At 51.2% G+C, this 325,918-nt stretch carries 315 protein-coding genes, 7 tRNA genes and 7 pseudogenes (1 of these 329 cut by a window edge); 136 read left to right on the forward strand and 193 right to left on the reverse strand.

The genetic code is table 11. The features are described 5' to 3' along the window. Positions 1-258, reverse strand: the 5' portion of a protein-coding gene (gene grxD / locus DBZ16_RS02765) for a Grx4 family monothiol glutaredoxin (protein ID WP_003758621.1). 54 nt of this gene lie to the left of the window's left edge; 258 of the gene's 312 nt are visible here — the first part of the coding sequence; the start codon lies at positions 256-258; the stop codon falls past the left edge of the window. Positions 259-550: 292 nt separating this feature from the next. Between grxD and DBZ16_RS02770 the strand changes: the two genes are divergently transcribed. Together DBZ16_RS02770 and DBZ16_RS02775 are read left to right on the forward strand one after the other, a co-directional pair. Continuing rightward, positions 551-823 carry an ACT domain-containing protein gene (locus tag DBZ16_RS02770; RefSeq protein WP_003765481.1) on the forward strand — a complete coding sequence of 91 codons (273 nt, stop codon included), beginning with the start codon at positions 551-553 and terminating at the stop codon, positions 821-823. A 14-nt stretch (positions 824-837) separates the two neighbouring features. Further along, on the forward strand, positions 838-2,193 hold the full coding sequence (locus DBZ16_RS02775) for a PFL family protein (protein ID WP_107812852.1): 1,356 nt from the start codon (positions 838-840) through the stop codon (positions 2,191-2,193). A 243-nt stretch (positions 2,194-2,436) separates the two neighbouring features. On the opposite strand, the gene era is transcribed toward DBZ16_RS02775, so the two are convergent. Both era and rnc read right to left on the reverse strand, forming a co-directional pair. After that, positions 2,437-3,363 (reverse strand): GTPase Era, encoded by a 927-nt coding sequence (era, locus tag DBZ16_RS02780; protein ID WP_107812853.1) that lies wholly within the window; start codon positions 3,361-3,363, stop codon positions 2,437-2,439. Between the two features lie 188 nt (positions 3,364-3,551). Further along, positions 3,552-4,271 carry a ribonuclease III gene (rnc, locus tag DBZ16_RS02785; protein WP_009311395.1) on the reverse strand — a complete coding sequence of 240 codons (720 nt, stop codon included), beginning with the start codon at positions 4,269-4,271 and terminating at the stop codon, positions 3,552-3,554. 271 nt (positions 4,272-4,542) lie between these two features. Between rnc and DBZ16_RS02790 the strand changes: the two genes are divergently transcribed. From DBZ16_RS02790 to DBZ16_RS02830, 7 genes are all read left to right on the forward strand, one after another. Next, on the forward strand, positions 4,543-4,866 hold the full coding sequence (locus DBZ16_RS02790) for a DUF2185 domain-containing protein (RefSeq protein ID WP_009311396.1): 324 nt from the start codon (positions 4,543-4,545) through the stop codon (positions 4,864-4,866). A gap of 76 nt (positions 4,867-4,942) precedes the next feature. Then, on the forward strand, positions 4,943-5,422 hold the full coding sequence (ribH, locus tag DBZ16_RS02795) for a 6,7-dimethyl-8-ribityllumazine synthase (protein ID WP_009311397.1): 480 nt from the start codon (positions 4,943-4,945) through the stop codon (positions 5,420-5,422). A gap of 145 nt (positions 5,423-5,567) precedes the next feature. Then, positions 5,568-5,999, forward strand: a complete 432-nt coding sequence (gene nusB / locus DBZ16_RS02800) for a transcription antitermination factor NusB (protein WP_003744263.1) — start codon at positions 5,568-5,570, stop codon at positions 5,997-5,999. Positions 6,000-6,028: 29 nt separating this feature from the next. Continuing rightward, positions 6,029-6,379 carry a hypothetical protein gene (locus DBZ16_RS02805; RefSeq protein ID WP_107812854.1) on the forward strand — a complete coding sequence of 117 codons (351 nt, stop codon included), beginning with the start codon at positions 6,029-6,031 and terminating at the stop codon, positions 6,377-6,379. Positions 6,380-6,916: 537 nt separating this feature from the next. Continuing rightward, positions 6,917-8,998, forward strand: coding sequence for a carbon starvation CstA family protein (locus DBZ16_RS02820; RefSeq protein ID WP_060974461.1), 2,082 nt, complete (start codon positions 6,917-6,919; stop codon positions 8,996-8,998). Continuing rightward, positions 8,988-9,182: a YbdD/YjiX family protein gene (locus DBZ16_RS02825; protein ID WP_060974462.1), complete on the forward strand. Its 195-nt coding sequence runs from the start codon at positions 8,988-8,990 to the stop codon at positions 9,180-9,182. Before DBZ16_RS02820 ends, DBZ16_RS02825 begins: the two co-directional genes overlap by 11 nt. A gap of 248 nt (positions 9,183-9,430) precedes the next feature. After that, positions 9,431-10,699, forward strand: a complete 1,269-nt coding sequence (locus tag DBZ16_RS02830; RefSeq protein WP_107812856.1) for a DUF945 family protein — start codon at positions 9,431-9,433, stop codon at positions 10,697-10,699. Between the two features lie 144 nt (positions 10,700-10,843). Here the strand turns inward: DBZ16_RS02830 and DBZ16_RS02835 are convergent, their stop codons facing one another. The 3 genes from DBZ16_RS02835 to DBZ16_RS02845 form a co-directional block, all read right to left on the reverse strand. Continuing rightward, the gene (locus DBZ16_RS02835) at positions 10,844-11,251 is read right to left on the reverse strand and encodes an MliC family protein (RefSeq protein WP_107812857.1); all 408 of its coding nucleotides are present in this window, start codon (positions 11,249-11,251) and stop codon (positions 10,844-10,846) included. A 275-nt stretch (positions 11,252-11,526) separates the two neighbouring features. Further along, on the reverse strand, positions 11,527-11,652 hold the full coding sequence (gene ykgO, locus DBZ16_RS02840; protein ID WP_003685279.1) for a type B 50S ribosomal protein L36: 126 nt from the start codon (positions 11,650-11,652) through the stop codon (positions 11,527-11,529). Further along, complete coding sequence (locus DBZ16_RS02845; protein WP_049229924.1) at positions 11,652-11,927, reverse strand: type B 50S ribosomal protein L31; 276 nt, start codon at positions 11,925-11,927, stop codon at positions 11,652-11,654. Before DBZ16_RS02845 ends, ykgO begins: the two co-directional genes overlap by 1 nt. A 150-nt stretch (positions 11,928-12,077) precedes the next feature. On the opposite strand from DBZ16_RS02845, the gene hemH reads away from it, so the two are divergent. Continuing rightward, on the forward strand, positions 12,078-13,088 hold the full coding sequence (gene hemH, locus DBZ16_RS02850) for a ferrochelatase (protein ID WP_107812858.1): 1,011 nt from the start codon (positions 12,078-12,080) through the stop codon (positions 13,086-13,088). Between the two features lie 129 nt (positions 13,089-13,217). Then, the gene (locus DBZ16_RS02855) at positions 13,218-13,619 is read left to right on the forward strand and encodes a c-type cytochrome (protein ID WP_107812859.1); all 402 of its coding nucleotides are present in this window, start codon (positions 13,218-13,220) and stop codon (positions 13,617-13,619) included. Positions 13,620-13,703: 84 nt separating this feature from the next. Here the strand turns inward: DBZ16_RS02855 and rpoH are convergent, their stop codons facing one another. The 6 genes and pseudogenes from rpoH to cueR form a co-directional block, all read right to left on the reverse strand. Beyond that, on the reverse strand, positions 13,704-14,567 hold the full coding sequence (rpoH, locus tag DBZ16_RS02860) for an RNA polymerase sigma factor RpoH (RefSeq protein ID WP_003744881.1): 864 nt from the start codon (positions 14,565-14,567) through the stop codon (positions 13,704-13,706). A gap of 273 nt (positions 14,568-14,840) precedes the next feature. Then, complete coding sequence (lnt, locus tag DBZ16_RS02865) at positions 14,841-16,382, reverse strand: apolipoprotein N-acyltransferase (protein ID WP_107812860.1); 1,542 nt, start codon at positions 16,380-16,382, stop codon at positions 14,841-14,843. 81 nt (positions 16,383-16,463) lie between these two features. After that, positions 16,464-17,330, reverse strand: a complete 867-nt coding sequence (locus DBZ16_RS02870) for a DUF808 domain-containing protein (protein ID WP_107812861.1) — start codon at positions 17,328-17,330, stop codon at positions 16,464-16,466. 94 nt (positions 17,331-17,424) lie between these two features. Continuing rightward, on the reverse strand, positions 17,425-17,691 hold the full coding sequence (locus DBZ16_RS15350) for a hypothetical protein (protein ID WP_167390257.1): 267 nt from the start codon (positions 17,689-17,691) through the stop codon (positions 17,425-17,427). 79 nt (positions 17,692-17,770) lie between these two features. Then, a pseudogene (locus tag DBZ16_RS02875) lies at positions 17,771-18,145 on the reverse strand (transposase); the annotation flags it as partial. 10 nt (positions 18,146-18,155) lie between these two features. Continuing rightward, complete coding sequence (gene cueR, locus DBZ16_RS02880; RefSeq protein WP_009311410.1) at positions 18,156-18,548, reverse strand: Cu(I)-responsive transcriptional regulator; 393 nt, start codon at positions 18,546-18,548, stop codon at positions 18,156-18,158. 147 nt (positions 18,549-18,695) lie between these two features. Between cueR and DBZ16_RS02885 the strand changes: the two genes are divergently transcribed. The 3 genes from DBZ16_RS02885 to hisH all read left to right on the forward strand — a co-directional run bounded on the left by DBZ16_RS02885 (position 18,696) and on the right by hisH (position 22,163). Then, on the forward strand, positions 18,696-18,905 hold the full coding sequence (locus tag DBZ16_RS02885) for a heavy-metal-associated domain-containing protein (RefSeq protein ID WP_003674677.1): 210 nt from the start codon (positions 18,696-18,698) through the stop codon (positions 18,903-18,905). 99 nt (positions 18,906-19,004) lie between these two features. Next, the gene (locus DBZ16_RS02890; RefSeq protein WP_107812862.1) at positions 19,005-21,170 is read left to right on the forward strand and encodes a heavy metal translocating P-type ATPase; all 2,166 of its coding nucleotides are present in this window, start codon (positions 19,005-19,007) and stop codon (positions 21,168-21,170) included. A gap of 348 nt (positions 21,171-21,518) precedes the next feature. Beyond that, entirely contained in the window at positions 21,519-22,163 is a 645-nt protein-coding gene (gene hisH / locus DBZ16_RS02900; protein ID WP_107812863.1) for an imidazole glycerol phosphate synthase subunit HisH, read from the forward strand. 138 nt (positions 22,164-22,301) lie between these two features. Here hisH and DBZ16_RS02905 read toward each other — a convergent pair whose 3' ends face one another. The 3 genes from DBZ16_RS02905 to gshA all read right to left on the reverse strand — a co-directional run bounded on the left by DBZ16_RS02905 (position 22,302) and on the right by gshA (position 27,809). Next, positions 22,302-23,021, reverse strand: coding sequence for an SDR family oxidoreductase (locus tag DBZ16_RS02905; protein ID WP_107812864.1), 720 nt, complete (start codon positions 23,019-23,021; stop codon positions 22,302-22,304). Positions 23,022-23,414: 393 nt separating this feature from the next. Beyond that, complete coding sequence (gyrA, locus tag DBZ16_RS02910) at positions 23,415-26,189, reverse strand: DNA gyrase subunit A (RefSeq protein ID WP_107812865.1); 2,775 nt, start codon at positions 26,187-26,189, stop codon at positions 23,415-23,417. 267 nt (positions 26,190-26,456) lie between these two features. Beyond that, positions 26,457-27,809, reverse strand: coding sequence for a glutamate--cysteine ligase (gene gshA, locus DBZ16_RS02915; protein ID WP_107812866.1), 1,353 nt, complete (start codon positions 27,807-27,809; stop codon positions 26,457-26,459). 267 nt (positions 27,810-28,076) lie between these two features. Between gshA and leuC the strand changes: the two genes are divergently transcribed. The 9 genes from leuC (at position 28,077) to DBZ16_RS02965 (ending at position 35,230) form a co-directional block, all read left to right on the forward strand. Beyond that, complete coding sequence (leuC, locus tag DBZ16_RS02920) at positions 28,077-29,486, forward strand: 3-isopropylmalate dehydratase large subunit (RefSeq protein WP_049224330.1); 1,410 nt, start codon at positions 28,077-28,079, stop codon at positions 29,484-29,486. Positions 29,487-29,607: 121 nt separating this feature from the next. Next, complete coding sequence (locus DBZ16_RS02925; protein ID WP_049224328.1) at positions 29,608-29,829, forward strand: hypothetical protein; 222 nt, start codon at positions 29,608-29,610, stop codon at positions 29,827-29,829. A 110-nt stretch (positions 29,830-29,939) separates the two neighbouring features. Further along, on the forward strand, positions 29,940-30,305 hold the full coding sequence (locus DBZ16_RS02930; protein ID WP_107812867.1) for a VOC family protein: 366 nt from the start codon (positions 29,940-29,942) through the stop codon (positions 30,303-30,305). 54 nt (positions 30,306-30,359) lie between these two features. Beyond that, the gene (gene leuD, locus DBZ16_RS02935; RefSeq protein WP_009173613.1) at positions 30,360-31,001 is read left to right on the forward strand and encodes a 3-isopropylmalate dehydratase small subunit; all 642 of its coding nucleotides are present in this window, start codon (positions 30,360-30,362) and stop codon (positions 30,999-31,001) included. A 104-nt stretch (positions 31,002-31,105) separates the two neighbouring features. Then, positions 31,106-31,774, forward strand: coding sequence for a DUF2625 domain-containing protein (locus DBZ16_RS02940; RefSeq protein WP_107812868.1), 669 nt, complete (start codon positions 31,106-31,108; stop codon positions 31,772-31,774). Between the two features lie 45 nt (positions 31,775-31,819). Beyond that, positions 31,820-32,281, forward strand: coding sequence for a YhcH/YjgK/YiaL family protein (locus DBZ16_RS02945; RefSeq protein ID WP_107813103.1), 462 nt, complete (start codon positions 31,820-31,822; stop codon positions 32,279-32,281). Positions 32,282-32,531: 250 nt separating this feature from the next. Next, on the forward strand, positions 32,532-33,602 hold the full coding sequence (leuB, locus tag DBZ16_RS02955) for a 3-isopropylmalate dehydrogenase (protein ID WP_107812869.1): 1,071 nt from the start codon (positions 32,532-32,534) through the stop codon (positions 33,600-33,602). Between the two features lie 349 nt (positions 33,603-33,951). Next, the gene (locus DBZ16_RS02960) at positions 33,952-34,515 is read left to right on the forward strand and encodes a YceI family protein (RefSeq protein ID WP_107812870.1); all 564 of its coding nucleotides are present in this window, start codon (positions 33,952-33,954) and stop codon (positions 34,513-34,515) included. A gap of 148 nt (positions 34,516-34,663) precedes the next feature. Continuing rightward, positions 34,664-35,230, forward strand: a complete 567-nt coding sequence (locus tag DBZ16_RS02965) for a peptidylprolyl isomerase (protein WP_107812871.1) — start codon at positions 34,664-34,666, stop codon at positions 35,228-35,230. 105 nt (positions 35,231-35,335) lie between these two features. Here DBZ16_RS02965 and DBZ16_RS02970 read toward each other — a convergent pair whose 3' ends face one another. Further along, on the reverse strand, positions 35,336-36,727 hold the full coding sequence (locus DBZ16_RS02970) for a nucleobase:cation symporter-2 family protein (protein WP_107812872.1): 1,392 nt from the start codon (positions 36,725-36,727) through the stop codon (positions 35,336-35,338). Between the two features lie 378 nt (positions 36,728-37,105). On the opposite strand from DBZ16_RS02970, the gene dapA reads away from it, so the two are divergent. Together dapA and bamC are read left to right on the forward strand one after the other, a co-directional pair. Then, positions 37,106-37,987 (forward strand): 4-hydroxy-tetrahydrodipicolinate synthase, encoded by an 882-nt coding sequence (gene dapA / locus DBZ16_RS02975; RefSeq protein ID WP_107812873.1) that lies wholly within the window; start codon positions 37,106-37,108, stop codon positions 37,985-37,987. 80 nt (positions 37,988-38,067) lie between these two features. Beyond that, entirely contained in the window at positions 38,068-39,195 is a 1,128-nt protein-coding gene (gene bamC / locus DBZ16_RS02980) for an outer membrane protein assembly factor BamC (protein WP_107812874.1), read from the forward strand. Between the two features lie 244 nt (positions 39,196-39,439). Here bamC and DBZ16_RS02990 read toward each other — a convergent pair whose 3' ends face one another. The 7 genes from DBZ16_RS02990 to bfr (DBZ16_RS03025) all read right to left on the reverse strand — a co-directional run bounded on the left by DBZ16_RS02990 (position 39,440) and on the right by bfr (DBZ16_RS03025) (position 45,175). Next, positions 39,440-39,922, reverse strand: coding sequence for an acyl-CoA thioesterase (locus DBZ16_RS02990; protein WP_070493953.1), 483 nt, complete (start codon positions 39,920-39,922; stop codon positions 39,440-39,442). Between the two features lie 132 nt (positions 39,923-40,054). Next, positions 40,055-41,125, reverse strand: coding sequence for a magnesium/cobalt transporter CorA (gene corA / locus DBZ16_RS02995; protein ID WP_107812875.1), 1,071 nt, complete (start codon positions 41,123-41,125; stop codon positions 40,055-40,057). Positions 41,126-41,228: 103 nt separating this feature from the next. Beyond that, the gene (gene trxB, locus DBZ16_RS03000; protein WP_045073357.1) at positions 41,229-42,179 is read right to left on the reverse strand and encodes a thioredoxin-disulfide reductase; all 951 of its coding nucleotides are present in this window, start codon (positions 42,177-42,179) and stop codon (positions 41,229-41,231) included. Between the two features lie 365 nt (positions 42,180-42,544). Then, positions 42,545-43,099: a hypothetical protein gene (locus DBZ16_RS03010; RefSeq protein WP_070498033.1), complete on the reverse strand. Its 555-nt coding sequence runs from the start codon at positions 43,097-43,099 to the stop codon at positions 42,545-42,547. A gap of 126 nt (positions 43,100-43,225) precedes the next feature. After that, positions 43,226-43,732: a hypothetical protein gene (locus DBZ16_RS03015; protein WP_107812876.1), complete on the reverse strand. Its 507-nt coding sequence runs from the start codon at positions 43,730-43,732 to the stop codon at positions 43,226-43,228. 482 nt (positions 43,733-44,214) lie between these two features. Continuing rightward, positions 44,215-44,688 (reverse strand): bacterioferritin, encoded by a 474-nt coding sequence (gene bfr / locus DBZ16_RS03020; RefSeq protein ID WP_003742426.1) that lies wholly within the window; start codon positions 44,686-44,688, stop codon positions 44,215-44,217. A gap of 22 nt (positions 44,689-44,710) precedes the next feature. After that, positions 44,711-45,175, reverse strand: coding sequence for a bacterioferritin (gene bfr, locus DBZ16_RS03025; protein ID WP_003755417.1), 465 nt, complete (start codon positions 45,173-45,175; stop codon positions 44,711-44,713). A 477-nt stretch (positions 45,176-45,652) separates the two neighbouring features. On the opposite strand from bfr (DBZ16_RS03025), the gene typA reads away from it, so the two are divergent. Beyond that, positions 45,653-47,464, forward strand: a complete 1,812-nt coding sequence (gene typA, locus DBZ16_RS03030; RefSeq protein WP_107812877.1) for a translational GTPase TypA — start codon at positions 45,653-45,655, stop codon at positions 47,462-47,464. Between the two features lie 373 nt (positions 47,465-47,837). On the opposite strand, the gene DBZ16_RS03035 is transcribed toward typA, so the two are convergent. Both DBZ16_RS03035 and DBZ16_RS03040 read right to left on the reverse strand, forming a co-directional pair. After that, complete coding sequence (locus tag DBZ16_RS03035; protein WP_107812878.1) at positions 47,838-48,617, reverse strand: DNA adenine methylase; 780 nt, start codon at positions 48,615-48,617, stop codon at positions 47,838-47,840. Between the two features lie 79 nt (positions 48,618-48,696). Next, positions 48,697-48,813: a zinc finger domain-containing protein gene (locus DBZ16_RS03040; protein ID WP_080980608.1), complete on the reverse strand. Its 117-nt coding sequence runs from the start codon at positions 48,811-48,813 to the stop codon at positions 48,697-48,699. A 28-nt stretch (positions 48,814-48,841) separates the two neighbouring features. Between DBZ16_RS03040 and DBZ16_RS14735 the strand changes: the two genes are divergently transcribed. Continuing rightward, positions 48,842-49,003 carry a hypothetical protein gene (locus tag DBZ16_RS14735; RefSeq protein WP_159070290.1) on the forward strand — a complete coding sequence of 54 codons (162 nt, stop codon included), beginning with the start codon at positions 48,842-48,844 and terminating at the stop codon, positions 49,001-49,003. A 4-nt stretch (positions 49,004-49,007) separates the two neighbouring features. Here the strand turns inward: DBZ16_RS14735 and DBZ16_RS03045 are convergent, their stop codons facing one another. From DBZ16_RS03045 to DBZ16_RS03110, 14 genes are all read right to left on the reverse strand, one after another. Further along, a complete protein-coding gene (locus tag DBZ16_RS03045) occupies positions 49,008-52,349 on the reverse strand; it encodes a hypothetical protein (RefSeq protein ID WP_107812879.1) in 3,342 nt (1,113 codons plus the stop codon). Between the two features lie 2 nt (positions 52,350-52,351). Then, positions 52,352-52,993 carry a hypothetical protein gene (locus DBZ16_RS03050; protein ID WP_107812880.1) on the reverse strand — a complete coding sequence of 214 codons (642 nt, stop codon included), beginning with the start codon at positions 52,991-52,993 and terminating at the stop codon, positions 52,352-52,354. A gap of 2 nt (positions 52,994-52,995) precedes the next feature. Then, positions 52,996-53,334, reverse strand: a complete 339-nt coding sequence (locus DBZ16_RS03055; protein WP_107812881.1) for a hypothetical protein — start codon at positions 53,332-53,334, stop codon at positions 52,996-52,998. Next, positions 53,331-53,579 (reverse strand): DNA helicase UvrD, encoded by a 249-nt coding sequence (locus DBZ16_RS03060; protein WP_107812882.1) that lies wholly within the window; start codon positions 53,577-53,579, stop codon positions 53,331-53,333. The genes DBZ16_RS03055 and DBZ16_RS03060 overlap by 4 nt, the downstream gene beginning before the upstream one ends. Further along, positions 53,576-54,322, reverse strand: a complete 747-nt coding sequence (locus DBZ16_RS03065; protein ID WP_107812883.1) for a hypothetical protein — start codon at positions 54,320-54,322, stop codon at positions 53,576-53,578. Before DBZ16_RS03065 ends, DBZ16_RS03060 begins: the two co-directional genes overlap by 4 nt. 32 nt (positions 54,323-54,354) lie before the next feature. Further along, positions 54,355-55,317: a phage tail protein gene (locus DBZ16_RS03070; RefSeq protein ID WP_107812884.1), complete on the reverse strand. Its 963-nt coding sequence runs from the start codon at positions 55,315-55,317 to the stop codon at positions 54,355-54,357. Continuing rightward, positions 55,318-55,896 carry a phage tail protein gene (locus DBZ16_RS03075; protein ID WP_107812885.1) on the reverse strand — a complete coding sequence of 193 codons (579 nt, stop codon included), beginning with the start codon at positions 55,894-55,896 and terminating at the stop codon, positions 55,318-55,320. Positions 55,897-55,901: 5 nt separating this feature from the next. Then, the gene (locus DBZ16_RS03080; protein WP_070870244.1) at positions 55,902-57,035 is read right to left on the reverse strand and encodes a baseplate assembly protein; all 1,134 of its coding nucleotides are present in this window, start codon (positions 57,033-57,035) and stop codon (positions 55,902-55,904) included. Then, positions 57,026-57,403, reverse strand: coding sequence for a GPW/gp25 family protein (locus tag DBZ16_RS03085; protein WP_070870245.1), 378 nt, complete (start codon positions 57,401-57,403; stop codon positions 57,026-57,028). The genes DBZ16_RS03080 and DBZ16_RS03085 overlap by 10 nt, the downstream gene beginning before the upstream one ends. Positions 57,404-57,475: 72 nt before the next feature. Then, entirely contained in the window at positions 57,476-58,087 is a 612-nt protein-coding gene (locus DBZ16_RS03090) for a phage baseplate assembly protein V (protein ID WP_070870246.1), read from the reverse strand. After that, on the reverse strand, positions 58,074-59,171 hold the full coding sequence (locus tag DBZ16_RS03095) for a phage late control D family protein (RefSeq protein WP_070870343.1): 1,098 nt from the start codon (positions 59,169-59,171) through the stop codon (positions 58,074-58,076). Before DBZ16_RS03095 ends, DBZ16_RS03090 begins: the two co-directional genes overlap by 14 nt. After that, entirely contained in the window at positions 59,159-59,380 is a 222-nt protein-coding gene (locus DBZ16_RS03100) for a tail protein X (protein WP_070870247.1), read from the reverse strand. Before DBZ16_RS03100 ends, DBZ16_RS03095 begins: the two co-directional genes overlap by 13 nt. Next, entirely contained in the window at positions 59,377-60,273 is an 897-nt protein-coding gene (locus DBZ16_RS03105; RefSeq protein ID WP_107812886.1) for a phage tail protein, read from the reverse strand. The genes DBZ16_RS03100 and DBZ16_RS03105 overlap by 4 nt, the downstream gene beginning before the upstream one ends. Next, entirely contained in the window at positions 60,273-62,585 is a 2,313-nt protein-coding gene (locus DBZ16_RS03110) for a phage tail tape measure protein (protein WP_240600181.1), read from the reverse strand. The genes DBZ16_RS03105 and DBZ16_RS03110 overlap by 1 nt, the downstream gene beginning before the upstream one ends. A 93-nt stretch (positions 62,586-62,678) precedes the next feature. Here DBZ16_RS03110 and DBZ16_RS03115 point away from each other — a divergent pair, with 93 nt between their 5' ends. Continuing rightward, positions 62,679-63,032 carry a trehalose-6-phosphate synthase gene (locus tag DBZ16_RS03115; protein ID WP_107812888.1) on the forward strand — a complete coding sequence of 118 codons (354 nt, stop codon included), beginning with the start codon at positions 62,679-62,681 and terminating at the stop codon, positions 63,030-63,032. Here DBZ16_RS03115 and DBZ16_RS03120 read toward each other — a convergent pair. The 27 genes and pseudogenes from DBZ16_RS03120 to DBZ16_RS03245 form a co-directional block, all read right to left on the reverse strand. Then, positions 63,029-63,172 (reverse strand): GpE family phage tail protein, encoded by a 144-nt coding sequence (locus DBZ16_RS03120; RefSeq protein WP_042508297.1) that lies wholly within the window; start codon positions 63,170-63,172, stop codon positions 63,029-63,031. The genes DBZ16_RS03115 and DBZ16_RS03120 overlap by 4 nt on opposite strands. A 34-nt stretch (positions 63,173-63,206) precedes the next feature. Next, entirely contained in the window at positions 63,207-63,500 is a 294-nt protein-coding gene (locus DBZ16_RS03125) for a phage tail assembly protein (RefSeq protein WP_107812889.1), read from the reverse strand. 105 nt (positions 63,501-63,605) lie between these two features. Continuing rightward, entirely contained in the window at positions 63,606-64,121 is a 516-nt protein-coding gene (locus DBZ16_RS03130) for a phage major tail tube protein (protein WP_107812890.1), read from the reverse strand. 22 nt (positions 64,122-64,143) lie between these two features. Continuing rightward, positions 64,144-65,538, reverse strand: a complete 1,395-nt coding sequence (locus DBZ16_RS03135) for a phage tail sheath family protein (RefSeq protein WP_107812891.1) — start codon at positions 65,536-65,538, stop codon at positions 64,144-64,146. An 11-nt stretch (positions 65,539-65,549) separates the two neighbouring features. Next, positions 65,550-66,047, reverse strand: coding sequence for a Gp37 family protein (locus tag DBZ16_RS03140; protein WP_107812892.1), 498 nt, complete (start codon positions 66,045-66,047; stop codon positions 65,550-65,552). Beyond that, entirely contained in the window at positions 66,047-66,472 is a 426-nt protein-coding gene (locus DBZ16_RS03145) for a gp436 family protein (protein ID WP_107812893.1), read from the reverse strand. Before DBZ16_RS03145 ends, DBZ16_RS03140 begins: the two co-directional genes overlap by 1 nt. A gap of 3 nt (positions 66,473-66,475) precedes the next feature. Next, positions 66,476-66,757, reverse strand: coding sequence for a hypothetical protein (locus DBZ16_RS03150; RefSeq protein WP_107812894.1), 282 nt, complete (start codon positions 66,755-66,757; stop codon positions 66,476-66,478). A gap of 2 nt (positions 66,758-66,759) precedes the next feature. Continuing rightward, complete coding sequence (locus DBZ16_RS03155; RefSeq protein WP_039405103.1) at positions 66,760-67,098, reverse strand: capsid cement protein; 339 nt, start codon at positions 67,096-67,098, stop codon at positions 66,760-66,762. 48 nt (positions 67,099-67,146) lie between these two features. Continuing rightward, positions 67,147-68,085, reverse strand: coding sequence for a major capsid protein (locus tag DBZ16_RS03160; RefSeq protein WP_107812895.1), 939 nt, complete (start codon positions 68,083-68,085; stop codon positions 67,147-67,149). Positions 68,086-68,143: 58 nt separating this feature from the next. Beyond that, entirely contained in the window at positions 68,144-69,268 is a 1,125-nt protein-coding gene (locus tag DBZ16_RS03165; protein ID WP_107812896.1) for a 2-oxoacid:acceptor oxidoreductase, read from the reverse strand. A 214-nt stretch (positions 69,269-69,482) separates the two neighbouring features. Then, positions 69,483-69,824 carry a Mor transcription activator family protein gene (locus DBZ16_RS03170; protein ID WP_205836768.1) on the reverse strand — a complete coding sequence of 114 codons (342 nt, stop codon included), beginning with the start codon at positions 69,822-69,824 and terminating at the stop codon, positions 69,483-69,485. Next, positions 69,802-70,278 carry a gp16 family protein gene (locus DBZ16_RS03175; RefSeq protein ID WP_070870345.1) on the reverse strand — a complete coding sequence of 159 codons (477 nt, stop codon included), beginning with the start codon at positions 70,276-70,278 and terminating at the stop codon, positions 69,802-69,804. The genes DBZ16_RS03170 and DBZ16_RS03175 overlap by 23 nt, the downstream gene beginning before the upstream one ends. A gap of 169 nt (positions 70,279-70,447) precedes the next feature. Next, positions 70,448-70,756: an HU family DNA-binding protein gene (locus DBZ16_RS03180; RefSeq protein ID WP_159070298.1), complete on the reverse strand. Its 309-nt coding sequence runs from the start codon at positions 70,754-70,756 to the stop codon at positions 70,448-70,450. 15 nt (positions 70,757-70,771) lie between these two features. Beyond that, entirely contained in the window at positions 70,772-70,969 is a 198-nt protein-coding gene (locus DBZ16_RS03185; protein WP_070870260.1) for a hypothetical protein, read from the reverse strand. A gap of 2 nt (positions 70,970-70,971) precedes the next feature. Then, the gene (locus tag DBZ16_RS03190) at positions 70,972-71,583 is read right to left on the reverse strand and encodes a DUF3164 family protein (protein ID WP_070870261.1); all 612 of its coding nucleotides are present in this window, start codon (positions 71,581-71,583) and stop codon (positions 70,972-70,974) included. A gap of 25 nt (positions 71,584-71,608) precedes the next feature. Beyond that, entirely contained in the window at positions 71,609-71,770 is a 162-nt protein-coding gene (locus DBZ16_RS03195) for a hypothetical protein (protein WP_234402979.1), read from the reverse strand. 4 nt (positions 71,771-71,774) lie between these two features. Continuing rightward, entirely contained in the window at positions 71,775-72,230 is a 456-nt protein-coding gene (locus DBZ16_RS03200) for a hypothetical protein (protein WP_107812897.1), read from the reverse strand. After that, the gene (locus DBZ16_RS03205) at positions 72,214-72,714 is read right to left on the reverse strand and encodes a hypothetical protein (RefSeq protein ID WP_107812898.1); all 501 of its coding nucleotides are present in this window, start codon (positions 72,712-72,714) and stop codon (positions 72,214-72,216) included. The genes DBZ16_RS03200 and DBZ16_RS03205 overlap by 17 nt, the downstream gene beginning before the upstream one ends. Next, a complete protein-coding gene (locus DBZ16_RS03210; RefSeq protein ID WP_070870264.1) occupies positions 72,711-72,998 on the reverse strand; it encodes a hypothetical protein in 288 nt (95 codons plus the stop codon). Before DBZ16_RS03210 ends, DBZ16_RS03205 begins: the two co-directional genes overlap by 4 nt. Then, entirely contained in the window at positions 72,995-73,189 is a 195-nt protein-coding gene (locus tag DBZ16_RS03215) for a hypothetical protein (protein ID WP_070539340.1), read from the reverse strand. Before DBZ16_RS03215 ends, DBZ16_RS03210 begins: the two co-directional genes overlap by 4 nt. Before the next feature lie 169 nt (positions 73,190-73,358). Further along, the gene (locus DBZ16_RS14740) at positions 73,359-73,499 is read right to left on the reverse strand and encodes a hypothetical protein (RefSeq protein WP_159070291.1); all 141 of its coding nucleotides are present in this window, start codon (positions 73,497-73,499) and stop codon (positions 73,359-73,361) included. 10 nt (positions 73,500-73,509) lie between these two features. Further along, on the reverse strand, positions 73,510-73,743 hold the full coding sequence (locus DBZ16_RS03220; protein ID WP_049351482.1) for a hypothetical protein: 234 nt from the start codon (positions 73,741-73,743) through the stop codon (positions 73,510-73,512). Position 73,744: 1 nt separating this feature from the next. Beyond that, a complete protein-coding gene (locus tag DBZ16_RS03225) occupies positions 73,745-74,890 on the reverse strand; it encodes an ExeA family protein (RefSeq protein ID WP_107812899.1) in 1,146 nt (381 codons plus the stop codon). Between the two features lie 42 nt (positions 74,891-74,932). After that, positions 74,933-76,699, reverse strand: a pseudogene (locus DBZ16_RS03230) (transposase). Continuing rightward, positions 76,692-77,567, reverse strand: a complete 876-nt coding sequence (locus DBZ16_RS03235) for a hypothetical protein (RefSeq protein WP_107812900.1) — start codon at positions 77,565-77,567, stop codon at positions 76,692-76,694. The pseudogene DBZ16_RS03230 and the gene DBZ16_RS03235 overlap by 8 nt, the downstream one beginning before the upstream one ends. 36 nt (positions 77,568-77,603) lie before the next feature. Then, positions 77,604-77,888, reverse strand: coding sequence for a hypothetical protein (locus tag DBZ16_RS03240; RefSeq protein WP_013448358.1), 285 nt, complete (start codon positions 77,886-77,888; stop codon positions 77,604-77,606). An 8-nt stretch (positions 77,889-77,896) separates the two neighbouring features. Continuing rightward, positions 77,897-78,085, reverse strand: coding sequence for a DNA-binding protein (locus tag DBZ16_RS03245; RefSeq protein WP_009426278.1), 189 nt, complete (start codon positions 78,083-78,085; stop codon positions 77,897-77,899). Positions 78,086-78,227: 142 nt separating this feature from the next. Between DBZ16_RS03245 and DBZ16_RS03250 the strand changes: the two genes are divergently transcribed. From DBZ16_RS03250 to DBZ16_RS03320, 15 genes are all read left to right on the forward strand, one after another. Next, entirely contained in the window at positions 78,228-78,893 is a 666-nt protein-coding gene (locus tag DBZ16_RS03250) for a LexA family transcriptional regulator (protein WP_039405155.1), read from the forward strand. Between the two features lie 9 nt (positions 78,894-78,902). Beyond that, a complete protein-coding gene (locus DBZ16_RS03255) occupies positions 78,903-79,139 on the forward strand; it encodes an excalibur calcium-binding domain-containing protein (protein ID WP_240600189.1) in 237 nt (78 codons plus the stop codon). Next, positions 79,118-79,744, forward strand: a complete 627-nt coding sequence (locus DBZ16_RS03260; protein WP_240600192.1) for a hypothetical protein — start codon at positions 79,118-79,120, stop codon at positions 79,742-79,744. The genes DBZ16_RS03255 and DBZ16_RS03260 overlap by 22 nt, the downstream gene beginning before the upstream one ends. Before the next feature lie 94 nt (positions 79,745-79,838). Continuing rightward, entirely contained in the window at positions 79,839-80,342 is a 504-nt protein-coding gene (locus DBZ16_RS03265) for a glycoside hydrolase family 108 protein (RefSeq protein WP_107812901.1), read from the forward strand. Positions 80,343-80,450: 108 nt separating this feature from the next. Then, positions 80,451-80,789, forward strand: coding sequence for a hypothetical protein (locus DBZ16_RS03270; protein ID WP_070870272.1), 339 nt, complete (start codon positions 80,451-80,453; stop codon positions 80,787-80,789). Further along, a complete protein-coding gene (locus tag DBZ16_RS03275) occupies positions 80,782-81,171 on the forward strand; it encodes a hypothetical protein (protein WP_070870273.1) in 390 nt (129 codons plus the stop codon). Before DBZ16_RS03270 ends, DBZ16_RS03275 begins: the two co-directional genes overlap by 8 nt. After that, complete coding sequence (locus tag DBZ16_RS03280) at positions 81,149-81,370, forward strand: hypothetical protein (protein ID WP_009426269.1); 222 nt, start codon at positions 81,149-81,151, stop codon at positions 81,368-81,370. The genes DBZ16_RS03275 and DBZ16_RS03280 overlap by 23 nt, the downstream gene beginning before the upstream one ends. Beyond that, on the forward strand, positions 81,363-81,572 hold the full coding sequence (locus tag DBZ16_RS03285) for a TraR/DksA family transcriptional regulator (protein WP_070870274.1): 210 nt from the start codon (positions 81,363-81,365) through the stop codon (positions 81,570-81,572). Before DBZ16_RS03280 ends, DBZ16_RS03285 begins: the two co-directional genes overlap by 8 nt. A 2-nt stretch (positions 81,573-81,574) precedes the next feature. Beyond that, a complete protein-coding gene (locus tag DBZ16_RS03290) occupies positions 81,575-81,895 on the forward strand; it encodes a hypothetical protein (protein ID WP_013448349.1) in 321 nt (106 codons plus the stop codon). Continuing rightward, the gene (locus DBZ16_RS03295; protein ID WP_070870275.1) at positions 81,892-82,209 is read left to right on the forward strand and encodes a hypothetical protein; all 318 of its coding nucleotides are present in this window, start codon (positions 81,892-81,894) and stop codon (positions 82,207-82,209) included. The genes DBZ16_RS03290 and DBZ16_RS03295 overlap by 4 nt, the downstream gene beginning before the upstream one ends. A 1-nt stretch (position 82,210) precedes the next feature. After that, a complete protein-coding gene (locus DBZ16_RS03300) occupies positions 82,211-82,756 on the forward strand; it encodes a DUF3486 family protein (protein WP_009426265.1) in 546 nt (181 codons plus the stop codon). Positions 82,757-82,973: 217 nt separating this feature from the next. Further along, positions 82,974-84,245 (forward strand): terminase large subunit domain-containing protein, encoded by a 1,272-nt coding sequence (locus DBZ16_RS03305; RefSeq protein ID WP_240600195.1) that lies wholly within the window; start codon positions 82,974-82,976, stop codon positions 84,243-84,245. A gap of 21 nt (positions 84,246-84,266) precedes the next feature. Then, positions 84,267-85,736: a DUF935 domain-containing protein gene (locus tag DBZ16_RS03310; protein WP_107812902.1), complete on the forward strand. Its 1,470-nt coding sequence runs from the start codon at positions 84,267-84,269 to the stop codon at positions 85,734-85,736. Continuing rightward, entirely contained in the window at positions 85,733-86,635 is a 903-nt protein-coding gene (locus DBZ16_RS03315) for a phage minor head protein (RefSeq protein ID WP_107812903.1), read from the forward strand. Before DBZ16_RS03310 ends, DBZ16_RS03315 begins: the two co-directional genes overlap by 4 nt. Positions 86,636-86,637: 2 nt before the next feature. After that, complete coding sequence (locus tag DBZ16_RS03320; protein WP_070870279.1) at positions 86,638-87,081, forward strand: phage virion morphogenesis protein; 444 nt, start codon at positions 86,638-86,640, stop codon at positions 87,079-87,081. A 217-nt stretch (positions 87,082-87,298) separates the two neighbouring features. Here the strand turns inward: DBZ16_RS03320 and DBZ16_RS03325 are convergent, their stop codons facing one another. Beyond that, positions 87,299-87,835, reverse strand: coding sequence for a hypothetical protein (locus DBZ16_RS03325; protein ID WP_107812904.1), 537 nt, complete (start codon positions 87,833-87,835; stop codon positions 87,299-87,301). A gap of 151 nt (positions 87,836-87,986) precedes the next feature. Beyond that, positions 87,987-89,414, reverse strand: a complete 1,428-nt coding sequence (locus tag DBZ16_RS03330; RefSeq protein WP_107813104.1) for an acyl-CoA dehydrogenase family protein — start codon at positions 89,412-89,414, stop codon at positions 87,987-87,989. Positions 89,415-89,610: 196 nt separating this feature from the next. Here DBZ16_RS03330 and DBZ16_RS03335 point away from each other — a divergent pair, with 196 nt between their 5' ends. Beyond that, the gene (locus DBZ16_RS03335) at positions 89,611-90,303 is read left to right on the forward strand and encodes a VIT1/CCC1 transporter family protein (protein ID WP_107812905.1); all 693 of its coding nucleotides are present in this window, start codon (positions 89,611-89,613) and stop codon (positions 90,301-90,303) included. Positions 90,304-90,491: 188 nt separating this feature from the next. Here the strand turns inward: DBZ16_RS03335 and DBZ16_RS03340 are convergent, their stop codons facing one another. After that, positions 90,492-91,010, reverse strand: a complete 519-nt coding sequence (locus tag DBZ16_RS03340) for an LIC11966 family surface protein (protein WP_107812906.1) — start codon at positions 91,008-91,010, stop codon at positions 90,492-90,494. A gap of 63 nt (positions 91,011-91,073) precedes the next feature. On the opposite strand from DBZ16_RS03340, the gene DBZ16_RS14745 reads away from it, so the two are divergent. From DBZ16_RS14745 to DBZ16_RS03370, 8 genes and pseudogenes are all read left to right on the forward strand, one after another. Then, the gene (locus DBZ16_RS14745) at positions 91,074-91,226 is read left to right on the forward strand and encodes a hypothetical protein (RefSeq protein WP_159070292.1); all 153 of its coding nucleotides are present in this window, start codon (positions 91,074-91,076) and stop codon (positions 91,224-91,226) included. Between the two features lie 81 nt (positions 91,227-91,307). Further along, the gene (locus DBZ16_RS03345) at positions 91,308-91,637 is read left to right on the forward strand and encodes a DUF6984 family protein (protein WP_240600202.1); all 330 of its coding nucleotides are present in this window, start codon (positions 91,308-91,310) and stop codon (positions 91,635-91,637) included. 325 nt (positions 91,638-91,962) lie between these two features. After that, a pseudogene (locus DBZ16_RS16600) lies at positions 91,963-93,231 on the forward strand (transcription-repair coupling factor); the annotation flags it as partial. Between the two features lie 699 nt (positions 93,232-93,930). Continuing rightward, a pseudogene (gene mfd / locus DBZ16_RS16610) lies at positions 93,931-96,171 on the forward strand (transcription-repair coupling factor); the annotation flags it as partial. 313 nt (positions 96,172-96,484) lie between these two features. Then, positions 96,485-97,228 (forward strand): hypothetical protein, encoded by a 744-nt coding sequence (locus DBZ16_RS14755; protein WP_159070294.1) that lies wholly within the window; start codon positions 96,485-96,487, stop codon positions 97,226-97,228. A gap of 124 nt (positions 97,229-97,352) precedes the next feature. Continuing rightward, complete coding sequence (locus DBZ16_RS03360; RefSeq protein WP_240600205.1) at positions 97,353-97,802, forward strand: hypothetical protein; 450 nt, start codon at positions 97,353-97,355, stop codon at positions 97,800-97,802. A gap of 32 nt (positions 97,803-97,834) precedes the next feature. Continuing rightward, a complete protein-coding gene (locus DBZ16_RS03365; RefSeq protein ID WP_107812909.1) occupies positions 97,835-98,647 on the forward strand; it encodes a hypothetical protein in 813 nt (270 codons plus the stop codon). An 86-nt stretch (positions 98,648-98,733) separates the two neighbouring features. Then, positions 98,734-99,300: a hypothetical protein gene (locus DBZ16_RS03370; protein WP_107812910.1), complete on the forward strand. Its 567-nt coding sequence runs from the start codon at positions 98,734-98,736 to the stop codon at positions 99,298-99,300. 324 nt (positions 99,301-99,624) lie between these two features. Here DBZ16_RS03370 and ilvC read toward each other — a convergent pair whose 3' ends face one another. The 6 genes from ilvC to DBZ16_RS03400 form a co-directional block, all read right to left on the reverse strand. Continuing rightward, a complete protein-coding gene (ilvC, locus tag DBZ16_RS03375) occupies positions 99,625-100,638 on the reverse strand; it encodes a ketol-acid reductoisomerase (RefSeq protein ID WP_107812911.1) in 1,014 nt (337 codons plus the stop codon). Between the two features lie 73 nt (positions 100,639-100,711). Next, entirely contained in the window at positions 100,712-101,005 is a 294-nt protein-coding gene (locus DBZ16_RS03380; RefSeq protein ID WP_003674893.1) for a putative quinol monooxygenase, read from the reverse strand. Positions 101,006-101,066: 61 nt separating this feature from the next. Continuing rightward, positions 101,067-101,558, reverse strand: coding sequence for an acetolactate synthase small subunit (gene ilvN / locus DBZ16_RS03385; RefSeq protein ID WP_029609678.1), 492 nt, complete (start codon positions 101,556-101,558; stop codon positions 101,067-101,069). Between the two features lie 11 nt (positions 101,559-101,569). Then, positions 101,570-103,297 carry a biosynthetic-type acetolactate synthase large subunit gene (gene ilvB, locus DBZ16_RS03390; protein ID WP_070498008.1) on the reverse strand — a complete coding sequence of 576 codons (1,728 nt, stop codon included), beginning with the start codon at positions 103,295-103,297 and terminating at the stop codon, positions 101,570-101,572. Between the two features lie 403 nt (positions 103,298-103,700). Beyond that, positions 103,701-104,693: a Rieske 2Fe-2S domain-containing protein gene (locus DBZ16_RS03395; protein WP_107812912.1), complete on the reverse strand. Its 993-nt coding sequence runs from the start codon at positions 104,691-104,693 to the stop codon at positions 103,701-103,703. Between the two features lie 81 nt (positions 104,694-104,774). Next, complete coding sequence (locus DBZ16_RS03400) at positions 104,775-105,227, reverse strand: hypothetical protein (protein WP_107812913.1); 453 nt, start codon at positions 105,225-105,227, stop codon at positions 104,775-104,777. A 16-nt stretch (positions 105,228-105,243) separates the two neighbouring features. Between DBZ16_RS03400 and DBZ16_RS15620 the strand changes: the two are divergent. Next, positions 105,244-105,306 (forward strand): annotated as a pseudogene (locus tag DBZ16_RS15620) (transposase); the annotation flags it as partial. A 109-nt stretch (positions 105,307-105,415) separates the two neighbouring features. Here DBZ16_RS15620 and DBZ16_RS03410 read toward each other — a convergent pair. Together DBZ16_RS03410 and DBZ16_RS03415 are read right to left on the reverse strand one after the other, a co-directional pair. Further along, complete coding sequence (locus tag DBZ16_RS03410) at positions 105,416-106,492, reverse strand: GNAT family N-acetyltransferase (protein ID WP_240600207.1); 1,077 nt, start codon at positions 106,490-106,492, stop codon at positions 105,416-105,418. Between the two features lies 1 nt (position 106,493). Beyond that, positions 106,494-107,609 (reverse strand): carbamoyl-phosphate synthase large subunit, encoded by a 1,116-nt coding sequence (locus DBZ16_RS03415; RefSeq protein WP_107812915.1) that lies wholly within the window; start codon positions 107,607-107,609, stop codon positions 106,494-106,496. Between the two features lie 840 nt (positions 107,610-108,449). Here DBZ16_RS03415 and DBZ16_RS03420 point away from each other — a divergent pair. The 3 genes from DBZ16_RS03420 (at position 108,450) to pgmB (ending at position 112,859) form a co-directional block, all read left to right on the forward strand. Beyond that, the gene (locus tag DBZ16_RS03420) at positions 108,450-109,802 is read left to right on the forward strand and encodes an SLC45 family MFS transporter (protein ID WP_107812916.1); all 1,353 of its coding nucleotides are present in this window, start codon (positions 108,450-108,452) and stop codon (positions 109,800-109,802) included. A 120-nt stretch (positions 109,803-109,922) separates the two neighbouring features. Beyond that, positions 109,923-112,181: a glycoside hydrolase family 65 protein gene (locus DBZ16_RS03425; RefSeq protein WP_107812917.1), complete on the forward strand. Its 2,259-nt coding sequence runs from the start codon at positions 109,923-109,925 to the stop codon at positions 112,179-112,181. A 12-nt stretch (positions 112,182-112,193) separates the two neighbouring features. Further along, positions 112,194-112,859 (forward strand): beta-phosphoglucomutase, encoded by a 666-nt coding sequence (pgmB, locus tag DBZ16_RS03430; RefSeq protein WP_107812918.1) that lies wholly within the window; start codon positions 112,194-112,196, stop codon positions 112,857-112,859. A 438-nt stretch (positions 112,860-113,297) separates the two neighbouring features. Here the strand turns inward: pgmB and DBZ16_RS03435 are convergent, their stop codons facing one another. Beyond that, a complete protein-coding gene (locus DBZ16_RS03435) occupies positions 113,298-114,410 on the reverse strand; it encodes an ABC transporter permease (RefSeq protein ID WP_107812919.1) in 1,113 nt (370 codons plus the stop codon). Between the two features lie 324 nt (positions 114,411-114,734). On the opposite strand from DBZ16_RS03435, the gene DBZ16_RS03440 reads away from it, so the two are divergent. Next, complete coding sequence (locus tag DBZ16_RS03440) at positions 114,735-115,181, forward strand: phage tail protein (protein WP_107812920.1); 447 nt, start codon at positions 114,735-114,737, stop codon at positions 115,179-115,181. Between the two features lie 117 nt (positions 115,182-115,298). Here DBZ16_RS03440 and DBZ16_RS03445 read toward each other — a convergent pair whose 3' ends face one another. The 14 genes from DBZ16_RS03445 to yhbY form a co-directional block, all read right to left on the reverse strand. Beyond that, on the reverse strand, positions 115,299-115,991 hold the full coding sequence (locus tag DBZ16_RS03445) for an aspartate/glutamate racemase family protein (RefSeq protein ID WP_107812921.1): 693 nt from the start codon (positions 115,989-115,991) through the stop codon (positions 115,299-115,301). Between the two features lie 163 nt (positions 115,992-116,154). Then, entirely contained in the window at positions 116,155-116,679 is a 525-nt protein-coding gene (locus tag DBZ16_RS03450; RefSeq protein WP_167390258.1) for a GNAT family N-acetyltransferase, read from the reverse strand. Between the two features lie 38 nt (positions 116,680-116,717). Next, a complete protein-coding gene (locus DBZ16_RS03455; protein WP_107812923.1) occupies positions 116,718-117,068 on the reverse strand; it encodes an MmcQ/YjbR family DNA-binding protein in 351 nt (116 codons plus the stop codon). A gap of 76 nt (positions 117,069-117,144) precedes the next feature. Next, positions 117,145-120,540, reverse strand: a complete 3,396-nt coding sequence (locus DBZ16_RS16305) for an ATP-binding cassette domain-containing protein (protein ID WP_107812924.1) — start codon at positions 120,538-120,540, stop codon at positions 117,145-117,147. Between the two features lie 39 nt (positions 120,541-120,579). After that, positions 120,580-120,960 carry a VOC family protein gene (locus tag DBZ16_RS03465; RefSeq protein ID WP_107812925.1) on the reverse strand — a complete coding sequence of 127 codons (381 nt, stop codon included), beginning with the start codon at positions 120,958-120,960 and terminating at the stop codon, positions 120,580-120,582. Between the two features lie 46 nt (positions 120,961-121,006). Further along, on the reverse strand, positions 121,007-121,510 hold the full coding sequence (locus DBZ16_RS03470; protein WP_107812926.1) for an SMI1/KNR4 family protein: 504 nt from the start codon (positions 121,508-121,510) through the stop codon (positions 121,007-121,009). A 2-nt stretch (positions 121,511-121,512) separates the two neighbouring features. Next, on the reverse strand, positions 121,513-122,028 hold the full coding sequence (locus tag DBZ16_RS03475) for a hypothetical protein (protein WP_240600211.1): 516 nt from the start codon (positions 122,026-122,028) through the stop codon (positions 121,513-121,515). A 154-nt stretch (positions 122,029-122,182) separates the two neighbouring features. Then, positions 122,183-122,800, reverse strand: coding sequence for an SUKH-4 family immunity protein (locus tag DBZ16_RS03480; RefSeq protein WP_107812928.1), 618 nt, complete (start codon positions 122,798-122,800; stop codon positions 122,183-122,185). Positions 122,801-123,004: 204 nt separating this feature from the next. Further along, entirely contained in the window at positions 123,005-123,742 is a 738-nt protein-coding gene (ubiE, locus tag DBZ16_RS03485) for a bifunctional demethylmenaquinone methyltransferase/2-methoxy-6-polyprenyl-1,4-benzoquinol methylase UbiE (protein ID WP_003760056.1), read from the reverse strand. A 95-nt stretch (positions 123,743-123,837) separates the two neighbouring features. Further along, positions 123,838-125,319, reverse strand: coding sequence for a DUF1266 domain-containing protein (locus DBZ16_RS03490; RefSeq protein ID WP_107812929.1), 1,482 nt, complete (start codon positions 125,317-125,319; stop codon positions 123,838-123,840). A 34-nt stretch (positions 125,320-125,353) separates the two neighbouring features. Continuing rightward, positions 125,354-125,782, reverse strand: a complete 429-nt coding sequence (locus DBZ16_RS03495) for a gamma-butyrobetaine hydroxylase-like domain-containing protein (RefSeq protein ID WP_107812930.1) — start codon at positions 125,780-125,782, stop codon at positions 125,354-125,356. Between the two features lie 535 nt (positions 125,783-126,317). Beyond that, positions 126,318-127,607 (reverse strand): CAP domain-containing protein, encoded by a 1,290-nt coding sequence (locus tag DBZ16_RS03510; RefSeq protein WP_107812932.1) that lies wholly within the window; start codon positions 127,605-127,607, stop codon positions 126,318-126,320. Between the two features lie 140 nt (positions 127,608-127,747). Further along, positions 127,748-128,014, reverse strand: a complete 267-nt coding sequence (locus DBZ16_RS03515; protein WP_003760069.1) for a hypothetical protein — start codon at positions 128,012-128,014, stop codon at positions 127,748-127,750. A gap of 204 nt (positions 128,015-128,218) precedes the next feature. Continuing rightward, on the reverse strand, positions 128,219-128,503 hold the full coding sequence (gene yhbY, locus DBZ16_RS03520; protein ID WP_107812933.1) for a ribosome assembly RNA-binding protein YhbY: 285 nt from the start codon (positions 128,501-128,503) through the stop codon (positions 128,219-128,221). A 108-nt stretch (positions 128,504-128,611) separates the two neighbouring features. On the opposite strand from yhbY, the gene DBZ16_RS03525 reads away from it, so the two are divergent. The 3 genes from DBZ16_RS03525 (at position 128,612) to recB (ending at position 135,195) form a co-directional block, all read left to right on the forward strand. Further along, positions 128,612-129,232, forward strand: a complete 621-nt coding sequence (locus DBZ16_RS03525; RefSeq protein WP_107812934.1) for an RlmE family RNA methyltransferase — start codon at positions 128,612-128,614, stop codon at positions 129,230-129,232. A 64-nt stretch (positions 129,233-129,296) separates the two neighbouring features. Continuing rightward, positions 129,297-131,330 (forward strand): ATP-dependent zinc metalloprotease FtsH, encoded by a 2,034-nt coding sequence (gene ftsH / locus DBZ16_RS03530; protein ID WP_107812935.1) that lies wholly within the window; start codon positions 129,297-129,299, stop codon positions 131,328-131,330. A gap of 223 nt (positions 131,331-131,553) precedes the next feature. Further along, on the forward strand, positions 131,554-135,195 hold the full coding sequence (recB, locus tag DBZ16_RS03535) for an exodeoxyribonuclease V subunit beta (protein ID WP_107812936.1): 3,642 nt from the start codon (positions 131,554-131,556) through the stop codon (positions 135,193-135,195). 349 nt (positions 135,196-135,544) lie between these two features. Here the strand turns inward: recB and DBZ16_RS03545 are convergent, their stop codons facing one another. The 6 genes from DBZ16_RS03545 to tssK form a co-directional block, all read right to left on the reverse strand. Further along, the gene (locus tag DBZ16_RS03545) at positions 135,545-135,763 is read right to left on the reverse strand and encodes a YdcH family protein (RefSeq protein WP_003760086.1); all 219 of its coding nucleotides are present in this window, start codon (positions 135,761-135,763) and stop codon (positions 135,545-135,547) included. Between the two features lie 589 nt (positions 135,764-136,352). Further along, positions 136,353-139,172, reverse strand: coding sequence for a type VI secretion system ATPase TssH (gene tssH / locus DBZ16_RS03560; RefSeq protein WP_107812938.1), 2,820 nt, complete (start codon positions 139,170-139,172; stop codon positions 136,353-136,355). 71 nt (positions 139,173-139,243) lie between these two features. After that, positions 139,244-139,732, reverse strand: coding sequence for an Hcp family type VI secretion system effector (locus tag DBZ16_RS03565; RefSeq protein WP_003760091.1), 489 nt, complete (start codon positions 139,730-139,732; stop codon positions 139,244-139,246). A gap of 71 nt (positions 139,733-139,803) precedes the next feature. After that, positions 139,804-141,444 (reverse strand): OmpA family protein, encoded by a 1,641-nt coding sequence (locus DBZ16_RS03570; protein ID WP_107812939.1) that lies wholly within the window; start codon positions 141,442-141,444, stop codon positions 139,804-139,806. Positions 141,445-141,462: 18 nt separating this feature from the next. Further along, the gene (locus DBZ16_RS03575; RefSeq protein WP_107812940.1) at positions 141,463-142,122 is read right to left on the reverse strand and encodes a DotU family type IV/VI secretion system protein; all 660 of its coding nucleotides are present in this window, start codon (positions 142,120-142,122) and stop codon (positions 141,463-141,465) included. A 1-nt stretch (position 142,123) separates the two neighbouring features. After that, positions 142,124-143,470 (reverse strand): type VI secretion system baseplate subunit TssK, encoded by a 1,347-nt coding sequence (gene tssK, locus DBZ16_RS03580; protein WP_107812941.1) that lies wholly within the window; start codon positions 143,468-143,470, stop codon positions 142,124-142,126. A gap of 168 nt (positions 143,471-143,638) precedes the next feature. On the opposite strand from tssK, the gene tssB reads away from it, so the two are divergent. Both tssB and tssC read left to right on the forward strand, forming a co-directional pair. Then, positions 143,639-144,136 (forward strand): type VI secretion system contractile sheath small subunit, encoded by a 498-nt coding sequence (gene tssB, locus DBZ16_RS03585; RefSeq protein ID WP_107812942.1) that lies wholly within the window; start codon positions 143,639-143,641, stop codon positions 144,134-144,136. 40 nt (positions 144,137-144,176) lie between these two features. Then, a complete protein-coding gene (tssC, locus tag DBZ16_RS03590) occupies positions 144,177-145,706 on the forward strand; it encodes a type VI secretion system contractile sheath large subunit (protein WP_003760102.1) in 1,530 nt (509 codons plus the stop codon). Positions 145,707-146,188: 482 nt separating this feature from the next. Here tssC and guaA read toward each other — a convergent pair whose 3' ends face one another. From guaA to DBZ16_RS03615, 5 genes are all read right to left on the reverse strand, one after another. Further along, positions 146,189-147,754: a glutamine-hydrolyzing GMP synthase gene (gene guaA / locus DBZ16_RS03595; protein ID WP_107812943.1), complete on the reverse strand. Its 1,566-nt coding sequence runs from the start codon at positions 147,752-147,754 to the stop codon at positions 146,189-146,191. Between the two features lie 126 nt (positions 147,755-147,880). Further along, on the reverse strand, positions 147,881-148,219 hold the full coding sequence (locus DBZ16_RS03600; RefSeq protein WP_070656742.1) for a LiaF transmembrane domain-containing protein: 339 nt from the start codon (positions 148,217-148,219) through the stop codon (positions 147,881-147,883). 178 nt (positions 148,220-148,397) lie between these two features. Then, positions 148,398-148,847, reverse strand: a complete 450-nt coding sequence (gene smpB, locus DBZ16_RS03605) for an SsrA-binding protein SmpB (RefSeq protein ID WP_269208434.1) — start codon at positions 148,845-148,847, stop codon at positions 148,398-148,400. Between the two features lie 99 nt (positions 148,848-148,946). Further along, a complete protein-coding gene (locus DBZ16_RS03610; RefSeq protein WP_107812944.1) occupies positions 148,947-149,591 on the reverse strand; it encodes a hypothetical protein in 645 nt (214 codons plus the stop codon). Positions 149,592-149,680: 89 nt separating this feature from the next. Then, positions 149,681-150,166, reverse strand: coding sequence for a DUF4189 domain-containing protein (locus tag DBZ16_RS03615; protein ID WP_107812945.1), 486 nt, complete (start codon positions 150,164-150,166; stop codon positions 149,681-149,683). Between the two features lie 315 nt (positions 150,167-150,481). Between DBZ16_RS03615 and tpx the strand changes: the two genes are divergently transcribed. Beyond that, complete coding sequence (gene tpx, locus DBZ16_RS03620; protein WP_107812946.1) at positions 150,482-150,976, forward strand: thiol peroxidase; 495 nt, start codon at positions 150,482-150,484, stop codon at positions 150,974-150,976. A 67-nt stretch (positions 150,977-151,043) separates the two neighbouring features. Here tpx and DBZ16_RS15355 read toward each other — a convergent pair whose 3' ends face one another. Together DBZ16_RS15355 and hemF are read right to left on the reverse strand one after the other, a co-directional pair. Then, positions 151,044-151,208 (reverse strand): hypothetical protein, encoded by a 165-nt coding sequence (locus DBZ16_RS15355; protein WP_003760121.1) that lies wholly within the window; start codon positions 151,206-151,208, stop codon positions 151,044-151,046. Next, the gene (gene hemF, locus DBZ16_RS03625) at positions 151,208-152,113 is read right to left on the reverse strand and encodes an oxygen-dependent coproporphyrinogen oxidase (protein ID WP_107812947.1); all 906 of its coding nucleotides are present in this window, start codon (positions 152,111-152,113) and stop codon (positions 151,208-151,210) included. The genes DBZ16_RS15355 and hemF overlap by 1 nt, the downstream gene beginning before the upstream one ends. On the opposite strand from hemF, the gene DBZ16_RS14765 reads away from it, so the two are divergent. Further along, entirely contained in the window at positions 152,112-152,312 is a 201-nt protein-coding gene (locus DBZ16_RS14765; RefSeq protein WP_159070295.1) for a hypothetical protein, read from the forward strand. The two genes, hemF and DBZ16_RS14765, sit on opposite strands and share 2 nt — an antisense overlap. On the opposite strand, the gene tadA is transcribed toward DBZ16_RS14765, so the two are convergent. Together tadA and miaA are read right to left on the reverse strand one after the other, a co-directional pair. Continuing rightward, a complete protein-coding gene (gene tadA / locus DBZ16_RS03630; protein WP_205836774.1) occupies positions 152,274-152,996 on the reverse strand; it encodes a tRNA adenosine(34) deaminase TadA in 723 nt (240 codons plus the stop codon). The genes DBZ16_RS14765 and tadA overlap by 39 nt on opposite strands. A gap of 14 nt (positions 152,997-153,010) precedes the next feature. After that, positions 153,011-153,952 (reverse strand): tRNA (adenosine(37)-N6)-dimethylallyltransferase MiaA, encoded by a 942-nt coding sequence (miaA, locus tag DBZ16_RS03635; protein WP_107812949.1) that lies wholly within the window; start codon positions 153,950-153,952, stop codon positions 153,011-153,013. 264 nt (positions 153,953-154,216) lie between these two features. Here miaA and DBZ16_RS03645 point away from each other — a divergent pair, with 264 nt between their 5' ends. Further along, on the forward strand, positions 154,217-154,798 hold the full coding sequence (locus DBZ16_RS03645; protein ID WP_107812950.1) for a superoxide dismutase: 582 nt from the start codon (positions 154,217-154,219) through the stop codon (positions 154,796-154,798). A 116-nt stretch (positions 154,799-154,914) separates the two neighbouring features. Here DBZ16_RS03645 and DBZ16_RS03650 read toward each other — a convergent pair whose 3' ends face one another. After that, entirely contained in the window at positions 154,915-156,288 is a 1,374-nt protein-coding gene (locus DBZ16_RS03650) for a DEAD/DEAH box helicase (RefSeq protein ID WP_107812951.1), read from the reverse strand. A 305-nt stretch (positions 156,289-156,593) separates the two neighbouring features. Between DBZ16_RS03650 and DBZ16_RS03655 the strand changes: the two genes are divergently transcribed. The 8 genes from DBZ16_RS03655 (at position 156,594) to DBZ16_RS03700 (ending at position 167,845) form a co-directional block, all read left to right on the forward strand. Beyond that, entirely contained in the window at positions 156,594-157,022 is a 429-nt protein-coding gene (locus tag DBZ16_RS03655) for a glycosyl transferase (protein ID WP_240600214.1), read from the forward strand. Between the two features lie 14 nt (positions 157,023-157,036). Further along, positions 157,037-157,984, forward strand: coding sequence for a class I SAM-dependent methyltransferase (locus tag DBZ16_RS03660; RefSeq protein ID WP_107812952.1), 948 nt, complete (start codon positions 157,037-157,039; stop codon positions 157,982-157,984). A gap of 370 nt (positions 157,985-158,354) precedes the next feature. Then, positions 158,355-159,191 (forward strand): KPN_02809 family neutral zinc metallopeptidase, encoded by an 837-nt coding sequence (gene ypfJ / locus DBZ16_RS03665; protein WP_107812953.1) that lies wholly within the window; start codon positions 158,355-158,357, stop codon positions 159,189-159,191. Between the two features lie 120 nt (positions 159,192-159,311). Beyond that, positions 159,312-160,694, forward strand: coding sequence for a phosphomannomutase/phosphoglucomutase (locus DBZ16_RS03670; RefSeq protein WP_107812954.1), 1,383 nt, complete (start codon positions 159,312-159,314; stop codon positions 160,692-160,694). 659 nt (positions 160,695-161,353) lie between these two features. After that, entirely contained in the window at positions 161,354-163,264 is a 1,911-nt protein-coding gene (locus tag DBZ16_RS03680; RefSeq protein ID WP_107812955.1) for an alpha-amylase family protein, read from the forward strand. Positions 163,265-163,686: 422 nt separating this feature from the next. Further along, positions 163,687-165,105, forward strand: a complete 1,419-nt coding sequence (locus DBZ16_RS03685) for an MFS transporter (RefSeq protein ID WP_107812956.1) — start codon at positions 163,687-163,689, stop codon at positions 165,103-165,105. A gap of 255 nt (positions 165,106-165,360) precedes the next feature. After that, a complete protein-coding gene (locus DBZ16_RS03690; protein ID WP_107812957.1) occupies positions 165,361-166,884 on the forward strand; it encodes a phospholipase D family protein in 1,524 nt (507 codons plus the stop codon). 424 nt (positions 166,885-167,308) lie between these two features. After that, positions 167,309-167,845, forward strand: coding sequence for a C40 family peptidase (locus DBZ16_RS03700; protein ID WP_107812958.1), 537 nt, complete (start codon positions 167,309-167,311; stop codon positions 167,843-167,845). A gap of 296 nt (positions 167,846-168,141) precedes the next feature. Here DBZ16_RS03700 and clpP read toward each other — a convergent pair whose 3' ends face one another. The 6 genes from clpP to DBZ16_RS03730 form a co-directional block, all read right to left on the reverse strand. After that, positions 168,142-168,762 (reverse strand): ATP-dependent Clp endopeptidase proteolytic subunit ClpP, encoded by a 621-nt coding sequence (gene clpP / locus DBZ16_RS03705; RefSeq protein ID WP_003742152.1) that lies wholly within the window; start codon positions 168,760-168,762, stop codon positions 168,142-168,144. A gap of 87 nt (positions 168,763-168,849) precedes the next feature. Next, a complete protein-coding gene (gene tig, locus DBZ16_RS03710) occupies positions 168,850-170,160 on the reverse strand; it encodes a trigger factor (RefSeq protein ID WP_107812959.1) in 1,311 nt (436 codons plus the stop codon). Positions 170,161-170,547: 387 nt separating this feature from the next. Beyond that, positions 170,548-172,995, reverse strand: coding sequence for a DNA translocase FtsK (locus tag DBZ16_RS03715; RefSeq protein WP_107812960.1), 2,448 nt, complete (start codon positions 172,993-172,995; stop codon positions 170,548-170,550). Between the two features lie 172 nt (positions 172,996-173,167). After that, positions 173,168-173,989 carry a phosphatidylserine decarboxylase gene (locus DBZ16_RS03720; protein ID WP_107812961.1) on the reverse strand — a complete coding sequence of 274 codons (822 nt, stop codon included), beginning with the start codon at positions 173,987-173,989 and terminating at the stop codon, positions 173,168-173,170. Between the two features lie 102 nt (positions 173,990-174,091). After that, positions 174,092-174,859, reverse strand: coding sequence for a type I 3-dehydroquinate dehydratase (gene aroD, locus DBZ16_RS03725; protein ID WP_107812962.1), 768 nt, complete (start codon positions 174,857-174,859; stop codon positions 174,092-174,094). Continuing rightward, positions 174,856-175,554, reverse strand: coding sequence for a TIGR02117 family protein (locus DBZ16_RS03730; RefSeq protein WP_107812963.1), 699 nt, complete (start codon positions 175,552-175,554; stop codon positions 174,856-174,858). Before DBZ16_RS03730 ends, aroD begins: the two co-directional genes overlap by 4 nt. Positions 175,555-175,934: 380 nt before the next feature. Here DBZ16_RS03730 and DBZ16_RS03735 point away from each other — a divergent pair, with 380 nt between their 5' ends. The 4 genes from DBZ16_RS03735 (at position 175,935) to DBZ16_RS03750 (ending at position 178,929) form a co-directional block, all read left to right on the forward strand. Then, positions 175,935-177,353, forward strand: a complete 1,419-nt coding sequence (locus tag DBZ16_RS03735; protein WP_107812964.1) for an SLC13 family permease — start codon at positions 175,935-175,937, stop codon at positions 177,351-177,353. A gap of 108 nt (positions 177,354-177,461) precedes the next feature. Beyond that, on the forward strand, positions 177,462-177,971 hold the full coding sequence (locus DBZ16_RS03740) for a peptidylprolyl isomerase (RefSeq protein WP_107812965.1): 510 nt from the start codon (positions 177,462-177,464) through the stop codon (positions 177,969-177,971). A gap of 380 nt (positions 177,972-178,351) precedes the next feature. Further along, the gene (locus DBZ16_RS03745; protein ID WP_107812966.1) at positions 178,352-178,690 is read left to right on the forward strand and encodes a general secretion pathway protein GspG; all 339 of its coding nucleotides are present in this window, start codon (positions 178,352-178,354) and stop codon (positions 178,688-178,690) included. Then, positions 178,690-178,929 carry an NF038104 family lipoprotein gene (locus DBZ16_RS03750; protein ID WP_107812967.1) on the forward strand — a complete coding sequence of 80 codons (240 nt, stop codon included), beginning with the start codon at positions 178,690-178,692 and terminating at the stop codon, positions 178,927-178,929. Before DBZ16_RS03745 ends, DBZ16_RS03750 begins: the two co-directional genes overlap by 1 nt. A 118-nt stretch (positions 178,930-179,047) precedes the next feature. On the opposite strand, the gene DBZ16_RS03755 is transcribed toward DBZ16_RS03750, so the two are convergent. From DBZ16_RS03755 to DBZ16_RS03770, 3 genes are all read right to left on the reverse strand, one after another. Beyond that, the gene (locus tag DBZ16_RS03755; RefSeq protein ID WP_107812968.1) at positions 179,048-179,827 is read right to left on the reverse strand and encodes a ferredoxin--NADP reductase; all 780 of its coding nucleotides are present in this window, start codon (positions 179,825-179,827) and stop codon (positions 179,048-179,050) included. Positions 179,828-180,061: 234 nt separating this feature from the next. Continuing rightward, positions 180,062-180,520 carry an META domain-containing protein gene (locus DBZ16_RS03765; protein WP_107812969.1) on the reverse strand — a complete coding sequence of 153 codons (459 nt, stop codon included), beginning with the start codon at positions 180,518-180,520 and terminating at the stop codon, positions 180,062-180,064. A 93-nt stretch (positions 180,521-180,613) separates the two neighbouring features. After that, positions 180,614-181,771, reverse strand: coding sequence for a trans-sulfuration enzyme family protein (locus DBZ16_RS03770; RefSeq protein ID WP_107812970.1), 1,158 nt, complete (start codon positions 181,769-181,771; stop codon positions 180,614-180,616). Between the two features lie 181 nt (positions 181,772-181,952). Here DBZ16_RS03770 and folE2 point away from each other — a divergent pair, with 181 nt between their 5' ends. After that, positions 181,953-182,726 carry a GTP cyclohydrolase FolE2 gene (gene folE2, locus DBZ16_RS03775; RefSeq protein ID WP_049227827.1) on the forward strand — a complete coding sequence of 258 codons (774 nt, stop codon included), beginning with the start codon at positions 181,953-181,955 and terminating at the stop codon, positions 182,724-182,726. A gap of 236 nt (positions 182,727-182,962) precedes the next feature. Next, positions 182,963-184,768, forward strand: a complete 1,806-nt coding sequence (gene dsbD / locus DBZ16_RS03780) for a protein-disulfide reductase DsbD (protein ID WP_107812972.1) — start codon at positions 182,963-182,965, stop codon at positions 184,766-184,768. 86 nt (positions 184,769-184,854) lie between these two features. On the opposite strand, the gene DBZ16_RS03785 is transcribed toward dsbD, so the two are convergent. The 14 genes from DBZ16_RS03785 to ccoG form a co-directional block, all read right to left on the reverse strand. Next, complete coding sequence (locus DBZ16_RS03785) at positions 184,855-185,244, reverse strand: hypothetical protein (RefSeq protein WP_107812973.1); 390 nt, start codon at positions 185,242-185,244, stop codon at positions 184,855-184,857. A gap of 301 nt (positions 185,245-185,545) precedes the next feature. After that, a complete protein-coding gene (gene pflA, locus DBZ16_RS03790) occupies positions 185,546-186,358 on the reverse strand; it encodes a pyruvate formate lyase 1-activating protein (protein ID WP_107812974.1) in 813 nt (270 codons plus the stop codon). Positions 186,359-186,650: 292 nt separating this feature from the next. Continuing rightward, on the reverse strand, positions 186,651-188,936 hold the full coding sequence (gene pflB / locus DBZ16_RS03795; protein ID WP_107812975.1) for a formate C-acetyltransferase: 2,286 nt from the start codon (positions 188,934-188,936) through the stop codon (positions 186,651-186,653). A gap of 393 nt (positions 188,937-189,329) precedes the next feature. Beyond that, positions 189,330-189,419 (reverse strand) — tRNA-Leu (locus DBZ16_RS03800). Positions 189,420-189,442: 23 nt separating this feature from the next. After that, a tRNA-Cys gene (locus tag DBZ16_RS14790) sits at positions 189,443-189,520 on the reverse strand. A 10-nt stretch (positions 189,521-189,530) separates the two neighbouring features. Beyond that, positions 189,531-189,605: transfer RNA gene (locus DBZ16_RS03805), tRNA-Cys, on the reverse strand. A 27-nt stretch (positions 189,606-189,632) separates the two neighbouring features. Continuing rightward, positions 189,633-189,708 (reverse strand) — tRNA-Gly (locus DBZ16_RS03810). 22 nt (positions 189,709-189,730) lie between these two features. Continuing rightward, positions 189,731-189,806, reverse strand: a tRNA-Gly gene (locus DBZ16_RS03815). A 26-nt stretch (positions 189,807-189,832) separates the two neighbouring features. Next, positions 189,833-189,908 (reverse strand) — tRNA-Gly (locus DBZ16_RS03820). Between the two features lie 39 nt (positions 189,909-189,947). Next, positions 189,948-190,023, reverse strand: a tRNA-Gly gene (locus DBZ16_RS03825). Positions 190,024-190,108: 85 nt separating this feature from the next. Beyond that, the gene (gene pgsA, locus DBZ16_RS03830; RefSeq protein ID WP_016688352.1) at positions 190,109-190,669 is read right to left on the reverse strand and encodes a CDP-diacylglycerol--glycerol-3-phosphate 3-phosphatidyltransferase; all 561 of its coding nucleotides are present in this window, start codon (positions 190,667-190,669) and stop codon (positions 190,109-190,111) included. A 105-nt stretch (positions 190,670-190,774) separates the two neighbouring features. Then, the gene (locus DBZ16_RS03835) at positions 190,775-191,320 is read right to left on the reverse strand and encodes a type IV secretion protein Rhs (protein WP_107812976.1); all 546 of its coding nucleotides are present in this window, start codon (positions 191,318-191,320) and stop codon (positions 190,775-190,777) included. A gap of 346 nt (positions 191,321-191,666) precedes the next feature. Then, a complete protein-coding gene (locus DBZ16_RS03845; protein ID WP_107812977.1) occupies positions 191,667-192,236 on the reverse strand; it encodes a FixH family protein in 570 nt (189 codons plus the stop codon). Between the two features lie 3 nt (positions 192,237-192,239). Beyond that, positions 192,240-193,751, reverse strand: coding sequence for a cytochrome c oxidase accessory protein CcoG (ccoG, locus tag DBZ16_RS03850; protein ID WP_107812978.1), 1,512 nt, complete (start codon positions 193,749-193,751; stop codon positions 192,240-192,242). Between the two features lie 516 nt (positions 193,752-194,267). Here ccoG and tkt point away from each other — a divergent pair. The 14 genes from tkt to DBZ16_RS03925 all read left to right on the forward strand — a co-directional run bounded on the left by tkt (position 194,268) and on the right by DBZ16_RS03925 (position 208,879). Next, entirely contained in the window at positions 194,268-196,247 is a 1,980-nt protein-coding gene (gene tkt, locus DBZ16_RS03860) for a transketolase (RefSeq protein WP_107812979.1), read from the forward strand. Positions 196,248-196,538: 291 nt separating this feature from the next. After that, on the forward strand, positions 196,539-198,551 hold the full coding sequence (locus tag DBZ16_RS03865) for an LTA synthase family protein (protein WP_107812980.1): 2,013 nt from the start codon (positions 196,539-196,541) through the stop codon (positions 198,549-198,551). 352 nt (positions 198,552-198,903) lie between these two features. Then, positions 198,904-199,341 carry an acyl-CoA thioesterase gene (locus DBZ16_RS03870; RefSeq protein WP_107812981.1) on the forward strand — a complete coding sequence of 146 codons (438 nt, stop codon included), beginning with the start codon at positions 198,904-198,906 and terminating at the stop codon, positions 199,339-199,341. Positions 199,342-199,408: 67 nt separating this feature from the next. Then, positions 199,409-199,999: a LolA family protein gene (locus DBZ16_RS03875; protein ID WP_107812982.1), complete on the forward strand. Its 591-nt coding sequence runs from the start codon at positions 199,409-199,411 to the stop codon at positions 199,997-199,999. Positions 200,000-200,305: 306 nt separating this feature from the next. Next, positions 200,306-201,226 (forward strand): flavodoxin family protein, encoded by a 921-nt coding sequence (locus DBZ16_RS03880; protein ID WP_205836769.1) that lies wholly within the window; start codon positions 200,306-200,308, stop codon positions 201,224-201,226. 66 nt (positions 201,227-201,292) lie between these two features. Further along, positions 201,293-201,538, forward strand: coding sequence for a GNAT family N-acetyltransferase (locus tag DBZ16_RS03885; protein WP_009174195.1), 246 nt, complete (start codon positions 201,293-201,295; stop codon positions 201,536-201,538). 69 nt (positions 201,539-201,607) lie between these two features. After that, positions 201,608-202,765, forward strand: a complete 1,158-nt coding sequence (locus tag DBZ16_RS03890; protein ID WP_107812983.1) for a beta-ketoacyl-ACP synthase III — start codon at positions 201,608-201,610, stop codon at positions 202,763-202,765. Between the two features lie 27 nt (positions 202,766-202,792). Continuing rightward, positions 202,793-203,191, forward strand: a complete 399-nt coding sequence (locus tag DBZ16_RS03895) for a hypothetical protein (protein ID WP_107812984.1) — start codon at positions 202,793-202,795, stop codon at positions 203,189-203,191. A 99-nt stretch (positions 203,192-203,290) separates the two neighbouring features. Then, positions 203,291-204,283, forward strand: coding sequence for a BtrH N-terminal domain-containing protein (locus DBZ16_RS03900; RefSeq protein ID WP_107812985.1), 993 nt, complete (start codon positions 203,291-203,293; stop codon positions 204,281-204,283). An 81-nt stretch (positions 204,284-204,364) separates the two neighbouring features. Further along, complete coding sequence (locus tag DBZ16_RS03905; RefSeq protein WP_107812986.1) at positions 204,365-205,108, forward strand: SH3 domain-containing protein; 744 nt, start codon at positions 204,365-204,367, stop codon at positions 205,106-205,108. Positions 205,109-205,153: 45 nt separating this feature from the next. After that, positions 205,154-205,897 (forward strand): SH3 domain-containing protein, encoded by a 744-nt coding sequence (locus tag DBZ16_RS03910; RefSeq protein WP_107812987.1) that lies wholly within the window; start codon positions 205,154-205,156, stop codon positions 205,895-205,897. Between the two features lie 45 nt (positions 205,898-205,942). Then, complete coding sequence (locus DBZ16_RS03915; protein WP_107812988.1) at positions 205,943-206,686, forward strand: SH3 domain-containing protein; 744 nt, start codon at positions 205,943-205,945, stop codon at positions 206,684-206,686. A gap of 28 nt (positions 206,687-206,714) precedes the next feature. Beyond that, complete coding sequence (locus DBZ16_RS03920) at positions 206,715-207,629, forward strand: ABC transporter ATP-binding protein (protein WP_107813110.1); 915 nt, start codon at positions 206,715-206,717, stop codon at positions 207,627-207,629. Next, complete coding sequence (locus DBZ16_RS03925; RefSeq protein ID WP_107812989.1) at positions 207,626-208,879, forward strand: ABC transporter permease; 1,254 nt, start codon at positions 207,626-207,628, stop codon at positions 208,877-208,879. The genes DBZ16_RS03920 and DBZ16_RS03925 overlap by 4 nt, the downstream gene beginning before the upstream one ends. 165 nt (positions 208,880-209,044) lie before the next feature. On the opposite strand, the gene DBZ16_RS03930 is transcribed toward DBZ16_RS03925, so the two are convergent. Together DBZ16_RS03930 and DBZ16_RS03935 are read right to left on the reverse strand one after the other, a co-directional pair. After that, positions 209,045-209,500, reverse strand: a complete 456-nt coding sequence (locus tag DBZ16_RS03930; RefSeq protein WP_003777618.1) for a DUF6636 domain-containing protein — start codon at positions 209,498-209,500, stop codon at positions 209,045-209,047. A gap of 31 nt (positions 209,501-209,531) precedes the next feature. Continuing rightward, positions 209,532-209,933 (reverse strand): hypothetical protein, encoded by a 402-nt coding sequence (locus tag DBZ16_RS03935; protein ID WP_107813111.1) that lies wholly within the window; start codon positions 209,931-209,933, stop codon positions 209,532-209,534. A 308-nt stretch (positions 209,934-210,241) separates the two neighbouring features. Here DBZ16_RS03935 and DBZ16_RS03940 point away from each other — a divergent pair, with 308 nt between their 5' ends. From DBZ16_RS03940 to DBZ16_RS15655, 5 genes and pseudogenes are all read left to right on the forward strand, one after another. Then, positions 210,242-210,532, forward strand: coding sequence for a phosphopantetheine-binding protein (locus DBZ16_RS03940; RefSeq protein ID WP_107812990.1), 291 nt, complete (start codon positions 210,242-210,244; stop codon positions 210,530-210,532). Then, a complete protein-coding gene (locus DBZ16_RS03945) occupies positions 210,529-211,563 on the forward strand; it encodes a beta-ketoacyl synthase N-terminal-like domain-containing protein (protein ID WP_107812991.1) in 1,035 nt (344 codons plus the stop codon). The genes DBZ16_RS03940 and DBZ16_RS03945 overlap by 4 nt, the downstream gene beginning before the upstream one ends. Further along, on the forward strand, positions 211,545-212,279 hold the full coding sequence (locus tag DBZ16_RS03950; protein ID WP_107812992.1) for a hypothetical protein: 735 nt from the start codon (positions 211,545-211,547) through the stop codon (positions 212,277-212,279). Before DBZ16_RS03945 ends, DBZ16_RS03950 begins: the two co-directional genes overlap by 19 nt. A 198-nt stretch (positions 212,280-212,477) precedes the next feature. After that, positions 212,478-214,823 (forward strand): MMPL family transporter, encoded by a 2,346-nt coding sequence (locus DBZ16_RS03960; protein ID WP_107812993.1) that lies wholly within the window; start codon positions 212,478-212,480, stop codon positions 214,821-214,823. 157 nt (positions 214,824-214,980) lie between these two features. Next, positions 214,981-215,142, forward strand: a pseudogene (locus tag DBZ16_RS15655) (IS5/IS1182 family transposase); the annotation flags it as partial. Here the strand turns inward: DBZ16_RS15655 and pyrC are convergent. From pyrC to DBZ16_RS03990, 4 genes are all read right to left on the reverse strand, one after another. Beyond that, positions 215,110-216,144, reverse strand: a complete 1,035-nt coding sequence (gene pyrC, locus DBZ16_RS03970) for a dihydroorotase (RefSeq protein ID WP_107812994.1) — start codon at positions 216,142-216,144, stop codon at positions 215,110-215,112. The pseudogene DBZ16_RS15655 and the gene pyrC sit on opposite strands and share 33 nt — an antisense overlap. Positions 216,145-216,376: 232 nt before the next feature. Beyond that, positions 216,377-216,979, reverse strand: coding sequence for an NMCC_0638 family (lipo)protein (locus DBZ16_RS03980; RefSeq protein WP_107812995.1), 603 nt, complete (start codon positions 216,977-216,979; stop codon positions 216,377-216,379). A gap of 13 nt (positions 216,980-216,992) precedes the next feature. After that, positions 216,993-217,217 (reverse strand): sulfurtransferase TusA family protein, encoded by a 225-nt coding sequence (locus tag DBZ16_RS03985; protein ID WP_107812996.1) that lies wholly within the window; start codon positions 217,215-217,217, stop codon positions 216,993-216,995. 101 nt (positions 217,218-217,318) lie between these two features. After that, complete coding sequence (locus DBZ16_RS03990; RefSeq protein ID WP_107812997.1) at positions 217,319-217,897, reverse strand: hypothetical protein; 579 nt, start codon at positions 217,895-217,897, stop codon at positions 217,319-217,321. Positions 217,898-218,120: 223 nt separating this feature from the next. Here DBZ16_RS03990 and DBZ16_RS03995 point away from each other — a divergent pair, with 223 nt between their 5' ends. Further along, entirely contained in the window at positions 218,121-218,732 is a 612-nt protein-coding gene (locus DBZ16_RS03995; protein WP_107812998.1) for a CNP1-like family protein, read from the forward strand. 78 nt (positions 218,733-218,810) lie between these two features. Here the strand turns inward: DBZ16_RS03995 and fumC are convergent, their stop codons facing one another. Both fumC and dut read right to left on the reverse strand, forming a co-directional pair. Further along, positions 218,811-220,199, reverse strand: a complete 1,389-nt coding sequence (gene fumC / locus DBZ16_RS04000) for a class II fumarate hydratase (RefSeq protein ID WP_107812999.1) — start codon at positions 220,197-220,199, stop codon at positions 218,811-218,813. A 380-nt stretch (positions 220,200-220,579) separates the two neighbouring features. Beyond that, the gene (gene dut, locus DBZ16_RS04010) at positions 220,580-221,032 is read right to left on the reverse strand and encodes a dUTP diphosphatase (RefSeq protein ID WP_107813112.1); all 453 of its coding nucleotides are present in this window, start codon (positions 221,030-221,032) and stop codon (positions 220,580-220,582) included. 122 nt (positions 221,033-221,154) lie between these two features. Here dut and pdxH point away from each other — a divergent pair, with 122 nt between their 5' ends. From pdxH to DBZ16_RS04030, 4 genes are all read left to right on the forward strand, one after another. Beyond that, positions 221,155-221,787: a pyridoxamine 5'-phosphate oxidase gene (pdxH, locus tag DBZ16_RS04015; RefSeq protein WP_070538807.1), complete on the forward strand. Its 633-nt coding sequence runs from the start codon at positions 221,155-221,157 to the stop codon at positions 221,785-221,787. A gap of 185 nt (positions 221,788-221,972) precedes the next feature. Further along, the gene (locus tag DBZ16_RS04020; protein ID WP_070773463.1) at positions 221,973-223,022 is read left to right on the forward strand and encodes a pseudouridine synthase; all 1,050 of its coding nucleotides are present in this window, start codon (positions 221,973-221,975) and stop codon (positions 223,020-223,022) included. 242 nt (positions 223,023-223,264) lie between these two features. After that, complete coding sequence (locus DBZ16_RS04025; RefSeq protein ID WP_107813000.1) at positions 223,265-224,857, forward strand: vWA domain-containing protein; 1,593 nt, start codon at positions 223,265-223,267, stop codon at positions 224,855-224,857. Between the two features lie 77 nt (positions 224,858-224,934). Next, positions 224,935-225,861 carry an aldose 1-epimerase gene (locus DBZ16_RS04030; RefSeq protein ID WP_107813001.1) on the forward strand — a complete coding sequence of 309 codons (927 nt, stop codon included), beginning with the start codon at positions 224,935-224,937 and terminating at the stop codon, positions 225,859-225,861. Between the two features lie 190 nt (positions 225,862-226,051). Here the strand turns inward: DBZ16_RS04030 and ygiD are convergent, their stop codons facing one another. Continuing rightward, positions 226,052-226,837, reverse strand: coding sequence for a 4,5-DOPA dioxygenase extradiol (gene ygiD / locus DBZ16_RS04035; RefSeq protein WP_107813002.1), 786 nt, complete (start codon positions 226,835-226,837; stop codon positions 226,052-226,054). 194 nt (positions 226,838-227,031) lie between these two features. Next, positions 227,032-227,880 carry an aldo/keto reductase gene (locus tag DBZ16_RS04040; RefSeq protein WP_107813003.1) on the reverse strand — a complete coding sequence of 283 codons (849 nt, stop codon included), beginning with the start codon at positions 227,878-227,880 and terminating at the stop codon, positions 227,032-227,034. Positions 227,881-228,008: 128 nt separating this feature from the next. On the opposite strand from DBZ16_RS04040, the gene DBZ16_RS04045 reads away from it, so the two are divergent. Both DBZ16_RS04045 and DBZ16_RS04050 read left to right on the forward strand, forming a co-directional pair. Next, positions 228,009-228,899 (forward strand): LysR family transcriptional regulator, encoded by an 891-nt coding sequence (locus DBZ16_RS04045; protein ID WP_107813004.1) that lies wholly within the window; start codon positions 228,009-228,011, stop codon positions 228,897-228,899. Between the two features lie 64 nt (positions 228,900-228,963). Continuing rightward, complete coding sequence (locus DBZ16_RS04050) at positions 228,964-229,932, forward strand: L-lactate dehydrogenase (RefSeq protein ID WP_107813005.1); 969 nt, start codon at positions 228,964-228,966, stop codon at positions 229,930-229,932. A gap of 67 nt (positions 229,933-229,999) precedes the next feature. Here DBZ16_RS04050 and rlmB read toward each other — a convergent pair whose 3' ends face one another. From rlmB to htpX, 4 genes are all read right to left on the reverse strand, one after another. Continuing rightward, positions 230,000-230,749, reverse strand: coding sequence for a 23S rRNA (guanosine(2251)-2'-O)-methyltransferase RlmB (gene rlmB / locus DBZ16_RS04055; protein WP_107813006.1), 750 nt, complete (start codon positions 230,747-230,749; stop codon positions 230,000-230,002). A 130-nt stretch (positions 230,750-230,879) separates the two neighbouring features. Continuing rightward, positions 230,880-231,188: an AzlD family protein gene (locus DBZ16_RS04060; RefSeq protein WP_003740656.1), complete on the reverse strand. Its 309-nt coding sequence runs from the start codon at positions 231,186-231,188 to the stop codon at positions 230,880-230,882. After that, positions 231,185-231,895: an AzlC family ABC transporter permease gene (locus DBZ16_RS04065; protein WP_107813007.1), complete on the reverse strand. Its 711-nt coding sequence runs from the start codon at positions 231,893-231,895 to the stop codon at positions 231,185-231,187. The genes DBZ16_RS04060 and DBZ16_RS04065 overlap by 4 nt, the downstream gene beginning before the upstream one ends. A gap of 412 nt (positions 231,896-232,307) precedes the next feature. Further along, positions 232,308-233,147 (reverse strand): protease HtpX, encoded by an 840-nt coding sequence (htpX, locus tag DBZ16_RS04070; RefSeq protein WP_009312191.1) that lies wholly within the window; start codon positions 233,145-233,147, stop codon positions 232,308-232,310. 459 nt (positions 233,148-233,606) lie between these two features. Here htpX and DBZ16_RS04075 point away from each other — a divergent pair, with 459 nt between their 5' ends. The 8 genes from DBZ16_RS04075 to DBZ16_RS04115 all read left to right on the forward strand — a co-directional run bounded on the left by DBZ16_RS04075 (position 233,607) and on the right by DBZ16_RS04115 (position 241,747). Next, positions 233,607-234,266, forward strand: coding sequence for a DUF1287 domain-containing protein (locus DBZ16_RS04075; protein WP_003757490.1), 660 nt, complete (start codon positions 233,607-233,609; stop codon positions 234,264-234,266). 183 nt (positions 234,267-234,449) lie between these two features. After that, positions 234,450-234,890, forward strand: coding sequence for a DNA polymerase III subunit chi (locus DBZ16_RS04085; protein WP_107813009.1), 441 nt, complete (start codon positions 234,450-234,452; stop codon positions 234,888-234,890). Between the two features lie 130 nt (positions 234,891-235,020). Continuing rightward, positions 235,021-235,854 (forward strand): FKBP-type peptidyl-prolyl cis-trans isomerase, encoded by an 834-nt coding sequence (locus DBZ16_RS04090; RefSeq protein WP_107813010.1) that lies wholly within the window; start codon positions 235,021-235,023, stop codon positions 235,852-235,854. Positions 235,855-236,148: 294 nt separating this feature from the next. After that, entirely contained in the window at positions 236,149-236,775 is a 627-nt protein-coding gene (gene purN, locus DBZ16_RS04095; protein ID WP_107813011.1) for a phosphoribosylglycinamide formyltransferase, read from the forward strand. A 37-nt stretch (positions 236,776-236,812) separates the two neighbouring features. Further along, complete coding sequence (locus DBZ16_RS04100) at positions 236,813-237,850, forward strand: hypothetical protein (protein WP_107813012.1); 1,038 nt, start codon at positions 236,813-236,815, stop codon at positions 237,848-237,850. Between the two features lie 51 nt (positions 237,851-237,901). Further along, the gene (locus tag DBZ16_RS04105; protein ID WP_107813013.1) at positions 237,902-238,570 is read left to right on the forward strand and encodes a DUF3108 domain-containing protein; all 669 of its coding nucleotides are present in this window, start codon (positions 237,902-237,904) and stop codon (positions 238,568-238,570) included. 440 nt (positions 238,571-239,010) lie between these two features. Further along, on the forward strand, positions 239,011-240,402 hold the full coding sequence (locus tag DBZ16_RS04110; protein ID WP_107813014.1) for an alanine/glycine:cation symporter family protein: 1,392 nt from the start codon (positions 239,011-239,013) through the stop codon (positions 240,400-240,402). Between the two features lie 79 nt (positions 240,403-240,481). Next, positions 240,482-241,747 (forward strand): D-amino acid dehydrogenase, encoded by a 1,266-nt coding sequence (locus DBZ16_RS04115; RefSeq protein ID WP_107813015.1) that lies wholly within the window; start codon positions 240,482-240,484, stop codon positions 241,745-241,747. A gap of 354 nt (positions 241,748-242,101) precedes the next feature. Here DBZ16_RS04115 and DBZ16_RS04120 read toward each other — a convergent pair whose 3' ends face one another. From DBZ16_RS04120 to DBZ16_RS04140, 4 genes are all read right to left on the reverse strand, one after another. Continuing rightward, complete coding sequence (locus tag DBZ16_RS04120; protein ID WP_107813016.1) at positions 242,102-242,590, reverse strand: hypothetical protein; 489 nt, start codon at positions 242,588-242,590, stop codon at positions 242,102-242,104. 232 nt (positions 242,591-242,822) lie between these two features. After that, a complete protein-coding gene (gene znuD / locus DBZ16_RS04125; protein WP_107813017.1) occupies positions 242,823-245,111 on the reverse strand; it encodes a TonB-dependent zinc receptor ZnuD in 2,289 nt (762 codons plus the stop codon). A gap of 303 nt (positions 245,112-245,414) precedes the next feature. Continuing rightward, complete coding sequence (locus DBZ16_RS04135; protein WP_107813019.1) at positions 245,415-245,891, reverse strand: cupin domain-containing protein; 477 nt, start codon at positions 245,889-245,891, stop codon at positions 245,415-245,417. A 96-nt stretch (positions 245,892-245,987) separates the two neighbouring features. Continuing rightward, positions 245,988-247,397, reverse strand: a complete 1,410-nt coding sequence (locus DBZ16_RS04140; RefSeq protein ID WP_107813020.1) for a leucyl aminopeptidase — start codon at positions 247,395-247,397, stop codon at positions 245,988-245,990. On the opposite strand from DBZ16_RS04140, the gene DBZ16_RS14810 reads away from it, so the two are divergent. The 3 genes from DBZ16_RS14810 to lptG are packed head-to-tail and all read left to right on the forward strand — an operon-like array spanning position 247,384 to position 249,747. Then, complete coding sequence (locus DBZ16_RS14810; protein ID WP_159070296.1) at positions 247,384-247,554, forward strand: hypothetical protein; 171 nt, start codon at positions 247,384-247,386, stop codon at positions 247,552-247,554. The genes DBZ16_RS04140 and DBZ16_RS14810 overlap by 14 nt on opposite strands. Positions 247,555-247,564: 10 nt before the next feature. Beyond that, positions 247,565-248,680: an LPS export ABC transporter permease LptF gene (gene lptF, locus DBZ16_RS04145; protein WP_107813021.1), complete on the forward strand. Its 1,116-nt coding sequence runs from the start codon at positions 247,565-247,567 to the stop codon at positions 248,678-248,680. Then, the gene (lptG, locus tag DBZ16_RS04150; RefSeq protein WP_107813022.1) at positions 248,677-249,747 is read left to right on the forward strand and encodes an LPS export ABC transporter permease LptG; all 1,071 of its coding nucleotides are present in this window, start codon (positions 248,677-248,679) and stop codon (positions 249,745-249,747) included. The genes lptF and lptG overlap by 4 nt, the downstream gene beginning before the upstream one ends. A 302-nt stretch (positions 249,748-250,049) precedes the next feature. On the opposite strand, the gene acnB is transcribed toward lptG, so the two are convergent. Next, positions 250,050-252,635: a bifunctional aconitate hydratase 2/2-methylisocitrate dehydratase gene (gene acnB / locus DBZ16_RS04155; RefSeq protein ID WP_107813023.1), complete on the reverse strand. Its 2,586-nt coding sequence runs from the start codon at positions 252,633-252,635 to the stop codon at positions 250,050-250,052. A 239-nt stretch (positions 252,636-252,874) separates the two neighbouring features. Continuing rightward, positions 252,875-254,143, reverse strand: a complete 1,269-nt coding sequence (gene clpX, locus DBZ16_RS04160; RefSeq protein ID WP_003768201.1) for an ATP-dependent Clp protease ATP-binding subunit ClpX — start codon at positions 254,141-254,143, stop codon at positions 252,875-252,877. A gap of 368 nt (positions 254,144-254,511) precedes the next feature. On the opposite strand from clpX, the gene DBZ16_RS04165 reads away from it, so the two are divergent. The 5 genes from DBZ16_RS04165 to DBZ16_RS04190 all read left to right on the forward strand — a co-directional run bounded on the left by DBZ16_RS04165 (position 254,512) and on the right by DBZ16_RS04190 (position 263,012). After that, on the forward strand, positions 254,512-255,405 hold the full coding sequence (locus tag DBZ16_RS04165) for a serine hydrolase (RefSeq protein WP_430914329.1): 894 nt from the start codon (positions 254,512-254,514) through the stop codon (positions 255,403-255,405). Between the two features lie 112 nt (positions 255,406-255,517). Next, positions 255,518-256,294: a M48 family metallopeptidase gene (locus tag DBZ16_RS04170; RefSeq protein WP_205836770.1), complete on the forward strand. Its 777-nt coding sequence runs from the start codon at positions 255,518-255,520 to the stop codon at positions 256,292-256,294. A gap of 258 nt (positions 256,295-256,552) precedes the next feature. Next, positions 256,553-260,449 (forward strand): phosphoribosylformylglycinamidine synthase, encoded by a 3,897-nt coding sequence (purL, locus tag DBZ16_RS04175; protein ID WP_107813026.1) that lies wholly within the window; start codon positions 256,553-256,555, stop codon positions 260,447-260,449. Between the two features lie 302 nt (positions 260,450-260,751). Beyond that, positions 260,752-261,558 carry an HNH endonuclease gene (locus DBZ16_RS04180; protein WP_107813027.1) on the forward strand — a complete coding sequence of 269 codons (807 nt, stop codon included), beginning with the start codon at positions 260,752-260,754 and terminating at the stop codon, positions 261,556-261,558. Between the two features lie 356 nt (positions 261,559-261,914). Further along, entirely contained in the window at positions 261,915-263,012 is a 1,098-nt protein-coding gene (locus DBZ16_RS04190) for a hypothetical protein (protein WP_107813029.1), read from the forward strand. Between the two features lie 146 nt (positions 263,013-263,158). On the opposite strand, the gene DBZ16_RS04195 is transcribed toward DBZ16_RS04190, so the two are convergent. Beyond that, complete coding sequence (locus DBZ16_RS04195) at positions 263,159-263,761, reverse strand: DUF4230 domain-containing protein (RefSeq protein ID WP_070602967.1); 603 nt, start codon at positions 263,759-263,761, stop codon at positions 263,159-263,161. Positions 263,762-263,981: 220 nt separating this feature from the next. On the opposite strand from DBZ16_RS04195, the gene ribBA reads away from it, so the two are divergent. From ribBA to DBZ16_RS04210, 3 genes are all read left to right on the forward strand, one after another. Further along, positions 263,982-265,319: a bifunctional 3,4-dihydroxy-2-butanone-4-phosphate synthase/GTP cyclohydrolase II gene (gene ribBA / locus DBZ16_RS04200; RefSeq protein ID WP_107813030.1), complete on the forward strand. Its 1,338-nt coding sequence runs from the start codon at positions 263,982-263,984 to the stop codon at positions 265,317-265,319. 97 nt (positions 265,320-265,416) lie between these two features. Continuing rightward, positions 265,417-267,411 carry a DNA mismatch repair endonuclease MutL gene (mutL, locus tag DBZ16_RS04205; RefSeq protein WP_107813031.1) on the forward strand — a complete coding sequence of 665 codons (1,995 nt, stop codon included), beginning with the start codon at positions 265,417-265,419 and terminating at the stop codon, positions 267,409-267,411. A 191-nt stretch (positions 267,412-267,602) separates the two neighbouring features. Continuing rightward, positions 267,603-267,968 carry a hypothetical protein gene (locus tag DBZ16_RS04210; RefSeq protein WP_107813032.1) on the forward strand — a complete coding sequence of 122 codons (366 nt, stop codon included), beginning with the start codon at positions 267,603-267,605 and terminating at the stop codon, positions 267,966-267,968. Between the two features lie 76 nt (positions 267,969-268,044). On the opposite strand, the gene DBZ16_RS04215 is transcribed toward DBZ16_RS04210, so the two are convergent. The 3 genes from DBZ16_RS04215 to DBZ16_RS04225 all read right to left on the reverse strand — a co-directional run bounded on the left by DBZ16_RS04215 (position 268,045) and on the right by DBZ16_RS04225 (position 271,605). Continuing rightward, positions 268,045-268,350, reverse strand: a complete 306-nt coding sequence (locus DBZ16_RS04215; protein ID WP_107813033.1) for a barstar family protein — start codon at positions 268,348-268,350, stop codon at positions 268,045-268,047. 199 nt (positions 268,351-268,549) lie between these two features. Next, on the reverse strand, positions 268,550-268,987 hold the full coding sequence (locus DBZ16_RS04220; protein ID WP_107813034.1) for a hypothetical protein: 438 nt from the start codon (positions 268,985-268,987) through the stop codon (positions 268,550-268,552). Between the two features lie 146 nt (positions 268,988-269,133). Beyond that, positions 269,134-271,605: a heavy metal translocating P-type ATPase gene (locus tag DBZ16_RS04225; protein WP_107813035.1), complete on the reverse strand. Its 2,472-nt coding sequence runs from the start codon at positions 271,603-271,605 to the stop codon at positions 269,134-269,136. A gap of 419 nt (positions 271,606-272,024) precedes the next feature. On the opposite strand from DBZ16_RS04225, the gene DBZ16_RS16495 reads away from it, so the two are divergent. Beyond that, entirely contained in the window at positions 272,025-272,150 is a 126-nt protein-coding gene (locus tag DBZ16_RS16495) for a hypothetical protein (RefSeq protein ID WP_003742273.1), read from the forward strand. Between the two features lie 187 nt (positions 272,151-272,337). Here DBZ16_RS16495 and hflX read toward each other — a convergent pair whose 3' ends face one another. Beyond that, the gene (gene hflX / locus DBZ16_RS04235; protein WP_107813036.1) at positions 272,338-273,528 is read right to left on the reverse strand and encodes a GTPase HflX; all 1,191 of its coding nucleotides are present in this window, start codon (positions 273,526-273,528) and stop codon (positions 272,338-272,340) included. Positions 273,529-273,774: 246 nt separating this feature from the next. Further along, positions 273,775-275,190, reverse strand: a complete 1,416-nt coding sequence (gene cysG / locus DBZ16_RS04240) for a siroheme synthase CysG (protein ID WP_107813037.1) — start codon at positions 275,188-275,190, stop codon at positions 273,775-273,777. A 265-nt stretch (positions 275,191-275,455) separates the two neighbouring features. Here cysG and cysD point away from each other — a divergent pair, with 265 nt between their 5' ends. From cysD to DBZ16_RS04265, 4 genes are all read left to right on the forward strand, one after another. After that, on the forward strand, positions 275,456-276,370 hold the full coding sequence (gene cysD / locus DBZ16_RS04250; protein WP_107813038.1) for a sulfate adenylyltransferase subunit CysD: 915 nt from the start codon (positions 275,456-275,458) through the stop codon (positions 276,368-276,370). 352 nt (positions 276,371-276,722) lie between these two features. Beyond that, positions 276,723-277,292: an RBBP9/YdeN family alpha/beta hydrolase gene (locus DBZ16_RS04255; RefSeq protein WP_107813039.1), complete on the forward strand. Its 570-nt coding sequence runs from the start codon at positions 276,723-276,725 to the stop codon at positions 277,290-277,292. A 316-nt stretch (positions 277,293-277,608) separates the two neighbouring features. Then, on the forward strand, positions 277,609-277,818 hold the full coding sequence (locus DBZ16_RS04260; RefSeq protein WP_107813040.1) for a heavy-metal-associated domain-containing protein: 210 nt from the start codon (positions 277,609-277,611) through the stop codon (positions 277,816-277,818). A gap of 320 nt (positions 277,819-278,138) precedes the next feature. Then, positions 278,139-279,182, forward strand: a complete 1,044-nt coding sequence (locus DBZ16_RS04265; RefSeq protein ID WP_107813041.1) for a sulfate ABC transporter substrate-binding protein — start codon at positions 278,139-278,141, stop codon at positions 279,180-279,182. 275 nt (positions 279,183-279,457) lie between these two features. On the opposite strand, the gene DBZ16_RS04270 is transcribed toward DBZ16_RS04265, so the two are convergent. The 4 genes from DBZ16_RS04270 to dnaX form a co-directional block, all read right to left on the reverse strand. Next, entirely contained in the window at positions 279,458-279,694 is a 237-nt protein-coding gene (locus DBZ16_RS04270; protein WP_003757392.1) for a YrhB domain-containing protein, read from the reverse strand. Between the two features lie 26 nt (positions 279,695-279,720). Beyond that, complete coding sequence (locus DBZ16_RS04275) at positions 279,721-280,287, reverse strand: hypothetical protein (RefSeq protein WP_107813042.1); 567 nt, start codon at positions 280,285-280,287, stop codon at positions 279,721-279,723. A gap of 174 nt (positions 280,288-280,461) precedes the next feature. Further along, positions 280,462-280,797, reverse strand: coding sequence for a YbaB/EbfC family nucleoid-associated protein (locus DBZ16_RS04280; protein ID WP_107813043.1), 336 nt, complete (start codon positions 280,795-280,797; stop codon positions 280,462-280,464). Between the two features lie 141 nt (positions 280,798-280,938). Further along, on the reverse strand, positions 280,939-283,134 hold the full coding sequence (gene dnaX / locus DBZ16_RS04285; protein ID WP_107813044.1) for a DNA polymerase III subunit gamma/tau: 2,196 nt from the start codon (positions 283,132-283,134) through the stop codon (positions 280,939-280,941). 198 nt (positions 283,135-283,332) lie between these two features. Between dnaX and DBZ16_RS04295 the strand changes: the two genes are divergently transcribed. Next, on the forward strand, positions 283,333-284,046 hold the full coding sequence (locus DBZ16_RS04295; RefSeq protein WP_107813046.1) for an aldose epimerase: 714 nt from the start codon (positions 283,333-283,335) through the stop codon (positions 284,044-284,046). Between the two features lie 66 nt (positions 284,047-284,112). Here DBZ16_RS04295 and mltB read toward each other — a convergent pair whose 3' ends face one another. The 7 genes from mltB to DBZ16_RS15675 all read right to left on the reverse strand — a co-directional run bounded on the left by mltB (position 284,113) and on the right by DBZ16_RS15675 (position 288,104). Next, complete coding sequence (mltB, locus tag DBZ16_RS04300) at positions 284,113-285,195, reverse strand: lytic murein transglycosylase B (RefSeq protein WP_107813047.1); 1,083 nt, start codon at positions 285,193-285,195, stop codon at positions 284,113-284,115. 112 nt (positions 285,196-285,307) lie between these two features. Continuing rightward, positions 285,308-285,760: a 50S ribosomal protein L9 gene (gene rplI / locus DBZ16_RS04310; protein ID WP_003743490.1), complete on the reverse strand. Its 453-nt coding sequence runs from the start codon at positions 285,758-285,760 to the stop codon at positions 285,308-285,310. A 16-nt stretch (positions 285,761-285,776) separates the two neighbouring features. Then, complete coding sequence (gene rpsR / locus DBZ16_RS04315) at positions 285,777-286,007, reverse strand: 30S ribosomal protein S18 (RefSeq protein ID WP_003678863.1); 231 nt, start codon at positions 286,005-286,007, stop codon at positions 285,777-285,779. A gap of 6 nt (positions 286,008-286,013) precedes the next feature. Further along, entirely contained in the window at positions 286,014-286,310 is a 297-nt protein-coding gene (gene priB, locus DBZ16_RS04320; protein WP_107813048.1) for a primosomal replication protein N, read from the reverse strand. A gap of 2 nt (positions 286,311-286,312) precedes the next feature. Continuing rightward, on the reverse strand, positions 286,313-286,684 hold the full coding sequence (gene rpsF, locus DBZ16_RS04325; protein ID WP_003757376.1) for a 30S ribosomal protein S6: 372 nt from the start codon (positions 286,682-286,684) through the stop codon (positions 286,313-286,315). Positions 286,685-286,817: 133 nt separating this feature from the next. Then, positions 286,818-287,432, reverse strand: coding sequence for a 4'-phosphopantetheinyl transferase family protein (locus tag DBZ16_RS04330; RefSeq protein WP_107813049.1), 615 nt, complete (start codon positions 287,430-287,432; stop codon positions 286,818-286,820). 153 nt (positions 287,433-287,585) lie between these two features. Further along, a complete protein-coding gene (locus tag DBZ16_RS15675; protein ID WP_205836771.1) occupies positions 287,586-288,104 on the reverse strand; it encodes a hypothetical protein in 519 nt (172 codons plus the stop codon). A 263-nt stretch (positions 288,105-288,367) separates the two neighbouring features. On the opposite strand from DBZ16_RS15675, the gene surE reads away from it, so the two are divergent. The 3 genes from surE to DBZ16_RS04350 all read left to right on the forward strand — a co-directional run bounded on the left by surE (position 288,368) and on the right by DBZ16_RS04350 (position 290,817). Further along, entirely contained in the window at positions 288,368-289,129 is a 762-nt protein-coding gene (gene surE / locus DBZ16_RS04340) for a 5'/3'-nucleotidase SurE (RefSeq protein WP_107813051.1), read from the forward strand. Positions 289,130-289,355: 226 nt separating this feature from the next. Then, complete coding sequence (locus DBZ16_RS04345) at positions 289,356-290,264, forward strand: peptidoglycan DD-metalloendopeptidase family protein (RefSeq protein ID WP_107813052.1); 909 nt, start codon at positions 289,356-289,358, stop codon at positions 290,262-290,264. A 214-nt stretch (positions 290,265-290,478) separates the two neighbouring features. Next, positions 290,479-290,817 carry a hypothetical protein gene (locus DBZ16_RS04350; protein ID WP_107813053.1) on the forward strand — a complete coding sequence of 113 codons (339 nt, stop codon included), beginning with the start codon at positions 290,479-290,481 and terminating at the stop codon, positions 290,815-290,817. A 211-nt stretch (positions 290,818-291,028) separates the two neighbouring features. On the opposite strand, the gene pnp is transcribed toward DBZ16_RS04350, so the two are convergent. Next, a complete protein-coding gene (gene pnp / locus DBZ16_RS04355) occupies positions 291,029-293,149 on the reverse strand; it encodes a polyribonucleotide nucleotidyltransferase (RefSeq protein WP_107813054.1) in 2,121 nt (706 codons plus the stop codon). Positions 293,150-293,401: 252 nt separating this feature from the next. Next, the gene (gene ppsR / locus DBZ16_RS04360; RefSeq protein ID WP_003742140.1) at positions 293,402-294,223 is read right to left on the reverse strand and encodes a posphoenolpyruvate synthetase regulatory kinase/phosphorylase PpsR; all 822 of its coding nucleotides are present in this window, start codon (positions 294,221-294,223) and stop codon (positions 293,402-293,404) included. A 418-nt stretch (positions 294,224-294,641) separates the two neighbouring features. Here ppsR and ppsA point away from each other — a divergent pair, with 418 nt between their 5' ends. After that, on the forward strand, positions 294,642-297,026 hold the full coding sequence (ppsA, locus tag DBZ16_RS04365; RefSeq protein ID WP_107813055.1) for a phosphoenolpyruvate synthase: 2,385 nt from the start codon (positions 294,642-294,644) through the stop codon (positions 297,024-297,026). Positions 297,027-297,112: 86 nt separating this feature from the next. On the opposite strand, the pseudogene DBZ16_RS15680 reads toward ppsA, so the two are convergent. The 7 genes and pseudogenes from DBZ16_RS15680 to pepN form a co-directional block, all read right to left on the reverse strand. Beyond that, positions 297,113-297,222: pseudogene (locus DBZ16_RS15680) on the reverse strand (IS5/IS1182 family transposase); the annotation flags it as partial. 173 nt (positions 297,223-297,395) lie between these two features. Beyond that, positions 297,396-298,661, reverse strand: coding sequence for a Glu/Leu/Phe/Val family dehydrogenase (locus tag DBZ16_RS04370; protein ID WP_070496712.1), 1,266 nt, complete (start codon positions 298,659-298,661; stop codon positions 297,396-297,398). A gap of 403 nt (positions 298,662-299,064) precedes the next feature. Continuing rightward, a complete protein-coding gene (locus tag DBZ16_RS04375; protein WP_070635909.1) occupies positions 299,065-300,045 on the reverse strand; it encodes a PhoH family protein in 981 nt (326 codons plus the stop codon). A 69-nt stretch (positions 300,046-300,114) separates the two neighbouring features. Next, positions 300,115-301,788 (reverse strand): AMP-binding protein, encoded by a 1,674-nt coding sequence (locus DBZ16_RS04380; protein ID WP_107813056.1) that lies wholly within the window; start codon positions 301,786-301,788, stop codon positions 300,115-300,117. Between the two features lie 106 nt (positions 301,789-301,894). Further along, complete coding sequence (gene mnmA / locus DBZ16_RS04385) at positions 301,895-302,998, reverse strand: tRNA 2-thiouridine(34) synthase MnmA (RefSeq protein WP_107813057.1); 1,104 nt, start codon at positions 302,996-302,998, stop codon at positions 301,895-301,897. 350 nt (positions 302,999-303,348) lie between these two features. Further along, on the reverse strand, positions 303,349-303,777 hold the full coding sequence (locus tag DBZ16_RS04390; RefSeq protein WP_070514594.1) for a hypothetical protein: 429 nt from the start codon (positions 303,775-303,777) through the stop codon (positions 303,349-303,351). Between the two features lie 149 nt (positions 303,778-303,926). Beyond that, on the reverse strand, positions 303,927-306,530 hold the full coding sequence (gene pepN, locus DBZ16_RS04395) for an aminopeptidase N (RefSeq protein ID WP_107813116.1): 2,604 nt from the start codon (positions 306,528-306,530) through the stop codon (positions 303,927-303,929). A gap of 425 nt (positions 306,531-306,955) precedes the next feature. On the opposite strand from pepN, the gene DBZ16_RS04400 reads away from it, so the two are divergent. Continuing rightward, positions 306,956-307,480: a hypothetical protein gene (locus DBZ16_RS04400; protein ID WP_107813058.1), complete on the forward strand. Its 525-nt coding sequence runs from the start codon at positions 306,956-306,958 to the stop codon at positions 307,478-307,480. A 272-nt stretch (positions 307,481-307,752) separates the two neighbouring features. On the opposite strand, the gene DBZ16_RS04405 is transcribed toward DBZ16_RS04400, so the two are convergent. The 10 genes from DBZ16_RS04405 to DBZ16_RS04450 all read right to left on the reverse strand — a co-directional run bounded on the left by DBZ16_RS04405 (position 307,753) and on the right by DBZ16_RS04450 (position 319,232). Continuing rightward, positions 307,753-309,918 carry a TonB-dependent siderophore receptor gene (locus DBZ16_RS04405; protein ID WP_107813059.1) on the reverse strand — a complete coding sequence of 722 codons (2,166 nt, stop codon included), beginning with the start codon at positions 309,916-309,918 and terminating at the stop codon, positions 307,753-307,755. 321 nt (positions 309,919-310,239) lie between these two features. Next, a complete protein-coding gene (locus tag DBZ16_RS04410; RefSeq protein ID WP_107813060.1) occupies positions 310,240-311,637 on the reverse strand; it encodes a hypothetical protein in 1,398 nt (465 codons plus the stop codon). Positions 311,638-311,652: 15 nt separating this feature from the next. Further along, positions 311,653-313,092 (reverse strand): hypothetical protein, encoded by a 1,440-nt coding sequence (locus DBZ16_RS04415; RefSeq protein WP_107813061.1) that lies wholly within the window; start codon positions 313,090-313,092, stop codon positions 311,653-311,655. 162 nt (positions 313,093-313,254) lie between these two features. Further along, complete coding sequence (locus DBZ16_RS04420) at positions 313,255-313,893, reverse strand: 7-carboxy-7-deazaguanine synthase QueE (RefSeq protein WP_107813062.1); 639 nt, start codon at positions 313,891-313,893, stop codon at positions 313,255-313,257. Continuing rightward, entirely contained in the window at positions 313,890-314,261 is a 372-nt protein-coding gene (locus DBZ16_RS04425; protein WP_107813063.1) for a DUF1304 domain-containing protein, read from the reverse strand. Before DBZ16_RS04425 ends, DBZ16_RS04420 begins: the two co-directional genes overlap by 4 nt. Before the next feature lie 123 nt (positions 314,262-314,384). After that, entirely contained in the window at positions 314,385-314,807 is a 423-nt protein-coding gene (gene queD, locus DBZ16_RS04430; protein ID WP_107813064.1) for a 6-carboxytetrahydropterin synthase QueD, read from the reverse strand. A 10-nt stretch (positions 314,808-314,817) separates the two neighbouring features. Continuing rightward, positions 314,818-315,333, reverse strand: coding sequence for a DUF1543 domain-containing protein (locus DBZ16_RS04435; protein ID WP_107813065.1), 516 nt, complete (start codon positions 315,331-315,333; stop codon positions 314,818-314,820). A 51-nt stretch (positions 315,334-315,384) separates the two neighbouring features. Next, a complete protein-coding gene (locus tag DBZ16_RS04440) occupies positions 315,385-316,722 on the reverse strand; it encodes a DUF3482 domain-containing protein (RefSeq protein ID WP_107813066.1) in 1,338 nt (445 codons plus the stop codon). Between the two features lie 72 nt (positions 316,723-316,794). Further along, the gene (locus DBZ16_RS04445; protein WP_107813067.1) at positions 316,795-318,135 is read right to left on the reverse strand and encodes a DUF2868 domain-containing protein; all 1,341 of its coding nucleotides are present in this window, start codon (positions 318,133-318,135) and stop codon (positions 316,795-316,797) included. 113 nt (positions 318,136-318,248) lie between these two features. Next, positions 318,249-319,232, reverse strand: coding sequence for a hypothetical protein (locus tag DBZ16_RS04450; RefSeq protein WP_107813068.1), 984 nt, complete (start codon positions 319,230-319,232; stop codon positions 318,249-318,251). A gap of 154 nt (positions 319,233-319,386) precedes the next feature. On the opposite strand from DBZ16_RS04450, the gene DBZ16_RS04455 reads away from it, so the two are divergent. Next, on the forward strand, positions 319,387-320,355 hold the full coding sequence (locus DBZ16_RS04455; protein ID WP_107813069.1) for a hypothetical protein: 969 nt from the start codon (positions 319,387-319,389) through the stop codon (positions 320,353-320,355). Positions 320,356-320,435: 80 nt separating this feature from the next. Here DBZ16_RS04455 and ruvX read toward each other — a convergent pair whose 3' ends face one another. The 6 genes from ruvX to DBZ16_RS16315 all read right to left on the reverse strand — a co-directional run. Beyond that, positions 320,436-320,912 (reverse strand): Holliday junction resolvase RuvX, encoded by a 477-nt coding sequence (ruvX, locus tag DBZ16_RS04460; RefSeq protein WP_107813070.1) that lies wholly within the window; start codon positions 320,910-320,912, stop codon positions 320,436-320,438. After that, a complete protein-coding gene (locus tag DBZ16_RS04465) occupies positions 320,905-321,453 on the reverse strand; it encodes a YqgE/AlgH family protein (RefSeq protein WP_019271440.1) in 549 nt (182 codons plus the stop codon). The genes ruvX and DBZ16_RS04465 overlap by 8 nt, the downstream gene beginning before the upstream one ends. Before the next feature lie 12 nt (positions 321,454-321,465). Next, positions 321,466-322,014 (reverse strand): CreA family protein, encoded by a 549-nt coding sequence (locus tag DBZ16_RS04470; RefSeq protein WP_107813071.1) that lies wholly within the window; start codon positions 322,012-322,014, stop codon positions 321,466-321,468. A 374-nt stretch (positions 322,015-322,388) separates the two neighbouring features. After that, positions 322,389-323,405, reverse strand: a complete 1,017-nt coding sequence (locus DBZ16_RS04475; RefSeq protein ID WP_430914326.1) for a tetratricopeptide repeat protein — start codon at positions 323,403-323,405, stop codon at positions 322,389-322,391. A gap of 68 nt (positions 323,406-323,473) precedes the next feature. Then, a complete protein-coding gene (locus tag DBZ16_RS04480) occupies positions 323,474-325,330 on the reverse strand; it encodes a phospholipase D-like domain-containing protein (RefSeq protein WP_159070297.1) in 1,857 nt (618 codons plus the stop codon). Between the two features lie 10 nt (positions 325,331-325,340). Continuing rightward, positions 325,341-325,918, reverse strand: a 578-nt coding sequence (locus tag DBZ16_RS16315; protein WP_240600217.1) for a DUF2345 domain-containing protein, incomplete at its 5' end; no start/stop codon positions are given.

Raw genomic sequence — 325,918 nt, forward strand, 5'->3', positions numbered from 1 at the left:
ATCGGAACCGCCGACAAACTCTCCGTTTACGTAGAGTTGCGGGATGGTCGGCCAATCGCTGTATTCTTTGATACCTTGGCGGACGGCATCGTTTTCCAAAACATTCACGGTAACGTAATCAGTGCAGCCTGCGGCGCTGAGGATTTGTACGGCGCGTGAAGAGAAGCCGCATTGCGGAAACTGCTTCGTACCCTTCATAAACAAAACAACGCGGTGGGTGGTAACAACTTCTTTGATTTGGTCGTGGATAGATGTCATGGTTTAATCCTTATTTACATGAATCGGTTAATCGGAATTTGCGCCATTATACGCAAATTGACGTGTTTGGGTACGCCTGTTTGCATGGATATTTGAACAAATTAATATCGGTTTACCCAAAATCCCCCAATCGCAAACCTGCCGATCATCCTCAGCCCATCCTATTCAATACGCAGCCGCCCCAACCGACAAAACCTGAAAATTGTCAACAATCCAAGCCATCTTATTTTAAAGCGGTGCTATAATTTCCCGAACCAGATTTTTCAGACGACCCCTGCAAGGACCCTGACTTATGAACAATTCAGTCATCACTGTCATCGGCAAAGACCGCGTCGGCATCGTGTACGACGTTTCCAGAATTTTGGCGGAAAACCAAATCAACATCCTCAATATCAGCCAGCAGCTGATGGACGATTTCTTCACCATGATTATCTTGGTGGATACCTCGAAATGCCCGAAATCGCGGCAGGAAATGCTGGATTTGTTTGCGGAAGAGAGTAAAAAACTCGCGCTAGATATCCGTATGCAAAATGAAGAAATCTTCCAAGCCATGCACCGCATTTGAGTCGGAGGAATGTGATGAGTATCCAATCCGGCGAAATTTTAGAAACCGTCAAAATGGTTGCCGACCAGCATTTCGACGTCCGCACCATTACCATAGGCATTGATTTGCACGACTGTATCAGCACCGACATCGACGTGTTGAACCAAAACATTTACAACAAAATCACCACTGTCGGCAAAGATTTGGTCGCTACGGCGAAACACCTTTCCGCCAAATACGGCGTGCCGATTGTAAATCAGCGTATTTCCGTCACGCCGATTGCCCAAATCGCGGCAGCGACCAAAGCCGAGTCTTACGTCAGTGTGGCGCAGACTTTGGACAAGGCAGCCAAAGCCATCGGCGTGTCTTTTATCGGCGGCTTTTCCGCGCTGGTACAAAAAGGCATGTCGCCTTCAGACGAGGTGTTAATCCGCTCCATTCCCGAAGCGATGAAGACCACCGACATCGTGTGCAGCTCCATCAATATCGGCAGCACGCGCGCCGGCATCAATATGGATGCGGTCAAACTGGCGGGCGAAACCATCAAACGCACGGCGGAAATCACGCCCGAAGGTTTCGGCTGCGCCAAAATCGTCGTGTTCTGCAACGCGGTGGAAGACAATCCGTTTATGGCGGGCGCGTTTCACGGTGCAGGCGAAGCGGACACCGTTATCAATGTCGGCGTATCAGGGCCGGGCGTGGTCAAAGCCGCGCTGGAAAATTCGGACGCGGTCAGCCTGACCGAAGTCGCCGAAGTCGTGAAGAAAACCGCCTTCAAAATCACCCGCGTGGGTGAACTCATCGGCCGCGAAGCCTCGAAAATACTGGGCATCCCGTTCGGTATTCTTGATTTGTCGCTGGCGCCGACACCCGCCGTCGGCGACTCGGTGGCACGCATCCTTGAAGAAATGGGCTTGAGTGTCTGCGGTACGCACGGCACGACGGCTGCCTTGGCATTGCTGAACGATGCCGTGAAAAAAGGCGGCATGATGGCTTCCAGCGCGGTCGGCGGTTTGAGCGGCGCGTTTATCCCCGTTTCCGAAGATGAAGGCATGATTGCCGCCGCCGAAGCAGGCGTGCTGACGCTGGACAAACTCGAAGCAATGACCGCCGTCTGCTCGGTCGGGCTGGACATGATTGCCGTTCCCGGCGACACGCCCGCGCACACGATTTCCGGCATCATCGCCGACGAAGCCGCCATCGGCATGATCAACAGCAAAACCACCGCCGTGCGCATCATTCCGGTAACGGGCAAAACCATCGGCGACAGCGTCGAGTTTGGCGGCCTGTTGGGCTACGCGCCCGTGATGCCGGTTAAAGAAGGTTCGTGCGAAGTGTTCGTCAACCGCGGCGGCAGGATTCCCGCGCCGGTGCAGTCGATGAAGAACTGATTGTTTGACCATGAAAAAGGTCGTCTGAAAACTTGCAATGCTTGTTTTCAGACGACCTTTGTTTATTTGAGACTGTATAGTGGATTAACAAAAATCAGGACAAGGCGACGAAGCCGCAGACAGTACAGATAGTACGGAACCGATTCACTTGGTGCTTCAGCACCTTAGAGAATCGTTCTCTTTGAGCTAAGGCGAGGCAACGCCGTACTGGTTTAAAGTTAATCCACTATATTTTCAGACGACCTACAAACCCAATTCCCTGAGGAAGCGTACATCGTCCGCCCAGCCTGATTTGACCTTGACCCAAACCTTCAAAAACACTTTGGTATCAAACAGTTTTTCCATATCGAGGCGGGCTTCGGTGGAGATTTTTTTCAGTTTTTCCCCGCCTTTTCCGATCAGGATGGCTTTTTGGCTGTCTTTATCGACCAATACGGCGATGTAGATTCGGTAAAGGCCGTTTTCCTCTTCTTCGAATTGTTCGATTTCCACGTTCATGGCGTAGGGCAGCTCTTCGCCGAGGTAGCGGAACAGTTTTTCGCGCACGATTTCGGTGGCGAGGAAACGGCTGGAACGGTCGGTCACCATTTCTTCCGGATACATCGGCACGCTTTCGGGCAGGTAAGGTCTGAGGCGCGCGAGCAGGTTGGCGATGCCTAATCTGTGTTTGGCGCTGACGGTTTCATGTCCTGCAAATTTGAATTCTGCGCTGATTTGGTCGATAAATTCCTGCAAACCGCCATTGCCCGCTTTGTTTTTGTCGATTTTGTTGATAACGAGGATGACGGGCGTGTTTGCCGGTAACTGTTTCATCACGATACGGTCGGCATCGGTAAAGCGCATGGCTTCGACGACGAAAACGACGGCATCCACGCTGCTCAATGCTTCGGTTACGTTTTGATTGAGGCGGTCGTTTAGGGCGTTGCGGTGTTTGGTTTGGAAACCAGGGGTATCAACGAAAACGAATTGGGCGGTGTCGTCGGTGTAAATGCCGGTAACGCGGTTGCGCGTGGTTTGGGCTTTTTTACTGGTGATGCTGATTTTTTGCCCGATGAGGTGGTTCATCAGCGTGGATTTGCCGACGTTGGGTCTGCCGACGATGGCGACGAAGCCGCAACGGTAGTCGGCGGGATGGTTGGATTCGTTTTGCAGGAAGGTTTCGATGTCCATGATGGCTTTCTGTTTGACGTTTCAGACGACCTTTTCGTCTTGTCATAGGGGCTGTCGACATTTAATTTCCAAGTGGATTTTTGTTCACAAAGCGGAAGATTCAAGACGGAAGATGCCGCTTTGGGGATAAAAAAACACGGAAACTATTGAATGTCGTCAGACCCTAGGTCGTCTGAAAAATAAATCGGCTATTTTTTCGCTTTTTTCAAAGGATGGTGTTGTTCGAGCCATTGCAGCGCTTCTTTGGCGGCTTGCTGCTCGGCAACTTTACGACTGCTGCCTTGTGCTTTGCAGATGAAGCCCAGTTCGCCCAAGTCGCATGAAATCAGGAACATACTGTCATTGGCATGACCGATTTGTTCTTCGATGCGGTATTTGGGCAGGGCAAGGCGGCGCGCTTGGAGGGCTTCTTGCAGGGCGGTTTTGTTGTCTTTACCCTGCGTTTTGAAATCGGCGCGTTTGACGCGTTCGGCAAACAAGTGCCGCACCACTTTCTCCGCCTCGGCGAAATCCGCATCAAAGCTGACGGCGGCAAACATCGCTTCCATAGCATCGGCAAGGATGGAGGGTCGTCTGAATCCGCCGCTTTTCAATTCGCCCGCGCCCAAATAAAGCCCGTCGCCAACATTCATTTCCAAAGCGATTTCCGCCAATACGCCTTCATTGACCAAGCTCGCGCGCAAACGCGACAACTCGCCTTCGGTCAGCTTGGGGAACGCGTCAAACAACATTTTGGCGACGGTGTAGTTCAAAATCGAATCGCCGACGAACTCGAAACGTTCGTTGTTTTTCGCATGGTAGCTGCGGTGGGTCAGCGCCTGCTGCAAAAGCGCGGTATCTTTGAAATGGTAACCCAGTTTATTCTGAATGGCGGTATGCGCCTGCTGTTTTAACACATCTGTTTTCATGAGGACGTTTGTCTTTCTTCTTGCTTCGGCGTATCGGGCGGGAGGCGGCAAAAATCCGACCTCCCAAACCAACCCGAATGCGTTTCGGCACTTCATGCAAATACGGAAACACTTTAAGGCTGCAATAGTCGTCTGAAACACAGTTCAGCCCGTTTCAGACGACCAGCATTGTACCATCAAACCATAAGCGGCAAATATAAAGATACACGGTGCAGAGGCTGCCCTAATCATGATAAAATCCGCACAATTTTTACGGCATGCACACACCACAATGAACAAATTTGCCCAAGCCCTCTCAGCCGCACTCGACCGCTGCATCGTGACCAACACGGTAGCCAAACAAGGCGAACCTGTCGGCTTCCTCTACCGCGAAGCCCCCGTTTTCGAAAACGACAGCGGCTGGCGTTTCTTTAGCGGCGACGAGACCGACGAATACACCGACGATCCTGACAATTTCAGTGTCGTCAGCCTTTCCGAAATTACCCAGTCCAATCCCGCCATCGCCGCGCTCATAACCCAACCCGAAGGCAGTGCATGGGAAATAGGCAAAGACGGCGAGTTTCAAGCCGTTGCCGACTGGCAGCCACAAGAATAAATCCACCAATATCGTTTTCAGAAAAGCCAAACGTCGTCTGAAAACCCGTTTACCGCTCAAAATACAAGGAAACACCATGAACATCATCGCCCCGAACCTCGACGGCGCACACCTACGCATCGGCATCGTACAAGCCCGCTTTACCAACGAAATCGGCAGCGAAATGCTCAAAGTCTGCTGCCGCACCCTGCAAGAATTGGGTGTAGCCGACAACAACATCACCATCGCCACCGTACCCGGCGCGCTCGAAGTACCGCTCATCCTGCAAAACATGGCAGCCTCCGAGCAATACGACGCACTGATTGCCATCGGCGTCGTCATCCGCGGCGAAACCTACCATTTCGAACTCGTTTCCAACGAATCCGGTTCAGGCGTAACCCGTGTCGGACTCGACTACAACATCCCCATCGCCAACGCCATCCTGACCACCGAAAACGACGAGCAAGCCGTCGCGCGTATTGAAGAAAAAGCCGCCGACGCTGCCAAAGTCGCCGTCGAGTGCGCCAACCTCGTCAACCATCTGATTGAAGAGCAGTTTGACGACGAAGAAGAATAAATCCGAACGCGAAACCCGCCGCTTTACAGCATCTCGGTTTCGCTCCATCCGCCGGACAAACCGTTTTCAGACGACCCGTCATCCGAAAGAGGTCGTCTGAAACATTCATTACCGCACCCACCGTGCCGCCAACGAAGGAATCCCCATGAAAACCCCACGCCGCCGCGCCCGCGAGTTAGCCGTACAAGCCCTCTACCAAGCCGGCATCAACAACACCGCCGCCCCCGAAATCGCTAAAAACATCCAAGACCAGCCCGACTTCGCCAAAGCGGACGAAGAGCTGTTCAACAAACTCTTCTTCGGCACACACACCCATGCAGCCGAATACATCCAACAAATCCGCCCCCTGCTCGACCGCGACGAAAAAGACCTCAGCCCCATCGAACGCGCCGTCCTGTTGATGGCATGCCACGAATTAAGCGCGATGCCCGAGACCCCCTACCCCGTCATCATCAACGAAGCCATCGAAGTGACCAAAACCTTCGGCGGCACCGACGGACACAAATTCGTCAACGGCATCCTCGACAAACTCGCCGCCCAACTGCGCCCGAACGACCCGAAACGCGGAAACGTATAATTTAATTGATTGAGCATAAAAGGTTTTTAATGAAAATCGCACTCCGACTTCTGACCACCGCCGCGCTGATGCTGTCGACACAGGTCTTTGCGAAAACCCCGCCTCCCGGCGTTTACATGACCATGGATTCGCAGATGATCGGCATACTGAACAATGGCAAATATTGCATGGCTTTAAACAACGAAGTCAAAAACGGCAGCTGGCAGAAAACGCCGGACAGTCTGCAACTGGATGACAACAAAACAGTCATTACCGACAACGGCAGCGAAGGCTACGCCATCAACGGAGAACCTGCCATGCTGATGAAAGGCAGCAACACTGCCGGCATGTGCGCCACCCTTAAGCAACATGCCAACGAAAAACAACGCAACCGACAGTAAGCCGGCAAATATAGTGGATTAACTTTAAATCAGGACAAGGCGGCGAAGCCGCAGAAGTACAGATAGTACGGAACCGATTCACTTGGTGCTTCAGCACCTTAGAGAATCGTTCTCTTTGAGCTAAGGCGAGGCAACGCCGTACTGGTTTAAAGTTAATCCACTATAACTCCTGAAGCTTTCGCTTTCCCTACAAAAGGTCGTCTGAAAACCCAAAATTAGGTTTTCAGACGACCTTTTCTCTTTGTTCGGATATTGTGTAAAGAATTTGTCAAAAAATCGGCGGTAATATCGTAATGAATGACGATTGTTTGAGTTAAATCTAGCCCGCACGTTATCGGATTGTGTTAACCTTACGCTAAGCTTGATAATAGTTAACATTTTGGCGTTTTAGTTTCCCCGTTTATTAATTATTGCAAGCCAGGGTTCCGCACCATCATCGCTTCATTTTTTCCTCCACAAATGCTTCGGGATGCAGTTTGTCCCTCCGCAACAATAAGAACCCGAACATTCTCCCTCTTGTATTTTAAGGATTAAACAATGAAATCGCTCAAAACGTTCCTCATTTGGGGCATTGTGGTTTTGGTCGGCGTAGCGTCCTTTACCACTCTGGCCCTCAGTCGGGGCGAGCAGGTCAGTGCGGTATGGATGGTCACCGCCGCCGTATCGGTGTACTGCATCGCTTACCGTTTTTACAGTCTCTACATCGCCAAATATGTGATGCAGCTTGATCCGAACCGCCTCACGCCCGCCGAACGGCACAATGACGGTTTGGACTATGTGCCGACACACAAAGGCGTATTGTTCGGACACCACTTTGCCGCGATTGCGGGCGCAGGCCCCTTGGTCGGTCCCGTACTGGCTGCGCAAATGGGTTATCTGCCGGGTACGCTGTGGATTATCTTCGGCGTAGTGTTTGCCGGCGCGGTACAAGACATGATGGTCTTGTTCGTCTCCATGCGCCGCGACGGTAAGTCTTTGGGCGATATCGTAAAACAAGAACTCGGCACCGTCCCCGGCGTGATTGCGTCCATCGGTATTTTGATGATTATGGTTATCATCATGGCGGTGTTGGCGCTGATTGTGGTGAAAGCACTGGTTCACAGCCCTTGGGGTACGTTTACGATTGCCGCCACCATGCCGATTGCTCTGTTTATGGGTATTTACACCCGCTATATCCGTCCGGGCAAAATCGGCGAGATTTCCATCGTCGGCTTTATCCTGCTGATGCTGGCGGTCATTTACGGCGACAATGTGGCGCACAGCTCCATCGGTCACTGGTTTGACCTTGACGGCATCCAGCTCACTTGGGCGATTATGATTTACGGCTTCGTGGCATCAGTATTGCCGGTATGGCTGCTGCTGACTCCGCGCGACTATCTCTCTACCTTCCTGAAAATCGGTACGATTGTCGCACTCGCCATCGGCATCCTCATCGTCAGCCCTGCTCTGCAAATGCCTGCCGTAACCCACTTTATCGACGGTTCCGGCCCTGTATTCTCAGGCGCATTGTTCCCGTTCCTCTTCATTACCATCGCCTGTGGCGCGGTTTCAGGCTTCCACGCGCTGATTTCTTCCGGTACTACGCCGAAAATGCTGGAAAACGAAACCCACGTCCGCATGATCGGTTACGGCGGTATGTTGATGGAAAGTTTCGTGGCCATTATGGCGCTTGCTGCTGCCGCATCGCTTGATCCCGGTGTGTACTTCGCCATGAACAGCCCTGCCGCCCTGATCGGTACGGATGCCAATACCGCCGCTGAAGTGATTACCACCAAGCTGCAATTCCCTGTCGATGCCGCAACCCTGTTGCACACCGCTAAGGAAGTGGGCGAAAACACCATCCTGTCCCGTGCGGGCGGTGCGCCTACCCTCGCAGTCGGTATGGCACACATCATGAGCCGCCTGATTCCGGGCGAAGCCATGATGGCATTCTGGTATCACTTTGCCCTGTTGTTTGAAGCCTTGTTCATCCTGACCGCCGTCGATGCCGGTACGCGCGTCGCACGTTTCATGATTCAAGACTTGGGCAGTATCTTCTACAAACCTTTCGGCAACACCGACTCCATCCCTGCCAACCTGATTGCAACCTTCTTCGCCGTGGCATTGTGGGGCTACTTCCTCTACACCGGCGTGACCGACCCGTTGGGCGGCATCAACTCGCTCTGGCCTTTGTTCGGCATCGCCAACCAAATGCTGGCAGGCGTAGCCTTGATTATGTGTGCCGTTGTGTTGATTAAGATGAAACGCGACCGTTATGTCTGGGTGGCACTCGTTCCCGCCGTCGGCGTACTGTTTGTAACCTGCTACGCCGGCCTGCAAAAACTGTTCCACAGCGACCCGCGCGTCAGCTTCCTTGCCCATGCCGGCAAATACAGCGAAGCATTGGCTAAAAACGAAGTCCTCGCGCCCGCTAAAGACATCGGCGAGATGTCGCAAATCATCTTCAACGACCAGATCAATGCCGGCCTGACCGCATTGTTCCTCTCCGTCGTCGTCGTCGTTGCCATCTACGGTGTGCGTACCGCTATGAAAGCACGCAAAGTCGGCTGGTCAACCGCCAAAGAAATTCCGGCGGTGTACCGCGACGGCAAACAACCGGAGGCACAAAGTGAAGCATAAACTCGCTGCTTGGTGGAAAACCGCCAAACTTACCGCCAACCTCATGGCAGGGGTGCCCGATTATGAAAACTACGTTGCACAACAACGCAAACATAATCCCAACGCCCCCGTCATGACCGAGCTGCAATTTCAAGACTATTGTCGCAAACGCCGCTGCGGTGCAAACGGCGGAAGATGTTGCTAATCGCTTGAACGGTTGAAAAAAAGGTCGTCTGAAAGTTTTCAGACGACCTTTTTATATTACAATATTGGCATTTTTAAAATCAACATAGGCAAATATCATCAGTTAATTCAATTTCCGCCAAAGCGCAACCAGGCAGCGTCGCGGCTTGAGTTCAACAAAAAACTGCTTCTATCTGCCGCCAAGCTGATTTGAATCAACCCTATTTCAATCCATCCATTACATTTTTACCACCTGCTCAAGGATAAAACATGAAAAAAAGCATCATCGCAACACTGGTCGGCATCGCCGCATTGGGAGGAGCAACCGTTGGCGGAGGCGTTTATGCCGACAACAAATTGAAACAGGAATACTACTTCCAAAACAATCCCGATGCCGACAAGCGCATGAAAATTACGTTGGATAAATTCGATATGGGACTCACTTCGGGCAAAGTTTCATGGAGAGGCGACATCACTCCTGACTTGTGCCATCAGGACACAAAATTCTCAATTCGCGGCGAAGACATCATCACCCGTGGTTTGAACGGCTACACCATCCAAAGCAAAGTCTATTTGGTTGGAGAAGACAATAAAGAAATATTCCAGTTAGACGGTAATACCGCGCTTTCTTGGGGCGGCGAATTAGACAGCAAACTGACCGTACCTTCTGGCTCACGCACCATTGATTCTGATGAAATCAAATGGGAAGCAGCGACTTTGACTGTCAAAGGCCACAAATCCGACCATCAGTACCATCTCGATAATTTCAATTTTGAATGGCCCGGTCTGACTGCCTTCCACCCTGACAAACCTGAAGACCCAGGTTACCAATTTAATATAAAAAATATCAAATATCAGGCTGATATGGAAAAAGGCAGTACCACTGCAATACGCAATGGTACCGGTCTCTTCAGTCTAGACTCTGTTTCATTCAAAATGGACAACCAAGTTTTTGATTTCGCCATCGACAAAATGAAAGTTGAAGGCAAACAGACTGCAAAAGACAACAAATACACCATGTTAGGACACAGTGCCGTCGAAAACTTCCGCATCAACAACATCAAATTCGACCGCATCAATTACAACTTCAATCTCTACGATATCAACGGCGAAGGTATCGACCGCTTCAATAACTTCTCCAACCGACAAAGTAAAGAATGCGTCGATGTGAACAGTCCCGAAACACAAAAAGAGCTGATGGAAATCGCAAAAGCCTTTTTAAAAACCGGCATCAGATTCGATTCAAAAGGCAATCAAATCTACTTGAACAACAGCGCCGCCAAAGCTGATGTAGACGCCGCCCTTCCGCCTATCGAATATCAAAACGACGAGCAGCTTAAACAAGATATCATCAGCAAGCTGAAATACAACGTCAATGCGGAAATCGATAAAACCTTCATCGGCGAAGCGCTCAAACTGGCTTCTCAATACGATCCGAATATTAAAGAAAGCGATTTGGAAAAAGTAGTAAAGGAAATAGCAACCGCGCTTAATGCCGAAGTCACCCAAGACAAGCTGCTTATCAAACGCAGCCAATAATCTGCGTGCGAACCTGTTGGAAAATACCGACAGGTTTCACGTTTCTCCAAAACAAAAGGTCGTCTGAAATTTTCAGACGACCTTTTGTTGTCTTAAAGAGACAGGCATTTCACATCAGCGGGCTCCCGACAATTCACGCAATCATTAACGACGATTACAAGAAGTGTCTACTTTGTTGCCATAAGGATCAACGAAGCTGAAGAAGGCTTCGCCGCCTTTTTGGTGCCATTCCGCACCTTTGCCGAACAGGCCGCGGTTAGCCACATAACGTTCGCCGGAGCCGGAAACAGCAGAAGACAAGACAGCGCGTTTGTCATCCAAGCTCAACTCGATGCGGTTGGTGTCCAGATTGCGTACAGTCACCGCCAAACCGTTTTGGCACTCGAAAGACTGAGACGAACGACCGTCATGAGAATGGTTATGACCTTCGTGGTTCATACCATGGTCGTGATGGTGCTCGTGACGAGGAGCATCATTGCGTTCATGATCAGGTGCAGCACAAGCACCCAAGGACAAAATAGCCGCTACGGCCAATACAGCTTTAAGTTTCATATTAATACTCCTGAAAAATGTGGAACTGAATAAACAGTAATTCCATGTTATAAACATCTTTATAGTCTAGCAAGGAAGCTTACTCTAATTTACCTGCAAGCCTCAAATGTAGCTTTTTCCAAAACTCCGTATTCTTTTCGCAAACATTCAAATTTCTTTCAGCCATGGTTTCACGCCGCCCTCTCTGCCCGCAGGTCGTCTGAAAACAAAAAAGACCGCCCACGAAAATCATCGCGAGCGGCAATCCATTGAGAGCATTACAAAATATGAAAACATTACCGCTGACGGGCTTTGAAACGGGGATTGCTTTTACAGATGACGTAAACTTTACCCTTGCGTCGAACGATTTGACAGTCACGATGGCGCTTCTTCGCCGTTTTCAATGAAGACAAAACCTGCATCATTTATCCTTTCTAAAAGAAGACATCATAGATTGGAACCTTTGGTTGAACTTGCTGGCTCGACCTTCAGTATTCACATTGCGCTGTTTGCCCGTATAGACGGGATGCGAGGCAGAAGAGGTATCCAATGAGAATAAAGGATATTCTTTGCCGTCGGTCCAAACCATCGTTTTGCCGTGTGTATCCGCACAAGAACGGATCAGCCAGCCTTCATTGGCACCACTGTCGTAAAAAAGCACAGTACGGTAATTTTCAGGGTGGATATTCGCTTTCATCATTCCTCCGATAGATGTTATGGTATAACATTATACATCATAATCCTTAAAATACAACCCCGAAAAAAGGTCGTCTGAGAAAGCAAACCATATTCAGACGGCCTTCACATTGTTACAATACAGGCTTCCACCCCAATCAAAAGGCACATTATGCCGCTTTTCCACATCGAGCCCTCTCTGTCCTATACCCAGCAAAACCGTGTAGGCGTCCTCCTCCTCAATCTCGGCACGCCCAATGCTCCGACTGCAGCCGCCGTCAAACCGTATCTTCGAGAATTTTTATCGGACCAACGCGTCGTCGAACTGCCCAAACTCATTTGGCAGCCGATTTTGCATGGCTTGGTACTGACACTGCGCCCAAAGAAAAGCGCGCACGCTTACGCCAAAATCTGGTTTGAACAAGGCTCTCCGCTTGCCGTCTACACCCAACGCCAAACGGACGCCCTCGCGCAAGCCATGCCCGACACCATCGTCCGCTATGCCATGACCTATGGCAACCCGAGTGTAGAAACCGTCCTTGCCGAAATGAAAGCTCAAGGCGTGGGCAGATTGCTGATTGTCCCTTTATATCCGCAATACGCCGCCTCCAGCACCGGCGCCGCCTTAGACAAAGTGTTCCAACAACTGCTGAAGCAGCGCAACCAAATGAGCCTGCGTACCGTCTCCCGTTTCTACGACGACGCAGGCTACATCGATGCTATGAAGCAACAGATTGAAGCCTATTGGAAAGAACACGGGCGCGGCGAGAAACTCATGTTGAGCTTTCACGGCATTCCGCAAAAAAATTACGATGACGGCGACCCGTATCCCGACGAATGCCGCCACACCGCAAAACTTCTTGCCCAAGCGCTCAACTTAAACGAACAAGAATACATCGTTTCCTTCCAAAGCCAATTTGGCAAAGCAAAATGGGTAACGCCCAGCACACAAGCCCTGTTTGACCAACTGCCCAAACAAGGCGTCAGCAAATTGGACGTATTCTGTCCGGGCTTTATGGCAGATTGTCTGGAAACCATGGAAGAGATCGCCATTATGGGGCGCGAGCAATTTCACGCAGCCGGAGGCAAAGAATACCGCTACATCCCCTGCTTGAACGACCACCCCGCATGGATTCAGGCTTTGACTGAACTGGTCAAAAACAATCTGCAAGGTTGGCAATGACCGGATACATCATGTTTCCAATGAACGCGTTACATTTGATTTAAGTCTAAGGTCGTCTGAAAAATCTGTTTTCAGACGACCTTTATTGTATTATCGATAAACAGACTACACCGATAAAAAGGACACATCATGACTACAACAAAAAAAATATTGGCAACTGCAATTTTTGCCCTATCCGTCCACAGCTCCTTTGCTGCCGATGCTGCTCAAATGGCACAAGGTCAAAAGATTTATGAAAGCAATTGCGCCGCCTGCCACGGTAAAAAAGGTGAAGGTCGAGGAACCATGTTTCCTCCCCTCTACCAATCAGACTATATTATGAAAAAACCGCAGGCATTGCTGAAAAGCATGACCAAAGGCATCAACGGCCCCATCAAAGTCAACGGAAAATCTTACAACGGCTTTATGCCTGCAACTGCCATTAACGATGCCGATCTTGCCGCTGTTGCCACCTATATCATGAATGCGTTCAACAACGGCGGCGGTACCATTACCGAAAAAGACGTCAAACAGGCTAAAGCGAAAAAATAAGACTTCTTCATACAAAAAGGTCGTCTGAAACCGATATCTCGAGTTTCAGACGACCTTTTTCCTTCTACTGAACTGTTTTGTTTTTTAAACCGCTTCAGCTTCTTCCGCGAGGAAACCGCGCAGTTTTTGCATTGCTTTGGCTTCGATTTGGCGAATGCGCTCGGCGGATACACCGTATTCGGCTGCCAATTCGTGCAGAGTCAATCCGCCATCGTCTTGCAGCCAGCGGCTTTCTACGATGCGGCGGCTACGGTCGTCCAGTTGCGCCAATGCGTTTTGCAGACCTTCGGTTTGCAGGGCGTAGTGGGCTTGTTTGGACAGTTGGCGGCTGGGTTCGGCATCGTGGTCGGCAAGCCAGTCGATGGGGGCGAAGCTGTCTTCGTCATCGTTGTTGTCTGCCATGATAGCGATGTCGTGTCCGGTCATGCGTTGTTCCATTTCCATGACTTCAGACAATTTGACGCCCAAATCGTCGGCGATATCTTGCGCTTCTTTCGGAGACAAGGCATTCAGGTTTTTACGCATGCTGCGCAGGTTGAAGAACAGTTTGCGTTGCGGCTTGGTGGTCGCTACGCGCACCAGTCGCCAGTTGCGCAGGATAAACTCGTGGATTTCGGCCTTAATCCAATGTACGGCGAATGAAAACAGGCGTGCGCCACGGCTGGGCTCGTAACGTTTGACCGCTTTCATCAGTCCGATGTTGCCTTCTTGGATAAGGTCGGCTTGGTTCAGGCCATAGCCGTCGTAGCCTCGTGCGATGGAGACGACGACGCGCAAATGGGAAAGGATGAGTTGTTTGGCGGCGTTAAGGTCGCCTTTTTGCTGACGCTCCGCGAGTTGGCTTTCTTCTTCGGGCGTCAACATGGGAATGCTGTTAACAGTGTGAATGTATTGCTCAAGGCTGCCGTTGCCGCTGTGAATGACGGGTAATGCAAAGGCGTTGTTCATAAGAGGTGCTTTCCTTTATATGATGCAGAGACTGTTGTTTACTTGTTGTTTGCCGTGCAGTATATCACTGCCTGTTGCCCTATCGTATGCTGTCAAATGCCTTTTTCTGTAAAAGACTGTTTGATAGGTGAATTTTTATCTTTTATAAAATTCGATTGATTTTGAAAATTTGACTGGTTTACTGGGAATAAGTTCAGTATATTACAAACATTCTTGTATGTAAATAATAAATTTCAAGAAAAACGGCCTTATAAAAAGACCGATTTTTCAAACTCAATCTGATTTTTTCCTGATTAAAAACAGTGCGATAGCAATGATTGACAACACCCCGATCAGCCACAGCGAACCGCCTGCCTTCATATAAGGAGTTTCGCCGACATAGCCTTTAATGTGCCCTTCCAAGACGGCATCGGTATTGGGTTCGCTCTCGGCGATGATGCTGCCTTTAGGGGAAATAATGGCGGTTGCACCAGTATTGGTGGCGCGAACCATATAGCGTCCAAGCTCCATCGCGCGGGCTTGGGATTGCTGGAGCTGTTGGTACATCGCGTTGGAATCGCCATACCACGCCATATTGCTGACGTTGGCAAGCAGCGTAGCGTTTTTGGCGGTGGCGATGAGTTCGTCGCCGAAGCCGTCTTCATAGCAGATATTAAAGGCGACTTTTTGACCTTTCATGGTTAAGGGAGCCTGCCCCGCTCCGCCGCGACGGAAGTCGGCAAGCGGCATATTCATCAGCTTATACAGCGGCTCGGTCAGAAAAGGCAGCGGTTTGTATTCGCCAAAGGGAACCAGATGATTCTTGGCGTAATACGGGAGGTCGTCTGAAATATCATCGTAGTCGCTCAAATTGATTACGGCGTTTTCGTATCCGCTGCCGTCCGCAGTATATTGACCAATACCGACAGCCAATGCGCTGCCGTTCGTGCGCGCCTGTTCGGCAAACTGGGTCAGGATGTTTTCCGGCAAATCCTGACGCATCACAGGCAATGCGGTTTCAGGCAGGATAACGATGTCGGCAGATGTTTTGCTGATTTGACCGTAGTATTTCTGAATGGTGGGGACGACTTGTTCTTCGTCCCATTTCAGACTCTGCTCGATATTGCCCTGCACCAGCGCGACGGTACTGGTGCTGCCGTCGGGTTTGGTAAAGTCGGCTTGCTGGGCGATATAGCCGACGGTACACAACATGACAATCATGCACATTGGCAGCAGGCGTTGTTTCAGACGACCCGTATTGTCAATCAGCAACACCAGCCACGCGCTGACAAATGCCGTCGCAAGCGTAACCAGATGAATACCGCCCAAAGGTGCAAAGCCGGCAAGCGGGCTTTCTTTGACGATTTGCGAATAGCCGAGCGCACCCCAGCCGAAGCCGGTCAACAGGCGTTCGCGGGCAAATTCCGCCAGCGTCCACAAAATCGGCAAAACGATGCCGACCTTAACCCAACGCGGCAGATGAAACTTCTTCCACAACCAAAAACAGGCGGCAGGATACAGCGCGAGAAACGCCGGCAGCAGGAAAGTCAGCGGAATCGCGTATAAATTAGGCAGGCCGGAAACATCGTGCAGCGCGGTATGTATCCAATAAAACTGCGTCGTATAAGCAATCAGCCCAAACAGATAGGCGGTGGAAACAGCAAAGCGCGGACGCAGTTCAATCAGTCGGATCAGCGCGCCAAACAGCAAAGGCATCAGCCAAAAATGGTAATAAGGCGCGAAAGTCAACGGCGTGGCGGCGGCAATCAGGATCACCAGCGACCAGTACAGCACGGGATGCTGCCAATATTGTTCGAGTTTGCGGAAAATGTTCATTGCAGAGAAAAGAAAATAAGAGGTCGTCTGAAAATACAGCCTCAACAAAGTTGAACCATTTTCAGACGACGTATCGATTGTTTAGTGTTTTTGAAACAGCTTCATCAAAGGCAACGCCACGGCGCAGGCGATGGCGCCGGCAATCAGCCCGACGGCAAGGTTGGCGATATGCTCCATCAAGCCGCTGTCCCAATGTTGAGCATGTAAAAAATCATGCAAAAAGCCCAAATTGTGCGCAATCAGACCGCCGCCGACAAGGAACATGGCAAGCGTGCCCACCACGCTCAAACCGCGCATGAACCAAGGCATAAAGGCAATCAAGCCACGTCCGACCGTTTGGATGCCCGTACTTTTTTGACGCATCAGCAGCATACCGAAGTCGTCGAGTTTGACGATAACACCGACCAAACCGTACACAAAAACCGTCATACCGACGCCGATTGCCGTCATCACCAGCGAACGGGTCATCAGGTCATATTTTTCGACCACGCCCAAAGCAATAATAATGATTTCGGCAGACAGGATGAAATCCGTACGAATCGCGCCTTTAATTTTGGTTTTTTCGTCCAGCGTTTCGGCGGCAGCCTCCTCGTCTTCATACGCTTCGTGGCGGTGTAAAAACTTATGCAGCAGCTTTTCCACGCCCTCGAAACACAAATAAATCCCGCCTATCATCAATAAAGGCGTAATCAGCTTCGGCAAAAAGGCGGACAGCAAGAGAGCCAACGGCACCAAAATCAGCTTGTTCACCAAAGAACCTTTCGCCACCGCCCAAATAATCGGCAACTCGCGTTCCGCCGACACGCCCGTAACCTGATTTGCATTGAGCGCCAAATCATCGCCGACCACGCCCGCCGTTTTCTTGGCGGCCATTTTAGTCATCAGGGCAACGTCGTCCAAGACAGCGGTAATATCGTCCAAAAGGGTGAAAAGCGAGGCAAATGCCATGATATATTTCCGAAAAAGGGTCAGATTGAAGAAGCCGGCTATTATAACCGAGAAAGTATGACACCGAAGGCTTTCAGACGACCTTTAATGGAAATTAACGGAATTTGGCGCGGCTTAATTGAAAACCTGCCGCATCGGCATAAAATATGCGTATCTGCGAGATTTTAAATCTGACAACAAGCCCTCCGCCCCACTCAAAAAGGTCGTCTGAAAACCGCCCTCCCCTTTTGAACTGCACCCCAAAAGTTGGACACATCCCCTCCAACTCACAAGGTGCAGTTTTTTTATGAGCAGAGACCTTTGCAAAAAAGCCCTTCCCCCGACAGCCGAAACCCAAACACAGGTTTTCGGCTGTTTTCACCCCAAATCACTCCTAATTTTACCCAAATACCCCCTTAATTCTCCCCGGATACCCCATAATCAGGCATCCGGGCCGCCTTTTAGGCGGCAGCAGGCACACTTAGCCTGTTAGCCACCTTCAACAGGTTTAAACACATTGCCTTCAGATGGCTTTGCGCACTCACTTTGAGCAGACCAAAATAGGCTGCCCAGGCGTAGCGGAATTTACGGTGCAGCGTACCAAAGCTTTGTTCGACCACATAACGGGTTTTCGACAAATAGCGGTTACGTTTGGTTTGGGCCTCCGTCAGCGGACGGTTACGGTGGGCTTTGCGCATAATGCCGTCCAGCAACTGATGCTCTTTTAGATGTTGCCGGTTTTCCTTACTGTCATAGCCTTTATCGGCATAGACGGTCGTACCTTCGGCAATGCCTTCCAACAAAGGCAACAGGTGGTTGCACTCATGTGTATTGGCCCCAAGCCGCCTAACGCTCCTCCAGCCCGGCCAAAATCGCACAATCCGGGCAGTCGTCTCCCGCGCAGGCATCGTGCCAACGTTGCAGCTCGGCCACCATGCCCTGCAAGCGTTCGATTTTGGCTTCCAGCTCGGCGATGTGCCGCGCGGTGAGCGTTTTCACTTCGCGGCTGGTGCGCTGCGGGTTGTGTTGCAGGCTCAAAAGCTGCCCGATCTGCGGCAGCGAAAAGCCCACTTCCCGCGCATGGCGGATAAAGCGCAGCCGGGCAAGGTCGGCCTGTCCGTAGCGGCGGTAGCCCGCTTCGCTGCGCGCGGCCGGGGCGATTAGGCCGTGCTTTTCGTAGTCGCGGATTTGTTTGGCGGAAAGGCTGCTCTCGGCCGCGGCCTGGCTGATGTTCATCATGATGCTTGACCTTTACTTCGGGTGAAGCTTTATAGTGGTGGCACTTAGCGGGAAAGCAAGAGCAGACCCATCATTTCAGGCTACCTGAAAGCTTTGGCTGCAACGGACTTTAAAACCTCAGCCTCATTCCAACAGAAAGGAAACCCTATGCAAACCATCACATTAAACATCGAAGGCATGACCTGCGGCGGCTGCGTGAAAAGCGTTACCAGCATCCTCGAAGGCGTAAACGGCGTGGACAAGGCCGAAGTGAGCCTGGAAAACAAGAACGCCGTTGTGGAATTCGACCCCGCCCAAACCAACCCCGCCGCGCTGATAGAAGCGGTGGAAGACGGCGGCTTTGATGCGGCTTTGTAAATCGAATCGCAACAAATCGACTGCAACACCCCAAAGGCTACCTGAAAACCCTGCTCCGCTTTTTTCAGGTAGCCCAACCACATTCAGAAGGAAGAAACCATGCAACAAAAAGTCCGTTTCCAAATTGAAGGCATGACCTGTCAGGCCTGCGCTTCGCGCATTGAAAAAGTGTTGAACAAAAAAGACTTTGTCGAATCGGCGGGTGTGAACTTCGCCAGCGAGGAGGCGCAGGTGGTGTTTGACGACAGCCAAACCTCCGCTGACGACATCGCCAAAATCATCGAGAAAACCGGCTACGGCGCAAAGGAGAAGACGGAAGAGGCTCTGCCACAGCCCGAAGAAACCGCGCATGTAAGCTGGCGGCTGTGGCTGCTGTTCGCCATCAACGTCCCGTTCCTTATCGGCATGGCGGGGATGATGATTGGCAGACACGATTGGATGATTCCGCCGTTGTGGCAATTCGCGCTGGCAAGCGTGGTGCAGCTTTGGCTGGCGGTGCCGTTTTACAAAAGCGCGTGGGCGAGCATTAAGGGCGGGCTGGCGAATATGGATGTACTCGTTACCATTGGCACGGTGTCGATTTACCTGTATTCCGTTTATATGTTGTTTTTCAGCCCGCACGCGGCGCACGGCATGGCGAATGTGTATTTTGAAGCGGGCGTGATGGTGATCGGTTTTGTGTCTCTGGGCAAATTTTTGGAACACCGCACCAAAAAATCCAGCCTGAACAGCTTAGGCTTGCTGCTGAAACTGACGCCGACCCAAGTCAACGTGCAACGCGATGGCGAATGGAAACAACTGCCCATCGATCAAGTGCAAATTGGCGACCTTATCCGCGCCAACCACGGCGAACGCATCGCTGCTGACGGCATTATCGAAAGCGGCAGCGGCTGGGCGGACGAGAGCCACCTCACCGGCGAATCCAATCCCGAAGAGAAAAAAGCGGGCGGCAAAGTGTTGGCGGGCGCACTGATGACCGAAGGCAGCGTGGTGTACCGCGCCACGCAGCTCGGCAGCCAAACCCTGCTCGGCGACATGATGAACGCGCTCTCCGAAGCGCAAGGCAGCAAAGCGCCGATTGCACGCGTGGCGGACAAGGCGGCGGCAGTGTTCGTGCCTGCCGTTGTGGGCATCGCGCTTCTGACTTTTATCGCCACTTGGCTGCTTAAGGGCGATTGGACGGTCGCGCTGATGCACGCCGTTGCCGTTTTGGTGATTGCCTGCCCGTGTGCGCTCGGTCTGGCAACGCCCGCCGCGATTATGGTCGGCATGGGCAAAGCGGTGAAACACGGCATTTGGTTTAAAGACGCGGCGGCGATGGAAGAAGCCGCCCACGTCGATGCCGTCGTATTGGACAAAACCGGCACGCTGACCGAAGGCAGGCCGCAGGTTGCCGCCGTTTATTGCGTTCCCGACAGCGGCTTTAACGAAGACGCTTTGTACCGCATCGCCGCCGCCGTCGAACAAAACGCCACCCACCCGCTCGCCCGTGCCATCGTTTCCGCCGCCCAAGCGCGCGGTTTGGACATCCCCGCCGCACAAAACGCGCAAACCGTCGTCGGCTCAGGTATTACCGCCGAAGTCGAAGGCGTGGGCTTGGTGAAAGCGGGCAAACTTGATTTTGCCGAATTAAGGCTACCTGAAAACCTTTCAGACGACGTCTGGCGTATCGCAAGCATCGTCGCCGTTTCCGCCAACGGCAAACCCATCGGCGCATTCGCACTCGCCGACGCATTGAAAGCCGACACCGCCAAAGCCATAGGCCGTCTGAAAAAACACGGCATCGACGTTTACATCATGAGCGGCGACAACCAAGGCACGGTCGAATACGTCGCCAAACAACTGGGCATCGCACACGCCTTCGGCAACATGAGTCCGCGCGACAAAGCCGCCGAAGTGCAGAAACTCAAAGCCGCCGGCAAAACCGTGGCGATGGTCGGCGACGGCATCAACGACGCGCCCGCACTCGCTGCCGCCAACGTCAGCTTCGCCATGAAAGGCGGTGCGGACGTTGCCGAACAAACCGCATCCGCCACGCTGATGCAGCATTCGGTCAACCAACTCGCCGATGCCCTGCTGGTGTCGCAGGCGACTTTGAAAAACATCAAGCAAAACCTATTTTTCGCCTTCTTCTACAACATATTAGGCATCCCGCTCGCCGCACTCGGCTTCTTAAACCCCGTCATCGCGGGCGCGGCAATGGCGGCAAGCTCGGTTTCGGTGTTGAGCAATGCGTTAAGGTTGAAACGGGTGAAGATTGAGTAATATGGGAAAGGTCGTCTGAAACAAGGCTTCTTCTTTCAATTGCCTATTTCAGACGACCCATCATCCTGTAAACACGATATAGTGGATTAACTTTAAATCAGGACAAGGCGACGAAGCCGCAGACAGTACAGATAGTACGGCAAGGCGAGGTAACGCCGTACTGGTTTAAAGTTAATCCACTATAAAAGAGCCAAGTTTTCAAACTTGGGTTTATAACATATATAGTGCCGCCCCACCCTCGCCGCCGCGCAACGCAACGATTTTCCGCGTTCGGGGTTTGCTATAAAATCATTACCATCGCAATGCCCTTCCCTGCCTTGCCCCATTACCAAAAACCAAGGAGAAAACATGAAAACCGCTATTGTCGATTACGGCATGGGCAACCTGCATTCCGTCCTCAAATCCGTACAAGCCGCGCAAGCCTTGTCCGGCAAGGCTGCCGAAATTTTTCTGACCGACCGTCCCGAAGACATCTTCGCCGCCGACAAAATCATTTTCCCCGGTCAAGGCGCAATGCCCGACTGCATGGCTGCGCTGCGGCAAAGCGGCTTAGGCGAGGCAGTGAAAGACGGATTGAAAAACAAACCGTTTTTCGGCATCTGTGTCGGCGCGCAATTATTGTTCGAGCACAGCGAAGAAGGCAATACTGCCGGACTGGGTTGGTTTAAAGGCAGGGTCAAACGCTTCGCCGCCAATCAAACCGATGGACACGGAGGTCGTCTGAAAGTGCCGCACATGGGCTGGAACACAGTACGCCAAACCCGCCCGCACCCGCTGTTTAAAGACATCGGACAAGAAACGCGCTTTTACTTTGTCCACAGCTACTACTTCGCCCCCGAAGACCCCGAAACCGTCCTTGCCACCAGCGAATACCCGCACGAATTTGCCTGCATCGTCGGCAAAGACAATGTTTTCGCCACCCAGTTCCACACGGAAAAAAGCCACGATGCAGGGTTGCTGCTGTTGCGTAACTTCTTGGATTGGCAGCCCTAGCAGTCTGTTTATAGCAAAAGGTCATCTGAAATTTTTTCAGACGACCTTTCACATTGCTTGCCTGATACAACAATAATGTTTTGAAAATCAAAACGCGGCAGTCATCGAAGGATGATTTTGCCGCGTTACCGTTCAAGCCTAGAGGTACACAATCTCGCCGCTGCGTCCCATGCTCTCCTGACTTGCCCACCAAACAAACTGCGGCAATACGTCGGTATAGTTTTTACGTTCGCTTTTTGACTCGCCCGGATGTGATTTGATGCGCTGCGGCGAGTTAATTGGGCCCGGAATTAGAACATTGGCGCGTAGGTTGTCAAAACGTTCCCATTCGTCGGCAGCGACTTTGCACAAATAATTCAACGCGGCTTTAGATGCGCCGAATCCGCCCCAATAAGCCTTAGGATCTTCGCCATGACTTTCTCCGACAAAAATCACGGAGGCATCGGAAGAAGCTTTCAGCAAAGGCAGCATTGCGCGTGTCAAACCCATCGGCGCGACGGTATTGATCCGATATTGGTTGACCCATTCGGATACAGTCTGGAAATCCAAAGGAGAAAGCGCATAGAAATAGCTGGCGCAATGCACGATACCGTCCAAGCGTCCGCCGGTCGCCTCGGAAATGGTTGCGGCAAATTGGTCAAACTCTTTTTCTTCCGCGCTCATTAAGTCGAAGCAGATGGCAAAAGGTTCGGGATAGCCGGCATCGACAATGGCATCATAAACTTTTTCCAACTTCTTTTGATGACGCGCCACCAAAATGACGGTCGCGCCCGCCGCTGCATAAGCCTTGGCAACCTGCTCTCCCAAACCTTGGGATGCGCCGGTTACCATGATGATTTTATCGGATAAAGTTGACATGATTTTCTCCATTTTTAGATTTATAGTGGATTAAATTTAAACCAGTACGGCGTTGCCTCGCCTTAGCTCAAAGAGAACGATTCTCTAAGGTGCTAAAGCACCAAGTGAATCGGTTCCGTACTATTTGTACTGTCTGCGGCTTCGTCGCCTTGTCCTGATTTTTGTTAATCCACTATATCAATAAATTATCGACAAGCTGAAAAAAGACTGAAGCATTGCTGATACATCAGAAACCGACTGTGAAACCGTGCAACCTATTGCCTGCTCATCCACTTTTTTATTTAAAAAGAAACGATAAACAGGCAATCTTTCGGTCGATATCCTCAATAGTGTGAAACCTATCGTTTCAGACGAGCCTGCAATCCATCGGCTACAGTAAATCGGAAGCTTGATTTATGCTTCGCCGCCTTCGGTATCCGATACGGCGTTCTCGGCTTCATTGCCTCCCGGATTTTCCGCTTCGGGATTTTCATCTTCCGCTTCTTCGGCAACACGTTCCAGCGATACCAAAGTTTCGCCTTCGTCCAGATTAATCAGGCGCACGCCTGCTGCGGCGCGGCCGGTTTCGCGGATTTGTTCGACTTTGGTGCGGATGAGGACGCCGCCGCTGGTAATCAGCATCAGGTCGTCGGTTTCGCTAACCAAGGTTGCGGCGACCAAATCACCGTTGCGCTCACCAGTGTTGATGGCGATATTGCCTTGTCCGCCTTTGTTTTTACGGCTGTAATCGGCAATCGGAGTACGTTTGCCGTAGCCGTTGGCGGTGGCGGTCAATACTTGCAAATCGCTTTGAGCGGCTTCAGGGGCAAAGGTAATCAGGCTGACGATTTTGCCGTCGGCAGGCAGGCGCATACCACGTAAGCCGCCGCTGCCACGACCGGACGGACGCACACCGTGTTTGCCGCTTGGCAGGGTATTTTCGTTGTCGGTGGTTTCGTCTTCAAGGTCGTCTGAAATTTCGGTTTCGATGTCGGTATCTTCCGCTTCGTCGTTACCGAATTTTTCCCAGTATTCGTTAAAGCGGATGGCTTTACCCAAGTTGGAGAACAGCATAATGTCGTCCGAGCCGCTGGTTTGCGCGGCGCCGACGAGGTAGTCGCCTTCTTTGAGCGCGATGGCTTTGATGCCTTGACTGCGGACGTTTTTAAAGGCTGAAAGCTGGACTTTTTTCACCATGCCTTGTGCGGTGGCGAAGAAGACGTATTGGTCTTCAGGGAATTCGCGCACGGCAAGGATGGCGCTGACTTTTTCGCCTTCTTCCAACTGGATGACGTTGTTAATCGGACGGCCGCGGCTGTTGCGTCCGCCTTCAGGCAGTTTGTAAACCTTAATCCAGTGGCACTTACCGAAGTTGGTGAAACACATCAAATAGTCATGCGTATTCGCAACGAACAAGGTTTCGATGAAGTCTTCGTCTTTGGTCGCCGCCGCCTGCTTGCCGCGTCCGCCGCGACGCTGCGCCTGATAGTCGGTGGTCGGCTGGGTTTTGATATAGCCGCCGTGAGTCAGGGTAACGACCATTTCGCGTTGCGGAATCAGGTCTTCATCGGCAATGTCGCCGCCGAACGGGTTGATTTCGCTGCGGCGTTCGTCGCCGAAATTGGTTTTGGTTTCTTCCAATTCTTCGCGGATGATTTGGGTAATACGTTCCGGCTTCGCCAAAATGTCCAAAAAGTCGATGATTTTCGCCATGATGTTTTTGTAGTCGCCGACGATTTCTTCTTGGTCGAGGCCGGTCAGGTTGCGCAGGCTCATGCGCAGGATGGCATCGGCTTGGATTTCGCTCAGGTAATAGCCTTGTTCCTGCAAGCCGAGATTGGTGGGCAGGCCTTCGGGACGCGCCATGCGCAGGTCGAGGTCGGTACGGCTCAACATGTCTTCCACCAAACCGCTGCGCCATGCGCGGGACAGCAATTTTTCTTTGGCTTCAGGCGCGTCGGCGGATTCTTTAATCAACCGAATCATCTCGTCGATATTGGACAATGCGACGGCTTTACCTTCGGCGATGTGACCTTCATGACGCGCTTTTTTGAGGCGGAACAGGGTGCGGCGGGTAACGACTTCGCGACGGTGGCGCAGGAATTCCGACAAAATTTGTTTCAGGTTCAACAGGCGCGGCTGACCGTCAACCAAAGCGACCATATTGATGCCGAAGCTGTCTTGAAGCTGGGTGAGTTTGTAGAGTTGGTTTAAAACGACTTCGGCATTTTCGTTGCGTTTCAATTCGATAACAACGCGCATACCGGATTTGTCAGATTCGTCGCGCAGGTCGGATACGCCTTCCAACGTTTTTTCGCGCACCAACTCGCCGATTTTTTCCACCAGCTTGGCTTTGTTCACCTGATACGGGATTTCGTCGATGATGATGGCTTCGCGTTCGCCGTTTTTGCCTATGGGTTCGATATGGGTTTTACCGCGCATAACGACGCGGCCGCGACCGGTTTTATAGCCTTCGCGCACACCGCTCAAGCCGTAGATGGTAGCGCCGGTCGGGAAATCGGGCGCTTGGAGAATGTTGATCAATTCGTCGATTTCGGTTTCAGGTTCATCCAAAAGACGCAGACAGGCGTTGATGGTGTCAGTGAGATTGTGCGGCGGAATGTTGGTCGCCATACCGACGGCGATACCGGACGAACCATTGACCAACAGAGCGGGGAAGCGGGTCGGCAACACCAGTGGCTCGTGTTCGCTGCCGTCGTAGTTCGGACCGAAATTGACGGTTTCTTCTTCGATGTCCGCCAGCATTTCGTGGGCGATTTTCGCCATGCGGATTTCGGTATAACGCATCGCCGCGGCGCCGTCGCCGTCAACCGAGCCGAAGTTGCCCTGACCGTCGATTAAGACGTAGCGCATCGAAAAATCCTGCGCCATGCGCACGATGGTGTCGTAAACCGCGGAATCGCCGTGCGGATGGTATTTACCGATGACGTCGCCGACAATACGCGCCGATTTTTTGTAGGCGGCGTTCCAGTTGTTTTTCAGCTCGTGCATGGCGTAAAGCACGCGGCGGTGCACCGGCTTCAAACCGTCGCGCACATCAGGCAGCGCGCGACCGACAATCACGCTCATGGCGTAATCGAGATAGCTTTTGCGCATTTCGTCTTCAAGGCTGACGGGCAGGGTTTCGAGTGCGAATTTATGGTCGTTGCGGATAGTTGCGTCGGTCATGGTTTTCTTTATTTCGTATGGCAAAAATAGATGGGAATTTTAGCATAAAACCGTGCTTTTCGGGCTTTTTGCCTCCCTTTCGAATCGTATGGCGAATAAACTGATTTTTTGCCGCAACTACCGTACTGTCCGTACCGTCCGCGGCTTGTTGCTTTAATGATTGTCTGCTATTCCTACCTGCCCACATAAAAAGGTCGTCTGAAAACCTAAACTATGGTTTTCAGACGACCTTTGTCGTGTAAATTCATTTCTTTTTCAGGAATAAGCCTAAGACGCAGTCTGTTCCAACTCAAGCGCGGCGGCAAGCAGCGACAGGCGCGCCATTACGCCGTAAACGTAGAGGCGGTTGTGTTCGTTGTCCACGTCGCAGTCTTTTTCGGAACGCGGCATACCGAGCGAGTCCCATTGTTCGAATACGCGCTTGCAGGCTTCGGGGGCTTCTTGGGAGTTGTCGCCGCTTCCGGTGGGAATGCTGTTGGACAGCGGGACAAACACCATGCCGCCGGCGTTGAGGTTCTCGTCCGCACCACGCCCTTCGTGTACGCGGAAAAAGCCGCCGATAACGAAACGGTCCATCATATAAACAACGGGTTCGCACACGGCACCGTTCATGGTTTCATAGGTATAAATACCTTCTTGGACAATCACTTCGCTGACTTCCAAGCCTTCTTTTACCTTCGCCATTTTGTTGCGGTTTTTGCGGTTCAGCCCGCGCACTTCGTCGGCGGATTTGACGCTCATCACGCCCATGCCGTAAGTACCCGCGTCGGCTTTGACAATCACGAAAGGTTGGTCGGCAATGCCCAATTCGTCGTATTTGGCTTGAATTTTCGCCAGCACGCGTTCTACTGCTTCCGCCAACGCATCTTCGCCTTCGCGCTCTTGGAAGTCCAAACCACCGATTTTTTCGAAATACGGGTTAATCTGCCATTCGTCGATGTCAATCAGCTTGGCAAATTCGGCGGCGACTTGGTTGTATGCGCTGAAATGTTCTGTTTTACGGCGCGTCGTCCAACCGCCGTGCAGCGGAGGCAATACGGTTTGGCTGATGCCTTTGAGAATATCGGGAACGCCGGCGGACAAGTCGTTGTTCAACAAAACGACGCAAGGCGAGAAGCCGTCGGCAAGATGGACGCGCTCACGGGTACGCAATAAAGGTTCCAGCAGGATTTTATCGCCCAGCGCGGTTTCAAACTCGGTCGGCTCGGTAACTTCCGGATTCAGGCTGCCCAAACGGACTTCATACCCTGCCGAGCGCAAAATTTCGCTGAGTGCGTAAACGTTTTGCAGGTAGAACGTGTTGCGGGTATGGTTTTCAGGAATAATCAACACGGATTTTGCCGTTTCGCAAGCACGCTGTACCGCATCTTGAGCCGCGACTGCCGCCAGCGGGATGAAATTCGGATTCAGGTTGTTGAAACCGCCGGGAAACAGGTTCATATCAATAGACGAAATTTTGTAACCGGCATTGCGGATGTCGACCGAACCGTAAAACGGCGGGCGGTGTGCGTTCCATTGCGAACGGAACCATGCTTCGATTTTGGCGTGGTTGCACAAGATTTTCGCTTCAAACGCCTGAAGTTGCGACAGATGTTCGGCAGCCATAACCGGTAATTTCATTCTCTTTACCTCTGTTGTCTGATGTGGGATACGGATGGAAATGATAGTGCTTTTTTAGGCGGTACGACAAGCATTGTTTCAAATCAAATATCTCTTTTTGTCAACAATTCTACAATTTGTCTAATTTTTGAAAGTTATTTTTAGATTTTTATGTGAAAAAGTAGAAATTAGACAAATTTCTATTGCACTGCCCCTGTAAAAAGCCTAAAATCCGCCCATCAAAACAAACCATCTACCCCTATTATTAATAAGTAAAGATAACCCATCATGAGCGCACAAACCCTCTACGACAAACTCTGGAACAGCCACGTCGTCCGCGAAGAAGAAGACGGCACTGTCCTGCTCTACATCGACCGCCATTTAGTGCACGAAGTTACCAGCCCGCAGGCGTTTGAAGGTCTGAAAATGGCGGGGCGCAAGCTGTGGCGTATCGACAGCGTCGTCTCCACCGCCGACCACAACACCCCGACCGGCGATTGGGACAAAGGCATCCAAGACCCAATTTCCAAGCTGCAAGTCGATACTTTAGACAAAAATATCAAAGAGTTCGGCGCACTCGCCTACTTCCCGTTCATGGATAAAGGTCAAGGCATCGTTCATGTCATGGGTCCGGAACAAGGCGCAACCCTGCCCGGCATGACCGTTGTCTGCGGCGACTCGCACACCTCCACCCACGGCGCATTCGGCGCGCTGGCACACGGTATCGGCACTTCCGAAGTCGAACACACCATGGCGACCCAGTGTATTACCGCGAAAAAATCCAAATCCATGCTGATTGCCGTTGAAGGTCGTCTGAAACCGGGCGTTACCGCCAAAGACGTCGCCCTCTACATCATCGGACAAATCGGCACGGCAGGCGGCACGGGCTATGCCATCGAGTTCGGCGGCGAAGCCATCCGCAGCCTTTCGATGGAAGGCCGCATGACCCTGTGCAACATGGCGATTGAAGCAGGGGCGCGCTCCGGCATGGTTGCCGTCGATCAAACCACCATCGACTATGTCAAAGACAAACCCTTCGCCCCCAAAGGCGAAGCGTGGGACAAAGCCGTCGAATACTGGCGCACGCTGGTTTCCGACGAAGGCGCAGTATTCGACAAAGAATACCGTTTCAAAGCCGAAGACATCGAACCGCAAGTAACATGGGGCACATCGCCTGAAATGGTTTTGGACATCAGCGGCAAAGTGCCGAACCCTGCCGAAGAAACCGATCCCGTCAAACGCAGCGGCATGGAACGCGCCCTTGAATACATGGGCCTGGAAGCCGGCACACCGCTGAACGAAATCCCCGTCGACATCGTATTCATCGGCTCCTGCACCAACAGCCGCATCGAAGATTTGCGCGAAGCCGCCGCCGTCGCCAAAGGCCGTAAAAAAGCCGACAACGTACAGCGCGTGTTAATCGTTCCCGGCTCCGGCTTGGTTAAACGGCAGGCGGAACAGGAAGGCTTGGACAAAATCTTCATTGATGCCGGTTTCGAATGGCGCGAACCGGGCTGCTCGATGTGTCTCGCCATGAACGCCGACCGCCTCACTCCGGGCCAACGCTGCGCCTCCACTTCCAACCGCAACTTCGAAGGCCGGCAAGGCAACGGCGGGCGCACGCACTTGGTCAGCCCCGCTATGGCTGCAGCCGCCGCGGTAAACGGATGCTTTACCGACATCCGTACCATGGCATAATCTTTCAGACGACCTCATCAATAGAGATCGTCTGAAAACACCTTGCTCAAACAAATCTCCCCATCGTTGCGCAAAACGTCTGAAACCTTTTCAATCATTTATCACTTGAAAGGAATCCATTATGAAAAAACTTTTTGCATTGGCTGCCGCAGCCTTCATCTTGTCTGCCTGTTCCAGCACTTGGTCCGGAGCAAAAGATGACACCAGCCGCAACTGGGATAAAACCAAAGAAACCGCCGGTCATGTAGCCGACAAGACTGAGGAAGCCGTTAAAAAAGGCGGCAATGCCGTAGGTCGGGGCATGACTCATGTCGGCGAAAAACTTGAAGCCGCTACCGAATAAACCGGCAACCTAGGTCGTCTGAAAAATCCAAACCTTTTTTCAGACGACCTCTTACCCTACATCAATAAGGCATCCAGAAATATTCAGCATCTCATAAAAAGGAATAAACCATGAGCAATCCGTCAAGCTGGTTTGGTATTCACGCCCAAGATTTGGATCGAGCCAAAGCGTTTTACGAATCTGTCTTCGGCAAACCTTTACAAGACGTCGGCGGTAACGGCTTCCGTTTCATCATTTTTCCTGCCGATTACACGCAACACGGTACTGCCGGTATGATTTGGCACGACAGCAACGCCCAACCCGGTCACGGCGGCACAACCATATTCTTCAATTGTCCGGATTGTGCCGAGACCGCAGAAAAAGCCGTTTCAGCAGGCGGAAAATTGTTGCAGGGAAAATTCCCCATCGCCAACGGCTTTGCCGCCTTTATCGAAGATACCGAAGGCAACCGAATCGGTTTGCACAGCACACGTTAATCCAACCCTCCAAATAGCCATCAATTTTTCACATTATTCCTATAAGAACCTGACATGAAAGCCTTTACCAAAATCACCGCCATCGTCGCCCCGCTCGACCGCAGCAACGTCGATACCGACGCCATCATCCCCAAACAATTTTTAAAATCCATCAAACGAAGCGGCTTCGGTCCCAATGCCTTTGACGAATGGCGTTATCTCGACCACGGCGAACCGGGCATGGACAACAGCAAACGCCCGCTGAACCCCGATTTTTCGCTGAACCAGCCGCGTTACCAAGGCGCGCAAATCCTGTTGACGCGCAAAAACTTCGGCTGCGGCTCCTCGCGCGAACACGCCCCTTGGGCATTGGACGACTACGGCTTCCGCGCCGTCATCGCCCCCAGCTTTGCCGACATCTTCTTCAACAACTGCTACAAAAACGGCCTCCTGCCCATCGTGTTGACCGAAGAACAAGTCGACCAGCTTTTCAAAGAAGTCGAAGCTAACGAAGGCTATCAGCTCTCCATCGATCTTGCCGAACAAACCCTGACTACGCCTAGCGGCGAAACGTTCAAATTCGACATTACCGAACACCGCAAACACTGCCTCTTAAACGGCTTGGACGAAATCGGACTGACCTTGCAACATGCCGACGAAATCCGCGATTTCGAAGAAAAACGCCGCCGAAGCCAGCCTTGGCTGTTTAACAGCTAAAACAGCAGGCAGCCTGCAATGATTGTGCAGGCTGCCTATTTTTTGTGCGTCAGACCGAATGCGGAGAATAGAAACCCGCTTTACTCATGTTCAATTAGCCCCAAATGAAAACACTCTCCGATCTCATCAACACCACCGACCCCGCATGGCCACTGATTCAAGAGTGGCTTGCCGAAGCCGCCCATCCCGTGGAAATCCTGCCGAGCGACCCTGCCGCCGCAGAAGCAGAACTCGTAAAAACCCAAGTAACAACACGTTCATTTATGGGTGCGGTCGTTTATGAAACCGGCGGCATCCTGATTGACGACGGCTGGTTGCGGATATTGGGTTCGGGCAGCGCCAAACTGCCACGTGGACTGGCAAGCTGGAATCTCGGCCGCACCCAATCCGAACCTGCCGCTCCCGCGCCCTATTACCTGATTGCCGATGATGCCGCAGGCGGCTACTTTGCCATCAACGGCGGCGGATTGGACGGCGCACCCGGCAATGTTTTCTACCTCCCGCCGGATACCCTCGAATGGGAAGATTGCGAAAAAGGCTATGGCGATTTTTTGCATTGGGCATTAGTAGGCGACTTGCAGATGTATTATGAAAACCTACGCTGGCAAAATTGGCGCGAAGAAATCCGCAATTTGAGTGGCGACAGTGTTTATACGTTCTTTCCATTTTTATGTACCGAAGAAGGTGGCAACATCAACCAAGTCAGCCGCAAGCCTATCCCCATTGCCGAACATTATGCTTCCACTTTAGATTTACAAAAAACCATCCTGTAAGAAATGCTTTTTCAGACGACCTTTTTTCGTCCCATCCTTCAAAACATGATTACCGACACCATCGCCAACGCCACCCGCTACGCCGCACTACACCCAGACTTCGCCGAAGCCATCCGCCTGTTGCAAACGCTGGATTTCGCCGCTCTGCCCGACGGACAAGTGCCGTGTGCAAACCCAAACATCCGCCTCTTTATCGGCAACGAACCAATGAGGAACAAAGCCGATGCCAAGCCCGAAGCGCATTTGAAACACATCGACATCCAAGTCCCCATCAGCGGAGAGGAAACCTACGGCTGGATAGACAGAGGTCGTCTGAAAAACGGTTTGGGCTACAACGAAAAGCGCGACATCGAATTTTTCGACTGCGAACCGGAAACTTGGCTCACGCTCCAACCTGGCGAGTTTGCACTCTTTTTTCCCAACGACGCACACGCCCCTCTGGTTGGCGGAGAAAAGTTCATACGCAAAGCCGTCTTTAAAATCCGTATCGAAGCAGAACGTTACTGATTTCCTCCAACCCTTCGCCAATACAAAATAGAAACTTGGAGTACATCGCCCATCGCGTTCCCGACGAATCCACCTGCATGATTTCCACGCAGCTTTATCGATGCCGCAATGGTACAATCAGCCTCGTTCAAGCAAACCGACCTGCAAACAGACACAAAAGGTCGTCTGAAAACACCATTCTAAAAAATGGAAAACGTATCGCCGTTTTCAGACGACCTTCCCTTTTCCAAACCCTCATAAGGATTTTGCCATGACCAAACATATCGCCATCCTCCGAGGCGACGGCATCGGTCCCGAAATCGTCGCCGAAACCGTCCGCGTACTCGACAAACTCATCGCCCAAGGCTTGGACGCCAGCTACGAATACGCCCCACTAGGCGGCGAAGCCTACGACGAATACGGCCATCCCTATCCCGAATTTACGCAAAACCTCTGCCGCAAAGCCGATGCCGTCCTGCTCGGCGCGGTCGGCAGCCCGCAATACGACAATCTTGACCGCCCGCTGCGCCCCGAACGCGGCCTATTGGCAATCCGCAAAGACCTGAACCTGTTTGCCAACCTGCGCCCCGCCATCCTCTACCCCGAGCTTGCCAACGCCTCCACACTCAAACCCGAAATCGTCGCAGGCCTCGACATCCTCATCGTGCGCGAACTCACCGGCGACATCTACTTCGGCGAACCGCGCGGCATCCGCGTTCTGGAAAACGGCGAACGCGAAGGCTACAACACCATGAAATACAGCGAAAGCGAAATCCGCCGCATCGCCCACGTCGCCTTCCAATCCGCCCAAAAACGCAGCAAAAAAGTCTGCTCCGTCGGCAAAGCCAACGTTTTGGAAACCACCGAACTGTGGCGCGAAATCTTTGAAGAAATCGGCAAACAATACCCCGACGTCGAACTCTCCCACATGTATGTGGACAACGCCGCCATGCAACTCGTGCGCGCACCCAAACAATTCGACGTCATCGCCACCGGCAATATCTTCGGCGACATCCTCTCCGACGAAGCCTCCATGCTGACCGGCTCCATCGGCATGCTGCCCTCCGCCTCGCTGGACGAAAACGGCAAAGGTCTGTACGAACCGTCACACGGCTCCGCCCCCGACATCGCCGGACAAAACAAAGCCAACCCGCTTGCCACCATCCTCTCGCTTGCCATGCTGCTGCGTTACAGCCTGAACGACGAAGCCCGTGCGCAACAAGTCGAAAGCTCCGTCCAAAAAGTGTTGCAACAAGGTCTGCGCACCGGCGATATTTACGAAGAAGGCACGAAACTCGTTTCCTGCTCCGAAATGGGTGACGCCGTACTCGCCGCCTTGTAAAAGGCCGTCTGAAAACCAAAAGCGCGGATAACACCGCGCTTTTTTCATTAGGGCTGTCTACATTTAATTTTCCAAGTGGATTTTTGTTCACAAAGCGGAAGACTCAAGGCGGAAACCGCAACAAGGTTAAACACCTGGTGAGGATTTCCAAGGCAGAAGATGCCGTTTTGGGAATAAAAAGACGCGGAAACTATTGAATGTCGACAGCCCCTAGTATTGCCCTTCTCAGTTTTCAGACGACCCCATCATCAAACCCAAGTAAATCCACCGTTCACCCTTAAGAAATGATATGCATTCTTTCTTATGTTAAGATAAACATCTTTATAACCTCATACAAAGGACGACCATCATGAAAAAAATCATCTTCACTGCGCTCGCAGCAGCAGCCATCGGTACTGCCTCCGCCGCCACTTACAAAGTGGACGAACACCACGCCAACGCCCGTTTCGCCATCGACCACTTCAACACCAGCACCAACGTCGGCGGTTTTTACGGTCTGACCGGTTCTGTTGAGTTCGACCAAGCAAAACGCGACGGTAAAATCGACATCACCATCCCCGTTGCCAACCTGCAAAGCGGTTCGCAACACTTCACCGACCACTTAAAATCCGCCGACATCTTCGATGCCGCCAAATACCCGAACATCCGCTTCGTTTCCACCAAATTCAACTTCAACGGCAAAAAACTGCTTTCCGTTGACGGCAATCTGACCATGCACGGCAAAACCGCCCCCGTCAAACTCAAAGCCGAAAAATTCAACTGCTACCAAAGCCCGATGGCGAAAACCGAAGTCTGCGGTGGCGACTTCAGCACCACCATCGACCGCACCAAATGGGGCGTGAACTATCTGGTTGATGCAGGCATGACCAAAACCGTCCGCATCGACATCCAACTCGAAGCCGCCAAACAATAAGCCGCGGCGCAACACAAAAGGTCGTCTGAAACGAAGCTTGCTGTATCCGTTTTCAGACGACCTTAAAATATTTCACAACGCCTTTTAGAGATTTCACATAAAATCCGCGATAATAACGTTTAATTTTCACACTACGAGAAACATTCAAATGAACAAAACCCTTAAACTCACTTTCGCCGCCCTCGCGCTTGCCGCAGCCTTCAACGCCCAAGCCGAGACACACGCCGTAATCGAAACCAATATGGGCAACATCAGCCTGTCGCTCGACGAAACCAAAGCACCGAAAACCGTCGCCAACTTCGTCAGCTACGCCCGCAAAGGCTTTTACGACAACACCGTCTTCCACCGCGTTATCGACGGCTTCATGATTCAAGGCGGCGGCTTTACCCCTGATCTTGCCCAAAAAGCCACAGACAAAGCCATCAACAACGAAGCGGACAACGGCTTGAAAAACACTGTCGGCACCATCGCCATGGCGCGTACCGGCGATCCTAATTCCGCCACCAGCCAGTTCTTCATTAACACTGCCGACAACGCATTCCTCGACTTCAAAAACAAAACCCCGCAAGGCTACGGCTATGCCGTCTTCGGCAAAGTGACTTCGGGCATGGATGTCGTGCAGCAAATCAGCAAAACCCCGACTGCAACACGCGGCTTCCATCAAAACGTCCCCGTCAAACCGGTCATCATCAAACGCGTCACCATCGACAAATAAACCACAAACTGACTCTTTGACAGAATACGGTTTCAATTCAAGCCCGATAGAAAAGGTCGTCTGAAAATCAAATTTTCAGACGACCTTTTTATTTATGCTTGAAGCTTAATGCTCCAGCCCATCGGTATCGATTTTGACGACTTTGTCGGTTTTATCCTCCGGCAAAAGCAGGTTCAGGATAACTGCCGTGATGCCGCCGGCAGAAATAGAGTTTTGGAACAAGACGGGCAGGTTTTTAAACACTTCCGGCTCAAACGCCACACCCAAACCCAAACCGACCGACGTTGCCGCAATTACCGCCTCGCGTCTGCGGATACCGTGGCTGACCAAAATCCGCACGCCCGCAATCGCAATCAAGCCAAACATCAAAACCATCGCGCCGCCTAAAACCGGACTCGGAATCGTCGTAAACGCACGTCCGACCACGGGGAACAAACCCAGCAACACCAAAATCACGGCAATATATTTGCCCACATGGCGCGAAGCCACGCCGGTCATCTGAATCACGCCGTTGTTTTGCGCGAAAGTGGTCAACGGCAGCGAACCCAAAGCCGTGGCGATCACTGATACCAAGCCGTCCGCCAACACGCCGCCGCGCAGGCGTTTGGTGTATTCCTCGCCTTCAATCGGCTGGTCTGACACCATTGCCGTCGCGGTCAAATCGCCGACCGCCTCAAACACGCTCAACAGGAAAATCGCACCCGCCACAATAAATGCGTGCCAGTCAAAAGCAAAACCGTATTTAAACGGTACGGGCAGCGTAACCAGTGGCAAGTTTTGCAGCGCGGAAAAATCCACCTTGCCCAAAAACAGCGCGACGATATAGCCGACAATCAATCCGACCGCGATACCGCTCATACGCAACAGCGGATTTTTCATGCAGTTGAATATCAACACAATCAGCAACACCAGCGACGCCAGCCCCAAGTTTTCCACCGAGCCGAACGTGCCGTTCGCCTTCGCACCGAAGCCGCCGCCGAAATCGGTAATGCCGACGTGTACCAAACTCAGACCAATGAGCATCACGACCACGCCGCTAACCGTCGGCGTAATCACTTTTTTCAAATACGGCAGAAGCCACGCCGAGAAACACACCAAAAACGCGCCGACAAACGATACGCCCAATAGCGTCGAAATCATCGTATCCTTAGTCAAGCCGCCCTCTTTCATCCCCGCGCCAAGCGCAATCATGACGGTAACGAACGAGAAATTCACCGACTGGATAGACAACATCCCCGAACCGATCGGCCCGAAGCGGTTGACCTGCAAATAAGTGCCAACACCCGACGCGACCATCGCCATCGACACGAGATACGCCGTCATCTCCACCGGCAATTCCAGCGCGCCGCCCACAATCAGCGCGGGCGTAATCATCGGCACAAAAATCGCCAGAAGATGCGTGATCGCGCTTAATAAGGCATTTCCGAATGGCGGTTTGTCTTCCAAACCGTACACCAAATCAGGCGAATCCGCCTGTTTTTTCATTGTTTCAGCCATTGCAGTCTTCCTGTCCGCCGTGAAGCGTTAAAAAATTTTAAGGAACGAAATTGTAGCGAATCAAAGATTCCTTATCAATTCTAATCCTCCTGCGCAAAAACATCTCCGGCCGCCCAATTCAAATTTCTTTAAATTTCCGCTCTAGACAATTCCTCATTTTCAGGCAGCCTTCATACGCTTAACACATTTTAATTCTTGACAGCACTTCCACCGCTAAAAACCAATAATTTTATGATTATAAAAAATATTATTTATTAAGATATGATAGCCCTTAAGCTTCCAAACCAACCGCCCGGCCGATATGTTTCACACAAACAACAAAGTAAGCTACAATCCGAAGCATAATCGACCTCACACAATGAATAAAAAGGTTTCCGTATGTTACAAGGTAGCTTGGTTGCCCTGATTACACCCATGAATCAAGACGGCAGCATCCATTACGAACAACTCCGCGACTTAATCGATTGGCACATCGAAAGCGGTACTGACGGCATCGTCGCCGTTGGCACGACAGGTGAATCCGCCACCCTCTCCGTCGAAGAACATTTAAGCGTAATCGAAGAAACGGTCAAACACGTCAACAAGCGCGTTCCCGTTATCGCCGGCACCGGCGCCAACAACACCCTTGAAGCCATCGCACTCTCCCGCGCCGCCGAAAAAGCCGGTGCAGACTACACCCTCTCCGTTGTCCCCTATTACAACAAGCCCTCCCAAGAAGGCATTTACCAACATTTCAAAACCATCGCCGAAGCCACTTCGATTCCGATGATTATCTACAACGTACCCGGCCGCACCGTCGTCAGCATGACCAACGACACCATCCTGCGCCTTGCCAAAATCCCGAACATCGTCGGCGTCAAAGAAGCCAGCGGCAATATCGGCAATAATCTCGAACTGATCAAACACGCGCCCGAAGGTTTCACCATCCTTTCCGGCGACGACCCAACCGGCCTGCCCTTCATGCTCTGCGGCGGACACGGCGTCGTCACTGTTGCCGCCAATGTCGCCCCCAAACTCTTCGCCGATATGTGCCGCGCCGCCCTTGCAGGCGATATTGCGACCGCTCGTCAATTAAATGACCGCCTGATTCCGATTTATAACACTATGTTCTGCGAACCAAGCCCTGCCGCGCCCAAATGGGGCGTATCCGCGTTGGGCAAATGCGAACCTTATGTCCGCCTGCCGCTCGTCCCACTGACCGAGGCCGGACAGGCAAAAGTCCGCGCCGCATTGCAAGAATCCGGACAACTCACCGCATAAACCGCAAAGGTCGTCTGAAAACCGTTTCCAAGTTTTCAGACGACCTGCCGTTAACTCATCACATCCCACAGGAAACCAATATGACCTATATGAAACCTGTCGTCGTAGCAATCGCCCTGATCAGCATGACCGCTTGTTCGGGCAACAAAAAAGACCTGCCCAAGCTGGATTACCAAACCCAGACCCGCAAAATCGTCAAATTAGAAGTACCGCCTGATTTGAACAATCCCGATCAAGGCAACCTCTATCAAGTACCCGCCGGCAGCGGTGCCGTCCGCGCCAGCGACCTGAGCCGCCGCACATCGGCAACCCAACAAGCCGCGAATTCCGAAGTCCTCAAATCCGTCAAAGGCGTCCGTTTGGAGCGCGACGGCAACCAACGCTGGGTTGAAGTCCAAGGCAAATCCCCTGCCGAAATCTGGTCGCTGTTGAAAGCATTCTGGCAAGAAAACGGTTTTGATATCAAATCCGAAGAACCCGGCATCGGTCAAATGGAAACCGAATGGGCTGAAAACCGCGCCAAAATCCCACAAGACGGTCTGCGCCGCCTCTTGGACAAAGTCGGCATGGGCGGTGTTTACTCCACCAGCGAGCGCGATAAATTCATCATCCGCATCGAACAAGGCAGAAACGGCACAACCGATATCTTCTTCGCCCACAAAGGCATGAAAGAAGTTTACGCCGACAAGAAAAAAGACACGACCATGTGGCAGCCTGCCGCCAACGACCCCAACCTTGAAGCTGCCTTCCTCGCACGCTTCATGCAATACTTGGGCGTCGATCAGCAACAAGCCGAAAACGCGCTGACCCAAAGCGTTGCCAAACGCAGCGGCAGCGAATTGGCACGAATCGACGGCAACACCCTGCTCGTCTCCGGCGACTACGGTCGCAACTGGCGCCGCACCGCGCTTGCCCTCGACCGCATCGGCTTGAACGTTTTGGGTCAAAGCATCGAACGCCACGCTTTCTTGGTTCAACAAGCACCTACCGAAAGTGAAGCCGTTTCCACGAAAAAACCGGGCTTCTTCGGCCGTATGTTGGGCAAAGGCAAAAAAGCCGAAAAACCTGCCGCCTATCCCGAAATCATCGTATTCGTTGAACCTGTCAACGGCGGTTCACGCATCAGCCTCTTGAATAAAGACGGCAGCGCGTACAAAGGCAGCGATGCCTCTACGCTCCTCAGCCGCCTGCACACAGAGCTGCGTTAAGCAATCCGGCATGACAAAAGGTCGTCTGAAAACCATGTTTCAGGTTTTCAGACGACCTTTTTCTTTGAATCGGTTTTATAGTGGATTAACTTTAAATCAGGACAAGGCGACGAAGCCGCAGACAGTACAGATAGTACGGAACCGATTCACTTGGTGCTTCAGCACCTTAGAGAATCGTTCTCTTTGAGCTAAGGCGAGGCAACGCCGTACTGGTTTAAAGTTAATCCACTATATCGGTCTGTTTTCAGCATCCGCAAGAAGTTTCGTCCGATGTCTGAAGGCTCAAGGCTTTGCGTTTTTTAGCTTTTTCGTAACGGCAGCGTTGACGCTCGGTGGTGATTTCCAGCGGTGGAACGGGAACGGGTTTGCCGTCTTCAACCGCGACCATGGTGAAGTAGCAGCTATTGGTATGGCGCACTTCGCCGGTGCGGATATTTTGTGCTTCGACACGGATACCGATTTCCATAGAGGTTCTGCCCGTGTAGTTGACGCTGGAGTAAAAAGTCACCAAGTCGCCGACGTGTATCGGTTCTTTAAACAAGACTTTATCGACAGACAGGGTAACGCAATAATTACCGCTGTAACGGCTGGCGCAGGAATAGGCGACTTGGTCGAGCAGGCGCAAAAGTTCGCCGCCGTGGACGTTGCCGCTGAAATTGGCGGTGTCCGGCATCATCAGCTCGGACATGATGAGTTCGTGTGAAGGGAGTTGGCGGGCTTGTTCCATGATGTTCCTCTTTTTGAAATAAATGTTTGTGTTAAAACGGGCGGTCTGTGAGTGGTTTGAATGGTTTCAGACGACCTTAATAACGAGTGTATTTAATATATGAATAGACGGCAATTGGAATTTTTTATGGGTTTATAACCATTTTCTGCGTGAAAAGAAAATCAGCAGTCCGACAATGATGCACAACATCAAACCCAAGACCATAAAATAGCCGTAATGCCAATGCAGCTCGGGCATATTGTCGAAGTTCATGCCGTAGATGCCGGTGATGACGGTCAGCGGCATGAAGATGATGGTGATGACGGTCAGGACGCGCATTTGCTGGTTCATGCGGTTGGACTGGAAGGAAAGGTAGATATCCATCATGCTCAACACCATGTCGCGCGAGGCGTCGAGCGATTCGATAAGCTGCATGATATGGTCGTACACGTCGCGCAGATAAACGGTGGATTCACCTTTGAAAATGGCAAAATCGCCGCGCACGGCAAGCTGATAGAACACGTCGCGCAAGGGCAAGAGCGTGCGGCGCAGGCGGACGGCGTCGCGCTTGAGTCGGTGGATTTTGCCGAGAATATCGCTGTTTTCGTTTTTAAACAGGGATTTGTCTATGGCTTCGACGCGGTTGTTGTATTCTTCCAAGACAATGAAATAGTCGTCCACAATGCGGTCGAGCAGGCAATAGGCGAGGAAGGCGGTGTTTTTACCGAGGATGCCGCGCGGGTTTTCGCTCATTTGGCGGCGCAACTGGCTGAACAGCCCCAGCGGTTTTTGCTGGAACGACAACACGAAATCCTTGCCGATAATCAGATACACTTGGTCGGAATTCAGTTTGCCGGCGGCGGTGTAGTGGTAAACCTGTGCGGCGATAAACAGATAATTGTCGTAGTCTTCGATTTTGGGGCGTTGTTTGCGGCTGAGGATGTCTTCGATGACCAGCTCGTGGATACCGTAAGGCTCCAGCGTGTGTTTGAGCAACGCGGCGTCGTTGATGCCGACGAAATGCAGCCAGTTGGTCTGCCCCGCTTGCGGGCAGGCGATGTCGGGCAGTTTTTTACCCGCGAGATAATCGTGCTGGGCAAACGTATTGGCGGAATAAAGCGTTTGGTGGATGGCGGAACGTGGAGCGTTGTCGGTATTGCTGCGCGGGACGGTTTGGTCTTGCGGGATTTCGACTGCGTCTGCGCTGTTGGGCTGTTTGCTCATAAAATGGGATAAGGCAGGATGGATAATATGTTTTTATATTGTGAAAAAGGTCGTCTGAAAGGTTCAGACGACCTTTATGCTTTAGAAAACCGTTTCGGATGTTTTACAAGCCTTGGCGGTCGAGCCAGCGTTCGGCATCAAGTGCGGCTTGGCAGCCTGAAGCCGCGCTGGTGATGGCTTGGCGGTAGGTGTGGTCTTTGACGTCGCCCGCTGCCCATACGCCTTCGATATTGGTCGCGCCGACGTTGTCGCCCGTACCGCCTTTGGTTTTCAGGTAGCCGGTTTCGTCCATATCGAGCTGACCTTTGAAAATGTCGGTGTTGGGCTTATGACCGATGGCGATGAACACGCCTTTGACGGCGATGTCTTCGGTAGTGCCGTCGTTGTGTTTCAGACGGGCGCCGGTAACGCCGCCTTCGTCGCCCAAGACTTCATCCAGATTGCTGTTGAGCTTGAGGATGATTTTGCCTTCTTCAACGCGCTGCATGAGTTTGTCCACCATGATTTTTTCGGCGCGGAAACTGTCGCGGCGGTGGATCAGGGTAACGGTGTTGGCAATGTTGGCGAGGTAAAGGGCTTCCTCTACGGCAGTATTGCCGCCGCCGACGACGGCGACGTCTTGTTGTTTATAGAAGAAACCGTCGCAAGTCGCGCAGGCGGATACGCCTTTGCCCGCAAAGGTTTCTTCGCTGGGCAGCCCCAGATATTTGGCGGATGCGCCGGTGGCAACGATCAAGGCGTCGCAGGTGTATTCGCCCATGTCACCTTTGAGGGTAAAGGGACGGTTTTGCAAATCAACGGTGTGGATTTGGTCGAAAATCATTTCGGTGCCGAAGCGTTCGGCGTGGGCTTGGAAACGAGCCATCAGCTCCGGGCCTTGTACGCCTTCGGCATCGGCGGGCCAGTTGTCGACTTCGGTGGTGGTCATCAGTTGTCCGCCCTGTTCGACACCGGTAATGATGACGGGCTTGAGGTTGGCGCGGGCGGCATAGACGGCGGCAGTGTAGCCGGCAGGACCTGAGCCAAGGATGATGAGTTTGTGATGGTTGCTCATGATGTTTTCCTTACTGAGAGATTGAGTGTGTTTCAGACGAGGTAGATTTTACTTGAAACTCAGGTCGTCTGAAAATGTATAGTGGATTAACTTTAAACCAGTACGGCGTTGCCTCGCCGTAGCTCAAAGAGAACGATTCTCTAAGGTGCTGAAGCACCAAGTGAATCGGTTCCGTACTATCTGTACTGTCTGCGGCTTCGTCGCCTTGTCCTGATTTAAATTTAATCCACTATATGGCTAGGGATAAACAAAGGTCGTCTGAATTTTCAGACGACCTTCATCTGTCTTAATCGGCAAATACGTTGTCTTTTCCTAATAATCATTCTTTGCCGAATCCGAAACCCGTTTTAAAAAACCAGATGGCTTTAGCGGCGGCGACCAAAACCGCGACTCATTGGACGGCGATGGTTGGACGGCTGCTGGGTGGTTTGGCGGTAACGTTGCTGTTGTGCCGCTTGTTGTTGTGCAGGCAGACTGCGGGTATTAAGTTGCTGGCTGGTACGGCTGTTAGGACGGGCCGTTTGATAATAATTGGCGCGGGCGCGTTGGGCAATCGGGCTGTTTTGATTGCGTGCTTGTGTGAATTTGTTTGCCAGAGCGTTACCGATGAATGCGCCTGCCGCCGTGCCGACCAAGCTTTGCAGCAGCCAGCTGCCAGTGGATTGGTCGTAAATATATTGTTGTCCGTCTGTTCCGGTCACAGGCTGACCATTGTTGCCGTTGGCTTGTGCTTCGGCAGGAATGGTATCTTTCACACCTTCCGGCGTGAGTTGGTAAATCGTATTGTCTTGTTGTTGGGCAAGTTGCTGCTGAAGCGCTTCGATTTGTTTTTGCTGCTGCTCAAGCTGGGCTTGGGTATTGTCTTTGCAGGCGGCAAGAGCAAGTGAGGAAAGTGCGGCTAAGGCAATGAGTTTTTTCATTTTTTTATCCTTTTTTGAAGTGGTATTGTCCAAGCCGAGCGTTATCGGCAAACTGCGCATCAATATACTGCGCCTTGCCGTGGTATATGGTGCAAATTTGATTTTTATCAAGCGCGTAAATGTTTTTTACAAAGGCAGACGGGGAAGTTTGGCTGCGAAAGCAAGGCTGTTGGCAATCAGGCTGCCATGATTTTCCATTTCATGTTCGGTTTCTACAATCAGCAAGTTATCAGGGCGACGGGCATGCAGGCTCATATGCATTTGGGCGGGGGTAAATGGAAGATGATGGCGTTTGGCAAAAGCTTGGGCGCGTTGGTTGGCGGTTTTCAACATCGGCAACAGCGTGATATCCAAATGAAAACGTTGTACACCCAATACTAAGATACGCGCGGCAAAAAAGTCGGCTTCCTCCGTAAAGACAGCAGGGCTGCCTGCTTCAAAATTGTGTCTTTCCACGGCAATCAAAGTGGCAACCATACGGATTTGCGGAATCAATGCCTCGCTGATCAGCGTATCTGCGCCGCCCGGCAAAGTTTGGGGATTTGATGTGTGGTGATGGCTGTTGCCGTCAACAATCATTTGGCAGCGGTGTAAAGGAAGCATTTTTGTTTGGGCGTTTATGGACGGGGTCATGGCTGTAATCCTGATGAAGTTGCGGGTTATTTCACATTTCAATTGATGCGGCCATGTACAGGTAACAAAAAAGCCGCTCAAATGAGGCGGCTCTGATTTGCGTATCCCTATCTCTAATCTGTTTCAGACAAGCGCAAAAAAGTACCGCACGTTTGTGTGGTACCAATAGAAGAAAGCAGATGAACGATGCGCTGTTTTCATGACAGAATACATAAAATAATGGATTAGATAATGTATGCAGTTTAAAACAAAAATTCTAAATATTTCAAGAGCAGCAAGAAAAATAATACAAAAATATTTATAACTTATTAATATTAATTAATTTTATTTTGTTTTAAAACCATATACACTCCATATTCAGCCATTAACAAGGCAGGAAAATCAGTTCTTTTTACTTAAAAACTTAAAAGAAAAACGGCATATCCGAAAAGATATGCCGTTTATGGGTGCAGGGACTGCTATATTTGGCAGTGGTTTGTGTTTTAGTCCTCTTGCGCCGCTGTTTGCAGGTAGTTCGGCAAACCGACTTTGCCGATCAGCTCCTGCTGGGTTTCGAGCCAGTCGATGTGTTCTTCGTTGATGTCTTTTTGTTTTTCCAACAAATCACGGCTGACGTAGTCTTGCTGTTGTTCCGCGATGGCGATGGCAGCGACGAGGGCATCGTGTTTTTCCTGTTCTTTTGTCAAATCGCAGGTCAGGATTTCCTCGGTTGATTCGCCGATAAGCAGTTTGCCCAATTCTTGCAGATTAGGCAGGCCTTCCAAGAACAAAATACGCTCGATTAAATCGTCTGCGGATTTCATTTCGCGGATGGATTGTTTGAAGAAATGTTCGCCCAATTCTTCAAAGCCCCAGTTTTTCAAAATGCGGGCATGCAGGAAATATTGGTTGATGGTAACCAAAAGCAAGCCCAAGTTTTTGTTCAATTCGCGGATAACTAAGCGATCGCCTTTCATTTTCAGCTCCTTATACGCTTAATTACAGTTGGCTTTGGTAGTAGTTGCCTTCGCCGACGAGTTCGATCAGGCGCAGTTGTTGTTCCAGCCAGTGCGCGTGATCTTCTTCAGTGTCTTTCAACTGGGCAATCATCAAATCACGGGTAACGTAGTCTTGTGCTTCTTCGCACAGTTTGATGCCTTTTTTCAATGCATCGCGTACTTCGTATTCGGTGTTCAAATCCGCTTTCAGGCAGGAAATCACGTCGGTACCGATGTTCAGTTCGGCACGGGTCATTTTAGGCGTACCGCCCAGCATCAGGATACGGCGGATGAAGTCTTCGGCGTGAGTGGTTTCTTCTTCCATCTCATGGTTCAGACGCTCGAACAGTTTGTTGTAGCCCCATTCGGAGTACAGGCGTGAGTGGATGAAGTATTGATCGCGTGCAGCTAGCTCGCCGGACAACAGTTCGTTCATATAATCGATAACAGCTTGATTGCCTTGCATAATTCTTTCTCTTTCTTTGAAATTGTAAAGTGTCTGTAAAAAACATTGCGTGTTGTTTCTTGATGGCTGAATTGTATGAAAAAGCCTGACGCTTGACAAATTTTCTATTTAAAATACAAACAATTATCAAAAGAAACAGAAGCCTTAAAAGGTCGTCCGAAAATTCAATACCTTGTTTTATATAGATATTTGTTGCCATTGGTATTAAGAATCCATTTCAACATTCAAAAACATTTACACTCTTTAACCATAAATAAAAGCAAATAAATTACAAAATCCAATCAAATTTTATTATTAATTATTCTCAAATGCTTTTATCGTCAAACTTTGTCGCAGTTCGCATAGTGAATGACGGTTGAACCGGAACAAACGCCGTACCGATTCAAATTTAATCTACTCCCCCACCGTCCGATAAGATGAACCGTGATATAATTGCGAGTTACTTTTTGATAAAAATCATTTGAAATACATATCACCATGAAACAAATTCGCAACATCGCCATCATCGCCCACGTCGACCACGGCAAAACCACATTAGTTGACCAACTGCTGCGCCAATCCGGTACATTCCGCGCCAACCAGCAGGTTGACGAGCGCGTGATGGACAGCAACGACATTGAAAAAGAACGCGGTATTACCATCCTCGCCAAAAACACCGCCATCGATTACGAAGGCTACCACATCAACATCGTCGATACTCCGGGACACGCCGACTTCGGCGGCGAAGTGGAGCGCGTTTTGGGCATGGTGGACTGCGTCGTATTGTTGGTGGATGCGCAGGAAGGTCCGATGCCGCAAACCCGTTTCGTGACCAAAAAAGCCTTGGCTTTGGGGCTAAAACCGATCGTCGTCATCAATAAAATCGACAAACCGTCCGCCCGTCCGAGCTGGGTCATCGACCAAACTTTCGAACTCTTCGACAACTTGGGCGCAACCGACGAGCAGTTGGACTTCCCGATTGTTTACGCTTCCGGTCTGTCCGGTTTCGCCAAACTGGAAGAAACCGACGAGAGCAACGATATGCGTCCGCTGTTCGACACCATTTTGAAACACACACCCGCACCGAGCGGTAGCGCGGACGAAACGCTGCAACTGCAAATTTCCCAACTCGACTACGACAACTACACCGGCCGCCTCGGCATTGGTCGTATCCTGAACGGACGCATCAAACCCGGTCAAGTCGTTGCCGTGATGAACCACGATCAGCAAATCGCCCAAGGCCGCATCAACCAGCTTTTAGGTTTCAAAGGCTTGGAACGTGTGCCGCTTGAAGAAGCCGAAGCCGGCGACATCGTGATTATTTCCGGTATCGAAGACATCGGTATCGGTGTGACCATTACCGACAAAGACAATCCAAAAGGCTTGCCGATGTTGAGCGTGGACGAACCGACGCTGACCATGGACTTTATGGTAAACACCAGCCCGCTCGCGGGTACCGAAGGCAAGTTCGTGACCAGCCGCCAAATCCGCGACCGCCTGCAAAAAGAATTGCTGACCAACGTCGCCCTGCGCGTAGAAGATACCGCCGATGCCGATGTGTTCCGCGTATCCGGACGCGGTGAACTGCACTTAACCATTTTGCTGGAAAACATGCGCCGCGAAGGCTATGAACTGGCAGTCGGCAAACCGCGCGTCGTTTACCGCGACATCGACGGTCAAAAATGCGAACCTTATGAAAACCTGACCGTGGACGTGCCTGACGAAAACCAAGGCGCAATCATGGAAGAACTCGGTCGCCGCCGCGGTGAACTGACCAATATGGAAAGCGACGGCAACGGCCGCACCCGCCTCGAATACCATATTCCAGCGCGCGGCTTAATCGGTTTCCAAGGCGAATTCATGACCCTGACGCGCGGTGTCGGTCTGATGAGCCACGTATTCGACGACTATGCGCCCGTGAAACCCGATATGCCCGGCCGCCACAACGGCGTACTGGTTTCCCAAGAACAAGGCGAAGCCGTCGCTTATGCCTTGTGGAACTTGGAAGACCGCGGCCGTATGTTCGTATCGCCCAACGATAAAATTTACGAAGGCATGATTATCGGCATCCACAGCCGAGAAAACGATTTGGTCGTTAACCCGCTCAAAGGCAAAAAACTTACCAACGTCCGTGCCAGCGGCACCGATGAAGCCGTGCGCCTGACTACGCCGATTAAGCTGACGCTGGAAGGTGCGGTCGAGTTTATCGACGATGACGAACTCGTTGAAATCACGCCGCAATCCATCCGCCTGCGCAAGCGTTACCTGAGCGAACTGGAACGCCGCCGCCATTTTAAAAAGCTGGATTGATTCAACTAGCCTGTTGATGAGATGAAAAAAGGTCGTCTGAAAATTTTCAGACGACCTTTTTATTGCTTGCTATTCGTTCTTGCACAAAATTGCCGTTTTATAGTGGATTAACTTTAAACCAGTACGGCGTTGCCTCGCCTTACCGTACTATCTGTACTGTCTGCGGCTTCGTCGCCTTGTCCTGATTTAAATTTAATCCACTATAACCTCTGAGCAAGCGAGCCTCATTAGCAGGAAAAATTTCGCAGGAAAAATAGTGAAGCCGCCCGCGAAAAAATAAACCATTTTTTGAGAAAATTTATTTTGTTTTTTGTTTCACTATTTGTAACTCTTTTTCACTTTTTAAAAAGCGACGTCACCGTCGCTTTTTATTTTACCAATTACATATGACCAGCTCGCCGCTTGTTTTACCGGTTTTGTCTCTGCCAACCGTATAGGCAAGCTCAAGCTGTGTGATACGGAAGTCTTTGAACAACTCCCTTATATCAGGATGGTCGTTTATAGATAGCATAAATTTGCCTTTGCTCTCCGCCATCGCTTTAGTCAGCAGCTCATACTGCGACCAATCGAAGGTGTGGTCGTAACCTGCGGTTTGCCAGTACGGCGGGTCTGCGTAGAAGAAGGTATGCTCTCGGTCATACCGCTTGAAGCATCGATCCCACGTCTCGTTTTCGACGAACACACCTCTCAGCCGGGCTTGGGCTGCTGTCAGTTTTGCTCTAATCTGCGACGCATCCCACGCTTTTGATGTGGTTGCCGTACCAAAATGTTGATGGATGGTCTTGCCGCCGAAGGCGTTGTGTTGAAGGTAGAAGAACCGAGCGGCACGTTGAATATCGGTCATACAGTCAGGCGGTGTGCTTTGCAGGCGAGCAAATACCTCTCGGCTTGTCAGTGTCCACTCAAACTGGCGGACGAACTCGTCAAAGTGGTGCTGTACCACACGGTAGAGATTGATGAGCTGTCCGTTGATGTCGTTAAGTACCTCTACTTTAGCAGGCGTTGGGCGCATAAAGAACAACGCCGCGCCGCCGGAAAACAGCTCAACATAACAAGAATGCTCGGGGAACATGGGCAACAGGTGTTTTGCCAATCGGCGTTTACCGCCCATCCAAGGGATAATCGGTAGAGTTTGTTGTGTTTTTTGCATCATATATATACTCCTAATTTACGGCATTCGGGACGCTCGGAGTCAGATAAAATGTGATGCTCAACGGCACTCTGCTGATTTTTTAGTTACTGAATGAATTGATGTTTTTACAACGTGCGCATTTGATTTGCACGTATCCGCTGCCTTTGGCAAGCAGTTTGCCGCAGTATTTGCAGCGCATTTCGCGGTAGATTTGCATTTGCACTCACTCCCATATCACGGATAGAATGCCTCGGTCTCTAGAGACTAAGGCGGCCTTAGAAGTCAATGCAGGTTTGCTCTGCTTGGCTGGCGTAGCGGTGTTCCCGCACCGCTACGTCGCCGTCCCACTGATTTTTTCAATCTCCTCTCTAAGGTCGTCTGAAATTACAGACGACCTTTTTTCTTAAAAACTTAGCTGATACTGTATTCCGCCATCAGCGCAGTGACCTTTTCGGCAACCTTGCTGATATCTCCCTGAACAAACTCAACACCTGCGCCGATAATGACATTACGTCCTAAATTCCCGGCATGATTCATGCCGAAGCGAATCTTGTCGAATGCTTTATCAGCACCAGCTTTGACAGGAATGACCGCAACATACCACTTATCGTATGAGTACAACTGATTAGCGGAAATTGGCTTCCCATCGATGGTTGTACCTTCGAATGGACGCAATTTAAATCCCGTCTCTTCGTTTGTACTTATCAAGCCACTGTTAACGATACTTCTGTTGTTCAGGACGACTGCTGAGAACCCAGCACCCGACCCACCGCCTGAAAGCTGTTTGAACGGGAACACAATCGCGGAATCAGCCGAGCCATCAGAAGTCAGCCCCTCTGACTCAATAAATCTAATCCCTTTGTTATCGCCTTTGACTAAGGAGCGCATGATTTTATGACCACCGTCCTCACCAAACGCACCAGCCCAGTCTAATGGCTCACCGGCCCTTTCTGAATTATTCAAGGTTTTCAGCTTGGCAATATTATTGCTGCCAACAGCCTCCGCCGCCGTCGCTTCCAATCCATCAAATGTGAACTTGACGGAAGTTGTAGATTTGGCAGCAGGCTGTTCGGTTGCCGCTTCTGCCTCTTTCGGTGGCGCAGCAGGCGGTTGAGTTGCAGGCTGACCATCTCCCTCTGTTTTGGGAGATTCGGCAGGGTTAGCAGGCTTAGTATCTGTCGCCGTACCACTACTTTCGCCCTTACCAACATTCAGCTTGGCAACAGCCGCTGCAACGGCGGCATCAATAAGCGCCTGAACTTCAGTTTTCGTCAGTTTGACATTCGCCTCAGCAGTGCCTTTAGCAGTCGTAGTATTACGGAAAACATGGTCGGTAAATACCCCTATTCGTTGATCCCATGTTTTATTGTTGTCGTGACAACAATCGGTATGCGTACCCGTTTGATAGAATCCCTGGCTTGCTATACCGCTACGATGAACATAGGCGACATCTGAGACATAAGGCTTCGCTGGGGTATCCCCTTTGGTATAAGGCGTAATATCCAAACGGTTGTCTCGAACGGTACAACCCGTCAGATTACCCGTCAAAAACTGGCGGGCATAGTTACCATCAGGGCTATTTCTGGCGGTATTGTTTGTAAAATAGCTGCCATCGATTGTGCCGTATCTGTTTTCTGCACCTATCAAATAGGCATAGGTCGAATCATTGACGAAACCTTCAAATACCGCACCGCTACCGCTTCCAGATGGATCGACGGCCTCAATTCTCAGGCTTTTCGCATCGGAATATTTCGTGCCACTCGCTTTTATTTTAACTTCGGTAATCACACCATTTGCGACCGTACAAATTGCCGCCGCCCCGCGCGCTCCTTCGCCGCCGCCTGTAATCACAATCTTGGTATCCGCACTGTATCCGCTGCCGCCATTTTTAATAGCAATATTGCTCAAATAGCGGAGGCCGAACGCCTCACCAAACGGCAGGGCAAAGGTGCATGAATTGTCTGAAATCGTGAATCTGTTGTGACCGAAATTACACGGCACGCCGCGCGGAGCGTAAATACGGTTGTTTTGGACAGTGATATTGGCACGCAGCCACCACAAATCCTTATCTTTTCGGGCTTTTACCCCCGTCGCACCATTAATCAGGAAAATCCCATTCATGCCGCTGATAAATTCATTATCTTTGATGACAATGTTGGATTCCTGATATTTAAAGCTGCTATTGTCTGCGCGGCCGCCCTTAGTGGTGTCTTGCGCGAAGGTTTCCTCGATGACGACACCCGTACCGTAGTAGAGGCATGAGCCGCTGTTACCGATAATTTGGATATTGTTACCAGTATGTGCATCAGCAACTTTACGCGCAGCGAAACCGAAGTGGTTGTTGATGAAGCGAATACCAATTTGCGGTAGGTATCGGCTTGTCCACAACCAATAGCCCGGGTCAACGGTAACTTGACTGTTGTCGCGGGAATGCTCGACCGAAGCATCCGGATGTCCGACACGGCCTTGCAGACAGTTCATACCCTCGACAGTAATGCCGACACCACGGACAACGCCAATGCCGCCGATATAGTTGTCAGACATGAAGCCGCCGTAAACCTTGCAGTCGTAGCAAACCATTTTCTCGCGGATGGCGGTATCAATATCACCGCCGCTAACGTCACGACAATCTCGGGTAGAATAAAGACCAAACTGTATTGCACTACCGGTCATCCCGCGAACATCAAAATCCCAGACGACCAAGTGGTAAACATCATAAATCAACCAGCCATTTGCCGAAGACCCGCGCTGACCTCCGCTCCATTTACCCCACTTCTCAGACACAGTGCCGTCTTCCTGTGGGAACTCATTTTTCGTACCGTCAGCGTTCCAATAACCACCGACACCCAAATCAACTTTTCTTGACTGTTTACTTTCGTATTCCTTGATTTGCGCCCATGTCAAATCGTCAGGTTTTTTAACATCCTGTACTTGAGCAGCATTATTACGGTAACGGGCGAGGTCATGTAAAAGGCGAGTGGTATTAAATCCTAAGTCATACAAACCCTTATCCGCATATCCATAGCCAATATGCGGATTTTCGGGCGTCCATCCATCAATCGGCGCAAACAACCCCTGACGACCGCCGACATAGCCTTTTTCCATCCAACGACGGGTACGGATAACACCGCCATGCATGATAACGTTACCTTCGCCGCCGTCCATCTCAAACACGTTGACGCCGAAAGACTCGGCAATAAACATGACGCCACGGAAGTCGAAGTAACAATTAGACTTATTGCGGATATAGATACATGGCTGCGCGCCGTCAATAGTCAGGGTCATACCGCCGACCGTGACTTTTCGACCGTCCGCACCAAAAACGTCAGGCTTATAACCCACGTTTTTATCGACGCTGAAAACCGAACCCTGACGAGCGGTAATATATGAACCATTGGGGATACGGTCGATGTATTCGGTAACGGCACGGCTGATTACAGCAGCTTCGGTAGGGGTCTGTTTATTGGTTTTGAAGAAGCCAGACAAGACTTTTTCGCGCAATTCTTCAGTCAGCGCGTCTTCGAGGTAGTACACGCCGCGCTCGACCGCCAGCTTCATACCTGTCTCGTGCTTGGCTTGCAACGCCGCCACTTTGGCAGCAGTCTCAACTTCGGATAGCGCGCTGTTTACGGCAGTGGTGATTTTGGCGGGAGCAGCCATTTCTTTCGCCTCAGCCGCATTATCCTTTGCAATCTTCGTATTTTTGGCAATCGCCGATAACGCCTTTTCCAAATTATTCAATTCTTTAGCCATTTTTAACTACCCAAATCCTTCAAAATATCTGCCAGTGCCTCATCACTAACCCCGCTATTGTCCGTTGCTGCCGCGTTGTTACCCGTGCCGCCCGTTGCCGGTTGTGTTGGAGCAGGAGTGGGCGTTGCTGCTGCGTTGTTACCCGTGCCGCCTGTTGCCGGTTGTGTTGGGGCAGGAGTGGGCGTTGCTGCTGCGTTGTTACCCGTGCCGCCAGTTGCCGGTTGTGTTGGGGCAGGATTGGGCGTTGCCGCCGTGTTGGCACCAGTGTCACCTGTTGCCGGTTGCGTCGGTGCTGGGTTACTTGCTCGATTTGCTTCAATTTTGGCAATAGCAGCAGAGACTGCTGCAGCGACAGCCTTATCTACCGCCGTATCCACGGCGGTATTGACCGCAGTTTCCAAGTTAGCATCAACAGCAACCTTGACTGCTTTGTCTAACTGCTTTTCTACTGCATCTTTAACTGCCTGACTAAGCTCCGAAGGCTTGACTGCCAAACGCTCCAAGAATTCCTCATAAGAGGTATCCCTTGAGATGGTGCCTTTCTCAATTGCCTCTTCATAAAGGCTTTGCCTACCATCCAAGATGACGGGCATCGTATCGACACTGTCGCCGGTGACGGTAATACCGCCTTTGATTTCGGCCATTCTTAAGCTCCTAAATTATTCTCAAGGGTTAAATTCCCCTCATAAACCACAGAGCGGATGCCCTTAACTTCAACCTGAACTTCATATCGCGCCCAACGCCATGTCCAAGCCGCCGTCTGCTCGGCTGTTAAAACCGTGCCGACGCCGCCGTCTGAATTGATTGTATTGGGCTTGACGGTCAATGGAACTTTGACTGCATCCCCGCTGGTTGGTGTAATGACCAATGTCGCCGAATCCAAATGTTTAAGAGATGGATGTACATAACCTTTCCGATCCACAATAACGAAGGTTATCGGCATAGTTGTGCCGCGCTTCACTGCAAAATCAACGCGGGCAGTCATTTCAACCCATCCGGCAAATGCGCGCGTTGCTTTTCGCGCAGGTAGGCCGCACGGCAATGGTCGTCCTGCCAAAAAAACAGTGTATTTATTACGCGATACGCCATTCGGGCAACGCGGGTCGGCTGTGCCGCCAACACTGCACCTCGATAGACACGGCTGCTGACGGTTTCGTCCGGACTGCCCGCAATCATGGCGTTGGCAAGCTGATCGGCGGCGATGGCGATATTTTTAAAATATGCTTTCATATCACGACCTTAAATCTAGGACTTACCGCACGGACCGCTTCGACGGTTTCGGCCATTTCTATTTGCTTTTCCATCGCCTGCCGTTGCCCTGCAACGGTTGCACACAATGCCTCATATGCAAGGGTTTTGCGCAGGGCGGCAGCCTTGAGTTCGACCGGGTCGATGCCGCGCGACGCGGCAATTTGGTCGAGTAGCGGCGTTTTGACATTGTTATCCGCCTGCCATGCGTGAGCCTCAGCCGCCTGCAGCGGCCAAGTACCCACCTCAAAGGCGGGCAGCTTGTCCATACCTGACTTTTCGGCAACGATGTCTTGAGCCGCATTGGCGATGTCGTTAAGAGCCATCGTCTTGACAAGATTGAGATAGCGTTGCTCCGCCTCCGCTTTTTTGGCTGGGTTCTCAACCCATTTATCGCCATCCCAGTCGCAGTATGGCGACGGTGGCGGCAGCAGGGTTAGGGTGTCCGGCAGCGCGCCGACTTTGAGTACGAGCATCTCCTCGCCGTCGTCTTTCTTATACGCAACCTTGCCGCGATGGTCTTCGACGAACTCCCACTTATCGCCCGTCCAGCGGGCGACATTATTGGCAGGGATTTCAGGCGGGGTGGTATTGATGCAGCCGCCCGGGATGATATAGCTGCCGTCGCGCGCCATAATGTCGAGATCGGCAGCCACCTGTCCGATATAAAGATTTTCGTCATCAAGTTGACAGACGGGTTTTGTCCATTGGATGTTTTGGGTCATTTTTTTTACCTTTCTAAACGGTTTAAGGCAGCTTATGCCTTGATGCATGCCAGCAGGGCGATATTTCTAGGGCGGGTTTCAATGCCGCCAGCCGGGTCGGTTTGGCCGACAGTGTCAATCGATACGGTTGACGTATTGCTACCCCTGTCGGTGTCGGACATGCTTTTGACACCGATGCCGTGGCTGTGACTTCGGAATTCATCTGCCTGCCATGAGCCTATGACACGTCCGTTGTCGACAGTTCGCCCGTCATCCCAACTCCTGATAAATTCACCGCGCAAATCCGGGAGATTAAAGGTAGTTCGTCCGTCGCCTGCGCCATAAGTGGTGCCGATGAGGGCGAATAAGTTGGCATAGACGGTGCGCGACACTGCCGCGCCGTTTGCTTTTAGCCAGCCAAAGGGGACGGTGGTATGGGCAAAATAGGCGATTGCACCTGTCGGGACGCCGACGTTAAAGGTTTGGGTGTCTACTTTGGCGACCAGTCCGGGCGTATCCCAGCCAATAGCAATCTGATGCGCCGTGCCGCCCAGCCCGATTGCGCCTCCGCGCTTGATTGAGTTGTCAAACGCCTTATTGAGCGCAAACGATGACGGGACGGTTGCAACCGTGTAGTCATCAGGGTTGTGGCTTACTTTGAGGGCGGTAATAATGTCTGACCCGTCGTACTGGAGCGTGCCATCATTCTTAAGCTGTATGCCCTTGTTTGTCTTTTTATTGCGGATGTAGCCGCCAGCGGCATCAGCGCCGATGTGAAGATAATTACCGGCATCAAACAATGCCTTGCTGTCGGATACGGTGATGCTTTTGTAAAAATTGGGGTCGTCCATGCGGGCTTTTACCCTGCCCAGCTCGTCATAAAGCCAGCGTGTACGGTTTGCCAGCTCCCGTGTCGGGCGGTTGTCGATACCGTTAGGGCCGCCCTGCACAGGGTCGGAGGTCTCCCATTGGTAAATGCCCGCCTCCCAGCGGCTTATCTCGCTTAAATTTGCCATCTATGCTGTCCCTCGATTAAACGTGCCGTCCCTTAATGCTTGTCCGTTGTGCCTCAAGGAGACGTGTTGGTAATCCAATGCCGCCAAAACACATCGGGCAGGTGCAAACGCCCGCAATGTGCGCCTAAGCAAGGCTGCCTGATCGTTGGTAATGGTATTGGTCATAATGATGCGGTAATGCGCCCAACGGTCTGTACGACCGTGTGTATAACTACCGTCACGGTGGATTTCGCCGTTGTGCAGCTTATTGCTTAAGCCCTCGACGATCTCGACCTCGCCGAACCCGAGACGGCGCACAATCTCGCGTATTGCCCAGGGTGTGCCTTTGTACCTGTGGAGCTGGTAGGCACCCTTGATGAGTTTGCGGCGGGTTTCATCGCTCTCGGCAAGCCAATAGCCGTCCTCGCCCAATATGCTTCGACTCTCCGCCAACAGTTCCAAATGTTCGGGCGCGACCAGCTCAGTCAAACGCGGCATCAGCTTGACCGCGTCAATGTCGCTCATCCTCAAGCCCAAATCGGCCAACATCCGATAACGTTGGTCGCGCTCGATAACGGAGGCATAACTCAGTGTTGCCATTGTTGCTACCCCTCTGCCGTTTCGGACGATGCCCGGATATTGACGGACGTACATCTTGCCCATTGGTCGGGCTTGACGACGGTTAGGGTCGGTTTTTTAAGGACTACGTTATAAACGCCAGCGACTTTTAAAACTGTTTGGATGTCTAAAGGCACAATATCCATGCCCAATTTTTCGCTTCGCGTTACTTCATACTCCGCCCATGCTTGTTTTGCTGCCGCCAAAACCTCGGCAGCATTAACCCCGGTATACAAAACCAGCTCTGCGTCCAGCGTATAGTCGATTGCTGTCGGAGCAGTTACGGTTACCGTGTCGCAAAGCGGACGGACGCGTTCTCCGGACAAAAACCTTTGCACCTCGCTCACCAACTCCGAAGACGGCAACCCGTTTTTGGTTAATAGCGTTACCCTTACTTGCCCCCCTATCGGGAGGCCGTCCGACCCCGTTAAATTGCCCACATGTACGTCGCAAATAGCAGGGCTGACACGGCGGGCAAAATACTCATAAGCCCCGACAGGGCCTGCAACGCTAAAGCTTTCGGGGGCAAGCAGGATGCGTTGGCGGTATGCCTCATCAGATTCTTCCGCCGCGCCGCCCGTCGGCACAGTAGTGTTGACGGCTGTAACGCCGTCAATCGGATTGATAAGCGTATTAACCTGCCCTGCGGCAAAACCATTACCGGACACGCCGGTTTGGAGGCAGATAGCCTCCAAATCCAAAGTACGGCTCGACGGCGAGAGCGTGCCGGATACAACCGTCCGAAACACGGTCGCCCCGGCGGCCACTTGAGTGCCTTGTACAATCAAAACAGGCTCCGCTTTGGCGGCAACCAACGTAAAACGGATGGTGCATCGGGCGGCAGAGGCCTCAAGCCGCGGGGTGTTGACGTCATCGCCGCACAAATCCAGCATCAACCCCGTTGCAAAACGCGGGTGCTGTTGGCGATAAGCTTCATTGAATGCTTTTCTCGCCAAAGTCTCGCGATAAGCGTAGGTATTGATGAGCAGCCGCTCGATGTGGGCGGGTTGCAGAGTTTTACCACTGCGGTTCTCATAGTCGGCAATGGTTTGTGCCAGCACTTCAGCGAGATCGTCTGGAACCACCTTAACCTCTTCCCGCTTAAGTTTGCTCAAATCCATACTGCCTGCTCCAAGATAATGTCTGTCGTATAAATCTCGCCCGCAACCTCATCTGAGACGCGCCAGTAAACCGTCATCGTCAGATGCGGCGCAGCGCCGCCGAAAATAATGTCTTCGACCACCACCCGCTTCTCCCACGTCTGTATTGCCAACATGGTCGAACGCACGATATTGGGGACAAACACATCTTCGGGGGTGTCCAGCCATTTGTAATGGTCGGAGCCGAAATCAGGACGGGTAACGTCCGCGCCTTTGCGGGTGGACAGGATATTGCGGATACATTGGTCGATGTCGTCCGCACCCTGAACCACGCCCGAACCTTCAGGTGCGAGCTGCCAGTGTTTTGAGATGGGCGCGGCGTAAAACATCAAAAAATCCCTGTATCGCTTATAGATACAGGGATTGTAGAGAAGGCCGTCTGAAACGCCTTTTAATGCGGTTTAATGATTTTTCGGCTCGCCGGTTTGTCCGCCTGAATCGCCGTCATGGATGTGCTTGCCGATATTGATGCCGTTGACGATAAGTTCGCCTTCAATGATGACTTTACCCTTAATATTCGCCGCCTCACCTCCGCCGGCATTACTGGCCGTCAAACCTGCGGTATAAGTCAACAGCCCTTTTACCGTCGCATTGCCCGTGATTTCTGTCTCCGGTGATTGGATGTCTACTTTTTTCGCCGCTTTTATTCGGACTTTACCCGGCGTCTCAACGACTACTTCGCCGCTACTGCGGTCATGTGAGATGACCGTGCCATTGGTAAACCGTTTGACCCATTTGTTTTGGTCGGATACCGGTGGCTTATCTGAGGCATTGTAAATCGCGCCGATAACGCAGCCGGTCTCACCCCGCACATCCAGCAGGCAGACAACCAGTTCGCCCACATCGGGGAGGCTGTAAAACCGGTTACCGCCCGCCGCAGGGGTCGCCATAGGTAGCCAGTCGGTTACCATGTCGTCGAGTACGGGAATTTTTACCCGCAAGCTGTGCGCCGCCGCATCAATCGCCGATACAATGCCAAATTGCATCGTTGCCGTAAAATCATGAGTGTTCATTGTTTTCCTCCTCGTCTGCGACATACTCCGTCATTTTGATCTCCAATTCGGTCGTCCATCCGCCGTGGCGCGTGAAATCATGTCTTGATTGCTTGACCAGATATTTACCTGAGAACTTGCCAAATCCTTTAAGCCGTACCATTTGACCTGCCACCAACAGCGCATTGCCAACCAGTGTAACGGTACCCGCACATTGGTCGTCCTGCGCATCTGCCAATTTGGCATCTGCCCTGGCATTTAATTGGGCGGTACTCTCCCCCTTATTAGGCACGATACGTAATGTATCGCCCGTACTGCCGTGTTTGGCTTTGCCGCGTCTTGATTTGCTGCTGCGGCTCGCCGACACGGTCTGTTTGGATTTAGGGTCGTAGCCTTTGACATCTACTTTAGACGGAACCCCCTTAATCAAATCGCGCAGGCGGATACGGATGATGTCCTCGGGCAGCAATACGGCAACGGCAGGACGCTGTTTTAGTTCGGTATTATCGGCAAATACCAGTTTGTTGCCGACGATTTTAAAGCTGTGGCCGTACTCCTGCGCCAAACGTGCCAAAAACTCGATGTCGCGCTCTTGGTACTGCGTAACACGTTTGATGGGGATGTTTTTGACCGTACCCGTTACCTCCAGCTTCAAACGGCCTGCCACCTGACGGACAATGGCGGCCAGAGTCGTGTTTTCATACGCCTTACCGCGCAAAGTGCGGCTAGACTTGGTAATCCCGGTCGATAGGGCCTTCAGGCTGACCGTCGACGGCGGATGGTTGTACTCAATCTCGGCAATCTCAAATTTGCCAAAAGACAACAGCCCGGTAAATTGGTCGCCCAGGCTCAAAGACAAAGCATCACCCTGTTCGGGATACCAATGACGCAGCCAGCGTCCGTCCGCATCCTCAAACTCAACCTGCAATTCGTCCGACTGCCCCTCAAGATAATCGGTATAGCTAAACGAAATCAGATAAGGCGCGACATCTGCCGTTATATCCTTGTCTTCGTAAGACAGGACAAAATCGGGCATGGTAACCGGATGAGTGCTGCCTCCGCCGTCAAGGCCTTTTGATTTTAAAAACGCACCTAACGCATCCACCACGGTAGCTCCTCTTGGTTGTTTTTCGGCTTAGTTTCGAGGACAGGGACAAAGACCGTTAGGCCGCCCGTAAACTCCTCCGCCAACGGCAAGTGAGGATTGGCCGCAATCAGGCCGTCAATCAACAGCGCATTGCCGTAATGCTTGTGCGCAATCAAATCCCAGCGGTCGCCGTCTTGGGTGGTGTAGCGTATTACCGCACTCATCATTTATCCTTTCTTGCCGCCAACCAGCCGGTCAAAGCCTGGGCAGCGGCAGAGCCGTTTGCCATCGCATCAGATGCCTCGGCAACACCTTCCCCGACAGCAGTCAGCCAGCCGCCGATGGAGCCGCTCTCATACCCGGCACGCAATGCACCGACGGCACCGCCCAGCCTGTTGGCCGCTTGCCCGGCCTGCAATGCAAATTCAGCCGCGCCTTTTATGTCGCCGAAAACCGCTGTTACCTCCGGCAAGGCATTGAGCCGTCCTAAAGTGCTGCCGCCAATATTGAGTGCGTCCCCTAACAGGTTTAATGCCCCTGACGGGTCGTTTTTCAGATTTTTGGCAGCCTGTATCAGATTCTGCATATCGCTGATACCCGCTTCAGCGGCACGGTAAATTTTCACACCTTTTTCCACCGCTGAAACCAATTTGCCCGCTTTTGCCTGCACGCTCTCCGGCAATAAGGATAGGAGCGGATTTTGACCGCCCGACTTGACGGCAGGAGTCGGGAGCGGATTATTCGGATCGCCGACAAACTGGGTCAACTCTACATCCAATTCCCGCGCCGCCGTCCGGCCTTGCGCGTCCTGAATCAACGTGCGCTCCGTCAACCGCTCAAGCACAAACCATCCGACAAAACGACCGCTGCCGTAAACCAAAGACACCGCCTGCTGCGCTTCCAAAGCCGACAGCAGACCCTTATAAGCCGTATCAGGATTGCCCAGCCGCCAATGCAACTTGAGAGAAAAACGCAGCGTCGTCAGTTCGTTTTGCAAGGCCTGCAGCCGCGGTCGGCCTTTTAAGACCTCATGTTTGGCGAAGTTCGCTGCATGTTCCATCTCCAGCGAAGTAAAACTGTTTAAAAGCTCAAAGCGCACATCACCTAACATCGCATACATCAATAAGCCCTCCGTGCTTTGTCTTCCATCATACGGCGGAACATTGCTTCAAATTCACGCAAACCCATCTGCAGCGCAGCCTCAATCTGCTGAGGATTACCGCCCGGCGCATTGATGGTCGGGTTGTAATTGATGGTCATCCCACCCGTTGACTGAGAGCTGCGTGCATCCGCAAATGCAGCGCGGCCAGATGATATCCGCGCCGCCATTTGTCCCATATGGTTTGCAAACCCGCTTTTCAGACGACCAGCCGTATTGGCCACCGAAGTGATTGGGCGTGACGCGCCTTTGTCTAAACCTATTTGCAGCCCCTCCATCATCCATCCACCGAAACGGCGGAAAACACGGCTGGGCGAATGAATGCCCATTACACCGGCAAAAGTTTGCTTGAGAGATGCGGCCTGTTGTGCAAACCAAGTTTTGACCGATTCAATTTTTGATTTGAGACCGTTCCACAGCCCCTGGATGATATTGGCACCAAACTGGGTAAAGCTGGACGGCAACTGTACGCCGAACCAAGACATAACAGAGGCAAACGACTGATAAAACAACCCTAACGGCGACCAGTTGATAATCTGCGCTGAGATATTGCCTATGCCGCTATTGAAAAATGCCTTGATGCGTTCCCAACATGCACCGAAAAAAGAGGCTATGGAATTAACTACGCCGCTGATGAAATTACTTAAATCTTGCCACAATGCTTTTGCACCACCGACTACACCATCCCAGTTTTTATAAAGCATATAAGCGGCAACACCAAGAAGTGCTAAAGCAATGCCAATAGGCGACATTAATAAAAACCTACCCAGACTCATCAGACCACTACCTAACAGTGTTGCCGCCGTTTTTACTACACCGAAAATACGGGCCAGCGCACCAATGCATGATTTAAACCTGATAACAGTGGCAAGCCAGTCAACGCCGAGCAAGGCTTTTGCAAGCCTGAACGACACCATCAACCCGGACAACTCATTCCCTACAAAACGGAACATTAGCCCACCGACCTTCAACGCCGCAAACCCTGCCGCAAGATGCACGAGTGCGGATACAACTTCGGGATTTTTTGATGCCCAATCTGCAAAACTGTTTATAATCGGGCGGATGGTCGTCATCAGCTGATTGAGCGCGGGCAACAATACACTGCCCGCTGTGATACCGATTTCCGTCAAACTATTTTTAAAGATTTGCCAGTTGTTTGCTGTCGTGGCAGACCTGGCGGCAAACTCTTTATCCATACTGCCGATAAACGCAGGTTTACCGTCTTTTGAGGTTTTTTTGAGTTCATTGATTGATTTCTTATAGGTCTCCAACCCGCTAACCAATACCGCGACATCATCGGCATATTCCAGGCCGAACAAATCAACCAGTGCGCCCATTTGGTTTTCTTTAGGCAGTTTTCCGACCTGTTTCAAAAAGTCCATCAACGCCTGCTCGCCGTTTTCCTTGATGGCTTTCTTCAAATCTTTTGATTCCATCCCCATATTTTTCAGGGCTTTTTGGAATTTCGCTCCTTGCTTATCCGCAGTCATCAATTTGGTCAAAATACCGTTAATTGCCGTACCGGCGATTTCAGGCGTTTTGCCTAGGCTGATAAACGCATTGGATAAAGAGGTCGTCTGAATTTCGGTCAATCCAAATTGTTTGGCAACGCCACCCACTCGACCGAGCGTATTAATAATATCGCCCGCCTTGGCAGGGCTTGAGTTGGACAAATGATTGACTGCATCGCCCAGTTTGCCGATTTGGTCGATTGGTATCTGATAGACATTGGCAAGTTTTGCCATGCTGTCACCTGCCTGATCGGCAGCCATATCGAACGCTACCGACATCTTGGCGATGGTCTCTGTGAATTTAGGCAAGTCTTTGCGCGCCACGCCCAGCTGACCGCCTGATGCAGTGATTTTTGCCAGCTCTGTCCCTGCCATAGGGATAGTGCGTGTCAGGCGCAAAATGTCCTGTTCCATTTCCTTAAACTGCTTGGGCGTATCAAAATCAACGACCTTTTTGACATCTGCCATTGCCGATTCAAATTCGACGGCCAGTTTCACCGGGAATGCCACCACCGCCACAGCTCCGGCTGCTCCCCAAAATTCGTCTTTGATCGCGCGGCGGCGGTCGTAATGAGCCTGTTTCTGCTGCTGCAAATCAGCAACGAGGCTGCGTTTGCGGTTAATTTTGGCGATAGTCTGACCAAGCTGGTCATATTCTCGTCTAAGTTCGCCAACACGTTTGCGGCTCATCCGTAGAGGATTTTGCAACGTTTCGCCAAGCAGGCTTTGCCGTGCCGCCAGACCTTTGACTGTTTTATCCAAAACGTCCAAAGACGACTTGACTGATTTGATACCGGCAACTGCACCACCGACCGATGCGCCGATGGTAATGCCTAAAGAAAAACCGCTTGCCATATGACTGCCTGCAATTTAGAATTTGTTCAAGAAAAGAAAGGGATGGCCATGTATATCAACAGCAAATATGAAACTGTGTTTGACCGCGTCAGCGACCTGGCGGCAAAAGGTCTGTTTGCCATTTATATGCTGGGCATTGCTTGGGCTGTTATAACTAATACGCCTGCCGACCTTGCCGTCATGTTGCCCGTTCTGCTGCTGGCATGTTTTTTAGGGGCAATAGCTTGGTTGCTTGTCGGATTCATTCCGACATTTATTGTCGGAGTGCTGGTTGGAGGTTTATCGGCTGCAACAATATTTATTAAAGACAAAATCAAAAGCCGCACCGCGAACGGCACGGCTCTGAAATTCTAAATCCCGCCTCTTCGATAACCCGCCTTCATTTGGCGGGTTGCTTCTTTCTGCCAGTCTTCAAATTCGTCCAGCGGCAGCGTATAAACCTCATCTACGCTCCAACCGAACCACCATGCCAAATCAGCAGCGGCAGACAGCAACTGCCGCTGCGCTTCAGACTTTGAAAGAGGTGGACTATTTGTCTTGGTCGGATTCCGTGAATCGGCGAAACGTTTCCTGCAACTGTTTCCAGTCCACCAAGTCCAAACAATCCAGGTCTTCTGGAATCATGCCTGTCATGCGGGCAAACAGGGCCAGCTCCTGCTCCGCCTCATTCGTTAGATGCGAGACGGCGCGCAAATCACCCACACACAGACGGCGGACGGTTACCTGATCCAACATCTGACCCGTCGCCAGTCTGACCGGATATTTCAGTTTCACAACGGTATTTACACCCAAATCTTCTTGCAACTGCTTGGCTTCATTCATTTTCCATCTCCAAAACGTTTATAAAAATAAAAAATCACCGTATCGGTAAAGATACGGTGATTGTGTCAAAGGTCGTCTGAAACGGCTTTTAATCCGATTTAAAGATTAAGCACCAATGTTTTTACGCATTTGGTTCAAAACGTCCTGACCGTCCACGCGGTAGATGTTTTTGAAAGCGTTGTAGTACAGCACTTCGCGACCACCGACGACTTGGCGGACTTCTGTTGCCTGGTAGGTTGAGCTGAATTCCGCCTTTTCCTTCGGCTTGTAGCCACCTAAAGCGTTTTTTGAAAACATCGCTGTTACCGTGGTAACAATAGGAACTTCTTCCGCCAAACCTGCTGCATTAAAGGTTTGCAGGTTACCGCGTACCATCAGTTGCACGGCCTTGAATGGGTTGGATGCCTTTTTCGCCACCTCGGGATAAAAGCTGTTCCAAGTAACTTCGCCTTCCAGTGCCTCAACGCCGTTTGGCAGTTTGATGGTACCGACCATACCCAGACCGGTATGGTCGTCCTGACCAAACTCAAACTCAGGCAGCTTAAACTCGGAAGCATTACCCAAAAGGCTGTTACCGTCGATATAGATGTTGGCATTGTAGATTGCATTGATTGCAGACATATTTCTTCCTTTTCAGACGACCTTAGTTAGCCGATACCAGATTGACAAGATACTTGCGGGTCATCACGCTGGCATTGGTCAGACGCTCGGCTGGCAGTTTAGGCGTGTAGTCGTAAACAATCGGAACTTGGCCCTTACTGAACGCATCCGGAAGGTCGTAGTCATAGTCCAAACCAACCGAGAAACCCACGATGGAGGGCAGCGTACCCAAATAAGTACGAACCGTCTCAATCAAACTGTCGATTAACGCATCATCAATCGGTTTGTCGACATATTGCAGCTCAGCACGACGGATAGACTCGTCAATAATGTCGCCGGTGCGTTGTGCCACTTCGAAATTTTTAATATGCGATGTAGTCGGGAAGCAGGCAAGGCGGTTGCCCCACATACGATAGCCCGTACCATAGCTGTTGAATACAGTCGTAATACCTTTTTCATTCAGACGGTTGGTTTCGGACTGTGGATCGTCCGCACGGGCGGTCAGACCGATTTCCACACCCGTTACGCCCAAGAGCTCGCGGTTGGAGATGCTGAACCAGTAGCCCTGTTCCACATCGGTTTTCATTCGCAGACCTGCGGCGTGGGTGGCAAGGTTTTCAAGACCGAGCAAACCGACGACATATGGATAAAAGAGCTGGCAGCGGTCGGACGATGTCTGAAAATTAATCGTACCCAACGGACCACGACCTTCGAGAGCTTTGCTCAGGCTCGTACCTTGCGGAGCAGCCACATAAGCAATGGCCTTCAGCTTGCCCGCAATGACTTCCATCGCCGCGCGCACATTGGCATGGCGATCAAAATCAGGCGCAATAATGATTTTGGCGTCCGCGCCTTGGCGGTTGAATCCTTCCGTCAGCAGCTCTAATCCGGTCCGTTTGCCTGTAGCGGCAACGTAAGCACCAATGATGTCGGCAGCCTGAACCTTGGTCGGGTCGGTATAGGTATAACTGATTTTGGGCGAGTTAGGTTTGGTTTTGTAGGTAATCTCACCTGTCAGGGTGTTGATGGTGTAGTGCGTGTTTTCGGTCAGCGTATTGCCGCCGTCCGTCAGTGTGTAGCCGCTTTGCAGAGCAGGCTTGGCAGTTTTGGCCGTCAAGGTGTCAGGATCAACCGTCAATACTTCGTTGCTGACGCTTGTCTTATGTTTGGCTGGGTCGCAAACATTGACGACATAGGCGACACCGCTGCCGTAGCGCGTCCAAATGTGTGCGGCATCCGGCAGGGTAAAGCCTTGAGCGGTCAGCTCACCGCCGAATTGGCCAAAGTCTTTCTTCGTTTGACATACCGTCAGCTCATTGACCGCTCCGACCGGCGCAGTGCCGATTATGGCGGTAATTGCGCCGTCAACGGTATAGACGGGATTGGAGCCGCCGTCGATGCGGATGGTCTCCGTGCCGTGATGGTAGGCTGCTGCCATTATGGATACTCCTATTTTTTAGGTTTTAAATTGGGGTTGAGGTCTTGGTCGGGGCGGCGGTAGTGGGCAGCGATGAAAAGCGGGCGTTTTTCTTTGCGGCAGACTTCGACCTGCTGGGTTTCGGTCTGCAAAACCAGCTGATACTGCCATGCACCCGCATCCTCGGCCAAAAACTCCTCGCTGATAAGGTGGCAGGGCTGGCAGTTCGGCGGTGCGAAACCAACCATAGCAAGACGTGTCTCATCCAAGATGGCCAAAGTGCCGTCATCCGCATTAAGGCTGCTGCCAAAGATGGTCAGCATCAGCCTGACATCGCGCTGCTGCGCAATACGACCGAGCTGCTCGATTTCGCCAAATTTGCTGCCGCCGTAGCCGACCAAGATTGCCCCGACGGGATGGATAAATTGGTATTCGGACGGACGCTCGGGGAAAGCCTCAACGTTGACCCACGGGATAGCGGCCTGCAAATGCTCTACTACCGCATCAATAATCGGACGTGTCGCGCTCATCAGTAGCCTCCCAAATCCATTTTGTCGCGCACTCGGACGTGATATGCGCCCGGCTCAGGTTGCGACAGCTTGTCCAATGTGGCGATACCGATATGGATTTTGCCGTCGCGGATAGACTCAAGTGTTTTAATCGTCGTGTTGTAGGCGGTTTCCAGCGGTTTCGGAAAGTCGGCGCGGTTGATTCGGCGGCTGTGCAAAAAATGGCGGGCAATGTTGATGCATAAAGGCTGCAACACCGTCGGCGTTTCCGCCAAAGGCAGCACATATCTGCCACGCAGGTATCCGTCCACCAAATCGCAGGCATAACGCACTGCCGCATCAATGACCTGAGCGTCGGGTTCCGTCCCGCGCGCATTGTCGTTGGTCAGTTGCACCAACTCCATTTTGCCCATCGCAGCCGTCAAATCATCCGCGCCGATATACATGGCTTACTCCGCCTCTTCGGCTGCTGCCGGTTTTTTACCGCGTTTCGGCTTTTCAACTTCGCCCGCAGTACCTGCATCATCTGACGGCGTATCTTCGGACGGTGGGGTGTCATTTTGTTGCGCATCCAGTTCTTCGCCGGTTGTCAGTGTCGGGGTAACGTGTGCCGCGACTGATTCGTACTGTTCCGGCGTTAATTCGACCGCTTCGCCAGCTTCGACGCGAAATTGGTTGCCTTGGGTGTTTTCCAAAATCAACGGAGTGTTTGCGATATAAACTTTAGCCATGATCAGCCTTTCAAAAATACTTGGATGACTTCGCCCGCCGCCGTTGCCGCAGAGCGCGCCGTACCGGCAATCTTGGCATTACCTGCCGCTTTGACTGCCGCGCCTTGTGCATCGGCTGCCACTTCATCGCCGACGGCAATCGTGCCGCCTGCCTCGACCAAGGCAATGCCCAATACATCGACAGCCAACATTTCGCCCGCATCCGCATCCAAAGTAGCAGTACCCAGCACTTTCACACCGGCGGCTGCCTGTTTGCCTGCGAAATCCACAAAGCGGTTTTTGACCACCTTGCCTGATGTTTTGACCGTGGTTACCAAGACCACTTGTTTCGTTTGTGCCATTTTTCTCTCCACAGGTCGTCTGAAGCCTTTCAGACGACCTTTTACTTATCAAGCAACCGCGTTTTCGAACAGGAAACCGCATGCACCGCCGACCACCGCCGCTTTGCGGATGTCGGTATAGCGCGCGTATTCCACCTTGCCGCCGACTTCTTCGTAGCGGTCGACTACCGGCATACCGCGACGGCGGAAGGTATAACCGAAGCTCGGCTCACCCTCGTCATTGCCGCCGGAAGCCGTATGCGGACGCACAATCAGGCTGGCGAATTTGCCCCAAATATCTTGGGTGGCCTTATTGGCGGCAGGCGTAGATACCGCCTCGCCGACGATGATGTCGTCCAGCTCCAGCAGATTTTTCAGCTGCTCGACCGTGAGCAGGGACTTGCGTTCGTTTGCACCCAGCGCACCGATGAGCTTCTCGTGGCGTTTCAATGCCGCCAACACGCTTGCACCGACCACCAGCACCGACGGGCGTACACCGCAGCCGGCACGCACCGTTTCGCGGGCGGTTTCGATGTCTGCCAACGGATCAGAGTTTTTATCGCTCCATTTTTGGGTGGCGGCCAAGTCTTTGCTGAAACCGGACTGATAAGCCGATTTGTTTTGCAGGAGGGCGGCAGTTTCGATTTCCTGACGCAGCTGTACGCCCTTGACCGCACGGCGTGTTGCCTTGGCGCGCTCGTCGTATATGGATTCTGCTTGTTCGCGGTAATCCACACCGGCGGCCAAATCATGCTCTTCCAACACGACCGGCATAAAGCTTGGCGAGTCCAGCGTAATCACATTCGATGCCGCACCGACCGCACGTTCGGTCTGATACTCGACAAACGAACCCTTGCCGAACACCGGCACACGAACGCCTTCTTTTTCAGTAAACACCACCGGGAAGATTTTCTCGGCAATAAAATCCGCCTGCTTGTAGCCCAGTGCGAGATTGGTCAAAACCGGATCAAGCTGGCCGCGCAGGCCGCGCAAATGAGATGCACTCATGTTTTATCCTTTTTTAGGTCAAATGCGACGACATCGTCGCATTTGACGGGTTGATGATTTAAGCAATAGTACGGCGGGCAGCCTCTTCGTAAGGGATACCTTCCTTCGCCGCCAATGCCAATGCACGTTGGTGATGGCTCAAGGCTTCCGGGTCCGACGCTTCGGCAAAGTCTGCCGCCAATCCCGACGGCGTTTCACCTTTAGCCATCTCGCCGCCCTGAATCTGCTTGGGCAGCACGGCAGTAAAAAACGCACGCAGCGCAGCAGACAAAGGCTGCTTCTTACTGCCTTCGCCGAAGTCGGCAGTTACGTCGTCAGGGTATTCGGCAAAATCCAAAACCTTGACGACCAAATCCTTGTCGGCAGGTTTCAGACGACCTTCTTTAACCAAGCTTTCAGCAAATTCGGCATTCTGCTCATGCGCACCATCGCGCAGGGCGGTATGCTGCTCGTCTTGCAGCTTTTTCAATTCCGCTTGCGATTCGGCGGCCTTCTTCTCGGCAGCTTCGCGGGCGGCCTTTTCGGCTGCAAGCTCTTGTTCCAGCGACATAGGGGTCTCCTTGTTTTCATGGTTTTCTGGGGGTGGGGGTGATTCGGTAAATTCGGCAGGCGCATGGGTTTGAGGCACGGCAGCCAATTCTTTAATTGCCTCAATTTGCCAGTCAGGCAGCACTTTATCGGCTTCTTCCAGACCGAAACGGCCGATAAACCAGTCTCTGAAACGGCTTAATAACGAGGCTGTCTGAAGGTGTGCGTCTTCGGCAAACTCGACATAAACTTCGCCCTCGGCAAAACTGATGGCGGACAAACCCTTGACTGCGGGCGGTTGCGCGCCCAAAAAGCCGACATGGCGTAGCGTCCAAACACCCGGTTTAGGATTGTTCGGGCTGGTTGGCGGGTAAAAACTTGCCGACACTTTTTTATATCGTCCGGCTTTAACCAAATCCGCAAAGCCTTCATCAACTTGGGCAAAGTCCGCCGTCAGCACGCCGTTTTGCACACCAAGCGACTTGACCCAGCCGTAGGCGGGCGCATCTGCCTTGGGATGCCCGACCACAATAGGAGCCTCATGCACCTTCGGGTCATATGCTTGGGCAGCGGCAGCAAGGTCGGCCTCGGTAATCGTTACCGTATTGCCGTTTGCATCGGTACGCGTCCCTGCACGGAAAATTTCGTAAGACATAAAAAAGCCTCATCGGATGAATGAGGCTATTGTGGCAAAGGCCGTCTGAAACCGCTTTTAATGCGGCTTAAAGAATGATTGTTCAAAAAGGCGTTAAAATCGCGTTTTTAGCGCGTTTTACCATTGGGATAGGCAAACCCTTATCCAAGCCGACAAATGCGCTAAAAAAGCGGTCAGGACAAATCCTGACCGCTATCTTGAATAAATCGGGTAATCACACAAACAAATCTCCCTGATTTTTTGCCCGCTCCGCCATCCCGACCTCCTTGACGATGCGGTAGATGTGCTGAACGGTCAAATCATATTTGCGGGCAAGCTCCACATGATTCTTGCCGTTAAACTCCTTATAAATCTTCAGGTCGCGCTCGGATACCCTGCCCAAAAGGTTTTTGGGGAAATAAATCAACTGCCCGCCCCAGTTGCTGGTCAGATGATGAGACAGCTTTTTAGATACCTCGACCGCCTGCTGCCGCTCCATCGGCAATACCGACATCAAGCAGGCGACCGCCTGGTCTTCCAAGTCCGCCACCAGCTCAGGCACTCTGTTGTCCGCCATTTTCCACCCTCACTTTCCACTTCTTCAAATGCTCGATGACCCGTATCGCGTCATCAGTCCCTAACCATCCATGATAATCTATGCCCGTCATGCGTTTGACAAATCGAGCCAGGCTCAATTCAGACGGGCTTCGCACTGCGCCCAAATGGTGCAGCTCCAACCAAAGCGCGCGTATCTTTTTGACCTGCGCCTCCATCATGCGGTTTGGCATATGCACCGGCAAATCAGGCTTGCTTGATGTCGCCTGCGCTTTTGTGGTAACCACAAAACCCCGCATCTTCATCGCCCGTACGGCAAGCTCCAACTCCTCGACCGATAACTTGGTACTGCTCGTCTTGCCGCATGACAGGTTGGCGAGCAGCGCGCGGTATTCGCCATCGTCCATCATCAACTGGGTTTTGGCCACATGGATGAGCCGTATCAACCGCTGTTTTTTCTGAGCACGGGTTTCCATTTCCAGCCCCCTAAGAACCTCAAAAAAGTGAAACAACGTTTCACTTTTTTCAAGAAAATCAATAAATAATGATATTCTATTCGGGATTTTTGCGCAGTGCAACTAAAACGAAAGGACGCAAAAAAGGTCGCCTGAATCTCTTCAGACGACCTTTTAAACATCAGCGGCTTTAACGGTTCACCGCTTCTTTCAACGCCTTGCCTGCACGGAATTTAGGCGTTTTTCGTGCCGCGATGGTCAGCGGTTCGCCCGTTTTCGGGTTGCGGCCTTTGCGCTCGGCAGATTGGGCGGTGTGGAACGAGCCGAAGCCGACCAACGTAACGTCTTTGCCGTCCTTCAGCGTCTGCGTTACCACGCTGATAAACGCATCGACAAATTCTGCCGCATCGCGTTTGTTCAATTCCGCCTCATCGGCGATGGCTTGGATTAATTCGGATTTATTCACTTTTTGACTCCTATTTAGATTTAAATACGGCAGACCGTGCCGCGCGGTTTATTGGATATTGACTAACTCCAGCTCTTTGCCGGTTACCTGTCGAATTTCTCGGTTAAGGATGGCCAGACACAAAAGGCCTGCACTTTGGGCGATGCTGCCACCGTCTTCGTCATCCTTCGGCATCGGTTCGTCCGAAGTCAGCTTGACAAACAGGCCGCCCGACTGATCGCTGATGAGGATATTTACCGTCGCCATGTTCACACCTTCGCAAAATCCAAATTAATCAGTTCATACTCGTCCGTTTCGTCGTTGCGTTCGTAAAAGCGGATATATTCGCGGCTGGTTTGGACGTGCAGGCTGTCGGAAAGAGCTTGCATGGCGTGCTGCCATTTTTCGTCTTCGATTTTGAGGGTACGCAACTCCAATACGCGTTTGACATTGATTTTGCCTTCGGCATTGACGTTAAACGCCTTCTGTACAATCGCTTTCAGATTCACGTTCGCGTCTTTGGTGTAGTCGTCGAGACACTCGTCAATCAAAGCTTTAGCGGCTTGGATGCGCTCGTCGAACTGCAGCACGTCATGATTGGCAATTAGAATTCTGTATTTGCCGTCAAAGCTGTGCAGAGTAGTATTGCCTTTGACACTGCGCTTCACACCATACTGTTCCACACTCATATCGATAAAGGCGTTAGCTTCAGCCATTGCTTCACGTTTGAGTGTTGCCAGCTCTGTCTTCACAGGCAGCACTTTGGCAACCAACTCACGCACCAAATCGTCGCGTAAAAGGTCGATTTCCTTGATGGCGGATACTGGCACCAGCGCACCGCGCGCGTCCTTGCGGTATTGACTCATGTCCAAATCGTTCATAGCCTTTCCTTTCTCATTCATCCCATTACTCATAATGCTTCCTACGTCCTTCCAATTCCATTGATATTTGCTTTAATAAATCGTCATCAAATCCGTTGTTGGCGGCAAATTTTTCAAACTCTTCCCAGTATTCCGTCAGAAATTCGTTTATTAAGTCGGATTCCTGATTGTCAAAAAACGTACTCATTTGGCTATTTATTTCCCTTCTGCCTTGCGGCATTAATCCTTTTACACTCATCCACCGACCGGTGGCGTGGCCCGTGTATCCAATCCCTGTTCATGCAAGGAGAGCTTTCCAGCAGGCTGAGTGTCTGTTTGAGTTTGGCGGCCTGCGCCTTGCCGTATTCGGTCGGACGGTGCTTCTTTTCCAATTTCGGCACCATCCTGATTTCGGGCGGCGGCAGGTGTTTGATAAGGTCGGCAGGGTTTGGCCACTCTGACGAGGATGCCGCGATAGCCCTAAAGGCTGCCTGTATCCTGATTCCGTCCTGTTCCGGTTGCCACGACCGGCCGCTCAGTATGCCCAACCAAAGTTCGGCGACTGCCGTCAAATCCGCCGAGGCAGGGCGGCCTTTGAGGTTTAGGGCGGCGAGCATCATAAAACCCTGCGCGATTGCTTTTTTAAGCCAGTTATTCTTCGCCTCCATTTGACCACTCCATCAAATCGCCCAACCCGCTCCTCAATTTGGTGCTTGCCACCTCTCCCGCGGGAGAGGGTTGGGGAGAGTGCAAAACCGCCGTTCCCGCCGTCTTTTCAGGCGACCAAAACGTAATGTTTTCCAACAAATAACCGTGGCTGGTCAGCGGCGGCGTCAGCTTTCCCGCATCCCGTGCTTCAAGGCATCGTGTTGCCGCCCAAATCCAAGCCTCGCGCGGGGCCGGGTACGTTTTTCGGTTACGGACAATCTTGCCGTCCCGTATCATCGGCGCAATCTCGCCGACAAGCTTTGAAACCCGGTTAAAACTTAAATCCTTTTCTGCGGGGCGAAAAAGCGTCAGATACCGCAATACCGCCTTAAAAAGGTCGTCTGAAATGCCGGTCAGGGCAATCAGGGCTTCGCGGGCATCGTCATGGGCGATTAATACATCCAAGCTCATCACCGCACCGCAGGTAGGGCAGCGTACTTTCATGTTCTCGCCTCCATCAGACTTTTAAGGCTGCAGTAAACCAAGTCGGAAAAATCAATAGCTGCATCACATGCCCGATCACCATCTTCTACATCCACCGGAGGGTAATAAAACAACCCGTTTTTCCAAGATGTATTTGCGGCGACAACCGCATAAACTTCTTCAAGCGTACAGCCCTCATTCAGCTCTTTACTCAGGTAATCTGTATCGCCTTCTTGGTTACCCAAAGCAGCATCCTGAGTAATCTTGATAATGCCGTCGCGGGCGATATTTAGATAAATTGTCATCGCGCCGCCTCCAAATCCTTACGGCTCAAGCACCGCAATGCCGTCTGAACCACATCCTCAACTTCATCCGATAGTTGAGACGACACATACATCATCACAAACTGACCCGATACCGTTGTCAGCTCGGCGGCAAGATGACCGCCTTTCTCCCGCCAAACTGATACTTTTATTTTGCTGTAATCCCTGTTCATTTTTCTGCTCCCGCGGGTTCCAAAACCACGCCTGTTATTTTGTCTGTCTCGCTCATTCCGCCATAAACTGCTTCCCAGTTTTTATCAGCTTCCAGAGCATCCCTTTGTTCTGCCGTTGCCGCGACCGGCTGGCAGGAGGCCAACATGACGGTTAATATCCATAAACCCCTCATTTGTACTGCCCCCTGTCATAGACGTTGATCTGCATAGGCTGTTTTTGGCGGCAAGGTTCGGTCAGCATTGCCTGTATGGTCACGACGATGGACAGCAGCACAATTACAATGGCAAATTCGATTTCATCTTTTTTCATGATTTCCCCTTTATTTTTCAGACTCTTCCGATTCGTTGATTCCGGCCAGAACGGCTAACTCCACTATGTCCTGCCAAGTCAATACAAACCGCTTCCCAGTAGCTTTACTGACGACCATCGGCTCACATCCCACAGAGATTTCCATCGTGTATTCCATGCTGCCGACTTTCCCGGTAGCTACCTGTTTTCTAAGTGGGAGCAGCAAGTGATTGGGGTCAATAAATTTTCCGAATTTGTTATCCATCTCACACCCCCCGTACCACATCGCCGTCAACCATCTCAAAACCAAGCTCCGCCGCCTGATTCATCGCTGCCGCCACCAAGTTGTTGACCGCCAGCGGATAGAGTAGGCTGTTGGTTTCTAATCCCTTGCTCGTGCGGCTTTTGACTGTCAGACGCTCGGCAACTGCATCAATCGCACTCTGGTCTAAAATCTTTGCCATATCCGCATTGACGCGGTCAAATTTGTGCTTGAGATAGCCTTCGAGCTTGCCGTCGGTCAGCGGCAAGAGCGTAACCACTTCGCAGCGTTGCACCACCTCGCGCACCGCAGGATTGTTTTCGCTGAGTTTTTGCGCCAACTCCGTCTGACCGATTAAGACAATCCCGAGCAGGCGTTCAAACCCGTTTTTCAGCTCAAAAAAGCGTTTCAGATGTTTCAGGGTCGGCAGCGGTAGACCGTGCGCCTCTTCGATTAAGAGCAGGTGTTTGTTGCCTGCTTTCACGCTTTCCGACAAAGCGCGGTGGATTTGGCGGAAACGTGCTTCCGGGCTGCGTTTCGGGCTGGTTCCAGGCGCAACCGCCTCCAAAATGGCTTCGGCAATATGTACCGCCTTAAGCGTTTTGCCTTTTTGGTCGTTGTCCTCCATCGCCAAGACATAAGGCTCGATCAGGATGATTTGTCGGCCTTCGCGGTTGATACGGTCTTGCAGGTCTTCGCGCAGTGTGGATTTACCCGCGCCGCTTTCACCGACCACTGCCACAAAACCGCCGTGGCAGGCCGTCTGGAACATCGCCTCGCGCACATAGCGCACATCCGGCGTCATATACACATCGTCTGCAGACTGGATTTCGTCGTTAAACGGGTCGCGGAATAAGCTAAAATGTTGTTTTGCCGCTTGGTTTAAAGTTGCTTTTCGTAGTAACATCTCATTGTCCTTGTCTTCGTAAGTTGCTTGGGCAGGTGCGGCTTCCGGCTCGTTTCTCAGGCTCGCTGGGATTTCCGCACCATTCGTTTCAAAAAATTGTTTCAATTTCCTTCGCAGCTCGGCTGCGTTTTTTTTCGGCCATTGCCCGTGATTGACTACCGCCACCAGCATCGGCTTGCTGCATCCGATTTCGGCTGCCGCGGCGGCATAGGATTTGCCGATTTGCTTAAAGGTCTGTTTCATGCTTTCCCTTTTTTTCAAATGCGACGACGTCGTCGCATTTGCCTAACCGGTTTTATGCAGTTTCAGACGACCCATCGTCTTGAGCCTGTCGTAAACCTCGTCCAATTTGCTCTCGACCACGCCTTCCGAGTAGTGTTTGAGGATGACCGCCATCGCCTGTTTCCAGTCGCCGCCGTCTGCCTCGACGCGGGGTTTTAAGCGTTTGGCGATTTCGACCTTGCTCAATACCTGCTCAGAGACTTCCATCCGGTTGTACGCCATCTGCTGTCCCTGTTTGGGCATAAAGAGCGTATTTCGCGCGGCGAGCGTATCTTCCTGATGTTTGTACGGGTCGATTTCGCCGCCGAATGGGACTGCTTTGTCTTTGCGTTTGGCGGCTGCCGCCTCCAGCGTTTCCGCACCCATCGCCAGCTTGTCCAGCTCTTTTCGATGATGCTGCGCGTCCGTATCGGCAGGGGCTTTGTATTCCGCCCCGATGACCGCGGCGTCAGCCCTGAAGCCCATCTCGTCAAAAACTACTTCGGGTACGGATACCCAAACCTCGTTACCCTCCGCGTCATAAGTGGCGACCCGCGCCCCGTTTACCTCCCAAGGGTTCTTACCGACCAAAACCTTCTAACCGACCAAAATCCCCTTGATGCCTTTCACGCTATATACCCGTCCGCCGAAGCGGATTTCCAAATCCGCCGAGACTTTCGCCTCTTTCGGCGCGCTGATGGCAAGCTCTCGGCAATAATCTGCAGGCGGCGGCAGGATGAGCTGCTCGGGTTTGATTTTGTTCCACGCCTGATAGCGGGTCATGCCGTGGCGGCTGTGCTTTTGCGTACCGTTGTAGTAACGCATCCACCGTTCCGATAAAGCATTGAGCTGGTCGATGTCGTGCACCTCGGTAAAGCGCAACCCGCTCTCAAATGCCGTTTCGACAATATCGTTAGCTTTTTCTACTTGCCCTTTGGCACGCGGATTGCCCGGCTTGTTGATTTGCACATGCACATCCAACGACTTGCACAAATTTTTAAACGCTGCCGAAGTATTCGCGCTGCCCGGGTCAAGCATGACCATGCGCGGTACGCCGCGAAACGGGTCTTTTAACGGGTCTGCCTTTTGCTGCATCATGTAGATGAAAAAGTCGCAGAGGTTCGCGCTGGTCTCGCCGCCGAAGTAATAACGCACCGCAATCGTGCCGGAGGCATGGTCTGTCCCCGTGTACCGCCAGACGCGGTCGTTTTCGATTTTGACGACGTTTTTCGGCTTGTTTTTATAAAACTCCTCTTCCTTCATCACCCGCAGCCCCGTATCCTTACCCTGACGTGGTAGGTAATACAAAACGCACAAACTCGGGTCGATTTGCCAACAATGGTTCGGATGTTCTGATTTCATCCGACTGACCGGGTCGGGTTGGAGCAGTTGGTCGGGATGCAGCTTGTACTCTCGTAAAGCTCGGGTAATAGTGTTTTCAGAAAGGGGGATGACTTCCCCGGTTTCCTCATCAATCCGCGCCGCCTCGATTTTTCCGTTGGCGCGCAGCATTTCCACCGCCTGCCGCACTGACATCAACCGCTTGCCGTTGCGCCTCATCGCCTCCACCAAAACCGCCGAAATCAATTTGGCTTCTTCCGGCTTCAGCTCCGTCTTGCCCGCATCGCTACGCCGTTTGCGCGTCGGCTTGACGCTGACCGCCTCCAGCTTGCGGTATAGCGTGGCAAGGCTGATGCCCAATTCCTGCGCCTGCTGCTTAAGATATGCAGAGCGTGCGCCGCGTCCCATTGCTTCCGCCTGATTCTCGACTGCCTTAAGACGCTCAATCATTGCCGGATTCATCGCCTTCTCCCGTTTCACCGCCCAACCATTCCGGCACATTGTCTGTCGGTGCTTCGGTCGGTAGAGCATAGCTTTCGCGCAGTTGCTCGCAGTCCAAAATAATTTGATTGAGCGTGCCGACCATCTTCGCGCGGTGGTCAAATCCATGCGCCTCGCCGTGAGCCGCCATCTGTTCGAACATCTCGCGCAATCGGCTGATTTGCGAGCGGATACCGACTTCCAAGCTGCCAAGCTGCATCGTCAGCTCGATGCCCACATCCGCAGGTTTAGGCTCTTTGACACCCGTCTGCTTTTTCGACAGCTTTTCTGCCAGCTCATCGACCTTTTTATTTTTATCGGCAATTACCTTATCTTTCGCTTCCGCCGTTTCGCGGCTTTCGCGCAGGGCGACGCGCAGCTCCTTGACCGTCATACGGTCAACATCGTCAAAAGTGTTGCCGTTGACCTCACCGCCTTCGGCAAGCTCCAACAAAGTGTCGTCGTCTTCAACCAGCAGCTCGAGCAGTTTGGATTTGCCCAACGTCATCAGCTTATGCTGCACCTGTTTCATTTTCGGGTCGATAAATCGGAGGGTGGCATTCATCAATCTTTGAGATTCCCGCCGTCCGAGGCCGAATTCTTTTTCAGCGATTTCGGCAAAACGCCCATGCGGCGTATGCTCTTTGATGATGATCAGCGCGCGCCCCAGCTCAAACATCCCTTCCATTGTTTGGCGTACCGCGAATCGTCCTCGCTCAATCCATACCGTCTCGTTGTAGGCCTCGCCGCTCGAAAACTTGTCCATAACCTCCATGCTGTGGATAGCCAGTTCGTTTGCCGTTGCGCCGACCGTATGTCCTAAAATTTCTGTTGCCATTTCTTTTGCTCCTCAAATGCGACGACGTCGTCGCATTTAGTAAATTCGGTTTTCCAATTCTTGCAAGCGCGCATTTAACCGCTCTTGCTGTTTTCTAAATCGCTCTGCAATTTGCAGGGTTTTGATGCCGTAGGCGTAGTTGCCGTTTTCAAGCTTGATGACCAATCCCGAGGCAACCAAATCATCAATATCCCTGCTGACTTGCGATGGCGTCAGCCCCAGTCCGACCGATAAATCCTTATTGCTCAGACCGATAATCGGATGCTCGTCAAGCGCGATAAAGACCCTCAATAGCCGTTGTACCCTTTTACTTTCTGCCATATCGACTCCTACGCTGCGTCTTGTTTGGACTTAAGCCCGAGTTCCAGCGCGATTTGATGCGCCTTCCCCCGATTTGCCTTGACGGTTCCGTTCAGAATGCGGGACACATACGTCGGGTCATAACCACGCGCCATGCACCAATCCTTCATCGTTTCACCGCGCTCTCGGAAACCTGCTTTTATTTTTTCTGCTTTCACGGAATATCTCCTATTTCGTTCTCGTGCTAGAATCATGATTGTTTAAAGATTTAAACAATCTTGTATCAAACTTGATGCAAGTATAATAGGAATATTTCTAGCTAGCAAGATTATTTCTAGTTTATTTTTAAGGATTAATTCTATGAGTTTGATTTTTACTGGAAATATTCGTGAACTTCTTGCAAAAGAAGAGCTGACTATCGCTGAATTTGCCGATTTGATAGATGAAAAAGTATCCAGGGTAAATGATGTTTTAAGCGGAAAGCAGCGTCCACCATTTGATATGGTGGAAAAAATATTGAGCAAATTTGATGTTGATGCAAACTGGCTGATTTCTGGAAAAAAGAACAGTAAAAGGAATATTTCTAGTTTGACGGCATTGTCAGACGACTACGCCTATATCCCCATGTTCGATGTCGAGGTCTCCGCGGGCAACGGCACGACCGCCTACGGCGTAACAGACCCCGCCAATCATTTGGCGTTCCGGCGAGACTGGCTGCTCCAACGCGGCCTGCATGAGCAAGACCTCAACATCGTTACAGCCAAAGGAGACAGCATGGAGCCGACCATCAGCAGCAAAGACACGCTGCTGGTTGATACCTCCAAAACCAATCCGCGCGACGGCCAGATTTACGTTATCCGCAGCGGCGACGTGTTATGGGTAAAGCGTGTCCAACGCCAAATCGACGGCAGCCTGCTCTTGATTTCCGACAACACGACCTATCCGCCCATGCCGCTGATGCTGGCAGACCACCCCGACATACAGGTCATCGGGCAGGTGGTTCAGGTATCCAAAGACCTGTATTAAGGAGACAAAATGAAAAAGGGTTATTTGACATTGCTGGTGTCTGTTATGATGTTTTCCGCATCCGCCCCCGCCTTGGCGAAAAGCTGCAAAGACTTTCCGACGCAGCAGGCAGCGCAGAAATTTTATGAAGCCCGCAAAAAATCAGGATTGAGCGGCTGGAAGAGTTTGGACAGGGACGGCGACGGACGGGCTTGCGACTGCAACCCGGGCGGAAGCGGCAAGAATTGCCCGAAAAAGAAAAGATGATTTCTGAAAGAAATAGAATGGAAACAAAAATATATCTTGGAATTTTCTTATTGGCTGCTGCACATTTGGTTAATGCAGGAGGAGTGATGAAAACAGGAGGGATGATTGGTCCTCATCCTGAAACATTTTCGGAACGGTTCAATGAATTGAACAATGGAATGATGGATTTGTTCCCAAGAATATCAATTGTTGCGGGCAAGACACGTCAAACAAAAGACCTTGGTAATGGCATTACGTTGTCTGCAAAACTGGTCAAGGAAGGAGATATTTTTGAGAACGTCCGGATAAACTGTAATACATTGGCGAAAACTCAAAGAATCAACAATTGCTTAGTGAGTATGTATTACACAGCTATTGCGTTGGATTATGAGATAGACCGTTTGGCATTTATGGATGCCATTCAGACTGCCGTCAAAAAAATGCAAGCCACTTATAATCAAAATGGAGTGGATTATTTCATTACGGTCAATCGTAAGCAGAAAAGTGTTTCTATGTTCGCAAAATCGGATATGCCTATGCAGATTGAGGCAATGGACGATTCAAATGAAGCATATATGAAAAGCGATAAATGCAATCCCGAAATCGAGCTGTGTATTAAACCTTAGCCTTCAACGGGTTTTAACCCCGCTTAAAAGCCCATTCAGACGACCTTTCCTAAAATCCCTGTATTGATTTCAACCTCAATACAGGGATTTTTCCATGTCCACCAAATTCAACCAATTCATTGAGCGCGTCCTCTCCCACGAGGGTGGTTACATCAACCATCCCAAAGACCCCGGCGGTGAAACCAACTGGGGCATCACCAAGCGTACCGCAATGGCAAACGGCTTTAACGGTTCCATGCGCGCCATGACCCGCGAACAGGCTATCGGCATTTATCAAAAGGCGTTTTGGGAGCGTTACCACGCAGACCAAATGCCCGAAGCGGTCGCTTTCCAATTTTTTGATGCCTGCGTCAACCACGGTTACGGCAATGCCGCCCGTATGCTCCAACGCGCCGCAGGCGTGCCGGACGACGGCATCATCGGCGAAATCAGTCTCAAAGCCATCAATTCCCTCCCCGAAAACGACCTTTTATTGCGGTTCAACGCCGAGCGTCTGGTCTTTTATACCAAGCTCGGTACGTTCACGTCTTTCGGTAAAGGTTGGGTCCGCCGCGTCGCGCAAAACCTGATCCACGCATCAGCGGACAACATTGATTAAAAAAGGAGCAATCATGTCAAAAAAGTCTTTACTCGCCCTAATGGCCGCCGTGATGTCTCCCAGTTTCAGCGTCGATCTGGGCATTCGTTCAGCTATACCTTCTCAGGGATGTCGGACGATGCCTCACCGTCCAAGCGGGGTAGCGGCAGCGAAACGCGCCGCGAAGAAAAACCGTCAAAAATGACCGGCTTTTTCCGATGGCTGGGCGGTTTAGTCTCCAATCCCGCAACCGGAAAAATCAGCCATACCAAATTATGGGCAAACGTTGCCGCCGCAGCGATGACCTATAAATTCTCGCTCTCGCCCGATGCCCCCGAATGGCTTTGGTGGGCATACGGAGCAATGGTCGGCGGCTACGCCTTAATCAAACGCGGCATTGCCACCGTACCGCAGTTGGCGGAAATCAAAAAATCCGAGAATCCGGAAGAATGGAGCGGCAATGATTGATTTTTTGTACAAAAACAAATCGGCATTGGCATGGCGTGCATTGATTGTTTTGGGCATCTGGCTAAGCGGTTATCACTATGCCGCCGACAAAGCCGATGCCAAGCAAACCGCCCTGATTACCGCCTACCAAAACTCATCAATGGCGGCAGCCAAACAATACGCCGACGAGCTTAAAAAAGCGCAGGCGGAAACGAAGCGTTGGCATGACTTCGCGCAGCATCAAAGCATCGAGCTGGCATCCGCCCTGAGCGAACTGGATAAAAATAAAAACACTTTACAGGAGCAAACGCATGACGCGATTAAAAAAGACGGCAATGGTTTTAACGGTATCGGCTCTAACAGCCTGCACCTATACAACCGTGCCTTCGGATACCCCGATTAAAACCGTACCGACAGTGGATTTGCCGCCTGTATCTACCGGGCTGCTGGTCAAATACGAACGCCCTGAGCGTCCGACCGGCGGCTCACCCGAACAACTCTTAAACCATGCCGTACGTTACGGCGAATACTGCCAAAAATTGGAAGTCCAAGTCTCCGGGTGGCAGGACTGGTACACGAAAGGCCGTCTGAAAAATGACTGATTTTGCCGACCGCGCATCAGAGCGTGAAGCCATATTTTTGGAAGAGTCCCTGGCGAAACATCAAAACACACCGGAACGTGCCGACAGCCTGAGCCATTGCGAAGATTGCGGCAGCCCGATACCGGACGCAAGGCGAAAAGCAGTCAAAGGCTGCACCCGCTGCATCGTTTGCCAAGAATATTTCGAACACGGATGGCCTTAAAAATGGAAAAAACCTTTATACACATCGAATTTTGGCAGTTGGTCGGATTTCTTCTCTCCTTCCTCGGCATCTGTTTTACCTTCGGCAAAATGCTGCTGGCGCAATTCCGCGAGCAGCAGGACGAACGCCAAAAACAGCAAGAGCGCCTGCAAGGCAAAGTCGAAATCATGGAAAACAAACTGGCGGAATTCAACGCCGGACTGCCCCTGACCTATGTTTTGCGGGAAGACTACATCCGCAATCAGGTCGTCCTCGAAGCCAAGCTCGACAACGTCGCCGAAAAACTCACCGAAATATACAAAATGGAAAGCGTAAAGAAATGATTAGCCAAGAATTGATTGCCAAACAACGCCGCGAGGGGATGCGTTGGAACATCATCAACACCCTTAATAAAGCCCGCCCTCATACCACCAGCGAGGCCTTTCTGCTGGACATCATGAACGCGATTTACCCGCAGACCACCGCCACCGAACTGCGCCAGCAGCTCGACTACCTTGCCGACCGCAAAATGGTCGAGCTGAATAAAGCACCGCACGGCTTGTGGTTTGCCGACCTGACCAGTTTGGGTGTCGATATTGCCGAATACACAGTCGAGTGCCGCGCCGGTATCGCCCGCCCCGAAAAAGTGTGGAGCTGATATGGCAAAACGCAGCGTCATCGACCAACTCCCCGAAGCTGTACGCCACGAGTTCGAACGGAAACTCGTCGAAAACGGCTTCGCCGACTATCAGGCATTATCCGAATGGTTGCAGCAACAGGGATACGAAATCAGCCGCTCCGCCGCCCATCGGTACGGCCAAAAAGTACAGCGTCGGTTTGCCGCCATCAAAAACAGCACCGAAGCGGCACGCCTGATTGCCGAAGGTGCGGCAGACGAGGGGGATACCCGCTCCGAAGCCTTGATGGCGATGTTGCAGACAGAGTTGTTTGAGGCATTGGTGCAGATTGGTGAGATGCCCGAAGACGAGTTAAACGCGCTTGACCGCTTCGGTATTATGAGCGAGGGCGCGCGCAAAATCAGCGGGCTGATTACCGCCGGTACGCGCCTGAAGGAATATCAGGCAAAAGTTAAAGCCAAAGTCGAAGCCGCCGCCGAAAACGTGGCCAAGCAGGCAAAAAAAGGCGGGCTGTCCGACGCGGCTGCCGAAGCCATCCGCAAACAGATTTTAGGTATCGCATCATGACGACCAAAACCGAAGACCGAACGCCATCGGCATTGCTGCCTTACCAGCAGCGTTGGTGCGCCGATAACTCTCCCGTCAAACTCTGCGAAAAATCCCGACGCATCGGTCTGAGCTGGGGCGAGGCTGCCGATACCGCCTTACTTGCCGCCTCATCGGGCGGCATGGACGCATGGTACATAGGCTACAACAAAGACATGGCTTTGGAGTTTATCCGTGATTGTGCCAACTGGGCGAAATTCTACGGTTTGGCGGCGGAGAAATCGAAGAGACCGAGGAGGTGTTCGTCGAGGGGGACGACAAAAAATCCGTCCTCGCCTTCGTCATCCGTTTCGCGTCCGGCTGGCGCGTTACTGCCTTATCCAGTCGCCCCTCAAACCTTCGCGGTAAGCAGGGGCGCGTCATCATCGACGAGGCGGCGTTCCACGAGCAGCTCGGCGAGCTGCTCAAAGCGGCAATGGCATTGCTGATGTGGGGCGGCCAGGTGCATATCATCTCTACGCATGACGGGGTGGACAATCCGTTCAACGAGCTGATTACCGACATTCGTGCGGGCAAAAAGCCGTACTCCATCCACCGCATTACTTTCGACGAGGCCGTTTCAGACGGCCTCTACCGCCGCATTTGCCTGCGCTTGGGCAAAGAGTGGACGGCAGACGGCGAAGCCGCGTGGTGCAAGGAAATCCGCGATTTCTACGGTGAAGATGCCAGCGAAGAGTTGGACTGCATCCCTAAAAACGGCGGCGGCAAATGGCTCAACCGAGCCTTGATTGAGAGCCGTATGAGTCCTTATACGCCGGTTATCAGATACGACCAAAGCGATGAGTTCGGCCTCTTGCCCGAGCCGAGCCGCGCTGCCGAAGTGGCGGACTGGATAGCCGACACCCTGCAACCGCTGCTCGATGGTTTGGATAAAACCCGCACCAGCTTTGTCGGCGAAGACTTTGCCCGCAGCGGAGACCGTACCGTCATCGTCCCTTTGTTGCAGCAGACTAATTTAAGCCTTAAGTCGCCGTTCGTGTTGGAGTTGGGCAATATGCCGTTTGCCCAACAAGAGCAAATCATGAAACACCTGTTGCACGGCTTACCCAATCTGCGCGGAGCGGCATTGGACGCGCGCGGCAACGGTCAATCAATCGCCGAAGCCATGCGCGACGAATTTGGCGCGGAGGTATGCGAGTCGGTCATGCTCTCGGAAAACTGGTACCGCACCCATACAGCTCCGTTCAAAGCCGCACTCGAAGACGGCACGTTGGACGCAATCCCCAAAGACGAAGACATCCTGACCGACCTGCGCGCCTTCGAGCTGGTCAGAGGCGTGCCGCGCATCCCCGATGTACGCACCAAAGGTCAAGACGGCAAAAAACGCCACGGAGACGCGGCGATTGCCTTTGTCCTTGCCCATTACGCCAGCCGCGAGCTGAATACCGGCCCGATACGCGTAGCCAGCCGCCGAATCCGCCGAAAAAGCGCATTAACCAAAGGTTATTAAGGTATTTAAAGAGTACATATCATGCCCAAACCCCACCTCAAACTCAAAACCAGTCAAGGCATCATGACCTTCAAGCCGCAGGATTTATCTGCCCATCTCGCCGTTTCCCGCCCGTTTTTCAGCGGTTTTGACGGCTGGCTGCCTAATCCCGACCCCGTTTTGCGCAAAATGGGCAGGCAAATCTCCGTTTACCGCGAGCTGATGCGCGACCCCTTGGTCGGCTCGTTGGTACGCCGCCGAAAAGCCGCCGTCGCCCGCCTCGAATGGCGACTTGAGGGCGACGATACGCCTAAAAATGTCCGGGATTTTATTGATAGCTGGCTGGCTGAAACCGATGTTTACCGCCTGATTAAAGACGTTTTAAACGCCGTTTTTTACGGCTATCAACCCATCGAGCTGATTTGGCGTACCGATTCTGCATGGCTGCCTGACAAAATCATCGCCAAGCCGCAAGAGTGGTTCGCCTTCAACGACGACGGCGAGTTGCGTTACATCCAAAACGGGCTGACCGATACCGTTCCGCCGCCTTATAAGTTTCTTTGCCCAACACACGAGGCAGATTATCTCAACCCCTACGGTTTGGGCGATTTGGGCTTGGTTTTTTGGCTGGTCACCTTCAAACGCGGCGGCCTTAAATTCTGGATGCAATTCACCGAAAAGTACGGTGCGCCTTGGCTGATTGGTAAAGAGCCGCGTTCCAATACCCCGCAGGATACCGACAAATTGCTAGACGCGCTCGAAGCTCTAATCGGCAACAGCGTCGGCACCATTCCCAATGATTCCAGCGTCGAAATCCACGAGGCAAGCGGCAAGGCATCATCTATTGATGCCTACGACAAGCTCATACGTTATTGCCGCTCCGAAATCAGCATTGCTCTGCTCGGACAAGACCAAACTACCGAAAAAGACAGTACCCACGCCAGCGCGACCGCTGGTTTGGAGGTAACGGACGACATCCGTGACGGCGATACCCGTATTGTTGAGGCGGCATTAAATCAGTTGATAAAGTGGGTGGTGGAGATTAATTTCGGGGAAGTATCTGAGCCGAAATTCGTGCTGTTTGAAAACGAGGAGAGCGGCACAAAAGAACGGGCCGAAAGAGATAAGATGATGGTGGATGCCGGTGCCAAGTTCACCAACCAATACTGGCAGCGCACATACGGCCTTGAGGACGGCGACTTGGCGGACGCAGTCCAACCAACCCAAGAGGGTAGAGCTGCTGATTTTGCGGAGTTCGATTTGACGGATGCAGGTTCGGTCATCGACGGACTCGCCCCCGATACAGACATTCTGAATAAACAAGGCGAATGGCTGACTGCCGTCCTAGTGGCCGAATTAAGTCGTGGAGAAACCGCCGAAAACCTGCTCGACCGTCTGTCCGCCGCCTATCCGAATATGGACGATACCGCCTTGCAAAACGAGTTGGCACGCCTGATTTTTCTTTCAGAATTGGTTGGAAAAGTTGAAGTAGCGCGGGAGATTAAATCGTGAACTCCGAAGATATTAAAGCCGTCTTCGGCATGAAGCCGGAAGCCGCCGTCGCCTATCTCAAGCAAAAAGGCATTGTCGTATCTTGGGACTGGCAGGATATGTTGGACGACGCGCACGCCACTGCCTTTACGGTGGCCAAAACCGCCAAAATGGATGTGCTCTCCGACATCTATTCCGCCGTTGTCGATGCCGCCGAACAAGGTCGTACGCTGGAAGAGTTCAGCCGCGAACTCGCCCCCGTCTTACAACGCAAAGGCTGGTGGGGCAGGCAGGAAATTAAAAATCCCGAAGGCGAAACCCAAAGCGTACAGCTCGGCAGCCCCCACCGCCTGAAAACCATCTATCTGACCAATATGCAGTCAGCCTACATGGCAGGTCGCTACGCCGAAATGATGGACTCCATTGACACACACCCTTATTGGCAGTACGTCGCCATCAACGACAGCCGCACCCGCGATACTCACCGTATGATGCACAACCGTGTCTATGCTGCCGACGACCCTGTTTGGGATACCTTATATCCGCCACTTGATTTCCGCTGTCGGTGCCGCGTCAAACCCCTCTCGCGCAGTGCGGGTGAGGGACGCGTCCAACCCCGCCCGACGCTCGAAACCATTACCGTCGATATAGGTTCAAATCCCTATACCGGCGAGGAGCGTTACGCACAACGAACCGGCATCCGCATCAACAACAAATTTATCGCCCCAAACGCAGGCTTCAATGCCAACCAAGGTAAATCCATGCTGTCCCGCATGGCGCAAATCTCCATAGACAAAGCACAGGCAACCCATCCGGACATCGCCCGTATCGCCATCAAGACCATGATGGGTAACCGAAAATTCAAAAACGCCCTAACCCCCGAATCATTGGCATGGGTGCGCGAATTACTGAGGGGCTGACCATGCTTGAGATTAAATTAGATGCAGAGAGGCTCGACCACGGTTTAAGTACACTGCTCAAAAACGCCACTGACACCCGCACCATGATGCGGGGCATCGCCACCGAGCTGCTGTCCATGACCGAAGAAAACTTCGAATCCGAAGGTTGGGGCGGACAGAGATGGAAACAAAGCCGGCGCGCCGCAGACGAGGGAGGCAAGACCCTGCAAAAAAGCGGGCAACTTGCCGCCAGCCTGACCACACAGGTCGGCAGCAACTATGCCCGCATCGGCAGCAACAAAAAATACGCCGCCATCCACCACCTCGGCGGTCAAGCAGGCCGCGGCCACAAAACCAACCTCCCCGCGCGCCCCTATCTCCCCATCAACGGCAACAACCAACCCCAACCAGACGCCGAACGCCGAATCCTAGACATCGCCATCGCCGCCCTCAAAAAAGGACTCTGACAACAAAAAACGGACGAGAAAAAACCGTCCGTTTTTTGTTTCACTATTTGCAACTCTTTTTCACTTTTTCCATCCCGCCTAATCCCCCATCATCCCACTTCTTCCCATTTATCTCATCATTCCTATATATTTATCTCATTGGGTTTCAAAATAGGGAGCGGTCAGATTTGTTTTGCAATCAGAAAGCCCGCTAATCAAAATAGATCAACTGCGACAGCTATTTGTTTTCGCCGTATTTATCATGCAGGCTTCGGTTTTCCTCTTTCAACCATTCATCCCATTCAGGGCGTAAACGGCAGAGTTCTTTATTCCAATACAGACAGTCCCAAGCCATGCTGCGCGAGGCTTCGGTATCTCGCTCAAGCATTCGGGCAACAAAAGGTTCGAGCGTTTGCGCACTTTTGAACATACCGCCGTATTCGCCGTAAGTGCGGCAGGTTTCAGGATGGAGCGTTTCCATCAGCGTTTCGATTTCGCCTTGCAACGCAAGCCATGAACCGTTTACCTCGCCCAAAGCAAGTACATCACGCAGCCAATGTTTGATGTTTTCCAAACTTTGAAAACGCGGGTCATGCCACAGCAGGCGCAAGGTAGCGAGCTGACTTTCTGCTTCCGTCTGACCTTGTGGGTTTTCATGATCAAAAAGGGAAACGAGTTCGTACAAGGCACGGTTGCGCTGTTTCTCCGGCAGCGCAAGTAAAATGTCGCAGACTTGTTCGGGAGTCTGCCAAAGAGGAAGTTTGGAGAGGGTCATGGGCTCGGAGGTCGTCTGAAAGTCAATGGACGTCAACCAGATGGTCGGTTCATATACTTTTCACGACGAAGCTGCTTTTGAATTAAAAATATGAAAATCGATGAAAGGTCGTCTGAAAACCGATTTCAGACGACCTTTCTGATTTAAACCATCAACCGCAATATCGGCAATCCAATATATCTTTGCGGATGTCGTTCAGCAGGAAGGCTGCCGTATCTTCGTGTTCCGCCTGTACGAAGACGAAGAGTCGGGCGATGATTTTGCCGATGAAGACTTTTTGCAGGGCGCAGGCGTCGGTCAGAGTGTGTTCCTGCAGGAAGCTGCGGATGTCTTCGGGCAAAGTGTAGTCGCGGGCAACGGCGGCAAAGCGGGCATCGGTTTGCAGGCGGGCGAGCAGGGTTTGGTTTTTGTCCAACTTAATGCCCGCTTCTTTTTCTTCGGCGGTGGCGCGGACGAACTGGTCGTAAATTTCGGCATAAAGCATATCGTTCGGACCTTCAAAAATCGTGAAGGGACGGATGTCGATAGCGATATTGCTGGCGGTGTGTCCGCGTTCAAAACCCTTCGCGCCCAAGAGTTTTTGCAACATTTGCGCGGCGGCGTATGTGTATTCCGTGGCGAGGGTTTTGATGATGTTTGCCTCCATCAATTGATGGGCGACGGGGGCAACGGGCGAAACGTAATGGCAGACGTAGCGGTAAAGAATCTCGGAAACCTGATGGCGGCGTTGGATTTCGCGGCGTTCGTAATCGACGAATTTGATGTCGTTGCGGACGTATTGGTTCAAGTTTTCAAGGATGTATTCCATGATGCCGTGCGTCATGCCGATCAGTTGCAGGCGGCTGCGGATAAAGATGTTTTGGAACGCGCGCAAACCGGCAGCGTCGCTCTGAGAGAGTTTCATGACGGCGGCGGCGGGCATTTCGGCGTCAATGCGGTTGACGGCATAACGGACGGCGCGCAAGCCTTCGGATGTGAGGGCTTCGTAGCGGATGTATTGTTTGGGAACGAGCAGCAGGTTGATGACTTTGGAGAGTTTGCCGTTTTTACGTTCTTTGGCGGCAACGAGGAGGAAGTCGCTTTGAGAGTTGCCCTGCCAGTATTTCGCGGCGTTGACGTAAATGGTTTGATCGTCGATATATTCGTAGTAGGACTGCATTTCGCGGGCAATCGCCGCGCCGGAGGTTTCGGGTTCGGTAATGCCCAAACCGCCGCCCTCGCCTTTAAAAATCATGTCCAAGCCTTGCGCGATTTGCGCTTCATCGCCGAATTCTTGCAAAGGCTGCAACACCAGCGCGCCTTCGATGCCGGTACGCAGGGTAACGGGTACGCCGTAATGCCCCGCAATCCGCAGGACTTCTTGGATTTCAAACTGGCTGCCCTTGCGGCCGCCGTGTTTTTTGTCGAGGAAGGGCAACAGCAAACCCGCCTGCTTCAAGGCAAGCCATTTGTCTTCGGGCAGGTATTGCATGAGGTTGAGGTCGTCTGAAAAAATACGGCGGAATGCGGATTCGATGTGCTTTAAAAAAGCAGCCGTGTCCATAGTTGACGGCTGCGCGCTTGATTCGGTGTGTGTCATCATGATTCTCGGTTAATCGGCAGTTATTAGAGTTTAGAGCTAAATTTCTAGAATTTCGATTTATACCACAAACCCGCATAAGCGACAATTGTTATCAGGTATGAACGGAATTTCAGCCTGAAAACTACCCATTTGCGCCGCCCCCGATAAACCGATACGGTGCTACCATAACGCAAAACACTACCGGAACACTGCCATGTATTCACAACACAGCGAACGCCATTTCAGCAACCGCAACAACTGGCTGCGCGCGAGCGTATTGGGCGCGAACGACGGACTGATTTCCACCGCCTCGCTGCTGACGGGTGTCGCAGCCGCCGCACCCGATTTTCAAACCCTGCTGCTGACAGGCGTTTCCGCCCTAATCGGCGGCGCGGTCTCGATGGCGGCGGGGGAATACGTTTCCGTATCCAGCCAGTCGGACACGGAAAAAGCCGATTTGCACAAAGAACGCTACGAATTGGAAGCCAATCCCGATGCCGAGCTGGAGGAACTGACCGAAATCTACCGCCGCCGCGGTTTGTCCGACGCGCTTGCCGCCGAAGTTGCACAGGCATTGATGGAACACGACGCGCTCTCCGCCCATGCCCTCGACGAAATCGGCATCACCGAAACTTCCGCTGCCAAGCCCATGCAGGCCGCGCTTGCCTCCGCCGGTTCGTTCTGCGCCGGCGCCATACTGCCGCTGCTGGTCGCGCTGACCACCTCCACCGCCCTTATCCCTACGCTGGCGGTAACCACTTTGTGCGGACTCGCCGCGCTAGGTTACACCTCCGCCAAACTCGGCGGCGCACCCGTCGTCCCCGCCGTCTTACGCGTGTGCCTGTGGGGCGTGGCGGCATTGGCAGTGACCGGCTTTATCGGCAAACTCGCGGGCGTAGCTGTTTGAACGAGGTCGTCTGAAAACTTTCGGTAAACCCGCCGGACTGGTTTTCAGACGACCTTTTTTGACAATAAGCGGTTCTCTATATGTTTTTATAGAAAACGGCTGATAAAAAAATCCTCTAAATTCTGTCGAAAAAATTTAGAGGATTTTTGATTTTAAAGATGGCGTTTTACAAAATTCGCCTACACTGTTTATTCGTCTTCGAATTTTTCCAAAAACTCATCGCTCACTTCATTGAACTTGTCGATACTGTCCAAGATTTTCTCGTTGTTCTCGTCTAATTGCTCTTCATCTTCCTCAGTCCCGTGTTTACCGGAAGCACGGATTTGAATCAACTTAACATAACCGTCTTCCATCAAGTTGATATACATACGCAGATGGCGTTTCAAATCATTCAACAGGGATGCATCGCCTTTGTATGCGCCCAATTTATCGGCTTGCGCGATGTAATTGGGAATCGCTGCTATCCACTGCACGCGGACTTTTTCCGCTTGGGCGTAATCGCGTCTGTCCATTGCCTTGTTCATGTCTTCCATGTGGTAAGTCATAAAATTGGCAATACACATCAGCTCATTGTTGTACTCTACTGCGTTATCGTAGCTGCCTTTGGCGTAATACACGCCCTCTTCCTCGTTCCAGCCGCCGCGTTTGGGCGAAGACGATGCGCCGCCGGTAGCGCCAAACAGTTTTTTAATGAATTCTAAAATCATAATTTTGCTGCCTTTCTCATAAGTAAAGTACACAGACGGGGAAAAGTATAACGCAAATCTGAAATGCCTGTTGCCTACACTTTGTGTTGCAACACACCCTTCCCCTCCATTTCAGACGACCTCATTCCCCAAATGGGAACGTTTTATACCTTATCACAAACACCCGTAGGTCGTCTGAAAAAGCAGTCGCTGTCGTTAGCCGCTTGTATCCGCTAGAATGGTCTTCTGCCGCCAAAGGTCGTCTGAAAACATCCCGACAAACCAGCCCTTCTTCGGCAGACACATGGAGTTGAACCATTGAACACACGCCCGCTGACAGCCGACGAAAACGATTTGCTGAATCTTCTTCTGTCCCACAAAAAACCTCGATATACTGGATTGGAAACCCGTTTTTCCAACAGCGTCACCACGCTCGACGACGGCGCAATGGGCAGTTTTCTATTTTCCAGCGATACAAACGAAACGCGCCCGCTAAAAATTATTCCGATCGCCGAACATCTGTTTCACGACAAAGGCGGTGTTCCGGTTTTGGCAACCCTATATTCTTACAGCGACGGTCAATTGTATGAACTGGATATTTGGAAAGCGGATTTCAGCCCGTTATTGGCTTATCCGGACAAACCGTAATATCCAGTCTATCCATTTCAAATCGCGGCATCTCCCTGCAATGTCCGTTTTACCAGACAAACATTTTCAGACGACCCTTTGACATATAGTGGATTAAATTTAAATCAGGACAAGGCGACGAAGCCGCAGACAGTACAGATAGGACGGCAAGGCGAGGCAACGCCGTACTGGTTTAAAGTTAATCAACTATAAAAAGGTCGTCTGAAAACCACCCAAACCATCCCGCTCCTTACACCCGCTTTTAATCTGCTAAAATTCCGCTTTTACAACCCATCTAGGCAGCCCGAAAAATTTTCCGGCTGCCGCAATCCATTGTCCCTACGCCATGACCTACCCTATCCCCAAACCCCGTGAAAAATCCCGTTGGCTCAATCTTTCGCAAGGCTCGCTGCCGCTGGCTTTGGCGCGTTATCTGCCGCATAAGCGGCTCAAAGTCGTGCTGACCCAAGATGCGGAACAGGCGTTGCGCCTTCAGACGGCATGGCGGTTTTTCCGTCCGCACGATACGGCGGTGTTCCTGCCGGACTGGGAAACGCTGCCTTACGAGCGTTTTTCGCCGCATCAGGACTTGGTGTCGGAGCGGCTGTCGGCGTTGTGGCAGATTAAGAGCGGCGCGGCGGACGTGTTGTTTGTGCCGGTTGCCACGGCGATGCAGAAGCTACCGCCCGTGCCGTTTCTGGCGGGGCGCACGTTTTGGCTGAAAACGGGGCAGACTTTGGATATAGGCCGTCTGAAAACCGATTTGGTGGATGCGGGTTACAACCATGTTTCCCATGTTGTGGCGGCGGGCGAATTTGCCGTGCGCGGCGGGATTGTCGATTTATTCCCGATGGGCAGCGAAATGCCGTACCGCATCGATTTGTTCGACGATGAAATCGACAGCATCAAAACCTTCGATACCGAAACGCAACGCACCATTTCCCCCGTTTTCGAAATCCGCCTGCTGCCGGCACACGAGTTCCCCACCGACAGCGAGGCGCAAAAAATCTTCCGCAGCCGCTTCCGCGAGGAAGTCGATGGCAATCCGAACGATGCCGCCGTGTACAAAGCCGTCAGCAACGGCCATTTCGGCGCGGGCGTGGAATACTACCTGCCGCTGTTTTTTGAAAACGAGCTGGAAACGTTGTTTGACTATATCGGCGAAGATGCGCTGTTTGTCTCTTTGGGCGATGTTCACGCCGAGGCAAACCGCTTTTGGAGCGACATCAAATCGCGTTACGCCATGGCGCAGGGCGATGAAACTTATCCGCCTTTGCTTCCACAGCATTTGTATCTCTCTGCCGATGTGTTCGCAGGCCGTCTGAAAAACTACGGACAAGTGCTGCCCGATGTTTCCGGCAAAGAACACACCCTGCCCGACCTTGCCGTCAACCGCCAATCCGACGAGCCTTTGCAGGCATTGAAGGATTTTCAGACGACCTTTGACGGACGGATTTTGCTGTGCGCCGAAAGTTTGGGACGGCGAGAAACCATGCTCGGCTTCTTGCAGCAAAACGGTTTGAAGGCCAAACCTGTGTCCGACTGGCAGGCGTTTTTGAATGACGATGCACCGCTGTGCATCACAGTAACGTCATTGACACACGGTTTTCAACTGCCGCTTGATGCAGCGGAATGCCTTCCCAGCAGCCATGCCTGCTTTGTGGCGGGCACACTGGTGCATACCGACAAAGGCCTTGCCCCCATCGACCAAATCAAAGTCGGCGATATGGTCTTGTCGCGCAATGAGAACAACCCCGACGGCGAAAACGCCTACAAACGCGTGCTTTCCACCTTCAAATCGGCAGAAAAACAGCGGATTATTTATCAGAGCTTCATTACGCGGCACGGGACGGGCTATTTGTTCTGCACCGAAGAGCATCCGTTTTGGGCGGACAGGCTGATTGAACACAAGATCGATGAAAACGGTGTGGAAACGCTGGTTCGCGAGCCAGAGGGCTGGACGCCGGCTCTGGGATTGGAGGGGACGGAATGCCATTCCTTGCGGACATTTGATAATGATGTGGCGTATGTCAATACATTTGAAGACAGCAGTAAACTATTAGGAGCAATTTGTCCTGACCCAGATTGCCAAATTGTACGCGTTTACAATCCCAGCGATGCCATGGGTATTGTTGATTTTCGTAGGAACAAACCTTTGATTTTAAAGGTAGGAGGTATTAAATTTAACAGTATAACATCGGCAATGACAGGTTGCCTGCTGCCCACTGAAGAGGTACGTGAATATCCTAATACTGATAACCATCCTGATATACAGGCGATAGTTCCCTTGTTGAAATATGGTGAATGCGATCATGAATATTGCGACTATGTTTATAACATTGAAGTAGAGGATTATCACACTTATTTTGTCGGTCATACGGGTATCTGGGTACACAACTGCGCCCCATCCGCCACGGAGCGGGCTGTAAACGCCATCGCCGTCATCACCGAATCCGACCTCTACCAATACGTCGCCCGTTCGCGCGCCCACAACCGCCGCAAGAAACACGCCGCCGTTTCAGACGGCCTGTTGCGCGACCTTGCCGAAATCAACATCGCCGACCCCGTCGTACACGAAGAACACGGCATCGGGCGCTATATGGGCTTGGTAACGATGGATTTGGGCGGCGAAACCAACGAAATGATGTTGCTCGAATACGCGGGCGAAGCGCAGCTTTATGTACCTGTTTCGCAACTGCATTTAATCAGCCGCTACTCCGGCCAGGCGCATGAAAACGTCGCCCTGCACAAGCTCGGCAGCGGCTCGTGGAACAAGGCGAAACGCAAAGCCGCCGAAAAAGCACGCGACACCGCCGCCGAATTGCTCAATCTCTACGCCCAACGCGCCGCCCAATCGGGACACAAGTTTGAAATCAACGAGTTGGACTATCAGGCGTTTGCCGACGGCTTCGGTTACGAGGAAACCGAAGACCAGGCCGCCGCCATCGCCGCCGTGATTAAAGATTTGACGCAGGCGAAGCCGATGGACCGCCTCGTGTGCGGCGATGTCGGCTTCGGCAAAACCGAAGTCGCCCTGCGCGCCGCGTTTGTGGCGGTGATGGGCGGCAAACAGGTCGCCGTACTCGCCCCAACCACGCTTCTGGTCGAGCAGCACGCGCAAAATTTCGCCGACCGCTTTGCCGATTTCCCTGTGAAAGTCGCCAGTCTTTCGCGTTTCAACAACAGCAAAGCCACCAAAGCCGCGCTGGAAGGCATGGCGGACGGCACGGTCGATATTGTTATCGGCACGCACAAACTGGTGCAGGACGATATAAAATTCAAAAACTTAGGCTTAGTGATTATCGATGAAGAACACCGCTTCGGCGTGCGCCAGAAAGAGCAGCTCAAACGCCTGCGCGCCAATGTCGATATCCTCACCATGACCGCCACACCGATTCCGCGCACCCTCAGCATGGCGCTCGAAGGCCTGCGCGACTTCTCGCTGATTACCACCGCGCCCAGCCGCCGCCTCGCCGTCAAAACCTTTGTCAAACCCTTCAGCGAAGGCAGCGTGCGCGAAGCCGTGTTGCGCGAACTCAAACGCGGCGGGCAGGTTTTTTTCCTGCACAATGAAGTGGATACGATTGAGAATATGCGCGAGCGGCTGGAAACCCTGCTGCCCGAAGCCCGCATCGGCGTGGCGCACGGACAACTGCGCGAGCGCGAGTTGGAACAAGTGATGCGCGACTTTTTGCAGCAAAGATTCAACGTGTTGCTCTGTTCCACCATCATCGAAACCGGCATCGACATTCCCAACGCCAACACCATCATCATCAACCGCGCCGACAAATTCGGGCTGGCGCAACTGCACCAGCTTCGCGGGCGCGTCGGCCGCAGCCACCACCAAGCCTACGCCTACCTGCTCACGCCCGAATACATCACCAAAGACGCAGAAAAACGCCTCGACGCCATTGCTGCAGCGGACGAACTCGGCGCAGGCTTCACCCTCGCCATGCAAGATTTGGAAATCCGCGGCGCAGGCGAAATCCTCGGCGAAGGGCAGTCCGGCGAAATGATACAGGTCGGCTTCACGCTCTACACCGAAATGCTCAAACAAGCCGTGCGCGACCTCAAAAAAGGCCGCCAGCCCGACCTCGACGCACCGCTGGGCATCACCACCGAAATCAAACTGCACAGCCCCGCCCTGCTGCCCGAAAGCTACTGCCCCGACATCCACGAACGGCTCGTCCTCTACAAACGCCTCGCCGTCTGCGAAACCGTACAGCAAATCAACGCCATACACGAAGAACTCGTCGACCGCTTCGGTCTGCCCGAACAACCTGTCAAAACCCTCATCGAAAGCCACCACCTGCGCCTAGCCGCCAAAGCCCTCGGCATCACCGCCATCGACGCTTCAAGCGACACGCTCACGCTCACTTTCGGCAAACACACCAGCGTCGAGCCTGCCGATATTATTTTGCTGATGCAGTCTAATAAAAACTACCGCATGACCGGGGCAGACAAATTGCGCGTGAATGCGGTGATGGAAGACGTGGATGCAAGGGTGAGAACCGTAAGGGCGGTGTTGGGGAAATTGGGTGGGAATGCAGCCTGAAATAGGTTTTTCCCATTTTCAGGCTGCCTTTTTGTTATACGAATTGTCAAAATTATTATCCTAAAAAACATTCTTCTTTATTTTTTGCATATAAATTGCTTATTTTAGAATATGAGCAGCATATCCTAGCGAGTGGATTGGGGGGCAAACCCAATATTTTCAATTATTCCACTTTCCACTAGGCTGGGTCTCGTCCCAACCTACGCTTGCTGAACTATGTTTAATTTTATCGTTTTAACCTTGGGAGTAGAAAATTATGGACGTTATTGGAAAGAAATTGCACAAGCATCTACAAAAGAATCAAAGTATATATATGTTGATACCATCAGCCGTACTAACTATTTCAACGATAAATTATTTTTTCTGGCAACCTTTGTTTCCATGGAATCGTACTTCCATATATTGGTTACAATGGTTGCATATTATTTCTTTATTTTTTATTAGTTATCTATTGTTACAAAATTTAGATGAAAGCAAGAAGAGAAGTGATGGACTGTATAAAATACACGAATTGAATAATGCGTCAATTTATCAAATTATTTTTTTCTCTGTGATTTATTATATTTTTCCATTATTTTTAAAATCTTTTGCTTCTCCAAAATCATTTTGGGAGGTTTTTTATAATTCGCCCACAACGACAGGAACATTACAAACTTTTACTAGTATGTGTTTATACATATCAGTGTTTGGTTGGATCTCCCTTAATAAAAACAAAAAGAACGAATCATTCAATAATGAAGTGAAAGAGGTAATTAAATCATTACAATCCAAGTCTATCTACACATCGTTTATTAGTATATTTCTTATTAGTATTGATGAAATTTGTTACAAAGGACAAAATAATTTTTTATGGATTTTTCAATTTTGGGTTCTCTTTTACAGTATGAATATTTTACTTAAATCAAATATATTAGATAAGAACTCGGAAGGACAATACGCTTCCACAGAAGAGCAACAACGAATGGAGAAAAAGCCACAGCAAGCCCTAACTGCCAATGTAGAACAAAGCGTGATGCATACTTCAAAACAATCTGAAAAACAAACCGATCACGTATAACGTAGTGCGTGTAGCAAGCGTAGCCCGTATGGCGTAGGGCATACAGCTTTGCTGCGCACGCGGTTCAAGGTAGCCTGAAAACGATAAAAACCCATTTTCAGGCTGCCTTTTCAGCAAGCGTAGGTTGGGTTGGCAAACCCAACCTACATCTGCTGATCCAACAGCTTGCTATAAACCATGGAACTTGGTTCCTTCAATTTTAAATCCTACCGAGTTAATACTAAAAATGAATCTTAAAAAATATCTGATTACTTTACTCTTTATATTCTTTATACCGCAAAATACCATGGCTGATTCTTTTGAAATTTACAGATATTCGGGTAAAAAACTATCGATAGAAAAAGAATATTCCCAACCTTTATTTCTCTCCATGAAAGAAATAGAGGCTAAAGGATTAAATATCTCCGACTACAATATATCATGCAGCACTTACCTTGATAAAACAGAAAACAAATATTATGTTTTTACCTACTCTCCCCAAGTATTAAATCCTCATCATAGAGGTGGACATGGAATTATTGAAGTCCACATAAACGCTAAAACTCATGAAATCAAATCACATTTTTCAAGATAGCCCCTGCATTAGATACAAACAAGGCAAACTATATGAAAAATAACGATTCTCTGAGTTTTGATGCTTATTTGGCATGTAAGGATTTATCAGTTGCTGAATTACTCAATATTCTGCTGAATTCTAATACTCAAATTCAATACGAAGCAGCTAGAAGATTGCAATTTTTCCGGTATCGTGAAATTAAAGACATCGTTAAAAATGTTCTCTTAACAAGCCGGTATAGCCGGCATAGGGAAATTGCTGTTTTTATTCTCGGTCAGATTCAGAATAAGCTTGATAAATCCGAACTTAAAGAGGTTTTATCTCTTTTAATTCATTTTATAAACAACGATAAAAGCATTAACGTAAAATCCTCAGCGATATCCTCTTTAGGGCATTTGTTTCACCATTATGATTTAGGAGAGGAATTATTCCGCGCAATAGAAGAAAAAATTAAATTAATTTGGCAAATACATAGATATTCTATTGTTATTGCTACTGCGCTCAGCTCTGCATTTTTTTCCAAAAGGGATTATATTGAAGAATATCTAATAAAAAATTTAAATAGCAGACACCCCAAAGTTATCTCTTGGGTTGTGTATGCATTAAAAGAAAAAAGCTATCACTCGAAATCGATTGAAACTTTGCTATTGAACAGATTAGACCATTCTCGCGTAGAATCATATATTTATATTGAGATAGCTGCCTACCTAATCTCAATCAACTGTGAACAAATTATTCCATATATTGAAGATATGGTATTAACACAAAACAAAATTGATGATGAAATTTATATAGCACTTAAAAATAATTCATCAAAAAGTTTTTCATCCATAAGAAAAATAATGTTGGGGAAATTTCAATAAATTATTGGTATACCTTATAATATCCCATCTTTTATGCAGACAATTTTGTTTTATTCTTAAACTCTATTTAATAACAAGGATTTATAATGAAATCTCATTTTTTGATATTTTGCGCATTGCTTACATCTGTCAATATCGCCAAGGCTGATACGATGGAAACCATGCGTATGTACGATAAATCTTTGTCTAAGGTTTTGGTAGAAGCTGCCCGCGATGGCAGTTTTATTGACTTGGATAAAATCGGTCGCAGTATTGACATCCCCGAGTTGGCGCATGAAATCAATCGAACTGCTAACCATACGATAAAAAACGACAAGCAGTTCAACAGCACATACCATGTTAACCAACAACCCCATCAACAATACGGTATCCGCAGTATTTCGTTTGCTGAATGGTCGTCTGAAAAAGGCAAGATGAAGCAGCTTGAATTTGAACTTCACCATAATCGCTGTCCGTTACCACCTACAAACTATGAAGAGTTCGCAGGCAGCCCCAGCTTTATCGGCCATTTAGACGGTAAAGACATATCTATTCTTACGTTACCCGCTCCGGCAAAGGCAAAACTGCTTTTTATGAAAAAACGTAAAGACAACTGCACGGTCATGATTGTCCAAGAATTTATCATAGCCGATTTCGGACCTGAAATTCGTTAATAAAAAAGAACACTACAAACCACAGATAAAGCTTCGTCGCTATGTTCTGGTTTGAACTGAATCCACTATAACTTCCAACTCAAGCCAAAGGTCGTCTGAAATTCTCAATTCGTATAGTGGATTAAATTTAAACCAGTACGGCGTTGCCTCGCCTTGCCGTACTATTTGTACTGTCTGCAGCTTCATCGCCTTGTCCTGATTTAAATTTAATCCACTATATTTCAGACGACCTTTCCTCTACCGGAATTTTTAATTTCTCAAAATCTCAACGTAACAAAAAACCTGCCCGAATCATCGGGCAGGTTTTCTTATGGCTGAATTGAATTAGTTTTTGTCCAAGTCAACCAGTTTGTTTTTGGCAATCCAAGGCATCATGGAACGCAGTTGCGCGCCGACTTTTTCGATTTGGTGGTCGGCAGTCAGGCGGCGGCGTGCGGTCATGCTGGCATAGTTGACGGCGCCTTCTTGGATGAACATTTTGGCGTATTCGCCGGTTTGGATGCGTTTGAGGGCATTGCGCATGGCTTCGCGGGATTTGTCATTGATGACTTCCACGCCGGTAACGTATTCGCCGTACTCCGCGTTGTTGGAAATGGAGTAGTTCATGTTGGCAATGCCGCCTTCGTAAATCAGGTCAACGATGAGCTTCATTTCATGCAGGCATTCGAAGTAGGCCATTTCGGGCGCGTAGCCTGCTTCGGTCAGGGTTTCGAAGCCAGTTTTGATCAGTTCGACCACACCGCCGCACAACACGGCTTGTTCGCCGAAGAGGTCGGTTTCGGTTTCTTCGCGGAAGTTGGTTTCAATCACGCCGCCTTTGGTGCCGCCGTTGGCTGCTGCGTAAGACAGGGCGATGTCGCGGGCTTTACCGCTTTTATCTTGGTAAACGGCGATCAGGGAAGGTACGCCGCCGCCTTTCAAGAATTCGCTGCGTACGGTGTGGCCGGGACCTTTGGGAGCAACCATAATCACGTCCAAGTCGGCACGCGGTACGATTTGGTTGTAGTGTACGTTGAAGCCGTGTGCGAAAGCGAGTACCGCGCCTTGTTTCAGGTTAGGCTCGATTTCGTTTTTGTACACAACAGGCTGGTTTTCGTCGGGCAGCAGAATCATCACTACGTCTGCTTTTTTGGTGGCATCGGCTACGGACAATACTTCGAAGCCGGCCGCTTCTGCTTTTTTCCAAGAACCGCCTTGGCGCAGGCCGACTACTACCTTCACACCCGAATCTTTCAGGTTGGCAGCGTGGGCGTGGCCTTGCGAACCGTAGCCGATGATGGCGACGGTTTTACCTTTAATCAGGGACAGGTCGGCGTCTTTATCGTAATAAACTTGCATTTGATTTCCTTTGGGTAAAATGGATTCCGGCTTTGTGTTGAGGATGCCGGACGGTTGGATTGAGGGTAAAGGGTTAAACGGAGAGTTCTTCCATCAAAACGATTTCGAGCGCGTCGGTTTTGCCGTCGATGGCTTTAACGAAACCTTGGAAATGTTCGCTGGCGTTGTGCGCGTCGATGGCTGCTTGGGATTTCCAGTTTTCGACGAAGACGAAACGTTCGGGTTTGCCGATTTCCTGATGCAAATCGTAGCTGATGTTGCCTTCTTCCGCGCGGCTGGCTTTGACCAGGCTTTGGAACAAGGGTTTCAGCGTTTCCGTGTATTCAGGTTTGACGGTAACCAGTGCGACGATTTTAATGTTTGACATCAATCTCTCCTGCCGTTTTTGTTTTCAGACGACCTATCGGGTCGTCTGAAAACTGACGGTGTTAAATTTTCAAAATACGCTCGCCGCGGCCGATACCGGCTGCGCCTGTGCGTACGGTTTCCAAAATCTGGGCACGTCCGACAGTTTCGAGAAAAGAGTCGAGTTTGTCGGTAGAGCCTGTGATTTCGATGGTGTAGCTGCGGTCGGTTACGTCGATGATGCTGCCACGGTAGATTTCGGTCAGACGTAAAAATTCGTCGCGGTCTTTGCCGACGGCGCGGACTTTTACCAGCATCAATTCGCGTTCGACAAAACGGCTTTCGTTCAAATCGACCACTTTGATCACCTCAATCAATTTATTGAGTTGTTTGGTGATTTGTTCGATGACTTGCTCGTCGCCGTGGGTAACGATGGTCATGCGCGAGAGGGTTTTGTCTTCGGTCGGGGCTACAGCCAAGGAGTCGATGTTGTAGTCGCGAGCGGAGAAGAGACCGACCACGCGGCTCATAGCGCCTGATTCGTTTTCCATCAGAACAGATAAGATATGTCGCATTGTCGTTCTCCTTACGCTTTCGGGTTTTCGCGCATATGCGGCGGCAGGACCATTTCATCCAAACCTTTGCCGTTGCCGACCATGGGCAGCACGTTTTGTTTTTTGTCGGTCAAGAAGTCCATAAATACCAGACGGTCTTTTTGTTTGACCGCTTCCAAAAGCGCGCCTTCAACATCGGATTTTTTGTCCACACGGATGCCGATGTGTCCGTATGCTTCCGCCAGTTTGACGAAATCGGGCAGAGAATCGAAATAGGTTTCCGATTCGCGGTTGCCGTAATACAGCTCCTGCCATTGGCGAACCATGCCGAGGTAGCCGTTGTTGAGGGTAACGACGTTTACCGGAATGCGGTATTGGAAGCAGGTGGACAATTCTTGGATGTTCATCTGAATCGAACCTTCGCCGGTAATACAGAACACGTCTTGATCGGGAGCGGCGAGTTTCGCGCCCATCGCATACGGCAAACCTACACCCATCGTACCCAAGCCGCCGGAGTTAAGCCATTGGCGCGGGCGTTCGAACGGATAATATTGCGCTGCGAACATTTGGTGTTGCCCTACGTCCGAAGTGATGATGGCGGAGTTGTTGGTGATTTCGGCAAGTTTTTGCACGACGTATTGCGGTTTGATGATTTCGCTGTCGTTGTCAAACCACAGACAGTCTCGCGAACGCCATTCTTCGATGCTTTTCCACCATTTGTCTAAAGAATCGGAAGCGGGGGTCGTATCTTGTTTACCCCACAAGCCGATCATTTCAGTCAACACGTTTTTCACGTCGCCGACAATCGGAATATCGACTTTGACGCGTTTGGCGATGCTGGACGGGTCAACATCAATATGAATGACTTTTTTGGCTTTTTCAAAGAATTTGGACGGAACGGATACGACACGGTCGTCGAAACGCGCGCCCACTGCCAACACGACATCCGCGTTTTGCATGGCGAGGTTGGCTTCGTAAGTGCCGTGCATACCCAGCATACCCAAGAATTGGCGGTCGCTTGAAGGATATGCACCCAGACCCATCAGCGTGCCGGTACACGGTGCGCCCATCATACGGACGAACTTCGTCAGTTCTTCCGAAGCATTGCCCAAGATTGCACCGCCGCCGAAATAGACGATCGGACGCTTGGCAGAAGCCAACATTTGGACGGCTTTTTTAATCTGCCCGATATGACCTTGTACGACAGGTTGGTAAGAACGGATAAAGATGTCTTCCTGCGGATAGCTGAATTTCGCCATCGCCTGCGTTACATCTTTAGGAACATCGACCACGACCGGACCGGGACGGCCGCTGGCGGCGATTTGGAATGCTTTCTTGATGGTCTCGGCAAGCTCGTTGACATTGGTTACCAAGAAATTGTGTTTGACGCACGGACGGGTAATGCCGACCGTATCCACCTCTTGAAACGCATCCGTACCGATGAGCGAATTACCGACCTGTCCGCTGATGACCACCATCGGAATAGAGTCGCTGTATGCGGTGGCAATGCCGGTCAACGCATTGGTCACGCCTGGTCCGGAAGTAACCAGCGCAACGCCGACTTTGCCGCTGACGCGCGCATACGCATCTGCCGCGTGTACCGCCGCCTGCTCGTGACGTGCCAATATGTGTTTGAATTTATTGAGTTGAAAAATAGCGTCGTAGATTTCGATGACTGCGCCGCCCGGATAGCCGAAAACATACTCTACACCTTCGGCTTTGAGACTTTGCACTATGATTTGTGCGCCTGATAATTGCATAATGACCTCTTTTATACGGCTTCAAACCAATAGGGGCAACCCACCTCGCCACAGCACCTGTAATGCAAGCCCTCCAAGCAGCGGTTTAGGATACGCGCATTGAAGAAACACGGCGACAGTCAGACTGTCCAATCAATTGGGATGAAACACAGAGTTTATGAATGAAAGAATGCAAACGATAACGCAAACCGCCTGTTCAATCAAGACAAAATCTTTCATCTTTTAACATTATCCGAATACCGAAAAGATTGAGTATTGATTTTTATAAGATAAATATGTAAGCATCCAAAATATATTAATGAAAATTGTTGACAGTTTTTATAGAAAGGTCGTCTGAAACCTATTTTCAAATGTTTTCAGACGACCCTCTGGCTGCCATTCTTCTTTTCTTGTTTCACATTCCCTATAAACTCATTTCTCCCGTTTTGTCTATTCCTTCAGGCATATTTTCCAAGAAGAGATACAGCAAATGATCAATCACCAAATCATTTGTGGTACTGCAATAGGGCCTATTCGCATAATGTTCCTTGTGATGATGGTATTGGCTTTTGATAACAGCGGCATCTTGAACCATCAGACGTTCAAGAAACGGGCGGAACAAATGAAATTTGATAGGCAACGGAAAACGGCTTTTAGGGAAATGAACGCGGACATTCAAGCTCATGCTGCCCTTGCTTTGCGGAATAAAAAAGGCGGAAATCCGATATTCATGACTGTTCGGCGTGAAATAATCGATACGAACCAGTCCCGGAAATGTAAATGCCGCATTGTTGACGGTAATGCCTTTGTCGAATAACTTGTTAATCAATCCGTTTTGCTGTTGATTGAGGCGATACTGCGTTACGAAACCGCGTTCGTGGTGGCTCTGGCTGATTTGCATGCTTTGCTTGCCGTTGTTGCGCAGCAGTTTGGCATGGATATAGCGTGTATGGGTCGGATCAAGGAAGTTTTCGATGGCGTGGATAAAATCGCCTTCCATATATCGGACGGCGTTGGCGGTTTCAAAACCTTCCGGCGCTTCAAAATCGGCATACGGTTCGAAAGGAATATCAGAAACCAAACAGACCCACACCCAATCGTCGTACTCTCGGCATGGAAACGTAGGAACACTCTCAGCTTCTTCACAAGCACACATTCCGCCGACAACCGTCAAAACTTTGCCTTGCGCGTCAAACTCCCAGCCGTGATAACAACATTGGAGTTTGCCCGAAACGATTTTGCCCGCACTCAGCGGCACATGCCGATGCGGACAACAGTCATCCATACAGGCTGCTTGTCCGTTCAGCCGTACCAATACCAGCTGCTGTCCCAACAATTCGCGATGAACGGGTTTGTCTTTCAGCTGCTTGCTCGGTATCAACGGATACCAAGCGCGTTTCATTTTTTCTATGTTCATGGTTTGTGTCGTTTTATTTGATTGTGATGGCAAATCAACTTTTTTATGTTGATACACCTCTTTTGAAACTTACAGCATGGATTAACCTAGGCAGCTCTTGTGCTTATAGGGTCGGTAGGCTTTTCCATTAAAGCGGTAACGCGTTTCGGTGCAATATCCTGCATTGCCTTCTGTAACGGCGATATCGCGCAAACTGTTATGTTGTTTTGGCAAGATATTGATTCCATAGCCTCCGTCTTCCAACAAGACTTTTGATTTGCCGTGTTTGCTGGATAGGATTTGGAATTCTGTCAATGCGCTGCCGCCCATTGTGCAGACTGCGACGAAATATTTAGCGTCCTTTTTCTGGGAAAGCGAAACAGGCGCAACGGCAAAATCACCGCATTCGTTTTGTATGGATTTGAACGCAGACTCTACCTTTGCATTGGCGGAATATTGACGGAATGCCGGATTGCCCGATACTTCCAACGATATCGTTTCGGCGGATGCGGCCGCAGTGGCGGCAAGGCTGATGAGTAAAAACGTTTTTTTCATGATGTACTCCGTGTTTTATAGTGGATTAAATTTAAATCAGGACAAGGCGACGAAGCCGCAGACAGTACAGATAGTACGGAACCGATTCACTTGGTGCTTCAGCACCTTAGAGAATCGTTCTCTTTGAGCTAAGGCGAGGCAACGCCGTACTGGTTTAAAGTTAATCTACTATAAGTTCGATATTGCGTTTACAGTTTGTATTTAATTAGGATTTTTTTGTAATAGCCCTGACTCAATGCGTGTAACAGCTTCCAAATAAGCCGGCGCGCAGGTCGGAGATGGGACGTATAGACTGCCATATATTCGATTTCAGGGACTGCGCCGCGCACTCTTTTGAAATCGGGCGCACCCGAACTGAAATTTAAAGGGACATCCGCTTCTATACAGGTTTGCATGGAACGCGTCATGCAGCGGCGGTATAAGGCATCACTTTGAGGCTTGGCGTCATCGTAGCCGACGATGGGCGAAGTCGCGGTATCGCTGTCGATGGCAACACCGGATACACCGGCACTTTCACCGGTTTCGCTGTCACGCAGTAGAAATAAATTCAAGATGTCGCGCGATACGGCTTCGCGCATAAATTCAACGGTAAATTGTACGTTTTGCTTGGAATATTTGTGCAGATACAGACGGTTGTACCAATGCACCGCCGCTTCAAAATCCGCATCGGGACTGTCGGCACTCAAGCGCTCAAAAACATAACGCCCGTCATTAAATATCTTGCGGTCGCGTTTGGTATTGGTTTTTGCCATGACTGCCTGCCAATCATCCATAATGTAAACCTGCCGCGTCACAATCATTTTCCAACCGATCTGTTCCAGCCGTTCAATCAAATCCTTATGCTGGCGCGGATTCAACGAACGGACGGACAAAGCATGTTTCGGCCATTTTGCGACGGCGGTTTGGGTCAGCTTCGACATTGAGGTCGTCTGAAAAGTCTCGGAGAAGCTATTGGTAGAGAGGCAATAATTGTTCAACGTCACCATGCGGTCGATTTGATTCAGCCGCAGCATGCCGCTTAACGCCGACAACAAACCGGACGCAAGCATACGCTGCCCGACGGGCAACTTGACCAACTCGTCTTTCGCATAATCCACGATTGCCGAATGCGGCGACGCAGTAAAGCAATTCGGCGTTATCCTGTCGATGACCGTGCAGGGAATATCCAAACCGCCGATATTCAAAATCTCGGCGCGGGCATTCATATTGGCGAACAGGCGTTGCAGCGGGATATCTCGGAACAATGCCGCAAATTTATGGGACAAATCAGTTTTCATCGCCGTCAAACTCAATATCGAAAGTGCTGGCGCTGGTTAAAGGTTTATGGTGCCGGATGCTGCGCCACATCATTTCGCCCAATGCCAACCATTGCGCATAGACAGGCAAATCAGCAATCACATCGTCCGCACGTTGGAAGTCCTGCCAAAGCGACGACCATTTTCCCTCTTTCCAAGCCCGATAACCGAAAAGCAGCGGCAAGGTCGCACCGACCCGTAAAGGCTTGGATAGCGCGTTGTGTTCCCGTTGCTGCAAATCCCCTGCCTCGTCAAATATCAAATCTTCACGCAAAAGATGTAAACCGCTGGTCGCACGGGGATTGCATTCCAACACCCACAAATCTTTTCCATCATCAATAAAGTCAAAAGCCGCCTGTCCGTGATACGCGTTTTGCTCGGCAAATTTTGTCACAAATTCGTCCAAACGCGGATCGGAAAGCGGCTCGAAATAGGTTGATGCCGAATCGTTGAGCAGGTAGCGCGGGCGGTAGGCGGCATGCGCCAACACGCTGCCGTGTTCGCAAATCACATAATTACACAGCCCCTGCCCCGTAATAAAATCCTGCTGTACCCAAGGATAATCCGCACTGATATGGATGTTTTTCAGACGACCCTCAGTGACGCCGCGTATCACGGAACGCCCGAAACGCGAATAAACAGGCTTCAATACCGTTTTCTTCACGCTGTCGCATTCGACTTCGCCAACTGATGTGATTCGGCGTGTAACCGGAAAACGTACCGCCGTATCCTGCGGCATCCGCTCGAAAAAACGGAATTTGTCATGCAGAGTAAACAACGTTTCATTATCGGGCATCCAGCATTTAGCACGCTCCAACTCCGGCAAATCCAGCCTCGCCAAATAAAAAATATCTTCACAAGTCGGCACCACGCAATCCGCCTGCGCCACCAGTTCCGCCATAGCGCGCGCATAGCCGGCGAAATCCAAACGCGGCGCAGGAATGCGGCGGTACTCGCCCAATCCGGCAAAAATGCCTACCGGGAAACGCAGGCTGTCGCAAAACACGACCTGATGCCCGCCGCGCTTGGCAAACCGCGCCCATTCCAGCGCAACGGGCGCACGGGGAGAAGTGATGAGGATATTCAATTTTGTATTCCTGAAACGTTTGACTTTGCATCGATAATTTATGTCGTTAGAATGACAGTGTATCACATTGTCAAAAAAGGTCGTCTGAAAACGGGCTGAAACGTTTTCAGACGACCTAAATATTCCATCCAAGAAATCCCTGCCGCCTCTCCAATATCTTCTACGGCAAATAGAACCAATCAGAATAGGGCTTGCAAGCTGTTTCTTTGCTTTTCCACCCAAACTTTGCGGATAGTCAACTATGGTACTTATCGCAACTTGTCAGCATGTATGTTTTAAAACATAATGACTCCGCTTATCTACAACAGATGCTTCACAACAACAATATCATCCCACAGCAAATCGCGCCCCCACTCTTCCAACAAAATCTCCAGCGCGTTTTACTGATGACACGTTACTCAAAACCGGCTGAAAACCAAAGCCCACCGGCTGCGCTTTCTCTCCAAACCAAGTGCGGCGAACGGTTTTTGTTTGACTGTTACTTAAGTGAAAACGCCTTCTCCTTCGTTCATCAAATTTTTTAAATCATTCGTTACTGTTTCGCAGACGGATTTCTTATTTTGTACCCCCCATAACGTCAACGATTATGGATTGTTCGCCGCCTGCCTTACTAAAATTGAACCGATTGGGCAGAATTACCCAAACTGTTGATTAAAAAATAGCTTCATGTGATATGGACAAAAGGTCGTCTGAATCCGTCTTCAGTCTTCGTTTTCAGACGACCCTTGACCCGCGCAACTCAACATCATGCGCCTTCACGGCATACCCCCTTTTTATCGGTATCCATCCATGATGTTTACCGAAACCGGTTTTATTACAAAAAAACGAAAGGACTACCTCATGTCGGACAATACGCAAACAACACGGCAGGGCTTGCCCTCGCTGCCGAAAAGCACGATTTGGATGCTCAGTTTCGGTTTTCTCGGCGTTCAGACGGCCTTTACCCTGCAAAGCTCGCAGATGAGCCGCATCTTCCAGACGCTCGGCGCCGATCCGCACAGCCTCGGCTGGTTCTTTATCCTGCCGCCGTTGGCGGGGATGTTGGTGCAGCCGATTGTCGGCCATTACTCCGACCGCACTTGGAATCCGCGCTTGGGCGGCCGCCGTCTGCCGTATCTGCTTTACGGCACGCTGATTGCGGTCATAGTGATGATTTTGATGCCGAACTCGGGCAGCTTCGGCTTCGGCTATGCGTCGCTGGCGGCCTTGTCGTTCGGCGCGCTGATGATTGCGCTGTTGGACGTGTCGTCGAATATGGCGATGCAGCCGTTTAAGATGATGGTCGGCGACATGGTCAACGAGGAGCAGAAGGGCTACGCCTACGGGATTCAGAGTTTCTTGGCGAATACGGGTGCGGTTGTGGCGGCGATTCTGCCGTTTGTGTTCGCGTATATCGGTTTGGCGAACACTGCCGAGAAAGGCGTCGTGCCGCAGACCGTGGTCGTGGCGTTTTATGTGGGTGCGGCGTTGCTGGTGATTACCAGCGCGTTCACGATCTTCAAAGTGAAGGAATATGATCCGGAGACCTACGCCCGCTACCACGGCATCGATGTGGCGGCGAATCAGGAGAAGACCAACTGGTTCGAACTCTTGAAAACCGCGCCTAAGGCGTTTTGGACGGTTACTCTGGTGCAGTTTTTCTGCTGGTTCGCCTTCCAATATATGTGGATTTATTCCACAGGCGCGATTGCGGAAAACGTCTGGCATGCGACCAATGCGTCTTCCGTAGGCTATCAGGAAGCGGGCAACTGGTATGGTGTATTGGCGGCGGTGCAGTCGGTTGCGGCAGTGATTTGTTCGTTTGTATTGGCAAAAATCCCCAACCGATACCATAAGGTGGGTTATTTCAGCTGCCTGGCTTTGGGCGCGTTTGGCTTTTTCTCCATTTGCTACATCAGTAATCAATACGCGCTGGTGTTGTCTTACACCTTAATCGGCATCGCTTGGGCGGGTATCATCACTTATCCGCTGACGATTGTGACCAACGCTTTGTCAGGCAAACACATGGGCACTTACTTGGGCTTGTTCAACGGCTCCATCTGTATGCCCCAAATCGTCGCTTCGCTGTCGACCGTCAAATTGTTCCCGATGCTGGGCGAGTTGCAGGCCAATATGTTCTTGGTAGGGGGCGTCGCTTTGCTGCTGGGCGCGTTTTCCGTGTTCCTGATTAAAGAAACACGCGGCGGCGCATAATTTTCTTATTTATCGGCAGGAGGGTCGTCTGAAACTTCTGCCGACGCTTTATCCGATTGAATAAGACAAACCGTATTTCAAAACGGTTTGCCATAAAACCATCAAAACAGGAGCTTTACGATGTACACAAGAATCATGGAAATCAGCCCTTGGACGCTGCGTTCGGCAAAACTGAAAAAAGAACACAAACGGCTGCAAGAGAGCCTGACCAGCTTGGGCAACGGCTATATGGGTATGCGCGGCAGCTTTGAGGAAACCTACTCCGCCGACAGCCACTTGGGCACCTACATCGCCGGCGTGTGGTTCCCCGACAAAACCCGCGTCGGCTGGTGGAAAAACGGCTACCCCAAATATTTCGGCAAAGCCATCAACGCGCTTAATTTCAGCAAAGTCAAAATCTTTGTCGACGATCAGGAAGTGGACTTGGCGAAAAACGACGTTGCCGGCTTCTCCGTCGAACTCGATATGCAGCACGGCGTGTTGCGCCGCTCGTTCACCGTATTCGGCGTGCGTTTCGATGTGTGCAAATTCCTGTCCGTCGCGCAAAAAGAGCTGGCGGTTATTCGCTGGGAAGCCGTATCCGTTGACGGCAAAACCCACCAAGTCCGCATCGATTCCATAATCGACGCCGACGTGAAAAACGAAGACTCCAACTACGAAGAAAAATTCTGGCAGGTATTGGACAAAGGCGTTTCAGACGACCGCTCCTACATTGCCACCCAAACCGTCGCCAATCCTTTTGGCGTGGAACAATTCATCGTCAACGCCGAGCAAACCTTCGCCGGCAGCTTCAAAGCCCTCGGCGGCAGCCAAACCGACTGGCAGGTCTCCAATTCTTTTGAAGCCGAAGTCGGCGGTACGCCCGAAACCTTTGAAAAACGGGTTATTGTTACCACCAGCCGCGATTATCAAGGCTTGGAAGCGGTAAAAGCCGCAGGCCGCGCCTTGTCGGAAAAAGTCGCAGGCGTTGCGTTTGAAACCTTGCTGGACGCACACAAAGCAGGCTGGCTACACCGTTGGGAAATCGCCGACGTGGCCATCGAAGGCAGCGACGAAGCGCAGCAGGGCATCCGCTTCAACCTGTTCCAACTGTTCTCCACCTACTACGGCGAAGACGCGCGCCTGAATATCGGCCCCAAAGGCTTTACCGGCGAAAAATACGGCGGCGCGACCTATTGGGACACCGAAGCCTATGCCGTGCCGCTCTACCTCGCACTGGCGGAACCCGAAGTTACCCGCAACCTGCTGCAATACCGCCGCAACCAACTGCCGCAGGCGCAACACAACGCGCGCGAACAGGGCTTGGCGGGCGCACTCTATCCGATGGTGACGTTTACGGGCATCGAGTGCCACAACGAATGGGAAATCACCTTCGAGGAAATCCACCGCAACGGCGCGATTCCTTACGCCATCTACAACTACACCAACTACACCGGCGACGAAAGCTATCTTGCCAAAGAAGGCTTGGAAGTCTTGGTCGAAGTGTCACGCTTCTGGGCGGACCGCGTCCACTTCTCCAAACGCAACGGCAAATACATGATTCACGGCGTAACCGGTCCGAACGAATACGAAAACAACATCAACAATAACTGGTACACCAACACCCTCGCCGCATGGCTATTGGACTACACCCGCGAAGCCTTGGCGAAATACCCGCGTCCGGATTTGAACGTGAGTGCCGCCGAGCTGGAAAAATGGGCGGACATCAGCGCGAATATGTACCGTCCGCATGACGAAGAACTCGGCGTATTCGTGCAGCACGACGGCTTCCTCGACAAAGACATTCGCCCCGTGTCCGCGCTTTCGCCCGACGATTTGCCGCTCAACCAGAAATGGTCGTGGGACAAAATCCTGCGTTCGCCCTTCATCAAACAGGCGGACGTCTTGCAAGGCATCTACTTCTTCGGTGACCGTTTCAATATCGACGAAAAACGTCGCAACTTCGACTTCTACGAACCGATGACCGTGCACGAAAGCTCGCTGTCGCCGTGTATCCACGCCATCCTTGCCGCCGAACTGGGCAAAGAAGAAAAAGCCGTGGAAATGTACCAGCGCACCGCCCGCCTAGACTTGGACAACTACAACAACGACACCGAAGACGGCCTGCACATCACCTCCATGACCGGCTCGTGGCTCGCCATCGTCCAAGGTTTCGCTCAAATGAAAACCTGGGGCGGCAAACTCAGCTTCGCACCGTTCCTGCCGAGTGCGTGGACAGGCTATGCCTTCCACATCAACTACCGCGGCCGTCTGATTAAAGTCGCCGTCGGCAAAGAAAGCGTCGTCTTCACCCTGCTCAAAGGCGAGCCGCTCGATTTGCAGGTGTACGGCAAAGACATCACGCTCAACGGCAGCCACACCGCCGCGTTAAATAAATAAGGAGGATGCAAAATGACTTTTACCGCAGTGCTCTTTGACCTCGACGGCGTCATCACCGACACCGCCGAATACCACTACCGCGCATGGAAAAAGCTCGCCGAAGAACTGGGCATCAGCATCGACCGCAAGTTTAACGAGCAGCTCAAAGGCGTGTCGCGCGACGATTCGCTCAAACGCATCCTCGCACACGGCGGCAAAACCGTCGGCGAAGCCGAGTTCGCCGAACTGACCCGCCGCAAAAACGACAACTACGTCGAAATGATTCAGGCGGTCAAACCCGAAGACGTGTACCCCGGCATTTTGCCGCTGCTGGAAGCATTGAGGGCAAACGGCAAAAAAATCGCCCTCGCGTCTGCCAGTAAAAACGGCCCGTTCCTACTCGAACGCATGGGACTGACCCACTTCTTCGACGCCGTCGCCGACCCCGCCGCGGTCGCGCATTCCAAACCCGCCCCCGACATCTTCCTCGCCGCCGCCGAGGGCGTGGGCGCAGACATCCGCCGCTGCATCGGCATCGAAGACGCCGCAGCCGGCGTCGCCGCCATCAAAGCCGCCGGCGCCTTGCCCATCGGCGTGGGCAAAGCCGAAGACTTGGGCAGCGACATCGCGCTGGTGTCCGGCACCGCCAAGCTGACCTACGCCTATCTACAAAACGTGTGGGAACAGTCGGGCAGGTAAAGCGTATCAGGTAAAGTGTTAAGGAAATAAAAAGGTCGTCTGAAAACCTGAATCTGGGTTTTCAGACGACCTTTTGTTTATCTTTCACACAAATAAAATTTGCCGCAACGGCTTCAGAATGTGCGTTCTCCTGTTGGAGCGACCTTTCAGAAGATTTTTTGCGAAACCTAGAAACCTAAATGTAAGCCTGCGGCTTACTGCCCTCTCCCTAACCCTCTCCCGCGGGGAGAGGGAACAAAATTGGCTGGAAATCCCAAAATGGCTGAGGTTCGGCATCCTCAATCCCTCTCTCACTGGAAAAAGGGAGAAATTGGCTGGAAATCCCAAACACGGTTGGGTTTCGGTATCCTCAATCCCCTCTCCCCGTGGGAGAGGGTTAGGGAGAGGGCCGCGAACCGTCAGGTTTGCTTTTTAGCGATCGTTGGCTTGACGACCTCATCAACCCTGCCTCTCCAACATCCCTTGAAACCGCAATAATGCCAGCCATAAGAATCCTACGCCGATACAGCCCATGATCAGCATATGCCCCCACACGATTTCAATCCCCGCGCCGCGGAACAGGATGTCTTGCGAAAATTTGACGAACTGCGTCAGCGGCCAATATTCGCTGATCAGTTGCGCCGCGTACGGCATGTTGCTGCGCGGGGATGCGCCGCCGGCAAACAGGTTCATCACGATATACACCGGCAGCATCAGCATTCCGAACTGTCCCATCGTCGATGCGAAGGTGGCAATCATGATGCCCAGCGACGCTACCGAAAACAGGAACAACGCCAGCCCCACCGCATAAAGCGGCACCGAGCCGATGAGCGGCACGCCTATGCTCAAATGCACGATAAACCAAAGCGACGACAACGCCGCCACCCAAATCACAGCGGCATTTGCCAGCACTTTGCCCATCATCAATTCGAACGCATTGACCGGCATCACCAGCAAATGCTCGATTGTGCCGCGTTCGCGTTCGCGGATAACCGCCGCCCCCGTCAATAAAATCAGCAACATACACGACATCGAGCCGATTTGCGAAGTCGGCATGAACCACGCGCTCTCGCCGTTGGGATTGTAATAAGTATTGATGACGGGATTGATTAACTCCGGTCGCGTCACGCCGGTGAATTCGTAAATTTCGCGGTTGATAATTTGCGAAAGATACGACGCACCCACCCCCGCCTGCGTCATCGACGTCGCATCAACCAAAAGCTGCAAATCAGGATTGCGCCCCGCCGCCATGTCGCGCTGAAAATTGGGCGGTACTTCCAAAATAAAGGTGAACTCGCCTTTATCCATCAATTCGTCCGAATCTTCGCGCCGCACGTCCTCTACCGGTTTGAAAAACGGATGCTGCACGGCATCGCGGATACGCATGGACAAAACCGAACGGTCTTGGTCGATGATGCCGACAGTGGCGTTTTTCAAATCCGCGCCCACCTGCGCCATCTGATAAATCGTGGCGGTAAAGATATACCCAATCAGCACCATCAGCACCGGATCAGTCAGCACACTGCGGAACTCTTTGAGCATCAGGGTCAGAATGTTTTTCAGGGTACGCATGGGGATTCCTGTTGGTAGATTGCTTTCTCAAAGGCCGTCTGAAAAATTGTTCGGCTGTTTTTCAGCTTTACAGCCTCGGTTTTCCCATTAAAAATCCGGCAGCAGGTTCGCCGTGTACACACAATAGAGTCTGTTTTTCCCTAAAAAATCCGTCGAAACGCATCGGATAAAGTCAATGCTTATGGAATCGGCTACCACGCTGATTGGTCAATCCGACTCGTTTAGTCAGACCGACGATGTATAATTATGTTTTTCAAATAAGGTCTTTGGGATCCGCTTTGATTTCAGACGACCTATTTCATCAATCCAATCTAAGGAACTATGATGTCCGTCAAACCTTTACTGCTCTGCCTGCTTCTCGCTTCCCCTGCCGCTTTTGCCGGCAATCTGTCCTGCCATGAAAGCCCGAAATCTACGGGCAACCCCGAACTCGATGCCATCGTGACCCGCTACGAATGCCGTTATACCGGTTCGCTGCAACAAGCCTATTCCGCCTTTATGAAGCAAGGTTACAACGGCGAAGCGCCCTACCCTAAAACCGTTCCTTCCACCCTGCCGCGCAAAAACCTGACCTTGAACAAAAAAGAAAAAATGGAATGCGGCAACGAACCCGAAATTTCCGAATGGTCTCTCAAACTGCGCCGTAAAAATCCCAATCATATCGATATGAAATACCAAGGTTCGGATTGCGCTTCAGCCATTACTACCGAGACGGAATTTAACCGCAAAGGCAAAACCGTCAACATTATTCACAAAGTTTACTCCTCATAAGCGGATAACATCCATATCGTGAAATTTGGCGTTTGCCGCATCATGGGTGGGACTACGGATAAACTGATACGAAATGGCAAATCCACTCCGTAGCAGTTTAATCAGGAGTCCCACTTATTATTCCGCCAGCGCCGCATCCACTGCCGAGAGCGCATGGATGGCGGTGCTGTCGAACACGGGCAGCGGGCTGTCGGTTTCGTTCACAAGCAGGCAGATTTCGGTGCAGCCGAGTATCACGCCCTGCGCGCCTTCGTTTTTCAGACGACCTATCACGTCGTAAAAGTAGCGGGCGGATTCGGGGCGGATGCGGTTCAGGCACAGTTCGTCAAAAATAATGCGGTGGATTTCGTCTTGTTCGGCGGCGGTTGGAGCTATGGTTTGTACGCCCTGCGAAATCATGCGCTCAGTGTAAAAACCGTCGCTCATGGTAAAGTGCGTGCCGAGCAGGCCGACGGCGGACAAGCCCTGCCGTTTGATGGCGGCGGCGGTGGCATCGACGACGTGCAGCAAGGGGATGCCGGCTGCCTGTTCGATGGCGGGGGCGACTTTGTGCATGGTGTTGGTGGCGAGCAGCAAAAAATCCGCGCCGCCCACTTCCAGCTTCCGCGCGCTTTGCGCCAACACGTTTCCCGCCGCCGCCCAATCGCCGCTTTTCTGCAAACGGACGATTTCTTCAAAATCCACGCTGTCGAGCAAGATTTTGGCACTGCGGTTGCCGCCCAAACGGCGGTTGGTTTCGCGGTTGATGATTTGGTAGTAGAGCACGGTGCTTTCGGGACTCATACCGCCGATGATGCCTATGGTTTTCATGTTTTCTCCTGAAATTTAATAAATATAGTGGATTAAAATAAAAATGAGACAAGGCGGCAACGCCCGCCGTGTACGGGTAGTACATAAGGGCGTTGGCAACACCGTATCATTGCAATTTTAATCCACTATAAAGTCTGAAAAGCTCAAGACAAGAAAGCACATCCTACGGCTGTTGCGGCATTTCTTTTTCAAAACGGAAGAAATATTCAAACGCTTCATCTTGCCCCATTGCTTGCGGTCTAGTGGTATCGGGGTGGTGCGGATTAAAAAACTCTACGATTTTAAAGCCGCATTTATTGACGTAGAAATGGATGTTGCGCTTCTCAAAATACGGCGTATGCGTTTCCCACACGCGTACTTCGGGGTGCAGCCGCTCTATCGCCCGCCACGCTTTCCCGCCCAAGCCGCTCCCGTGTTTCTGCGGGAACATAAACAGTAAATCCAACGAACCGCGCTCCGTTTCAGCATTGACGACAATTACCGCGCCGCCTGTTTTTTCGCCGTCGGCAACAATGTGATAGCTCTCTGCTTTAGGTGCATTCATGGATTCTTCGATTTCTTCTCGGCTGATAACTTCTTCTCCGTCGTCCAAATCGTCTGCCACCGCCAATCTGAACGACTGCTGCAAGGCGCGGATAAACTCGTCTTTTTCGTGTTCTTGAACGGGGATAAGGGTAATGTCAGTCATCATGTTCTCTTGTATCTAATGTGTGGAGTTAATCAATCCTAGCGCGTCAGCACGAAGCTGTCATCTATCAGCCGCCACACGTTTTCTGCGGGCGTTTGCGCCAATACGATGCTCAACCAATGTTCTTTGTTCATGTGGTAGGCGGGCAAGATGCCTGCCGTCGCGCGCCATGCGCCGATGTGTTCGGGGCGGCATTTGACGTTGACGATTTCCGTCAGACCGCCCTCGCCCATGCCCAGTTTTTCAGACGGCACGGGCATATAAAGGCAGAACCATTTGCGGTTGCCCGTGTGGCGGAACACGGCAAAGTCGGGGAATTTCGCCCACGGATATTCTGCCACCGCGCCGTAGCGTTCGGCCAGTCCGTCAAACAGGGTTATTCGGTTCATGGCGTTTCTTCCTTTATAGTGGGTTAAGGAACAAATCAGGCATCAAGACCCGCCTGCTGAGTTTTCAGACGACCTCTCACTTCTCCTGTTTCTTCAACAACACGCACGCCAGAATCAGGCTGGTGGCGGCAAAAGCGGCGATGGCGGCGTATTCATGGAGCAGGTCGGCGGTGTGCAGCCCTTTGGTGAAGCTGCCGACGCTGACGGTGTAGTACCACGACGACGGGAAGGTTTTGCCGATAATCAGCGCGCCACCTTCCATGGTGGACAGCGGGTAGAGAAAGCCGGAATAGGTTTGCGCGGGGATCATAGTGATGATGGCGGTGGCGAAGATGGCGGCAAGCTGGGAGCGCACGAAGCAGGAAATCAAAAGCCCCAGCGCGGTGGTGGCGGACACCATCAAGAGCGTGCCGATGGCGAGTCCGGCAAACGAGCCTTTGAGCGGCACGCCGAACAAGTAAATAATCATCAGCATCATGGCGGCGAAGTTGACCATGCCGACGGCGATATAGGGAAGCTGTTTGCCGATCAGATATTGCGCCACGGCGGCAGGCGATGCGTAGAAATTGGCGATAGAGCCGATTTCGCGTTCGCGCACCACGCCGACCGCCGACATCATGGCGGGGATCATCATCAACACCAGCATCATCACGCCCGGAGCGATGGCGTTAATACTGTCGAAATCCTGATTGTACATAAAGCGCGGTTCGATGCCGGCGGGGGCTTTGAGCGAAACGGGCAGCCCGCTTTCGGCGATGCGGTCTTTAGTGTAGGCGGTAATCAGGCTGCCGATGTAGCCGCGGATATTGGTGGCGTTAAACGGCATGGAGCCGTCCACATAAAAACCGACTTCGGGTTTGAGCCCGCGTGCCAAATCGCGCCCGAAACCGCTCGGAATATCGATGACCAATATGGCACCGGAGCTTTTGAGCACGGTGTCGATTTCGGCTTCGGACTGTATCGGCGGCTGTTGGAGGAAGTAGCGCGAACCATCGAAATATTCGACCAGCTCGCGGCTGGCGGCAGTTTGGTCGCGGTCGTAAACGGCGAATTTCAGATTCCGCACGTCAAACGAAATCCCCCATGATACCGACGCCATGATAATCAACGGGCCGAACACGGCGAAAAACAGGCGGATTTTGTCGCGCAAAAGCTCTTTGGCTTCGCGGCGGGCGAAGGTCCAAATCATGGAAAAACGGTATTTGAAATTTTGGGTGTCGGGCGTTACCGACGGAATTTCAGACGGCCTCGGATGGTGTTTTTCAGGGTCGTCTGAAAACTGCGAATGCCCGTTATCCGATGCCATTTCCGCGTGCGTGGCTTGCGCCACCGTAGCCATAGGTTGGGTCGAGACCCAACTTGCCGAATCCGAAAGCATTGTTGGGTCTTGACCCAACCTACCCTGTTCAAAATACACGCCGTCGCCGTCTGTATTTTGACGAAACTCGCTTTGTTCACTTTCAGACGACCTTGCGTTCTGTTCATACTGGTCGTCTGAAAAATCAGCTGCCGCAGCCGTAGGTTGGGTCGAGACCCAACTTGCCGAATCTGAAGGAATCGTTGGGGCTTGACCCAACCTACCTTTTTCGGAATGCACGCCATCTGCGTTTTGGCGAAACTCGCTTTGTTCGTTTTCAGACGACGTTGCGTTTTGTTTATACAGGTCGTCTGAAAAATCAGCCACCGTAGCCGTAGGTTGGGTCGAGACCCAACTTGTCGAATCCGAAAGCATTGTTCGGTCTTGACCCAACCTACCCCGTTCGAAATGCACACCATCTGTATTTTGACGAAACTCGCTTTGCTCACTTTCAGACGACTTTGCGTTCTGTTCATACTGGTCGTCTGAAAAATCAGCCGCCTTAGCCGTAGGTTGGGTCGAGACCCACCTTGTCGAATCCGAAAGCATTGTTGGGTCTTGACCCAACCTACCTTGTTGGGAATGCCCATTATCCGATTCCGCCTCAATCAGATACTGCACAAACGCTTCTTCCAAATCCGGCGCATTCTGCCTTGCCGCCAGTTCGGCGGGCGTGCCCACCGCCAGCACGCGGCCTTTGTGCATAAAGGAAATGCGGTCGCAGCGGGCGGCTTCGTTCATAAAGTGGGTCGAAACGAAAATGGTGATTTTGTCTTCGCGGGAGAGTTTCAGAAGATGCCGCCAGAACATATCGCGCGCGGCGGGATCGACCCCCGAAGTCGGTTCGTCCAGAATCAATACTTCAGGGTGATGCAAGCAGGCGGCGGCAAGTTGCAGGCGTTGGCGGATGCCCAGCGGCAGCGATGCGGGCGCGGTGTCGGCAACGTCCGCCAAATCAAACTGTTGCAGGGCCTCTTCCACCGCCGCCGCGCCTTTAGCGCCCATCTGGTAGAGTCTGGCGTGCAAATCCAAATTGCGGCGCACGCTCAACTCTTCATACAGCGAAAACGCCTGCGACATATAGCCGACGCGCATTTTCGTGTCCAAGCCGCCCGCGTCTATCGGCTTGCCCAACAGCGTGGCGTCGCCTTCGGTCGCTTCCAACAAACCGGTCAGCATTTTCATGGTGGTGGACTTGCCGCAGCCGTTGCTGCCGAGAAAGCCGAAAATCTCGCCTTTTTGAATGGTAAAGCTGACATGATCCACAGCAGTGAAATCGCCGAAACGCTTGGTCAGCCCGTGCGCTTCCATCGCGGGCGGCGCATTGGGCTCGGGGACGAACGGCGTAATGTCCAAACCACCCGAACCCTGCTGTTTCTCCGGCGGCAGCATTTTGACGTAGGCCTCTTCCAACACGTCGGTGCCATAACCCGCCAGCACATCGGCAGTGGGCTTGTTTTCCAGCAGCCTGCCCGCGTCCATCGCCAGCAGCCGCTCGAAACGCTGCGCCTCTTCAATATAGGCGGTCGCCACAATCACGGTCATGCCCGCGTGTTCCCGCCGCAAATCGTCCACCAACGCCCAAAACTGGCGGCGCGACAAAGGATCCACGCCCGTGGTCGGTTCGTCCAGAATCAGCAAATCCGGGCTGTGTACCAGCGCGCAGCACAAACTCAGCTTCTGCTTCATCCCGCCCGATAGCTTGCCCGCCGCCCTGCCGGAAAACGGCGCAAGGCGGGTCGCCTCCATCAGCCGCGCAATCTGCCGCGTGCGTTCCTGCCCGTCCAAACCAAACAGCCGCGCGTGAAAATCGATATTCTCATACACCGACAACGTAGGATACAGGTTGCGCCCCAAACCCTGCGGCATAAAGGCGATGCGGTGCGACAAGTCCCGCCGCACGTCCTTGTCCGCCATATCGCCGCCCAACACTTCCACCCGTCCGTCCTGAATCACCTTCACCCCCGCCATCAGCGAGAGCAACGTCGATTTACCCACGCCGTCCGGCCCGATCAAACCGACCGTCGCGCCTTTCGGAATGTCCAGCGACACATCGTCAAGCGCAAGGGTCTTGCCGTAGCGGTGGGAAAGGTTTTGGATGGAAACGGTATTCATGATGCAGCCTTTTTTGCAGAAAACGGGATTTCAGACGACCTATTCGTAACGGCTGATTTCCAAAAGATTGCCGTCAGGGTCGCGCAAATAAACCGACCGTATCGCGCCGACCGCTCCCGTGCGCGGAACAATCCCGCTGATGGCTTCCACACCGTACGAAGCCAATTCTTCCAAAACCTGCTCCAACGGCGTCTCCGTCAACAAACACAAATCCGCCGTACCGCAGGCAGCATTTTCAGCATGAGGCACAACTTCCGCCCCGCGCATGTGCAGATTGATTTTCTGCCTGCCAAACAACAAAGCCTTACGCCCCTCGCCAAACGTGATTTCTTCCATACCCAAAATACGGGTGTAAAAATCAATACTGCGGGAAATATCGGCAACGGTTAAAACCAAATGATCCAGCGAAGTAATCTTCATTTTTGTATCTCCTTAGTTTTGTTTTGGTCTGATCGCAAGCAACGAATCAATCAGGCTTCCGACTTAAAACTTCTGCCAACGTTTTACCCGCAGGCGTGTATTCGCCTTCTTTTTCTCCGTAGAAGCCCGAATCCGCCAACACAATCTGTAAATCGTCAGGCTGGCGGAAATCATAAGCATAAAATACACCGCCGCCGTCAAAGGCAACCGGCAGGAAATGTGGGGCGTAAAACCAAAATTCGTAACTAAAATAAAATTCCACCACGTCTTTCGGCGAAAAATAGCCGAATTCTCGCCCGTTTCCTTCGATTTCGCCGCTTACGGCATAACGCCAAAGCTGCTCCATCTCTTCGGGAATATAAAAATAATCAGGCAGCCGCAGACCGGTGGCGGCAAATTTCTCCGCCACACCCGCTTCGGGGAAAGTCTGCGTCAAAGCACAAATACTTTCATCGCCAATGTGCTTGTCCGCCGTCTGAAAAAAACACGCCAAATCCTCATCAGATGCGGGCGCTTCGCGGCTGAGAAAGTTAAATTTCTCGTACCACATCTTTAAAAGCTTGTTCCCGGCCTTGCGCAATAGTTTGCCGTAAGTTTTTTGGTTGGGCGGACACCGTCTTTTTCCTCATGACCGATATGGTAAACCTCAATGTCGCATCCATCTTCCTCTGACAGATAGCGGACTTCATAAGCCTCGCCTGCCTTAGGTGTGAAAGAAGCGGCAACTCGGCAACTATAATGTTGATTTCTCGTTTGAGACGAAAATGCGCCGTCCAAAACCACAGGCTGATTCCCCGATACGACCATCTCGCGATAAGAATCACGGAAAACGAATCCGGTGTCTTTTTCCGTTTTACGGCTCAACTCGGTAGGCGGAATACCGATCGAAATATTCCTAACCTTACGCGGCAATCCGTTGACAAAACGACGGTTTACCGCGTTCCGTTTTGTTCCCTCCCATTTTGCGCAGTCCGTTTCAGGATATATGCGGATCAAATCCGAACCGTATGAACCATACGAGCGGATTTGTGCCTGAATGCCCGGATCGAAAGAAACGTTTTTCTTCACAACCTGACTCTGCATCGAGCCACACGCCGACAACAGTAAAACAGAACCCAAGAGTACAACTGATTTCATTATTTTCTCCAAATTTTCAAAATATAAATGATAAACAAGATTGCAACGTAGTCGGTCATTCCAAAAAGTCGTCTGAAAAACCGTCCTAACTGTTTTCAGACGGCCTCTCGACCTCCAAATAACGATGCTCCGGCATACCGACATCCCGCGTAACCGGATTATCCATCAACGGAAAAAAGCCGTCCTCCAGCTCATACAGCAACTGTCCCCAAAAAGCATCTTCCGCAGCCGCCTCAGGATCAGCTTGCTCCAGCCAACGGGTCAAGTTTTCGGCTATCTCTCTATCTTTTGGCAACCCGCCTTTCACAACAAAGCCTGACTTGAGCTGAAACACCGCCGCCATCAAACGGCAATAAGTCTGCACAAACAAATCCAAACTGCTGTTGGCAAACACCAGCTCCTTATCCCAAGCATTTTCCGCTTCGGGCGAATACAGCCATACCCGACCGTCTGCACCAACGACAAAATAAGCCCCGCCATAACCATACTTACCGAAACAACGCGCCTCGCCAAGCGGTGTATCGATAGACACCGTTTCATCGGAAAAGCGGACGAAATAAAAACGGGCGGGCGGATAGCCTGTCAAAAGCGCAATCACATCGCGACAATAATCTTCAAGCGACGCCTTCTTATCCGAAACATAATCGGCAGAACTGCTTATCGCAATACCGTCAGCAGTTAAAGCACGGTACAAATCAAACATACGGTTTCCTTGTTTTCAGACGACCTCATGCCATCGAATGCAACGATAAACATCACCTTATTTATCTAAAGGATACAACGAACAAAGGTCGTCTGAAAACCTTGTTAATCGGTTTTCAGACGACCCTTTTCCAGTTATTGATATGAAGCGACTTCTTTTAAATAATCTATTCGTATCAAACAGATAGTTCAGCCAAGTCCAATATCAGAACTTCACGCCTTTATGTAAGGCTACGATGCCTGCGCTCATGTTATGGTAATCGACGCTGTCGAAACCGGCATCCAGCATCATTTGTTTCAAGGTTTCTTGATCGGGGTGCATGCGGATGGATTCTGCCAGATATTGATAGCTGTCTGCGTCTTTGGCAATGAGTTTACCCATGACCGGCAGTAGTTTGAAGGAATACAAATCGTATGCGCCTTCCAGTGGTTTGTAGACTTTGGAAAATTCCAATACCAAGAGCGTTCCGCCCGGTTTGAGCACGCGGTACATTTCTTTGAGGGCGGCATCTTTGTGGGTCATGTTGCGCAGACCGAAGGCGACGGAAACCAGGTTAAAATAATTGTCAGGAAACGGTAATTTTTCGGCATCGGCAAGCGATACGGGCAAAATCAAACCTTCGTTAAGCAGCCTGTCGCGGCCGACGGTCAGCATGGAGGAGTTGATATCGGTCAGCCAGACTTCGCCCTCTTTGCCCACACGCTTGGCCCAGCCGCGCGACAAGTCTCCTGTACCACCGGCGATATCCAGCACTTTATCGCCCTTTTTCAGACGAGCGGTATTGATGGTGAAATGTTTCCAAACGCGATGCAGGCCGGCAGACATGACATCATTCATGATGTCGTAGTTTTTGGCTACGGAATGGAACACTTCAGCCACTTTACCTGCCTTTTCTTCTTCGTTTACGGTAGTGAAACCGAAATGGGTTTTGTGGTCGCTCATAGAGGCTCTTTCCTAAAATAATCTGTAATCAATATGGTTTAAACGGTATTTCGATTTTCAGACGACCTTGTTCTAGGGGTCGTCTGAAAGTTTAATCATTGAGAGGCAAACCTGTCTTTCAATTTGTTCATGGCTACGCCGAATGCTGAAATTTCATCTCTGAAGGTGATGGCGTTTTTATCGTCATCCACTGTATGCTTTTTGTGAAGTAGCTTGGTATAGTCCAGCAGATTGATTGCCAAATAATCTTTTTTATTGAGATAACAGCGCAATTCTCCCGTGTAGTGGCATTGTACCCTCAAGACCGTATCTTTCCAGTCGATTCTGTATAGTTTCTTGAAAAATAAAACGCCTTTTTTCAGATAAATACCTCGGTTGGTCAGCAGCGCATCAGCCATACCAAAGCTGCTTGATGCGGAATAGGTGTTTGCCAAGATGGGCCACTCGCCCGGTTCCAGCTTCAATTTAAAGGCATCCAATAATTTTTTGGTTTCCTCAAACAAGGAAGAACTCATCTCTAAAGTATCGACCGGGGAAATAAAGGATTGGACTTCATTCACTTTGGTCAATAAGGCTTCACAACGGCGGCTTTTAAACGTATTTAGGAAATCCGTGTAATAAATGTCGATCATGTCGGTAAAATCAGCCATTGTCAGACCGATTTTCGAACTTTCGTCCTCATAATCTTTTAAGAGTAACGCGACATTTTCCTGATTTTGTTTGATGTCCGACAGGCTGATATATTTTTCAAGCAGCGAACAGAGCCTGCTTTTTGCCTGTTCCCAACTGTCTGTCCAAATACCGCTTGCCGCGAAAGCATCATAAGGCGAGGTAATGGCGATATAGACCGATGCACCTCTTTCGCTCAAATCCGTTTTCGTGCCTATGCCTTTGAAATCCCAATAAGCACCTCCCAAAATATAACTTGCGATGTACTCCTCCCAGCTGCCGAACATTTTTAATATTTTTTCGCCGTAAAATTCAATCAGTTTTTCATAATCCTGACGTTTTAAATAGCCGACTGCAAAGCTGTTGCTGATAATCTGTACAATCCGCGCATAATCAAATCCGCGCATATTTTGCTTTTCACATAATGCATAGAAATCAGCGGCATCGGTGCAGAAACGTTCAAAATAAGAAACATCTTTCTTTCGGAAAAAATATTTTGTCAGCCTTAAAAGAAAGGCTTTCTGCTTGTTGAAGTCTGATTCCGTATATTCAACGCCAAACTGATCGAAATAGGTTTTGACGGCATGATCATCCAAAAATTCGACTATAAATGCCTCAACGGGCATATTCGAAGCGTTGCCCTTCGCTCGCTTCAGGGCAGAAATTAAGACGCAAAAATAAACGTTCTGATCGAATCCGTTTATCGCATCAAGCGCACTCTTTTCATTTCTGACGCCGTAATACTCTTCCAATGCCTGCGCCAACTCTGCCAAACTGCTTTGGCTTGCATCTTCAATCCCGCTAAAAAAATGGCTTCGCGCATATTGTTCGGAAATAAAAATCAAATCAATGGGTGAAACGCGATAAGTGAAGGCAAAAAGTGTATAAGGAACAAAGGTGATGTCCATCTGACGCTTTCAAAAGAATCGATACGCTCAGCAATCAATGATGCCCGCCGCAACTGCCGCTGCCGCAGGAATGTTTGTTACCGGCAACGAGGTCATCGGCACTCGGCATTCGAGAAGCTCCGGCTTCTTTCATTCTGCGGAGATAATCCTGCCAAAGCGCATCATAATCGTAAGCCAATTTATAAAGATAAGCCCAGTCATACAAGCCGCTATTGTGACCGTCTGAAAAAGTAATTTTGAGCGCATACTGACCGACGGGGTCCAAATCGGAAATCGTGACTTCTGCTTTACCTGTCTGCAAGACATCCTGTCCTGCGCCATGCCCGCGCACTTCCGCGCTGGGAGAGTAAACGCGGAGAAATTCGGCAGGAAGGGTTTTGCGTTCGCCGCGATAAACCAAAACCAAAGCCGATCGGTCATGTTGCAAACGGATTTCTTCTGGAATGTTATCAACTTGGTTCATGTCATACCCCCCATTTTCTTTCGCAGCACCGCTACTCGGATTGAAAAAACGCCGCCCAAAAACGCAGACAGCAAGATTAAAAAAAGCGAAAAACGGTTCAGCGCAATCCGCATCGGCATATCCAAACCCAAATCAAACACTGCCAAAACCACATATATCAGGAAAGAAAGCATCATCAGTCCGATACAGACAAAGGCATAACGCGTATGGGCGGCAATTTTCGGATGCGGATCGTTGTTTGAGAAACAAGAAATAAAATTTCCGCTATTCTAACAGTTTTACGGTTTACCCAAATAAAAAGTATAGTGGATTAAATTTAAATCAGGACAAGGCAACGAAGCCGTAGACAGTACAGATAGTACGGAACCGATTCACTTGGTGCTTCAACACCTTAGAGAATCGTTCTCTTTGAGCTAAGGCGAGGCAACGCCGTACTGGTTTAAAGTTAAGCCACTATATATTGCCCTACCCTACCTTATTGCGTATGAAAAAGGTCGTCTGAAAACCTGTTTGGATTTCAGACGACCTTGATTGCCTATTGCCAGATATAAAGCAAGACTGCCTTATCATTTTCTTCTTTCGGCGTTAAACGGACATCATCTCCTTTATCTCCGGTAACCCGTACCACCATACCGCCGATCTGACGCTCCATGACTTCAAGTTTCGCTTTGCCGCGTTGGCGGTAAACATACTCCTCGCATTCCCGCTGACACCAAAAATCCTTCCAATGAATGAAATATTTCTTGCCCGATTCAATAGCCAGTTTCTCTCCGCCCTTAACGATGAAATAAGGATAATCAGGCTTTTTCGTTCTGAAAGTCCATTCGGCTTTTTTAGATTTGCCATTGCGTTCATACTCGAATACGGCGCGATACGCGGTATCGTATTCCAAAGGCGACAAGGGAAATAAGGCAAACTGTCGATCAGAAAACGTATGATTCGGATCATTGCTTGCCGTCATCACCTTGACCTTCTCTATTTCGGATTTGCCTTGGTAAAGCTTGAAAGACTTCATTCGGATTTTTCCGGCAGATTCCGCAAAAGCAATACTGACCGGATTGCCGGTAAATTCGTAGCCGGGCATGGGGTCGGGATGTTCGCCGTGAAAATCCGGCATGGCAAAATTGCCTTGCGGATAAACGACATAAAGAAACTCGCGTTGCGCCTTGATTTCGTCCGCATAAACAATGGCATGGTTGTTGCAGGCATTTTGATAGTAACGCCGCCCCGGTTCAGGATAAACCCTGCCTAAACCGCAATAAAAATTAAACTGATGATTTCCCTGATTGATGGCGACTGATATGCGCCCATCACGATGCTCAAATGCTGCACCGGCTTCATCAATGCCTTGTTCCAACAGAGAGAAGCGGTGATAAATGGCGGTCATCAAACCGTCAATCTGCTGCTGAACAGGCAAATGGGTATCTACCTCTTCAGGATACGGGTAAAAACCGGTGCTGATATTTTCATGTACGCCATCATAAAAATAACCGACCCTTTGGGCGCGTTCCGCCGGACGGTTGCCCGTGAAAAACGGATTGCTGCGATGACGTTCGTCATGACCGTCTTCAGGGTTCTGCAACAAATAACGCGCATGATTGCGGGCAGATTTTTCTAAAACCGATGAATGCGCCAAAGTCGGCAACCCCGCGTTTGCACGCAAAAAGTTCAGGTAAGCCAATCCGCCGAATGACGAAACGGAAGACCTGTCATGCGGCGACTCAGCATGAATCAGCTCGTCATGGGAAATCCTATGGTTTTGCTGGTAATAAAAAAAACCGAATGCCGCAGCCAGCAGCAGAAGCCAGAAAGTGAGATTTTTCATCTTGTTATCAATATAAGTGAGAAGACGGCGAAAGTTATGCCTATTTCATTGCAAATTCTGAATCATACAGGATAAAGGTCGTCTGAAAAACCAAAACCCCGACTACAAACCGTGTAATCGGGGTTATCCATAAAAAAGGCTTAATATTGGTATTGATTCTGCTCAGGATATTGGTTCTGCGCCGGGTAGGGATATTGATTCTGTCCGGACATTTGAGGCTGTACTTGTTGGCGGTTGTCGATTCTGCTGCCGGTACGTTCCAATGCCTGACCTGCCTTACCGATACCATGCCCAATACCGCTGACAGAACGCCCGATAATGCGTGAACCATCTTCCCGAACGCCGTTCCAAGTATTGTGACAGCCTGCCAAAGTCAATAAAACCAGTGCAACAGATAATGCTTTCATGATGTGCTCCTATCGTTAGTATAGCCAATCCGCAGCTTTAAAAACTGCGGGTGTGTTCCCATTGACAGTAATCAATCTTAGAGAGTTTATCGATTTTCCTGATTTTACGAGCGCATAACAAAAACACTTGGTAAGAGTCATAAATATTTTCAGACGACCTTTTGTACATCTGTCCTTAAGATGTCTGAATATGCTCTTGAAGAATCAACCCTCTAAGTTTTTACGCCACAACACCAAGAGTTTACCGATATGCTGAACCAGTTGCGCATCAACGGCTTCGCACAGCGCATTGCAAATTTCAACGCGCTCGGCACGGTCATCGCCGAATACACGGACCTTGATTAACTCATGCGCCGTCAGGGCGGCATCGGTTTCCTTAATAACGGATTCGGTCAAACCTTGCTGTCCCACCATTACAACGGGATGAAGGTGATGCGCGCGGGCTTTCAATTCCAAAATTTCTTTAGTGCTTAATTTATTGTCAGTCATGTTCTAGTGCTTGAAAAGAAAGAATAATGCGGCATTGTACGCGATTTGGCGCAATCTCGGGGGAAAATAACGTACAATACGGCGTTTCTCTAAATCATTAAATATATTATGGCAGTACGTTCCAAATCATCCAAAGCCTGGCTTCACGAACACGTCAACGACCATTACGTCCACATGGCGAAAAAAGACGGCTATCGCGCCCGCGCCGCATACAAACTGCTGGAAATCAACGAAAAAGACAAATTAATCAAACCTGGCACGGTTTTGGCGGATTTAGGCAGTGCGCCGGGAAGCTGGTCGCAAGTCGCGGCAAAACTGGTCGGCAATTCAGGACGCGTGTTCGCATTGGATATACTGCCCATGGATGAAATAGAAGGTGTCTCATTTATTCAAGGCGACTTCAGGGAAGATGAGGTATTGGCGCAATTTGAAACCCTTCTCGACTCCCGCCCGCTAGACCTTGTAATTTGCGATATGGCACCCAATATGTCGGGTAACGCCGTAACCGACCAAGCACGCAGCTTTTACTTGTGCGAACTGGCTTTGGACTTTGCAGTCAATCACTTAAAAACGGGCGGCAGCTTTTTGGTGAAAGTATTTCAGGGAGCGGGCTATCAGGAATATATGGCAGCCATGCGCGAAATCTTCGGGACAGTGCAGACGCGCAAGCCCGAAGCATCACGCAATCGTTCCAGTGAGATTTATTTATTAGGGAAAAATAAACGCTGACAATACAGACAGCGTGTTTTAAAATCTTCCTTTCGTTTATCTTAATATCATGGAGTCTGGCTAAGTGGGGAATACCTTTAAGTCAATCCTGCTATGGGTTGCTTTGTGCGTCGGTCTGATGGCCGCGTTCAACGCACTGACCAGCAAGCAGGAAAACAAGCAGCAAATCGAATACTCTCAATTTATCCAACAGGTAAACAACGGTGAAGTGAGCAACGTCAAAATCGAAGGCTCCGCTATCATCGGTTATCTGATTAAAGGCGAACGCACCGATAAAACCTCTTTCTTTACCAATGCGCCTTTAGACGATAATTTGGTCAAAACGCTTCTTGACAACAAAGTCCGCGTAAACGTTATACCTGAAGAAAAACCGAGTATCCTTACCAGCCTGTTTTTCAGCCTGCTACCGGTATTGCTGCTGATTGGCGCATGGTTCTACTTCATGCGTATGCAAAGCGGCGGCGGCGGTAAAGGCGGCGCATTCTCTTTTGGTAAAAGCCGCGCCCGCCTGATGGACAAAGAAACCAATAAAGTTACCTTTGCCGATGTTGCCGGTTGTGATGAAGTAAAAGAAGAAGTACAAGAAATCGTTGATTATCTGAAATCCCCCACCCGCTACCAAAGCTTGGGCGGTCGCGTTCCGCACGGCATTTTGCTGGCGGGCAGCCCAGGTACGGGTAAGACTTTGCTGGCAAAAGCCATCGCAGGCGAAGCCGGTGTGCCGTTCTTCAGCATTTCAGGTTCTGACTTTGTTGAAATGTTCGTCGGCGTCGGTGCAAGCCGCGTGCGCGATATGTTTGAACAAGCGAAGAAAAACGCCCCTTGTATCATTTTTATTGACGAAATCGACGCCGTCGGCCGCCAACGTGGCGCAGGCTTAGGCGGCAGCAACGACGAACGCGAACAAACCTTGAACCAGCTTTTGGTCGAGATGGACGGTTTTGAAAGCAATCATACCGTTATCGTCATCGCCGCAACCAACCGTCCCGACGTACTGGATCCAGCATTGCAACGCCCCGGCCGCTTCGACCGTCAGGTTGTTGTTCCGCTGCCCGATATCCGCGGTCGCGAACAAATCCTGAAAGTCCATGTGAAAAAAGTACCTTTGGACGAATCCGTAGATTTGTCATCATTGGCACGCGGCACACCCGGCTTCTCCGGCGCAGATCTGGCGAACTTGGTCAACGAAGCCGCCCTGTTTGCAGGCCGCCGCAATAAAATCAAAGTTGACCAAAGCGATTTTGAAGATGCCAAAGACAAAATCTATATGGGTCCCGAACGCCGCAGCATGGTGATGCACGAAGACGAAAAACGTGCGACTGCCTACCATGAAGCAGGTCATGCGATTGTTGCCGAAAGTCTGCCGTTTACCGACCCTGTTCACAAAGTGACCATCATGCCGCGCGGTCGTGCGCTCGGTTTGACTTGGCAGCTTCCTGAACGCGACCGTATCAGCATGTATAAAGACCAAATGCTGAGCCAATTGTCGATTCTGTTTGGCGGACGCATTGCCGAAGACATCTTCGTCGGCCGTATTTCTACCGGCGCATCCAACGATTTCGAACGTGCCACCCAAATGGCGCGCGAAATGGTTACCCGTTACGGCATGAGCGATAAAATGGGCGTGATGGTTTATACGGAAAACGAAGACGAAGTATTCTTGGGACGCAGCATTACCCGTTCTCAAAATATTTCCGAAAAAACCCAACAAGACATCGACGCAGAAATTCGCCGCATCTTGGATGAGCAGTATCAAGTGGCTTACAAAATCCTTGATGAAAACCGCGACAAGATGGAAATCATGTGTAAAGCCTTGATGGATTGGGAAACCATAGACCGCGATCAAGTGCTGGAAATTATGGAAGGCAAACAACCTAGCCCGCCTAAAGATTACAGCTACAATCTGCGTCAGGACAATCCGGAACAACCTGAAACCGAGTCGGCAGCGCAAACTCCGGAAGCAATCAATCAACATGAACCTGCTTCCACAGAAACCGCTCAAGAGTCATCGGATAAAGCTCAAGAGTCATCAGAAACCGCTCAAGCGCCATCTGATAAAACCCAAGAGTCATCTGATAAACCTGAAGATCAAGCTTAATCGCACAAAAGAAAACGGCAGCCCAAAAAGCTGCCGTTTTTATTGTTTTCCGCACCCCATTTCTACGGTTGATATCTTCGATTAACTCTAACGAAACACAACCGAAAATCTCAAACCTTCCATACAACCAAGCTAAAGCTTTTTTTCATACCCAAGCTCCCCACCGTTTTCAGACGACCTCTGCTATGATTACGCCTTCTATCTGTACTTCCCTCCTTTTATCATGCCCGACAACGCCCCCATTCCAGCCTTCGACCCCCTAAGTATCCCCATATCGGGCACCAATCTGATTGAAGCCTCTGCCGGTACGGGCAAAACCTACGGCATTGCAGCGTTGTTCACACGCTTGGTTGTGCTTGAGCAGATGCCGGTTGAAAGTATTTTGACCGTTACTTTTACCAAAGCGGCGACGGCGGAATTAAAAACCCGTTTGCGCGCGCGTTTGGACGAAGTGTTGCAAGCCTTAGAAAGTGTGGAGGATACGGACAATCTTTCAGACGACCTCGCAGCATATTGCCGAGACAATCATCCGGGCGATGTGTTTCTAACCGGTTTGCTCAAACAGGCATTGGCTCAAGAAAGTCGGGGGCGGCTGATTGTCCGCCTCAAAGCCGCCATCGGACAATTCGACAACGCCGCGATTTATACCATTCACGGTTTCTGCCAACGCATTTTGCGCGATTATGCATTTTTGTGCCGCGCGCCTATGGATGTCGAATTGACCGAAGACAACCGTGACCGCCTGTTGATTCCTGCCCAAGACTTTTGGCGCGACCGCATCGTCAATCATCCCGTTTTAGCGAAGTTGGTATTCCAACGCCGCCAAACGCCGCAAACCATGCTGGTGGCAATACAAAAGTTCGTCAGCCGTCCGTATTTGGTTTTCAGACGACCCGAAGCAGACCTAGTCGCCGCGCAGGAAAACTTTCGGAAAACATGGGAAAAAGTGCGTTCCAAACTGGACGCTTTGGAAGAAACATTCTGGCGCATCCGTCCGATATTAAATGGGCAATCCTATCAAGAAAAAACATTCAAAACCGTCTTTCTCGAACTCCAATCCGCCTCCCAATCCGATACCCTTCCTTCTTTTAGCAAAACGACGGCAGAAAAGCTGCCTATGTTTGCCATAGAAGCTTTAGCATCCAAAGTCAAAAAGGGCAATACTCCCGATGCTGCCGCCTTTGCCGATTTGCAGATATTGGCGAATCTCGGCGCAGATTCGGCTGCCATTGCGCAAGCCGAAGAAGAGACGCTTACCCTGCTCCATCTTGACCTGCTCGACCATCTTAATGCCAGTCTGAACGAACAGAAAAAATCCAAGCGCGAACGCGGTTTCGACGATTTGCTGCTTGATGTTTATGACGCATTAACCGACAACCCGCAGGCCGATTCACTGGCTCAGGCGGTGGCGCAAAACTGGCGCATCGCCTTGATTGACGAATTTCAAGACACCGATCCGCTGCAATACGAGATCTTCCGAAAAATCTTCATCAGCCAAAACAAGCCTTTATTCCTAGTCGGCGACCCGAAACAAGCCATTTACAGCTTTCGCGGCGCCGACATTTACGCCTATCTGCAAGCCGCAGCCGACGCGCAACACAGCTACACGCTGGCGACCAATTACCGCAGCCATGCCAAGCTGATTAACGGCATAGGCGCATTGTTCCGCTGCAAAAACCGTCCTTTCGTCTTGGACGGCATAGACTATACCGAAGTCGGCGCCGCACGTTCCGAAAGCCGGCTTTCGCCGCCGCGCACCGCCATACAGATACGCTGGCTCAACGGCAAAGACGACGAAGTGCTCAACAAAGACATCTTGCGCCGCCGTGCATCCGAATATTGCGCCGACGAAATCGCCCACACGCTCAACGAAGCTGCCGAAGGTCGTCTGAAATTCAAAGACAGACCAGTCGTTTCGGGCGATATTGCCGTCTTGGTCAGGACGTTTAACGAAGGCGTGATGGTGGCAAAAGCGCTGAAAACGCGCGGCATACAAAGCGTTTTGCTCTCAAGAGAATCGGTTTTCACCACGCCCGAAGCCCTCGCCCTTGCCGCGCTGTTGGATTATTGGCTCAATCCCGGACAAATCGGCTCTCTGCGCTTTGTCTTATCCGGCACATTGTTCGGCTACGACGCGCAAGCCCTGTATCAACTCAACCGCAACGAAGCCGAATTATTAAACTGGATAAACACCTCCGCCGAATCCGTTGCCATTTGGCGGAAAAGCGGGATTTATGCCGCGCTGCAACACTTCTCCTCGTTGCACGGCATCGAAACCGGATTGCTTGCACGCGGCGACGAGCGCGGTCTCACCAATTTCCATCAGCTTTTAGAATGCCTCTCCGAAGAAGAAGGACAAAGCCTCAGCCCCGCCGCCCTGCATCAATGGCTCAACGACCAAATCAGCCTGGCGCAAGACCGCTCTGTCGGCGAATCAGGACTGTTACGGCTTGAAAGCGATGAAGCACTGGTCAAAATCGTCACCATGCATGCCTCCAAAGGTTTGCAATATCCTTTGGTCTATTGCCCTTTCGTTTGGGACGCGAAAGACATGAAGCCCTCCGATTGGCAAATCCTCCACACCGCCGACCACACTACGGAACTGCTTGCCAAATCGCAACTCAACGATGAAGACCGTATCCACCTTGCCGACGAAGAAATGGCGGAACGCCTACGCCTGCTGTACGTCGCGCTGACCCGCGCCGAAGAGCAGCTCGTCCTCCATGCCGCGCATTGCGGCGATACCGCCGATTCCCCTTTCGCCTACCTGCTTGAAGGCAGCGCCGACAGCAATCGGGCGGATACCCGCCAAGCTTATGAACAAGAACGCAAAGCAAACAAAGCCCTAGGCGAGCTGCAAATGCTGAAAAACAACTGGCTGCGTTTCCTCAAAAATCCTCCCGAACATACCGACTTCAGCTTTTCCGAAGACGCGCCGCAACCCGCTGCCGCGCAAAACCGCCATCTTTCAGACGACCTCTATCAAGCCGCCGTTATCCCTGCCCGCGGATTTCAGTTCATCCGACATACCAGCTTTACCGGCCTCAGCCGCCAAGTCAAAACCCGAGACGACGAGCGCGAAGAATTACAACCCGCACTCGACCCCGCAGAAACCGCCGCCGAAACAGAAAGGTCGTCTGAAACCGCCCTCCCCGTTTCAGACGACCTCCCAAACACCGACATCCACCATTTCCCGCGCGGCGCCAACGCCGGCGTCTGCCTGCATGAAATGTTGGAAAAATTCGACTTTGCCCAAAGCACCGAAAGCCAAAGCAGCCTGATAGCCGAAACCTTAACCCGCTACGGCTTCGACCTGCTCTGGACAGATGCCGTCAAACAAATGCTCGACACCTGCCGCAAAACACGCCTTGTTGCACAAAGCCTGTCTGAAATCCCACCCGAGCGCCGCCTTCCGGAAATGGGATTTACCCTCTACACCGAAGACTTCAAACTCCATGACCTGCGCCGCTGGTTTGCCCGCGAAAACAGCTCACTGCCACCGGAATGTATCGAAGCCGCGGAAAGATTGGATTTCCAAGACGTACAAGGTTTTCTCAACGGCTTCATTGACATGGTCTGCCAAGATTCAGACGACCTCGTATGCATCATCGACTACAAATCCAACCATCTGGGCGACAGCGCCGAAGCCTATACGCAACAAGCCATGAACGAAGCCGTAGCAGAGCACCACTACTACCTGCAAGCGCTCATCTACGCCATCGCCGTAGCCCGCTATTTCAAACTGCGCGGCAAGCCGTTACCCAAACTCGCCATCCGATACCTCTTCCTGCGCGGATTGGACGGCACGGACAACGGCGTCTGGCAATGGGACTTGGATACCGAATCCTTGGCGCAATGGCTGTAAATGGAATGAAAAAGGTCGTCTGAAAATATATAGTGGATTAAATTTAAATCAGGACAAGGCGACGAAGCCGCAGACAGTACAGATAGTACGGAACCGATTCACTTGGTGCTTCAGCACCTTAGAGAATCGTTCTCTTTGAGCTAAGGCGAGACAACGCCGTACTGGTTTAAAGTTAATCCACTATATGTGCAAGCGTTTTCAGACGACATTTGCTTTGTATTCATGCAATAAACCAGCACCTGTTTATTGTCTGTACTTCCCTTGCCTTATCCCGTCCTACGTTTCATCCGCAAACAAAAAGGTCGTCTGAAATCCCGATATCGGTTTCAGACGACCTGAGAAACTCGAATTATTTGCCTGCTGCTTTTTGCAGAAGAGCGTACAACTCGTCTTTCAGTTTCAATTTAGCTTTTTTCAGCTCTTCGATTTCTTCAGAGCCGCTGGTAACAGGGTTGTTTACCAAACCGGTAATTTTGTCATCCAGCTCGTTATGCTCGTCAAACAATCGTGCAAAATGCGCATCTTCTTGTTTTAATTTTGAAATTAAATCGCGATATTCTGGAAACATTTTGTTTTCCTCTTTCGTTGATATGGATAAAACGGCGCAATGCCAAGAAACTGATGGAAATCTCTATAGTTTCATTATAACAAAGCTATCGCTTTTATTCAGCCTTTTTTATCAGGCTGAGTCTGAGCGATATCAAACCCATTCGTTCGTAGAACAGCTTTTAAAGATCCGTGTTTTGACACAATATAAAGAGAGTAACAAGACATTATTTTCTCAATATTTATCAATACACTGCATAAAACCCGATTAAGCCGCAATCCCAATATAGCGGATTAAATTTAAATCAGGACGGCGTTGCCTCGCCTTAGCTCAAAGAGAACGATTCTCTAAGGTGCTGAAGCACCAAGTGAATCGGTTCCGTACTATCTGTACTGTCTGCGGCTTCGTCGCCTTGTCCTGATTTAAATTTAATCCACCATATATAATGGGTTTCAACGATACGTTAGCTATAAAAGGTCGTCTGAACTAAGAAAAGCTTTTTTTCAGACGACCTTTCGAATGACTCTCGGGATGCGTTATCAATAAAGTGAAAGTTTAACAAAGGCCGTCTGAACAACATAATAATTTCAGACGACCTATTCTCTTCCCATTATTCAAATAAAACGTCTATTCCGTCTTCGCCCAACTCCAATTTTGCATGTTCAGGCATATGCCCTGCGGTTTGCTGCCATTGCAAAAAGCTTTGCGCGATAGCAGGCATGACTTGGCGGTTGAGCAAATGGTCGATATTGCGTGCGCCGCTATCGCCGGTAGTGCAAGAATCAGCCAGAAGCGCTGCAAAATCTTCGCTGTAACTGAGGCGTGTTTGATGGGCTTCGTACAGTCGGTCAGCAATTTTGTCCAGCTTCAGTCTGACGATTTGAGCCAATGCCTCTTTTTCCAACGGACGATAAGGAACAACCTGCATACGCGCCAACAGCGCGGCTTGGAAATGGTCTGTCAGTATCGGACGAATCGCTTCTGCCAACTCTTCCAGACTGAATTCAGGTGTTTCATCGGTTTCAACAGGGTCGTCTGAAACGCCGGCGTTTTCAGACGAGCCATCCGGCATTTGTGCAGAAAGTTCGACTTCAGTGTCCACAATCTGCTCTTGCGCGCTTTGCTCTTTACCCTCTTCCGCAACAGCTTCTTCTGTTTCTTCAGGCTCTTGCGGTTGCAGCAATTGGGTCAATTCGTTTGCACCCAAGTTTGACGTCATCAGGATAACGGTATTTTTGAAATCGATTTCCCGACCTTCGCCGTCACGCATCATGCCTTTATCGAAGACTTGGTAGAAAAGGTTGAGAATGTCTTTATGGGCTTTCTCGACTTCATCCAATAATACAACGCTGTAAGGTTTTTGACGTACTGCTTCGGTCAAAACGCCGCCTTCGCCATAACCGACATAACCCGGAGGCGAGCCTTTGAGTTGGGAAACGGTATGCGCTTCGCGGTATTCGGACAGGTTGATGGTAATCAGCGATTTTTCGCCGCCGAACAGCGCATCTGCCAAAGCCAGCGCCGTTTCTGTTTTACCTACGCCGGACGGACCGCTCAACAGAAATACGCCCAATGGGGAATCGTTGGTTTTTAAACCAGCTTTAGCGGCTCTCAAACTTTGCGCGATAGCATGAATGGCTTCACTTTGCCCAACCACGCGTTTCTCAAGCAGGCTTTCCAGTTGCAGCAGGTTTGCCAGTTCGTCTTTGAGAACGCTGCCTGCGGGGACGCCCGTCCAATCGGCAATAATATCGGCGATTACGGTCTCATCAACGCTGGTGAAAATCAACGGTTTGCCCGCGACAACGGCATCAAGCTGTTGCTGTTTCTCGGTCAGACTGTGTTGCGCGGCTTGTCGCTCTTCAGAAGTCAATTCTGTATTCTTGGCAGCTTCCATCAAGGATTGGATTTCATCCGCCAATTGTTTTTCTTCCTGATATCGGCGGTTCATTTCTTCGCGCTCTTCATTCAATTGGGCAATCTCTTGCTCAACTTGTCGAATGTTATCTTGCTGCGAAGCATTCAGACGACCTAATTGCTTGTCGGCATCCAATGCCTCCAGCTCGCGTTGCAGTGAAGAAATTTGGGCATCCATCAAACCGAAAATATGAGGCACGGTATCCAAACTCATGCGGACGCGTGCGGCTGCCGTATCCAACAAATCTACGGCTTTGTCCGGCAGTTGGCGGCCGGTAATATATTTTCGGGAAAGTTGTACGGCTGCGATGACGGCGGAGTCCTGAATATGGACTTTATGGTAAGCGGCATAACGTTGCTTCAAACCGCGGAGCATGGTGAACGCAGCCTCATCATCGGGTTCGTCAACTTTGACCATTTGGAAACGGCGTTCCAACGCGGCGTCTTTTTCAAAGTATTGTTTGTATTCGCTCCAGGTTGTCGCTGCGATGGTACGCAATTCACCCCGCGCCAAAGCCGGTTTTAAGAGGTTGGCTGCATCCGCGCCGCCTGCACTGTTTCCTGCACCGATTAACGTATGCGCTTCGTCGATGAATAATAAAACGGGTTCTTCAGAATTCTGAACAGCCTCGATAACATTGCGCAGGCGTTGTTCAAATTCGCCCTTCACCCCCGCACCCGCTTGCAGAAGACCTAAGTCCAACACCAATACTTGGGTGTTTTCCAATATCTTAGGCACCTCGCCTGAAGCGATTTTCAATGCCAGACCTTCTACCAATGCAGTTTTACCGACACCCGGTTCGCCAACCAAAATAGGGTTGTTCTTACGGCGACGCGATAAAATATCCATCATTTGACGGATTTCAGTTTCACGTCCAAATACAGGGTCAATACCGCCCTGAGCGGCTTTTTCAGTCAAATTGACGGTAAAACGTGCAAGCGCATCGTTTTGTCCTGCTGTAGCGGTTTGTTGGGGTTTAGATTCCGCTGAAACTGTATGCTGACCTTCTTCTGAAGCCGGCTGCGCAAATGTATTATTCTCACCTTCGATAGAAACTTCGTCCAACCAAGTTTTCAGACGACCTATCTGTGTTTCAGTCAGGCTTAATAAGGGCCATGCTTCCTGCGTCATCAGACGGTAAGGAGATTTCAGCAATGCCTGATATAGGAAAGCCGAACGGATTTCAGATGCACCTTCGTCACTTGCCAACAACCATGCATCCGACAATAAACTAATCAATGATTTAGACAAAGAAGGATTACCACGAACATTGCGTGGAAGTTTGTCCATCGTACTCAACAAAGGATTCCAAATATTTTCTAAATCAATTTCGTAACGCCTCAATAAGGCATTAACGTCTCCATCCCCTAGTTCGAGCAATTTGATAAATAAATGGTCAACCGTAATTTCGGCATGACCTCGTGTTTGACATAAGCCAGCTGCAGCTTCCATCGCCTGCTGACAATGCGTGTTCAGACGACGTAATAATAATGCTTGATCATGTGCAGACATTTGATATCCCTGATGTAAAAATGTGTTATAAAAAAGTGCTACCTTTATCAGGCAGCACTTTATGTGGATTATTAAGCGCGGCTTTCGTTCCAGCTGTCGGAATGAATGATGTTTCCGTCTTTATAAGTCCAAGTGATTTTTTCGTAACGCAATTCAACGCGTTCCAAGTGATTGTAACGTTCGCGAGCAGGATCTTTGATGTTGTGCATTACAGGACCTACTGCTACAACTTTAACGTTGTCCAGTTTGGTATTGAAATACTCTTTCTCTTGACCGGAAGCGTCAATTTGGTACCACTTGATTTCTACTTCTTTCAAAGTTTGACCAGTTGTTACTGCTTTGTACAGGTATGGTGAAGAAGCATCGTATTCTTTGAACAATACGATAGGTTCGTGAACGCGAGTACCTGTCAATTTGCCGGTATTGGCATCCGTAGGAATACGGACATTGTGCAGAAATTCAACGATTTCAACGCTGTCTTCGCGACCATTGACGTCAACAGAACCTTTAATAACGGAACCGCCGTCGTCTTTCAACCACATATAAGCAGGAATTGCCATATTTTTACTCCTTAGTTTTATTGAAAACGCTTTAAGTTGTGATGCTTAAAGCAACTTGTGCTGCATTAGAATTACTGTTTTACAGCTGGAATCAGTATGATCTCAACCCTACGGTTTTTAGCCTTACCTTCTTCCGTCTGATTATCTGCAATAGGTTTGGTATCACCCAATCCTTTAACCTCAAACCGACTTTCCGGAACATTAGAAGAGATAACCAACCAATCTTTGACCGATTGAGCACGTTTTTCCGATAACTGTTGATTGGAAACAGGATTTCCAACATTATCAGTATGTCCTTCAACTAAAATGCGTGTATCAGGATGTGACTCAATTGCTTTTAATGCACCAATCAATGCTTTATTGGCATTATTTTTTAGTTCAAACTGACCTGTTTCAAACAAAGCCAAACTGTCTAAAGTAATAACTACTGGTTTCACAGGTTCCGGTTTTATCGGTTTTGGAGGTGGAGGATCTTTTGGCATTAAGGCTTTTAACTTTGGAATATATAAATCCGCACGATATAACCCTAATCCTAAATGTGCCGGCACACCCTCATCACGGTATTTCTCAAGCAATTGCAAATCCTGCTTTAACAATACCAAATGTTGTTGCCGCTCATTTGAATTTGCCTCAGACCTAACATTTTCTATATGCTGGCTGATTTGTTCTATTAAACGGCTATTGTTTTTCATAGAGAAAAACGAAGCAGATAAAAAACCTAATGCACAAACGGATAATACTTTAAAAAGTATATCAATAGCATGATTTTTATGATAAACGGTATATTTATCTGACAATTCGGTATGAATATATTGAAATTGATTACCTTGATAATTATTGAAAGAATGGATTAACCCTTGTGTATTCTTAGATATGTAAGTTGCCCATACTGATTTGGCTTGGCAGTCTCCATCATCAACTACACTTAAAATGCGTACGTCAACATATTCCCACCCCCCGTCTGTGCGATTCAACAATTGCGCTTCAACGCAATTGAGTGCTTCGATCAGCCAGATATATTGACAGCCGTTTGATTGTTTATTTTGCTGTAAAAACTCAATAGACAGACTTTCTTTAAAATCAGTAAAAAACTGCTTAATATTTAATACATTCCATCTGCCTTGAGTTTTTAAGGCAAAAAATAGCTCTCTTTTATCTGAAGACTCTTTAAAAAGAAAGGGGGCGCGAATAACGAAACTCACAGGTATAGATATACCCATCTTTTTCTGCAAAAACAATATATTGCGCAACCACCCCCGCATAACCATAGACACATCGGAATTTATAGCGGGAGACAACACCAGCTCTATGCTGAGTGAGATTTGTTTACGGGCTATATTCTGAAGCAGATTCCAAACTACAGTGTATAAATGTTCTGGATTAAAAATATTTATATATACTGTGTCATCATATCTCTCGACTAAATTTGACATCTTCACTGCGGAATCAGGCATACGCAAAACGTAGCGCTCGGTAAATCCCGTATTATTTAATTCTGTCGCAATTTGCTGCCAAACTTCTGAACCGATACTGATGTTTTCCTTGTTCTTACGCTGTCTGATTAACCAAACACACAAGATAGCAACAATTGACAAAGCTAGAATACCGCCTTTCAGCATCCAACTAGCTTGCCAATATATTGCCAATACATAAAACAGTATAAGCTCAACTACTATAAAAATAATGAAAGACGAGAGCTTTTGATAAGTCATTATGAAATTACTCTAAATTTATAATGCTTGAGTTTGTTCAGCCAAAGTATCCAGATAGTATCCAAATGCAAAATAAGCTACTACTGCAATAACAGAACAACAGATAAATACCCATATCGGACTAATCGTCAGCAAACTCTTAAGAGGCATGCTTTTACGATCAAGATAGAATATTTGTCCATCTTGAGTTACCGCATTGCTAGACAATCCAGAAACCATTTTTTTCAAGCTATTTTGTGAATTTTGGAGAGCCACTTCATCTAAAATATAACGCCCCTTGAAGCCTAAATTGATTACACTCAAATATGCCTCAGCGATCAAAGAATTAGCACTTCCTGTTTTGCATAGCTTTTCAATTTTGTCGCACAACACATCGCCTGCATTATATGATTGGAAGAAATGTACTTGCATGGGATTCATTTCCCATACTTCCCTATCACTTCCTTGCAGATTCTGCAGTGCAACCTCATCCAAAAGCGCACACTGCGCATAAGAAATCTCTTCAATCTCCTCTGCACTACGCCCAGAGCTTGCTAAATTCTTTCTTAAGTTTTCTACCAAAGTTTTGCAATACTCATACCATGTTGAGGCATGCTCGGGACTAAAACCTGCCGATAATGCGGATACAGTCAAAGCAGTATCTCTTAATTCACTTCGAATCAATGGATTATGGTTCATACTAAATACTCACTACTGCAAATAAGCTTAAATGTAAATTAGGTATAGATGTTGGAACATAAATACTACATACCTGCGATTGCATCATTCTTGAAAATGCCACATGCCGTTTGTCTAATCTAAAGTAAACATTATCCATTCGGAACGGCAAACCAGGAGGAGTTTGATTCAACAACTGCAAAGGCACTCCCATTACTGCCGTATTGATAACGCGTTCCACGTCTTCAGGCGCACCGATTTTGCTGACCAATGGCAATTGCTTCTGCAATTCAGCAAAAACAACGGAATCAGAATGAGCCGAGATATAAAACTCCGCATTATCATCAATCCTGCTGTCAAATATCTGAGCACGCCAGTGTGTAGATTTTGTATGTTCTAACGACAATTCGATGACAGGTGATGGAATTACTTCATCTAACAAACTGCGGATTTTCAACTCCAAACGGTTGAAGGTTCCAAACAAATCAAAGTGATCGTATGGCTCCATCTCATTAACTGATTCACTCACCCTGAATGTGTACAACATACCAAGTAAACGAACCAAGAGCTTATAAAGCTCCTCTGGATGTTGCTGCGGATAATCATTCAAATGTTTCAATTCAGGATAAATCGTATTTAATCCGTGCAAGAACCAAAACAATGTCGAATCAGACACAGAAAAATCGACCGTATTTTCACTACGAGCCCGACGGCGGGCAGATAAGTTATCTATACGGGACAACACCAGCAAAGTGATTCTATTCAGACATGAAAGTAAAACTTCCGATCCTGTAATCGACAATAATGGAGGGATGTAGTCTTTAGACCAAATCAATGCCCCATTCTCGTTTTTCTCCACTACGCCGATGGGGCATGTAATGTAATCGTCATTATCCTCGAAATCAAAACGAATTTGTAAATTTAATTGCTCAACGGCAAGTTCTGCCTCCTCAGCGGAAAATAAATCCTCAACTTGCTCAAACTTTTTCACAAACCGTTTAGGGGTATTTCCAGCACCGTTTTCATCGACCAAATTCGGTACATGCGCTTGATAAACCGGAAGAGCCAGCAACACTGTATTTCTTGCTCTCATAGGCAGGCTATTAATGTCACGAACTTCAACAGAGCCACTGCCCGACTGCAAATCGATCAAGGTTCCGTCCGGCAGACATGCCTGAAGTTCATTCAATTTAATTTTTCCTAACTCAAGCGTCTGCTGATCGAACTCGCAACGAAAACATCCCCACTTGAATTCGCCCATCAATTTTATTACTGTTGCATAAATGTAACTATTAAAAACGTTCTGCTGTTGGAAGTGCTGAGGAGAGAGTAAGACACCCTCTTCCCATAATGGTTTATGAAATTTCACTGTTTATACCTTTTAAATACCTTTTGTCAGATAAATTTTGAATGCAATAGACAACAGTATACCTAACATTTATACTATTTAGATAGAAATATATCCAAATTTAGTATTTATATTTCATTTTGAACAAAAGATTCCCCCTTCAACACATAACAGAGAATAGGATTAGCCGTGAGCAAAAGTTTCCAAAACGAAGTTCCACCTTCACGTATCAATATCAAACTAGACCTCCATACCGGAGGCGCACAGAAAAAAGTCGAGCTTCCGCTCAAGCTTTTAGTCACCGGTGATTACAGCAATGGCCAAGACAAACGCGACCTTGCCGAAAAAGAAAAAGTCAATATCAACAAAAACAACTTTGACTCCGTATTATCTGACTTCAACCCCAAAGCCAACCTGACTGTGAAAAACACCCTCTCCCCAGCCGCTGGCGAGATGAACATCAATTTGAATTTCAAATCTATGCGGGATTTCCACCCGGAACAAATTGCACAAAATGTTCCCGAGCTGCGTGCTTTATTGGCTATGCGCAACCTGCTCCGTGATTTAAAATCCAACCTATTGGACGATTCGGCATTCCGTCGCGAACTGGAAACCATCTTGCGTGACGAAAATCTGTCTGCCGAACTGCGCGACCGCCTCGAAAAAATTGCACCTGTTAACAAATAAAACACAAGGTCGTCTGAAAACACCCGTAAGGATTTAAAATATGCAAAAACGCCAAGAAGCCCAAACAACCGTTATAGAACAAGAAAACACAGCCAGTGTTTATGAAGCGCTGTGCCAAAAAATCAATTTAAACGCCGTCGACTCCGTCATCGACATCGAACAGTTCCAAAGCGCCGAAAAAATGTCCGAAGCCTCTGCGGATGAACGCATCGCAGCAGCGGTCAGCGTATTTTTAAAGATGATTCAGGACTCATCTCAAAAAGTAGAACGCCTCGACAAAAGCCTGCTGGACTACCACATCGCACGCATTGACGAACAGCTCAGCCGCCAATTAGATGAAATCCTCCATAACGAAGAATTCCAAAAAATCGAATCTGCATGGCGCGGTCTGAAATTCTTGGTTGACCGTACAGACTTCCGTCACAACGTTAAAATCGAAATCCTCGACGTCTCCAAAGAAGACTTGATTCAAGACTTTGAAGATGCGCCTGAAATCGTCCAAAGCGGACTGTATCGCCACACCTATAGCAACGAATACGACACCCCGGGCGGCGAACCTATCGGTGCAGTCATTTCCAACTACGAATTTGACCGCAGCCCGCAAGACATGGCTTTGCTGCGCAATATTTCACGCGTCTCCGCCTCTGCGCACATGCCGTTCATCGGCTCTGTCGGCCCATCTTTCTTCGGTAAAGAAAGCATGGAAGAAGTCGCCGGCATTCAGGATTTGGCGAACTATATGGATCGTGCCGAATACATCAAATGGAAAAGTTTCCGTGAGACCGATGATGCACGCTATATCGGTTTGACCCTACCCCGCTTCCTCGCCCGCCTGCCTTACGGTAGTGATACAGTTCCTGTACGCAGCTTCAATTACGAAGAACAAGTTAAGGGCACTGAACACGATCGTTACTTATGGGCAAACGCATCCTTTGCCTTCGCTGCCAACATGGTTCGCAGCTTTATTAACAATGGCTGGTGCGTCCAAATCCGCGGACCTCAAGCCGGTGGTTTGATCGAAGATTTGCCTATCCATATGTATGATTTGGGTACTGGCAACCAAGTGAAAATTCCTACCGAAGTCCTGATTCCTGAAACCCGTGAATTTGAATTTGCCAACTTAGGTTTCGTACCGCTGTCTTTCTATAAAAACCGCGATTACGCCTGCTTCTTCTCGGCCAACTCAGCGCAAAAACCTGCGCTCTACGAAACCAAAGAAGCGACGGCAAACAGCCGCATCAATGCCCGTTTGCCTTACGTTTTCCTGCTTTCCCGTCTGGCTCACTATCTCAAGCTGATCCAACGCGAAAACATCGGTACAACCAAAGACCGCCGTATGCTCGAACTGGAATTGAACACTTGGATAAATACATTGGTTACTGAAATGACAGACCCAAGCGACGAGTTGCAGGCAACTCATCCTTTGCGTGAAGCCAAAGTCTTGGTTGAAGACATCGAAGACAACCCTGGCTTCTTTAAAGTCCGTCTGTTTGCCCGTCCTCACTTCCAAATCGAAGGCTTGGATGTGAACCTGTCCTTGGTATCTCAAATGCCGAAAGAGAAAAAATAAACCATTGGATAACGGTATCGCATGATTTGTCTTCCATATATTCATGCCATGAATCATTAAGACAGCAGACCCTTGGTCGTTTACTGTCGAAGACAATCTAAAATGGTGCTGAACTCAAGCGGTCGTTCTGTATTTGCTACATGAACGACCGCTTTATTTTTTGGCAAATGAAATTCGTTAGGACGACATCGCGTTTTCTCCTTATATTGTCTCAACATATAGTGGATTAACAAAAATCAGGACAAGGCGACGAAGCCGCAGACAGTACAGATAGTACGGAACCGATTCACTTGGTGCTTCAGCACCTTAGAGAATCGTTCTCTTTGAGCTAAGGCGAGGCAACGCCGTACTGGTTTAAAGTTAATCCACTATATTGTCTAACGCACTTCAGCCACCTCCTTGTTCCATTATTCTTTTATAAAAACCAAAAGGTCGTCTGAAACCATTTCAGACGACCTTTTTATGCGTTTATATCTTTACTTTTATTCCCACTCAATCGTAGCAGGCGGTTTGCCGCTTACATCGTAAACCACGCGGTTGATGCCTTTGACTTCGTTGATGATGCGGTTGGACACGCGGCCGAGCAGCGAGTACGGCAGTTCTGCCCAATGTGCGGTCATGAAGTCGCTGGTGATGACTGCGCGCAGTGCGACGACGTAGTCATAAGTGCGCCCGTCGCCCATTACGCCGACGGATTTTACGGGCAGGAACACGGCGAAGGCTTGGCTAGTCAGGTCGTACCAAGACGTGCCGTTTTCGTCGGTAGTGTTGCGCAATTCTTGGATGAAAATATCGTCCGCCTGACGCAGCAAATCGGCGTATTCTTTTTTCACTTCGCCCAAGATGCGCACGCCCAAGCCGGGGCCGGGGAACGGATGGCGGTACACCATTTCGCGCGGCAATCCCAAGGCAACGCCGAGTTCGCGCACTTCGTCTTTAAACAAGTCACGCAACGGCTCAAGCAGCTTGAGTTTCATGTTTTCAGGCAAACCGCCGACGTTGTGGTGCGATTTGATGGCGTGGGCTTTTTTGGTTTTCGCGCCTGCGGACTCGATGACGTCGGGGTAAATCGTGCCTTGCGCCAGCCATTTGGCGTTGGTAAGTTTTTTCTCTTCGGCATCAAATACTTCAATAAATTCCGCGCCGATGATTTTGCGTTTTTTCTCAGGATCGGTAACGCCGGCGAGTTTCGCCATGAATTGCGCTTCGGCATCGACGTGAATCACTTTCACACCCAAGTTGCGGGCGAACATATCCATCACCATTTTGCCTTCGTTCAAGCGCAAGAGGCCGTGATCGACGAACACGCAAGTCAGTTGGTCGCCGATGGCGCGGTGAATCAGCGCGGCTGCTACGGAAGAGTCCACGCCGCCTGACAGACCCAAAATCACTTCGTCGCTGCCGACCTGTTCGCGGATTTTGGCAACGGCTTCTTCGATGTAGTTCGGCATCGTCCAGCTCGGTTGCGCGCCGCAGATGTCCAAGACAAAGCGGTTCAACAGGGCGCGGCCTTGTTTGGTGTGGGTCACTTCGGGGTGGAATTGGATGCCGTAGAATTGTTTTTCGACGTTTTCCATCATGGCAATCGGGCATGACGGGGTATCGCCGATAACGGCAAAGCCGTTGGGCAGTTTGGACACTTTGTCGCCGTGGCTCATCCATACGTCTAGCGTATTCGGCGCGTCGTCGTAAATATCGCGGGTCAGTTCGCTGTCTATGGTTTTGACTTGCGCGTAACCGAATTCGCGCTGGTTGCCGGGCTGCACCTCGCCGCCCAAGTGGTGCGCCATAAACTGCATTCCGTAACAGATGCCCAAAACCGGAATGCCCAAATCGAAAATGCCGGTATCGGCTTGATAGTCGGATTCGTAAACGGAATTAGGGCCGCCGGAGAGGATGATGCCTTTCGGATTGAAGGCTTTGATTTCGTCCAAAGGCATGTCGAAGGAATGCAGCTCGCAGTAGACATGGGCTTCGCGCACGCGGCGGGCGATAAGCTGGGTAACTTGCGAACCAAAGTCGAGGATGAGGATTTTGTCTTGGGTCATGGCGGGAACTTTGCAGAGTGATAGGGAACGGTCTGACTGTTTCAAAACGGGATTCCGATAACAAAACAGGTCGTCTGAAAACGGCGGATTATACCATTTTCAGACGACCTTTGCAGGGAGAGGGGCTTAGTTATCCTGCTGTTTATGCTGCTTATAAGGCACCATATCGCTGCGCGAAAGCAGCAGCAGGCAGCCCAGTATCATCATTCCCAAAGCAACCAGCGGCGAATAGCCGAGCCAATATTGATTGTGCAGATACACCGCCGCGCCGATATACACCAGCAGCGGGCCGGAAACGATAGACTGCTTGTTGACACCGTCCATCACCAAAACTGCAATCCCCGCCACCACCATACCGGCGGATACGATGGTCGAAGTTGCGGGCAGGATGTCCGTCGTTTTCAAAAACCAAACGGCACCGAAGATAATCAAAAACAGCGGCAGGAAAAGCGAAGAGCGAGACATGGCGTTACTCCGTAAAATTTCAGACGACCCTGATTATTGGGTCGCAGGGGTCGTCTGAAAAGCCTGAAGAAAGCAATCTTGGGTATGTTTTTGCAAACATAGGGCTTGATGTGTAAACGGTTGGCACACGTTTGCGGCGGCATCGGCGTCCGGCGGTCAATTCAAGCTGCTATCAGCCTCAGCGTACATTTTTCATCAAACGTTGTTTTTCGCGTTTCCAGTCGGCTTCTTTCAGGCTTTGGCGTTTGTCGTGTTGTTTTTTACCCTTCGCCAAGCCGATTTCCATTTTGATTTTGCCGCGCGTGAAGTGCAGGTTCAACGGCACAATGGTATAACCCGCGCGCTCGGTTTTACCGATGAGCTTGTTGATTTCGGATTGCTTGAGCAAAAGCTTGCGCGGACGGACGGGGTCGGGTTTGACGTGTGTCGAGGCAGTCGGCAGCGCGGTGATGTGGCAGCCGACCAGATAAAAAGCGTCTTTTTTCCAGTAGATATAGCTTTCTTTCAGCTGCACCCGCCCGGCGCGGATGGCTTTGACTTCCCAACCTTCCAATACCAAACCGGCTTCGAGTTGGTCTTCGATAAAGAAGTCGTGAAAGGCTTTTTTATTATTGGCAATACTCATTATTTTGATTCTTCTATACTTTTCAGACGAGCTATTTTATCAGCGCGTCCTAGAAATGAAAATGTTTGAATGTGAATGGATGCGATATGCCGACCGCGCGCCTTACCCTTTATTTTTTTCCATCAATAAAAACAACATGACGGCGTTTAATATCAGGATATCGTCGCTCGAAGCCGCTTGAGTTTCTTTGTGCAAACTGAATTTGCCCTCCCACAACGCCCTCAATTTCTTCAAGCGGTACACCACCGTATCATCGGGTCGGGTAATCAAATAAGTCGGATTGAAGACAAGACCTGTCAGCCAACCCAGATACGGAATCTCTCCTACCATTTTATCCAACACAGCCACCCAAGGATTTTTTTCGCGGATATGGAAGAGCAGTTGACCTTCCGCGTCCTTCACCTGATAGCTGGTGCGCCAAAGCGACTTAACCCCTTCATGTACTACTTTCCCCAACACCGTACCGGAAGCATTCTGAATGACATAGGTCGCACCAAAATCAATAACCCTGTCCGCCTGAATCGTAAACACAGGCGTATTCTGATCGCGATTGGGGAAAACCTGAATCGACTCTTTGAGCTTAAACATTTTCTGCCGCGTATAAGCGATTTCGTTCCCCGCTTCGTCTCTGACAAAAAAATCATTGGCAATGGATAAAAGTTTGAAATGGAAATAAAGCGGAAAGTTCAGACTGCTTACCTCCTTAGAAACACTCATGTTTTCATACATTTTTATATAATCAATCATCATGTTTTCCTTGCCCGTTTACATAGAATATGAATTGAAAGGTCGTCTGAAAGCCATTATGCGGTTTTCAGACGACCTTTTTACACCATTTATTGCGCTTTCAATCGGTTCAACAACGTTTTGACCGTACCGCCGTAATACGCGCTCGAAGTACAGTACACCGTTTCCAAGCCGCATTGCCCTTGCGAACCGTACTTCTTGATACACTGATTCAACGCGACCTGATGGACGCTCTTAAAGCGCGGCGAAGTAATCACTACGGCATTGTTCGTTGTCAGTTTGCCTTCTGCTTTCGGGTAAGCGACGGCGATACAGGTGTTATGAAGCGGAACAACGGATTTACAGCCTGTCGCCTCACCGTTTTGCACGCCGGAAAGCGTGTCCTGCCCGCGGCAAAACGCCTCCAGTTCCGCATTTGCCTCGATTTGCGACATATTTTCTTTAGTCGTTTTAATCAGCAGCGCATCATTGCCGTCATGCGGATTCTGCCACATGGCGAGATAACCATAAGTATCCGCTGCATTCGCGCCCGCTGACAAAATGGTGGCGATAAGTGCCATTACAATCTTTTTCATTATTGATTCCAAATGCTTATGTCGTTAGTTTGACTGCCATTATTATAAAGCAAAGCCCATGGCGAATATATGCCTGCATCACTTTTCGTTTCAAGTCCCTTGTTACAAGGTCGTCTGAAAGCGTTTCTTCTACGAAGTTAAAACGGATATAACACATTTCGTCAAAATCCAATAGACAAAGGTTTCAGCTATACTGTCGGCTGTCGCGGCGTTGGTTCATTTTGCCATGTGCAGTCTTCAAGCCCTCGCCCGATATCGATAACCGATTCATTTCGCTCTATTTATTTCCCAGTCAACCCCAAAAAGGAAACCCTTATGGCTCAAATTACCTTCCACGACAACCCTGTCCATACTTCCGGCGACCTGCCAGCCGTCGGTCAAACCGCGCCTGCATTCAGCCTGACCGCTGCCGACCTGTCCGATAAAACTTTGGCGGATTTTGCGGGCAAGCGCAAAGTTTTGAACATTTTCCCAAGTGTCGATACCGGCGTATGCGCCCAATCCGTGCGTACCTTTAACCAACGCGCGTCTTCTTTGGATAACGCGGTCGTATTGTGCATCTCCGCCGACCTGCCGTTTGCCCAAGCCCGCTTCTGCGGCGCGGAAGGTTTGGACAATGTGGTGAACCTGTCTACGTTCCGCAGCAGCTTTGCCGCTGATTACGGCGTCGCCCTGACCGACAGCCCTTTGCGCGGACTGACTGCGCGCGCCGTTGTGGTTTTGGACGAAAACGACAAAGTCCTGCACAGCGAATTGGTTGCTGAAATTGCCAACGAGCCTAATTACGACGCGGCTTTGGCTGTTTTGTAAACAAGGGTTTTAAAGCTGAAAAGGTCGTCTGAAAAGTTTCAGACGACCTTTTGTCTTTCTTCCTAAACTATTTCGCAGGCGGCTTCAATTCAAACACTTCGGGATGCGCCTTGAAATACTCTACGGCGATAAATCCGCCGCCGATGATGATCACCAGAAACACCGCCATGACAATCATGGCAAGGATGAATTTGTCCGAAGGATGGGCGTCGGGCTTGCGTTTATCCGCCATTATTGCATCTCCGAGAGCCAGTCGCGGGCGGTGAGAAACTCGTTCAGCCGCGCTTCGGGCGAACCTTCTTCCGGCGCGTATTGATACTCGAAACGCACCAAAGGCGGCATGGACATCAAAATGCTTTCAGTGCGCCCGCCGCTTTGCAGGCCGAACAGCGTACCCCTGTCCCAAACCAAATTAAATTCCACATAACGCCCGCGCCGGTAAAGCTGGAAATCGCGTTCGCGTTCGCCATATGGCGTGTTTTTGCGTTTCGCCACAATCGGCAGATACGCTTCGATATAGCCTTCGCCGACCGCCTTGATGAAATTCAGGCAGGTGTCGAAATCCCAGCGGTTCAAATCGTCGAAAAACAAACCGCCCACGCCGCGCGTTTCGCCACGGTGTTTCAGGTAAAAATATTCGTCGCACCATTTTTTGAACTCGGGATAAACCGCTTCCCCAAACGGCGCGCACACGTCCCGCGCGACCGTGTGCCAGTGCAAAATATCTTCTTCAAACGGATAAAACGGCGTCAAATCAAAGCCGCCGCCGAACCACCACACAGGCTCGCCGCCTTCCGGATACGCGATAAAAAAGCGCACGTTCGCATGGCTGGTCGGCACATACGGATTTTTCGGATGAATCACAAGCGACACGCCCATCGCCTCAAACGCCGCGCCCGCCAGTTCAGGGCGGTGCGCCGTCGCCGAAGCAGGCATTTTGCTGCCCTTCACATGCGAAAAATTCACGCCCGCCTGCTCGAATACCGCGCCGTTTTTCAACACGCGGGTTTCGCCTACGCCCAATTTGCCCGTCCATTCTTCACGCGCAAACACCGCCCCGCCGTCTTCTTGCTCAAGCGCGGCGCAGATTTGGTTTTGCAGGTTTTTCAATACGGTTAAAACGGCTTCGGTGTGCATGGCTGGTTCCTTATGGATGGGGTCGTCTGAAAACCGTATTTTAATACGGCGCGGCGGATATTTATCAGAATTGCTGAAAAACGGGATGAAACAAAGTTCGCAATCTCTCAAAAGGTCGTCTGAAATCTTGGATTTAAGTTTTCAGACGACCTTTTTGCGCTTAATACTGTTTGCGTCTCGTCTGAAAAAACGCCTGTAAAACGGCTTTGCATTCGTCTTCCAAAATGCCGCCTTTGATTGCCGTGTGTTTGTTCAGCAGCGGGTTGGCAAACAGATTGACTACGCTGCCTGCCGCGCCGGTTTTGGGTTCTGCCGCGCCGTAGATGACGCGGCGGACGCGGGCTTGGATGATGGCAGAGGCGCACATGGTGCAGGGTTCTAGCGTGATGTAGAGGTCGCACTCGTCGAGGCGGTAGTTTTGAAGGGTGGCACCCGCGGCGGCAAGGGCGCGGATTTCGGCGTGGCGGCTGATGTCGTGGTCGCTGACGCAGGTGTTGTGTGCGGCGGCGATGATTTGATTGTTGGAGACGACGACCGCGCCGACAGGGATTTCGCCGATACGGACGGACTGTTCTGCCTGCACTAAGGCAGCGCGCATGAAGGTTTCCATTTCAGACGACGTGGGGAAAACGGCAACGGGCGGATGGTTTTTGACGGCTTGTTCCAAAGCGGTTTTCTGCGTTTGCGGCAGCTCTTGCGGTTTGATACCGAGCAACAAGGCTTCGAGTTGCCAAAGCGTGCTGCGGGTAACGGTCAGTCCGGCGGCCTTGAGCAGCAGAAAAGCTTGGACGGAACCCGTGTCGCGCAGTTCTTCTACGCTGCGGATGCCGAGGGTTTGTAGGGCGGCTAAGGTTTGCGGGGCGACGGGCGGCGTGGTCAACAGGGTCGTCATGGCTTTTAGATTTGGAAATGGCGGCGGACGAGTGCCAAGGTCGTCTGAACGTGGTCGCCGTCGGTATAGGGGTCGATGCTGTGCGCCAATGGGATTTTGCGCAGCCAAGTGAGTTGGCGTTTGGCAAGTTGGCGGGTAGCGGCGATGCCTTTTTCGACAAAGGTATCGTAATCGGTCAAGCCTTCGAGGTAATCCCATGCCTGCCGGTAGCCGACGCAGCGCATGGAGGGCATATCGGCGGTCAGCTCGGGATATTTTTGGCGCAGGGCGCGCATTTCGTCGATGAAGCCTTGTTCCAGCATTTGTGTGAAACGGCGGGCGATGTTTTCGTGCAGCAAGGCGCGGTTTTCGGGAATCAGGGCGGTGGTACAGAGGTCGAGCGGCGGAGTGTAATCGGCTTCTTCGGCAAAATGCGCACTCAAGGACTTGCCGGTCAGTCGGTACACTTCCAAAGCGCGTTCGATACGTTGGCTGTCGTTCGGTTTCAGACGACCTGCGGTTTCAGGGTCTATGGTTTGCAGGTTTTGATACAGATGCGCCAAGCCGTATCGTTGTTTTTCTTCCTGCAACCGGGCGCGCACGGCGGCATCGGCTTCGGGCAGGTCGTTCAAGCCCTCTGTCAGCGCGTGGAAATACATCATCGTGCCGCCGACAATCAAAGGCAGCATGCCGCGCGCGTGGATTTCCTCCGCCAGCCGCACGCAGTCGCCGACAAACTCCGCAGCGCTGTAAGATTCCGTCGGCAGGATGATGTCGATAAGGTGGTGCGGCACGGCATCAAGCTCGGCAGCCGTTGGCTTTGCCGTGCCGATGTCCATATCGCGGTACACCAGCGCGGAATCGAGGCTGATGATTTCAACCGGCAGGGCTTCGGCGATTTTCAAGGCGAGGGCGGTTTTCCCGCCGGCAGTCGGGCCGAGTATGGCAAAGGCTTTTGGGGTGTTCATATCAAAAGGGGCGTGGGGAAACGGACGGATTATAGCAAAAGGTCGTCTGAAATCATTGCTTCATTCATGATAAATATCTGTATCGACACTTGATTTCCCCCAATTTTTCTCGAACTGTGAAGAAGTCGAAATATCGCTCTGCCCTAGTTTCTTTAATCTAAAGCAGGTAGAATGGCAACCGTTGCCTGATGCGGGCGAACACCCGCATCAGGCAACGAACACTACCAAAATACAATCATATATAAATAATTTAGGAGCACTAAAATGGAACATAAGCTGCCACAACTGCCTTATGAACTGGACGCATTGTCCCCGCATCTGAGCAAAGAGACTTTGGAGTTCCACTACGGCAAACACCATCAAACCTACATTACCAATCTGAACAATCAAATCAAAGGCACTGAATTTGAAAACCTGTCTTTGGAAGAGATTGTGAAAAAATCTTCAGGCGGCGTGTTCAACAACGCAGCCCAAACTTGGAACCACACCTTCTACTGGCTGAGTTTCACGCCTAAAGGTCAAGGCAAACCTTCCGGCGAACTGGCTGCCGCCATCGACGCCAAATGGGGCAGCTTCGAGAAATTCCAAGAAGCGTTCAATGCTTGCGCGGCAGGTACTTTCGGTTCCGGTTGGGCATGGTTGGTGAAAACCCCTGCCGGCGAATTGGATCTGGTTTCCACTTCCAACGCGGCAACTCCGCTGACCACTGAAAACACTCCGCTGCTGACCTGCGACGTATGGGAACACGCCTACTACATCGACTACCGCAACAGCCGCCCCAACTACCTGAAAGGTTTCTGGGAAATCGTCAACTGGGACGAAGTCGCCAAACGCTTTGCCGCTTAAGCTGAACGTTTAAAATAAAATGTCGTCTGAAATCGATTTTCAGACGACCTTTTTGTTGAAGACCGTGATATCAATGTTAATGTTACTTAATACCCGCTATTGATTTGACTTTAGCATCAGCCTCTTTTCGCTGGACGGCTTGGTTTCGAGCCGAAAGAATCGTTGGCTTTACGTTTGCCTTTGAAGCCTTCGCCGCCTTTCTTAAATCCTTCTTTTTTGAAACCCTCGCCGCGCGATTTGCCGCCGAAGCCTTCTTTGCCCGGTTTCTTATCACCGCGCCAGCCGCCGGATTTTCTATCACCCCAGCCGCCTTTACCTTTCGGTTTACCGCCTGCGGATTTGCGCTTGCGGGTCGGCTCCATGCCTTCGACGGTCACTTCGTTCAGCTTACGGTCGATATATTTTTCGATTTTGTGTACTTTGATGTATTCGTTCACTTCGGCAAAGGTAATCGCAATACCTGTGCGCCCTGCCCGTCCGGTACGGCCAATGCGGTGAACGTAGTCTTCCGCCTGTTTCGGCAGGTCGTAGTTGATAACGTGGGTGATGGTCGGTACGTCGATACCGCGTGCGGCAACGTCGGTGGCAACCAAAATTTTGCAGCGGCCTTTGCGCAAATCCATCAACGTGCGGTTACGCCAGCCTTGCGGCATGTCGCCGTGCAGGCAGTTGGCGGCAAAACCTTTTTCGTACAAATCGTCGGCGATGACTTCGGTCATGGCTTTGGTGGATGTGAAGATCACGCATTGGTCGATATTGGCGTCGCGCAGGATGTGGTCGAGCAGGCGGTTTTTGTGGCGCATATCGTCGCAATAAAGCAGCTGCTCTTCGATTTTGCCTTGGTCGTCCACGCGCTCGACTTCGACGACTTCAGGGTTTTTCGTCAGTTTGCGTGCCAGTTTGCCGACCGCACCGTCCCAAGTGGCGGAGAATAATAAAGTCTGACGGTCGGTCGGTGTGGCTTCGACGATGGTTTCGATGTCGTCGATAAAGCCCATGTCCAACATACGGTCTGCTTCGTCCAAAATCAGCACTTCCAAACGGTCAAAATCGACTTTGCCGCTTTGCATCAAGTCCATCAGACGACCCGGAGTGGCGACAATCAGGTCAACCGGTTTGCTCAGGGCGCGGGTTTGGTAGCCGAACGATGCGCCGCCGACGATGCTGACGGTACGGAACCAACGCATATTTTTGGCGTACGCCAGCGCGTTTTTCTCGACTTGCGCCGCCAATTCGCGGGTTGGGGTCAACACCAACGCGCGCGGGCCTTTGCCAGGTTTTTCGCTGCGTTTGGTCAGCCGCTGCAAAGTCGGCAGCAGGAATGCGGCAGTTTTGCCGGAGCCGGTTTGCGCCGAAGCCATGATGTCGCGGCCTTCCAAAGCAAACGGAATGGCTTGCGCCTGAATCGGCGTCGGGCTTTCGTAACCCTCGCTGCTTACGGCGGACAAAATGTTTTTATCAAGGTTCAAATCGGCAAATTTAATAGACATGGCTATCCTAAAAAGACAACAACGCGCACGCCTGAACAGTTTTCAGACGACCTGAAGCAAAGGAAAGTAACGATACGGGAAATGTGAAGTTACAGGGTTGTCGCAAGCATCTTGCTTGTAGTTAACATCGACGACAACCTGCACAGAAAGGCTTGGCAAATAAGCAAGCAATAAAAGAAACGCGCCCGAAACGGCGTTTTAGGTTGGAAGACGATGGCTTCGTATAAAAAGGCGAACGGCGGATAATAAAGTAGAACCCTGCCGAGGTCAAGCAAAACAGACTTTTTTCGCAAAATCAAGCTATAATGACGCATCAATCAACTTACCGTAAAGCCGTCATGAACCTTCTCAAAACCGCCGCCCTATTACCCACCCTTACCGTGTCCCTGTTATTGAGCGCGTGCGGCGGTTCGGAAGCCTATCGCGGCGAATGGAAGGCAATGGCGCCCGACGGCTCGAAAGCCCAAATCAGCTTCGCGGAAAAAAGTTTTACCGTAAAAGACGAAAAAGGCGCGCAAACCGTTTACGAATACACCCAAAACAAATACCAATATGAAAACGGCAGAACCAGCTACGGCATTGATATTAAAAACAGCTCTGAAATGCTGATTATTTTTCCGTTTAAAGGCAACGAGACCCGTGCCGCCATGACCGCGCCCGACAATACGCTTATTTATACCCTTGACCGCAACAACTACGTCCCCGCCCAAGAATTCTGGAAACTTCCCCGATAAGGCCGTCTGAAACCATGACCGACATCACTCCCTTCGCCAACCGCATGGGCAAAAACATCAAACACCTCATGAAATGGGCGAAACGCAACGGCATCGAAGCCTGGCGCATTTACGACCGCGACATCCCCCAATTCCCCTTTGCCGTCGATGTTTACGGCGACCAAATCCACCTTCAGGAATACGATACCGGCTGGCTGATGCAGCCCAAAGAATACGAAGCGTGGCTTGCCGAAGTATTGGAAGCCGTCGCCTTCGTTACCGGTTTTGCGCCCGAACAAATCCACCTCAAACGCCGCGAACGCCAAAAAGGCCTGCAGCAATACGAAAAAACCGGCAAAACCGGCGACGATTTCGTCATCACCGAAAACGGCCGCAAGTTTTGGGTCAACCTCGACAAATACCTCGACACCGGCCTCTTTCTCGACCACCGCAACACGCGCAAAAAAGTCGGCGAAACCGCAGCGGGCAAACGCTTCCTCAACCTGTTTTCCTACACCGGCAGCTTCACCGTCTATGCAGCCACCGGCGGCGCAACGTCCAGCGAAACCGTCGATTTGTCCAACACTTATCTCGATTGGGCAAAACGCAATTTCGAGCTCAACGGCATCAGCCCCGAACAACACCAAATCGTCCGTGCCGACGTGTTCCAATACCTGCAAAACACCGCCGCCGAAGGCAAACAGTTCGACCTTATCGTCATGGATCCGCCCAGTTTCTCCAACAGCAAAAAGATGCTCGACATCCTCGATATCCAGCGCGACCACAAAAAATTAATTGACGGCGCAATGAACCTACTCGCTTCAGACGGCATTTTGTACTTCTCCAACAACTTGCGCAGCTTCGTCTTGGACGACTCGGTATCAGAACAATACGCCGTCAAAGACATTTCCAAACAATCCGTTCCCGACGATTTCCGCAACAAGAAAATCCATCAATGCTGGGAAATCAGACACAAAGCCTGACCATCCTCAGTCGTTGCTTGAAAGCCCCAACGCTTTATCCGACTTTACTTTTCAGACGACCTCTCAGGCTTATACGTCCAAAGGTCGTCTGAAAACTGGCAAAACGGCTTTCAGACGACCTCATCAAGCTTGATTCAAGCCCCCTCATCCCCATTTTCAGCCTATAAAACGGGTTGGGATACCATCTGTCACTCAGCTATATAGTGGATTAAATTTAAATCAGGACAAGGTGACGAAGCCGCAGACAGTACAGATAGTACGGCAAGGCGAGGCAACGCCGTACTGGTTTAAAGTTAATCCACTATACAAGTCCCGCCCCGCTTCACGGTATAATCAGCCCCATATCACTTCACAACAAGGAACACACAAGATGGATTGGAAAGGACGCGAACAGAGTCAAAACGTAGAAGACCGACGCGGCAGCAGTGGAGGCGGCGGTGGAAGAACGCCCGGCATCCTCGGCATCATCGTCGTTTTGGTCGGTGCTTATTACGGCGTCGATTTGAGCGGCTTGGTCGGCACGCCTTCCATGGGTACAGGCTCGACCCAAACCTCCCAGCTCAAACCTCAGGAAGAAGCCGAGCTGAACGAACTTGCCCGCGTCGTCCTCGCCGATACGGAAAAAGCTTGGGGCAGCTATTTCAAACAACACGGACAAAATTACACCCCGACCACGCTGGTGTTATACAACGGCGGCACATCCACAGCCTGTGGCATGGGTCAATCGGCAATGGGTCCGTTTTACTGCCCGGGCGACCAAAAAGTCTATCTCGACTTAGACTTCTATAGAGATATGCAGACCAAACTCAACTCTGCCAGCGATGCCGCGTTTGCCTACGTCATTGCACACGAAGTCGGGCACCACGTTCAAAACCTGCTCGGTATCCTGCCCAAAGTCCACAGAATGCAGCAACAGGTCGGCAAAAAAGAAGCTAACGCCCTTTCCGTCAAACTCGAATTGCAGGCGGACTGCTACGCGGGCATTTGGGGGCATTACGCCGTCAACAATAATATCTTCAAAGCCGAAGACATCACTAAAGCCATGCTGGCTGCCGAATCCGTCGGCGATGACCGCCTGCAGAAAGAGGGGCAGGGCTACGTCGTTCCCGACAGTTTTACACACGGCTCGTCCGAACAGCGCATGGCATGGCTCAAACGCGGTTTGGACAGCGGCGACATCAACCAATGCAACACTTTCGGTAACTGATTGAAACCGCAGCAAATGTTATTTGATATAACCCCCAAAGGTCGTCTGAAAGCCTTCAGACGACCTTTGCCTATGTTAGAATAAGCCCGTTTTCCATTCACAATCACAAAGGAAACCATCATGGCAAATATTGCCCGCGACATCTTCAAAGCCTACGACATCCGAGGCATTGTCGGCAAAACCCTGACCAACGAAGCCGCCTACCTTATCGGCAAAGCCATCGCCACCCAAGCCGCCGAAAAAGGCATCACCCGCATCGCACTCGGACGCGACGGACGCTTGAGCGGTCCCGAATTGATGGAACACATCCAACGCGGCTTTACCGACAGCTGCATCGACGTCCTCAATGTCGGCATGGTCGCCACCCCCATGCTTTATTTCGCCGCCATCAACGAATGCGGTGGCAGCGGCGTGATGATTACCGGCAGCCACAACCCGCCCGATTACAACGGTTTCAAAATGATGCTCGGCGGCGAGACCCTCGCAGGCGAAGCCATCCAAGAGTTGCTCGCCCTGATCGAAGCCGACAAACTGACCGCTTCCGACAAAAAAGGCAGCGTCACTGAAAAAGACATCTCAAGCGAATACCATAACCACATCGTCGGCCACATCAAACTCAAACGCCCGATGAAAATCGCCATCGACGCGGGCAACGGCGTAGGCGGCGCGTTCGCAGGCAAACTCTATAAAGGCTTGGGCAACGAAGTAACCGAACTTTTCTGCGAAGTGGACGGCAATTTCCCCAACCACCATCCCGACCCATCCAAACCGAAAAACCTGCAAGATTTGATTGCCGCACTGAAAAACAGCGATGCCGAAATCGGCTTGGCGTTTGACGGCGATGCCGACCGCTTGGGCGTCGTCACCAAAGACGGCAACATCATCTATCCCGACCGCCAGTTGATGCTGTTCGCCCAAGACGTTTTAAGCCGCAATCCCGGCGCGAAAGTCATCTTCGACGTGAAATCCACCCGCCTGCTGGCTCCGTGGATTAAAGAACACGGCGGCGAACCCGTCATGGAAAAAACCGGCCACAGCTTCATCAAGTCCGCTATGAAAAAAACCGGCGCGCTGGTTGCCGGCGAAATGAGCGGACACGTCTTCTTCAAAGAACGCTGGTTCGGCTTCGACGACGGTCTGTATGCCGGTGCGCGCCTCTTGGAAATCCTGTCCGCCTTCGACAATCCGTCTGAAGTGTTAAACAACCTGCCGCAAAGCATTTCCACGCCCGAACTCAATATCGACCTGCCCGAAGGCAGCAACGGCCATCAGGTTATCGACGAACTCGCCGCCAAAGCCAAATTCGAAGGCGCGACCGAAATCATCACCATCGACGGTCTGCGCGTCGAATTCCCCGATGGCTTCGGTCTGATGCGCGCTTCCAATACCACGCCGATTTTGGTGTTGCGCTTCGAGGCAGATTCCGACGAAGCCATTGAGCGGATTCAAAACCAGTTTAAAGCCGTCATCGAAAGCAATCCCGCGCTTAAATGGCCGCTGTAAACGGTTAACGCTTTAAATCCCAAAAGGTCGTCTGAAAACCGATATTGCAGGTTTTCAGACGACCTTTTATAGTGGATTAACTTTAAATCAGGACAAGACGAAGCAACACCGTACTGGTTTAAAGTTAATCCACTATATTTCGATGTTTCCGCTCTTTAAACTCAGTCAGGGCAACGCCCTACTATTCCAAGCCAATACGCCCAAACTTCCCCATCAAAGACCTTTGACTTCCATCAAACAAAATTATCTTCTTCAAAAAACGCCCGTTGTCCTTTACCCAAGAAAATAAATGCGTTCACATCCTTATCAAATACTCAAATATTGCTTATTGGATAAATACACAGCCGACGCATCGGCAAATTATTGTTCAAAACATAAAAAAATAGAGCCATTTATATAAAAATTAACCACCCAATTAACATTAAATACCAAGCATTCAAACCCACTCCAACCCATACGAAAAAATCCACACCGTTTTCAGACGACCCCAACCCGATTAAAAGCCTATTTTCCCAAGCATTTCAGGCTACTATGCACAAACAGCTTCTTACAGTATGATGGACTTCTCAATTTTGCCTTAAGCCTGCATGAGTTTCCGCAGCGCAGGCAGCAGGAATCAGGCTTCCAAACAAATCCAACCTCAACTCGGAGTAAACATCATGTTGACCCAGACCCAACAGGTCGATTTGACCCTGCATCATCTCAAAGAGCGCGCCTTGGCAGAATATAGCCCACAACAGCGTGCGACCGTCGAAGCTTCCGAAGACTGGAAACAGTTTGACAGACGTTTGAACGAGCATTTTCCCAAGCTGATGCACGAGCTGGACAACGTTTACAACGACAACGAAGCCGTCCTGCCCATGCTGGAACAACTGATTGCACAAGCATGGCAAAGCTATTCCCAACGCGACAAGTCTCTGAAAGCGATTGATGCCGCGCGTGAGAGCGATCCCGATTGGATTTTGTCCAACAAACAGGTCGGCGGCGTGTGTTATGTCGATTTGTTCGCGGGCGATTTGAAAGGCTTAAAAGCCAAAATCCCTTATTTTCAAGAGCTAGGGCTGACTTATCTGCACATGATGCCCCTGTTTAAATGTCCCGAAGGCAAAAGCGACGGCGGCTATGCAGTCAGCAGCTACCGCGATGTCAATCCTGCTTTGGGTACGATAGACGATTTGCGCGATGTCATTGCCGCGCTGCACGAAGCGGGTATTTCCGCCGTCGTCGATTTCATCTTCAACCACACTTCCAACGAACACGAATGGGCGAAAGGCTGCGCCGCCGGCAATCCGCTTTTCGACAATTTCTACTACATCTTCCCCGACCGCTGGATGCCCGACCAATACGACCGCACCCTGCGCGAAATCTTCCCCGATCAGCATCCGGGCGGCTTCTCCCAATTAGAAGACGGACGCTGGGTATGGACGACGTTCAATTCCTTCCAATGGGATTTGAATTACAGCAATCCTTGGGTATTCCGCGCCATGGCGGGCGAAATGATGTTCCTCGCCAATTTGGGCGTTGACATCCTGCGTATGGACGCCGTTGCCTTCATTTGGAAACAAATGGGCACTTGCTGCGAAAACCTGCCACAAGCCCATGCCTTAATCCGCGCATTCAACGCCGTCATGCGCATCGCTGCACCTGCCGTGTTCTTCAAATCCGAAGCTATCGTCCACCCCGACCAAGTCGTCCAATACATCGGACAAGACGAATGCCAAATCGGCTACAACCCGCTGCAAATGGCATTGTTGTGGAACACCCTCGCCACCCGCGAGGTCAACCTGCTCCACCAAGCCCTTTCCTACCGCCACAACCTGCCCAACCATACCGCATGGGTCAACTACGTCCGCAGCCATGACGACATCGGCTGGACGTTCGCCGACGAAGACGCATCGCAATTCGGCATCCACGGCTACGACCACCGCCAATTCCTCAACCGTTTCTTCGTCAACCATTTCGACGGCAGCTTCGCGCGCGGCGTCCCTTTCCAATACAACCCCAACACCGGCGACTGCCGCGTCAGCGGCACTGCCGCCGCCCTCGCCGGTCTGGCGCAACACGACCCACACGCCGTTGACCGCATCAAACTCTTGTACAGCATCGTCCTGAGTACCGGCGGTCTGCCGCTGATTTATCTCGGCGACGAAGTCGGCACGCTCAACGACGACGACTGGTCAAGCGACAGCAATAAGAGCGACGACAGCCGCTGGGCGCACCGTCCGCGTTACAACGCCGAGTTGTACGAACAACGCCACGACTCATCAACCGCGGCAGGACAAATCTATCAAGGTCTGCGTCACATGATAGACATCCGTCAAAACAACCCGCGCTTGGGCGGCGGCCGTCTGGTTACCTTCAACACCAACAACAAACACATCATCGGCTACATCCGCAACAACGCGCTTTTGGCGTTCGGCAACTTCAGCGAACACGCGCAAACCATCAGCGCGCACACCCTGCAAGCCATGCCCGCCCGCGCCAAAGACCTCATCAGCGGCGAGACCGTGGCACTGAATCAGGATTTGGTGCTGCGCCCCTACCAAGTGATGTGGCTCGAAATTGCCTGATGATTGAAGCGACTTAAAAACGCAAAGGTCGTCTGAAAACCGGTATTTTCCGTTTTCAGACGACCTTTTTGACAAAACTGATGTTCCACACATAATCTGTCCGCCGCCTTTTTATAGTGGATTAAATTTAAACCAGTACGGCGTTGCCTCGTCTTAGCTCAAAGAGAACGATTCTCTAAGGTGCTGAAGCACCAAGTGAATCGGTTCCGTACTATTTGTACTGTCTGCGGCTTCTTCGCCTTGTCCTGATTTTTGTTAATCCACTATACATGATGAGCGCAAGTTCATTCCCTGATTCCCAATCCAACAAATAAATCTCTAAAAAATCGTCATTCAACAGCCATTCGGTTCGCATCCCAAAGCCTGAAAGAGCAAGCCGCCTTTCAGACGACCTCCTGCCAAATCAGTTACAATTCATCCCTATGAACACAACCGAATCAAACGTTTCGGAAACGCCGCCCGTCCGCCCGTCCCGCTGGCTACCGCTGCTTTTGGCGATTGCGATTTTCATGCAGATGCTGGACGCGACGATTCTGAACACCGCCCTGCCCGAAATTGCCAAAGATTTCCAAGTATCGCCGCTCAATATGCAGCTGGCGGCGATTTCCTATACGCTGACCGTCGCCCTGCTGATTCCTTTAAGCGGCTATTTGGTGGACAGGTTCGGCACTAAAAACGTATTTTTCGGCTCGGTCGGCATTTTCATGCTTGGATCGGCATTGTGTGCAGCGGCAACCAATCTGCCCATGCTGGTGATGGCGCGGGTGATTCAGGGCATAGGCGGGTCGATGTTGGTACCCGTGCCGCGCCTAACGATTTTGCGCGTGTACGACAAATCCCAACTCTTAAACGCCATCAATTATGCCGTAATGCCCGCGCTGATCGGCCCGATATTCGGTCCTTTGGTCGGCGGCTATTTGGTCGAATACGCATCTTGGCATTGGATTTTCCTGCTGAACCTGCCCATAGGGCTGCTTGGCGTCTTGCTGGGCTGGCGGATTATGCCCGATGTCAAAGGCGAAAATACCACGCTGGACTTGAGCGGCTACCTGACTTTCGCTTCGGCGGCGTGTCTCTTGATGTTGGCAGTGGAAATGGTGTCCCACTCTGGCGCAGTTTGGTTTTCGCTCTTGCTCGCCATCGGCGGTACGGCATTCGCCCTGCTCTACTACCGCCACATGAAAACCGCCGCCAACCCGATTTATGCGGCGGATTTGTTCCAAGTCCGCACCTTCCGACTGGGTCTGACAGGCAACCTGTTCAGCAGGCTCGGCATCAGTTCCATCCCCTTTTTGCTGCCGCTATTGTTTCAAGTCGCATTCGGATTTGCCGCCAGCATATCCGGCTGGCTGGTCGCCCCCGTCGCTTTCGCCTCGCTTGCCGTCAAACCGCTCATCAAACCCCTGATGTCGCGCTTTGGCTACCGCAGCGTGTTGATTTGGAACACGCGCCTCCTCGCCATATTGATTATGCTGCTTGCCCTACCCGACGCGGACACGTCCTTAAGCGTATGGATTGTCCTGCTGCTCCTCATCGGCATCTGCAACTCCATCCAATTCTCCGCCATGAACACCCTGACCATCGCCGACCTGCGCGCGCACCAAACCGGCAGCGGCAACAGCCTGATGGCAGTCAACCAACAACTCGCCATCAGCCTCGGCATTGCGCTCGGCGCGCTTATCCTGCAAAACTGGTCACAAAGCAGCTTCACCGCAGGCAACCTCCACCTTTCATTCCGCCTTACCCTGCTTTCCATCGGCTTGATTACCCTCGTCTCCAGCATCATATTCAGCCGCCTGCACATTTCCGATGGACGCAATCTAACGACTTCAAAAAAATAGGTTAAAATGCGAACCGTATAAACATCGAACTTCTTTTCAGACGACCCTTCTAAATATAGTGGATTAACAAAAATCAGGACAAGGCGACGAAGCCGCAGACAGTACAGATAGTACAGAACCGATTCACTTGGTGCTTCAGCACCTTAGAGAATCGTTCTCTTTGAGCTAAGGCGAGGCAACGCCGTACTGGTTTAAAGTTAATCCAATATAAAAACACCGTTTCAGCGCAGAAGGTCGTCTGAAACACCCTCAAGAATGAAAAAAATCCATCTCATCCTTATGCTTCCGGTTTTTCTGACAGGTTGCGCCGGTCTCCCCTCACTGGAAGAGCGCCCTGAGAGCCACTATCTGGACATCCCCTCCGCCCCACGCATGGATGCCCTGCTCAACACCGCCTCTAGCAAAACCAGCGGCGATATTTCCAATGTCTATCTGCTCAACGACGCACACGAAGCCTTCGTCGCCCGCGCCGCTCTGATTGAAGCCGCCGACCACACCCTAGACCTCCAATACTACATCTGGCACAACGACATCTCCGGCAAGCTCATGTTCAACCTTATCCACCGTGCCGCCGAACGCGGCGTACGCGTGCGCCTGCTGCTTGACGACAACAACACCAACGGGCTGGACAACGTCCTGCTCGCCCTTGACAGCCATCCCAATATCGAAATCCGCCTGTTTAACCCCTTCGTCCGCCGCAAATGGCGCGCGCTCGGCTATTTAACCGACTTCCCGCGCCTCAACCGCCGGATGCACAACAAATCCTTCACCGCAGACAACCGCGCCACCATCCTCGGCGGGCGCAATATCGGCGACGAATATTTCAAAGTCGGCGAAGACACCATCTTCGCCGACCTCGACATCCTCGCCACCGGCCGCGTCGTGCCCGAAGTTTCCCAAGATTTCGACCGCTATTGGGCAAGCCATTCCTCCTACACCGCCACCAGCATCATCAAAAAAGGCAACATAGAAAAAGGCTTCCAAGAGCTGGGTTACAACGACAAAGACAAAAACGAAATCCTCAGCCGTTACCGCAGCAACATCGAAAATTCCGAACTCTACAAAAAAATGCAGAGCAACAGCATAGACTGGCAAAGCGTCCACACCCGCCTGATCAGCGACGACCCCGCCAAAGGGCTGGACCGCGACCGCCACAAACCGCCCATTTTCGACCGTATGCAGGACGCCCTCAAAACGCCCGAAAAAAGCGTCTATCTCGTTTCGCCTTATTTCGTTCCCACCAAATCAGGCGTGCGCGCGCTTGACCAACTCGTTAAAGACGGTGTGGACGTCACCGTCCTGACCAACTCGCTCCAAGCAACCGATGTCGCCGCCGTCCATTCGGGCTACGTCAAATACCGTAAACCCCTGCTCAAAGCCGGTGTCAAACTCTACGAACTGCAACCCAACCACGCCGTCCCCACCACCAAAGACCGCGGCTTGACCGGTAGCTCCGCCACCAGCCTGCACGCCAAGACCTTCATCGTGGACGAAAAACGCGTCTTCATCGGCTCATTCAATCTCGACCCGCGCTCCGCCAGACTTAACACCGAAATGGGCGTCGTTCTTGAAAGTCCCCAAATTGCAGGCGAAATGCAGCGCACCCTCGTCAATACCACCCCGAAATACGCCTATCAGGTTACCCTCGACAAATACAACAAACTGCACTGGTACGACCCCACCACCCAAAAAACCTACTCCACCGAGCCGGAAGCCAAATTCTGGAAACGCGTTACCTCCAAAATCCTCTCCATCCTGCCGATAGAGGGATTGCTGTAAAACCCAAACAAAAGGTCGTCTGAAAACCTGTATTTCAAGTTTTCAGACGACCTCAAAACAAACTACACAAACATCGACCCGACACAATATCAAGTTACCGCACAAAGCCACGGACTCGTTTTCAACCCGCAATATAGTGGATTAAATTTAAATCAGGACAAGGCGACGAAGCCGCAGACAGTACAGATAGTACGGCAAGGCGAGGCGACGCCGTACTGGTTTAAAGTTAATCCACTATACATTAGCCTGCCGATAAAACCGAACATTATCAAAAACAAACCAGTCCGTTCACTCATCTGCGCCAAACCGTATTTTTCGTTTTTCTCGCCCTTCCGTTCTTTACGTCGATATTCGTAGAAACAGAAAAACCTTTTTCAGACGACCTCATGCAGACCTCGTCTGAAACCTCCCTAAAAGGAATCCCATGAAACCGATTATCCGCACTGCTCTGACCGCCGCCATCATCCTGCCCCTTGCCTCCTGCGGTCTTTTCTCCGGCAAACATCATCCGAAGACCAAAACCCACACCACCGCCCGAACCGTCCAACCCGTCCGCATCAGCCACATCGACCGCACCCAAGGCTCTCAAGAGCTCATGTTGCACAGTATGGGGCTAGTCGGCACGCCTTACCGATGGGGCGGCAGCAGCACTGCCACCGGCTTTGACTGCAGCGGCATGATTCAATTCGTCTATAAAAACGCCCTCGGCGTCAGCCTCCCGCGAACTGCCCGCGACATGGCAGCAGCCAGCCGAAAAATCTCCGACAACCAATTAAAAGCCGGCGACCTCGTGTTTTTCAACACTGGCGGTTCATCCAAATATTCCCATGTCGGCCTCTACATCGGCAACGGCGAATTTATCCACGCTCCAAGCAGCGGCAAAACCATTAAAACGGAAAAACTCTCCAGCCCGTATTACGCCAAACATTATCTCGGCGCGCATACTTTCTTTACAGAATAAGGTACGGCAGATCTCTCGCCCATATCGAGACAAAACTCCCAAGCAAACCAAAGTGATAAGCGTAAGATAATCCAATCCAGCAAATAAAAAGGTCGTCTGAAAACCTGTCTTTCAAGTTTTCAGACGACCTTTGCATCAACCCAATTCAAACACCGCCGTCAGCAACGCTTCAACCAACCTGCCCTGATCTTACCCAAGCAGTTTCATCAGAATCAGTCGCTCATTGCACAGGCGAAATAGCTGAATAATCAGCGCGTCTTCTATCTGCGTGTGTCTAAATTGCTCAAATCAAAAACTTAAGCCTGCAAAGAAGCGCGATTTTCCAGAACTTGGTCAATCAAACCGTATTCTTTGGCTTCTTCGGCGGACATGAAGTTATCGCGATCGGTATCGCGTTCCAAATCTGCCAAGTCGCGGCCGCAGTGTTTCGCCATCAAGCGGTTAAGTTTCTCTTTGATTTTCAACAGCTCGCGGGCATGAATTTCAATGTCGGATGCCTGACCGCCCAAACCGCCGCTGATTAAAGGCTGGTGAATCATGATACGGCTGTTTGGCAGGGCGAAACGTTTACCTTTTTCGCCTGCCGAGAGCAGGAATGCGCCCATGCTTGCCGCTTGTCCCAAGCACAAAGTGGAAACATTGGGCTTGATGAAATTCATGGTGTCGTAAATCGACATGCCTGCCGTTACCGAGCCGCCGGGAGAATTGATATAGAAGAAAATATCTTTGTCCGGATTTTCACTTTCCAAAAACAACAGCTGGGCGACCACCAAATTGGCGGACTCATCGGTTACCGGGCCGATCAAAAATACGATGCGCTCTTTCAAAAGGCGCGAGTAAATATCAAATGCACGCTCGCCGCGGCCGCTTTGTTCGATAACGGTAGGAACGAGGTAATTATTGAAATCGAAGGACATTTTTGTCTCCTGTCAATGTTGCGAAAGCACCAAAGGGACGCTTTGGTGCTTTCAAGTTGCCTGTTTCAGACGACCTTTTGAAGATGATTAGGCTTGTGCGCCCATCACTTCGTCAAAAGACAAAGCTTTTTCGGTTACTTTGGCTTTGCCCAAAACGAAATCAACAACGTTGCTTTCTACTGCCAAAGAAGTCGGACCTTGCAGGCGGGAAGGCTCTGCGTAGTACCAGTCGATCACTTCTTGAGGATCTTCGTAGCTTTCTGCGAAGTTGGCAACAACGGCTTTGATTTGCTCTTCAGTCGGTTCCAGTTTGTTTTCTTCAACCAGTTTTGCCAAAATCAGACCCAGAGATACGCGGCGCTCGGCTTGCTCTTTGAACATATCCAAAGGCAGATCCAAGTTGGCAGCGTCAGCCATGCCTTGGTTGACAAAGTTTTGTTTCATTTCGTTTGCCAAACGGGCGGCTTCTTCATTTACCAAAGCAACAGGCGCTTTCAGCTCTACGGCTTTGAGCAGCGCGTTCATTACAGATTCTTTGGTTTGTTCATTCACGCGGCGTTCAACTTCGCGGCCTACGTTTTTCTTCACTTCTTCGCGCATTTTGGCAACGTCGCCGTCGGCGATACCCAATGCTTTGGCGAAGTCGGCGTCAACTTCAGGCAGAGTGGGTTCGGATACGTTGTTCAATGTGATGGTGAAGACAGCGGATTTACCGGCAACGTCTTGACCGTGGTAGTCTTCAGGGAAGTTGACGGTAACGTCTTTGCTTTCGCCTGCTTTCATGCCGACTACACCGGCTTCAAATTCAGGCAGCATTTGACCTGCGCCCAATACGAAGGCGTAATTTTTGGATGCACCGCCGGCGAAAGGTTCGCCGTCGATTTCGCCTTCGAAGTCGATGATGACGCGGTCGCCGTTTTGGGCTTCGCGTTCAACATGGTTGAAGCGGGTACGTTGTTTGCGCAGGATTTCTACGGTTTGGTCCACTTCGGCATCGCCGACGGAAGCGGTTACTTTTTCGACTTCTTGCGCAGACAAATCACCGATAACGACTTCAGGGAACACTTCGAAAATCGCAGCGATTTTCAGAGATTCTTTATCATCTTGTTCTTCAACGCCTTCGAAACGCGGGTAGCCGGCAACTTTCAATTCTTGGGCAACGGCAACATCGTAGAAGCGGCGTTGAACCATTTCGTTGATGGCATCATTTTGAGCGCTTGCACCGTACATTTGGGCAATCATTTTTAAAGGAGCTTTACCCGGACGGAAACCGTCGATTTTTGCACGGCGTTGGGTTTGTTTCAGTTTTTTATCGGTTTCTGCGTTGATTTCGGACCAAGGCAGAGACAGCACTACTTTGCGTTCCAAGTTTTCTAAAGTTTCGACAGTTACGCTCATCGTAAGACCTTAATTTGTTGTGTTAAATAAAAAATGGGAATCCTTTTGCCAAATGACTGCGGAAGCAGCTCCGAACAATCGGGGCTTTTATCGTCCGTTGCTTGCAAAAGGCGGGAAAATTTAGCTGGCTAGTATATCACAATGTTTGATTGACTGGATAATATAGTGGATTAACTTTAAACCAGCACGGCGTTGCCTCGCCTTGCCGTACTATCTGTACTGTCTGCGGCTTCGTCGCCTTGTCCTGATTTAAATTTAATCCACTATATCGTCGATAGACGGGCCGATTTTGCCCCGATAAAATAAGGTATTGAATCTTACATCATAAAAAGGTCGTCTGAAAACAGGTATAACCGGTTTTCAGACGACCTGTGACTTTTCTCGGGATTACAACTGGTCTTTTTGCGCCAGAATTCTGCGGCTGCCGTTGAGGTCGGCGGGGGACACGACACCGGCGTTTTCGAGCGCTTCCATCAGGTTGGCGGCGCGGTTGTAGCCGATGCGCAACTGGCGTTGCAGGGAGGAGATGGAAGTTTTTTTGCTTTCCAAAATGTAGGCGACAGCTTGGTCGAACAATTCGTCGCTGCCCGCATTTGGATTGACAATATTGGTGGTTTCCAGCGCAGCCTCACCACTGAGCAGACCTTCGATATAGTCGGCAGGGGCTTGCGATTTGACGTAGTTGACGACTTGATGCACTTCGTCGTCTGAAACAAACGCGCCTTGCAGGCGGGTCGGCTCGGCGCTGCCCGGTTGCAGGAACAGGGAGTCGCCGTATTTCAGCAGCTCGTCCGCTCCCATTTGGTCGAGTATGGTACGGCTGTCGATTTTGCTTTGTACGGTAAACGCCATACGTGTCGGGATATTCGCCTTAATCAAGCCGGTCACGACATCGACGCTCGGACGTTGGGTCGCGACAATCATATGGATACCGGCGGCGCGCGCTTTTTGGGCGAGGCGGGCGATTTGTTGCTCGACGGCTTTGCGTTCGGTCATCATCAGGTCTGCCAATTCGTCGATAACGACCACAATCATCGGCAGTTTTTCCAGCGGCTCGGGATCATCCGGATTCAGGCTGAACGGGTTGGGCATGGGTTTGCCCGATGCTTTGGCGGCCTCGACTTTTTGGTTGAAGCCTTCCAAGTTGCGCACGCCCGCATGGGAAAGCAGGCGGTAGCGTTTTTCCATTTCGGCGACACACCAGTTCAACGCCTGCCCTGCTTCGCGCATATCGGTAACGACCGGGCAGAGCAAGTGCGGAATGCCGTCGTAAATGCTCAATTCGAGCATTTTCGGGTCAATCATGATGAAGCGGACTTCGTCGGGCGTGGCTTTGAAAAGCATGGACATAATCATGCCGTTCACACCGACGGATTTCCCCGAACCGGTCATACCGGCGACCAAAAGGTGCGGCATTTTTGCCAAGTCGCCGACGACGGGCGTACCGGAGATATCTTTGCCCAGCGCGACGGTCAGCTTGGATTTGGCTTCGGTAAACACGGGTGAAGACAAGATTTCGCTCAACATCACGTCTTGGCGTTTTTCGTTGGGCAACTCGATGCCCATCGTGTTTTTGCCCGCGATGGTTTCCACGATGCGCACGGATTGCAGCGACATGGAACGCGCCAAATCTTTAGACAGGGCAACGATTTGGCTGCCTTTTATGCCTTGCGCAGGTTCGATTTCATAACGCGTAATCACAGGACCGGAAGTGGCGGACACGACTTGCACGCCGATGCCGAATTCTGCCAGCTTGGACTCAATCAGTTCGGCAGTGCGCTCCAATTCGGCAGGATTGATGCTGACGGGTTCGCCGTTGGGCAGGCGCAGCAGGTTCATGCTGGGTTTGTGGTATTCGCCTGTCTGTTGCGGCTCGTTGTCTTCAAACAAAGAAGCCTGAATTTTGGGCGGCGGCGCAACGGAAACCGCAACGGATTTGCGGTTGCTGGTACTGCCTGCAAGCGGGGCAACTGGCGTGGCGGTGATGTTTTTGGCTTCTTTCACCATGCGGCGGGTGTTTTCCGTTTCCAAGGCTTCGGCGGTCGAGCCGTCGTCTTTTCGTCTGCCCAATGCCTTTTTCAGACGACCCCAAATGCCTGAAAACAGGCTTTCGGTATTGCGTCCTGTTTTCGCCATTACTTCCAGCCAAGACACCTGAGCCAGCAAGGAAACGGAAAGCAGCAGCATGACGCACATAATCAGCAGGCTGCCGGATTTGCCCAGCAGCCAAGCCAAGCCCGAACCTGCCAAAGCACCGACCAAACCGCCCGCACCGACAGGCAGGGTTTCGTCCAAGGTATTTTGAAGGGTGAAGTATTCGAGAATCGGGCTGCACACCAACAGCAGGAACAAAGCCAGCGCGGCAACGCCGTGGTTGTACGATTTGTAGTTTTCGCGCTTTTGCAGCGGGCGGAAATTTTTATAGAGGAAAACACACGAAGCGGCGATCCACCACCAAAACGACAGACCAAAAAGATAATAGCCGACATCGGAAACATACGCGCCAAACAGCCCGCCGAAATTGGCGATGTCATCCGATTTCGGCACGCTGCGCGACCATGCGGGGTCGGTCATTTTGAAGCTGGCGAGGGAAATGGCGATGAAGACCGTCACCATCAGCCCGAAGAGCCACAGCGCGTCGTTAATCAGATTGACGACATGCTCGGGGCGCGCTTTTTTTTCTTCATTTTTTTGCAGCGCTTTGGCAGCCTTCAAACGCTCGGAAACCTTGTTCGGCTCTGTCTGCGCCTTCGTTTGGCTTTGACGGAGCGTGCTCGGTTTGGCGTTTGTTTTGGCTTTAGTTTTTGATGCGGTTTTAGAGGATTTTGCGGTCATGGATGGATTTTTGATATTCGGTACAGGTCGTCTGAAAAGGGAAAACCGACGGGGAATCAATCCGTCGGGTGTAATGTGTGTTGGGTTCAAATTATACCGTATTTACCGTTTCTGATAAAACAAGGTCGTCTGAAAAAGGTTTTCAGACGACCTCTTGTTCAGCTTTCAGCCGTCAGTCTTTCAATGACTGCTCTGCGGCATTGCGGACTTTATCGGCAGCCGCTTCGATTTCTGATTGCGCGACTTCAGATTGTGCAACTTCTGAAACGGTTTGCGCTGGAGCGGGCGTTTCCGCTTGTGCAGCGGCAGGCGGCGGTGTTTCAGTCGGTGCGGCAGCTTCAGGGACTTGGAGCGGCAGGCGCGCCAAAACGGTACGTACGCCGGTCACTTTGTCGCCGATGGCAACTTGTGCCTGCGCATCAACCGGCAGGTACATATCGACGCGCGAACCGAAGCGGATAAAGCCGTAACGTTCGCCGCGAGCCAATTTCTCGCCTACTTTGGTGTAACATAAAATACGGCGGGCAACCAAGCCTGCAACTTGGACGAAGGTGATTTCGCGTCCTGAAGCGGTAGTCGCCAATACGGCGTTGCGTTCGTTTTCGGTACTGGCTTTGTCCAAATCGGCGTTGAGGAATTTGCCTTTGTTGTATTCGACGGCGGTCACGGTGCAATCGGCGGGCGATTTTTGCGAGTGGACGTTAAAAACGTTCATGAACACGCTGATTTTCAACGCTTCGGTATCACGGTAAGGATCGCGCGCGCGTTCAACAACGACGATGCGTCCGTCAACGGGGCTTAAAATTGCTTCGGGGTCTTGCGGGATTTCACGGGCGGGATCGCGGAAAAATTGCAGGGCAAATACGGTGAAAATCCAAAACGGCAGCGACCACCAGCCGCAACAGACAGACACCAGCAAACTCAATACCAAACCGCCGCCGATAAACGGCCAGCCCTCGCGGGCGATAATCGGGTGGGGGTACAGACGGTTCATAACTTTCCTTTTCTATTCAAATTGCCGCCATTATAGCGGAATATCCTAAAAAGGTCGTCTGAACGCTGTTTCAGACGACCTTTTGTTTTTTTGTATTTATTGTTATCCGGCGGTGTTACCGTTTTCCAAAACATCCAAAATGTTTTTCAGGTTGGCGGAATCGAGCTGACCGGGGGCGGAGGCGGTTCCTGCCGTGCCGAATGTGATGGCTGAGCCGAAGGTTGAACCTGCGATGCGACTGACGAGTCCTAGCTTGCCCATGGAGATGGTAACAATCGGGCGGTTTGCGGTTTGACTGGCTTCCCAAGTGGCTTCCAAAAGCGTCAGGACATCGGCGGGGCTTTGGGGCATCACGGCGATTTTGCAGATGTCCGCGCCTGCCTCTTCCATTTTTTTCAGACGACCTGTGATGTCCGATTTGGCGGGCGTTTGATGGAAATCGTGGTTGCTCATCAGGACCGCGGTGTCGTGCGCTTTGGCGGCGGCAACCGCTTGGCGGACTTCGCTTTCGCCGGCGGAAAGTTCGATGTCTATGATGTCGATGATGCCTGAAGCGGCGGCTTTATCGAGCAACTCGAAATAATACGCTTTGCTGCAAGGGTATTCACCGCCTTCCTCTGCTCGTCTGAAGGTGAACAACAGCGGGGTTTTGGTGAAGGCGCGGCGCACTGCGGCGGCTTGCGCAAGAAGGTATTCGGGGTTGCCTGCTTGGGCGAAATAGTCGGCTCTGAACTCGATAATATCGAAACAGGCGTGTTCAAGGTTTTTCAGTGCAACGGATAAGGCTGCTTCGTCTCGGGCAACCAAGGGAACGGCGATTTTCGGCTGTCCGCTGCCGAGCGTGAGATGGCGGATGGTCAGGGTTTTCATGGGTTTTCTGCTGTATTGGTGCGGTGGCTGTCGAGCAGCGGATCGGGGAACGGTGTCCAGACAACGCCGTTGATGCCGCTTTCGGTCAGGCGGCGGTTGAGCCAGCTGTTGCACGTATTGAAAAGATGGTAACGCCCTTCTGCTTCATAGAATGCGTCGTCAGGGCTGTAATGCGCGCCAACGACGGGGATGGCTTTGCCCGCTTTCAATTTGAAATGACGCATCAGGTTGGCACTCAGGCGGCGGTATTGCTCGCGGCTGACGGTAAATTTGACGGTATTTTCCCCTTCAGGCGGCGGCTCGCGGTAGTAGACGGCGTGAATCAGCGTGCTGTTGACTCCGCTTAATGCCTGCACCGCCGTAGATGCGGTCAAATCCGACCACTGCGGCGTGTTCAAATAGAAATTGCGCTCGCCCCAGCCTATGCCGACGTAGCGGATGGAGGCATCTCCTTGCCCTGCGCGACTGTCGGCAGGATTGATGATGCTGGTCCAGTCGAAGAGGTCGTCTGAAAGCGGCATGACGATGTCGGCGTGTACGCCGTTGCTGTGTAGATAAAGGGTTACGTCGCCGTCGGAGGCTTCAGTGCTGTCCTGCGGAATCTTACCAAGTATGTAGGCGGCGGCAAAGTAAAGGATGGCGGCGATGATAAACGCCAACAGGGCTTTCAGGAGAATTTTGAATATTTTTTTCATTGACGTGACGGCGTCGTTAAAGATGCGGCATCATATCACGATAACGGCATGTTTTAGGCATTTCAGACGACCTTAACGCTTTAACTACAAAGGAGGTCGTCTGAAAATCAACAAATAGATATTTTTAGTTTCCCATCAATCCGTTTTCGTAAAAAACCGCGCCCGATTGTTAACATTATATTTACACTACACGCGATTACAAATATACTCGTCGCCATACTGTATGGCTTTGTTTGCCTGGAATCCAAAGCCTGCGAACGCCCCGCTGCGGGAAACAAGAAAAACCGATTCAGTGGAATCAATAAAAAAGCAATGTCGGGCGATGAGCACAGGCATCAGCGGTTTTAACGATTTCGCGTTATGTTTCAGAGGAATACTTCATGGACTTACATGCAAAGGACAAAACCCAGCATCCCGAGAATGTTGAGTTACTCAGCGCGCAAAAGCCGATTACCGACTTTAAAGGTCTGCTGACCACCATCATCTCCGCCGTCGTCTGTTTCGGCATTTACCACATCCTGCCCTACGGCACCGATGCCAACAAAGGCATCGCGCTGTTGATTTTCGTTGCCGCGCTTTGGTTTACCGAAGCCGTCCACATCACGGTAACCGCATTGATGGTGCCGATTCTCGCCGTCGTGCTCGGCTTCCCCGATATGGACATCAAAAAAGCGATGGCGGGCTTTTCCGATCCGACGATTTACATCTTCTTCGGCGGCTTCGCGCTTGCCACCGCCCTGCACATGCAGCGTCTCGACCGCAAAATCGCCGTCAGCCTCCTGCGCCTGTCGCGCGGCAATATGAAAGTGGCCGTGTTGATGCTATTTGCTGTTACCGCCTTCCTGTCCATGTGGATCAGCAATACCGCGACCGCCGCCATGATGCTGCCTTTGGCAATGGGTATGATGAGCCACCTCGACCAAGAAAAAGAACGCAAAACTTATGTTTTCGTCCTGCTTGGCATCGCCTACTGCGCCAGTATCGGTGGTTTGGGCACCGTGGTAGGTTCGCCGCCGAACATGATTGCCGCCAAAGCCCTGAATCTGGACTTCGTCGGCTGGATGAAACTCGGCTTGCCGATGATGCTGTTGATTCTGCCGCTGATGCTGTTCTCCATGTACGTCATCCTCAAGCCTAATCTGAACGAACGCGTCGAAGTCAAAGCCGAATCTATCCCGTGGACGCTGCACCGTGTAATCGCGCTGTTGATTTTCTTGGCTGCTGCCGTCGCTTGGGTATTCAGTTCCAAAATCAAAGAAGCGTTCGGCATTTCCAACCCCGACACCGTCATCGCCCTGATTGCCGCCGTCGCCGTCGTCGTATTCGGCGTGGCGCAATGGAAAGAAGTTGCCCGCAATACCGACTGGGGCGTATTGATGCTCTTCGGCGGCGGTATCAGCTTGAGCGCGCTCTTGCAATCTTCCGGCGCGTCCGAAGCATTGGGTCAACAGGTTGCCTCCACCTTCTCCCATTCGCCCGCATTGCTGGTGATTTTCGTGGTTGCCGCCTTCATCATCTTCCTGACCGAGTTCACCAGTAACACCGCCTCCGCCGCGCTGCTCGTCCCCATTTTTGCCAGCATCGCCACACAAATGGGGCTGCCCGAACAAGTCTTGGTATTCGTCATCGGCATCGGCGCATCTTGTGCCTTCATGCTGCCGGTTGCCACGCCGCCCAACGCGATTGTGTTCGGTACAGGCTTGATTAAGCAACGAGAAATGATGAACGTCGGCTTGCTGCTGAACGTCCTCTGTATCGTATTGGTTGCGCTGTGGGCTTATTTCGTCCTGATGCCGTAAAACCCGTAAAACCATAGACAAGGTCGTCTGAAAGAATATTTTTCAGACGACCTTGAAGTTTTTCCGCCCAGCACCATTTCTAAAAAGATTCTTAACGAAAGGAAACCCATGATTATCCTGCACACCAACAAAGGCGACATCAAAATCGAACTCGATTTCGACAAAGCCCCCGTTACCGCCAAAAACTTCGAGCAATACGTCAAAGACGGCTTCTACGACGGCGTAATCTTCCACCGCGTCATCAAAGGCTTCATGATTCAAGGCGGCGGCATGGACGAGAACATGAACGAAAAAGAAACACGCGAGCCGATTCAAAACGAAGCGTCCAACGGCTTGCCCAACGAGAAATACACCATCGCCATGGCGCGCACTTCCGACCCGCATTCCGCCAGCACACAATTCTTCATCAACACCGCCGACAACGCCTTCCTGAACTTCCGTTCTAAAGAACTGTACGGCAAAACCGTCGTCCAAGACTGGGGCTACGCCGTATTCGGCAAAGTCGTCGATGGTTTTGATGTAGTCGATGCCATCGAAGGCGTCGCCACCAAACGCCACGGCTACCACGACGACGTACCGACCGAACCTGTCGTCATCACCAAAGCCGAAGTGGTATAAATTTGACGCGTTACATCCCTTAACGCAAAAAGCAGCCTGAAACGGGCTGCTTTTTTATTGGGTAAATATTTGAACACAATCCGCCGCGCTTGTTTTCAGACGACCTTTGATATCGAAACCGTCGCTTACGGATTCAACCCCGCTTTACCCCATATCGAAAGACGATTTATAGTGGATTAACAAAAATCAGAACAAGGCGACGAAGCCGCAGACAGTACAGATAGTACGGAACCGATTCACTTGGTGCTTCAGCACCTTAGAGAATCGTTCTCTTTGAGCTAAGGCGAGGCAACGCCGTACTGGTTTAAAGTTAATCCACTATAATCCGCCATGGATTTTCCGTTACAATTAAAGCTGATTTTGTTCACAGGAAGCCCATCATGCAGATTCAACCCTACCAAGCCGACATTGCCGAAAGAATGCTGGTCGGAACGACCGGAGAAACCATTCATCCCGATGCCCAATTCGTCCACACCGAAAACGGCTATTGGATTGCGTGGCATGATCAAACCGCCGCCCTGCTCGCTCCTGATACGCCGCCCGATATTCCCTGCTTTTGGGTCGAAGGTGCGCAAAGCCTCGAAGAGCTTGTCGCGCTGGTTGAAAGCGGCGAATTTGACGAAATGGAAGAATTCGACGGCGATGACGAAAGCTGGCACGAAGCGGCTTCCGGATGCAGCGGTGGACACCACGACCATCAATGCGGATGCGAACATTGATGAAGATAAAAGCCCTTCTTCTTCCCGTGTTCCTCAGTTTGGCACTCAGCGGCTGTATCGTCACCAGTGCCGTCAATCTGGCCGCCACCACCGTCATGACCGCAGGTAAAATCGCCGTCAAAGGCACAGGCGCGTTAATCAATGCCGCCATTCCCGACAAGGACAAAAAGAAGGACAAAGAAAAGAAATCCCGCGAACAACAGGCGGAGGATTATTTAGAAGAACCGCGTGAAGAATAAGCAGCCGCGCCCACACCGATGGCTGCAAAACCATTCAAACAAAAGGTCGTCTGAAACGGCAAACCGTTTTTCAGACGACCTCTTTTGCTTCTATTAAGACCTTACCAATTCATCAGGCTCAAAACCCGTTTTCCATCATGATTTCGCCCGGGATGCGGTTGCGGTGCATGGCGAAGCCCAAGTCCATCAGGGCTTGGAACGTGTCTTTGACCATGGCGGGATTGCCGCAGACCATAAAGCGCGTGTCGGTTTTGGTGAACTTGAATCCCGCGTATGCTTCGAGGCTGCCGTCTTTCAGCAGTTCGGGAATGCGCTTGCCGCTCAACGCGCCTTCGGTTTCCTCGCGCGTGGTGATGGGGACGAAGCGGAATTTGTGGAAATGCTCGCCAATCAGCGGATGGTCTTTTAACGCTTCAACACGTCGTCTGAAAATCAGTTCGCCGGCGAAAGAAACCGAGTGCGCCAAAACCAAGCGATCAAAACGCTGCCAAATTTCGGGTTGTTCAATGATGGAGAGGAAAGGCGCGATGCCCGAACCCGTGCTGAGCATGACCAAGTCCTTGCCGTCGGGAAAACGTTCGGGCAGGAGGAAGCCCGTAGCGGTTTTGTCGAGCAGTATGGTGTCGCCCTCTTTCATCGCGGTAAACCGCGCGGACATGGGACCGCCCTCGATCAAAACGGCAAAATATTCAAGCGTATCGGCGTATTCGGCGGACACGACGGAATAAGCGCGCCAGATAAAGCCTTCGCCGTCGCGAAACCCAAGCCGCGAAAACTGTCCCGCCGAGAAGCGGTAGGATTCAGGGCGGCTGATGGCAAAAGTCATCAGCTTGGGCGTATGGTGTTTGATCCACAGGACTTTTTCTTCGGTGAACTTGGCTTCGGGCGAGGCTACCATAATGGGATTCCTTGTGTGTACGGTATGGAAACGGAAGATATTATACCCGTTCGTTTGGCGAAAGGTCGTCTGAAAACCTGATTGTCCGGTTTTCAGACGACCTTTTATATAGTGGATTAACTTTAAACCAGTACGGCGTTGCCTCGCCTTGCCGTACTATTTGTACTGTCTGCGGCTTCGTCGCCTTGTCCTGATTTAAATTTAATCCACTATACTTAACGGCAAACTCAAAATTTACGGCTCACGGCGCAGGCGCATGGTTTTGCCGTTTTGCTCCAAAATCAAATCATCGCCGTCGAAACGATAGTTCCACACGCTTCTCATGTTCAAGAAAGCCTCTTCCAACTTCATGTCTTCACACAACATCATCGACGTCGCAATCGGACCGAAATCGATTTTGCCCGAACCGACTTCTTTTGCTTGAAGCATTAAATGATTACAACCCATCTTGCCATGCGCCTTGGGCATTTTGCTCAAATCCAAAAAAGCCGTTCTGCCCGCCAAATCTTTTTCGGTGAATTTGTCGAAAGAAACCACAAACCATTTCGCCGCCAAACTCGGCGCTGACGCTTGACGGGGTTCGGATGGTTTTTCAGACGACGTTACAGGTTGGGACTGCTGCGGTTTTTCAGCAGGCGAAGTACAGGCGGTCAGAATGATTGCGGTCATAAGGGTGGGGATCAGGGTTTTCATGATTTTGCCTTTCTAACGTGGGGTTAGCTAAAAGGTCGTCTGAAACCGCTCTAGCAAAACCTGCCATGCACTTTTCAGACGACCTATTTGTCTTTACAGCGTCGTATCCAATGCTTTGGAAATATCGTTCCAAATATCGTCCGCCTCTTCAATGCCGATGGAGAAGCGCAGCAGGCCGACTTTGATGCCCATTTCCATTTTCACGTCGTGCGGTACGCCGCTGTGTGACTGTGAATAGCAATGGTTGACCAGACTTTCGACGCCGCCGAGGCTGGACGCCATTTTGACCAGTTTCATGTTTTTAATCACGCTGTTTGCCGCTTCGCGCGTGTCGTTTTTGAGGTAAACCGTTACCACACCGCCTATGCCTTTGGGCATTTGGGTTTTCGCCAGTTCGTAATGCTCATGCGACGGCAGTCCGGGATAGAACACTTTTTCTACGGCGGGATGGGCTTCGAGGCGGCGGGCGATGTCGAGTGCGTTTTTGCAGTGTGCTTCCATGCGCAAGGCGAGCGTTTTGATACCGCGCAACACCAGCCAGCAGTCCATCGGGCCGGCAATCGCGCCGGTATGCACCATCATGTCGTGCAGCGGTTTCGCCAGTTCTTTGGTTTTAACCGCGACGATGCCCATCAATACGTCGGAGTGTCCGCAAAGGTATTTGGTGGCGGAGTGGAACACGATGTCGCAGCCCATTTCCAAAGGTTGTTGCAGATACGGGGTGGCAAAGGTGTTGTCGATGCCGACTAATGCACCGGCGGCGTGGGCTTTGGCGGCAAGCGCTTTGATGTCCACCAACCGCAAAAGCGGGTTGGACGGGGTTTCCAGCCAAACCAGTTTCACATTGTGCGCTTGGAGCAGTTCGTCCAGGCGTTCGGGGTTGCCCAAATCGGCAAAGACGACGTTTACGCCCCACTCTTTATATACGTCAACCAGCAAGTCATACGCGCCGCCGTAAATATCGGCGACGGCGACGACGGTATCGCCCGGACGCAGGAATGTACGCCACACGGCATCAATGCCCGCCATACCGCTAGAAAAGGCAAAACCTGCCGCCCCGCGTTCCAAATCGGCAACCGTATCTTCCAAAACCTGACGGGTCGGATTGCTCAGGCGCGAATAGCGGTAGGGAACCTGCTCGCCGATTTCGTGCAGCGCGAACATACTGTTCTGATAAATCGGCGGCATCAGCGCGCGGTTGTGTTCGTCGCAATCGTAGCTGGAATGGATGGCTTTGGTGGCGAATTTCATCTCGGCTCAACCTTGTAAAGATATGAATAATTCAGGATTTTATCACTATCCGAAAAATAGAAACAATCAATGCGGACACGGTTTGCAAGTGATATAATCTCGCATTTGCAAAACGGACGGCATGAATCCGTTTCCAAACGACACACACCCCAACAATCCGACAATTAAGGACAAACAACGCATGAACGCCATTGCAGACGTGCAATCCAGCCGAGATTTACGCAATCTGCCGATTAACCAGGTCGGTATCAAAGACCTGCGCTTTCCGATTACTTTGAATACCGCCGAAGGCAGCCAATCCACCGTCGCCCGCCTGACCATGACGGTTTTCCTGCCCGCCGACCAAAAAGGCACACATATGTCGCGCTTCGTGGCGTTGATGGAACAACAAACCGAGGCTTTGGATTTCGACAGGCTGCACAAACTGACTGCCGAAATGGTCGCGCTTTTAGACTCTCATTCCGGCAAAATCAGCGTTTCCTTCCCCTTCTTCCGCAAAAAATCCGCCCCTGTTTCCGGCATCCAATCCCTGCTCGACTACGACGTTACCCTGACGGGCGAAATCAAAAACGGAACATACAGCCATAATTTGAAAGTCATGGTACCCGTGACCTCTTTATGTCCGTGTTCCAAAGAAATCTCGCAATACGGCGCGCACAACCAACGTTCGCACGTTACCGTCAGTCTGACTGCCAACGCCGAAGTCGGTATCGAAGAAATCATCGACTGCGTGGAAGCGCAAGCAAGCTGCCAGCTTTACGGCCTGCTCAAACGCCCCGATGAAAAATACGTTACCGAAAAAGCCTATGAAAACCCGAAATTCGTGGAAGACATGGTGCGCGACGTAGCAACCGCGCTGATTGCCGACGGACGCATCGAAAGCTTCATCGTCGAGAGCGAAAACTTCGAGTCGATACACAACCACTCGGCTTACGCCTATATTGCTTATCCTTAAATAAGTGAAAAATCGAAAAGGTCGTCTGAAACCTGTGAAATCAGGTTTTCAGACGACCTTTCCCGTTCCAATCGGCTATGAAAAAGAGACAATCCGACGGGCATCATCTATCCAGCAGCCCGATAATCCACCCTCATCGCGATAAAAACCATCGCAGCTTTTAATATAAATTAAGACCTATAAACGACTGCTGCGTTTATAATGCGCCTGTTTAACCCTTCCACTGAGAAGACGCCATGAAAAAACTCCTTTACTTCTTTACCGCCTTTTTTGCCCTGTGTTCCAGCGCGTTTGCCGTGAACGCCGATGATTTGCTGCCGCCTGAAAAAGCGTTCGTGCCGCAAGTGAACGTTACCGACAAAGGCATCAACGTCGAATTCAAAATCGCCGACGGCTACTATATGTACCAATCGAAAATCGTCGCCGCCACCGCACCTGAAGGCGTATTGGCCGAACCCGTTTTCAGCAAAGGCGAACTCAAAGAAGATGAGTTTTTCGGCAAACAAACCGTATTCCACCGCGCCGCGCAGGTCAACTGGCCTTACAAAAAAGCCGCGCCGGCCTACAAGCTGACGCTGACTTATCAAGGTTGTGCCGAAGCCGGCGTATGTTACCCGCCCGTCGACACATCTTTTGAGATTAAAGGCAACGGCCTGTACAAGACGCAAAGCGACGAACCCATATCCGCCAAAGACCGCTTCCTTCAACCGGATTCCGCCAAACCATCCCCCGCCGCCGCGCCTAAAGCCTCGCAAAACGACGACGGCAGCCGCTTCAAATTATCTTGGGAAACATTAAACGCCAACCTGTTGGCGTTTTTTATCGCAGGACTGGGCTTGAGTTTTACCGCCTGTATGTACCCGCTTTTGCCGATTGTTTCCAGTATCGTCGTCGGCGATAAAAACGCCGGTAAAAAGCGCGCTTTCGCCCTATCTATGGTCTATGTACAAGGTTTGGCACTGACCTACACGCTGGTCGGCGTCATCGCAGGCTTGACGGGCGCGCTCCTGACCGTATGGCTGCAACAGGCTTGGGTCGTTCTCGCTGCCGCAGGCCTGATGGTCGTCCTCGCGTTGTCCATGTTCGGTCTCTTCAACATCCAACTGCCCAACGCCGTCCAATCTTATTTCCAAAACCAAAGCAGCAAACTCTCCGGCGGCAAAATCGCCTCCGTATTCGTCATGGGCATACTCTCCGCGCTGATCGTCGGCCCCTGCGTCGCCCCGCCGCTGGCATTTGCCTTGGGCTATATCGGACAAACCGGTGATGCCGTTTTGGGCGGACTCGCGCTGTATGCCTTGGCACTCGGCACCGGCGTTCCGCTGATCCTCATCGGCACATTCGGCGGCCACGTCCTGCCGAAAGCAGGTGACTGGATGAACGGCATCAAATACGCCTTCGGCTTCATCCTGCTTGCCGTTGCCGTTTACCTCGCCACGCCGCACCTGCCCTACTACCTCGTTGTCGCGCTTTACACCCTGCTCATGATCGTCCCTGCCATCATGTTGCTGATTAAATCGGGCAAACAAAAAGGTCGTCTGAAAACCACAGCCTCCGTTTTAGGCTTCCTTCTGCTCATCGGCGGCGCATGGTTCGGATGGCAAAGCGCAAACAAACAAACCACCGCCCTGCACCACTTCCTGACACTCGCCCCCCCGTCTGAAGCAGGCAAAACCACCGACCACGGCAAAATATTCACCGACGTCGCCGAACTCAAAACCGCTATGGATGCCGCATTGAAAGCCAACCCCGACAAACCCGTCGTTTTGGATTTCTACGCCGACTGGTGTATTTCCTGCAAAGAAATGGCAAGCTACACGCTCAACCAGCCGCAAGTGCATGAAGCCGTCGATATGGAACGCTTCTTCCAAATCGACGTAACCGACAACACGCCCGACCATCAGGCAATGTTGAAAGAATACGGTCTCTACGGCCCGCCGGGTATATTCGTCATCCACGCAGACGGCCGCCGCAGCGACCCCTTGCTTGGTTTCGCCAAACCGGACGAATTTATCAACTGGTACAAACAAAACGAAAAATAAAGACAAAAGGTCGTCTGAAAACATGAAACAGGGTTTTCAGACGACCTTTTTAAATGGCGTGTTTTCATCCCCACCACTTGTTACACCTACTTAATTTTCAAAATTGGAAGATTAAGATGTCTCAATTCATTTTGTTTCGGACATGAGGTCTTTAACGAGCCTTTCTTGCCCTTTTCTACATCTAGGCGTATCGATATGAAGCATTGGTTTTTATCATGAATATATTCATCTACATCATAACCTAGACCCGTTTCTTCATCTATATCAATTTCTGAATCCCCTGATTTTAATTTTGCCACGCCTTGCACCAAAGAATTTTTCCCTGAATTCCGCGGGTTATATATATCAAACTGTATATTTCCATTTTTCAAATGCTTTGTCTGAAGCAATAGACCTGTTTTGTTTACTCGATATGTCCCTGCATAGGCTGACAAAGGTATAAAAAGTAAAAACACATATAAAAACTTTTTCATCATACTGCTCTTTCCTAAGTTAATTTTTAAAGATTAAGAATGGTCTAGTAGCCCAAGTTTGAACCCATACTGCATTGCGTCACCGTAGCTCAAAGATTGCGACTAAAGGTCTAAAATGACAATAGATTTATAGTGGATTAACTTTAAACCAGTACGGCGTTGCCTCGCCTTGTCCTGATTTAAATTTAATCCACTATATATGATAAATTGATTGATGTAATGTGCTGCAACAAATGAGATAAACGGCTAAAAGGTCGTCTGAAAGCGAATATTTCTTTTTCAGACGAGCTTTTTGGATTTGAACTCAATAAATAATGTTCTTGCCGTAGCTTTCCAGAATCGATTTGATTTTGAGGATGGTTTCTTTGGGAGGCGGATGTACGCCGGTGAGTTTGTAGGTGTCGCCGCACAATGCCCATTTGTGCGCGCCCAGTTCGTGATAAGGGAGAAGCTCGACCATTTCGACATTGTCCATGTCTGCGATGAATTCGCCGAGCAGGTGGGCGGAACGGTCGTCATCGGTATAGCCTGGGACGACGACGTAGCGGACGCGTGCGGGTTGTTTGCGTTCGGCGAGGTAGTGGGCGAATTTGAGGGTTTTGGTGTTGGGGATGCCGACGAGGACTTTGTGGATTTCGGGGTCGATTTGTTTTAAATCGAGCATGACGAGGTTGGTGTGGTCGAGCAGGTCGTCAAGGATGGAATCGTAATGCAGGGCGTAGCCGTTGCTGTCGAGGCAGGTGTGGATGTCGTGTTCGTGGCAGGCGGTGAACCAGTCGCGTACGAATTCGTATTGCAGGAGCGGTTCGCCGCCTGTGGCGGTAACGCCGCCGCCTGTGGCGCGCAGGTAGTGACGGTAGGACATGACTTGCTTCATGACTTCGGGTACGGTCATTTCCTGGGCCTGTTCGGTGTGCAAGTCCCATGTGTCGCGGTTGTGGCAGTAGAGGCAGCGCATGAGGCAGCCTTGCAGGAAGAGGACGTAGCGCAACCCGGGACCGTCCACCGCGCCGCAGGATTCTACGGAATGGACGATGCCTTTGCCGTTGTAGTGGCGGTGTCCGAGGTCTTTGGCGGGGGCGGGTGTTTCGGGGTTGATGGCGATGGTTGTCTGCATGGTGTCTGATGTACCGGATATTGGGGTCGTCTGAAAACTTGTTTTTGTGTTGCAGAGGCTTCTTCTTATTGGATTAATATGCGGGCATTGCGTTCACTGTTCTGAGAAGTTTATAGGCTGTTTTGGAATAGATAAACGGGTTGTAATGATAACTCTATTGTACCGCCTTCGGTCGTCTTGATTTGAAGTTAATCCGCTGGATTTTGATATGATCAAACCATTGCTTCAGGCAAAATCAAGCCGGGTTCCGGATAATCCGTCCCCCGGCTTGGTTTACTGTAAACCCTTTGCTTTACATGGTTTGTGTAAAGGTGCGGGTAATCACGTCAAGCTGTTGTTCGCGGGTCAGCGAGTTGAAGCGTACGGCGTAACCGGACACGCGGATGGTCAGTTGCGGATATTTGTCCGGATTGTTCATCGCGTCTTCCAGCGTTTCGCGGGTCAGTACGTTGACGTTCAAATGTTGACCGCCTTCCAATTCGCCTTCTTCGTGGTGGAAGTAGCCATCCATCAGGCCTGCGAGGTTACGTTCGCGGGAATTTTCATCTTTGCCCAATGCGCCCGGCACGATGGAGAAGGTGTAGGAAATACCGTCTTTGGCGAACTCAAACGGCAATTTGGCTACGGAGGTCAATGAAGCGACAGCGCCGTTGACATCACGACCGTGCATCGGGTTGGCACCCGGACCGAACGGTGCGCCTGCGCGGCGACCGTCCGGCGTGTTGCCGGTTTTTTTGCCGTACACGACGTTGGAGGTAATGGTCAACACGGACTGGGTCGGCGTTGCGTTGCGGTAAGTTTTGTGGGTCGCCACTTTTTTCATGAAGCGTTCCACCAAGTCGCAGGCAATGTCGTCTACGCGGTCGTCGTTGTTACCGAACTGCGGATATTCGCCTTCGATTTCAAAGTCGACGGCAATACCGTTTTCGTCGCGAATCGGTTTGACTTTGGCGTATTTGATGGCGGAGAGCGAGTCGGCGGCCACAGACAAACCGGCGATACCGCAGGCCATAGTGCGTTTCACATCGCGGTCGTGCAGCGCCATCAGCGCAGCTTCGTAACTGTATTTGTCGTGCATGTAATGGATGATATTCAGCGCGGTAACGTATTGGGTTGCCAGCCAATCCATGAATTTGTCCATGCGCTCAAAGACAGTGTCGTAGTCCAAGACTTCGTCCAAAATCGGTTCGGTTTTCGGGCCGACCTGGTCTTTGGATTTCTCGTCCACGCCGCCGTTGATTGCGTACAGCAGAGTTTTCGCCAAGTTGGCGCGTGCGCCGAAGAACTGCATTTGTTTGCCGACGACCATCGGGCTGACGCAGCAGGCAATGGCATAGTCGTCACTCTCGAAGTCTGGGCGCATCAAATCGTCGTTTTCGTATTGGATGGACGAAGTGTCGATGGACACTTTGGCGCAAAACTCTTTAAAGCCTTGCGGCAGTTGTTCGGACCACAATACGGTGATGTTCGGTTCGGGAGACGGACCCATGTTGTACAGGGTGTGCAGCACGCGGAAGTTGGTGCGCGTTACCAGCGTGCGACCGTCCAAGCCCATACCGCCGATGGATTCGGTTGCCCAAATCGGGTCGCCGGAGAAGAGTTGGTCGTATTCAGGCGTACGCAGGAAACGAACCATACGCAGTTTCATCACCAAATGGTCGATAAATTCTTGCGCTTGGGTTTCGGTAATCACGCCGTTTTTCAGGTCGCGCTCGATATAGATGTCTAAGAACGAAGACACACGGCCGAAAGACATAGCGGCGCCGTTTTGCGATTTAACGGCAGCAAGGTAAGCGAAGTAAGTCCATTGGATGGCTTCCTGCGCATTTTTCGCAGGACCGGAAATATCGTAGCCGTAAGAGGCGGCCATTTCTTTCATTTGACCCAGGGCTTTGTATTGGTCATTGATTTCTTCGCGGCGGCGGATGACTTCTTCCAAATCCACACCGTTTTCCAAATCGGCTTGCAGCGAGTTGAACTGGTTGAGTTTGTCTTTCATCAAGAAGTCGATTCCGTACAATGCCACGCGGCGGTAGTCGCCGATGATGCGACCACGACCGTAAGCATCCGGCAAGCCGGTGATCACACCGGATTTGCGGCAACGGCGGATGTCGGGCGTATAAACATCAAACACGCCTTGGTTGTGGGTTTTGCGGTATTTGGTGAAAATTTCGCTGACTTCAGGGTTCAACTCGACGTTGTACACTTTGCACGCGTCCTGCACCATTTTCAAACCGCCAAACGGCATAATGGAACGTTTCAGAGGCTCGTCTGTTTGCAGGCCGACGATGGTTTCCAAATCTTTATCGATATAGCCCGGCGCATGGCTGGTAATGCCGGACACGACTTGCGCGTCAATTTTGTAAGGTTCGTGCGTGCGGTTTTCGACTTTGATGCCTTCCATCACATCCGCCCACAATTTGGTCGTTGCCTCAGTCGCAGGCGCGAGGAAAGACGCATCGCCTTCATAAGGCGTATAGTTTTTCTGAATAAAATCGCGCACGTCGACATTGGTTTCCCAATTACCGCCGACAAAACCTTCCCAAGCGGCGGGGCGTTGTTGTATATCGGTTGACATATCAAGCTCCTAATTTGTCAGATAAATTTATAGGTAGAAGAAATTTACCTTTGCAGAATAGCACTTTAGCTCTATGAAGTGTAACGATTGACAGAGATGTGAACACTTACCTGATATTTTTTTGACTTACATCAATGAGAATAGTTATTACTTAAAACTACATTTTATTTTTCAAGCCTTTAGCGTGTAAACAAGTGTAGAATATAAAATTAAGCCCTGAAAACTTGTCCGGTTTTCAGGGCTTTTCCTTAGGTATCTGATTTCATGCAATTACATTGTGTAAAGATCGCAAGTTGGACACAAATTGGACACAAAGCAAAAAGACAGCCTGAATTATAAGCTGTCTTTTGGTAACTTAGAGTCTTACGCTATTCAATAAATTCATAGATTTATTGGTGCCCGGAGCCGGAATCGAACCGGCACGGCCGGTTTAGGGCCGACGGATTTTAAGTCCGTTGTGTCTACCTATTTCACCACCCGGGCGTAGACTGTTTTATATTGAAATTTGGAGGCGGGGGCGCGGATTTGAACCGGCCTATATAAGGGTTGCACCCCTTATAGCATAAACACTCTGCCACCCCGCCATAAAATGAGTGGAGGCGAGAGTCGGAATCGAACCGGCGTAGACGGATTTGCAATCCGCTGCATAAACCACTTTGCTATCTCGCCAAACAAACTACCAGGTAGTGTTCAAACTGGAGCGGGAAACGAGTCTCGAACTCGCGACCTCAACCTTGGCAAGGTTGCGCTCTACCAACTGAGCTATTCCCGCATATCTAAATGTGCCTGAAGGATGGAGCGGGAAACGAGTCTCGAACTCGCGACCTCAACCTTGGCAAGGTTGCGCTCTACCAACTGAGCTATTCCCGCATGGGACACATCTGAAAATTAAACTGTGGAGCGGGAAACGAGTCTCGAACTCGCGACCTCAACCTTGGCAAGGTTGCGCTCTACCAACTGAGCTATTCCCGCATAGGAGAAACTTTATAGCAACTTAAGACAGGATTCGTTTGGAGCGGGAAACGAGTCTCGAACTCGCGACCTCAACCTTGGCAAGGTTGCGCTCTACCAACTGAGCTATTCCCGCCGAATGTCTGTTTTTGCTGCTGTTTCCGAAGAAGACGCAATTATTATGGATTTGAAACTTGTCGTCAAGGGGTTTGTTTTATTTTTTATTTGATTTCCTGCCACGCCATTTTCAGATAATAGAACATTGACCAGAGAGTTAATACAGATGCGATAAACATCAATATGTTACCTGTCTGATAAAAAATATTGTCAAATTGATTGGAGGCTAAGAGCAATAAAAATATGGCAACCATTTGTGCGGCGGTTTTAAATTTGCCGATGGTGGCAACGGCAACGCTGCTGCGTCTGCCCATTTGCGCCATCCATTCCCTCAAAGCGGAAATGGTGATTTCCCTGCCGATAATGATGATAGCGAAAATAACATAAGTACGACCAAGGCTGACCAGCAGCAATAATGCGGTCGCTACCATCAATTTATCCGCAACGGGATCGAGGAATGCGCCGAAATCAGAGGTTTGCTTCCAAAGCCTTGCTAAAAATCCGTCAAACCAATCGGTTACGGCTGCGAGTGCGAAAATGATAGCGGCAGTCCAATTGACGGTTTCCGGTGCAATCCACCCTTTTGGTAGGAAAAACAGCAACGTAAAGACCGGAATCAGCAAAACGCGCATCCAAGTCAGAAAAATCGGTATGTTCCAAGGCATGATTTACCTTTGATGTGTTTATGATAGTTAATTTGCCTATTATAACGGACTTGCTTGTCTGTCTGAAAGCTTGTATTCGAACCATCTTTCAGCCAATAAAATCTCTCAAGTCCGTTTGTTTTTTCGATAGAACCTGCATTGAGGCAGCCATTCTTTTTGGCACGGGTTGTCAATAAATGACTGTAAAACGCTTTGAAAGGTTTGATTTTGGGCGTTGTATATGTTGCCTTTTAGATAACACGACGCGTAATAATGTGCCAACAAATCCGCCTGCTGCTCCATATTCAGCATACTGAAATGACAAATATCGGACAGCTTGGGATAGAGATAGGCACGACGCCGGCGATAGCCTCCGCTGACGAACAAAAACAATCCGCCCAACCAGGTTTTAAATCCTTGCTGATACTGCCAAATATGGGTCAATTCATGAATCATCCATATTTGATAGGACGCGGAAGCAAGGGCGAAGTCGTCAGGGCAGTTATTACGCGGGAAATAGATGTTCCCATTGGGCGAAACGGCAACCTGCATGGTCGGCAGACAAGGAATGCCGCGATAGATTTTGACGCGGGCGTAATCAATGCTGTCGGCAAAAATCAGCTTTGCCATTTTGATTTCATTGTCCGTCAGCCTGCGCCAGCGTTTGCTCATATCTTGTCCTTGTTTCTTTCATGACGACAGAGGTCGTCTGAAAACGATTGTTCTACCTTAACAGTCATTCAGCTACGTTTACAACCAATACTGCCATATCCCCTACCCGCTTTATAGTGGATTAACAAAAATCAGGACAAGGCGACGAAGCCGCAGACAGTACAGACAGTACGGAACCGATTCACTTGGTGCTTCAGCACCTTAGAGAATCGTTCTCTTTGAGCTAAGGTGAGGCAACGCCGTCCTGGTTTAAAGTTAATCCACTATATTTGCGCCAACATCATCACAAACCTTACAGCATGAAGGTCGTCTGAAATTTTTCAGACGACCTTTTGAGCCTGTCAAACTATTTTCCTGAATCTTTCGGCTTCTGATTGGCATTCTCAAACAATTTGTTCATAGGGGTCAGATTGATTGCATTGCCTTGACTGACTATCCATTTGTCTTCCACCCGCCAAACACCCGAGGTATCTTCCACGCGCAGATACCAGTGGTTGGTCGGCGGCAGGGGTTTGAAAGTCGCTTCATACTCCATACGACCGTTTTGGGCTTCCGCGCCGACGGGGTGTAGTTTGACGGTTTGGTCTTCCGATTTTTTAGTCGGGTGCATCAAGAGAAGGTTCAAAGGCTGCTTAGGATCGAATTCTCCGCTGACAAACACTTTGGCGGCATCCTTATCCGGACTGATCAGCACTTGCACCTGTATATGACGCTTTACCGCCTCTTCATCGCGGTGAAGCTGGATGTCGATGTGTTTGCCGTCTTTGTAATAGTCGTCCGTTACCAAGTCGGTTGTATGCTCTTTGGCGACAAAGAACATGGAGACACTGGCAATCACGACAAAAATAGGACCCGCCATCAATACCCACGGCCAAATGTGTTTGTACCAAGGTTTGACTTGTTTTTGCTCGGACACGTTTTATTCTCCGATAAAGGTTGCTTCTTCTTCCAAGATGATGGGTTTGCCATCTGCTTTGCCGGTTTCGCGATAAGTGAAGGTAAACTCAATCGGATGGCTGCCCTTGTTTGCATATTCGGGAATAGTGGAAACTTGGACGGGGATGGTCAACGTTTCACGCGGTGCGATTTTCACGCCACCTTCCGGCAGCCCGGTCAGGGCAATTTCCTCAAAGCCTTTGACTGACGCAGTCATGACTTGTTCGTTTTCACTATTGTTGATAATGCGCAGGTTGTAAGCGTTTTCCAGCCAACCTTTGCTGTTTTCGCGCACCATCACGCCGCGGTCTTTCAAAATATCGACTTCGACCATTTTACGGGTGGAAAGTCCGACCAAGAAAGCGATAATAACCACCAGCAAAACAGCGCCGTATCCCGCCACACGCGGACGTTTCAAGCGTTTTTTGATGTCGCTTTCAGGATATTCGTGTTCCAACGCGCCTTCGGTCGTATAGCGTATCAAACCGCGCGGGTAGCCCATTTTGTCCATGATTTCGTCGCAGGCATCAATACACGCCGCACAGCCGATACATTGGTATTGCAAACCGTCGCGGATATCGATACCGACGGGACAGACCTGTACGCACATGGTGCAGTTGATGCAGTCGCCCAATCCGCTGTCTTCTTTATTGGCGGTTTTCTTGCGTGCGCCGCGCGGTTCGCCGCGTTCGGTATCGTAAGAAATAATCAGTGTGTCTTTGTCGAACATCGCGCTTTGGAAGCGTGCATACGGACACATATGCAGACACACTTTCTCGCGCATAACGTGGGCAAAGAAGAAGGTCATGAAGCCGTAAAACGCTGCGGCAAACATCGCGCCGCCGCCTGCTGCTCCGGCAAACAAGTCGGGAACGAACTGGCGGATCGGGACAAACCAGCCCGCAAAGGTAATGCCTGTCCACGCACAGACAATGAAAATCAGCAGGGCTTTAGTTGCTTTAATGCGGATTTTAGTGAAATTCCACGGCGATTTTTCCAGCTTCAGGCGTTTGTTGCGGTCGCCTTCGACCAAGTTGTCGATCCACAGCATGATTTCGGTGTAAACCGTCTGCGGGCAGGAATAGCCGCACCACAAGCGTCCGGCAATCGTCGTCCACCAAAACAGCCCGAAGGCGCAAATCATCAGCAGCAGGGCAAGGTAAATCAAGTCGCCCATACCCAGTGACAGCCCGAAAATGAAAAAATGCCTGTCCGGAATATTGAAGAGTACCGCCTGACGGCCGCTCCAGTTGAACCACGGAATCACATAAAACACAAACTGCGTCGCCAATACGGCAGCTATACGCAATTTGGCGAACCGCCCTTCCGCTTTTTTCGGATGGATGCGTTCGCCTTCGGGATGGATTTGGATGACGCTGGATTTGGGTTTTGAAGGTTTGGGCGGAGCGGTTTTTGCCGGTTTCTCGGACTGCTCTTTCGGGGCTGCGTTTTTTTCTTCTGACACAGCGTTTTCGGCTTGGTTTTCTGTTGACATTTTTCAGTGTTCCTTCGTGTGTTTGCGCGCAGGTCTTTTATTCTGATTACTGGTTTGATTGGTTTTTCAGACGACCTTTTATATGCGTCGGAATCATATCATTTGAGCTTGACCAAAGCAAAAAGCCCTACTTGGCTTTTATATGCCACCCGTTTTGATTTTTCCGTTGCCCAAGTCTGAAATCAGCGATATTCAAGCAGTTGCATATAACCGATGACACTATGCTTATAGCGAATCGCTATATCTCCGATAAAAATTTATAAACTACTGTTTCAAAACGGAATAACAGTTAATCTCATCTGCTTTGCCTGTTTCAGACGACCCCTTATGCGGACAATTTTTAAAACAGGACAACGCGAAACCGATGCCGTACCGGTTTGAAGTTGTCCTCCCGATAGGCGGAAAGGTCGTCTGAAAGACGCCCGCATCCTTGAAAGCCTGACCGAATCAGGCGATAATCAACGGGATTTTCTTTACCGTTACCGTTTCAAACCAATACAGCAAGGAAGGTACAAAATGTCTCAACTGGCAAACGCAATCCGTTTCCTCTCGGCCGATGCCGTTCAAAAAGCAAATTCCGGCCACCCCGGCGCGCCGATGGGCATGGCGGAAATGGCGGAAGTATTGTGGACGAAATTCCTGCGCCACAACCCTGCCAACCCCAAATTCTACAACCGCGACCGCTTCATCCTCTCCAACGGCCACGCGTCCATGCTGTTGTACAGCCTGCTGCATCTGACCGGCTACAACCTGAGCATTGAAGACCTGAAAAACTTCCGCCAACTGCACAGCAAAACCCCCGGTCACCCCGAATACGGCTACACCGACGGCGTGGAAACCACGACCGGCCCGTTGGGACAAGGCATTGCCAACGCGGTGGGCATGGCATTGGCGGAAAAAATCCTGGCCGCCGAGTTCAATAAAGACGGTTTGAACATCGTCGATCACTACACCTATGTCTTCATGGGCGACGGCTGCCTGATGGAAGGCGTATCGCACGAAGCCTGTTCGCTCGCCGGCACTTTGGGCTTGGGCAAACTGATTGTTTTATATGATGACAACAATATTTCCATCGACGGCAAAGTGGACGGTTGGTTTACCGAAAACATCCCGCAACGCTTTGAAAGCTACGGCTGGCACGTCGTTCCCAACGTAAATGGTCATGACACCGCCGCTATTCAAGCCGCTATCGAAGCCGCCCGCGCCGAAACCGGCAAACCGTCCATCATCTGCTGCAAAACCTTAATCGGCAAAGGCAGCGCCAACAAAGAAGGCAGCCACAAAACCCACGGCGCACCTTTGGGCGCGGATGAAATCGAAGCCACGCGCAAACATCTGGGCTGGACTTACCCCGCATTTGAAATCCCGCAAGAAATCTATGCTGCATGGGATGCAAAAGAAAAAGGCGCGAAACTAGAAGCCGAATGGAACGAGCTGTTTGCGCAATACCAAGCAAAATATCCTGCCGAAGCCGCAGAATTCGTGCGCCGCATGGATAAAAAACTGCCGGACAATTTCGATGCATACGTTCAAGCCGCATTAAAAGAAGTGTGCGCCAAAGCCGAAACCATCGCCACCCGCAAAGCCAGCCAAAACAGCATCGAAATTTTGGCTAAAGAGCTGCCCGAACTGGTGGGCGGTTCTGCCGACCTGACCCCGTCCAACCTGACCGACTGGTCGGGCAGCGTCTCCGTTACCCGCGACAAAGGCGGCAACTACATTCACTACGGCGTACGCGAGTTCGGCATGGGTGCCATCATGAACGGCCTTGCCCTGCACGGCGGCGTGAAACCCTTCGGCGCAACTTTCCTGATGTTCAGCGAATACGAACGCAACGCTCTGCGCATGGCAGCACTGATGAAAATCAACCCCGTCTTCGTCTTCACCCACGATTCCATCGGTCTCGGCGAAGACGGCCCGACCCACCAACCCATCGAGCAAACCGCCACCCTGCGCCTGATTCCGAATATGGACGTATGGCGTCCGTGCGATACCGCCGAATCCTTGGTCGCATGGGCGGAAGCCACAAAAGCCGAAGACCACCCGTCCAGCCTGATTTTCAGCCGTCAAAACCTGAAATTCCAAGCGCGCAACGAACAACAACTGAACGACATCAAACGCGGCGGCTACGTCATCAGCGAAGCCCAAGGCAACGCCCAAGCCGTCATCATTGCTACCGGTTCTGAAGTTGAGCTGGCTTTGGAAGCGCAAAAAGCCCTTGCTGCGCAAAACATCACCGTACGCGTCATTTCCATGCCGTCCACCAACGTATTCGACCGCCAAGACGCCGCCTATAAAGCCGCCGTCCTGCCCGAAGGTCTGCCGCGCGTTGCAGTAGAAGCCGGACACGCCGACGGCTGGTACAAATACGTCGGACTGAACGGCGCAGTCGTCGGCATCAACCGCTTCGGCGAATCCGCCCCTGCCGAACTGCTGTTCAAAGAATTCGGCTTTACCGTGGAAAATGTGGTTGATACTGTGAAATCAGTGTTGTAAACGGCTGCCATCGCATCAAAGGTCGTCTGAAAACGGAAGATAAGGTTTTCAGACGACCTTTTTCATTCCAAACTGCCAAAATCGGCTTAACAAAAAATCTAAATACCCATACAGCGGCGCAACCCTTTCTGCGCAAATGGAAGTAGCGTAGAAATGTTGGATAAAGCATCGTCTCACCCTTCATTCCAAATAATCTTTCGCCATATCTTGAAAGCCGCACTGCCAAACCATAAAATCACGCCTTACCCAATTTGATATAACTATACATCCAACCCATCTTACCCACTAATCATGATTACCCGCCTTGCCGCCTACCGGAAAACCCTCCTCACCTGCCTGATTTTATGGGTATCTATCGTCGCCGTTTTTTCCGCTGAACGTTTCTTCATACTGCACCATTTTGTTTCAGACGACATCCGCAGCCGTTATGCGGGCGATTTGGCGGCTTTGTTTATCAAAGGGCTGCTGTTCGACATCAAAATCGCTTCCGTTGCCGCCGCTTTACCCTTCCTGATCGGGCTGTTCGGACTGGCTACGCAAAAAACCGCCGCCTTTACTCTCCGCCTCCTGCCTACCGTCGCAACCGTCCTCTCCCTGACAGCCTTTGCCGCCGCGCTGGGCAACTGGTTCTATTTCAGCGTGTACGACCGTCAATTTGACGTCTTCGTCTTCGGACTGGCGGAAGAAGACACCAGCGCCGTCCTGAAAACCGTCTGGTCGGACTATCCCGTTATTTCCTGTCTGGCAGCTTTGATTGCCGCAGCTTTCGTTTTTAGTAAAATTTTCAGCCTCATCCACCGCAGCACCCGCTTTCAGACGACCTCATGGGGGAAAACCGCTTGGATTGCCGCCGTCCTCTTACCCGTCCTCGCGCTTGCCGCAGGCATACGCGGCTCGTTCGGCAAATTCCCCCTGCGTCAGACCGCCATGCAGATTTCCGCCGCACCGCAAATCAACAAACTCGTCCCCAACGCCCTGACCTCCCTAAGCTGGGCGGTCAACGAATACCGCAACAGCAATAATTTCCATCCCGTCTCCGACGAAGACGGCAGCCGGCTCATCAGTACCCTGCTCGATAAAAAAACCAATGCCGACTTGACGCAGCTATTTGCTCAAACCGCCCCCAATCCCGCTGTCGAAAAACACCGTCCCAACGTCGTTTTCACCGTCATGGAAAGCATGAGCGCACACCTCTTGAACATGGATAATCCCGAACGGGATCTCTTGGGCGAACTGGGCAATCATTGGCAGCAAGACTGGGTATACCGCAAATTCGTTTCCGAAGGCGACGGTACCAGCGACTCCCTGCACCGCTTCTTCGTCCGCAGCCCGCGCCTCAACCTCAGCCAATCCCTCGCCAAAAACAAAACCTTCCCCGGCAATATGTTCAAACCCTATCTCGAAGCCGGCTACCGCGTCGTCTATATTACGGCGGGCAACGGCGGCTGGCGCGATTTCGACACCTTCCTGCGGCACTTGGGCGTCAATGAAATCATCGATGAAAACACCCTCAAAACCCGCTATCCCGAAGCAAAATCCGGCACATGGGGCGTACCCGATGAATTCATGTTCCGTTATGCCGAAGAAGAACTCGCGCGCGCCGAAAAAAGCGGCACACCTGTATTCATCATGATGATGTCCGTGACCAACCATCCACCCTACCACCTGCCTGCACCGCACCAGCTCAAAAACTTTCGTTTGGAAGAACAAGAGCAAAAACGCCTTGCCAATCTCGCCTCAGACAAAGAGTTGAATGAAATTTTCAACACCTTCCGATACAGCAACGACCAACTCGGACGCTTTATCGGCAAAGTGAAAACCATCGCACCCGACACCATTATCGCCGCCACTGGTGACCACAATATGCGCGCCATCGGCTATCCCGAATCCGCCGATGCCGCACTCGGTCACAGCGTCCCCTTCTATCTGTACGTCCCGCAAGCCTACCGCGGCAGCGCCGAATACCATCCCGAACGCGCAGGTTCGCACAAAGACATCCTGCCGACCCTCTACAACTTAAGCCTGTCCAAATCGAGCTACTACCAAACCGGCTGCAACCTCACCGCCCCGCAACCCGATTCCGCATGGTGCGGCTACGGCTACAACCCCGAAGTCATCATCACGGAACGTGGTTTCTATCACCAACACAGCAAAGCATTCCACAAATGGGACAACCAAAACATCCAAACCGCTGAAAGCCGCCCAAGCACGCCGGACGGCGAAGACCAAGCCATTATCCGCCGCGCCTCGGCATATACGCCGTTTCTTGAATGGCAGATCAACCGGATTGTCAGCACCCAATAAATCTGTTTATAAACATCAAAGGTCGTCTGAAAAGTTTCAGACGACCTTTTTGCAAATATAGTGGATTAAATTTAAATCAGGACAAGGCGACGAAGCCGCAGACAGTACAAATAGTACAGCAAGGCGAGGCAACGCCGTACTGGTTTAAATTTAATCCACTATAAATCATACCCAATACGTTCCCGCCTTAAAGCAAATGCCAAACTGCCTAACAATACCGTCATAGTGTAGTAAAATAAAATGCGTTTTAGGCAGCATGCCACATTACATCCGCGCAACACAACGCCTTACCGTTAGACAACAAATCCACTATATAATCTATGTCGCTTGCGCCCATCACACAAGGAAACTCATGAAAAAACACATCTACTGCCGCCACAGCTTTGAAATCGAAGTCCCGTTTTTCGATGTGGACTCGATGCATATCGTCTGGCACGGCAACTATGTGAAATACCTCGAAACCGCCCGCTGCGCCTTTTTGTCTGCCATCAGTTACGATTACAATGAAATGGCACGGCAAGGATACAGCTGGCCGATTGTGCAGATGAACCTCAAATACATCCGCCCCGCCCGCTTCGATCAAAAAATCCGTGTCGATATGGAGATTGTCGAAATCGAAAGCTGCCTGCGCATCGACTATACAATTTATGATGCGCAAACCAACGAAAAGCTCAACCGTGCTTCGACCACACAAGCCGCCGTTTCGCTGGCAGACGGTCTGATGCAGTTTCAGACCCCGCAAAGCTGGTTGGATGCTGTGCAAACCCATCCGACCTTTACTCCTGCCTGACACTTTACGTTTTCAGACGACCCCGACCCATAAGGTCGTCTGAAAAACAAACCTGAAAAGGAACAACATGAAAAAAACACTTACCGCTCTCGTGCTGACCCTTGCCAGCCCTGCCTTGTGGGCGTTTTCCACCGCCGAACTCGCCCAAACCCTGCAAAAACCGTCCAACGTACAGGGCGCGTTTACCCAGCAGCGTCAATTGAAATCCCTGAGTAAACCGATGGTTACAGGCGGGAAATTCGTCCTCGTCCCGAAAAAAGGCCTGTTGTGGCAAATGCAAAAACCGTTTGAAACCACCCTGCGCGTGCGCTCGGACGGCATCATGCAGTGGAACGGCAGCGCATGGACCAACCCCAATCAAGGCAAAGTCGGACAAACCCAGCAAATCAAACTCTTCCTCGACCTGCTCGGTGGCAACACGCAAGGTTTGGAAAAACAATTCAACCTTGCCCTCTCCGGCAGTGAAAAACAATGGACGCTGAATTTGACGCCGAAAACCGCCGTTACCCGCCAAATTTTCAATCACATCGTTATCAGCGGTGACAGCGTGGTGCGTAAAATTGAATTGGACGAAAAACAAGGCGACAAAACTGTGATGCAGTTTAGAGAAGTGCAAACCGGCAAACCGCTGGACGACTTTGCCAAAAAAGCCCTGTAAGCAAACCATCCGACAGACCCGCAAAGTCATCCTGTCGGTTTTTGAAGAACCTGCCTGACGGCTTGCCGCCCGCTTTTTTCCTCTCTACATGAGAGGCTAAGCGAGGGTGGTAAGCCGCAGGTTCGCATTTTATTAGGCACATATTTTTGCCCTAAACCCAGTAATTTCAGGGTATGCCATTTGCTTCTAATTTCACGCCAACCGCCCTTTTCAGACGACCTCCCTTTATCCCACCCTATTGTTCTTTAAATAATTTTACAAAAAAGCTATAATGACCAGTCATCAAATAATTTTTGTTAATAGATAATGGGAAGCGACGTGAAAAAAGTGCTGCTGGTGTATTACTCGCAAACCGGACAGCTGGCGGAACTGGTGCGGAATTTCGCCGAGCCTTTGCAGCAGAGCGGTATCCATGTGGATTGCGTGAACCTTGAGCCGCAAGAGCCGTATCCGTTTCCGTGGTCGTTTTGGCGGTTTTTCAACACCTTTCCCGAAACCGTCCACCTGAAACCCGCGCCGATTCTGCCGCCCGCCATTCCCGCCGACGATTACGACGCCGTGGTTATCGCTTATACCGTCTGGTTCCTCTCTCCCGCCCAGCCGATTACCGCCTTCCTGCAACGGGAAGAAACCCGCCGCCTGCTCAACGGCAAACCCGTGGTAACGCTTATCGGCTGCCGCAATATGTGGTTGGGCGCGCAGGAAAAAATGAAGTCGCTTTTAGCACGCAACGGCGCGAAACTCATCGGCAACATCGTTAAAATCGACGCATGCAACAGCGCCGCCAGCTTCATTACCACCCCCGCATGGCTGCTGTCGGGCGACAAACAATACTTCCGCGCCCTGCCCTCCGCCGGCATCGCAGACGGAGAGCTGGCCGACGCGGCGCGCTTCGGCGCGAAAATGCGGGATACCCTTTTACAAAACAAAACCTTGGACGAAACCCTGTTTCAAAACATGGGCGCGGCCAAGGTGAACGAAAAACTGATTTTCAGCGAAAAAGCCGCCGGCCGCAGCTTTTTTCTGTGGGGCAGGCTGCTGATGGCCGCCGGACGTGTGTCCCCCCTGCTGCGCCGCACCCTGCTGTGTTTTTATATCCTGTTTCTGCTGGCGATGATTCTGGTGTTGGTACCGGTGAGCGTATTGGTGAAAAAACTGCTGCATCCGCTGCTCAAAGGTCGTCTGAAAAAACTGGCAGAGTATTACAGCCAGCCCTCCGGCGGATAAATCGGATTACAGTTGTCGTCACACATTCTGACCATTTCAGACGACCCCGAATACAGAAAGCACTCCATGCCCGAAGTGATCCATTACCCCGAACGCCGCCGCTTCCAAATCGACATCAACGGTTTGGAAGCAGGCTACATTAGTTATACCGAACACAACGGAAGCTGGGACGTGGACCACACCGAAGTTTCGCCCAATTTCCGTAATCAGGGCATCGCCCGAATGCTGGTGGATGCGTTAACGGCATATGCCGAAGCACACGGCATCCCGCTCACTGCAAGCTGCGATTACGCGGCGCGGTTTATCGGCTGACCACTTACCATAGTGAGACAAAATAGCGCCGTAATATCCCTATTTTGTTTCGCCATATAACCCAAAACCATGACTCTAAATAACACACTCAAAAACGTTTACCTCAACCACATCGCCGCCTTCCTGCCCAACGCGCCCGTCGGCAATGACGAGATGGAAGCCGTACTCGGTATGGCGGGCGAGCTGCCCTCGCGCGTTCGGCGCATGATTTTGCGTTCCAACGGCATCCAAACACGGCATTACGCCATAGACCCCGACAGCCGCCGCGCCACGCATACCAATGCCGAACTTGCCGCCGAAGCAGTCCGCCGGCTGTTCGCTCAAGGCATCGAGCCCAAAGACATCACCAGCCTGTCCTGCGCTACCTCCTACCCCGACCAAACCATGCCCGGACACGGCGTGATGGTACACGGTCTTTTAAATATACCCTCCTGCGAAGTATTGAGCATGGCGGGCGTGTGCGCGGCAGGTATGGCGGCGATGAAACACGCCTACAACGCCGTACGAACCGGTGAACACGCCCACGCCGTCGCCGCCGCTTCGGAAAACGCTTCGGCAGTAATGCGCGGCGAAGTCTTCCAACAAGAAACCGACCATAAAAAGCTGGAGAATGCCTCTCCCGAAATCGGTTTTGAAAAAGACTTTTTACGCTGGATGCTGTCGGACGGCGCGGGCGCGGCATACTTGTCCGACCGCCCCAATTCAGACGACCTCAGCCTGAAAATCCACTGGATAGAGCTGCTCTCCTACGCCAACGAAATGCCGCCCTGTATGTATGCCGGCGCAGAATTCCGCGACGGCGTGTTCGAAAGCTGGAAACACGCCGACCCAGAATACAGCCGCCGCCACAGCCTGATGGCGGTCAAGCAGGACGTAAAACTATTGAACGAAAACATCGTCCGCTACACGGTGGAAAAACCGCTCGCGCAAATCGCCGCCAAACACGGCATCCGCGCCGACGAAATCGACTGGTTCCTGCCGCACTACTCTTCCGGCTTTTTCCGCGACCGCCTTTCAGACGGTCTGAAAAACATCGGCTTCGACATCCCGCAGGAAAAATGGTTTACCAACCTCTACACCAAAGGCAACACCGGATCGGCATCGATTTACATCATCCTTGAAGAATTTATGCGCACCTTCCCATTGGAGCGCGGTCAAAAAGTTTTGTGCTACGTTCCCGAAAGCGGGCGTTTCTCAACTTGTTTCATGCTTTTGGAAGCGGTATAGCAAACTGAAAAAAGGTCGTCTGAAACTATGGAAATCAAAGACATCCCGCAAGATGACAGCGAAAGCTACCACGGACATCTGAAAGTCATTTACGGCACGCGCAACGGGCGTTATGAAGCCGGTACCAGCAGCGGCTGGCAGGACGAAGCCTACGCCACCGAAATGGCGGTCGCCGAACTCGACGAACAAACCCGCGCCGCCCGCGAAGCAGTGGCTCGGGGCGAATATTCGCCGCTGTATTACCATATGTTCCGCTTCCGCCACGACGAAACCGGTTTGGCAATGGCAGCAGGCGTATGGAAATGGCAGCTCCGCCGCCACCTGCGTCCCGAAATCTTCGCCAAGCTGCCCGACAAAACCCTGCAAAAATACGCCGACGCGCTGCAAATCAGCATAGACGAATTGAAGCGGACGGACGCGGATTAAGGCGAACCGACCTGATTTTTCAGACGACCCTTCTAAAGTCTGAAACGCTGCCGCCTAATCATAAAAACACTCCCAAACAAATATCCGATTGACACCCCCATGACCGAATTCCCACACCAGCATACCGCCCACTGCGAAAGCGGCGTAATGTCCACGCTGCTCAAATACCACGGCCACGACTTGGACGAAGCCATGATTTTCGGCATCGCCCATGCGCTGACCTTTGTCTGGCTACCCGTCGTCAAACTGGGCGGCATGCCGCTGGTTTCCTACCGCATCGCACCGCGCGGCATCATCAAAAACACCTGCAAGGCATTGGGGCTGAAATTGTCCGCCCGCAAATTTTCCAATGCCCAAAAGGGGCAGGACGCGCTGGATGCCGCGCTTTCATCGGGCAAACTGGCGGGTTTGCAGACCTCCGTATTCTGGCTGCCGTATTTCCCGCCGCAAATGCGTTTCCATTTCAACGCGCACAATCTCTTAGTGTACGGCAAAGACGGCGGCGACTACCTGATCAGCGACCCCGTGTTTGAAACCGTGCAGCGCTGCGCCGCCGAAGATTTGCAGCGGGCGCGCTTCGCCAAAGGCGTGCTGGCGGCAAAAGGCATGATGTACACGCTGGAAAACGACAGGTCGTCTGAAAAAATTAAGACAGACTTGCCCGCCATCATCCGCAAAGCCATACGCAAAAACGCCAAACAAATGCTCCCGCCCGTTTTTTTCGCCGGCGTAAAAGGCATCCGCACGTTGGCAAAAAACATCGAAGCCCTGCCCACTAAACGAAATGCAAAATACCAAAAGCTGTTCCTCGGCCATCTCGTGCGGATGCAGGAAGAAATCGGCACCGGCGGCGCGGGTTTCCGCTATATCTACGCCTATTTCCTCGAACAGGCCGCCCGTATCTGCGACAACCCCGCGTTTCAGACAGCCTCGGAACAAATGACCGCCATCGGCGACCAGTGGCGGCAGTTTGCAGCAATGTGCGTGAAGCAGTGTAAAAAGCCGTCTGAAAATGGCTGCCGCGAAATCGCCGCATTTTTGCGCAAGATTGCGGACGATGAAGAAGCCTTGTGGCGGGGATTGTTGAAATAATGGGGAATCATGCGGCATAACTCAATCCGCTGCGCACCGTTTTAAAATCAGGTCGTCTGAAAACTCAAAGAAAAGATAAAAATGCGTTACTTAGCCACACTCTTATTATTGTGTTCCGCCTTAACCCACGCCGCACCGCCGGACGGCTTTGCCTTGGTTCATGATGCCGACGGACACACCAACTTACGCGAAAGCCCTGATTTGAATGCCAAAGTCTTGGCAAAAATCCCCAACGGCACACCGTTGAAATGTTTGGGTGATGGCGGTGAAGGCAGCCTGAGTTTCTGTACTGCCCAGCTGCAACAACCTGCCGCAGAAGACTACGGTTTCATCCATTACAGCCGCCTGATATTTCCCGCCTCCGACAAAAGCTTCGTCCGCCTGCGCGAACAATCCGGTCGCGACGATACGCTGACTTTGTCCGGTAGCGGACAAAAGGTACATATCGTTGCTCGGCGTATTCATCCAAAACTCAGCGATTTCTCGGGTATCAGCAAAAACAAATATACCGCTCGCCTCTATCAAGGCAAACCGTTCTACGGCACAGATAACACCATTCCCAAAAGCGTATTTGTAATAGAACAGATCACACTAAACGGCCAAGCGGTTCCCGCTGCCGAACTGCAAGGACTGTTCTCGCCCGATTTTGCCGCCACCGCACGCGATAGCCAGGTGTACGACCGCTGGGAAGCCTATTACCGCAGCATCGATAAGAGGCTCTATCTATTTGGCAGACAAGGCTCGGGCGCCGGTAGTTTCGATGTCTGCTTTATATTTAAGGACGGTAAATTCCAGCGCCGCTATTTATGGAATGCTGCGCTATAAATATCGCTCGAAAAGGTCGTCTGAAAACTCAAAGAAATGATAAAAATGCGTTACTTAGCCACTCTCTTATTATTGTGTTCCGCCTTAACCCATGCCGCGCCGCCGAACGGCTTTGCCTTGGTGCATGATGCCGACGGACACACCAACTTGCGCAAAAGCCCCGATTTGAATGCCAAAGTCTTGGCAAAAATTCCCAACGGCACGCCGTTGGAATGTGTGGAAGAACTCAGTGAAACCAGATCAGACTTCTGTTTTGTTCAGCTACAACAGGCAAGCGCCGACGATTCCGGCTTTATCCATTACAGCCGTCTGATATTCCCAGCCGCCGACAAAAGCTTTGTCCGCCTGCGCGAACAATCCGGTCACGACGATACGCTGACTTTGTCCGGCAACGGTCAAACGGTACACATCGTTGCCCGCCGCATTCACCCTAAACTCAGTGATTTCTCGGGTATCAGCAAAGACAAATACACCGCGCGTCTCTATCAAGGCAAGCCGTTCTATGGCATGGACTCTATGATTTCCAAAAGCGTGTTCGCGCTTGAACGTATCACGCTAAACGGTCAAGCGGTTCCCGCTGCCGAACTGCAAGGACTCTTCTCGCCCGATTTTGCCTCCACCGCACGCGGCAGCAATGTATATCAAGGCTGGGAAGCTTATTACCGCCGCAGCGATAAGACGCTTTATCTGTTTGGCAGACAAGGTTCGGACGGCGCTCCTTTCGATGTCTGCTTTATATTTAAGGACGGTAAATTCCAGCGCCGTTATTTATGGAGTGCTGCGATTTAAATATCGCTCGAAAAGGTCGTCTGAAAACTCAAAGAAATGATAAAAATGCGTTACTTAGCTTCCCTCTTATTATTGTGTTCCGCCTTAACCCATGCCGCGCCGCCGGACGGCTTTGCCTTGGTTTATGATGCCGACGGACACACCAACTTACGCGAAAGCCCCGATTTGAACGCCAAAGTTTTGGCAAAAATTCCCAACGGCACGCCGTTGGAATGTGTAGGCGAAGCCAGCAAAGACAATCCGAATTTCTGTACCGCGCTGTTGCAACAGGTAGCCACCCACGGTTACGGCTTTATCCACCGCAGCCGTCTGATATTTCCAGCCTCTGACAAAAACTTCGCTACACTGCGTGAACACTTCGGTCACGACGATACGTTGACTTTGTCCGGCGGCGGTCAAACGGTACACATCGCCGCCCGCCGTATCCATCCCAAACGCAGCGACTTTTCAGGTACAGCCCCAAATAGTGACACCGCGTCTCTTTATCGGGGCAAACCGTTTTACGGTACAGACGACTCCATTCCGAAAAGCGTATTTGCCATAGAACAGATTACGCTGAACGGTCAAGCAGTTCCCGCTGCCGAACTGCAAGGGCTGTTCTTGCCCGATTTTGCCGCCACTGCACGCGGCAGCAATGCGTATGATGGCTGGGAAGCCTATTACCGCCGTACCGACAAGACGCTTTATCTGTTTAATTCGGTGAATAATGATGCCGGTTCTTTCGGTATGTGTTTCGTATTTAAAGACGGCAAATTCCAACGCCGTTATGTATGGACTGCATTACTATAAATATTCATTAAAGGGCAATTTGGAAACCATGATTCAAATCCAATCCCTCTCCCACCGTTATCCCAAAGCCGAAACTGCCGCGCTGGACAATGTGTCGTTCGAAATTGCCGACGGCGAATGTTTGGGGCTGCTCGGTCACAACGGTGCGGGGAAAACGACACTGATGTCGCTTTTGGCAGGCTTGCAGGAAGTACGGCAGGGCGAAATTTTGTTTGACGGCAAGCCGTTGCGCCTGTTGAGCCGCAGCGAGCGGCAGAAAATCGGTTTGGTGCCGCAGGATTTCGCGTTTTATCCGCAGCTTTCTGTGTGGGACAACCTGCTGTTTTTCGCCTCGCTTTACAAAGTGCGCGACAAGGGTCGTCTGAATGCGCTATTAGAACAGACCGACCTGACCGCCCACAAGAACAAAGCGGCGAAGCATCTTTCGGGCGGACTTAAACGTCGTCTGAATTTTGCCATCGGCTTGATTAACACGCCGCAACTGGTATTCCTTGATGAAATCACGGTCGGCATCGACCCGCAGTCGCGCCGCTTTATCCTTGACAGCGTGGCGGATTTGACACGGCAGGGGGTAACGGTGGTTTACACCTCGCACTATCTGTCGGAAATCGAGCAGCTTTGCGGCAAAATTGCGCTGCTGCAACACGGCAAGCTGGTGTACCACGGCGGTTTGGATGAGCTTCTAAGCACGCAAACCGGTGTCGTGCGTTTTACCGTCGAACCGCCGCTGCCGCCTCAAACGCTGGCCGCTTTGGGTGCAAAGCAAGTGGACAGCCGCGGCATGATGGAAACGGCGCACGATGCCGCCACCGTTTACGCCGCCCTGCAACAAAGCAGCGCGCAAATCCGCTACTTCCAGCAGGGACACGGTTCGCTGGAAACGTTTTACCTTGATTTCCTGCGCAAAGACGAGCCAGCAACAGATAAGCAAAATCCACAATGACGACTTCCTCCCTCCTCAAAGAACTCAAACTGCTCTGCCGCGACCTGCACGGTTTGGCCGTGTTGTTTGTGATGCCCATCGCCTTCATGCTGATTATGTCGTTGGCGCTGAGCCGCGACCAAGATCCGCACACCGACAGCCGCATCGCGCTGGTCGGCGCGGCAGACGACAGCGTCAATACCGCGCTGGCCGCCGCGCTGGAAAAAGAGCAGATTCATGTCACGCGGATGTCGTCTGAAAAACTGACCGACGCGCAAAACGGCCTGCACGACAAGCGTTTCCAACTGGTGCTGTACAACCCGAACCCCGCTTCCGGCAAAATCGCCGACAACAAAGCCCTGCAAATCTATGTACCGCCCGATACCGAACCTTCATGGCTGGCGGCGGTCAAAGGCGTTTTGCAGCAGCATTACACCCAAACGCGGCTGGACGCTTATTTCGACAACAATGACGGCATCAAAATCGACAATAAAAAACTGCCCCGTTCCATCCGCAAAGACATCCAGAAAAAAGTCGATGAAAAAAACGACGAACAATTCGCCGCCGTGCGCAGCTTTTTAGATAAAAAAATGCTGGAAGAACACTATCTGAGCGCAGGTAGCGGCACGGTGGAAAAACCCAACGCCGTACAGCACAGCGTTCCCGCATGGCTGATTTTCGGTATGTTTTTCATTATGATACCGCTGTCGAACGTCATGGCGCTGGAACGCCAGACCAACACCATCACCCGCCTGCGTCTCGCCCGCGCCTCCGCGTCCGGCCTGATTGCCGCCAAACTCGTCCCCTATTTCCTGATTAACCAACTCCAATTTACCGGAATGCTGCTGCTCGGCCGCTACCTTCTGCCCGAAATCGGCGTGCCCGCCCTCATACTCAACGGCAGCCTTGTTCCCTACGCGCTGCTGTCCGCCGCCGTCAGCGCCGCCGCACTCGGCTACGCGCTTTTGGTCAGCGTCTGCGCCAAATCCACCGAACACGCCGTCGTCCTCGGCGGCGGCGGCATCATCCTGATGGCAGCAATCGGCGGCATTATGGTACCCGCCCACGTCATGCCCGAAACCATGCAGCAACTCACTTGGATTTCCCCGATGGCATGGGGCTTGAAGGCTTTTCAAGAACTGCTGCTCAACCGCAGCGGACTGGACGGAATCGGCCGCTACCTCATCCTGCTGTCCGCCTTCTCCGCCGCCACCCTGACCGCCGCCGTGCTGGTTTACCGCAGGCAGTTGCAGACGCAGGTACGGTTTTAAAAAACGTTGTCAAAACCATAAAAAAGGCTGTCAAAAATTATGTTTAAATTTCGGACAGCTTTTTTCTGAGAGCTATAACAGTTTCAACTTGCTTCGATAATCAAGACAACCCCATAGCAACTCTATTGTTAACCCCATCAGGTAAACATATGGCCACTATATGTATTAAAACAACTTCTGCATTTTTTGGCTAACCTTAAACCCATGTTTATCTTGATTGGAGCAAGTCACCTCCGAACCAGAAGCCGTACATTGCCAGCCATTGCCTTTCACTGTTTCTCCGTCTTTCAAGATACGGGCTTTAGGATTAAAAGGAAAATCACTGTGGCAAACCATATCTGCTTTGCCGGTTTTACCTAAGAAAAATGTTCCGCCCCATTCGAGGTCGCAATCCTTGGGACGCGGTAAAACAGGTTTGCCTTTAATTTCAGTCAGACATGATATGCCCTGAGCCAAATCAGATGTTTTCGCATCGCCGCCGCAATAAATCTTACCGTTTCCGGCACGAAAATCGATGTTATACAGCCCACTATTTATCTCATTTTCAGTTCCTTCCGAAGAAGGTGCCGCAAAAGCTGCAACCGAGAAAGTGAGCGATGTCAAAATAAATAATTTTTTCATATAAAGATTCCCATATAGTGAATAACAGAGGTTAAAAACGTTTCAAGGCTTTCAGGTGCGCTTGTGATTGTTCAATGCTGCATTTAAGGATATACCAATCAGCCGCAGATTTCAGATCAGTGTCATTTGTCGGGTCAGAGCAAAGTTGCTCTTTATACTCCCCCCAAGTTTTACGCACTTCATTAAAATAAGAAGCCGGCAAACCATGTAAGGCAGCATCTTTATTCTTTACCCGTTGGTACAGTATTTTATATTGTTCATCAATTTCTTTTGCCAGTCGCCCATCCAGTATATCCAGGCAATCGTAGTCAACCTCTTCAATATTTTCCAGCATGCTTTTAGGGCAAACATCTTTATTATGGGCAGCATTTTCTTGGGCATAACAAAAAGCTGTACCCATTAAAGCCACAGAGAAAAACAATACTTTTTTCACTTTATTCAATGTTCCTTAAATTTAAAAAAAAAAAATCGGCGCATTATAACCACATCAGCAGCATGATGCATAACGTATTAATGTTTAGCCATCCATATTTTATATACCTTTTTTAAACAAAAACTCAATCCTTTCAAGTTTCCTCATCAATTAATTGTAACAAGACATTTACGATTGAGTGAGATAGGCGGATAGAGGCATGATAAAATCCTGAGTGAGAAATTTAAATTATATCGGTTTGGAAAGCCATCAGGTCGTCTGAAAACACAAGCCGACATCCATCCCTACCCCAAACACGAAAGCAAAAAATGTCCTACACCTTTACCTTGGCAGAACACGCGCTGGAAGCGGAATTGAAAAAGCTGATTCTGCAAGAAGCCGACAAGACCGATGATGTTGCTGCCGAAGACTTTACCGACGATGCGCCGTTGTTCGGCGACGGCAGCCCTATCGACTTGGATTCGCTCGACGCGCTGCAAATCTGCGTCGCGCTGCAACAGTATTTCCAAGTGCGGCTGCAAGGCGACCGTATGGTGCGCAAGCATATGATGAGCGTGCGCGATTTGGCGGCGTTCGTCCGCGCGGAGCATGGGGCGTGAGCTGGGTTTGCGGTACGGCGGCAACCTCCGCGCTGAATCCGCAGGCGGATTTCAGACGACCCGATGCGGTGTCTTATACGTTTTTAAACCAGCCGCAGCAGGCCGCTTATTTCCGCGCTTTTACCGACGACAGCTTGGGGAGCGCCGCTTTTGCGGATATTGCTGAACAACATTTGCGCCGCGCCGCCGAAGATGCCGGGTGGTCGTCTGAAAGCTGGCATGACGCGCCGGTTTTTATCGGTTCGAGTTCTTACGCCATCGCCGAATACGAAAACCGCCGCCGCGCGGGCAATACGGACATTGGGGAACACGGCCTGCTCTATCTTGCTGAAGATTTGCGCAAACGCAGCGGCAACCGACAGATTTTCAGTTTGGCAACCGCCTGCACCTCCTCCGCCCATGCGCTGATTCAGGCAGACAATTGTTTGCGCGGCGGGGCGGAACGCGCCTTCGTCCTCGGCATCGAAAACCTCAACCGCCTGACCCTGCTGCATTTTCACAGTTTGGGTTTGTTTACCGAACGATATCAGCCCTTCGGCGGCAACGGTCTGATTTTGGGCGAAGGTGTCGCCGCACTCGCCCTCTCTGCCACGCCGCCTGATCGTGCAGGTCGTCTGAAACTCGTCGGACATGCCGCCAATACCGGCAACGACCTGATTCAAAGCGACAGCAAGGCTTTAGAGCAGGTTATCAGCCGCGCTTTAAATGCCGCTGCTGTTGCCCCCGAAAACATCGCCGCCGTCAAAACCCACGGTATCGGTACCGCCGACAGCGACGCCGCCGAACTGGCTGCGCTGGAAAACGTATTCGGCAGCCTGCCGCCACTGATGGCATTCAAAGCGCAAATCGGTCATACCCTCGGTGCAACCGCCGCCCTCGAAACCGCGCTGCTCTTGTCCGCCCTGAAACAAGGCGGCGGCACCGATTATCAAGGACGCGAAATCCGTTTTTCAGACGACCTTTTCTGTCTCGCCAACCATTTCGGTTTCGGCGGCAGCAATACAGCTATGGTATGGCAATGGCAATCATAAATCCTGACATCCGCATCACCGCCGCCGCGCGTTTCTATACCGAAGCCGCCGTCGGCAACAAAATCCTCAAACAAACCTTGCAGCAGCAAAGCGGCACGGACGCCCGCCGCCTCAGCCGCCTGAGCCTGATTGCCGCACTCGGCGCAGGCCTGCTGCGCGGACAAAGCGAAATCCGCTCCGATTGCGCCGTCTTCCTCGGCACGCCGTTTTCCTCGCCATCCGTGTTTGAAAAAATGGCGGACAACGTGCTCAACCACCATGCCGCCATGCCTTTCGACTTCATCGCCAACCTGCACAACGCCCCCGTTTTTCATGCCGCGCAAACTCTAGGCACGCACGGCGCGACGTTGGCGGTTGCCACCGAACGCCATTTGGAAACCCGTTTCCACCCTCTGCTGCTCGCCGCACAATCCTTGCCAAACGGCGGACAGGCCGCAGTCGGCTGGGCATACGAACACCAAGCCACCCACGCCGATACGCGCGAAGGCAGCATTTGGATTTTGCTCGAACACGGCGCGGAACACGGCATTCCGATTACCTTAAATATAGGCGACGAGGAAGCGGAAATGCCGTCCCGTCAGGCGGCTGTACAATCTGAAACGCAAAGATATTATTGGCAGGACATCGCCGATTTTTTGGAAACATTGTGCCTTGCCGACGACTTGCCATCAGACAAAACAAGCCCAATCATGATGGCGCGCGCGGAAATCCTGTGATTTTGCACATTCGAAATTTATCCAAGAATAAGCCGCTGCCTCCGCGCCGACAGGTCGTCTGAAAATCCGAAACTGTCTTCCGTTTCAAACACGTTTTCAGACGACCTGCCTCTTTCCCCTACCGATTATCCATTCCGATTGTCAATGCACCCGACTTCCCCATAAAATGCCACAGACACACTTCAAAACATTTGAAAAATGATGACTACCTACCGCCGCGCCTACACTGTCCTCACCGCCCTGCTGATCCTGTTTCTCATCTATACCGTCTCCACGAAAAACTGGCTGCAAACCGACCTGACCGCGCTGCTGCCGAGCGAACAGCAGCCGGACGCGCTTTTGACGGCGGCAGACAAAGCGGGCGAAGAGCAGTTGAACACGCAGGTGATTTTGCTGGCGGGCAGCAAAGACGCGGAAACGGCGTTTCAGACGACCTCTGAGATTGCCGCTTTGTGGCGTAAAAGCGGCGTGTTCCAACAAGTGGACAGCAGCGTGACGCCCGACTTGGACAAGGTGCGCGCGGATATCGGCAAGCTGGGACTCGCTCTGCTGCCGAATGAACAGGTGCGCCTGCTGTTTGAGCATCCGCAAGCCTATTTCCAAGCGCGGGCGGAAGCGGCGGTCAACCCGTTTGCCGCGCCCTCGCCTTTGTCTTTGGAACAAGACTGGCTGGGCTTCGGGCGCTTTGTCGCGGGCAAGGCGAATCCGCAAAGCCGCTTGCAGTGGAACATGGACAACGGCATGTTGTTCACCGAAGGCGATGACGGGAAAACTTGGGTTTGGCTGCGCGGAAAACTGGCGACGGGCGACAATTTTTCAGGCAACAACGCCCTTCTGCCGCTGATAGCGGAAAGCCGCAAACTGGCAAAAGCCAAAGGCGCGGACACGCTGACGGCGGGCGGCGCGCTGTTTGCGGCCGCGTCCAAAACAGAGGCAGAGCAGGAAAGCCGGACGATGAGTACGGTGGGGATGCTGCTGACGTTTGCTCTGCTGCTGTGGGTATTCCGCAGCGTCCGCGTGTTCTGGCTGACGCTGCCTTTGGCGGCGGGTATGCTGACCGGTCTGGCGGCGGCTTTGCTGGTTTTCGGCGAAGTACATATCCTGACCATCGTCATCGGCACGAGTTTGGTCGGGATGTTGGTGGATTTCCCGCTGCACTGGCTCGCGCCTTCGGTATTTGGCACGAGCGCAAAAAACAGCAAAACGGCTTTTTCAGACGACCCCATATGGCAGGCAGAACCCGCCATGAAACATGTCTTGCCGAGCTTTACCGTCAGTCTGCTGATTACGGTATTGGGCTACGCGCTCTTGTGGTTCACGCCGTTGCCCGTATTGCGGCAGACCGCCGTGTTCTCAGGATTTGCGCTGGCTGGCGCATTCGGCGCGACGGTGTTGTGGCTGCCGCCGCTGTTTCAGCGTTACCGCGCCAAAACCGTGCCGTTTGCCGCGCTGACCGAACGGCTCTACGCGCTGTCGGGTCGTCTGAAAATCCGTCTGCACAAACGCGGCTGGCTGATTGTCGGCGGCGTATTGCTGGCGGTCGGCTTGTGGCGCAGCGACTGGCGCGACGACATCCGCCAATGGGTCAACATGCCGTCTGAAATGCTGGCGGAAGTGCAACGTATCGGACAGTTGAGCGGAGCGGATTTCGGCGGCAAATACTTGGTTGCCGAAGCGCCGAGCGAAGACGCTTTATTGATGAAAACCGCCGAACTCGGCCGCGCGCTGCAACCTTTAGTCGCGCAAGGCAAGCTCGTCAGCTTCCAATCTCCCGACCAGCTCCTGATGCCCGTATCCGAACAGAAAAAACTGCAAAACCGCCTGCGCGAACTCTCCAAGCTGCCCGAAAGCCGCCAGCCGCTCGTCGATATCGGCATCCCGCACAAAACCCTACGCAACGCCCTGCTGCAAGCCGCCGATGCGCCGCCGTTGACGCTTGCCGATGCGCTGAAAACCGATTTGGCGGAAGCCTGGCGACCGCTTTATTTGGGTGAAGTCGAAAAAGGCCGTTTCGCCGCCATCGTGCGTCTGAACGGCATGACCGACGACAGCGCCGTCCGCTCCGCCGCGCAAAGCGTAGCGGGCGTACATTGGGCGGACAAACGCGCCCATCTGAACAATCTCTTCCACCACACGCGCAATCAGGCGGCGTGGTTGAAACTGGCATCCTATGCGCTGGCATGGCTGGTTTTATGGCGTATGTTCGGCATGAAGCGCGGCACCAAAATCCTTGCCGTACCGCTTGCCGCCGCCGTCTGCACCGTCGCCGTACTCGGTTTGGCAGGCATCCCCGTCAGCCTGTTCGCCATGTTCGGTCTGCTTTTGGTGTCCGCCATCGGCGTCGATTACGCCGTCTATGCCCTCACCGCACGCCACAGCGCCCCCGCGCGGCTGGGCGGGATGCTGCTTGCCGCCGCCACCACCGCGATTTCCTTCGCCTTGCTCGCCCTCAGCGGCACGCCCGCCGTCGCCGCCTTCGGCATTACGGTCACAGTCGGCGTCGCGTTCAATATTTGGTTGGCGGGGACTTTGTTGAAAGATTGATGGCAAAGTTTGTCAGCATTCAATAGCTTCTAAGAAACAAAAAGGTCGTCTGAAAACAGGTTTGAGCAAAATCTGCTCCATCCGTTTTCAGACGACCTTTCTCCATCCTTTCCCCCAAAACCAAAATGCCTGCCCTTTTTTCGGGCAGGCATTTTCATATAGTGGATTAACTTTAAATCAGGACAAGGCGACGAAGCCGCAGACAGTACAGATAATACGGCAAGGCGAGGCAACGCCGTACTGGTTTAAAGTTAATCCACTATACGTCAGTTCAATCAAATTCGGCTCAATATTCCACCGTCCAGCCTATCTCTCCGCCCGCGCGCATCGGGACGAGTTCGCCGTCGCCGTAAGGGACGCTTGCGGGGATGGTTTGGCTTTGTTTGACGAGGGTGATCGTGTCGGCGTTTTCGGGAATGCCGTAGAACCTTGCGCCGTTTTTCGAGGCGAAGGCTTCAAGTTTGTCCAAAGCACCTGCTTTTTCAAACACTTCGGCATAAAGTTCGATGGCGGTCATGGCGCTGAACATGCCGGCGCAGCCGCAGGCGTTTTCTTTGGCGGATTTGGCGTGCGGCGCGGAGTCGGTGCCGAGGAAGAATTTGTGCGCCTTCTCGCCGGTAACGGCGGCGACCAATGCTTGACGGTGGGTTTCGCGTTTAAGTACGGGCAGGCAGAAATGATGGGGGCGCACGCCGCCGACCAAGAGGTCGTTGCGGTTGAGCAAGAGGTGTTGCGGGGTAACGGAGGCGGCAACGTTGTCGCCTGCGTCTAAAACGAGACGGGCGGCTTCGGCGGTGGTGATGTGTTCGAACACGACTTTGAGATTCGGTACTTGCGCCAAAACGGGTTTCATCACGCGCTCGATAAAGGCGGCTTCGCGGTCGAAAATATCGATTTCGGGATCGGTTACTTCGCCGTGAACGAGGAACAGGATGCCCTGTTTTGCCATTTCTTCCAAAACGGGAATGAGTTTGAACAGGTCGGTTACGCCGGAATCGGAATTGGTGGTCGCGCCGGCAGGGTAGAGTTTGAAGGCAACGATGCCGGCGGCTTTGGCTTCGCGCACAAGTGCAGGCGTGGCTTGGTCGGTCAGGTAAAGCGTCATCAACGGCTCAAACGCGCTGCCTTCGGGCAATGCCGCCATGATGCGCGCTTTGTAGGCAAGCGCGTCGGCAACGCTGACGACGGGCGGTTTGAGATTGGGCATGATGACGGCACGCCCCATCTGGCGGGCGGTATAGGGGGCAACGGCTTTGAGCGCGTCGCCGTCGCGCAGGTGCAGGTGCATATCGTCGGGGCGGATGATGGTCAGGGTTTGCATGAGTGTTCCTTTTTAGATTTTTGGGTTTCAGACGACCCCTTGATGTTTCCTAGGGGCTGTCGACATTTCATTTTCCCAGTGGATTTTTGTTCACAAAGCGGAAGATTCAAGGCGGAAACCGCAACAAGGTTGGACACCTTGTGAGGATTTCCAACGTGGAAGATGCCGCTTTGAGGATAAAAAGACACGGAAACTATTGAATGCCGACAGTCCCTAAGGTCGTCTGAAAAGGCTATTGCACAAGGACAGGCTTGCCGTCGTAGGACTGATGCGTCAGGTAAAACACCGCCTGTACGGGCAGCTGGTCGGACGGGGTGGTCTTGACGGTCAGCAGGGTTTCTTCCGAGCTGCCCGGCGCGCGCCACGCGTAGGACAACTGGCGGATCGGAATCAGCGATTCGGAGGCTTGATCGGTGCGCAATTCATTGTTCAAGCCACTCGGCGGGTTTTCCACCAATACCATAAACTGCTTGCGTATCAAGGTTTCGTCAGCACGCGCCGTCTTCACGCTGCAACTGTCGCCGGTCAGGCTCAAATAATAATCCGCGCCATCCTGCGTTTTCTTCCAAACGGCAAGCGCATCCGGCTCGACGAAGCCTGCGGGCAGCCTGCCGATTTCTTCCGCATTCAAAGCCGTCAGCTTTTCATTATCGGCAAAAGAGCGCACTTTATCGGCAGCCCCGTCAAAAGCAACGCAGCCTTGCCGGAACAATTCCGCTGCCGCGTTCGCTCGATCAGCCATTTGCTTGGGCGGCACTTCTTCCCTGCCGCACGCCGCCAATAAAATGGACACAACGGCAAGCGTCAAAAGCCTTGAAATCGGACGTTTCGCCATTTTCAGACGACCTCTATTTGTGTTTCACGACCAGCGTGAACACGCCGTCTTGTTCGCGCGATTCGAGCAAAATATGCCCGGTCTGGCGGCAGAAAGCCTCAAAATCGCCGGGCGCGCCACCGTCGGTCGCCAACACGGTCAGGACTTCGCCTTCCTGCATTTGCGCCAAAGCTTTTTTGGCACGCAAAATCGGCAGTGGGCATTTCAAACCGATGACATCCAGAGTTTGTGTATTCATAAGGCTCCATAGGTGTATTGAGGTTGGGTTTTATTGCCGCGTTACCCAAAGCGGCACAACTATTCAGCTATAACTAAAGCAATGATAAATTTATCTTTTAGCTATTTTAGAGAATTCAGCATTTTTAATGTAAAAGAAATTTTTTTTGCTGTATTTTGTGAATTTTCAGAAATATATTTTTCAATCAATATAGCTGTTTCCGCAAAATACTCAGTAGATGTTTCAAATTCTCTTGTTTGTTGCATCCTTGTAAAAGCAATGTAAAACATAAAAAACTCTGTCAGGCTATTACTCAACTGATAAAAATCCGGGTCTCCTGGTCTTCCTGCATATACGGGAGACATTAAATTAGTTACATCGCAAAAAATAATGGCATCACTATCTGTACAAGCAAAAATTTGATATTTTCCATCTATAAATTCTTCATAATCTTGCAAAGCCCAATGTTCAACTGTTGTAAATTCGGAATGTAAAGGCAACAATATTAAATTAAAATTACTATTTCCAAAATAACAATTTCCCTTCATTTGGACATGCTGATAATAATATAAAAGCTCTCCTTGAAAAAATGAGGATAAAATATCTAACTCTTCAAATGAAAATTCTAATTTATTTGAAGGAAATGGGGTTATTCTTGAATATAGTTCTACTAACTCACTTAATACATTGTCTAATTTCATATTTTCCCCATTAACATTTATCTTGTTCTTGACTTAATCGTTGTTGTAAGGTTGCTTTGCGATCGATTAACCTTCCTGTAGTTTTATCAGTATAGTTGCCCCTATATCCTGAGGATGAAAACTCGTCATATTAATCAGAATTAACGTCAATTATACCGTACTTACTTGCACCCCACCCCGCCAAACCCATAAAATAAAGCCGTTTTTCACTTTGGAGCACACCATGCGCCGTCTCGCCCTCCTGACCATCTGCCTCGCCGCCACGGCAGTCAACGCCGCCGGATTCAGCGAAAAAGATACCCCCTTCAACACACGCTACAAAGAAAGCCCGGAAGAAGCCGCAGCCCGCGAGTTCGCCGAACAAAAAACCGCGCTCCCGCCCCTGCCCGACACCCAATCCGGCGACTGGTTCGACCTCTACGTCAGCGAAGACTACGGCAAACAGCCCAAAATCCTCCTCAGCAGCCTGCAAATCATGCCCTCTCCCGACGGCAGCATCCGCTACATCCTCAACGTGCGTTCCGACAAAGGCCATGACAACCTGACCGTCGAAGGTCTCTTCTGCGCCCGTTCGTCCTTCACATACGGCAAAGACAAACGCTCGTCTTATAAAGTGTTCGGCTACGGCGACACCGTCAACCGCCGCTGGATCGAGCCGCGCAAAGCCGAATGGAAGCCCATAGGCTCGACCTTCAACAAAAACGACGCGATGCGCGCCGTCCTCTACCAAGCCTTCTGTACCGACGGCGTACCGACCACCACCGAAGGTCTGGTCAAACGCCTCAAAGAACGCGCCGGACGCTACGCGCCGAAAATGGTGCGCCACGACAAATAAGCCGTTTGACGGTTCGAACATCAAAAAAGGTCGTCTGAAATATTTTCAGACGACCTTTACCGTATTTCAAACCATCGATTAACGCGGATGAACCATATCGGCAGGAACAACCAGTTCGTCAAACTCTTCGCCTGTCAGCAAGCCCAACTCGACGGCGGTTTCGCGCAGCGATTTGTCGTTTTTATAGGCGGTTTTGGCAACTTTGGCAGCGTTTTCGTAGCCGATTTTGCGGTTCAGCGCGGTAACGAGCATCAGGGAATGGTGCAGGAAATAGTCGATTTTTTCCGGCACGGGTTCGATGCCGGCGGCGCAGTGTTCGTTGAAGCTGTTGCACGCGTCGCCCAAGAGGCGGATGGATTGCAAGAGGTTGTAGGCGATAACGGGCATATAGACGTTCAGCTCGAAATTGCCCGACGCGCCCGCCATGCCGATGGCGACGTCGTTGCCGAACACTTGGCAGCACACCATGGTCATCGCTTCGCATTGGGTCGGGTTGACTTTGCCCGGCATGATGGACGAACCCGGCTCGTTTTCAGGGATTTTGATTTCGCCCAAACCGCAGCGCGGGCCGCTTGCCAGCCAGCGGATGTCGTTGGCGATTTTGTTCAGGCTTGCCGCCAGTGTTTTCAATGCGCCCGAAGCGGCAACGGCGGCATCGCGTCCGCCCAAGGCTTCAAATTTGTTCGGCGCGCTGACAAACGGTAGACCGGACAGTTCGGCGAGTTTGGCGGCGGCTTTTTCGGCGTATTCGGGATGGCTGTTCAAGCCCGTACCGACTGCTGTGCCGCCCAAGGCGAGTTCGTATAAACCTTTGAGCGCGTCGTTCAGACGACCTAAGCCGTGGTCGAGCTGGGAAACGTAGCCGGAAAACTCTTGACCCAAAGTCAGCGGCGTCGCGTCCTGCAAGTGGGTGCGGCCGATTTTGACGATGGGGGCGAATTCTTTGGCTTTTTTGTCCAATGTGTCGCGCAGGGCTTTTACCGCCGGAATAAGGTGGCGGTTGATTTCAATCGCGGCGGCGACGTGGATGGCGGTCGGGAACGCGTCGTTGGTCGATTGCGCGTGGTTCACATGGTCGTTGGGATGGACGGGCTGATACGCCGCCAAACCCGTACCGGCGATTTCGTTGGCGCGGTTTGCCAGCACTTCGTTCATGTTCATATTGGACTGCGTGCCGGAGCCGGTCTGCCAAACCACTAAGGGGAACTGCCCGTCGAGCTTGCCGTTCAACACGTCGTCCACCGCCTGCGTAATCAAATCCGCCTGCTCAGGCTTAATCCTGCCGAGGGAAACATTGGTCGCGGCTGCGGCTTTTTTCACCAGTGCCAAAGCATGAATCAACGGCTGCGGCAGGGTTTCGCCGCCGATTTTGAAATTGTTGCAGCTGCGCTGAGTCTGCGCGCCCCAATAGGCTTCGGACGGGACTTCGACATTGCCCATGGTGTCGTGTTCAGTACGGGTGCTCATTCGTTTCTCCTAAGTTAAATGATAATGCAAATAATTTGCAAGCGTATTATAGCGGGCAGGAGGTCGTCTGAAAAGCGGAGGAAGGGGTCTGGGGAAGGGGTTTGGGAAAGAGGTTTCGGACAGCGTTTTGAAAACTGATTTGAAAACTGAAAAGAAGATTGAAACGGGCGAACGCATTGGGTTTGAACTGGTTTGGGCTATCCGAAATGTCAGAAAGGTCGTCTGAAAACCAGTATCGCAAGTTTTCAGACGACCTTTGTATAGTGGATTAAATTTAAACCAGTACGGCGTTGCCTCGCCTTGCCGTACTATTTGTACTGTCTGCGGCTTCGTCGCCTTGTCCTGATTTAAATTTAATCCACTATATGTGAACAGGCGCTTTAGGCTTTGCCCGTGCTGCCGAAGCCGCCTTCGCCGCGTTCGCTGGCGGCAAATTCATCCACGACTTTAAACGATGCTTGAACGACGGGGACAATCACCATTTGCGCGATGCGTTCCAGCGGCTCGATGGTGAACGCTTCTTTGCCCCTGTTCCACACGGAGACTTTGAGTTCGCCCTGATAATCCGAGTCGATCAGTCCGACCAAGTTGCCCAAGACGATGCCGTGTTTGTGTCCCAGACCGGAACGTGGCAGCAAAACGGCGGCGTAGTCGGGATTGGCAAGGTGCACCGCCAGACCGGTCGGAACAAGATAAGTGTCGCCCGGTTGCAGGGTCACGGCTTCGTCCAAACAGGCGCGCAGGTCGAGTCCGGCGGAACCGGGCGTGGCGTAGGCGGGCAGTTTTTCCGCCATTTTCGGATTGAGGATTTTCAGTTCGACTTCGGTTTGCATGGTTTTTTCCGTTTCATTTGATTTGACGCGGATTATACACATATTCCCCTTCCCTATCGTTGGAGTCGTTTGAAAAAACGGGGTATGATTCATTCAACCAAACGTGAATATCGGAGAACATCATGGATTTGCACAATATCCGCGAAGATTACAGCAAGCGCGAACTGTCGGAATCGGAATGCCATGCCGACCCGATTGTCCAGTTCGAGCAATGGCTGAACGAGGCGATTCATTCGCAAGTCAACGAGCCGACCGCCGTCAACGTCGCCTCGGTGGGCGAAGACGGCAGGCCGAACAGCCGCATGGTGCTGCTGAAAGAAGTCAATCCTCAGGGATTTGTGTTTTTCAGCAATTACTTAAGCCGCAAAGGACGCTCGTTTGATGCGCATCCGTTTGCCGCCATGACGTTTTTCTGGCCGGAGCTGGAGCGGCAGGTGCGCGTTGAAGGGCGCATCGAAAAACTGGATGCAGCCGCGTCGGACGAATATTTCGACAGCCGCCCTTACACCAGCCGAATCGGCGCATGGGCAAGCGCGCAAAGCGAAGTGTTGTCGAGCAAGGCGGCATTGGTCGCCAAAGCTGCTGCCGTAGGCGTGAAACATCCGCTGCACGTCCCGCGTCCGCCGCATTGGGGCGGCTATCTCGTCATTCCCGACCGCATCGAATTCTGGCAGGGCCGCCCCAGCCGCCTGCACGACCGCATCCAATACCGCTTGGTTGACGGCAACTGGATACGCGAGCGCCTGTCGCCTTAAACTTCCCACAGCTTCAAGCCGATAGGGTAAAATCCCGACTCAAGCAAAAGGTCGTCTGAAATATAAAAACGTTTTAGCAAAACTCGTTTCATTCGTTTCAGACGACCTTTTATCCGTAACTTATCCTGCCGCCACCGCCGCAGAAGAACCGTTCCGATCATCAGGAAACGCGTTAGGAGAACCCCATGTCCAAGCAACCCACCAGCAAACGCCAATGGCGCGACGGCGCAGCCCCGTCTGCCAAGAAAACCGCCAAACCTTTCAAAAGCAAAGCCCGTCCCAAAGACGAAACGCGCAAAACCGCTTCTAAACCTTACGGACAAAAAGTTTCAGACGACCTCAAGCCGCAAAACGCCCCCAAACAGCGCGCCGCCAAAGCCAGAAAACTCGTCGTCCGCAATCCCAACCAAAAAATCATGGAACGCGCGCGCGATTTGAAAGAGCGCCGCAGCGACTTGTCGCGCATGGAACCCGAACGCCTGCAAAAAGTGCTTGCCGCATCCGGCGTCGGCTCCCGCCGCGAAATGGAAGAATGGATTAACAACGGCTGGGTAACGGTCAACGGCAAAACCGCGCAACTGGGCGACAAAGTCACCCCCGACGACCACGTTACCGTCAAAGGCAGCATCATCAAGCTCAAATGGGCCGACCGCCTGCCGCGCATCATCCTGTATTATAAACAAGAAGGCGAAATCGTCTCCCGCGACGACCCGCAAGGCCGCGTCAGCATCTTCGACCGCCTGCCGCAGGCCGCCAGCAGCCGCTGGGTCGCCATCGGACGCTTGGACATCAACACCAGCGGTCTGCTCATCCTGACCACCTCCGGCGAACTCGTCCAACGTTTCGCCCACCCCAGCTTCGAAGTCGAACGCGAATACGCCGTGCGCGTGCTGGGCGGGCTGACCACCGAACAAATGCGCAACCTCACCGAAGAAGGCGTGATGCTCGAAGACGGCTTGGCAAAAGTCGAACGCATCTACGAACAAGGCGGCGAAGGCGCAAACAAATGGTACAACGTCGTGATTAAAGAAGGCCGCAACCGCGAAGTGCGCCGCATATTCGAAAGCCAAGGTCTCACCGTCAGTCGCCTCGTGCGCGTCGGCTTCGGCCCCATCGGCCTGCCCAACCGCCTCAAACGCGGACAGTTCTACGAACTCAACCCCGCCGAAGTCGCCAACATCATCAAATGGGCGGACATGCTGCTGCCGGGCGAACGACGCCGGAAGAAAAGTTAATGTAAGATAAATCGGGGCTGAGACCTTTACAAAATCGTCTCAGCCCGACAAAATCTTGCCCAAGTCATAAACATAGTGGGTTAAGTTTAGACCAGTACCGCGTTGCTCCGCCGTACTGGTTTAAATTTAATCCACTATAAAATCCAAATAAAAATTGACCCTGCACCATCGTTGAATCTGCCAATACACTGCTATCAATACTTTTAACAATCAGCATGTGATATTTCTATGGAGCTTAAATCATGCCGCGTTTTTTTATAAAAACCGTTTCCATACTCACGTTAGCAGCGTTGGCAGCGTGTTCCGGTTCACACGAACACTCAAGTTCTTCACCTGACAGCCTTCAGAGTCCACCCAACGCAGCACTGTCTACTGCCGCCGTTACTGAAGAAAATCTGTCTCTTGCAGAAAACACCGAACGCTACCAAGACCAACCCGACCAACCGGTCAAATCCGTTGCCCAAGAGCCTGTATCCACATTCAGTATCGATGTCGATACCGGCAGCTACGCCAACGTCCGCCGATTCCTGACCAACGGCGAACAGCCGCCCAAAGACGCCGTGCGGATTGAAGAAATCGTCAATTATTTCCCCTACAACTACCCGCTTCCTACCGACGAGCATCCTTTCGCCGTTCACACTGAAACCATTGATTCTCCATGGCAACCGGAAGCCAAGTTGATCAAAATCGGTATCCAAGCACAAGACACCGCAAAGAAAGACCTGCCGCCTGCCAACCTCGTTTTCCTTGTGGACGTATCCGGCAGTATGGATGCAGAAAACAAACTTCCGTTGGTTCAAGAAACCCTGCGCATCCTGACGCGACAACTGCGCCCGCAAGACAAAGTGGCCCTGATTACCTATGCGTCTGGCGAAGATCTGGTACTCCCGCCCACATCAGGTGCAGATAAAGAAACCATCCTAAACGCCATTGACAAACTGCGTGCGGGCGGCGCGACAGACGGCGAATCCGCACTGCAAATGGCTTATGAGCAAGCGCAAAAAGCCTTCGTACCCAACGGTATCAACCGCATCCTACTGGCAACCGACGGCGACTTTAACGTCGGAGTATCCGACACCGAAACCCTCAAATCCATGGTTGCCGAAAAACGCAAAAGCGGCGTTTCACTCAGCACCCTAGGCTTCGGCATGGGCAACTATAACGAAGACATGATGGAACAAATCGCCGATGCGGGCGACGGCAATTACAGCTACATCGACAACGAAAAAGAAGCGAAAAAAGTCCTGCAACAGCAGCTGACCTCCACACTTGCCACCGTAGCGCAGGATGTCAAAATCCAAGTCGAATTCAACCCTGCCACCGTCAAAGAATACCGCTTGGTCGGCTATACCAACCGCACCCTGCGCAATGAAGACTTCAACAACGACAAAATCGATGCAGGCGACATCGGCTCAGGCCACAGCGTGACCGCCATCTATGAAATCATCCCGCAGGGCAAACAAGGCTGGCTTGAAGAATCACGTTATCAAAAAACTCCCGCCGCCAAAGGCAGCAAAAACGAATACGCCTTTGTCAAAGTGCGCTACAAACTGCCCGGACAAGAAGACAGCCAGCTGATGCAGCAAGCCGTCCCCGTCGGCAGCAAACCGCTTGACCAAGCTGACAAAGACACCCTGCTCGCCCTTGCTGCCGCCTCCTACGCCCAAGCCTTGCGCGGCGGCGAATACAACGGCAAACTCAGTTGGAGAGACATCGAAAACATGGTACAAAAAGTCCAAGGCGATGACCCGTTCGGTCTGAAATCCGAATTTCTCCAACTGGTACGTACCGCCGCCGGACACGGAGGAACATCAGGTCCTTTAGTTAAAGAGTAAAATCTCAAAAGGTCGTCTGAAAACTTTTCAGACGACCTTTTATACACCCTGCCCCAACCCCAATCAGGAGCCGCTTCATGTTCACACTCAAAACCGACAACGACCGCCTGCTGCTCGCATCCCCCGATTTGCGTGCGGAAATTTATCTTTACGGCGGACTGCTCAACCGCTACGAAATCCGCCGCCCCGACGGCGAATGGTTCAACATCGTCAAAGCCTACGACTCCCCGCAACACGCCCGCGAGAGTCTGACTGAATGGTTCCGCAGCGGCAAACTCAGCCCGTACGCCTGCCGCCTGCGCCATGGCAAATACAGCTTTGACGGCAAAGCATATCAGTGCGGCAAATTCAAACTCGCCGAACACGCAGCACACGGTTTGATGTATGACCGCGAGTTTGCCCTCGTCAACAGCCATGCCGACGAGCAATCCGCCGAAGTCGAAATGCGCGCAGATTACGCACAAGACAACAGCGGCTATCCCTTCCCCTTCAGCCTGACCGTCCGCTACCGCCTCAGCGCAGACGGCTTAAGCATCCGCTCCACCGTCCACAACCAAGGCACCACCGCCATGCCGCTCGCAGACGGCTGGCACCCCTATTTCACGCTCGGAGGCACAACCGACGACTGGTCGCTGGAAATCGACAGCAGCAAACGCTTGGGCTTTGATGCCGATTTGGTTCCCGACGGCAGTATGATTGACGACACCCGTTTTCAGACGACCTCAAGCCTGGCAGGCATCGAATTGGACAACAGCTTTGTTTTGGCACGCAGCAAACCCGCCGCCTGCACACTTTCAGGCAACGGACTGACCCTGAGCATTTACCCCGACGCATCCTATCCCTACCTGCAAATCTTCACCCCGCCGACCCGCGACTCCATCGCCATCGAAAACCTCAGCGGCGCGCCCGACTGCTTTAACAACGGCTTAGGGTTGATTGTTCTGAACGCGGGAGAAGAAGCCGCATTTGAAACGCGCTACCACATCGCCGCAAGCCGTCCGTAAACAGCCCGAAAAGCAAAGGTCGTCTGAAAACGCCAAATCAGGTTTTCAGACGACCTTTTAATCAATTGATGCACTGGTTTCTTTGACTGAAAAACAAAAAATAGCCCACGTCAGTAAACCTAGCATTTTCAATCAAATATGCTGTATTGAATCATAACCTGACCGAAATGGCGTTGCCATATTTTTCCTTTTACCCCACCAACAGCGAAGTCATACTGAGCGAACCGGCGACAAGATTATCGTTGAAAAACGTAATGGAATCATCCGGTTCACGTAATGCCATAATGCAAAGAAAAGGCAGATAGTGATCCGGCGTCGGCACGGAGAGCATCGCCTTTTCACCCATCCGTTCGTAATGAATCAACGTATTGTCATCCCGTTCGGCAATCGCCTGATTGACCGCTTCGCGGAAAGCAAACGCCCAATCATAGCCCGCGCCGATTTGATTGATATGCGCCCTGCTCATCACGCCCAGATTATGGATAATATTGCCGCTGCCGACAATCAACACACCCTGTTCGCGCAAAGCGGATAATTTTTTCGCCAAATTGAAATGCCATTCCGTCGATTGCAAGCGATTGAGACTGAGCTGCACCACAGGAATATCGGCATCAGGATAGAGAAACTTCAACACCGCCCAAGTGCCATGATCAAAACCGCGCGTCGGGTTCAGCTCGACATTCTCCGGCCGCAATAACGACCGCACTTGTTCCGCCAACTCAGGCGAACCAGGCGCCGGATATTGCACCTGACTGAGTTCTTCAGGAAATCCGTAAAAATCATAAATCATTTCAGGCTGTTCGCCCGATGAGACCTGCAAACCGCTGCTGTACCAATGCGCCGAAATCATCAAAATGGCTTTCGGTTTGGCAAATTTTTGCGTAATCAGGCTGAGATTCTGGTTGAAAGGATTTTCCTTATCCAACACATTCATCGGACTACCATGCCCGACAAACAATACAGGCATTTTTTTCATCACTGCCTCCTTATATCTGATGAGGCGGATTGTACGGATAAATGATTAAGCAATAAATCTCAATTTATGAACAACATATTTTCCCAGTAGTAAACAATGAAATACTCTTTGGCTTTGTTAAAAAATTCAAAAATAGGTCGTCTGAAAAGTTTAGAGAAAAAGTAAGGTGTGCCGGAGCACACCTTGTTTAACGGTTACACACCCATTTTCCACGCGGCGATGCGTTTCAAATTATCCACCGTGTCGTGATTGACGATGGCGTCGAACGTGCCGTCCAGTTTGGCAATTTCTGCTTTGTCTTCATCGCTGAGGGCAAAGTCAAAGACGTTCAAGTTTTCCGCCATGCGTTCGGGTTTGGTGGATTTTGCCAATACAATGATGCCACGTTCCACCAGCCAGCGGGTAATCACCTGCGCCACGGATTTGCCGTATTTCGCGCCGATTTTGCTTAACACGGGGTTGTGGAAAATATCGTTTTTACCTTCGGCAAACGGTGCCCATGCTTCCACGGCAATGCCTTCAGCCTGCAAAGCGGCAACGGCTTCGGTTTTTTGTTGGAACGGATTGATTTCAATCTGATTAGCCTGCGGCATCACTTTATTGAATAGTCCCAAATCCACCGCGCGTACGGGCGAAAAATTGCTCACTCCGATAGCGCGGATTTTGCCGGCTGCCTGATATTCTTCCAGCGCGCGCCATGTGCCGTAGCTGTCGCCGTAAGGCTGATGAATCAGCACCATATCGATGTAATCCAAATTCAGACGACCTAATGAACGCTCCAGCGAGGCTTTAGCGGCTTCGTAGCCGAAATTTTCTACCCAAATTTTGGTGGTAACGAACAATTCTTCGCGCGCCACGCCGCTGTTTTTAATTCCCAAACCGACTTCGGTTTCATTCATATAAACCTGCGCGGTGTCGATGTGACGATAGCCTGCCTTGATGGCGGCAATCACGGCCTGTTCGGTTTCTGCGGGCGGAATTTGGAATACGCCGAAACCAAGTGCAGGAATTTGTACGCCGTTGTTTAATGTGATGTTTTGCATGATATTGTCTCCTGTTTGTTCTCATGAAAGTGTAGCCATTTTAGCCCGTGTTTTTATTGAGATAAATTAGGTTTGGTTTTATGATGTCGTGAATTAAATTCACTAATCACCTAAAACGGGGTAGGAAAATGCAGAACTTTAACGAGCTGAATTATTTTTTGACACTCGCGCAAACTCAGAGTTTTGTGAAGGCAGGACAGCTTTTGGGGATTTCTTCTTCGGCGTTGAGCCACAGCATGAAAAATTTAGAAACGCGGCTAAATTTGCGCCTGTTCAACCGCACTACGCGCAATGTGTCGCTGACCGAAGCCGGACAGCAGCTTTTCGACCAACTTTCCCCACTTTATCAAGCTATTAACCACGAAGTCGATGCGTTAAATAACTTTTTGAATACACCATCGGGGCTGATTCGTATCAATGCCCCGACGCTGGCGGCGGAAGCGGTGTTATACCCGAAATTAAAGCCGATTTTGAACCAATACCCGAAAATCCGCTTGGAAATCGTGGTGGACGACCGTTGGGCCGACATTGTGAAAGAGGGATTTGATATGGGCGTGCGGCTGGGCAACGATGTGGCAAAAGAGATGGTTGCGGTGCCGATTTCCGCACCGCTCAAAATGGCGTTGGTCGCCTCGCCCGATTATTTAGCGCAACACGGTTCGCCGAAAAATATTGACGATTTGCAGCAGCACCGCCTCATCGGCACGAAGCTCTCCGCCGAACACGGCGCGGAAATGCAGTGGGAATTCAAATACAAAAAAGAGCTGATTACATTCATGCCCAAATCACAATTTTCCATCAACAATCATCTGCGCCTGCAAGCCGCTTCAGACGACCTCGGCATCACTTGGCTACCACATATTATCGCCGCAGACGCACTCCATTCTGGGCAGTTGGTCGAGCTGTTGCCTGAATACGCCATAACCTACGAACCGCTTTACCTCTATTACCCCAGCCGCCGCGGGCATTCGAATGTGTTTAAGTTGATTGTGGATGCGCTGCGGGTGGAGGTCGTCTGAAATTTGACGCCACTCTGCCCAAGTGTTATTAATAATTCCTATTCACAAACAAACAGGAACAGACATGAAAAAAGTTGGTAACAAAGTGGTCGTTGTGGGCTTGGGCGCGGTCGGTGTCAGCTATGCCTATTCCATGCTCAACCAAGCCTTGTGCGACGATATGGTTTTAATCGACATCAACCGCACGCGCGCGGAAGGCGAAGCGCGCGACTTCCGCCACGGAATGCCTTATGCCGCTTCGCCCGCGCGTATTTACGTCGGCGATTACGATGATTGCTCGGATGCAGACATCGTGTGTATTTGTGCGGGCGCGGCGCAGGCTCCCGGCGAAACCCGTTTGGACTTAATCGACAAAAACCTGCGTATCTTCCGCGACATCGTTTCGAAAGTCATGGCTTCGGGCTTTGATGGTATCTTCTTGGTCGCCTCCAATCCCGTGGACGTACTGTCTTATGCCGTCCTGCGCTTTTCAGGGCTGCCCAAAGAGCGCGTTATCGGCTCAGGCACCATCCTTGACTCCGCCCGTTTCCGCGTCTGTCTGGGCAACGAATTCGACGTCGCGCCTTGGAGCGTCGATGCCATGATGATCGGCGAACACGGCGACAGCATCATTGCGCTTTGGAGTACCGCCAACATCGCGGGTATGTCTGTTCAGAAGATGTTGGAACAATCAGAAGACGGGCAGGCGCGTATGGACAAAATCTATAACACCGTGCGCAATGCCGCCTACGAAGTCATCGCCGCCAAAGGCTCGACCAGCCACGGCATCGGCATGGGCTTGAGCCGCATCTCCAACGCCATCCTGCACAATCAAGGCGTAGTGCTGCCCGTTTCCACCTTGCTTGAAGGCGAGTTCGGACAAAACGGTGTGTATATCGGCGTACCGACCGTCGTCAACCGCCAAGGCGCAGTCCGCATCATCGACCTGCAACTTTCAGACGATGAAGCCGAACGCTTTGCCCGCTCGGCGGAGCTGTTGAAAAGCTATCAACGCAAAGTCGATGAAATGGTGGGTAAAGAGAATCGCCTTTAAGTAAAACGTCGTCTGAAAACCAAATTGCCAGTTTTCAGACGACGTTTTCTGTTCACAAACCTAAGCGTTATTTCTCTGCTTTCGACACCCGCTGACGGCGCGTTTCGCTCAACACCATGCCCGCGCTGACGGAGACGTTCATGCTTTCGACTGTGCCGAACATGGGTATCGACACCAGCATGTCGCAATGCTCGCGCGTCAGGCGGCGCATACCTTCGCCTTCGTTGCCCATTACCCATGCCGCGCTGTCGGGCAGGTCGCAATGGTAGAGGTCGGAATCGCCGCCCATGTCGGTTCCGATGATCCAGATGCCGTATTCTTTCAACTCGCGCAGGGTGCGGGCAAGGTTGGTTACGGTGATGTAGGGTACGGTTTCCGCCGCGCCGCAGGCGACTTTGCTGACGGTGGCGTTCAGTCCCGCGCTTTTGTCTTTCGGCGCGATGACGGCGTGTACGCCCATTGCGTCGGCGGTACGCAGGCACGCGCCGAGGTTGTGCGGGTCGGTGATGCCGTCGAGTATCAGCAAGAGCGGCGGTTCGCTGAGGTTTTCCAATACGTCTTCGAGGTGGACGTGGTTTTTGGAAGCGTCGATAAACCCGACCACGCCCTGATGCCGCGCGCCTTTGCTGATGGCGTTGAGGCGGTCGGCGTCGGCGAAGTGTACGCGCACGTTTTCGTTTGCCGCTTTTTCCAACACGTCGCGCGTGCGGGCATCGTTTTTGCCTTCTTGGACGTAGAGCTCGGTAATCGATTTCGGGTTTTGCCACAGGCGGGCGTTGACGGCGTGGAAGCCGTAGATGAGTCTTTGGTTTGCCATGATTTTGCTTTATAAAAAATTTCAGACGACATTATAACAAGATAAGGTCGTCTGAAAGGGAAAGGTCGTCCCGTCAGGAGGCTGCGCACTCTGAAAACAAGTGTAACCGGTTTCACTCAAACGCAGCCGCCTACCGCATCAAATACCCCAACAGCCCGGAACTACCCACACCGATCAACACAGTAACCAACATAGAAAACCTACTGGCTGCAAGCACGGTCAGCGCAATGGCAATCAACTCGTGCGGCTTGTCGGACACAAAATAAGGCGCGATGACGGAAATCAACACGCAACCCGGCGCGGCTTCCATCACAATTTGTGCACGGCGGCTTAAAGTGCGATTGCGCAAGGCGAAAAAACCGATAAGGCGGGTGGAATACGTTACCGCCAGCATGCTGGCAAACAACAGGAACGACTGCCAAGACAGCAAATCCTTCATTCCTTCTCTCCCCAAAGATAGGCGGCAAGCAGGCCGGAAATCGCGCCCATCGGCACATACCAATGCCCGTCCACCGACAAATAAGTCCCGCACGCCACAATCAGGCTGACAAACCAAGGGCGTGCCGCCTTAAAGCTTTTCCACATTCCGCGCAGCAGCGCCAAAAACACGGCGGGAAACGCCATGCCAAAGCCCCATGCCGCAACATCGCCGAACATCGGACCAACCGCCGCGCCAAACGCTGCAAAACCCGTCCAAGTGGTGTACAGAATAAAGCACACGCCCGCATAAAACGGCATATTGAACGCCGGCAGCCCCATCGCCTTGCGTTTTTGGATTTCCGCAAACGCCATCGCCCAACTTTCGTCGCACATAAAAAACAACGCAGGTATGGCTTTTCTCAACGGCATATCGCGCATATAGGGCGCAATTGCCGCCCCCATCAGAATATGGCGCGAATTAATCATGAAGGTAACGGTGGCAATGAGCAGAATCGGCAACGGGTTTGCCCACAGGTTGACCGCCGCAAATTCCGAGCCTCCGGCAAAGTTCATGCCCGTCATCATCAGTATTTCCAGCCAGCTCATACCCTTCTGACCGCCCTGCATACCCAATATCAACGCCCACGGCAAAAGACCGATAAGCATAGGCGAGGTTTCTTTGATGCCACGTAGAAATTCGGATTGCGGGGAATTGGGGTTTGTCATTTTATTGGGGAGCTTAAAGAGGGGGGAAGATGGAAAATGAGGGAAGGTATTATAAGTGAAATCGTCAACAATCAGGAGGGCAAGACGAAATCGCAAACGAGGAAACGCTGTATCCGTTTCAGTTTTATAGTGGATTAAATTTAAACCAGTACGGCGTTGCCTCGCCTTGCCGTACTATTTGTACTGTCTGCAGCTTCGTCGCCTTGTCCTGATTTAAATTTAATCCACTATATTTGTAAGACTGCCCCAAAAATACGGCTTGAAATGAAAACAGCCGGATTCTGCTATATTACAGAATCCGGCTGAGATAAACCGACTAAACAAGTTGTCATGAATATCCGAAGTTTATTCGACGATTCAAATTTTCAGACGACCTTCAATCATCTTTCTATTATTTGAATCTCTGCCCTGATTATAAAGCTTTAAGACGGGCAATCCGGTTTTCCAAAGAGGGGTGGGTGCTGAGCAAAGAATCTTTGGCATCGCTGGCGATACCCATCGCATTCATTTGCTGCGGCAAATCGCTCGGGTTGCCTTTCAAGCGTTGCAACGCGGCAATCATTTTAGGCGCGCCGACCAGTTTGGCGGCTCCCGCATCCGCACGGTATTCGCGCTGACGGCTGAACCACATCACGATGATGCTTGCCAAAAAGCCGAACACGACCTGCAATACCATGCTGACTAAAAAATATGTGCCTTGCGAAGTGCTGCCGTCGTTATTGCGGGCAACCATGCCGGAAACGATGCGGGCAAGGAAAACCACAAAGGTATTGACCACACCTTGTATCAGCGTCAACGTTACCATGTCGCCGTTGCCGACGTGCGCCATTTCGTGCGCCAAAACGGCTTCGACTTCGTCCCGCGTCATGCGCTCTAGCAAACCCGTACTCACCGCAATCAGCGAACTGTTGCGCGTGGCACCGGTTGCGAAAGCATTGGGTTCGGGGGAATGGTAGATCGCCACTTCCGGCGTTTTCAGGCTCCACTGCCTCGCTTGTGCTTCCACAGTCGCCAACAACCACGCTTCCACTTGATTGCGCGGCTGTACGATGACTTCCGCACCGACAGAGTTTTTCGCGATGGATTTGGACATCAATAATGAAATGATCGAACCGGCAAAGCCGACGACGGCCGAGTACACCAGCAGGCTGCCGACCTGATCCGTACTGTGTATGCCAAGTACGGCCAAAACAACGCGGATGACGACCAAAACGGCAATATTGGTTGCGAGAAACAAGAAGATTCGTTTCACCGGGGAGATTCCTTTTTTGGGTATGGTTGGTTTATGTTTTTGATTGATATAAAAGAACAACAAAATTAAACAATATCGGAATATTGAAGTTTACTTTGCACGCTACGCTTTATATCGAAACCGGTTGGAATTCAAATTATCGGTTTGCCCTAAAATTTTCGAGCGAATTCACAATCAGGTTGTAAGACTTATACCGCATTACTGCTAATGCTGCGGTATTTTCTCAAAAAGAGGCGGATTCTAAAATGCCGTACTTGGAAAAGGTATGCAAAACCAAAGTATCATTTTGACTAAACAGGAGATTTAGCGTTAACAAAATGCCATTTCCCCCTCAAAAACGTATTGATTACCCGTCCGAATATACCTAATAAAGACCGTTACTCCTCTTTTGATTGCCACCCCACCCCGAAATCTGATAAATAACGCATATAACATTTACATTAAATCCGTGCGCAAATCATGAAACGCAAAACCTCCCTCAATCTCGTTCTTGCCAGCATTGCGGTTGCCATTGCCTTGATTACGGCTGCGGCTTTTTGGTTTTATCACAGCCCTTACGGTCCGACCATCCCACTTATCCGTACCGGCTCTTCACAATCCATTACCCAACCCGACCGACCATCCCCGAAAATCGTTCAATCTGCGCGCAACCAAATCGGCAAGACCCTGCGTTATGACTCTGCCTACACCAAACTCAAATATCCGATGGGTGACGTACCGATGAAAAAAGGTGTATGCACCGACGTCATCATCCGCGCCCTGCGCGACCAAAATATGGATTTGCAAGAACTTGTCCATCAAGACATGAGCCGGAACTTCTCCGCCTACCCCAACCGTTGGGGCTTGAAACAACCCGATGCCAACATCGACCACCGCCGGGTGCCCAACCTCATGACTTATTTCACACGCCAAGGCTGGGCGGTACAGGATACGAATTATCAGGCAGGCGACATTGTGACTTGGGAGCTTAAAGGCAACCGCCCCCACATCGGCATCGTCTCCGACCGCAAAATCGGAGACAGACCCTTGATTATCCACAATATCGGTTTGGGAACCCGTGAAGACGACATCCTCTACCGCTATACCATTACCGGACATTTCAGGCTTCCCGTTCAGTAAATTTTCCATCGTGTTACAAACAACCATCCCAAAAGGTCGTCTGAAATCCCGATATGCTTTGCGAAGGCATCCCGACAAGCGTCCGGATGCCTAAATTTTCTTACGCAGGCAAGACAGTCTTGCCATAGCCCTTTCACAACGTTTTTACTATAATCCCCCATTTCCTCCCCTGCCCCGTGCATCATGCCCAAAGCCACTTTCTACACCCACGCCGCCGACCCTGCCGCCTTCGCCTGCCGCCTGATTGCGCGCGCCATACGCGACGGCGGGCAGATATTGGTGTGGTCGGATTCCGATGAAACCATCCGCCGCCTCGACCGCGACCTTTGGCAGCAAATTCCCGAAAGCTTCATTCCGCATGAAATTTGGCAACCCGACCAATCCATGTCGTCTGAAACACCCGTATGGCTCGCGTTCGGTGACACCCTGCCCGCCGTCCCTGAAAACGCTACCGTCCTCAACCTCTCGCCCGACTTTTGGAACGAAGCCCCCATCGTCCCCGCCCGCGTGCTTGAAATTGTAGGCAGCAGCTTGGAAGAACTCGCCGACGCCCGCGAACGCTTCAGCGCATACAGAAAAAACGGCTTTACTATCGAACACCACGATATGACGGGCAAAGCCTAAAATCGAAGGTCGTCTGAAAACGGCTTTACACGATAAGCCGAAAATTTAAACAGCCTTGATTCCTTTTGATTCAAACTGGGCTATAATCCCGACTTTCTTTTACTGACCCCTTTTAAAAGACGAAAACATCATGAACAAAACTTTCAAATTCAGCGCATTGGCAATCGCCGCCGCATTGGCACTGACCGCCTGCGACAAAAAAGACGCCAATACACCTGCTTCAGCCTCTGCGCCCGCATCGGCATCCGCAGCTTCCGGCGCATCTGCCGCAAAAGACGCATCCTCTATCGGCACACCGGTCCAACAAGCCAGCTACGCAATGGGTATGGACATCGGCAGCTCCCTGAAACAAATGAAGGATCAGGGCGCGGAAATCGACATGAAAGTCTTCATCGAAGCCTTGCAAGCCTCTTATGACGGCAAAGAAAGCAAAATGACTGAAGTCCAAGCACAAGAAGTCATGATGAAATTCCTGAAAGAACAACAAGCCAAAGCGGCGGAAAAACTTCAGGCTGACGCCAAAGCCAACTTGGAAAAAGGCGAAGCGTTCCTCAAAGAAAACGCCACTAAAGAAGGCGTGAAAACCACTGCTTCCGGCCTGCAATACAAAATCACCAAAGAAGGTGACGGCAAACAGCCTAAAAAAGACGACATCGTCGTTGTCGAATACGAAGGCCGCCTGATTGACGGTACCGTCTTCGACAGCAGCAAAGCCGGCGGTCCTGTCACCTTCCCCGTCAGCCAAGTTATCCCCGGCTGGGCCGAAGGCATCCAACTCTTGAAAGAAGGCAGCGAAGCCACCTTCTACATCCCATCCAAACTCGCTTACCGCGACCAAGTCATGCCGGGCGGAAAAATCGGTCCGAATTCCACTTTAGTATTTGACGTGAAGCTGGTTAAAATCGGCAAACCCGAAGATTTCCAACCCGCTCCCGGTCAAGTTGACATTCAAAAAGTCCAATAAGCCTGCGCTTTAACCCGATGCCCGAACCGAATTCGTTTCGGGCATTTCTGTTCTGTATGGTGGATTAACTTTAAACCAGTACGGCGTTGCCTCGTCTTGCCGTACTATCTGTACTGTCTGCGGCTTCGTCGCCTTGTCCTGATTTAAATTTAATCCACTATATATTCGCAAAACATGGTTTACCCCGTTTCAGACGACCTCCTATCCCATCAAACCCCCAATAAACCCGCGCCATAGCATTCCGATTTTGTTTTGCTATACAATAAAACGTACCAACCTAATACAACCGACCCCATGAAAAACATCGTTATCCTTATCTCCGGCCGCGGCAGCAATATGCAGGCCATCGTCAATGCCGCCATTCCCGACGCCCGCATCGCCGCCGTCCTCAGCAACAGCGAAACCGCTGCCGGTCTGGCTTGGGCAGCCGAGCGCGGCATCGTTACCGACAGCCTCAACCACAAAGACTTCCCCAGCCGCCTTGCTTTCGACCAAGCCATGATGGAGAAAATCGATGCCTATCAACCTGATTTGGTCGTCCTCGCAGGCTTTATGCGCATCCTCACGCCCGAATTCTGCGCCCATTACCAAAACCGCCTGATCAACATCCACCCGTCCATCCTCCCCGCCTTCACCGGCCTGCATACCCACGAACGCGCCCTTGAAGCCGGCTGCCGCGTCGCAGGCTGCACCATCCACTTCGTGACCCCCGAGCTGGACTGCGGTCCGGTTATCTCGCAAGGCATCGTGCCGATACTTGATGGCGACACGCCCGACGACGTTGCCGCCCGCGTCCTTAAAGTCGAACACCGCCTATTCCCGCAAGCCGTTGCCGATTTCGTTGCAGGTCGTCTGAAAATCGAAGGCAACCGCGTATTCAATTCAGAACGCAACGCCGAAGGACAAACCCTGCTCGCGTAATCCCCGCCTAAGCAGCAGTACCACATAAGGAAAAACCATGAGCCAAAACCAGTTGACCCTTTTGGATATCATTTCCGAATCCGACTACCGTCAACGCCAAAGCAAAGCCATCGATTTATTCAACCAAAGCCTCAAAAACAACCCTGAAACAACGTTGGCATTGTGCAATTTTGTTGTCGGCGACGTACTCAGCAACCATTCCTTTTCACCCGGTTTCAAGCTGCACTGCCTAAACTGGCTGATCGACCATCACTTGGACCGCTGTGACGAAAGCTACGAGCAGCATCCTGAAGACGACGGCTTTCCCGAAGGCTTCTACGATTTAATCGATTGCCAGTGGAAATTCAAATGGATCATTCCCACTCTTGCCCGCGACCTCTTTATCGACAAAAAGGAAATCGAGGAAGCGAACGAAACAATGCGCTACCACTATGAAAACATGCGGTTCAGTCTTTCATCATTTTATAAAACCCTGATGCTGCAAAACATCCTGACCGGAGACCACACCGCCGCCAAAGAAAATTTCCAAAAATGGCAGCAAACCGCGACAGACGAATTTTCCGACTGTCCCGCGTGCGAACAGACCGAACAAGTCAACTTCTACCATTTCATCGGACAGTATCAAAAAGCCATCGACACCGCCCAACCCATCTTAACGGGCGAAATGACCTGCGCCGAAGTGCCGCATATTACCTACCATCCCGCCATCGACAGCATGATACGGCTGGGCAAATATCCCGAAGCAGAGCGTCTTTTGGATGAAGCCATAGATAAAATCAACGCCGAAGAAGACGAAATTTTCGTCCGTCTTATTCCCCTCTTCTCCCAACTGGCTTACAAACTCGGACAGTCGCAACGCGCCCTCGACTTGATGAACCGGCACGGCGACGCCATTATTCAACATGCCCAAAACGACAATATGCTCTATTTGGACTACCTCATCGCACTCTACCCCTTTGACGAAGATGCGGCGAAACATGCCCACGAGCTTGCCGCCGACTTCGACAAACGCAACGGCAACAGCCATTACCAAAGCCAGATAGAATTTATGTTCGGTTCGGGCAATCTCCAATAAACCAAGCTCGTCTGAAACCCTTTCAGACGACCCAAAACAGGAGGAAATATCATGAAAACACCAGCCTTGCTTATCGCCGCCGGTCTCGTCCTGAGCGCCACAAGCGTCTATGCCGCAGAGCTGCCCAAATCAGCCACCCTGAAATATTCCGGCAGCTACGGCATCCCCGCCACCATGACCTTCACCCGCAGCGGCAACCAATACACCATCGTTTCCAGAATCAAAGTCCCGATGTACAGCATCCGCTTCGAATCCGGCGGCACCATCAGCGGCAACACCCTCCGTCCCAAATACTATAAAGACGTCCGCGGTGGCAAACTCTATGCCGAAGCCAAATTCAGCGGCAACAGCATCACATACGGCAAAGCCGGCTCGAGCGAAACCGCTAAATCAAGCGGCACGACACTCGACCTCTTTACACTGGCTTGGCAGCTTGCCGCCAACGATGCCCACCTGCCGTCCGGTCTGAACATTACCAACGGCAAAAAACTCTACCCCGTCAGCGGCATGACCAAAGTCGGCAGCGAAAACTACAAAATCGGCGGCGGCACCACCACAGTCAACAAATACCGTGTCAAGCGCGGCGACGACACCGTCACCTATTCGTTCGCCCCCGCCTTCAACAACATCCCTGCCGAAATCAAATACACCGACGACGGCAAAACTTACGACCTCAAACTCACATCCGTCACCATCGACGGCAAAGCCGTCAAACCATAACGGCGACACACCATCCCAAATGACCGACCGTTTCCCAAAGGTCGTCTGAAAACTGAACTGCACCTAAAAAGTTGGATATTCCTTCCAACCCGTTAAGGTGCAGTTTTTTATTGCCGCACACATGACTTTTCAACCCTCACGCCATAGCGATTCGCCTATGGCGTATTTTTCTCAAAAAGCGACCGCCATTTTTCAGACAACCTGCGATTTTTTAGTTGAAAGATATGCGTTTACAGACTGGCAGGCTTAAGCTGTATTCACATTATTTTTCAGATTGTAAACAATATGTTCTACCTGATTTAGCCGCCGTTTAAGGTATGACATCGAAAATCTTTTCAAAAAGAGAGATATTGTATTCTTGAACATTCTGTGCTGAAATTACATGACACTACAAAAAATAGTAGTGCGTAAAAAATATAAAACAGACAAAGGAGAAACTCATGCAATGGTTTTTAGACAATCTCAAAGCCTTTTTTGAAACCATCAGCGGCTGGGTCTGGGGGCCTGTCATGCTGGTGCTGCTGGTCGGCACGGGCATTTTGCTGACCGTCATGCTGAAAGGCTTGCAATTCACCATGTTGGGCTATGCGCTGAAGCAGGCTTTCGTTCCGTCAAAGAAGCATGAAGACGGCGAAGACCACGAAGGCGATATTTCCCATTTCGCCGCTTTGATGACCGCCCTGTCCGCCACCATCGGTACGGGTAATATTGCCGGTGTGGCGACTGCCGTAGTAACTGGCGGTCCGGGCGCGGTATTTTGGATGTGGATGACCGCCATTTTCGGCATGGCAACCAAATACGGTGAGGGCGTATTGGCGGTGAAATACCGCGTGACCAACTCCAAAGGCGAAATGTCCGGCGGACCTATGTATTACATCGAAAACGGTTTGGGTAAAAACTGGAAATGGATGGCGTTGGCGTTCGCTTTATTCGGCACATTCGCTTCGTTCGGCATCGGCAGCTCCGTACAGTCCAACTCGGTCGCTCAAGCGGTTCAGACGAGCTTTGGTATTAATCCTGTCTATACCGGCATTACGTTGACGGTTCTGACTGCCATCGTCGTTTTGGGCGGAATTAAAGGCATCGCCAAAGCCGCTTCTTTCATCGTACCCGCTATGGCGGTGTTTTATGTGGTGGGCGGTATTTCCATTATCGTCATCAATTCCGATGCGCTGGTGCCTGCCGTCAAGCTGATTTTCTCCGATGCGTTCAGCGCGCAGGCAGTGGCGGGCGGCGCTATCGGCACGGTAATCCGCTACGGCGTGGCGCGCGGCGTGTTCTCCAACGAAGCAGGCATGGGTTCTGCACCGATTGCCGCCGCAGCCGCCAAAACCGACCATCCCGTCCGTCAAGCCTTGGTTTCCATGACCGGCACGTTTTTGGACACCATCGTCGTTTGCTCGATTACCGGCATCATTTTGGTGATGGGTCTGCTCGGCGCGGGCGGCGAGTTTGTCAAACCTGAATTGAGCGGCGCGGCACTGACGACTGTGACCTTCCAAAAAATGCTGCCCGGCATCGGCGGCTGGATTGTCACCATCGGTCTGATTTTCTTCGCTTACTCAACCATTCTGGGCTGGTGCTACTACGGCGAGAAATGCGCGGTTTATGTATTCGGCGAGAGGTTTGCCGGTTTGTACCGCGTCGGTTATGTCTCTTCCGTCATGCTGGGTACAGTCTTGAGCCTTGATTTGGTATGGCTGGCTTCGGATACGTTCAACGGTCTGATGGCGTTGCCCAACCTGATCGCACTCCTTTTGATGATTAAAGTCATCGTCAACGAAACGCGTGATTTCAAACAAAAAGTCAGAAACGGAGAGTTGCCGCATTGATGCCTGCCGAGGTCGTCTGAAAATGTGTTTCAGACGACCTCATATCTGTATTTTTGAAAAAAGTCAGAGGAGGAACAAAATGAAAGTGCTTGTTTTAGGTGCCGGTGTTGCCGGTGTATCCTGCGCGTGGTATTTGGCGGAAGCCGGACATGAGGTAACCGTAATCGACCGTGCCGAAGGCGTGGCAATGGAAACCAGTTTCGCCAATGCCGGACAGCTCTCTTACGGCTATACCACGCCTTGGGCGGCACCCGGTATTCCGACCAAAGCACTGAAATGGCTGTTTAAAAGCCATCCTCCCCTGTTGTTCCGCCCCGACGGCAGCCTGTATCAAATCGAATGGCTGTGGCAAATGCTGCAAAACTGCAACGCCTCCCGCTATCAAACCAACAAAGAGCGCATGGTCAGGATTTCCGAATACAGCCGCGAGATGTTCCGCCGTTTTGAAGCGCAAACCGGCATGAATTTTGAAGGACGCAAAAAAGGCACTTTGCAGATTTTCCGCCAAGCCGAAGAAGTCGAAGCGGCAGAACAAGACATTAACGTTTTGGAACGATACGGCGTGCCGTACCGTCGTCTGAAACCTGAAGAATGTGCAGAATTCGAGCCTGCGCTTGCACGCGTTACCGCCAAAATTGCCGGCGGACTGCACCTGCCTGCAGATGCGACCGGCGACTGCCACCTCTTCACCCAAAACCTGTACCAACTCTGTCTGGAAAAAGGCGTACAGTTCCATTTCAACCAAACCATACGCCGCATCGAACACAACGGCCAGCGCATCAGCGCAGTCGAAACCGAAAAAGAACGCTTTGAAGCAGATGTCTTCGTCTGCGCGCTCGGCTGCTTCAGTAGAACGGTTTTGGCGCAGTTGGATCTCAATCTGCCCATTTACCCCGTCAAAGGCTATTCCTTGACCCTGCCCGTCACAAACTCAGACGGCGCGCCGGTTTCTACCGTTTTGGACGAAAGCTACAAAGTCGCCATCACACGATTCGACAACAGAATCCGCGTCGGCGGCATGGCGGAATTGTCCGGCTACGAAATCAAACTGTCCGAAAAACGCCGCGAAACGCTGGCTTTGGTCGTCAACGATTTGTTCCCCGAAGGCGGCGACTTGAATCAGGCATTGTTCTGGAGCGGCCTCAGACCGATGACGCCCGACAGCACGCCACTAATCGGCCGCACCCGCTTTGACAACCTGTTCCTGAACACAGGTCACGGCACTTTGGGCTGGACCATGTCGTTAGGCTCGGCAAAATTGACCGCCGATATCGTGTGCGGCAAAGACACCGAGATCCGCAGCGACGACTTGAGCCTGTCACGCTATCTGAGACCTTTGCAATAACATGGGTTACTAAAATTTTATGCTCAATCTCATTTTCAAAATTCAAAACCTTTCTGATTTTTCCTACTTTTTGCTCAATATTAAGAAGGTTTTAGTCAATTGAAAATTTTTTGGCGCATTTTTATGCGTCAAATTTCGTTAACAGACTATTTTTGCAAAGGTCTCTATCCGTCTTGAACTTTCAACCGACAAGGTTTGAGCGGCACCACAAACTCAAAGGTCGTCTGAAAACGTAAACTGCACCCTAAAGTTGGCTATTTTGCCAAGCTGAGGGTGCAGTTTTTTTATAGCTCAATATTTTATTAGAGAGGCTTCGACGTTAGGCAGATGAACAAATAATGGCTTACTCATAATTTATTCATTAGAAAAAATGATCATTTTCCCTTTTGGATAATCGCCTTGCCAGCCACAAGGAAGACCGTTGTGCTGATAAACATATAAAATATCTTTCCAAATCTCTGGAACAAAATTGTTGGCATAACAATTTAATAAAATCTCCATATCTCGAAAAAATATTTCGTGTATCAGGTTAGTTACATTTTGGTAAGTTAATTTTTCATCAGCACCATGGAAATTTTTATCAAGAGCGCCTAAGCAATTACTATCAATTAATTTAGAGCCAAATAAATAGTGCCATTCAAACGAATCATCAAATGGTTGCTCAATTATCTCCTCCCAGCTATCCCATTGTTTCCCAATAATCCCAAATATCTCTTCTGAATCAGTCAGCACTTCAAATTTTTCGGTTTCCCCATTATATGGAGTAGAAAAAAAATCGGGAGACGATAAAAAATCAACAATGGACTTGGCTAGCTTAAGGGCTTCATTCCAAGTATTCTTCAATGCCGGCTACCTCTAACATATTCATGACATAACAGTATTTCCATCAATCTTAACACCTATTACGCCATAGAAATATAGTTCCTGAACAGAATTTTATAAATATTCAAGATTTAGGAAGCAAGTGATTTTTCAGACGACCTTTCTCACATTTCCGCGAAACCCGACATCCCCAAAAGCAAACCTAACGGCTGCCTCTGAACACATTTAAGGTTTCGCCAGAAATCCGTCACGTTTAAAACTTAAAGTTCACGCCGCCGGTGAAGCTGCGTCCCATTTGCGGGGTGTCGGACAGGAAGCTGCTGTGGGCGTAAACGGATTGGTTGAACAGGTTGTCTGCTTTGACGTACCAATTCCACTCGCCGTAGCCGGTGCGGCGGCGGTAGTTTGCGCCGAGGTTGAGCATATGGTGTCCGGGCGTGCGCGTTTCGTAGCGGGCGAGTTTGTTTTGGGCAAACACGCGGTAGTAGTCGAGATGGGCATCGATGTGGTCGGTCAGCGCGGCATTCAGGTGGAAGCCGAGACGTGCGGCAGGCACGCGCGGGGCGTTTTGGTCGGCTTGGGCAATGAGTGGGCGGTTGCCGTAGGCGTCTTCCCTACCGGGCAGCGACGGAAGGTTTTTCAGACGACCTCTGACGTAGTCGCCGGAAAGTCCGATGCGGTAACGCGGTGTGGGTTTGAAGAAGATTTCGCCTTCCGCGCCGTAGAAGTCGGCGCCGGATTGGTTGTAGCGCACGAGCTTCATTTCGCTGTCGTCTTCGATGGATTTGGGGCCGCGTCCGTCGTTTAAGGTTTGGGCGTAGATGTAGTTGCCGAAGCGGTTGCGGTAGAGTGCCAGATTGTATTGCCAGCGGTCGCCTTCGTAGCCCAGCGCGAGTTCGATGTTGTTGGAACGCTCTTTGTTGAGGTGTTTGTTGCCGACTTCAAAGGTGTTGGTGGCAACGTGTTTGCCGTGTGCGTACAGTTCTTGCGTTGACGGCAGGCGTTCCTGATGGGAGGCGGTCAGGCTGAGTTTGTGTTGTGGCGTGAAATACCAGTTGCCGGAAAGCGCGAACGAGCGGGCGGTTTGGCGGTGCGCGCCGAGGTCGGGCAAGGGTTGGTTGTAGTAGTTTTCCCGATCAATCAGGGCTTTGTCGTACTGGATAGATGCTTTTTGTTTTTCCACGCGCACGCCGCCTTCAAGCGAGAAGTTGTCCCAATTTGCCTGTTCTACGCCGAAAAAGCTGTAATGATGCACATCGTTGTCGATCAGCATCGGCTGTTGGACAGTTTCGGGAATGGCGGAAAGCGCGCTGGATTTTTGGGTCAGGTATTGCACGCCCCAACTGCCTTTCAGACGACCTATGGGCAGGTGGCGCAATTCGATGCGGGCATTTTGCGTTTTGTTTTTAAAGAAGTTTTCCACTGCATCGCCCGCTTTTTCGTCGTGGCGGTAGTCGTTGCGGTTCAAATGCACGCGCAGGGCTTCGAAACCGGGGAGCGGCTGCTTCCATTCGGCGCGGATTTCGTAGCGTTTGTTGCGCAGGTCTATCCACGGTCTGCCGCTGTGGGTATGCGCGTGTGCATTATCGTCGTCGTGGAAGCCGCAGCTTAAGCCCGGATTGTCGTAATCGATGTCTTCTTCGGTCAGCAGGTGCGGATAAAGCTGCAAATAGCGTTTGTTAATCAAACTCTTCTGCCAGATGATGTCGGCGTGGCAATCATCGTATTCGTGGCTGTGGGCAGGCAGGCCGTATTGGTCGCGACGGTCGCTGTACGCCGCGCCGATAAAGCCTTTTTCGCCTACCCAAGACAGCCCGATGCTGCCAGTTTGCGAATCGGCATGGCTGTCGGGCAGGCGTTTCAGACGACCCTCTTCTTTGCGGTAACGCGGTACGGCATAGTCGCCTGATTTGCGGTACAGCCCTTCCGTGTGCAACACGAAGTTTTTGCCCAGTCCGACGTTGATGCCGCCGGACGTGAGTTTTTCCAAATTGCCGCTGCTCAAACGCAGCCCCAGTTCGCCCGATACGCCGTTTTCAGGCATTTTTTCGGGGATTTTTCCGTCGGCAACATCCACCAAACCCGCCACATTGCCCGAGCTGTACAACAGCGTTACCGGCCCGCGCAGGATTTCGACTTGTTGCGACAAGGCGGTGTCCACCATCAGGGCATGGTCGGGCGAGAAATCCGCCATGTCGCCCGTTTCGCCGTGATGGTTCAACACTTTAATCCGTCTGCCCGTCTGCCCGCGTATCACAGGCGCAGACGCGCCGCCGCCGTATTGCGAAGCATGGACGCCCGGCACGCCGTTCAATGCGTCGCCGAGATTGACGGCTTTTTGCCGCAAAGTATCGCCGGCGATGATTTTGTCGGAGGCAGTCGAAGTGTGCAGCAGCCCCGAAGTGGCGCGCGGATGGCTTTTACCGACGACGTTGACCGTTTCCAAGTCCACCGTCTGCTCGGTTTCATGCGCTTGGGCGAGAATGGGGGAACTGATTAAAAGAATAGATAAAACAATAGGTTTAAGCGTGGCTTGTGTCATTTTAGGTTTCCCGTCATATTTCAAATAGATTGTTATTATATAACATCACATCATTAATATGACAAGAATTCAAGAAGCGAATCGCATTTGGTGCGGCAAAACAGCCAAACCAAAACCCATACAAACAGCAAAAAACCAAAGGTCGTCTGAAACCCAATATCTTGAAAATGATAAAAAAGACGGAAACAGCGGCAGCGTGCCATCCCCCCGTTTGCTTGGAACGAATCATGTTGCCTAAACAACAAAAAAGGTCGTCTGAAAACGCAATACGATTTTCAGACGACCTTGTCGGTTTGATGACTGCTATTTGGCAGCTTGGGCAGCGGCGGTTTCAGCAATCAGGTCAAGGAAGACCAGCGGCTCTTTGCCGATGTTCTTCAATGCATGGGACTGACCGGGGCGGGCGATGGTGATGTCGCCGGCGCCGACTGGGGTCTGTTTGCCCGTGCTGTCGGTAAACACGCCTTTGCCCGATACGATGATGTAAACGTCTTCGTTGTCGGTGTGTTTGTGTTCGCCGATGGATGCGCCCGGCGGCAGGGTCAGCCAGCCGATTTCCCTGAACGCGTCTTGGGCGGCGGTCTGGTGGCGGTTGAAGGCGAAGCGGCCGAGCAGCGGGCCTTTGCCTCCGGCTGCGTTTTCGCGGTTCCACTCCGCCAAATCGGCTTTTTTGTACACTTGGACGCTGCGGTCGGTAGGTTTGGCCTGTTCCGCGGCGTGGATACTGACGCTCGTGCCGAGCAGAAAGGCGACGGACAATGCGGTAAATAGCGGTTTCATCATGGTTCTCCGTTTGTTGGGTTGTGTCAGAAGATGATGCGTTCCGTTTTCAGACGACCTGCGGGGTCGGTTGCTTTGCCCCGCAGGCGTCAAGGCTTATTTCACGTTGCGCAGATAGTTCAGCAACAGGGGAACGGGGCGACCGGTCGCGCCTTTTTCGCTGCCGGATTTCCATGCCGTACCCGCAATGTCGATGTGCGCCCACGGGTAGTCTTCGGTGAAGTAGGACAGGAAGGTGGCAGCGGTAATCGTGCCTGCGCCGGGCGTGCCGATGTTGGGAATGTCGGCGAAGTTGGATTTGAGCTGGTCTTTGTAGGTTTCAAAGAGCGGCAGTTGCCATGCTTTGTCGTCCACGTTGCGGGAGGCGGCAAGTAGGCTGTCGATCAAATCCTGATTGTTGCCCATCACGCCGCTGACGTCATGTCCCAAGGCGATGATGCACGCGCCGGTCAGGGTGGCGACGTCGATGACGGCTTTGGGTTTGAACTGTTCGGCGTAAGTAAGCGCGTCGCACAAAATCAGACGACCTTCGGCATCGGTGTTCAACACTTCAATCGTCAGGCCTTTCATGCTTTTCACGACGTCGCCCGGTTTGTTTGCTGCGCCGGAAGGCATGTTTTCGCAGGTGGCGACGACGGCGACGAGGTTGATCGGCAGTTGCAGTTTGACGGCGGCGCAGAAGGTGCTGATGACGGTTGCCGCGCCGCACATGTCAAACTTCATTTCGTCCATGTTCAAACCGGGTTTGAGGGAGATGCCGCCGGTGTCGAAGGTAATGCCTTTGCCGACCAAGACGACGGGGGCGGCTTCTTTGTCCGCCGCGCCGAAGTAGCTCAATTCAATCAGATAGGGGTCTTCCACGCTGCCTTTGGCGACTGACCAGAACGAACCCATGTTTTCTTTGATGTAGTCTTTTTCGATGATTTTGGCGTGTGCACCCAATTTTTCGGCTTCGGCTTTAGCGGTACGCGCGAGGAACTCAGGCGTGCATTCGTTCGGCGCGGCATTGCCCAAATCGCGGCAGAGGCTTTGTCCGTAAACCTGCGCTTCAGCAACGCGCAGGGCTTCTTTGACGGCGGCTTCGTGTGCGCTGTGGAACACGGCTTCTGCAAATTTGGCGGGCTTGGCTTCTTTTTTATAGCGGTCGAAACGGTAGGCGGCGTTGCCGAACGCGATGGCAAAGGCTTCTGCAACGGCGGCGGCTTGCGCTTCATCGAAGGCATGGATGTCCGCATTGACCGTTTCCTGATTTTGCGCCCATTTAGCGGCTTCGGCGGCGGCTTTGTTCAGCGCGGCGCGGTCGGTTTTTTCGAGGCGGACGACGGCGACTGCCTGCAAACCGTTGTCCGTCGGGATTTTGGTGTCGGCAAAAGTTTGACCTTCTTCAAGCGAAGACAAAAGGGCAAGGGCGGTCGGGTGGTTTAATTGTGCGGTTTCGGTGCAGACAAATAACTGCGCGCCTGCCTGTTGCGGCTGCAAGGTTCCGGCTTTTGTGCTAAATTCCACGTTTATTCTCCTGATTGAGATGGTTTCGGGTAGTTTCAGACGACCCTTTGCATCAAGAGGTCGTCTGAAAACGGTTGGAAAGATTGTACTCCATTTGAGAGGTCGTCTGAAACCTTGCGCAGACAATCCGCCTGCGCCGAACCGCTACCGCTCCTAGCCGCGATTCTATGATTTATCAAAGAAACTTCATCAAAGAACTCTCTTTTACCGCCGTCGGCATTTTCGTCGTCCTCTTGGCGGTGTTGGTCTCCACGCAGGCAATCAACCTGCTCGGACGTGCCGCCGACGGGCGCGTCGCCATTGATGCCGTGTTGGCATTGGTCGGCTTCTGGGTCATCGGCATGACGCCGCTTTTGCTGGTGTTGACCGCTTTCATCAGTACGCTGACCGTGTTGACCCGCTACTGGCGCGACAGCGAAATGTCAGTCTGGCTCTCCTGCGGATTGGCGTTGAAACAATGGATACGCCCCGTCATGCAGTTTGCCGTGCCCTTTGCCATCCTGATTGCCGTCATGCAGCTTTGGGTGATGCCGTGGGCGGAACTGCGCAGCCGCGAATACGCCGAAATCCTCAAGCAGAAACAAGAATTGTCCATGGTGGAAGCGGGCGAGTTCAACAGCCTAGGCAAGCGCAACGGCAGGGTTTACTTCGTCGAAACCTTCGACACCGAATCGGGCATCATGAAAAACCTGTTCCTGCGCGAACAGGATAAAAACGGCAACGACAACATTATCTTCGCCAAAGAAGGCAATTTCTCGCTGAACGACAACAAGCGCACGCTCGACCTGCGCAACGGCTACCGTTACAGCGGCACGCCCGGCAAAGCCAACTACAACCGCGTTTCCTTCCAAAACCTCAGCCTGATTATCAGCACCACACCCAAACTCATCGACCCCGTTTCCCACCGCCGCACCATCCCGACATCGCAGCTCATCGGCAGCAGCAACCCGCAACATCAGGCGGAATTGATGTGGCGTATCTCGCTGACCGTCAGCGTCCTCCTGCTCTGCCTGCTTGCCGTGCCGCTTTCCTATTTCAACCCGCGCAGCGGCCACACCTACAACATCCTCGTCGCCATCGGGCTTTTCCTGATTTACCAAAACGGACTGACCTTCCTGCGCAATGCCGTGGAAGACGGCAAAATCCATTTCTGGCTCGGACTGCTGCCCATGCACATCATCATGTTCGCCATCGCCGTCGTACTCCTGCGCGTCCGCAGTATGCCTAGCCAGCCCTTCTGGCAGGCGGTTGGCAAAAGTCTGACATTGAAAGGCGGAAAATGAACCTGATTTCACGTTACATCATCCGCCAAATGGCGGTTATGGCGGTTTACGCCCTCCTTGCCTTCCTTGCCCTGTACAGCTTTTTTGAAATCATCAACGAAGTCGGCGACTTAGGCAAAGGCAGTTATAACGGCGCAACCATGGCTCAATACGTCCTCATGCAGATGCCCGCGCGCGCCTACGAACTCATGCCCCTCGCCGTCCTCATCGGCGGACTCGTCTCCCTCAGCCAACTTGCCGCCGGCAGCGAACTGACCGTTATCAAAGCAAGCGGCATGAGCACCAAAAAACTGCTGCTGATCCTGTCGCAGTTCGGACTGATTTTCGCCATCGCCACCGCCGCGCTCGGCGAATGGATTGCCCCCACCCTCAGCCAAAAAGCCGAAAACATCAAATCCGCCGCCATCAACGGCAAAATCAGCACCGGCAATACCGGGCTTTGGCTCAAAGAAAAAAACAGCATCATCAACGTGCGCGAAATGCTGCCCGACTATACCCTGCTGGGCATTAAAATTTGGGTGCGCAACGACAAAAACGAGCTGACGCAGGCAACGGAAGCCGAGTCCGCCGTTTTAAACAACGACGGCAGTTGGCAGTTGAAAAACATCCGCCGCAGCACACTTGGCGAAGACAAAGTCGAAGTCTCCACCGCCGCCGAAGAAAACTGGCCGATTGCCGTCAAGCGCAACCTGATGGACGTATTACTCGTCAAACCCGACCAAATGTCCGTCGGCGAACTGACCACCTACATCAGCCACCTCGAAAACAACAACCAAAACACCCAAATCTACGCCATCGCATGGTGGCGCAAATTGGTTTACCCCGTCGCCGCCTGGGTGATGGCGCTCGTCGCCTTCGCCTTCACCCCGCAAACCACCCGCCACGGCAATATGGGCTTGAAACTCTTCGGCGGCATCTGCCTCGGCTTGCTGTTCCACTTCGCCGGACGGCTCTTCGGCTTTACCAGCCAACTCTACGGCGTCCCGCCCTTCCTCGCCGGCGCACTGCCCACCATAGCCTTCGCCCTGCTCGCTGTGTGGCTGATACGCAGGCAGGAGCGGCGTTAAGCCCAAGAATACGAGGAAAGTTTGCAAATTTAAGCTTCCAATTCGACACCAGAATCAATCAGACCAATCCGCCTAAAAAGCATTATTTTTAGGCGGATTTTTTCCAAACTGTCGGCATTGAGATTGCAGAATATTGTCGACTCAAACCGTATCGTTTCATGCGCCCTCTTCCACCCAAAAGAGAATAACGGCGGTTTAAAACAAAAAAACAGAACAGCGAAAACTGTTCTGTTTTTTTGTTTTCAGACGACCTCATGGGTTTAGCCTCTAAAGGGGTCGTCTAAAACTGCTTTACCTACTTGTTAAACATTCACGGTCTCGGCTACTTCGTTGTAGCTGTCAATTTCGTTGAAGTTCATGTAGCGGTAGATTTGGTCGCCCTGTTCGTTGATGATGCCGATGTTGGCTTGGTATTCTTCAACGGTCGGGATTTTACCCAGTTTGGAGCAAATCGCCGCCAACTCTGCCGAGCCGAGGTAAACGAAGGTGTTTTTACCCAAGCGGTTCGGGAAGTTGCGGGTAGAGGTGGACATGACGGTCGCGCCTTCGTGTACTTGGGCTTGGTTACCCATACACAGCGAACAGCCCGGCATTTCCATACGCGCGCCGGCGCGGCCGAGTACACCGTAGTGGCCTTCGTCAGACAACTCTTTCGCATCCATTTTGGTTGGCGGCGCCATCCACAGGCGGACGGGGATGTCGGACTTGCCTTCCAAGAGTTTGGAGGCGGCGCGAAAGTGGCCGATGTTGGTCATGCACGAACCGATGAACACTTCGTCGATTTTGGTGCCGGAACGTTCGGACATGAAGCATACGTCGTCCGGGTCGTTCGGGCAGGCGATGATCGGCTCTTTAATGTCGTCCATGTTGATTTCAATCACAGCGGCGTATTCGGCATCTTTATCTGCTTCGAGCAGCTCTGGATTCGCCAGCCATTTTTCCATGGCTTTGATGCGGCGTTCCAAAGTGCGCGGGTCTTGATAGCCGTCGGCAATCATGTTTTTCATCAACACGACGTTGGATTTCATGTACTCGATAATCGGCTCTTTGTTGAGCTTCACGGTACAGCCGGCGGCGGAGCGTTCGGCGGATGCGTCGGTCAATTCAAAGGCTTGTTCCACTTTCAAATCAGGCAGACCTTCGATTTCGAGGATGCGGCCGGAGAAGATGTTTTTCTTACCGGCTTTGGCCACGGTCAGCAAACCTTGTTTAATCGCGTAAAGCGGAATGGCGTTTACCAAATCGCGCAGGGTTACGCCCGGTTGCAGCTTGCCGCTGAAACGTACCAGTACGGACTCAGGCATATCGAGCGGCATGACGCCGGTCGCTGCTGCGAAAGCAACCAAGCCGGAGCCGGCGGGGAAGGAAATACCGATAGGGAAACGGGTGTGGCTGTCGCCGCCGGTACCGACGGTATCAGGCAGCAGCAGGCGGTTGAGCCATGAGTGGATCACGCCGTCGCCCGGGCGCAGAGCCACGCCGCCACGGGTAGAAATAAAGGCGGGCAGTTCTTTATGGGTTCTGACATCGACAGGTTTCGGATAAGCGGCGGTATGGCAGAAAGACTGCATCACCATATCGGCGGAGAAGCCCAAACAAGCCAAGTCTTTTAACTCGTCGCGGGTCATCGGGCCAGTAGTGTCTTGCGAGCCGACCGTCGTCATGCGCGGTTCGCAATAAGTACCCGGGCGTACGCCTTGTCCTTCGGGCAGACCGCAGGCGCGACCGACCATTTTTTGTGCCAACGTGAAACCGGCTTTGCTTTCGGCAGGCGCTTGAGGCAGACGGAATTCGGTGGAAGCAGGCAGTTTCAGGGCTTCGCGCGCTTTGGCAGTCAAACCGCGGCCGATAATCAGGTTGATACGGCCGCCGGCTTGCACTTCGTCCAACAATACTTGGGATTTCAGGCTGAACTCGGCAACGGTTTCGCCGTTTTTCACGATTTTGCCTTCATAAGGCAGAATATCGACGACATCACCCATTTTCAGCGCGGAAACATCGACTTCAATCGGCAACGCGCCGGAGTCTTCTTGAGTATTGAAGAAAATCGGCGCGATTTTGCCGCCCAAGCATACGCCGCCGAAACGTTTGTTCGGTACGAACGGGATGTCTTCGCCGGTATGCCAAATCACGGAGTTGGTCGCGGATTTGCGTGAAGAGCCGGTGCCGACCACGTCGCCGACATAGGCAACGGGATGACCTTTGGCTTTGAGTTCTTCCAATAATTTAATCGGACCGACTTCACCCGGTTTGTCGGGATTGATGCCGTCGCGCGGGTTTTTCAGCATCGCCAGCGCGTGCAGTGGAATATCGGGACGGCTCCATGCGTCGGGCGCGGGGGAGAGGTCGTCCGTATTGGTTTCGCCGTCAACTTTAAAGACGGTAACGGTGATTTTTTCGGGAACTTTGGCACGCGAGGTGAACCATTCGGCATCCGCCCAAGATTGCAAAACCTCCTGCGCGTATTTATTGCCTTTTTCGGCTTTTTCCTGAACGTCGTGGAAAGAATCGAACATCAGAAGCGTATGTTTCAAACCTTTGGCGGCGATGGGCGCGAGTTTGTCGTTGTCCAAGAGTTCGATTAAGGCATGAATGTTGTAACCGCCGAGCATCGTACCTAAAAGTTCGGTCGCATATTCGGGGGAAATCAGCGGGCTGGATGCGCTGCCTTCGGCAACGGCAGCCAAGAATGAGGCTTTGACTTTGGCGGCATCGTCCACACCGGGCGGAACACGGTGGGCAAGCAGTTCGACCAAGAATTCACCTTCGCCTGCGGGCGGGTTTTTCAGCAGCTCGACCAAATCGGCGGTTTGCTGCGCGTTCAAAGGGAGGGGCGGGATACCGAGGGCAGCACGCTCGGCGGCGGCTTTGCGATAGGCTTCTAACATCTCTTTGTTCCTTTTTTCTGTTTTTCTTCTATCCGTTGCAAATGATTTGCAATCAAAGAATTGTAAACAATCCTTTTAGGTATCATAGACCAGTTTGGCAAAAATTGGAATATTTATGTTATCGGATGTAATAGGTGTTTGCTATTGAAACGAATTATCTTGAAAAATACGAAAAGGTCGTCTGAAAACAGGGTTTCAGACGACCTTTTATGTTTTATCGGAATGACCGGTTCATTCTTTTACCGGGCGTTTGCCTGATATTCGCTTCCGTCTTCACGCAGGAGCTTGGGCTGTTCGCCTTTCTCAATGACGTTTTTACCGATGACAACTTTGGTCACGCCTTTCAAATCAGGCAGTTGATACATGGTATCCAAGAGGCAGCGTTCAACGATGGAGCGCAGACCGCGCGCGCCGGTTTTGCGTTCCATTGCCTGACGGGCGATGCTGCGTAAGGCTTCTTCTTCAAATTCCAATTCGACATTTTCCATGCCGAACAGGGTTTGATATTGTTTCACCAAGGCATTTTTCGGCTCGGTCAAGATGTTGACCAATGCGTCTTCGTCCAATTCCGCCAGTGTAGCGATGACGGGTAGACGACCGATTAACTCGGGAATCAGACCGAATTTAATCAAGTCTTCAGGCTCAACGATTTCAAACAATCCGGTAATGTCGGCATTTTCGTCCTTACTGTGAACGGACGCACCGAAACCGATACCGCCTTTTTCAGTACGCTGACGGATGACTTTTTCCAAGCCTGCAAACGCGCCGCCGCAGATAAACAGGATGTTCGTCGTATCGACGTTGATAAATTCCTGATTCGGATGTTTGCGGCCACCTTGGGGTGGAACGCTGGCAACCGTACCTTCAATCAGTTTCAGCAAGGCTTGTTGCACGCCTTCGCCAGATACGTCGCGGGTAATCGACGGGTTGTCGCTTTTGCGGGAGATTTTGTCGATTTCATCAATATAGACGATACCGCGTTGGGCTTTTTCGACATCGAAATCGCATTTACCCAAAAGTTTGGTAATGATTTGCTCGACGTCTTCACCGACATAACCCGCCTCGGTCAGCGTGGTCGCGTCCGCCATGACGAACGGTACGTCCAGTTTGCGCGCTAAAGACTGCGCCAACAGCGTTTTACCCGAACCGGTCGGACCGATAAGCAGGATGTTGGATTTCGACAATTCGACGTTGCCGTTGGCTTTGGGATGGCGCAGGCGTTTGTAATGGTTGTACACCGACACCGCCAAGGCTTTCTTGGCTTGTTCCTGACCGATAACGTGATCGTTGAGGTTGGCGACGATTTCGGCAGGCGTGGGCAGCTTGTTGTTCGGATGGGACGCATCCGTTGCAGATTTGTCTGCGGAGAGGTCGTCTGAACTTTGCAGCATCACGCCGCAAGTTTCTACACATTCGTTACAGATAAAAGCGTTTTCGCCTTCAATCAGGTTTTTGACTTCATGCTCGGATTTTCCGCAAAACGAGCAGGAGCGTTTTTCTTCAGTCATAATTTATCTTCTGTTTTCAAGCAATATCGGCAAACCGTCATCCGAATGTTGCGGGAACGGTTTTCGGCAAAGTCGGTAAGTATAATCAGTATCTTAAGGTTTATCAAATACCGTATGGCAAGCTGTTTGGCGTAAGGTTTTCAGACGACCCTCCGACGCGTGGCAACACGCCACAATTTCCCATCCTTAAGATTGTTTCCAATTTGGGAAAAAGATGCAAACAAACGCAAAAAAGCCATATTAAACTTTACATTTTGTTGTATTTTAAGCAAAATATCCCCTTTAATAATTCAATTGTCTTAAATTCTACTGGTTGAAGTATGTCGGTTATGAAATTTTATAAAACACTGAGTGCCGCCTGTTTGGGTATGGCGTTGACTGTCGCCGCCGCCCCTGCCGCTGCAGACGATATGGACGTTTTGGGTCAATTTTTGGAACAAAATTTTCCAACCCAAAATGACCCGATGGAAGCTTTCGCATTAAGCCACGCACAAAAAATCGAGGCTCAGGCGATGATGGCGGGGCCACTTTTGACATCGCAGTCCGCCCTGATTTTTAACAACAAAACAGGCGAAATCCTGTATCAGAAAAACGCAGACCGCGTGATGCCGATCGCGTCCATTTCCAAACTGATGAGTGCGATGGTCGTTTTGGACGCGCGTTTGGATATGAACGAGCGCATTACCATTACCTCCGACGAAATCGACCGCCTGAAAGGTACAGGCAGCCGCCTTGCCGTCGGCACAACGCTGACGCGCGGCGAATTGCTGCACCTGAGCCTGATGAGCAGCGAAAACCGCGCAACACACGCGCTGGGCCGCACCTATCCGGGCGGTATGTCGGCGTTTGTTGCTGCCATGAATGCCAAAGCGCAAAGCTTGGGCATGCACAACAGCCGTTTCTACGAACCTACCGGTCTGAATTTCCAAAACGTATCAACCGCCAACGATTTGAACCGAATGGTCGCCGCGGCAAGCAAATATCCGCTTATCCGCAAAAACTCGACCTCCAACTACGGCTCGGTTTGGACGGCAAACGGTCGCCAAAACTATAAAAACTCCAACGCCCTCGTGCGCGAAGGCAGCTGGAACATCGAGCTTCAGAAAACCGGTTATATCCGCGAAGCAGGACGTTCGATGGTGGTTAAGGCAAATGTTCAAAACCAACCGATTACCATCGTATTGCTGAACTCGCCAACTTCGACAACACGCGTAAACGACGCGCGTAAGATCGAGTCTTGGATGTCGCAGCGCCGCTCTTAAAAACACTTATTATGCCGTCTGAAAATCAGGCGGCATTTTTTATATGATAAGCAGAAAAACTTCATGCAATCCGGTTGAAAAATCTTGATTTTAACAATATTAGGAGATGCAAATGCCGAACAAAAAACAATACAAAAAACCGTTTATACAGCTGGGTATTATTTTGGCTTTGACCGGCTGTACTTCCGTTGCCGATATGGTGGGATACGATACAGCATCGCTCAACGAGGCCGCAGCAAAAAACTACTCGCAAGTAGTACAACAAGCGCAATCGCAACGCGTTTTGGACAACACTTCCCAGACTTCGCGCCGTATCAAAACCGTATTTGAGCGTCTGAAACCCCATGCCAATCAAGCCAACCAAACCGGCGTACCTTTCAACTGGCAGATGAATGTTTTCCGTGGCAATGAATTGAACGCTTGGGCAATGCCGGGCGGCAAAATGGCGATGTATACCGGCATGGTCGATCGTTTGAAATTGACGGATGACGAAATCGCCGCCGTTATCGGCCACGAAATGACCCATGCCCTGCTTGAGCATGGCAAAAAAGCCATCGGCGGCCAAGTATTGACCGGATTGGGCGGTTCTATTTTGGCGGGCGCGTCCGGAGTTGATGCCAATATTGTCGGCTTGGGTACGGATTTACTTGCTTCCAAACCATTTTCGCGCCATCAGGAGAGCGAAGCGGACGCAGGCGGCGTACGTTTGATGGCTCAAGCAGGTTACAATCCCGAAGCAGCCATCAGCGTTTGGGAAAAGATGAGCAAACTCGAAGGCAGCTCGTCCATCGCGATTTTGTCCACCCATCCGACCAATCAGACACGCATCAATGCCATTCGCAGAATGCTGCCTGAACTCATGCCGATTTATCAAAAGAATAAACGATAAATTTTTTGGAGAAACTTTCCGTAAACCAATATCGGAATTTTCCAAACCAAGCTGCAATTCCTTGCTTTAAATTCACTTTAAATTAATTTAAATCAAATTATTGCACAAACTTCAATCAAAATTTTTCAGACGACCCTTCCTCCCCTCGTGACAAAGGTCGTCTGAAAAATTGTCAACATTTTAACCCAAATTACCAAGCAACCCAGACCCATTCGGCGTATAATACAGCCTTTCCCAACCGCATTTGTGAGCTGAATCATGTCTGTTGTTTTGCCCTTGCGCGGCGTTACCGCCCTTTCCGATTTCCGTGTTGAAAAACTCTTGCAAAAAGCGGCCGCACTCGGCCTGCCCGAAGTGAAACTGAAAAGTGAATTTTGGTATTTTGTCGGCAGCGAGAAAGCACTGGATGCCGCGACTGTCGAAAAACTGCAAGCCTTGTTGGCGGCGCAAAGCGTTAAAGAAACGCCCGAAGCGCGCGAGGGCTTGCATTTATTTTTGGTAACGCCCCGTTTGGGTACGATTTCGCCGTGGGCTTCCAAAGCGACCAATATCGCGGAAAACTGCGGTTTGGAAGGAATAGAGCGCATCGAACGCGGCATGGCGGTGTGGCTGGAAGGTCGTCTGAATGATGAACAGAAACAGCAATGGGCGGCGTTGCTGCACGATCGCATGACCGAATCCGTGCTGCCCGATTTTCAGACGGCCTCCAAATTATTCCACCATCTCGAATCCGAAACCTTCTCCACCGTCGATGTTTTGGGCGGCGGTAAAGAGGCTTTGGTCAAAGCCAATACCGAAATGGGTTTGGCACTCTCCGCCGACGAAATCGATTATCTGGTTGAAAACTATCAGGCTTTGCAGCGCAATCCGTCCGACGTTGAACTGATGATGTTCGCGCAGGCAAACAGCGAACACTGCCGCCACAAAATCTTCAACGCCGATTTCATCCTCAATGGCGAAAAACAACCGAAATCCCTCTTCGGCATGATACGCGATACGCACAACGCGCATCCCGAAGGCACGGTCGTCGCCTATAAAGACAATTCGTCCGTGATTGAAGGCGCGAAAATCGAGCGTTTCTATCCGAATGCGGCGGAAAACCAAGGTTACCGTTTCCACGAGGAAGACACGCACATCATCATGAAAGTGGAAACGCACAACCACCCGACCGCCATCGCGCCGTTTGCGGGCGCGGCGACGGGTGCGGGCGGCGAAATCCGCGACGAAGGCGCAACGGGCAAAGGTTCGCGCCCGAAAGCGGGCTTGACCGGCTTTACCGTCTCCAACCTCAACATCCCCGACCTCAAACAGCCGTGGGAACAAGATTACGGCAAGCCGGAACACATTTCCTCGCCGCTGGACATCATGATTGAAGGTCCCATTGGCGGCGCGGCGTTCAACAACGAATTCGGCCGCCCGAACCTCTTGGGCTACTTCCGCACTTTTGAAGAGAAGTTCGACGGTCAGGTTCGCGGCTACCACAAACCGATTATGATTGCCGGCGGCTTGGGCAGCATTCAGGCGCAGCAGACGCATAAAGACGCAATCCCCGAAGGCGCGTTGCTGATCCAACTGGGCGGCCCGGGTATGCTTATCGGCTTGGGCGGCGGTGCAGCTTCTTCAATGAACACCGGCACGAACGACGCGTCTTTGGACTTCAACTCCGTACAACGCGGCAACCCCGAAATCGAACGCCGCGCGCAGGAAGTGATCGACCGTTGCTGGCAGCTTGGCGACCAAAACCCGATTATTTCCATCCACGACGTCGGCGCGGGCGGCCTGTCCAACGCCTTCCCCGAACTCGTTAACGATGCCGGACGCGGCGCGGTATTCAAGCTGCGCGAAGTGCCGCTGGAAGAACACGGACTCAACCCGCTGCAAATCTGGTGCAACGAATCGCAAGAGCGTTATGTGTTGTCGATTTTAGAAAAAGATTTGGACACCTTCCGCGCCATCTGCGAACGCGAACGCTGCCCGTTTGCCGTGGTCGGCACGGCGACTGACGACGGCCATTTGAAAGTGCGCGACGATTTGTTCTCCAACAATCCCGTCGATTTGCCGCTGAACGTCTTGCTCGGCAAACCGCCCAAAACCACACGCAGCGACCAAACCGTGAGGTCGTCTGAAAAACCGTTTAACGCCGGCGATATCGACATTACCGAAGCCGCCTACCGCGTTTTGCGCCTGCCTACCGTAGCCGCCAAAAACTTCCTGATTACCATCGGCGACCGCAGCGTCGGCGGCATGACCCACCGCGACCAAATGGTCGGCAAATACCAAACCCCCGTAGCCGACTGCGCCGTTACCATGATGGGCTTCAACACCTATCGCGGCGAAGCGATGAGCATGGGCGAAAAACCGACCGTAGCCCTGTTTGACGCGCCCGCCTCGGGCAGAATGTGCGTCGGCGAAGCCATCACCAACATCGCGGCGGTCAACATCGGCGACATCGGCAACATCAAACTTTCCGCCAACTGGATGGCGGCGTGCGGCAATGAAGGCGAAGACGAAAAACTCTACCGCACCGTCGAAGCCGTCTCCAAAGCCTGTCAAGCATTGGATTTGAGCATTCCCGTGGGCAAAGACAGCCTGTCGATGAAAACCGTTTGGCAGGACGGCGAAGAGAAAAAATCCGTGGTTTCGCCGTTGAGCCTGATTATCTCCGCGTTCGCGCCAGTTCAAGACGTACGCAAAACCGTTACGCCCGAATTGAAAAACGTCGAAGACAGCGTATTGCTGTTTGTCGATTTAGGCTTCGGCAAAGCGCGTATGGGCGGCTCCGCGTTCGGTCAGGTGTACAACAACATGAGCGGCGACGCGCCCGATTTGGACGATACAGGTCGTCTGAAAGCGTTTTACAGCGTGATTCAGCAGCTTGTCGCCGAAGACAAACTCTTGGCGTATCACGACCGCAGCGACGGCGGCTTGTTTGCGACGCTGGTGGAGATGGCGTTTGCGGGGCGTTGCGGCTTGAATGTGGATTTGACTTCACTGGTTGCCAACCAAGCCGACGTCAACGAAGCCAGCATCCGCGCATTGTTCAATGAAGAACTGGGCGCAGTGATTCAAATCGCCAAACAAGATGTCGCGGCAGCAGAAGCCTTGTTCAAAGCGGCAGCGCTGCCCTTGCATACCGTTGCCACCATCGGTTCTGACGAAAAAATCGTTATCCGCAATCAGGCAAGCATCGTGTTGGAACAAAACCGTGCCGACTTGCAACGCGCATGGCAGGAAACCAGCCACGCCATCCAACGCCTGCGCGACAACCCCGCCTGCGCCGACAGCGAGTTCGCACTGATTGGCGACAACGAACGCAGCGCATTGTTTGCCGACCTGAAATTCGACGTGAACGAAGACATCGCCGCGCCGTTTATCAACAGCGGCGCGAAACCTAAAATCGCCATCCTGCGCGAACAGGGCGTGAACGGGCAAATCGAAATGGCTGCCGCCTTCACCCGCGCCGGATTCGATGCCTACGACGTGCATATGTCCGACCTGATGGCAGGCCGCGTCCACCTTGCTGACTTCAAAATGCTGGCGGCGTGCGGCGGCTTCAGCTACGGCGACGTACTCGGCGCAGGTGAAGGCTGGGCGAAATCCATCCTGTTCCACCCCGCCTTGCGCGACCAGTTCGCCGCCTTCTTCGCCGACCCAAACACGCTGACATTGGGCGTGTGCAACGGCTGCCAAATGGTCAGCAACCTCGCCGAAATCATCCCCGGTACGGTAGGCTGGCCGAAGTTCAAGCGCAACCTGAGTGAACAGTTCGAAGCACGCCTAAGCATGGTTCACGTCCCCAAATCAGCCTCCCTGATTCTGAACGAAATGCAAGGCTCCAGCCTGCCCGTCGTCGTCAGCCACGGCGAAGGCCGCGCCGACTTCGCGCTTCACGGCGGCAAAATTTCAGACGGCCTCGGCATCGCGCTGCAATACGTCGACGGACAAAACCAAGTTACCCAAACCTACCCGCTCAACCCGAACGGCTCGCCGCAAGGCATCGCCGGCGTTACCAACGCCGACGGCCGCGTTACCATCATGATGCCCCACCCCGAACGCGTGTACCGCGCCGCACAAATGAGCTGGAAACCGGAAGACTGGACCGAACTGTCCGGCTGGTACCGCCTCTTTGCCGGAGCAAGGAAGGCGTTGGGTTAACCGGCAGGCTGATTTGATTCGGCTTTAAAGAGAAAGGTCGTCTGAAAACGATTTAGCGGATTCTGCTATATCTGTTTTCAGACGACCTTTATATGTTCTTTTGCGTATAATACCGAACCAACCGCCGTCATTCCCGCGCAGGCGGGAATCCAGACCTCTATATTTCAGAAATATTTAAAGATTACTGTAAATCCCAACTTCCGGATTCCCGCCTACGCGAGAATGACGGATTAGATTTTTTTGTCCCGAACCCATATACAAATACACTTAATTAAATTTATAGAAAAGATTTGGAGAAGCTTATGTCTGACATAGTAATTTTTAAAAACATGCCGAATGATGATGAATTTATTGAATGGATTGATGAAAACCCAAAGGGATTTGTATTAAATATACATCGACGTCAAGACCCTTCTAATATTCATGAAAGTCATCCTCGGATACATTTTGCTAATTGTAGCCAACTGAATAAAAAGCCGGGAAGCAGTACAACTGGAGACTATTTCAAAGTTTGCTCAAACTCAATTGAAGAACTTGAACAATGGAGCTGGGTCAAATATCAAAAAGGGCTAAATCCATGCAGAATCTGTAAGGAAAAAGGATTACCGGTAGAACAGCTCACAGGAATACAAAATTTTCAGGTAACTTCTGCCCTATCCTTAAAATCTGATATATACAAACTCGAAAAACGTTTAGCCTCCGAGACCAATTCAAACAAGCGAACCGAAATTGAAACTTTGATCAAAGCCCGTTTAGGGCAAGGCAGATTCCGGCAAAAACTACTCGAACTGTATCCGAACTGCCCGCTAACAGGTCTAGATGTTCAGTCTTTACTTATTGCCAGCCATATTAAACCTTGGAGCAAGTGCAACAATGAAGAGCGTCTAGACCCCTCCAATGGACTGATGCTCGCACCCAATATTGACGCATTATTCGATAGCGGACTGATTACGTTTGATGCCGACGGTACGATAAAAATCAGTCCGAAAATCGATCTGGAAAATCAAAAGCGGCTTGGAATTTCTCCCGATATGAAATTAAAAATCGAACCTGAAAGCCAAAAATATTTCGAGTATCACCGCAACCACGTTTTCCAAAAAGAAGAATAGATAGTGTTGAACAGCCCGTTGATTTAAGGTCGTCTGAAAACGATTTAGCGAACCACGCTATATTTGTTTTCAGACGACCTTTTTGCGTTCTTTTGCGTACAAATACTAACCAATTACCGTCATTCCCGCGCAGGCGGGAATCCAGACCTCTTCATTTCAGAAATATTTAAAGATTACTGTAAATCCAAACTTCTGGATTCCCGCCTGCGCGGGAATGACGGCGGCGAAGTGTTTTTTGGATTCCTGCTATCGGCATTCTATCGGCGTATTCTGCAAGCAGAAGCATCATTCCGTATAATCCCCCTTAGCTCCCCATCAACTATAATCGGCACATTCAGACGGCCTCTCCCGATACTATGACCCGACAAGCCTTTATCCTCAGTGATTGCGAATTTTCCGAATGCGGCGAAAAGCCTTATGCGCTGTTGACGGCGAATCCGACCAAGGAACACCACTATATCGCCCAGACCGAGCAGCGGCAGCATGCGCATAATCCGCAGGTCAGCCCGCAGAATCAGAATGTTTACAAACTGTCTTTGTCCATGTTCCGCGAACCGGCTGCCGCTCGACGCTCCCGCTCCGGCGACAAGGTTCGCGGCGGGAATGAAAATCGCGGTGCGGCGGCGAGTGTCAACATCATCGGCAATTTGGCGGCGAAAAACCTCTACACGCTGACTTTCGTCGAAAACACCGCCAACCAGTACAATTTGGAAAGCTGGTTCAACCGCCACGAAAGCGGCTACGAAGAAGCCTGCAACCACTTGCGCACGTTGCCCGAATGCCGTCTGAAAACGGGCGAAACCGATACGGTCAAAGTTCCCGAAGCATTGTGGCGGATATTGCGGCTGAAATTCCTCGGCATCCTGCGCAATCCGCACAACCATAAAAACCTGTTTGCCCACCGTCTGCATGAGGCGGTTCGGGCGCGGCTGCCGGAGGTCGGATTTGAGTTTGTGCGCCTGATCAGCAAGCGCGATCCGAGCCGCATCGAAGCCATTATGCAAAACTACCGTTTTTCGTTTCTCGGCTATGTCGATTGGCTGGCGGGGCTTTACGGCATGTTGAGCGAAGGCGTGGCACAGCCGTCGCTGTTTGAGCGGCTGTTTTGCACCATATTCGCCGAACCCGATGCGGTGAAAATCGAGCTGTTCCGCTATGCCGAAAACGAGGGGCTGTGCCTCTTTGGCGACAGCAGTTTCTGCCTTCAGGCTTCGACGAAACTCATCAGCGTCGGCGTGAATATTTCGCACGATATGTTTGCCGTCGTCCACCTGCAAACCGACCGCTGGCTTGCGTTTAAAAACACTTTTCACCACGACGCGCCGAAATTGGAAGGCAGGGTAAGAATTATCGACGGCGACCAAACCCAGCGGCTGATGTTCAACCGGCTGACCATCAGTCAGGCGTATGAAGCCGTGTTCGGCAGAAGCCCGAATATCGATGACTATCTTTAACGCTTGGATGAGGTAAACGCGTTTCCAGTGTAAAACGTATCAATGCTAAACAAAAGGTCGTCTGAAAACGATTTGGCGAACCCGCTACTTTCGTTTTCAGACGACCTTGTTTGTACTCGGCTCTTAAGCCTTGTTTTGCGCTGCCGCTATTTGCATTGCCCCACAGCCGCCGGATAAACCGATACCTGCGTCTGCGTCAGGGCAAACAGGTTTTCAAGCTGCGTTTGCGCTTGGCGGTTGGCATGATCCAAAATCTGGGCTTTGCACGCGCTGGCGAGGACTTGCTTTTTGGCTTCTTCCTGCACGGTTTTGAACACCGCCTTATCCACCGGCAAAAGGTTGAACGAACCGGTTTGGATGTCGTACACCTCGATATTTTCCAAATCGACGCTGAGGATTTCTACAGGCGGCAGGCTGATGAGGACTTTTCCATCCACGATATTGACGTTGTCGGCATGAAGTTTGTCCAAATCCAAGCCCGCCAACACTTTGCCGCGCACGATAAACAGACCGCTTTGCGCGTCCTGCCACAATCTGCGCCAGTCGCCTTTTTTCTCGGTGCGGATGATGGTGTCGATGTAAAAAGCCGTGCTTTCCAAGCGGTTCATCTGCTTAATCTGCATCAAAACGCCTTCGCGCGAAATCGCTTCATGGGCGTTGTCATTGCGGTGCTGGGCATAGAACCAACCGCCCGCCGCTGCGACTGCACAAAAAATAGATATTAAAATCAGTCGGTAAACCATTTTCATCAGCTTAAACCCTTTTCGGTTGCGTTGAACTTAACGCCCATATTCTTTCAAATGTTCAGATTTCAAGCAAAAGTCGTCTGAAAACGCAATTTTTGTTTTTCAGACGACCTTCTGTCGAAACATTACCAAAAAGTAATAAAAAACCACCATCACACATAGTTTGCCTTTTGGTAAAGACAAGACTACAATCGCCTACATTCTTTCAGCCACACAACACATCATGAACACCACCGACCTGCGCCGCCGCAACCTGCGGCAATGGATAGCGGACAAATACGGCGGCCAGCAAACCCGTTTTGCCGCAGCCATCGCCATCAACCAAGGCGAATTGTCCGCCCTTCTGAAAAATAAATCCTTCGGCGAGAAAAAAGCCCGAAAAATCGAACAGGCGGCGCAAATGCCCGCCATGTGGCTGGATCAAGAACACGCCTCAGCCCAACCCGACCATCAAGAAAGACGCACCATGCCCCACATTTCCTCCATCCCTGAAATCCTCGCCGACATCAAAGCCGGCAAAATGGTCATCATCACCGACGCGGAAGACCGCGAAAACGAAGGCGATTTGCTGATGGCGGCGCAGTTCGTTACCCCCGAAGCCATCAACTTCATGATCAAACATGCGCGCGGACTGGTTTGCCTGCCGATGGAAGGCAGCATGGTCGAGCGTCTCGGCCTACCCATGATGACCCAGAAAAACGGTGCACAATACGGCACCAACTTCACCGTTTCCATCGAAGCGGCGCAAGGCATCACCACCGGCATCTCCGCCGCCGACCGCGCCCTGACCATCCAAACCGCCGTATCCCCGACCGCCAAACCCGAAGACATCGTCCAACCCGGCCACATCTTCCCCCTGCGCGCACAAAAAGGCGGCGTCTTGGTACGCGCCGGACACACCGAAGCCGGCGTCGATTTGGCACAAATGAACGGACTCATCCCCGCCGCCGTCATCTGCGAAATCATCAACGACGACGGCACCATGGCGCGTATGCCCGAACTAATGAAGTTCGCCGAAGAACACGACCTCAAAATCGGTACGATTACCGACCTCATCGAATACCGCAGCCGCACCGAAAGCCTGCTCGAAGAAATGGGCGACTCGCCCGTACAAACCCCGTGGGGCGAGTTCCAGCAACACGTTTACGTCGACAAGCTCTCCGGCGAAACCCACCTTGCCCTTGTCAAAGGCAAACCCTCCGCCGACACCGAAACCCTCGTCCGCGTACACGAACCCTTCAGCGTCATGGATTTCATCCAAGCCAACCCGCGCCATTCCTGGTCGCTGCCCAAAGCCCTTGAGCGCATCCAGCAAGCCGAAAGCGGCGTCGTCATCCTCCTGCACCGCACCGAAGACGGCGCCACCCTACTCGACCGCACCCTGCCCAAAGGCGCAAACCAAGCCTACAAATGGGACAGCAAAAGCTACGGCATCGGCGCGCAAATCCTTGCCGGTCTCAACGTCGGCAAACTGCGCGTGTTAGGACAACCTTCCGCCTTCACCGGCCTGACCGGCTTCGGCTTGGAAGTCGTCGGTTTTGAAGAAGCAGAAAACAAATAAACCGCCCGTCTGATCAAAAGGTCGTCTGAAATCCCGATTCCGGTTTTCAGACGACCTTTTGCTATAATACCCGCCAGTTTGAAAACGGAAGAAACCCATGTCCCGAATCGCCGCCCTGCCCGACCACCTCGTCAACCAAATCGCCGCCGGCGAAGTGGTCGAACGCCCCGCCAACGCCCTGAAAGAAATCGTCGAAAACAGCATAGACGCAGGCGCGACGGCGATTGAAGTCGAGCTGGCAGGCGGCGGCATCCGCCTCATCCGCGTCAGCGACAACGGTGGCGGCATCCACCCCGACGACATCGAACTCGCGCTCCACCGCCACGCCACCAGCAAAATCAAAACCTTAAACGACTTGGAACACGTCGCCAGCATGGGCTTTCGCGGCGAAGGCTTGGCAAGCATCGCCTCCGTCAGCCGCCTGACCCTGACCAGCCGCCAAGACGGCAGCGCGCACGCAACCCAAGTCAAAGCTGAAGACGGCAAACTCAGCAGCCCCACTGCTGCCGCCCATCCCGTCGGTACCACCATCGAAGCCGCCGAACTCTTCTTCAACACCCCCGCGCGGCGTAAGTTCCTCAAATCCGAAAACACCGAATACGCCCACTGCGCCACCATGCTCGAACGCCTCGCGCTGGCGCATCCGCACATCGCCTTCTCGCTCAAACGCGACGGCAAACAAGTGTTCAAACTCCCCGCACAAAGCCTGCACGAACGCATAGCCGCCATCGTCGGCGAAGACTTTCAGGCGGCATCCCTAGAAATCGACAGCGGCAACGGCGCGCTGCGGCTCTACGGCGCCATCGCCAAACCCACCTTCGCCAAAGGCAAAACCGACAAACAATACTGCTTCGTCAACCACCGCTTCGTGCGCGACAAAGTCATGCTCCACGCCGTCAAACAGGCATACCGCGACGTATTGCACAACGCCCTCACCCCCGCCTTCGTCCTCTTCCTCGACCTGCCGCCCGAAGCCGTGGACGTCAACGTCCACCCCACCAAAACCGAAATCCGCTTCCGCGACAGCCAGCAGGTACACCAACTCGTGTTCCACACCCTCAACAAAGCCCTCGCCGACACGCGCGCCGACTTGACCGAAAGCGTCGGCAACGCAGGCGAAGTGTTGCACGAAATCACAGGTATCCGTCCCGCGGCAACGTCGTCTGAAAACGAGCCTAACGGGTTCCACCCAAACCCGACCACGTCGTCTGAAAACATCTTCGCCGCCGCACCAAGCGCACACGTTTCCGAACCGCGCAGCGCCTTCGGTTCCGATAAAACCGCCCCCATGCCCTATCAGGCAGCACGCGCGCCGCAACAGCGCAGCCTGTCCCTGCGCGAAAGCCGCGCCGCCCTCAACACCTACGCCGAACTCTTCAAAAACACCGCAGCCGATGAAGCCGATATCGAACTGGCACAATTCGAACAAGCCCGCTTCGGCAGCACGTCCGCCACGTCGTCTGAAACCCCTGCCCACACCTTTTCAGACGACCCCAAACCCGAACTGCCGCCGCTAGGCTTCGCCATCGCCCAACTATTAGGCATCTACATCCTCGCCCAAGCCGAAGACAGCCTGCTGCTCATCGACATGCACGCCGCCGCCGAACGCGTCAACTACGAAAAAATGAAACGCCAGCGGCAGGAAAACGGCAACCTGCAAAGCCAACGCCTGCTCATCCCCGTTACCTTCCCCGCGTCCCACGAAGAATGCGCCGCCCTCGCCGACCACGCCGACACACTGGCAGGCTTCGGACTGGAACTGTCCGACATGGGCGGCAACACCCTCGCCGTCCGCGCCGTCCCCGCCATGCTCGGCAAAGCCGACGTCGTCTCGCTCGCCAAAGACGTATTGAGCGAACTCGCCCAAGTCGGCAGCAGCCAAACCATCGAAGAACACGAAAACCACATCCTCGCCACCATGTCCTGCCACGGCTCCGTCCGCGCCGGCCGCCAGCTTACCCTGCCCGAAATGAACGCCCTCCTACGCGACATGGAAAACACCCCGCGCAGCAACCAATGCAACCACGGCCGCCCGACCTGGGTGAAACTGACGCTGAAAGAATTGGACGCACTGTTTTTACGCGGACAATAAAACAAAAGGTCGTCTGAAAACGGATTTAAGCTTTCAGACGACCTTTTAAGTAAACTAGGTTACAAAACCCAACAACATTTTGGAAAATTTGGCAGCAAGCGTAGGTTGATTCAAGACCCAACAAAGGCTCTGATCTTTCTGTAATGTTCAATTTTCAATCTAGCCTACTACCAACAATGGGAATATTTTAAATGAATTGTTTAGATTTATTGGCATATGTCGAAAAAAGACCATTTATGTATTTAAGCGAAAAAAATATAAAGCTTTTAGAAAGTTTTATAACAGGATATTATTTATGTGAAGGACTAAATAATATGCCTAGTCAAAAAGATGATATTTTTAGAGAAAAATTTTATTACTGGCTAATTGAGCAGTTTAATTTTCTTCAAACCACCCATACATGGCGTGGTCTGATTGAACAGATTGCCAAATTTGAAAATCGGGATGAGTTTGACTGTTTCTTTCATTATTTGAGACTGTTCAAAGAAAATCATGGGATTGAGTCTGCAGAACCTGAACAAAACGTAAATTATATTAAGCCCCAGCAAAATCCTTGAATATTCTACAATATTTAATTTTCAACTCTACATATCGCTCAAAAATCACCTTCATCATTAATTTATATAATTTCATTCAAAAATTCAATATAACTTGTTTCTTATACTGAGTTTTTTGCCAATATTCTTGATACATAACAAGGCAGTCATATATTATTTTGTATAAAGATTCATTTTTTCTTTTCAGCCTTTCTATAAATTTGAAATTTATAATTATTTTTTCTTCGGGCAACCAACTTAAATCCTGCATACATTCATCTAGTGCATCGTAATTAAATCCAAAATAATCTGGAAAATATAACTTCTCACTCATAATTTTTAAAAAACTGTTTGATGTTTTTAAACTTCCCAAATTAATATCGACAACAAGAGTATTATTCATTGCAATATTACACCTCTATCAATGCTTCATAATGATCTGTTGTTTAGCGAGCAACTGGATTAAGGCTCAACAAAAACTATTGAATAATCTTTGGCATCTTATCTTCAATCTGACCTGCTGCAATATCAAAAGGTTTCAGACGACCTTTTCTCCTGAATTCAATCAACAGTAAAATGGTCTCATTGGGTTAAAACCCGACCTACTGCTGCTTATTAAATAAATTCCAGCATTCGGGAGCATCATTTTCAAAGAAAATAAAATTATTTAATTCTTCATTATTTATATTTTTTAAAAATACCCCAGTATAAAAAATTTCCAGTATTTCTTTATGGGTAATACTATTACTAGGCATCAAAAAAACTGACCCACTATAATAATTTAAAATATTTTCCAATTTTATTTCATCATAATTTTCGATACAATATAACATGCTTATTCGTATTTTCTCTTGATTTTCTATGGAAAAATTAAGCATATCTGGTTTTAATAATTCATTAATAATAACCTTCTGCCCTTTTTCTGTGGATATGTCTAAACCGACATATTTGGATATATCTACATGTGTACTTTCAAGAATTTCACCATCAATAATACTCAATAAATTAAGCACGTAAAATGTATTGATTTCTTTCTTCATTTTTACATCCTAGGAGTTAATTTACTTTAGCGTGGGCTTTGCCCACGAAAAACCACCACCCAATCTATCTTTCAAAAAACCAAATAAAAACGTCGTCTGCCCCCCCAAATCCGGCTTTTCAGACGACGTTTTCCTCCCCAAACCACCTACTTCCTCTTCTTCAACAGCCTCAACGCGTTGCCCACTACGAACAGCGAGCTGAGGCTCATGCCCAATGCGGCGATCCAGGGTTTGACGTAGCCTAAGACGGCGAGCGGGACGGCGATGATGTTGTATGCGCTTGCCCAGGCGAGGTTTTGGCGGATGATTTGGCGTGTGCGGCGGGCTTGGGCGATGGTGGCGGGCAGGATGTTCAAGTCGTCGTTGAGCAAGACCAAATCGGCGCCGTCGCGGGCGACATCGGCGCCTGCTGCGACGGCGGCGGATACGTCGGCTTGGGCGAGGACGGGGGCGTCGTTGATGCCGTCGCCGACCATCAAGACTTTTCTGCCTTGTTTCTGCAATTCTTCAACGTAGGCAAGCTTGTCTTCGGGTGCGGCTTCAGCGCGGTAGGTGTCCAAACGGAGTGCCTGCGCGACTTGTGCAACGGCATTTGTGCGGTCGCCGCTGAGCAGGTGGGTGCGGATGCCCTGTTGTTTGAGGATGTTGAGCATGGCGGCGGCGCTGTCTTTGATTTGGTCTTCGAGCAGGAAGACGGCTTGGAAACCGCTTTGGTTGCCGAGAAACACCATGCTGCCTGCGTGTTCGATGTCGGCGGCTTCGTCAGACAGCACGCCGGCTATTCCGGCGACTAAATCGGCGCGTCCCAATGCCCAAACTTGGGTTTCGTCTTTATAAGTCATTTGCGCGCTGACGCCTTGTCCGATGCGGTTGACGCGTTGGGAGACTGCGTATTCGGGCGCGTGGTTGGGGTCGTCTGAAAGCGTGTGGTTCAAGATGGCGCGAGCAATGGGGTGTTCGGATTGATATTCTAGGGCTTGTGCGGCGGCGAGTGCTTCTTCTGTTTTTAGACGACCTAAGGGGATGATTCGGCTGACGGAAAGTTGTCCTTTGGTCAGCGTGCCGGTTTTGTCGAACACAACATCGTCGATTTGGGCGAGTGTTTCGAGGCTTTGTTTGCCGCTGATTAACACGCCTTCGTCGGCAAGCGCGCCTGTGGAGGCGGCAAGCGCGGTCGGCGTGGCAAGAGAAAGTGCGCAAGGGCAAGTGATAACGAGCAGCGCGACGGTAATCCACAATGCGGTTTGCGCGTCGGCATACCATGTCCAGCCGATGAAGACGGGGATAGCAAGCAGCAATTCGCCGAACACGAAGCTGGAGGCGTATTTCTCAGCAAGCTCGGCGGCGCGCGGTTTTTGGGCGAGCGCGCGGTCGAGCAGTTTGACGATGTGCGACAGGCGCGTGTTGTTGCCGGTGCGGTCGGTTCGGATAACAAGCGGGCTGCCCGTATTGAGCGTGCCTGCGGTAACGTTTTCAGACGACCTTTTAACCACGGGCAGGCTCTCGCCCGTCAACATGGCTTCGTCCACTTCGCTCTCGCCGGACAACACCGTGCCGTCCACAGGAATGACCTCGCCCGGTTTGACGACGATCACGTCGCCCGCCTGAAGCTGTACAACCGCCGCTTCCTCGATTTCCTCGCTGTCGGGATAAGACGGAAGACGGTGGCAGAACGCGGGAACGAGTTTCACCAGCCGCTCCGCCGCATCCCCTGCCCTGCGCCTTGCGATTTGCTCCATAAACCGCCCACCCAACAGGAAAAACAGTAACATAGCGATGGACTCGAAATACATCCCCTGCCCCGCATTGACGGCAAGGCTGTAAATACCTGCGACAAAGGTCATCACGACGGCAATCGCAATCGGCGTATCCATGCCGACGCGGCGGTTTTTCCAATCGCGCCACGCGCCGCGGTAAAACGGCAACGCGCTGTAAAACACGACGGGCAGCACCATCAAAAAGCCGCCCCAGTGCAGGATTTCCAAAAACAGCGGCTCGATGTCGCCGCCGTAAAGATAAGTCGGCACGGCAAACATCATCGTCTGCATCATTCCCAAACCCGCCACCGCCAGCCTGACGATAAACTGTTTGCGCTCTTTCTGCGCCTGCGCCTCGACTTTTTGCGCATCGTAAGGCGCGGCGGTATAACCTGTTTTGCGGATTTTCAAAAGAATGTCCGACAGCGCGATTTTGCCCTCGTCCCAGACCACGCGGCAGCGGTGCGTACTGTAATTCAAATCCACGCGCACCACGCCCGCCGTCCGCAAAAGCTGTTGCTCAATCAGCCATACACACGCCGCGCAGGTAATGCCGCCCAGCATCAACACCGCCTCGCGTTCCTCCCCTTCCCCGACCTCGACAAAATCCGCCTGCACTTCGGGCAAATCGTACAATTTCAGTTGCGACAACACTTCCGGCGGCGGTAATTCGGATTTTTCCGCGTCGGCGGTACGTTGTTTGTAATAATTGCCCAAACCTGCATCAATAATGCTCTGCGCCACCGCCTGACAACCCGCGCAACAGGTTTCATGGTCTTCATTTTCGTAGCGGACGGTCAAATGGAGGTGTTCGGGGACTTCCAGACCGCAATGGAAACAGGTTCTTTCCGTTTGATTCATAATATGTGCCTGATGGTGTGCCGGCAGGTGGTTTGCCGTTTGAAACTTGGATTTGAAATGTTTAAAAATGTAAACTTTATTAAAGTGTCGCTTTTTAGCAGATTTTTAAAAATATTTTACAAAACGTTTATTTTAAAACAATTTGCATATTTTTATTACTTTTATTTATATTTTTCAATAATATATCCGCTTATCAATAGACGAACGGTTGCGTTCTGATACCGCATATCGGTCGAATTTACCGATTATTTTAATGTAAAAACGGAACTTTTTTAAAAAAACGCACTACATTTTTGTTGACCTACTCGACTGGAAGTTGCATACTATGCGCATATTCCGTACAAACAGTGCGACAAAAAATACAAAACATTACGCTTTTACACAAAAATTTCCATTAACTACTTACTCGGGAAAACATCATGATTGACCGCCTGCTACCTATTTTTGCCGTTATCGGCATCCTGTCCAGCGTCGCCTACCTGAGCTTGGCGGCATGGATGATTTACGAAAACGTTATGAAAAAACGCCGCCTCCTCCCTTTCTAAGCGGTGAACCCTTTAAACGGCCGTTTGGAAATAAAGATAAACCCTCCCTGATTTATCTTTGTTTTCCAAACGGCCTTTATTTTTCAGACGACCTTTTGAAACACGCGGCAGCAAACGATAATCGAAATCGAAATTTGACCCGCCGCCCTGTCCATTGAGAAACAACGGCAGTCAAAACATCCTGTTTTTATTCGGATTCGCAGTTTTCAGACGACCTCTTGCCGCTGTTTTCCAACGCCCGTTCAATCATCGCCTCGCGCAAAGCGTCCAAGCCCAGACTTTTCGTCACCGAAATATTCACGCCGACGGCGCGTCCCGAATTATCCCGCAACACGCCCGCCTCGCGCACGCCTTCCGGTAGCAGGTCGATTTTGTTGTAAACGACAAGCTGCGGCACTTCATGCGCGCCGATTTCTTCCAAAACCACATTCACATCGTCCATCTGCCGCTCGAAATCGGGATTGGACGCATCAACGACGTGCAGCAACACGTCCGCCAAAGCCGTTTCCTCCAGTGTCGCCGAAAACGCCGACACCAGCTTGTGCGGCAAATCACGGACGAAACCGACCGTATCCGTCAGAATCACACCCGCCTCGTGCGACAAAAACAAACGCCGCGCCGTCGTATCCAGCGTGGCGAAAAGCTGATCTTTCGCCAACACGTCCGCCTTGGTCAGACGGTTGAACAGGCTGGATTTGCCCGCATTGGTATAACCGACGATGGCAAAGGTTTTCAGACGACCTTCCATCCGCGATTTTCGGCGCGTGGCACGTTGTTTTTTCACTTGCGCCAACTGCTTTTTCAACGCCGTGATTTTCTGCCCGATTAAGCGGCGGTCGGTTTCCAACTGCGTCTCGCCCGGCCCTTTCAGGCCGATACCGCCCTTCTGACTCTGCAAATGTCCGTAGCCGCGCACCAGCCGCCCGCTCAAATGGTTCAGCTGCGCCAACTCCACCTGCAATTTACCCTCTTGAGATTGGGCGCGTTTGGCAAAAATCGCCAAAATCAGACCCACGCGGTCGAGAACGCGGCATTGCAGGATTTTTTCCAAATTGCGCTCCTGCGTCGGCGTCAATTCATGGTTGAACACCGCCAAGCCGATGTCGTGCAGCTTCACCGCCGCCGCCAACTCTTCCGCCTTGCCCGTACCGACGAAATAAGCCGTATGCGCCTTGTCGCGCTTGGCGGTTTCCCGCAACACCAGCTCGCCGCCCGCCGCCGCAACCAATTCCGCCGCCTCGTCCAAGGTCGTCTGAAAAGTCCGCTCGCGCACTTCGTTCGCGCCCGAATAATCCGCGCTCAACATCACCCCGACCAGCATCACGCGCTCGGGTTGCTCCAAAGATTTGTCGACGGGGAAAATGTTGCGTTTGGACAAGGAAAATCCTTTCGTTTTAGAAAAACTGAAAAGCGGCATCCATCAATCTGATGACTCGGCCGCTCTCTGCGCTGTCTTATTCGGCGTGCCGCACGCTCCGTTGGAGGCGTTTGTTGACGCGATTGCGTGCTGCGTCAGCATCTTACACCATCCGACCGTGAAAGCATAATCAAGAAAGGTCGTCTGAAAACCGGATTTGGGTTTTCAGACGACCTTTTGTTTATTTAAACAATTTGGAACAACGCTTCAGGCGGCTTGTTCGTGCATCGTGTGAAGGCGGCTTTGCGCGGGATTTTCTTGAAACCATTTCAATTCATCGCGCAAGGAAACGACTTCGCCGATGACAATCAGCGCGGGACGCGGGGCGTTTTCTGCCAGCTCGGACAGGTTTTTCAGACGACCTGTCACGACGCTTTGGTGCGGAAGCGTGCCGTTGGAGACGATGGCGACGGGTGTGTCGCCGCTGCGTCCGTGTGCCATCAGTTTTTCGGCGGTTTCGGCGGCTTTGAGCGTGCCCATATAGACGATTAGGGTTTGGTTGCTCAGGGCGAGCGTGCGCCAGTCGGGTTGGTGTCCGTCGTGTTTGCTGTGTCCGGTCACGAAGAGCGCGCTTTGGGCGCAGTCGCGGTGTGTCAGGGGGATGCCTGCGTAGGCGGTCGCGCCCAGTGCGGCGGTGATGCCGGGGATGATGCGGTAGGGGATGTTTGCCTGCCGCAAGGCTTGGGCTTCTTCGCCGCCACGCCCGAAAACGAAAGGGTCGCCGCCTTTGAGCCGGACGACGCGCAAACCTTGGCGGGCGTATTCGACCAGGAGACGGTTGGTTTCTTCTTGTTGGACGTGGTGCGAGCCTGCGCGTTTGCCGACGCTGATTTTGTCCGCGTCTTTGCGCACCATGCTTAAGACGTCGTCTGAAACTAAGGCATCGTGGAACACGACATCTGCCGTCTGTATCGCCTGCAAAGCGTGCAAGGTGAGCAGCCCTGCATCGCCGGGACCTGCGCCGACCAGGACGACTTCGCCTTTTGCCGCGCCGAAGCCGTCAAGCTGCGCGGCAAGTTCTGCTTCGGCGGCATCGAAGTTGCCCTGTGCGGCAAGCGCGTTAAAACGGCTGTCGAACAGGTTTTCCCAAAAGCGGCGGCGGTTTGCCGTGCCTTTGATTTTGGCTTTGACCGCGTTGCGCCATTTGCCTGCGAGCGCCGCCATTTGACCGGTGTGCAGCGGAATGAGCGTTTCGATGATCTGCCGCCACTTGCGCGCCAAAACGGGGGCGGTCGCGCCGCTGGAGACGGCGATTTTAAGCGGGCTGCGGTCGATGACGGCGGGGACGGTGAAGGAACACAAATCCGCGGTATCGACGGTGTTGCAGAGTTTCGCCCGCTGCTCCGCCGCTTGGAAAATACGGCGGTTGAAGGCGTAATCGTCGGTGGCGGCGACAGCGAAAAACACGCCGTCCAAATCGTCGTCGTGAAATTCGCTGCCCAGCCATTCGATTTTGCCTTCGTCCGCCCATTTTTGGAAAACAGGATTGAGTTCGCGGGCGACAACCCTGACCGCAGCTCCTGCCTGCAACAGGCTTTCGGCTTTGCGTTCCGCCACTTTGCCCGCACCCGCCAGCAGGACGGGGCGGCCGTTCAAATCGGCAAACAGGGGATAATGGTTCATGGCGTGTTCTCTTATTAAGCTATCGTGCCGCCCATCTTAAAATCCCACTGGCTTCGGCGGAAAGAATGGTTTTTGCTTATCTTATCGAGTTTGGTTATATATGCCGTTGCCGCGCAGCAAAAAGGTCGTCTGAAAACGGCAATCCCTTTTCAGACGACCCTGCCAATATAACGAAATCATCTTTGCTTCAAACAAACCATTCTTTCCGTTTTTCAGACGACCTCTTTAGAGTACCGCCTATCCGAGTTTTGCTAAAGAGAACAATATGTCTATTCAAAACCACCACTTAGACTGGCTCGAAGCCGAATCCATCTACATCATCCGCGAAGTCGTCGCCGAAGCGAAAAATCCCGCGCTGCTGTTTTCCGGCGGCAAAGATTCCGTCGTTTTGCTGGCGTTGGCGGTTAAAGCGTTCAAACTCGAAGGCCGCCCGCTCAAGCTGCCGTTCAAGCTGCTGCACGTCGATACAGGACACAATTACCCCGAAGTGATTCAGTTCCGCGATGAAACCGTGGCGCGCACAGGCGTGCAACTGGTGGTCGGCAGCGTCGAAGATTCCATCAAAAAAGGCACGGTTGTCCTGCGCCGCGAAACCGATTCGCGCAACGCCGCGCAGGCGGTTACATTGGTGGAAACCATTGAAGAACAAGGCTTTGACGCGCTGATGGGCGGCGCGCGGCGCGATGAGGAAAAAGCGCGGGCGAAGGAGCGGATTTTTTCGTTCCGCGACGAATTCGGACAATGGGACCCGAAAAGCCAGCGTCCCGAACTGTGGTCGCTCTACAATACGCGGCTCTTTAGCGGCGAAAACATGCGCGTGTTCCCCATTTCAAACTGGACGGAACTCGACATCTGGCAATACATCGCCCGCGAAAACCTCGCGCTGCCGCCGATTTATTACAGCCACAAACGCGAAGTCGTCGAGCGCGGCGGACTGCTCGTCCCCGTTACCCCATTGACGCCGAAACGCGAAGGCGAAGTTAGCCAAATCCGCGACGTGCGCTTCCGTACCGTCGGCGACATTTCCTGCACCTGCCCCGTAGCCAGCACCGCCGCCACGCCCGAAGACATCATCGCCGAAACCGCAGCGGCCACCATTTCCGAACGCAGCGCCACGCGCATGGACGACCTCGTGTCCGAAGCGGCGATGGAAGAGCGCAAAAAGGCGGGGTATTTTTGAGCGGAGCAATCCGACCCCACCGCGGCATTCACAATATTTACATCTGAATGTTTCCTTAAAAAAGGTCGTCTGAAACTGATTTCAGACGCCTTTTTATTGATACAAATCTAAAAAAACTATTTGCATCACACATGAACTTTAACCAAACAACGCCCCGCACCCAAGCCCAAAGCGAGCGCTTGATTCCGACGCCGAAGCCGCGCCATCCCCCTTTTTGCCTTCGGTTTTACCGCCCGTCCCGATTCCCGTTTGCCCGCCGCACGCAGGATAACGATAAAACTGAAACAAACAATGAGTGTTATAATAAGTAAACCGACACACCCGACAGGTCGTCTGAAAAGGAGTAATCGACATGCCCCGACGCGTCTTTATCGTACACGGTTTTGAAGGCAATCCGCACGGCAACTGGTTTGACTGGCTCTCTGCACAAGTCCGCGCCACAGGCTTCCAAGCCGACTCGCTGGCGATGCCCAATCCCGAACGGCCGACGGTTTCCTCGTGGCAGTTCGCCCTCGACCAAGTCATCGGCAAGCCCGACGAAAACACCTTTTTAGTCGGACACAGCCTAGGCTGCATCACCCTTCTGCACTTCCTCAGCCGTCAGCAGCCCGAAAAAATCGGCGGCTTGGTACTGGCTGCGGGATTCGCCGAACCCCTGCCCCCGCTGCCCACCCTCGACGGCTACATCAAAGGCGCCGCGCCCGAATTCGACCTCCTGCGCAAAATCCAAATGCCCAAACACTGCATCGTCTCCGACGACGACACACATGTCCCGCCCGAACTGACCCTGAACATGGCGGACAAACTCAAAAGCCCCGTCACCCACATCGCCCAAGGCGGACACCTGATGGCATCCGACGGCTTTACAGAACTGCCGCAGGCTTGGGAAGCCTTAAAACCGATGCTGGAAGCCAAAGCCTGACCTCAAACAAAACAACCCGTCCGTACAAATCACGCATACTTGCTCCCAAACACAAACCCAATAAAATCAAACCCATAAAACCAAATACAATCCATCTCCCGATTCAAATAGCAAACGACTTTTTTCAGACGACCCGCTTGACTTTGCCTCTTGAGGGTTTACAGTACGGTCTTGGATATTTTCTACAATCTAGGATGAAATCCTGCAAGCATTTAGGTTTCGACATTTGGGCACATCGTTTGCGTTGAACGCTGCCGCGCAGGTGTTGCGGCGGTTTGTCGGATTTCACGATATTTGCTCACAGAAAGGAAACCCTATGGAAACCCTCACGCTTCATATCGACGGGATGACTTGCGGCGGTTGCGTCAAAAGTGTTACCCGCATTTTGACCGGCATCGACGGCGTAGCCAAAGCCGAAGTCAGTTTGGAAAACAAAAATGCCGTTATTGAATTCGATCCGGCGAAAACTAATGCGTCGGTGTTGATTGATGCTTTGGAAGACGGCGGATACGACGCGGCTTTGTGATCGTTGGTGAAAAGGTCGTCTGAAAACGGGCGGTCCGGTTCTAGCTGAACTGGAATCCGTTTTCAGACGACCTTTTTTACGTTTGCGCCGGATCAGCCAAGCAAGACTACGCTTGGTCAAAGAGGTCGTCTGAACATGAAATTTGCTTTTCAGACGACCTTATAACCAAAACTGATATCTGCCGAAGCAAACATTATTTCCGCTTTTTATTCTTTCGATATAAAGTGTTTTTCAATCGCTGCCCGTTTATGTTTTGTGTTTCGCGTCCTTATCGGCAATGAATCGGGCAAATTGTCTTCCGAATTTTTCAGGAGTATCGAATGAATATCCGCATAGTGTCGCTGGCTGCCGCCATTGCGCTTTCCGCCTGCTCGCCCAAGTCCGAACAGGCTGCCGACAAGGTGGCTGCGCCGGCGGCAAACGGCAAAGGCATTACGCTTTTAAATGTGTCTTATGATGTGGCGCGGGATTTTTATAAAGAATATAACCCGTTATTTATTAAAGAATATCAAGCAAAACATCATGGCGAATCTATTGAAATCCAGCAGTCTCACGGCGGCTCCAGCAAGCAGGCTTTATCTGTGGCGAACGGTTTGGCGGCGGACGTGGTCACCATGAATCAGACTTCCGACATCGAGCTGCTCGAACAAAAAGGCTTGGTCAAATCCGACTGGGCAAAACGCCTGCCCGACCAAGCCGTACCTTACACCAGCACGACGGTTTTCCTCGTCCGCAAAGGCAATCCGAAACAAATCAAGGATTGGAACGATTTGACCAAAGACGGGGTAAAAATCGTACTCGCCAACCCGAAAACCACGGGCAACGGCCGCTATGCCTTTTTAGGCGCATACGGCTACGGTTTGAAGGCGTTTGGCGGAGATGAAGGCAAAACCAAGGAATTTGTCGCTGCCCTGCTGAAAAATACGCCGGTCTTTGAAAGCGGCGGCAGGGCGGCAACGACGACGTTCAGCCAGCGCAATATCGGCGATGTTTTGATTACTTTTGAAAACGAGGCAAACCATGTCAGCAAAAAACTGACTCAGGATCAATTTGAGATTGTTTACCCGAGCTATACGATTTTGTCGGAAACGCCTGTTGCCGTCGTGGACAGTGTGACGGATAAAAAAGGCACGCAGCAGGCGGCGCAGGAATATCTGTCCTACCTCTGGAGCAAACCTGCCCAAGAGCTTGCCGCCAAGCTGTATCTGCGTCCGCGCGACAGCGAAGTCCTCGCCGCACACAAAGCTGATTTTCCGGATATCGAAACTTTCAATCTGAATGAAAAATTCGGCACATGGCCTGAAATCATGAAGAAATATTTTGCCGACGGCGGCTTGGTGGATCAGCTCTCGCCCAAACGCTAAAAAACACCTTGCGCCCTGCCCCGCTTCGGCTTGCCAATCAGGCGCAAACAGCCCGAAACCTTTTGTCAATCAGGTTTCGGGCTGTTTTATTTTTGAATGGGCAGCATCTTTTCAGACGACCTTGTCCATATCGCACATATCCTACTAGAAAATTTCATGCAGACTATGGTTTTCGAAAATACCCTGTTAGATCATATATTTCAGCTGTTATAAATTTATTTCTATTCTATATAGTTTCAAGTTTGGTGAGATACGACTTAACTAATGAGCTAACATCAACGAATAGAAGGAACTTCTCTATTTTTAGAAACAAATATAGGCCAATTTCCAATAATAGATTTGTTTATATCCATTGTTTCTAAATATTCTTTTGACTGATATGGGAAAAACCACCCATCATCATTTTCTCGTATATGAGATTCAACTATTAATAATGACATTCCTATTTCTTGCTCTATTTGACTTAAAAAAGATACTGCAATTTTCTTTGCTTCTTGATAAGTAATTATCATGGAAATACTCCATCAAACTTGGCGCATCATTTCACACACGGATTGTCCAAAACGACCGAGACATTGCGATCGGCTTTGTTCATATAAGTCATGCGGACTTTTTTGCCTTTGAATTCTGCCTTGACGACGGATTCCAGCGTGGCGACATCTTGGATGAAGCCGAACTTTTTGTCTTTTGCGGAAATGAATTTGACCGGTTTTTCATGGAACAGCGAGTAGAAAGACACGCCTTTATTATCTGCAGTCACGGCACATTGCGTTTTGCTGTCGGTGGCGATGACGGAGGAAAGCGTATGGGGCTTGTGGGTACGGTCGGCGAAGGTGGTGTAGGAATCATATGACCCGAAGCTGGTTCTTAATGCGAAGGTATTGCCAAGCCATTCATAGCTTGTCCTGTCTTCGGGAAGATTTTTTTCGATGGTTTTTTTGCCTGCAAAGAAAGAGCACTCTTGGGTTTTATGGTTGCAGACTTTTCTGATGCTGAACTGTTTGTCCGGAGAAGTGATGACGGTTTCGGCGGCAAGGCTGTTTGCGCTTGCTGCGGCGAGCATACAGCTTAAAAGAAGTGAGCGGATGGGGAGGGACGGTTTCATTTTGTTTGGTGTGTTGGTTGGTTTTTAATATTGATTGAGCGGGTTTGAATGCAATGACGCACTCAATATGCCTGCCGGTTTGTTTATTTCAATCCGCCCAACCAATAATCCGAAGGTCGTCTGAAACTGTTTTTTAGCGTTTCAGACGACCTTTATTTGCTTTGCGGCGCGGGTTTAGCGGAAGAAATCGCCCATGCCTGCGGGCAGACCTTGGGTGAATGCGCCCATGGTTTTATTGGTGGTTTCTTCGGCTTTTTCAGAAGCAGCGTTGATGGCGGCAAGCACCAAATCTTCCAGCATTTCTTTGTCGTCTGCGACTTCTTGAATCAGGTCGGGGCTGATTTCGAGTTTGCGGACGACGTGGGAACAGGTCATCACGACTTTAACCAAGCCGTTGCCTGCTTCGCCTTCTACTTCGGTCTCGGCAAGTTTCGCTTGTGCTTTTTTCATGTTTTCCTGCATTTGCTGCGCCTGTTTCATCAGGCCGCCTAATCCGGCTTTTCCGAACATATTTAAAACTCCTGTGGTTGAATCGTTAAGGTGATGGGTTTATAGCGTTTGGTGTGAAGGGTCGTCTGAAAGCGGTTTGATGGTTTTCAGACGACCTGAATGTTTATGTATCCGAAGAGAAACGGAAATTATCGATTGCCGTTATTCCGCCTGCTCCGCCAATTCCAAAGAATCGGGCTGCCATTGGGCTTCGAAAACTTTTAAAACCTGACGCGCGGTTTCGTCGGCTTCGAGCAAATCCTGTGCCTGCTGTCTGCCTTCAAGTTGGAGGCGTTGGCGGCGCACGGTCGGGGTTTCCCAGCCGGCATCGTCGCGCCACGGTTCGGTTTGCAATTTCAACGGCAGGCCGTAGGCTTCGGCGAGCGTGTTTTTGATTTTGTCGAGCCGCTCTTTATTCGCGGTCGCGCAGGCTTCGTCGGTCATCGACAGCATCATCAGATGGCTGCCTGCATCGTAGTGCGTCCATGCGGCGTGTTGCGCCAGCATTTGCGCGGCACCGAGCTTGCGGGCGAAGTGTCGGACGATTGCCGCCCAGTTTTCAGTGGAAAACTCGGGCAACGGGGCGAACTGCGTGCCGTCTTCGTCGTCGCTGTCTTCTTCGGCTTCCGATTCTGCTTCTGCCGTATCGGCAGGAACGGCGTGTTCCCAATCCGGCGGCGGGGGCTTTTCCGCGCTGTCTGCTACGGGGTAGTCATGCTCGGGCGAACCGTAATCGTAGAAAGACTCTGCGGTATCGTCATGCGGAAACGCTTCTGCTTCTACGGCTTCAGCGATTGGGGTCGTCTGAATTGGGTCTGTGTTTTCAGGGTTTTCAGACGACGTATCATTCAAGGAAACATCGGTTTCGCTGTTTACTGCTTCGTTATCGGAAACTTGATTTTCAGATGACGTTTCGGCTTGAGGGGTCGTCTGAAACGGCGTTTCTGCTTCGTTTGCGGACGGGAGGTTTGTCGCTGCTGCTTCAGAGGTCGTCTGAACGCTCTCCGCCACCGCTTGCGCAGGCGTGTTCGATACAGTTTCCACATCGCTCGGCGCATCTTCCCAAGGCGGTACGTCGTTGTTTTCTTGAGTCGGAACCGGTTCGGCAACCTTGTTTTCAGACGACGTTGCAGGCGCAGGGGTCGTCTGAACGGGCGGTTTGGCGGCTTCCGCCTTAGGAAGTTGCAAGGGCTTTTTTGCGGTATGGACACCCGTTTCGGCAGAATGCAGCTCGGTATTTTCGATATTTCCGCCAACATCGTGCGCATCCGCCGCCAACGGCGCAAATGCAAGCATACGCAGCAGGGTCATGACGAAGCCGGCGTATTCGTCAGGTGCAAGGCTCAAATCCTGTTTGCCGTGGATCGCGCATTGATAATAAAGCTGGATTTGTTCGCCGCTAAGTGCTTGGCTCAGTTGCAACAGGGTTTCGCGCTCAGGGTCGTCGTTCGCCAAAGCGGAAGGAACTGCCTGTATCAAGGCGAGGCGTTGCAACAGCATGGCAAGTTCGCTCAACGCGCTGTCAAAGCCGATGGCGCGTGCCGCCATTTCCTGCGCTTTCGCCAGCAGGGCTTCGCCGTCTTGGTTGACGATACCCGCCAGCAGTTCGTACAGATATTGCTTGTCCACCGCACCTATCATTTGGCGGACGTCTTGTTCGGCAACGCTGCCCGAACCCATGGCGATGGCTTGGTCGAGCAGGCTCAGGGCATCGCGCATCGAGCCTGCGGCGGCACGGCCCAAGAGTTGCAGGGCGGCAGGTTCGTAGGCGATGTTTTCGTTGTTTAAAACATGGGCAAGGTGGTCGGCAACCTGTTGCGAAGTCATGTTGCGCAAGACAAATTGCAGGCAGCGGCTCAAAACGGTAATGGGGACTTTGTGCGGATCGGTGGTCGCGAGAATGAATTTGACGTGTTCGGGCGGCTCTTCCAGCGTTTTCAGCATGGCGTTGAACGCGCTTTTGGAGAGCATATGTACTTCGTCGATGATATAGACTTTGTATTTGCCGGCGGTTGGCGCGTATTGGGCGTTTTCCAATACTTCGCGGATGTTGTCGATGCCGGTGTTGGAGGCGGCGTCGATTTCCAGCAGGTCAACGTAGCGTCCGGTGTCGATTTGCGTACAGCTTTGGCACACGCCGCAAGGCTCGCCGTGTTGCGCGTTTTCGCAGTTGAGGCTTTTCGCCAGAATACGGGCGATGGTGGTTTTCCCGACCCCGCGCGTACCGGTCAGCAGGTAGGCATGGTGCAGGCGGCCTTCGTCCAGCGCGTTGCGCAAGGCTTTGACGACGTGTTCCTGACCGACTAAATCGGCAAAGGTTTTCGGACGCCATTTGCGGGCAAGAACTTGATAAGCCATAAGGTTTTCTCTGCTGGAAATAAATCGGAAGGTCGTCTGAAAAGTGGTTGAACGCCTTTCAGACGACCTTGGAAGATGATGGGTATTTTAGCATTTTTTTGATTTTTATTAAGGATTTTCTGTCTGCATATCGGGAAACGCGCGTGTATAATCGTTATAATATTACAAAATCTAAAATATCTTGAAGAACAAATCACTATGTCTGAAATCATCTTACGCAATCATTCCGCATCCATGCAGATAAACACCTTGGGCGCATATGTGGACAATTTGGTTTTATACGGTCGGGAAGTGTTATTTCCAAAAACCACCGTCCAAGTCGGTACTGACACAAAATTACGCGGCGGGATGCACGTCTGCCTGCCGCAGTTCGGACCGGACAGTAAAAACCATTTGGCGCAACACGGCTTCGGCAGAACCTCCACTTGGGAAATCCGTTATCAAAACGAATCGGATGTCGGCTTGAGATTGATCAGTACGGCAAAAGGCTACGAAAACGTCGAATGGCTGCTGGATTACAGCCTGCCGAACGAAAACGAAGCGGTCGCTACATTGACCGTCTGCAATTACGGCGACGCACCCGTGCGCACTTCGCCCGGTTTCCATCCCTATTTCCCCGCCGTCGGCACCCAATTCGATTTCAACGGCGCGCCCTACGATGCCGACTATATCGCACATACGGAATTTGTCGCCTCGCCGTCGGACACACATGTTGCGTTTGACGGACTGAAACTCGACATCCGAACGCAAAACCTGCCCGTTTATGCGCTTTGGAGCGACCGCAACGGACAATACACCTGCGCCGAGCCTACCGCCGAAGGCAACGCATTTTTATCGCCCGCGCGCGGCGGACAGTTTGTTTCCGGACATGGCAAAAAGCATTACGGTATGAAAATCCGTTTGATTGCTTGAGTTTGGAGTGAATTGATTTCAAACTCTCAAATAAAAAACCACCTTGGAGAAGGTGGTTTTTGAATATTACAAACCGTTGTTGTTGATTGCATTGGCAATATCACGCACGGCGGTAACATACATCCGGCTGTTGTTATACTGCCAAACTGTATAGAAATTATTCAGACCGAGATAATATTCAAATACGCTCGGACTGGTTTCCAAGCTGAACAAAACAGCTTTCTCATTGTCTGCAACCGCTTTTTGCGGAACCACGCCCATCGCTTTGAAATCGGCAACGGTACGGTTCAAAGCCGTTTTCTCGTCAATGATGGCTTTCAAGTCAGGCGTAATCGTCAGATTGACGGGAACAATCATTTTACCGCCTGTTTTCCAGCCGTGCTGCTTCATATAATTGGCAACAGAGGCGGCAACGTCACCGATATTGTTCCAAATGTCGCGGTGTCCGTCGCCATCATAATCGACCGCCCATTTGCGATAGCTCGAAGGCATGAATTGCGGCATACCCATCGCGCCCGCATAACTGCCTTTGAAGTCAAAAACGTTCTCTTTTTCTTCTTTCGCCATCAGCAAAAGCTCAATCAGCTCGTTTTGGAAAAACTCAGCTCGGCGCGGATAATCAAAACCCAAGGTACTCAAAGCATCGGCAACACGGAAGCTGCCGGTATTTTTGCCGTAGTTGGTTTCAATACCGATAATCGCCACAATCAGCTCGGCAGGTACGCCATATTTGCGTGCCACATCATCGATAACGGCACGGTTGGCAGCGTAAAACTGTTTGCCGCCGTTGAATTTTGACGCACCAGAGTTGCCTGTACGGAATTCATACCAAGGGCGAGAAGTGGACGGGCGGTACATGATATTGATGATATTGCCCTTGTAAACCACGCCATTGAAGAAGTTTTGCAACTCAGCTTCCGTAAACTGCTTTTTCGCCGCCTCGTAACGGATAAACTGGCGGACATTGGTATTAGCATTAAAGCCGCTGCTGGCAACCGATTCCGCAGCAGAATCAAAAGCAGGACGCTGGTTTTTGCTTTGATTAATCGGCTCAACCGTTTTACCGGACTCAACGTTTGTTTTGGTTGTATTGCAAGCAACAAGCAGCAACGCAGTTGATATCACAAGAGAAGGAAGAAGTTTTTTCATATCTGGATTTATAGTCACTAAGGAAGCAGTCTTAATTATGCAAAAAGGTCGTCTGAAAGACGGCAGGAATATACATTCCATTCCCTTTCAGACGACCTTTTAAGACTGTCTATTACTCGGCAGCCGCAACAACAGCAACAGTAATCGCAGCAACAGCGTCAGTGTGCAGAGCCACTTCAACTTCGTACTCGCCTACGGCTTTCAGAGGGCCGTTAGGCAGGCGGACGTTGGATTTTGCAGCTTCAACACCTGAAGCAACAATCGCAGCAGCGATGTCGGCATTGGTAACGGAACCAAACAGACGACCGTCCACACCGGCTTTTTGAGCGATAGTGATGGTTTGACCGTCCAGTTTTTCTTGACGTGCTTTAGCATCGGCCAAGATTTCGGCTTGTTTGGCTTCCAATTCGGCACGGCGTGCTTCGAATTCTTTCATGTTGGCTTCAGTAGCGCGTTTGGCTTTGCCGGCAGGAATCAGGAAGTTACGGGCATAACCGTTTTTCACGGTAACGATATCACCCAAGTTGCCCAAACCGCCGATTTTCTCTAACAGAATAATTTGCATGATTTAAACTCCAAAATTATTTGTGTTGATCGGTGTAAGGCAACAGAGCCAGGAAGCGTGCGCGTTTGACTGCAGTAGCCAATTGGCGTTGGTAATGCGCTTTGGTGCCGGTGATGCGGGCAGGGATAATTTTGCCGTTTTCAGAAATGAAGTCTTTCAGCAGATCAACTTGTTTGTAATCGACTTCTTGGATTTTTTCAGCCGTAAAGCGGCAGAATTTTCTACGTTTGAATGATTGACGAGCCATTGTCGTTTAACCTTTATATTCTTTAATGTTCTGTATGCGGAGTATCGGTCTTGGGAAGCGTTTGCTGCGCTGTGCGAGAAAGCCTTCTGCTTCAACCATCATTTCTTGCCGATACTGCCATTCTTCAGCCTGCTTACCTAAAATACGCGCGGGAATTTCAAAACTGACCAGGCATTTTTGCCCGTTTTCTTCCTGCCAAGATTCATGTTTTAACATAATATCCAAAACAGGAATTCCTGCCGGCGTATATCTCAAGGATTCAACCTTGTAAATCAGGGCGGTAAGCTTTGTAAGATTATCCAATCTTATTCGGCTGCTGCAACTTCTTCAGCTGCACCGTTCAGCAAGTTTTTTGCTTTTTCGCCGCCCAGCATAGGAGAAGCTTCGGTTACAGCATGTTTTGTTTTGATGGTCAGATGGCGCAGTACGGCATCGTTAAAGCGGAAAGCGGTTTCCAGCTCTTCAACTACTTCAGGAGTAGTTTCGATGTTCATCAAAACATAGTGTGCTTTGTGGATTTTGTTAATCGGGTAAGCCAGTTGACGGCGACCCCAGTCTTCCAAGCGGTGGATTTTGCCGCCGGCTTCGGCAATCATGGTTTTGTAACGTTCAACCATAGCAGGCACTTGCTCGCTTTGATCAGGATGAACGATAAACACGATCTCATAATGACGCATGTTATCTCCTTATGGATGATTAAATACAGCCTTTTGCCATGCGAAAGCAAAAGGCAAGGTTGAAAGCGTCGGATTATAACTGAAATCCAATTCTGCTACAAGCACACAATGCTTTCTGAAAAATATTCCATTTTCAGACGACCTCGATCTTCCCCCAATCATCCTTACCTATATCGCCATAACATTGCAGATGCAGTTCAACATTACTCCCCTGCCAAACACAGGTAACAGCGCATCCATTAGACAACAGAGCCGTCACCCCATGCCAATCCGAGCATCCGCATACCTGTATTTCCTTTTTTCCATCTATCTCAAATCGATAGCCAACCTTGCGCATATCCTCAGGAAAATTTAAATTTGCCGCCTTCAACAGCGCTTCTTTAATGCACCATAGCCGATAAAATTCTTCCCCATCCCAATCGACGGATGCCAAGTATTCCTGCTCCCTCTCGGTGCATACCCACTCTGCCAACGCCTGAAAATCTCGGGGACGGATTTTCTCAACGTCCACACCGGCGGACAGATTATTCGGCGTACACAACACCGCAGCAATGCCGTAACTATGACTGAGCGAAACGATTGGATGCTTTGCTTTTTGTTTTAGGGCGCGACTGACTTTCCAATCTATTCGTTCCGACAATCGTGGTGATTGGGCTATTCTCTGCCTATCATGCCGGCTTAAAGCGTCATCACAATAAGTTTCGGCAAGTAGCTCATCTCCAAGCAGGCAATACAGATGCTTCTTCATCAAACACCCAAACAAAATTTTCTAAAACCAAAACGAGCCGGCAGCATATACCCACCGGCTCATTTCAACACATTGCAAGCATTAAGTTGCCATTCAAATATAGACAGTTAGACCAAATTACAGCCAAACCATAATTTGGTCCTCACCTATTTTTTAATGCAAGCTTCCTTTCAAAACCACTCGACTGTTCCAAGTGGCAACATGGCACTCATACTCATCGCCGCCAACGGTTTTTTTGTCAAAGTAGCTGACTAAGTGTACTGATTTTGCGTTTTTTTCCAACGCCGTGCTTTGGAAACGCTTAACAGTGCTCAAGAAAGCACGTTGGCAGGACTCTTCCGGACTTTTACCGACCATATTGGCGATTTGACGGGATACCAAAGTTTTTTTACCTGTGCTGCCGTAAGAAACTTTAATATTAGGATTCAGAACAGATTTGGCTTCAGCGGAATTCAATGCAACACTTGCTTTACACATATAAATATCATTTTTTCCTTTGCCATTCACTTTACGCCCTTCACCTGCGCTACGGCATGCTCCTGACGCTTTAGCATGTTGCTCATGAGACGAAGCAGAGCCTGAAGCTCCGGCAGAAGATTGTGATTGGTTATTGGCACATGCAGAAATGGCCAATACTGAAGACAAGGCAATTAGATAAGAAAAACGGCGCATTTCAATTACTCCCGAAATTAGTTTGTAAACAAAGATTACGATTTGTTATTGTAATGCATTGCTGATTTTCTGATAAGAGATAAATCATCCCTCTTTTACAAAAAAACATCCATGTTACGCCACTTCAAATTTCACAAAGCAAGTTGCATAAAATTCCTCTTTCAGACGACCCCATAATCCTCAATACATATAAAATCATCTGAAAAATAGACAAACTTTATCTTCAGCCGTTAGACTTCCCAGATTATGTCACGGATGCACTTATGAATATCTTAATCTCTAACGATGACGGCTACTTGGCGCCCGGCATTGCCATTTTGGCACGCGTTGCAGCAGAATTTGCCAATGTCCGCGTAGTCGCACCCGAACGCGACCGCAGCGGAGTCAGCAATTCTTTAACGCTTGACCGTCCGCTGCAAATAAAAGAAGCCTCAAACGGCTTTTACTATGTCAGCGGAACGCCAACCGACTGTATCCATGTTGGACAACACGCCCTGCCCGATTTCAAACCCGATTTGGTCTTATCCGGAATAAACAATGGCGCCAACATGGGCGATGACACGCTCTACTCAGGTACAGTCGCCGCCGCAACCGAAGCCTACCTGATGGGCATTCCCGCCATCGCTTTTTCATTAAATGATTCACGGGGTCGTTATTGGGAAACTGCTGAAAAATCTGTTTGGATGTTATTAGAGTATTTGTTAAAAAACCCTCCTAAAGAACCTATTCTGTGGAATATCAACATCCCCGCAGTCATGCCTGAAGACATACAAGGCATTAAAATCACACGACTGGGTAGAAGACACCACGAACAAAGTATTGTCCCCATGCACAATCCGCGCGGAGAGCCGATTTATTGGATAGGACCGGTCGGAAACATTTCCGATCAGGAAGAAGGCACAGACTTTGGAGAATGCGAAGCAGGATTCATCACCATCACTCCCCTGCAAATCGACCTGACCGCCTACAACCAACTCCAAAGCGTCAACGAGTTTTGGCAAGGCATAAAAGCCCCAAATACATAAACCATTTCAGACGACCTGCCAGACAAAACAGGTCGTCTGAAATTAAACCTTACATAAAGAAGATAAAACAGTTCATACCTATTATCTGCAAGATTTTTAAACAGGCAAACCGGTCAAAATCAGGCACTTTAACAGTTGCTAACGGCTGCAATACTTGAGAACAGGGCGTATTTTTATTATGATATGTCCCAATAAAACAACAACCCGATATAAAGGTCATCCAATTATGTTGAAAAAAACCGCATTTTACGCAGGCTCGGCAGCCCTCGCACTCATCCTCAGCGCATGTGCCAGCCAACAACCTGCACCCGTCGTCGTAGGCAATTCCGGCAGCCATTCCAGCTCCGCAAATACAGCCTCCAACAATCCATATGGTGCAGCGCCTTACGAAAATAATGCGGTCAACAACGACGCCCCTTACACTCCTCCTGCTGCCAGCAGCTACCCTTCCGGTTCTACCGGCGGCTCTTACACGCCCTCTTACGCACCGGTAGACATCAATGCTGCAACGCACACCGTAGTCCGAGGCGATACCGTTTATAACATCTCCAAACGTTACCAAATTACGCAAGACAACCTCCGCGCATGGAATGGCTTGGCAGACAACACCATCAGCGTCGGACAAACCCTGCGCGTCAAACCAAACGGATACAGCGCTCCGACTGCAACCGCATCCGTTCCGACACCTCCTCCGACACAAACCGCCTCACCCAAACCGACTCCTGCACCGCTTAACACTCCGACCGTCTCCACAGGCGGCACCCGCACCGTCAGCGGCATCACATGGCAGCGTCCGACCGTCGGCAATGTTATCGGCAACTTCGGCGGCAGCAACAAAGGTGTAGATATCGGCGGCACAGCCGGTCAACCCGTCGTTGCGGCAGCTGACGGCAAAGTCGTCTATGCCGGCTCAGGCTTACGCGGTTACGGCAACCTGGTCATCATCCAACACAATTCATCTTACCTGAGCGCATACGGTCACAACCAACGCCTGCTGGTTAACGAAGGACAACAAGTCAAACGCGGTCAAACCATCGCAAACATGGGTAATACCGACGCCAGCCGCACACAACTGCATTTTGAAGTGCGCCAAAACGGCAAACCGGTCAACCCTGCAAACTACGTTGCATTCTAAAATCAATGCCATACAAAACCGCCCGATTGGGCGGTTTTATTTTTAAATACAAAAATCGACCCGCCCAATTCACAACAATATTGACTTATATTGAATTCCTCCCGTCAACACACTCGTACAATCAAACTTATTGCCGTCTCCCGTATTTTTCAGACGACCCTCAAGACACTTTCGTCTTTTGAAATCTTTCCCAAAGCTTTTTCAAGGAGTCATCATGCAACAATACACCCTAGATCCCAAAGCCTTGCTTGGAGGCATTATCCATAGCGATATCGACCAAGAAATTGTCCAACTCTCCCTGCAAAAGGACAATGAAATCCCCGATTATCAAGCCGATGCCATTATTCTCCTATTGGTTCTCAACGGCAGCGCACAAATCATTACTCAAATCGAAACACTCTCTACTGAAGGACTTCAAGTCGTCCGCCTTGAACCCAACGAAACACACAGCATACGCGCCCTAGAAGACCACACCAACATACTGGTCATCAAGCAGCTTACTTACACTTCCGGCCTTAATAAGAAACTGCGTTTCGGAAAATGTTGTCTGTAAAGAGGTCGTCTGAAAATCAAGAAAAATGGTTTTCAGACGACCTTTTCAGCATTCTCCCTGATTGCTGCTTAAAAGGAACGATAAATCAAAGTTCCGACACAAGACAACTCAACTTCATATTCCTACCCCTACTTTTTCATCCGCATTCAGTAAAAAAAGGTCGTCCGAAATTTTTCAGACGACCTTTCATCAATCAAACTTGAGTCAACGATTATTCAGGCGATTTTTCTTCGCGGGCAGGAGCTTCGACCAAAGCCTTGATAGACAGACGCACGCGACCGCGGTCATCCACTTCCAATGCTTTCACATTCACAACCTGACCAACTTGCAGATAGTCGCTGACGTTGCGTACGCGCTCGTGGGCGATTTGACTGATGTGTACCAAACCGTCTTTGCCCGGCATCACGCTGACGATGGCGCCGACGTTGTTGTCGAGGATTTTAACCACAGTACCTTCGTACACTTTACCCACTTCCACTTCGGCAGTGATTTCTTCGATGCGTTTTTTCGCAGCGTCGCCGGCTTCTTGAGTGGTTGCGGCAATAGTGATGGTGCCGTCTTCCGCGATGTTGATTTCAGTACCGGTTTCAGCAGTAATCGCGCGGATGGTTTCGCCACCCTTGCCGATAACGTCGCGGATTTTGTCTTGGTTGATTTTCATGGTGAACAGGCGCGGAGCATGGGCAGACAGCTCTTGCGGACCTGCTACGGCAGCTTTCATCTGTTCCAAGATGTGCAGACGCGCGTCTTTGGCTTGTGCCAGAGCAATCTGCATGATTTCTTTGGTAATACCTTGGATTTTGATGTCCATTTGCAGCGCGGTTACGCCCTCGGTCGTACCGGCAACTTTAAAGTCCATGTCGCCCAAGTGGTCCTCATCACCCAAGATGTCGGTCAACACGGCGAATTTGTTGTTGTCCAAAATCAGACCCATCGCGATACCGGCAACATGTGCTTTCAAAGGCACACCGGCAGACAGCAAGCTCAAGCAGCCGCCGCAAACGGAAGCCATAGAAGACGAACCGTTGGACTCTGTAATTTCGGAAACGACACGCATGGTGTAGCTGAATTCTTCAGGAGACGGCAATACGGCAACCAGTGCGCGTTTTGCCAAGCGACCATGTCCGATTTCACGACGTTTCGGCGCGCCGACGCGACCGACTTCGCCGGTAGAATATGGCGGGAAGTTGTAATGCAGCATGAAGCGGTCGGTGTATTCACCGGAAAGCGCGTCAATAATTTGCTCGTCGCGAGAAGTACCCAAAGTCGCTACGGCAAGGGCTTGGGTTTCGCCACGGGTAAACAGGGCTGAACCGTGTGTACGCGGCAGTACGCCGGTTTGGATATTCAGCGGACGGACGGTGCGGGTATCGCGACCGTCGATACGCGGCTGACCATCCAAAATTTGTGTACGGACAACATCGGCTTCCAAATGCTTGACAATACCTTTGATTTCATTGGCAGCCAGAGTATCGGTTTCTTCGGTAATCAGCGCGTCTTTCACTGCATTCCAAGCTTCGTCCAATTTAGCGGAACGCGCTTGTTTTTGACGGATTTTGAACGCTTCTTTAATGGCTTCGCCGGCAATTTCGCGCACTTTGGCAACCAATTCTTCATTGGTTTCAGGTGCTTTCCAATCCCATACTTCAGGGTTTACTTCGTCGGCGAACTCGTTGATGGCATTAATCGCCACCTGCATTTGGTCGTGACCGTAAACTACGGCACCGAGCATCACGTCTTCAGGCAGGATTTTGGCTTCGGATTCCACCATCAAAACGGCTTTGGATGTACCCGCAACCACCAAGTCCAGTTTGGATTTCGCCAATTCGGCTTTGGTCGGGTTCAGCACATACACACCGTTTACATAACCTACGCGTGCAGCACCAATCGGACCGGCAAACGGTACGCCGCTCAACACCAGCGCAGCGGACGCGCCGAGCATGGCAGGAATGTCGGAATCGATTTCAGGATCAACGGAAACCACCATCGCAACGATTTGGATGTCGTGGTAGAAACCTTCGGGGAACAGAGGACGGATAGGACGGTCGATCAGACGGCTGGTCAGGATTTCTTTTTCGCTTTGTTTGCCTTCGCGCTTAAAGAAACCGCCGGGGATTTTACCTGCGGCGTAAGTGCGCTCAAGGTAATCAACAGTCAGAGGGAAAAAGTCTTGACCTTCTTTGACTTCTTTGTTGGTGGTCACAGCAACCAAAACAACGGTATCGCCCATCGATACTTTAACAGCCGCTGCGGCTTGACGCGCGATTTCGCCGGTTTCCAAAGTAACGGTGTGATTGCCATATTGGAAGGTTTTAACGTGTTTATCGAACATTTCGTTCCTTTCAGAATGCCGCACGCTAAAACACTAATAATGCACACTAAAAGTGAGAATGTGCATAGTTAGGGTTTCAGGTGTGCGGTGGTTGGTAAAAACTATATTTTCAGACGACCTCAAACGGTCAATCTAAACGCGCATTATAATAGCAAATGTAAGTAAATCCAAGCATTCATGACAGCAAAAGGTCGTCTGAAACGCGCTTCCGTGTTTCAGACGACCTTTCATTAATCATCAATATCTTACCACTCAAAACCGGCGTTTCAATTTGCAGGCTTGAAGGATATGGACTGCAAGCTCCTCCACCGATTTATCCGTCGTATTGGTAAACGGAACGCCATGGCGTTTGAACATATTTTGCGCATCGGCAACTTCGCTTCGGCAGGTATCGATTTTGGAATAATTCGAATTCGGGCGGCGCTCATTGCGAATGGCTTGCAGGCGCTCGGGCTGAATGGTCAGACCGAACAGTTTGTCTTTATAAGGCTTAACCATGCGCGGTAAGTCGGTAGATTCCAAATCATCAGGAATTAGCGGATAGTTGGCGGCGCGGATACCGTATTGCAGGGCGAGGTAAAGACAGGTCGGCGTTTTACCGGAACGGGACACGCCCATCAAAATCACATCGGCTTCCTGCAGGTTTTTATCGCTGACACCGTCATCATGGTTAAGCGAGAAATTGACCGCCTCCATACGCGCATCGTAACGTTGGGTATTACCAATACTGTGGTGCCCTTGCGTAGCGGCGACCGCCTCAGTATTAAGTTCTTTCTCCAAAAGCCCAAGAAAAGTTTCGAAGAAATTGATATGGAAAGCATTCGACTTTTTAATCATTTCTCGGATTTCGTCATCAACGACGCTGACAAAGGCAATTGGGCGCAAACCGTTTTCTTCAGCATTACGGTTGACTTTTTCAACGACGGCACGCGCTTTTTCAGGCGTATCGATAAAGGGATAGGTGTGGCGTTTAAATTCGACGCTGCCAAACTGATTCAGCAGGGCCTCACCGATATTTTCAGCGGTCAAGCCGGTACGGTCGGAAATATAAAACACATGGCGCGGAGCGGTCATTCGGTTATCCTCTAAAATTTAAAATGTTTGCAGGCGGTCATCATAGCAGCTGCAACCCTCTAAATAAAGGGAATACATTCAAATTACACTCAACTACACCGCAATTAAACCACCCATCAAACGCATTTTTATTTTAATAATTTAATTATTTTAAAATTTTATACTCATATAAAACCTTTCCACCCCCTACCACTCAGTCATTAATCTATTTCAAACCTTATGTTTTACAAAGAAATAGATACTCGGAATATCAACTTTCTCATCGAATTTCATTTGACTACACGGCTGAAGACCGCAATTTTTCAGACGACCTACAAATAAATCGGGACAGAAAAAGCATGACAGCAGCCGTTTGAATCGCTTAAAATAACAAAGCGTATTCGTTTCTTTTTTAACATATCTTGGATTGGACACACAAATGGCTGACAACTACGTAATTTGGTTTGAAAACCTGCGTATGACTGATGTTGAAAGCGTGGGCGGCAAAAACGCCTCCCTAGGTGAAATGATCAGTCAGTTGACTGAAAAAGGCGTCCGCGTCCCCGGCGGTTTTGCCACTACCGCCGAAGCCTACCGCGCATTTTTGGCGCACAACGGACTGAGCGAGCGTATTTCCGCCGCACTGGCACAACTGGATGTGGAAGATGTCGCCGAACTGGCGCGCGTCGGTAAAGAAATCCGCCAATGGATTTTGGATACGCCCTTCCCCGAACAACTGGATGCTGAAATCGAAACAGCATGGAACAAAATGGTTGCAGACGCAGGCGGCGCGGATATTTCCGTTGCCGTCCGTTCTTCTGCAACCGCCGAAGACCTGCCCGACGCATCGTTTGCAGGTCAACAGGAAACCTTCCTGAATATCAACGGCTTGGAAAACGTCAAAGCAGCTATGCACCATGTATTCGCTTCTTTGTACAATGACCGTGCCATCTCTTACCGCGTACATAAAGGCTTCGAACACGACATCGTCGCCCTCTCCGCAGGCGTACAACGCATGGTGCGTTCCGACAGCGGCGCGTCCGGCGTCATGTTCACCCTCGACACCGAGTCCGGCTTCGACCAAGTCGTTTTCGTGACTTCATCTTACGGCCTGGGTGAAAACGTTGTACAAGGCGCGGTCAACCCCGACGAATTCTATGTATTCAAACCCACGCTGAAAGCAGGCAAACCTGCCATCCTGCGCAAAACCATGGGTTCGAAACAAATCAAAATGATCTTTACCGACAAAGCAGAAGCCGGTAAATCCGTGATGAACGTCGATGTTCCTGAAGAAGACCGCAACCGCTTCTCCATTACCGACGAAGAAATCACCGAGTTGGCACACTACGCGCTGACAATCGAAAAACACTATGGCCGCCCGATGGATATCGAATGGGGTCGTGACGGCTTGGATGGCAAACTCTACATCCTGCAAGCCCGTCCTGAAACCGTGAAATCCCAAGAAGAAGGCAGCCGCAACCTGCGCCGCTTCGACATCAACGGCGACAAAACTGTCTTGTGCGAAGGTCGTGCCATCGGTCAAAAAGTCGGTCAAGGCAAAGTCCGCTTAGTAAAAGACGCATCCGAAATGGATTCCGTTGAAGCAGGCGACGTACTCGTTACCGACATGACCGATCCGGATTGGGAACCGGTAATGAAACGTGCTTCCGCTATCGTAACCAACCGCGGCGGACGTACCTGCCACGCTGCCATCATCGCGCGCGAACTGGGTATTCCTGCCGTAGTCGGCTGCGGCGACGCAACCGAATTGCTGAGCAACGGTCAAGAAGTGACCGTATCTTGTGCCGAAGGCGATACCGGCTTTATCTACTCCGGTCTGTTGGACGTACAAATCACTGACGTTGCCTTGGACAATATGCCTAAAGCGCCTGTCAAAGTGATGATGAACGTCGGCAACCCCGAACTGGCATTCAGCTTCGCCAACCTGCCGAGCGAAGGCATCGGCTTGGCGCGCATGGAATTCATCATCAACCGCCAAATCGGTATCCACCCGAAAGCCTTGTTGGAATTTGACAAACAAGACGATGAATTAAAAGCGGAAATTACCCGCCGCATCGCCGGCTACGCCTCTCCAGTCGACTTCTACGTCGATAAAATCGCCGAAGGCGTGGCAACATTGGCTGCATCGGTTTACCCGCGTAAAACCATCGTCCGTATGTCCGACTTCAAATCCAACGAATACGCCAACTTGGTCGGCGGCAGCATTTACGAACCGCACGAAGAAAACCCGATGTTGGGCTTCCGCGGCGCGGCGCGTTATGTAGCCGACAATTTCAAAGACTGCTTCGCCCTCGAATGCAAAGCCTTGAAACGCGTTCGTGACGAAATGGGTCTGACCAACGTTGAAATCATGATTCCGTTCGTCCGCACTTTGGGCGAAGCCGAAGCCGTTGTTAAAGCCTTGAAAGAAAACGGTTTGGAGCGCGGTAAAAACGGTCTGCGCCTGATCATGATGTGCGAACTGCCGAGCAACGCGGTATTGGCGGAACAATTCCTGCAATACTTCGACGGCTTCTCCATCGGCTCAAACGACATGACCCAGCTGACCCTCGGCCTCGACCGCGACAGCGGCTTGGTGTCCGAATCGTTTGACGAACGCAACCCCGCCGTCAAAGTGATGCTGCATTTGGCAATCTCTGCCTGCCGCAAGCAAAACAAATACGTCGGCATCTGCGGTCAAGGTCCGTCAGACCATCCGGACTTCGCCAAATGGCTGGTTCAAGAAGGCATCGAAAGCGTTTCACTGAATCCGGATACCGTCATCGAAACTTGGCTGTATTTAGCTAATGAGTTGAATAAATAAGCTTTTTTAGCGATGCTAAAAATCCCCCGATTGGAAACATTCGGGGGATTTTATGTAATGAGTGCCCCATCCAGCACAACATTGAAGTATAGTGGATTAAATTTAAACCAGTACGGCGTTGCCTCGCCTTGCCGTACATTTGTACTGTCTGCGGCTTCGTCGCCTGGTCCTGATTTAAATTTAATCCACTATATTTCTCAAATCGTTCATCAAACCATACAGGGTCGTCTGAAACACATGATTTCAGGTTTTCAGACGACCCCTTAGATAAAACCTTTATCGTTGTTTAATGTCTCGATCAACAAAACCAAAAGGTCGTCTGAAAATTTTTCAGACGACCTTTTCTCATGTTACCGCTTCAAATCTGGATTAGTACCAACCGCGCAGCTTCATCGCTTTTTCAACACGGCGGATACTCATCATGTAAGACGCGGTACGCAGGTCCACGTCATACTCTTGCGCCAGATTCCAAATATCGCGGAACGCACGGCGCAGGACGACGGTTTCTTTTTCCTGAACTTCGTCAAATTCCCAATAATAGCCTTGCAGGTTTTGCACCCATTCGAAATAGGAAACGACCACGCCGCCGCAGTTCGCTAAAATATCGGGGACGACCAATACGCCGTTTTGACGCAGGATGGCGTCGGCTTCGGGCGTAGTCGGGCCGTTTGCGCCTTCGACGACGATTTTAGCGCGAACTTTGCCCGCGTTTTCGGAAGTCAGTTGGTTTTCCAGCGCGCAAGGGGCGAGTACGTCCACATCCAATGCCAAGAGTTCGGCGTTGCTGATTTCTTTGCCGTAGCCCGCTTCATTGGTAATGAAGCCTTTTTCTTGGAACTCTTTGAAGAGGGCTTCCATATCCAAGCCGTTTTCATTGTAAATGGCGACATCGACGGTCGAAACGGCAACGACTTTCGCACCGGATTGATGCGCGTAATAGCCAGTGTGGTAGCCCACATTGCCGAAGCCTTGAATGGCGTAGGTTGCGCCTTTAACGTCTTTGCCGAGTTTCTCCAAAGCTTGGACGGCGGCGAAGTTTACGCCGTAACCTGTCGCTTCGGTACGCGCCAAAGAGCCGCCGAATTCGACCGGTTTGCCGGTGAACACGCCCGGCGCGGATTTTTTAACAACGTTTTCGTAGGCATCAACCATCCACGACATGATTTTGCCGTTGGTGTTCACATCAGGTGCGGGAATATCGATTTTTTCGCCGATAAGCGGAGAAATAGCTTCAGAATAAGCGCGTGAAATACGTTCCAACTCGGCTTCTGAATAATCGCGCGGATCCAAAGTAATGCCGCCTTTGCCGCCGCCGTAAGGAATACCCGCAACGCAGCATTTGATGGTCATCCAAATCGACAGGGCTTTGACTTCGTCCAAATTCACATTGGGATGAAAACGCACGCCGCCTTTGTAAGGGCCGACGGCATTGTTGTGTTGCGAACGGTAGCCGGTGAAGGTTTTGACCGTGCCGTCGTCGAGTTTGACGGGGAAGCTGACTTCCAAAACACGTCTCGGATTTTTCAGGATTTCATAAACCGCGGGATCGGCATTGAGTCGGTCGCAGGCGGTTTTGACCTGTTTGCGGGCGATTTCGAAAGGATTAAGGGTTTCTTTTGCTGCGGATTGGGACATTGCTCTTCCTTCTCATGTCGGATTGAGGTTTAAAGACTTTGCAGCTGTAACTATAACCAATTTCCAAATGAAATGTAATAGCATGTAGTCGGTATTTTCAAAGTTGATTAATTTATATATGGATTTATTTTCAGACGACCTCTGAAACCTGCTTCTTTCGTTGCTTAATATTTTTGCCACAACCGATTGTTCAAATTGAAGCCTTTGTTTTTCAAAAACTCATCTAAAATTTTTCTTGATTGAATGTCAGGCTTGAAAGCAGCAATCCTTGCATACGATATTCGATAATATTGTTAACAATCTCCCAAAATTGATGACTTGAAACCATGACTTATCAAACATGGAAAAGGTCGTCTGAAAACCGGAAACATGGTTTTCAGACGACCTTTTTGGACTTCATCGTTTATCGTTCGGCAGCGCTGCTTCTTTCGGCTTGCTCTTCTGCCGCTTCATACGCTTCCACAATTTTCTGCACTAGCGGATGACGGACGACGTCTTCGCTAGTGAAGGTGTGGAAATAAAGCCCTTCCACGTCGCGCAGTTTTTCGCGGGCATCTTTCAGGCCAGATTTGATGTTGCGCGGGAGGTCGATTTGGCTGATGTCGCCGGTAATGACGGCTTTTGCGCCGAAGCCGATACGGGTCAGGAACATTTTCATTTGCTCGGGCGTGGTGTTTTGCGCTTCGTCCAGAATCACATACGCGCCGTTGAGCGTGCGGCCGCGCATGTAGGCGAGCGGGGCGATTTCGATCAAGCCTTTTTCCATCAGTTTAGTCACGCGGTCGAAGCCCATCAGATCGTAGAGCGCGTCGTAGAGCGGACGCAGGTAGGGGTCGACTTTTTGCGCCAAATCGCCAGGCAGAAAGCCGAGTTTTTCGCCTGCTTCGACGGCGGGGCGGACGAGGACGATGCGTTCGATTTGGTGTTTTTCCATGGCATCGACGGCGGCGGCGACGGCGAGATAGGTTTTACCCGTACCGGCGGGCCCCAGCCCGAAGACAACGTCGTGGTTCAACAGCGCGCGGATGTAGCCGTTTTGGCGCGGGGTGCGTCCGCCTATGCTGCCGCGTTTGGTGCGGAAATAATATTGTTGGTCGTGGTGTTTTTCTTCGTGTTTGTCGTCGGCGGTTTTGGCTTCGACGGCGGCGAGACGGATGGCGTTGTCGTCCAAATCGCCTTGTTCAGCGGCTTCGGCGAGCGCGAGCAAGGCACGGCGGCCGGCGTGAGCGAGTTCGCCCATGAAGGTGAAATGTTCGAAGCGGCGGCTGATTTGGATATCGAGGGCTTTGCCCAAGGCTTCGAGGTTGCCGTCGAGCGCGCCGCAGAGGCGTTGGAGGACGGTGTTGTCGATGTCTTCGAATTGAAGATGGACGGTATGGGTCATGTGCTGGTTTCCATGATGATTAAAGGTCGTCTGAAAGGTGCGGGATGCTTTTCAGACGACCTTTCGGTGTTATTTGTTTTGCGCTTGTTCGCGAAGTTCGCGTCGCAGGATTTTGCCGACGTTGGACTTGGGCAACTCGTCGCGGAACTCGATGTCTTTCGGCACTTTATAAGCCGTCAGCTCGGAGCGGCAGAATGCGATGAGTTCTTCTTTGGTCAGGCTCGGGTCTTTTTTGACGACGAAGACTTTGAGTGCTTCGCCTGTTTTTTCGTTGGGCACGCCGATACAGGCGACTTCCATGACTTTATCGTTGTGCGACACGACTTCTTCGATTTCGTTCGGATAAACGTTGAAACCGGAAACGACGATGAGGTCTTTTTTGCGGTCAACCAGTTTCAACCAGCCTTTTTCGTCCATGACGGCGATGTCGCCGGTTTCCAAAAAGCCGCGCGCGTCTATGGTTTTGGCGGTTTCTTCGGGGCGGTTCCAATAGCCTTGCATCACTTGCGGACCGCGCACCCAAAGTTCGCCCGGCTGTCCGATGCCGACTTCTTTGCCGTCCGCATCGCGCAATTCGACTTCGGTGGAGGGAACGGGTAATCCGATGCCGCCGCTGTATGCTTCGATATTGAGCGGGTTGCAGCACACGCCCGGGCTGGCTTCGGTCAAGCCGTAGGCTTCAACGATGGGCGTACCGGTAATTTTTTTCCATTTTTCTGCGACGGCTTTTTGAGTCGCCATACCGCCGCCCAAAGTCAGGCGCAGGTTGGAGAAATCGACGGTGGCAAAATCGGGTTGGTTGACCATGCCGTTAAACAAGGTGTTCACGCCGATGAAGACGCTGATGCTTTCTTTTTTAAGCTCGCCGATAAAGCCCTTCATATCGCGCGGGTTGGTAATCAGGATGATTTTGGAACCGGTATTGGCAAAAATCATCAGGTTTACCGTCAGGGCAAAGATGTGGTAAAGCGGCAGCGCGGCGATGACGGTTTCTTTGCCTTCGCGCAGTTGGAATTTAATCCATTCTTTCGCCTGAAGCATATTGGCGCAGATGTTGCCATGACTGAGAACGGCGCCTTTTGCCACGCCGGTCGTGCCGCCCGTGTATTGCAGCAGCGCAGTATCTTCGCGGGTCAGGGTAACGGGGCGGAACGTATGTGCCGCGCCTTCTTTCAGGGTCGTCTGAAAAGGGATGGCTCCGGAAATACGGTATTCAGGCACCATTTTTTTGATTTTACGCAGCACGAAATTCATCAGTGTGCCTTTGAAGAAACCGAACATTTCTCCGACAGAGGCGACGATGACGTGTTTGATTTGCGTGCGCGGCAGCACCAGCTCCAGCGTGTTGGCAAAATTTTCCAAAACAATGATGGTGGTCGCGCCGCTGTCTTTCAACTGATGCTCCAGCTCGCGCGGGGTGTAGAGCGGATTGGTGTTCACCGCCACCAGCCCCGCCTGCAGGATGCCGAAAAGTGCAATCGGGTATTGCAGCAGGTTGGGCAGCATAATCGCCACGCGCTCACCGCGCGGCAGCTTCAGGACGTTTTGCAGATAGGAGGCAAAGTCTTGCGCCAGCTTGCCGACTTCGGCATAAGTGAGCGTTTTGCCCATGTTTTGAAACGCGGGTTGGTGCGCGAATTTTTCAACGCTTTGACGGAATACGTCGCTGATGGAGCTGTATTGCGTGATGTCGATTTCGGCATTGACGCCTTGTTCATAGCTGTTGAGCCAGAGTTTTTCCATATAAATCAGTCTTGTTTCGTTGGTTTTATGGTTGTCTTGAGGTCGTCTGAAAAAGCAGGAGCAAACCTGCCGCAGTAGTTTTCAGACGACCTTTTGTGTTTTTTAATCAAGCGGTAATAATGACGGGTTTATCGGTGGACATGATAATGCCGCCGCCCAAGCAGACATCACCGTCGTACAGCACGGCGGATTGACCGGGCGTTACCGCCCATTGCGGTTCGTCGAACACCAGCTCGACCGTTTCATCATCGAGATAACGCAATTCGCAGGGCGCGTCTGCCATGCGGTAGCGGGTTTTGCAGGTGTAGCGCCCTTCTTTCGGGCGTTCGGGCAGCGTGAAACTCAAATCGTTCATAACGAGGCTGCGGGTATAGAGCAGCGGATGGTCATGACCTTGTACGACAATGAGTTCGTTTTTCGTCAAATCCTTCGCGGCAACAAACCAAGGCTCGCCCGCGCCGCCGATGCCCAATCCTTTGCGCTGTCCGAGCGTGTAAAACATCAGCCCGACGTGTTCGCCGACGGTTTTGCCTTCGGGCGTGACCATTTTGCCGTTGTTGGTCGGCAGGTATTTTTGCAAGAACTCGCGGAACGGACGTTCGCCGATGAAACAGATGCCGGTACTGTCTTTTTTGGCGGCAGTCGGCAAATTGAATTCGGCGGCAAGGCGGCGGACTTCAGGTTTTTCCAAATCGCCCAACGGAAAAATCGCGCGCTCGAGTTGGAAAGGTTTGAGGCGGTAGAGGAAATAGCTTTGGTCTTTGTTTTGATCCAAACCTTTGAGCAGGTAATGAGTGCCGTTGCGGACTTCTTTGCGCGCATAGTGTCCGGTGGCAATGGTATCCGCGCCCTGCTCTATAGCGTAGTCCAAAAAGCATTTGAACTTGATTTCGGCGTTGCACAACACATCCGGATTCGGCGTGCGTCCCGCGCTGTATTCTTTGAGGAAATAGGCGAATACGTTGTCTTTGTATTGGGCGGCAAAATTGACGATGTCGATGTCTATGCCGATGATGTCGGCGACGGCAATGGCATCGAATGAGTCTTGCTTGATGCTGCAATATTCGTCATTGTCGTCATCCTCCCAGTTTTGCATAAACACACCGCGCACTTGATAACCCTGCTGTTTGAGCAAGGCGGCAGTTACGGAGGAATCGACACCGCCGGAGAGCCCGACGATGATGTTTGAAGGTTGTTGAGTAATGTCCATGAAAGGGATATGGGTAGGAAACAGCGGTTTTTAAAGGCGGATTTTAGCACATTTTGATGAAGGGATAAGGAAGCCCACCCAAGAAGGCTGATGGGGCTTGAATGATGTTTTATTGTATAGTGGATTAACTTTAAACCAGTACGGCGTTGCCTCGCCTTAGCTCAAAGAGAACGATTCTCTAAGGTGCTGAAGCACCAAGTGAATCGGTTCCGTACTATTTGTACTGTCTGCGGCTTCGTCGCCTTGTCCTGATTTAAATTTAATCCACTATAAATTCAAGAAATTAAATGATATTTAATAGAAAAAAGCCGTCTGAAACCGCTATTATCGGTTTTCAGACGACCTTTTGTTTATTCGGATGCGCCGGCTGCTTTTTCTTTTTGTCGGGTGAACACATCACCCTTTCTGTAAGCATTGCGCTTTCCGTGCAAACTGTAATACTCGACAAGCTGTCCGTTTCTGCGCACGAAATATCCGCGGTCTTTTTCATATTTCGGACAATGCGTGTACCAAGAATCGTCGCCTTCGCTGCAATAGCTCAAATACAGTTTGCCGCGTTTGACATAGCCTTTTACCTTGCCGCTGCCGCCCGGGCCGTTCGAACGGCCTTCATTCCACTCTCCGGAAATAATGTATTTTGGTGATTGTTTAATATTAAAATATTTACCGTAGATACCATCTTCCAGCTCTTGCTCATACCCCCAATTTCCAGAAAAATCAGCGGCTAATGCTTGACCTGCAAACCATAATGCACACGCTGCAAGAATATATTTCTTCATTTTAGCCTCATTGTTCAATCAATAATAAACGTATGGCATTTTATGACGAAGCAGAATATGTGTCTATCACAAAAGGTCGTCTGAAATGACAGTTTCAGACGACCTTTTTTATCTCATTACAATAACTTGCATTATCGTTTCAGACAGCCTCAATCCAAAATCTTGCCGACGATTTCGCCTACGTCTTTCGACAATCCTTTCTGCGCCCGAATGCGCTGCAATTCTTGTTTCACCAAGTTTTTGCGGTGCGGCTCGAGCTTGTTGCAGAGGTTGAACGCCTGCACCAAACGGGCGGCGACCTGCGGGTTGAAGCGGTCGATTTCGATGACTTTGTCGGCGATGAAGCGGTAGCCGCTGCCGTCTTCTGCGTGAAAATGAGGGACGTTGCGGCTGAAGCTGCCGATGAGCGAGCGGGCTTTGTTGGGGTTTTCGAGGCTGAATTTCGGATGCTGCAAGGCGGTTTGAACCTGTTGCAGGGTGTCGCTGCGGCGGCTTAAGCCGACGAGGGCGAAATATTTGTCCATCACCAGCGCGTCGTCTGAAAACTTGTCGGCAAACTGCGCCAGCAGGCGGTTGCGCGTATCGCTTTCGTTGCCGTTGACGGCGGACAGGATGCCCCATTCGTGGGTCATGTTCTGTGCCATTTCGCCGTATTTCTCGGCAACGGTTTCGATGTGTGCGGGGTCGGCGCGCAGGACGAAGGAGCGGCAGACGTTGCGCAGCGTGCGCCAGCCGGCGGCTTCGGGACTGTATTCATAGCTTTGGTTTTCCTGCTTCGCCGCCTGACGGTTCAATTCGTGCCATTTCGGCAGGAAGTGGACGGCAAGCGTATCCAACAAGGCTTCGCGCGCCTGATGATAACGCAGCGGGTCGATGTTTTCTGCGCCGTCCCACAGCTCGGCTTCGAACGGCACACCCAAAAGCAGGGCTTTGAAGGCGTTGTCCAAGAGGTCGTCTGAAATGACTTTTTCGACGGCGGCAAGCAGTTTTTCATGTTTCGGTAACTCGACGCCGTCTGAAATCGCGGCGAGGTTGGCGGCGACGGCGCGGCGGTAGAGCGTTTGGGCGGCTTCCCAGCGCGTGAAGGCGTCGCTGTCGTGGGCAAGTAGGAGCAGCAGGTCGTCGTCGCTGTACGGATAGTTCAGGTGCACCGGCGCGCTGAAGCCGCGCAGCAGCGAGGGAACGACGGCTTCGGTTACACCTTCGAGCGCGAAGGTCTGTTCGGCTTCGGTCAGCAGCAACACGGCTTCGGTCGCGCGTTTGCCCTGATAATCAAATGCCACCGCTTCGCCGTTGCGGTTCAGCAGCCCGATTTTGACGGGAATCATCATCGGCTGTTTGTCCGCCATATCGGGCGTAGGCGGCACGGTTTGTTTAATGGTTAACTCGAAAATATTGTTTTTCAGATAACCTTCCGCTTCCAAAACGGGCGTGCCCGCCTGGCTGTACCACAAGGCGAATTGGTCGAGATTGATGCCGTTCGCATCCGCCATCGCCGCGCGGAAATCATCGCAGGTAACGGCCTGCCCGTCGTGGCGTTGGAAATAGAGCTTCATGCCTTTTTGGAAGCCCTCTTCGCCGAGCAAGGTGTGATACATCCGCACCACTTCCGCGCCTTTTTCATAAACGGTCATGGTGTAGAAATTGTTCATCTCCTCATAGCTGGCGGGGCGCACCGGATGCGCGGTCGGGCCTGCGTCTTCGGGGAACTGGTGCTGGCGCAGCAAGCGGATGTTTTCGATGCGGCGCACAGCGCGGCTGGCGCGGTCGCCGGAAAATTCTTGGTCTCGGAACACGGTCAGCCCTTCTTTCAGCGAAAGCTGGAACCAGTCGCGGCAGGTCACGCGGTTGCCCGTCCAGTTGTGGAAATATTCGTGTCCGACCACGGATTCGATGCCTTCGAAATCGGTATCGGTGGCGGTGCGGCTGTCGGCAAGGACGAACTTGGTGTTAAAAATGTTCAACCCCTTGTTTTCCATCGCGCCCATATTGAAATCACCCACGGCGACGACCATGAAAATATCCAAGTCGTATTCCAAACCGAAGCGCGTTTCGTCCCATTTCATCGCGTTTTTCAGCGATTCCACGGCAAAGCCGACCTTGGGCTTGTCCACTTCGGTGGTGTAAAACTCGATTTTGACGTTCCTGCCGCTCATGGTGGTGAAATAGTCTTCCGTTACTGCCAAATTGCCCGCGACCAAAGCAAACAGATAGCTCGGTTTGGCAAACGGGTCTTCCCATTTCACCCAATGGCGGTCGTCTGAAAACTCGCCGCCGTCGATTTTGTTGCCGTTGGAAAGCAAAACGGGATAGCGTTTTTTGTCCGCAACGATGGTGGTCGTGAACTTAGACATCACATCCGGACGGTCGATGTAAAATGTGATTTTGCGGAAGCCCTCCGGCTCGCACTGGGTAAACAGATTGCCGCCGGAAGCATACAGCCCCATCAGCGATTTGTTCTCCGCCGGCAGGATTTCGGTTTCCACTTCGACGGTGAAGCGTTCGGACGGCACGTCCGCAATCGTCAGCGTTTCGCCTTCCAACACATAATCCGCCGCCGCCCCGTTGATTTTGACGGACAAGAGTTTCGCCGAACCGTCCAACACCAGCGGCTCCCCCACCCTCTGCGGCTCGACCGTCAAACGGGATTTCACGACGGTTTGCGGTTCGGCAATGTCGAAATGCAGGTCGGTTTCGAGGATGCGGTAGGCAGGCGTTTGGTAATCTTTCAGATAATGGACGGTTTTGCTCATGGTTTTGCTTTCGGATATTCGGATAAGAAATAAATCAAAGAATTGGAAAGACGGGCAGTAGATCAGCTTGTATCGGACGGCATGAATTGCCTTGTCCGCTTGCTGTCATCCGCTAGTGGGTCGTCTGAAAATGCAATATTAACAAAATAACAAAGCTCGCACCCATCATCCCACAAAAATACCTTTTATCCAATATTTCATGCCACAAAGTCAGGTACGACCCCGTCTTTCGTTTACGCTGTTAGAATGCCCCCTTCGCCCCCGCACGGGTATAATCCGTTGCCATATCGGCAATAGCGGAATGACCGAAATTGCTTTAGGATTTCGGGCAGCCAACCGCCCTGTCCGCCAAGGCGCGGATGAACCTTTACCGGCATTCCCGTTCCAATCCGTCAGGTTTTGATTATCTTTGAGGTGTGATAAATATGTCTTCCAAACCTTTGCTCCTTTTGTGTTCCACATTGACTGCATTGTTATGCGCCTGCAGCGCCGGCAACGAAGCGGCAGAAGCCAGCGCATCTGGAGCTTCAAATGCGTCGGCAGCCGCAGCCTCCCAAGCCCCGGTACAAACCGCCGCTTCCGAGGCAGCATCAGCCTCCGCGCCTTCCGCCACACAAAATCTGACCGGTTTGGATCAGGCAAAATGGCAAACCTACCGCTGCAAAGACAACGGCAGCGTATCAGTCCGCTATTTCAAAACAGAGGACGGAGCCGCGGCGCAAGTACGCTTTAAAGGTGCCGAATTTGTCGCACCTTTCAGCCCCGAAATGAGCAACGAAGATTTGAACGCCTTTAGCGACGGTCAATACACTTGGACAATCGGCAACTTTACGGAAACCGATTTCTACAAGGAAGACGGCGGTTTTCTGGTTCATCATGAAGCCTCGGAAGAAACGCCTGACAACATGACGGACAACCTGCTGCTGCAAGAATGCGCCCCGTCCCAATAGCATTGCTGCTTTGGCAAAAGCCTACAACTATAGTGGATTAAATTTAAATCAGGACAAGGCGACGAAGCCGCAGACAGTACAAATAGTACGGAACCGATTCACTTGGTGCTTCAGCACCTTAGAGAATCGTTCTCTTTGAGCTAAGGCGAGGCAACGCCGTACTGGTTTAAAGTTAATCCACTATATCTCCTCGCAATACACGCCATACACACTAAAAGGTCGTCTGAAAACCTCAAATCGAGATTTTCAGACGACCTTTTCTTTTGCCTACTTTAGAAAGTGTGTTTCAACGTAGCAGTCAGGCTGCGCGGCGTGCCGTAAACGTGGATATCGGGCATGGTGCGGTAGCGTTTGTTGAACACGTTTTCAAAGTCCAAACCGATGCGGGTGGATTTTCCGATTTTGTAATGCGCGGTCAAGTCCAGCGTAGCGTATGGGCGTTGGGTCAATGCAGCGGCGGCAGCCGGATTGATATCAGCGGGATATTCGTCCAGCGTATGGCTGCGGCTTTGCCAGTTGACGTTTGCGCCCAAGTTCAAACGGTCGGTTACGTCGTATGCCGTGAAGAGTTTGAACAAATGAACGGGATAAGACGGATGCAGTTGCTTGCCTTCGCTGTCTTTGATTTTGGAACGCGCATAGGAAGCATTAAGCAGCCATCTGTCGCTCAAGCGTCCGCCGACGGCGAGTTCCCAGCCCTTGGTCGTCGTTTTATCAGCAGAGCGGTAGTATTCTTCGCCGTTTGGCAATCTACCCGCATAAACGCCCAAATGGTCGCGTTTGTTCATAAAGACGGACACAGAAGCATTCAGACGACCGTCAAACCATGAGCCTTTCAAACCGGTCTCGTAGGTTTTGCCGCGTTGCGGTTCGAGCGATGCGCCGTCTTTGGTCAGATAACGCACTTGCGGACGGAAGATGGTGGTGTAAGACGCATAGGCAGTTAAGTTTTCACCAATATCGAGGGTTGCACCCAGATAAGGAATGAAAACTTTTTGTTTGTGGCTGCTGTAAGCGAATTTGTTGCGGTTGGTGCTGTAACGGTACCGCCAATCCACAAAACGTGCACCACCAATCAGGGCGAATCGGTCAGTCAGTTTGAAACGGGTCGAGCCGTAAACCGACAGGTTTTTCATATTGGTAAAACCGTCGCGCAAATACGGCATATCGGGCTTTTCAATGTTGCCGTCAAATTGGCGCAAATCAGGAATAATCGATTCGCCTTCCTGATAGAAAGACAGGTTTTCTCGGTTGCCCTGATAGCTGATACCTGCATTAAATTCATGCGAACGACCCAACGCCGGATAGTCGCCGTCCAAAGTCAACGAGAAATCTTGATCGCGGTATTTGCTGCGGTCGCGGTCTGAAGTGAAAAGCGCAGAGTAATCGGGATTGATTTCGTATGTACCGGCAATGCCTGAAACGATGTCGCTTTTACCTGTCAGATAGCTGTAATCGCCCGTCAGCTTCCAGCCGTTGGCAAATTCATGGCTGAGAGAAGTGAATACTTCGGCACTGTCGTCTTTGCCGTATGCCCAGCGTGCGGACGAATTGTTGCGCGGTGAAGATTCAAACGGCTTGAATCCGTCGTTGCGGTTTCCTGCCACAGTCAGATAGCTGAAACGCGAACTGCCCTTATTGCGGAAACGATGCAGCTCCGTACCGACGCGCCATTGGGTTTGCGGCGTGAGATCGTAAGACAGAATGCCGTAGAAAGTGTGATTGTGACGCGATGTGTTCGGCAGGTAATCGCCGCCGTGGTCGCTGACCAAAATGGAGCGTCCGCGCAAGGTATTGTCTGCATTTAAAGGATGATTGGCATCAAGGACGAAGCGGTAGTGGTTCCAAGAACCGACTCCAGCTTCCACGCTGACGGCAGGTTTGGCAGTCGGTTTTTTGCGTTCCAAAGCAACCGTACCGCCCGGCTCGCCCATACCGCCGTTAGACAAGCCGCTTGCGCCGCGCACGACGACGACTTGTTCGTACAATGTGCTGTCCAAATTATTGGTACCGCGGCGGATGGCTTTACCGTCGTAAAGGAATTTGGGCGCACCGTCCACGGAAATGCTGTCAATCGCCTGACTGCGCGAAATAAACTGGCTGTGACCGGATACGTTGTTGCCCATTTTGCTGTGGAACACGCCCGGTGTTTGTTTCAACACGTCCTGCAAGGTATCCAAACCTTGGTCGTCCATTTGTTTTTCGGTAACGACGGACAAAGACTGCGGCGTTTCGCGCTGGGTCAGGCGGATGCCCGTAGCAGCGGAAGAAGCGGGAATGGTGTAATTGGAGGTCGTCTGTTTGCCGATGCCCTTTACTTGGACGGTAGGCAAATCAACCTGCTCAACCCCATCCCCTGCCCCGAAGGAATAGGCGGATAAAAGTGCCGCAGCAACGGCAACCGGCAAACGCGCCGGACGAAATTTAGATAATGGCATGGTGTCTCCTAGTTATTTAGCCATTCCGAATGGCGGCGGAGCTCAAAGCCTCCTTACGCAAATCGGCAGTAAATGGCTTTTTTGTGTCGCAAAATGAGAACTTCTATCAATTTTTCGTAATAAGATGAAATAAAGCGGTCGGAGTATATTGAACAGTCGAAAAAGAATCAAATAATTTACATCTTATCCGCTCCGTCATTTTCATCTGTATTGATTTCTGCCTTTCATTTTTTATCAAACAAATCCGACAGCCGCAAAAAAGGTCGTCTGAAAAGTTTCAGACGACCTTGGATTAGCTATTTGAAAGACAAATCTGTTGAATCAATTTTCCAAATTCAATTTAAGTGGCAGCGGTAAGGAATTTTGCTGATAGGTTTCAAAATCCAAAACCTTCTGTTCTTCGTTCCAGCGCAATTCACGGGAAGGGCTGGAATGTTTTGCTAAAACGCTTTCTAAAGCAACGCGGCGTTTACCGGCGGGCAGACGGTATAGCTCTAAAGCGGCTTGGAATGCGCGTTGCCGCATGGCGGTATCTTGCAGGCGATGGACGTAATCAAAATCAGGAACCATAATTGCCGCCTGCAAGCAACCTATACTGTTGTCGATACATGCCCATTTATGTTCAAAATTATCCAGTTTCGATTTCTGCACCGATGGCATTTTCCTATCAGCATCTAGAGCAACTTTGGTTTCTGGCTTGCAGAAGTGAGCAAAATGCGGGGCATAAAGCGCTTGCGTGTGTGCCGAATCAAGATTAGGTCGGATTAGAGGGATCGTCGATCTGATATCTTCCGTCCCCATGCCTGAATCGATCAACGCTCGCAACTGATCTTGCATGAGATCAAATGGTCCATTTTCTCTTTTGCGTGTGAAATTTCCCATCATTTGAAACTCACTGCTTATTGCAGAACAGGTACTTTGTTCGTTCGCCGTCAATGTTTCAAACATTCCATCGCATTCGCTCGGCAGGCGGTTTGCCCATTCGGGCTTTTCGTACAGCATTTGCGCAGCAAGGTCAGTATTCCTGCGGATGGCTTCGGTACCCGTCTCAACGTAAATCATACCCAGTGCATTATGTAGCATGTTCCGACCGATTTTGATATTGCGGCAAACGCGCTGCCATGCTTCACGTTCCTTTCCTGCCGCCCAATCGATGGCTGCGGCTTTGCTGCCATATGCCGCCACCCATGAAAATTTTGAAAACGGGACAGCAAGCGAATCATCGTCACTCGACCATTCTTTGGGAACAAAGATATCGTAGTTGGCAAGTTCATCCATATTCGCCAATAGCTCGGCATTTTGTTCCACTTCGGCTTTGAATTTCGGCAAGTCGGCGCGTATGGCATTCAGGCACTCCGCCATCCGTTCGCTACATCCCGATGATTCGTTATAGAGAGCCAAATCCGCAATCCGCCTACCCTGCAATTCCTGATTTTGCTTGAGGGTATCTTGGTGATATCTGATGTCGCTCCCGAAACGCTTCATCAAATCGGCACGTTCGGCATCATCTTTTGTGCGGAACTCCAGCAACCACAAGGCATCTATGCCGTTTTTCAAAGATGGTGACGGGGTGGGCTGAATGGAGAGCAGTACCAAATCCGCTTGCGCGGCTTGGATTTCACGCTGCTTCAAATAATAGGGAACGATGTAGAGGACGACCGCTACAACGAGCAGCAGAATGACCATCATCCAAAGCAAGTATTTCCATAAACGTTTCATGATGCTCTTCCCGTATTAATTTTCCAAATTCAATTTAAGTGGCAGCGGTGAGGCATTTTGCTGATAGATTTCAAAATCCAAAGCCTTCTGTTCTTCGTTCCAGCGCAATTCACGGGACGGGCTGGAATGTTTTGCCAAAACGCTTTCTAAAGCAGCACGGCGTTTACCGGCGGGCAGACGGTATAGCTCTAAAGCGGCTTGGAACGCGCGTTGCTGCATGGCGGTATCTTGCAGGCGATGGACGCTGGAGTCGTAGGAAGGAAGAACAATAGCGTAAGTGATACAGCCGACACTATTACCCATACATGCCCATTTCTTAGTAAATGTCTGGTTTATCTCTTGTGAAGGCATCCATTGCGCCTTACTGTCATTTTTCAAAATAGCCATTTTTTCCGGTTTGCAGTAGGCGGCGAAGTAAGGCGAGATGTGAGCTAATGTATGTTCTGCATCCACATTAGGACGCAATAGAAGAGAAAGCATTATGTCGGCATACTGTATTTCTCCACCCGTTAATGTCATCAACTCATGAAGCCCATTCAGATTCATGTACCCCTTCTGTAAAAACCATAATCCTTGCTGCTCAAATTCCCATTGCCGCAGTGAATTGGCACTTAACCGAAACTCTTCCTGAGCTATCAAACAAATATTTTGTTCCTCTGCCGGCAGAACATCAAACATCCCGTCACATTCGGCAGGCAGACGGTTTGCCCACTCGGGTTTTTCGTACAGCATTTGCGCGGCAAGGTCAGTATTCCTTCGGATAACGGCATTCCCTATCATGGCGTAAATCAACTCCGGACTTTTATTCAGCATACCTCGACCCGTCTTGATGTTTCGGCAAACGCGCTTCCATGCCTCGGCTTCCCGACCTTCCGCCCAATCAAGTGCGGCAGGTTTTCTACCGTATGTCACGAATTGCAGTTTTGGAAGCGGTTTAACAGCAATACCATAATCATCATTAGGCCAGTCTCTTGAAACAAAAATATCGTAGTCGGTAAGCCTGTCTACATTGGCTAACAGTTCGGCGTATTTTTCCACCACGGCTTTCGCTTTCGGCAAGTCGGCACGCACCTCAGCCAAGCACTCTGCCGCCGTTGTACCGCAGTCCAATGATTTATCACCGGACTCAGGGACAATAAGCCGCCTGCCTTGCAATTCTTGATTCTGTTTGAGGATATCTTGGTTGTTATTACCTTGAATGTCGCTCCCGAAACGCTTCATTAAATCGGCACGCTCGGCATCATCTTTTGTGCGAAACTCCAGCAACCACAAGGCATCTATGCCGTTTTTCAAAGATGGCGACGGGGTGGACTGAATGGAAAGCAGCGCCAAATCCGCTTGCGCGGCTTGGATTTCGCGCTGTTTCAGATAATAGGGAACGATATAGAGGACGATAGCTACGACGAGCAGCAGAATGACCAGCGTCCAAAGCAAGTATTTCCATAAACGTTTCATGATATTTTTATAGAGTCAGGCAAAATAAGGCGATTATACTGTGTATCGGCTTTATTTTTTGCATTTGCCATATAAAAAGGATCGGATATCAATACCCGACCCTTTTATCTTTTCAGACGACCTTTTAACTCTCCAACCTTACATAGATATGTCGTCTGAAACCTACTCTATCCCCGCCCATTTGTGTGTCTGCACGCTCAACTGCCAATGCACGGGCGCGTCGGGGCGGCTGTTTAAGAGACCGATTTGGCGGATGGTGTCGTAGATGTTCATTACGCCGTTTTGTTCGCAGGGGGAAAGGTAGTAACGACGCGCGCGGATTTTGCGTTCCATGTTTTGGCAGAACGCAACGACATCACCGTCCGCCACAATGCGCACTTCGTCGGCTTCGGCGATGCAGTTTGTTTCATATTTGTCGGCATAGCAGGCTTTGGGGCTGGTGGCGACGTAGTCGATTTGCGGCGGCGCGGGCTTGAGGCCGTTGGTTTCGATACAGAGGAAATAGCCTTCCGCCTTGAGCACGTCCAGCAGCGTATCGAGATGCGGCTGTATGGTCGGCTCGCCGCCGGTAATGATGATATTGCGGGCAGTATAGTTTTTCAGACGACCTAAGATGTCGGACAGACTCATCATGCCGAATTTTAAATAATCGGTATCACACCAGCCGCATGCCAGATTGCATTTGCCCAAGCGGACGAAAACGGCAGGCATGCCCGTGTTCCAGCCCTCGCCTTGCAGGCTCTCGAAAATTTCGACGATGCGGTATTGCGGATTTTCGGGGGCGACGCTGATTTTTTTCATACCGCCAACACCGCTGCCGCCGCCAGCATCGCGGGCAAACCTTGTTTGACGAGTATGCCTTTGTTGCCGGAAGAGAACGCGCCCCATGCGGCGGCAATCAAGACGAAGCCGAGAAACAGAATCGTCGCGCCGTAAACGGCATTGTCCGGCGCGGCAAACCGCGACCAAACTAGCCCGATGGCAAGAAAGCCGTTATACAGCCCTTGGTTGCTGAACAGGGTCTGCACGCGCTTTTGTTCCATAAATTCATAAGGCAGATTGAAAATTTCCGCCGCTTTTTCGCTGGGAATCTGCGTCATTTCAAGCCAGGCGATGTAGAAATGTTCGGCGGCGACGAGGAGGAGTAGGAGGGTGGGAAGAAGTTTCATGGGTGTTCCTTTTAATGGGTGTGTCGTTGTGAAAGGTAGTCTGAAATATGGGTAATCGGGTTTTCAGACGACCTTTTTTGCTTCTTGGTTGATGATTTGGATTTGCAGGTAGGAATTGCTCTCCTAATCCCCTTCATACTCCGCACACGATGTCGGCGTTTCCCACAATTTCACGCTGCACACTTTCAGCCCTGCGTTTTGCAAACGGTCATACATTTCGACCGCCATATTTTCAGCAGTGGTGCGGCAGGGCAGGCACAGGGTTTTCATGTTCCAGCCTTCCAAGAGCGCGGCGATTTGGCATTCGCGCTCGTTGCCGCCGTTGTAGATAAACGCGTGGTCGAAGGGGTCGGTGATGTGTTTTTTGACGGCGGCTTTGAGGTCGGTGAAATCCATCACCATGCCGTCTTTTGCTCCACCCCGTATGGGGTCGTCTGAAACGGTGATTTCGAGTTTGTAGGTATGCCCGTGCAGGTTTTGGCATTTGCCGTCATGCCCGTCGAGCATGTGTGAGGAGTCGAAGGTGAATATTTTAGTAATTTTCATGGTGGGTACTTTAAATCGGTAAATAGCCCTGAAAGCCGATTTCGGCAGGTTTGCCGTGCGGATTCGGGGTCAGGCGGATGGTGTGCTTGCCGATGCGGTCGAGTCGGAGCAGGTTGTCCACCTCTTTCAGGTTGTCTTTATGCTGTTGAATATGATCGGGCAACAGGGTTTGCAGGGCTTTTTGCTTGGCTTCGGCGGGCGTGGCGGCGGCGAACAGTCCGAAAGCATGCTCCTCGGCAAGCTGCCCCGCGCGATAACCGCCGACATTGACAAAATACAGGTGCGGGGCGTTTTCAGACGACCCTTTCAGCTCGGTGTCGTCGGATACATCGACATCATAACCGTCCGCCCATTCGACAACCTGCCAGCCGTCGATGTAGATTTTGTCCGCATCGCCGAACCATGCGGCTTTAAGCGCGGGGATGGCTTCGCGGTAATCGTCGCACACGGCAAATTGGATGTCGTGCACTTCGATATTGGAACGGCCTGCGTTACCGCCGAGATAGAACATATAAAGTTTGGGCATCTTCGTCCTGATGAATTTTTGAAATTTGGGAACCTGCCGTCCTCCGCCTGCTTACCCACCCAATTTCCTACTCAAACTTTCCGCATATTCTTCCCGTTCGGCGCGGCTGGTTTCGGGGAGGTGGGTGTTGAGGGACGACCATTTCCACCTGCTGCGCGCTTTGTTGAGTTCGGACGGGAGTTTGTCCGCCTGCCACGGCGCTTTGCGGCTGTGCAACTCGACTTGCGATTGCGCCGCGTGGCCGCGCGTTTGCAGGATGTGGAGCAAATCGAGGGCGCGGGCGGCGAGCAGGGTCAGGGTTTCGGGGTCGGTGTGCAGGGTTTGGCGGCCGTTGAGCTTATCGGAAATGGTGCGGGTATTGGGCAGGATGCCGCCGAGAAAGCCGCCGATTGCCGTCCCCAATCCGAGCGAACCGCCGAGCGTGGCGATGTCCAGCCCCAAGCCGATGAGCGCGCCGGTTGCCGCGCCCGTACCGGTACGGATGCCGTATTCTTTGAGCAATTCGCTGTCAAACGGGTCTTGATGGAAGGCTTTGGGCACCCAGTCGCCGCTGTCGATTTCGCTGTGGTAGAAGCGGTAGAGGCCAAACAGCCGCTGCTGCATCTGCCGTTCGAGCTGGCGTATTTCCGCCTGCATGGTTTGCAGGACGGGCGCGGGGTCGTCGTTTTCGTCGATTTCCTGCGTAAAGGCGGCAACATCAAGCAGAAAACCTGCGATTTCGTGGCGCGCTTCTTTGTCCAGACGCGTCCATTCGCGGCGGCGGGAAGCGGTCAGGCGGTCGATGATGTCATGCTGCGGCAACATGGTGGCGAGCTTGTTCCAAAGGTTCAATTCGCCTTCAAAATCGAAGGCGACGGTATCGAACCCTGCGAAAACGTGCAAGTTTCTCCGCGCCAGCATGGTTGTCCACGCTTCGGGAAGCTGTCCGCCGGTAAAGTTGAACACGGGCATGACCGGTTTGGCGCACCATGAAAGAATGGTCAATTCATCCCGATATTTGTCGAGGATGGGTTCGCGCGCGTCGATGACGTACAACGCCATGTCGCTTTGCAAAAGCTGCCGCAGCACTTTGGCTTCTTGGTTGAAATCGTGATGTGCGCCGTCGCTGTCGAGAAACTGTTGCAGCCGCTCGATGCCGTCGGCGCGCGCATCCGTATGGGTTTCAAGCCAGTCCAAAACACCGCCCGCGTCTTCAAGTCCGGGCGTGTCGTACAGATACAGCAGCGTATCGGCGCCGTCGGTAATCGCGGCTTCTTCAACATGGCGCGTGGTGGACGGGGCGTTTTTGACTTCGCCAAAGCCGCTGTCGCGCAACAAGGTGCGCAGGAGCGAGGTTTTGCCGGTATTGGTATGCCCGACGACGGCGAGGGAAAGGGGTTGTTTATTCATGATGTTTTTGAAGAATGGATTTTCAGACGACCTTTTTTAGGATGGCGGTTTTATGGGGCGTTTCAAGTGCGGTCATTGGTTTTTCAGACGACCTTCCTGCGCCGCCTTATCAGGTTCCAGCCATGCCACGTCGCACTCTGCCAGCGCATTGCGCCAGTGGTTCAATGTTTCGGACAGGTCGTCTGAAAGCGTCCGCTCCGTCAGAAGCTGTACCACCGCCCCGCCCTGCGCCGCTTCGGAGAGTCGGACAATCTGCCGCAACACGCCGCGGTCGGGGACGGTTTCCGCGCGTACGCCGATGAGAAGCTGGGCGGGTTTCTGTTGCAATTCCGCTTCCAAAGCGGCAACCTCTTCCCGATTCGCCGCCACGCCTTTATCCAGCCATTCCTGCGCCAGCCTGCCCGTAAACCATGTGCCTTCGTGCCATTCGGTTTCCAGCATGACTGCCCATTTGGGCGCGTCGTTTAAGGTGATTTTCGGAGAAACGGCGGACACAGTTTCCCGACGCGTATCCGCATCGACGATTTTGTTCTGCCAGCGGCGGATGACCGCCTGATAATAAGGCTTCTCCAAATCCAGCTTGCTTTGGCTTGTTTTTAAAAAGATTTTGCATACCGCCCAAGCCAACAGGCGCGGCAGGATGCCGTAGCAGGCAATGCTGCCGACCAACAAGCCCGACCACGCGCGCGCATCGGCGATGTTGCCGTTCAGACGACCTTCGACCACCGCCCGCGCATCGGGGGCAGGGAAACCAAGTTTCGACGGCAGCCACGCCAGCATTTCCACCGCGCGTACCGAAGCGGCATTGCTCAACAGCGTGCTTTCCCAGTTGAACGTATATTGGCGCACCAAAAGCAGCAGCAATACTGACACCAGCATCCCGCTCAAGGTGCAGAGCCATAGACTGTGCGAAGTCGCGCCGGCGATCCAACGCGCCGAAGGCTGCCGCCATTCGTCTGCATACAGCCGGAACACCGCCTGATTGACGGGATCTTTACCCCGAAACCACGTCGCCGGACTGCTGAAAAACCGCCCCACTTTCACGCGCAGGAACAGCGATGCCAGCCATACCGCCAACATCAGCGTATTCATACCCAACACGCCCGCCAAAATCAGGAAGAAATTCAGCCCTTGGCTGTCCATCAGAAGGTAAGTGCCTGAAAAACCAGTACTGAACATCGCCGCAGCCGCCACAATCCACAGCCAAAACGACCCGGTACGCACTTGTTCCAAGGTATGTCGAAGCTGACTGTCTCTGTCTATCATCTCCGCGCGGCGGATGATTTTGCCTTCCGCGCCGCCTTCGACATGGCGCAACGCCTCCGTCGCCTGCACGGGATCGCCGACAAAAATATAGCCGCCCTCTTCCAAAATACGGACAAGTTCGGCGAGTTTTCGGGATGGGTTCAACATAAAAAGGTCGTCTGAAAGGGATAGTGAAAACGCAAAGATTTTATCACAGCCCTTTTCAGACGACCTTTGTATTTTAAATGTGACACTCAGGCAAACCTGTTTGCCGCCATTCCTTATTCCGCTTCTTGGAAAATCACGTCGTTTTCAAACCGCGCCATATTGTGCGGCCCGTCGGTCAGGGCGATGCCTTTCAGTTCGTGGCGGCGAACCAAGTCCAACACGGCTTCCTTGCCGGAAACGGGATGGCAGCCGGCAGGACCCATGTGTTGGAAACGGTCGGTGTAAAAGAGGTATAAATAACCGTCCCGCGCGTAAAGTCCGCCGTCTTTGCGGTTTATCCCGACAAAAAGCGGCTGCTCCGCCAATTGGTTCCAAACGATATACTTCACGGATTTCGCCAAATCCGCCGAATATTTTTCCACCAGCCCGATCAGCAACACATTCTCTTGCGGCGTGTTGCCGGCAAAAAATTTCAGCAATTCCTCATCTTCGACATTTGTAAACTGCTTGAACAATTCCTCCGCCCGCGCCGGTGTAACCTTATAGGGATTGGAAAAACCGACAATGGCTATCGGATGAAATTGCAGCGGCAGCTTGGCATCGCTACCGATGGACAAAGCATCCATCTTCTCTCTGGAAGCCGCCATGCTGCCCGCGCCGTTCACGCGCATCAGCCAAGAAAGCGCGCATTCAAAATGCTCGCCATCCTGCCCTCTGTATTCCATCAGTTGAATGCCCAGCGAGTGCGCGACACGCAAGACATTGTTCAGATTATTGAACTGGTCCGCCTTATCCAACGCACCGACCAAGCCGATGCCGTCTAAAGCGCCGTCCTGCCCGTCTGAAAAAGCACGCGCGGCTTCATAGGTGTCAAACAGATATAAAACCGTCCGCCCGTCTTTCAGACGACCTATATAAGGGGTGCCCGTCCCTTCCGACACATCCGCCTGCATGGCAGACAGCGGCACATACACTTTATCTTTCGCATAAATCGCCCGCGCCGCGCCCTCGCTTTTTTCCTGCGCGGAAAGTTTGCGCGGCTCTTGTGCCGTTTCGTCGGACGGCTTGTTCCCAAAAATTTTCGACAAAATACTCATTCGGTTTTCCTTAATGTATTGGTATGCGCCCGCCTGACTGCGTTTCTGCGCAATAGAACGGCGCGCAAGATTTTATCACAGCCTTTTTCAGACGACTTGCATTATCCCTAAGATACCGTCCATAATAGCTTTATGCATTAAGCAAGGAAAAACAATGATTATCCGAACCACAACGTTATCCCTACTCACCCTGCTCACCCTCTTCCCGACCGTTGCCGCCGCGAACGACGAACCGCCCGCCGACGGTGACACTTGGGTGGACCACCGCCACAAAGTCGTTTCCAAACGCTTGGACAAATGGTCCAACCGCATAGACGACTGGTTTGGCGAACCCGATCCCGACCACCCTGCCGATGCCAACCTGCGTGTCATGCTCGATACCGAATGGAACCCTGACGACAAGTTTACCGTGACGCCGCGCGTACGGGGTCGTCTGAAACTGCCGACCTTGGAGAAAAAAGTCCATGTGATTTTCGGTGACGACTCTTTGGACGACGAGCTGAAACACGAAGCCAACGCCTACCGCAACCGTACCAACACCAACGGCAGGATTTTCGACGCTTCCCAAAGCCGCGACAACAACGCCTCCCTTGCCGTCCGCTGGACCGAAGCATTCGCGAAACAGCGCACCAATACCGACTTTGATATCGGTATCCGCTCCGGCAGCGACCTGTTCGCCCGCGCCAAAAGCTCGAGCAATTGGCAACTGACCGACAGCATCGACACCAGCTTGGAACAAATCTACCGTTACGGCATCAAGAGCAAACACCATGTCCGTACCAACTGGGAAACGCGTTACACCCCCGACGAAAAAAGCTTTATCGCCAATCAGGCACACCTGCAATACGAACACGATAAAACCGAAGACTGGACATGGGGCAACAGCCTCTTCCGCCAACACAACCTCGGCAAACACCGCCACGTCAACTACGGCGTGTACACCGGCGGCAATATCGAAAAACGCAAAGCCGCCCTCAATACCTACGGCCCGTTTACCACCTACCGCCAGCCGATTTGGCGCAACTGGCTGTTTACCCAAACCGAGGTCAACTACTACAACAACCGCAAGGAAAACCAAAAACACCGCGTTGGCGCACTGTTAAGGATTGAAGCCTTGTTCTGATGCAAAAAGGTCGTCTGAAAGCCTGTTGCCGGATTTAAATCCCGTCAACTCCACTTTCAGACGACCTTTTTCAAACTCTCTCAAACGGATGATTCTTCCGAACCTTCTTCCCTGCCGTTGAAATACTCCACGGCTCCGCCATCGAAAAAGCCCTGCAAAATCGCTTGCGCCGCCACTTGGTCGAGTACCGCCTTCTGTTTGCGCCCGAACACCTGCGCCTCGGCAAGCAGGCTTTCGGCGTATAGCGAAGACATCCGTTCGTCCACCCAATATATGGGCAGGTTAAAACGCCCGTGCAGGCGGCGGCCGAATTTGCGGCTGAGGCGGGTCAACTCGTGTTCCGTGCCGTCGGCGTGGGTCGGCAGCCCGACGACCAGATGCTTGGGCTGCCATTCCCGTATCAGCTTGGCGATGGCGTTGAATTTCTCGTCATTGCTGTTGCCGGTAACCGTCGCCAAAGGATGTGACAAGCCAAGCTCCGCATCGCCCTGCGCCACGCCGATACGCACCTCGCCGAAATCAAACGCCAAAACCGTCCCTGCCGGCGCTTTATGCATGACCGGCTCCGCAGACAAGCGCATCGGGCTGGATGCCCAGCTTGGCGAATGCAGCGGCGTAGCGGTGTTCATAAGGCATATCGAACAAAATATGCTCGTCCGCCTTTACCGTCAGCCAGACATTGTCCGCCAGCTCGCGTTCAAGCTGCCCTTTGCTCCAGCTCGAATAGCCTATGCTGATCAAAATCTTATCCACCGCGCCCTGACGCGATAAGTTTTCAATCACATCGCGTGAAGACGTCAGCGCAATGTCGTCTGAAACAATCATACTGTTTTGCCAGTTGCCCACCGGCGTATGCACGACATAGCCGCGGTCAATCTGTACCGGCCCGCCCATCATGACGTGTTCGTGCTGCATCCGCAAAGGGATATTGCGGTCGGTTGCCGCAAAAATCATGTCCATCGTAATCGGCGACGGTTTGTTGATGATGATGCCCAACGCGCCCTCTTCGTTGTGTTCGCACACATAAATTACCGAATTTTCAAAAAACGGGTCGTCCATATCGGGCATGGCAATCAAGAAATGGTCGGTTAGGTTCATATCGCTCGTCTTTTATTTGGTCGGCACAGGCGCATCCACGACGCACGCACCGTAAATCTGTTTGCCTTCCGCACCGGCAATTTGCTGCACATCCGCTTTAGCACTGCCAAAACACGACACCGCGCTCAAAGAGTTTTTCGGTGAACCCTGAACGATTTTGTCGCTATAAATTAGATACGCAAACGCCTTACGCTTAGGATCGTAATAACGGATAATCTGCTGGCTCTTAAACGCCAAACTCGCGCTGCGTTTAAACACTTCCCGCGGCTTGACGACAGCTTGCTCGTTATAACGGATGACCTCCGCCGTCTGCACGCAAGATACGGAAGCATCGCTCGCGTCCTCCTCCAAATTCACCGTCTCTTTCAAACCGCCTTTCTTCGCATAAGAAATATAACAGGCAACCCCTTGCACATCAGGATCGTCAAAGCCCTCGACTTCAATACGGTCATTTTTCCCCAGCATATGAAAAACCGTGCTGGCACGTCCGATTTTGTCGGTATCGTTACCGCAGGAAGCAAGAAGCAGGGCGCAAAGCGCAGGCAGAATGATTTTGTTCATGTAAATAAGAAACCTTTGAGGGTTGAAAATAAAGAAGCTAACACCGTAGCTCCTACTATATAAGACCGCTTGTTCAGATTGCAAGCATCGAAAAGACACAGAGATCCAATTGAACACACGGCACCGACTTCAAGCACTCCCACAACAAACCCTATCCCCTTCATTCCTTAGTACATTCAAGGTTCAAAAAGAGAATCCGTATCGATCGCCAAGATCTCGTCAAGTTTACGGACTGAGCTTTAGCTGCAAACAAAAGGTCGTCTGAAAACATATTTTCAGACGACCTTTTTTAAAGTGTTGGTTCTTGATTCAACCTACGGCCCTGAAACCATAGAAGTTGTTCTGAACTTCACTTTCAGACGACCTTTCTGCCTTTATTCTTTGCGCGGCGGCCAATAGACGTCTTCTTTTTTGACGATACCGCGTTTGAGAATATCGGCAGCAAGAGCAGCGGTATCAGGCGGGTTTTGGTAGAACGCCGCGTCTTCTTTACTCATTGCGGAGTAGATGCCTTTCCAATGGGTTTTGGCGGGTGGCAGGGGAAGGACTTCGTCTAGGCGCGGGAAGGTGTAGAAGGGGTTGCCGCTTTTGGTGCCAGTGCCTAAAAGTGCCTTATACAATTCTTTGTAGGCAGCTTTGCGGATTGGATCAGCAGGAATATCAGAAAATTGCCTCATTAATTCCTTATCTTTACTGAAAACCATTTCTAAACCTACAGCAGCCCCACCACCCCCTTGTCCGCCATACCGCACTGCATTGTGCATCAACGACAATGATTCTTTTAAATCTCCATCAATCTTCTTAGATATGGATAACTCGTCCATTGCTGCAGAGAAACCCTGCTTGGCTGCACAGCTAAACAATGATTCACTAGTCTTCGCATCTTTCATTTTATTTTCGTAAATCCGCGCCAACTCATATTGCGCCAGCGGCACCCCCAAATCCACCGCCTTTTGCAAATAGGCAAGACCAAGTTGCGGATTACGGCGATAGCCTGCATTACCTTCATACAAAGCGTCAAACAGCCAGTAGTTTGCCATTGCCCAGTTTTTGTCTAGACCGTAGTGCAGCCATTTGCGGGCGCGGTTGTGCAAGGGGTTGTACATAATGCCGGTCGAACCTTGCACATGGGTGTAGAGCAGGTAAAGGTTGTTAATTGCCTGATAATGCCCCTTTGATGCAGCCGCTTCATACAAGACAATCATGTCCTGAAATTCCTCTTTATTCATACGCCAGTCTTTGGCATCCAGCAGAGTGGCGGCGCGATACCAAAGATGGGCTTCGGCATCGGGTGGAGATGGTGGCGTCCAAGTGGCGCAGGTGTATTGTGTACGTTTGGAATCAAAGGCTTTGGGTACTGGATGGGTCTGGGTGTAATCTTTATTAGGCATGGTAACTCCTTGAAAGTGACAGGCGTTCAGGCAAAAAACACTTAGTAGCAAAATCAATCTGTTCATAATCATGCCTTTCTAGAACCTGTCACACTACGACCATCTGAAAAAGGAACAACATGACCTGTAATCATTATGTTTTTTATCATCATCTTTTTATTCTCATTAGCTAGTCTCTTAAAGTGAAGGAAATAGTCGTCCATCTTATCATGCTTTTCAAATTGCCTAATCGCTCCACCACTATATCGATCAAACAAAGTCTTACGAAATTGGTAAGCTACTTCTTCATCATCACAAAGCAGATTCAGTTCTGAATCCACAGTCATGCTTCGAAAATTCAGATTTGCCGAACCAAGAGTAAAGAAATCATCGTCGATAACCATTAACTTGGCATGAATATAGATATCCTGTGGTTCCCCGTCAACTTGAGTTTTTAAGTTGCAGAATACTGTTTCAATTCCGTTTTTTTTAAGCTCTTCGTAAGTATGTTTCATTTCTGCACCATTTAAAGCACCTTTCATGGTCGTGTGATAATTTCCATCTTTATCCTGACGATAAAGCTCATTATCCCCGTTTTTTCCTTGCCCCACCTGGTCACTCACACCCAACTCGTTCGCCATTTGATGCGTACGGAACATCATTTCTGTTTTTTCCGGCTGAGAAGTAAAGGCAAAAACATACAGCATTGGTTTACTCTCGCTATTTAACGCTCCTAGCTTTTCTAGATATTTTTTGTAATACTGCTTTACCTCTTTCACCCATGAAGCATATTGAAAATATTGATTGACAATTAGCACATAGCGACGCGGATTTTCTGCAACCTGAAAATAAGCACGACGAATTTCCAGTTCTTTATCGCCATTCACTTTTTTGTCAGGTCGAGTACGGACTAGCTGAATGGAAGAACCATTAGAGTCGCAATATTCACTCATTATTTTTTCCATGTCCGGCTTTTTTCGACTTTCAGTAATTTTCTCATACCCTTTACGAATATAATTTTTTTGGCAATTATCATCCCATGATTCGCAAAAGTTGGCATTTAAATCTATCAGTGCAGAACCTTTAATACCAATTGAAAAATCATGCCAAGGTCCTAACCCAGCCTCTCGAAGCGGCTCATCATGGCGCATTTCTACCGTATCCCAATAAGCAGTCAGACTATTGTGCCCCATTACATAGCCATGTGCTTGTTCTGTTCCATAATCCACTAAAAGGGATTTTTGGTGATCACTAGGAAAATTCAAACTAAAACTCTCCCCAAAACTTCTAGGATCCTCATTTTTCAACACTAAATTATTTAGATTACTTATTGCACGGAATACTATTTCAATATTTGGATAAACGCCTCTCTCAATTTTTTCAAACCATTCTCGAGAATATGCCGTAGCCTCAGGACTCCAAGCTCGGCTACCAGTTTTATCATTACTTCCATTCTCCCGGCTTATTGTTTTTTTTGTTTTTTTTGTTCCATTTTCAAGCGTTATCTCATGCCTAATAAACGCCTCTTTTCTAGAAGCAAAAGGAATACAACTAGCTGGCAATCCAGGGGCATTTTCCATCACTCCGTTACCTGATTTGGTGTACCAAAGCAGCAAGCGAATTTTCATCTCCTTGTGATTAGTTGCCGCTTCTATCAAATGATGACCATAGCTATCAGTTTCCTTCCATTTCCAATTACCGCCTTCTCGAACAATCGGCATTGCCGGATCAAATCCCCAACATACAATGTCTATTGATTTTGTGGCTTTTTTAATGGATTCTGCAATTGCAGCAAAAACCTCCTGCCCACTGAAATACGGTGTTAACTTATTGCCGTTACGTTGTTTGTAATTTGAGTTATCCAAGTACCAGCGTGAAGAGAGTACTGCTGCACCCGCCTTGGTACAAGTAACTTGCTGTATATTTTCATTATTAGAATTTGGCATTTTCAATTCCTTAATCGATTTGCTTTTTATCAGATTGTTTAAAGTAACGGATAAGGGACGTATCCTTGTTTGCGGTTTCTTCGTGCTCAACATGCCGATAACCTAAAGCAGTCAGGTTTTGGGCAAGTTGTTTCTTCACATTTTTTTCCTGCTGTTTATCTGGTGGAGTAATGTCAAATATTGCACCGTTGCTCAACTCTACTTTATATTTAGACTTATCATCATGTTCATACTCTATCGCACCCAAATCATCGGTCAGCCCCTCTTTTAGCAGCGCCCCATCTTTATAGAGTTTGTAGGGTTCGTTAGTGTAAACAAAGCCATGACCATGCGGCTTGGATGAAAGTACAAATCTGCCTTGTTTTAATGTTTTAGCAATGGTCTTGACCTGCTCCAATTGCAGACTACTCGGTCCCGTCACCTCCAACGGCGCCTTCACCCTAACCAGCTTCGGACTGCCAATCTCAATTTCTCCATTCGAGAATTTGATGTATGCGCCTTTACAGGTAATTAAAACTTCCTCTTGCGCTGCAATATTTACTCTGCCTGAACTACTGGTCAGCACCGCGTCCTTCAGCGCATTCAGCT

The organism is Neisseria sicca (assembly GCF_003044565.1).
GTDB lineage: Bacteria > Pseudomonadota > Gammaproteobacteria > Burkholderiales > Neisseriaceae > Neisseria > Neisseria sicca_A.

Coding starts and splice junctions, on each gene's coding strand:
- DBZ16_RS02770 (WP_003765481.1), top strand. CDS start 551: ATGAACAATTCAGTCATCACTGTCATCGGCAAAGACCGCGTCGGCATC.
- DBZ16_RS02775 (WP_107812852.1), top strand. CDS start 838: ATGAGTATCCAATCCGGCGAAATTTTAGAAACCGTCAAAATGGTTGCC.
- era (WP_107812853.1), bottom strand. CDS start 3,363: ATGGACATCGAAACCTTCCTGCAAAACGAATCCAACCATCCCGCCGAC.
- rnc (WP_009311395.1), bottom strand. CDS start 4,271: ATGAAAACAGATGTGTTAAAACAGCAGGCGCATACCGCCATTCAGAAT.
- DBZ16_RS02790 (WP_009311396.1), top strand. CDS start 4,543: ATGAACAAATTTGCCCAAGCCCTCTCAGCCGCACTCGACCGCTGCATC.
- ribH (WP_009311397.1), top strand. CDS start 4,943: ATGAACATCATCGCCCCGAACCTCGACGGCGCACACCTACGCATCGGC.
- nusB (WP_003744263.1), top strand. CDS start 5,568: ATGAAAACCCCACGCCGCCGCGCCCGCGAGTTAGCCGTACAAGCCCTC.
- DBZ16_RS02805 (WP_107812854.1), top strand. CDS start 6,029: ATGAAAATCGCACTCCGACTTCTGACCACCGCCGCGCTGATGCTGTCG.
- DBZ16_RS02820 (WP_060974461.1), top strand. CDS start 6,917: ATGAAATCGCTCAAAACGTTCCTCATTTGGGGCATTGTGGTTTTGGTC.
- DBZ16_RS02830 (WP_107812856.1), top strand. CDS start 9,431: ATGAAAAAAAGCATCATCGCAACACTGGTCGGCATCGCCGCATTGGGA.
- DBZ16_RS02835 (WP_107812857.1), bottom strand. CDS start 11,251: ATGAAACTTAAAGCTGTATTGGCCGTAGCGGCTATTTTGTCCTTGGGT.
- ykgO (WP_003685279.1), bottom strand. CDS start 11,652: ATGCAGGTTTTGTCTTCATTGAAAACGGCGAAGAAGCGCCATCGTGAC.
- DBZ16_RS02845 (WP_049229924.1), bottom strand. CDS start 11,927: ATGAAAGCGAATATCCACCCTGAAAATTACCGTACTGTGCTTTTTTAC.
- hemH (WP_107812858.1), top strand. CDS start 12,078: ATGCCGCTTTTCCACATCGAGCCCTCTCTGTCCTATACCCAGCAAAAC.
- DBZ16_RS02855 (WP_107812859.1), top strand. CDS start 13,218: ATGACTACAACAAAAAAAATATTGGCAACTGCAATTTTTGCCCTATCC.
- rpoH (WP_003744881.1), bottom strand. CDS start 14,567: ATGAACAACGCCTTTGCATTACCCGTCATTCACAGCGGCAACGGCAGC.
- lnt (WP_107812860.1), bottom strand. CDS start 16,382: ATGAACATTTTCCGCAAACTCGAACAATATTGGCAGCATCCCGTGCTG.
- DBZ16_RS02870 (WP_107812861.1), bottom strand. CDS start 17,330: ATGGCATTTGCCTCGCTTTTCACCCTTTTGGACGATATTACCGCTGTC.
- cueR (WP_009311410.1), bottom strand. CDS start 18,548: ATGATGAACATCAGCCAGGCCGCGGCCGAGAGCAGCCTTTCCGCCAAA.
- DBZ16_RS02885 (WP_003674677.1), top strand. CDS start 18,696: ATGCAAACCATCACATTAAACATCGAAGGCATGACCTGCGGCGGCTGC.
- DBZ16_RS02890 (WP_107812862.1), top strand. CDS start 19,005: ATGCAACAAAAAGTCCGTTTCCAAATTGAAGGCATGACCTGTCAGGCC.
- hisH (WP_107812863.1), top strand. CDS start 21,519: ATGAAAACCGCTATTGTCGATTACGGCATGGGCAACCTGCATTCCGTC.
- DBZ16_RS02905 (WP_107812864.1), bottom strand. CDS start 23,021: ATGTCAACTTTATCCGATAAAATCATCATGGTAACCGGCGCATCCCAA.
- gyrA (WP_107812865.1), bottom strand. CDS start 26,189: ATGACCGACGCAACTATCCGCAACGACCATAAATTCGCACTCGAAACC.
- gshA (WP_107812866.1), bottom strand. CDS start 27,809: ATGAAATTACCGGTTATGGCTGCCGAACATCTGTCGCAACTTCAGGCG.
- leuC (WP_049224330.1), top strand. CDS start 28,077: ATGAGCGCACAAACCCTCTACGACAAACTCTGGAACAGCCACGTCGTC.
- DBZ16_RS02925 (WP_049224328.1), top strand. CDS start 29,608: ATGAAAAAACTTTTTGCATTGGCTGCCGCAGCCTTCATCTTGTCTGCC.
- DBZ16_RS02930 (WP_107812867.1), top strand. CDS start 29,940: ATGAGCAATCCGTCAAGCTGGTTTGGTATTCACGCCCAAGATTTGGAT.
- leuD (WP_009173613.1), top strand. CDS start 30,360: ATGAAAGCCTTTACCAAAATCACCGCCATCGTCGCCCCGCTCGACCGC.
- DBZ16_RS02940 (WP_107812868.1), top strand. CDS start 31,106: ATGAAAACACTCTCCGATCTCATCAACACCACCGACCCCGCATGGCCA.
- DBZ16_RS02945 (WP_107813103.1), top strand. CDS start 31,820: ATGATTACCGACACCATCGCCAACGCCACCCGCTACGCCGCACTACAC.
- leuB (WP_107812869.1), top strand. CDS start 32,532: ATGACCAAACATATCGCCATCCTCCGAGGCGACGGCATCGGTCCCGAA.
- DBZ16_RS02960 (WP_107812870.1), top strand. CDS start 33,952: ATGAAAAAAATCATCTTCACTGCGCTCGCAGCAGCAGCCATCGGTACT.
- DBZ16_RS02965 (WP_107812871.1), top strand. CDS start 34,664: ATGAACAAAACCCTTAAACTCACTTTCGCCGCCCTCGCGCTTGCCGCA.
- DBZ16_RS02970 (WP_107812872.1), bottom strand. CDS start 36,727: ATGGCTGAAACAATGAAAAAACAGGCGGATTCGCCTGATTTGGTGTAC.
- dapA (WP_107812873.1), top strand. CDS start 37,106: ATGTTACAAGGTAGCTTGGTTGCCCTGATTACACCCATGAATCAAGAC.
- bamC (WP_107812874.1), top strand. CDS start 38,068: ATGACCTATATGAAACCTGTCGTCGTAGCAATCGCCCTGATCAGCATG.
- DBZ16_RS02990 (WP_070493953.1), bottom strand. CDS start 39,922: ATGGAACAAGCCCGCCAACTCCCTTCACACGAACTCATCATGTCCGAG.
- corA (WP_107812875.1), bottom strand. CDS start 41,125: ATGAGCAAACAGCCCAACAGCGCAGACGCAGTCGAAATCCCGCAAGAC.
- trxB (WP_045073357.1), bottom strand. CDS start 42,179: ATGAGCAACCATCACAAACTCATCATCCTTGGCTCAGGTCCTGCCGGC.
- DBZ16_RS03010 (WP_070498033.1), bottom strand. CDS start 43,099: ATGAAAAAACTCATTGCCTTAGCCGCACTTTCCTCACTTGCTCTTGCC.
- DBZ16_RS03015 (WP_107812876.1), bottom strand. CDS start 43,732: ATGACCCCGTCCATAAACGCCCAAACAAAAATGCTTCCTTTACACCGC.
- bfr (WP_003742426.1), bottom strand. CDS start 44,688: ATGAAAGGCGATCGCTTAGTTATCCGCGAATTGAACAAAAACTTGGGC.
- bfr (WP_003755417.1), bottom strand. CDS start 45,175: ATGCAAGGCAATCAAGCTGTTATCGATTATATGAACGAACTGTTGTCC.
- typA (WP_107812877.1), top strand. CDS start 45,653: ATGAAACAAATTCGCAACATCGCCATCATCGCCCACGTCGACCACGGC.
- DBZ16_RS03035 (WP_107812878.1), bottom strand. CDS start 48,617: ATGATGCAAAAAACACAACAAACTCTACCGATTATCCCTTGGATGGGC.
- DBZ16_RS03040 (WP_080980608.1), bottom strand. CDS start 48,813: ATGCAAATCTACCGCGAAATGCGCTGCAAATACTGCGGCAAACTGCTT.
- DBZ16_RS14735 (WP_159070290.1), top strand. CDS start 48,842: ATGCCTCGGTCTCTAGAGACTAAGGCGGCCTTAGAAGTCAATGCAGGT.
- DBZ16_RS03045 (WP_107812879.1), bottom strand. CDS start 52,349: ATGGCTAAAGAATTGAATAATTTGGAAAAGGCGTTATCGGCGATTGCC.
- DBZ16_RS03050 (WP_107812880.1), bottom strand. CDS start 52,993: ATGGCCGAAATCAAAGGCGGTATTACCGTCACCGGCGACAGTGTCGAT.
- DBZ16_RS03055 (WP_107812881.1), bottom strand. CDS start 53,334: ATGACTGCCCGCGTTGATTTTGCAGTGAAGCGCGGCACAACTATGCCG.
- DBZ16_RS03060 (WP_107812882.1), bottom strand. CDS start 53,579: ATGAAAGCATATTTTAAAAATATCGCCATCGCCGCCGATCAGCTTGCC.
- DBZ16_RS03065 (WP_107812883.1), bottom strand. CDS start 54,322: ATGACCCAAAACATCCAATGGACAAAACCCGTCTGTCAACTTGATGAC.
- DBZ16_RS03070 (WP_107812884.1), bottom strand. CDS start 55,317: ATGGCAAATTTAAGCGAGATAAGCCGCTGGGAGGCGGGCATTTACCAA.
- DBZ16_RS03075 (WP_107812885.1), bottom strand. CDS start 55,896: ATGGCAACACTGAGTTATGCCTCCGTTATCGAGCGCGACCAACGTTAT.
- DBZ16_RS03080 (WP_070870244.1), bottom strand. CDS start 57,035: ATGGATTTGAGCAAACTTAAGCGGGAAGAGGTTAAGGTGGTTCCAGAC.
- DBZ16_RS03085 (WP_070870245.1), bottom strand. CDS start 57,403: ATGTTTTACGCCGCGCCCATCTCAAAACACTGGCAGCTCGCACCTGAA.
- DBZ16_RS03090 (WP_070870246.1), bottom strand. CDS start 58,087: ATGAACACTCATGATTTTACGGCAACGATGCAATTTGGCATTGTATCG.
- DBZ16_RS03100 (WP_070870247.1), bottom strand. CDS start 59,380: ATGATGAGTGCGGTAATACGCTACACCACCCAAGACGGCGACCGCTGG.
- DBZ16_RS03105 (WP_107812886.1), bottom strand. CDS start 60,273: ATGTATGCGATGTTAGGTGATGTGCGCTTTGAGCTTTTAAACAGTTTT.
- DBZ16_RS03115 (WP_107812888.1), top strand. CDS start 62,679: ATGACTGCCTGCAATTTAGAATTTGTTCAAGAAAAGAAAGGGATGGCC.
- DBZ16_RS03125 (WP_107812889.1), bottom strand. CDS start 63,500: ATGAATGAAGCCAAGCAGTTGCAAGAAGATTTGGGTGTAAATACCGTT.
- DBZ16_RS03130 (WP_107812890.1), bottom strand. CDS start 64,121: ATGTCTGCAATCAATGCAATCTACAATGCCAACATCTATATCGACGGT.
- DBZ16_RS03135 (WP_107812891.1), bottom strand. CDS start 65,538: ATGGCAGCAGCCTACCATCACGGCACGGAGACCATCCGCATCGACGGC.
- DBZ16_RS03140 (WP_107812892.1), bottom strand. CDS start 66,047: ATGAGCGCGACACGTCCGATTATTGATGCGGTAGTAGAGCATTTGCAG.
- DBZ16_RS03145 (WP_107812893.1), bottom strand. CDS start 66,472: ATGTATATCGGCGCGGATGATTTGACGGCTGCGATGGGCAAAATGGAG.
- DBZ16_RS03150 (WP_107812894.1), bottom strand. CDS start 66,757: ATGGCTAAAGTTTATATCGCAAACACTCCGTTGATTTTGGAAAACACC.
- DBZ16_RS03155 (WP_039405103.1), bottom strand. CDS start 67,098: ATGGCACAAACGAAACAAGTGGTCTTGGTAACCACGGTCAAAACATCA.
- DBZ16_RS03160 (WP_107812895.1), bottom strand. CDS start 68,085: ATGAGTGCATCTCATTTGCGCGGCCTGCGCGGCCAGCTTGATCCGGTT.
- DBZ16_RS03165 (WP_107812896.1), bottom strand. CDS start 69,268: ATGTCTTACGAAATTTTCCGTGCAGGGACGCGTACCGATGCAAACGGC.
- DBZ16_RS03170 (WP_205836768.1), bottom strand. CDS start 69,824: ATGGCGGACAACAGAGTGCCTGAGCTGGTGGCGGACTTGGAAGACCAG.
- DBZ16_RS03175 (WP_070870345.1), bottom strand. CDS start 70,278: ATGGAAACCCGTGCTCAGAAAAAACAGCGGTTGATACGGCTCATCCAT.
- DBZ16_RS03185 (WP_070870260.1), bottom strand. CDS start 70,969: ATGGCGACGGTAAATATCCTCATCAGCGATCAGTCGGGCGGCCTGTTT.
- DBZ16_RS03190 (WP_070870261.1), bottom strand. CDS start 71,583: ATGAACGATTTGGACATGAGTCAATACCGCAAGGACGCGCGCGGTGCG.
- DBZ16_RS03195 (WP_234402979.1), bottom strand. CDS start 71,770: ATGAGTACGTTTTTTGACAATCAGGAATCCGACTTAATAAACGAATTT.
- DBZ16_RS03200 (WP_107812897.1), bottom strand. CDS start 72,230: ATGGAGGCGAAGAATAACTGGCTTAAAAAAGCAATCGCGCAGGGTTTT.
- DBZ16_RS03205 (WP_107812898.1), bottom strand. CDS start 72,714: ATGAAAGTACGCTGCCCTACCTGCGGTGCGGTGATGAGCTTGGATGTA.
- DBZ16_RS03210 (WP_070870264.1), bottom strand. CDS start 72,998: ATGACAATTTATCTAAATATCGCCCGCGACGGCATTATCAAGATTACT.
- DBZ16_RS03215 (WP_070539340.1), bottom strand. CDS start 73,189: ATGAACAGGGATTACAGCAAAATAAAAGTATCAGTTTGGCGGGAGAAA.
- DBZ16_RS14740 (WP_159070291.1), bottom strand. CDS start 73,499: ATGAAAAAAGATGAAATCGAATTTGCCATTGTAATTGTGCTGCTGTCC.
- DBZ16_RS03220 (WP_049351482.1), bottom strand. CDS start 73,743: ATGGATAACAAATTCGGAAAATTTATTGACCCCAATCACTTGCTGCTC.
- DBZ16_RS03225 (WP_107812899.1), bottom strand. CDS start 74,890: ATGAAACAGACCTTTAAGCAAATCGGCAAATCCTATGCCGCCGCGGCA.
- DBZ16_RS03235 (WP_107812900.1), bottom strand. CDS start 77,567: ATGGCAACAGAAATTTTAGGACATACGGTCGGCGCAACGGCAAACGAA.
- DBZ16_RS03240 (WP_013448358.1), bottom strand. CDS start 77,888: ATGGCAGAAAGTAAAAGGGTACAACGGCTATTGAGGGTCTTTATCGCG.
- DBZ16_RS03250 (WP_039405155.1), top strand. CDS start 78,228: ATGAGTTTGATTTTTACTGGAAATATTCGTGAACTTCTTGCAAAAGAA.
- DBZ16_RS03255 (WP_240600189.1), top strand. CDS start 78,903: ATGAAAAAGGGTTATTTGACATTGCTGGTGTCTGTTATGATGTTTTCC.
- DBZ16_RS03265 (WP_107812901.1), top strand. CDS start 79,839: ATGTCCACCAAATTCAACCAATTCATTGAGCGCGTCCTCTCCCACGAG.
- DBZ16_RS03270 (WP_070870272.1), top strand. CDS start 80,451: ATGTCGGACGATGCCTCACCGTCCAAGCGGGGTAGCGGCAGCGAAACG.
- DBZ16_RS03275 (WP_070870273.1), top strand. CDS start 80,782: ATGATTGATTTTTTGTACAAAAACAAATCGGCATTGGCATGGCGTGCA.
- DBZ16_RS03285 (WP_070870274.1), top strand. CDS start 81,363: ATGACTGATTTTGCCGACCGCGCATCAGAGCGTGAAGCCATATTTTTG.
- DBZ16_RS03290 (WP_013448349.1), top strand. CDS start 81,575: ATGGAAAAAACCTTTATACACATCGAATTTTGGCAGTTGGTCGGATTT.
- DBZ16_RS03295 (WP_070870275.1), top strand. CDS start 81,892: ATGATTAGCCAAGAATTGATTGCCAAACAACGCCGCGAGGGGATGCGT.
- DBZ16_RS03300 (WP_009426265.1), top strand. CDS start 82,211: ATGGCAAAACGCAGCGTCATCGACCAACTCCCCGAAGCTGTACGCCAC.
- DBZ16_RS03310 (WP_107812902.1), top strand. CDS start 84,267: ATGCCCAAACCCCACCTCAAACTCAAAACCAGTCAAGGCATCATGACC.
- DBZ16_RS03320 (WP_070870279.1), top strand. CDS start 86,638: ATGCTTGAGATTAAATTAGATGCAGAGAGGCTCGACCACGGTTTAAGT.
- DBZ16_RS03325 (WP_107812904.1), bottom strand. CDS start 87,835: ATGACCCTCTCCAAACTTCCTCTTTGGCAGACTCCCGAACAAGTCTGC.
- DBZ16_RS03330 (WP_107813104.1), bottom strand. CDS start 89,414: ATGACACACACCGAATCAAGCGCGCAGCCGTCAACTATGGACACGGCT.
- DBZ16_RS03335 (WP_107812905.1), top strand. CDS start 89,611: ATGTATTCACAACACAGCGAACGCCATTTCAGCAACCGCAACAACTGG.
- DBZ16_RS03340 (WP_107812906.1), bottom strand. CDS start 91,010: ATGATTTTAGAATTCATTAAAAAACTGTTTGGCGCTACCGGCGGCGCA.
- DBZ16_RS14745 (WP_159070292.1), top strand. CDS start 91,074: ATGCCTGTTGCCTACACTTTGTGTTGCAACACACCCTTCCCCTCCATT.
- DBZ16_RS14755 (WP_159070294.1), top strand. CDS start 96,485: ATGTTGATACCATCAGCCGTACTAACTATTTCAACGATAAATTATTTT.
- DBZ16_RS03365 (WP_107812909.1), top strand. CDS start 97,835: ATGAAAAATAACGATTCTCTGAGTTTTGATGCTTATTTGGCATGTAAG.
- DBZ16_RS03370 (WP_107812910.1), top strand. CDS start 98,734: ATGAAATCTCATTTTTTGATATTTTGCGCATTGCTTACATCTGTCAAT.
- ilvC (WP_107812911.1), bottom strand. CDS start 100,638: ATGCAAGTTTATTACGATAAAGACGCCGACCTGTCCCTGATTAAAGGT.
- DBZ16_RS03380 (WP_003674893.1), bottom strand. CDS start 101,005: ATGTCAAACATTAAAATCGTCGCACTGGTTACCGTCAAACCTGAATAC.
- ilvN (WP_029609678.1), bottom strand. CDS start 101,558: ATGCGACATATCTTATCTGTTCTGATGGAAAACGAATCAGGCGCTATG.
- ilvB (WP_070498008.1), bottom strand. CDS start 103,297: ATGCAATTATCAGGCGCACAAATCATAGTGCAAAGTCTCAAAGCCGAA.
- DBZ16_RS03395 (WP_107812912.1), bottom strand. CDS start 104,693: ATGAACATAGAAAAAATGAAACGCGCTTGGTATCCGTTGATACCGAGC.
- DBZ16_RS03400 (WP_107812913.1), bottom strand. CDS start 105,227: ATGAAAAAAACGTTTTTACTCATCAGCCTTGCCGCCACTGCGGCCGCA.
- DBZ16_RS03420 (WP_107812916.1), top strand. CDS start 108,450: ATGTCGGACAATACGCAAACAACACGGCAGGGCTTGCCCTCGCTGCCG.
- DBZ16_RS03425 (WP_107812917.1), top strand. CDS start 109,923: ATGTACACAAGAATCATGGAAATCAGCCCTTGGACGCTGCGTTCGGCA.
- pgmB (WP_107812918.1), top strand. CDS start 112,194: ATGACTTTTACCGCAGTGCTCTTTGACCTCGACGGCGTCATCACCGAC.
- DBZ16_RS03435 (WP_107812919.1), bottom strand. CDS start 114,410: ATGCGTACCCTGAAAAACATTCTGACCCTGATGCTCAAAGAGTTCCGC.
- DBZ16_RS03440 (WP_107812920.1), top strand. CDS start 114,735: ATGTCCGTCAAACCTTTACTGCTCTGCCTGCTTCTCGCTTCCCCTGCC.
- DBZ16_RS03445 (WP_107812921.1), bottom strand. CDS start 115,991: ATGAAAACCATAGGCATCATCGGCGGTATGAGTCCCGAAAGCACCGTG.
- DBZ16_RS03450 (WP_167390258.1), bottom strand. CDS start 116,679: ATGACTGACATTACCCTTATCCCCGTTCAAGAACACGAAAAAGACGAG.
- DBZ16_RS03455 (WP_107812923.1), bottom strand. CDS start 117,068: ATGAACCGAATAACCCTGTTTGACGGACTGGCCGAACGCTACGGCGCG.
- DBZ16_RS16305 (WP_107812924.1), bottom strand. CDS start 120,540: ATGAATACCGTTTCCATCCAAAACCTTTCCCACCGCTACGGCAAGACC.
- DBZ16_RS03465 (WP_107812925.1), bottom strand. CDS start 120,960: ATGAAGATTACTTCGCTGGATCATTTGGTTTTAACCGTTGCCGATATT.
- DBZ16_RS03470 (WP_107812926.1), bottom strand. CDS start 121,510: ATGTGGTACGAGAAATTTAACTTTCTCAGCCGCGAAGCGCCCGCATCT.
- DBZ16_RS03480 (WP_107812928.1), bottom strand. CDS start 122,800: ATGTTTGATTTGTACCGTGCTTTAACTGCTGACGGTATTGCGATAAGC.
- ubiE (WP_003760056.1), bottom strand. CDS start 123,742: ATGAGCGACCACAAAACCCATTTCGGTTTCACTACCGTAAACGAAGAA.
- DBZ16_RS03490 (WP_107812929.1), bottom strand. CDS start 125,319: ATGGACATCACCTTTGTTCCTTATACACTTTTTGCCTTCACTTATCGC.
- DBZ16_RS03495 (WP_107812930.1), bottom strand. CDS start 125,782: ATGAACCAAGTTGATAACATTCCAGAAGAAATCCGTTTGCAACATGAC.
- DBZ16_RS03510 (WP_107812932.1), bottom strand. CDS start 127,607: ATGAAAAATCTCACTTTCTGGCTTCTGCTGCTGGCTGCGGCATTCGGT.
- DBZ16_RS03515 (WP_003760069.1), bottom strand. CDS start 128,014: ATGAAAGCATTATCTGTTGCACTGGTTTTATTGACTTTGGCAGGCTGT.
- yhbY (WP_107812933.1), bottom strand. CDS start 128,503: ATGACTGACAATAAATTAAGCACTAAAGAAATTTTGGAATTGAAAGCC.
- DBZ16_RS03525 (WP_107812934.1), top strand. CDS start 128,612: ATGGCAGTACGTTCCAAATCATCCAAAGCCTGGCTTCACGAACACGTC.
- recB (WP_107812936.1), top strand. CDS start 131,554: ATGCCCGACAACGCCCCCATTCCAGCCTTCGACCCCCTAAGTATCCCC.
- DBZ16_RS03545 (WP_003760086.1), bottom strand. CDS start 135,763: ATGTTTCCAGAATATCGCGATTTAATTTCAAAATTAAAACAAGAAGAT.
- tssH (WP_107812938.1), bottom strand. CDS start 139,172: ATGTCTGCACATGATCAAGCATTATTATTACGTCGTCTGAACACGCAT.
- DBZ16_RS03565 (WP_003760091.1), bottom strand. CDS start 139,732: ATGGCAATTCCTGCTTATATGTGGTTGAAAGACGACGGCGGTTCCGTT.
- DBZ16_RS03570 (WP_107812939.1), bottom strand. CDS start 141,444: ATGACTTATCAAAAGCTCTCGTCTTTCATTATTTTTATAGTAGTTGAG.
- DBZ16_RS03575 (WP_107812940.1), bottom strand. CDS start 142,122: ATGAACCATAATCCATTGATTCGAAGTGAATTAAGAGATACTGCTTTG.
- tssC (WP_003760102.1), top strand. CDS start 144,177: ATGCAAAAACGCCAAGAAGCCCAAACAACCGTTATAGAACAAGAAAAC.
- guaA (WP_107812943.1), bottom strand. CDS start 147,754: ATGACCCAAGACAAAATCCTCATCCTCGACTTTGGTTCGCAAGTTACC.
- DBZ16_RS03600 (WP_070656742.1), bottom strand. CDS start 148,219: ATGTCTCGCTCTTCGCTTTTCCTGCCGCTGTTTTTGATTATCTTCGGT.
- DBZ16_RS03610 (WP_107812944.1), bottom strand. CDS start 149,591: ATGATTGATTATATAAAAATGTATGAAAACATGAGTGTTTCTAAGGAG.
- DBZ16_RS03615 (WP_107812945.1), bottom strand. CDS start 150,166: ATGAAAAAGATTGTAATGGCACTTATCGCCACCATTTTGTCAGCGGGC.
- tpx (WP_107812946.1), top strand. CDS start 150,482: ATGGCTCAAATTACCTTCCACGACAACCCTGTCCATACTTCCGGCGAC.
- DBZ16_RS15355 (WP_003760121.1), bottom strand. CDS start 151,208: ATGGCGGATAAACGCAAGCCCGACGCCCATCCTTCGGACAAATTCATC.
- DBZ16_RS14765 (WP_159070295.1), top strand. CDS start 152,112: ATGGCTGGTTCCTTATGGATGGGGTCGTCTGAAAACCGTATTTTAATA.
- hemF (WP_107812947.1), bottom strand. CDS start 152,113: ATGCACACCGAAGCCGTTTTAACCGTATTGAAAAACCTGCAAAACCAA.
- miaA (WP_107812949.1), bottom strand. CDS start 153,952: ATGAACACCCCAAAAGCCTTTGCCATACTCGGCCCGACTGCCGGCGGG.
- DBZ16_RS03645 (WP_107812950.1), top strand. CDS start 154,217: ATGGAACATAAGCTGCCACAACTGCCTTATGAACTGGACGCATTGTCC.
- DBZ16_RS03650 (WP_107812951.1), bottom strand. CDS start 156,288: ATGTCTATTAAATTTGCCGATTTGAACCTTGATAAAAACATTTTGTCC.
- DBZ16_RS03655 (WP_240600214.1), top strand. CDS start 156,594: ATGACGCATCAATCAACTTACCGTAAAGCCGTCATGAACCTTCTCAAA.
- DBZ16_RS03660 (WP_107812952.1), top strand. CDS start 157,037: ATGACCGACATCACTCCCTTCGCCAACCGCATGGGCAAAAACATCAAA.
- ypfJ (WP_107812953.1), top strand. CDS start 158,355: ATGGATTGGAAAGGACGCGAACAGAGTCAAAACGTAGAAGACCGACGC.
- DBZ16_RS03670 (WP_107812954.1), top strand. CDS start 159,312: ATGGCAAATATTGCCCGCGACATCTTCAAAGCCTACGACATCCGAGGC.
- DBZ16_RS03680 (WP_107812955.1), top strand. CDS start 161,354: ATGTTGACCCAGACCCAACAGGTCGATTTGACCCTGCATCATCTCAAA.
- DBZ16_RS03685 (WP_107812956.1), top strand. CDS start 163,687: ATGAACACAACCGAATCAAACGTTTCGGAAACGCCGCCCGTCCGCCCG.
- DBZ16_RS03690 (WP_107812957.1), top strand. CDS start 165,361: ATGAAAAAAATCCATCTCATCCTTATGCTTCCGGTTTTTCTGACAGGT.
- DBZ16_RS03700 (WP_107812958.1), top strand. CDS start 167,309: ATGAAACCGATTATCCGCACTGCTCTGACCGCCGCCATCATCCTGCCC.
- clpP (WP_003742152.1), bottom strand. CDS start 168,762: ATGTCCTTCGATTTCAATAATTACCTCGTTCCTACCGTTATCGAACAA.
- tig (WP_107812959.1), bottom strand. CDS start 170,160: ATGAGCGTAACTGTCGAAACTTTAGAAAACTTGGAACGCAAAGTAGTG.
- DBZ16_RS03715 (WP_107812960.1), bottom strand. CDS start 172,995: ATGACCGCAAAATCCTCTAAAACCGCATCAAAAACTAAAGCCAAAACA.
- DBZ16_RS03720 (WP_107812961.1), bottom strand. CDS start 173,989: ATGAACCGTCTGTACCCCCACCCGATTATCGCCCGCGAGGGCTGGCCG.
- aroD (WP_107812962.1), bottom strand. CDS start 174,859: ATGAAAACCCTGACCATCCGCCATCTCACGCTCGGCAGCGGACAGCCG.
- DBZ16_RS03730 (WP_107812963.1), bottom strand. CDS start 175,554: ATGAAAAAAATATTCAAAATTCTCCTGAAAGCCCTGTTGGCGTTTATC.
- DBZ16_RS03735 (WP_107812964.1), top strand. CDS start 175,935: ATGGACTTACATGCAAAGGACAAAACCCAGCATCCCGAGAATGTTGAG.
- DBZ16_RS03740 (WP_107812965.1), top strand. CDS start 177,462: ATGATTATCCTGCACACCAACAAAGGCGACATCAAAATCGAACTCGAT.
- DBZ16_RS03745 (WP_107812966.1), top strand. CDS start 178,352: ATGCAGATTCAACCCTACCAAGCCGACATTGCCGAAAGAATGCTGGTC.
- DBZ16_RS03750 (WP_107812967.1), top strand. CDS start 178,690: ATGAAGATAAAAGCCCTTCTTCTTCCCGTGTTCCTCAGTTTGGCACTC.
- DBZ16_RS03755 (WP_107812968.1), bottom strand. CDS start 179,827: ATGGTAGCCTCGCCCGAAGCCAAGTTCACCGAAGAAAAAGTCCTGTGG.
- DBZ16_RS03765 (WP_107812969.1), bottom strand. CDS start 180,520: ATGAAAACCCTGATCCCCACCCTTATGACCGCAATCATTCTGACCGCC.
- DBZ16_RS03770 (WP_107812970.1), bottom strand. CDS start 181,771: ATGAAATTCGCCACCAAAGCCATCCATTCCAGCTACGATTGCGACGAA.
- folE2 (WP_049227827.1), top strand. CDS start 181,953: ATGAACGCCATTGCAGACGTGCAATCCAGCCGAGATTTACGCAATCTG.
- dsbD (WP_107812972.1), top strand. CDS start 182,963: ATGAAAAAACTCCTTTACTTCTTTACCGCCTTTTTTGCCCTGTGTTCC.
- DBZ16_RS03785 (WP_107812973.1), bottom strand. CDS start 185,244: ATGATGAAAAAGTTTTTATATGTGTTTTTACTTTTTATACCTTTGTCA.
- pflA (WP_107812974.1), bottom strand. CDS start 186,358: ATGCAGACAACCATCGCCATCAACCCCGAAACACCCGCCCCCGCCAAA.
- pflB (WP_107812975.1), bottom strand. CDS start 188,936: ATGTCAACCGATATACAACAACGCCCCGCCGCTTGGGAAGGTTTTGTC.
- pgsA (WP_016688352.1), bottom strand. CDS start 190,669: ATGCCTTGGAACATACCGATTTTTCTGACTTGGATGCGCGTTTTGCTG.
- DBZ16_RS03835 (WP_107812976.1), bottom strand. CDS start 191,320: ATGAGCAAACGCTGGCGCAGGCTGACGGACAATGAAATCAAAATGGCA.
- ccoG (WP_107812978.1), bottom strand. CDS start 193,751: ATGTCAACAGAAAACCAAGCCGAAAACGCTGTGTCAGAAGAAAAAAAC.
- tkt (WP_107812979.1), top strand. CDS start 194,268: ATGTCTCAACTGGCAAACGCAATCCGTTTCCTCTCGGCCGATGCCGTT.
- DBZ16_RS03865 (WP_107812980.1), top strand. CDS start 196,539: ATGATTACCCGCCTTGCCGCCTACCGGAAAACCCTCCTCACCTGCCTG.
- DBZ16_RS03870 (WP_107812981.1), top strand. CDS start 198,904: ATGAAAAAACACATCTACTGCCGCCACAGCTTTGAAATCGAAGTCCCG.
- DBZ16_RS03875 (WP_107812982.1), top strand. CDS start 199,409: ATGAAAAAAACACTTACCGCTCTCGTGCTGACCCTTGCCAGCCCTGCC.
- DBZ16_RS03880 (WP_205836769.1), top strand. CDS start 200,306: ATGGGAAGCGACGTGAAAAAAGTGCTGCTGGTGTATTACTCGCAAACC.
- DBZ16_RS03885 (WP_009174195.1), top strand. CDS start 201,293: ATGCCCGAAGTGATCCATTACCCCGAACGCCGCCGCTTCCAAATCGAC.
- DBZ16_RS03890 (WP_107812983.1), top strand. CDS start 201,608: ATGACTCTAAATAACACACTCAAAAACGTTTACCTCAACCACATCGCC.
- DBZ16_RS03895 (WP_107812984.1), top strand. CDS start 202,793: ATGGAAATCAAAGACATCCCGCAAGATGACAGCGAAAGCTACCACGGA.
- DBZ16_RS03900 (WP_107812985.1), top strand. CDS start 203,291: ATGACCGAATTCCCACACCAGCATACCGCCCACTGCGAAAGCGGCGTA.
- DBZ16_RS03905 (WP_107812986.1), top strand. CDS start 204,365: ATGCGTTACTTAGCCACACTCTTATTATTGTGTTCCGCCTTAACCCAC.
- DBZ16_RS03910 (WP_107812987.1), top strand. CDS start 205,154: ATGCGTTACTTAGCCACTCTCTTATTATTGTGTTCCGCCTTAACCCAT.
- DBZ16_RS03915 (WP_107812988.1), top strand. CDS start 205,943: ATGCGTTACTTAGCTTCCCTCTTATTATTGTGTTCCGCCTTAACCCAT.
- DBZ16_RS03920 (WP_107813110.1), top strand. CDS start 206,715: ATGATTCAAATCCAATCCCTCTCCCACCGTTATCCCAAAGCCGAAACT.
- DBZ16_RS03925 (WP_107812989.1), top strand. CDS start 207,626: ATGACGACTTCCTCCCTCCTCAAAGAACTCAAACTGCTCTGCCGCGAC.
- DBZ16_RS03930 (WP_003777618.1), bottom strand. CDS start 209,500: ATGAAAAAATTATTTATTTTGACATCGCTCACTTTCTCGGTTGCAGCT.
- DBZ16_RS03940 (WP_107812990.1), top strand. CDS start 210,242: ATGTCCTACACCTTTACCTTGGCAGAACACGCGCTGGAAGCGGAATTG.
- DBZ16_RS03950 (WP_107812992.1), top strand. CDS start 211,545: ATGGCAATGGCAATCATAAATCCTGACATCCGCATCACCGCCGCCGCG.
- DBZ16_RS03960 (WP_107812993.1), top strand. CDS start 212,478: ATGATGACTACCTACCGCCGCGCCTACACTGTCCTCACCGCCCTGCTG.
- pyrC (WP_107812994.1), bottom strand. CDS start 216,144: ATGCAAACCCTGACCATCATCCGCCCCGACGATATGCACCTGCACCTG.
- DBZ16_RS03980 (WP_107812995.1), bottom strand. CDS start 216,979: ATGGCGAAACGTCCGATTTCAAGGCTTTTGACGCTTGCCGTTGTGTCC.
- DBZ16_RS03985 (WP_107812996.1), bottom strand. CDS start 217,217: ATGAATACACAAACTCTGGATGTCATCGGTTTGAAATGCCCACTGCCG.
- DBZ16_RS03990 (WP_107812997.1), bottom strand. CDS start 217,897: ATGAAATTAGACAATGTATTAAGTGAGTTAGTAGAACTATATTCAAGA.
- DBZ16_RS03995 (WP_107812998.1), top strand. CDS start 218,121: ATGCGCCGTCTCGCCCTCCTGACCATCTGCCTCGCCGCCACGGCAGTC.
- fumC (WP_107812999.1), bottom strand. CDS start 220,199: ATGAGCACCCGTACTGAACACGACACCATGGGCAATGTCGAAGTCCCG.
- dut (WP_107813112.1), bottom strand. CDS start 221,032: ATGCAAACCGAAGTCGAACTGAAAATCCTCAATCCGAAAATGGCGGAA.
- pdxH (WP_070538807.1), top strand. CDS start 221,155: ATGGATTTGCACAATATCCGCGAAGATTACAGCAAGCGCGAACTGTCG.
- DBZ16_RS04020 (WP_070773463.1), top strand. CDS start 221,973: ATGTCCAAGCAACCCACCAGCAAACGCCAATGGCGCGACGGCGCAGCC.
- DBZ16_RS04025 (WP_107813000.1), top strand. CDS start 223,265: ATGCCGCGTTTTTTTATAAAAACCGTTTCCATACTCACGTTAGCAGCG.
- DBZ16_RS04030 (WP_107813001.1), top strand. CDS start 224,935: ATGTTCACACTCAAAACCGACAACGACCGCCTGCTGCTCGCATCCCCC.
- ygiD (WP_107813002.1), bottom strand. CDS start 226,837: ATGAAAAAAATGCCTGTATTGTTTGTCGGGCATGGTAGTCCGATGAAT.
- DBZ16_RS04040 (WP_107813003.1), bottom strand. CDS start 227,880: ATGCAAAACATCACATTAAACAACGGCGTACAAATTCCTGCACTTGGT.
- DBZ16_RS04045 (WP_107813004.1), top strand. CDS start 228,009: ATGCAGAACTTTAACGAGCTGAATTATTTTTTGACACTCGCGCAAACT.
- DBZ16_RS04050 (WP_107813005.1), top strand. CDS start 228,964: ATGAAAAAAGTTGGTAACAAAGTGGTCGTTGTGGGCTTGGGCGCGGTC.
- rlmB (WP_107813006.1), bottom strand. CDS start 230,749: ATGGCAAACCAAAGACTCATCTACGGCTTCCACGCCGTCAACGCCCGC.
- DBZ16_RS04060 (WP_003740656.1), bottom strand. CDS start 231,188: ATGAAGGATTTGCTGTCTTGGCAGTCGTTCCTGTTGTTTGCCAGCATG.
- DBZ16_RS04065 (WP_107813007.1), bottom strand. CDS start 231,895: ATGACAAACCCCAATTCCCCGCAATCCGAATTTCTACGTGGCATCAAA.
- DBZ16_RS04075 (WP_003757490.1), top strand. CDS start 233,607: ATGAAACGCAAAACCTCCCTCAATCTCGTTCTTGCCAGCATTGCGGTT.
- DBZ16_RS04085 (WP_107813009.1), top strand. CDS start 234,450: ATGCCCAAAGCCACTTTCTACACCCACGCCGCCGACCCTGCCGCCTTC.
- DBZ16_RS04090 (WP_107813010.1), top strand. CDS start 235,021: ATGAACAAAACTTTCAAATTCAGCGCATTGGCAATCGCCGCCGCATTG.
- purN (WP_107813011.1), top strand. CDS start 236,149: ATGAAAAACATCGTTATCCTTATCTCCGGCCGCGGCAGCAATATGCAG.
- DBZ16_RS04100 (WP_107813012.1), top strand. CDS start 236,813: ATGAGCCAAAACCAGTTGACCCTTTTGGATATCATTTCCGAATCCGAC.
- DBZ16_RS04105 (WP_107813013.1), top strand. CDS start 237,902: ATGAAAACACCAGCCTTGCTTATCGCCGCCGGTCTCGTCCTGAGCGCC.
- DBZ16_RS04110 (WP_107813014.1), top strand. CDS start 239,011: ATGCAATGGTTTTTAGACAATCTCAAAGCCTTTTTTGAAACCATCAGC.
- DBZ16_RS04115 (WP_107813015.1), top strand. CDS start 240,482: ATGAAAGTGCTTGTTTTAGGTGCCGGTGTTGCCGGTGTATCCTGCGCG.
- znuD (WP_107813017.1), bottom strand. CDS start 245,111: ATGACACAAGCCACGCTTAAACCTATTGTTTTATCTATTCTTTTAATC.
- DBZ16_RS04135 (WP_107813019.1), bottom strand. CDS start 245,891: ATGAAACCGCTATTTACCGCATTGTCCGTCGCCTTTCTGCTCGGCACG.
- lptF (WP_107813021.1), top strand. CDS start 247,565: ATGATTTATCAAAGAAACTTCATCAAAGAACTCTCTTTTACCGCCGTC.
- lptG (WP_107813022.1), top strand. CDS start 248,677: ATGAACCTGATTTCACGTTACATCATCCGCCAAATGGCGGTTATGGCG.
- acnB (WP_107813023.1), bottom strand. CDS start 252,635: ATGTTAGAAGCCTATCGCAAAGCCGCCGCCGAGCGTGCTGCCCTCGGT.
- clpX (WP_003768201.1), bottom strand. CDS start 254,143: ATGACTGAAGAAAAACGCTCCTGCTCGTTTTGCGGAAAATCCGAGCAT.
- DBZ16_RS04165 (WP_430914329.1), top strand. CDS start 254,512: ATGGCGTTGACTGTCGCCGCCGCCCCTGCCGCTGCAGACGATATGGAC.
- DBZ16_RS04170 (WP_205836770.1), top strand. CDS start 255,518: ATGCCGAACAAAAAACAATACAAAAAACCGTTTATACAGCTGGGTATT.
- purL (WP_107813026.1), top strand. CDS start 256,553: ATGTCTGTTGTTTTGCCCTTGCGCGGCGTTACCGCCCTTTCCGATTTC.
- DBZ16_RS04180 (WP_107813027.1), top strand. CDS start 260,752: ATGTCTGACATAGTAATTTTTAAAAACATGCCGAATGATGATGAATTT.
- DBZ16_RS04190 (WP_107813029.1), top strand. CDS start 261,915: ATGACCCGACAAGCCTTTATCCTCAGTGATTGCGAATTTTCCGAATGC.
- DBZ16_RS04195 (WP_070602967.1), bottom strand. CDS start 263,761: ATGAAAATGGTTTACCGACTGATTTTAATATCTATTTTTTGTGCAGTC.
- ribBA (WP_107813030.1), top strand. CDS start 263,982: ATGAACACCACCGACCTGCGCCGCCGCAACCTGCGGCAATGGATAGCG.
- mutL (WP_107813031.1), top strand. CDS start 265,417: ATGTCCCGAATCGCCGCCCTGCCCGACCACCTCGTCAACCAAATCGCC.
- DBZ16_RS04210 (WP_107813032.1), top strand. CDS start 267,603: ATGAATTGTTTAGATTTATTGGCATATGTCGAAAAAAGACCATTTATG.
- DBZ16_RS04215 (WP_107813033.1), bottom strand. CDS start 268,350: ATGAATAATACTCTTGTTGTCGATATTAATTTGGGAAGTTTAAAAACA.
- DBZ16_RS04220 (WP_107813034.1), bottom strand. CDS start 268,987: ATGAAGAAAGAAATCAATACATTTTACGTGCTTAATTTATTGAGTATT.
- DBZ16_RS04225 (WP_107813035.1), bottom strand. CDS start 271,605: ATGAATCAAACGGAAAGAACCTGTTTCCATTGCGGTCTGGAAGTCCCC.
- DBZ16_RS16495 (WP_003742273.1), top strand. CDS start 272,025: ATGATTGACCGCCTGCTACCTATTTTTGCCGTTATCGGCATCCTGTCC.
- cysG (WP_107813037.1), bottom strand. CDS start 275,190: ATGAACCATTATCCCCTGTTTGCCGATTTGAACGGCCGCCCCGTCCTG.
- cysD (WP_107813038.1), top strand. CDS start 275,456: ATGTCTATTCAAAACCACCACTTAGACTGGCTCGAAGCCGAATCCATC.
- DBZ16_RS04255 (WP_107813039.1), top strand. CDS start 276,723: ATGCCCCGACGCGTCTTTATCGTACACGGTTTTGAAGGCAATCCGCAC.
- DBZ16_RS04260 (WP_107813040.1), top strand. CDS start 277,609: ATGGAAACCCTCACGCTTCATATCGACGGGATGACTTGCGGCGGTTGC.
- DBZ16_RS04265 (WP_107813041.1), top strand. CDS start 278,139: ATGAATATCCGCATAGTGTCGCTGGCTGCCGCCATTGCGCTTTCCGCC.
- DBZ16_RS04270 (WP_003757392.1), bottom strand. CDS start 279,694: ATGATAATTACTTATCAAGAAGCAAAGAAAATTGCAGTATCTTTTTTA.
- DBZ16_RS04275 (WP_107813042.1), bottom strand. CDS start 280,287: ATGAAACCGTCCCTCCCCATCCGCTCACTTCTTTTAAGCTGTATGCTC.
- DBZ16_RS04280 (WP_107813043.1), bottom strand. CDS start 280,797: ATGTTCGGAAAAGCCGGATTAGGCGGCCTGATGAAACAGGCGCAGCAA.
- dnaX (WP_107813044.1), bottom strand. CDS start 283,134: ATGGCTTATCAAGTTCTTGCCCGCAAATGGCGTCCGAAAACCTTTGCC.
- DBZ16_RS04295 (WP_107813046.1), top strand. CDS start 283,333: ATGTCTGAAATCATCTTACGCAATCATTCCGCATCCATGCAGATAAAC.
- mltB (WP_107813047.1), bottom strand. CDS start 285,195: ATGAAAAAACTTCTTCCTTCTCTTGTGATATCAACTGCGTTGCTGCTT.
- rplI (WP_003743490.1), bottom strand. CDS start 285,760: ATGCAAATTATTCTGTTAGAGAAAATCGGCGGTTTGGGCAACTTGGGT.
- rpsR (WP_003678863.1), bottom strand. CDS start 286,007: ATGGCTCGTCAATCATTCAAACGTAGAAAATTCTGCCGCTTTACGGCT.
- rpsF (WP_003757376.1), bottom strand. CDS start 286,684: ATGCGTCATTATGAGATCGTGTTTATCGTTCATCCTGATCAAAGCGAG.
- DBZ16_RS04330 (WP_107813049.1), bottom strand. CDS start 287,432: ATGAAGAAGCATCTGTATTGCCTGCTTGGAGATGAGCTACTTGCCGAA.
- DBZ16_RS15675 (WP_205836771.1), bottom strand. CDS start 288,104: ATGCGCCGTTTTTCTTATCTAATTGCCTTGTCTTCAGTATTGGCCATT.
- surE (WP_107813051.1), top strand. CDS start 288,368: ATGAATATCTTAATCTCTAACGATGACGGCTACTTGGCGCCCGGCATT.
- DBZ16_RS04345 (WP_107813052.1), top strand. CDS start 289,356: ATGTTGAAAAAAACCGCATTTTACGCAGGCTCGGCAGCCCTCGCACTC.
- DBZ16_RS04350 (WP_107813053.1), top strand. CDS start 290,479: ATGCAACAATACACCCTAGATCCCAAAGCCTTGCTTGGAGGCATTATC.
- pnp (WP_107813054.1), bottom strand. CDS start 293,149: ATGTTCGATAAACACGTTAAAACCTTCCAATATGGCAATCACACCGTT.
- ppsR (WP_003742140.1), bottom strand. CDS start 294,223: ATGACCGCTCCGCGCCATGTGTTTTATATTTCCGACCGTACCGGCTTG.
- ppsA (WP_107813055.1), top strand. CDS start 294,642: ATGGCTGACAACTACGTAATTTGGTTTGAAAACCTGCGTATGACTGAT.
- DBZ16_RS04370 (WP_070496712.1), bottom strand. CDS start 298,661: ATGTCCCAATCCGCAGCAAAAGAAACCCTTAATCCTTTCGAAATCGCC.
- DBZ16_RS04375 (WP_070635909.1), bottom strand. CDS start 300,045: ATGACCCATACCGTCCATCTTCAATTCGAAGACATCGACAACACCGTC.
- DBZ16_RS04380 (WP_107813056.1), bottom strand. CDS start 301,788: ATGGAAAAACTCTGGCTCAACAGCTATGAACAAGGCGTCAATGCCGAA.
- mnmA (WP_107813057.1), bottom strand. CDS start 302,998: ATGGACATTACTCAACAACCTTCAAACATCATCGTCGGGCTCTCCGGC.
- DBZ16_RS04390 (WP_070514594.1), bottom strand. CDS start 303,777: ATGAAGAAATATATTCTTGCAGCGTGTGCATTATGGTTTGCAGGTCAA.
- pepN (WP_107813116.1), bottom strand. CDS start 306,530: ATGAGCAAAACCGTCCATTATCTGAAAGATTACCAAACGCCTGCCTAC.
- DBZ16_RS04400 (WP_107813058.1), top strand. CDS start 306,956: ATGTCTTCCAAACCTTTGCTCCTTTTGTGTTCCACATTGACTGCATTG.
- DBZ16_RS04405 (WP_107813059.1), bottom strand. CDS start 309,918: ATGCCATTATCTAAATTTCGTCCGGCGCGTTTGCCGGTTGCCGTTGCT.
- DBZ16_RS04410 (WP_107813060.1), bottom strand. CDS start 311,637: ATGAAACGTTTATGGAAATACTTGCTTTGGATGATGGTCATTCTGCTG.
- DBZ16_RS04415 (WP_107813061.1), bottom strand. CDS start 313,092: ATGAAACGTTTATGGAAATACTTGCTTTGGACGCTGGTCATTCTGCTG.
- DBZ16_RS04420 (WP_107813062.1), bottom strand. CDS start 313,893: ATGAAAAAAATCAGCGTCGCCCCCGAAAATCCGCAATACCGCATCGTC.
- DBZ16_RS04425 (WP_107813063.1), bottom strand. CDS start 314,261: ATGAAACTTCTTCCCACCCTCCTACTCCTCCTCGTCGCCGCCGAACAT.
- queD (WP_107813064.1), bottom strand. CDS start 314,807: ATGAAAATTACTAAAATATTCACCTTCGACTCCTCACACATGCTCGAC.
- DBZ16_RS04435 (WP_107813065.1), bottom strand. CDS start 315,333: ATGCCCAAACTTTATATGTTCTATCTCGGCGGTAACGCAGGCCGTTCC.
- DBZ16_RS04440 (WP_107813066.1), bottom strand. CDS start 316,722: ATGAATAAACAACCCCTTTCCCTCGCCGTCGTCGGGCATACCAATACC.
- DBZ16_RS04445 (WP_107813067.1), bottom strand. CDS start 318,135: ATGTTGAACCCATCCCGAAAACTCGCCGAACTTGTCCGTATTTTGGAA.
- DBZ16_RS04450 (WP_107813068.1), bottom strand. CDS start 319,232: ATGAGTATTTTGTCGAAAATTTTTGGGAACAAGCCGTCCGACGAAACG.
- DBZ16_RS04455 (WP_107813069.1), top strand. CDS start 319,387: ATGATTATCCGAACCACAACGTTATCCCTACTCACCCTGCTCACCCTC.
- ruvX (WP_107813070.1), bottom strand. CDS start 320,912: ATGCATAAAGCGCCGGCAGGGACGGTTTTGGCGTTTGATTTCGGCGAG.
- DBZ16_RS04465 (WP_019271440.1), bottom strand. CDS start 321,453: ATGAACCTAACCGACCATTTCTTGATTGCCATGCCCGATATGGACGAC.
- DBZ16_RS04470 (WP_107813071.1), bottom strand. CDS start 322,014: ATGAACAAAATCATTCTGCCTGCGCTTTGCGCCCTGCTTCTTGCTTCC.
- DBZ16_RS04475 (WP_430914326.1), bottom strand. CDS start 323,405: ATGCCTAATAAAGATTACACCCAGACCCATCCAGTACCCAAAGCCTTT.
- DBZ16_RS04480 (WP_159070297.1), bottom strand. CDS start 325,330: ATGCCAAATTCTAATAATGAAAATATACAGCAAGTTACTTGTACCAAG.